This is a genomic window from Pseudomonas sp. Mb7, assembly GCF_054790525.1.
In genome coordinates, this window is record NZ_CP186501.1 from 117,474 (window position 1) to 572,332 (window position 454,859).

Below are 454,859 nucleotides of genomic sequence, written 5' to 3' on the forward strand. Positions count from 1 at the left end.
TGACTTCTGAAGAGTGGGGCGGTGATACGCCGTTCGTACCGGTGTCGGCGAAAGTCGGTACTGGCGTGGACGAGCTGCTTGAAGCCGTTCTGCTGCAAGCTGAAGTGCTTGAACTGAAAGCGACTCCATCGGCTCCTGGCCGTGGTGTTGTGGTTGAATCGCGTCTCGACAAAGGTCGTGGCCCGGTTGCAACCGTTCTGGTTCAAGACGGTACCCTGCGCCAAGGCGACATGGTACTGGTCGGTTCGAACTATGGCCGCGTTCGCGCCATGCTCGACGAGAACGGCAAGCCAATTAAAGAAGCCGGTCCTTCCATCCCTGTCGAGATTCTCGGCCTGGACGGTACTCCAGACGCTGGCGACGAGATGAGCGTGGTTGCTGACGAGAAGAAAGCCCGCGAAGTGGCTCTGTTCCGTCAAGGCAAGTTCCGCGAAGTCAAACTGGCTCGCGCTCACGCCGGCAAGCTGGAAAACATCTTCGAAAACATGGGTCAGGCCGAGAAGAAGACGCTTAACATCGTCCTCAAATCCGACGTCCGTGGTTCGCTGGAAGCTCTGCAAGGCGCTCTGAATGGCCTGGGCAACGACGAAGTGCAAGTGCGCGTCGTCGGCGGCGGTGTCGGTGGTATCACCGAGTCCGACGCTAACCTGGCACTGGCTTCCAATGCTGTACTGTTCGGATTCAACGTGCGTGCCGATGCTGGCGCACGGAAGATCGTCGAGCAGGAAGGTCTGGACATGCGTTACTACAACGTGATCTACGACATCATCGAAGACGTCAAGAAAGCCCTGACCGGCATGCTCGGCAGCGATGTTCGCGAGAACATCCTGGGTGTGGCCGAAGTGCGTGACGTGTTCCGTTCGCCGAAGTTTGGCGCGATCGCTGGCTGCATGGTGATCGAAGGTGTTGTGCACCGTAACCGTCCGATCCGTGTACTGCGTGAAGACATCGTTATCTTCGAAGGCGAGCTGGAATCCCTGCGCCGCTTCAAGGATGACGCTTCCGAAGTACGTGCCGGCATGGAATGCGGTATCGGCGTGAAGAGCTACAACGACGTCAAAGTCGGCGACAAGATCGAAGTCTTCGAGAAGGTTCAGGTTGCTCGCAGCCTCTAACTCGCGCACTTCAGGAGCCGTGATGGGCTGCCGTACTCAACGGTGCGGCGCATCACCCGGACTCTAAACGCAACGCCCGGTCTGGCTTTTGTCAGGCCGGGCGTTTGCCGCTTTCAGACCTTGCGGGTTTCACCGCAGGGCAGTAACAGGTAACAAATCATGGCAAAAGAATACAGCCGTACCCAACGTATCGGCGATCAGATGCAGCGTGAGCTGGCCCAACTGATCCGTCGCGAAGTCAAAGATCCACGCGTGGGTCTGGTCACCATTACCGCTGTGGAAGTCAGCCGTGACGTCGGTCACGCCAAGATTTTCATTACCGTGATGGGCCAGGACAACGCTGAAGATATCGCACAAAGCATCAAGGTGCTCAACGCCGCCGCAGGTTTCCTGCGCATGCAGCTGGCCCGTGAAATGAAGCTGCGCAGCGTGCCGCAATTGCACTTCCACTACGACGAATCCGTCGTGCGTGGCGCGCACCTGTCGGCCCTGATCGAGCGCGCCGTGGCTGAAGACAATCAGCACCTGGACGTCGCTGCACCTGAAGACACCAAGGAGTAATTCGGTGGCTCAGGTCAAACGTATCCGTCGTAACGTCAGCGGCATCATCTTGCTCGACAAACCGTTGGGGTTCACCTCCAACGCTGCGTTGCAGAAGGTCCGCTGGCTGCTCAATGCCGAGAAGGCCGGTCACACCGGTAGCCTCGACCCACTGGCCACCGGCGTCTTGCCGTTGTGCTTCGGCGAGGCCACCAAGTTCTCGCAATACCTGCTCGATTCCGACAAGGGTTATGAAACCCTGGCGCAACTGGGCAAGACCACCACCACGGCTGATGCTGAAGGTGAGGTTTTGCAGGAACGCCCGGTGACCGTTGGTCGCGCCGATGTCGAAGCGGCATTGCCGAAATTTCGCGGGCAAATCAGTCAGATACCGCCGATGTACTCGGCGCTCAAGCGTGATGGCCAACCGCTGTACAAGCTGGCTCGTGCAGGCGAAGTAGTGGAGCGCGAACCGCGTTCTGTTACTATTGCGCGCTTGGAATTACTGGCCTTCGAAGGCGATACTGCGCGTCTTGCGGTGGATTGCAGCAAGGGCACCTATATTCGCACCCTGGTGGAGGATATCGGTGAGCAACTTGGTTGTGGTGCGTACGTCGCTGAATTGCGTCGTACCCAGGCCGGGCCTTTCACCCTGGCGCAGACGGTTACCCTCGAAGAGCTGGAAGCAGTACATGCCGAAGGCGGCAACGAAGCGGTTGATCGCTTCCTGATGCCATCGGACAGCGGCCTGCTGGATTGGCCGTTGCTGCACTTTTCGGAAGCGAGCGCGTTCTACTGGCTCAATGGCCAGCCGGTACGTGCCCCGGATGCTCCGAAGTTCGGCATGGTACGGGTACAGGATCACAATGGTCGCTTCATCGGTATCGGTGAAGTGAGCGAAGACGGGCGCATCGCGCCACGTCGTTTGATTCGGTCAGAATGACCGGAACCGGCCTGTGTAACAGCAGGTCGGCGAGTGTGGCTGTTAACAGGCACGGTCACGACTCATTTATAGATACAGGGATTTGTCCCTGGCCTGTTGAAGCTGTTTCCCTGAAACAGTTTCCTGATAAAAGGATTGCCTCATGGCTCTCGACGTTCAAGAAAAAGCTCAAATCGTTGCTGACTACCAGCAAGCTGTTGGTGACACTGGTTCGCCAGAAGTGCAAGTTGCACTGCTGACCCACAACATCAACAAACTGCAAGGTCACTTCAAGGCCAACGGTAAAGATCACCACTCCCGTCGTGGTCTGATCCGCATGGTAAACCAGCGTCGCAAGCTGCTGGACTACCTGAAAGGCAAGGACGTGAGCCGTTACAGCGCTCTGATCGCTCGCCTGGGTCTGCGTCGCTAATCAGCGATTGCGCTATGAGGTTGGTGGTCTGCAAGACGTCCGCGGTTTACCGCGGTCGCCTTGCAGGCTCCCAGCCTCAAGTTTTATCTGGATGCACGTTTTACCCCGGACAAGGGTTGGGCCGATTCCCGACATTGCCCAAGAATTCGCAAGAAACCAGTTCCCCCAAGAGCCACAAAGAAGGTAGGACACCGTGAACCCGGTAATCAAAAAATTCCAGTTCGGTCAATCGACCGTTACCCTCGAGACTGGCCGTATCGCCCGTCAGGCCTCCGGCGCAGTATTGGTCACCGTTGACGACGACGTCAGCGTATTGGTGACTGTAGTCGGTGCAAAACAAGCCGATCCGGGCAAGGGCTTCTTCCCTCTGTCCGTTCACTACCAGGAAAAGACTTACGCTGCCGGTAAGATCCCTGGCGGTTTCTTCAAGCGCGAAGGCCGTCCTTCCGAGAAAGAAACCCTGACTTCCCGACTGATCGACCGTCCGATCCGTCCACTGTTCCCTGAAGGCTTCATGAACGAAGTGCAGGTTGTCTGCACCGTCGTTTCCACCAGCAAGAAAAGCGATCCGGACATCGCTGCGATGATCGGTACCTCGGCTGCCCTGGCCATCTCGGGCATTCCGTTCGACGGCCCGATCGGCGCCGCTCGTGTAGCTTTCCACGAAAGCACCGGCTACCTGCTGAACCCGACTTACGAGCAGCAAGCTGCTTCGAGCCTGGACATGGTCGTTGCCGGTACTTCCGACGCCGTACTGATGGTTGAATCGGAAGCCAAAGAGCTGACCGAAGACCAGATGCTGGGCGCTGTACTGTTTGCTCACGACGAATTCCAGGTTGTGATCAACGCTGTGAAAGAACTGGCCGCTGAAGCTGCCAAGCCAACCTGGAACTGGGCTCCGGCTCCAGAAGCCACCGAACTGCTGGGCGCTATCCGTGCCGAGTTCGGCGAAGCGATCTCCCAGGCTTACACCATCACCATCAAGGCCGATCGTTACGCTCGCCTGGGTGAGCTGAAGGAGCAAGTCGTTGCCAAGCTGTCCGGTGAAGAAGGCCAGCCTTCGTCCAGCGAAGTCAAAGCTGCTTTCGGCGAAATCGAATACCGCACCGTTCGCGAAAACATCGTAAACGGCAAGCCACGTATCGACGGTCGCGACACCAAAACCGTACGTCCGCTGAACATCGAAGTCGGCGTTCTGCCGAAGACTCACGGTTCGGCGCTGTTCACCCGTGGTGAAACCCAGGCTCTGGTCGTTGCAACACTGGGTACTGCCCGTGACGCACAACTGCTGGACACCCTGGAAGGCGAGAAAAAAGACCCGTTCATGCTGCACTACAACTTCCCTCCGTTCTCGGTGGGCGAGTGTGGTCGCATGGGTGGTGCTGGTCGTCGTGAAATCGGTCACGGCCGTCTGGCCCGTCGTTCGGTTTCGGCCATGCTGCCAGCCGCTGACGTGTTCCCGTACACCATCCGTGTAGTTTCGGAAATCACCGAATCCAACGGTTCGAGCTCGATGGCTTCCGTTTGCGGCGCTTCCCTGGCCCTGATGGATGCTGGTGTGCCGATGAAGGCGCCGGTTGCCGGTATCGCCATGGGTCTGGTTAAAGAAGGCGAGAAATTTGCCGTCCTGACCGACATCCTGGGTGACGAAGACCACCTGGGCGACATGGACTTCAAAGTAGCCGGTACCGCCAAAGGCGTTACTGCGCTGCAGATGGACATCAAGATCAAGGGCATCACCGAAGAGATCATGGAAATCGCTCTGGGCCAAGCCCTGGAAGCGCGCCTGAACATTCTCGGTCAGATGAACCAGATCATCGGCCAGTCGCGTACCGAACTGTCGGCCAACGCTCCGACCATGATCGCGATGAAGATCGACACCGACAAGATCCGTGACGTTATCGGTAAAGGTGGCGCGACCATCCGTGCGATCTGTGAAGAAACCAAGGCTTCGATCGACATCGAAGACGACGGTTCGATCAAGATCTTCGGCGAAACCAAGGAAGCGGCTGAAGCAGCACGTCAGCGCGTTCTGGGTATCACCGCTGAAGCCGAGATCGGCAAGATCTACGTCGGCAAGGTTGAGCGCATCGTCGACTTCGGCGCATTCGTCAACATCCTGCCGGGCAAGGACGGTCTGGTGCACATCTCGATGCTGAGCGACGCTCGCGTAGAAAAAGTGACCGACATCCTGAAAGAAGGCCAGGAAGTGGAAGTGCTGGTACTGGACGTGGACAACCGCGGCCGTATCAAGCTGTCCATCAAAGACGTGGCAGCGGCCAAGGCTTCGGGCGTTTAATCACCCCATAGCTTTAGCGCAATAAAAATGCCCCGCCGTGAAAACGGCGGGGCATTTTTTTGTCTGCGAAATATCGCGACATTCTGCGAAGTTGCCGGACTTCAAGACCGGTGCTAGGTTTAGCCCACCGCCCGTGTAGCTCAGCCGGTAGAGCAGCGCACTCGTAACGCGAAGGTCGCAGGTTCGATTCCTGTCTCGGGCACCACCTTATTCATCTCTCTCACTTATCGCCATGCGGATTTATGTTCCGCAGGTCAGCTTTTTGTGGGAGAGATGTAAAGACCCGTGTAATTCGTCATGCAAACGTCCTATATTCGGTGCCTGCATGAGCATCGCTTAGCAGTTTTCAGATGATCCCGAATGGTTCCGAAGGCCGGTCAATCCGCGTCAGAGAGATCCTTGATGATCCAGATCCATCCTCCATTCCTAAGATCAGCGAGAACGCCATGACCGAATTAACTCAAGAGCAACGTCACGAACAAGCGCTGGGAAAGTACATTCTGGACGTACCGGACCTCAAGGAAGAGATCAAGGATCTCAGTCCCGACGATCAGAAAGACCAGATCCAGTGGGCCTTCGAAGATGAAGCCGAAGCCCAGGGCTTGCAGCCGTGGGAACTGACGCTCAAGTACACGAGCACGCCGGAAGAGTTCGAGGCGCAGCGCATCGTGCTGCACAAAGAGGCGGCTGAAGTGCTGGGTGTCGAGTGGGAAGAATACTGCGAGATGAATAATCTGGTGGTCTGAAACAAAAACGCCAGCCTCAACCGGGCTGGCGTTTTTTATTGCGTGAAACCTTCAAAGGCTCAAGCGCATCGACAGATCCACCGCTTTGACATCCTTGGTCATCGCACCGATCGAGATGTAATCCACTCCAGTTTCGGCGATCGGCAGCAGCGTGCTTTCGTTGATGCCACCGCTGGCTTCCAGCTTCGCCTTGCCGCCATTCAGGCGCACGGCTTCGCGCATGTCATCCAGGCTCAACTCATCAAGCATGATGATGTCGGCGCCGGCGGTCAGTGCTTCTTTCAGCTCATCCAGACTTTCCACTTCGATTTCCACCGGTTTGCCCGGCGCAATCTTGTGCGCGGCGGCAATGGCTTGTGGAATGCCACCGCTGGCGGCGATGTGGTTTTCCTTGATCAGGAACGCGTCGTACAGACCGATGCGATGGTTATGGCAGCCACCGCAGGTCACCGCGTATTTCTGCGCCAGACGCAGGCCCGGCAGGGTTTTGCGGGTGTCGAGCAACTTGACCTGAGTAGCGCCGACGAAATCCGCCAGGTACTGCGCGCGAGTCGCCACACCCGACAGCATTTGCAAGAAGTTCAGCGCACTGCGTTCCCCGGTCAGCAGCGAACGGGCCGGCCCTTCCAGATGAAACAGCGGCTGATTGGGTTTCACCCGCTCGCCATCGACCACTTGCCAGTGCACCGCGACCCGTGGATCGAGCTGACGAAACACGGCATCGACCCACGCCGTGCCGCAGATGACGGCTGCATCGCGCGTGATGATGGTGGCTTTGGCCAGACGTTCGGCCGGGATCAGTTGCGCGGTGATGTCGCCGCTGCCGATGTCTTCGAGCAACGCACGGCGCACGTTGGCTTCGATTTCGGCGGTCAAATCGGCGAGACGTAGATTCGGCATAACGGGCTCCACAAACAAAGTGGTTCGATTATAGGGGCATGGCGCGAGCCAACCCAAGGCGAGAACGCGCGTGCTTGCCTGCATCCGGTCGATTTTCTTTGAGCAAAACGCGCCCGGACAGGGTCATTGAGAGGGCATAGGGGAAACCCTGACGACTATGGCGCCGTGGGCAAGTTATGAAAGATAATCTGCCTTGCATTTGACGTCATAGCTTTGACGTCCTGATTGAACTGGTGGGAGCGAACCTGCTCGCGAATGCATTCTTTCAGTGACATTGCTGCGGCTGACACACCGCCATCGCGAGCAGGCTCGCTCCCACACGGGATCCGGGTTGGCTTACCCGAACGAATCACCGTTTCAGGAGGCTTGGATGCACAACGACGGGAAAGTGGTGCCTTTGCACAAGAGCGCTACCGATCAGGCGAATCACTCGCTGCTCGCCCGCCTGCCTGTGATTCTGCTTCAGGTTCGCGACAAGGCTGCCCAGCAACTGCGCCACGGTTTACAGGAGCTGTTCGATAACGCTGACGACACGCTGTTTGAAATGGCCGACCGGGCGCGCAACGACGTCGAGCAGAACATCTTCTTCGAAGCCATGCGCGACCTGCGCCTCAAGCGCAAAAACATCGAGCGTGGCTTCCTTGAGCAATTTTTCGAAGCCTTCGTCGGCCTGACGCAATACGACCCCACGCACAACACGCTGCCGCACGCCCTGATCTACGACGAACTGGCACCGCGCAGCGACGACATGGAGCGCAGCGTGGCGGTCGAGACCATGGTCGGTCGCGTGCTCAAGCGTGACGGCTTCGCCCTCGATCAACTGACCGCGCGCCTTAACGCGCTGCTCGGCAACACCCTCGACGATCAGCACAACCCGCTCGGCCCGGCGCGGCTCTGTGAGTTTTTCCTCCAGGCCGGGCGTAATCTGGGCGTAGAGATCAAGGTCAAGCTGATCCTGCTCAAACTGTTCGAGCGTTATGTCTTGGCCGACACCGAACAGCTTTACGCCGAAGCCAATCAATTGTTGCTCGCCACCGGTGTGTTGCCCGAGTTGAAAGCAGCCCCTGCACGTCGCGCAATTGATCGTGCGATCGCCAATGTGCACAGCGAGGAACGCGACGACACGCCGCCCGTCGACGAAGGCGTGCAGGAGGTTTTCGCCGCGTTGCAGCAGTTGCTCGCGCAGGTGCGCGGCAGTGTTGCGCCGACCTTGGAGTCCAGCGTCGCGGCGCAACCGATTTCCTCCCGCGACCTGCTGCGCCTGCTCTCGCATTTGCAACAATACGTGCCGGCGCTGGCGGCGCAGGATGACTTCGATCTGCGCAATCAGCTCGAACAACTGCTGACCCGGGTCAGCGTCAGAAGCGGCAAATCGCGGATCGTGGGCGATGCGGACGAAGACGTGATCAACCTGATTGCTATGGTCTTTGACTGCATTCTTGAAGACCGCAATGTGCCGGATTCGCTAAAGGCCTTGATCGCTCGATTGCAGATCCCGATGCTCAAGGTGGCGGTGCTCGACAAGAGTTTCTTCAGCCGCAGTACCCATCCGGCGCGGCGCCTGCTCAACGAAATCGCCGAGGCGGCCATGGGCTGGGGCGATTGCGACGGTGAGGCGCGCGACAGCTTATACCTGCGGATCGAGCAAGTGGTGCAGCGTCTGCTGACTGACTTTGTCGATGATCCTGCGATTTTTTCCGAGTTACTGGCCGATTTCCTCGCCTTCACCAGCGACGAACGCCGACGCAGTGAGTTGCTTGAACAGCGCCTGCGTGATGCTGAAGAGGGGCGGGCAAAAACCGAACTGGCGCGGCGTCGGGTCGAGCGCGCGTTGAATCAAGCGCTGCTGGGCAAGACTCTGCCGCCGACCGTGGTCACCTTCGTCCAGGACGCCTGGAGCAAAGTACTGCTGCTGACCTGTCTCAAGCATGGCGATCAGTCCGCTGAATGGCAGGCCGATGTGCAGACCATGGAGCAGCTGATCTGGAGTGTGCAGCGCCATGACGACGCTGAATCCAGCCTGCGCTTGCTGGCACTTGTGCCGGGTTTGCTCAAGGCACTGCGTGATGGTCTGAGCAGTTCGGCGTTCGATCCGTTCGCCACCAGCGAGTTTTTCAGTGAGCTGGAAGCCCTGCATGTGCGGGTGCTAGAGCGCTCCGAGCAGGCCGATCAGGCTTTGCCCATGGTCGAGGTGTCGCAACAGATCGTCCTGCAAACTGCCGATGAGGGCGGCGCGGCATTGCCGTCGGTACGCTTGCCCCACGACGCCGCAGGCTTGCGCCAGGTCGAACAACTGCGTCTGGGCAGTTGGGTGGCGTTTCAGGAAGACGAAGACCATAGCCTGCGCTGCAAGCTGGCAGCCATTATCGAAGCCACGGGCAAGTATGTATTTGTCGATCGCACCGGGATGAAGGTGCTCGAGCGCAGCCGCGTTGCGCTGGCCTTGGAGTTCCAGCGTGGCGCGGTGCGTACGCTGGACGACACCTTGTTGTTTGATCGGGCGCTGGAGTCGGTGCTGGGCAATCTGCGACGACTCAATCGCGGCAAGTGATCGCGCGCCGGGGGCCGATCACGGCATACTGGGCGCCAACACAGTCGGCGTTGAAGGAATCGGTATGCAGTTGGATCCCGCTAGCGGGTGGTGTCACGGGGTGCAGGTCTGCCCATCGCCCAACTTCAATGAGCGCCCGGCGGGCGAAATTTCCCTGTTGGTCATCCACAACATCAGCCTGCCGCCGGCGCAGTTCGCCACGGGCAAGGTGCAGGAATTTTTCCAGAATCGTCTGGATGTCACCGAACATCCCTATTTTGCAGGGATTGCTGACCTGCGCGTCTCGGCGCACTTTCTGATTGAACGTGACGGCAAGGTCACCCAGTTTGTCTCCTGTCTTGAGCGCGCGTGGCATGCCGGCGTCTCGGTCTTCGAAGGACGGGAAACCTGTAACGATTTTTCCGTGGGCATCGAGCTCGAAGGCACCGATGATCTGCCGTTCACCGACGCGCAGTATCAGGCGTTGACGGCGTTGACCCGCCAGTTGCAAAGCGCATTTCCGGCCATCACCGGCGCCCGCATTTGTGGGCACAGCGACATAGCACCCGGGCGTAAGACCGATCCTGGCCCGGCATTCGACTGGGCGCGTTACCGCGCGGCCCTGGCACAAGAGGAAGGACAATGAGTTTTCTGGTGTTACTGCTGGCGTTGTGGATCGAGAAGTTTTCGGCCCTGCGTCATCGGGTTCAACGCGATGGCGGATGGATCCGCGAACTGAACAAACTCGAAACCAGCACGCGCCTGGCCAGACAGCCTTGGCTGGTGCTGACGATTCTGGTGCTGTTCCCGGTGGCGCTGCTGGCGTTGTTGCTATTGGTATTGGAGCCTGTGGCCTACGGCTTGCTGGCGTTGCCGGTGCATTTGCTGGTGGTGATTTACAGCCTGGGGCGCGGCGATTTGCTCGGCGGTCTCGGGCCGTTCCGTGATGCCTGGCGACGTGAGGATTTGCAAGCCGCAGCGCATGTGGCCAAGCGTGATCTGGATATTTGCGCCGACAGCGGCGAGCAGTTGCTTGAAAGCGTGCAGGGGCATCTGCTGTGGCAGGCCTATCAGAGCTTTTTTGCGGTGATCTTCTGGTATTTCGTACTTGGCCCGGTCGCGGCGTTGGCGTATCGCCTGTTGGCGTTGGCGCAGGAGCACGGCCAGAACCCGGCGCTGGTCGAGCGCGCGGCGCAACTGCGGCATGCCTTTGACTGGCTGCCGGTGCGCTTGTTGGCGGCGAGCCTGGCGCTGGTCGGCAATTTTGTCGCGGTCAGTCGGGTGATGCTGCATGAACTGCTGAACTGGAACATCAGCGCTGCGCAATTGATCAACCGGGTAGGTCTGGCGGCGGGCGAGATTCCACCTCCCGTGGTCGGGCCGGACGGCATCAACACCCTCGATTGCTTGTGGGAATTGCTGCTGCGCGCGGCGGTGTTGTGGTATGCCGGGTTTGCCTTGTGGACGGTTCTGGTTCACTGATTTCAAGAAAGATCAAAAGATCGCAGCCTGCGGCAGCTCCTACGAGGAGATCTGTGTGTCGCGGGCTGCGATGTCGTTAACCTTAAGTTACAAAACCTCCCTCCGATTTGAGCTATACAGAGATGGCGCTCGATAGTGGCTATCTGCTGTCGCCCCGCGCCTGCCAATAAAAACAAGAAAAACCAAGGGAGACTTCCAGTGAAGAGCTTGCTCTATCCCGCCGTCTCGCTGATGAACCGTCTGAGCTTCGGCATGAAGTTCAGCCTGATCAGCGTGCTGTTTCTGGTGCCGATGCTGGTGACCAATTTTTATCTGGTGCGCGATTCCTATCGCGAATTCCAGGGCACTCGGGTCGAGCTGCAAAGCCTTGATCTGCTGGGCAGTAGCCTGGCCCTGCGTCGGGATCTGGAAACCCTCAATAACCTGGTACAAATCAACGTCACCCTCGGCCAGTCCGGCAAGGCCGGCAACGTCGAGGCGCAGATAACCACCCTCGAACAAGCCGTTTTGGCGCGCCTGCAAGGGCTGACGGCGATGACCGAGGATCCCGAGCAGATTCAGGTCTTCGACGGTAAGCGCGATGAAATGATTGCCGCGTTCAAGGCCCAGCAAACGGAAAACTCGCTGCAAAGCAAAAGTGCGTTGATCGGCAAATTGCTCGCCAGTGCGCAGATTTTCAGCCAGATCATTACCAGCCAGGCCGGCCTGAGCCGCGACAACCAGAGCGATATCCGTCAACTCAGCGAACTGGTCACCCTGATCACGCCGACCGTCACGCAAACCCTCGGTGAAGGCCGGGCCATGGGCTCGTATTCATTGGGCCAGGGTTTTCTCAACAGTTCTTCGAGCACCCGTTTCGATGAGCTGATGGTGCAGATCGAAAAACTCCAGGCCGAGTACGCGCTGAAACTGCAGGACGCCCTCGGCTCCAGCAAAGCCGCGCGGGATACCCTCAGCACGGTGGCCGACAGCAGCAAGGCCTCGCTGAAACAGGCCAGCGAACTGTTCGAAGAGCAGGTGGTGATGGCCGACACCCTCGATGCGCCGTGGCAGGCGTTCTACGATCAGGTCACCGTGCTGATCGACAGGACTTACCAGCTCAACGAAGCCACCCTCAAATTCCTCGACACGCAATTGCAGCAGCGTCTGGCGCAGAACCGCACACACATGGTCTTGCAGGCGGTGGCGCTGTCGGTGGTGTTCGTACTGATCTTCTATCTCTACGGCGGTTTCTACGCCTCGACCCGCACCACGCTGAAACGCCTCGGGGCGATGATGGACAAGGTCGCGGCCGGCGACATGACCGTCAACTTCAAGGCCAATAGCCGCGATGAGCTGGGCGAGTTGGGCGAAGTCTTCAATGGCACGGTGAGGAAGATTCACGACTTGATCGAGCGCGTAGGTCAGACTGTCGCTGAGGTCGAGCGCCAGGCCGGGCAGGTTGAAAACGTCTCTGCGCAAAGCAATCAGGCGGTCGCCGGGCAACGCACGCAGATCGAGCAAGTGGCGACGGCGATGAACCAGATGTCGGCGACTTCACTGGAGGTGGCACGCAGTGCGGCGGCAGCGGTGAGCAGCGCCCATAGCGTCAATGACGAGACCATCAGTGGCCGTGGCCTGGTCGAGTCGCAGCAGGGCAGCATTGCTGCGCTGGCCAGCGAAATCGACCAGTCGGTGTTGGTGATCAACCAGTTAGCCAGCGACAGCCAGGCGATCAGTCGAGTACTGGAAGTGATCAAGAGTATTGCCGAACAAACCAACCTGCTGGCGCTCAACGCCGCGATCGAAGCCGCCCGTGCTGGCGAGCAGGGGCGCGGTTTTGCTGTGGTCGCCGATGAAGTACGCACCTTGGCCAAACGCACCCAGCAATCAACTGAAGAAATCGAACAGATGATCGCCAAACTGCACGGCGGTGTCGGCGCGGCCGTGAAGGCCATGGGCGTCAGCCATCAGATGGCCAATGGCACGGTCGGGCAGTCGGAAAAGGTCCAGCAGGCGCTGGAAAACATCCTTGGTGCGGTCGGTATGATCGTCGATCAGAACCAGCAGATCGCCGCTGCGGTTGAACAGCAAACTGCGGTGGCCCACGACATCGATCAGAACATCGTCGAGATCAACCGCGCCGGCGAGCGCACGGCGCAAGGTGCGCATCAGACCGAAGATGCCAGCCGGGCGCTGTCAGCCCAGGTCGTTGAGCTTAAACAACTGATCAGCGCGTTCCGCGTCTGAGGCACGCACGAAAACTGTGGGAGCGAGCCTGCTCGCGAATGCAATCTGTCACCTGACACACCGCCTTCGCGAGCAGGCTCGCTCCCACAGGGTTTTGGGTTTTGTCAGAACCCTTTGTAGTACTTCTTCACTTCCGACCGTAAGCCTAATCCTGTTTCCCTCCAGGCTCTGGCATTTCCCCATCAATGAGCCAGTATCCATACCCAATCGTTCGCGTAGAGGAGGTCGCTCATGTCTGCCGCAACCTTGGGGGTGCGGGGCCGTTGTGCTCATTGCCTGACCACGCTGCTGCTCAAACCCTGGCAGCTCAATGCCATCTCGATCAATGAACCGTTTACCTGCGAGCATTGCCAGAAAGCGCTGGAGCTGCGATGCCCGCAACAGATCAAACGCTTCAAGTCGCTCGACTCACTGGCGCTGCTGCGCTTCAGCGCTTCGTTGGCGGTGTGCACTGCGCTGCTGGTGGCGTTGGTGATGGAGTGGGTGGGGCTACTTAGCGTCACTGAGCAACTGAACGCGTCACTGATCACGATCTTTGTGTACTTCTTGGTCGTCCGTTACGCGCGCCAGCGTCAACACCTGACGCTGATTCTGGAGGCCGCCAAGGCGCACGCCGACTGATTACCAGCCGAATACTTGGCAGCTATTGGCGGTACTGGCCGTCGCCAGTTGTTGCGGGCTGATATTCATCAGTCCGGCCAGCGCCTCGCAGATCGCCGGCAAGTGCGCCGGACTGTTGCGCTGACCGGGAAACATGACAGGTGCCATGTCCGGTGAATCGGTTTCCAGCACAATCGAATCCAGTGGCAGTTCCGCCAGCACCCGATGCATGCGCAACGCTTGTGGCCAGGTCGGTGCGCCGCCGAGGCCCAGTTTGAAACCGAGTTTGATGTATTCCCGAGCCTCTTCACGGCTGCCGGCAAAGGCGTGGATGATCCCCGCGCGTTTGAGCTTGAAGCGCTTGAGCGTCGCAATCACCGCCGCGTGGCTGCGACGCACATGGATCAGCGCCGGTAACTGAAAGTCAGCGGCCAATTGCAGTTGCGCCTCGAACAGCGCCTGTTGCCGCTCGCGGTCGAGGGTTTCGATAAAGTAATCCAGACCGATCTCGCCCACCGCACACAACTGCCGATGACCGCGTAATCGAGTCAGCCAATCACCAAGCGCCGACAAATCCTCAGGACGATGCTGATCGAGATACACCGGGTGCAGACCGAATGCCGCGTACAAATCGACATCGCTCTGCACCAGATCCCACATCCGTTGCCAATTGCCCTCATAGACGCCCAAAACCACCATCCGCCGCACCCCGAGGGCGCGGCTTTCGGCGAGCAACGCTAAGCGATCGGCGTCGAAGTCGGGGAAGTCGAGGTGGGTGTGGCTGTCGATCAGCTCCACGGTTCAGTCCCGGTGAATACGCTGCTTGAAGGTCCGCGCGATAGCTTGCACGCCGGGCTTGTACTCCGACTGCTCGACCGCCGCCAGGGCCAGTTCCAGCGCCTTGTCGGCGATCAACTGGTGCTGCTGAGCCATGGCGTTGACCGGCAGCGGCAGGAAATCCAGTAACTGCGTATCGCCGAAGGTGCCGAGGCGCAGCGGCCGCGATTTCAGCGGGAAGTCATGCAGCGCATCGAACACGCCTTGCAGCAGCACGTAGGACGTTGTCACCAGCGCATCCGGCAAATGCCCCAGACGTTGCAGGAGTTCTTCCATCAATTGCTTGCCGCATTCGCGACTGAAGGATTCGGCGTGTTCGACCAGCACTTCGCCTTTGAAGTCGACCAGCGCCTCTTTGAAACCGGCGGCACGTTCCTGGCTGATGCTCAGTTCCGGACGGGCGCCGAGCAGTACGATCTGCTTCGGTTGCGGATCGAGCAGGCTCTGGGTCAGGTGCAGGCTGGCCTCGCGGTCGTCACTGATCACCGAGCAGAAATGCTCGGGTTCCATGACGCGGTCGATGGCGATGATCGGCAGACCTTTGGCCTGCAACTGCCGATAACTGTCATCGCCGGCCGGAAGGCAACTGGCGACGATCAGCGCATCGCAGCGGCGCGCCTTGAATAGTTGCAGCAACTGCCGCTCGCTGTCTGGCGCATCGTCGGAGCTGGCGATCAGCAATTGATAGCCGCGCGCCCGCGCACCTTGCTCGAGCAGCTTGGCGATCCGCGCGTAACTGGGGTTTTCCAGATCCGGCAGAATAAAGCCCAGCGTGCGCGTGTGCCGACTGCGTAGCCCGGCTGCTTGAGGGTTTGGCGTAAAGCCGTGCAGATCGACCACTGCGCGCACCCGCTCGACGGTGGCGGTGCTGATGCGTTGCTGTTCGGCCTTGCCGTTGATGACGTAGCTGGCGGTGGTCACGGACACTCCGGCCAACCGCGCGATATCACTGAGTTTCAACCCGGGATTTCCTTGTTTTTTCGAGCTTGCCGCGACATTTTCGCCAATCCTACCCGATTAGGGCAGGCGACTATTGTCGCAGCGCATCCGACAAGTTGGACTTCAAGGATGGGACATTATCGAGTAACGTGCCGATCAATCTAGATTAAACGTTTCAGCAAGCGTATTTTCTACGTTTTAGACGTCTTTGGCCGGTTCTGCCGTGAAACCGCCAAAACTGCCGCTGAAAAGCAAAGCGGTAAAGCGCCTAAGCTGCAAACCATCCAAAACAATACCTGGCACTCATACAGCGCCAAAAAGGAGATCGCATGCTCGAGCTCACTATAGAGCAGATATCCATGGGCCAATCGGCTGTGGATAAACCCGCTGCCCTGCAACTGCTCGCCAATCACCTGGTGGCCGATGGTCTGGTTGCCGACGGTTACCTCGCTGGATTGCAGGCACGGGAAGCCCAGGGCTCGACCTTTCTCGGTCAAGGTATTGCCATTCCCCACGGAACGCCGCAAACCCGTGATCAGGTATTCGCCACTGGCGTGCGCCTGATGCAGTTCCCGGAAGGCGTGGATTGGGGCGATGGCCAGATCGTTTATCTGGCCATCGGCATCGCCGCCAAATCCGACGAACACCTGCGCCTGCTGCAACTGCTGACCCGCGCCCTCGGCGAGACCGATCTGGGCCAGGCTCTGCGTCGTGCCAGTTCCCCCGAAGCGCTGCTGAAATTGCTGCAAGGCGCGCCACAGGAACTGGCGCTGGATGCGCAGATGATCGGCCTCGGCGTGTCGGCTGACGATTTCGAAGAACTGGTCTGGCGTGGTGCACGTCTGTTACGGCAGGCCGATTGTGTGAGCAACGGTTTTGCCGGTGTGTTGCAGCAGGTCGAAGCGCTGCCCCTGGGCGATGGCTTGTGGTGGCTGCACAGCGAGCAAACCGTGAAGCGTCCGGGGCTGGCGTTCGTGACGCCGGACAAACCGATGCGCTACCTCGGTCAACCGCTCAGCGGTCTGTTCTGTCTGGCCAGCCTTGGCGAAGCGCATCAGGCGTTGCTTGAACGTCTTTGCGCGTTGTTGATCGAAGGTCGCGGCCATGAGCTCGGTCGCGCCACCAGCAGCCGCAAAGTCCTCGAAGTGCTCGGCGGTGAATTGCCCGCCGACTGGCCGAGCGCGCGTATTGCCCTGGCCAACGCCCATGGTTTGCATGCGCGCCCGGCAAAGATCCTTGCGCAACTGGCGAAGAGTTTTGATGGCGAAATTCGTGTGCGCATCGTCGACAGCCAGGACAGCGCCGTGTCGGTGAAGAGCCTGAGCAAGCTGCTCAGCCTCGGTGCCCGTCGCGGTCAGGTGCTGGAGTTGATCGCTGAACCAAGCGTCGCCGCTGACGCCTTGCCGGCACTCTTGGCCGCGATCGAAGAAGGCCTTGGCGAAGAAGTCGAGCCGCTGCCAGCCGTAAGCCAGCAGCGCGAGGTCATTGCCGACATCGCCGAAGTGCTGATCGCCCCGGCGTCCGGCGCTCAGTTGCAGGCGATCCCGGCAGCCCCTGGCATTGCCATCGGACCTGCGCATATTCAGGTTCAGCAAACCATCGATTACCCGCTGCGCGGCGAGTCTGCCGCCGTTGAGCGCGAACGCCTCAAGCAAGCGCTCAGCGACGTGCGCAGTGACATTCAGGGCCTGATCGAACGCAGCAAAGCCAAAGCCATCCGCGAGATCTTTATCACCCATCAGGAAATGCTCGACGATCCGGAACTCACCGATGAAGTCGACACCCGCCTCAAGCAAGGCGAAAGCGCCGAAGCAGCGTGGATGGCGGTGATCGAAGCGGCGGCCAAACAACAGGAATCGCTACAGGACGCGTTGCTCGCCGAACGGGCGGCGGACCTGCGTGACGTCGGTCGTCGCGTGCTGGCGCAACTGTGTGGCGTGCAAACTCCGAGCGAGCCTGAGCAACCGTACATTCTGGTGATGGACGAGGTCGGTCCGTCCGATGTCGCACGGCTGGATCCGGCGCGCGTGGCGGGGATTCTCACCGCGCGCGGCGGCGCCACGGCGCACAGTGCAATCGTTGCGCGTGCTCTCGGGATTCCAGCGCTGGTCGGCGCTGGCGCAGCGGTGTTGTTGCTGGCGCCGGGCACACCGTTGCTGCTCGACGGCCAACGCGGTCGCCTGCACGTCGACGCCGATGCGGCGACCCTGCAACGCGCCACCGAAGAACGCGACACCCGTGAGCAACGCTTGAAGATTGCCGCCGAACAACGCCATCAACCGGCACACACCACCGATGGCCATGCCGTCGAAGTGTTCGCCAACATCGGCGAAAGCGCGGGCGTGATCAGTGCGGTGCAGCAGGGCGCCGAAGGCATTGGCCTGCTGCGTACCGAACTGATTTTCATGGCCCACCCGCAAGCGCCGGACGAGGCCACGCAAGAAGCCGAATACCGCCGCGTTCTTGATGGTCTCGCCGGTCGACCGCTGGTGGTGCGCACGCTGGACGTCGGCGGCGACAAACCGCTGCCGTATTGGCCGATCGCCAAGGAAGAAAACCCGTTCCTCGGTGTGCGCGGTATTCGCCTGACCCTGCAGCGTCCGCAGATCATGGAAGCGCAATTGCGCGCCTTGCTGCGTTCGGCGGACAACCGTCCGCTGCGGATCATGTTCCCGATGGTTGGCAGCGTCGAAGAGTGGCGTCAGGCCCGCGACATGACTGAACGTCTGCGCCTGGAAATCCCGGTTGCTGATCTGCAACTGGGGATCATGATTGAAGTGCCGTCCGCCGCTCTGCTCGCGCCGGTATTGGCCAAGGAAGTCGACTTCTTCAGCGTCGGCACCAACGACCTGACCCAGTACACACTGGCCATCGACCGTGGTCACCCGACGTTGTCGGCGCAGGCTGATGGCCTGCATCCGGCGGTGTTGCAACTGATCGACATCACCGTGCGCGCGGCCCATGCCCACGGCAAATGGGTCGGCGTCTGCGGTGAGCTGGCGGCAGATCCGCTGGCGGTGCCGGTGCTGGTCGGTCTCGGTGTCGATGAACTCAGCGTCTCCGGGCGCAGCATTGCCGAAGTCAAGGCACGCATCCGCGAACTCAGCCTGACCCAGGCGCAAACCCTTGCTCAACACGCCCTGGCCGTGGGCAGCGCGAACGAAGTGCGCGCATTAGTGGAGGCCCTGTAATGGCCAAGATTCTTACCCTGACCCTCAATCCGGCGCTCGACCTCACCGTCGAACTGCCACGCCTGGAGGCGGGTCAGGTCAATCGCAGCGACGAGATGCACACCCACGCTGCCGGCAAAGGCGTGAACGTCGCGCAAGTGCTGGCCGACCTTGGCCATCAACTGACGGTCAGCGGCTTTCTCGGTGAAGACAACCTGCAAGCGTTCGAAACCCTGTTCGCCAAGCGCGGTTTTGTCGACGCGTTTATCCGCGTGCCCGGTGAGACGCGCAGCAACATCAAAGTAGCTGAACAGGATGGGCGCATCACCGACATCAACGGCCCGGGACCGGTGGTCGATGCCGCCGCGCAGCAGGCGTTGCTGGAGCGTCTGGTGCAGATTGCACCAGGTCACGATGCGGTGGTGGTCGCCGGCAGTTTGCCGCGTGGCGTCACGGCGCAGTGGTTGCGTGAATTGATCGAACGGCTCAATCAACTTGGCCTGAAAGTCGCTCTCGACAGCAGCGGCGCAGCATTGCGCGAAGCTTTGAAAGCCAGTCCATGGCTGATCAAGCCGAACACTGAAGAACTCGCCGACGCGCTCGGTTGCGACGTGGTTTCTCACGCGGCCGAGGCTCAGGCAGCGGCGCGCTTGCATGCGCAAGGTATCGAGCACGTGGTGATCTCCCACGGTGCTGACGGCGTGAACTGGTTCAGCGTCGGTTCGGCACTGCATGCCACGCCGCCCAAGGTCAGCGTCGCCAGCACGGTCGGTGCCGGTGATTCGTTGCTGGCCGGCATGCTCCACGGTTTGCTCAGCGCCGATACGCCCGAGCAAACCCTGCGCACGGCCACCGCAATTGCGGCGATGGCGGTGACCCAGATCGGTTTTGGCATCAACGATGCGGCGCAACTGGCGCAGCTCGAACAGGGCGTGCGCGTGCGTCCCCTGACAGAACAATAAGAGGGTTTGTCATGAAATTAGCCATTGTTACGGCTTGCCCGAACGGCATGGTCACCAGTGTGCTGTGCGCACGTTTGCTCGATGCGGCAGCGCAGCGTCAGGGCTGGAGCACCAGCGTGGAAGTGGTCGATGCGGCGCACCCGGAACGCGAGTTGTCGGCGGCGACCATTGCAGCGGCGGAGTGGGTTTTGTTGGTCGCCACAGGCGCGGTCGATATGACGCGTTTTGTCGGCAAACGGGTTTTCCAGATTGCTCCGGCGCAGGCATTGCAAGATGTCGAGGCGGTGCTGCGTCGTGGTGCTGAAGAGGCTGAGGTTTACGTCGCCAGCGCGGCAGAACCGGTTGCTGATGCGCCGCGCGCGCCACGCCTCGTCGCCATCACCGCGTGCCCGACCGGTGTAGCCCACACCTTCATGGCCGCCGAAGCCTTGCAGCAGACCGCCAAGCGTCTGGGCTACGAACTGCAGGTCGAAACCCAAGGCTCGGTGGGCGCGAAAACCCCGTTGAGCGCAGCGGCGATTGCCGAAGCAGACGTGGTGTTGCTGGCGGCGGATATCGAAGTCGCCACCGAGCGTTTTGCCGGCAAGAAGATCTATCGCTGCGGCACCGGGATCGCCTTGAAGCAGTCCGAAGCCACGCTGAAAAAAGCCTTGGCCGAAGGTGCAGTGGAAAGCACTGCGAGTGACGGCAAGGCACCGGCCAAGCAAGAGAAAACCGGCATCTATAAACACCTGCTGACCGGCGTGTCGTTCATGTTGCCGATGGTCGTGGCCGGTGGTTTGATGATCGCGCTGTCGTTCGTCTTCGGCATCACCGCGTTCAAGGAGGAAGGCACGCTGGCGGCGGCGTTGATGCAGATCGGTGGCGAGACCGCGTTCAAGTTGATGGTGCCGTTGTTGGCCGGTTACATCGCTTATTCGATCGCCGACCGTCCGGGCCTGGCGCCGGGGATGATTGGTGGTTTGCTTGCCAGTACGCTGGGCGCCGGGTTTATCGGCGGCATCATTGCCGGGTTTATCGCCGGTTATGCGGCCAAGGCTATCAGTCGATATGTCGCCTTGCCGCAAAGTCTCGAAGCGCTGAAACCGATTCTGATCATCCCGTTGTTTGCCAGCCTGATCACCGGTCTGGTGATGATTTACGTGGTCGGTAAACCGGTCGCCGGCATGCTCGGTGCGCTCACGCATTTCCTCGACAGCATGGGTACCACCAACGCGATTCTGCTCGGTGTGCTGCTCGGTGGCATGATGTGCGTCGACCTTGGCGGGCCGATCAACAAAGCCGCGTACGCGTTCTCGGTAGGTCTGCTGGCGTCGCAGAGTTATGCACCGATGGCCGCGACCATGGCCGCAGGGATGGTGCCGCCGATTGGTCTGGGCATCGCCACATTTATTGCGCGGCGCAAATTCGCCCAGACTGAACGCGAGGCCGGCAAGGCTGCCTTCGTGCTGGGGCTGTGCTTCATCTCCGAAGGGGCGATTCCGTTTGCCGCGAAAGATCCGTTGCGGGTGATTCCGGCGAGCATCGCCGGTGGCGCGCTGACCGGTGCGTTGTCGATGTACTTCGGCTGCAAACTGATGGCGCCGCACGGTGGCTTGTTTGTGCTGGCGATTCCGAATGCGATCAACCATGCGTTGCTGTATTTGCTGGCGATTGTCGCGGGGAGCCTCTTGACCGCCGTTGTCTATGCGACGGTCAAACGCCCGGAAGCCGTTGAGCTGGCGCTGGAACCGGCGAAGGCCTGACTGACAACACAAAACCCTTGTAGGAGTGAGCCTGCTCGCGATAGCGGTCTGTCAGTGACATGAATGTTGGCAGATATACCGATATCGCGAGCAGGCTCACTCCTACAATTGGTTCTGTGGTGTGTCTGGTGTCATGTCTGTTTCATGATCGCGTGCTTAAGTTTTCCTTTTTTCAGGGAGAACACCATGAGCGATTTCAACCCCGGTCGCCGGCGTGTCATGCAAGTCGTTGGTGCCGGTCTGCTGATGCCAAGCCTGGCGCCGGCAGTGATTGCGTCGGTCAAGGATCGCCCGCAGTTGACCGACGGCGTGCAGTCCGGCGATCTGCAAGGCGACCGCGCGATGATCTGGAGCCGCAGCGATCGCCCCGCGCATATGGTGGTCGAGTGGGACACCCGCAGCCAGTTTCGCCACCCGCGCCGGGTAGTCTCGACGCTGGCCGATGCCCGCAGCGACTTTACCGCCCGCGTTGAACTGGCCGGGCTGCCCGCCGATCAGGCGATTTTCTATCGCGTGTATTTCAAGGACGCCCGTACCGGCGTCGCCAGCGAGCCGTGGCTCGGTCACCTGCGCAGCGCTCCGACGGCGCGGCGCAATATTCGTTTCGTCTGGAGCGGCGACACCGTCGGCCAGGGCTTCGGTATCAACCCGGACATCGGCGGCATGCGCATCTACGAAGCGATGCGTTTGCGTCTGCCGGACTTCTTCATCCACAGCGGTGACACCATCTATGCCGACGGCCCGGTGCCGGCCCAGCTCACCACGGAAAACGGTCGCATCTGGCGTAACCTCACCACCGAAGCCAAGAGCAAAGTCGCGCAGACCCTCGCCGACTATCGCGGCAATTACCGCTACAACCTGATGGACGAAAACATCCGCCGCTTCAACGCCGAGGTGCCGCAAATCTGGCAGTGGGACGACCATGAAGTGGTCAACAACTGGTCGCCCGGCAAGCAGCTCGACGAGCGTTATCAGGAAAAAGATATCCACACCCTGGTCGGGCGCGCACGCAAGGCGTGGCTGGAATACTCGCCGATGCGTTTGCAGGCTGCCGATGCTGGCGGAAGGATTTATCGCAAGTTGAGCTATGGGCCAATGCTCGATGTGTTCGTGCTCGACATGCGCAGTTATCGCGGCGCCAATGACGACAACCTCGGCGCGTCGAAACCGTTTTTGGGACGTGAGCAACTGAACTGGCTCAAGCGCGGCTTGAAGAAATCCAAAGCCCAGTGGAAGGTCATTGCCGCCGACATGCCAATCGGCCTTGGCGTGCCGGATGGTGAGGTCAGCCCGGGTGTCCCGCGTTGGGAAGCGGTGGCTAACGGTGACCCGGGACCGGCCCAGGGGCGCGAGGTGGAAATCGCCGAATTGCTCGGCTATCTGCGTGCGCAGCAGGTGCGCAATTTCGTCTTCCTCACGGCGGATGTGCATTACTGCGCGGCGCATCACTATCACCCGGACCGCGCGGCGTTTCAGGATTTCGAACCGTTCTGGGAGTTTGTCGCGGGGCCGCTGAACGCCGGGAGTTTCGGGCCTAATCCACTGGATAAAACCTTTGGCCCGGAGGTGGTGTTCGAGAAGGCGCCGCCGGCGCAGAACACTTCGCCGTTTGCCGGGTTTCAGTTTTTTGGCGAGGTGAATATTGAAGGGGGGAGTGGGGAGATGAGCGTGGTGTTGCGGGATTTGAATGGGGTGGCGGTTTTCGAGAAAAAATTGCAGCCTGCTTAAAGATCAAAGGCTAACCCTCATCGGAACGCCGCCCGCCCAGCCCTCTCCCGGAGGGAGAGGGGGCCGACGGAGGTGTCTAAAGAGGTACGCCGACCTGGAAGACCGTGTCGATTATGGATTCGGCAGAGGACGTTCAGGTCGGCGTATTGCGTGAATCTCTAACGGTCAGTCCCCTCTCCCTTTGGGAGAGGGTTAGGGTGAGGGGCTCTTTAATAGACATCACGCCGATAACGGCCCTGCTCAATCAGGCGTTCGACTTCGGCGGCACCAAGAATATCGTTTAGCACCTGATCAACCCCCGAAGCCATTCCCTGCAAGCTGCCACAGATATAAATAACCGCCCCGTCCGCCAGCCATTTCTTCAACTCTGCAGCCGACTCACGCAAGCGATCCTGCACATAAACCTTCTCAGCCTGATCCCGCGAAAACGCCAGATCCAGCCGCTCCAGATCACCATTGATCAACCACTCTTCCAGCTCCGCGCGACAGAGGAAATCGTGTTCACGATTGCGCTCGCCAAACAGCAACCACTGGCGCTGTTGACCATCGGCAATCCGTGCCTTGAGCAAGCTGCGCAGCCCTGCGATGCCGGTGCCGTTGCCCAAAAGAATCATCGGCACTGGTTCGTTCGGCAGATGGAAGCCACTGTTGCGTCGAACCCGCAAACTGATGCTGCCGCCCACAGGCGCGTGCTCAGTCAGCCAGCCGGAACCGATGCCCAGGGTGCCGTCGGCATGCTGTTCCTGACGCACGATCAACTCCAGCACGCCGTCGGCGGCAATCGAGGCGATCGAGTATTCGCGCATGGCCAGCGGCACCATCGCGTCGACCAGCGATTGCGCATGCAGACCGACCAGATGTGCGCGGTGCTCGGGCAATTGCCGCGAGGCCAGCGCAACTTCCAGCGGCTCGTCGAGGCCGTTGATTTTCACAGTGGTTTCGCCACGAATGCCGAGGCCGTCGAGGAAGTGTTCGATGGCCCACGGGCAGTTACGCGGCAGCACTTCGACCAGATCACCGGCCAGCCAACTGCTGGTGTTCGGTGCGCTCAGGCCCAACAAGTAAACCGGCGCACCGCTGCTATCCGGGTTCATCAGTTCGCGGCGTACCAGCGTCCAGTTGTCGTAACTCGGTGCTTGCCAGGTATCGACCGGTGCTTGGCCGGTGAGCAGGCCAAGTTGGGTTTGCCAATGGCGCAGGGCATAGGGATCACCGCTATCGACTTCCACCGGCGCGAACAATGTCTTGCCGCCGTGCTCCGCCAACCATTGGTGCAGGCGTTTGGCGAAACCACAGAAGTGCTGATATTGACGATCGCCGAGACCGAGCACCGAGTAATTCAGACTGTCGAGCGTTGCCGCTTTGCCCAGCACTTTGCGCTCGAATCCGCGCGCGCTGTCCGGCGCTTCGCCGTCGCCGAACGTGCTCACCACAAACAGTGCGTTGTTCGATTCACGCAGATCCTGCTCGCTGACATTCGCCAGCGGCTGCACTTTCACCGGCAGTCCGGCGGCCTGCAATTGCCCGGCGGTCTGCCATGCCAGTTGCTCGGCAAACCCGCTCTGGCTGGCGAAACCGATCAGCCAGGCCGAGGCATCGCCCGTCGGTTGTGCAAGGCCTTGGCGGGCATCCTTGATCTGCTTTTTCTTGCGCCGACGGTCGAGGTACAGCAGCCAGCCGGTGATGAAAAACAGCGGCATGCACACCGCTGCGAGGGTGATGATGATCCGCCCGACCAGACCGAAATAGCTGCCGACGTGCAGCGCATAAATGCTGGTGAGCAATTGCGCCTTGAAGCTCTTGTCGGCGTAACGGTCGACACGTTTGACGATGCCGGTGGCCGGGTCGAGGGTGATCTGGTTCAGCGCGCGATCATGCGGCGAGCTGTCGAGCAGGTAGAACACGGTCGCCGGTTGGCCAGCGACGGCCGGCATACGGATGTTGTACGCCGCCAGACCCGGGCCGGCAGCGCTGTAAATGCTGCTCCACATCGCTGCGTAATCGGCGATCGGTGCCGGGCCTTCCGGCGCCGGGCCGCGACCACCGCGCACGCGCTCGTTTTGTGGCGAGTCGGAAAGCAGTCGGGTCAGGCCTTTGTTGTACCACTCGTACGACCACGACAACCCGGTCAGCGCCAGCAACAGATAGACCAGCAGGCACCAGGTGCCCGCCACCGAGTGCAGATCCCAGTTGAAGGCGCGGCCCTTTTTCTTCCAGTCCAGCGTCAGCCAGACGCGCCAGCTATGCCACTGACGCGGCCAGCGCAGGTACAGGCCGGACAGGCAGAAGAACAGCAGGATCAGCGTGCAGGCGCCGGTGATGTTGCGCCCGGTATCGCCCATGGCGAGGAAGCGGTGCAGTTGCAGCATCAGGCCGAAGAAATCCTGGCCGACCGCGTCGCCCATGAACTCGGCGGTGTACGGATCGAAGTAGCGCATCTCGCCGCGACGTTCACCCTTGGGCGGGGTGAAGAACACTTTCGCCGCGTTGCCGCTGTCGGTTTCGACCCAGAGCATCGAGACTTTTTTGCCGGATGTGGCTTCGATACGCTCGACCAGTTCGACGGGCGGCAAGACACCGGCGACTTGTTTCTCTACCTGCAGGACGGAGGGATTCAGCGCCCGCAGGATTTCGTCCTGAAACGAATAGGCCGCGCCGGTGATGCCCATCAACGCCAGCACCAGGCCTGCGGTGATGCCAAAAAACCAGTGCAACTGGAACAGGGTTTTCTTCAACACGTCACTCGCCGTCCATTCGGAAATTGTCTTCACGGCGCGCATTATGCCGTGGGTTATCGAGAAGCGTTCTTTATTACGCACAAAAGCCCCGTTCAATTGAATGAACGGGGCCAAGCCTTGCGGCGCATACCTTGTGGGAGCGAGCCTGCTCGCGAAGGCGTCGTGTCAGTCAGCCTCTACTTGACTGACCCAGCGCTTTCGCGAGCAGGCTCGCTCCCACAGGTTTCCACATCGGTCAGAAGTGGAAGTTGGTGCTCAACAGTGCCGTACGGCCCGCCGCCTGGTTGGCGAAGTGGGTCGAGAAGGCTTTGTCGTAGTAGGTTTCGTTGGTCAGGTTCTGCACGTTGAGTTGCAGGTCGACGTTCTTGGTCAGCTTGTAAGCCGCCATCGCGTCGTAGCGAACATACGAGTCAACCATGGTGGTGTTGGCCACGCTGCCGTACACGTCGTCGACGTAGAACGCGCCGCCACCGATGGTCAGCTTCGGCGTGACCTGGTAAGTGGTCCACAGGCTGGCGCTGTTTTTTGGCGTGTTAGGCAGTTCGTTGCCGTCGTTGGCTTTGCCCAGCGGGCCGCCATCGACTTGTTCGCTGTCCATGAAGGCGTAACCGGCGAACACTTGCCACTTGTCAGTGATCTTGCCGCTGGCCGAGAGCTCGACACCTTGCACACGGGTCTTGCCGGCGTTTTCGTACGACGTGGTGTCGACTTGCACACGAGCGTTTTCTTTCTCGGTGCGGAAGATGTCAGCGGTCAGCGACAGGCGATCGTTGAGCAGATCCCACTTGGTGCCGATTTCATAGTTCTTGGTGGTTTCCGGCTCCATGTCGCTGCTCAGCAGGTTGCCGCTGCGATCCGGGGTGCCGCCCAAGGGGTTGCTTTCCTGACCCTCGCCCAAGGTGTTGCCCGGTGGCGTGGCCGAGGTGGCGTAGGAGGCGTAGATGCTGCCGTTTTCCGCCGGCTTGTAGACGACGCCGAACTGACCGGTGACGAACTCGCTGGTGTCATCGCCCTTGGACGTGGTGGTGCCAGCGGCGTTGTAGGTCTTGTAGTCGGTGTCGAAGTGGTCGTAACGCAGGCCCATGTTCACCAGCCACTGCTCGTTCAGCTCCAGCGTATCGAACACATACAGCGCGTAGGTGTTGGCCTGGGTGTCGGTGCCGGCGTAGTTACGCGAAATCGCGCCGTTCCACGGATCGTTCGGGTTCGGGTTCGACAGCGAGGTGCAGTTGTAGTTACTCGACGCGCCGATCATCGACGGCGTGCAGTTGCTGCTCGCGGCCACATTAGTGGTGCGCGGTGTGGTGTCGGTGTTGACGTTGTACGAAGACTTCTGGCTTTCCTCACGGGTGTATTCAACGCCGGTGGAAAAGCTGTTCTTGAAGCCGGCAACGTAGAAGTTGCCGAACAGGTCAGTCTGGTTGGTGGTGGTCTCGGTGTTGCTCACCCGAGTATTGGCCCGGCGCCAGAGGCTGCCATTGTTGACGTTGCCCTTGCTGTCGTCAGGTTGGGTCAGGATGTAGTCCTGCATGCTGGTGCCGTGACGCAGGGTGTTCTTGATCGTCAGCGAGTCGCTCAGGTCATGCTCGATGGCGAAGGTCGCGGTGTCGGTGCGGCCCTTGCGGAAGTCGCGATCCAGGCCGTAGAAATTGCTGTGGTCACCGCCAGCGTAAGGCTTGTCCGGATTGGACTTGGTGCGTGCAGCGGAGCCGCCGGCCGGAATGGTGTACGGCACGCCCGAGTCCGGGGTGTCGTTGCTTTCGAGGTGGTAGTAGTCGAGGTTGACGCGGGTGTCGGTGCCCAGGCCAAACGCCAGGGACGGGGCGATGCCCCAGCGGTCGTAATCGACTTTGTCGCGACCGGCGACGTTGCTCTCGTGGCTCATCAGGTTCAGACGGCCGGCGGCGGTGTCGCTGAACTGGTAGTTGCCGTCGAGGGTGTAGCGCTGAGTCTGGTCGGAGCCCCAGGTGAAGCCGCCATCGAACGAATTGCCCAGGTGCGCTTTCTTGCTCACCAGGTTGATGCTGCCGCCTGCCGCGCCACGACCGCCGATGGCGGAATTCGGGCCCTTGCTGACTTCAATGTTTTCCACGGCGAAGATTTCGCGGCTTTGCGAACCGGTGTCGCGCACGCCGTCGAGGTAGGTGTCGCCCTGCGCGTCGAAACCACGAATGAACGGACGGTCGCCCTGTGGATTGCCGCCTTCACCGGCGCCGAAGGTGATGCCCGGCACGGTGCGCAGCGCGTCCTGCATGTTCAGGGCGCCGGTGTCTTTGAGCACTTGTTGCGGAATAACGGTGACCGAGCGCGGCGTGTCGACCAACGGCGCGGTGTACTTGGGCGAGGAGGCTTTTTCGACCTGGTAGGACGTTGAGTCCTGCGCTTCGCCGGTGATGGCGGTGGCGTCCAGGGCGATGGCATTGCCGGTGGCTTTGCTGTCGGTTTTTTCCGCGGCGAACACCATCTGGCCAGCGGAACCGGCGGTGATTGCCACACCGATTGCAGAGGCGAGCAGACGTGGTGAACTGACCGGTAATTGTGCGTGTTGACGTGCCATTTTTATTCCCCTCCCCAAGGATTTGAGGCGGCGGAATATAGGTTAAACAAGTATTCGTATCAATTGCGAAACATTGTTATTCGCACTGAATTTACATTCTTTACAATTTAACCTTACGGTTTTTGCCAGTTCATTCGTCTCTCGGGTTTTACACAGTCAATAAGAATCAATACCATTGCCGCCTCTTTGCCATCAGGTGACATCGCCATGCTGCTGCACATCCCCGGACTGTTCGCAAAAGACGAAGTGCGGCGCATTCGTGAGGCGCTAGAGCAGGCCGATTGGGCCGATGGCAAGATCACCGCCGGCTTTCAGTCGGCCAAGGCGAAGCACAATTTGCAGCTGCCCGAAGGCCATCCGCTGGCCAAAGAGATCGGCGCAGCGATGCTGGAGCGTTTGTGGAAAAATCCACTGTTCATGTCCGCCGCGTTGCCGCACAAAGTCTTCCCGCCGTTAGTGAACTGTTACACGGCCGGTGGCAGTTTCGATTTCCACATCGATAACGCCGTGCGCCAACCCAAGGGCAGCATCGAGCGGGTGCGCACCGATCTGTCGGCGACGCTGTTCTTCAGCGAGCCCGATGATTACGACGGCGGCGAGCTGGAGATCCAGGACACCTTCGGCACGCAACGGGTGAAGTTGCCGGCCGGCGACATGGTTTTGTACCCCGGCACCAGCCTGCATAAGGTCAACGCGGTCACGCGTGGCGCGCGTTATGCGTCGTTCTTCTGGACACAAAGTCTGGTGCGTGAAGATAGCCAGCGCGCGCTGTTGTTCGAGATGGACGGGGCGATGCAGCAACTGACTCAAGATCTGCCTGATCACCCGTCACTGATTCGCCTCACCGGCACGTATCACAACTTGCTCCGTCGCTGGGTCGAGGTATGAGTTTTCAACTGCGTCGTGAAGAAGTCCTCGACGGCGAACAACTCAGCTCCATGCTCGCCGAAAGCCCGGCCCGTGCCGCGCAGGCGATTTTGCTAGCGGCGGGCGAGGGTGAAGTTGAAGCACAGGCGTTGCTTGGGCAAATCCTGCTCGACGGCCTAGGCATCGCCCAGGATCAAGCGCTGGCGCTGCGCTGGTTCGGCATCGCTGCCGGGCGTGGGCACCTGATGGCGCGCAACATGCTCGGGCGTTGTCATGAGCATGGTTGGGGTTGCGCGGCGGATGCGTCGGTTGCTGCGCAGCATTATCGGATTGCAGCGGAGGCCGGACTGGATTGGGCGATGTACAACCTCGCCAATCTGCTCGCGACCGGGCGGGGAGTGGAGGTGGATCATCTGCAGGCGCTGGCGCTGTATCGCCGCGCGGCTGAACTGGGCCATGCGAAATCGATGAATCTGCTGGGGCGGTATCTGGAAGAAGGGCTGGTGTGCCCGGCGGATCCGGTTGCGGCGCGCGATTGGTATCGGCGTTCGGCTAAGGGTGGGGATTTTCGTGGGCAGTTCAGTTTCGCTGCAGTTTTAGCGGATGAGGGGCGGATTGATGAGGCGGTCGATTGGCTTGAGAAAGCTTTGGCCGGCGGCAATCTGAATTTTCTGCGGGTGGCGAGTCAGACGTTGGCGAGTGCTGTAGATCCGAAGATTCAGGCGTTGGCTGGGCGGTATGCGCTTCGGTGCCAATAGCCCTCACCCTAACCCTAACCCTCTCCCAGAGGGATAGGGGACTGACCGAGTTGGATGTTCCAACTACACCGACCTGAGATATCCAGTCGACCTCAGGTTTTGAAAAGCCCCCGATCTGCTCCCTTTCCCCCTCGCCCCCTTGGGGGAGAGGGCTGGGGTGAGGGGGATAGATCGAAAGCACACCACAAATTTTGAAGCCAGACACAAAAAAGCCCATGACACGTCATGGGCTTTTCACTTGCAGCTAGCAGCTTGAAACTCGCAGCTGCTCTTACACGTAAAACGACTTCAACGGCGGGAAGCCATTGAACTCAACCGCGCTGTAACTGGTGGTGTACGCACCGGTCGACAGCCAGTACAGACGATCACCGATCGCCAGGTTCAGCGGCAGGCCGTACTTGTAGTTCTCGTACATGATGTCGGCGCTGTCGCAGGTCGGGCCGGCGATGACGACTTCTTCCATCTCGCCTTTTTTCTCGGTCCAGATCGGGAACTTGATCGCTTCGTCCATGGTTTCGATCAGGCCGGAGAACTTGCCCACATCGGTATACACCCAACGCTCGACGGCGGTGCGCGACTTGCGTGCAACCAGTACCACTTCGCTGACCAGAATACCGGCGTTGGCAATCAACGAACGGCCCGGCTCGAGAATGATTTCCGGCAGGTCATCACCGAAGTCTTCTTTCAGGAAGCGAATGATTTCTTCGGCGTAGGTTTCCAGGCTGTTGGTGCGGGTGATGTAGTTGGCCGGGAAGCCACCGCCCATGTTGATCAGCTTCAGGTGGATGCCGTCTTCTTCTTTCAGGCGCTCGAAGATTACTTTGACCTTAGCGATCGCCGCATCCCAGACGCTGATGTCGCGCTGTTGCGAACCGACGTGGAAGGAGATGCCGTAAGGCACCAGGCCGAGGTCGCGAGCGAGGATCAGCAGGTCCATGGCCATGTCGGTCTGGCAGCCGAATTTGCGCGACAGTGGCCAGTCAGCCGTGGTAGAGCCTTCGGTAAGGATGCGCACATAGACTTTCGAACCCGGGGCAGCCTTGGCGATGTTGCGCAGGTCGGCTTCGGAGTCGGTGGAGAACAGACGCACGCCCTTCTCGTAGAAGTAACGGATGTCCTTGGATTTCTTGATGGTGTTGCCGTAGCTGATACGGTCGGCGCTGACGCCGCGATCCATCACTTTGTCCAACTCGTAGATCGAGGCGATGTCGAAGCTCGAACCTTTTTCTTTGAGCAGGTCGATGATCTCGACGGCCGGGTTGGCTTTGACCGCGTAGTAGACCTTGGCGAATTCGAAACCGGCGCGCAGGTCATCGTAAGCCTGGGCGATCATCGCGGTGTCGATCACCACGAACGGGGTTTCCTGTTTGTCGGCGAACGCCTTCATTTTGTCGAATGTAGCGCGCGCGAAATAGTCTTCGACCTGGATCGACATACTTGGGACTCCTAGTGGCAAACGTCGTTAATCAATGGGTGCAAATGAACGTCCTCCGTATCCCCACTTTGGTTCGCCTACTTCCCAAGGCATGTCGCCGAAAGCAAAAAGGCCATGGGGCGTTGCCCTTGGCCTTGCTGTCTCGTCGTCAGTACTTGAGCCGGATGGATCGTTTCCAGCATGGACGTTCGGCGCGAACTTTAGGGCGTGAGGGGCGTGAGATCAACTAAAAATGTCGCGTTTTTGCACGCTTCTGACGTGCGTCGCGTTCAGCACTCTTTGTAGCCGACCGAGATGACGGGCAGATGTTCCCCGGGAATTTTCGAGTGTTAAAAATACCTGCACGTTCGTGGCTTTTGTCGGCGAAGTCGTGGGTAAGTGTGATGGCGGCAATATCGGCGACGTTGGCCGCGAGGGGAGAGGGTGAGGGGGATTTTGGCTGTTTCGCGGGTTGTCTCATACATGCTGTTCGATCCGCAGGTGTTGAGATTCTTTTCCGCTAGGCGAATGAAGAAAAAATCACGCAGATCCTGTGGGAGCGAGCCTGCTCGCGAAGGCATTTTCACAGCCAACATCATTGTTGACTGATATTGCGCTTTCGCGAGCAGGCTCGCTCCCACAGGTTTAGTGTTTTATGCGACTACGGCCTCAGCCGGCGAGACTATGCTGGTCTTCATCCCGCGCGAACGACCCGAACTCAGATAAGCGGCAATCGACTCCTGAGTCACTTCCCCGAGGAACACCCGCTCGGCATCCATCACCGGCAGCCACGAACGGTTGAACTCGTACATCCGCGACAGCAGGATGCGCAAATGCTCGTCGTACGCCGCCGTGGCGTTGAACTCACGCAGGAACTGCGCGCACGTGCCGGTCTGGCGGTGCAGATCGCGACGACGCACATAACCCAGCGCCTTGTTCTCGGCACAGGTGACCACCACGTAGCGACGGTCATGCTCGTCCATCAACTCCAGAGCGTCGGCCACCGGCGTCTCCGGGCTCACCGACGGCGCGTTGTCCGCCGCATCTTCGGCTTTCACCAACAGCAGACGCTTGAGCGTGCTGTCCTGGCCGACAAAGCTGCTGACAAAGTCGTCTGCCGGGTGCGCGAGCAGCGTGTCCGGATGATCGATCTGCAGCAGTTTGCCGGCGCGGAAGATCGCAATCTTGTCGCCGAGTTTGATCGCTTCATCGATGTCGTGGCTGACCATGATCACGGTCTTGTTCAGCGCGCGCTGCATCTCGAAGAATTCGTTCTGGATCATTTCGCGGTTGATCGGGTCGACCGCGCCGAACGGTTCGTCCATCAACAACAGGGGCGCATCAGCAGCCAGTGCGCGGATCACACCGATGCGTTGTTGCTGACCACCGGACAGTTCACGCGGATAACGATGCAGATATTGCTTGGGCTCCAGCTTGATCATGCTCATCAACTCGCGGGCGCGGTCATGGCATTTCTGTTTGTCCCAGCCGAGCAGTTTCGGCACGACGACGATGTTCTCTTCGATGGTCATGTTCGGGAACAGGCCGATCTGCTGGATCACGTAACCGATGTTGCGACGCAGGGTCACTTCGTCGAGATCGGTGGTGTCTTCACCGTTGATGAGGATCTTGCCCGAAGTCGGTTTGATCAGGCGGTTGATCATCTTCAGCGTGGTGCTTTTGCCGCAACCCGATGGCCCGAGGAACACACAGATTTCGCCTTCATTGACGGTCAGGCTTACCGAGTCCACGGCTTTGACGTCTTTGCCGTTGCTTTGGAAAGTTTTGCTGAGGTTTTGAAGTTCGATCATTTGAGCAGTCCTTTTGGAGTCAACGAGCGTTGCAGCCATTGGAGAAACAGGTCAGCGAAAATGGCCAGAAGACTGACCAGCAGCGCGCCGACGATGAGCATCGACATGTCACTGCGGCTGATGGAGGCGAGGATCAACACACCGAGGCCGCCGGCGCCGATGGTCGCGGCGATGGTCATCACGCCGATGTTCATCACCACGGCGGTGCGCACACCAGCGAGGATCACCGGCACGGCGATTGGCAGTTCGACCATGCGCAGGCGCTGGCCGAAGGTCATGCCGATGCCGCGAGCGGCTTCACGGATACCCGGCTCTACACCCGTCAGGGCGAGGTAGGTATTGCGCATGATCGGCAGCAGTGAATAAAGAAACACGGCGGTGATCGCCGGCATCGGCCCGAGGCCCTGACCGAACTTGGAGTAGAACGGCAGCAGCAAACCGAACAGGGCAATCGACGGCACGGTCAGCAGCACCGTGGCGCTGGCCTGCAACGGCCCGGCAAGGGTCGGAAAGCGGGTCATCAGGATGCCCAGTGGCACGCCAACGACAATCGCCAGGGTCACGGCGATGCCGACCAGGGTGATGTGCTGCCAGGTCAGGTGCATCACCTGCTGCCAGTCGAGGTGGGAAAAGGCGTTCAGAAATTCCATGACTTTTCCTCCTTAATTAAGTGGGTGCTGGCGCAGAAAATCGGCGGCAACTTTCGATGGGCTTTCGTGATCGACGTCGACCCGCGCGTTGAGCTGGCGCATGGTTTCGTCATCGAACAGTTCGGCCAATGGCTTGAGTTGCTCGGCCAGTTGCGGGTGCGCGTCGAGGTAAGCCTGACGCACCACCGGTGCGGCGGTGTAGTCGGGGAAGTAATGCTTGTCGTCTTCCAGCAGTTTCAGGCCGAAGGCGTTGAGGCGACCGTCGGTGGTGTAGACCAGACCGGCAAACACCTGGCCGTTGCGCAGCGCGGTGTAAACCAGCCCCGCGTCCATCTGGCGGATGTTCTTGCGGGTCAGGTTCATGCCGTAGAGATCGACCATGCCGATCAGGCCATCGGAGCGATTGGCGAACTCGGTGTCCAAAGCCACCAGATGATTGGTCTTGGCCTCAGCACGCAGCACTTCGTTCAACTGACTGATGTTGTTGATCTGCGGATATTCCTCAGCGACCTTTTTCGGCAGCGCGAGGGCGTAGGTGTTGCTGAATTTCGACGGGGTCAGCCAGACCAGGCCTTTTTTCGCGTCGAGTTCTTTTACCCGGGCGTAGGACTGGGCGCTGTCGAGTTTTTCGGTGACATGGTTGTAGGCCACCAGCGACACGCCGGTGTATTCCCAGAGCATGTCCAGTTGTCCGCTTTCGTGGGCGCTGCGGGCGAGGTTGCTGCCCAGACCGCCGGTAATCTGCGCGTCGTAACCTTTGCTGCGCAGGTATTGCGCGGTGATTTCGGCGAGCAGGGTTTGCTCAGTGAAGACTCGGGCGCCGAGGCGGATAACCGGTTTTTCAGCGGCTTGGGCGACACCTGCGAACAGCAGGATGCAGCCCACTATCAATCCCAAAGACGAGCTAAATCGTTTCATAAATATTCCTTCGCAAAAGCCTTAAGACGGGCGCAAACCGCGTTCCAGCCAGAGACGGCTGGCGAGGGTGACGACGCCATCGAGCAGCAAGGCCAGCAGCGCGGTGCACGCGGCGCCGAGCAGCAGTTGCGGCTGATTGTTCAGGGCGATGCCAGGGAAGATCAGGCTGCCGAGGCTGTTGGCGCCGATCAGGAACGCCAGCGGCGCGGTGCCGACGTTGATCGCCAACGCCACGCGCACACCACCGACGATGATCGGCACGGCGTTGGGCAATTCGACTTTCCACAGCACTTGGCGCGGGGTCATGCCGATGCCGACGGCCGCTTCTTTCAGCGAACCCTGCACATTTTTCAAGCCTTCGTAGGTGTTGCGCACAATCGGCAACAAGGAAGCGAGGAACAAAGCGAAGATCGCCGGGCCACTGCCGATGCCGAGGACGCCCAGGGCAATCGCAAGCACGGCCAGCGGTGGCACGGTGTTGCCGATATTGAAGATTTGCATGAAGCGTTCAGCGCGACCGACCATGGTCGGGCGACTGAGGAAGATGCCGGCGGGGATGCCCACGACAAGGGCGGCCAGCATTGAAGCGAGGACGAGAATCAGATGAGCTTGCAGGTAAAACAACAAATCGTCGCGGTAGTGTTCGATCGTGTTGATGCCGATCCAGTGGACCAGCAGGGCCAGGAGCGCGATCACCACCGCACCTCCCATCAGCCCTTTGCCATAGCGGATAGCCACAGGCGGACTCCTTTTTTTGTAGTCGGCGAACGCCCTCCCGTGTGGCATGCCATACATGGCTGCCGGGAATAAACGTTCGCGAGAAGCAGCTCCCTCAGCACCGGCAAAAAGCGGTCTGAAAGCGAGCCATGAGCGCAGCCTCGTCAGGCTAACTTGCTGATTTTTCAGCCCCTGACGAAAATTCGTAACAGGGGATGGACGTCTCCGGGCTTTAAAAGGTTCCCATCTGCGGCAGCATTTGGCCACCCTTAATGTGCTCAACGGTTCGGTTATTGCATCGAGTTGGGCTATAATCGCGGCCCTTTTTTGAATCACCGCCAGGCGATTTCCCATGACCAACCAGGCCGCCGAAGTCGCGAAACGCCGCACTTTCGCCATTATTTCCCACCCCGATGCCGGTAAAACCACGATCACCGAAAAGCTCCTGTTGATGGGCAAGGCGATTGCAGTGGCCGGTACGGTGAAATCCCGTAAATCCGATCGCCATGCGACATCCGACTGGATGGAGATGGAGAAGCAACGGGGTATTTCCATTACCACGTCGGTCATGCAGTTCCCGTATCGCGAGCACATGATCAACCTGCTCGACACCCCGGGCCACGAAGACTTCTCCGAAGATACCTACCGCACCCTGACCGCGGTGGACTCGGCATTGATGGTTCTCGACGGCGGTAAAGGTGTTGAGCCACGGACGATTGCGCTGATGGACGTCTGCCGTCTGCGTGACACGCCGATCGTCAGCTTCATCAACAAACTCGACCGTGACATCCGCGACCCGATCGAACTGCTCGACGAAATCGAAGCCGTTCTGAAGATCAAAGCGGCGCCGATCACCTGGCCGATCGGTTGCTACCGCGACTTCAAGGGCGTGTACCACCTGGCTGACGACTACATCATTGTCTACACCGCCGGTCACGGTCACGAACGCACCGAAACCAAGATCATCGAGAAGCTCGACTCCGACGAAGCCCGCGCGCATCTGGGCGACGAGTACGACCGCTTCATCGAACAGCTGGAACTGGTTCAAGGCGCCTGCCACGAATTCAACCAGCAGGAGTTCCTCGACGGTCAACTGACCCCGGTGTTCTTCGGTACGGCACTGGGCAACTTCGGTGTTGACCACGTACTTGACGCCGTTGTTGATTGGGCGCCGCGTCCGCTGGCCCGTGTCGCTAACGAGCGTACCGTTGAGCCGGTGGAAGAGAAGTTCTCGGGCTTCATCTTCAAGATCCAGGCGAACATGGACCCGAAACACCGCGACCGTATCGCCTTCATGCGCATTTGCTCCGGCAAGTACGAGAAAGGCATGAAGATGCGCCACGTGCGCACCGGCAAGGACGTGCGCATCGGCGACGCCTTGACGTTCTTCTCTTCCGAGCGGGAACAGCTTGAAGAAGCCTTTGCCGGCGACATCATTGGTTTGCACAACCACGGCACGATCCAGATTGGCGATACCTTCAGTGAAGGTGAAACCCTCGGGTTTACCGGCATTCCGCACTTTGCGCCGGAGCTGTTCCGTCGTGTGCGTCTGCGTGATCCGCTGAAGTCCAAGCAGTTGCGTCAGGGTCTGCAGCAACTGGCTGAAGAGGGCGCGACGCAGGTGTTTTTCCCGGAGCGCAGCAACGACATCATTCTTGGCGCCGTGGGTGTGCTGCAGTTTGATGTGGTCGCCAGCCGTTTGAAGGAGGAATACAAGGTTGAGTGCTCGTATGAGCCGATTACTGTGTACTCCGCGCGCTGGATTGAATGCGCTGACAAGAAGAAGCTTGAGGAGTTTTCCAACAAGGCTGTGGAGAACCTGGCGGTCGATGGCGGTGGTCACCTGACTTACCTGGCGCCGACGCGGGTTAATCTGGCGTTGATGGAAGAGCGTTGGCCGGATGTGAAATTCCGTGCGACGCGTGAGCATCACTAAGCACTGAGCTGGTTTGTTCGAAAGCCCCCTAGGTGTATGCCTAGGGGGCTTTTTTTGTTTGGTTGGTTTTGGGGGTATATCCGTTTCTGCGGGTGTTGCTGATTACGGTTTCGCCCTTACGGCGACTCACTTTTTTTACAAACGCCTAAAAAAAGTAAGCAAAAAAACGCTTGCTCCTACGTGCGGCCCGCTCGCTGGGGCTCGGGGTTCCTTCGCTGCGGGATCGATCCGGGCGCAGCGTCTCCGGTTTGCTTCGCTGCACCTACTCCCGCTGTGTTTGGCTGCGCCAAACGGTCGCTGCGCTCCCACGCCCGGATCAATCCCTCCACTCAGCCTTCCGACGTCGCCCTACAGATCAAGAGCTGCAGCCGAGCTAACGCTCATCCTGTTGAGTGGTGAAGAGCCAAGCGGTGTTCGGCTGTTGATTTGTGTTGTGGCTACCCCTCACCCCAGCCCTCTCCCGAGGGAGAGGGAGCCGATTTGTGGGCCTTTCAAAACCTGAGTTCGGCTCGGTATTTCACGTCGGCGTTGCTCTCGTAATCACTGCGGTCAGTCCCCTCTCCCTTCGGGAGAGGGCTAGGGTGGGTAAAGACCGGGTACATCCTTTACGTTTGAGACCGGGGACATGGTTTACAGGTATTAATCATGGTCAGGAGGTGCTGACCATGCCCTGGAATCAAGAGTCCCCAATGGATCAACGAGTGAAGTTAGTCAGCGACTGGCTTGGCGGCAGTTACACCAAGAGCCAATTAAGCCGGCGCTATGGTGTCAGCCGTCCAACCATCGACAAGTGGCTGGAACGATACGCAGCGTTAGGCGTAGATGGCTTGAAAGAGCAATCGCGCAAGCCGTTGAACTGTCCTCATCAAACGCCCGACGAAATCATTGCCACGCTGCTGGCCAAGAAAAACGAACATCCCGATCGGGGACCCAAGCAGATCATTGATCGCCTGCGCGATTCCGATCCGCATATCCAATGGCCGGCGGCGAGTACCGCCGGGGAGTGGTTGAAGAAAGCTGGTTTGGTGGTGGCGCGACGGCCCTATCCCCCGCGTCCCCGTGCTCCAACGCATTTGCGTCCGGTCGACGCGCCCAACCAGACTTGGTGTGCTGATTACAAAGGGCAGTTCAAAATGCAGGACGGCAATTGGTGCTATCCGCTGACCATTACCGATCAGATGAGCCGCTTTTTATTCGTCTGTCGCGCTTTGCCCAGTACGCACGGAGCGCCGACGCGGGAAGGCTTCGAGTGGGCTTTTCGAGAATATGGGCTGCCGGATGTGATCCGCACTGACAATGGCGCTCCTTTCGCATCGACAGGTCTGGCGCGACTTTCGAAGTTATCGGTTTGGTTCATCAGGCTTGGAATCCATGTCGAAACGATTACGCCTGGCCGTCCCGACCAAAATGGTCGACATGAACGGATGCATCGAACGCTAAAGGCAGCAGTGCCACCGGCGGAAAACCTGGTGCGCCAGCAGTTGGCTTTTCAGGAATTCATCCAAGACTTCAACCACCACCGACCGCACACCGCGCTGGGTATGAAACCGCCGGCATCTGTCTATAGCCCATCGACACGCGCTTATCCTGGTTACTTGCCTGCGCTTGAATACAGTTCCGACGTTGAAGTACGCAAGGTTCGGTCAAATGGGGAAATCAAATGGAAAGGACAGCTGATTTTTCTAGGAGAGGCTCTAATTGGAGAGGACATCGCGTTGAAGGAAGTGGCTGATGACGCTTGGGAACTGTACCTTTGCAGCCACTGGTTAGGCAGGCTTGAAAGAGGCGCCAAACGCGTTTCAAGCCTGTAAAGGTGTAAACGATGTCCCCGGTCTAATTTGTAAAGGATGTACCGGTCTCTACAGTGAGGGGCTTTTGATCTGTTTCAGAATCTGAGTTCGGCTCGGTATGTCATGTCGGCGTAGCTCTCCCAAGCACCGCGATCAGTCCCCTCTCCCTCCGGGAGAGGGCTAGGGTGAGGGGCTTTTGATCTGTTTCAGAATCTGAGTTCGGCTCGGTATGTCATGTCGGCGTTGCTCTCCCAAGCACCGCGATCAGTTCCCTCTCCCTCCGGGAGAGGGCTAGGGTGAGGGGCTTTTGATCTTCGGCACGGTTTTAACGCGCGCAATGGCTGTAGGACGACTCGGTTTTTTGTGATCTCGATGTTCTCGAACGCGACAACCCGCCTGCTGACCGTTAGTGTTCCAGCTCCACGCAAGTCGCTTTGAGAGGTCAATGGAATGACGAGTCGACTGACTCACCTGCTACGGCTGAACGGTTATTTCGGCGTGATGGCCTGGGTACTCGCGGCGCTGTTGTTCATCAATCGCTTGAGCAGCATGGTCAAGCTGTTCATGGCGCTGTATCTGCGTCAGGAACTGGGGCTGGCGATCGAGACGGTTGGCTGGTTGCTGTCGGCGTACGGCGCGGGTTTGCTGGTGGGATCGATGCTCGGTGGCTGGCTCAGTGATCATGTGCGTACGGCGCGGCTGACGGCGGCGCTGTTCTTTGTTTCGGTGTGGGTGCTGATCCTGCTGGGGCTGGTCACGCAGGTGCCGTTGCTCGCTGCATTACTGTTGCTTAGTGGGGGGATCGATGGGGCCATCCGCACCCTGCATCAGCGGCTGATCATGGAATATTGCGAGGTGGCGCAGCGCTCGCGTGCGCAGGCGTTGAGCCGGGTGGCGCGCAACCTCGGCATGGCGGCTGCCGGTGTGGCGGGCGGGGTGTTGGCGCAGACCGATTTTCGCTGGGTGTTTTTCGGCAGTGCGGCGATGACGTTGTTGGCGCTGCTCTGGTTTGTTCGTACCACGTGGCAACGACCGGTGCTGATCAATGACGAAAAGTCCACGGATGACGCAGGCTCCGGGGTGCCGTATCGCGACAAACCGTTCCTGTGGTTGCTGGCGGCGACGGCCGTGCTTGGCATCGCGTTTGATACGGTCTACAGCACGCTGGGCAATTATTTGCGTGATTACTACCAGTTGAGCACCCAGGCGATCGGCTGGCAGTTCGGGCTCAATGCGTTGCTGGTGATCGCGCTGCAGATTCCGCTGTCGCACTGGGGCGAGCGTTGGGGGATGCGCCGGCAAATGCTGCTCGGCAGTGTGTTGCTGGCGTGCGGGTTGGGCATGCTGCCGTTCGGTTCCGGGCTGTTTTACGTCTGCCTGTCGACGCTGATCTGGACCTTGGGCGAGGCCTTTTTCATGCCGCCGCTGAATGTGCTGGCCATGCGTTTTGCCCAAGGCGGTAAAAGCGGTCAGTACTTCGGCCTGTTCTTTATGAGCTGGAGCGCCAGTGCGCTGTTGTCACCGGTACTCAGTGGCCAGTTGTACGGTCATTTCGGCGGCCACAGTGTGTGGCTGGCGAGTGCGCTGATGGTGTTGATTTCCATCCCGCTGACTTGGCAGGCCACGCGCGTGCGCCCGGTCGCTTAGCTGATCCCGCTATTGGCATTATTCGAAAGCAATCTGTCTGTCGAGGGCATTTCTGCGCGCTCGATAGCGTCCTATCTGGTGAACCCGATGGATCGGAACTAGATTTTACACAGCGCCAGTCAGGCACGAATGTCTCACCTGAAAATGGATGGAGTCAGCTATGAAAAGCAGGTTGCTACGGGTTTTATTGCTGTTGAAAGTGATGGTCATGCTGTCCCTCGGCACCGCGACGGCCTGAGCCGAGTGCGAGGATCATGAATCTCAGGCGTTCAACGGACAGGTCGGGCACAGCGGCTTGATGCTCGCCAAGTCTGAGTCCGAGCCGGGCGATCAGGGGCAGGGCGGCAGCGCCGATGACGACGACTCGACCACCGATGATCCGGACACTGATGACGACGAAGGCGATACCCAATCGTAAATCGCAGACAAAAGAAAACCCCTTCTGCCTCGACTGATGCGCAATCGAGATGGAAGGGGTTTGGTTAACTCAGGAACAACTCACATCCCCTTGTGGGAGCGAGCCTGCTCGCGAAGGCGTCCTCTCAGTCAACATTAATGGTGACTGACACACCGCTTTCGCGAGCCGGCTCGCTCCCACATTGTTTCAGTGCGGTTTTTACGCCGCGCCATCAAGGAACTGCTCGGCGTAGTGGCAAGCCACCTGCCGGCTGTCGAGCTGGCGCAAGGCTGGCTCTTCAGTGCTGCAACGCTCGGTCGCGTACGGGCAGCGCTTGTGGAAAGCGCAGCCCGGTGGCGGGTTCAGCGGGTTAGGCAGTTCGCCGACGATCTTGATTTTCGGCTTGTTCGGATCCGGGTGAATGGTCGGGGTCGCCGACAGCAGCGCCTGGGTATATGGGTGCAACGGACGCTCGTAGATGTCGTTCTTCGGCCCCAGTTCTACCGGGCGACCGAGGTACATCACCATCACGTCATCGGCCACATGCTGCACCACCGCAAGGTTGTGCGAGATGAACACGTAAGCGGTGTTGAACTCCTGCTGCAGATCCATGAACAGGTTGAGCACCTGTGCCTGAATCGACACGTCCAGTGCCGAGGTCGGCTCATCCGCCACCAGCACTTTCGGTTGCAGCATCATGGCGCGAGCCAGGGCGATACGCTGACGCTGACCGCCGGAGAACATGTGCGGATAGCGCTGATAGTGCTCAGGGCGCAAGCCGACCTGCTTCATCATCGCCTGGACTTTTTCGCGACGTTCGGCGGCGGAAAGGTTGGTGTTGATCAGCAGCGGCTCGCCGAGCTGGTCACCGACTTTCTGCCGTGGGTTCAACGAGGCGTACGGGCTTTGGAAGACCATCTGCACGTCTTTGCGCAGTTGCTTGCGCTGGGCCTTGTCGGCGCCGGCGACTTCCTGGCCGGCGATTTTCAAGGATCCGGACGACGGATCTTCAATCAGCGTCAACGCACGGGCGAGGGTGGATTTGCCGCAGCCCGATTCGCCTACAACAGCGAGGGTCTTGCCGGCTTCCAGTTCGAACGACACGCCGTTCAGTGCGCGCACGGTCGCATGGCCCTTGAACAGGCCACGGGAGACTTCGTAGTGACGGGTCAGGTCGCGGGCGGTAAGTACGACGGCCATTACGCCACCTCCTGGTTCAGCGGGAAGAAGCAGCGGGCGAGGCTGTGGCTTTTCGGATCAAGGCCTGGACGCTGCGCGCGGCAGCTGTCCTGCACGTACGGGCAGCGCGGCGACAGCAGGCAACCCTGTGGACGATCGTAGCGGCCCGGGACGATACCCGGCAGGGTCGACAGGCGTGAGGCGCCGAGGCTGTGCTCGGGAATCGCCTTGAGCAGCGCTTCGCTGTACGGGTGCGCCGGGATGTCGAACAGTTGCGGCACCTGACCGACTTCAACGGCTTGCCCTGCGTACATCACGCAGACGCGCTGGGCGGTTTCTGCCACGACCGCGAGGTCGTGGGTGATCAGCACCAGGCCCATGTTCTGTTCTTTCTGCAACGCCAGCAGCAGATCCATGATCTGTGCCTGAATCGTCACGTCCAGTGCAGTGGTCGGTTCGTCGGCGATCAGCAGTTTCGGTTCGCCGGCAATCGCCATGGCGATCGCAACGCGCTGGCTCATACCGCCGGACAGTTGATGCGGGTAGGCGTCCATACGGCTGGCGGCGCCCGGGATTTCGACTTTTTCCAGCAGTTCGATCGCACGTTTGCGCGCTTGCTTGCCGGACATTTTCAGGTGCAGACGCAGCACTTCTTCGATCTGGAAACCGACGGTGTAGCTCGGGTTCAGTGCGGTCATCGGGTCCTGAAAGACCATCGACAGGTCTTTGCCGACGACTTGCCGACGCTGACGATTGCTCAGCTTGAGCATGTCTTTGCCGTCAAAGCTGAGCGAGTCGGCGGTGACGATGCCGGGATGCTCGATCAGGCCCATCAGCGCCATCATGGTCACGGATTTACCCGAACCCGACTCGCCAACGATGGCCAGTACTTCGCCTTTGTCGACTTTCAGGTCGAGGCCGTCGACCACCGGGGTCGCGGTCTTGTCGCCGAAGCGAACGTTGAGATTCTTGATTTCTAGCAGTGACATGGGAATCTCCTCAGGCGGCGTTCTTGAGTTTCGGGTCCAGCGCATCGCGCAGACCGTCGCCCATCAAGTTGATTGCCAGCACGCTGAGCAAAATGGTCAAACCAGGCAGGCTCACCACCCACCAGGCGCGTTCGATGTAGTCACGGGCCGAGGCCAGCATGGTGCCCCACTCAGGGGTTGGCGGTTGTACGCCAAGGCCGAGGAAGCCCAACGCTGCGGCATCGAGAATCGCCGACGAGAAGCTCAGGGTCGCCTGCACGATCAGCGGCGCCATGCAGTTCGGCAACACGGTGATGAACATCAGACGTGGCAGACCGGCACCGGCCAGGCGCGCGGCGGTCACGTAGTCGCGGTTCAGTTCGCCCATCACGGCCGCACGGGTCAGACGCACATAGGACGGCAGCGAAACCACAGCGATAGCGATCACGGTGTTGATCAGGCCAGGGCCGAGGATGGCAACAATCGCCACCGCCAGCAGCAGCGACGGCAGGGCCAGCATGATGTCCATCAGACGCATGATGGTCGGGCCAATCATCTTCGGGAAGAAACCGGCGAACAGACCGAGCAGGATCCCCGGAATCAGCGACATCACCACCGACGACAAACCGATCAGCAGCGACAGGCGCGAGCCCTGGATCAGACGCGACAGCAGGTCACGACCCAGTTCATCGGTGCCGAGCAGGAATTGCATCTGACCGCCTTCCAGCCACGCCGGCGGCGTCAGCAGGAAATCACGGTATTGCTCGCTCGGGTTATGCGGCGCAACCCACGGCGCGAACAGCGCGCAGAAGATGATCAACAGCATGAACAGCAGGCCGGCAACTGCGCCCTTGTTCTTGGAGAAGGCTTGCCAGAATTCTTTGTATGGTGACGGGTACAGCAGGCTTTGATCCGCGCTGGTGGCGGAAGTCGCTACTGAGGATGTTGGAGTGCTCATGGTTATTGACCTCAGCGCTGATGACGGATGCGTGGGTTGGCAAAGCCGTAGAGGATGTCCACTACGAAGTTGACCAGAATCACCAGGCAGGCGATTAACAGGATGCCGTTTTGCACAACCGGGTAGTCCCGGGCGCCGATGGCTTCGATCAGCCATTTACCGATGCCGGGCCAGGAGAAAATCGTTTCGGTCAGAACCGCACCAGCGAGCAGAGTGCCGACTTGCAGGCCGACCACGGTGAGTACCGGAATCAGTGCGTTACGCAGACCGTGGACGAACACCACGCGCGACGGCGACAGGCCTTTGGCCCTGGCGGTGCGGATGTAGTCTTCGCGCAGCACTTCGAGCATCGACGAACGGGTCATCCGCGCGATCACTGCCAGCGGGATGGTACCGAGGACGATGGCCGGCAGGATCAGGTGATGCAGCGCGTCGAAGAACGCCCCGACGTCATCGGCCAGCAGCGTGTCGATCAGCATGAAGCCGGTGCGCGGCTCGATGTCGTAGAGCAGGTCGATCCGCCCGGAAACCGGGGTCCAGCCCAGGCTCACCGAGAAGAACATGATCAGGATCAGGCCCCACCAGAAGATCGGCATCGAATAACCCGCGAGGGAGATGCCCATCACCCCGTGGTCGAACAATGATCCTCGCTTGAGTGCCGCGATCACCCCGGCCAGAAGGCCCAGAATGCCGGCGAACAGCAGGGCGGCCATGGACAGTTCCAGGGTCGCCGGGAAGAGGGAGGTGAACTCGGTCCATACGCTTTCACGCGTGCGCAGGGATTCGCCGAGATCGCCGTGAGCCAGTTTGCCGATGTAGTCCAGATACTGGGCATACAGCGGCTTGTTCAGACCTAGGCGTTCCATTGCCTGAGCGTGCATTTCGGGGTCGACCCGACGTTCGCCCATCATCACTTCCACGGGGTCGCCCGGAATCATGCGAATCAACGCGAAAGTCAGCAAGGTGATGCCGAAAAACGTGGGGATCAACAACCCCAGTCGGCGGGCAATAAAACTAAACATCGTGTGTGGTACCTCATCAGCCGGTTAGGCGTGCCCGGCATCCCTGGGGTCAGGGACGCCGGGAGTTTCTTATCTACTTCACCTGGGTGGTGGCGAAGTTATTAGTGGTGAGAGGGCTGATGTGATAGCCCTCTACGTTGTTGCGCATTGCGGTAAACATCCTGGTGTGGGCCATGCTGATCCATGGCTGATCCTGATTAAACAGCACTTGCGCCTGTTCGTAGAGCTTTGCGCGTTCGGCCGGATCTACTTTAGCCCGTGCTTCATCCAGCAGTGCCTGGAATTTCTCGTTGCACCAGCGAGCATAGTTCTCGCCATTTTTTGCCGCTTCGCAACTGAGCATAGGCGTCAGGAAGTTATCCGGGTCGCCGTTGTCGCCCGCCCATCCGGCAGACACCATGTCGTGCTCACCGGCCTTGGCGCGTTTAAGCATTTCGCCCCATTCCATCACGCGAATGTCGATCTTGATCCCGACTTTCGCCAGGTCAGCCTGCATCATTTGCGCGCCGAGCATCGGGTTGGGGTTGGTCGGACCGCCACCGTTGCGGGTGAACAGGGTAAACACGGTGCCTTCCGGAACCCCGGCTTCCTTGAGCAGCTTGCGGGCGGCGTCGAGGTCACGTGGCGGGTTCTTCATGTCGTGGTTGTAGCCGAGCAGGGTCGGCGGGTACGGGTTGACCGCGACCGACGCATTGCCTTTGCCGAACAGCGCGTTGACATAGGCTTCTTTGTCGAAGGCGATATCGATCGCCTTACGCACGCGTACGTCACTCATGTACTTGTGCTGGGTGTTCATGGCGATGTACGAGACGGTCATCGCGTCGAGCTCATCGACTTTCAGGTTGCTGTCTTTCTTGATGCTCGGGATGTCATCCGGTTTCGGATACAGGGCGATCTGGCACTCGTTGGCCTTGAGCTTCTGCAGGCGCACGTTGTTGTCGGTGGCGATCGCCAGGATCAGCGCATCAGCCGGCGCCTTGCCACGGAAGTAATCTGGGTTGGCCTTGAAACGCACCTGCGCGTCTTTTGCATAACGCTGGAAGATGAACGGGCCGGTGCCGATCGGCTTGTTGTTCAAGTCACCTGTCTTGTTGGCCTTGAGCAATTGGTCGGCGTATTCGGCCGGGTAGATCGAGGAGAACGCCATCGCGATGTCGGCCAGGAATGGCGCTTCGCGGCGGGTCAGGGTGAACTTGACCGTGTTGTCGTCGACTTTTTCGACGTTTTTCAGCAGTTCCTTGAAGCCCATGCTTTCAAAGTACGGGAAGCCCACGCTCGACAGTTTGTGCCATGGGTGATTCGGGTCCAGCTGACGCTGGAAGCTCCAGACCACGTCGTCGGCGTTCATGTCGCGGGTCGGCTTGAAATATTCGGTGGTGTGAAACTTGACGCCTTTGCGCAGGTGGAACGTGTAGGTCAGGCCGTCTTCGCTGATGTCCCAGGACTCGGCGAGAGCCGGGATCACTTCAGTGGTGCCGGGCTTGAAGTCGGCCAGGCGGTTGAAGATGGTTTCGGCCACAGCGTCCGCCGTGACTGCAGTTGTGTACTGGACCATATCGAAGCCTTCCGGACTGGCTTCGGTGCAGACCACCAAGGGTTTGGCCGAGACGCCGACAGCGACACTCAGCAACGCAGCCGCGATGGCCGCACGTAGGGGAAGCATTTTCATCGATAACCCTCTGCAATCGGTTGAAGACAAAAAGCCGAACGGCCGACTCATCATGAGTCAGCCGTCGGCTGGCGTTTTTACAGGATGTTGAATGGAATCGTGGTCACGAGACGGAACTCGTTGATGTTGCCGTCAGCCTGATGCTCGCTGGCGCGGTGCGTGGTGTACGTCGCGCGAATCGCGGTGGCTTTGAGCGGACCGCTCTGCACGGCGTAGGAAGCACCGATGCCGTATTCGTAGTGGGATTCGCCGTCCATCAGACTCAGATCGCCGCGCTTGTCATCTGGAATGGTGTAAGCGGTGCCACGGTAGTGAGTACCGTCGATGCCCCAGCCGCGAGCCTGGTAGATGTTGAACTTCAGACCTGGCACGCCATACTCGGCCATGTTGATGCCGTAGGCGATCTGGAAGGATTTCTCGTTCGGGCCGTTGAAGTCCGACAGCAGGGAGTTGGCCAGGTAGATGCCGTTGGTTTCGTGCAGGTAGTCGAAGTACTCGTTACCGTTCACTTGCTGATACGAGAAGGTCAGGCTGTGGGCCTGGTGGGTCAGTCCCAAGGACAGCGAGTAGGTATCGTTGTCGATGTTGCCCATCAACTTTTTGCCTTCGTCGACGGTCTTGTAGTAGTTCAGGCCGGTGGTCAGGCTCAATACCTGGCTGTCACCCAATTCGTGGGTTCCGCCGAAGTAGTACTGGTTCCAGAAGTCTTCGACGTTGGCGACGTACAGGCTGGTTTTCAGGCTTTTGAGCGGCTGATAGTTCACGCCCGCGGTGTAGACCTTGTCGGTTTCTTCGCCGTTGGCGCCGTATTCGGAACGGAATTTCGACAGGCTCTGCTCGGTACGTGGCGAGACGCGGTCGAAACCGGCGAGGTCGAACGACAGGTTGTTCAACTCTTCGCTATGCAGACTGATCCCTTCAAAGCTCGAAGGCAGCGGACGGTTGCCAATAACATCGACAATCGGCGTGCTGAAGTTCTGGCGACCTGCGGTCAACGTGGTGTTGGACACGCGGAACTTGACGTTGGCCAGACCCAGTTTGCTCCACTGGTCGACCGCATCACCGTCGGAATGGGCGAGGGTGCGGTTGGAGCCGCCAGCAATATCCTTGCGGTCACGGTCGAGAACGATGGCGTTGTAAGCGGCAACTTCGGTGCTCACGCCAACGGTGCCTTGGGTGAAGCCCGAGGTGTAGTTGACGATGGTGCCCTGAACCCAGTTGATACGACGCGGGGTCTTTGTTCTTACCGTTGGCGAGGTGTATTTGTCGCTGTTTTTCACGTAGCTGAAGCTGTCGTCACGACGACGCAGTTCATTGGCGTACCAGTTACGGGTTGTGCCGCCCAGGCTTTGTCCATCGATAAAGCCTTTGGCCTCGCTTTGGGCGCTACTGCCGGCCAATGTGGTAGGGACGAACTCCTGACTTGCAGGTTCTGCGTACGCCGTGGCGGTGATGCTGCTAATGGCCAGGGCCAGTATCGCGGTGCTGCTCAGTTTCATGGGTGAAGCTCCTTTACTTTCTTTTTATGCCGGCTTTTTTTTGGTATGCCGGTTATTGATTTAGAACTCGTTCACACATCGCAAACGTTTGCCAAAAGCCAGATTGGCGAATTTCGGCAAAGCGCTTGCGTGAGGGGCTAGACAGCGCCCCCCAGCATTGCGGCTAATCATCTGGTTTAATCGATACCGACACCCGAGAACACGTTGCGACCGAACGGGCTGACTTTGAAGCCCTCGATCCTGGCGCTTAACGGTTGGTTGACCGTCGAGTGGGCGACAGGCGTGATCGGCACTTGCTGTTTAAGCAATTGCTGAGCCTGTTTGTAGAGCACGGTGCGTTGGTCGCGGTCGGTGACGACCTTGGCCTCTTTGATCAGCTTGTCGTAAGCCGGATCGCACCACATGGAGTAGTTGTTGCCGCCGATGGCATCGCAGCTGTACAGCGTGCCGAGCCAGTTGTCCGGATCCCCGTTGTCACCGGTCCAGCCGATCAGGCTGACGTCGTGCTCGCCGTTCTTGGTGCGTTTGATGTACTCGCCCCATTCATAGCTGACGATCTTCACTTTCAGACCGATCTTGGCCCAGTCCGCCTGGAGCATTTCGGCCATCAGTTTGGCGTTCGGGTTGTACGGGCGCTGCACCGGCATCGCCCACAGGGTGATCTCGGTGCCTTCCTTGACGCCGGCAGCCTTGAGCAGCTCTTTGGCTTTTTCCGGGTTGTAGGCGGCGTCCTTGATGCTGTCGTCGTAGGACCATTGAGTCGGCGGCATGGCGTTGACGGCCAGTTGGCCGGCGCCTTGATAAACAGCGTTGAGAATCCCTTGTTTATTCACCGCCATGTCCAGCGCCTGGCGCACTTCGAGCTGGTCGAATGGCTTGTGGCGAACGTTGTAGGCGATGTAGCCGAGGTTGAAACCCGGCTTGGAAATCAGTTGCAGTTTCGGGTCGGCCTTCAACGCTTCAACATCGGCTGGGCGCGGATGCAAGGTGATCTGGCATTCGCCAGCCTTGAGCTTCTGCACGCGCACCGAGGCGTCGGTGTTGATCGCGAAGATCAGGTTGTCGAGTTTGACCCGGCTCGGATCCCAGTAATGTTTATTACCGGTGTAACGAATGTTCGAGTCTTTCTGATAACTCTTGAACACGAACGGCCCGGTGCCGATCGGTTTCTGGTTGATGTCGCTTGGCTTGCCTTCGGCCAGCAGCTTGTCGGCGTATTCGGCGGACAGGATGGCGGCGAAGCTCATGGCGATGTTCTGGATGAACGCGGCGTCGACGCTGTTGAGCGTGAACTCCACGGTCAGCGGCCCGGTCTTCTCGACCTTGGCGATGTTCTTGTTCAGGCTCATCCCGTTAAAATACGGGAATTCGGTGGGGTACGCCTTACGGAAAGGTTGCTGGGCATCGAGCATGCGATTAAACGTGAACAGCACGTCGTCGGCGTTGAAATCGCGGGTTGGTTTGAAGTACGGCGTTGTATGAAATTTCACACCTTCACGCAGGTGAAAGGTGTACTTGAGGCCGTCCTCGGAAATGTCCCACGTGGTTGCCAGGCCCGGAACGACATTGGTCGCGCCTTTTTCGAACTCGACCAGACGGTTGTAGATCGGTTCGGCGGCGTCGTTATCGGTCGCTGTCGTGTACTGCGCAGTGTCAAAGCCCGCCGGACTGCCTTCAGAGCAGAACACCAGACTTTTGCTGGCGGCGAAACTGGCGGACGAGGCGGCCAGCAGGCCGGCACCCAGCAATGCGGAATAAATCAAGGTATGGCGCATGACGCTCCCTCTTTTTTTAGTGTTGTTCAATGCACCGTCACCTCATCCAGAGACGTTTTGGTTGCATCGAGCTCAATCCAGTACGTACGGCAAACCGGTGGCCCACGCAGACACTGGTCAGTACCCGACGGTAGGGGCCGCGGTTCTGGCAGTAAATGCGTAAATGCCTCAAATCTCGTAGGAAAAGGCGACGCGTCCTATACCTCTGCAGTAATCCGCAGCGGAATTGGTTGTAGGCAATTTCCTAGCTTCCCGGCAGGTAAAACAACGGCGACGTTAAAAACGTCGCCGCTGCAGTGCCTTATTTGCTGACGCTGACGCCGTAGAAGGAGTTCAAGCCAAATGGGCTGATCTTGAAATCCTGCACGTTGGCGCGCATGGGTTGGTACACCGTCGAGTGAGCGATAGGTGTCATAGGGACTGCATCTTTGAGGACGTGTTGCGCCTGTTTGTACAGTTCGGTGCGCTTGCCCTGATCGGTCGTGCGCTTGGCTTCTTTGACGAGGCCATCGAACTTCTTGTCGCACCACTTGGAGAAGTTGTTGCCGCTGAGCGAGTCGCAACCGAACAGCACGTTCAGCCAGTTGTCCGGATCACCATTGTCACCGCTCCAGCCAATGATCATGGCCTGGTTCTCGCCACCTTTGGAGCGCTTGATGTACTCGCCCCATTCGTAGCTGGTGATCTTCACTTTCAAGCCGATCTTGGCCCAGTCGGACTGGAGCATTTCAGCCATCAGTTTGGCGTTCGGGTTGTACGGACGCTGCACCGGCATCGCCCACAGAACGATTTCGGTACCTTCCTTGACGCCAGCTTCCTTCAGCAGTTGCTTGGCTTTCTCAGGATCGTACTTGGCGTCCTTGATGGTGGTGTCGTAAGACCACTGGGTCGGCGGCATGGCGTTGACGGCCAGTTGGCCGGCGCCCTGGTAAACCGAGTCGATGATCTGTGGCTTGTTGACGGCCATGTCCAGCGCCTGACGTACGCGCAGGTCTGCCAGCGGGTTGGCCTCGTTGCTGCCCTTGACCTTGTCCATCACGTTGTAGGCGATGTAACCCAGGTTGAAGCCAGCCTGGTCAGGCATCTTCAGGGTCTTGTCTTCTTTCAGCGCTTTCAGATCGGCCGGACGCGGGAACAGGGTGACTTGGCACTCGTTCTTTTTCAGCTTCTGAATACGTACCGACGGGTCAGTGGTGATGGCGAAGATCAGGTTGTCGATCTTCACATCCTCAGGCTTCCAGTAATCCTTGTTGCCGGTGTAACGGATGTTGGAGTCTTTCTGATAGCTCTTGAACACGAACGGACCAGTGCCGATCGGCTTCTGGTTGATGTCGGCAGCCTTGCCTTCTTTCAGCAGCTGCGCTGCGTACTCGGCGGACTGTACCGAGGCGAAGCTCATCGCCATGTTCTGGATGAACGCGGCATCAACTTCTTTCAGAGTGAACTTGACGGTGTGGTCGTCGACTTTATCGATCTTGGTGATGTTGGTGTCCATCCCCATGTCGGTGAAGTACGGGAATTCGGTCGGGTACGCCTTACGGAACGGGTCATCCTTGTTAATCATGCGATTGAAGGTGAACAGCACGTCGTCGGCGTTGAACTCACGAGTCGGCTTGAAATACGGGGTGGTGTGGAACTTGACGCCTTCACGCAGGTGGAAGGTGTAAGTCAGGCCGTCATCGGAGATGTCCCACTTGGTCGCCAGACCAGGAATCACGGCGGTGCCGCCGCGCTCGAACTGGGTCAGACGGTTGAACATGGTTTCGGCTGAGGCGTCGAAGTCGGTTCCGGTGGTGTACTGGCCTGGGTCGAAACCGGCCGGGCTGCCTTCGGAGCAGAACACCAGGTTAGTCGCAGCGGATGCGAAAGGTGCGGAGGCTAACAAGCCTGCGCCGACTAAAAACGGAATGACCGCGTGTTTAAGCATGTTGGCCTCATGATTTGTTGTCATTTTTTAGTTGTGAGGTACGACCTCGTGAGTCGTGCCTGCGGATACTTATGCAGGGGCCATACCCATTGCAAGATCCAGAACGACTGCTGGCCTCAAAGCGTGGCACGAACGTACCTTAATGTCGCATCTGTATAACTTCTGACGCATTTGACCGTTTGCGGGTGGTTTTTACGGTGCAAATGAAGCCCCAAAACGGTGCGCCGGTCACGTTGTGCGCGCCGCCTTGGGGCTTGGTGTTACTTATTTATACCCACGCCATAGAAGGGGGTTAGACCGAACGGGCTGATCCGGAAGTCAGTGACTTCCTTGCGCAGCGGCTGGAACACCGTGGAGTTGGCAATCGGTGTGATCGGCACCTGCTGTTTGAGGATCAGTTGCGCCTGTTGATACAGTTTTACCCGTTGATCTTTGTCGGTGGACAACTTGGCCTGTTGCACCAGTTTGTCGTAGGCCGGATCGCACCATTTGGCGTAGTTGCTGCCTTTACCGCCGCGCAGCTGTAGAGCACGCCCAGCCAGTTGTCCGGGTCACCGTTGTCACCTGTCCAGCCATAGATCATGGCGTCGTGTTCGCCATTTTTTGCGCGTTTGATGTACTCGCCCCATTCGTAGCTGACGATGTTGGCCTTGATGCCGATTTTCTCCCAATCCTGCTGGATCATCTGCGCCGACATCCGCGCATTCGGGTTTGAGGCGCGTTGCACTGTCATCGCCCAAAGGTTGATGGTTGTACCCGGCGCAACCCCTGCTTCTTTCAGTAGCACCCGTGCTTTTGCCGGGTCGTAGGGAGCGTCCTTGATGTTCGGGTCATACGACCATTGCGCCGGCGGCAAGGCGTTTTGGGCCAGCTGGCCGGCGCTTTGGTAGACGGCTTTGATGATTGCCGGTTTGTCGATGGCCATGTCCAGCGCCTGTCGCACCTTGAGCTGGTCGAGTGGCGCGTGGGTGGTGTTGTAGGCGAGGAAACCGAGGTTGAAACCGGCCTGTTTGAGCACGCGCAGATTCGGGTCTTTTTCCATCACTTCGATATCGGCCGGGCGTGGGTAGCCGCTGACCTGGCATTCGCCGGCCTTGAGTTTTTGCAGGCGCACGGCGGCGTCCGGGGTGATCGAGAAAATCAGGTTGTCGATCTTCACGTCTTCGGGTTTCCAGTAGGCCGTGTTGGCGGCGTAGCGGATTTGCGAGTCCTTTTGGTAGCGCTTGAACACGAACGGGCCGGTGCCGATCGGTTTCTGGTTGAGGTCGGCGGCTTTGCCTTCCTTCAACAGTTGCGCGGCGTATTCGGCAGATTGCACCGAGGCGAAGCTCATGGCGAGGTTTTGCACGAAGGCGGCGTCGACGTTGTTGAGGTTGAAGCGCACGGTTTGCTCGTCGATTTTTTCTACCGATTTGATTGTGGTGTTGAGGCCCATGTCGGTGAAGTACGGGGACTCGGCGGGGTAGGCCTTGCGGAAGGCGTTATCCGGGTCGAGCAGGCGCTGGAAGGTGAAGAGGACGTCGTCGGCGTTGAAGTCGCGGGTGGGTTTGAAGTAGTCGGTGGTGTGGAATTTTACGTTTTGGCGCAGGTGGAAGGTGTATTGCAGGCCGTCGCTGGAGACGTCCCATTTTGTCGCCAGGCCGGGTTCGATGTCGGTGCCGCCGCGTTTGAATTGGGTGAGGCGGTTGAAGACGGTTTCGGCGGAGGCGTCGAAGTCGGTGCCGCTGGTGTATTGGCTGGGGTCGAAGCCGGCGGGGCTGGCTTCGGAGCAGTAGACCAGGGTTGTGGCGGCGTTGGCGATTGGGGCTATGGCGGTTAGTGCGAGGGAGATCAAGAGCGGTTTTAGGGTGGATCTTGGCATGGGGTCCCCGGGGAATCGGCGGTGGTAATCGTGGAAGAGTAGCTGGGGCGGGGGTGTTGGCGGAAATATCGTTTTTCCTGTTGAAGTTTCTATCTCGGTATATCTAGCGCTTGTGTGTATATCCGTTGGTGCGGTAACGGCGGCTTAGGGTTTCGCCCTTACGGCGACTCACTTTTTTTCAAACGCCAAAAAAAGTAAGCAAAAAACGCTTGCTCCTACGTGCGGCCCGCTCGCTGGGGCTCGGGGTCCCTTCGCTGCGGGAACGATCCGGGCGCAGCGTCTCCGGTTTGCTTCGCTGCACCTACTCCCGCTGTGTTTGGCTTCGCCAAACGGTCGCTGCGCTCCCACGCCCGGATCAATCCCTCCGCTCAGCCTTCCGACGTCGCCCGTGGATCAAGATCAAAAGCAGGCGAGCTGACACTCGGCCTAGTGAGTGGTGAAGAGCGGGTGTTCGGCTTTGGTTTTTTGGTGGATTCGCCCCTCACCCCAGCCCTCTCCCGGAGGGAGAGGGGGCCGATTTGTGTGTTTTTCAAAGCCTCAGTTCGACGCGGTATCGCACGTCGGCGTAGTTCTCCCAAACAACTCGGTCAGTCCCCTCTCCCTCCGGGAGAGGGCTAGGGTGAGGGGCTTTTGATCTGTTTCAGAATCTGAGTTCAACACGGCAATCGCACGTCGGCGTAACTCTCCCAAACAACACGGTCAGTCCCCTCTCCCTCTGTGAGAGGGCTAGGGTGAGGGGCTTTTGATCTGTTGCAGAATCTGAGTTCAACACGGCAATCGCACGTCGGCGTAACTCTCCCAAACAACACGGTCAGTCCCCTCACCCTATGGGAGAAGGCTAGGGTGAGGGGCTTTTGATCTGTTTCAGAATCTGAGTTCAACACGGCAATCGCACGTCGGCGTAACTCTCCCAAACAACACGGTCAGTCCCCTCACCCTCTGGGAGAGGGCTAGGGTGAGGGTTGGCTTTTGGCTGTTTAAATCTGATGCAAATAACCAGAACCTTCCCACAAGGTTTTCAGGTTGTCCGTCGGACGTGCGCTCTTTAGGCTCTGGGTGTCGCTGAAGACTCAGCGATCGGGAGGTGAGATTCCCGGTTATTGAATTTGGAAACCTGCACAAGCCCCTCCATAATCGCCGCCAGCTCATGCTGTCAGTAGTTTTTATGGCGGCTATGTACGGGCGGACTTTTGTCCGGCCGGGTTGGTTTCCTTACCGGTAATCTCACTCCGTACATAGTTGCCACCTCATTTCTCGAGTGAGATCGGAAATGAATGGCGTCAGTTCATAAGGAAATTTTCCATGGATAAATTGATACCTGACCCACCCCTCGATACCCCACTCGAAGACGCCATCCGCGCCGAAGACCAGATCAAAACCCGCGAAGCCATCAAACGCGCCCTGGATTTCTACCTCAGCCCCGACCCAGTCAAACCCCGGCAGCCCAGCACGATGTTCCTGATCCAGCCGAACATCGACACCGAAAGCCTGCTGACGCATGCCTGTGAGTCACTGGCGTCGGCGAACACGTTAACCGGTAACTTTGCCGATCAACTGGGTCGGCCCGAGCGTAATACGGCGTTGGCGATTCAGCAGATCATTATGCTGGCCGAGTTGGCGGTGAATCGGGCGCTGGATCGGGTTGATCCGCAGACCTGAGACCGTTTTATCGTTCTTCGCGAGCAGGTGGAACGCGTTCCCCTTGTAGGAGCGAGCGTGCTCGCTATGGAGCCGGTTCATTCACCAAAAATTCCAGGTACAAGAATGGTGATTGTCACCAGTAACGGCCCGGTTTTTTGGTTTCATAAGCAGATGAATGCTTGACTCAATGGCTTATTTCAATTCGATATGAAGTTCACCGAAAACCTGTAATTTATGACAGTAGATAATCTTTCCAATGCGCCTGAGTATTTCTTCAAGCCGAGTACGTTCCGCTACTGCAAGGAGCGACTTAGAGGCTTGAACGAAAACACATAAGGACTTGACCATGAGTTATCCGATTATTACTGACTACAAAGCCTTCAAGATTTACGAATATGAATGGGGCGCCTCCCGCTTTCAAGTTTGTTATAAGGACGGAACCCCTTATTCACAGTTATGCGCTACGAGGGAAGATGCACAGCGCATCGTCGATGCGATTGGGACTTAAACCTCTAGAACAGTAGAAGGCTTGTCTGACCTATCAACGTTGTCGCCTGCTTTGCGGGGGTTGTAGGGTGGAACCGGCGACCATGCTCTGATCGCCGGTTTTTCATTCAGCGCAGATCAAATCACTGCATCAACACTTCAATCGAGCCATCTGCCGTCATGCTCACCTGGCTGGTGCCCGCTTCAACTTCCGGTGTCACCGGCGCCGAATCCATCGCCGCCGCTTTCATCATCATCGGTGCGCGCAGGTACGGCTGCGGATAACCGTTGCTGTTGAGGTTCAGGTTGACGATTTTGTAGCCCTTGCCGCCCAGTGCGTCGGTGGCCAGTTGGGCGCGGGCCTTGAAGGCGGTCACTGCTTCTTTGAGCAACTGGTCTTCACTGGATTTGCGGGTCGGGTCGGCGATGGCGAAGTCCATGCCGCCCATTTTCAGGTCGCCCAGCAGTTCGCCGGTGAGTTTGGATAGGGCGGCGAAGTCGGCGCTTTCCAGGCGCAGTTCGGCGCGTTCACGCCAGCCGGTGATCTTCTGGCCTTTGGTGTCGTAGATCGGGTAGCTGTTGCGGCTGCCCTGGCGCAGGGTGATGTCTTTGACTTGCTTGGCCTGGGCCAGGGCCTTGTTCATGGTGGTGCTGACGTCGGCGGCGAGTTTGGCCGGGTCGGTGTTTTGTTCTTCGGTGTAGAGGGTGACGATCATCAGGTCGCGGGCCACTTCCGTGCTGACTTCGGCGCGCAGGGAAATCTGGTTGTAGTGCAGCTCATAGGCGGCCAGGGCCGGAAGGCTGGCGATGCTGCCGACGGTCAGGGCGAGAAGGGCGGCGCTGCGGCGAAATGTGTGCATGAAAGCTCCTTGATGAGGGCGCAGGTGATGGTTCGGGGGCCTGCGTGAAACCATCAGACTCTAGCTTTTATGATCCGGTTCGCCCAGTTACAACTTCTATACAGATGGCCGGGGCTGCTGCGCAGCCCTTCGCGAGCAGGTTCGCTCCCACAGGGGAATGCATTTCAAAGGTGGGAGATTCTATGGTTGAGGGGAAGCCCTCAACTGACTTTTGTCTGGTATTCGCTTTGCCCTTTCAGCAAGGCGAATACCACCCGAGCAAGTTTGCGAGCCAGCATCACCAACGCCTGCGTGGTGCTGAAACCCCGTGCTCTTTGGGCCTCGTAAAACCCTTTCCAGGCTTTCGTACGGCTAGCCGACATCGCAGCGTTGTGCAAAAGTCGGCGGGCCTCGGGGTCTCCGCGCTTGGTCAAGCTGCGGCGACCGTCCTTTTGCCCTGATTTCGATACCCTTAAATCCATGCCCAGGAAGGCGATAAACGCATCCGCGTTGCTAAATTCCCCCCGCTGAAACGCCGTGAGCAGGCGCGCTCCGGTCAGAAATCCAATGCCCTCAACTTTCAGGCAACGCTTCAATTGGCCGAGCAAACCGGCTTGTTTGAGCTGATCGTTGATCGTCTTTTCGATCATCGTTTCAAGCCGCTGCATGGATTTTATTTGTTCAGCAAAAGCTGCCTTCAATAGCGGCTCATTCGACCAGCTCTGCACCAGGCCGACCCTTGCCTGGACCAAAGCCGCGCGGCGGCGGAAAAGGCTCAGGAGCTGGCGGTACAGCGGTGATGGCGGGGTCCAGGGGCGCAACTCCTCGGCTTCGTTCTTCAGGTAACGGGCCAGCAACTTGGCGTCCAAGGCGTCGGTTTTGGCGCGGATCTTCACGCCTTCGCGGTAATGTTTGAGTTCATAGCCGCCCACCATGTAAATCGTGCAACCGGCCGCATAAGCCAAATCAGCGAATTCCAAGTGGTAGATGTTTGTAGCCTCAATGGCAATAGACACGGGGCCGAGCAAGGCCTTCAGCCACTGCTTAATGGATGTTTTGGTGTTGGGAATCGCTTCAAGCAGATCGCTATCGGCCTGATAAATCACCAGTTCATTTTTGGCGACATCCACGCCAACGATCGGATTTGATAGAGCGACTGGCATTGCCACAGGATTTCCTCCGGGATAAGGTTTGAGCACTTGAAGGGCTCACCCAGAGGCGCAGGCTTGTTCCTATCGTCGGTCTAGCCAGATGCATTCTTTATCGGCGCTTGGGTGAAAGGAGGAGGGGCGAAATCTCCCACGGTCTGTGCTGCGTCAACAGTCAGAATCGAGCCTTGTCCCTCCTCCTCCCTTCAAGTCCTACCATACAAGCGAGCCTGCTCGCGAAGGCGTCCTTATAGCCGCCGAAGATGTTTCCGCCATGTGGTCGTTTGCCGCACTTTCGCCTCTCAAGGCCGCGCGTTGGTTATACTCCGTGCGATCCGCCTGGAGCGCTCATCAGGAGAGCTCATGCTCGCCCCCGTACAACTGACTTCCGCCACTCGCCAGAACCTCTGGCGGCTGACTTTCATCCGCACCCTGGTGCTCGCCGCGCAGGCTGGCTCCGTAGGCCTGGCCTACTGGCTGCAATTGTTGCCGTTGCCGTGGGTGCAACTGGCGATGACCCTTGGCTGCTCGACGCTGCTCTGCGTGTTCACTGCCGTGCGTTTGCGCACTTCGTGGCCGGTGACCGAACTCGAATATGCGCTGCAACTGGCCTGTGATCTGGTGATCCACAGTGCGCTGCTGTATTTCTCCGGCGGTTCGACCAATCCGTTTGTTTCCTACTACCTGGTGCCGCTGACCATCGCCGCCGTGACGCTGCCATGGCGCTATTCGGTGATCCTGTCCGGCATCGCGCTGGCGCTGTACACCGTGATGCTGACGCGTTTCTATCCGCTGGAAACCTTGCCGGTCGCCCGTGAAAACCTGCAGATCTACGGCATGTGGCTGAGCTTTGCGCTGGCCGCTGCGGTGATCACCTTCTTCGCCGCGCGCATGGCTGAGGAGCTGCGCCGTCAGGAAGAGTTACGGGCGATCCGTCGTGAAGAAGGTTTGCGCGATCAGCAATTGCTCGCCGTCGCCACCCAGGCCGCTGGCGCTGCCCATGAACTGGGCACGCCGCTGGCGACCATGAGCGTGTTGCTCAAGGAAATGCAGCAGGACCATCCCGACCCGATGCTGCAGGACGATCTGAAGGTGCTGCAGGATCAGGTCAAACTCTGCAAGGAGACCTTGCAACAACTGGTGCGGGCCGCCGAAGCCAACCGGCGTCTGGCTGTCGAGATGCAGGACGTCACTGACTGGCTCGACGAAGCGCTGAACCGCTGGCATCTGATGCGTCCGGAGGCCAGTTATCGCTTCCACCGCCTCGGCCAAGGCACTGTGCCGCGCATGGCGCCGCCGCCGGATCTGACTCAGGCGCTGTTGAATCTGCTCAACAACGCCGCCGATGCCTGCCCGGAAAACCTCAAGGTGACCCTGGACTGGGACGCGGAAACCGTGACCATCAGCATTCGTGACCACGGCGCCGGTGTGCCGCTGGCCATCGCCGAGCAAATCGGCAAACCGTTTTTTACCACCAAGGGCAAAGGTTTCGGCCTGGGCCTGTTTTTGAGCAAGGCCAGCGTGACACGCGCCGGCGGCTCAGTGAAACTCTATAGTCATGAGGAAGGCGGCACGCTCACCGAGCTGCGCCTGCCCCACGGCGCCCGAGGAGACCAACATGAGTGACGAAATCCAAGTCGAAGGCGAAGAACTGCCGCATTTGCTGCTGGTCGACGACGACGCAACGTTCACCCGAGTAATGGCCCGTGCCATGGCTCGTCGTGGCTTTCGCGTCAGCACTGCCGGCTCGGCCGAAGAAGGCCTGACCATCGCCCAGGCAGACCTGCCTGATTATGCCGCGCTCGACCTGAAAATGGACGGCGACTCCGGCCTGGTGCTGCTGCCCAAACTGCTGGAGCTGGACCCGGAAATGCGCGTGGTGATCCTCACCGGTTACTCGAGCATTGCCACCGCCGTCGAGGCTATCAAGCGCGGCGCCTGCAACTATCTGTGCAAACCGGCCGACGCCGACGATGTGCTGGCTGCGTTGCTCTCCGAGCACGCCGACCTCGACAGTCTGGTGCCGGAAAACCCGATGTCGGTCGATCGCCTGCAGTGGGAACACATCCAGCGTGTGCTCACCGAACACGAAGGCAACATCTCCGCCACTGCCCGCGCCCTGGGCATGCACCGCCGCACCCTGCAGCGCAAACTGCAGAAGCGCCCGGTTCGTCGCTGAACCTGCGCTGAACGACTATCGCCAGCCCTCGCGATAAAACGCACCGATCATCTATGATCGGTGCGTGTCTGTTCTTTCCTATTTCGAGCCTTATCCATGAATCAGAACGCTGAATATTCCGCGGTCAACGATGCTGTGCGCGGGCAGTTTTTTCGCAAGGTTTGGGCGATGATCACGCCTTACTGGCGCAGCGAAGAGAAGGGCAAGGCCTGGACGCTGCTGATTGCCGTGATCGCGCTTACGCTGTTCAGCGTATGGATCGCGGTGTGGCTCAACAGTTGGTACAAGGATTTTTACAACGCCTTGCAGAAGAAGGACGAGGCGGCCTTCTGGCAGTTGATCCTGTATTTCTGCGGTATCGCGGCGGTGGCGATTCTCGGCTCCGTGTATCGCCAGTATCTGACGCAAATGCTGACCATCCGCTGGCGTGCCTGGCTCACCGAAAAGCATTTCACCCGGTGGCTGGAGCACAAGAACTACTACCAGCTGGAGCAGGGTGGCTATACCGATAACCCGGACCAGCGGATCTCCGAAGACCTTAATAAATTCACGGCCAACACACTGGCCCTTGGCTTGGGTCTGATCCGCACAGTCGTCAGTCTGGTGTCGTTCTCGATCATCCTGTGGGGCGTTTCCGGAAGCATTGAGGTGTTCGGTTTCACGGTTCCCGGTTACATGTTCTGGTGTGCATTGGTGTACGCGGTGATTGGTAGTTGGCTGACGCATTTGATTGGCAGGCGTCTGATCGGTTTGAACAACAACCAGCAACGTTTTGAAGCCGACCTGCGTTTCTCGATGGTGCGGGTTCGCGAGAATGCAGAGAGTATCGCCTTGTACAACGGCGAACCGAATGAAAACCGGCGCCTGAGTAACCGTTTCGGGCTGGTCTGGCACAATTTCTGGGACATCATGCGAGTGTCCAAGCGGCTGACGTTTTTTACCTCGGGTTATGAGCAGATCGCGATCATTTTTCCGTTCATGGTGGCTGCCCCACGGTACTTCAGCGGCAAAATCGAACTCGGTGAGCTGATGCAAATCAACTCGGCCTTCGGCAATGTGCAAGAGAACTTCAGCTGGTTCATCAGTGCTTATCAGGGACTGGCAGAGTGGCGCGCTACGTGTGACCGGTTGCTGAGTTTCCGCAATGCGATGAGCAACAACGAAGAACGCACCCCGGCCATCGATGTGCAGAATCAGGGCAGCGAATTGAAGGTGCACAACCTCGGTCTGGATCTGGCCGATGGTCGCCATCTGTTGACCAATGCCGATATGACTGTGGAACCCGGTGAGCGGGTGATGCTCAGCGGCCGTTCCGGCAGCGGCAAGTCGACGCTGCTGCGGGCGATGGGGCATTTGTGGCCGGCGGGGCACGGCAACATTCGTTTGCCGGCGGCGCGGTATCTGTTCCTGCCGCAGAAACCGTATCTGCCGATCGGCACTCTGCGCGAGGCGTTGAGTTATCCACAGCCGGGCGACAGTTACGCGCCGGAGCGTTATGCACAAGTGCTGGAAACCTGCCGCTTGCCGCATCTGATTGGGCGACTGGACGAGGCCAATCACTGGCAACGCATGCTCTCGCCGGGTGAGCAGCAACGACTGGCTTTCGCCCGTGCGTTGCTTTATGCACCGCAGTGGCTGTACATGGATGAGGCGACTTCGGCGATGGATGAAGAGGATGAAGCGACGCTGTATCAGGCGCTGATCGATCAGTTGCCGGGGCTGAGTATTGTCAGCGTTGGCCATCGCAGCAGCTTGAAACGCTTCCATCCACGGCACGTGCGGATCGACAGCGGCCATTTGGTTGAACAGACCGTGACCGCCTGATCACCGCTAACCCCCTGTAGGAGTGAGCCTGCTCGCGATAGCGTTGGGTCAGTCACATTGATGCTGAATGTGCGGACGTCATCGCGAGCAGGCTCACTCCTACATAAAGCGATGTAAACCGGAAAGTGATCGTACAACCCGCTTGAGCTATCATGCCCACAAGCCGAATTTTCGAGACAAGATGCACACCATGGAAAACCTGATCGACACCCCGCGTCTCCCGCGCAAGCGCCGCAGCCTGGCCCAGGAACTGGTGACGGTGCTGAGCGAGCAGATCCGCGATGGCCTGCTCAAGCGCGGTGACAAACTGCCTACCGAGTCGGCGATCATGGAAGCCCATGGCGTCAGCCGCACCGTGGTGCGCGAGGCGATCTCGCGTTTGCAGGCTGCAGGGCAAGTGGAAACCCGCCACGGCATCGGCACTTTCGTGCTCGACACGCCAAGCCCGAGTGGTTTCCGCATCGACCCGGCCACCGTCGTTACCCTGCGTGATGTTCTGGCGATTCTCGAATTGCGCATCAGCCTTGAAGTGGAATCTGCCGGCCTTGCCGCGCAACGTCGCAGTGCCGAGCAACTGGCGACCATGCGTGCCGCCCTTGATGCGCTCAACGAAAGCGCTGCCCATGCCAGTGATGCTGTTGCTTCGGACTTTGCCTTCCATCTGGAAATCGCGCTGTCCACCGGCAACCGTTACTTCACCGACATCATGACCCACCTGGGCACCAGCATCATTCCGCGTACGCGGCTGAATTCGGCACGACTGGCCCACGATGACCAACAGCACTACATGAGTCGCCTGAGCCGTGAGCACGAAGAAATCTACGACGCGATTGCCCGTCAGGATTCCGATGCGGCGCGTGCGGCGATGCGTCTGCACCTGACCAACAGCCGTGAAAGACTGCGCCAGGCTCATGAAGAGGCGCAGGCGCAGCGGGGTTAAGCCGTCAGGCCTCGATCCGCAACATCAACACCTGCGAAAACGGCTCCATACTCGACTCATCGACAAACTTGTAGCGCAATTCGACATCCGTGTTCAGGTACGGACGCAGTGCCTCTTTGGGGATCTGCAATTCGATCCCCATTAGTTTCTCCATCTCGTCTTCGGCATCGTCCCAGGTGCCGGTATCCACTTCTTCGCCTGCCCACAGGGGCGTTTCCGGGTCGTCGCCGAGAATCGGGTAAACGCTCCAGTTCGCCGGGAAGTCGCTGGAATCCGGGACGAGTGCGGTCAACACATCGGGCAGTGTCGATAGCTGAAGCGTGAGGATGTCGGAGGACGAAGCGGCGATTTGCGAAAGGGTCGGGGCAGCGTAATTCGTGGACATTTCGGTTTCCTTCGGTGGTCCGCCACGATCCTTCGTGGCAGTCGTCGCACCTTACCCGGCGTGGTAGCTGCGCTCAGTAAACGAATCTTGACCAGACATTTCTGCAATGTAGCCCAGTAAAAACGGGCCTTTACGCTGATTCGCCATTTGGCTTAAACACTTTTGTCCGACAAAAAAACACCCCCAACGATGAAATGCAGTTGACGGTTATCTTTTAAGTTGTACGATGACCTACAACTTCAGCGAAGGCTGAACGGACCAATCACAAAAAACGTTGCTACCAGGGTGTTCGAATAATGAATCCACAAGAACTGAAGTCCATCCTCTCTGCCGGCCTGCTGTCTTTCCCGGTGACCGATTTCAACGCGCAGGGTGATTTCAACCGCGCGGGCTACATCAAACGCCTGGAATGGCTGGCTCCGTATGGCGCTTCAGCCTTGTTCGCCGCCGGCGGCACCGGTGAGTTCTTCTCCCTGGCCGCCAGCGAATACTCGGAAATCATCAAGACTGCCGTCGACACCTGCGAAACCAGCGTGCCGATTCTGGCCGGCGTCGGCGGTTCGACTCGCCAGGCCATCGAATACGCTCAGGAAGCCGAGCGTCTGGGCGCCAAAGGCTTGTTGCTGCTGCCGCACTACCTGACCGAAGCCAGCCAGGACGGCGTTGCCGCTCACGTTGAAGCCGTGTGTAAATCGGTCAACATCGGCGTGGTCGTCTACAATCGCAACGTTTGCCGCCTCAACGCGCCGCTGCTGGAACGTCTGGCCGAGCGCTGCCCGAACCTGATCGGCTACAAGGACGGTCTGGGTGATATCGAGTTGATGGTGTCGATCCGTCGCCGCCTCGGTGATCGCTTCAGTTATTTGGGTGGTCTGCCGACCGCCGAAGTCTACGCCGCTGCCTACAAGGCGCTGGGCGTGCCGGTTTACTCCTCGGCGGTGTTCAACTTCATCCCGAAAACCGCGATGGACTTCTACCACGCGATCGCCCGTGAAGATCACGCCACTGTCGGTAAGATCATCGACGACTTCTTCCTGCCATACCTCGACATCCGCAACCGCAAGGCCGGTTACGCCGTGAGCATCGTCAAGGCAGGCGCGAAAATCGCCGGCTATGACGCAGGCCCGGTGCGGGCGCCGCTGACCGATCTGACCGGCGAAGAGTACGAAATGCTCGCCGCGCTGATCGACAAGCAAGGTGCGCAGTAACACCCGATAAAAGCGAGGCCGCTGAGCAATCAGCGGCTTTTTGCGTGAAGGCTTTGAGATGTGAGGGCTGCCCCTGTGACAACTGCAAAACGCTACGACAACTACATCAACGGTGAATGGGTTGCCGGTGCCGACTACTCGGCCAACATCAACCCTTCGGAACTGAGCGACACCATCGGCGACTACGCCAAGGCTGATCTGACTCAGGTTCACGCCGCCATCGACGCCGCCCGCGCCGCGTTCCCGGCGTACTCGACTTCGGGCATTCAGGCCCGTCACGATTCGCTGGATAAAGTCGGCAGCGAAATTCTCGCCCGTCGCGAAGAGCTCGGCACCCTGCTGGCCCGGGAAGAGGGCAAGACCCTGCCCGAAGCCATCGGTGAAGTGACCCGCGCCGGCAACATCTTCAAATTCTTCGCCGGTGAATGCCTGCGCTTGTCCGGCGACTACGTGCCTTCGGTGCGTCCGGGCGTCAATGTAGAAGTGACTCGCGAAGCGCTGGGCGTGGTCGGTCTGATCACCCCGTGGAACTTCCCGATCGCGATTCCTGCGTGGAAAATCGCCCCGGCCCTGGCCTACGGCAACTGCGTGGTATTGAAACCCGCCGATCTGGTTCCGGGCTGCGCCTGGGCACTGGCGGAAATCATTTCCCGCGCAGGTTTCCCGGCTGGCGTGTTCAACCTGGTGATGGGCAGCGGTCGCGTGGTTGGCGATGCGTTGGTGCAGAGCCCGAAAGTCGACGGCATCAGCTTCACCGGTTCGGTGGGTGTGGGTCGTCAGATCGCGGTCAACTGCGTGTCGCGCCAGGCCAAGGTTCAGCTGGAAATGGGCGGCAAGAACCCGCAGATCATTCTCGATGACGCCGACCTCAAACAAGCGGTCGAGCTGTCGGTGCAGAGCGCGTTCTACTCCACCGGCCAGCGTTGCACCGCGTCGAGCCGCTTGATCGTGACTGCCGGGATCCACGACAAATTCGTCGAAGCCATGGCCGAGCGCATGAAGTCGATCAAGGTCGGCCACGCGCTGAAATCCGGCACTGATATCGGCCCAGTGGTTTCGCAAGCGCAGCTGGAACAGGACATGAAGTACATCGATATCGGCCAGTCCGAAGGTGCGCGTCTGGTCAGCGGCGGTGGCTTGGTGACCTGCGACACCGAAGGCTACTTCCTCGCGCCAACCCTGTTTGCCGACAGTGAAGCGTCGATGCGCATCAGCCGCGAAGAAATCTTTGGCCCGGTGGCCAACATTGTTCGCGTGGCCGATTACGACGCGGCGCTGGCGATGGCCAACGACACCGAGTTCGGTCTGTCGGCGGGTATTGCGACCACCTCGCTGAAGTACGCCAACCACTTCAAACGTCATTCGCAAGCCGGGATGGTGATGGTCAACCTGCCGACCGCTGGCGTCGATTACCACGTTCCGTTCGGCGGCCGTAAAGGTTCATCCTATGGATCACGTGAGCAAGGCCGCTATGCGCAAGAGTTCTACACGGTCGTGAAGACCAGCTACATCGGTTCCTGATAAGGCAATACCCCTGTAGGAGTTGCCGAAGGCTGCGATCTTTTAAGATCAAAAGATCGCAGCCTTCGGCAGCTCCTACAGGGAATAGATGCAAGACCAAAGAAGATTCACCCGCGCATAAAAATAATCAGTGGGAGTACATCTACATGCAATCGTCCAAGCCGACTCACGTCCGCTATTTGATCCTGCTCATGCTGTTTCTGGTGACCACGATCAACTACGCCGACCGCGCCACGATCGCCATCGCCGGCTCCAGCCTGCAAAAAGATCTGGGCATTGACGCGGTCACCCTCGGCTATATCTTCTCCGCATTCGGTTGGGCCTATGTGGCCGGGCAAATTCCCGGCGGCTGGCTGCTCGATCGCTTCGGCTCGAAAAAAGTCTATGCCCTGAGCATTTTCACTTGGTCGCTGTTCACCGTGCTGCAAGGCTTTGTCGGTGAGTTCGGCATGTCCACCGCCATCGTTGCGCTGTTCATGCTGCGCTTCCTCGTGGGCCTGGCTGAAGCGCCTTCGTTCCCCGGCAACGCGCGCATCGTCGCCGCGTGGTTCCCGACCGCTGAACGCGGTACCGCTTCGGCGATCTTCAACTCGGCGCAATACTTTGCCACCGTGTTGTTCGCACCGCTGATGGGCTGGATCGTTTACTCCTTTGGCTGGGAGCACGTGTTCATCGTTATGGGGATTCTCGGGATCATCTTCTCGCTGGTCTGGCTGAAAGTGATCTACAGCCCGCGTGAACACCCGCGTATCAACGAAGCCGAGTTCAAACACATCGCTGAAAACGGCGGCATGGTCGATATGGACCAAAAGGGCAAAAAGTCCGACGGTCCGAAGTGGGATTACATCCGTCAGTTGCTGACCAATCGCATGATGCTCGGCGTGTATCTGGGCCAGTACTGCATCAACGGCATCACCTATTTCTTCCTGACCTGGTTCCCGGTGTATCTGGTGCAAGAGCGTGGCATGACCATTCTCAAGGCCGGTTTCATTGCCTCGTTACCGGCAATCTGCGGCTTTATCGGCGGCGTACTCGGCGGGGTGATTTCCGACTATCTGCTGCGCAAGGGCCACTCGCTGACCTTCGCGCGCAAAGCGCCGATCATTGCCGGCCTGCTGGTTTCCAGCAGCATCGTTGCCTGCAACTATGTTGAAGTGGAATGGATGGTCGTTGGCTTCATGGCTTTGGCCTTCTTCGGCAAAGGCGTTGGTGCACTCGGCTGGGCAGTGGTTTCCGACACTTCGCCAAAACAGATCGCCGGCCTGAGTGGAGGCCTGTTCAACACCTTCGGCAACATTGCATCGATCACCACGCCGATCGTGATTGGCTACATCATCAGCTCCACTGGCTCGTTCAAATGGGCGCTGGTGTTTGTCGGTGCCAACGCACTGGTCGCGGTGTTCAGCTATCTGGTCATCGTTGGCCCGATCAAACGTGTGGTCCTCAAAGAGCCGCCAACCAATGGCGGTACTGAAGCCACCGGTAAATTGTCTCAAGCGCATTCCTGAGGAGCGGCGTCATGCAGTTGATTGAACATTCCGACTCGCCGCGCCACATCCGCCTGCACGAGCGGGACAATGTGGTGGTCGTGGTCAACGACCAGGGCGCTCCGGCCGGCACTGAATTTGCCGATGGCCTGGTGACGCTGGAATTTGTGCCGCAGAGCCACAAGGTCACCCTTGAAGACATTCCCGAGGGCGGCCAGGTGATTCGCTACGGTCAGGTGATTGGCTACGCGTTGCAGCCGATTCGCCGAGGCAGTTGGGTCAAGGAAGATCAACTGCGCATGCCGACCGCGCCGCCGCTGGACAGCTTGCCGCTGTCCACCGAGGTGCCGGACGCGCAGGCACCGCTGGAAGGTTTCACGTTCGAGGGTTATCGCAACGCCGACGGCACCGTCGGCACGCGCAACATTCTCGGCATCACTACGACCGTGCAGTGCGTCACCGGCGTGCTTGATCACGCGGTAAAACGCATCAAGGAAGAGCTGCTGCCGAAGTATCCGCACGTCGATGATGTGGTGGCGCTGACTCATAGCTATGGCTGCGGCGTGGCGATTACCGCCACCGACGCCTACATCCCGATTCGTACCGTGCGCAATCTGGCGCGCAACCCGAACCTCGGTGGTGAAGCGCTGGTGATCAGTCTGGGCTGCGAGAAATTGCAGGCCGGGCAGGTCATGCACGAGGACGATGCTTCGGTGGATCTCAGCGATCCGTGGCTGTATCGCTTGCAGGATTCCAGTCACGGTTTCACCGAGATGATCGAGCAGATCATGGCGCTGGCCGAAGTCCGTTTGAAGAAACTCGACCAGCGCCGCCGCGAAACCGTGCCAGCGTCCGAGTTGATCCTCGGCATGCAGTGCGGCGGCAGCGATGCGTTTTCCGGCATCACCGCCAACCCGGCGCTGGGCTACGCCTCGGATTTGCTGTTGCGGGCGGGGGCGACGGTGATGTTTTCCGAAGTCACCGAAGTGCGCGATGCGATTTACCTGCTGACTTCACGCGCCGAAAGCAAAACCGTTGCCGAGGAGCTGGTGCGCGAGATGGACTGGTACGACCGTTACCTGGCCAAGGGCGAAGCGGATCGCAGCGCCAACACCACGCCAGGCAACAAGAAGGGCGGGCTGTCGAACATTGTCGAGAAGTCGCTGGGTTCGATCGTCAAGTCCGGCAGCAGCGCAATCAATGGCGTACTTGGCCCTGGCGAGCGCTTCAAGCAGAAGGGTTTGATTTTCTGTGCGACCCCAGCGAGTGATTTTGTTTGCGGGACGTTGCAGTTGGCGGCGGGGATGAACCTGCATGTGTTCACCACCGGGCGGGGTACGCCGTATGGTTTGGCGATGGCGCCAGTGGTGAAGGTCTCGACGCGTACGGAGTTGGCGCAGCGCTGGCCGGATCTGATCGATATCGACGCCGGGCGGATTGCTACCGGGCGGGCGACCATCGAGGAGTTGGGTTGGGAGCTGTTTCACTATTACCTGGATGTGGCGAGCGGCAAGCAGCAGACATGGGCGGAGAAGCACAAGCTGCATAACGACATTACGTTGTTCAATCCGGCGCCGATTACCTGATGGTTTTTTGAAGGGGGGAGTAAAAGCTACCCTCATCGGAACGCCGCCCGCCCATCCCTCTCCCGGGGGGAGAGGGGGCCGATCCGGGAATATTTAAGAAGTACATCGACCTGAAAGTGCTTTGCCGAATCCATAATCGACTCGGTCTTGCAGGTCGATGTATGCCGCAAAACACCTCGGTCAGTCCCCTCTCCCTCGGGGAGAGGGTTAGGGTGAGGGGCTTTTCAAGCTTTTGGCTTATCATTAGCCCCCTAACGACGCTCACCCAAGGCTCCCCGGCATGCTGGCAATCTTTCTCGAAACCCTGAACATCACCGCGCCGGTTTTTGCCATGCTGTTTCTCGGTGTGCTGCTCAAGCGCATCGACTGGATCAACGACAACTTCATCCACACGGCCTCGTCGCTGGTGTTCAACGTCACCATGCCGGCGCTGCTGTTCCTCGGCATTCTGCATGCCGACCTGCACGCCGCGTTGCAACCGTCCCTGCTGATCTACTTTTCCCTCGCCACGCTGGTGAGTTTTGCCCTGGCCTGGGGCTGGGCGATTTTCAAATGCCCGCGCGAAGATCGCGGCATCTACACCCAGGGCGCGTTTCGCGGCAATAACGGCGTGATCGGTCTGGCGCTGGCGGCGAGCATGTACGGCGATTACGGGATTTCCCTCGGGGCGATTCTCGCGGCGCTGGTGATCCTGTTTTACAACACGCTGTCGACCATCGTGCTCGCGGTATACAGCCCGGTGATCAAATCCGATCCGTGGAGCATCTGCAAAAGCGTGTTCAGCAATCCGTTGATCATCAGCGTGATTGCGGCAGCACCGTTTGCCTATTTCAAGATCGGTTTGCCGGGCTGGCTGGAAACTTCCGGCCAGTATCTGGCGCAGACCACCTTGCCATTGGCGCTGATCTGCATTGGCGGCACTCTGTCGCTGGCGGCGCTGCGCAAGAGCGGCAACATGGCGCTGAGTTCGAGTCTGGTGAAGATGGTTGGTTTGCCAGTGCTGGCGACCCTGGGGGCGTGGTTGTGGGGCTTTCGTGGGGCGGAGTTGGGGATTCTGTTTCTGTATTTCGGTAGCCCGACGGCGGCGGCAAGTTTCGTCATGGCGCGGGCGGCGCAGGGCAATCATGAACTGGCGGCGGCGATTATCGTAATGACCACGTTGATGGCGGCGATTACCACCAACGTCGGGATCTTCGTTTTGCAGTGGGGTGGGTGGATATAAAGGCAAGATCAAAAGATCGCAGCCTGCGGCAGCTCCTACAGGAGACCGCATTTCCATGTAGGAGCTGCCGAAGGCTGCGATCTTTTAGCTTTTCTCGTAACTGTCGATCACTTCCTGCGCTGCCCGAAACGCATCGATCGCCGCCGGCACGCCGGCATACACTGCGCAATGCAGCAACGCCTCACGGATCTCGTCCACCGTGCAGCCGTTGTTCAGCGCGCCGCGCACATGACCTTTCAACTCTTGCGGGCACTTCAATGCGGTCAGCGCGGCGAGGGTGATCAAACTGCGGGTTTTCAGCGGCAAACCTTCACGATTCCACACGCCACCCCAGGCATGTTCATTGACGAAATCCTGCAACGGCTGGGTGAACTCGGTGGCGTTGCCCAGCGCGCGATCAACAAACGCATCGCCCATTACCTGGCGGCGGACTTCAACCCCGGACTTCTTCGATTCGGTCATGGTTTATCACTCTTGTGGTGTTGGCGGCGCCAGGCGCGGATCGACGTGAACAGCAGGAACGTCAACAGCGTCGGCAAGACATAAAACAGCATCAGCCGCTCAAGCTTGCCGGCCAGCGGCATGCCGGTGGTAAACGACACCACGTGCAGCCCGTACGCCAGGTACAAACCGAGCAACAGCAAACCTTCGGCGCGCGTCACGCGGTAGCCGGAATAGAACACCGGCAGGCACAGTGCGGCAACGCCGAGCATCACCGGCAAGTCGAAATCCAGTGCGTTCGGCGACACCGACAGCGGCGTCGGTGCGATCAATGCGGTCAGGCCGAGCACCCCGAGCAAGTTGAACAGGTTGGCGCCGATCACGTTGCCGACGGCGATGTCGCGTTGTCCGCGCAAGGCTGCGATCAATGACGTAGCCAGTTCCGGCAGCGACGTGCCGACGGCCACCACGGTCAGGCCGATGACGCGCTCGGAGAATCCAAGATCAGTAGCTACCACAACCGCGGCGCCCAGCAGCAGATGCCCGGCAAACACCAGCATCGCCAGACCGATAACGATCATTAACAGGCTGCTGAACCACGAGGCTTGCGCCGTTTCAGGATGTTCCGAATGCGGTCGCGTCGAATGCCGTGACTGGCGCAGCAGTAAACCGAGATACAACGCCAAAGCCGCCAACAACAGGATGCCGTCGAAGCGCCCGATCTCTTCATTCCATGCCAGTACGAATACCAGCAGGCTGGCACCGATCATCAGCGGAATATCCAGGCGCACCAGTTGCCGCGAGACGCGCAGAGGAATGATCAGCGCGGAAAGCCCTAGGGTGACAAGGATATTGAAGATGCTGCTGCCGACCACACTGCCTACGGCGATGTCCGGGTTATGCGCCAGCGCCGCTTGCAGGCTGACGGCCATTTGCGGTGCGCTGCTGCCGAGGGCGACGATGGTCAGGCCGATGATCAGCGGTCGCACATGCAGGCGTGCTGCCAGGCGCACCGCCGCGCGCACCATAAGTTCGGCGCCGAAGATCAGCAGGCACAGGCCGGCGAGCAGTTCGATCACGCTGATCAGGGGTAAATCGGCTAATCCGAAAATGGTCAGCGCTCCATCAGTCGTCGAGAGCCTGCACGCGAACCCGCGCGGTGCCGCTGCGCAGCATGCCGAGTTGTTCGGCGGCCTCACGGGACACATCGATCAGGCGTCCACGGGTATGCGGGCCACGGTCGTTGATGCGGACCACAACAGATTCATCGTTTTTCAGGTTGGTGACCTTCACCCGCGTGCCAAAGGGTAGCTGGCGGTGGGCGGCGGTCAGGGAATTCTGGTTGAACGGCTCGCCACTGGCGGTCCGTTTACCGTGGTGCTTGGCACCGTAATAAGAGGCGACACCGGTCTGGTCGTAACCGTGCGGGTCGATAATGTCGGTGCTGGCGCAACCGGCCAGCAAGGAGAGCAGGGCGCAGGCGCCGAGCAGACGTTTCATTCAGATACTCCAAAGTGATCGTTCCCACGCTCCAGCGTGGGAATGCATCCCGTGACGCTCTGCGTCACACCGCAATGGACGCGGAGCGTCCGGGGCGGCATTCCCACGCAGAGCGTGGGAACGATCCCCGAGCGCGGGGCCAGAATCAGCCTTCGAGCTTGCTTTTCAGCAGTTCGTTCACTTGCTGCGGGTTGGCTTTGCCTTTCGACGCTTTCATCGCCTGACCGACAAAGAAGCCGAACATCTTGCCGCGTTTGGCTTCATCAGCCGCACGGTATTGTTCAACTTGCTCGGCGTTGGCCGCGAGCATTTCGTCGAGCACGGCCGAGATCGCGCCGCTGTCGGTAACCTGCTTCAGGCCACGTTTTTCGATGATCTCGTCTGCGCTGCCTTCACCGTTGGCCATCGCTTCGAACACAACCTTGGCAATCTTGCCGGAGATGGTGTTGTCCTTGATGCGCAGCAGCATGCCGCCCAGCAGTTCAGCGGAAACCGGCGACTCGTCGATGTCCAGGCCTTGCTTGTTGAGCAGGCTGCCCAACTCGACCATCACCCAGTTCGCCGCCAGTTTCGCGTCGCCGCCGATGGCTGCGACTTTCTCGAAGTAGTCCGCTTGCTCACGGCTGGTGGCCAGCACGTTGGCGTCGTACGCCGACAGACCGAACTGGCTCTGGAAGCGCTCGCGTTTTTGCGGTGGCAGTTCCGGCAGGGTGGCGCGCACCTCGCCGAGGAACGACTCTTCGATGACCACCGGCAGCAGGTCCGGATCGGGGAAGTAACGGTAGTCGTTGGCTTCCTCTTTCGAACGCATCGGACGGGTCTCGTCCTTGTTCGGATCGTACAGACGGGTCTGCTGGATCACTTTGCCGCCGTCTTCGATCAGCTCGATCTGACGCTGGATCTCGGAGTTGATCGCCTTCTCGATGAAGCGGAACGAGTTGACGTTCTTGATCTCGCAGCGCGTGCCGAACTCAACCTGGCCTTTCGGACGGATCGACACGTTGCAGTCGCAACGCAGCGAGCCTTCGGCCATGTTGCCGTCGCAGATACCCAGATAACGTACCAGCGCGTGGATCGCCTTGACGTAAGCCACGGCTTCCTTGGCGCTGCGCATGTCCGGCTCGGACACGATTTCCAGCAGCGGTGTGCCGGCACGGTTCAGGTCGATGCCGGTGGCACCGTTGAACTCTTCGTGCAGGCTCTTGCCGGCGTCTTCTTCCAGGTGCGCGCGGGTGATGCCGACACGTTTGACCGTGCCGTCTTCCAGGGCGATGTCCAGGTGGCCCTTGCCGACGATCGGCAACTCCATCTGGCTGATCTGGTAGCCCTTCGGCAGGTCCGGGTAGAAGTAGTTCTTGCGCGCGAACACGTTGTGCTGACCGATCTCGGCGTCAATCGCCAGACCGAACATCACCGCCATGCGCACCGCTTCCTGGTTCAGCACCGGCAGAACGCCGGGCATACCCAGGTCGATCAGGCTGGCCTGAGTGTTCGGCTCGGAACCGAATGTGGTGGAACTACCGGAAAAGATTTTCGACCGGGTAGTGAGCTGAGTGTGAATCTCCAGCCCGATCACGACTTCCCATTGCATGTGTGTCTCCTCAGAAGCCGGTTGGGGTGCGGGTGTGCCAGTCAGTGTTGAGCTGATACTGGTGGGCAACGTTCAACAGGCGACCTTCCTGGAAATACGGCGCGAGCAACTGCACGCCCACCGGCAGACCGTCGACAAAACCGGCCGGCATCGACAGGCCCGGCAGGCCCGCGAGGTTGGCGGTGATGGTGTAGACGTCTTCCAGATAGGCAGCGACCGGGTCGCTGTTCTTGGCGCCGAGTTTCCAGGCCGGGTTCGGCGTGGTTGGGCCGAGGATGATGTCGACCTCATTAAAGGCAGCCATGAAATCGTTCTTCACCAGGCGACGGATCTTCTGCGCTTTCAGGTAGTAGGCGTCGTAGTAACCGGCGGACAGCGCGTAGGCACCGACCATGATCCGGCGCTGCACTTCCGCGCCGAAGCCTTCGCCACGGGAGCGCTTGTACAGGTCGATCAGGTCTTTCGGTTGCTCGCAGCGATGGCCGAAACGCACGCCGTCGAAACGCGACAGGTTCGAAGACGCTTCTGCCGGCGCGATCACGTAGTACGCAGGGATCGCGTGCTGCATGTTCGGCAGGCTGATTTCCTTGATCACCGCACCGAGCTTCTGCAGCTCTTTGATGCTGTTCTGGATCAGCTCGGCTATGCGCGGGTCGAGACCGGCGCTGAAGTATTCCTTCGGCACGCCGATGCGCAGGCCTTGCAGCGAGTCGCCGAGGCTTGCGGAGTAATCCGGCACCGGCTCATCGATGCTGGTGGAGTCGTTCTGATCGAAGCCGGCCATACCTTGCAACAAAATCGCGCAGTCTTCGGCGGTGCGCGCCAACGGGCCGCCCTGATCAAGGCTGGAGGCGTAAGCAATCATGCCCCAGCGCGAAACACGACCGTAGGTCGGTTTCAGGCCGGTGAGGTTGGTGAACGCAGCTGGCTGACGGATCGAGCCGCCGGTGTCGGTGGCCGTGGCCGCAGGCAACAGACGAGCGGCTACTGCCGCCGCCGAACCGCCGGACGAACCGCCCGGCACGTGTTCCAGGTTCCACGGGTTTTTCACCGCGCCGTACCAGCTCGACTCGTTGGCCGAACCCATGGCGAATTCGTCCATGTTGGTCTTGCCCAGGGTCACAGCGCCGGCAGCCGCCAGTTTTGCAACCACGGTGGCGTCGTACGGAGCCTTGAAGTTGTCGAGCATCTTCGAGCCACAGCTGGTGCGAATGCCCTGGGTGCAGAACAGGTCTTTGTGAGCGATCGGCGCGCCGAGCAGGGCGCCGCTCTCACCGTTGGCCCGGCGTGCATCGGCGGCTTTCGCCTGCTCGAGCGCCAGCTCTTCGGTGAGGCTGATGAAACTGTTGAGCTGCGGATCGAGCTGGGTGATGCGCGCCAGCAGGACTTTGGTCAGCTCTTCGGAGGAAAACTTTTTATCGGCGAGACCGCGGGCGATCTCGGCCAGAGTCATTTGATGCATTGCAGGCTCTTTCCCTTTAGTCGATGACTTTCGGAACCAGATACAGGCCGTTTTCGACCGCTGGTGCGATGGATTGGTAGGCCTCGCGGTGATTGGTCTCGGTCACAACGTCGGCGCGCAGGCGCTGACTGGCTTCCAGCGGGTGGGCCAGAGGCTCGATTCCGTCGGTATTAACAGCCTGCATTTCGTCGACCAGACCGAGAATGCTGTTGAGGGCGGAAGTAATGTGTGGAAGATCGGCATCATTAAGGCCAAGGCAGGCCAGATGAGCGATTTTTTCCACGTCGGAGCGTTCTAGCGCCATCGGGATTCTCCTGTGGAAAACAGAACGGACGGCGTCCGTGTGTTAGATTGTCGGAACACTACCGCACTTCTACGGTCATAAGGCCGCGATTGTGGGGCTTGGTGCACAGAAAAGCGGCCAATTTAACATATTGGCGCCTTGCCCAAAATCCCTGTCGTTGTTAGAGTTTGCCGCACTTTTTTACCCACGCGTTGCCTAGGGTCCCTTTCCCATGTTCAAGAAACTGCGTGGCATGTTTTCCAGCGATCTTTCCATTGACCTGGGCACTGCCAACACCCTTATTTACGTGCGCGAGCGCGGTATCGTCCTGAATGAGCCATCGGTTGTGGCCATTCGGACACACGGTAACCAGAAAAGTGTCGTTGCTGTCGGCACCGAAGCCAAGCGCATGCTCGGCCGTACGCCGGGCAACATTGCTGCCATTCGTCCGATGAAAGACGGCGTGATCGCCGACTTCAGCGTCTGCGAAAAGATGCTGCAATACTTTATTAACAAGGTTCATGAAAACAGCTTTCTGCAGCCTAGCCCTCGTGTGCTGATCTGCGTTCCATGCAAATCCACCCAGGTTGAGCGTCGCGCCATCCGTGAATCGGCCCTCGGTGCCGGTGCCCGTGAAGTGTTCCTGATCGAAGAGCCAATGGCGGCTGCGATCGGTGCCGGCCTGCCGGTCGAAGAAGCGCGCGGCTCGATGGTCGTGGATATCGGTGGTGGTACCACTGAAATCGCGCTGATCTCCCTGAACGGTGTGGTGTATGCCGAATCCGTCCGCGTTGGCGGCGACCGCTTCGACGAAGCGATCATCACTTACGTGCGTCGTAACTACGGCAGCCTGATCGGTGAATCCACCGCTGAGCGCATCAAACAGGAAATCGGCACGGCCTACCCGGGCGGCGAAGTTCGCGAAGTCGACGTTCGCGGTCGCAACCTGGCCGAAGGCGTTCCACGCGCATTCACCCTGAACTCCAACGAAGTGCTGGAAGCTCTGCAAGAGTCCCTGGCAACCATCGTTCAGGCTGTGAAAAGTGCCCTGGAGCAATCGCCGCCGGAACTGGCTTCCGACATCGCCGAGCGTGGCCTGGTGCTGACCGGTGGTGGCGCGCTGCTGCGTGACCTCGACAAGTTGCTGGCCCAGGAAACCGGTCTGCCAGTGATCGTTGCCGAAGATCCGCTGACCTGTGTGGCTCGCGGCGGTGGCCGTGCATTGGAAATGATGGATAAGCACACCATGGACCTGCTCTCGAGCGAATAAGTCGCCGAGTGCAATACGTGGGTGAGCGCGCAGGCAGCACTTTGCAGTGCTGCCTGTTGGCGTTTATCTTCTGTCAGTCTTCATCCAGGCCGGTTTGATGCCGTATGAATAAACAGAACATTTGCCTGGGAGGAGCGGCTTATTAAACCGCTTTTCGCCAAGGGCCCTTCGTTGGGCGTGCGCCTGTTGGTGCTGGCCGTGCTATCGATCGCGCTGATGGTGGTCGATGCCCGCTTTGACCTGCTCAAGCCTGCGCGCAAGCAAGCGTCGCTGGTGCTGATGGATGCCTACTGGATCACCGACCTGCCGGGTCGCTTGTGGGAAGGTGTCGCCAGCCAGTTCGGCAGCCGCACCGAGCTTGTCGCCGAAAACGAAAAACTCAAAACCGAAAACCTGCTGCTGCAGGGGCGCATGCAAAAGCTTGCCGCCCTCACCGAGCAGAACGTTCGGTTGCGCGAGTTGCTCAATTCCTCTGCACTGGTCAACGAAAAGGTCGAAGTGGCCGAGTTGATCGGCATGGACCCCAACCCGTTCACCCATCGCATCATCATCAATAAAGGTGAGCGTGACGGTGTGGTGCTCGGTCAGCCGGTGCTCGATGCGCGCGGTCTGATGGGCCAGGTGGTCGAGTTGATGCCTTACACCTCGCGTGTCTTGCTGCTCACTGACAGCACACACAGCATTCCGGTACAGGTCAATCGCAACGGGCTGCGGGCCATTGCCAGCGGCACCGGCAACCCTGAGCGCCTGGAGTTGCGCCACGTCGCCGACACGGCCGATATCAAGGAAGGCGATCTGCTGGTCAGCTCCGGCCTTGGTCAGCGTTTCCCGGCAGGCTATCCGGTCGCGACGGTGAAGGAAGTGATCCACGATTCCGGTCAGCCGTTCGCCATCGTTCGCGCCGTACCGACCGCCGCGCTGAACCGCAGCCGCTACATGTTGCTGGTGTTCAGCGACAACCGCACCGCCGAAGAGCGTGCCAACGATGCGGCGCAAGCGCAGGAAAATCTTGATGCTTTTGGCGGCGGCCCGATTATTCCGGCCACTGTACCGAAAACCGTGACCCCGCCTGCCGCAGCCACTGCGACGCCCGCGACGCCTGCCGCACCGACCGCCGCCGCTAGCGCCACACCGGCCAAGCCCGCGGCAAGCAAACCGCCAGCGGCGGCCAAACCTCCAGCTGCCCAGCCGGCTGCGCGACCTGCGGCCAAACCGCCCGTCAATGCACCAGCGACAACCGGGAGACAAGAATAATGGTCGGGGCTACCGCATCGCGTAACGGCTGGATTGTCTGGCTGACGTTTGTTGTCGGCATACTCCTGAGCGTGTCGCCATTGCCGATTTTCATGGAAATCCTGCGCCCGCTATGGCTGGCCTTGCTCCTGACATTCTGGGCTTTGTATATGCCGCACACAGTGGGCATGGTCACGGCGTTTTGCCTGGGCCTGGCCGAAGACGTGCTGCAGGGCGATCTGCTCGGTCAGAACGCGCTGATCCTGACCCTGATCACCTTCCTCGTATTGTCATTGCAGCAACGCCTGCGGATGTTCCCGATGTGGCAGCAGTGCCTGGTGATTCTGGTGATTTTCGGCCTCGCGCAACTGGTGCAATTGTGGCTCAGTGCCTTGACCGGTAACCGTCAACCAACCCTGGCGCTGGTACTTCCAGCGCTGGTCAGTGCCTTGCTCTGGCCTTGGGTCAGCTTTGCCCTACGCGGATTGCGCCGACGCTACAAAATCAATTGAACCGGTGAAGTTGGGCACTGAACAGGGAGATGTTTTGATGAAGCCGCTTTACCTCGCCTCCGGATCGCCGCGTCGGCGTGAATTGCTCACGCAGATCGGCGTTCCGTTCTCCGCCATCAGTGCGGATATCGACGAAACCCCATCACCCGAAGAGTCGCCCTCGGCCTATGTCGATCGCTTGGCGCGCGGCAAAGCCGAGGCCGGACGCCGCACGGTCGTGTCCACTCAGCCATTCTGCGTGCTGGGTGCTGACACTGCCGTGGTGCTGGACGGCAAAATTCTGGGCAAACCGGTGGACGAAGCCGATGCATGCGCCATGCTGATGATGTTGTCCGGCAAGGAGCATGAAGTGTTGACCGCCATCGCCGTGCTTGAAGACGAGCGCTGCGAGTCGCGGGTGGTGCGCAGTCTGGTGCGGTTTCGCGCGATCAGCATTGAGGAAGCGGCCGCTTACTGGGCCAGTGGCGAGCCACGAGACAAGGCCGGTGGTTATGGCATTCAGGGGCTCGGCGCGGTGTTTGTCGCGGGCCTCAATGGCAGTTACTCGGCGGTGGTCGGGTTGCCGATTTGCGAAACCGCAGAACTGTTAGGCCATTTCGGCATACCCTGTTGGCAAAACCTGAACGCGCAATAAGCGTCGTACGAATCCAGATGCGGCCATTATCGTGAACACGCCTGAACGAGATCCTGCCATGAGTGAAGAGATTCTGATCAACATCACGCCGATGGAGTCGCGCGTGGCGGTGGTCGAAAACGGTGTGCTGCAAGAAGTCCACGTTGAGCGCACACAAAAGCGCGGGATTGTCGGCAACATCTATAAAGGCAAGATCGTCCGCGTGCTGCCGGGTATGCAGGCAGCGTTTGTCGACATCGGCCTGGACCGCGCGGCATTCATTCACGCCGCCGAAATCTCTCTACGTGAAGGTCCTGCGGTCGAAAGTATCAGCGCGCTGGTGCACGAAGGTCAAAGCCTGGTGGTGCAAGTCACCAAGGACCCGATCGGTTCCAAAGGCGCGCGCTTGACCACGCAGCTGTCGATACCTTCGCGTTATCTGGTGTACATGCCACGCACCGCCCACGTCGGCATCTCTTTGAAAATCGAAGACGAAGCCGAACGCGAACGCCTCAAGCAGGTGGTCAGTGATTGCGTGGCCAAGGAAGGCATCAAGGAGGCCGGTGGTTTCATTCTGCGCACCGCCGCCGAAGGCGCTGGCGCCGATGAAATCCTCATGGACATCCGTTACCTGCGACGTCTGTGGGATCAGATCAACGAACAGATCAAAACCATTGCCGCGCCAAGTGTGATTTACGAAGACCTCGGCTTGGCGCTGCGTACATTGCGCGATCTGGTTAACCCGAAAATCGAGAAGATTCGCATCGATTCCCGGGAAACCTTCCAGAAAACCACGCAGTTCGTCGCCGAACTGATGCCGGAAATCGCCGATCGTCTGGAACACTACCCGGGTGAACGACCGATTTTCGACCTCTATGGCGTCGAAGACGAAATCCAAAAAGCCCTCGAACGCAAGGTGCCGCTGAAATCCGGTGGCTATCTGGTGGTGGATCCGGCGGAAGCCATGACCACCATCGATGTGAACACCGGGGCTTTCGTCGGCCATCGCAACCTCGAAGAAACCATCTTCAAGACCAATCTCGAAGCGGCCACCGCGATTGCCCGGCAAATGCGCCTGCGCAACCTGGGCGGGATCATCATCATCGACTTCATCGACATGGAAGATGAAGAGCATCAACGCCAAGTGTTGCGCACGCTGGAAAAACAACTGGAACGAGATCACGCCAAGACCAACATCATCGGCATCACCGAATTGGGCCTGGTGCAGATGACGCGCAAGCGTACTCGGGAAAGTCTGGAGCAGGTGCTGTGCGAACCGTGCAGCAGCTGTCAGGGGCGCGGCAAACTGAAGACTGCAGAAACCATCTGTTACGAGATTTTCCGCGAGATTCTCCGCGAGGCCCGGGCCTATCAGGCTGAGGGTTATCGTGTGTTGGCGAACCAGAAAGTGGTGGATCGCTTGCTTGACGAAGAATCCGGTAACGTCGCCGAGCTTGAAGGGTTTATCGGTCGCACCATACGCTTCCAGGTGGAAACCATGTATTCCCAGGAACAATATGACGTGGTGCTGCTCTGATCCCCTGCGTCACTTTTATTCCACCGCGGCTGGCCTCAGCTTTTCGCAGTATTTTTGCCATGGGAGCCAACTGACATGGAGCGTCTGACACGCATTTTGGCCACATTCACCCGCTGGGGGCTGGGCCTGTGCGCGTTGGTTCTGGTGTTGATGGCGTTGTACGTCAGTCTCGGTCGTGAGCTGACCCCGTTGGTGGCCGAATATCGCGCCGACATCGAAGACAAGGCCAGTGCCGCCCTCGGCATGCCGTTGCAGATCGGCGAACTTGAAGGCAACTGGAGCGGTTTTGCGCCGATCCTGCTGGCCCATGATGTGATGGTCGGCGCTGGCGCCAATGCGTTGCGTCTGGATCGGGTACGGGCGGTACCGGATCTGTGGGCCAGCCTGCTGGCGCGCGAAGTGCGCATTGCCCACCTTGAACTCAACGGCCTGAAAATCAGCCTCAAGGAAGCCGAGGACGGCAGTTGGGCGCTGGAAGGCTTGCCGGTGCAGAACGATCAACCGCTCGACCCGCAGCAACTGTTCAATCGCTCGCAAATGATTCAGCAACTGTCGGTGCTCGACAGTCAGGTGACCCTGCAACCGCTGGATCACGCGCCGCTGACCCTAACTTATGTCGGCCTTAATCTGAAAACCGGCGCCAGCCGTCAACGGCTCGATGCGCGTTTGACCTTGCCGGATGGCCAGCCCGTTGCACTGAGCCTGCGCACGCGGATTCGCCCCGAGCAATTGAAGGACAGTGTGGTGGACGGTTACGCCAGCCTGCCGCAAAGCGACTGGTCGAAATGGCTGCCAGAGCGTCTTACCCAACAATGGAATTTTTCCGAGATCAAAGCCGGCGGCGAACTCTGGGTCAATTGGGCCAAGGGCACGCTGCAGAGTGCTGCGTTACGCTTGAATGCTCCGCAACTGACCGGCGCCTATGCCGATCGCAAGCCGATCCAGATCAATAATCTGGCGCTTAACGCCTACTACCAGAACAGTGCCGAGGGCGCGACCGTTACCCTCGATGCACTGGCGATGAGTTTCGGCGAAAGCCGTTGGGAGTCGCATGTACAACTGAAGCAGACGCGCGCGACCGACAAGGTGGACGAGCTCTGGCACTTGCAAGCGGATCGTCTGGATCTGACTCCGATCACCCCGTTGCTCAATGCGTTGGGGCCGTTGCCGCAAGGTTTCGCTACGGCTGTCGATCATCTGAAAGTCACCGGTGGCCTGCGTAACGTGCTGCTGGATTTCCGCCCCAATGCCACCGATGGCAATAAGTTCAGTTTCGCCACCAATCTGGACAATGTCGGTTTCGACGCCTATCACGGCGCTCCGGCGGCTCGAAACGTCAGCGGTAGCCTCAGCGGCAACCTCGACGGTGGCGAGTTGCGCATGGACAGCAAGGATTTTGTCCTGCACCTCGACCCGATTTTCGCTAAGCCATGGCAGTACATTCAGGCCAATGCACGCCTGACCTGGAAGCTCGACAAAGACGGCTTCACCCTGATCGCTCCGTACCTGAAGGTGCTTGGCGAGGAGGGCAAGATTGCCGGCGATTTCCTGATACGCCTGCATTTCGACCATAGCCAGGAAGACTACATGGACCTGCGGGTCGGTCTGGTCGATGGCGACGGTCGTTATACCGCCAAATATCTCCCCGAAGTGCTTAGTCCAGCACTCGACGAGTGGCTGCGTACGGCCATTCTCAAAGGTGCGGTCGACCAGGGTTTCTTCCAGTATCAGGGCTCGCTGAGCAAAAATGCCGGGGAGGCCGACCGCAGCATCAGCCTGTTCTTCAAAGTGCACGACGCTGAACTGGCCTTCCAGCCGGGCTGGCCGCACGTAAGCAAGGTCAGTGGCGATGTGTTTATCGAAGACAGCGGTGTGCGGATCTGGGCTGACAAGGGCCAGTTGCTCGACACTCAGGTCAGCGATGTCTTCGTCAATATTCCCCATGTGCCGGCCGGACAACATACGCACATGTATCTCGATGGCGGGTTTGCCGGCGGCCTCGGTGATGGTCTGAAAATTCTTCAGGACGCACCGATCGGCACCGGTGAAACCTTTGCCGGATGGGAAGGGGCGGGGGATCTGCAAGGCAAGCTCAAACTGGACATCCCGCTGGACAAGGGCGGCGATCTGCCGAAGATTCTGGTCGACTTCAAAACCGCCAATGCGCGCCTGAAACTCGCCGAGCCAAAGCTGGAGCTGACTCAACTCAAAGGCGATTTCCGCTTCGACAGCGCCAAAGGACTCAGCGGGCAGAACATCGCCGCGCGGGCGTTCGACAAACCGGTAACCGCACAGATCTTCGCCGATGGCAGCCCCGGCAAGCTCAAGACCCGGGTCGCCGCATCCGGTCAGGTCGAAGTGAAGAAACTCACCGACTGGCTGGGCGTGACACAACCACTGCCGGTCTCCGGAACCATTCCTTATCAGTTGCAATTGAATCTGGACGGCGCCGACAGCCAGTTGATGGTCAGCTCCAGCATGAAGGGTGTGGCGGTGGATCTGCCGGCACCGTTCGGTATGGCGGCAGATGTCGGACGCGATACCGTGTTCCGCATGACCTTGCAGGGGCAGGAGCGGCGTTATTGGTTCAACTACGACCAACTGGCCAATTTCACCTTCGCGGCACCGCCGAGCAATTTTGCCGAGGGCCGGGGCGAATTGTTCCTCGGTGCCGGCGAAGCGGTGCTGCCGGGCGCCAAAGGCTTGCGGATTCGCGGCGTGCTCTCGGAACTGGACGTCGCGCCGTGGCAGGATCTGGTGAACAAATACGCCGGGCAGGATCCGGGCGGCAGCGCCAAGCAATTGCTCAACAGTGCTGATTTCAAGGTCGGTAAGCTCACGGCATTCGGGACCACGCTGGATCAGGCGTCGGTTCAGGTCAATCGCAAGCCGGGCGCGTGGAATCTGTCCCTCGATAGCCAGCAGGCCAAAGGCTCGGCGAACCTGCCGGATGCCAAAGCCGTGCCGATTGCGGTCAATCTGCAATACGTGAAGCTGCCGGCGCCGGACCCGACGGTGCAGGCTGACGAGAATTCGCCGGACCCTTTGGTTTCGGTGGATCCGACGAAGATTCCGGCGCTAGATATCACGATCAATCAACTGTTTCTGGGGCCGGATCTGGTCGGTGGCTGGTCTTTGAAAGTGCGACCAACCGCCAAGGGCATCGCCCTGAATAATCTCGACATGGGCCTCAAAGGCATCCTGTTGCAGGGCAATGGCGGCTGGGAAGGTGCGCCCGGGGCGACCAATAGCTGGTTCAAGGGCCGGATTGGCGGCAAGAACCTCGCCGATGTGCTCAAGGGCTGGGGCTTTGCGCCGAGCGTGACCAGCGAAGAATTTCATATGGACGTCGACGGCCGTTGGCCGGGCTCGCCGGCCTGGCTGGCGACCAAGCGCTTCTCCGGCACGCTCGATGCGTCGTTGAACAAAGGTCAGTTTGTTGAAGTAGAGGGCGGCGCGCAGGCGTTGCGAGTATTTGGCCTGCTTAACTTCAACTCCATCGGCCGGCGTCTGCGTCTGGACTTCTCCGATCTGTTCGGCAAAGGCTTGAGCTACGACCGGGTCAAAGGCCTGTTAGTGGCGAACAATGGTGTGTATGTCACCCGTGAGCCGATTCGCCTGACCGGTCCTTCGAGCAACCTTGAGCTGGACGGTACGCTGGACCTGGTCGGCGACAAGGTCGATGCCAAGTTGCTGGTGACCTTGCCGGTGACCAACAACCTGCCGATTGCCGCGTTGATCGTTGGCGCACCGGCGGTCGGCGGCGCGTTGTTCCTGATCGACAAACTGATCGGTGACCGTGTGGCGCGCTTTGCCAGTGTGAAATACACCGTCAAAGGCCCATGGAAAGAGCCGAAAATCACCTTCGACAAGCCTTTTTGAACAGCCAGCCACTGAACCGATGGAGTAGCATGGCCGCATATCTCTTGCGGAGTTCGCCATGTCTTTAGCGGTGATTCAAATGGTCAGCCAGAGCGACGTGCTGGCCAATCTGGCTCAGGCCCGGCGCCTGCTCGAACAGGCAGCGGCCGGTGGCGCGAAGCTGGCGGTGCTGCCGGAAAACTTCGCCGCCATGGGCCGTCGCGACGTCGCTGACATCGGCCGTGCCGAAGCATTGGGCGAAGGACCGATCCTGCCGTGGTTGAAACAGACCGCCCGCGACCTCAAGTTATGGATAGTGGCCGGTACTTTGCCCTTGCCTCCAGTGGATCAGCCGACGGCCAAAGCCAATGCCTGCTCGCTGCTGGTCGATGAACAGGGCGAAGTCGTTGCACGCTATGACAAGTTGCATCTGTTCGATGTCGATGTGGCGGACAATCGCGGCCGTTATCGCGAATCCGATGACTATGCTTATGGCAGTGGCGTTGTCGTTGCCGATACGCCCGTGGGGCGAGTCGGTCTGACCGTGTGTTATGACTTGCGCTTTCCCGAGCTGTACAGCGAATTACGTGCCGCCGGTGCAGAGTTGATTACCGCACCGTCAGCTTTTACTGCGGTGACCGGCGCAGCGCATTGGGATGTGCTGATTCGCGCACGCGCCATCGAGACACAGTGTTATGTGCTTGCCGCAGCACAAGGCGGAACCCATCCGGGACCGCGAGAAACCTTCGGCCATGCGGCGATTATCGATCCGTGGGGCCGTGTGCTGGCGAGTCAGGATCAAGGCGAAGCGGTGTTGTTGGCCGAGCGCGATAGCAATGAACAAGCGTCCATCAGGGCGCGAATGCCGGTGACGCGTCATCGGCGGTTTTTCTCGCAGGGCGCACAGCGGCCTGCCTCAGAACACGAATTTAAGGCGTAAACCTATGAGCGAGTTGTTGTCCTCAGTCAGTGATCACCTGTTGGCGCCCGGCGGCGTGACGATCGAGAGTCTGCAAGGCGTGCTCGGCGATCTGGCCGGCCCCGGCATCGATGCGGCGGATCTGTATTTCCAAGGGCAGATTTCCGAGTCCTGGGCGCTGGAAGACGGCATCGTCAAGGAAGGCAGCTTCAACCTTGATCAGGGTGTCGGCGTACGCGCGCAGTCCGGTGAGAAAACCGGTTTCGCCTACAGCAACGCGATCACCCTCGAAGCCCTCGGCGCAGCCGCCCGCGCGGCGCGGTCGATCTCCCGGGCCGGGCAGAACGGCACAGTCCAGGCGTTTACCACTCAAGATGTTGCACAGTTATACGCGCCGGATAACCCGCTGGAAGTGTTGAGCCGCGCCGAGAAAGTCGAGCTGCTCAAGCGCATCGATGTCGCCACCCGCGCGCTCGACCCGCGTATCCAGCAGGTCAGTGTGAGCATGGCAGGGGTCTGGGAGCGGATTCTGGTGGCCTCCACCGACGGCGGGCTGGCGGCGGATGTACGGCCGCTGGTGCGATTCAATGTCAGCGTGATCGTTGAGCAGAATGGCCGTCGCGAGCGTGGCGGGCATGGCGGCGGCGGGCGTACCGATTACCGTTATTTCCTTGCCGAAGACCGCGCCATGGGCTATGCCCGTGAAGCGTTGCGCCAGGCGCTGGTGAATCTGGAAGCGATTCCGGCGCCGGCCGGTACGTTGCCGGTGGTGTTGGGTTCGGGCTGGTCTGGCGTGCTGTTGCACGAAGCGGTCGGCCACGGTCTGGAAGGCGATTTCAACCGCAAGGGCAGCTCGGCGTACAGCGGTCGCATGGGTGAAATGGTTGCGTCGAAACTCTGCACCATCGTCGATGACGGCACCTTGAGCGGCCGTCGCGGTTCGCTGAGCGTTGACGACGAGGGCACGCCGACCGAGTGCACCACGCTGATCGAAAATGGCGTACTCAAAGGCTACATGCAGGACAAACTCAACGCGCGCCTGATGGGCGTGGCTCGCACCGGCAACGGGCGCCGGGAGTCCTATGCGCATCTGCCGATGCCGCGAATGACCAACACCTACATGCTCGGCGGCGAAAGCGATCCGGCGGAAATCATTGCTTCGGTGAAGAAGGGCATTTACTGCGCCAACCTCGGCGGTGGTCAGGTCGACATCACCAGCGGCAAGTTCGTGTTCTCCACCAGTGAGGCGTATCTGATCGAAGACGGCAAGATCACTGCGCCGGTCAAAGGCGCGACGTTGATCGGCAACGGCCCCGAGGCGATGAGCCGGGTGTCGATGGTCGGTAACGATCTGGCGCTGGACAGCGGCGTAGGCACGTGCGGCAAGGATGGGCAATCGGTGCCGGTAGGCGTCGGTCAGCCGACGTTGAAAATCGATGCGATCACCGTGGGTGGCACGGGCGCATAAGAATAGGTGGAGCTTCGGGTGGCGCGCAGGGCGGCCACCCGGTGGCGAATATCAACGCAGACCGCGTTGAGTTTCGTCCAGCTCACGGATGTACTTGAAGATCTTGCGGCTGGAAGCAGGAGGTTTGTTTTGCGCAACCTCATGCTGAGCCTGACGGATCAGGGAACGCAGTTGCTGGCGATCGGCGTCCGGATACTCGACGACGAATTTTTCCAGCACGGCATCGTCGCCCGCGATCAGGCGATCACGCCAGCGTTCGAGATTGTGGAAACGCTCGTTGTACTGGCGAGTGGAGGCATCAAGTTGATCGAGCAAGGTCAGAATCGCGTCAGTGTCCTGATCGCGCATCAGTTTGCCGATGAACTGCAGGTGCCGTTTACGCGCGATGTTCGCGGTGTGCTTGGGCGCATCGGCCAAAGCCCGGCGCATAGCGTCGGTCAGCGGCAGTTTTGCGATCAAGTCTGGCTTGAGTGTTGTCAGGCGCTCGCCGAGGTCAACCAGAGCATGCAGCTCGCGTTTGACCTGAGATTTGCTTTTTTCTCCCGTATCGAGGGAGTCGTCGTAAGAATCAACCATGGTGGCAGTCCGCAAAGAAACGCCGCCATGATAACCAGTCGGGGGCCGCTTGTCCGGCCCGGTCGCTCGATGACCCCAGCCGAAAGCAGAATTTGAGTGGAGATGAGCATGAGTGCAGTTCAAAGCGTCGGCCCGCAGGCATTGCCGGCACTGCAGGAACAAGTCGAGCAGATCATCGCCGAAGCCAAGCGTCAGGGCGCCAGTGCCTGTGAAGTCGCGGTGTCGCTGGAGCAGGGACTGTCGACGTCGGTGCGTCAGCGCGAAGTCGAAACGGTCGAATTCAACCGCGATCAGGGTTTTGGCATCACGTTGTATGTGGGCCAGCGCAAGGGCTCGGCCAGCACGTCCGCCACCGGGCCTGACGCGATTCGCGAAACCGTCGCTGCCGCACTGGCAATCGCCAAACACACTTCCGAAGACGAAGCCTCGGGCCTGGCTGATGCGGCGTTGATGGCCAAGGAACAACACGATTTTGACCTGTTCCACGAGTGGGATATCACCCCGGAGCAGGCCATCGAGAAGGCCTTGCTCTGTGAAGCGGCGGCATTCGACGCCGATGCGCGGATCAAGAACGCCGACGGCACCACGCTCAGCACTCATCAGGGCTGCCGCGTGTACGGCAACAGCCACGGATTCATTGGTGGCTACGCATCGACGCGGCACAGCCTGAGTTGCGTGATGATTGCCGAGGCCGATGGCCAGATGCAGCGCGATTACTGGTATGACGTAAACCGTCAGGGCACTTTGCTCGCGGATCCGGTAAGCATCGGCCAGCGTGCTGCGCAACGGGCGGCGAGCCGTCTGGGCGCGCGTCCGGTGCCGACTTGCGAAGTGCCGGTGCTGTTTTCCGCAGAACTGGCGGGTGGTCTGTTTGGCAGTTTCCTCTCGGCGGTGTCCGGCGGCAGCCTGTATCGCAAGTCGTCCTTCCTTGAAGGCACTCTGGGGCAGAAGCTGTTCCCGGAATGGCTGACCATCGATGAGCGTCCGCACCTGATGCGCGCGATGGGCAGTGCTTCCTACGACGGTGATGGTCTGGCGACGTATGCCAAACCGTTCGTCGAAAAGGGCGAGTTGGTGTCGTACATCCTCGGCACGTACTCCGGACGTAAACTCGGTATGCCGAGCACGGCCAACGCAGGCGGCGTACACAACCTGTTCGTCACCCATGGCGATGAAGACCAGGCTGCACTGTTGAAGCGCATGGGCCGTGGCTTGCTGGTCACTGAATTGATGGGCCATGGCTTGAACATGGTCACCGGCGACTATTCGCGCGGGGCGGCGGGTTTCTGGGTCGAGAACGGTGAAATTCAGTTCGCCGTGCAGGAAGTGACCATCGCCGGCAATATGCGCGACATGTTCAAGCAGATCGTCGCGGTCGGTAATGATCTGGAGCTGCGCAGCAACATTCGCACCGGTTCGGTGTTGATCGAGCGGATGACCGTCGCGGGCAGCTAAACCCCGGCCGTCACACACAAAAGGCGCGCCACCTCATCGGGTGGCGCGCCTTTTTTATTGGCTCCATATAAAACCAATGTGGGAGCGAGCCTGCTCGCGAAAGCGATTTCACGGCCGACCGCAGTGGTGACTGACAGGACGCCTTCGCGAGCAGGCTCGCTCCCACCCTGAAATCTGCATCGCTCGGCGCTCTTGTTTTGGTTTTCATTATCATCTAATAATAAATCTCATTATCGGATGAGCCCCGGATCATGAGTTCTGCCTTGCACGAGCAGCCGTACCTCGAAAGCTGGCGCTGGATGAGTCGCCAGATCCGTTGCGCGATGGATCCCGACGAACCGCGCCTGATCGAACACTATCTGGCCGAGGGCCGGTATCTGGCCTGTTGTACGGCGACTTCTCCCTGGACCATCGCTGAAACTTCCTTCCGTCTGCTGCTCGACACGGCCACCGATATCGCCTTGCCGTGGCACTGGCGCAGCTTCTGTCTCGATCAAGCTTGGCGTCCGCTGCGTGAAATGGAGCGCCTGTCCCTGTGCAAATGCCGGCTCCAACGTTGGCAACGCTACACCTGGCAGCTCGCCACCTGCGAACTGCTGCCCTCGATTCCTCTTATTGAACTGGTGCAAGGATTTTCAGATGACCAAGACACGTATTGAGCGCGACAGCATGGGCGAACTGCAGGTGCCGGTGGACGCTCTCTACGGCGCGCAAACCCAGCGCGCGGTGGATAACTTCCCGATTAGCGGCAAACCGATGCCGACGCAATTCATCCGCGCGCTGATCCTCGCCAAAGCCGCCGCCGCCCGCGCCAACGTTGAACTCAACCAGATCAGCGCCGCCCAGGGCAAAGCCATCAGCGACGCCGCGCAAGGTCTGCTCGAAGGCGACTTCATGCAGCATTTCCCGGTGGACATCTTCCAGACCGGTTCCGGCACCAGTTCCAACATGAACGCCAACGAAGTGATCGCCACCCTGGCCAGCCGTCTGCTCGGCGAGCCGGTCAACGCCAACGATCACGTCAACTGCGGGCAAAGCAGCAACGACATCATCCCGACCACCATCCACGTCAGTGCTGCGCTGGCCCTGCACGAACAACTGCTGCCGGCGCTGCTGCACCTGGTGCAAGTGATCGAGCAAAAAGCTGCGCAAGTGCATCACCACGTCAAAACCGGTCGCACGCATTTGATGGACGCGATGCCGGTGCGCATGAGCCAGGTACTGAACGGTTGGGCGCAGCAGCTCAAGGCCAACATCAGTCATCTGCAGGATTTGCTGCCAAGCCTGCAATCCCTAGCGCAGGGCGGCACGGCGGTCGGCACCGGGATCAACGCGCATCCTGAGTTCGCCGCACGTTTCAGCCGCCAGTTGAGTCAATTGACCGACGTGGAATTCACCCCGGGCAAGGATCTGTTCGCGCTGATCGGCTCGCAGGACACCGCCGTCGCCGTCTCCGGCCAGCTCAAGGCCACTGCGGTGTCGCTGATGAAAATCGCCAACGACCTGCGCTGGATGAACTCCGGCCCGCTCGCCGGCCTCGGCGAAATCGAACTGGAAGCCCTGCAACCGGGTTCGTCGATCATGCCGGGCAAGGTCAATCCGGTGATCCCGGAAGCCACCGCCATGGTCGCCGCGCAAGTGATCGGCAACGACTCGGTGATTACCATCGCCGGTCAGTCGGGCAATTTCGAACTGAATGTGATGCTGCCGATCATCGCGCAGAACCTACTGAGCAGCATCGAGCTGCTGGCCAATTCCAGCCGCTTGCTCGGCGACAAAGCCATCGCCAGCTTCAAGGTGAACGAGTCGCGCCTTAAAGAAGCGTTGTCGCGCAACCCGATTCTGGTGACCGCGCTCAACCCGATCATCGGTTACCAGAAAGCCGCCGAAATCGCCAAGCAGGCCTACAAGGAAGGCCGTGCGGTGATCGACGTCGCCCTGGAACACACCGACCTGTCGCGCAGCCAACTGGAAGAGTTGCTCAACCCAGAGAAACTCACCGCCGGCGGCGTGTAAACCCCGCAACCGCTTTGGAGGCTCACCATGGAGCACTGGAAACGCACGATCGAACGGGCCAATCGCTGCTTCATGCTCGGCGAACTGATCGACGCCCGTGAGGCTTACCTGCAAGCCCTGGCCCTGGCGCAAGTGTTGTTCGAACGCTGGGCGGATGCCGACGAGGCGGTGGCGGCTTGCGTCATCTCCCACCACAACCTGGCCGATCTGCACTTGCGCCTGAATCAGCCGGAGGAGAGCGCCGAATACCTCTGCGCCATCCATCAACGCTTGTTGCAGACCATGCAGGACGAACGTCAGCGCCTGGCCTTGCGTGAAGCAGCGCTGCGCCAGAGCAGCAAGACTTACGTCGAGCTGTTGAATTTCATCAGCGAGCACGGTGAATACCCGCGCACCCAACGCCTGCTGCATCCGGATACCGGCAATGCGCGCCGCGCGCCTGCCCCCCATCACCATGGAGTCCATTGAAATGGCTTTTACCTTGCCTGCTTTGCCTTACGCCTACGACGCGCTCGAACCGCACATCGATGCGCAGACTATGGAGATCCACTACACCAAGCATCACCAGACCTACATCAACAACCTCAACGCCGCCGTTGAAGGCACTGAATACGCCGAGTGGCCGGTGGAAAAACTCGTCGCCAGTGTTCAGCAATTGCCGGAAAAACTGCGTGCGGCGGTGATCAATCAGGGCGGCGGTCACGCCAACCACTCATTGTTCTGGGAGGTCATGGTACCCAACGGTGGCGGCAAACCCGACGGTGCGCTGGCCAAGGCCATCGATGAGCAATTGGGCGGCCTCGACAGTTTCAAGGAAGCCTTCACCAAAGCCGCGCTGACCCGCTTCGGTAGCGGCTGGGCCTGGCTGAGCGTGACCCCGGAGAAAAAACTGGTGGTGGAAAGCAGCGGCAACCAGGACAGTCCGTTGATGAATGGCAATACGCCGATTCTCGGACTCGATGTCTGGGAGCACGCCTACTACCTGCGGTATCAGAACCGTCGGCCGGAATACATCAACGCTTTTTACAACGTGATCAATTGGCCTGAAGTCGCTGCGCGTTATCAGGCTGCGCTGGTTTAAGTCTTCTATAAAAACAATCCAAGGCTGACTATGGGCACTGAAACACTGGCGATCGGAAGTGGGCGTATGTTTCGTTACGCAGTAGGATCGCTGTTGCTGTTGGCGGGCATGACTTTGCTGGTCGCCCACGGACTGGAATGGCTGAATCTGGAACCGAGGCTGTTGCGGGCGTTGCAGGGCGGCGCGATCTGCGCCCTCGGCACGGCGCTCGGAGCTGTGCCAGTGCTGGTGATTCGGCGGATGCCGCAGACACTCAGTGATACGTTGCTGGGTTTTGGTGCCGGGGTGATGCTCGCGGCGACGGCGTTTTCGCTGATCGTGCCGGGCATTGCTGCCGCCGAAAACCTCGGACTGACACCGTGGGGCGCCAGCGGCCTGATCTGCTTAGGCATCATGCTGGGTGCGTTCGGGCTGTATCTGGTCGATCGCAAGGTTTCCGGCGCGTCCCCGGAAATGCTCGTCGGCACCGTCGAGCATCCGGTGATTCCGCCACGGATCTGGCTGTTCGTGTTCGCCATCATTGCCCATAACATCCCTGAGGGCATGGCCGTTGGCGTTTCTGCTGGCGGCGGCATGCCGGATGCGGACAGCCTGGCCATGGGTATCGCTTTGCAGGATGTCCCGGAAGGTCTGGTGATTGCGCTGGTGTTGGCCGGGGCGGGGATGTCGCGGGTCAGGGCGTTTCTGATCGGCGCGGCGTCAGGTCTGGTCGAACCGGTGTTTGCGCTGTTGTGTGCCTGGCTGGTCAGTCTGGCGCAGGTGTTGTTGCCGTTAGGTCTGGGATTGGCTGCGGGGGCGATGTTGCTGGTGGTGACGCACGAAGTGATTCCCGAGTCGCGACGCAATGGTCATGACAAACTGGCCAGTCTTGGTCTGTTGATCGGGTTTTGTCTGATGATGGTGATGGATACGGCGTTGGGTTGAAGATCAAAAGATCGCAGCCTGCGGCAGCTCCTACGAGGGGATTGGTGCGACATGGGCTGCGACTTTTTGATTTTGGCTGTCAGCCGCCTTCGTCGAAGTAGTTGTTGATCAACGCCACCAGCGCATCCAGCGCTTCCTGTTCCTGATGCCCTTCGGTACTCAGATAGATCTTGGTGCCCTTGCCAGCCGCCAGCATCATCATCGCCATGATGCTTTTGCCATCAACCGTGGTCTCTGGTGTACGACCCACTCTGATCGTGCAATCCGGATACTGCCCGGCCACTCCAACAAACTTGGCCGATGCGCGGGCATGCAGGCCCAGCTTGTTGATGATTTCGATTTCCAGAGCAGGCATCGCGGTGTGAATCCTTTAAGTGAGGTCGCGGTGGCGAACCTGGACGTTCTTCAGGGTTTTCTGCAGGGCCTGACCCAGACGTTCGGTCAGGTAGACGGAGCGGTGATGCCCGCCGGTGCAGCCAATGGCAATGGTGACGTAAGCGCGGTTGCTCGCGGCGAAGCGCGGCAGCCACTTGTGCAGGTAGGTGAAGATGTCCTGAAACATTTCTTCGACCTCCGGCTGTGCCGCCAGGTATTCAGCCACCGGCGCATCGAGACCCGATTGCGCGCGCAGTTCCGGCTTCCAGTATGGATTGGGCAGGCAGCGCACATCGAATACCAGATCCGCGTCTACCGGCATGCCGCGCTTGAAGCCAAAGGACTCGACCAGAAATGCGGTCCCCGGCTCCGGTTGGTTCAGCAGACGCAGCTTGATGGAGTCGCGCAACTGGTACAGGTTCAGATTGGTGGTGTTGATCTTCAGGTCGGCGAGGTCGGCAATCGGGCCGAGCAGGGCGGTTTCATCCTGGATCGCCTCGGCCAGTGAGCGGTTGGCGTTGCTCAGCGGGTGACGACGGCGGGTTTCGGAGAAACGCTTGAGCAGGGTTTCTTCGTCGGCGTCCAGATACAGGACGTCGCATTGGATGTGTTTGGCCCGGACATCTTCAAGCAGTTCGGGAAAGCGTGTCAGGTGGCTCGGCAGGTTGCGCGCATCGATGGACACGGCTACCAGCGGCTGCGCCAGTTCCGTGTGAATCAGCGCGCGTTCGGCCAGTTCCGGCAGCAAACCTGCGGGCAGGTTGTCGATGCAGTAATAGCCGTTGTCCTCAAGGACATCCAGAGCCGTACTTTTACCCGAGCCGGAACGGCCGCTGACGATGATCAAGCGCATGATTAGTGCCCGTTCTGCTCGTCCAGGACAACCTGATACAAGGCTTCATTGCTTGGAGCGCTGCGCAGTTTTTCACGCACTTCCTTGCGATCGAGCATGCTCGCGATCTGGCGCAGCAGCTCCAGGTGCGCATCGGTGGCAGCCTCCGGGACCAGCAAAACAAACAGCAGGTCAACCGGTGCGCCGTCAATGGCGTCGAAATCAATCGGAGCATCAAGGTGCATCAGCGCACTGATCGGTGCAGTGCAACCCTTGAGGCGGCAATGGGGAATGGCGATGCCGTTACCAAAACCGGTGGAACCGAGTTTTTCACGGGCAATCAACGCCTCGAAGACATCTTGCATCTCCAGATCCGCCACTTCGCGGGCGATCAGGTTGGCAATTTGTTCGAGGGCTTTCTTTTTACTGCCGCCCGGCACGTTCACGAGGGAACGGCCGGGGGTCAGGATACTTTCAAGTCGGATCATGGGGTGGGGGGTTATCGACCGGTAGCGCCCTGGAGCAGGCTCTGGGTCTTTTCCTTATGCTTTTTGAGTTGTTTATCCAGCTTGTCGGTCAAGGCGTCGATCGCCGCGTACATATCGGTATGTTCCGCGTTGGCGACCACTTCGCTGCCGGGTATATGCAAGGTGGCTTCGATTTTCTGCTTCAGCTTTTCGACGCACATCGTGACTTGCACGTTGGTGATCTTGTCGAAATGGCGCTCCAGTCGTTGGAGTTTTTCCTCGATGTAGGAACGCAGAGGTTGGGTCACTTCCAGTTGGTGTCCACTGATGTTGACTTGCATACAGCTTCTCCTTCGTTGCCAGTGCATAAAGCGGCAGGCCGGATAGCCTGCCACTGGAACGCTGTAACGTGGCTTACATCAACCGCTTGCGTTCGCTCGAAGGCGCGATCCCGAGGGATTCGCGGTACTTGGCGACGGTGCGGCGAGCCACCTGAATGCCTTGTGCCTCCAGTAAACCAGCGATCTTGCTGTCACTCAACGGCTTTTTCTGATTTTCCGCGGCAACCAGTTTTTTGATGATCGCGCGGATCGCCGTGGACGAGCATTCGCCGCCTTCGGAGGTGCTGACGTGGCTTGAGAAAAAGTATTTCAGTTCATAAATACCGCGCGGGGTATGCATGAATTTCTGTGTGGTCACCCGGGAAATGGTCGATTCGTGCATGCCGACCGCTTCAGCGATGTCGTGCAGAACCAACGGCTTCATGGCTTCGTCGCCGTACTCCAGAAAACCGCGTTGATGCTCGACGATCTGGGTAGCTACTTTCATCAGGGTTTCGTTGCGGCTCTGCAGGCTCTTGATGAACCAGCGGGCTTCCTGCAACTGATTGCGCATGAAGGTGTTGTCGGCGCTGGTGTCGGCGCGACGGACGAAACCGGCGTACTGGGCGTTGACGCGCAGGCGCGGTACCGATTCCTGATTCAGCTCGACCAGCCAGCGCTCGTTGTCCTTGCGCACGATGACGTCAGGGACAACGTATTCGGCTTCAGTGGATTCGATTTGCGAGCCAGGGCGCGGATTGAGGCTTTGCACCAGTTCGATGACCTGGCGCAGCTCGTCTTCCTTGAGCTTCATGCGGCGCATCAACTGGCTGTAGTCGCGACTGCCGAGCAGGTCGATGTAATCGCTGACCAGACGTTTCGCTTCCGCCAGCCACGGCGTCTTGGCGGGTAGCTGACGCAATTGCAGCAGCAGGCATTCGCCAAGGTTGCGCGCGCCGATACCGGCCGGTTCGAATTGCTGGATGCGGTGCAGGACGGCTTCGATTTCATCGAGTTCGATGTCGAGTTCCGGATCGAACGCCTCGAGGATTTCCTCGAGGGTTTCGTCCAGGTAGCCCTGATTGTTGATGCAATCGATCAGGGTCACGGCGATCAGGCGATCGGTGTCGGACATCGGTGCCAGGTTCAGTTGCCACAGCAGGTGGCTTTGCAGGCTCTCGCCGGCGGACGTGCGGGTGGTGAAGTCCCATTCGTCGTCATCGCTGCTGGGCAGGCTGCTGGCGCTGGTCTGGTAGACGTCTTCCCAGGCGGTGTCGACCGGAAGTTCGTTGGGGATACGCTCGCTCCAGTCACCTTCCTCCAGGTTGTCCACCGTGGGCGCGGTTTCCTGATACGAGGGTTCCTGGATCTCGGTGTTGGGCTTCTGTTCGGCGTTGTCGGCCATGGGATCGGAATTGTCGAAGTCGTCGCCTTCTTCCTGGCGTTCGAGCATCGGATTGGATTCCAGAGCCTCCTGGATTTCCTGTTGCAGATCCAGGGTCGACAATTGGAGCAGGCGGATGGCCTGTTGCAGCTGCGGTGTCATCGTCAGCTGCTGGCCCATTCTCAAGACTAGCGATGGTTTCATGGCAGGGGCTTAACACCTTATTCGCCGGCGCTATGCGCCATCCACTACAGGGCGCCGGGGCGCCAAACTTAAGCAAATTATATGCCTGAAACTGAAGTGTTTGCCTAGAGCGCTGTAACAATTAAAGCGTATTAATTCCTGCTTGAATCGATACAGCGCCCGGGCGGCGCACCGGGCACTGTTACGCTTACAAGCGGAACTCGTGGCCCAGATACACTTCCTTGACCAGATCGTTGGCCAGGATGGTTTCTGCATCGCCTTCGGCGATCAGTTGACCATCGTTGACGATGTAAGCGGTTTCGCAGATGTCCAGCGTCTCACGGACGTTGTGGTCGGTGATCAATACACCGATGCCCTTGGCCTTGAGGTGGTGGATGATCTGCTTGATATCGCCGACCGAGATCGGATCGACACCGGCGAACGGTTCGTCGAGCAGGATGAATTTCGGTGCCGTTGCCAATGCACGAGCGATTTCCACCCGGCGACGTTCACCACCGGACAGGCTCATGCCAAGGTTGTCGCGGATGTGGCTGATGTGGAATTCCTGCAGCAGGCTTTCCAGCTCCTTGCGACGGCCGGCCTTGTCGAGCTCCTGACGGGTCTCGAGGATGGCCATGATGTTGTCGGCCACCGACAGTTTGCGGAAGATCGACGCCTCTTGCGGCAGATAGCCAATACCGGCCTTGGCGCGACCGTGCATCGGCTGGTGGCTGACGTCCAGATCGTCGATCAGCACGCGACCCTGATCGGCCTGTACCAGGCCGACGATCATGTAGAAACACGTGGTCTTGCCGGCGCCGTTCGGGCCGAGCAGGCCGACGATCTGGCCGCTGTCGATCGACAGGCTGACGTCACGCACGACCTGGCGGCTTTTATAGGCCTTGGCCAGGTGCTGAGCTTTCAGAGTTGCCATTACTGGGTTTTCTCGTCGGTTTTCTTCTTCGGCTGGATCACCATGTCGATGCGCGGACGCGCCTCGGTGACCTTGCTGCCGGTAGCACGACCAGCGCTGGCCAGTTTCTTCACGGTGTCGTAGACGATTTTCTCGCCCTGAGTGACGTTGCCGTCTTTGTCGACGACCTTGGCCTTATCGATCAGCACGACGCGGTTTTGCTGGGCGTGGTATTGAATCGTCACGCCGTAGCCTTGAACCGGTTTGGTGTCGCCCTGGGTTTGCAGCTGCTCGAAATAAGCCAGGTTGCCCACGGAGGTCACTACGTCGATATCTCCATTCGGGGCGCGAGTCATGGTGACGGTGTTGCCTTTAACGATCATCGAACCTTGGGTGATGATCACATCACCTTTATAGGTGGCGATGCCGTTCTTGTCGTCCAGTTGGGCGTCGTCGGCCTGAATGCGGATAGGTTGCTGCTGATCGTTCGGCAGAGCCCAGGCGCTCACGCTTCCCAGTGCTGCGCCCAGACTGAGCAAAATAGGGAGGGTTTTAACGAGCCTCATACTGTCCTCTTACGTTCGATAGCAGGTGTATCCTGCTTTCCTTCAGGTACGCTTTCATTCCAACGCCAGTCGATACACCGCCAGCGCCGTCGATTCTAACGGGTTGCTCGGTCTGCGCATATTCCTGCTGCGGGAACACGGTCATGCGAGTGGAAGTGATCAGGATGTCACGCTTCTTTTCATCGGTGCGCGCAACGCGTACCGAATCGATCAGTTCGACTTCGGTGCCGCCTGAGTTCACTTCACCGCGCTCACTGGTCACGTGCCACGGGAATTCTGTTCCGCGATACATGTTCAGGTCGGGTTTGGTCACGAGCGTGACGTCGGTTGCCTTAACGTGCTCGGCTTTTTCGGACGTCATTTCATACTGCACCTTGCCATCCGGCAGGTATTGCAGGGTATGCGTGTTGGTTGCATACCAGTCGATAGGCGTTTCAACCGAGGTGACCGGTGGTTTGTCGAGAAAGCGTTCCGGGCTGATATTCCAATAGCCGACCGCTGCGAAAATCGCAGCGATGCAGCCAAACAGCAGGAAGTTACGAAATTTTTTGCTGAACATGGTTTGGCTCACAGGTACGCGGCGTTGGCCGCATCGAGGCGGCCCTGGGCGCGCAGGATCAATTCGCAGAATTCGCGGGCGGCGCCTTCGCCACCACGGGCCCGGGTTACGCCATGGGCGTGTTCGCGGACGAAATCGGCGGCGTTGGCTACGGCCATGCCCAGACCAACACGGCGAATCACCGGAAGGTCGGGCAGATCGTCACCGAGGTAGGCGACTTCTTCATAGCTTAGGCCCAGTTGCGCAAGCAGGCCGTCGAGCACGACCAGTTTGTCTTCACGGCCCTGAAACAGGTGGGGAATCCCCAGGTTTTTCGCTCGACGTTCAACGACGGGTGTCTTGCGGCCGCTGATGATAGCGGTCTGCACGCCGGCGTTCATCAGCATTTTGATGCCTTGACCGTCGAGGGTGTTGAAGGTCTTGAACTCGCTGCCGTCTTCAAGGAAGTACAGGCGACCGTCGGTGAGGACGCCGTCGACGTCGAAAACCGCCAGTTTGATCGCTTTGCCGCGTTGCAGCAGATCGTTGCTCATTACATGACTCCTGCGCGCAGCAGATCGGAGAGGTTGAAGGCGCCGACCGGGCGATCTTCCTCGTCTACGACTACCAATGCGTTGATTCGGTGATCTTCCATGATTTTCAGGGCTTCGGCGGCCAGCATTTCCGGGCGGGCAGTCTTGCCGTGGGCCGTCATTACCTGGTCGATGGTGGCGCTGCGGATGTCGATGCTGCGATCCAGCGTGCGGCGCAAGTCGCCGTCGGTGAAGATCCCGGCGAGTTTGCCGTCGGTTTCAAGGATGACGGTCATGCCCAGACCTTTACGAGTCATTTCCATCAATGCGTCTTTGAGCAGCGTGCCGCGTTGGACTTGCGGCAACTCTTGTCCGGCGTGCATGACGTTTTCCACTTTCAGCAGCAGGCGACGGCCGAGGGCGCCACCCGGGTGCGAGAAAGCGAAATCTTCGGCGGTGAAGCCGCGTGCTTCCAGCAGTGCCACGGCCAGTGCATCGCCCATGACCAGTGCTGCGGTCGTCGACGAGGTCGGTGCCAGGTTCAGCGGGCAGGCTTCATGCTCGACATGAACATTGAGATTGACCTCGGCAGCCTTGGCCAGCGGCGATTGCGGGTTGCCGGTGACGCTGATCAACTGGATGCCCAGACGTTTGATCAACGGCAGCAGGGTTACGATTTCATTGGTCGAGCCGGAGTTCGACAGGGCCAGAATCACATCGTCACGAGTGATCATGCCCATGTCGCCATGACTGGCTTCGGCCGGGTGGACAAAAAAGGCTGGGGTGCCGGTGCTGGCCAGGGTGGCGGCAATCTTGTTGCCGATGTGCCCGGACTTGCCCATGCCGACCACGACTACACGGCCTTTACTGGCCAGAATCATCTCGCAAGCGCGTACGAAATCGGCGTCGATATGGGGCAACAAGCCTTGTACGGCTTCCACTTCGAGTTGGATGGTGCGTTGTGCCGATTGAATCAGGTCGCTGGATTGGCTCATGTCAGAAATCGTATAGCCCGATGAAAAGGCGGCGATTATAGCGGTTATGTTGCAAAGCCTCACGCAAGTTCGTCGTGCTTTGTCATTACTCGTTACCAAAACCCGGGAAAAGAGCCTGCGCACCTGTCATATCGCCGAACGCAGGCTGGTACAAGCCTTGGGCGCGTAGCCTTTGCAGTGATATAGTTCGCCGCCAGTTCGGCCTGCCCGGGATGTACGTACTTTTTAAGTAAAGACAGGCGTCCGAGTGAGAGGCTGCATCGCAAGGAGTTTAGATGAGTGCCGATAACGCCTACGCGGTCGAGCTGAAGGGAGTCTCCTTCAAGCGCGGTGCGCGCAGCATTTTCAATAACGTCGATATTCGCATACCGCGCGGCAAGGTCACCGGCATCATGGGACCTTCCGGGTGTGGCAAGACCACGCTGCTGCGATTGATGGGGGCACAACTGCGCCCTGCCAGCGGCGAAGTCTGGGTCAACGGCCAGAATCTGCCTGCGCTTTCGCGCAGTGATCTGTTCGATGCGCGAAAGCACATGGGTGTGCTGTTTCAAAGCGGCGCGCTGTTCACCGATCTCGATGTTTTCGAGAACGTGGCTTTCCCCCTGCGTGTTCATACCGATTTGCCGGAAGAAATGATCCGCGACATCGTCCTGCTCAAATTGCAGGCGGTCGGTCTGCGCGGTGCCATCGAGTTGATGCCGGATGAACTGTCCGGTGGCATGAAGCGCCGCGTCGCACTGGCGCGAGCGATTGCGCTCGATCCGCAGATCCTCATGTACGACGAACCGTTCGTCGGGCAGGACCCGATCGCCATGGGCGTGCTGGTCCGTCTGATTCGCCTGCTCAACGACGCGCTGGGGATCACCAGTATCGTGGTGTCCCACGATCTGGCCGAAACCGCGAGCATTGCCGACTACATCTATGTCGTCGGTGATGGTCAGGTGCTGGGGCAGGGTACGCCGGACGAGTTGATGAACTCGGACGAGCCGCGTATCCGTCAGTTCATGACCGGCGATCCCGATGGCCCGGTGCCGTACCATTTTCCAGCGACGGATTACCGCGCAGATCTTCTGGGGAAGCGCTGATGCGCAGAATTTCATTAATAGAACGCGTACGCCGGTTCGGCGAGTCTGCGATCGACGCCGTCGCGGTGTTCGGTCGTGCGACGCTGTTCCTGTTTCATGCCTTGCTGGGGCGTGGTGGTATCAGCGGCGGTTTTGGTCTGTTGGTCAAACAGTTGCACTCGGTCGGCGTGATGTCGCTGGTGATCATCGTCGTTTCGGGTATTTTCATCGGCATGGTGCTGGCGCTGCAGGGCTTCAGCATTCTGTCGAGCTACGGTTCGGAGCAGGCCGTGGGGCAGATGGTTGCGCTGACCTTGCTGCGTGAGCTGGGGCCGGTGGTGACTGCGCTGTTGTTTGCCGGTCGTGCCGGTTCGGCACTGACCGCCGAGATCGGCAACATGAAGTCCACCGAACAGCTGTCCAGCCTGGAAATGATCGGTGTCGATCCGCTCAAGTACATCATTGCCCCGCGCCTGTGGGCCGGCTTCATTTCCCTGCCGGTGCTGGCGATGATTTTCAGCGTGGTAGGCATCTGGGGCGGCTCGTGGGTGGCCGTCGACTGGCTGGGTGTGTATGAAGGCTCTTATTGGGCGAACATGCAGAACAGCGTGAATTTCACCAGTGATGTGCTCAATGGCGTGATCAAAAGTATTGTTTTCGCCTTTGTAGTGACCTGGATTGCCGTATTCCAAGGCTATGACTGTGAGCCCACTTCCGAGGGTATCAGTCGTGCTACCACCAAGACCGTGGTGTTTGCCTCGCTGGCAGTGCTCGGCCTGGACTTTATTCTGACCGCTTTGATGTTTGGAGATTTCTGATGCAAAACCGCACCCTGGAAATCGGTGTCGGCCTGTTCCTGCTGGCAGGGATCCTGGCTTTGTTGCTGCTTGCTTTGCGGGTCAGTGGTCTGTCTCCGACGTCGACCACCGACACCTATAAACTTTATGCCTACTTTGACAATATTGCCGGTTTGACGGTCAGAGCCAAAGTGACCATGGCCGGTGTAACTATCGGCAAGGTCACGGCGATCGATCTGGATCGCGACAGCTTCACCGGTCGGGTCACTCTGCAAGTGGATAAAAAGGTCGACAATCTTCCGACCGACTCCACAGCGTCTATCCTGACCGCTGGTCTGCTGGGCGAGAAGTACATCGGTATCAGCGTCGGCGGGGAAGACAAACCGTTAAAGGATGGTGGAACCATCCATGACACGCAGTCGTCACTGGTACTGGAAGACCTTATCGGTAAATTCCTGCTCAATACCGTTAGCAAAGACGCCAAATGAGGAGCTTTTGAATGATCTCTATCTTGCGACGCAGCCTGTTGGTGCTGTTGGCGGCCTTGCCGTTGATGGGTAACGCCGTGGCTGCTGCGACTTCGGCACATGATCTGGTGCAGGACACCACCACCCGGTTGCTGGCCGACCTGGCTGCCAACAAAGAGAAATACAAGCAGGACCCGACGGATTTCTACACGGCGCTCAACGACATCGTCGGGCCAGTGGTGGATGCCGAAGGCATTTCCAAGAGCATCATGACGGTCAAGTACTCGCGCAAGGCCACGCCTGCGCAGATGCAGACCTTCCAGGAAAACTTCAAGAAAGGCCTGTTCCAGTTCTACGGCAACGCTTTGCTTGAGTACAACAACCAGGGCATCACCGTTGACCCTGCCAAGGACGAATCGGGCGATCGCACCAGCGTAAACATGACCGTCAAGGGCAGCAGCGGCGCAATCTATCCTGTGCAGTACACGCTGGAGAAGATCAACGGCGAGTGGAAACTGCGCAACGTGATCATCAACGGCATCAACATCGGCAAACTGTTCCGCGATCAGTTCGCCGACGCGATGCAGCGCAATGGCAACGATCTGGACAAGACCATCAATGGTTGGGCCGGGGAAGTGGCCAAGGCCAAAGAAGCCACCGAAAAGAACCCCGCGCAATGAATGAGGCCGCAGTTCGTATGAGTGATGTCGACGAGCTTCTGCTTAGCGGAGTGCTTGACTATCGCACCGGCGCTGACCTGCGCAAGCAAGGCCAGGCGCTGATCAAGTCCAGCAAGGCCTCTTCGCTGGTGATCGATTGCTCGGCGGTGAAGAAGTCCAGCAGCGTCGGTTTATCGTTGCTGCTGTGCTTCATGCGCGATGCGAATGCGGCCGGCAAGGCTGTCAGCATCCGTGCGATGCCCGAAGATATGCGCGAAATTGCTCAGGTCAGTGAACTGACCGAACTGTTGGCGCACCCCTGAACCCACATCTATAAAGAAGCCCCCCGTCAGAGTCCTGCCATGCGGGGTTCGCAGGCGCGGGGCTTTTTTGTATGATGTCCGACCCGTGCGCACAGGGCGCCGATTGAGGTTGAGCATGCAGGCCGTAGAAGTGAAGAGCTTCCTTGAAGGAAAGCTGCCCGGAACGTTGGTAGAAGTTGAGGGCGAAGGCTGCAATTTCCAGCTGAACGTGATTAGCGATGAACTGGCGGCGTTGAGCCCGGTGAAGCGTCAGCAGCAGGTCTATGCCCATTTGAACCCATGGATCACCGATGGCAGCATCCATGCGGTCACTATGAAATTTTTCAGCAGCGCGGCCTGGGCCGAGCGCACCTGAGCCTAAGGGCGTCGAGATTCTTATGGATAAATTGATTATTACCGGTGGCGCTCGTCTCGATGGCGAGATCCGCATTTCCGGCGCAAAAAACTCCGCCCTGCCGATCCTGGCCGCCACCCTGCTGTGCGATGGCCCGGTGACCGTTGGCAACCTGCCGCACCTGCACGACATCACCACCATGATCGAGCTGTTCGGTCGCATGGGCATCGAGCCGGTGATCGACGAAAAACTCAGCGTCGAAATCGACCCGCGCACCATCAAGACCCTGATCGCCCCGTACGAACTGGTGAAAACCATGCGTGCGTCGATCCTGGTACTGGGCCCGATGGTTGCTCGTTTCGGTGAAGCCGAAGTCGCACTGCCTGGCGGTTGCGCCATCGGTTCGCGTCCGGTCGACCTGCACATCCGTGGCCTCGAAGCCATGGGCGCGGTGATCGACGTCGAAGGCGGCTACATCAAGGCCAAGGCGCCTGAAGGTGGCCTGCGCGGTGCACACTTCTTCTTCGATACCGTCAGTGTGACCGGTACCGAGAACATCATGATGGCCGCTGCTCTGGCCAAGGGCCGCAGCGTGTTGCAGAACGCCGCCCGTGAACCAGAAGTGGTTGACCTGGCGAACTTCCTCAACGCCATGGGCGCCAAGGTGTCCGGCGCTGGTACTGACACCATCACCATTGATGGCGTCGAGCGTCTGGGTTCGGCTTTCTATAAGGTCATGCCTGACCGTATCGAAACCGGCACTTACCTGGTCGCCGCTGCCGTGACCGGCGGTCGCGTCAAGGTCAAGGACACCGATCCGACCATCCTCGAAGCCGTTCTGGAAAAACTCCGTGAAGCCGGCGCAGAAATCACCTGCGGTGAAGACTGGATCGAGCTGAACATGCACGGCAAGCGTCCGAAAGCCGTCAACGTGCGCACCGCGCCGTACCCGGCGTTCCCGACTGACATGCAAGCGCAGTTCATCTCGCTCAATGCCATTGCCGAAGGCACCGGTGCCGTGATCGAGACGATCTTCGAAAACCGTTTCATGCACGTGTACGAACTGCACCGCATGGGTGCCAAGATCCAGGTCGAAGGCAATACCGCCATCGTCACCGGTACTGAAGTTCTGAAAGGCGCGCCAGTGATGGCGACCGACCTGCGTGCTTCGGCCAGCCTAGTAATCTCGGCACTGGTTGCCGAAGGCGATACTTTGATCGACCGCATCTACCACATAGACCGTGGTTACGAGTGCATCGAAGAAAAACTGCAGATGCTGGGCGCCAAGATCCGTCGCGTTCCGGGCTGATTGCTGCATTGGGACACAGGGACGTGTCCACTGATTTTAAGAGTCGAGCCGGTTTCCGGCTCGATGTATGTCCGGCGCCGATTGCGACCGGACATGAGTACCTTGATAAGGACTGACGTTTCCCATGTTGACCATCGCACTGTCCAAGGGCCGCATCCTTGACGACACCCTGCCGCTTCTTGCCGAAGCGGGCATCGTGCCGACCGAGAATCCGGACAAGAGCCGCAAGCTGATCATTCCCACGACCCAGGACGACGTTCGTCTGCTGATCGTGCGCGCCACCGATGTGCCGACCTATGTCGAGCATGGCGCGGCCGACCTTGGCGTTGCCGGTAAAGACGTGTTGATGGAATACACCGGCCAGGGTCTGTACGAGCCACTGGATCTGCAGATCGCCCAGTGCAAGCTGATGACCGCCGGCAAGATCGGCGCGCCGGAGCCAAAAGGCCGTCTGCGCGTGGCGACCAAATTCGTCAATGTGGCCAAGCGTTACTACGCCGAGCAGGGCCGTCAGGTCGACATCATCAAGCTCTACGGCTCAATGGAGCTGGCGCCACTGATCGGTCTGGCCGACAAGATCATCGACGTGGTCGACACCGGCAACACCCTGCGCGCCAACGGCCTGGAACCTCAGGAACTGATCGCCACGATCAGCTCGCGCCTGGTGGTCAACAAGGCTTCGATGAAAATGCAACACGCCCGAATCCAGGCGTTGATCGATACCCTGCGCAACGCAGTGGAATCGCGACACCGCGGCTGATTCACCTGCGCGACGTTAAGTCGCGCCCGTCTATCCGCCTCATAGCCAGAATCTCAGGTGCCCAAGCGGAAACGACTGCTAAGTTAGGGCGCCTGAGTTTTTGCCATTCCTATGAGGCTCTCGCTATGACCGCACCGACTGCAATTCGCCGACTCAACGCTGCTGACCCGGATTTTGCGCATCATCTGGATCATCTGCTGAGCTGGGAAAGTGTGTCTGACGACTCGGTCAATCAGCGCGTGCTAGACATCATCAAGGCTGTGCGCGAACGCGGCGACGCGGCGCTGGTCGAGTTCACCCAAAAGTTTGATGGCCTTGAAGTCGCTTCGATGGCTGACCTGATCCTGCCGCGTGAGCGTCTGGAACTGGCTTTGACCCGCATCACCGTGCCCCAGCGCGAAGCCCTGGAAAAAGCCGCGGCCCGTGTGCGCAGCTACCACGAAAAACAGAAGCAGGATTCCTGGAGCTACACCGAAGCTGACGGCACTGTACTGGGCCAGAAGGTCACGCCGCTGGATCGCGCAGGCCTGTACGTGCCGGGTGGCAAGGCGTCGTACCCGTCGTCGGTGCTGATGAACGCGATTCCGGCCAAGGTCGCCGGCGTGACCGAAGTGGTCATGGTCGTGCCGACCCCGCGTGGTGAAATCAATGAACTGGTGCTGGCGGCCGCATGCATCGCTGGCGTCGACCGGGTGTTCACCATCGGTGGTGCGCAAGCCGTCGCTGCGTTGGCCTACGGCACCGAAAGTGTTCCGCAAGTCGACAAAGTCGTTGGCCCGGGCAACATCTATGTCGCCACTGCCAAGCGTCACGTGTTCGGTCAGGTCGGCATCGACATGATTGCCGGCCCTTCGGAGATCCTCGTGGTGTGCGACGGCCAGACCGATCCGGACTGGATCGCCATGGACTTGTTCTCGCAAGCCGAGCACGACGAAGACGCCCAGGCGATTCTGGTCAGCCCGGATGCCGAATTCCTCGACAAGGTCGCTGCGAGCATCGACAAGCTGCTGCCGACCATGGATCGCTCCACCATCATCCAAACCTCGATCAATGGTCGTGGTGCGTTGATTCACGTGAAGGACATGGCCCAAGCCATCGAAGTCGCCAATCGCATTGCACCGGAGCACCTGGAATTGTCGGTCGCCGATCCGCAAGCCTGGCTGCCGCAGATCCGCCACGCCGGCGCGATCTTCATGGGCCGTCACACCTCCGAAGCGCTGGGCGACTACTGCGCAGGCCCGAACCACGTACTGCCGACCTCGGGCACCGCGCGGTTTTCTTCGCCGCTGGGCGTATACGACTTCCAGAAGCGTTCGTCGATCATCTTCTGCTCGGAGGCCGGAGCTTCCGAACTGGGTAAAACTGCATCGGTGCTGGCCCGTGGCGAGTCGCTGAGCGCCCACGCGCGCAGTGCTGAATACCGCATCAAAGACGAAGACTTTCTAAAAGGGCAGGGGAACTGAGCGATGAGTAAATTCTGGAGCCCGTTCGTCAAGGATCTGGTGCCCTACGTGCCGGGCGAACAACCGAAGCTGACCAAACTGGTCAAGCTCAACACCAATGAAAACCCGTACGGCCCGTCGCCAAAAGCCTTGGCAGCGATGCAGACCGAACTGAATGACAACCTGCGTCTGTACCCGGACCCGAACAGCGACCTGCTGAAAACCGCCGTCGCCCAGTATTACGGTGTGCAGAGCAATCAGGTTTTCCTCGGCAACGGTTCGGACGAAGTGCTCGCGCACATCTTCCACGGTCTGCTGCAACACGATCAGCCACTGCTGTTCCCGGACATCAGCTACAGCTTCTATCCGGTTTACTGCGGTTTGTACGGCATCGAGTTTGATGCGGTGCCGCTGGACGCGCAGTTCCAGATCGATCCGGCCGACTACGCCAAGCCGAATGGCGGGATCATCTTCCCTAACCCGAACGCGCCAACCGGCTGCCTGCTGGCGCTGGACGCGGTTGAGCAGATCCTCAAGGCCAGCCCGGATTCAGTAGTGGTTGTGGATGAGGCGTACATCGACTTCGGCGGCGAGACGGCGATCAGTCTGGTGGACCGTTATCCGAACCTGCTGGTTACACAGACCCTGTCCAAGTCGCGTTCGCTGGCTGGTTTGCGCGTTGGTCTGGCGGTCGGCCATCCCGATCTCATCGAGGCGCTGGAGCGGATCAAGAACAGCTTCAACTCCTATCCGTTGGATCGTCTGGCGATTGTCGGTGCGGCAGCGGCGTTCGAAGATCGTGAGTATTTCGACAAGACTTGCCGTCTGGTCATCGAGAGCCGTGAGTGGGTGATTGCACAGTTGCAGGCCAAGGGGTTTGAAGTGCTGCCGTCGGCGGCGAACTTCATTTTCGCTCGGCACCCGCAGCATGATGCGGCGGGGCTGGCGGCCAAGCTGCGTGAGCAGGGCGTGATCGTGCGGCACTTCAAGCAGGAGCGGATTGCGCAGTTCCTGCGGATTTCGATTGGCACGCCGGAGCAGAATCAGGCGTTGATCGATGGCCTCGGCGACCTATAAAAGCAAAAGCCCCTCACCCTAGCCCTCTCCCAGAGGGAGAGGGGACTGATTGGGGGATGCTGTTGAATTGCACCGACCTGATGCTGCTTTCCCGAATCCATAATCGACTCGGTCTTTCAGGTCGATGTACCTCACAAGATCCCCTCACCCTAACCCTCTCCCAAAGGGAGAGGTGACTGATTGGGGGATGCTGTTGAATTGCACCGACCTGATGCTGCTTTACCGAATCCATAATCGACTCGGTCTTTCAGGTCGATGTACTTCGCAAGACAACTCGGTCGGCTCCCTCTCCCTCCGGGAGAGGGCTGGGGTGAGGGTGGGTTTTTATTCGTGATGCGGTTCGCCGAGGAAGGTCAGTGAGGTGAACAAGCCGCGGCTATCCACATCTGCGCTGCCTTTCACCGGCACCTCGACCTGCGCCGCAATCACATTCAACCCTTCATTCCTCACCAACACCTGCGCCCGACCATCCTTGTCAGTCTCGGTGCTCAACGTGTTCGGTGCACTGCGATAATCGCCAATCAACTTCACCCCCGCCGCCGGTTTGCCATCGAGCAGCACCCGCACCGGTAATGATTTCCCTGGCCCCACGGTGAGCGGATCAACCTCCGGAAGAATCAGCAATTTGATCTGATCCAGTTTTGGCAACTTCGCTCCCGGCTGATAAATCGCCAGGCTGTATTTGAACGTCTGCGTCGCTTCGACAGCGCCCGGCACTTTGCTCCGGCCTTCGTTGACCCACTTTTTGTCAGCAGTCTGCGACCACATGCCGTTGTTCAGCGCCACGGCCAGGACGGCCGGAGCTTTCAGTGGTTTCAGTCGTGCGTGATCCGTCAGGCGCTCGACGCTCACCGGAATCATCTTGCCGCTCGCGTTGTAAGCCCACGCGCCGCTGATCTTCTGCGCCTTGAACGCGTTGTCCTCAGCGCCATGACCGTAGACCACTTCGATGTTGCCACGACGTTGTTCGGTCCACAGGCCATGGGCCGAGACCTGACCGGCGAACAGCGCGGCGATAAGCACAAGGGATTTGCCGTATTGCATGGTGACGTCCTTTTACAGGTTGAGAGTCAGGCTGACGGTGAAATTGCGCGGCTCGCCGGGGTTGACCCAGTAGTTGCTGTAGGAGCGCTCGTAATACTTCTCGTCGAAGAGGTTGTTCAGGTTCAGGCCGACAGTGACGTTGTCGCTGGCCTTGTAATGCGCGAGCAGGTCGACGGTGTGATACGCCGGCAATTTGAAGTCGCTGCCGGATTCTCCCGAGCGATCGCCGACGTAGGTGAACGCTGCACCGACGTCCGAACCACGCAAATGGCCGTCCTGAAATTCGTAAACACCGAGTAGGCTGCCGCTACGCTTGGCCACGCCGAGGATGCGGCTGCCGGTGGAAATCACCGCGTCGCCCTTGGTCACTTCGGCGTCGATGTAGGCGAAGGCGCCGATGACTCGCACCGCATCGGTGACTTGCCCGGTGACCTGCCAATCGAAGCCGCGACTGCGTGCCTTGCCCATGGCGCGGCTGGTGTCGGTGGCCGGGTCGAGGGCGAGAACGTTTTCTTTGTCGATGTGGAAGAAGGCGAGGGTGCTGCTCAGGCGTTCGTCGAACAGTTCGTTCTTGATGCCGATTTCGTAGCCGACGCCTTCTTCCGGGTCGAAGGATTTGCCGGCGGCGTCGAGGCCATTGTTCGGTTTGAACGAGGTCGAGGCGTTGGCGAACAACCCGGTTTCCGGCGTCAGTTGATAGAGCAGGCCGACCCGCTGGGTGAGCGCGTCGTGACGTTGATTACTGGTGGCGTTGCGGCTGTGATCGTCGATGTGCTGATCGAAATGCTCGAAGCGTGCGCCGACCATCCCGCGCAGTTTGTCGGTGAAGACGATCTGGTCTTGCAGGTTCAGTGCATGACTTTCGACCTGTTCGAAGAAGTCAGTACCCGAACGCGCGCCGTTGGGTTTCGGCTGGCCGTAGATCGGCTTGTAGATGTCGAGGGCGTAGGGGCCGCCAGCAATAGTGGTGACGCGCTCGTTCTTGCGGAAGTTTTCGTACTCGGTGCCAATCAGCAATTCGTGTTGCCACGGGCCGAGATCGAACAGACCGCGCAGTTCCAGTTGGGTGATGCTGTCGTGCCAGTTCGTGTCGCGCTCGCGATAGCGGCGGTTGACGGTGCGGCCGTTGGCGTTCAATGGACGACTTTCCGAAGCATCGCCCCAGAGTTTGCCTTCCTTGTAATGACTGGCCAGACGCAGCTTCCAGCTGTCGTTGAGGTGATGTTCCAGCGTGGCCTGAAGCAGATTGTTGTGGTTATCGATGTTTCCGTCGTTGGGTTCGCCAAGGAAAGTCGAGCGCGAAACACCGCTCCATTTATTGTTGGGCGCGACGATGCCGCGATCAAAGGTCGAGCTGTGACGAACGATTTCGCTTTCCACCAGCAGCGACGTGTCCGGGTTCAATTGCCAGCTGATCGAGGGCGCGACGAATACGCGCTGGCTGTCGACGTGATCGCGAAAACTGTTGTTGTCCTCAACCGCGAGGTTGATTCGCGACAGCACATCACCCTCATCATCCAGCGGTGTGTTGACGTCCAGCGCGGTGCGATAGCGATCCCAACTGCCGGCGCTGGTTTGCAGAGTGGTGAAGGCTTCGGGCTGCGGTTTTTTGGTGACGATGTTCACCGTGCCGCCGGGATCGCCTCGACCATACAGACTGGCGGCGGGGCCTTTGAGTACTTCGATGCGCTCGATATTCGCCGCGTCCGGCGTGCTCGGATAACCCCGGTTGGCGCTGAAGCCGTCCTTGTAGAACTCCGACGTGGTGAAGCCGCGCACGCTGTATTCGTACAGCGTCAGGCCGCCGAAGTTGTTTTGCTTGGATACGCCACCGGCAAAATCCAGCGCGCGCTCGACACTGGTGCTGCCCAGATCCTTGAGCACGCTGGCGGGCACTACGCTGATCGCCTGCGGTATATCGCGGATCGCGGTGTCGGTTTTGGTTGCGCTGGACGAACGCGTGGCGCGATAGCCCTTGACCGGGCCGGTCGGCGATTCGTAGTCGGAGATGACGCTGATGGCGTCGAGTTCAAGCGGCTTGGGTTCTTCGGCGAAGGCTGGATCGACCAGCAGACCAAGGCTCAGGCCGAGCAGGGAAGCCTTTGTTCGAGACGACATGTTATGTTGTTCCAATTCTTAGAATTGAAACAATATAACATGCCTTTTGAGAATGTCTTTTATTAGCGCGATTGGCGCGAACGAAGTTTTATTCTTCTTTTTCTTTCACCGGCGCCGGTGGCGGACGCAGGCCGATTTCTGCGGTGAGCTTCAGTTCTTTGCCGTTGCGCATCACCTGGATCGTCACTTTGTCGGTCGGTTTGATCCGCGCAACCTGGTTCATCGAACGACGGCCATCTCCGGCCGGCTCGCCATCGATGCTCAGAATCACATCACCCAGTTGCAGGCCAGCCTTCTGCGCCGGGCCATCGCGGAAAATCCCCGCCACAACAATCCCCGGACGCCCGGACAAGCCGAACGACTCGGCCAGTTCCTGGGTCAGCGGCTGCACCTCGATGCCCAGCCAGCCACGAATTACCTGACCGTGCTCGATGATCGACTTCATCACTTCCATTGCCAGCTTCACTGGAATCGCAAAGCCGATGCCTTGCGAGCCGCCGGACTTGGAAAAGATCGCCGTGTTGATGCCGGTGAGGTTGCCATTGGCGTCGACCAGCGCACCGCCGGAGTTACCCGGGTTGATCGCCGCGTCGGTCTGGATGAAGTCTTCGTAGTTGTTCAGGCCCAACTGGTTACGCCCGGTGGCGCTGATGATGCCCATGGTCACGGTCTGGCCAACGCCGAACGGGTTGCCGATGGCCAATGCAACGTCGCCGATGCGAATGTTGTCGGAGCGGCCGACAGTGATGGCCGGCAGGGTTTTCAGATCGATTTTCAACACCGCGAGATCGGTTTCCGGGTCGCTGCCGATGACGCGGGCGAGGGTTTCGCGGCCATCTTTCAGGGCGACCACAATCTGATCCGCGCCGCTGGTCACGTGATTGTTGGTCAGAATGTAGCCTTCCGGGCTCATGATCACGCCGGAACCGAGGCTTGATTCCATGCGTTTCTGCTTTGGCGAGTTGTCACCGAAGAAGCGCCGAAACTGCGGATCCTCAAACAGCGGATGCGCCGGTTTGTTGATGACTTTGGTGGTGTAGAGGTTGACCACCGAAGGCGCGGCAATGGTCACCGCGTCGGCATAGGACACCGGGCCCTGTTGCACGCTGGTGGTTTGCGGGGCCTGTTGCAGGTTGACGTCGAGGCTCGGAAGCCCGACCCACTGCGGGTAACGCTGAATAATCAACAGAGCGATAAGCACACCGGCCAACAACGGCCAGCCGAAAAAACGCAGCGCCTTGAGCATTAAGCACGTCCTGGAAAAGTTGCAGGCGGGGTCAGACCGCCCATAATGTCGCGCATTATACGAGGCCGCGCGCGCCTCTGAACGGGATATTTAGGAGTCTTTCATGGCCGTTGCCCTCAGCACCCTCGTCGAAGAAGCCGACCGTTACCTCAGCAGCTCGAAAATTGCCGATTATTGCCCCAACGGCTTGCAGGTCGAAGGCCGGCCGCAAGTGATGCGCATCGTCAGCGGCGTCACCGCCAGTCAGGCGTTGCTGGATGCCGCCGTCGAAGCCGAGGCGGATCTGGTGCTGGTGCACCACGGTTACTTCTGGAAGGGCGAGAACCCGTGCATCACTGGCATGAAGCAGCGTCGACTGAAGACATTGCTCAAGCACGACATCAGTCTGCTCGCTTACCATTTGCCGCTGGATCTGCATCCTGATGTCGGCAACAACGTGCAACTGGCGCGTCAACTGGACATCACTGTGGAAGGGCCGCTGGACCCGGATAATCTGAAAATCGTTGGTCTGGTCGGGTCTTTGAAAGAACCGATGACCGCACGCGATTTCGCCCGCAAGGTGCAAGAAGTCATGGGTCGCGAACCTTTGCTGATAGAAGGTAATCCGATGATCCGTCGGGTTGGCTGGTGCACCGGTGGCGGTCAGGGCTATATCGATCAGGCCGTCGCGGCAGGCGTTGATCTGTACCTGAGCGGAGAAGCCTCCGAGCAGACCTTCCACAGCGCCCGCGAGAACGACATCAGCTTCATCGCCGCCGGCCACCACGCCACCGAACGCTACGGCGTACAGGCCCTGGGTGACTATCTGGCAAAACGCTTTGCTGTCGAACACATCTTCATCGACTGCCCCAACCCGATCTGATCATCACCACTCCCCTGTGTAGGAGCAGCCTTCGGCAGCTCCTACACGGGATCGTCGCCCAAACGAGTGGGCATATTCATATGCCCTTTCGATCTAGCTGGCGTCCTGATTAGAAGAAGGTCGCTGTGCTAGGATTCCCCGCTCGAACACGGCCCGCTGGCCGTTCATAAGAAAGTTTTCGTGAGTAGCCATGGTCGACAAACTGACGCATCTGAAACAGCTGGAGGCGGAAAGCATCCACATCATCCGCGAGGTGGCCGCCGAGTTCGATAACCCGGTGATGCTGTACTCCATCGGTAAAGACTCCGCCGTGATGCTGCACCTGGCACGCAAGGCGTTCTTCCCGGGCAAACTGCCGTTTCCGGTGATGCACGTCGACACCCGCTGGAAATTCCAGGAGATGTACAAGTTCCGCGACAAGATGGTCGAAGAACTGGGCCTGGACCTGATCACCCACATCAACCCCGATGGCGTGGCGCAGAACATCAACCCGTTCACCCACGGCAGCGCCAAGCACACCGACATCATGAAGACCGAGGGCCTGAAACAGGCACTCGACAAGCATGGTTTCGACGCAGCCTTCGGCGGCGCCCGTCGCGATGAAGAGAAATCCCGTGCCAAAGAGCGCGTGTACTCGTTCCGCGACAGCAAGCACCGCTGGGACCCGAAAAACCAGCGTCCAGAGCTGTGGAACGTCTACAACGGCAAGGTCAACAAGGGCGAATCCATTCGTGTGTTCCCTCTGTCGAACTGGACCGAACTGGACATCTGGCAGTACATCTACCTCGAAGGCATCCCGATTGTGCCGCTGTACTTCGCCGCTGAACGCGAAGTGATCGAGAAGAACGGCACGTTGATCATGATCGACGACGAGCGCATCCTCGAGCACCTGTCCGATGAGGACAAGGCTCGCATCGTCAAAAAGAAAGTGCGTTTCCGTACCCTTGGCTGCTACCCGTTGACGGGCGCGGTGGAGTCCGAGGCCGAAAGCCTCACGGACATCATTCAGGAAATGCTCCTGACGCGAACTTCCGAGCGCCAGGGCCGAGTCATCGACCACGATGGCGCAGGCTCGATGGAAGATAAAAAACGTCAAGGCTATTTCTAAGGGGCTGTCATGTCGCATGTTTCTGATTTGATCAGCGAGGACATCCTCGCCTACTTGGGCCAGCACGAACGTAAAGAACTGCTGCGCTTTTTGACCTGCGGTAACGTCGATGACGGCAAGAGCACCCTGATCGGGCGCCTGCTGCACGACTCGAAGATGATCTACGAAGATCACCTCGAAGCGATCACCCGCGACTCGAAGAAAGTTGGCACCACCGGTGACGACATCGATCTGGCGTTGCTGGTCGACGGCCTGCAGGCCGAGCGCGAGCAGGGCATCACCATCGATGTCGCCTACCGCTATTTCTCCACCGCCAAACGCAAATTCATCATCGCCGACACCCCCGGCCATGAGCAGTACACCCGCAACATGGCCACCGGAGCGTCCACCTGTGACCTGGCGATCATTCTGGTCGACGCGCGTTACGGCGTGCAGACCCAGACCCGTCGCCACAGCTTCATTGCGTCCTTGCTGGGGATCAAACACATCGTCGTCGCCATCAACAAGATGGACCTGAAAGACTTCGATGAAGGCGTGTTCGAGTCGATCAAGGCTGACTACCTGAAGTTCGCCGAAGGCTTGAAGATGAAGCCGACCAGCATGCACTTCGTGCCGATGTCTGCCCTCAAGGGCGACAACGTGGTGAACAAGTCCGAGCGCTCGCCGTGGTACACCGGCCAGTCGCTGATGGAAATCCTCGAGACCGTGGAAGTGGCGGGCGATCGCAACTTCACCGATCTGCGTTTCCCGGTGCAGTACGTCAACCGTCCGAACCTGAACTTCCGTGGTTTCGCCGGCACCCTGGCCAGCGGCATCGTGCACAAGGGTGACGAAGTCGTGGTGCTGCCGTCGGGCAAAAGCAGTCGGGTGAAATCCATCGTCACCTTCGAAGGTGAATTGGAACACGCCGGTCCAGGTCAGGCCGTAACGCTGACCATGGAAGACGAAATCGACATCTCCCGTGGCGACCTGTTGGTGCATGCCGACAACGTGCCGCCGGTCACCGACAGCTTCGAAGCGATGCTGGTGTGGATGGCTGAAGAGCCGATGCTGCCGGGCAAGAAATACGACATCAAACGCGCCACCAGCTACGTGCCGGGCTCGATTGCCAGCATCGTCAACAAGGTCGACGTGAACACGTTGGAAGAAGGCCCGGCGAGCGCGTTGCAGCTCAACGAAATCGGCAAGGTGAAGATTGCGCTCGACGCGCCGATCGCCCTCGACGGTTACGAAAGCAACCGCACCACCGGCGCGTTCATCGTCATCGATCGCTTGACCAACGGCACCGTCGGCGCCGGCATGATCGTCGCGCAACCGGTGACGCATGGCACTGCCACGCATCACGGCAAACTGGCGCACGTGGCCACTGAAGAACGCGCCCAGCGCTTCGGCCAGCAACCGGCGACCGTGCTGTTCAGCGGCCTGTCGGGCGCGGGCAAGAGCACGCTGGCTTACGCCGTCGAGCGCAAGTTGTTCGACATGGGGCGTGCGGTGTTTGTACTGGATGGTCAGAACCTGCGTCATGACTTGAACAAAGGTCTGCCACAGGATCGCGCCGGGCGTACCGAAAACTGGCGTCGTGCCGCGCACGTCGCGCGTCAGTTCAACGAAGCCGGTTTGCTGACGTTGGCGGCGTTCGTCGCGCCAAGCGCTGAAGGTCGCGAGCAGGCCAAGGATCTGATCGGCAAGGAACGTCTGCTGACGGTCTACGTGCAGGCCTCGCCGGCTGTCTGCGCCGAGCGTGATCCGCAAGGTCTGTATGCCGCCGCTGGCGACAACATCCCGGGCGAATCCTTCCCGTACGACGTGCCGCTGGATGCCGATCTGGTGATCGACACGCAGACGCTGAGTCTGGAAGACAGCGTCAAGCAAGTGCTGGATCTGCTGCGCAAGCGTGGCGCGATCTAAGCGTTAGCGACAAACAAAAAGCCCGCCGATGAGCAATCATCGGCGGGCTTTTTTATTGGGGCCAACTCGGTCCATTGTAGGAGTGAGCCTGCTCGCGATAGCGGTGGATCAGCCACCAACAATGTTGAATGACACACCGCTATCGCGAGCAGGCTCACTCCTACAGGGGGTTAGTGTTTGCCCGGATATTGTGATCGTTCCCACGCTCTGCGTGGGAATGCAGCCCGGGACGCTCCGCGTCCCATCTAAAGCGGACGCAGAGCGTCCAGTGAGGCATTCCCACGAGGAGCGTGGGAACGATCATACGGAAGGATATTCGCGGTGCATCTGTTCGAGCAGCGCATCCTTGTCCAGCCACAGCTGATTGATCCAGCCTTGGAACTGCAGGCGATATTCACCGTCCTGATCGTAGTTCTTGTCAATGAACTGCTGCGGAATCTTCAGTTCTTCAAAGTGCACCACTACATCGCGCACATTACCGCAGAGCAAATCCCAGAACCCCGGACGCCCGGCCGGGTAGTGGATCGTCACGTTGACGATCGACTCCAGCTGTTCGCCCATTGCATCCAGCACAAAGGCGATCCCACCAGCCTTGGGCTTGAGCAAATATTTGAACGGCGACTGCTGCTGCGCATGTTTGCCTTCGGTGAAGCGTGTGCCTTCGACGAAGTTGAAAATCCCCACCGGGTTATTGCGAAATTTCGCACACGTCTTGCGGGTGGTTTCGAGGTCTTTGCCTTTCTTCTCCGGATGCTTGGTCAGATACGCCTTGGAGTAGCGCTTCATGAACGGAAAGCCCAGCGCCCACCACGCCAGACCGATCACCGGCACCCAGATCAGCTCCTGTTTGAGGAAGAATTTCAACGGTTGGATCTTTCGGTTGAGCACGTATTGCAGCACCAGAATATCCACCCAGCTCTGATGATTGCTGGTGATCAGGTACGAGTGTTGGTAATCGAGTCCTTGCAGACCGCTGAGGTGCCAGCGTGTACGCCGAACCAGATTCATCCAGCCCTTGTTGTTGCTGATCCACGCTTCGTGGGTGTGGCTCATCAGCCACAGCGAGGCGCGTCGGGCGAGGTCGAATGGCAGCACTTTGATCAGCGCCACGCAAAACAGAAACGAGCACAGCAGAATCGTATTGAGTGCTAACAGCAGCGAAGCGATCACGCCGCGCACGGGTGCAGGTAGAAAGTCCAGCATTTACACATCCATAGGTCGGTTGGCGGCTTGAATCGCGGTGAGGGCGATGGTGTAGACGATGTCATCGACCTGCGCGCCACGTGGCAAATCGTTCACCGGTTTGCGCAGGCCCTGCAGCATCGGGCCGAGGCTGACGCAATCGGCGCTGCGTTGTACGGCTTTGTGCGTGGTGTTGCCAGTGTTCAGATCGGGGAAGACGAACACCGTGGCGCGACCAGCCACCTGACTGTTTGGCGCCAGTTGCCGGGCGACTTCTGCGTTGGCGGCAGCGTCGTATTGCAGCGGGCCGTCGATCAGCAGCGAGTGCTGTTGTTCGTGGGCGAGCAGGGTGGCCTCGCGGACTTTCTCGACCTCTTCGCCGGTGGCCGATTCGCCGCTGGAGTAACTGATCATTGCCACGCGCGGGGTGATGCCGAAGGCCGCTGCCGAGTCGGCGCTTTGCAGGGCAATCTCGGCCAGTTCGGTGGCACTCGGGTGCGGGTTCATCACGCAGTCGCCGTAAACCAGCACTTCCTCAGGGAAGAGCATGAAGAACACCGACGACACCAGCGTGCAGCCCGGCGCAGTCTTGATCAACTGAAGGGCCGGGCGAATGGTGTTGGCAGTGGTGTTGATCACGCCCGAGACCAGGCCGTCGACCTCGTCCAGCGCCAGCATCATGGTGCCGATCACTACGGTGTCTTCCAGTTGCTGTTCGGCCATCGGCGCGTTGAGGCTTTTAGTCTTGCGCAAGGCAACCATCGGTTCGACATAGCGCTCGCGGATCAGGTCAGGATCGAGGATCTCCAGGCCCGGCGGCAACACGATGCCTTGGGCGCGGGCCACGGCTTCGACATCTTCCGGTTTGGCGAGTAACACGCAGCGGGCGATGCCGCGTTCCTGACAGATTGCCGCCGCTTGCACGGTGAACGGCTCACTGCCTTCAGGCAGGACGATGCGCTTGTTCGCCGCTTGCGCACGCTGGATCAACTGATAGCGGAATACTGCTGGCGACAGGCGCATTTCCCGTGGCGTGCCACAGCGCTGGTGCAGCCATTTGGCATCGAGATGACTGGCGACGAAATCGGTGATGATCTCCGCACGCTCGCGGTCGTCGATCGGTATTTCCTTGTTCAGACCGTTGAGCAGGTTGGCGGTGTCGTAGGAACCGGTGCTCACCGACAGCACCGGCAAACCGGCCTGCAACGCACCACGGCACAGATCCATGATGCGCGGATCGGGCAGGGTGTCGCTGGTCAGCAGCAGGCCGGCCAGCGGCACGCCGTTGATCGCGGCCAGACTGACGGCGAGGATGATGTCGTCGCGATCGCCCGGCGTCACCACCAACACGCCGGGCTTGAGCAGCTCGACGGTGTTGCGCATGGTCCGCGCGCAGATGATGATTTTGGTCATCCGGCGGGTTTCGTAATCACCGGCATTAAGCACTTGTGCACCCATCAGGTCGGCAACATCACGGGTACGTGGTGCGTTGAGTTCCGGCTGATAGGGAATGCAGCCGAGCAGGCGGAAATCACCGCTGCGCAGCAACGGCGAATGCTCCTTCAGGCGCGCAGCGAAGGCGTCCATGCTCTCTTCGGTCTTGACCTTGTTGAGGATCACCCCGAGGACTTTCGGGTCTTTCGGGCCGCCAAACAATTGCGCCTGCAATTCGACACGGCCGGAGAGTTCGGCGAGCACTTCGTTTTCCGGTGCCGAGACCAGAATCACCTCGGCATCCAGGCTCTTGGCCAAGTGCAGATTGACCCGTGCGGCATAGCTGGCGCTGCGGGTCGGCACCATGCCTTCGACGACCAGCACGTCTTTGCCAATGGCGGCTTGCTGATAGAGGGTGATGATTTCTTCGAGCAGCTCATCGAGCTGACCGTCGCCGAGCATCCGCTCGACGTGCGCCAGGCCCAACGGTTGTGGCGGTTTCAACCCGTGGGTGCGCGCCACCAGTTCGGTGGAACGCTCGGGGCCGGTGTCACCCGGATGCGGCTGCGCAATCGGTTTGAAGAAACCGACTTTCAGCCCGGCTCGCTCAAGCGTGCGCACCAGCCCGAGGCTGATGGAGGTCAGACCCACACCAAAATCGGTGGGCGCGATAAAAAAAGTTTGCATGCGAATTCTCTAAAGTTGCATGGCAATGGCGATCGCCTATAGCTGACGACCTACCGAAATTCAGTCGCCAAGGTTATCGCTAACCGAGCCTTGTGCGCACCAACCGCAGGCAAAGGGTTGGCCTATTTTTTCAATACGTTGCGCCGGGTCCAGCACCCAGGCGCGCGATTGCCAGGGCGGCTGATGGCGCAGGTGCTGGGTGTGGCCACAGGAAAGCTCGACGACCCAGTGACCGTCCTCGTCCTGATGAAAGCCTGCGATCGTCGAAACCCGTTTGTCCGGGTTGTGTTCGCTTTCGCGCGATTGCTTCGCTAAACTTGGCCTTTCTATATTCTTATGCAAAAGGTCTCGCCCCATGCTGATCGCCGCCAATAAGGCTGTCTCCATCGACTATACCCTGACCAACGACGCTGGTGAGGTCATCGACAGCTCCGCCGGCGGCGCTCCGCTGGTCTACCTGCAAGGCGCAGGCAACATCATCCCGGGCCTGGAAAAAGCTCTGGATGGCAAAGCTGTTGGTGACGAGCTGGAAGTTTCCGTTGAGCCGGAAGACGCTTACGGCGAATACGCCGCCGAGCTGGTCAGCACCCTGAGCCGCAGCATGTTCGAAGGCGTTGACGAGCTGGAAGTCGGCATGCAGTTCCACGCTTCGGCGCCGGACGGCCAGATGCAAATCGTCACCATCCGTGACCTCGACGGCGATGACGTGACCGTTGATGGCAACCACCCACTGGCCGGTCAGCGCCTGAACTTCAAAGTGAAGATCGTTGACATCCGTGATGCCAGCCAGGAAGAAATCGCTCATGGCCACGTCCATGGCGAAGGTGGCCATCACCACTGATTTTCTGCGCTAAGCTTCGAGTACTGGAGAGGCGCCTGCGGGCGCCTTTTTAGTCCGCGGCTGTCCTTGGTGACCTCGCCAAGTGGCTGTTTCGAGTAGAACACGGGAATCTTGGAGTTCGTCATGAGTGCTTTTCACGACCTTAAGTTGACAGCCCTGGATGGTCAGGAGCTACCGCTGGCGCCGTTCAAGGGCCAAGTCGTGCTGGTGGTCAACGTCGCCTCCAAATGCGGCTTGACTCCACAGTACGCGGCGCTGGAAAACCTCTATCAGCAATACAAAGGCAAAGGTTTCAGCGTGCTGGGCCTGCCGTGCAACCAGTTTGCCGGCCAGGAACCAGGTACCGAACAGGAAATTCAGGATTTCTGCAGCCTCAACTATGGCGTGACGTTTCCGTTGTCGAGCAAGCTTGAAGTCAACGGTCATGATCGTCACCAGCTCTACCGTCTGCTGGCGGGCGAGGGCGCGGAGTTTCCTGGGGACATCACCTGGAATTTCGAGAAGTTTCTGCTCGGCAAGGACGGCCGCGTGCTGGCGCGGTTCTCGCCGCGCACGGCGCCGGATGATCCGACCATTGTGCATGCGATTGAAAAAGCGCTGAGCTGAAACAGCAAGATCAAAAGATCGCAGCCTTCGGCAGCTCCTACAGGTGACCTCAAACCCCGTGTAGGAGCTGCCGGAGGCTGCGATCTTTTGCTTTGCGTCTTTTAATCCTTAATCACCCAAATCAATAGTGCTGTTCAAAGGGTTCGCGTCTCCATATTATCGCCGTCATAAAACCTTCTCTGTGGAGTCCTTCGATGCCCGTTCAAGCCCTGTTCAAACCGTTCCAACTCGGTGCCCTCGAACTGCCAACCCGCGTGGTCATGGCGCCGATGACTCGCTCCTTTTCCCCGGGCGGCGTGCCTAATTCGAAAGTCATCGAGTACTACCGTCGTCGCGCCGCCGCGGGCGTTGGCCTGATCATCACCGAAGGCACTACCGTCGGCCACATTGCCTCCAACGGTTATCCGAACGTACCGCAGTTCTTTGGCGACGCGCCATTGGCCGGCTGGAAGAAAGTCGTCGACGCGGTTCACGCCGAAGGCGGCAAGATTGTTCCGCAACTGTGGCACGTGGGCAGCGTGCGCCGAATCGGCACCGAGCCGGACGCTAGCGTGCCGGGTTACGGTCCGTCGGAAAAAATCAAAGACGGTCAGGTCGTGGTGCACGGCATGACTAAACAAGACATTCAAGATGTGATCGCAGCCTTCGCCCAAGCGGCCAAAGATGCACAAAGCATCGGCATGGACGGCGTGGAAATCCACGGCGCCCACGGTTATCTGATCGACCAGTTTTTCTGGGAGGGCAGCAACCAGCGCACCGACGAATACGGTGGCAGCCTTGCCAACCGTTCGCGTTTCGCCATCGAACTGATTCAAGCCATACGTGCAGCGGTCGGCGAAGGTTTCCCGATCATCTTCCGTTTCTCGCAGTGGAAACAGCAGGATTACACCGCACGTCTGGTGCAAACCCCGGAAGCGCTGGGTGAATTCCTCAAGCCGCTGTCTGACGCTGGCGTGGATATTTTCCACTGCTCGACGCGCCGCTTCTGGGAGCCGGAATTTGACGGTTCCGAGCTGAACCTGGCCGGCTGGACCCGCAAACTCACCGGCAAGCCGACCATCACCGTTGGCAGTGTTGGCCTTGATGGCGAGTTCCTGCAATTCATGGTCAACACCGACAAGGTCGCGCAACCGGCCAGTCTGGAGAATCTGCTGGAGCGTCTGAATAAAGAGGAGTTCGATCTGGTGGCGGTGGGGCGTGCGTTGCTGGTCGATCCGGATTGGGCGCAGAAAGTCCGCGAAGGGCGTGAGCAGGATATTTTGCCGTTCAGCCGTGAGGCGTTGATGACGCTGGTTTAACCAGCGGCTGTACTGACGCCATCGCGAGCAGGCTCACTCCTACAATTGGAATGCATTCCCCTGTAGGAGTGAGCTTGCTCGCGATAGCGGTCTCCAAGTCGCCTGGATTCAAGGCAATGTCTGCGCATTCGGCACCACTTGCTCCCCCACACAAGCCCCGCGCAAATGCTTTTCAAACTGCTCGATAACCGCCGGCCAGCCCTGGCGACTCGCATGCTGGCGCGCATTCAGGCGCACGCAGCGCAACCTCTCATCCTCTTCCAGCAACCATGCCGCCGCCTCGCAAAAGGCTTGCTCATCACCAGGCATCGCCAGCACGCCGTTGTAGCCATGGCGAATATGCTGCGCCGCCGCAGCCTGATCGTAAGCCACCACACCCAGTCCCGAGGCCAGTGCCTCCAGCACCACATTGCCGAAGGTTTCGGTCAGACTCGGAAATAGAAACAAATCTCCAGACGCATAGTGCGCCGACAACGCTTCACCGCGCTGCGCACCGCAGAAAACCGCCCCGGGCAAATCCTTTTCCAGCGCCAGCCGTTGCGGTCCGTCACCGACCACGATCAGTTTCAGATTGCGCTGTGGATAAGTGTCACGCAGGTTTTCGAAGCAGCGTTTGAGCAGGCCAAGGTTCTTCTCCGGCGCGAGTCGTCCTACGTGAATCACCGCAATGTCCTGCTCGGACAGGCCCCATTGCTCACGCAAGGCATTCAGCCGTTTGCTCGGATGAAACAACTGGCTGTCCACACCACGCGACAACAGCGCCAAGCGCTCGAAATGCCGCCGTTCCAGTTCCAGGCGCTGGCTGACGCTCGGCACCAACGTCATGGCCGAGCGATTGTGAAACCAGCGCAGATAATGCGTGAGCATCCGCGTCAGCAGACCGAGCCCGTATTGGCTGGTGTATTGCTGAAAATTGGTGTGAAACCCACTGACCACCGAAATCCCCAGACGTCGCGCCGCACGCAGGGCCGATAACCCGAGCGGTCCCTCCGTGGCGATATACAGCACATCGGGACGCTGGCGCTTCCAGCGCCGCAGCAGTTTGTGCATCGACGACTGACCCCATTGCAGCCCCGGATATCCCGGCAACGGCCAGCCCCGACACAGTAGCAGCGCGTCATCTTCACTGCGCTGCGGATCACCGGCCTGACGCGGCCGCACCAGTTCAACCTGATGCCCACGCGCGCGCAGTCCATCGCACAAGCGGCCAAGGGTATTGGCCACCCCGTTGATTTCCGGTGGGAAGGTTTCGCTGATCAGAGTGATATGTAGAGCTGTCGTCATGACCCCAGTGTCGACTGAGGCCATGTCGTCATTGTGTCGAGTTGATGATGGATTGATGACAGTCACTGGCCCCGCTGGGCTCAATATTTTCGCCAGTCGGTCGTTAGCCTTGATTGAACGTTTGAACCAAGGAAATGGCTATGGCGGAAAATGTCTACGCGTCCCCTGAGGCGAATCTGTGGAACGAAGATGTGCAGGCTGCGGGATTTTACGTGGTTGCCAGATGGAAATTCATTCTGCTGTCGGTGCTCAGTTTTGGCCTGTATTTCTATTATTGGTCGTACAAAAACTGGAGCCTGTACAAGCAGCGGACGCAGGAAGAGCTGTGGCCTGTGGCGCGCGGTATCTTCTATATATTTTTCGTGCACAGGCTGTATCGTCATGCAGACAAAACGATTCACGACAGCGGCCGAAAATCCAGCTGGGATCTTGAGCAGTGGGCAACGGTGTTTGTTGTATTGACGTTGCTTGCAGTGGTGCTCGATAAACTATCGAGCCATTTCGAAGGCTTGTTGTACCTGAGTTTGTTTGCTATGGCACTGCTGCCGCTCAGAGCTTATGTCGCCAGTGAAGGCCAGCAACTGATCAACCTGGCCGCCAACGATCCGCAAGGCTTGGGCAACAACCGCCTGAATGCCTGGAATTTTTTGATCATCGTTCCAGGCATCGGCCTGTGGGCATTGGTGCTGATCGGGACGTGGAGCTTTTTCCACTGAGGCAGCGGCAAAACAACAGCGTCTGGCTCAGGCCTTTTCCTGAGCCAGCACCTCGCCACCGCGCTCACGCACCCAGAACAACGTCGCCCCGGCCACAGCCGCCGGCATCATCAGGATGTTGACCACCGGAATCAGCAGCACCAGATAGACGATCCCGCCGAAACTCATGCTCTGCCAGCGCTTCTGCCGCAGCCAGGCGAGCATCTCGTTCCAGCCGAGTTTGTGGTTGTCCGCCGGGTAGTCGATGTACTGGATCGCCATCATCCACACGCCGAACAACAGCCACAGCGGTGCAGCAATGATATTCACCACCGGGATGAACGAGAGAATGAACAGTCCGATCGCCCGTGGCAGGAAGTAGCCGAGTTTGCGCATTTCCCGGGCGAGGGTGCGCGGGACCATCGCGATCAGTTCGCCCCAGCTGAACGCCGGGAAGTCATCAGTGCCGCGTACCACCACTTCGACTTTCTCGGCAAGGAAGCCGTTGAACGGTGCGGCGATTACGTTGGCCAGCATGGTGAAAGTGAAGAACACCATCAGCGCCACTAGCACTACAAACAGTGGCCAGAGGATGTAGCTGAGGAAACTCAGCCATTCGGGCAGCGAGGGCATCAGCGTATCGACCCACAGGCTGAACTGGTGGCCGGCCAGATAAATCAATCCGACGAACAGCACCAGGTTGATCGCCAGCGGCAGCAAAACGAACAGGCGCAAGCCAGGGCTGAGAACCAGTTTGAGGCCTTCGCGCAGGTATTGCGGGCCGGACAGAACAGGGGCGGGCATAAGGTGCTCCGAGCAAGGGAAAACGCGCCGACCTTACCGGCTTTGCAACGACGGCGAAAGCGCGGTAGAGCGATCGACATTCACTGTAACAAAGACGTCCATCTCGTCAGTGTGTCGGCATAGAGACCACCTATGAGCTGGATTGTTAAACCGTATTTCCTTAATCTTGCCCCCCTCGATACGCTGCACCCAACTTTTTACAGGACTGTCGAGCTCAAGCCTTCCCCAAGGTTTTCCACGGTCCTTTTTTATTCCCGCCGGCAGTCCGGCGATCCGTGCCAGTTTTTCGGCCCGGTCAACAGGAGCAGGTCATGTCTGAAGTCCGTCATTCGCGAGTGATTATTCTCGGTTCCGGCCCTGCCGGTTACAGCGCTGCGGTATACGCGGCCCGTGCCAACCTCAAGCCACTGCTGATCACCGGCATGCAGGCTGGCGGTCAACTGACCACCACTACTGAAGTCGACAACTGGCCGGGCGACGTTCACGGCCTGACGGGTCCAGCCCTGATGGAGCGGATGCGCGAGCACGCCGAGCGTTTTGAAACCGAGATCGTTTTCGATCACATCAACGCCGTGGACTTCGCTGCCAAGCCGTACACCCTGACCGGCGACAGCGCGACCTACACTTGCGACGCCCTGATCATCGCCACCGGTGCCAGCGCGCGTTACCTGGGCCTGCCATCGGAAGAAGCGTTCATGGGCAAAGGCGTTTCCGCCTGCGCAACCTGCGACGGTTTCTTCTACCGCAACAAGCCTGTTGCAGTGGTCGGCGGCGGCAACACCGCTGTTGAAGAAGCACTGTACCTGGCCAACATCGCCAGCACCGTGACCCTGATCCACCGTCGCGAAACCTTCCGCGCCGAGAAGATCCTGATCGACAAGCTCAACGCTCGCGTCGCTGAAGGCAAGATCATCCTCAAGTTGAACGCCAACCTCGACGAAGTGTTGGGCGACAACATGGGCGTGACCGGTGCGCGCCTGAAGAACAACGATGGCAGCTTCGACGAAATCACCGTCGACGGCGTGTTCATCGCCATTGGTCACACCCCGAACACCTCGCTGTTCGAAGGCCAGTTGACCCTCAAAGACGGTTATCTGGTGGTGCACGGCGGCCGTGAAGGCAATGCTACGGCGACCAGCGTCGAAGGCATCTTCGCTGCCGGTGACGTGGCTGACCACGTTTACCGTCAGGCGATCACCTCGGCCGGCGCCGGCTGCATGGCGGCACTGGACACCGAGCGTTACCTGGACGGTCTGCAGAACGCTTCGTTCTAAATCGCAGACATAAAAAAACCGGCCAGATTGGCCGGTTTTTTTGTGCCCGATCGTTCCCACGCTCTGCGTGGGAACGCAGCCGGGGACGCTCCGCGTCCCAATGGACGCAGAGCGTCCGATGAAGCATTCCCACGCGGAGTGTGGGAACGATCAGATAGTGTTGGATCTGTATCAGCGGCGGGTCAGGGGTTGAGCGGTGAATTTGACGCCGGCCAGACCATGCTGGATCAACGCACGGATATTGCCGTGATCACTGCCCTCAGGTGTCGCCACTACCGAGCGGTAATGCTCGCCGAACGCCAACAGCGCTTCTTCATCGCTCAGGCCTTCCAGCAGCGCCAGACCCAGGGTCTTGCAAGAACCTTCGTTCTGCCCGGCGGCGTTTTCCACGCCACCGTTGTTGAACGCCTGCGGCTGATAGTCGTAACCGGCGGCGATGAAGGCCAGCGTGTCGGCGAAAGCGTGTTCGCCGCTCTTGAGGCTGGCGCGCAGGGTGTTCAGATCACTCATGGGTTTTTCCTTTGGCGAACGCGGCTTGTTGCTCGGCGTTGGCTTCTTGCTGAAATTGGGCTTTCCACTCGGCGTACGGCATGCCGTAAACCACTTCGCGGGCGTCGTCGAGGCTGATCTCGATCTGGCGCTCGTCGGCTTCGGCCTTGTACCACTTCGACAGGCAGTTGCGGCAGAACCCGGCAAGGTTCATCAGGTCGATGTTCTGCACGTCCTTGCGGCTGTCCAGGTGGGCGACCAGGCGGCGGAAGGCGGCAGCTTCGAGTTCGAGGCGTTGTTGCTCGTTCATGGGAGTCTCTGCGAGACAGCTTCAAGCGACGAGCTTCAAGCTGCAAAATGGGTGGCGGTGATACGAAGTTTACAGCTTGCCGCTTGAAGCTTGAAGCTAGCGGCTCGCTGCAAGCGTGATTGACACCGACTCGGCAAAACGCAGCGCGTGCGGCTTGTCGACTTCGACTTCGGCATACAGCACTGAACCGTTGCTCATCACCAGATCGAGCAACTCCTGCGTCAGGCGTTCGAGCAGCGCAAAGCGGTTGCCCTCGACGTGGGCGATGATCGCTTTGGTGATCGTGCGGTAATTCAGCGCGTGGTCGATATCATTGTCACGCACCGCCTCCTGCGCGGCGTACAGAATGGTCAGGTTGATCAGCACATCCTGCTTGTTGAGGATTTCGTCCTCGTTGATCCCGATAAAGGTGCGCAAGCGCAGATCCTTGACCCGGATGCGCGCCATTCCCGGCTGAAGTTGTGGCATTTACTTGCTCCGTCCAATCAATTGCAGGAACTCCTGGCGGGTGTTGCTCGACTCGCGGAACGCGCCGAGCATGACCGAGGTGTTCATGGTCGAATTCTGTTTCTCGACACCGCGCATCATCATGCACATGTGTCTGGCCTCAATGACGACCGCGACGCCGGCGGCATCGGTGACCTGTTGCACTGCGTCGGCGATTTGTCGGGTGAGGTTTTCCTGAATCTGCAGGCGCCGGGCGAACATGTCCACCAATCGCGCGATTTTCGACAGACCCAGCACCTTGCCCGTCGGAATATAAGCCACATGGGCCTTGCCGATGAAGGGCAGCAGGTGATGTTCGCACAAAGAATACAACTCGATGTCGGCGACGATGATCATCTCGTCACTGTTCGAGGCAAACAGCGCGCCGTTGACGATCTCATCGACGCTCTGTTCGTAACCATGACACAGGTATTGCATGGCCTTGGCCGCGCGCACCGGGGTGTCTTGCAGTCCTTCGCGGTCGGGATCTTCACCCAGGTCAATGAGGATTTCGCGGTAATTCTCGGGCAGTGAGCGGGTCATGGACATCCTCGCGAGTCGGCTTACTTGACGTGCCGTCCGCCGTTGACGGTCAGGGTCGTACCGGTGACATAGGGATTGTCGAGCAGATAGCGCAGGCTCTGGTAGATCACTTCGCTGCCGGGTTCGATGCCCAGCGCGGACTTGGCCAGTGCCTTGGCGCGGTACGCCGCGTCGTCGTCGGGGTTGAACAATAGCAGGGCCGGGGCGATGCCGTTGACCTTGATGGTCGGCGCATAGCGGGCGGCGAAGGACAGGGTCAGGCTGTCGAGCCCGGCCTTGGTGGCGCAATAACCGATGTGCTTGCTGCTGCCTTTGCGGGTGACATCGTCGCTGATATGGATGATGTCGGCGGGCGTCGAGCGTTGCAGTAATTCGCCACAGTGCAGGTTGATCAGGTACGGCGCGAGCATGTGCAGATTGAACATGCGCGTGAAGGCTTCGGCCTCGCTGTCCGGGGTTTCGGCCAGCCACTCGGAAGCATTGTGCACGATGGCGCGCAAGCTCTCGGTGTGGGTTTTCAATGTTTCGATGAAGGCGAGAATCCCGGCTTCGCTGGAGAAGTCGGCGAACAGGCCGATGGCGCCCAGATCGCGCAGTGTCTGCACGCCGGGGCGTTCGCTACGGTAGGTGAAGATGACGCGATAGCCTTCTTCGAGTAACCGCTGCGCGCAATGCAGGCCGACACGCTGGCCGGCACCGGTGATGAGGATCGGGGCTGAGGAATCAGGCATGAACGGCTCGCATCGCGGTGGGAGCAAAAACTATAACAGCGACGAGCCTGAAAAGATTGCAGCCTGCGGCAGCTCCTACCTTGGTCTGTGTTCAGTCCTGTAGGAGCTGTCGATTGCAACGAGGCTGCGATCTTTAATGTTTCTGAGGTGTCGCCGAAACAGGCAGGCGCACCGGGGTGCTGTTCAGCCAGTTCGCCAGCAAGCGCGTCGACAGCGGAATAAAGAAGTAAACCATCAGCGGCGTCAGGCACGCCGTGCTGATCAATACGCGCGGCAACAAACTCATGTCAGCGAGCAACGGGCCGAGGATAAAGTTGAACAACAGTGACACCGGAAAAAACGCCAGCCAGATCGCGACAGCCTGCTTCCAGCGCGGTGGACGCTGACCGGCCGCGCCGAACCAGCCTTCGATGCCACTGACCCGATGCTCTTTCGGATGGGCGAACAGATCACTGCCACGGCTCAACCACGCGGTGCGTGAAACCGAATGCTCCCACGCATGCAACGTCTGCTCATCGACAAAGCGGAAAATGATCTGGAATTCGTTATCGCCGGGTGGCGGTGCAAGCACGCCAGAACCCAGGTAACCGGGGAAATCTGTGGCCAGTTGTTCGCCTTCGCGCAGCCAGGCGATCAGATCCTGATAGCGACCATCGGCGACGCGACGCGCTACCATCAGCGTGACGGGGGAAGTAGACATTATGTATCTCCGTATTTCTATCGCGTCGCTCCGGGTAGGAGTTTCGCCTGACGCAGGGCCGGGGTAGAGGCCTGCGTTTTCAACAAGCAAGGATTATTCCGGTTTTTCACGATTAAACCAGCGACTTTCGTCGCATTTCATCACTTGAAACCGATCGGGGCATAAGCGTTAGAATGGGATCCAATTGAACCGACATGGAAGTTGAGCGCCATATGCCTGTGATCACCGACGCAAGCCCTGCTTTGGAGGCATCTGTCGCGCTTGAGCGCGCCGATCTGTTCCCGATCCGCGAGGTTGCGCGCCTCACCGGTGTAAACCCGGTGACCTTGCGCGCCTGGGAGCGCCGCTATGGTTTGATTCAGCCGACACGCACCGAAAGTGGGCATCGGCTCTATTCGATGACCGATATCGAGCGCGTGCGCAGCATCGTCGACTGGATTGATCGCGGTGTCGCCGTGAGCAAAGTCGGCAAGATCCTCGCCAAGACCGAACCGATGAAAGTGCTGGCGCACATCATCCCCGATGATCTGGTGCAGGCTGATTACCTGCAGTGGCAGGAAGAGATTCAGCAGGCGGTCAGTGCGTTCGACGACCAGCAACTGGACCGCGTCTATGGGCAGATTTTCTCTTCATACTCATTGCCGGTGGTATTTCAGGACATCCTCATGCCTTTGTGGCTGCAATTGTTGCAGCGCCAGGAGGCTTTCGGGCAAACCAGCGAGTGGCTGTTCTTCGATGGATTCCTGCGGGCGCGGGTATTGCAGCGGATCGTCATGCTGCGTGGTACGCAACCGCGCCGAGTGATCGTCAGCGCGCTGGCCGGGCAATGTCGAGAGCTGGAGTTGTTGGTGGCGGCGCTGTTTCTCAGCGACAGCAATTCCGGTGTTCGGGTGCTGACCACAGGCCAGCCATTCGATGAGCTGACGTTGGTGTGCGAAAAGATCAAACCTGATGCACTCGTGCTGTTTTCCAATCACGCGCCCAGCGCCGAATTGCCTCGGCGTTTGAACCGGTTGGCATTGAGTCTCGATTGTCAGTTGATGCTGGCGGGCGACGCTTCGGATCTGGCGCAGGACAGCCTGGCCGGATCCTCTGTTGCCTGTCTGGGCAATGAAGGCGCGAACATGCGTCAGCGCATGCTGCAGTTTCTGGCCGGCAATCTGGATACCTGAAACTCAGGTGTGAAGGGCGGGATGCGTCAGGCGATGTTGCTGCAGGATGAACTGGCGTAGACGTTCGGTTTCATCGGTGTCGGTCTGGCTCAGTTCGTAGGCGTAGAAGCCGCTCTCGGTTTCCCGTTCGAAATTGCCGCGCAATGAAATCCGCTCGTAACCCGAAGGGCTGAACCACAGGGCGAAATGCTTGGGCGGTTTGGTCTTGTTGCGCACTTCCAGCAGCACACCTTTGTGCGAAACCTCGTGGACCCATAAGGTACCCGGCTGACCTTTGGCGTTTTCCAGAGCTACCGGCTCTTCGAGAGTCAAACGCCATGGCCGCACCATCGGGCCGTCTTCGTAAATACTCGGTACGCCAAGACGCAGGTGCAACGCGTGAAACTCGTCTTCGACCAGATGCAACGGGAAGGTCATCTGCTGATTTTCGAAGTTGGCCTGAATGGTCACTTGCTCGTGAGCGGCCAGACGCGTGAGCAAATCACGGATCTGCGAACCGCCGTTAACCAGCAGACTCGACGTCGCATCCCGCACGTTCAGTTGCGGGTTGTGCTGCATGGTCTGGATGAAATCCAGCTCATCCTGAGTGAGGAGGGCGTCGCGCTGCATGGCTAACTCGAAAGATATAGATACAAAGTCATTGGTGATTGTAGTTAATGACACTTAGTTCGCGATTTTGTTTTGACCGTTTGTCGCTTTCAATGCAGCCAGTTCTGCTTTGAGGGCAACGACCTCAGCTTCCAGTTGAATCACGCGCTGTTGTGCCTTGACCTGAACGGTGACGTCCTTCTGCACGCCAACGAAATATGTCTGCCCGTCTTCGACGTTTTTCACCGTCGAAATCGACAGTTCATTCCAGAACGGCGTACCGTCCTTGCGATAGTTACGCAGGATTTCCCGGCACGAGCCGCCGTTATCCAGCGTCTCGCGAATCAGTTTCAGGCTGTCCTGATCGCGGTCTCCAGACTGCAGAAAGCGGCAGTCCTGATAGAGGATTTCCTCACTGGTGTAGCCGGTCAGTCGTTCAAAGGCCGGGTTCACATAGATCAGGATATCGTTCTGTTCACCTTCTTTCTCCGCGACCACTATCCCGTCATTCGACGCATTGATCACCATTTGCAGCAGACTGGCGTTGATCATCTTTGAATCCTTTCAGAGTTGTCAGTGGCAGGCATTCTAGAAGAACCGCACGGCCTGTCTACTGGCCATTACCGCCAATTGAGATCCAGTCGCAGCTTTGCGCTTGAGACTGTTACTATCGCGGCTCTTTTTTTTCAGTTTCAGGATCAGATTGATGAAAGTCGCCATCCTCTCCGGTTCGGTCTACGGCACCGCCGAAGAAGTCGCCCGTCACGCCGAGAACCTGTTGAAAGCCGCTGGCTTTGAAACCTTCCACAACTCGCGCGCCAGCCTGGCCGACATCCAGGCGTTCGGCCCTGAAGCATTGCTTGCGGTGACCTCGACCACCGGCATGGGCGAATTGCCCGACAACCTGCAACCGCTGTACTCAGCGATTCGCGACCAGTTGCCCGCCGCACTGCTCGGTTTGCCGGGCGCAGTGATTGCCTTGGGCGACGCCAGTTACGGCGACACTTTCTGCGGCGGTGGCGAGCAAATGCGTGAACTGTTCGGCGAGCTGGGTGTGCGCGAAGTGCAAGAGATGCTGCGCATCGACGCCAGCGAAAGCGTCACCCCGGAAACCGACGCCGAGCCTTGGCTGGCGCAGTTGATCGACACGCTCAAGGGCTGATTCCACGCTCGCGCAACAGCGCCAGCCATGCCTGCGCCGCTTTTGACAGATACGCGCCGCGCCGCCAGATAAACGCGATATCCCAACGCAGATAATCCGGCGCGCGTAAGGTCAGGCGCACCACGCCTGGCCGCACCAGACCGCGTGCAACCACGCTGGGCAGCAGCACCACGCCTTGCCCGGCGGCCACCAGCGCCGCAAGAAAATCCGCCTGACCGCTGCGCCCGCCTTCCTTCGGCGTAAAGCCCAGTTGCTGGCACGCCTGCAGCAAGCGGTCGTTGAGCACGAAGCTGCGCTGATAGAGCAGAAAGGGCGTCTCGGCCAATTCCTCCAGACCGATCTCACCCCGCTCGGCCAGTGGATGATCCACCGGCAGCAGGGCGTCGAGTTGCTCATCGCAAAACGGCTGACAGTCGAATTGCGGATCCTTTGGCAACAGACTGCCGCCCAACTCCAGTTCACCGCTCAGCACAGCCTGCTCGATGTTGCGGCTACCGCCCTCGAGCAACTGGATGCTGATATTCGGATAGCGCCGCCGGTATTCGGCAAACAGTTCGGCGAATAGCGCGTCGCTGCCGAGTAATGGCAGGCCGAGGCGCAACTCTCCGCGTGCCAAATGACTCAGGTCATCCAGCTCCGCGAGCAGTTCGTTGCGCAAGCGCAGCATGCCTTCGGCCCGTTGCAGCACCACGCTGCCAGCGGCCGTCAGGCGCAATTGCGAACCCAGCCGCTCCAGCAAAGGCGTGCCGAGACTTTGTTCCAGTTGCGCGATCTGTTTGCTCACCGCTGACTGGCTGATGTGCAGGGTTTTTGCGGCTTGGGTAAAACCGCCTTGATGCATGACTTCGACAAAGCTGCGCAGTTGTTTGAATTCCATTGTCCGATTCCATTTTGGAATGGTATTGAGTCTAACAATTCGCTTCGGGGATGGCAGGGCGCCTCGTAAAATAAGCGCCTGTCTGGAGCAAAATCATGAACGCCGTCCCGCTCAAACATCTGTCTCGTCTTCTCGCTGAACTCGCTGTATTGCTCGGCCTCTACTTGCTCGGCTGCCAACTCGCGGTCTGGCTGGCGTGGCCGATTCCTGGTGGTGTGATCGGTATGACGCTGTTGCTGCTGGCCTTCGCCTTTGGCTGGATAAAACCCGCGGCCCTGCAATTGGGCGCAGGGTTGCTGATGGCCGAGATGTTGTTGTTCTTCATTCCGGCGCTGATGAGCCTGCTCGACTATGGCGCACTGTTGCGCAATGACGGCTGGCGAATCCTGTTGGTGATCGCCGCCAGTACATTGATGGTCATGCTGGTGACGGCTTTCACCGTAGAACTTGCCGTGCGCATGAGGCGTTCCCATGAAGCTTGAATGGATGCCGATGTTCTGGCTGGCCTTCACCCTGTTGGCGTACCTGTTCAGCCGCTGGATTTATCGGCGCACTGGGCACTACGTGTTGTCGCCGCTGATCCTGGTGCCGGCGTTGCTGTTGGCGCTCGCTGTGCCGTTGCACACCGCTTATGCCGAATATTCCAGCAACACCCATTGGCTGATGCGGGTGCTCGGCCCGGTCACTGTCGCGTTTGCTGTGCCGATCTGGCAGCAGCGGCGCTTGCTGATGCGGCATTGGTCGGCGCTGCTGTTGGGCATGGTTGCCGGCAGTGCGGCGTCGATCGGCACTTCATTCTGGCTGGCCAGGGCGCTGGCGCTCGACAGCTCGGTGACGCTGTCACTGGTGCCGCGTTCGATCACCACACCGTTCGCCATGCCGCTGGCGCAGGACCTCGGCGGCGTGCCGGAGTTGACCGCGGTATTCGTGATGTTCACCGGTGTGTTCGGGGCGATGCTCGGCGGCGTGTTGTTGAAGTGGTTGCCGTTGCGCAGTGCCTTGGCGCGCGGCGCGTTGTTCGGGGTTGGCGCGCATGGTGCCGGTGTCAGTCGGGCCCATGAAGTGGGCGGCGAAGAAGGCTCTGTCGCCGGGCTGGTGATGGTTTTGACAGGGTTGCTCAATCTGTTTGCCGCGCCTTTGTTGGCGTCGTGGCTTTGACATGGATCCAAGGAGTTTGCCTGGCTGACCCGCTCAGTCATCAAGCTGGCTGGCAATGCAACTACGCAATGCTCTGCGCCTGACTAGACTGCTCGTACGTGCAGAACAATAAGAACGCAGAGGTGCATACAGTGAGCGTAGCCCCCGTCCAATCGTCCCTTAATGTCAAAGACCAGGTCAGTGCCGCAGAGTGGCAGACCCGTGTCGATCTCGCCGCTTGTTATCGTCTGGTCGCGCTGCATGGCTGGGACGATCTGATCTTCACCCATATTTCCGCCAAGGTGCCGGGCACCGAAGATTTCCTGATCAACCCGTTTGGTCTGATGTTTCATGAGATCACCGCGTCGAGCCTGGTGAAAGTCGATCAGGCCGGCAACAAACTCATGGACAGCCCTTACGAAATCAACCCCGCCGGCTACACCATCCACAGCGCCGTGCACGAAGTGCGGCACGATGTGGTTTGCGTGCTGCATACCCACACCGCTTCCGGTGTCGCGGTGTCGGCGCAAAAGCAGGGCGTGTTGCCGATCAGCCAGCAGTCGCTGTTCGTGCTTTCGAGCCTGGCCTATCACGGCTACGAAGGCGTGGCGCTGAACCACGAAGAGAAGGCGCGCCTGCAAGCCGATCTTGGCGAGAACAATTTCCTGATGCTGCACAACCACGGTCTGCTGACCTGTGGCGGCACCATCGCCGACACTTTTCTGATGATGTTCACCTTCCAGCGCGCCTGCGACATTCAGGTCATGGCGCAAACCGGTGGCGCTGAACTCATCGCCATCGAACCGCAAATCCTGGCAGGCGCCAAAGCGATGATCGCCGGTGTCACCAAAAGTGCTCAAGGCATGGGTGGCGCGCTGGCCTGGCCAGCGTTGCTGCGCAAACTCGATAAACAAGACCCCGGATATAAACTCTAATGCCTCTTGCCGAGATTCCTCTGTGTGTCTGGCGTAAACGCAGCCAGACGTTTGTTTTTCGTGGCCAGCCGATCCGCTATTGGACGGCGGGGCAGGGTGAGCCGCTGTTGCTAATCCACGGTTTCCCGACCGCCAGTTGGGATTGGCATTATCTGTGGCAGCCGCTGGCCCAGCGATATCGAGTGATTGCCTGCGACATGCTGGGCTTTGGTGATTCGGCCAAACCGCTCAATCACACCTACAGCCTTTTGGAGCAGGCTGACCTGCAGCAGGCATTGCTCGCGCATCTGCAGGTCGGGCAACCGGTTCACTTGCTTGCTCACGACTACGGCGACAGCGTTGCCCAGGAACTGCTCGCCAGGCACTACGAAGACAAGATCGAGATCGCCAGTTGCGTGTTCCTCAACGGCGGGTTGTTTCCGGAAACCCATCGCCCGGTGCTGATGCAGAAACTGCTGCTCAGCCCGTTGGGCTGGATGATCGGTCGTGCGTTCACTCGCGATGCTCTGGTGAAAAGCTTCCGGCAGATCTTCGGCCCGCAAACCCGGCCGAGCGAAAGCGAGCTGGACGATTTCTGGAGCCTGGTCGACAGCAATCGCGGGCCACGGATCATGCACAAGTTGATCAGCTACATTCCCGAACGCCGTGTGCAGCGTGATCGCTGGGTGACGGCGATGCAGCGCGGCGAAATCCCGTTACGGGTGATCGATGGCGAAGTCGATCCGATTTCCGGGGCGCACATGGTCGAGCGTTACCGTGAATTGATCCCTGACGCCGACACGGTGTTGCTGCCGGGCATCGGCCACTATCCACAGACCGAGGCGCCGGTGCAGGTGCTCAAGCATTATCTGGAGTTTCGCGATCGTTTTGTGCTGCCACCGCGCAAAGTCGCCTGCTCCTGAAAGATCAAAAGATCGCAGCCTGCGGCAGCGCCTACACAAATTCAATGTAGGCGCTGCCGCAGGCTGCGATCTTTTGATCTTTTGATCTTTTGACGCCTTCATCATCCCCCAACCTTATCGCACACCATTCAGCCTCAGCCGTGTTCGTTGTGACCAAAAGCCGCGTGCCTGACACTCGGGGTCATTACTGGCCTGCTGGAGTTGCTGCGATGAATGAGTCTGTGCGTTTCGAAGAAAAAGTCGTCATCGTCACCGGAGCCGGTGGTGGCCTCGGACGCGCCCACGCATTGCTGTTCGCCAAACAGGGCGCCAAAGTGTTGGTCAACGACCTCGGCGGCTCGACCCAGGGCGAGGGCGCCAATGCGTCCGCTGCCGACCGCGTCGTCGCCGAAATCCGCGAGGCCGGCGGCATTGCCGAAGCCAACCACGACTCAGTCACCGACGGCGACAAACTGGTGCAAAACGCCCTTGATGTCTTCGGTCGCGTCGACGTCGTGGTGAACAACGCCGGGATCCTGCGCGACAAGACCTTCCACAAAATGGACGACGCCGACTGGGATCTGGTTTACCGCGTCCACGTCGAAGGCGCCTACAAAGTCACCCGCGCCGCGTGGCCACACCTGCGCGAGCAAAACTACGGCCGGGTAATCTTCACCGCCTCGACCTCAGGCATCTACGGCAACTTCGGCCAGTCCAACTATGGCATGGCCAAACTGGGTCTTTACGGTTTGACCCGCACCCTGGCCATCGAAGGTCGCAAGAACAACATCCTCGTCAACGCCATCGCGCCTACCGGCGGCACCCGCATGACCGAAGGCTTGATCCCGCCGCAAGTATTCGAGCAATTGAAGCCAGAACTGGTCAGCCCGCTGGTGGTATATCTGGCTAGTGAACAATGCCAGGAAACGTCAGGGCTGTTCGAAGTCGGTGGCGGCTGGATGGGCAAGGTGCGTTGGGAGCGCAGCCTCGGTGCCGGCTTTGATCCGCACGTAGGCTTCTCGCCGGAAGATGTCGCGGCGCACTGGCAGCAGATTTGTGATTTCGAAGGGGCGGCGCATCCGAAGGACAATATTGAGGCGTTGAAGGAAATGATGGCGAATTTGCAGAAGTATTCGCTTTAAGAAACGTTTGAGCCTCGCTGCGTTCTGGATGCGGCGAGGCTCCTTCTATTACTCCTCGTACCGCTTATCAATCATGAATTCCGGGATTTCCCAGTTTGGACCCGGAATGGCAACAGCCGCATTACCCTCAGCCAGTACACCCTCACGAAATAATTCCTCGTATGTTCTCCACAATTCACCGCGCGCGATAACTTCAAAACGATAACGTCCGAACAGTGTGTCGATGGAGGGAAATGCCAAACCGATAGCCAAAACTGATAACAAATCTCTGAGATTTTCTTGCCTGACAGCTTGTTCGAGTTTGGCAGTCGAACTCTTGGATCTGCTGACGCATTCAAATGCTTCCAATTCTTGTTTTTTCGCCGCGTCGATGGCCTCTTCCGTATAGCGTAATGACTCATCGTCGCTCAGTTTGAAGTCTTCAAGTGTGGCGGTATGGAGGTTATTCCAAAGGGACGGATTACTTTTGGGAATGTAGTCGTCGGCGAATCCCATCGCTCTGAATCGCTCCATCATTCGAAGTGAATAGGCATAGAACCGTCGATCGGTATCGGTCATCTCGAGCTTGCGCTCCAGTATGGCGTCAAGACGCTTGATCATGATGAGGTTGGCTGTAGACCCTTTTCCTTCAATTTTTATTTCGGCGCCCTCAACAAAACTTTGCTCCAACATTCGTTTTACTCACTGCGAATTTTTCGGTTTGCGGAGCAATTAACCTACATCAGCTTTCGAACGGAAATATCTGCATCAATCGTCAGTAATGACCTGCCTGGTTGTATGAATAATGTGGAAAGCGGTTTGATAGCTTGGCATTAAAAGACCAAAAGGATATTTCCTACAGCAATGGGGGGATCTTCCCGCTGATGCAGGTGAGGTGAGTAAAACGGCGCCCATAAAAAAGGCCGCTGCAAACGCAGCGGCCAAGGTAAGACGTTGGATCAAGGAGCTACAAATCAACGTCAGTGAACACCGGGGCGATAAACCGAAGTCTTCGATTCATCTGAAATCTGTCAGCAATGGCCTGAGTCGCTCAAAGGCCAGTGCTTCGTGCTTTGCGGCGTGTCCCGTGAAAGCGCGTTCAGAATAAGGTGTTGAACACGTAGGAAAAATACCGATTCCGGACATGCACTGTTGCGGGGCGCGTAACAGTCCCATGTGCTGATGTGCACCATGCGCGGCACTGATGATCTTCCATCCAGCCGATCCATGAACGGCGCAAAGCCCCGTCGTTCAAGGCCATTCATCCTTTCGAGCGACAACACGAATACCTCCTTGGTGCGCTTATCGACGCGGTTGCCCGGCAGTAGGGTGGGGCCTTCTGTCACTCACCGGGGAAGACGCATGACAAAAACAACAATGCGCGCCATCTTCACACCGCAGGCGCTGGCCGCCGCGGTGGCTTTGGGTTGCTGCGCCCAGGCGCACGCGGTTGCGTTCAACATTGGCGAGATCGAGGGCACCTTCGACTCGTCGCTGTCGATCGGTGCGAGCTGGGGCATGCGCGATGCCGACAAGTCGCTGGTCGGCACGGTCAATGGCGGGACCGGGCAATCCTCGACCGGTGATGACGGGCGTTTGAATTTCAAGAAGGGTGAGACCTTCTCGAAGATCTTCAAAGGTATTCACGATCTTGAACTCAAGTACGGCGACACCGGTGTGTTCGTGCGTGGCAAGTACTGGTATGACTTCGAGCTGAAGGACGAAGACCGCGAGTTCAAGCCGATCAGCGACAGCGGACGCAAGGAAGGTGCGAAGTCCTCCGGCGCGCAGATTCTTGATGCGTTCGTCTATCACAACTATTCCATTGCCGATCTGCCAGGCACCGTGCGCGCGGGCAAGCAGGTGGTGAGTTGGGGCGAAAGTACGTTTATCGGTAACTCGATCAACAGCATCAACCCGATCGACGTTTCAGCGTTTCGTCGTCCCGGTGCCGAGATCAAGGAAGGTCTGATTCCGGTCAACATGCTGTTTGGCTCCCAAGGCCTGACCGATCAACTGACCGTTGAAGGTTTCTATCAACTGGAATGGGACCAGACCGTTCTCGACAACTGCGGCACTTTCTTCGGGGTCGATGTGGCGGCGGACGGTTGCAACAACGGCTACACCGTTGGCAACCCGGCGATCGCGCCGTTTGTGCCGCTGACCCAGGCCTTTGGCCAAGGTATTCAGGTCACCCGTGAGGGGGTGGTGATTCCCCGTGGCGGCGACCGTGATGCGCGGGATTCCGGGCAATGGGGGACGGCGTTGCGCTGGCTCGGTGATGACACCGAATATGGCCTGTACTTCATGAACTACCACAGCCGTACGCCGGCGGTAGGCACAACCACGGCCGGTCTTTCGACGTTGGCGGCATTGCCGGGCATGGTCGGGATCGCCAATGGCCTGGCACCCGGCAGCGGTTCCGGCCTGGCGCAGAGCGTGATGCTCGGGCGCGGTGGCTACTACCTCGAATACCCGGAAGACATTCGCCTCTACGGCGCGAGTTTTTCCACCACGTTGCCCACCGGCACTGCATGGACCGGCGAGATCAGCTACCGCCCGAATGCACCGGTGCAGGTCAACACCAACGACCTGACGCTGGCGCTGCTCAACCCGATTGCCGGTGGCGCTGCTTCGCCGATCGCCACCACTGCGGGAGCCGACAACAAAGGCTATCGGCGCAAAGAAGTCACGCAAATCCAGAGCACCCTCACGCACTTTTTCGATCAGGTGTTAGGCGCGGAACGCCTGACCGTGGTCGGCGAAGCTGCGGTGGTGCATGTCGGTGGCCTGGAGTCGCGCAGCGAGCTGCGTTATGGCCGCGATTCGGTGTATGGCCAATACGGTTTCGGTGGTGATACCGACGGTTTCGTCACCTCGACCTCATGGGGCTACCGTGCCCGGGCGATCCTCGATTACGCCAACGTGATCGGCGGGGTCAACTTCAAACCCAACCTGTCGTGGTCGCATGACGTCGCCGGTTATGGCCCCAACGGCCTGTTCAACGAAGGTGCGAAAGCGATCAGCGTCGGCGTCGATGCCGACTACCGCAACACCTACACCGCAAGCCTCAGTTACACCGACTTTTTCGGTGGCGACTACAACGTCCTCGAAGACCGTGACTTCGTCGCCCTGAGCTTCGGCGTGAACTTCTGATCTGCCCGAGAAGGATGAATGCAATGCGCAAAATGATTCTGCAATGTGGTGTGCTGGCCCTGAGTCTGCTGGCGGCCAACGTGATGGCTGCGGTGTCGCCGGAGGAGGCCAACAAACTCGGCACCAGTCTGACGCCGCTCGGCGCCGAGAAGGCCGGCAATGCTGACGGTTCGATACCCGCATGGACCGGCGGCATCCCGAAAAACGCCGGGGCGGTGGACAGCAAAGGCTTCCTCGCCGACCCGTTTGCCAATGAAAAACCGCTGTTCACCATTACTGCTTCCAACGTCGACAAGTACAAGGACAAGCTCTCGGACGGGCAGGTGGCGATGTTCAAACGCTACCCGGAAACCTACAAGATCCCTGTCTATCCGACCCACCGCACGGTCGCCGTGCCAGCGGAAATCTATGAGTCGGCCAAACGCAGCGCGCTCAATGTCACCAGCATTAACGATGGTAATGGCCTGGCCAATTTCACTGGTAACCGCTACTACGCCTTCCCGATTCCGAAGACTGGCGTGGAGGTGTTGTGGAACCACATCACCCGATATCACGGCGGTAACCTGCGGCGCATCATCACCCAGGTGACCCCGCAGACCAACGGCAGCTACACGCCGATCCGCTTCGAAGAGGAGATCGCCGTGCCACAACTGATGAAGGATCTCGACCCGGAAAAAGCCGCCAACGTGCTGACCTTCTTCAAGCAGTCGGTAACGGCGCCGGCACGTCTGGCCGGTAACGTGCTGCTGGTTCACGAAACCCTCGATCAGGTGAAGGAACCGCGTCTGGCGTGGATCTACAATGCCGGCCAGCGCCGCGTGCGTCGGGCGCCGCAAGTGGCCTATGACGGCCCGGGCACCGCCGCCGATGGCCTGCGCACGTCGGACAACTTCGACATGTTCTCCGGCGCTCCGGATCGCTACGACTGGAAACTGGTCGGCAAAAAGGAAATGTACATCCCGTACAACAGCTACAAACTCGATTCGCCGAAGCTCAAGTACGACGACATCGTCAAGGCCGGGCATATCAATCAGGACCTGACCCGTTACGAACTGCACCGCGTCTGGGAAGTGATCGGCACGGTCAAACCGAGCGAGCGGCACATCTACGCCAAGCGTCACATGTACATCGATGAAGACAGCTGGCAAGTGGCGCTGGCAGACCACTACGACGGTCGCGGGCAACTGTGGCGTGTCGCCGAAGGTCACGCTCAGTACTACTACGATCACCAGGCGCAGGCCTACACCCTCGAAGCGCTCTACGACATCATTGCCGGTCGCTACATTGCCCTGGGAATGAAGAACGAAGAGAAGCACAGTTTCGAGTTCGGCTTCGAAGCCAAGGCTGCCGACTACACGCCAGCGGCCTTGCGCGCAGAGGGCGTGCGGTAACGGTTGTGATACACAAGCGAGGCAAAAGGCGACCGCTCGGTCGCCTTTTTTATGGACACCAATCAGCGCGCTGAATACTCGTCAACAAGTGCAGGGGAGAGGGCTAGGGTGAGGGCACAACGATAAAAAGGCTCACCCGATGACCGCCATGACTGCCTGTCTGGATCGCCCCGGATTCTTGCCCAGACTTTCTTCCCATCATCAACTTCGCCCTCGACTGAGTGAGCCGCTACTGACGACTGTGGCGCGGATCAGGCTGATCTGCGCGCCGCCCGGCAGTGGCAAAAGCGCGTTGCTCTCCGAATGCTTGTCACAGGCACCGGCACACTGTGCGGTGCACTGGCTGCCACTGATGGGCGTGTCGTTGAGTACGGAGGAGTTCTGTCGGCGGCTGAGCCTGGCATTGGGGCTGGCAGCAATGGATGAGGCGCAATTGGCGGCGGCACTGGCACGCTGGTCAGCGCCCACCTGGCTGTTTATCGACGACTATTGTCGGCTCCCCGATCCGGCTCTCGATGCATTGTTGGACCGCTTGCTGGCGCTCAGCAGCCCGGCATTGATCTGGTGGATCGGCGCGCGTCGACGCCCCCAGTGCAATTGGCCACGGTTGCTGCTGGACGACGAATTGTTTGAATGCGAAAGCGCGACGCTGGCGCTGACCCCGGAAGAAATCGCTCAGGCGTTAAAACACCTGTCCGCGGAGCAGGCTGCCAGTGTGGCCGCGCGGATTGTTCATCGAACCGGTGGCTGGTGCGCCGGGGTGCGCATGGCGCTGCTGCAAAAATGCGACTGGTCGCAAACCCTTCAGCCGCAGCAAAGGGTGGAAACACTGCTGGATTATTTGCAGCACGAACTGTTCAGCGGCCTGACGCCGGAGTTGGCCGAGGTCTGGCGGGTACTGGCGAATCTGCCGCGTTTCAATGCTGAGTTGTGTGAGCACCTGTTCGGTGCCGGAGAAGGCGCGGACTACCTGCGCACCCTGCAAACGCTGGGTTGCTTCATCGAACCATGGAATGACTCGTCCCAGTGGTTGCAGATCTTTGCACCTTTGGCTCAAGTGATGCGCGATGAGCGCTGGCCTGCGGCCCGCTCATGGCATCGTCGGGCATGCCAATGGTTCGCCGCTGCCGGGGACTGGCGCTCGGCTTTCGAGCAGGCGTTGCTTGCCGAGGAATTCGAAACGGCAGTGAGTCTGTTGCAGCACTTCAACTTCGAGCATCTTTTTGAAGAGCAAACGGTGGTGCTGTTGTTGCGCCTGCATGAATCTCAGGGCGAAGGAGTGACCTTGGGATCACCGCAGTTGGTTGGGCTGATTACCGCAGCTCTTTTGTTTGCCGGCCGTTTTGAACAGGCCACGCAGTGCATCGCGCACCTGGCGAGGTTCATGCCGCAACCTTCGGCGGCACTGGAACGACAACTGATTGCACGCTGGCAAGCGCAACAAGGCTGGCTGATGCATTTGCAGGGGCGCATGACGCCTGCGCGCGAACTCTTTCAGCAAGCTCTGGAAGCGCTCGATGGCGATGCCTGGGCCACAAGGTTGCTGTGCCTGTCAGGGCTGACTCAACAAGCCTTGCTCTGTGATGAACTCGAACAAGCGCACGCCATCAGTCGCGAAGCGTTGTGTCTGGCGCGGGCACAAGGCTCCTTGCTGTTTGAAGGCTTGCTGGAACTTGATCATGCGCAGTTGCTTGAGCAGCGTGGTGCTCCAGCCCGCGCTGACAACCTGCTACTGAGCATTGAGCAGTTACTTGGCCAGCGCGCTGAGCGGCCATCGCCGCTGCTCGGTCGTATCGCCCTGCGTCGTGGTCGATTGGCGTTGGTCATGGGGCTGGAGGAACAAGCCGCCGTTCTGTTCAAACGTGGCCTGGAGGATTGTCTGCGCAGTCACGATAAACGGGTGTTGTTCGGCTATCTGGGGCTGGCGCAGATAGCGGCCAACCACTGTGAATACACGCAAGCATTCGAGCGCTTGCACGAGGCCGAGCGGTTGATGCAGCAACGCAGGATTCCAGACACGGTTTACCGTGGTGTGTTGTTACAGGTCAGTAGCCAGATCTGGCTGCAGCAGGGGCGGGCGCAGTTGGCACATGAGGCGTTGAGCCGGGTGCTGCGCCACTATCAACCGCCGAACGCGTTGCAGGCACCTCCGGCGACGGTTCAACTGATTGCGCGTATTCAGTATTTGCTGATATTGGCCACGGCATCTTTGCAACGCGGTAGTGATCTCTCGGAGCAACTTCAGGTGTTGCTGGATAAAGCCCGCAAGTGCGGGGCGCAGACGCTTGAGGCGGAGTTGCATTTTGCCCTAGCCGAAGTGGCATTGCTGCACAGCGAGTCGTTACGGGTGGTTGAGCATGTGGAGTGCGCGTTGAAGATTGTCCGGCGCTCGGGGTCACAATTGCTGATACGCCAGGCCACCCTGCGTTCGCCGAAAATATTTGATCCGACAATTGTGCTGGAGGAAAAGCAGCAAGTTGTAGCCGAATCTGAAGCTGAAAGTTCACTGAGTCAGCGAGAGTTACAAGTCTTGGTATTGATTGCGGCAGGTGATTCCAATCAACAAATCGCAGAAAAACTTTTCCTTTCATTGCATACCGTTAAAACTCATGTCCGAAGGATCTATATAAAATTGGGGGTGATGCGTAGAACGCATGCAGTGGCCAGGGCCAGAACATTGGGTTTGATGTAGGTGTGAGGTTGTTAGATGTTTTTAGTTGTAACTTAGGGGGTTGTTGGTGTTGTAATTAAACACTGTTGGAAACAGTGCGATGGGTATCTTTTTGTTCTGGATCTGAATTAGCTTGATTTGGCGAGGCAAGTTGTAATTGGTCACTTGTCATTATCAAGCTGATAGAGATTCCATTATGGAAATTAATAAAGAAGCCGAAAGCCAAAGTCTGCGTGAAGTGGGGAAAGCCCTGGAAAGTATCTCGCAGGAATTGAAGCTTGTTCCGTCATTTTCAGTGGTGGTGCAGGACACGTTGCGTGAAGCGCTATGGAAGATCTCCGAAGGTGTGCGGCTAAGCAGCCTGTTCGTCAATGTCGTGGCGGGCGCCAAACCGAAAAATAAACAGCCGGTTGGACGTTTGCTGGATGTCGCGCTTGAGTGCCTGCAAAGTGGTCGGCCGCCAAACTATGATGTCAATGATTATGGTGTCTTCAATCACCCGAATTTTACCAGTCGTGAAGACATTCTTACGCAAGTCCCGATCTCGGCTATTGAAAAAGTAGTAGCAGATCTGCTGAAGAAACTGGCGGTTGATTACACGGCGACTGTGCGGCAGTACTGGGAAAATCCGACCGTTCAAAAAACAAGTGGAGCTTATCCTCAGTTAACGCGAAAGTCTGCTTTAGGTGTACTCGAAGCTAACCTTTTCATTAGTGAACTGGAGGCGCTGACGATTCAAGGGGTCATTACTCAGCAACAAAGAGCGCTGATCAGTACGACCGTACAACCCAGTCTGACCGGCACTTGTTACGGGGTTTTCATTGAAGGTCAGAATGGCAAATACATCGAGCAGAACGCGATGTTTGTATTGCCCCTTACAGCTCCTGTCTATGAACAGTTGGTTCCCGGTGAACAGGGCGCTGTCGTACTCTACTGCGCGAATCGTGGTCTCGAATTGTTTTCTTCCATTTGGAAGCTTGAACAAGCGTTGTTGAGCCGACTGGGCTCCTCGGAAACTCAGGAAGAGTTTCTGCAAACGCTGTCGCTCAGTGAACGCGTTGGGTTCGCATACGTCCCTGCTATTCGTTTTTTGAAAGTTCGTGCGAATTTGTTTGAGAGAATCGTTGGTAAGCGGATTCACACGATGTACAGCGACATCACTGGGTATCTTGAATCTGTCGGTAAGCCAGGCTCGGAGTTTGATAAAACTGTTGTCGCCGTAGAGGCCGCACAATCGTTGCCCGATTTGAATCATCAGGCCAGAAAACGCCAGGTACAACTGATTAAGCATGTCGAGCGGAATGCTTGGCCGCAATGGTTGAAAAGCACTTCCGATGTCAATCAGGAAGTGTATGTTTCCCTGCAAAAAGAGCTGCTTGAAGCCGAAGTCAAACTTCATGAGGTCACTCACGGAGTTGCTTCGCTGAAAGACTACGCGCGGTTGGCCGTAGAGGACTTCATATCGCCGGGTAAAGATGAACGTATCGACCCGGACACGGTATTCGTGAAAGTCACCCATACCGTGCCTCTGGCGGATGGAAAAAAGGTGGAACTCACCGAGCGCAAAACGCTGACTCAGGCCTTTATGCAAGGTGCTCATGATCTGGCAGGGCAATATCAGATCGTTCCGGAGGTCCCCTCCAGTCTGCCAAAGTTGAGTCCATCGAACATCCTGCGTGCCATCAAGTCGTTGGACGTTCGTGTTGCCTATACCACGGCTCAACGTCTTCTGTATTCGCAAGCCGAAGTTACCGGGTCGCTGCGAGTGGTCCTTAGCCGTAAAACAGCGCTGACCCTGTTCGCGGCGATCCTGCAGAAACACGTGGGACCTTCAGCTCATAAATTGGTGATGGGTTATAACCTCGGCGATACGTCCATTGAAACGCTGGGCGTGGCGCTCAAACACTGGTTCAAGCCTTTCAATGGTTTGCTGGTTTATCGCAGGAAAGGTGTGGCAGCCGATCGCAGCGCTCATGTCCTGCACATACCGGGTTCGCCAGCCGGGCAGGAGTGGTTTGAATTCACCGACCTGAAAAGCCTGCAGCACAAGTTGGCGCAATGGGCGGCCAAGGCTGAAACCTGGGCGTACTTGCTGAGTCAGGCACACGCCAGCGACAGTGCGCAGATGCAAAGTGATTATCTGAGTCTAAAACCATCTGAGGTACTGAATGAATGGTGGTCGAAGATTAAGTTGGTCGATTTACCCGAAGAGGAGCCTTTGTTCGGAGCCGTTCAAAATCACATTTTGTGGAGTATCGATCAAACCGAAGCTGCCACCCCTCAATGGTACAGAAAGGCCAGCTCGAACGATCAGCACCTGCTCAATCGTCTGAACGCTGATTTCAAGGCTATTCATCATCATTCCCGGGAAATGCTGGCGGTCGAGCCGTTCAAACAGTTTTCCAGCCATTTGGTGAAGAAGGAGCTGAAGGAGTATTTTGCCCGGACAGGTTCATCTGTGGACATTAACCCTGACGAGGTATGGGTCAAATTTCACGCAGACTCGAAGATCAGCCTGACCGATCTGTTTATTCAGTGGCAAAAGTGGCGCAGTGACGTAAGCGCGTTCGAGAAATTTTTCACCTGGGTGAACCCTCAATTAGCCGGGATTGAAAATTTGCGAGAGCAACTCAGGCAGGCCACCTTCTGGACGTTTACCGGACAGCCCATTGCCCAACTGAATGCCAGAGTTATCAATGATCTGATCGATCTGAGGCCTGGTGAAAAGTATCTTCAATATCTGAAAGATAAATTCCTCAATGCGTCCGACATTGACTTGAAAGCCAGTCTGTATCGAAAAACAAAACAAAATGAAATGCTCCGGGCTGCATTGATTCAGAAAATCAAAGGCGAGCTCTCCCTCGACCAATTCAGCTGGTTGCAGGGACTCATTAACGGATTTGATCGCGATCTGCCTCGTCAGGGCATCATCACCACGGGTGGGAAGCCGGGCATTGGCGTATACGAGTTCACTCTCAGGGGACGCGCCCTTGTCGGGGCTTACGTTTTTGGGCGCAAAGTCAGCGGGCGTGATGAGTTTTTTGTCTATATTCCCGATACGCCTGGTGGCAAGGATTTCTTCCCTGTCCAGGAACTTGCTGGTCGATTGAAAAGCGTGATCTTCAACAAAAAGGTCTTGAGCCTCGCTCGTCTGGAACATCAGCAGGCAGTGAAAAACCTCCTGGACACCTACTGGGACTCGAACCCGGTAGCGACCAGCAATCCGGAATTGACCAACAGTTATCCAGTACTGGCTTTCAAACAGGAGTACCTGGCTAAAATCGGGCAACTCGTCGCCGATGTGGATTTTCAGACGAGCAGTTATCTGGAAGCGCTGTGGAAGGATGTGAGGGTACTGGCCGAATTTGCCCTGGATGTGGCTTCGATGTTCGTTGCGCCACTTGGCCTGGCACTGACCATACTGCGCATTACTCAGTCGGTTGTGCTGGGCATTGTGGCTTCCAGTCAGGGCTCCGATGAGGCTGCGAACGCACATTTTGCATCGGCGTGGCGAGGGGCGATTCTGTTGTACGTTGGCAAAGTGGCGGCGATCGGCGCGCCCGTGAACCCGATTGCTCTGCTATCGAGCGTCAGGGATTTCGCCGATGTGATGGCAGGCGTTACCGGTGTTGAAGTCAGCATCAACTACGTGACAGCAATCACCGCACCTCCTACGGTCGTGAACAGCACCACTCGTCTGCTCAACTGACAGATGAAACTGCGCGAGTAACGGCCCTCGTTACTCGCTCGATTGGCGCCATTCAGCCCTGCAGAGGTTCATAACCCATCCGCCAGCTCACGGCCCGCGTCGCCGCCAGCAACCGCTGCGCCGCCGGGCCGTTTTCGTCGGCATGGAACAATGAAGTGGGGCCAACGATGGTCAACACGGCTGCCACTTGGCCGACGGCGTTGAACACCGGGGCGGACAATGCATCCACACCCGGCATCAGCAGGCCATGCACATGATGCAGACCGCGTTCGCGGATCTGTTCGCACAGGGTTGCGTAGTTTTTTTCGTCCTTCAATGGATGATCCACAGCGGCAATTTCCTGCTCGCGCAACTCATCGGTTTCCCGATGGGGCAAGTAGGCGCTGAACACCAGTCCAGTCGATGAACTGAGCAGTGGCAACACTGAACCCAGTTGCGTCACCACCGTCACCGCGCGCACCGCCGGTTCGATATGCACCACGGTCGCGCCCTGATTGCCCCACACCGCCAGAAAGCAGGTTTCGTTGAGTTCGTCGCGCAGTTCGGCCAACGGCAGGGCGGCGACTTTCAGCACGTCCATACTGTTGAGTGCGGCCAGGCCTACGCGCAAGGCTTCGCGGCCGAGCCCGTAATGGTTGGTAGCGGTGTTCTGCTCGGCGAATCCTGAAGCGATCAACGCTTGCAGATAGCGATGAACCTTGCTCGCCGGCATCTGCACATGTTCGGCCAGACGCGACAACGAAGTGGACGGCGACAACTCGGCCAGAGCCTTGAGGATGTCGGTGCCGACTTCGGCGGAGCGGACTTTCTGTTTGCCGTTGCTGTCGCTGGTTTTTTCCATGGTGCGGCCGGGTTCCGAAACGAATGGGCGTCTTTATAGCTTGACGCTGGATAGCGAGCAAATTACGTTATGCGTAATCGAATTACGATAATAACAACCCCGGCGTGCCGAAACCTCTGAGCCAGAGCGATGGGCCACTGCCGACTCCCTGTTCAGGAGGCTCCATGAACCTCGATTCAACCGCTCAGGCGCTGGCGTATCAGTCCGGTTTCGGTAACGAATTCAGCTCTGAAGCGTTGCCCGGTGCGCTGCCCGTCGGCCAGAACTCGCCGCAAAAAGCCCCCTACGGCCTCTATACCGAATTGTTTTCCGGTACCGCGTTCACCATGACCCGCAGTGAAGCGCGGCGCACCTGGATGTACCGCATTCAGCCGTCGGCCAATCACCCGGCCTTCGTCAAACTGGAGCGGCAACTGGCCGGTGGCCCGTTGGGTGAAGTGACGCCTAATCGCCTGCGCTGGAATCCGCTGGAGATCCCGGCCGAGCCGACCGATTTCATCGACGGTCTGGTGAGCATGGCCGCTAACGCGGGTGCAGAGAAACCGGCCGGCATCAGCATCTACAACTACGTCGCCAACCGCTCGATGGAGCGGGTGTTCTTCAACGCCGACGGCGAACTGCTGCTGGTGCCGCAACTCGGCCGTCTGCGCATCGCCACCGAATTGGGTGTGCTGGAAGTCGCGCCGCTGGAAATCGCCGTGCTGCCGCGCGGCCTGAAATTCCGTGTTGAATTGCTCGACCCGCAAGCCCGCGGCTATGTCGCCGAGAACCACGGCGCGCCGCTGCGTCTACCGGATCTGGGGCCGATCGGCAGCAACGGTCTGGCCAACCCGCGTGACTTCCTGACTCCGGTTGCCGCTTACGAGAACCTCCAGCAACCGACCACGCTGGTACAGAAGTTTCTCGGCCAGTTGTGGGCCACCGAGCTCAATCACTCGCCGTTGAACGTGGTCGCCTGGCACGGCAATAACGTGCCGTACAAATACGACCTGCGCCGGTTCAACACCATCGGCACCGTCAGCTTCGATCACCCGGATCCGTCGATCTTCACCGTGCTGACTTCGCCGACCAGCGTGCACGGTCTGGCCAACCTCGATTTCGTGATCTTCCCGCCGCGCTGGATGGTCGCCGAGAACACCTTCCGTCCGCCGTGGTTCCACCGCAATCTGATGAATGAATTCATGGGCCTGATCCAGGGCGAATACGACGCCAAGGCCGAAGGTTTTGTGCCCGGCGGTGCCTCGCTGCACAGCTGCATGAGTGCCCACGGCCCGGATGGCGAGACCTGCACCAAAGCGATCAACGCCGAACTCAAACCGGCGAAGATCGACAACACCATGGCCTTCATGTTCGAGACCAGTCAGGTGCTGCGCCCAAGCCGCTTCGCCCTCGACTGTCCGCAACTGCAATCCACTTATGACGCCTGCTGGGCCACTTTGCCCGCCACGTTCGACCCGACCCGGAGATAACCCATGACGCAGAATTCCATCACCCGCAGTTGGGTTGCCTCGGCCAACGGCCACGCTGATTTCCCGCTGCAGAACCTGCCGCTGGGTGTGTTCAGCAGCAACGGTGCGATGCCGCGCGCTGGCGTGGCGATTGGCGACCATATCTTCGATCTGCAAGTAGCGCTGGAAGCCGGGCTGTTCGACGGTGTCGCGCGCAGCGCTGTCGAAGCCATGCACGGCGGCCAGTTGAACGCATTCTTCGAACTCGGTCGCGAGGTGCGTGTGGCACTGCGCACCCGTCTGCTGGAACTGTTCAGCGAAGGCAGCACACACCGCGGCAACATCGAAGCCCAAGGCGCAAAATTGCTGCCCCTGGCCGCCGATTGCCAGCTGCATCTGCCGGCACGCATCAGCGATTACACCGACTTCTACGTCGGCATCGAGCACGCGCAGAACGTCGGCAAACTGTTCCGCCCGGATAACCCGCTGCTGCCGAACTACAAGCATGTGCCGATCGGTTATCACGGTCGCGCCTCCACCGTGCGTGCTTCCGGTACCGACGTGCGTCGCCCTAAAGGCCAGACGCTACCGGCCGGTCAGACCGAGCCTGTGTTTGGCCCGTGCGCGCGCCTGGACTATGAGCTGGAACTGGGCATCTGGATCGGTCAAGGCAACGAGATGGGTGACTCGATCGCCATCGGTGACGCGGCTGATCACATTGCCGGTTTCTGCCTGCTCAACGACTGGTCGGCGCGCGATATCCAGGCCTGGGAATACCAGCCACTGGGGCCGTTCCTTTCGAAAAGTTTTATCACCAGCGTCTCGCCATGGGTTGTAACTGCTGAAGCCTTGGAACCGTTCCGCACCGCGCAACCGAAGCGTCCTGAAGGTGATCCGCAGCCGCTGCCGTACCTGTTCGACAAGCGCGATCAGGACGGCGGTGCCTTCGACATCGAACTGGAAGTTTTGCTGCTCACCGAAGCCATGCGCGAGCAAAACCTGCCGGCCCATCGCCTGACGCTGAGCAACACCCGCTACATGTACTGGACCGTCGCGCAAATGGTCGCGCACCACAGCGTCAACGGTTGCCAGTTGCAGGCCGGTGACCTGTTCGGTTCGGGCACGTTGTCCGGCCCGCAGAGCGGTCAGTTCGGTAGCCTGCTGGAAATCACCGAGGGTGGTAAAAAACCGATCGAACTGGCTTCTGGCGAGGTGCGTAAATTCCTTGAGGACGGTGATGAAATCATCCTGCGTGCGCGTTGTGCCCGTGACGGTTTCGCCTCGATCGGCTTCGGCGAGTGCCGCGGCAAAGTGCTGGCGGCGCGCTGACAGGAGCGGGTTATGGATCTCTATACCTATTACCGTTCGACCTCGTCATACCGCGTGCGAATCGCGCTGGCGCTGAAGGGCCTCGACTATCAGGCGTTGCCAGTCAATCTGATCGCGCCACCCGGCGGCGAGCATCGGCAAGCGGCGTATCTGGCGATCAATCCACAGGGGCGGGTGCCGGCCTTGCGCACTGATGAGGGCGGTTTGCTGATTCAATCGCCGGCCATCATCGAGTACCTGGAAGAACGTTATCCACAGGTGCCGTTGCTGCCGGAAGATTTGTTCGCCCGCGCGCAGGTGCGCGGTGTGGCGGCGGTGATCGGTTGCGATGTGCATCCGCTGCACAACGTCAGCGTGCTCAATCGCCTGCGCCAGTCAGGGCACGACGAGCCGCAGGTGGTCGAGTGGATCAGTCACTGGATCAGCCAGGGGCTGGCGACGGTGGAGCAATTGATTGGCGACGAGGGCTTCTGTTTCGGCGAGTGGCCGTGCGTGGCCGATGTGTACCTGATTCCGCAGTTGTATGCGGCTGAGCGCTTCAACGTCAGCCTTGAGGCGTATCCGAAAATTCGTCGGGTCGCCGCACTGGCGGCTGAACATTCAGCATTCATCAAGGCCCATCCTGCCAATCAACCAGACACCCCGTAATTCCCCTGTAACTGATCGTTCCCACGCTCTGCGTGGGAACGCATCCCGTGACGCTCTGCGTCACAGTGGACGCAGAGCGTCCCCGGCGGCATTCCCACGCGGAGCGTGGGAACGATCCGGTTGCCACATCAAAAAATCATAAAAACAAAACAGGTACCTTGCGATGCACAACCAGATTGCCAGCTTCCGCGCGGCACTCGACGCCTGTCCTGTGTCCCGTTATCAGTGGTTGCTCTTGATCCTGCTCGCCTTGCTGCTGGTCACCGATGGCTATGACGCCCAGGTGCTCGGTTATGTAGTGCCCGCGCTGGCGCAGGACTGGGGGCTGGAAAAGTCTGCATTCGGGCCTGTTTTCAGTGCCAACTTGCTCGGCCTTACCCTCGGTTCCCTGGCTGTCACGCCACTCGCCGACCGCTTTGGCGTGCGGCGCATTCTGCTCGCCTGCGTGCTGATCTACGCCACGCTGACGGTGCTGATGGTCTTCGCCGACTCGTTGAACACGCTGATGATCGCGCGCTTTATCTGCGGCATCGGCATGGGCGGGGCGATGCCCAGTGCTATGGCGTTGATGTCGGAATACTCACCACCGCGTTTGCGCACCTTGATGGTGACGCTGGCGGCCTGTGGCTTTTCATTCGGTGGCGCAGCCGGTGGTTTCGTCGCCGCAGGCTTCATCGACCAGTTCGGCTGGCAGGCGGTGTTCCTCGCCGGTGGCGTCACGCCGTTGCTGCTGTTTCCGTTTCTCTGGTGGATGCTGCCGGAGTCGTTGCCACGTCTGCTGCGTGATGCGCCGCCGTACGCGCGGCTGCGCAAAGTCACCGCGCGCATGCTGCCGGATTGGCAGCCGCCCGTTGCCAGCGTCGAACAGAACGAACGCGAGCAGGGCAGCAAACTGACCGTAGTCGAGTTGTTCCGCAATGGCTACGCGCGACCGACCTTGCTGATCTGGGCAACGTTTTTCGTCAGCCTGATTCTGTTGTATTTCATGATCAGCTGGCTGCCGACGTTGCTCCTGGAAAGCGGCCTGAAACTCAACGAAGCCAATCTGGTGACGTCGATGTTCCTGTTCGCCGGCACCTTGGGCGCAATCTGCATGGCCTGGTTTGCTGACCGCTTGAAGCGCAAGGTGCGTTTGCTGTCGGCGGTGTTGGCAGGTGCGGCGCTGTGCACGATTCTGCTTGGGCTCAACCACGACAATCCACGTTATCTGGTCGCCTGCGTGTTCGCCGCCGGGTTCTGCATCATCGGCGGGCAACTGACGCTGAATGCGTTTGCCAGTAATTTCTACCCGGCGCATGTGCGTGCGACCGGCACCGGTTGGGCATTGGGCGTGGGGCGTTTCGGTTCGATTCTCGGGCCGCTGTTCGGCAGCCTGTTGTTGGCGATGCACATTCCAGTGGCGCAGATTTTCTTCTTCTGTGCGATTCCGGCGGTCATCGCCGCGCTGCTGATCATTCAGGTGCGTTCGCCCACCGAAGGAAGTTCGGCAGTTGGAATGGGGATATCTGTCAAATCCTGAAGAGCAAAAGATCGCAGCCTTCGGCAGCTCCTACACGGGAATACACATTTCAATGTAGGAGCTGCCGAAGGCTGCGATCTTTTGTTTTTAATGGACGACGGAGTTGGGCGGCAGGTGGCTGAGGCGTTCAGTCAGGCGCAGGCGCTGAATCGGATCGTCGCTGAGCATCAGCGCATGCTCCAGATCAAAGCGCTCGGCATTCGGGCAGTCGAGCCGCTGATAAAGACTGGCCCGTGCCAGGTAATCGGCGGCGCCGGCGTCACCCAGTTCGAGCACCCGTTCGGCGTCGATCAGCGCGGCAATGAAGTCATCATGCGTCAGGTGCAACTGCCGCAGGTTGCGCGACAGGCGCTGAAGCATTTGCACCGGCGAGGCGGTCAGCAGATGCTCGGCGGTCAGCTTCATGTTCGGCCCGTACTGGCGCTGCAACAGTTCGCGACAATCGTTTGGGTACAAACGCCGGCCGCCGCACGGATCCAGCAAGTGATCAGCGCCGGGCACCCGCAACAGGAAGTGTCCGGGGAAGTTGATCCCGACCAGAGGAATCTCCAGGCCACGCGCCAGCTCCAGGGCAATCAGCGCCAATGCCAACGGCTGGCCGCGACGGGTCTGCAACACCTTGTGCAACAGCGCTGCTTGCGGGCGCAGCGGCAGGAAGTGGTCCTGGGCAAAGCCCAGATCAGTCATGCGGCGCAACAGGGGCTGCGCCAGTTCACTGACCGGCAACATCGGCAAGCCGTAACTGACTCGTTGTTGCAGGTCTCTGAATTCTTGTAACAGCGCGTCGGGATCGACCGTTTTTTCGTGCTCGGCCGCCATCCACAGCGCGGCTTCGAACAGCGCGGGCGGTGAACGGTGCAGGCATTCGAAAAAACGTTGACGCGCACTCATCGAAATCTCCGGGGAATGCCTCGTTTTAGCCCCGCCCGCAAGATTCGTCCAGTCCCCTGCTGCGCAGGTGTCAGGTTATGCCGCAAAGCCGTTGTCGGCGAGGGCGCTTATTCCGGTGCGCTCCAGCAATTTTCAGGCGCAGGCCTATACTGGCGTTCTACAAGAAGTGATTCGGGAGCCCAACGATGTTTGCGCTCATGCAAAGCACTCGCCTGGAATCGCTGCACCTTAGCGTTGATCCGGTCACCGGGTTGAAGGCGGTCATTGCCATCCATAACAGTCGCCTCGGGCCAGCCTTGGGCGGATGTCGTTATCTTGCCTATCCCAATGACGAATCCGCCGTCGAAGATGCCATTCGCCTCGCTCAGGGCATGAGCTACAAGGCTGCGCTGGCGGGGCTGCCGCAGGGCGGAGGCGTGGCAGTGATCGTGCGCCCGGCTCATGTGGAAAACCGTGGCTCGCTGTTCGAAGCTTTTGGCCGTTGCATCGAACAGCTCGACGGTCGCTACATCACCGCCATCGACAGCGGCACCTCGGTGGCGGATATGGATTGCATCGCCCAACAGACTCAGCACGTCACCAGCACCACCTCGGCCGGCGACCCCGCTCCGCATGCCGCGATGGGTGTATTTGCCGGCATTCGGTCAACGGCCATGGCGCGGCTGGGCAGCGACAACCTGGAAGGCTTGCGCATCGCCATTCAGGGGCTGGGCAATGTCGGTTTTGCCTTGGCCGAGCAATTGCACGCCGCCGGCGCGGAACTGCTGGTCAGCGATATCGACCACGGCAAGGTACAACTGGCGATGGAACAGCTCAACGCGCACCCGATTGCCAACGATGCATTACTCAGTACACCGTGCGACATTCTTGCGCCGTGCGGTCTGGGCGGTGTGCTGAACAGCCACAGCGTCACCCAACTGCGTTGCTCTGCCGTGGCAGGTTCGGCGAATAATCAACTGACGCATCTGGATGTCGCCGATCAACTGGAACGGCGCGGGATTCTGTATGCGCCGGATTATGTGATCAACGCCGGTGGCTTGATCTACGTTTCGCTGAAACATCGTGGCGAGGAATTGCCGACGATTACTGCGCATCTGTCGAAAATCAGTTCGCGGCTGACCGAGGTGTTCGCCCATGCACAGGCGGAAAAGCGTTCACCGGCGCGGGTGGCAGATGAGTTGGCGGAGAAAGTTTTGTATCGCTGAGTTTCACAGGCATGAAAAAGGCCCTGAGCCATTCGACTCAGGGCCTATTCAATTCGGGCTGGATTACTTCGCAGCCTTCGCCGCTTTGGCTGGCTTGGCCGGTGCTTCAGCAGGTTCCGCCGCCTCAGCTTGTTCAACTGGTTCTGCCGGTGCATTGAGCAGCTCGGACAGTGCATCCGGCTGGCTCTTGAACGCCCGGGCGAACACATCGCGATTCTTCGCCATGTAGATCCCGGCTTCTTCCACTTGCTGTTCAGTCAGGGACGGAACGGCTTTTTGCAGCACATCGGCCAGATATTCGGCCAGTTCGAGCATTTTGTCATGACGGTCAGCTTCGGCTTTATCCATGAACAAGCGCTCCAGATCTCGGCTGCTGCGGTATACCACTTCGACGGCCATTCACCACCTCACATGCCTTCACATTAAGTTGTCTTGACGACTACTGTATCCATATACAGCGAAAAGGATAAGCGAATCCCTGCGCCATGGGTAGTGGCTTTTCAATGTAGACCGGATTTCGGGTTTGTCAGGCCGACCGTGTCGCTGCATTCGCGAGCAGGCTCGCTCCCACAAAAGCACAGCGGTGCGACCAAACGCCACGGCGCGGGTCTGGCGGCGGTTCGCCATGATGGCGTGGCCTCTTTTCTGCATGAAAACCGTTACGTGCAGAAAACCGTCACGTCCAACACGCATCATCCGCTCGCATTCGAGCTAAGGAACATCATCGTGAAAATCAACTGGGCCGAGAAACTGCGGCAAAACGTGCATCAACTGGCCGAGTCCCTGGGCAACCTGTTCGTCGAAACCTTTCACTATCTGGCGCTGTTCGCCATCGGTGCGGTGACGGCGTGGGCGGCGGTGATGGAGTTTCTCGGGATGCTCGAGGAAGGCCACATCAAGATCGATGACATTTTGTTGCTGTTCATCTATCTCGAACTTGGGGCGATGGTCGGAATTTATTTCAAGACCAACCACATGCCGGTGCGCTTCCTGATCTACGTGGCGATCACCGCGCTGACCCGTTTGCTGATCTCCAACGTCTCGCACCACAACCCGCCGGACATGGGCATTATCTACCTGTGCGGCGGCATTCTGTTGCTGGCGTTCTCGATTCTTGTGGTGCGTTACGCCTCGTCACAATTTCCTTCGGTGAAGATCGAGAAACCGCAGCGCAAACTTGGCGCCGGTTCCAGCGAACATCCGGAAGTCGAGAAGGGCGAGCTTTAAAGCCCGGCTGCTTGCCCGGGCTGGCCGATGAGGCGTGGTGGTGGCGGGGTCAGCCCGTCGCCGCTGGTCATCGCTTCGAGGATTGCCATGGCGCTGTGGCCTTGCTCGATGGCAATGCCGAACTGAATGCTTTGCACCAGACGCTTGAGGCGCACGGGGTCGTTGCGCTGCTCGGCGCTGATCATGCGCTTGGCCACGATCCGGCCGCTGTTGGACAGGGTCAGCATGATGCTGCCGTCCAGGCCTTGAATGCTCAGGTTGATCTGATAGTCCGGCGCAAAGGCATCGGTAATGATCTGAAAAGGATTGTCCATGATGCGTCACCGCCTGATTGAACGTGCAGTTGTTGACCGGCCGTGATCGGGTTGGTTCGCCCAACCGGATCATCGGCCATTCCGTGGCCTGTATTTGTTGCTTCATGTAGGAGCTGTCGAGGAAACGAGGCTGCGATCTTTTGCTCTTCAGTGTTTTGATTTCGGTCACGAAGAGCAAAAGATCGCAGCCTGCGGCAGCTCCTAAAGGTATGTAGCAAGGGCTGTGCCGGGAAAATTGTCGAACAATGAACACGGGGATTAAAAAGGCGAGCCACGCGGCTCGCCTTTTTTAATGGCCCGTTTTCAGGGCAGAACCGAGTAGATGATCGCTGACAGTGCAATCAGGCCGATCAGCACCACAAACACGTTGGACACCTGCCCCGAATACTGGCGCAAGGCCGGCACGCGGCGGATGGCGTACATCGGCATCAGGAACAACAGGCAGGCAATCACCGGCCCGCCGAGGGTTTCGATCATGCCAAGGATGCTCGGGTTGAACGTTGCCACGGCCCAGCAACTGAGGATCATGAACACGGCGGTCGCACGGTTCAGCCAGCTCGCTGACATCACCCGGCCACGGCTGCGCAGGCTTTTCACGATCATGCCCTGGAAGCCTTCACTGGCGCCGATGTAGTGGCCGAGGAAGGATTTGGTGATCGCCACCAGCGCAATCAGCGGCGCGGCGTAAGCGATGACCGGGGTCTGAAAGTGGTTGGCCAGGTACGACAGGATCGAAATGTTCTGCGCCTTGGCCGCTGCCAGATCCGCCGGCGACAGCGCCAGCACACAGCTGAAGCAGAAGAACATCACCGTGACGACCATCATGCCGTGAGCCATAGCGAGGATGCCGCTGCTTTTGCGTTCGGCCTGCTCGCCGTAACGTTGTTTCTGCTCAACCGCGAACGCGGAAATGATCGGCGAATGGTTGAATGAAAACACCATCACCGGAATCGCCAGCCACATTGTCTTGAAGAAAGCGGACATTGGCATGGCTTCTTGGGCACTGGCAAAAAACGCACCGTTCCAGTTTGGAATCAGGCTGAGCGCCAGTAGCAGCAATGCGGCAACAAATGGATAAACCAGCACGCTCATGGCTTTGACGATGACGCTTTGACCACAGCGCACAATCGCCATCAAACCGAGGATCAACACCAGCGAGAGGATCGCCCGTGGTGGCGGAGTGATGTGCAATTGGTGTTCGAGGAAACTGCTCAGGGTGTTGGTCAGCGCCACGCTGTACACCAGCAGAATCGGGAAGATCGCGAAGAAATACAGGAGCGTGATCAGCTTGCCGGCACCGATGCCGAAGTGTTCTTCGACCACTTCGGTGATGTCCCCGGAACGCCCGGACAACACGAAACGGGTCAGACCACGGTGGGCAAAAAACGTCATCGGGAAAGCCAGTACGGCGAGAATCAGCAAAGGCCAGAAACCGCCGACGCCGGCATTGATCGGCAGGAACAAGGTGCCAGCACCGATCGCAGTGCCGTACAGGCCGAGCATCCAGGTGGTGTCGAATTTGTTCCAGCCCTTGTGGGCCGTTTCTGCATTGCGTGTGCGGTCTACAGCGGGATTTTCGGCAGCAGGTGTACGTACATCGGTCATCGGTATCGCCTCGTTATTATTTTTGCTCGGGCTCACGGTTGGCAGGCGGCTTTGTGCGGCCTGCCGGGGCGGTCAGGGAATGGGCCTCAGCATTCCACCCAGCTCACGGCCAGGCCGCCCCGTGAAGTCTCTTTGTATTTGTCGTGCATGTCGGCGCCGGTGTCGCGCATGGTGCGGATCACCCGGTCGAGGGAAATGAAGTGTTTGCCGTCGCCGCGCAGGGCCATTTGCGTGGCGTTGATCGCTTTCACGGCGGCGATGGCATTGCGCTCGATGCACGGCACCTGTACGAGGCCGCCGACCGGGTCGCAGGTCAGGCCAAGGTTGTGTTCCAAGCCGATTTCGGCGGCGTTCTCCAGTTGTTCCGGGGTGGCACCGAGCACGTCGGCCAGGCCAGCAGCGGCCATCGCACAGGCCGAACCGACTTCGCCCTGGCAGCCGACTTCAGCGCCGGAGATCGAAGCATTTTTCTTACACAAAATGCCGACAGCAGCCGCGCCCAGAAAGAAAGCGACGACATCATCGTCAGACGCGTCCGGATTGAATTTCATGTAGTAGTGCAGAACGGCCGGGATGATTCCGGCTGCACCGTTGGTCGGCGCGGTGACCATGCGCCCGCCGGCGGCGTTCTCTTCGTTGACGGCGAGGGCGAACAGGTTGACCCATTCCATTGCCGACAGAGTGGAACTGATCACGTTCGGCTTGCCGATTTCCAACAAGCTGCGATGCAATTTCGCTGCACGACGCGGCACATTCAGACCGCCGGGCAGAATCCCCTCGTGGCGCAGGCCCTGTTCAACGCACTCACGCATCACCGACCAGATGTGCAGCAGGCCCTGGCGGATTTCCGCGTCAGTGCGCCACGCGCGTTCGTTGGCCATCATCAGCTCGGAGACGCGCAGGTTGTGCTGTTTGCACAGCGACAGCAGTTCGGCGGCGCTGGAGAAATCGTACGGCAACACCACTTCACTCGCCGGGGCGACACCGGACTCGGCTTCTGCCGCCTCGATGATGAAACCGCCGCCAACCGAGTAATAGGTCTGCTCGAACAGCTCGGCCGTTTCGCCAAAGGCTGTCAGCGACATGGCGTTGGGGTGGTAGGGCAGGCTCTCATCCAGCAGCAGGAGATCACGCTGCCAGTCGAAGGCAATTTCTCTCTGACCGGCGAGGGACAGTTGGCCTGTCTCGCGCAGTTGCTGGATACGTGAATCGATGGTCGCCGGATCGATGCTGTCCGGCCATTCGCCCATCAGGCCCATCACCGTTGCGCGGTCGGTGGCGTGCCCGACGCCGGTGGCCGACAGTGAGCCGTATAAACGGATTTCCACACGGCGCACATCGTTCAATAAACGTTGATCAATCAGCTCCTGAGCGAAGGTCGCGGCGGCGCGCATCGGGCCTACGGTGTGGGAACTGGACGGGCCGATGCCGACTTTGAATAGATCGAAAACACTGATAGCCATGCTAAACCCTTACAAGCAATGGAGTAGGAATCGCTGCCATTTTTTGTAGGACAAGCGCAATGTCGGCGATACTGCCTACCTCGGTCCTACGTGACTAACGAAACTTCCTAAGTAAGCCTTTAGCAGGACTAAACGATGAGTCGTCAATTGCATGCGCAGACCTATGTCTGGCTGCAGGTGTTTTCCTGTGCCGCGCGGCACCTGTCGTTCACCCGTTGTGCCGAAGAGCTGCACATCACCCCGGGGGCGGTCAGTCAGCAAATTCGTCAACTTGAAGAACGACTTGGTTTCCGTCTGTTTCATCGGCGCGCGCGTGGTGTGGAGCTGAGTGCGGAGGGGCAGCGGCTGGCGATTACCGTCAACGAGGCATATGGCAGCATCGATGCCGAATTGCGTCGACTTGATGCCGGAATGATCAGCGGGATTTTGCGAGTGCGCTCGATTCCGTCGTTCCTCAGCAAGTGGCTGACGCCGCGCTTGCCACGCCTGCAGCAACGCTATCCGGACATTCAGTTGCGTTTGGTGGCAGAGGACAGCAGTGTGCCCTTGCACGAAGGCGATTTTGATCTGGCGATCGATTTGAACGACGGCAGTTACCCGGGATTGTTATCCACAGCCTTGCTCGACGAGCAGATTTTCCCGGTGTGCGCACCGAGCCTGTTGCGCGGGCGACCACCGTTGCACGGGCCGGCGGATCTGGTGCATTTCCCGGTACTGCACGACATCACCGCGTGGCGTGGCAGTTATGAATACGCGGAATGGGAATTCTATTTGAACGCGATTGGTTTTGAGGGCGCCGACGTACGGCGTGGGCATACCTTCAATCGCAATCATCTGACCATCGAAGCGGCGATTGCCGGCATGGGCGTGGCGATTGCCCGCCGCACCTTGCTTAACGATGAATTGGAGCGAGGGACGTTGATTGTGCCGTTTGGCCTGTCGGTGCCTAATCACAAACGCTATGTGTTGCTCTATGCACCGGGGGCTTTAAGCCATCCGGGTGTGCGTGCGGTGCATGATTGGCTGGTCGAGGAGGCGGGGATATTTCGCAGTTTGCACCCGTTGAACGACGGGCAGTTGTGAGCAAATTTTGCCGGGGTGTGAGGCGACCCAACTCCCGACCTTACCAGTGCTTTGCTCGGTTGTCCGGCTTTTTTTGCGAATGAATATTTATCTTTTTTCAGGGGTTGAAATGTTCGTCGGTCGGGCCGATTGTTGTAACCAGGAGGTCAGGAAATTCAACTCAAGGCCTCTCACGAGCTAGCTGAAATAAGGGATGAACTATGCAAATCCAAGTCAACAGCGATAACCATATTCAAAGTAGTCAACGACTGGAGGAGTGGGTACGTACAACCATTGAGAGCACGCTCGAACGTTATGAAGAAGACCTGACCCGTGTCGAAGTCCACCTGAGCGACGAGAACGGTGACAAACCAGGTCCCCATGACTTGCGCTGCCAACTGGAAGCGCGGCCAAAAGGCCATCAACCGATTTCCGTGACCCATAAAGCCGATTCGCTGGAACTGGCGATCGACGGCGCTGCCGAAAAACTCGAGCACGCCCTGGAGCACCTTTTCGGCAAACTGCGAGGTAAACCACGTGCCGCTGTGGTGCCATTTAGCAAGGCGAATGACGCTCTGCTGGAGGAAGAATTTCTTGAGAATGAACAGGCAGCGATCAACAGTTGATGCGCTGGTTTTATAGCCACCCAATGAGAGCGGGCCTGCGAAAGCAGGCCCGTTTTTGTTTGCGGCGGATTTTTGCGCAAGGCACAAGAGCGCGGCCCCTCACCCCAGCCCTCTCCCTCCGGGAGAGGGGGCCGACCGAGGTGTGTTGCGGGTTACATCGACCTGAAAGACAGCGTCGACTATGGATTCGGCAAAGCACTTCAGGTTGATGTATTTCTGAAGCATCCCGCAATCAGTCCCCCCTCTCTACGGGAGAGGGCCGACCGAGGTGTCTGAAGAGGTACGTCGACCTGAAAGACCGAGTGATTATGGATTCGGCAAAGCAGAATCAGGTCGGCGTAGCTCGCAAGCATCCCCCGGTCAGTCCCCTCTCCCTCTGGGAGAGGGTTAGGGTGAGGGCATTTTTCGATTCGCTGCAGTTCTTATGATCTGCTCCAGCACATCGTCCATCTGCTGGATCACCTGGAGATTACTGAAGCGCGCGACTTCAATGCGCTTCTGATTCAGATAGTGCGTCCGGCGTTGGTCATGAATCAGTCCCTGCGTTTCAAAGTGCTGACCGCCATCCAGCTCAATCGCCAATTTCAACTCCGCACAGTAAAAATCCAGCACGTAAGGCGGACACGGAAATTGCCGACGAAATTTCAGATTGGCGATTTGGCGGGAGCGGAGTTTTTGCCAGAGCAGGTGTTCACAGTCGGTTTGATTGACTCGTAGATGGCGGGCGAATTGGGCGAGGGTGGGGCGAGTTTGCATGCTTCACGATCCTTGTGAAGTTGGTTTGAAGTTTTACTGTAGACCATGACCCGCTGACCCTCACCCCAGCCCTCTCCCGGAGGGAGAGGGGGCCGACCGAGTCGTATTGCGGGGTACATCGACCTGAAAGACCGAGTCGATTATGGATTCGGCAAAGCGGTTTAAGGTCGAGTCGATTATGGATTCGGCACAGCACGTTCAGGTCGGCGTACCTCGCAAGCATCCCCCAATCAGTACCCTCTCCCTCAGGGAGAGGGCTAGGCGGGCGGCGTTCCGATGAGGGGCTTTTCAATCCTCAGAACGCTACAGAAGTCTGGACGTACACCGTACGCGGCTCACCCACATACTTGCCCTTGTTGTTGTCATCAAACGAGCGCGTGAAGTACTGCGTGTTGAAGATGTTCTTCACGCCCACCGCCACATTCAAGTCCGACAACTGCGGCCCGAAGTCATACCCCGCGCGGCTGCTGAACAGCATGTAACCGGGGATCTTGCCAGTGCTGCCATCAGCACTTTCCTTCGAGGTGTTGGCGTTGTCGGCGAATTGGTCGCTCTGGAAGCTGCTGTCGAGATTCAGCTTCCACGGTCCTTCGGTGTAACCCACGCCAATCGTGCCTTTGTGTTTCGACGAGAACGGCACGCGATTGCCCTTGTTTGGTCCGTCTTCGCGGATAGTCGCGTCAACATAAGCGTAAGTGGCGTAGACATCGAAACCGGCGAGCGCCGGGCTCAAGTCATCCAGCGCGTAATTGACGCTGGTCTCGATCCCTTGATGGCGAGTTTCGCCACGGGCGATCACCGAATCGTTGGTCTGGTTGCTTTCGTACTGGTTGTCGAAGTTGATCAGGAACGCGCCGATTTCCGCGCGCAACGCGCCGTTGTCATACCGCGTGCCGAGTTCCCACGTACGCGCCTTCTCCGGTTTTACTTCGCCGCTGGTCACCCGGTTGGGCATCTGGCTGTATTGCACACTGCCGAACGAGCCTTCGGTGTTGGCGTACAGGTTCCAGCTGTCGGTCAGGTGATAGAGCACGTTCAACGCTGGCAGTGCGGTGTTGTAGTCGCCCTTGTATTTGACGTTGGTCAGGTTGTTGGTCTGCTGCGACTCGATCATCTCGTAGCGCACGCCCGGTGTGATGGTCCATTTGCCGATGTCGATGCGGTCGTCGACGAAGAACGCATTGGCCTCGGTGCCGCCACGGGTGTCGCGGTCGTTGCGGCTGGCGGTGGTCGGGTATTGGTTGCTGCTGATCGGTGTGCGATAGCGCAGTTCGTGACCGGCCTCGTTGATGTAGCGATAGCCGACGCCGACTTCATGGCTGGTCGGGCCGAGGTCGAAGCCTTGGGCGAAACGGGTTTCCAGACCGCGCACCCAATACTCGCGCGGCGACAGCGAAAGGAAGGTGCCCTGATCCAGATAACCGCTGCGCAGGGTCTTGGTGAAGAAGGTATTGGCGGTGAATTCGCGGCGATCTTCCTGATAGCGATAGCCGAAATTGAACATCGTGCGGCGGCCCCAGAACTGGTCCTTCGGGCGCGTCGATTGATACGGATCGGCGTCGTAATCGGCCACGTTCAGACCGCCGGGCATGTCAGCCTTGCCTTCGTAATACTGGGCCATGGCGTTGAAGCTATTGGCTTCGTCCAGCTGGTATTTGCCCTTGAGGATCAGGTCGTCGATTTCAGTGTCGCTGTGTTCGCGCCAGTCGCCGCCGCGCGTCCCGGAGTAGAGCAACGCACCGCCGAGGCCATTGGCGTTAGTGCCGCCGGCCAGCAGGTTGGCGCTGGTCTTGAAGCCGTCGTGGCTCGACGATGGGCTGGTTTCCGTCTGGAAGCCGCCCTTGACCGTTGGCTCGTCAGGAATCGCCCGGGTAACGAAGTTGACCACGCCGCCGACGTTCTGCGGGCCGTAACGCACCGCGCCACCACCGCGCACGACGTCCACGGCATCCATGTTGCCCATGCTGATCGGCGCGAACGATAACTGCGGCTGGCCGTAGGGCGCGAACGGCACCGGAATGCCGTCCATCAACACGGTCGAGCGCGCGGCCAGTCGCGGGTTCAAGCCACGGATACCGAAATTCAGCGCCATGTCGTGGCTGCCGGTGCCGTTGTTGTCTGGAGCGTTGACGCCGGGGATGCGATTGAGCACATCCCGCGCCTGAGTGGCGCCCTGGCGTTCGAACTCTTCGCGGCGGATCACATCGCGCGCGCCCGGGTGCTCGAACACATTGATTTGCGCAGCGTCGCCGAGCCAGTCGCCGACGACTTTCGAGGTGTCCAGCTCCAGCGCGGCATCCGCCACCGGTTGCAGGCTGAACGCATTGTTGCCTTCGGCGCGCGCTTGCAGACCGGTGCCTTCAAGCAATGCATTCAAACCCTGCTCAGGTGTGTAACTGCCTTCCAGGCCACGGCTTTGCACACCGCTGGTGACTTGCGAACCAAACGAAATCAGCACGCCCGCTTCACGGCCAAACTGGTTGAGGGCGTTCTCCAGCGACGACGGCGCGATGTGATAAGCCTTGGCATCAGCGGCCAGCGCGGCGGGCAGGGCACTGAAACTCAGGCTGGCGCCGAGGACAAGATTGCGCAGGGTACGAGCCAGTGGCGTGAGGCGGGTGGAGTGCATGTCGGATGATCCTGAGAAGGTTGAATCAAGGGGGCTTTCCTTCTCTGTCACGCCAGATCTGAAAAACGGCTCATTTATTTTTGATGTTTTTTAAACCCGCGCTTCGACGCTCACCCAGTAACGGGTAAAGCGCTTCACCTTCACCGGCAAACTGATTTCCAGCAGGTCGAGAATCCGCTCGCTGTCGTCCAGTGGGTAAGTCCCGGAAATCAGCAGGTCGGCGACGTTCCTGTCGCAATTGAGCTGGCCGCGACGATAGCGGCCGAGTTCATCGAGGAAGTCGCCCAAACGCATATGCGCGGCCACCAGCATGCCGTCGGCCCAGGCGCCGCTGTTGGCATCCAGCGGTTTGGCTTCGCTGATGGATTTCGAGGTGAAACTCAGTTGCCGTGCAAGCGGCAGCAGCATCGGCGCGCGTCCATTGCTGCTCAGTTCGACGCGGCCGTCAAACAGCGCAACCTGCGTGCGATCGGCAAACTGACGCACATTGAGACGTGCACCGTGAGTTTCAAGAATGCCCTGAGCGGTGCGCACTTCGAAAGATTGCGCGGCAGTCAGGAGGATTTCGCCTTCGAGCAAGCGGATCAGTCGCGCCGAGACATCCACATCGGCGGCACTGGCTGTGTTGAGTTGCAACTGATCGCCCGCACCGAGCGCCACCTTGCGCCGTTGCCCGATCGGACTGCGGTAATCAGCGAGCAGCGACGGCAATGGATTGTGCTCACGCACCCCCCAGGTGACAGCCGATCCGGCGCCGAGAATCAGCAGCAGTTTCAGCGCCTGACGACGGCTGCCGGACTTCGGCCCGTTCAACGCCGCGTGTGCCAGCGGCGAAGACACACCGCGCAAACGCTGATTGACCCGCTGAATATGCTCCCACGCCCGCCGGTGTTCGCTGTGTGCCTCCAGCCATTGTTGCCAGGCCTGTTGCTGGCGCGGGGAGAGCGTGCCCTGCTGCATTTCCATCAGCCAATGCACGGCCTGTTCAGCCACTTGGGAGGAGAAATCCGGCACGCGGTTCATAAGGCGAAGTAGCAGCGCATGGCGGCTTTGTTCAGATGACGTTTGACCGTGGCCACGGATATGCCCAGTTCAGCGGCGATCTGTGGATAAGTCAGGCCATCGACCTGCGCCAGCAAAAAGGCGCGTTTGACCTGACGCGGCAAACCGTCGAGCAACTGATCCAGCTCCATCAGGGTTTGCAGGATGATCGCCTTGTCTTCTTCCGACGGCGCGACCATGTCCGGCATCTGCGCCAAGGTGTCGAGGTAAGCGCGTTCGACATCCTGACGGCGGTAATGATTGAACAGAACGCGCTTGGCCAACGTCGTCAGAAAGGCGCGCGGCTCGATGATCACCGGAGGTTCGCGGGCGGTCAGCACCTTGATAAACGTGTCCTGCGCCAGATCCGCCGCGCTGTCCGGGCAGCCGAGTTTGCGCCGCAGCCAACTGATGAGCCAGCCGTGATGGGCCTGATAGAGCGATTCGACAGGATGGGCGGACGACAACGGTATTACTCCGGGCGCTTGATGGCGCGGTAGAGAGTATGCGTTAGAGAACAAGAACTGTTCGCATTGTAAGGGGCGAAACGCTTAACCGGCAATCAGATGCTTTTGCGTATGAGAATATTTATCATTAATATTGCTCGCCTGTAGGTTCGGCTCATCGGCCGGACGTTTTTCGTTTCAGGGTCGAAACATGAAAGGCAAACTCGCCACACTTCCCATCTCCTATCGTCTGGCCGTCACCTCACGGGTGCTGGCGGCGGTGTTTGGCGGCTATCTCGTTGCGGCGCTGGCCAGTGTCACCCTGACGCTGTGGCTGCCGTTGAGCCGCGCCGAAGCGGTGGTGACCGGCATGACCATTTCCTTTCTGGTCTATCTGGTGGCGGTGCTCTGGTGTTTCGCCTGTCGTACGGCGTGGTCGGCCTGGGTCGGTTTGCTGGTGCCAAGCGTGATTCTGGCGACCATCTCTGGCGCAGCACGTGGATTGGGCCTGGCATGAAAGAGGGCTTTCGTCAGGCGATGGCCTGGCTGCACACCTGGGCCGGACTGCTGTTCGGCTGGTTGCTGTTCGCGATTTTCCTGACCGGGACGCTGGCCTATTTCAAAGATGAGATCAGCCACTGGATGCAGCCGGAAATCCCCGCGCGATCGGTGAGTGCCGAGACGAGCCTGACGCTGGCCCAGGATTATCTGCAGCAACACGCGGCCGGCGCCTCACGCTGGCTGATCGATTTGCCTGATGCCCGAGATCCCGGCCTGACCGTGCGCTGGCAGCCAGTGCCGGCCAATCCCGGTGAGCGCGGGCGCTTCGAGTCGAAAACCCTCGACGCGCAAACCGGCGCCGAAGTGCAGGGCCGCGACAGCATGGGCGGCGAGTTCTTCTATCGCTTCCACTTCCAGTTGCAAATGCCTTATCCGTGGGGCCGCTGGCTGGCGACGATTGCCGCGATGGTGATGTTCGTCGCGCTGATCACCGGGATCATCACCCACAAGAAAATCTTCAAGGACTTCTTCACGTTCCGCCCGCGCAAGGGTCAGCGCTCCTGGCTCGACGGGCATAACGCGGTGGGTGTGCTGGTGTTGCCGTTTCACTTGATGATCACCTACAGCAGCCTGGTGATTTTCATGTCGATGGTCATGCCGGCGAGCATCGTCGCGTCGTACGGCAGTGACGTGCGCACGTTCTATGATGAAGTGTTCCCCGCGTCGAAAACCCCGGAGCGCGCCAACATCGCGGCACCTTTGGCAGCCATGGCGCCGCTGTTGAGCAAGGCCAGCGAGCAATGGTCGGGCGGCCACACGGCGCGTCTGTCGGTGAGCAATCCGGGGGATGCCAATGCCACGGTGGTGCTGTCCCGTGCGGGGGATCGCGTGGTGCATGATTTCGGCCGTGCCGTGACGTTCAACGGGGTGACCGGGCAGATGCTCGGCAGCACACCGGAGCAGCCAATGGCGATGGCGGTGGGTGGTGCGTTCTATGGCTTGCACATGGGTCACTTCGCCGGGCCGCTCCTGCGTTGGCTGTATTTCATTTGCGGATTGGCCGGCACGGCGATGATCGGCACCGGGCTGGTGATCTGGTTGGGCAAGCGTCAACTCAAACATGCCAAGAGCGGCGTGATGCCGTTCGAACTGCGGCTGGTTGAAGTGCTGAACATCGCCAGCATGGCCGGGTTGGTTGCGGCGGTGGCTGTATTCTTCCTGGCCAATCGTCTGTTGCCAGTGAGCCTCGCCGAGCGGGCAGATTGGGAAGTGAATGCGTTCTTTATCGCTTGGGCTTTGAGTGTGCTGCACGCGCTGCTGCGTCCGGGACGAAAGGCCTGGGTTGAGCAACTCACCCTGAGCGCCGCCCTGTTTGTCGCGGTGCCGCTGGTCAATGCGCTGAACACCCCTTGGAATCTCGGCGTTACCTTGATGCAGAGGGATTGGGCATTGGCCGGTTTTGATCTGACGTGCCTCGCAACCGGTTTGTTCCTGGCTTGGGCCGCGTGGAAAATGCAGCGCGCCGGCAACACCGTCAGCATTAAAAAGCCCCGCCGCGAACAGGCCCGGCCGATCACCCTTGAACAAGGGGCGAACTGATGCTCTTGCCCTTGTTGCTTACCTACGCCGGATTCACCGCGTTGTGCCTGTCGATGCCTCGCCACCACGATGAATTGCTCGGTCACAAACCGTCCACGCGTCGCCGTCAGGGCCTGAAAGTCGGCGGATGGTTATTGCTGTGTTTGTCGCTTTGGGCGGCGGTGAAGGCCAACGGCTGGAGCTTCGGCCTGGTCGACTGGTTTGCCGTGCTGATGCTCAGCGCCTTGGTGTTGGTTTTGTTGCTGCCGTATCGCCCGCGTTTCGCATTGACGCTGGCCGGGGTCAGTCTGCTGGCCAGCCCGGTCGCCGCATGGGCGCAGTGCTGAAGTGCTGATCGGTCTGCCACCGGAATCCCGCGACGATGAGCCGCGTGGGGCACGTGCGCATTTTCTTCAGGTGTTCCTGTCCCAGCGTTCGCAAATGGAAGCGCTGGTAAACCGGCGCGTCGGTTGTCGGGCGACGGCGGCGGATCTGGTCCAGGATCTGTTTCTGCGTTTTTGGCGGCGACCGCTGGTGCAGGTCGAAGAGCTCAGCACCTATCTGTTGCGCTGCGCCGGCAACATCGCCATCGACCATCTGCGCAGCGAAGGCACGCGCACGCGGGTCAACGAAGGCTGGCAACCGGACGAGCCGCACAGCCACGGCAGCGAACCACAAGCAGCGCTGGAAGCGGGCAATGATCTGAAGTATGTCGAAGCGGCGTTGCGCGCCTTGCCAGAGCGCACCCGGCAGATCTTTTTGCTCAATCGCATTCACGGCCGCAAGTATGCGGAAATCGCCAAAGCCATGGGCCTGTCCCAAAGTGCCGTGGAAAAACATATGATGCGCGCCCTCGAGGCCTGCAAGGCCAGCCTGCGCGAACCCGCGCCACGCCTGCCAGGGAAAGCACCGTGAAGCCATCCGATTCCGTCATCCCCACGCCCGCGCAAGAGCAGGCTGCGTTCGCCTGGCTGAGCTTGTTGCATGACCGGCCGAGCGCGGGCGATCAACTGACCTTCAGCCAATGGCTGCGTGCCGATCCGGCGCACGCCGAAGCTTACGCACAGGCTCAGGTTGTGTGGGAGTTGAGTGAAGGCCCGGCGCGAACATTGGCCGATGAAGAAGCCTTCGCGTTGCAGGGTTACCTTCATGCGATGGACCGCCCGCGTCATTCGCCCGTTTTGCGCTGGTCGGGCGCGCTGGCGATGGCCGCGTGCTTGTTGCTGATGATCAGCCTTGGCACCGGTTGGCAGCCGCAGCGCTGGATCGATGACCTGGGCGCCGATTATGTCTCGGCACCCGGTGAGATCCGCACGGTGACACTCGCCGATCAATCGCAAGTGACGCTGGATGGCGACAGTGCGATTGCCGTGGATTTCAGTCATGGCGAGCGGCATGTGCAATTGCGTCGTGGTGCCGGTTTCTTCAGCGTCACACATACGGGGGATCCGTTTGTGGTCGCGGCGGAGCAGGGCGAGGCGCGGGTGCTTGGCACGCAGTTCGAAGTGCGACTGCAGCCTCACGGTGCGCAGGTTACGGTGTTGTCGGGGCGCGTTGGTGTGACGGCGGATCGCGAGGGTGAACAACAGATCCTCATCGCTGGCCAGCAGGTTGCTTACGGCGAAGGCACAGCGCAAAAGCTTCACTCGGTGGACAGCGACGCGCAACTGGCATGGCGTCAGGGCTGGCTGACTTATTACAAGTCGACACTGGCTGATGTGGTGGAGGATTTGCGCCGTTATTACCCCGGGCGGATTGTGTTGCTCAACGATGAGCTGGCGGCGCGCAAGGTCAGTGGCAGTTTTCCGAGCAAGGATCCGCAGGCGGTTTTGAGTTCGCTGCAAGGGGTGATGGGGTTTGAGCAGCATCAGGTGTTGGGTCATCTGATTATTTTGCGCTGAGGCGGCTAAAGCCATCGCGAGCAGGCTCACTCCTACAGGGGAACGCATTCCAAATGTAGGAGTGAGCCTGCTCGCGATGGCGCCCGATCGAACACCACAAAAAATAATTTTCAAATGTTGGTGAGGTAAACATCAGCCCCATCCGTGTAGTGACTGAAACTGCGAGTCATTCGCATCCGTTGCGGTTCTACACAGGTCATTGAGCAATGAAGTCCAGGGCAAAATCGGGTTCGGTCAAACAATGGTTAGGCGTGTCGGCACTGAGCTTTTCAGCATTGGCGCTGTTGCCGCTGAGCGTCGCGCTCGCCGCTGAAACCGCCAGCAGTCAGGCGCAAAAGCAGTTCAACTTTTCCCTGGTCGCTAAACCGCTGCCGCAAGCCTTGAGCGACTTCAGCCGCGTCACCGGGCAGAGCGTGGTCTACACCGACGAAGCGCCCTACGGCCTTACAGCTCCGGCCGTCAATGGCCAGATGAGTGCTGAACAGGCACTGCAACGTTTGCTCAGCGGTTCCGGCCTCAACTTCCGCCGCACCGACAGCCACACGCTGGCGCTGGAGCCTCAGCCTACTGAAGGTGCGCTGAATCTCGGCGCCACGACCATCACCTCGACCCGCGATGAATCGATGAGCTACCAGCCACCGGAAACCAGTTCGGTGATGCGCTCCTCGGCCTCGCTTCAGGAAATCCCGCAGACCGTCAACGTCATCCCGGCGCAAGTCATCCGCGATCAGGCGCCGCGCAATCTGGATGACGCGTTGGCCAATGTCAGCGGCATCACCCAGGGCAACACCTTGGGTAGCACTCAGGACTCGGTGATGACGCGCGGTTTCGGTGACAACCGAAATGGCTCGATCATGCGCGACGGTATGCCGATCGTGCAGGGGCGTGGCATGAACGCCACGGTCGATCGGGTTGAAGTGCTCAAAGGCCCGGCCTCGTTGCTCTACGGCATTCAAGACCCGGGTGGCGTGGTCAACCTGGTCAGCAAGAAGCCTGAACTTACTCAATACAATGCGCTGACCTTGCGCGGCTCGACCTACGGCGAGGGCAAGAACGGCAGCGGCGGCACCTTCGACAGCACCGGCCCGTTGGGCGATTCCGGGCTGGCCTATCGCATGGTGCTCGACCACGAAGACGAAGATTACTGGCGCAACTTCGGCACCCACCGTGAAACCCTGATCGCCCCGTCGCTGGCCTGGTTCGGCGAGAGCACCAAGCTGTTGTTCGCCTACGAGCACCGCGAATTTCTCACGCCGTTCGACCGTGGCACGCTGATCGATCCACGCACCAATCACCCGCTGGACATCTCGCGCAAAGAGCGCCTCGACGAGCCGTTCAATAACATGGAAGGCCGTTCGGACCTGTATCACTTTGAAGCCGACCACGACCTCAACGACGACTGGAAAGCCCACTTCGGTTACAGCTGGAACCGCGAGACCTACGACGCCAGCCAGGTCCGCGTGACTGCAATCGACACCAAAAAAGGCACGTTGACCCGCAGCATGGACGGCACCCAGAACGCGATCAGCACTGACCGTTTCACCACCGCCAGTCTCGAAGGCAAGGTCAACGTGCTGGGCATGCAGCATGATCTGGTGTTCGGCGTCGATGACGAGTACCGCAAGATCTACCGCGAGGACTTGATCCGACAGAAAAGCCTGACCACGTTCAGTTACCTCAATCCGGTGTATGGCCGTGAAGTTGCCGGTACGACCGTCAGCGCCCCCGACAGCGCGCAGACCGATGAACTGCGCAGCGATTCGGTGTTCATGCAGGACTCGATTCACCTCAACGATCAGTGGATTCTGGTCGCTGGCGGACGCTTTCAGGAGTATGACCAGTACGCCGGCAAAGGCGTGCCGTTCAAGGCCAACACCGACAGCAACGGGCAGAAATGGGTGCCGCGCGCCGGTCTGGTGTATCGCTACACCGACGCCTTGTCGTTCTACGGCAGCTACACCGAATCGTTCAAACCCAACTCGACCATCGCCCCGCTGAGTGGCAGCAGCACCGTGCTCGACGGCAGCATCGCACCGGAAGAAGCCAAGTCGTGGGAGCTGGGTGCGCGGCTGGACATGCCGGGGCGTGTCACCGGCAACATCGCGTTGTTCGACATCAAGAAACGCAACGTGCTGGTGGCCAATTCCGAAGGCCCGACGACGATTTACAGTGCGGCCGGTGAGGTGCGTTCGCGCGGTCTGGAAATGGACCTGACCGGTCAGTTGAGCGACCACTGGAGCATGATCGGCAGCTACGCGTACACCGATGCCGAAGTGACCGAAGACCCGGACTACAAAGGCAAGCGCCTGCAGAACGTAGCGAAGAATTCCGGTTCGTTGTCGGCGGTGTATGACTTCGGCAGTGTGATCGGCGGCGATCAATTGCGCGTCGGCGCCGGGGCGCGTTATGTCGGCGAACGAGCGGGTAACGCGGTGAATGATTTTGATCTGCCGAGCTATACCGTGGCCGATGCGTTTGCCACTTACGACACCAGGGTTGAGGGGCAGAAGGTCAAGTTTCAGCTCAATGTGAAGAACCTGTTTGATCGCACGTATTACACCTCGGCGGCGAGCCGGTTCTTTGTGTCGATGGGGGATGCGCGGCAGGTTTCGTTGTCGAGTACCTTGGAGTTTTGAGAACAGAGAAGTTAATGCGCTTTTCGGCGGCCCCTTATAGATATTTTCGTTCTCAGCTACTGCATGGTAATTGTAAAACGATCTAAGTACCTGTCAGTTATGACAGGTGCTTTGGGGAGGATTTAAATGTGTACTGTCTTCTCAATATCTTTGGAAGAGAGTATTGCCATGTCAAATGACCATGTAGCTGGAGCCGAGGGTTATTTTTTAAAGCTCATTGCGAAAGAAGACTTCAACGGTGTGAAGCCTGATTCACCGGAGAACTTTTCGAGTCTGGATCTTGAACATTTTTCTCTACAAACGCTCGGTGGCGAAAACGGCGCTTCTATGTCGACGATTTTGTTTGAGTCGGATCAGCGTTATGTGGAGGGTCAGTTCGAGGGGACCGGGATTCAATGCAGCGGTGACCACCAGAATGAAAATGATTCTGCCGAACTTCGGATTGTTCTGAAACCTGAAAAAGTTCACCGTTTGCGCTTTGCATTAGATGTTTTTGCGACCCAGAATGTATCGCATATCGAGTTTTACGAGCCATCTGGAAACGTGTTGAAACGCTTCGAAAACAAGCTCGGGTGGATCGATTATCAGGTACCCCTGCTGGACAAAGAAATAGCGAGTATTGCGCGTGTTTCTATCTACTATAGGGTCTATTTTGGGACACCGTATATTGATTCGTTTGAGCTGTGGCGATGGCAGAGCTTTGAGTAATTGCGGAATAAGTCATCGTAAAAACGCCTGTCGATACTCGCCAGGTGTTCCTCCCAAAACCTGCTTGAACCGATTGGTGAAATGACTGGCGCTGGCAAACCCGCACGCCAGCGCAATCTCACCCAACGGCAGCGCCGTCCCGCGCAACAATTCCCGTGCCCGACTCAAGCGCCGCGCCAACACATACTGATGCGGCGGCAGGCCGAAACTGGTGCGGAACATCCGCGCAAAGTGGTATTCCGACAGCGCACACAATCCGGCCAATTGGCCGAGGCTGATCAGCTCGGCCAACTGGTTGTCGATGAACTCCACCAGTTGCCGACGTTGATGCGGTGCCAGTCCGCCCTTTAAACGCAACCCCTGACGCGCGCCGACCTGACTGAGCAAGGTGTGGCTGATCAACTCATGGGCGAGGCTGCTGGTCAGCAAGCGTTCGGCGGGTTCGTCCCAGTTCAGCGTCAGCAACTGCCGGAAGCGTTGCGCCTGTTGCGCGTCTTCGAGAAAGGTCTGCTCGCGCAACTGCATCTCGCGGGGTTCGCGATCGAGCAGCGTGACGCAACCGAGGGCGAATTGTTCGGCGCTGAAATACAGGTGCGCGAGACGGATATCACCGTTGATCACCCAGCCCGATTCATGATCGGCCGGCAGGATGCACAGCTTGTCCGGCCCGCCTTTTTGCCCAGGTTGATCGCGACGAAAAGTGCCGGTGCCACCGGCAATGTAGCAGGACAACGTGTGGTGGCTTGGCGCTTCGTAATCCTGCGCATCGTGGTGGTTGGTCCACAAAGCGGCAGACAAACCGTCACCGAGCTCGGCGCTGTGCACAAGGCGTGCATTGGGCGAGCTGTTTAACGCTTGAAAGACTTGCAGGGTATCGATGGCGGCCATGGTCGGTTCTCTTCAACGCCTTGCATCCTACTCCGTAGACACCGCGCTGCCAGCCTGCCGCCAGACAAAAGCGCAAGAATCTGCAAGCGCCCAAACCTGGCTCGGGCAGACACTCAAGGCCTATCGAGGAGTGTCTGCCATGAACCTGTCGTTGTATTTGCTGACCGTGCTGATCTGGGGCACCACCTGGATTGCCCTGAAATGGCAGCTTGGCGTGGTGGCGATTCCGGTGTCGATCGTCTATCGCTTCGGGCTCGCCGCGCTGGTGCTGTTTGCGCTGTTGCTGCTCAGTCGGCGCCTGCAACCGATGAACCGCCGCGGGCATCTGATCTGCGTGGCGCAGGGCTTGTGCCTGTTCTGCGTCAATTTCATGTGCTTCCTGACCGCCAGTCAGTGGATCCCCAGTGGTCTGGTCGCGGTGGTGTTTTCCACCGCGACGCTGTGGAACGCGCTGAATGCGCGGGTGTTCTTTGGTCAGCGCATCGCGCGCAATGTGCTGATGGGCGGTGCGCTGGGGCTGTTCGGCCTGGGCATGTTGTTCTGGCCAGAACTGGTCGGGCATCAGGCCAGCCCGCAAACCTTGCTGGGGCTCGGCCTGGCACTGTGCGGGACGTTGTGTTTCTCGGCGGGCAACATGCTCTCGAGCCTGCAGCAGAAGGCCGGTCTCAAACCGCTGACCACCAACGCCTGGGGCATGGCCTATGGCGCGGCGATGCTGTCGGTGTGGTGCCTGGTCAAAGGCATTCCATTCGACATGGACTGGAGCCCACGTTACGTCGGTGCGCTGCTGTATCTGGTGATCCCCGGTTCCGTCATTGGTTTCACCGCGTATCTGACGCTGGTCGGGCGCATGGGGCCGGAGCGTGCGGCTTACTGCACGGTGCTGTTTCCGGTGGTGGCGCTCAACGTTTCGGCGTTTGCTGAAGGTTACCAATGGACAGCGCCGGCGCTGGTCGGTCTGGTGTTAGTGATGCTGGGCAATGTGCTGGTGTTTCGTAAACCGAAAGCAGTGGTGGCGCCAGTGCAGGGAAAGTTGGCATGAAATAAGCGAGCGCTGAACGTCAGCGCTCGACTTTCAAGGTGATGTAAATCATCACCGGGAATATGAAGTCAACAATATGTCGTGCCCAGTCCTTGGCATTCCATGATTGCGAAGTGTCCATGTCGAACCATTCCACACCCACGGTTTGCAGGCAGACGTAATAAATGAAGATGGCCGCGAGTATGCCCATGATCGAGAACTTCTTTGCCTCATGGAATACCTCGGCAGGGGCATTGATATGGCGCAACAACTGATAGGTGCCTATCAGGCATAGCACGGTATAGGTGACTTCCAAAGTGATGATGAACCAGTAAATCCGATGATGAATCATCGGCGACTCGATGGCCCGATACTTGATGGTTTCGCTGGCAGTGGTGGTGTCCATGCTCAGGATGTGGGCCACGTAAGTGTAGTTTGAGTCATAGTCGGTGAAGTTGTGGATCATCACCAGCAGGCCAAAGAAACTGATGTAGGCCATCAATATAACTTTGCTGTAACGGATAAGTTTGTCGGTGGTCAGGGTGTTCAAGGTTTTCGCTCTCCGTAGTGCTTGTCGATTATCCGGCAGTGCGGGGGAGCTTATAATGTTGTTGTTTAAATTGGTTTGTTGTTCAATTTCAAGTTGTGTATAGCAATAACTAACGGGCAAGTGCGATGTTGCACTTGCCCGTGTTTTTTTATCCGCGCCAGACTTGCGGGTTGACCAGATCCTGCGGGCGTTCGCCGAGCAGGGCGCTACGCAGATTGGCCAGTGCACGATTGGCCATGGCTTCGCGGGTTTCATTCGTCGCTGAGCCGATGTGCGGCAGGGTCACGGCATTGCTGAGCTGGAACAGCGGCGACTCGGCCAGCGGTTCTTTTTCGTAGACGTCGAGGCCGGCGCCACGAATGCGCTTGGTTTGCAGGGCCTCGATCAAGGCCGGTTCATCGACGACCGGGCCACGGGAGATGTTCACCAGAATCGCGCCGTGCTTCATCAGCGCCAGTTCGCGATGGCTGATCAGGTGGCGGGTCTTGTCGCTGAGTGGCACGACCAGGCAGACGAAGTCGGCTTCGGCGAGCAGTTCATCAAGGCTGCGAAATTGCGCGCCAAGTTGTTGTTCCAGGTCGGTCTTGCGGCTGTTGCCGCTGTAGATAATCGGCATGTTGAAGCCGAAGTGGCCACGGCGGGCGACGGCGGCGCCGATGTTGCCCATGCCGACGATGCCGAGGGTTTTGCCGTGGACGTCACAGCCGAACAGTGGCGCGCCGACGCTGGCTTGCCATTGGCCGGCTTTGGTCCAGGCGTCGAGTTCGGCGACGCGGCGGGCGCTGCTCATGATCAGGGCGAAGGCGAGGTCGGCGGTGCTTTCGGTGAGCACGTCGGGGGTGTTGGTGAGCATGATCCCGCGTTCGTTGAAGTAGGCGAGGTCGTAGTTGTCGTAGCCGACGGAGACGCTTGAGACCACTTCCAGTTTTGCGGCGTTTTCCAGTTGTGTGCGGCCGAGTTTGCGGCCGACGCCGATGAGGCCGTGGGCGTGGGGCAGGGCTTCATTGAATTGGGCGTTGATGTCGCCGGCTTTTGGATTGGGGACGATGACGTCGAACTCTTGCTGGAGGTTTTCGATCATGGGCGGGGTGATGCGGCTGAAGGCCAGGACAGTTTTTTTCATCGTTTTTGGCTCTTGTTCGGGCTTGATACCAAGCACGCTAACATTTTTGTTTTGGGGTGTCTTGGCGGCCTTTGGGCCGACCATGTTCTTGGGGTTTTTGGGTGTATATCCGTTGCTTCGGGGGCTGCGGCTGGCGGTTTCGCCCTTACGGCGACTCACTTTTTTACAAGCGCCTAAAAAAGTAAGCAAAAAACGCTTGCTCCTACGTGCGGCCCGCTCGCTGGGGCTCGGGGTTCCTTCGCTCCGGGATTGATCCGGGCGCAGCGTCTACGGTTTGCTTCGCTGCACCTCCTCTCGCTGTGTTTGGCTTCGCCAAACGGTCGCTGCGCTCCCACGCCCGGATCAATCCCTCCACTCAGCCTTCCGACGTCGCCCTACAGATCAAGAGCTGCAGCCGAGCTAACGCTCATCCTGTTGAGTGGTGAAGAGCGCGGCGCGCTTGGCTTTGGGTTTGTGGTGTTCTTGCCCCTCACCCCAGCCCTCTCCCGAGGGAGAGGGGGCCGATTTGTGTGCTTTTCAAAACCTGAGTTCAACGCGGTATCGCACGTCGGCGTAGGTCTGCCAAACAACTCGGTCAGTCCCCTCTCCCTCCGGGAGAGGGCTAGGGTGAGGGGCTTTTGATCTGTTTCAGTGTCTGAGGGTCGACTCGGTATTTCATGTCGGCGTAGCTCACCCAAACACCTCGGTCAGTCCCCTCTCCCTCGGGGAGAGGGCTAGGGTGAGGGGCTTTTGATCTGTTTCAGAATCTGAGGGTCGACTCGATATTTCACGTCAGCGTAGCTCACCCAAACACCTCGGTCAGTCCCCTCTCCCTCGGGGAGAGGGCTAGTGAGGGGCTTTTGATCTGTTTCAGAATCTGAGGGACGACTCGGTATTTCACGTCGGCGTAGCTCACCCAAACAACTCGGTCAGTCCCCTCTCCCTCGGGGAGAGGGCTAGGGTGAGGGGCTTTTGATCTGTTTCAGAATCTGAGGGTCGACTCGGTATTTCACGTCGGCGTAGCTCACCCAAACACCTCGGTCAGTCCCCTCTCCCTCGGGGAGAGGGCTAGGGTGAGGGGCTTTTGATCTGTTTCAGTGTCTGAGGGTCGACTCGGTATTTCATGTCGGCGTAGCTCACCCAAACACCTCGGTCAGTCCCCTCTCCCTTTGGGAGAGGGTTAGGGTGAGGGGGTTTTAGCTGTGTGACGGGGATTGCGGGATCTCGTGGTTATCCAGCACGCGATTCACCGCCAGTTCAGCGAGCATGATGATCTGCTGAATCGCCAGAATCGTCCGCCGTTGCGGCAGGTCGATGTAGGCGGCGATGTCGATGGTCATGAGGCTGGCTTGGGCCAGTGATTCGCAGGCGTGGACCAGCAGGCTTTCGCTGTCCTGTTCGGGGGACATCTGAACACGGTGGCTTTGGGAAGCGGTATCAACATTGGCTGATACCTGCTTGTTCCTGCACTTGGGGCAGACTTTGCGACCTACCTTTACCCCTCGATAATTTCAAGGCCTTTGACATCAATCTGACCATCATGAACTTGATGCAACTCCCATGTATCGAAATCCAAGAATGTGAAGTTGAAGACGGCCTTGAAAATGCCTTTGGCAATGTTGAACTCTTCTACAATAATAAATCCTGCGTTTTTAGCGCTTGTATAGCCTTTTGTATGTGAGCCTGATGTATATGAAAATCTGAACGGAGAGGGAAAGTGCTCCGTGCTGAATTCATGCCTTCCAGGCTTAATGTTTGCGTCAAAAGTGAGGTTGATAGTGAATGAGATGGTAGAGGATTTCTGGTAAGTTGCTTTTAGTGCGACTATCTTTTTATCGGTAACAAAATGGTCGGGTTTTCCTTCGAACTTGTCGGTGATGTAGTCTTTGTTTAGTTTGGCAATTACAGTGCCTTCACCTGATTTCTTAAGTTTTTCGAGTTCCAGATCTTTAATGGACATGTCTTGCTCCTTCAAGGTTAGGTCGGTATGACGACATCCATTGTTCGGATAAGGCGATAAAATGGGTACTGTCAGATCTGACAGGTTTTCTATATAGATTGGCTATTAAAAATTGATCGGAAGATGATTTTTGGAACTTGATTGCCCACTTCAGGTTTGCGTCCATTGGACGATGCTTAAGTTGTGTCAGGCCGTCATCCGGCATCATTCAAGGGAGAGGGAGCCGATTTGTGGGCCTTTCAAAATCTGAATTCGACTCGGTATCGCACGTCGGCGTAGCTCACCCAAACACCTCGGTCAGTCCCCTCTCCCTACGGGCGGTCCGACGTTTCGGGAGGGTTAGGGTGAGGGGCTTTTAGCTTTGTGAAGGGGATTGGGAGATTTCGTGGTTATCCAGCACTCGATTCACCGCCAGTTCGGCGAGCATGATGATCTGCTGAATCGCCAGAATCGTCCGTCGTTGCGGCAGGTCGATGTACGCGGCGATGTCGCTGGTCATGAGGCTGGCCTGTGCCAGGGATTCGCAGGCGTGGACCAGCAGGCTTTCGCTGTCCTGTTCGGGGGCGACCTGGAACATGGTGCTGGGTTTGTGGAAGCGCAGGGTTAACGCGTTGGGTTTGAGGTAGTGGTCGAGGGCGCGTTCGGCGGCTTCGTGGAATTTCTTCGAACCGGGGAATTCGTAGGGGGTGGTGTCGTCGGTTTCAGGTGGATTAGGCGTTGGTTTGAACATAGGAAACATACTCGTGGCAAGTTGAGTTGAAGCTGCCACTTTTCGTTTTCCAGGCGAAAGGGTGGCAGCTGTGCGCGGACTGGAAAAACCGGTCAACTCACCAAAACCGGCAGGCCCTAGGGCCTCCCGCGCACAGCCGCCATAACATTGCGAGCTAAAAAGCGCCGCAGTATGCCATGAGCTTTGGTAGTTGAAATCGGGTTTTCCAGACCCGGTCGCTGATGCGTCAGCGACACCCAAATCCTAGCCACCGCACTTCCGACGGACAACCTGCAAAACCTGTCGGAAACATCCGCGAAATCGTCGTTTCTGTAGGCTCTGCCGTAGGCTGCGATCTGTTGATTTTTAAACATCAAGATCAAAAGATCGCAGCCTGCGGCAGCTCCTACAGAAGACGCATTGTGTTTAAAAATCAGTTGGCGACGCGCGCGCCGGCGAGGCTGCCGCTGAGTTCGTAGGCGGCCAATTCGGCTTGATGCGCCGCGAGAATTTCCGGCAACGACCCGCGCAGATACTCAACCCACGTCTTGATCTTCGCATCCAGATATTGCCGCGAGGGGTAGATCGCATACAGGTTCAGCTCTTGCGAGCGGTAGTTCGGCATGACCCGCACCAGTGTGCCGTTACGCAAACCTTCGATCGCCGCATACACCGGCAACACGCCCACGCCCATGCCACTGGTGATCGCGGTTTTCATGGCGTCGGCGGAGTTCACCAGAAACGGCGAGCTGTTGATGGTGACCATTTCCTGGCCTTCCGGGCCGTCGAAGGCCCATTTTTCCAGGGGGATCACCGGGCTGACCAGGCGCAGGCAGGCGTGGTTGAGCAGGTCGCTGGGCTTTTGCGCGGCGCCGTTGGCTTTCACGTAGGCCGGGGAGGCGCAGACGATGCTGTAGGTGATGCCCAGGCGTTGCGACACAAAACCTGAGTCCGGCAACTCGCTGGCGAGCACGATGGACACGTCGTAGCCCTCGTCGAGCAGGTCCGGCACGCGGTTGGCCAGGGTCAGGTCGAAGGTCACGTCCGGGTGGGTTTTGCGGTAGCGGGCAATGGCGTCGATGACGAAGTGCTGACCGATGCCGGTCATGGTGTGCACTTTCAATTGCCCGGCCGGGCGTGCGTGGGCGTCGCTGGCTTCGGCTTCGGCCTCTTCGACGTAGGCAAGGATCTGCTCGCAGCGCAGCAGGTAGCGCTTGCCCGCTTCGGTGAGGGCAATGCGCCGCGTGGTGCGATTGAGCAAACGGGTTTGCAGGTGGGCTTCCAGGTTGGAGACCGCGCGCGAGACGTTGGCGGTGGTGGTGTCGAGTTGCACGGCGGCGGCAGTGAAGCTGCCGGCTTCGGCGACACAACTGAAGGCGCGCATGTTTTGCAAAGTGTCCATGGGGTGCTCTCAAGGGAGATGGCAAATTGTGACACGAAGTTTCGGGGGCTGAGACCCCAGACTTAAGGATTATCTCGTTAACCGTAACAAAGATTCACAGAAATCCCAGCTTATCGCCGTACGGGGCCTTCCATAGAATTGCGCCGATCCCTGTAGAAGCTGCCGAAGGCTGCGATCTTTTGATTTTGTTTTAAGGGAATCAAGATCAAAAGATCGCAGCCTGCGGCAGCTCCAACACGGGTTCTCGATCTACCCCTCTCTCAGGAATTCGCAGCTGTGCCGCGTCGCATCAACAGAGCGCTTTTGCCGCTCAGTGTTCTGGCTTTTACCCTGGGTCTTGGCGGCTGCATCTCAACGGACGGAATTGCCCCACAGGGCACGGCAATGGAGGCCAATACACTGGCCACCGACGATGCCATCGCCCACGCCGCCCGTGACGCCAACTGGCCTACCGCGCAATGGTGGCAAGCCTACGGCGACCCGCAACTCAATCGCTGGATCGACCTCGCCGTGCAGGGCAGCCCGACCATGGCCATGGCCGCTGCGCGAGTACGTCAAGCCAAAGCCATGGCCGGTGTCGCCGAATCCGCCGAGTCATTGCAGATCAATGGCGAGTCGACCCTCAAACGCCACAACTGGCCGACCGATCAGTTCTACGGCCCCGGCGATCTGGCCAACACCACCACCTGGGACAACAACGCCGCATTGGGTTTCAGCTATGCGCTCGACCTCTGGGGTCGCGAAAGCAATGCCAGTGAACGCGCGGTGGATCTGGCGCACATGAGCGCGGCCGAGGCGCGGCTGGCGCAGCTGGAATTGCAGAACAACATCATCCGCGCCTACATCGAACTGTCGCTGCATTACGCGCAGCGCGACATCGTCGCCGCGACGCTCAAGCAGCAGCAACAGATTCTCGATCTGGCGCAGAAACGTCTGAACGGCGGAATCGGCACGCATTTCGAAGTCAGCCAAGCCGAAACGCCACTGCCGGAAACCCATCGTCAGCTCGATGCGCTGGATGAAGAAATCGCCCTGAGTCGCAACCAGATCTCTGCGCTCGCCGGCAAAGGTCCGGGGGCGGGCGCACAGTTGCAGCGCCCGACATTGTCCCTCGGTGCTGCGCTGAAACTGCCATCGGCATTGCCCGCCGAATTGCTCGGCCAGCGGCCCGATGTGGTCGCCAGTCGCTGGCAAGTGGCGGCGCAGGCGCGCGGTATCGATGTGGCGCATGCCGGGTTTTACCCCAACGTCGATCTGGTCGGCAGCCTCGGCTACATGGCTACCGGCGGGGGCGCGCTGGAGTTTTTGACCGGCAAGAAACTCAACTACAACGTTGGTCCGGCGATCTCGCTACCGATCTTCGACGGTGGCCGACTGCGCGCCGAATTGGGTGAGGCCTCCGCCGGTTACGACATCGCGGTGGCGCATTACAACCAGACGCTGGTGAATGCGCTGAAGAACATCTCCGATCAGTTGATCCGCCGCGAGTCGATGGACAAGCAGCAAGGCTTCGCCGCCGAGTCGGTGGCCACGGCGCAGAAGACCTACGACATCGCGATGATCGCTTATCAGCGCGGCCTCACCGATTACCTCAACGTGCTCAATGCGCAGACGTTGCTGTTCAAGCAGCAGCAGGTGCAGCAGCAGGTGCAGGCGGCGCGGTTGAGTGCGCATGCCGAACTGGTGACAGCGCTGGGTGGTGGGCTGGGGGCAGGCAACGATGTGCCGACCGCCGAGAAAACCCAAGCGCCGAAAACCCCGGTTCTCCTGCATTGAACACACATCAAATTGTAGGAGTGAGCCTGCTCGCGATAGCGGTGTATCAGTCAACAGAAATGTTGGATGTAAAATCGCCATCGCGAGCAGGCTCACTCCTACAGGTATCGCGTCTTGCCTGAATTCTTGAGCACAATTAAATGACCCCCTTGCCCGCACCTCTGCGCTGGCTCTACTCCCTGGAATGGCGCCGTGGTTTCTTCGACTGGGCGCGCAGCGATGGCGTGACCTGGGTCTACATCTTCAAGGTGTTGATCGCCGCATTCCTCACCCTGTGGCTGGCCATGCGCCTGGAATTGCCGCAACCGCGCACGGCGATGATCACCGTGTTCATCGTCATGCAGCCGCAGAGCGGCCAGGTGTTTGCCAAGAGTTTCTATCGCTTCCTCGGCACGTTGGCCGGGTCGGCGATGATGGTCACGTTGATCGCGTTGTTCGCGCAAAACACCGAGCTGTTCCTCGGTTCGCTGGCGATCTGGGTCGGCATCTGCTCGGCCGGTGCCGCACGTTGCCGCAACTTCCGCGCCTATGGTTTTGTCCTCGCCGGCTACACCGCGGCGATGGTCGGATTACCCGCGTTGGCGCACCCGGACGGCGCGTTCATGGCAGCGGTTTGGCGAGTGCTGGAGATCTCGCTGGGGATTCTCTGCTCGACCCTGATCAGCGCCGCGATCCTGCCGCAAACCGCCAGCGCCGCCATGCGCAACGCCTTGTATCAGCGCTTCGGCGTGTTCGCGCTGTTCGTCACCGATGGCCTGCGCGGGCGCAGCAAAGCCGAGTCTTTCGAGGCCAGTAACGTACGCTTCATCGCTGAAGCCGTGGGCCTTGAGGGCTTGCGCAGCGTGACCGTGTTCGAAGACCCGCACATGCGTCGGCGCAACGGCCGATTGAGTCGTTTGAACAGCGAGTTCATGGGCATCACCACGCGCTTCAACGCGCTGCATCAGTTGCTTGAACGCTTGCGCGGCAACGGCGAAGAACATGTGGTTGCCGCGATCAGACCGGGTCTGCAGGATCTCGCCGAAGTGCTCGACGGCTTCAGCGGTCGTGCTCTGACCAGCCCCGACGCCGCCCGTTTGGCGACAGCGCTGGCGACCTACAAGGAGGGGCTGCCGGCACGGGTTCGAAGCTTGCGAGCAATCTTCCAGGAAACCGATCCAAGCGAAGCCGAGCAACTGGATTTCCACACCGCCTACGAACTGCTTTATCGCTTCGTCGACGACCTGCACAGTTATGCACAGACCCACGCGTCATTGGCCGATCACCGCCACGAACGTGAGCGCTGGGACGAGCCATTCACCCCGCAAACCAACTGGTGGGCCGCCGCCGCGTCGGGCATTCGCGCCTCGTTCATTCTGGTGGTGCTCGGCAGTTATTGGGTTGCCACTGCGTGGCCAAGCGGTGCGACGATGACCCTGATCGCCGCCGCCACCGTGGGCCTGTCCGCCGCTACACCGAACCCGAAACGCATGGCTTTCCAGATGGCGTGCGGCACGTTTCTCGGTGCGCTGATCGGCTTTGTCGAGATGTTTTTCATCTTCCCGTGGATCGATGGTTTCCCGCTGCTGTGCGTGATGCTCGCGCCGGTGATCGTGCTCGGCTCGTTCCTCACCTCCCGCCCGCAATACGCCGGTGTCGGCCTAGGTTTGCTGATCTTCTTCAGCACCGGTTCGGTGCCGGACAACCTGACCATTTACAACCCGTACACCTTCATCAACGACTACATCGCCATGGTCATGGGCATGCTGGTGTGTGCCGCTGCGGGGGCGATTATTCTGCCGCCGAACAGCCGCTGGTTGTGGAAACGCCTGGAACAGGATCTGCGTGGCCAAGTGGTCTATGCGATCAGCGGCAAGCTCAAAGGCCTGGCGTCGAGTTTCGAGAGTCGCACCCGTGATTTGCTGCACCAGGCTTACGGTCTCGCGGCCGGGCAGCCGAAGGTGCAGAAGAACCTGCTGCGCTGGATGTTCGTGGTCCTGGAAGTCGGCCACGCAATCATCGAGTTGCGCAAGGAACAGGCGATTTTGCCGGTGCACCCGGCCTATGCCGAATCGCAACCGTGGCGGCAGGCAATCCGCGTGATGGGCCGCGCGCTGGTGCGACTGTTCCTGCAACCGAACGCCAGCAATCTCGAACGCGCACTGGTCGCGGTCGACCATGCGATCAGTCGCGTAGCGGCCACTGACGAACCGTTCGCGCCGCACTTCGATACCTCGGCGCTGCGTCGGGTGAAAAGCTATCTGCACTTCATCCGCACTTCGCTGCTCGACCCGCAATCTCCACTCGCTGCCTACGCCGTCGCCAAGCCCGAAGGACTTGCCCATGCCTCGTGAAATCGCCTTCCACGGCGTGTACATGCCGACCATGACCTTGATGTTTTTCATCGCTGCGGCACTGGCCTGGGCGGTGGATCGGTTCTTGTCCGGGTTCGATCTGTACCGCTTCTTCTGGCACCCGGCGCTGCTGCGTCTGAGTCTGTTTACCTGTCTGTTCGGCGCCATGGCGCTGACTGTCTACCGTTGAGAACATCGTGATGAAAAAGTTTTTCAGCCTGCTCGCAACCCTGTTGGTGCTGGCCCTGGCACTGTGGATCGGCCGCACGCTGTGGGAGCATTACATGAACACGCCGTGGACTCGAGATGGCCGAGTCCGCGCCGACATCATCAACGTCGCCGCCGACGTCACCGGTGAAGTGATCGATGTGCCGGTGCGCGACAACCAGTTAGTGAAGAAGGGTGATTTGCTCATGCAGATCGACCCCGAGCACTACCGCATCGCGGTCAAACAGGCGCAGTCGCTGGTCGCCTCGCGCAAGTCGACGTGGGAGATGCGCAAGGTCAACGCCCATCGCCGCGCCGATCTGGACAACCTGGTGATCTCCAAGGAAAACCGCGATGACGCCAGCAACATCGCCGACGCCGCGCTGGCCGATTACCAACACGCCCAAGCACAACTGGAAGCCGCCGAACTCAACCTCAAACGCACCGAAGTACGCGCGGCGGTCGACGGTTATGTGACTAACCTCAATGTGCATCGCGGCGACTACGCGCGCATCGGCGAGGCGAAAATGGCCGTGGTCGACATGAACTCGTTCTGGGTTTACGGCTTTTTCGAAGAAACCAAACTGCCCCACGTCAAAGTCGGTGACAAAGCCGACATGCAGTTGATGAGCGGCGAAGTGCTCAAGGGCCACGTGGAGAGCATCTCGCGCGGCATTTATGACCGCGACAACCCGGAAAGCCGCGAGCTGATCGCCGATGTGAACCCGACGTTCAACTGGGTACGACTGGCGCAGCGGGTGCCGGTGCGGATTCATATTGATGAAGTGCCGGAAGGTGTGCTGCTGGCGGCGGGGATTACCTGCACGGTGGTGGTGAATCAGAGCACGGTGGTTAACTGACAGACCGTGTGGCTCCTTTCGCGAGCAGGCTCGCTCCCACAGAGGTCATGCATTTCAAATGTGGGAGCGAGCCTGCTCGCGAATGGGGGCGACTCGGTATTTCAGACCAACACCGAGCAATCACTCAGCGCAAAACGTCTCCTGCAAATGCAGCCACAACACCCGCCCGGTTTCGAGTTTTTCAAACACCACGGTCGAACGCCGATCCGTGTGCACACCGCTCGCATCGCTTTGCTGTTCGCGGTAACTCAAGGTCGCGCCGCGCTGATGCAGGGCAATCACACGTAACTCACTGAGCTGGATTCTGAAACCTTTCTTCTGTCCGCCTGCGGCTCGGAACAACAGGCGCAAGGCATCGATATCCAGCGCTCTGCCCAACGGCGTCACCATGGAAAAGCGTGGCGAAAAACGCGCCAGCAAGCGCTGCAGCGCGGCGTCATCTTCTTCTACGGCAAACCATCGTTCGATGGCTTCGTGCGCCTGGATCACTTCGTCCAGGTAGGGTGTGGCGTCGTTCATGCAGTTTTTTCCTCAAGGGCAGTCGGGTTCAATAGCGCGAGCACGTGGGTCGAGTCGAAACGCAGGACGGCGACCATCGGCAACAGCGTGAGCAGGGCGGCAGCGATAAAACAGGCTTGGAAACCAACACCGCCCAAGGCGCCCAGCAGTGAACCGAGCAGCGCCGCCGCGAGGCAGAAACCGAGTTGGCGATTGATGTTCCACAGGGCACTGGAGTGGCCCATTTTTTCTGGCGCGATACCAACAAAGGCCAAGGTCTGCGCGGTGACGCTGCACAGGCTACCGCCCAGCCCCATCAGGGCATAGGCGATGATCAGCGGCGTGCTGGCGGGTTGTTCGCTGCGCATCAGCAAAACGATGCCCAGGCATTGTAGGAGCATGCCGGCGCTGAGCAATGGCTTGGGGCCGAGGCGGTTAAAGCTGCGCTTGCCAAGCATGATCGCCACGCCCGAACCGACCGCCCACGGCAGCATCAGCGCGCCGGTTTGTGCCGCGCCGACACCGAGGTTGTGCAGGTACAACACTGCAATCATGTGGGTGCCGGTGAACACTCCCGGCACGCACAGGTAGATCAGCATCGCCACACGCAGCGACGGGTTCTTGATCAGTTGCAGGTCGAGGATCGCGCCGGGTTTGTGCCAGCCATCGCGCAGGTAAATGCACAGGGTCAGAAGGCTCAGCAGCAGGGCAGCGATGCCGAGGTTACGGGTGTCGGCGTCGCTCAACAGACTGATGGCGATCAACAGTAAACTTAGCGCCGAGGCTGCCAGCAGCAGGCCGCGCGCGTCCAGCGTCGGGCGTTCAGTCAACGGTTGATCGGCTTTCAACCAGAGCAGGCCAAGCCCAAGTGCGAGCAGTGTCACCGGCAGATTCAGGTAAAAAATCCAGCGCCACGACAGCGCTTGAACGATCAGTCCACCGGCCGCCGGCGACAGTGCCGGCACCAGCAGCGCCACCAGCAACACCACTCCGGTGAAGTGCGCGCGTTGCGTCGCCGGGAACTGTCGATACGCCAAGGCCTGGCCCACCGGCAGCAGCAGTCCGCCACCGAGGCCTTGCAGCAGTCGCCAGGCAATCAGGCTTTCAATCGATCCCGCCTGCGCCACCAGTGCCGAGCCCACACCGAACAGCAGCAGCGAGGCGAGGATCAAGCGCCGCTCGCCGATCCGGGTCGCCAGCCACACGCTCAGCGGAATGATCAGCGTGAGGCCAAGCATGTAGGCGTTGCTGATCCACGCCAGTTGCGTGACCGAGGCGTGCAATTGTTGCGCGATGTCGGGGTAGGCGATGCTGGCGACGAACATGTTCAGCAGGTCGAGCGCGAAGCCCAACAAATACGCCAGCGCGACTTTCGAACGATAAGCCATGGCAGCTTTCCTGTGATGAGACGTGCAGGGTAGGGCGCTTCTGGTCATAGGAAAACGCTGGTTTGGCTGCTAGTTTGTCAAAATTATTTTGACAAGGGGGGCTTTGGATATGGTCAGTCTGGATCGGTTTGATACCTTCAAAGCGGTGGTCGAGGCGGGATCACTCACGGCTGCTGCTGACACATTGGGGCAAACGCGAGCCGTGGTCAGTTTCAACCTCAAGCGCCTGGAGGAGGAGCTGGGCGTGACCTTGCTCACCCGCAATACGCGGCAACTGGCGCTGACCGATGCCGGTGAGCGCTTTTATCGACGCTGTTTGCGCACGCTGGATGAGGCGCGGCTGGCGATCGAAGAGGCGCGTTCGGAGCACGCTCAGCTTAAGGGCACCTTGCGCATCACCACGACTGTCGAATTTGCTCTGGCCCAGGTGGTGCCGGCGCTGGAAGTGTTTCGCCAGCAGCAACCGCAACTGAATATTCATTTGTCCACATCATCGACCCATGCCGATTTGATTTCCGAGCGGTTTGACCTGGCGATTCGTCTGGGGCGCATGCACGACTCCAATCTGCGTGCAGTGCAGTTATCGACGTTCGAAGTGTTTGCAGTGGCGGCGCCGGGGTTGGTCGAACGCTTTGCGCCGGTGGCCACGCTGGCAACGCTGGAGTCGATGCCGACGTTAGGGCATGGGCGGGTGCCGGAAATGACCGTGAGCGATCCGGCCGGTGTGGAGCATTTCTATCAGCCTAAACCGGGGAACACCGCGATTGTTGCGGATAACTCGGCAACGCTGCGGGCCTTTGCATTGACCGGGCAAGGTGTGGCGATACTGCCGCAATGGTTGATTCAGGACGATCTCGATGCCGGGCGGTTGCAGCGTTTGCTGGTGGATTACCGGTTTGCGCAGCAGGGGGTGTATGCGCTGTACCCTGACACCCGGCATTTGCCGCTGAAAGTGCGGGCGTTCATTGATTTCATGAAGGGCTGGGGATGAGTGTTGGCTGATCTGGCCTCTTCGCGAGCAGGCTCGCTCCCACAGGGGACCTTCGGCATGACAGATATCCAATGTGTGCGAGCCTGCTCGCGAAAGCGTCAACCCGGTCTCAGAGCTTTGCGCGCAACCCGAACCGCTTCATCAATGTCCACTCCAGCAACCCTTTAGGCAGCAACGCCGCCAACAACGGCAACGCCCGGCTGCCATTACCAATACGAACCCGCCGTGGCGGTTTGCTCTGCTGCACAGCCTTCAACAGTTCAGCGGCAAACTCACTGGCCGGGGTCGGCTTGTCCTGCGACGCCTTGGCCCGCGCGCGAATGCCCTCACGCAGTGGAAACCACGGCGATTGTTCATTGATCAACTGCTCAGCTTCATGCCCGGCGTTCTTGGCAAAACTCGACTGGATCGCCCCCGGTTGAACTTCCATAACGCGAATGCCGAACGGTGCGAGCTCCATGCGCAGTGCACCGCTCAACGCATGCACCGCCGCTTTCGATGCGCAATAGGCACCGGCGAACGGCGTGACCAGAACCCCTGAAACACTGCCGATATTCACCACCAGACCCTTGGCCCGGCGCAGCACCGGGAACAGCGCGCGCGTGACCCCGACAATCGAAAACACGTTGGTCTCGAACTGGCGTTGCATCGCCGGCACGCCGCCGTCGAGCAGAGGCCCCATGGCGCCATAGCCTGCATTGTTGATCAGCACATCGAGGCCGCCGTGTTGCTGGTTGATCCGCTCGCCAAGCTGCTCCAGCGCCACATTGTCATTGACGTCGAGTTGCACGGCGGTGAACCCGGCCGACGCCAGCAACGCCACGTCTTCAGCCTTGCGCGCACTGGCCCAGACCTCGTAGCCAGCAGCTTTGAACGCATCGGCGAGGGCGCGGCCGATGCCGCTGGAACAACCGGTAATCAACGCAACGGGCATGGCGCTTTCCTTGTGCAAAAAATCGTGGGAGGGGATCAGTCGGAGAAACTACCTTGCAATCGCTCGGCGCGAAACTCCAGGGTTTGCGGGCGATAACCGGAGCGTAGCGGCGGCATCGGCAGGCAGTCTTCCCATTCGCCGCCGGCCTGCAATTCGCCGGGGCCACGATAGCGCGGGGCGGTGTATTGGTTGTCGGCCAGATTGACCGTGTCGCCCGGCGCGTAGGCAGCGATGCGCCAGCGCAGTTCGGTCAGGGGCACGTCGTTGCCGTTTTTCATTTTCAGTTGCAGCGGACGATCGGCCGGGCATTGTTCCGGGGCGTAAGCGATACGCATCTCAAGACGCGCCAGTTGCTTGACCTCGCGGTTGTCCAGCCACACCACCCACATGGCCACAAAACCCAGGCCAATCGCCGCCGCCACCGAAACCGGCAAAGCTTTGGCCGGGTAGCGCAACAGCAGGATCAACCAGGTGATGACCAGCAGAATGCCGATGAACATGTTGGAACGCTCCTTGAGTTCGTGCACACCATCCTACCGAAGGGCTGTCGGAATGGACATTCGGCTGTCAAACCACTGCACCGTTGGTCGGGACTGTAATTTCTGACAGTTGGCATGTGCGCCTCGAGTTGCTTTGCTACTGGCAGACAAAAGGACGCTATGGTTGCGGAGGGATATCGTGGGCGTGCATAGCAAAACACCGTCACTGCTGGTGCGCGACCCGCGTGGACTGTCGATACGTACGGTCGATTATTGGTGCAGCGAAGAGATTGGCCCGGCTCAGGCTCTGGTGCACCGCACCTTTCATGATCCGGCGGGGCGGCCGGTCGCTCAGTGGGATCCGCGGTTATGGACCCTGCACGCAGACGATTCGCTGGTCCGCGCCAACCTGACCACGGTGTTTGCGTTGAGCCGACAAGTACTGCGCTCGGACAGCGTTGATGCCGGAAGGCAAATCGCCTTGCCCGGGCTCGCTCAGCAAGTGCTGTTCGAGTGGGACAGCCGCGGTACCTCGCGCGAAGTGCAATACGATCAGTTGTTGCGTCCGATGGTGGTATTCGAAGAAGGACAGACCCAACCGCGACGCTGCGTCGAACGTTTCCTGTACGGCCAGCCCGGCGTCGCTGACCCGGTCCGCAACCAGCTCGGGCAACTACTTCGCCATGACGACCCGGCGGGCAGCGTGTTGTTGGAAGCCTTTGCCATCAGCGGTCAATGCACTGAAAACATCCGGCAATTCACACAGGATCCGGTGACTCCTGACTGGCCCGAATCGGTGGCTGAACGGAGCCGGTTACTGGAACCCGGCGAGGGGGCAACAACCCTATGGCGTTTCGGGCCGCTGGGCCAAGTGATCGACCAGCTCGATGCACGGGGCAATCGCCAAGGCAGTGAATTGTCACTCGATGGGCGCTTGCGGGCCAGTCACCTGCAATTGAAGCACCAATCTGAACCGCGAACGCTGGTGAGCGATATCCGCTATAACGCGCAGGGGCAAGTCGAGTACGAACGGGCGATTAATGGCGTCGTGACGACATTGACTTATCGACCCGAAGACGGTCGCTTGCTGAAGCGCTACGCCGCCAACAGCGCTGGTGAAGCATTGCAACATTTGCTCTATGACTATGATGCGATGGGCAACGTACTGAGCATTGAGGACAAGGCCCTGCCGATCCGCTATTTCGCCAATCAACGCATCGATCCGATCAGTCGTTTCAACTACGACAGCCTTTATCAGCTGAGGGATGCAACCGGCTGGGAGGCGGGCTCTGCGAGCCAAGGCCCAGCCTCCATTCAACGTTTCGATCCGGCGGCGCTGAGTAACTACCGCCAGACCTACCGCTACGACGAGTCCGGCAACCTGCTGGAGTTGACTCATGTCGGCGTGCGTAACGGTCGCAAGATGAAAGCCTCTCTTTTCAGCAATCGCTGTCTACCTTACAGAGATGATGTTCCGCCCACGGAAGATGAAATCACGGCGGCATTCGATCCCCGAGGCAACCTGCGGGCACTGGAGCCTGGGCGGCCACTGATGTGGAGTCTGCGTAATCAACTGCAGTCGGTGACTCCTGTGGAGCGGGGCGATGAGCGCAATGATGTTGAACAATATGTCTACGACGGTGGAGGCTTGAGGGTGCGCAAAACTCGCTCGTTGCAGACAAACATCCGTGGCCTGGTTTACGACGTGCGCTATTTGCCAGGACTGGAACTGCGCAGCAACACCGGTACTGCAGAACAGCTGCAAGTGATCATCGCCGAGGGTGTACTCAACAGTGTGCGCGTGCTGCATTGGGAAAGTGCACTGCCCGGTAGTGCCAATGACCATTATCGCTACAGCCTTACTGATCATTTGGGATCGACCAGTCTGGAACTGGGCAAGGATGCCCGGATTATCAGTCAGGAAACCTTTGATCCCTTCGGTGAGACGGCGTGGAGCAAGGACACCGAAGTCAGTTACAAAACCATTCGTTATTCGGGCAAGGAACGGGATGCGACGGGGCTGTACTGCTACGGTTATCGCTATTACATGCCTGGCTTGCAGCGGTGGCTTAACCCGGATCCGGCGGGTGCTATCGACGGTCTTAATCTGTACCGGATGGTGCGCAACAATCCGCTGACTTACAAGGATGCGGATGGAGCCGAAACCCGAAAAAAACAGGCCAACGGTTTATGGACGCCAGTGCTCGCGGTCGGCGCGGATCGTGACATTCCAGGGGCGGTTCCTGTTGATGCAGGTAAAGCGCACAACTCGGTGTCGTTCACCGCCAAAGCGACCAATATTCGCGAGGCGTTAACGGTTCCGCAATTCAGTCAACAGACCGTCAATACCGACTTGTTCATGCCCCAAAAGGCTGGGTATTCCAAGGACATCGCTTCGCAACTTGCGAAGAAGCAGGGTGGCGCCAGCTTGATATTTTCCATGCAGCGAATAAGTTACAGCGGCCCTGTACGCGGAGAGTTCAATGCGATCAAGGTTGTCGATATTCCTGGCGGGGAAATACCTGACCAATCCAGCGCCGTGTCAGGTTATTGGGTGGCTCAGGGTGGTTATATCGACATACCGATGCATCCAAAGGGGACCGAACCCGAATACGTTTTTACGCCCGGGTTCAGTGGTTGCTCGCTGACCGTCGATCAGCTGAATGACAACACTTTGAGGGTACGGCATGTTGAGGGTAATAAAGAGGCAGACCAATACAATCGCTTGTCATCAGCCGATCATGGAATGGGCATGAGTGTGGCCATGGAATACATGGACTATGGCTTCGATAATGAAGGTGGCAAGGTCGTAACCCAACTAACTGCTTTCGCTTTCATGAAGTACGAACCCAAAACCAAGTCTTGGGATATCCACTATCAGAGCAGTCAGGGGGCGGCAACGATCGGGGTTTATTCCAGAGAACGAAAACTGTTCGGAGGATCGAAGTCCTTTGCCAGTGTGATGGAGAAACCGAAGGTGCGAAGGACGATGAGCAAGCAAGCGGTTACCGTCCGCGCACGCCCACACGGGTAAAACAACTGCCTGAATCGATGTGGCGAGAGTCGCAAAGCATAAACATCAGCGCCGCGTAAAAATGTTGAATCGGGGAAAGAGATTTTCGCGCTCCTGTCCTCATGACTCAACACGGAGGAAAAAACTGTCAGTCAGCGATACTTCGTATTGATCAATCGGGACGCTGTCGAAAAAAGGGCAACACTGTTCAGCTCGGTAGCGTTTTAAAAAAAAGCCCCCGCCCAACCCGCTGCGGATAGGGGACGCAGCGGGCTGGACGGGGGCTTCTTGTTTTATCGATCAGTTATTGCGCGATGGTTTTCACCGACACGCCGCGTTCGATCGGGGTGGAGCGGCCGTAGATATCTTCGAAGCGTTCGATATCGTCTTCACCCAGGTAGCTGCCCGATTGCACTTCGATAATTTCCAGCGGGATCTTGCCCGGGTTGCGCAGGCGGTGCACCGAGGCGATCGGGATGTAGGTCGACTGGTTTTCGCAGAGCAGGAACACGTTTTCATCGCAGGTCACTTCGGCGGTGCCGCTGACCACGATCCAGTGTTCGGCGCGGTGGTGGTGCATCTGCAGCGACAGGCACGCGCCCGGTTTCACCGAGATGTGCTTGACCTGGAAGCGCCCGCCCATGTCCACCGAGTCGTACGAGCCCCACGGACGGTAAACCTCGCAGTGGTTCTGGGTTTCGCTGCGGCCTTGCTCGTTGAGCGTGTTGACCATCTGCTTGACGCCCTGAACCTTGTCTTTGTGGGCGATCATCATGGCGTCTTTGGTTTCGACCACGACGATGTTTTCCAGACCGATCACCGACACCAGTTTGCCGTTGCCGTGGATCATGCAGTTCTTGCTGTCCTGAATCACTACATCGCCTTTGGTGACGTTGCCGTTGGCGTCCTTCTCGTTGACTTCCCACAGCGACGACCAGCAACCGACATCGCTCCAGCCTGCGGTCAGTGGCACGACGCAGGCGCGCTGGGTTTTTTCCATGACGGAGTAGTCGATGGAATTGTCCGGGCAGCAGGCGAAGGTGGCTTCGTCGAAGGTGATGGTGTCGGCGTCCTGATGGCTGCGCTCAAGGGTCAGCAGACAGGTGTCGTAGATGTCCGGATCGTGCTTTTTCAGCTCTTCAAGGAAGCGGCTGGCGCGGAACAGGAACATGCCGCTGTTCCAGTAGTAACCGCCGGACTCGACGTACTCAGTGGCACGTTTGACGTCAGGTTTTTCGACGAAGTGCGAAACGCGGCTGACGCCTTCGGGCAGCAGCGAATCGCCGGTGGATTTGATGTAGCCGTAACCGGTTTCCGGTTTGGTCGCCGGCACGCCGAACAGGACCATTTCGCCGTTTTCGGCGGCAACGGTAGCCAGGGCCAGAGCACGTTGCAGGGCTTTCTGGTCTTCCAGTACGTGGTCGGCCGGCAGTACCAGCATCAGTTCGTCACGGCCTTCATTGACCAGCATCATCGCGGTCAGCGCCACGGCCGGCGAGGTGTTGCGGCCGAACGGTTCCATCAGGATGCGCTGGCATTCCAGTTTGCGATTGGCCAACTGCTCGTTGACGATGAAGCGGTGATCCTTGTTGCAGACCACGATCGGGGTGTCCATGCCTTCGAACACCAGGCGCTCGAGGGTCTGCTGGAACAGGGTGTGTTCGCCGGTCAGGGCGAGGAATTGCTTAGGGAACTGCTTACGCGAAAGCGGCCAGAGACGCGAACCGCTACCACCTGACAAGATCACCGGAATCATATTGTTTACTCCATAAAATCGATTGGTTAGAGGCACGAACGCTGTGTCGTTTCACTCTTGTTTTTGTCTCGTACCGAGAGGCCGCCGCATTCCCCTGTAGGAGCTGCCGAAAGCTGCGATCTGGTGATCTTGATCTTCAAAAACAAAGTCAAAAGATCGCAGCGTGCCGCAGCTCCTACAGGGGTCAGCGTCTCATCGGAAAAATAATTAGCGAGTCGATACCGGGCGTTTCACCCAGACTGGCGACAGGCTGCTGCCGCTGCCGGTGACGTACAGCACCGCAGCTTCTCCGCGCTCCAGGGCGACCGGTTTGACGTCGCCGACTTTCTTGTCGCCTTCGTACAGCGCCAGGCTGACTTTCACCGGGTTGATTTCACGTTCGCCACGGCCCTTGGCGGCCACGTTCGGCACCACGTCGGTCTTACCGTCGGCGGTCTTCAGGGTCAGCGGTTTGTCGCTGAGGTTCTGCACACGCACCAGGGATTTCTGCTTGTTCTTGAACGGTGGTTCTTCGATCAATTGCGGCGCGCCGGAAGCGTTGTTGACCAGGGTGTAGTAGTGGTCACCAGCCAGTTTCACCGGCAGGGTCTGGCTGCCAACTTTGGCGCTGTAATCACCGCCCGGCATGAAGCTGAAGTCACTGCTGGCCAGTGGCGCAACGTCGCTCAGGTTGGTGCTGCCGACAGTCGCGCTGACTTCAGCATTGCTGGCGTTATAGACACGCACAAAGGTCGAGCCTTTCGGCGCGGTCGGGCCGTACAGCGCGGCGTCGCCACCGGCGAAGGCAGGGACGGAAAGCACGCTGAGGCCAGCAACCAGTGCGAAGCTTTTAGCGAGACGACGAGGAGTAGTAGTGAAAGTCATGGTGTACCTCTCTTTCAGTTTTGCGCCCGATCGGGCGTCTCGGATTTAGTGTTGATTGCTACGTTTTGTTGGCGTGCGCCGGCTTGTTTAAGCTCTGCGACCCACTGCGGGTCGGCGTCGCCGATTTCGTTGTTCACAGGCAGATAACGTTCAGGAAACTCCCAGATCAGCACCTGTGGCGGGCTGTTCTTGAAGTCATCGCTTTTCAGGTAGCTGAGCATCGGCAGGATCGGGCCGTGGCCGTCTTCGGCGTAGCTCACCACGTCGCTGTGCAGCGCTTGTTTCAGCGCACCGACGAAGTTCCAGTTGGGGTTGGCGCTGTAGCTGGTGCCGACCAGTGCCACCGGCACTTCATTGCTGGTGAACAGCGCGTCGTCACCGGCAGGCTGATCGCCAGCCGCGACGGTGTTGCGCTTTTGCAGTGGCTCTTGCGCCGGCATCAGGTTTTCGAACAGCGGATCGAGCGGCAGGAACAGACGCAGATCGCCCTTGTGCGTGACCTTCTCCGCTGGCGTGGTAACGAAGCGTTGCGGCTCGCCGCTCAGCGGGAACTTGTCGGCGATGGTTTTCGCCAGGGTGTTCGCGGCAATCTCGGCGCCTTCCGGCGTCCAGTGCGTATCGGTACGCAGGAACACTTGCTGACCATTCTGCTTGGCCTGTTGCAATGGCTTGAGCAGGTCCGGGGCGAGGATCTTGTCGGCCGCCACACGTTGGTGGAAATCCTGATAGAGGTTTTCGTGGATGCTCGCCGGTTTCACTTCACCCAGATGCTCCGGGTACAGACGAACCTTGGCCGGCACGATCGCCATCACCAGTTTCACGCCTTTCGCTTTCAGGGTCTGGCGCACGCCTTCAACCAGCGCGTAGTTGCCTTGCAGGTTCAGCTCTTCGTTGACGATCGGGTTGAATTCCTCATCGCTGTACAACCACTGGTCGCGACCGAGCACCACGCCCGGACGACCTTCGTTGAACAGTTTGAAATCCAGCGCGGCCCAGAGATTGGTGCCCAGACGCTTGATCGGAAACTCTTCGTCATAGTGGGTTTCCACGGCTTTGGTCCAGCGGCCGTTGAGCACCGTCGCATCGGCGTTGGTGCTGAAGCCGAAGAAGCTGCGAACCGACCACAGACCGAGGACCAACAGGGTCACCAGGAACAGGGCGATGTAGAAGATGCGTAATGAGCGGGTCATGTCAGATCCCTCAGAACTGGAAGTAAAGGAACGGCGAGAAGCTTTGCGCCGAGAGTTTGAGAATCGAGGCGATGAACAGCAGCAGGATCAGACCGCGCATCACGTAGCGCGACCAGTCCGCGCTCCAGTAGGCCGGTTGCACCTGGGCTTCGACGCCGACGGTGTAGCCAGGCTCGTGGATGCTTGCCGGGTTTTCGCCAGGAGCGGCTTTGATCATTCCCGGGGTCGCGGTGGCAGGGCCGTTGGCCTCGACGTTGACTTCAGGTTTGCTCTTGGCTGGCGGCTGATTGGTGTACAGATCGCGCAGACCGAAGAACGCCAGCGTCACGTACGCAACAACCAGAGTCGCCACTTGCAGACCGGTAAGGCTGGCCTGATTGAGTTCCGACAGCGACCAGTCGCCGAAGCTGAACATCGCGCCGTACATGCGCCCGGCAACGTGCAGGTTTTCGGCACGGAAGATCACCCAGCCCATGACTACGAGCAGGAAGGTCAGCGCCCAGCGAATCGGGTTGAGGCTGCGCGGAGAGGTGTTCAGGCCCAGCGCTTTTTCAATCGCCAGCCACATGCCGTGCCAGGCGCCCCAGACGATGTAGGTGATGTTCGCGCCGTGCCACAGACCGCCGAGGAGCATGGTCAGGAACAGGTTGCGATACGTCATCAGCGTGCCTTTACGGTTACCGCCGAGGGTGATGTACAGATAGTCACGCAGCCAGGTCGACAGGCTGATGTGCCAGCGACGCCAGAACTCGGTGATCGACTGGCTGATGTACGGCTGCTTGAAGTTTTCCATGAAACGGAACCCCATCATCAGGCCCAGACCAATCGCCATGTCGCTGTAGCCGGAGAAGTCGAAATACAGCTGCGCGGTGTAGGCCAGCGCGCCAAGCCAGGCATCGCCGGTGGTCGGGTTTTGCAAGGCGAAGCAATGGTCAGCGACCACCGCGAGGGTGTCAGCGATGAAGACCTTTTTGATGAAACCCTGCATGAACCGCGTGCAGCCCTCGGAGAACTTGTCGAGGGTGTGCGTGCGGTTGTTGAACTGGTCGGCGAGGTCGCGGAAACGCAGAACCGGGCCGGCAATCAGGTGCGGGAAGATCGCCACGAAGGCCGCGAAGTCGATCAGGTTGCGCGTGGCCGGGGTGTCGCCGCGATACACGTCGATGATGTAGCTGATCGACTCGAAGATGTAGAACGAGATACCGATCGGCAACAGCACGTGGGTGAGGATGAACGGCTCAAGACCGACCGACGTCATCATCGCGTTGATGCTGTCGACGCCGAAGTTGGCGTACTTGAAGTAGCCGAGGATGCACAGGTCCACCGCGACGCCAAGCAACAGCCAGCGCTGCGCCGGTTTGGTCCGCACACCGGCGGCACCGACTTTGAGGCCGATCCAGTAGTTCCACAGCGTGACGGCCGCGAACAGCGCGAGGAAGTCCACACGCCACCAGGCGTAGAACACGTAGCTGGCGATCAGCAGCAGCAGGTTGCGATAGCGTTGCCCGCTCAAGTAGTACAAGCCGAGAAAGATCGGCAAGAACAGAAACAGGAACACGTTGGATGAAAATACCATCCCGATCTCTCCATGTTTGAACCAACAGTCAAGGGCCAAAGCCCCCCCAAACCCCCCGTGGTAGTGGAGGGGCAAAACGGTGTTTCTGTCAGGGTTGTGCCGGGCCTTGAAAACTTGCCCTCACCCCCCGCCCTCTCCCGGAGGGAGAGGGAGCCTGATCTCCATGGTTTTCAAAAATGGAGATCGACTCGGTATTTCTGTGCAGCCTGATCTCGATTGTTTTTCAACGCCTGAGATCAACTCGGCATTTCATTTCGGCGTAACTCGTACAACCACCTCGGTCAGTCCCCTCTCCCTTTGGGAGAGGGTTAGGGTGAGGGGCTTTTGCTTTATGAGCCTTTGTTGCCCTTCTCATGCGATGGGTCGTAGACCTTGGTCAGGTCGCCGCCGAGGCGGAAGGTCTTGAACGGCTGCATGCCGTGCTTCTTCTCGATCACATCAGGCGCACAGGTGTAGAGCGTGCAGAACGGTTCGAGCCAGGCGAATTTCATGTCCTCTTTCAGATCGGTCATGTCCTGCTCTTTGCCGTTCTTCTTCTCGAATTCGTCCGGGTCTTTCACCCCCGACAACACTCGATCACCGAGACGTTTCAGCGCGCTGTTGTTCTCCTGACGCAAATCAACGCCGTTGACCTGGGCGAAACTGGCGATCATCGCCAACGGCGGCAGGGCGTAGTTGTGATAGGCGAGGGCGCGTTGCTGGCGCTTGAGTTCGTTCGGCAGGAAGCCGTCGGCATCGACTTGGTTGACGCCAACCTTGTATTCCTTCACTGCCCAGTCAAACAGGTCGCGGCGGTTGGTCGCGATCGAGGTCGCCATCACCGACCAGGCGGCCCAGTACGAGTGGTTGTTGGTTTTTTCCAGCGGCAGGTTGTCCCAATCGCTGACGACCTGATCGGCCATTTTGCTGAACCACGCCTCGATCAACTGCGCTTCCTGCTGATGCTGGGCCAGTGGGTGCGAGTCGGAGAACTTCAGGCGAATGTACGAAGACGCCATGCTGCCCAGCGCCCATTTGCGCATCGACTTGCCGGTGTGGTTGAAGTCCTTCGACATCAACGCATCGGCCTTGGCCCACGCGGTCAGCCAATTGAGCGTGCAATCGAGCTGCTCCGGGCGACCGTCGCGCATGAACTGCATCACCCGTTTGGCGGTGCCGCGTTCCAGCGTGGTGATGTCTTTGGTGGTGTCGCGAAAGGCTTTTTCCGACTGCACGTTCAGCGTCGCGCGGGCCTTGTCCGAACCTTCGTATTTGCTGCGAAATTGCAGCGGCCCGGTGTACGGCGTCGGCATCGCATCGCAGCCTTCGCTTTTGTCACCGGTCTTGAATTTATCCACAGGCGCGAAATAGCCCTGGGGTGGACGCAGTGGCGCGGCGGCCTGCGCGGTGCCGGCGAAGATCGCCAGCCCGAGCAGCGTCGGCGCTAAAAGAGTTTTCAGTTTCGAGTTTCGCATAGCAGACCTCATTGCCCGACCTGAGCGGTTTGTTGCCCAGCGCCCGGGAATACGTTGCGTTTGCAGATTTTCGCTTCGACTTTCTGTGGCGCAGCGCCGGCTTCTGGCCCTTGGACTTCGACCGCCAGCAGGTTTTGCGAGGCCCAGTCTTCGTCCGTGCGCAGCTCAAAGGCGAAACGACCGTCGGTGTCGGAGGTTTCCGGTTTCTCGATCTTGATGTCCTCGTGGCGACCGTTCATGTACCAGAGGGTGGCTTGCAGGGTTTTCACCGAAGGGTCGGCGAAGCGGATGTCGACCTGATGGCTGCTGTTCTGCAGGTTCAGGTTCTTGCTGTTGACCAGCAGTTCTTGTTTGCTGCCCGGCTTGAGCGTGGTGCTCGCGGACATTTGCGCGTCTTTGCCTTCGCAGCCGTTGTCGAGAAGAGACATCATCTGGCGATAGATGGTTTCCTGGTCGAGGCGGTACAGCGGCGAGAATTCCCAGATGAGAATTTTCGGCGGGGTCTTCTGGAATTCGTCGCTGCCGAGGTACTGCAACATCGAACCTTCCAGACCACCGCCGGGGAAGGCGACGTTGAGAATGTCGGCGCCGATGGCTTCTTCGAGGAAACCGGCGAAGTTGTAGTTCTTGCCGCTGTGCGAAGTACCGACGAGGGTGATTTGCGGGTTGCCGGAATCGCCGAACAGATCGCCGTCGCCTGCTTCGCCCTTAGGCTCGGTGGTGAATTGATCCATGTACTGGATCGCGTAACTGGTGCCGCACAGTTGCCCGGCCATGTTGTGCAGGGTACCGGTCTTGCCCATGCGCCCGGAGCGCTTGGTTTCGAATTCACGCTTGGGAATGTCGGCGAAGGCCGGGATCTGCTTGACCTTCTCGGCGACGATTTTCGCCGTGCGCTGTGCACCGTATGGTGTCCAGTGTTGGTCGCCACGGAAGTAGAAGTCGTGGGCGGGCAGGGTGTCCGGCAGCGATTCGTTGGTCAGCGGCGACAGGTCTGGCACCACGTAACCCATCTTGGCGAAACGGCCGAGCATGGTCTTGTAGTTGCCCAGCGCTTTCTCGTAATCGAACGCGGCTTTTTCCTGCGGGTTGAGCTTGTTTCGGTTCACCAGGCCACGGGTCGGCTGGTAAACGATCACCAGCTCGACGCCTTTGGCTTTGAACGCATCGTGCAGTTGTTGCAGGCGTTTGTAGCCGGCCGGGGTGGTGTTGAACTCGGTACGCAGGTCTTCCTGCGTCCGGAACAGCCAGTCACCTTGCGCCTGCACCAGGGTGGTGAAGTTCTGCTGATAACGCGTGGTGTAGTTCTTCGCGTCATGGGCGGCCGGGCACAGATTGCAGCACGGTTCGGCGCTGAACTTCGGTGGCGTGGCGGCGGCGCCTTCATCGGCGCGCGCACCGTTGCTGGCCGCGAGAATGCCCACGGTCAGGGCCGACAGGCTGAGTAATCTGATCAAGTGTGGGTGCATAAAATTATCCTCAGTCCTGCATTTCGGTCTGGCGTTCGACAGGGTCGATCAGCACGGCTTTCTGCTGGCGCACCAGCAGGTCGAGAATTTCATCCTGGCGCTCGCCGAGGATGCCGTTGAAGCTGATGCCGCTGGATTTGGTCGGCGCCAGCATCGACACGCGATACAGCTCGACACTCAAAGGCGAATCGATCGACAGCGGGCCGCTGCCATTGGCCGCCAGTTCACCGCCAACGACGATCAGCGACACCTGCGCATCGAACGGGTCGAGCTTGATGTCACGGTCGGTGTCGGTGAGGTCTTTGATGTGGCCGTAAACACCGGTCAAACCGTTGGCCATGGCGACGTTTTCGTAGAGGCGGATGTTCACGCTGTTACGAATACGGATGCCGTGACGCTTGTTGCTGATGACCTTGTTGCCCCACAGCAGGTTGTCGGCAGACTCGTAGAGGGTGATGCCGTCGGTGTGGTTCTTGTAGATCTCGTTGTAGGCAATGATGTTGTTGACGCTGTTACGGTCGATCACCAGGCCCGAGAGTTTGTTGTCGTAGCTTTTGTTGTTGAAGATGAAGCTGTCGTTGACCTCACGGGAAATAATGATCCCGTGCTTCTTCTTCGTACCGTACACGGTGTTCTCGGCAATGATCAGGCCGTGGGAACGGTCGTGTGGATCGATGCCGTAGACGATGTTGTCTTTGTAGGTGTTGCCCTTGACCACAAAGTCGCGGGTCTCGTAGCAGTAGAAGCCGTACCACATGTCGGAGAACTCGGAGCCGACGATCCAGCCGGTCGGTTCAGGACGCTTGAGCACCTTGGCCATGTTCGGCGTGTACTGGGAAATACTCACCCCGTACGACTTACTGTTGGCGTAACCGAAACTGGCCATCTTGCTGTTGACGATGTAGGTCTCGGTGCCACCCCAGGCGAGCAGGAACGGACGGAATTCCTTCGGCGAACGGAAGGTCGCCGGGCCGTTGTCCTGTTCGCGCCAGCCTGTGACTTTGGTGTCACGCACAAACAGTTGGCCGTCGTTGACCATGAATGCACCGGCCTCTTGCGACAGGCGCAGTTCCTGGGTCTGACCGTCGATTTCGAGGATGCCTTTACGGCCGACGACGATCGGCAGCTTCGACAGGTACACGCCCGGCGAGGTCTCGCTGAAGTACTGCTTGGGCAGTTTCTGCGCCAGGTCCTTGAGATTCATGTAGCCGTCATCGACGAAGATCGCCTGGGGGATGCCGTGCTGACGCACCACCCATTCGGCCATCTTGTTGTCGCCGCCGATAAAGTCCTTCAGCGCGTCTTCCTGCATCATCCGGCGCACGCTGACTTTGCCTGCTTTGCTGCGGACGATTTTCGCCGCAGCGGCTTCGGCGGTGTAGCCGGAAATGTCCGGCAGTTTCGGCGCGGCCAGGTTCAGCGCTTCGGTCGGCGCGCTGCTGACCGTGTAGGTCTTGGCTTGTTGCAGCTCTTTCGCGGTGGTCACCGGTTTAACCGGCTCCACAGTCGCGAAGGTGCTGGCGCTGGCCAGCAGCATCGCGCCGGCCAGCAGGCTGAGTGAGCCTGTCCTGGTGCTGATCATGTCGGGCACTCCCTTGGCGGTTTGCATCAGAAGCGCCAGATCACGTCGATGAACGCGCGGTGCATGTACGAATCAACCTGCTTGCCGTAGGCATCGCCCGGTTTGAACACACCGCCACGGAAACGCACCAGGGCCGATGGCTCGTCGATCGACTGGCTCAACGCCGCCGGCAACAGGCCTTGCTTGAAGTACTTGGTGACGACCAGGTCCATCTCCTGACCCAGATCCTTGTTGCCGTCTTCAAGCGGCAGCGAGGTGCTGGAGAGGATCGCGCCGGTGGCGTCGTCGGTGTTGTTTTCCACAGCGTTGATGCCGTTGCTGCCCACCGGTTTGTTGCCGTCGACACGCCAGAACTTGTGGTAGATCAGGCTGGCGTCGTACTCGTCGTTGACCATCCACGAACCGAACAGGGTTGCGGTCTGCATGTTGTTCATTTCGCCGCGGAAGGCTTCGCCGAAACGGTGCACACGCGAGCGCGTACCGGTGTAGTTGGAGCGGTTGCTCTCCAGACCGTTCTGTTCGTAATCGGCGCTGGCGCGGGCATACGCACCGCCGACTTGCCATTGCGGATCGAGGCGCAGGCGCACACCGATGTCGGTGGCCCAACCGTTGACGTCATCGCTACGCTTGGCTTGCGCCGGACGCGAGCCATCGGCGTTCAAGGCGTTGACCGTATCGCGGTCGCCGCTCATGCCGGTGATGCTGCCCCAGTAGTTGACGGTGTTGGTGTTGCGCCAGTTGTAGGCGTCGCTGTCAGCGGTCAGGCCGAGCCAGCTGACGTCGCCGTTCTCGGTTTTATCCAACGAATCGCGCGCTACGCCCGGCTCGGCGTAATCGAGTTTGCCGTCATCATGGGTGTGGTGACCGCGAATGCCGACCCAGTTGCCCGGCGTCCACTGATAGGCGGCATCGGCGTAGGCGTGCAGGCGATCCTTGTCTTTCGGCGCCAGCTCTTTCAAGTCGGTGCGGTATTCGCTGAAGCGTTCGGCCACACCGGCGTTGGCGCGCAACAGGGTGGTGTCGAAGGTCCAGTTCAGCGCTTCGATGTTGGTGTCGCGCCATTGGCCGTCGTCATTGCGCAGACGCTGGCGACCGAACTTGAGCATCTCGCCCGGGTACGGGGTGAGGCCGCTGTAGCCGACCCAGAACTCGCGCATCGCCAGGTAGTTTTTCTTGGTTTTGCGATCACTGTTGTCGGTGGCTTGTTCACCGTCGGATTGTTGCAGGGTGTCGGTTTCGATGATGTCGGTCGAGGTCACGGCCTGGCCCATGGCGTAGGCGCTCCACGCGCCGCTTTCGCCGTAGATCCACGGACGCAGGTCGAGGCCGACGCCGTTGACGTCGCCGCCCTTGGCGGTGCCGAGGTCACGGTCGTCTTCGGACTGGCCGGTGACTTTCACTTCAAGGCCGAAGTTCTTGGTTTCAGTCATCGCGGCCAGTGTCGGGCAAGACCAGATCAGCGCGAACGAAAGGCCAATGCCGGCCTTCACGAATGGATTCAACTTCATAATTTTTCCTCGCCGTCTTCTTCTTGCAGGGCGTGCAGTTGCAGCGTGTTCGGGTTCAGAGCGCCACGGCTGGCTTGCTCTTGTTGCAGCAGACGTTGGGCTTCGGCCAGACGCTCGGGCGGCAGTTGCGCGGCGAGGGTGGTCGCCAGCTCATCGGCTTGCGGGGTGTTTTGTGCTTTGGCCAATTGGCTGAACACGTAGGCGTTGAGCGGGTCGGGCTTGGTGCCCTTACCTTGGGAAAACAGCTGGGCGATGGCGAAGTCGGCGCTGTTCTGGCCGTTGCGCGCAGCGGTCAGCAAGTGATCGAGCGCCTTCTGCGGGTAGACCTTGCCGAGGTAACCACGACGATAGATCTGGCCGAGGTAGTAGTCGGCGGCGACTTCGCGGCCGACGGCTTTCTGGAAGTGTTCTTCGGCGACTTTCGCGTCGGCCGGGACCAGTTTGCCTTCGTAGTAGAGCTTGCCCAGCAACAGCTCGGCGCGTGGCTGGTCGGCGGCGCGGCCGTTGTCGAGGTACTTCATCATCTGGTCGACGTCGCCCAGTTCCGGGTAGTCGTAGAGCAGTTGTGCGAGGGTCACCCACGACGCCGGGTAACCCGGAGCGATCGGCTCGAGCAACGACTGCGCGGTTTTCTCGTCAGTCTTGCCGAGGGTCGAATCGGCCAATACACGGGCCACGGAATCGACACGCTGCGCGGTGACCGTGCCACGGCTGTAACCGGCCTGCATCTGCTTGATCAGCTCGGCCTGCTGCTCTGGCTGGGCACGTTTCTGATAGACCGTGGCCAGTTCGACGTAGCAGATGTCGGTGGTGTTGAGCGCGGCTTTGCAGATCTTTTCCACGTCATCCAAGTGCTGGTCGTAAGTGCCCTGAGTGCGATACAGCAGCACCTGCGCCAGACCCGCTTCCGGGTAACCGGATTTGCGCCACTGATCGATCTGCTGCTGGGCGTTGATGTTGGGGAAGCTGTGCGGGTATTGCAGGTACAGCATCGCCAGCGGGATCAACGTGTTGCCTTCGCCATTGGCGGCGGCTTTTTTCAGCAGGCTTTCGGCTTCGTGATGCTCGGCTTCGGTGGAACCCGGCTTGGCCACCAGCAAGCGGCCGAGACGCGCCTGAGCACGCGGCGAAACACTGGCGGCGGCGCGGTAAGTCGCTTCGGCCTGTTTCATTTGCACAGGGTCGCGGCTGTCGACCTGGATATCGGCGAGGCCGACTTGCGCTTCGCTGTAACCGAGATCGGCCAGTTGCTGATAATTCTGCGCAGCGGTGGCGGTGTCGCCACGTTTGAGCGCTTCGTTGGCCAGACGCTGATCGGGCAGGCCGGCACAACCGGCCAGACTCACCGCCAGCGCCAGCGAGCACACCACATGAACTCTGTGGGAGCTGGCTTGCCAGCGATTCAGGCGACTCGGTACATCAGACATACCGCGCTGATCCAATCGCTGGCAAGCCAGCTCCCACAGGGATCGCGGTGTTTTCAGGATGGGTGGAGTAGTCACAGGCATGTCCTCGACTTAAAGACCGGCAGCCATGGCTTTGTCGATCAGCCAGTTCAGGTTCGGGCCACGGTCGCTGTTCACTTCCACCGGGCGGCCGGCCAAGCTGCTGTCGAGCGGCTCGTCAGGCTGGATCTGTACGCGGATGTCGGAGGACAGGTCGGCGCTTTTCAGGCTGGTGCTGCTGACGATCTTGCCGGTGCGGGTCTTGTCTTCGCCGGCGATCTGGAAGCTCACCGGGGTGCCCGGACGCACGTCGCCGAACTGGCGATAGGAGAAGCGCGCATCGACGGTGGCCTGGGTGTTGCGCGGCACCAGTTGGAAGATCACGTCGCCTTTGCTCGCGTACTGACCGTCAGCCACCAGTTGCTGGGCCACGGTGCAATCGCATGGCGAGGTCAAGGTGCCGGTCATTTGCTTGCCGAACAGTTCTTCAACCTTGGCCGGGGACAGTTGATCTTCTTCCAGATGACCCTTGAGCACGTCGAGCATGCTGGTGCTGAAGGTCGCCAGTGGCGCGCCTTTGGCTGCAACGCCGTCGGACTTGACCAGGCTCTGCACGGTGCCGTCACGCGGCATGGTGATGTTCATCCCCGGCACACTGACCAGACCGGCTTGTGCGTGGCTGACGAAGTACATGCCGTACACCGATTTGAAAATGAAACCCGCCGCGACCAGACCGACCGCGAAGATACCGGCGCTGAACGTCACCGCTTTCAGGCGCCCGAACGGAGTCATGCCGGAGCCGCCGTCCTTGACCTTGCGCGCTTTGGTGAAGTTGTCGCGCTGCAGGGTCGCCAGCACTTCACCGATGCTGACGATGTCGCCGGCCAGGTGCGAGGTGATCAAGTGGCGCAGGGTGGAAATATCCTGCGGTTCCAGATTCTGGAACTGGCAGCCGGCGCGGCCGGTCTGGCGGTCGAAGGAACGCATCTGCAATTCAACGTCCATGGCGATGCCGAGGTTGTCGATGACGAATTGCAAACGCGCCTTGTACACCTGGCCAATGGTCAGCGGCAGTTGCCCGGCGTTGAACGCCAGACCACCGGCAGACAGGTCGATGACCCGCGCTTCGACCGGCGTCCGGTCAGGACCGAAGAAGCGCAGTTTGGCCGGGATTTTCACGCGGGCGTGTTGGCGCTGGGCTTCGGATTCATGCACTACGTTGGCGTTGACGGCGGTATTCATAGGGGCGATTTCCTTGTTAATTCAATAGGGGCGGGTCAGACCATCATCAGCAGCACGGCGACAAAAATGCTGCCGGCGGAGAAGGTCATGGTCCGAGACGACCAGGTGTTGAACCAACGTTGAAAGCTGGCGAGATCACGGGTCAGGGATGTGGGTTGGCGAGTCCAGGATTGTTGGTCGAGGCGGAAGAACACGTAAATCTTCACCAGCGCACCGACGATCTGGTTGTAATACAGAATCGCTGGGTAAGCCGGGCCGATCCGGTGACCGGAACACGACAACAGCAACGTCAGGATCAGGCGGGTGATGCCGATCCACAGCAGGTAAACCAGGATGAACGCGGTGCCGTACTTGAAGCTGGCGATCATCGCCACGGTCAGGCCAAGCAAGGAGGTCCACATCGATACGCGCTGATCGAACAGCACCACCGAGGTGAAGGCGCCGAGGCGTTTCACACCCAGGCCCAGTGCTCGCGAGTTCTGGCGCAGGTTGTTGCCGTACCAGCGGAACATCAGTTTGCGGCTGGCCTTGATGAAGCTTTTTTCCGGTGGGTGTTCAACGGTGTTGATCGCCGCGTCAGGCACGTAGAAGGTGTCGTAACCGAGGCGCATCAAGCTGAACCAGCTCGACTTGTCGTCGCCGGTCAAAAACTTGAAGCGGCCTAGACGCCAGTGTTGTAGCGAGTCGCTTTCCACGTCGGCGATGAATTCCGGGTTGGTCACCACGGTGGCGCGAAACACCGACATACGACCGGTCATGGTCAGCACGCGTTTGGACAGGGCCATCGAGCACATGTTGATGTGGCGCTGGGCGAAACGCAGCTTGTGCCATTCGCTCATGATGTAGCCGCCGCGCACTTCGCAGAACTCGTTGGTGGTCAGGCCGCCGACGTTGCCGAACAGCTGGAACCACGGCACGGTCTTGCGCACGGTGCCTTCGCCGAGCACGGTGTCGCCATCGATCACGGCGACCACGGCGCGGTCGTCCGGCAGGTGGCGGGAAATCGCGCGGAAACCATAGGCCAGGCCATCACGTTTGCCGGTGCCGGGAATGCGCACGAAGTCGAGCTTCACACGGTCTGGCGGATTCATCCGTGCCCACAATGCCTTGACCAGCAGTTCATCGGACATTTCGACGATCGAGCAGACCACGGTGGTCGGCAGTTCGCAGTCGATGGCTTCGCGGATCACTGAGCTGTAGACCTGCGCGGTGGTGAGCGCGTCGATACGGAAACTGGTGACCATCAGGAACACATGCGACGGGTCTGCCGCCTTACCCAGCTTGCGCACTTTGCGGCGCAGGTGCGGGTAAACGATGTAGAGAAAAATCATGCCGCGCACAAAGTGCGTTGCACCCATCGAGTAGCGCCAGATACCCACGGCGCCAATCAGGAAAATGAAGTCCTTCGACTCGGAGTCGAATGTGGATGTGGGCAGCATCAAGGCCAGGCCCATCAACAAACTTAGGTAAAACAGCCAACCGGCGGCCTGAAGTAGGCCGTGCTTTAGCCTGTGCATAATCTGCATCCGTCTCTATCTCGGGCCGGGCCCGATGGGGTTAAGGCAGGCTTATCGATGCCCCCTGTAGGAGCTGCCGAAGGCTGCGATCTTTTGATTTTCCTGGGTTCACTCGGATCTCAAGTGTTCCCGGAAAGATCGCAGCCTCGTTTCACTCGACAGCTCCTACAACGGGTTCACACAGTGGTTGCGTGGCGTCGCGGTGTGCGGCGCCGCGCAACGTCTGCTTTACCAGCAGATACCCTCGGTGCGCTTACCAGCGTCGGTGGCTTTGGCCATGAAGCCCACCAGGTCGATGACCTGTTTGCCGTGCGGTGCTTCCTGAGCCAGCGAGCGGAATTTCTCGTCGCGGTTGCCGAGGATGATCACGTCGGAGTTGTCGATCACCGAATCGAAGTCCGAATTGAGCAGGGACGACACGTGCGGGATTTTCGACTCGATGTAGTCTTTGTTCGCGCCGTGAACACGGGCGTACTCGACGTTGCTGTCGTAGATGCTCAGGTCGTAACCCTTGCCGATCAGCATCTCGGCCAGTTCTACCAGTGGGCTTTCGCGCAGGTCATCGGTGCCGGCCTTGAAGCTCAGGCCGAGCAGGGCGACTTTACGTTTGTCGTGGCTTTCAACGATGTCGAAGGCGTTCTGTACTTGCGATTCGTTGCTGCGCATCAGCGAGTTGAGCAGCGGCGCTTCGACGTCCAGCGAACCGGCGCGGTAGGTCAGCGCACGCACGTCTTTCGGCAGGCACGAACCGCCGAAGGCGAAGCCAGGGCGCATGTAGTACTGGGACAGGTTGAGGGTCTTGTCCTGGCAGACCACTTCCATCACCTCCCGGCCATCGACGCCGACCGCTTTGGCGATGTTGCCGATCTCGTTGGCGAAGGTCACTTTGGTCGCGTGCCAGACGTTGCAGGTGTACTTGATCATCTCGGCAACGGCGATGTCCTTGCGGATGATCGGTGCGTCGAGTTCTTCGTACAGCGATTGCAGAACGTCGCCCGAAGCCTTGTCGAACTCGCCGATGACGGTCATCGGTGGCAGGTCGTAGTCGGCAATGGCGGTGGATTCACGCAGGAATTCCGGGTTGACCGCAACGCCGAAGTCGACGCCAGCCTTCTTGCCCGAGCAGTCTTCGAGAATCGGGATCACCACGTTGGCCACGGTGCCCGGCAGCACGGTGCTGCGCACGACGATGGTGTGGCGGGTGGTTTTTTCACGCAGGACAAAACCGATCTCGCGGCATACCGCTTCGATGTAGTTCAGTTCGAGGTCGCCGTTCTTTTTGCTCGGCGTACCCACGCAGATCATCGACAGGTCGGTGTCGCGAATCGCCTCGGCGAAGTTGGTCGTGCCACGCAGACGACCGGTCTGGATACCCTGTTGCAGAAGTTCGCCCAGGCCGGGTTCAACAATCGGCGACTTGCCGGCGTTGATCATGTCGATCTTGTCTTTGGCAACATCGACGCCAACTACGTCATGGCCCCGTGCAGACAGGCAACCGGCACATACTGCGCCAACGTAACCCAAACCAAATATGCTGATGCGCATCGCAATTACCTCTGTATATATCAGGCCTTAGAGGCCGGAGTTAATGGTGTTCAGCGTTTATTAGTGCACTCGAAAGTGCGGCACACAGGCGCCACAGTGCCGTGTGCAGGCATACTAAGTTTCGAGTGTCTAAATAAGTGCACTCAAGATGTGCGCAACCAGGCCTTGTTGTTATGACTTGCCCTGTTATGCAGCCGATCCTCTTTGGAGAAGACTCTTGTGCAATCGTCTTGCGCGCTTGATGTCAGGAGGAAAGTCCTGTAAATCAAGCGGTTGGGTGCTCAGGCGAGCACGTTTATTAGGGCGCGGCCATGGCCTTTGTAGGGGATATAGATGGTGCGTATCTCCTGTCCATCGTCTGTTTTGAGACTAGTTAGTCATCTAGGCAAGTTGCTGTGACAACTTGGTTACATGGCTATCTGCTCTGCGTAAGTTATCTCGTACAAACTCGGCGAGAATCGTTACCGGTGGTATGAGCTATGCATTTGGACGAAGTTCCTGTCCGCTCATCGCGAAATCTGAAATTTCTTGAAATATTGTCAGAGATGGCACTAGTCTCAATTTGATAGCACTTTCGTTTTCGACCTTTAATAACAGGCGAAAAATCACGTTAGATAGTTTTGTGCCACTACGCTGAAAAAAGTTAGGTGCCACTACTGAAAAAAATGATCAGTGTCGAGTGAAACTAATCTTAGAAAAGACAGGGAGGATTTTCTGGCGCCATTAAAATGGCGAAAAGGTGCGAGGGTTTTTTGACATCGTGCGAGCTGCACGACTCTTTATAGAAAGAGTCGTGCATTGGGCATGCATTATTCCGGGGCGTGGTCGCGCAAAAACACCAGATTGTCGGGTTTCGACTGTTCGACGCTGTAGCGATAACCCTGCACATCGAACTGTTTGAGCTGGGCCGGATCGTTGATCTTTTCCTGGATCACGAAACGGCTCATCAGGCCCCGGGCTTTTTTCGCGTAGAAGCTGATGATCTTGTACTGACCGTTCTTCTGGTCCTTGAACTCGGTGTTGATGATCCGCGCGTTCAGGGCTGTGCGTTTCACCGCCGAAAAGTACTCATTGGAGGCGAGGTTGAGCAGCACGTCGTCGCCTTGATCGGCCAGCGCTTCATTGAGCCATTCGCTGATGCGCGTACCCCAGAAGGCGTACAGGTCTTTGCCACGGGCGTTGGCCAGTTTGGTGCCCATTTCCAGACGATAGGGTTGCATCAGGTCGAGCGGGCGCAGCAGCCCGTAGAGACCGGAGAGCATGCGCAGGTGTTTTTGCGCGTAATCGAAATCGGTTTCGCTGAAGGACTGTGCGTCGAGACCGGTGTAGACGTCGCCCTTGAACGCGAGCAGTGCCTGTTTGGCGTTGTCTGGCGTGAACGCGGGCGTCCAGCTGCCGAAGCGCGCGGCGTTGAGCCCACCGATTTTGTCGGACACGTGCATCAGTTCGCTGATCTGCGCCGGGGTCAGGTCGCGCAGTTGCTGGATCAGTTCCTGGGAATGGTCGAGGTATTGCGGCTGAGTGAAGCGCTGGGTCGCCGGCGGTGTTTCGTAATCGAGGGTCTTGGCGGGGGAAATCACCATCAGCATGAAGTCGTCTCCTTTAATCGTGGGGGCGATTCTAGGGGGTTGTCGGTGTTGACTCCAGCTATGGGGGTTATAGGTATGGGTAAGCTCGGGCATTTGCGACGGCTGGTGGATTTTTCCCTCACCCCAGCCCTCTCCCAGAGGGAGAGGGAGCCGATCTCATTGATTTCAAAATTTGAGTGCGACTCGATAGTTCAGATTGGCGGATATCGAAAGCGATACTCGGTCAGCTCCCTCTCCCTCCGGGAGAGGGCTGGGGTGAGGGCGGCGTCCTTCAGCCTTGCACATCAGCTATAGTGCCGCGCGGGTTTTGTTATGGAGACATCCCTTTTGCGCATTGTTCTTTTATTCACCGCGTGGCTGTTGAGCTTCGGTGCCGTCGCGGCGCCGGGCGATGTGGCGACGATGGATCGCAGCACCTGGCCGGAGCAGCTTAGCAACCCGACCCTGTTTGACGTGGCGTCACGGGCGGAAATCCTGATGTTCGCCCGTGTCCTGCTGGGCACCGAGTCGATGGACGAGGCCGCTCTGGCGCAGCGTCTAGGCTTGCGCACGGTCAATATCGATGCGGTCAACATTCTGCGCCAACGCCTCTGGCAGCGCCTGCTCGCCAACTACAACTTCGCCCAGCAAAGCTGCGATCAGGACGCCTCGTTCTGCTTCCTTGTAGAAGACTTGCCAACGCTGCGCGAGCAAGCCGCCAAGTTCGTCGTCAGTGACGACAGTTATTACACCAAGTGGGCCGAGCCGAGCCGGATCTTCCATGTGCAGTACCTCGACGAGTTGTTGCGCAAGGCCGCTTTGTCGCCGCAGAGCAGCAACGAATTCGATCGTTTCGGTGACTACGAGCGCAACGGCGACGCGATGCACGACCGGCTGTTCCTGCTGACCTTCGACAGCGCCGCCAATCTGCAACCGGACAACTCCGGCTGGCTCACCGAATACCTGCGCAAATCGAACCTGAGCGGCACGTTCTTCGTGCTGGGCAAGGATATTCAGGCGCGGCTGGCCGATCGTTCGGTGAGCAGCCTGCAAGCGGGGTTCTCGAAACAGTGCGTTGGCGTTCAAGGTTGGGAGTTCCGCTCCCACAGCCACTGGCAGGACTGGCAGGATTCGGTGCGGCGTAGCGCTGATCTGGTGAAGAACAAGTTGCCGGAAAACTACGTGCCGCTGTTCCGTCCGCCGGAAGGGCAGCGCCGCAGCGATGCGCAAGGTTTCTTCAACACACAAGGCCTGCAAGTGGCGCTGTGGGACATCGATGCCCAGGACGGTGCCGGCAAACTCAAGGGCACAGCGAGCGCGCAGAGGGTACTGACCCTGATGCTGCTGTGGCGACACGGGGTGATCAATTTCAACATGAAACAGGACGCGGTGAAGACCTCGTTACCGTGGCTGATCACGCAAACCGCGCAGAGCGGTATCGGTTGGGAAGACTGTCAGGACGCTTTTCGCTGAGAAACGAAAAAAGCCCGGAAACATTGGTCTTGGGGCGATTTTTTTGAAGAAGTCGATGCAGGCGGACTTCCGACTTTAGCGGGGTCTGGGCAGTCCGCCAAGGGCTTTTCGTCACTCTGCAAAATAAACTTAAAAAAACCGTCAAAGTACTTTTTTATGTCATCGGTTTTGGAGTATTACGAAGACAGACCGCCGAAACCTGCAACACAGGTGGCGTCTTCCAAGACCCGTTTGTTTGCAGTCACTTGAATCTCCGCAGGTGAGATTTCGGCAGTCACTTCGAGGCGCAGCACCGCTCAGGTATTGCGTCCAATGGCTCTGACAAAGGTGACCGAGTATGGATGATCACGGACGTAGCCCTTCCTCCAACCAGCCAATCCTTTATGTACTCGATACCAACGTATTGATTCACGATCCAAATGCCCTGCTGAATTTCGAAGAACACCACGTCGCGATCCCGATGACCGTGCTTGAAGAGCTGGACAAGCTCAAGAGCGGGCATCACAGCGTTGCCGCCGAATGCCGTCAGGCCATCCGGCTGATCGACAAGACCCTGGGCGACGCTTCCCCTGAAGACGTCGAGCTGGGTGTGCCGATCCAGCGCGGTAAAGGCGGGCCGAAGGGCTTGCTGTCAATTCTGATGAGCAAACAGGCCGAATCGAATCTGATTCTGCCCGAGCATCTGAACGACAATAAAATCATCAACCAACTGATCGATTTGCACACCCGCGATCCGAAAAAGCCTGTGGTGCTGGTCACCAAAGACATCAACATGCGCCTCAAGGCGCGCGCCTGCGGCATCGATGCCGAGGACTACAGCACCGACCAACTGGTCGATGACGTGTCCCTGCTGCCCAACGGCTATCACAACATGACCGGCTCATTCTGGGACCGCGTGAGCAAGGTCGACACCCGCCAGGATCACGGCCGCACCTGGCACCAAGTGCAACTGATCGACAACCTGCCGGCGGTGCACATCAACGAGTTCATCATCGACGAACAGGGCTTTGTCGGCTGGATCAAGGAGATCGACGAGGCCAAGCTGCTGATCCTCGACCTGCATCAGGAACCGCTGCTGCATCAAGAGGCCTGGGGGCTGAAGCCACGCGACATCTATCAGAGTCTGGCGCTGTACGCGTTGCTGGATCCGGACATTCATCTGGTCAACCTGTCGGGTGCGGCAGGCTCCGGTAAAACCATTCTGGCGCTGGCCGCGGCGATCGAGCAGACCATGGTCAGCAAGCGTTATCGCCGCATCATTGCGACCCGCAGTGTGCAGGGCCTGGACCAGGAAATCGGCTTCCTGCCCGGCACCGAAGCGGAAAAAATGGAGCCGTGGCTGGGCGCCATCACCGACAACCTCGAAGCCTTGCACATGGATGACGAAAACACCCATGGCAGCGTCGATTACATCCTCAGCAAAGTGCCGTTGCAGTTCAAATCGCTCAACTACATTCGCGGGCGCAGCTTCCAGCAGAGCCTGATCCTGATCGACGAATGCCAGAACCTCACGCCGCACCAGATGAAAACCATCATCACCCGGGCCGGCGCGGGTTCCAAAGTGGTGTGCCTGGGCAACCTCGCACAAATCGACACCCCTTACCTGTCCGCGACCAGCTCCGGGCTGACCTACCTGACCGAACGCTTCAAGGATTTCCCCAACGGTGTGCACATCACCCTGCAAGGGGTGCCTCGCTCGATCCTGGCCGAATACGCCGAAACCCATCTGTAACCTTTCAACCAAAACCGGGCGGCCTAAAAGCCGCCCGGTTTTTTATGGCCCTGCACAAATCCAGATGTAGGAGCTGCCGAAGGCTGCGATCTTTTGATCTTGATCTTCAAAAGCCAGATCAAAAGATCGCAGCCTTCGGCAGCTCCTACACAGGTTGCGTGATAATCCGACTCGCAGAAATTTGACCCGCAGGTTTACAATCGTCGCTCCTGATCAGGAGTAATCCCGTGCTGACTCATCTCGATTCCCAAGGTCGCGCCAACATGGTCGACGTCACCGAAAAAGCCGTGACGTTCCGTGAAGCGACGGCCCAAGCGCTGGTGCGCATGCTCCCCGAAACGCTGCAGATGATCGTCAGCGGTGGCCATCCCAAGGGCGACGTGTTCGCCGTGGCGCGCATTGCCGGCATTCAAGCGGCGAAGAAAACCAGCGATCTGATTCCCCTGTGCCATCCGCTGATGCTCACCGGCGTCAAAGTCGAACTCAGTGCTGATGGCGACGACACCGTGCGCATCGTTGCCCGCTGCAAGCTGTCCGGGCAGACCGGCGTTGAGATGGAAGCGTTGACCGCTGCCAGTGTTGCCGCCCTGACCATTTACGACATGTGTAAAGCCGTCGATCGCGGCATGACCATTGAAAGCGTGCGTCTGCTGGAGAAGGTCGGTGGCAAGAGCGGGCACTTTCAGGCGGAGCAGCCATGAACCTGACCGTGAAGTTTTTTGCCCGTTACCGCGAAGCGCTGGGCGTGGATTCGGTAAAGATTGAAGGTGATTTCGCCACCGTCGAGGACGTTCGCGCACTGCTCGCGCAACGTGACGGCGCCGAGGTACTGAGCGAGCAGAACCTGATGTGCGCACGCAACGAAGACCTCTGCCAACTCGATGAGCCGGTGGTCGATGGCGACGAAGTGGCGTTTTTCCCTACCGTGACCGGGGGCTGATCCATGGCGATTCGCGTGCAGGCCACGCCGTTCGATCCGGGCGCTGAAGTCAACGCGATGCATGCGGCCAATGTCGGCGTCGGCGCGGTGGTGAGTTTTGTCGGCTACGTGCGCGACTTTAACGACGGCCTCGATGTAGCGGGGATGTTCCTCGAACACTATCCGGGCATGACCGAAAAAGCCCTCGGTAAAATCGCCATCGAAGCCGAACAGCGCTGGCCGTTGCTGAAACTGGAAGTGCTGCACCGCATCGGCGCATTGGAGCCGGGCGAACCCATCGTGTTTGTCGGCGCCGCCAGCGCCCATCGCCAGGCCGCCTTCGATGCCTGCGCCTTTGTCATGGACTACCTGAAAACCCGCGCGCCGTTCTGGAAGAAAGAAAACACCAGCGACGGGCCGCGTTGGGTTGAGGGGCGGGACAGTGATCATGCAGCGGCGGATCGCTGGAAGAAATAACTCCTGTAGCGCCTTCAAATCAGCTATCGCGAGCAGGCTCACTCCTACAATTGGAATGCGTTCCCCTGTAGGAGTGAGCCTGCTCGCGATGACGTCATCTGCATCACCAAATCCTCCATCTTTGCCCGATTGACGCATTGTACATATAAGTCCAATATGGATTTACAAGTACAAAAAAGCTTCAGTCTTGCCGCTCGAAGCTCCCCACTTCCAGTTGCTCTTCTTCATCTTGCCAAACCAACAACAACCCGCGAGAGAACGAACATGAAGAAACTCCCCCTCATCACCGGTCTGGCCCTCAGCCTGTTGGCCTCCGCCAGCGTGTTCGCCGCCGAGCAAACCCTGCGCATCGGTATCGAAGCCGCTTACCCGCCATTTGCGTCGAAAACCGACAAAGGCGAAATCGTCGGTTTCGACTACGACATCGGCAATGCCCTGTGTGCGCAGATGAAGGTCAAGTGTGTGTGGGTCGAAGGTGAGTTCGACGGTCTGATTCCTTCGCTGAAAGTGAAAAAGATCGACATGGCGCTGTCCTCGATGACCATCAACGAAGACCGCAAGAAGTCGGTGGATTTCACCCACAAGTACTACTTCACTTCGTCACGACTGGTGATGAAGGAAGGCGCCACGGTCGACGATCAATACGCGAGCCTCAAGGGCAAGAATGTCGGCGTGCAGCGCGCGACCACCACCGATCGTTATGCCACCGAGGTGTTCGAGCCGAAGGGCATTAACGTCAAGCGCTACAGCAACAACGAAGAAATCTACATGGACCTGGCAGCGGGGCGGCTTGATGCGATTTTTGCCGACACCATTCCGCTGAATGACTTTTTGTCGATGCCGCGTGGCAAGGGTTATGCGTTTGTCGGGCCTGAGTTGAAGGATCCGAAGTACGTGGGCGAGGGCGCAGGGATTGCAGTGCGCAAGGGTAATGCAGAATTGGTCAGCCAGTTGAATGGCGCCATTGATGGCATTCGCGCGAGTGGCGAGTACCAGAAGATTTCCGAGAAGTATTTCAAGTCCGACATCTACGGCGACTGATAGTCCGCTATCGCTGGCAAGCCAGCTCCCACAGGTTTTGTGTACACCGTAAATCCTTGTGGGAGCTGGCTTGCCAGCGATGGGGCCGGATCAATCACCGCAAATCTCTAGGCCTTCATTTCTTTCAGATGCTTGTACACCGTCGCCCGCCCCATGTTCAGCACATTGGCCACATAGTTCGAGGCGCTCTTGCCCTTGAACGCGCCCTCGGCGTGCAGCGCCAGCACCAGTTCGCGTTTGTGATCGCGGGTCAGCAGGTTCAGGCTCAGCTGCCGTTCGCGCAGCCAGGCGTGGAGGAAAGTGTTGATGCGCTCCTGCCAGTCATCGCGAAACAGTGAGTCCGGTTGCGGGATCAGTTTGCTCGGCGAGAGGAACAGGTCCAGCGCGGCCTTGGCATTCTCGAACAGCGAAATATTCAGGTTGATGCACAACACCGCCAGCGGGCGGCCTTCGCTGTCGCGCAGCACGGTGCTCAGGCTGCGAATCTTCTGGCCATCCCAATTGAGCTTTTCGTACGGGCCGATATTACGGTCGCTGACATCCTCGCTGAGCATGTCCTCCAGTGACGAGTCGTCGCCGATCTCGCGCTTGGACAGGTTGTTGGCGATGTAGTCGACCTTTTGCGTGCGCAGGTCGTGCAGCACCACTTCAGCGTGGGGAAAGAACAGCGTGGCGATGGCGTCGGCGACGGCGCGGAAGTTATCCAGCGCCGGGTCGAATTCAGGGGCAGTCATGACAGTGGAGCTCCAGGCAGCGTCAACGCCCCCGTGATCAGGAGGCGCTGCGAGTGTGCCGCAATCCGTTGGGCGCGTCATCCGTGGACAATCAGGCGAGGCGAGCGGGGGCGAGCATGGCGCTGTCCAGCCCGAACTGCTGCAAGTGCTCGGGCAACGGCTCGCCGCGTACCAACGCCGCGCTGGCCTGGCCCATCGCCGGGGAAGTCTGAATGCCGTAACCACCCTGCGCCGCCACCCAGAACAGCCCCGGCACCTGCTGATCGAAGCCACTGAGCAAATCACCGTCGGCGACGAAGCTGCGCAGGCCGGCCCACGTACGCGTCGGACGGCGGATGGTCAGCGTGGTGGCTTCTTCGATCTGGTAGATGCCCATGGCAATGTCCAGTTCTTCCGGCTGCACATCGTGAGGCTCGACCGGGTCGGCGTTGGCGGGCGAGCCGAGAAACATGCCGGCGTCGGGCTTCATATAGAAGGATTCGTCGAGGCTGACCAGCATCGGCCAGTGATGAATGTCGACGCCTTCCGGCCCGGCGAAAATGAACGCGGCGCGGCGCTTCGGTTGCAGGCCCAGCGGTTGGGCGCCGGCCAGTGTGCCGATCTTGTCGGCCCAGGCGCCGGCGGCGTTGATGATCACTGGCGCGCTGAACGTCTGGCCGTTGGTCTGAACACTCCAGAGGCCCTCGGTATCGCGACTGAGGCCTAGCACTTCGCAATCGGTGTGCACTTCGCCGTTGTTGCGGCGGATCCCGCGCAGGTAGCCCTGATGCAAGGCGTCAGTGTCGATGTCGCTGGCGCTCGGGTCATAGATCGCGCCGTGGACTTTTTCCCGACGCAGGATCGGCAGTCGCGCGCAGGCTTCGTCGGCGCTGAGCAGTTGCATCTCCGGCACGGTGGCTTTGGCGCTGAGATATTGGTTGTTGAGTTCGGCGGCATCACCGGTGAAATCCACGGTCATTTCACCGCGTGGGGTGAGCAGTGGGTGTTCGCAGAAACCGGCTGGCGGGTGGTCAAAAAACGCCCGGCTGGCCTGGGTCAGCGCGCGAACTTGTGGCGTGCCGTACGCGGCGGTAAACAGCGCGGCGGAGCGCCCGGTGGAGTGATAGGCCGGGTGGGATTCACGTTCGAGCACGATCACTTTGCCGTGCGGCGACAGCCAGAAACCGGTGGATGCGCCGGCAATCCCGCCGCCGATGATGATGAAATCTGCCTGGCTCATGTAGGTCTCCAGTGGATACGCAATATCGAGGCGTTCGCTAGTCCCTTGTGGGAGCGAGCCTGCTCGCGAAAGCGGTATATCAGTCGACATCTTCGGTGAATGTCAGACCGCTATCGCGAGCAGGCTCACTCCTACAGGGGATTTGTGGTGTTAGTGAGTCAAGTGATAAATCGCATTGGCGAGGGCGATGTCTTCCAGTCCCAGGCCGATTGAACGGAAGAACACGTGACGATCGTAATCGGGGCGCTGCACTTTCTCGCTGAGCAAGTCGGCGAGGTCGCCGACAATCGAATCCTTGCTCCAGCCATGCTGTTCACTGGCAATCAGCATCTCACCTGCCGAACCCGGCGTGGTCAGACGATAGTCGCAGAACACCTGCATGTCGTTGAGGCTCTGCGGCGGCACTTCATGGGCACGCGGGGCGTTGGTGCTGATCGAGGTGATCAGGGCTGGTTTGCTCAGCGCGGCCGGATCGATCACCGGGCCGGCGGACGAGGTGCACAGCATGATCACGTCGGCCTCGACGAGAGCGGCTTCACGGCTGTCAACGATCCTCAGGTTGGGAGTGATGGCTTTCAACAGTGCCTTGGTTTGAGCGTCGGCGGACAGGCTTGGCGAATACAGACTGATGCTCTGCCAGTCGCGCAGACCTTTCACATAGTGCAGATGCGCCTGCGCAACCTTGCCACTCCCGATTATTGCCAGTCGCGTGGCGTTTGTCGGAGCGAGGGTGTCGACCGCCACAGCCGTGGTCGCGGCGGTGCGCGCGGTGGTCAGTTCAGCGGCATCGCAGAGCAGCAGCGGTTGACCGGTTTTCATCGACATCAACAAGGTCCATGCCGTCACCAGCGCACCTTGCTCGCGAACGATATACGGCGAGGTCTTCACGCCGTACACGCCTTCTTCGGCCAGCACGCCCAGATAATTGATGAAGTCGCCGGCACCTTGCGGAAATTCCACCAGTTGCTGCGCCGGTTGCACGGCGTTACCCGCCGCAAGATCACGGAACAGCTTGCGCAGGATTTGCGGCACATCAATGCGCGCCAGCAGCTCACGGGCCTGATGCTGGTCGATCACGTAGGGCGTATTGGACATATCAGGCTCCGAAGATGAAAGATAAACTTATTAGTCCATTATGGACTTTTAGTTTTCTCTCGCAAGCACCTGATGAAACACCGGGCGAAAAAAAAGCGCAGTCCGTTGCCGGCTGCGCTTTTCCTTTAAACGTCGTTTACTGCGGACGCTTGCGCTCAACCGCGCGCAACAGATGCGTCGGCGGCGTTTCACAGCTGATCTTGCGACCGAGCTTCTCTTCGATGGACGGCAACTGGTAGGAGTCGTCCTCACCGGCGAAGCTGATCGACACACCGTCGGCGCCAGCACGACCGGTCCGGCCGATGCGGTGCACGTAGTCGTCCGGGACTTCCGGCAGGGTGAAGTTGATCACGTGGCTGATGCCGTCGATGTGGATGCCGCGACCGGCCACATCGGTGGCGACCAGCACGCGAATCTTGCCTTCGCGGAAACCTTCCAGGGTCTTGATGCGCTTGTGCTGTGGCACATCGCCGGACAGTTGCGCGGCGTTGATGCCATCGCGCACCAGGCGTTCTTCGATGCGGCGCACTTCGTCCTTGCGGTTGGCAAACACGATCACTCGTTCCCAGCCGTTATCGTTGACCAGGTTGTAGAGCAGTTTGTACTTGTCGGCACCGGCCACCGCATAGATGTGCTGCTCGACGTTTTCGTTGGCAACGTTGGTGATTTCGATTTCGACGATCGCAGGGTCGGTGGTCCACTGCTTGGCGAGGTTCATCACGTCTTCGGTGAAGGTCGCGGAAAACAGCAAGGTCTGGCGCTCGGATTTCGGCGGCGTCTGGCGAATGATCTGACGTACCTGCGGGATGAAACCCATGTCGAGCATGCGATCGGCTTCGTCCAGCACCATCACTTCGACCATGTCCAGGTGCACGTCGCCACGCTGGTTAAAGTCGAGTAGACGGCCCGGTGTGGCGACGAGGATGTCGCAGTGACGCGCTTCGAGGTGCTTGAGCTGCTTGTCGAAGTCCATGCCGCCAACAAACGTCATGACGTTGAGGCCGGTGTACTTGGTCAGGTCAGCGGCGTCCTTGGCGATTTGTACCACCAGCTCACGGGTCGGCGCGATGATCAGCGCACGGGGTTCGCCCATGTAGCGTTCTTTCGGCGGCGGGGTCTGCAGCAGCTGGGTGATGATCGAGATCAGGAACGCGGCGGTTTTACCGGTGCCGGTCTGCGCACGGCCAATGGCGTCTTTGCCGGCGAGGGTGTAACCCAGGACCTGCGCCTGAATCGGCGTGCAGTACGGAAAACCCAGATCCTGGATGGCGTGCATCAGTTCTGGAGACAGCTTGAAATCGTGGAAGCGGGTTTTGCCTTCCTGTGGCTCGACGACAAAATCCTCGAGTTTCCACGGAATAACCGGTGCCTTGGGCTTCGGTTCGCGGCGCGGTCTGGCCGGTTTCGGCGCTTCGCTGCGGGCAGGTTCGGCAGCGATTGGCGCGGCCGGTGCAGGTTGTGGTTCTGCCTTCGGTGCCGCTACGTGAGCGGGGCGGTCGGCCTGTGGCGCATCGTTGCGATGACCGGGGGCGTGCGACGGCGCACTGGGAACTGGCGCGAGCTGCTCAGCCTCGCTTTTACCGAACATCTTCTTGAGTGCTTTGAGCACGGTCATCTCATCAATTGGTTAAGGAATGTACGCCGGCCAGTGTAATGCAAGAAACGGGCGCGGCGTAGTGGGAGGGATCAAAGGGCGGCTTTAATCTCGACGCTTAGCGCAAACGTTCGGTCAACCAGGCACCGATGTCGCGAATTTCCTCGGGTAACACTTCGTGCTCCATTGGGTATTCCTGCCATGTCACGGTGACACCATGCTTCACCAAATGCTCATAAGCACTGCGCCCCATCGAGTTTTGCACCACGCCATCGAACTGGCCGTGCAGGCATATCGCGCGAATCCGCTGCTGACTGGCTGACAGCTCCATCTCATCACTGAAGGTCGGCGCATATGTCGACAACGCCAGCACGCCGCCCAATGGCCCCTGCCATTTCATAAATGCAGTGTGCAACACCACCGCGCCACCCTGGGAAAACCCGGCGAGAAAAATTCGCGAGGCGTCTATTCCGCTGGCGCGCTCGTTTTCGATCAATTCAATGATGCGATCCGCCGACGCTTCCAGCTCATCACGATCGATCGCGCGCGCCGGGCTCATGGCTTTGATGTCGTACCAGCTTGGCATGGCATATCCGCCATTTATCGTCACTGGACGAGTTGGCGCCTGTGGCAACACGAAGCGAGTGCTCAGCAGGCTTTCCTGCAATGCCTCGGCCACCGGCAGGAAGTCGTAACGGTCGGCGCCGAGGCCGTGCAGCCAGATCACGCAGGCGTCTGCGGGCTTAACAGGCTGAAGAATCAAGGGCTCGGTCATGTCTGCTCCAAAAATGTGCGGGCGCTCTCATTAAGTGCGTGGTTCGAGTGCGCGTCCGGTTGATCCGTTAAGAAGATGTCGCAAGGTTACAAGTTTTGCTATTGACCTGTCGCCGAATCGATTCGGTGAGCGGTGTGGTACGGGCTTTGCTATGGCTTGAACCGTGCAACCGATCTTGCGTGGGCGGTAACACTATCAGTGTACGACCCGCGACGGGATTGCAAAGAATCCGGTGATGGATGTTCGCCAATGGCCGCTACGGGCTTAGCGAATGTGAAAGGGCTACAGCCCGTTCGGCCGATTGGTGAGAAGTGAGTTGTCCATGATGTGGATTTTCTCCTACTAGACTCATAGCGAAGGTCTTACGTCGGTTGACCCCAAAAAAAGCCAACACGGGTCAACAACGCCTCAAAAGGGTGCGACTGGACTCAAGCTCCGACACAACAAGAGCAAAACTGGAGGTTTGAATGAAGATGTTGAAATCCACTCTGGCGATCGTGACTGCAGCAACAGTTCTCGGCGTCAGCGGGTTCGCTCAGGCGGGTGCAACCCTGGATGCCGTGCAGAAGAAAGGTTTCGTGCAGTGTGGCGTGAGCGACGGTCTGCCGGGCTTCTCGGTACCGGACGCAACCGGCAAGATCCTCGGGATCGACGCTGACGTCTGCCGCGCTGTGGCCGCTGCCGTATTCGGCGACGCGACCAAGGTCAAATTCAGTCAGTTGAACGCCAAAGAGCGCTTCACCGCGCTGCAATCGGGCGAGATCGACATCCTGTCGCGCAACACCACCATGACCAGTTCCCGTGACGCGGGCATGGGCCTGAAATTCCCAGGCTTCATTACCTACTACGACGGCATCGGTTTCCTGGTTAACAACAAGCTGGGCGTGAAAAGTGCCAAAGAGCTGGACGGTGCAACCATCTGCATCCAGGCCGGTACCACCACCGAGCTGAACGTTTCCGACTACTTCCGTGGCAACGGTCTGAAATACACCCCGATCACCTTCGACACCTCCGATGAAAGCGCCAAGTCGCTGGAATCCGGTCGTTGCGACGTGCTGACCTCCGACAAGTCCCAACTGTTCGCCCAGCGCTCCAAGCTGGCCTCGCCGAAGGACTACGTGGTTCTGCCGGAAACCATTTCCAAAGAACCGCTGGGCCCGGTCGTACGTAACGGTGATGATGAGTGGCTGGCCATCGTGCGCTGGGTTGGCTACGCGCTGCTCAATGCTGAAGAAGCCGGTATCACTTCGAAGAACGTCGAAGCCGAAGCCAAGTCGACCAAGAACCCGGACGTTGCCCGTATGCTCGGCGCTGACGGCGAGTACGGCAAAGACCTGAAACTGCCGAAAGACTGGGTTGTGCAGATCGTCAAACAAGTCGGCAACTACGGCGAAATCTTCGAGAAAAACCTCGGCAAGAGCACTCCGCTGGAAATTGACCGCGGCTTGAACGCCCTGTGGAACAACGGCGGCATTCAGTACGCACCACCAGTGCGCTAATGGTTCTATCGCCCGGCGGGCCAACCGCCGGGTGATGTTCTTGTTCCATTTCTTCCGGGGCACTTCATGCAAAATTCAATCGGCGCACCAAAGCAGAGGCTCAGCCTCAGCGATCCACGAGTGCGTGCGTGGCTATTCCAGATCATCACCGTTGTGGCGGTGGTCTCGCTGGGCTGGTACTTGTTCGACAACACGCAAACCAACCTTCAGCACCGGGGCATTACTTCCGGTTTCGGCTTTCTGGAGCGCAGTGCCGGGTTCGGCATCGCTCAACACCTGATCGACTACACGGAAGCGGACAGCTATGCCCGCGTCTTTGTCATCGGTCTGCTCAACACCCTGTTGGTGACCGTGATCGGCGTGATTCTGGCGACGATCCTCGGTTTCATCATCGGCGTGGCGCGGCTGTCGCAGAACTGGATCATCAGCAAACTGGCGACTGTATATGTGGAAGTGTTCCGCAACATTCCGCCGCTGCTGCAAATCCTGTTCTGGTACTTCGCGGTATTCCTGACCATGCCGGGACCGCGCAACAGTCATAACTTCGGTGACACCTTCTTCGTCAGCAGCCGAGGCCTGAACATGCCGGCCGCGTTGGCCGCTGATGGTTTCTGGGCGTTCGTGATCAGCATCGTGGTGGCCATCGTCGGCATCGTGCTGATGTGCCGCTGGGCCAACAAGCGCTTTGAAGAAACCGGCGTGCCGTTCCACAAGTTCTGGGTGGGCCTGGCGATTCTGCTGGTGATCCCGACCTTGTGCGCACTGATCTTCGGCGCTCCGCTGCACTGGGAAATGCCTGAACTCAAAGGCTTTAACTTTGTTGGCGGCTGGGTGCTGATCCCGGAACTGCTCGCCTTGACCCTGGCCCTGACCGTGTACACCGCGGCGTTTATCGCCGAGATCGTGCGTTCGGGCATCAAATCGGTCAGCCATGGCCAGACAGAAGCGGCGCGCTCGCTCGGCCTGCGCAACGGCCCGACGCTGCGCAAGGTGATCATTCCGCAAGCCCTGCGCGTGATCATTCCGCCCCTGACCAGCCAATACCTCAATCTGGCGAAGAACTCCTCGCTGGCGGCCGGTATCGGTTACCCGGAAATGGTGTCGCTGTTCGCCGGCACCGTGCTCAACCAGACCGGTCAAGCCATCGAAGTGATTGCCATCACGATGAGCGTGTACCTGGCGATCAGTATCAGCATCTCTCTGCTGATGAACTGGTACAACAAGCGCATTGCGCTGATCGAGCGGTAAGGAAAAGCGCATGAGTACTCATACTTTCAAACCCGACATGCCCCCACCGAACAGCAGCATCGGCGTGGTGGCGTGGATGCGCGCGAACATGTTCTCCAGCTGGCTCAATACCTTGCTGACGCTGTTTGCGTTCTACCTGATTTATCTCGTGGTGCCACCGATCCTCAGTTGGGCGATTGTCGATGCCAACTGGGTCGGCACCACCCGCGCCGACTGCACCAAGGAGGGCGCCTGCTGGGTGTTCATTCAGCAGCGTTTCGGCCAGTTCATGTACGGCTATTACCCGACGGAACTGCGCTGGCGCGTCGACCTGACCGTGTGGCTGGCGGTGATCGGCGCGGCGCCATTGTTCATCTCGCGTGTGCCGCGTAAAGCGATCTACGGGCTGAGCTTCCTGGTGCTGTACCCGATCATTGCCTTCATCCTGCTGCACGGTGGTTTCGGTCTGACCAACGTGGCGACCAGCCAGTGGGGCGGCCTGATGCTGACTCTGGTGATCGCCACGGTCGGCATCGCCGGTGCGTTGCCGCTGGGGATCGTGCTGGCGCTGGGTCGACGTTCGAACATGCCGGCGATTCGTGTGGTCTGCGTGACCTTTATCGAATTCTGGCGCGGCGTGCCGTTGATCACGGTGCTGTTCATGTCTTCGGTGATGCTGCCGCTGTTCCTGCCGGAAGGCATGAATTTCGACAAACTGCTGCGGGCACTGATCGGCGTGATCCTGTTCCAGTCGGCCTATGTCGCCGAAGTGGTGCGCGGCGGTCTGCAAGCGATTCCCAAAGGTCAGTACGAAGCGGCTGCGGCGATGGGCCTCGGTTACTGGCGCTCGATGGGCCTGGTGATTCTGCCGCAAGCCCTGAAGCTGGTGATTCCCGGCATCGTCAACACCTTCATTGCGCTGTTCAAGGACACTAGCCTTGTGATCATCATCGGCCTGTTTGACCTGCTCAACAGCGTCAAGCAAGCCGCTGCCGATCCGAAATGGCTGGGCATGGCCACCGAAGGCTACGTGTTCGCCGCCCTGGTGTTCTGGATTTTCTGTTTTGGTATGTCGCGCTATTCCATGCATCTGGAACGCAAGCTCGACACTGGCCACAAGCGTTAGGAGTTGTGTAAATGAGTGAAGCAATCAAAAAGCCTGCAGGTCCTGAAGGCATTATTCAGATGCAGGGCGTCAACAAGTGGTACGGCCAGTTCCACGTGCTCAAAGACATCAACCTCAACGTCAAACAGGGCGAGCGTATCGTCCTGTGCGGGCCGTCGGGTTCCGGCAAGTCGACCACGATTCGTTGCCTCAATCGTCTGGAAGAACACCAGCAGGGCCGCATCGTCGTCGACGGCGTGGAACTGACCAACGACCTCAAGCAGATCGAAGCGATCCGCCGTGAAGTCGGCATGGTGTTCCAGCACTTCAACCTGTTCCCGCACCTGACCATTTTGCAGAACTGCACCCTAGCGCCGATGTGGGTACGCAAGATGCCCAAGCGCAAGGCCGAAGAAATCGCCATGCACTACCTGGAGCGCGTTCGCATTCCTGAGCAGGCGCACAAGTTTCCGGGGCAACTGTCCGGTGGTCAGCAACAGCGTGTGGCGATCGCCCGCGCGCTGTGCATGAAACCGAAAATCATGCTGTTCGATGAACCGACTTCAGCGCTCGATCCGGAGATGGTGAAAGAGGTTCTGGACACCATGATCGGCCTGGCTGAAGACGGCATGACCATGCTTTGCGTGACTCACGAGATGGGCTTTGCCCGTACTGTGGCCAACCGCGTGATCTTCATGGACAAAGGTGAAATCGTTGAACAGGCGGCGCCGAATGACTTCTTCGATAATCCGCAGAACGAGCGGACGAAGTTGTTCTTGAGTCAGATTTTGCATTGATGGTTTGTGTGTAAATCAAACCCGGCCTTGTGCCGGGTTTGTTTTTTTGTGGGTCAGGATACGGTGAGGGTTTCGTGTTCTTTGTGGACTGTGTGCTTGAAACCTCGCAGGTCGGCGCCTTCTGCCAAGGTTTGAATATCGACAAGCATGTAGGGATGTCGGTCCAGCAGGCGCATGAGCAGCACCAATGCTCTGGGTGGAAGTAATTCACCCCGCTCGTAACGAGAGAACGCGTTATGCCCGCCGCCGGAGAGCAGTTGCACCGTCTCTTTTTGCGTCAGGTGCAATTTGCGTCGAATACGTTTCATCTCGGCACCGATCATTTGTCTGGCGGCGATAACCAGCTCATCGCCTGCTTTCGTATAACGTTCCGCGCTATCGGTATCGTCATCCCACTCGACTTCGCCGCACTGCTGGCATTCCCAGCCAGAAAGATCGGTTACACGGCGCTCCATGCCTTTGACACTCAGGGTCTCGCCTCGCCCCTCGAAATGCCTCATTCCCTCACGGGCACCACAGCTGAAACATTGCCGGGTTTTCATGGGTTTTTCTCCTTGAAGGAGATTACCGGTGCGCCGCCGGCAGGGCGGTATGTCACCTTGATGTAAATCTCCAGATCTTGTGAATGGGTGTGATACACGTCCTGCCAGACTCGATGATCGTCATAGCTGGTCATCGACTTGTACAACATCCTGTTCTGCAGCTCGTAAACGATTTCTTGCATCTCTCTTATGCTAAAGCCGAGAAGATCACCGGATTCTGCAGAGCTTCTGGTAAAGGCCCTTCTTCCAAGCCGCCTGACCTCAGCCTTGATCACCGCCAGCTCATAATGGGGTGTGTTCTTTTCCATAAGAAACCAAAACCCTGTCCCTGAAATTACCCTTAAAGGGTAATTTTGACCAATCGAAAATATCGCTCCATGTGTCTCCGATTGACCCTAGGTGGTTGCCGTCCTACACGGGTCTGACTAACATGTCAGAAAATTCATCCTATGATTGGATGAAAGGGAAAATCCTATGTCAGATATCTCTCCACTCGTTAAGCGATCCCTGGTCGATCAGGCTCTGGATCAGCTTCGTCAGCGCATCAACAGCGGTGCCTGGCAGGTTGGCGAGCGTTTGCCGACCGAACCCGAGCTGTGCGCCGAGCTGGGCATCAGCCGCAACACCGTGCGCGAAGCCATGCGCGTGCTGGCGTTTTCCGGACTGATCGAGATTCGCCAGGGCGATGGCAGTTACTTGCGCGCCGTGGTCGATCCGCTCGATACGCTGAAAGCGTTGTCACGCTGCTCGCTGGATCAGGCACGGGAAACCCGGCACATTCTCGAAGTCGAGGCCATCGGCCTGGCGGCGTTGCGCCGTACCGACGAGGACCTCGTCGCATTGCGTGAAGCGCTCGGCACCAGCGGCAGCCACTACCACGGCGATCTCGACACCTATATCGCCTGCGATCTGGTGTTCCACCGTCGTCTGGTCGATGCCGCGCACAACCCGACCCTCAGCGAGCTTTATCGCTATTTCTCGAGCATCGTCGGTGCGCAATTGCGCCAGACCCTGAATATCGTCCCGCGCCGTCAGGAAGTGTTCGACTTGCATATCGAGTTACTCGATGCGGTCGAGCAACGCGACCCGGAACGGGCCAAAGCTTTGTCGAGGCAGTTGATCAATGAACCTTGAAACCGAGAAATCCATGTCCCGCAGTGAGCTATCCACAACCCCAAAACGCACGGCAGAGCTTGAAGAGCTGCTGATCGACGCCGAGGCCGACGACGAGCAAGTGCAACAAAGCCATCCGCTGGTGCGCCGGCCGTGGTTGTTGTTGCTGGGCTTGATTCTGGTCGCGCTGAATTTGCGTCCGGCGCTGTCGAGCATGGCGCCGCTGCTTAGTGATGTGTCGAAAAGCCTCGGTTTGTCGGCAGCTCAGGCCGGTTTGCTGACCACACTGCCAGTGCTGTGCCTGGGATTGTTCGCCCCACTGGCACCGATTCTGGCGCGGCGTTTTGGCGCTGAACGGGTGGTGTTGGGAATTCTACTGACACTGGCCGGCGGGATTATCTTGCGCAGCAACTTCGGCGAGATCGGCCTGTTCGCTGGCAGCGTATTGGGCGGCGCGAGTATCGGCATCATCGGAGTTTTGCTGCCGGGCATCGTCAAGCGCGACTTCGCCAAACACGCCGGCACCATGACCGGCGTGTACACCATGGCGCTGTGTCTGGGCGCGGCGATGGCGGCGGGTTCCAGCGTGCCGCTGAGTGAACATTTCGGTCACAGTTGGGCGATGGGCCTGGGTTTCTGGGTGATTCCGGCGCTGGTTGCAGCAGTGTTCTGGCTGCCGCAAGTCGGGCAGAAACATGGCGCGCACAACGTCGCCTACCGTGTGCGCGGGCTGCTGCGTGATCCGTTGGCCTGGCAGGTGACCTTGTACATGGGCCTGCAATCGTCGCTGGCCTACATTGTGTTCGGCTGGTTGCCGTCGATCCTGATTGGTCGCGGCCTGACGCCGACCCAGGCCGGTCTGGTGTTGTCCGGTTCGGTGATCATCCAGCTCGCCAGTTCGTTGGCTGCGCCGTGGCTGGCGACGCGCGGCAAGGATCAGCGTCTGGCGATCGTCGTGGTCATGGCGCTGACTCTTTGCGGGCTGTTCGGTTGCCTGTACGCGCCGATCGAAGGCCTGTGGGGCTGGGCGATTCTGTTGGGGCTGGGGCAGGGCGGTACGTTCAGTCTGGCGCTGACGTTGATTGTGCTGCGTTCGCGTGATTCGCATGTTGCGGCGAATCTGTCGAGCATGTCTCAGGGTTTCGGTTACACGTTGGCGTCGATGGGGCCGTTTGCGGTCGGCGTGGTGCATGACTGGACCGGCGGCTGGAATGCCGTGGGCTGGATCTTCGGCATCATTGGCACCGGTGCGATCATCGCTGGCCTCGGCGCCGGGCGTGCGTTGTACGTGCAAGTGCAAAGCGAAAAAATCTGACGCGGTTCAAACTGTAGGAGTGAGCCTGCTCGCGATAGCTTTATACCAGTCAACGTTGCGCTGACTGACACACCGCTATCGCGAGCAGGCTCACTCCTACATGGGTTTTGTGTACAGCGGGTATTCGGTTTACGAATGCCGATAGTGTTTCTGCGCATTGCAGATTATGGTGCTGGCACTCTGTACCTATTTTGGAGTTTGCCCATGAGCGAAGCCCACGCCGCGTTGATCACCCGCTTCTACCAGGCCTTCCAGCGCCTCGATGCCGAAGCCATGGCCGCCTGCTACACCGACGACGTCGTGTTCAGTGATCCGGCCTTCGGCGAACTGCGCGGGCGCGATGCCGGCGACATGTGGCGCATGCTCACCACCCGCGCCAAAGACTTCTCGCTGACCTTCGACAACGTCCGCGCCGATGAGCGCAGCGGTGGCGCACATTGGGTCGCGACCTACCTGTTCAGCCAGACCGGCAACATTGTCATCAACGATATCCAGGCCCGTTTCGTCTTCCGTGACGGCAAGATCTGCGAGCACCACGATCACTTCGATCTGTGGCGCTGGTCGCGTCAGGCCCTCGGTTTCAAAGGCCTGCTGCTGGGCTGGACGCCACTGGTGCGCAACGCCGTGCGCGCCCAGGCATTGAAGGGACTGAAGGCATTTCAGGCCGGTCGCTGATAAGATCGCCGCCTGTTTTCCTACACGTTCAGATCCCGAAGTGACCAGCCTTAGCGAAAAATCTGTCGACGTCGCCGAACCCGTGAGCAAGTCCTGGTTCGTCTACCTCGTTCGCGCCGCCAATGGCTCGTTGTACTGCGGGATCAGCGACGATCCGGTGCGTCGTTTCGCCAAGCATCAAAGTGGCAAAGGCGCACGGTTCTTCCTCTCCAGCCCGGCGATGGCGCTGGTTTATACCGAACTGTGCCGCGACAAGAGCGATGCGCTACGCCAGGAACGTTTGATCAAAAAACTCAGGAAGAGCGCCAAGGAATGCCTGGTCGCGTCTTATCAATCTGACTGATTGCAACAAAAGACGAGTTCGAGCGCATCAACAGCATCACAAGCAATGACGTGATCGCTGCGTGGCGAATGAACTCAGCGCTGGGGGGGATGCCAGAGAATGCGGCGGGGTTTGGTGATATCGAGAAGATAGATCGGGTTTATACAAATAATGAGATACGACCGATTAGCCAGTTGTTCAATCAGGTGAACAGATCGCTGCGACATGACAGGAAAATTTATTGGGCATCTTTATAGTAAATCAATTGTATTAATATAATTTTAAATCGCAAAATCTACTAAAGACCTGTCAGGTTTGACAGTGGTTTCGATCTTCTTTTAATGACAGGCTAAAGGCTCCAGTCTTACCAATACTAAGACTTTAATTTAGCTGGCTAGTGTTTAGGAGCTTCAAAATGTCGAAGGCAGCAGAGTTTCCGATCGTGAAAGCTATTGATACCGAGGTGTCCGTTAGGGATAAGTTTGCGAAAGAGTATGGGTTGTCTACTCCAATAGTTGAGGTTCGTCTCGACTGGGCGCGAAACATAGCCACGGTTGTTTATAATGATATTCAGCTTAGCGCGCGTGGCGTTGATGCTTACAGCGCGCCCTCAATAGAAAAAACGACAACTATCAAAAGATGATTGTATTCTTATCTTTTAGTGTTGGTTGGTCGGCGGGTGCAGAGTTTGCATTTATCAATTAGCGTGTGCTGCTGTTTTAAAGGCTTTAGGGGTAAGTTGGCGAGGAGTGGATTTAATGGTGTTGGAATTTAGGTTTTGTCATGTCTGAGTCGGTCTAAATGACGGTGAGCTGCAAAGCCTGTGATGAGAAAGGTCGGATTGTTTCTCGAGAAGAGCTTTCATTGGAGTTCGCTCGACTTTACTGTCAATGCGGCTCGACTGCATGTGGGCATACTTGGGTCACTAATCTTACATTTTTACACACACACTCAATCCGCTTGCTCAAGCGGTTGATCGCCTACTGTTCGACCGACTACGAGCTTTACCACGCGAAAAACAACATGATTTATTTGAGTAACTTAGGTCTTTACCATAGTGGCGAGAGTACACCTCTCGCCACTAATTTCATTTACTCAGTGGGCACTAATTTATCCACCACCTGATTGACAGCCATCTCCGCCACCATGACGATTTGCGCTATGCCTTGCAGTGTTTTACGACGTGGGCCTTCTAACTGGCCGGCAAAATCATTGAGCATCACACTCGCCGACCCCAAGGTTTCACACGCGTCGACCAGCAGGGATTCGGCATCCGATTGCGGGTTGGCCATGTAGAGGCGGTTGGGTTGATAGGGCGTCTCCATGATCCGGGCCGTGGGTGGGCCTAAATAATGGTCGAGTGCGCGTTCGGCGGCTTCGTTGAGTTTTTTCGAATCGGGGGATTCGTAGGGGGATGTCGGATCGGTGACGGCTGCCAGGTCTATGGTCGGCGGGTTTGGCGTTATCTTGAACATGGGAGTGTACCTCGATGAGGCCGTAACCTTCCCGCCGCTAAGCGAAAGGGTGGCGGCTATGCGCAAGTTAGCGGACCGGTCACTCCGAAACCCGGCGCACCCGAGGGTGCCATGCGCACAGCCACCATCAAGCGCAGGCGAATGCCTGACGGGATGATACTTGTGCAACCGGAAGTGAACGAAACCAAGCCGCTAAGCTCGATCACTGGAAATCAGTGACGGTTCCAAGTTACGCAGCCAGTCCAAGGCGCACAAGCCGGCGGATTCTGGCGCACGCGTAGGCAGTGGCGCAAGAATTTGTGGGCCTTTGCGCGTAACACTGAGTGTCTTTAAACGGATGTGGAAAATTGCGTGTAATTACCGAAGAGTTCCATGACTTTTTCAGTCGGACAGTGCGCTAACGCCATATCTGGATGACGCGATCACTGCAGCACTCTTATCAATCTGACTGATCAGTTCCCATCAGGCAGATCTGTAGGCTGCTAAGCAAATGCGCGCTAAGCTGCCAGCTCACTATCTGAGCGGCGGAGCCGAGCATGTCCGAGTTGATTCTGCATCATTACCCGACCTCCCCATTTGCCGAGAAGGCCCGTCTGCTGCTGGGCTTCAAAGGCTTGTCGTGGCGCTCGGTGCATATCTCGCCGGTGATGCCGAAACCGGATCTGACCGCCCTGACCGGCGGCTATCGCAAGACCCCGGTGCTGCAGATTGGCGCTGATATCTATTGCGACACTTCTCTGATCGCGCGGCGTCTGGAGCAGGAAAAGGCGTTGCCGGCGTTCTTCCCCGAAGGCCAGGAATTCACCGCTGCCAGTTTTGCCACGTGGGCTGACTCGGTGGTGTTTCAACATGCGGTGAGTCTGGTGTTTCAGCCAGAATCGGTGGCGGTTCGTTTTGCCAAGCTGCCGCCGGAAGCGATCAAAGCGTTTATTGCCGACCGCGCCGGTTTGTTCTCGGGCGGCAGTGCCACACGTCTGTCCGCCGAACAGGCCAAGCATCAATGGCCGACGATCATGGCCCGCCTTGAGCAGCAGTTGCAGCGCGAGCAAGGCGACTTCCTGTTTGGCGAGCCGTCGATTGCTGACTTCGCATTGGCGCATCCGCTGTGGTTCCTCAAGGCGACGCATGTGACGGCGCCGCTGGTGGATGAGTATCCGGCGGTTTCGGCGTGGCTGAGTCGAGTGCTGGGCTTTGGTCATGGCGCGGCGAGTGCGATGACCTCCGAGGAGGCGCTTGAGATTGCACGCAACGCGACACCGGCGGCATTGCCGGATGAGCAGTTTGTTGATCCGAACGGCTACAAGGCTGGGCAGCAGGTGGCGATCGCCGCGACGGATTACGGGGTTGATCCGGTGGTGGGTGAGTTGCTGTTTGCCGGTAGCGAGGAGTTGATCATTCGTCGTGAAGACGAGCGTGGCGGTGTGGTGCATGTGCACTTCCCGCGCTTTGGTTTCCGCATCGAAGCCCGCTGATCTCTCAAGTCTGATGCAAAACTTTGTAGGAGTGAGCCTGCTCGCGATAGCGTTGTGTCAATCGGCGGATTTATCGACTGACACACCGCTATCGCGAGCAGGCTCACTCCTACAGGTTATTTCAGGGCGGCGAGGATTTCGTCCGGGTCGAACCCGCGAATCAACGTACCGTTAACGTCGATCAACGGAATCCCGCGTCCACCCAATGCCTCATACGCCTTGCGCGCCTCGGCATCCTTCTCGATATCGAACTCCTTGAAGGGAATGCCCTTACTGTCGAGAAAGCGTTTGGTCTGCTTGCAGTAGCCGCACCAGTCGGTGGCGTAGAGCACGACGCTGGCCTGTGCGCGCGTCTGCTCTGCAACCATTTGCGACGGGTTGAACACCCGCTCGATCTTGCCCCAGTTCTGATAGACGACCACCACCAGCAGAACCAGTGCAACCTTCTTCAGCACATTGCCGAGCATCAGTTACGCCGCTTCAACTGATCGGTCAGCGACGTCGGCAGGCCTTTGATCACCAGCGTGCCAGCCTCTTCGTCGTATTCGATCTTCGAACCCAGCAGGTGTGCTTCAAAGCTGATCGACAGGCCTTCGGCGCGGCCGGTGAAACGGCGGAATTGATTCAGGGTGCGTTTGTCCGCCGGAATCTCTGGCGACAGGCCGTAGTCCTTGTTGCGAATGTGATCATAGAAGGCTTTCGGGCGCTCTTCGTCGATCAGCTCCGACAGCTCTTCCAGACCCATCGGTTCGCCGAGTTTGGCCTGACTGCTGGCGTAATCGACCAGGGTCTTGGTCTTCTCGCGGGCGGAGTCTTCCGGCAGGTCTTCGCTTTCGACGAAGTCACTGAAAGCCTTGAGCAGCGTGCGGGTCTCGCCCGGGCCGTCGACGCCTTCCTGGCAACCGATGAAGTCGCGGAAGTACTCGGAGACCTTTTTGCCGTTCTTGCCTTTAATGAACGAGATGTATTGCTTGGACTGCTTGTTGTTCTGCCACTCGGAAACGTTGATCCGCGCCGCCAGGTGTAACTGGCCGAGGTCGAGGTGGCGCGAAGGGGTCACGTCCAGCTCATCGGTCACCGCCACGCCTTCGCTGTGGTGGAGCAGGGCGATGGCCAGGTAATCGGTCATGCCTTGCTGATAGTGGGCGAACAACACGTGACCGCCGACCGACAGGTTCGACTCTTCCATCAGCTTCTGCAGGTGCTCGACCGCGACTTTGCTGAACGCGGTGAAGTCCTTGCCGCCTTCCATGTATTCCTTCAGCCAGCCGCTGAACGGGAACGCACCGGACTCCGGATGGAACAGGCCCCAGGCTTTGCCCTGTTTGGCGTTATAGCTCTCGTTGAGGTCGGCGAGCATGTTCTCGATGGCTGCAGACTCGGCCAGCTCCGTGTCACGGGCGTGCAGAACTGCGGGCGTGCCGTCGGGTTTTTTGTCGATCAGGTGGACGATGCAATGACGGATCGGCATGGGCTTCTCGGCTGTTGGAAGGGAGGAGGGCAGGCTCCCCCGAAAAAGCGCCCAGTGTACCGCAACCACTGGTTTTGGCGCGGGTTGTAGGGCAAAACCGGGGCGCGCACTGACGCATATGCAGTTTTTTACCGATTTAGCGCAATAAAGCTGACCAAATGGGTAGCTAGAGGCGGATATTTCCCCGTCTCTGTGCTAGTTTTGCCCGGTCTTACGCGAAGTCACTGCGTTAAGCGTGCAATCAGCATTTGTCAGGTCGAACCAAACCCTGATTTCGGTATCTATAACCCGACTCGTCGTGGTTATCGCCGAGGGTGCCAGATCCAGAAGATCGGGCTCGATGGCTGACACTGCACTCTGCAATCCATATGAATTTGATAGGGAAGGAACACTACATGGCTCTTACTAAAGACCAACTGATCGCCGACATCGCTGAAGCTATCGACGCGCCGAAAACCACCGCGCGTAACGCTCTGGACCAACTGGGCCAAATCGTTGCCGATCAGCTGGAAAACGGCGGCGAAATCACCTTGCCAGGTATCGGCAAGCTGAAAGTGACCGAGCGTCCTGCCCGCACTGGCCGTAACCCTTCGACTGGCGCTGCCATCGAAATCCCTGCTAAGAAAGTGATCAAGCTGGTTGTGGCCAAAGGCCTGACCGACGCTGTGAACAAGTAAGACGCAGCGATAAAAAAACCGTGCACCGGAGCGATCCGGGCACGGTTTTTTTGTGTCTGCGATTTGGCGACTGAGTCGCAGGGCCAGTGTGGGAGCGAGCCTGCTCGCGAATGCGGTGGTTCAGTCGATATTGAAGCTAACTGACACGCCGCCTTCGCGAGCAGGCTCGCTCCCACAGGGGACCTGCTGTGTGTTAGCGAACCCAGCGCTCGCGGCGCCAGATCTGCTGCTCGGACTTGGTCTGGAACGTCCAGGCGACGAAACGGCTTTGCTTCTGGCCCTGCGACATCTCCACGACCTGACTCTCCAGCACACCGGCCTTCTTCAGCGCGGTTTCGATGGCCGGCAGGTTCGACGCTTTCGACACCAAGGTGCTGAACCACAGCACTTTATGCTGGAAGTTCGCGCTCTCGGCGATCAGTTGCGTCACGAAACGCGCTTCGCCACCTTCACACCACAACTCCGCCGATTGCCCGCCGAAGTTCAACACCGGCAGTTTGCGTTTCGGATCAGCCTTGCCCAGTGCGCGCCATTTGCGCTCGCTGCCCTTGGTCGCTTCATCCATTGAGGCGTGGAACGGCGGGTTGCACATGGTCAGGTCAAAGCGCTCACCCGGTTCCAGCAAGCCGATCAGGATGTGCTTGCGGTTTTCCTGCTGGCGCAGCTGGATCACCTTGTTCAGATCGTTGGACTGAACGATGGCTTTGGCTGCGGCCACGGCGGTCGGGTCGATCTCCGAGCCGAGGAAATGCCAGCGGTACTCGCTGTTACCGATCAGCGGATACACGCAGTTGGCGCCCATGCCGATGTCCAGCACGTTGACGATCGCGCCGCGCGGGACCTTGCCGTCGTTCATGCTCGCCAGCAAGTCGGCGAGGAAGTGCACGTAATCGGCACGGCCCGGCACCGGCGGGCAGAGGTAGTCCGCCGGAATGTCCCAATGCTGGATGCCATAGAACGACTTGAGCAACGCCCTGTTGAACACGCGCACCGCATCGGGGCTGGCGAAGTCGATGCTTTCCTTGCCGTACGGATTGGTGATCACGAACTTCGCCAGTTCCGGCGTGGTCTTGATCAGCGCCGGGAAGTCGTAACGACCCTGATGACGATTGCGCGGGTGCAGGCTGGCCTTTTCACGCGGCGCAACGGTCTTGGCCGGGGTCGCGGAGTCAGGCTTTTTGCGCGCAGGTTTGGGTGTGCGGGGGGCGTTCATGGGCGTGGTCGATTCGGGTATGGCTGAAAGTGGCGGGTATTGTCCCACATATAAACCGCACGCGACCAAACGGGTGTATTTGCAGGGTAAATGAAATTCTTTATTCCAAATTTGTCTTGATAACCTGTCAGATTTGACAGTTGGCAGCGGCTGCATTTTTGATTTTACTTGGTTAGACGCCTTGTAAAGGTTCAGGGCTCTTTCTGAGAGTGATGATAATGATTGAATTGACTGCTGCCACCTTTCCCAGTGCTAACCATGGATTCATCGCATGTTCCAGTAATCCCAGTCCTGTCAACGGTGTTCCTGTTCGTATAATGATTCAACCGGGCATGATGGCTGGGGATCGGATTGAGTTAAAAACGCAAGGCTATTCGACGGCCAACGGAATGGATCCTGTTCCCGGCACAGAAACCACGGTTGTTTACACCTTGGGTTCTATTGGTGGAGAGTCGTTCGTGGAACTGAATGTAGGCCCCTACGCAACGGCGATCAAACCCATTCGGAGCGGATCGCTAGGCGCTCAGTATTCAGTCGAGCGTAATGGAGTGGATATTGGGGAGTCGAAAAGAGCGCTAGTGAAAATCGACTTGAATCTTCCAGGTGGCGGGACATGTCCTGAGTAACTGGCGGGCACAAAAAAGGGAGGCCAATGCGGCCTCCCTTTTTCATTGCGATTTGCCGTTACAGGCTGGCAATTCGCGCGTGTTGCTCGGCCAGTTTGCCCAGGGCTTGTTCTGCCTCGGCCAGTTTGGCGCGTTCCTTCTCGATGACTTCGGCCGGGGCCTTGTCGACGAAACCGGCGTTGGACAATTTGCCGCCAACGCGCTGGACTTCGCCCTGCAAACGCAGGATTTCCTTGTCCAGACGCGCCAGTTCTGCGCCCTTGTCGATCAGACCGGCCATCGGCACCAGCACTTCCATCTCGCCAACCAGAGCGGTGGCGGACAGCGGTGCTTCTTCACCAGCCTGCAGAACGGTGATCGATTCCAGACGCGCCAGCTTCTTCAGCAGCGCTTCGTTCTCGGTCAGGCGGCGCTGGTCTTCAGCGCTGACGTTCTTCAGGTAGATCGGCAGTGGCTTGCCCGGGCCGATGTTCATTTCACCACGGATGTTACGCGTGCCGAGCATCAGTTCCTTGAGCCATTCGATGTCGTCTTCGGCGGCCGGATCGATGCGCTCTTCGTTGGCCACTGGCCACGCTTGCAGCATGATCGTCTTGCCCTGAATGCCGGCCAGCGGCGCGATGCGCTGCCAGATTTCTTCAGTGATGAAAGGCATGAACGGATGCGCCAAGCGCAGCGCCACTTCCAGCACGCGAACCAGCGTACGACGGGTGCCGCGCTGACGTTCAACCGGTGCGTTCTCGTCCCACAGCACAGGCTTGGACAGCTCCAGGTACCAGTCGCAGTACTGGTTCCAGATGAACTCGTACAGCGCTTGTGCTGCCAGGTCGAAACGGAATTGATCCAGCTGACGGGTCACTTCGGCTTCAGTGCGTTGCAGTTGCGAGATGATCCAGCGATCCGCCAGCGACAGCTCGTAGGCTTCGCCGTTCTGGCCGCAGTCTTCGCCCTTGTCCAGAACATAACGCGCGGCGTTCCAGATCTTGTTGCAGAAGTTGCGATAGCCTTCGACGCGGCCCATGTCGAACTTGATGTCGCGACCGGTCGAGGCCAGCGAGCAGAAGGTGAAGCGCAGGGCGTCGGTGCCGTAGCTGGCGATGCCGTCGGCGAATTCGTCGCGGGTCTGCTTCTCGATCTTCTTCGCCAGTTTCGGCTGCATCAGGCCGGAGGTGCGCTTCTGCACCAGTTCTTCCAGCTCGATACCGTCGATGATGTCCAGCGGGTCAAGGACGTTGCCCTTGGACTTGGACATCTTCTGGCCCTGGCCATCGCGCACCAGACCGTGCACATACACGGTCTTGAACGGAACCTGCGGCGTGCCGTCCTCGTTCTTGATCAGGTGCATGGTCAGCATGATCATCCGGGCAACCCAGAAGAAAATGATGTCGAAGCCCGTCACCAGCACGTCGGTGGAGTGGAATTTCTTCAGGAACTCGGTCTGCTCAGGCCAGCCCAGGGTGGAGAACGTCCACAGACCCGAACTGAACCAGGTGTCGAGTACGTCGTTGTCCTGCTGCAGGGCAACGTCCGGACCGAGGTTGTGCTTGGCACGCACTTCGGCTTCGTCGCGACCGACGTAGACTTTGCCCGACTCGTCGTACCAGGCCGGAATCCGGTGGCCCCACCACAGCTGACGGCTGATGCACCAGTCCTGGATGTCGCGCATCCACGAGAAGTACATGTTTTCGTATTGTTTCGGCACGAACTGGATACGGCCGTCTTCAACAGCGGCAATCGCAGGCTCGGCCAAAGGCTTGGTCGACACGTACCACTGGTCGGTCAGCCACGGCTCGATGATGGTGCCGGAGCGATCGCCTTTCGGTACTTTCAGGCCGTGGTCGTTGACGCTGACCAGCAGGCCGGCGGCGTCGAACGCAGCAACGATTTGCTTACGCGCTTCAAAACGCTCAAGACCGGCGTACTCAGCCGGAATCGCGCCATCGATGCTGTCGTTCAGCGTGCCGTCGAGGTTGAACACCTGGGCTGCCGGCAGCACGTTGGCGTTCTTGTCGAAGATGTTCAGCAGCGGCAGGTTGTGGCGCTTGCCGACTTCGTAGTCGTTGAAATCGTGGGCCGGGGTGATTTTCACGCAGCCGGTGCCGAATTCAGGATCGCAGTAATCGTCGGCGATGATCGGGATGCGGCGGCCAACCAGTGGCAGCTCGACAAACTTGCCGATCAGGGCCTGGTAGCGCTCATCGTTCGGGTTCACCGCAACGGCGGAGTCGCCGAGCATGGTTTCCGGACGGGTGGTCGCGACGATCAGGAAATCGTTGCCATCGGCGGTTTTTGCGCCGTCAGCCAGCGGGTACTTCAGGTTCCACAGGAAACCTTTCTCGTCGTGGTTTTCCACTTCGAGGTCGGAAATCGCCGTGTGCAGCTTGGTGTCCCAGTTGACCAGACGCTTGCCGCGGTAGATCAGGCCGTCTTCGTGCAGGCGCACGAAGGCTTCTTTGACCGCTTCCGAGAGACCGTCGTCCATGGTGAAGCGCTCGCGGCTCCAGTCGACGGACGAGCCGAGGCGGCGGATCTGACGGCTGATGTTGCCGCCGGATTGATCCTTCCACTCCCAGACCTTCTCGAGGAATTTCTCGCGGCCCAGATCGTGACGATTCTGGCCGGTGGCTTCCAGTTGACGCTCCACCAGCATTTGCGTAGCGATGCCGGCGTGGTCGGTGCCCGGCTGCCACAGGGTATTGCGACCCTGCATGCGGCGGAAACGGATCAGGGCGTCCATGATCGCGTTGTTGAAACCGTGACCCATGTGCAGGCTGCCGGTGACGTTCGGCGGCGGGATCATGATGGTGTAGGAGTCGCCCGCGCCTTGCGGGGCGAAGTAGTTCTCGGACTCCCAGGTGTTGTACCAGGAAGTTTCAATGGCGTGCGGCTGGTAGGTCTTATCCATGCGCGGCGGGACCCTATTGGCATTAATTCAGGAAAAGCCGACGAGTATAGCGGGGCATGGGGCCGAGGGCGAGCGGGGAGGACTGGGTGGAGATCTAAATGTAGGCGCTGCCGCAGGCTGCGATCTTTTGATCTTGTCTTTAAAAAACAAAGGTCAAAAGATCGCAGCCTGCGGCAGCTCCTACACGGGGCGCGTTATTCGTACTGGCTGAGCAGCCGTTCCATGCGCGCGTCGAGGCGGCGTTTGATTTCGGTTTCGATGTGCGGCGCGAAGTCGTCGATCACGTCTTGCATGATCAATTGCGCGGCGGCGCGCAGTTCGCTGTCGAGGTGGAGCAGGGCGTCCGGGCCTTTAGCGGCGGTCGCAGCCGGTGGTGCGGCGGGTGTCGGAGCTGGCGCGGGTGGTGGTTCGACAGCGGCGGGTTCGGCGCCGACCGAATCAAACAACATCGGAATCTGTTCCTGTTCACCGTCATCGACGGTGTCGGTCAACAGCGGTGGTTGCAGGTTGTCATCGCCGAGTAACTGGCGGATCGATTCAAGATCATCCAACAGGTGCGCGGACTTTTGTTGCGGTTTCGGAGTGTCCATTGGAATGCTCAGAGTCGCTGTAAACGGTGGTCTTGCAGAGGATAGCCCTGTTCGCGGTAGAAACGGAAACTCTCCCGCGCAGCCGCCCGAATTGTCGGATCTTCAACCACCACTTCCGCCACCCGGGCGAATTTGTTGGCAAAGGCCGGGACTTTCAGGTCGAGGTTGACCAGCAAATCCTGGTGCTGACCGCAGTCATCACCCAATCCCAACACAATCAAACCGTCCGGTTCGCTGTCGGCCGGACCGTGCGGCACGAAGGTCTCGCCCTTGAATGCCCACAGGCGCGCATCGAGATCATCACGCTGGGCGGCATCGCTGCAATGCAGGTAGATGCGGTGCCCCATGCGCCAGGCTTTTTCGGTGAGCTTGCAGGCAAAGTCCAGGCGAGCCGAAGGATCGGCGCTGGGCAGGATATAGAAGTCGACTTTGGTCATTGCGGTTCCAGAGCAGCAGGCGGCGTCACCCGAAAGTGACGCCGCCGGTCAGCGGGTTCAGGCTTTGGCGCGATCCAGCAGGTACTGGGTCAGCAGAGGCACCGGACGGCCAGTGGCGCCCTTGTCCTTGCCGCCGCTGGTCCACGCGGTGCCGGCGATGTCCAGGTGCGCCCAGTTGAGGTTCTTGGTGAAACGCGACAGGAAGCACGCAGCAGTGATGGTGCCGGCTTTCGGCCCGCCAATGTTGGCGATGTCGGCGAACGGACTGTCCAGTTGCTCCTGGTATTCGTCGAACAGCGGCAATTGCCAGGCGCGGTCGTCGGCAGTCTGGCCAGCGCTCAATAGTTGGCCGATCAGTTCGTCGTTGTTGCCCAGCAGGCCCGAGGTGTGCGCGCCCAGTGCCACGACGCAAGCGCCGGTCAGGGTGGCGATGTCGATCACCGCTTGCGGCTTGAAACGCTCGGAGTAGGTCAGCGCATCGCACAGCACCAGACGGCCTTCGGCGTCGGTGTTGAGGATTTCCACGGTCTGGCCGCTCATGGTGGTGACGATGTCGCCCGGACGCGAGGCATTGCCGCTCGGCATGTTTTCCGCGCAGGCAAGGATGCACACCAGGTTGATTGGCAGTTTCAGCTCAAGCACGGCACGCAGGGTACCGAACACGGAGGCTGCGCCGCCCATGTCGTACTTCATTTCGTCCATGCCGGCACCCGGTTTCAGGCTGATGCCGCCGGTGTCGAAGGTGATGCCTTTACCAACCAGTGCGTACGGCTTCTCGGATTTCTTGCCGCCGTTGTATTGCATGACGATCAGGCGCGGCGGCTGGGCGCTGCCCTGGCCGACGGCATAGAACGAACCCATGCCCAGGGATTTGATCTTCTTCTCGTCGAGGACTTCGACTTTCAGGTCCTTGAACTCTTTGCCCAGATTCTTCGCTTGTTCACCAAGGAAGGTCGGGTGGCAGATGTTCGGCGGCAGGTTGCCCAGGTCGCGGGTGAATGCCATGCCGTTGGCGATCGCGGTAGCGTGATTCACCGCGCGCTGCACTTCGGCCTGAGCAGCCTTGATGGTCAGCAGGGTGATTTTCTTCAGGGCGCGCGGTTCGGCTTTCTGGCTCTTGAACTGGTCGAAGGTGTATTCGCCATCCACCAGGGTTTCTGCCAGCAGACGGGTTTTGCCGTAGCTGTCGCGGTTTTTGACAATGATTTCATCCAGTGCCAACACGGCGTCGCTGCCGCCCAGACCTTTCAGGGTGTTAAGGATGCCGGCAACGATTTTACGGAATGGACGGTCGCCCAGTTCCTCATCCTTGCCCACGCCGACCAGCAACACGCGCTCGGCTTTCAGGTTCGGCAGGCTGTGCAGCAGCAGGCTTTGACCGACTTTACCAGCCAGATCGCCACGCTTGAGGACGGCGCTGATCGCGCCACCGCTCAGTTCGTCGACCTGTTTGGCGGCGACACCGAGTTTGCGGCCTTCGCCGACGGCAACCACCAGGGTGGCGGTTTTCAACGTTTCTGGGCTAACGCTTTTTACAACCAGTTCCATGTCCGGATCCCTGAATGAATGGTCAACACGCAGGCGTTCGACGGTGTCCGCAGTCGCCTGCTTATAGAGAGAAGAGGCGCAGGCCAAAGCCTGCGACAAGGGCCGCAGTTTGAACCCCGCTCCCCGCACCTGACAACCCTAGGGGGCGTTCTCAATTAGTTTTCACACCGCGTTGTCCTTAAAGCCAGCCAGGCAAGGCGCAGGCCGCTGGGAATGGTTGTTCCCTTTCCAAGGCCTGCAACGCAGACTGGCCGGCTTTAAGGCACAACCCGAAGGGCCGGGCCTGCTGTTGTGCAGGGCTGCGTTGCTCCAAGCTTATTTGGAATGACCAAACCACGCTTCTCGCGCCTTGCCCAGCACAACAGCAGACCCGGCGCGGTGTGAAAACTAATTGAGAAAGCCCCCTAGGTTGTACGATCTGCAAAGGATTACAGACATGGATGAGTGTGCGCAGTGACAGGCGCCCTCAATCACAGGATAATGCCGCATCTTTTTTCGACGGCTCTGCGTTGCGGGCCGGTCGATGTGTTTGCTTGTTTGGCCGCCTTAGCCTGACAACCCTGGAGTGTCTGGTTTGATCGTCTTCCGTTATCTGTCCCGCGAAGTCCTGTTGACCCTCAGCGCCGTGAGTGCCGTGCTGCTGGTCATCATCATGAGCGGTCGCTTCATCAAATACCTCGCTCAGGCCGCTGCTGGCCAGCTCGATCCGGGCTCGCTGTTCCTGATCATGGGCTTTCGTCTGCCGGGGTTCCTGCAACTGATTCTGCCGCTGGGCCTGTTCCTCGGGATCCTGCTGGCGTACGGTCGCCTGTACCTGGAAAGCGAGATGACTGTGCTTTCGGCCACCGGCATGAGCCAGCAGAAGCTGTTTCGCATGACCTTGTTCCCGGCGACCCTGGTCGCGCTGGTCGTCGCGTGGCTGAGTCTGGGCCTGGCCCCGCAAGGCGCTAACCAGTTCCAGTTGCTGCTGAACAAGCAGGACGCCCTGACCGAATTCGACACCCTCGAGCCGGGTCGCTTTCAGGCCCTGCGTGATGGCACTCGGGTCACCTATACCGAGACCTTGAGCGACGATCGCGTCAATCTGGGCAGCGTATTCATTTCGCAAAAGAACCTCGGTGCCGATCAAAAGGATCGCGGGATTTCCGTGCTGGTGGCCGAAAGCGGTCGCCAGGAAGTGCGTCCCGACGGCAACCGCTACCTGATCCTCGATAACGGCTACCGCTACGACGGCAGTCCGGGTCAGGCCGATTACCGCGCTATTCATTACGAAACCTACGGTGTGCTGCTGCCCAAGCCGGATGTCAGCGAAGAAGTCACCGACCGTGACGCCATGCCGACCTCGTCTCTGCTGGGCAGCGATGACATCCGCTCCAAAACCGAACTGCAATGGCGTTTGTCCCTGCCGCTGCTGGTGTTTATCGTGACCCTGATGGCGGTGCCGCTGTCGCGAGTCAATCCGCGCCAAGGGCGTTTCCTCAAGCTGCTGCCGGCGATTCTTCTTTATATGGCTTACCTGACCATTCTGATTGCCGCCCGCGGCGCCCTTGAAAAAGGCAAGATCCCGCCAGCCCTGGGCCTTTGGTGGGTGCATGCGATCTTCCTGTTCATCGGTCTCGGTTTGCTCTATTGGGAGCCGCTGCGTCTGAAGATGGCCAGCCGTCGCGCTGCAGCGCTGGAGGTGGCCCGTGGTTAAACTCGACCGTTACATCGGCAGCAGCGTGTTCATGGCGATCATCGCCGTGCTGGCAATCATTCTTGGTCTGGCGACCTTGTTTGCCTTCATCGATGAGATGGGCGACGTCAGCGACACCTACACCCTCGTCGATGTCCTCAGCTTCGTATTGCTGACCGCGCCACGCCGTCTCTACGAAATGTTGCCAATGGCCGCACTGATCGGCTGCCTGATCGGCCTCGGCAGTCTGGCCAGCAGCAGTGAGCTGACCGTCATGCGCGCCGCTGGCGTGTCCATCGGCCGGATCGTCTGGGCTGTAATGAAACCAATGCTGGTGCTGATGCTGGCCGGCGTACTGATCGGCGAGTACGTTGCTCCTGCGACCGAAAGCATGGCCCAGGCCAATCGCTCGCTGGCGCAAGGCAGCGGCGACGCGCAAAGCGCCAAGCACGGTATGTGGCACCGTCAGGGTGAAGAGTTCATCCACATCAACGCCGTGCAACCCAACGGCCTGCTGTATGGCGTGACCCGTTATCACTTCGACAAAGAGCGTCACCTGCTGAGTTCGAGTTTCGCCAAGAAAGCCGAGTTCGACGGCAATAAGTGGCAACTCACCGACGTTGCCACCACGCTGTTCCATGAACGCAGCACCGAAGTCGTCAATACCCCGAGCGAGCAATGGGACGTGGCGTTGAGCCCGCAATTGCTCAGCACCGTGGTCATGGCACCGGAATCGCTGTCGATCAGTGGTTTGTGGGGCTACATCCACTATCTGTCCGAGCAGGGCCTGAGCAACGGCCGCTACTGGCTGGCATTTTGGGTCAAGGTGTTGCAGCCGCTGGTGACCGCAGCACTGGTGCTTATGGCGATCTCCTTCATTTTCGGTCCGCTGCGCTCGGTAACCCTCGGTCAGCGGGTGTTTACCGGCGTGCTGGTGGGCTTCACTTTCCGTATCGTCCAGGATTTGCTCGGCCCGTCGAGCCTGGTGTTCGGTTTCTCGCCGCTGTTTGCGGTGCTGGTGCCGGCCGGGGTCTGTGCGCTGGCGGGTGTCTGGCTGCTGCGAAGAGCCGGTTGATGACAGGCGATTGACCTGTGCTTTAAACCTCGAAAACGCCTCGGTCGACAGATCGGGGCGTTTTTGCATGCAATCCGGGTGACAGGCGAACGTGACGCTTGCGCCGTGTATCAGGTACAATTCCCGGCTATTTTTCGGCGGGCTATGCCTGCAGCCTTTTTGAGTGTTGATCCGTGAGTGATTTGAGTCATATCCGCAATTTCTCCATCATCGCCCACATTGACCATGGCAAGTCGACGCTGGCCGATCGCTTCATCCAGATGTGCGGCGGCCTGGCCGAGCGTGAAATGGAAGCCCAAGTACTGGATTCCATGGATCTGGAGCGTGAACGCGGGATCACCATCAAGGCCCACAGCGTTACCCTCTATTACACCGCCAAAGACGGCATCAAGTACCAGTTGAACTTCATCGACACCCCGGGCCACGTCGACTTCACCTACGAAGTCAGCCGTTCCCTGGCTGCGTGTGAGGGTGCCTTGCTGGTGGTCGATGCCGGTCAGGGCGTTGAAGCTCAGTCCGTAGCCAACTGCTACACCGCGATCGAGCAGGGCCTTGAGGTCATGCCGGTGCTGAACAAGATCGACCTGCCGCAGGCCGATCCTGATCGCGTAAAAGACGAAATCGAGAAGATCATCGGCATCGATGCCACCGACGCCGTCACCTGCAGCGCCAAGACCGGCCTGGGTGTCGACGAAGTCCTCGAGCGTCTGGTGCACACCATTCCTGCGCCGACCGGCAACATTGAAGATCCGCTGCAAGCGTTGATCATCGACTCCTGGTTCGACAACTACCTGGGCGTTGTTTCCCTGGTGCGTGTACGTCATGGCCGCGTGAAGAAGGGCGACAAGATCCTCGTCAAGTCCACCGGCAAGATCCATCTGGTCGACAGCGTGGGCGTGTTCAACCCGAAACACACCGCCACCACTGATTTGAAAGCCGGCGAAGTGGGCTTCATCATCGCTAGCATCAAGGACATTCACGGTGCACCGGTCGGTGACACCCTGACCCTGGCCTCGACCCCGGATGTTGAAGTGCTGCCCGGCTTCAAACGCATCCAGCCACAGGTTTACGCCGGTCTGTTCCCGGTCAGTTCCGACGACTTCGAGGACTTCCGCGAAGCGCTGCAGAAGCTGACCCTCAACGACTCGTCGTTGCAGTACACCCCGGAAAGCTCCGACGCACTGGGCTTCGGCTTCCGTTGCGGCTTCCTTGGCATGTTGCACATGGAAATCATCCAGGAGCGCCTCGAGCGCGAGTACGACCTGGACCTGATTACCACTGCGCCAACGGTAATTTTCGAGCTGGTGCTGAAAACCGGTGAAACGATTTACGTCGACAACCCATCCAAGCTACCGGATGTGTCGTCGATCGAAGACATGCGCGAGCCGATCGTGCGGGCCAACATTCTGGTGCCGCAGGAACACTTGGGCAACGTCATCACCCTGTGCATCGAGAAGCGTGGCGTTCAAGTCGACATGCTGTTCCTCGGCAATCAGGTGCAGGTCACCTACGACCTGCCGATGAACGAAGTGGTCCTGGACTTCTTCGACCGTCTCAAATCCACCAGCCGCGGCTATGCTTCGCTGGATTACCATTTCGATCGTTACCAATCGGCTAATCTGGTGAAACTGGACGTGCTGATCAACGGCGACAAGGTCGATGCCCTGGCGTTGATCGTGCACCGTGACAACTCGCACTACAAAGGTCGCCAGTTGACCGAGAAGATGAAAGAACTGATTCCTCGTCAGATGTTCGACGTAGCCATTCAGGCCGCCATCGGTGGTCAGATCGTTGCCCGGACAACCGTCAAGGCGCTCAGAAAGAACGTATTGGCCAAATGCTACGGCGGTGACGTCAGCCGTAAGAAGAAACTGCTCGAGAAGCAAAAGGCCGGTAAGAAACGCATGAAGCAGGTCGGCAACGTGGAAATTCCACAAGAAGCCTTCCTCGCAGTGCTCAGGTTGGATAGTTAGGTCCTATGTCACTAAATTTCCCGCTGTTGCTGGTCATCGCCGTGTTCGTCTGCGGCCTGTTGGCGTTGCTTGATCTGTTGATCCTGGCGCCGCGTCGGCGTGCTGCCATTGCCTCCTATCAAGGCAGTGTCAGCCAGCCTGATGTAGTGGTCGTTGAAAAACTGAACAAAGAGCCGCTGCTGGTCGAATACGGCAAGTCGTTCTTCCCGGTGTTGTTCATCGTGCTGGTGCTGCGCTCGTTCCTCGTTGAACCGTTTCAGATCCCTTCGGGCTCGATGAAACCCACCCTGGACGTCGGCGACTTCATTCTGGTGAACAAATTTTCTTACGGGATCCGTCTGCCGGTGATCGACAAGAAAATCATCGAAGTGGGTGATCCGCAGCGCGGTGACGTGATGGTGTTCCGCTATCCAAGTGATCCGAGCGTCAATTACATCAAGCGTGTAGTCGGCCTGCCGGGCGATACGGTGCGTTACACCGCCGACAAGCGTCTGTTCATCAATGGCGAGTCGGTGGCCGAACAGTTGGTCGGCCCGGAGCCGGGCATGCTCGGCAGCGCCGAGTTCTACAAAGAAAAGCTCGGCGCTGCCGAACACCTGATCCGCAAGGAAATGAGCCGTTACCGCGCCACGCCGGACCATACTTGGACCGTGCCGGCCGGGCACTACTTCATGATGGGCGACAACCGCGACAACTCGAACGACAGTCGCTACTGGGATGATCCGAACATTCCCAAGGATCTGCTGGGCATGGTTCCAGACCAGAATATCGTCGGCAAGGCCTTCGCGGTCTGGATGAGCTGGCCGGAATCAAAACTCAGTCACCTGCCGAATTTTTCGCGGGTTGGCCTGATCAAGTAATTACACACGGCGCTGTTGACCACAGCGCCGAATGCATTTCTGGAGCCGGCACAATCGGCTTCGCAATCGCCAGGATTTAATTTTTGAACACAGCGTTAATTGTCCCAGGCCTGCGCCGCATCCCGGCGATGGCAGTGGAATCCAGCCACGAACTCAGCGTGGGTAAACCGTGAGCGTTTCTCTAAGCCGTCTCGAGCGCCAGCTCGGTTACACCTTCAAGGATCAGGAGCTTATGCTGCTGGCCCTGACGCACCGAAGTTTTGCCGGGCGCAACAACGAACGCCTGGAATTCCTCGGCGATGCCATCCTCAATTTTGTCGCCGGCGAGGCACTGTTCGATCGCTTCCCGCTGGCACGCGAAGGCCAGTTATCGCGTTTGCGCGCACGCCTGGTAAAAGGTGAGACGCTGGCCGTACTGGCTCGCGGTTTCGACCTTGGCGATTACCTGCGACTGGGTTCCGGTGAGTTGAAAAGCGGCGGTTTCCGTCGCGAATCGATTCTGGCCGATGCCCTCGAAGCCTTGATCGGCGCGATCTACCTTGACGCCGGCATGGATATGGCGCGCGAGCGCGTGCTGGCCTGGCTGGCTGGCGAGTTCGAAGGCCTGACGCTGGTCGATACCAACAAGGATCCGAAGACCCGCCTGCAGGAACACCTGCAATCGCGCGGTTGTGAACTGCCACGCTACGAAGTGGTGGATATCCAGGGCGAGCCGCACTGCCGAACCTTCTTCGTCGAGTGCGAAGTTGTCTTACTGAATGAAAAAAGCCGAGGTCAGGGTGTAAGCCGTCGTATTGCCGAACAGGTAGCGGCCGCCGCAGCACTGATTGCCCTGGGCGTGGAGAATGGCAATGACTGATACAAACGCAACTCGCTGTGGCTATGTTGCCATCGTCGGCCGTCCCAACGTCGGTAAGTCGACGCTGCTGAACCACATCCTTGGCCAAAAGCTCGCCATTACCTCGCGCAAGCCGCAGACCACTCGCCACAACATGCTCGGTATCAAAACCGAAGGTGACGTGCAGGCGATCTACGTCGATACCCCTGGTATGCACAAGGGTGGCGAAAAGGCCCTGAACCGTTACATGAACAAAACCGCTTCGGCAGCGTTGAAAGACGTCGACGTGGTGATCTTCGTAGTCGATCGGACCAAGTGGACCGACGAAGACCAGATGGTTCTCGAGCGTGTGCAGTACGTTACCGGCCCATTGATCGTTGCGCTGAACAAGACCGACCGCATCGAAGACAAAGCCGAGCTGATGCCGCACTTGAGCTGGTTGCAGGAGCAGTTGCCGAACGCGCAGATCATCCCGGTCTCCGCGCAGCACGGGCACAACCTCGACGCGCTGGAAAAGGTTATCGCTGATCATCTGCCGGAGAACGATCACTTCTTCCCGGAAGACCAGATCACCGACCGCAGCAGCCGGTTCCTTGCCGCCGAACTGGTACGCGAGAAAATCATGCGCCAGATGGGCGCTGAGCTGCCGTACCAGATCACCGTCGAAATCGAAGAGTTCAAGCAGCAGGGCAAGACCCTGCACATTCATGCTTTGATCCTCGTTGAGCGCGACGGCCAGAAGAAGATCATCATTGGCGACAAGGGCGAGCGTATCAAACGCATCGGCACCGAAGCGCGCAAGGACATGGAGCTGCTGTTCGACTCCAAGATCATGCTCAACCTGTGGGTCAAGGTGAAGGGCGGCTGGTCCGATGACGAGCGTGCGCTGCGTTCGCTGGGTTACGGCGACCTGTAATCACCGATCCAGAGAACACCGATACCCACTGTGGGAGCGAGCCTGCTCGCGAAGAGGATGTAACATTCAGCCTTGATGTTGACTGTCACTCCGCTTTCGCGAGCAGGCTCGCTCCCACAGTGGTTTTGGGTTGTGTGTAAAACTGCGTTTCTTCATCGAGAACCCAATGTCGCAAAACCCGCCTCCGGCCCAACCCGCCTATGTCCTGCATTCTCGCGCCTACCGCGAAACCAGTGCGTTGGTGGACTTCCTCACGCCGCAAGGTCGGCTGCGGGCGGTGTTGCGCAGTGCGCGGGGCAAGGCCGGGACATTGGCGCGGCCGTTCGTGGCGCTGGAAGTCGAGTTTCGTGGCAAGGGCGAGCTTAAGAACGTCGGGCGCATGGAGAGCTCTGGCACCTCGGCGTGGCTCAACGGTGAAGCGCTGTTCAGCGGTCTCTATCTGAATGAATTGCTGATTCGCCTGCTGCCTGCCGAAGACCCGCACCCGGGTGTCTTCGATCACTACGCCGCGACCTTGCTGGCATTGGCTGAAGGTCGTCCGCTGGAGCCGTTGCTGCGCTCCTTTGAATGGCGGCTGCTGGACGATCTCGGTTACGGCTTTTCGTTGAATACCGATGTCCATGGCGAACCTGTTGCGCCGGATGGTCTTTATCGTCTGCAAGTGGATGCCGGTCTTGAGCGGGTCTTCCTGCTGCAACCCGGCCTGTTCAGCGGCGTCGAATTACTGGCCATGGCCGAAGCCGACTGGACCGCCCCCGGCGCGCTCTCCGCCGCCAAGCGCTTGATGCGTCAGGCACTGGCTGTTCACCTGGGCGGTCGCCCTCTCGTCAGTCGCGAGCTGTTTCGCAAGCCCTAAGGGTCTGTTTACGTCTGGACGCGGCGCAACGGGCGCTGGCTGCGCGCAGGGCCGCGTTGCTCGGAACTCATTTGGCGCAACCAAACTTCGTTCCTCGCGCCTTGCCCTGCACTCAGCCAGCATCCCGTTGCCGCCGCGCCCAGACGTAAACAGACCCTTCACCGTGTATGCTGTGCGCCGAATCTTTTTCTTCAGGAGCGCGCATCCGTGACCACCAGCAATCGCATTCTTCTTGGCGTGAACATCGACCACGTCGCCACCCTGCGTCAGGCTCGTGGCACGCGCTACCCGGATCCGGTCAAGGCGGCGCTGGACGCGGAAGAGGCGGGTGCCGATGGCATTACAGTGCACCTGCGTGAAGACCGTCGGCACATTCAGGAGCGCGATGTTCTGTTGCTCAAGGATGTGCTGCAAACCCGCATGAACTTCGAAATGGGCGTCACCGAAGAAATGATGGCGTTTGCCGAACGCATTCGTCCGGCGCACATCTGCCTCGTCCCGGAAACCCGTCAGGAGCTGACCACCGAAGGCGGTCTGGATGTGGCAGGACAGGAGGAGCGCATCAAGGCAGCGGTTGAACGTCTGTCGAAGATCGGCAGCGAAGTGTCGCTGTTCATCGATGCCGACGAGCGCCAGATTGCAGCGTCGAAGCGTGTCGGTGCGCCGGCCATCGAACTGCACACCGGCCGTTACGCCGATGCCGAAACCCCGACCGAAGTGGCTGAAGAGCTCAAGCGTGTCGCCGATGGCGTGGCGTTTGGTCTGGCCCAAGGCCTGATCGTTAATGCGGGTCACGGCTTGCACTACCACAACGTTGAAGCCGTAGCGGCCATCAAAGGCATCAACGAACTGAACATCGGCCATGCGCTGGTGGCGCATGCGTTGTTCGTCGGGTTCAAGTCTGCTGTGTCTGAAATGAAAGCGCTGATTCTGGCGGCTGCCAAGCAATAAGATCACCGCGTAACAACTGTGGGAGCGAGCCTGCTCGCGAAAGCGGTGTATCAGTCAAGCATGATGTCGACTGACACGACGCCTTCGCGAGCAGGCTCACTCCTACAATTGATTTGGGGTGTTGATTAGAGGGGGGCAGGTTCTTGTGCGGGTTTTGACTTATCGATGCCCGGCACATGCAGATTACCCTCGGCCACTTGATCGCCTTCAAGTTGCGGTTGGGTCACCCAGGTCAAAATGTCGTAGTAGCGACGAATGTTCGCCACAAAATGCACCGGCTCGCCGCCTCGGGCGTAGCCATAGCGCGTCTTGCTGTACCACTGCTTCTGCGACAGGCGCGGCAGGATTTTCTTCACGTCCAGCCATTTGTCCGGGTTCAGCCCTTCCTTGGCCGTTAGCTTACGCGCGTCATCCAGGTGGCCACTGCCGACGTTGTAGGCCGCGAGGGCGAACCACGTGCGGTCCGGCTCCTTGATCGAATCGTCGAGTTGGTCCTTCATATAAGCCAGGTACTTGGCGCCGCCCATGATGCTCTGCTTCGGATCGAGGCGGTTGGACACGCCCATTGCCTGTGCCGTGTTCTGGGTCAGCATCATCAGCCCGCGCACGCCGGTCTTCGAGGTAACCGTCGGCTGCCACAGCGATTCCTGATAACCAATGGCCGCCAGCAGACGCCAGTCGACTTTCTCTTTCTTCGCGTAGTTCTTGAAGTGCTGTTCGTATTTCGGCAGGCGCTGCTGCAAGTGCTGGGCGAAAGTCGTGGCACCCATATAGCCGAGAACATCGACGTGGCCGTAATAGCGATCCTTCAAGCGTTGCAGGGTGCCGTTCTTCTGCACTTTGTCCAGATACGCGTTGATTTCGTTGAGCAGGCTGTTGTCTTCGCCCGGGCCCACGGCCCAGCTCTGGCTGCGTGCATCGCCGAGGTCGAAGGCCACGCGAATATTGGTGAAATACACCTGATTCATCGCCACTTCGTTGGAATCGACCAGGGTCAGGTCGATCTGGCCTTCATCGACCATGCGCAGCAGGTCGACCACTTCAACCGCGTCGGACTCTTCGTATTCGATGCCGGGGAATTTCTTTTTCAGCTCCGCCAGTTGCTCGGCGTGGGTGCTGCCCTTGAGCACCATGATCTTCTTGCCGACCAGATCGCCAGGATCGGTCGGCCGTGACTGGCCGTTGCGATAGATGATCTGCGGGGTGACTTCAAGGTAGGAGTGCGAGAACCGCACCTGCTGCTTGCGCTGTTCGCTGCTGACCAGACCGGCGGCGGCCAGCACCGGGCCGTTCGGCTTGCCGATCTGATCGAACAAGTCATCGAGGTTGTCGGCGGTCTCGATCTTCAGCTCTACGCCCAAATCGTCGGCGAAGCGCTTCACCAGCTCGTATTCGAAGCCGGTTTCACCGCTGCGATCCTGAAAGTAGGTGGCGGGGCTGTTACGGGTAATCACCCGCAGCACACCATCCTCCTTTACGCGCTCGAGTGTGTTGGGTTTATCAACACAGCCACCGAGCATCAGGAAGAGTCCGGTTGCGATCAGCCATTTGGCGTACCGCGGACGCAAAGCCGTTGGGAAAAACATCTGCGCAGTATACGCAAACGGCTGCGGGCGCCATATCTCGACAGTGCAGGGCGAGTCTGCTAGCAATCACAAAACTGCACGAAACCCCGCAGGAACGGGGCTTGACGGCATTTTGTTACAGTAAAAATAAGCGGCATCTGAATAGCTGATTTACCTGACTCTGAAGTCGGAAACACAGATTGATACCCGAGTGCAACCGTGCGTAGCGTTTCGGGTGATGTTGAGGGCGGTTTAGGCTAGAATGCACGGCCTCAAAGCACACCCCTTCCCGAGGCTGTCCCGAAGATGTTGATCCTGCGCGGCGCTCCTGCCCTTTCTGCCTTTCGCCACAGCAAACTCCTTGAGCAACTGAGCCAGAAGGTTCCGGCTGTCAGTGGCTTGTATGCTGAATTCGCTCACTTCGCCGAAGTCACCGGCGTCCTGACCGGCGACGAACAGCAGGTGCTTGCGCGCCTTCTGAAGTACGGTCCAAGCGTTCCGGTACAAGAGCCGACCGGCCGTCTGTTTCTGGTGTTGCCGCGTTTCGGCACCATCTCGCCATGGTCGAGCAAGGCCAGCGATATCGCCCGCAACTGCGGCCTGAGCAAGATCCAGCGTCTGGAACGCGGTATCGCCTTCTACGTTGCCGGTCAGTTCAGCGAAGCCGAAGCGCAGCAGATTGCCGACGTGCTGCATGACCGCATGACCCAGATCGTGCTGGCCAACCTCGAGCAGGCCGCCGGTCTGTTCAGCCACGCCGAGCCGAAGCCGCTGACTGCAATCGACATCCTCGGTGGTGGTCGCGCTGCGCTGGAAAAAGCCAACACCGAGCTGGGCCTGGCTCTGGCTGAAGACGAGATCGATTACCTGGTCAATGCCTTCAACGGTCTCAAGCGCAACCCGCACGACATCGAACTGATGATGTTCGCCCAGGCCAACTCCGAGCACTGCCGCCACAAAATCTTCAACGCCAGTTGGGATATTGATGGTGAGAACCAGGAAAAAAGCCTGTTCGGCATGATCAAGAACACCTACGTGATGCACAGCGAAGGCGTTCTGTCGGCTTATAAGGACAACGCCTCGGTGATCGTCGGCAACGTTGCCGGCCGTTTCTTCCCGAATCCTGAAACCCGCCAGTACGGCGCGGTGCAGGAGCCGGTGCACATCCTGATGAAGGTTGAAACCCACAACCACCCGACCGCAATTGCCCCGTTCCCGGGTGCATCGACCGGTTCCGGTGGCGAGATCCGCGACGAAGGTGCAACCGGCCGTGGCGCCAAGCCAAAGGCTGGCCTGACCGGTTTCACCGTGTCGAACCTGCAGATTCCGGGCTTCGAACAGCCGTGGGAAGTGCCGTACGGCAAGCCTGAGCGCATTGTTACCGCGCTGGACATCATGATCGAAGGCCCGCTCGGCGGCGCTGCGTTCAACAACGAATTCGGTCGTCCGGCCCTGACCGGCTACTTCCGTACCTTCGAACAATCGATCACCACCCCGCACGGTGACGAAGTTCGCGGTTACCACAAGCCGATCATGTTGGCCGGCGGCATGGGCAACATCCGTGAAGAACACGTCAAGAAAGGCGAGATCGTCGTTGGCTCCAAGCTCATCGTCCTCGGCGGCCCGGCGATGTTGATCGGTCTGGGCGGCGGCGCTGCTTCCTCGATGGCCACCGGCACCAGCTCGGCGGATCTCGACTTCGCTTCCGTGCAGCGTGAAAACCCTGAAATGGAGCGTCGCTGCCAGGAAGTCATCGACCGTTGCTGGCAACTGGGCGACAAAAACCCGATCAGCTTCATCCACGACGTCGGCGCGGGCGGTCTGTCCAACGCCTTCCCGGAACTGGTCAACGACGGCGACCGCGGTGGCCGTTTCGAACTGCGCAACATTCCCAACGACGAGCCGGGCATGGCCCCGCACGAAATCTGGTCCAACGAATCCCAGGAACGTTACGTTCTGGCGGTAGGCCCTGAGGACTTCGAGCGCTTCCAGGCGATCTGTGAACGTGAGCGTTGCCCGTTTGCTGTAGTCGGCGAAGCCACTGCCGAGCCGCAACTGACCGTGACCGACAGCCACTTCGGTAACAACCCGGTGGACATGCCACTGGAAGTGTTGCTGGGCAAAGCCCCGCGCATGCACCGTTCGGTAGTTCGTGAAGCCGAATTGGGCGATGACTTCGATCCGTCGAACCTCGACATCACCGAGTCCATCGAGCGCGTTCTGCATCACCCGGCCGTGGCGAGCAAAAGCTTCCTGATCACCATCGGCGACCGCACCATCACCGGCCTCGTGGCCCGTGACCAAATGGTTGGTCCATGGCAGGTTCCGGTGGCCGACGTTGCTGTCACCGCCACCAGTTTTGACGTCTACACCGGTGAAGCGATGGCAATGGGCGAGCGGACTCCGCTGGCACTGCTGGACGCTCCGGCGTCGGGCCGCATGGCCATTGGCGAAACCCTGACCAACATCGCTGCTTCGCGCATCAACAAGCTCTCCGACATCAAACTGTCGGCGAACTGGATGTCGGCTGCCGGCCACCCGGGCGAAGACGCGCGTCTGTACGACACAGTGAAAGCGGTCGGTATGGAACTGTGCCCTGAGCTGGGCATCACCATTCCGGTGGGCAAGGACTCGATGTCCATGGCCACCCGCTGGAACGATAACGGCGAAGAAAAAACCGTGACCTCGCCGATGTCGCTGATCGTGACCGGTTTCGCGCCAGTGGCTGACATCCGTCAGACCCTGACTCCGGAACTGCGCATGGACAAGGGCACCACCGACCTGATCCTGATCGACCTCGGTCGCGGTCAGAACCGTATGGGTGCTTCGATCCTTGCTCAGGTTCACGGCAAGCTCGGCAAACATGCGCCGGATGTCGATGACGCCGAAGACCTGAAAGCCTTCTTCGCAGTGATCCAGGGCCTCAACGCCGACGGTCACCTGCTGGCTTACCACGACCGTTCCGACGGTGGTCTGCTGACCTCCGTGGTGGAAATGGCCTTCGCCGGCCACTGCGGTCTGAGCCTGAACCTGGACAGCGTTGCCGAGTCTTCGGCGGAAATCGCTGCGATCCTGTTCAACGAAGAGCTGGGTGCCGTGATCCAGGTTCGTCAGGACGCCACGCCAGATATCCTCGCGCAATTCAGCGCGGCCGGTCTGGGCGACTGCGTGTCGGTGATCGGTCAACCGATCAACAATGGCCAGATCAACATCACCTTCAACGGTGACACCGTGTTCGAAGGTCAGCGTCGTCTGCTGCAACGTCAGTGGGCCGAGACCAGCTACCAGATCCAGCGTCTGCGTGATAACGCCGACTGCGCTGAGCAAGAGTTCGACGTGCTGCTGGAAGAAGACAACCCGGGCCTGAGCGTCAAGCTCAGCTACGACGTCAACCAGGACATCGCCGCGCCTTACATCAAGAAAGGCATCCGCCCTCAGGTTGCCGTGCTGCGTGAGCAGGGCGTCAACGGTCAGGTGGAAATGGCCGCCGCGTTCGACCGCGCCGGTTTCAACGCGATCGACGTGCACATGAGCGATATTCTGGCCGGCCGTGTCGACCTGAACGAGTTCAAAGGTCTGGTGGCCTGCGGTGGTTTCTCCTACGGCGACGTTCTCGGCGCCGGTGAAGGCTGGGCCAAGTCGGCACTGTTCAACAGCCGCGCCCGCGATGCGTTCCAGGGCTTCTTCGAGCGTAACGACAGCTTCACCCTCGGCGTGTGCAACGGTTGCCAGATGATGTCCAACCTGCACGAGCTGATTCCGGGCAGCGAATTCTGGCCGCACTTCGTGCGCAACCGCTCCGAGCAGTTCGAAGCGCGTGTCGCGATGGTTCAGGTTCAGGAGTCGAACTCGATCTTCCTGCAAGGCATGGCCGGTTCGCGTATGCCGATCGCCATTGCTCACGGTGAAGGTCACGCCGAGTTCTCCAGCGAAGAAGCCCTGCTGGAAGCCGATCTGTCCGGTTGCGTGGCGATGCGTTTCGTCGACAACCATGGCAAGGTCACTGAGCGTTATCCGGCCAACCCGAACGGTTCGCCGCGCGGGATTACCGGTCTCACCAGCCGTGATGGCCGTGTGACGATCATGATGCCGCACCCGGAGCGTGTGTTCCGCGCGGTGCAGAACTCGTGGCGTTCGGAAGACTGGAACGAGGATGCACCTTGGATGCGTATGTTCCGTAACGCGCGCGTCTGGGTTAACTAAGGCCTGTGTACAAGCTCGCCTTTTTTGTTCCTGACAGTCATGTCGAGGTGGTCAAAGGGGCTGTGTTCGCTGCCGTTGGTGGGCGGATCGGTGACTATGACCACTGTGCTTGGCAGGTGCTCGGTCTGGGCCAGTTTCGACCGTTGGACGGCAGTCAGCCGTTCATTGGTGAGGCGGGGCAGGTTGAGCGGGTTGAGGAGTGGAAGGTTGAGCTTGTGGTGGCGGATGAGTTGATCGTTGCTGTGGTGGCGGCTCTCAAGTTGAGCCATCCCTACGAGACACCGGCGTATGAGGTGTGGCGGCTGGAAGATTTCTGACTTTTCTTGCTGCTGAAACGGGAAACCCGCAGATGAGTGATTGTCTGCGGGTTTTTTGTTGCCCCCCGATTTTCCAGGCAATGGGAATCCAATGTGGGAGCGAGCTTGCTCGCGAAGGCGTCGGATCAGGTAATGATGTTCTGGCTGACCGGGTACATATCCGTTGCTGCGGTAACGGCTTCTTAGGGTTCCGCCCTTACGGCGGGTCACTTTTTACAAACGCCTAAAAAGTAACCAAAAACGCTTGCCCCAACGTTCGGCCCACTCGCTAAAGCTCGGGGTTCCTTCGCTCCGGGATCCATCCGGGCGCATCGCCTACGGTTTGCTTCGCTGCACCTCCTCTCGATGCATTTGGCTGCGCCAAACGGTCGCTGCGCTCCCACCCCCGGATAAATCCCTCCACTCAGCCTGCCGACGGGGCCTGTGGATCAAGATCAAGAGCAGCAGCCGAGCTAACGCTCATCCTGTTGAGTGGTGAAGAGCCGAAGCGATACGAATATCTAACGGTGAACTCAATCCATGTGGGAGCTGGCTTGCCAGCGATGGCGGCCTGGAGGTGACGAAACTATTCGGCGGGCTTCTTTTTTTGGCTGGCCAGGTACTCTTCCAGGGTTAGTTCGCTGTTCCGGTCTTTGTTGTATTCATCCCATACCCAAGTTCTCATGGTTTTTTCAAAGCCTTTGGCACCGTTGGCGAACTCTTCGAAAGTCAGAATTCCGTCTGTATTTTCATCAAGATCTCTGAAGGTTTTTTTCAGATGCTCCAGTTGTTCTGCGTCCGTCATTTTCTTTGCCATGTCGCAGCCATCCTTTTTTAGTTGAGCTTCGGGTTATCGAGGCTACGACATGAAAACTGCCTGATTCAGTCAACGTAATAAGGTCGATCGAGGCGGTCAACTGTCAGACCTGACAGTTGACAGTGCCAGCAATGTGGGGGGCAGCCGAGCTGGCGCTCATCCTGTTTGAGCGGTGTGTGATCGACTTGGGTTTTGTGCTGGATTCGCTCCTCATCGGAACGCCGCCCGCCCAGCCCTCTCCCGAGGGAGAGGGAGTCGATTTGTGTGCTATTCAAGCCTGAGTTTGGTTCGGAGAGAGGGGGCCGATTTGTGGGGGGCGAAACTGAGTTCGACTAGGGGAGAGTGAGGGATTTATGGGCTTTTCAGGATATGAATTCGACTCGGTATTTCACGTCGGCGTACATCCACCAAACACCTCGGTCAATCCCCTCTCCCTCTGGGAGAGGGCTAGGGTGAGGGTTTGCTTTTGGCTGTTTAATGATGTGTCGAATAGCCAGAACCTTCCCACAAGGTTTTCAGGTTGTCCGTCGGACGTCGGGTCTCTAGTCTTTGGCTGTCACCGCAAATCGGTGATCGGGCGTGAGAACCCGGTAAGAGGTTTTAATCAAACGTCAGTAGCACCATAATCGCCGCCAGCTCATTTGCTGCTGGTGATGTTCTATGGCGGCTGTGTGCGGGCGGACTTCGGTTCGGCCGGGTTGATCTCTTACCGGTTTCTCACTCCGCACATAGCTGCCACCTCTTCGTCGCGTGAGAAACGACCAGTGATGGCTCAATCATTGATTAGAGATCATTGCAATGACTAAGCCCGTACCCGATCCACCCGAAACCAAAACCCCACTCGAAGAAGCCCTCCGCGCCGAAGACCAGGCCCGAAACCGCGAAGCCATCAAACGCGCCCTCGACTTCTATCTGTGCCCCGACCCCGCAAAGCCCTGCCGACCGAGCACCATGTTCATGGTCCGCCCAGAGGTCGACACCGAAAGCCTGCTCGCCCACGCCTGCGAATCGTTAGCCTCGGCAAGCACCGCCGCCAGCAACTTCGCCAATGAGCTAAACGGTTCTCAGCGCAGCACCGTATTAGGCATCCAGCAAATCGTCATGCTTGCCGAACTGGCGGTAAACCGAGCGCTGGATCGAGTCGACCCACAAACCTGACGTCCGCGTCATCGTTCATCGCCAGCAGGCTGGCTCCCACAGTGAAATGTATTCTCTTGTGGGAGCTAGCCTGCTAGCGATGAGGCCGATCCAGACACCAGACCTCTAAACCTTGGCACTGACCTCGCTGCGATTGACCAGCGCTTCAAGTGCTCCACTCAAACTCGCAGCTTTGTCACCCACCAACAAGTGCCAGACCCCACCCTCCAACTGGCTGACACCCTGACAACCCAGCTCCTTCAACTGCGCCTCGGACAGTGCCTTGCCATCCGCCAACAGCAAGCGAATCCGGCTCATGGCAATGCAATCCAGTTGCAGCACGTTGTCGCCACCGCCCAGTGCGGTCAGCCATTGCTGCGCTTCGGAGCCGGCAATCACAGCGGCTTTCGACTCATCAGCAACAACAGATGTCTCAACCAGAACGGCACGTCCCAGAGAAGGCATCGCCAGACGAATCTCATCGGCAATACTGTCCGCCATCGGCCCGACAACCACCTGCAAACTTCCACCCTTGCCCGGACGCACAACCGCCATCGCCCCCAGCGCTTTCAGATCCGCATCCGACGCCTTGTTGCGATCGACCATCTCCAGGCGCAACCGCGTGGTGCACGCGCCAACCGTCAGCAGATTTTCAGCGCCGCCCAACGCCTTGATGTAGGCACTGGCGCGCTCGTTCTCAGTCAGTACGGCTTTTTCACTGACAGCGACATCCTCACGCCCCGGCGTCTTCAGATTGAAGCGACGAATGCAGAAATCAAACACCGCGTAATACACCACGGCATACGCCAGCCCGACCGGAATCACCAACCAGCCATTGGTCGAGCGGCCCCAGCCCAGCACCATGTCGATAAAACCGCCGGAGAAGGTGAAGCCGAGGTGAATGTTCAACGCATTGGTGATCGCCATCGACAACCCGGTCAGCAGCGCATGCAGCAGATACAACAACGGCGCCAGAAACATGAAGGCGAATTCAATCGGCTCGGTCACCCCAGTCAAAAACGACGTCAAAGCCATCGACAGAAAAATCCCGCCCATCACCTTGCGCCGTTCCGGCAGGGCGTTGCGATACATCGCCAGGCACGCGGCGGGCAGGCCGAAGATCATCATCGGGAACATGCCGGTCATGAACTGGCCGCCCTTCGGATCACCGGCGAAGTAGCGCGACAGGTCACCCGTCACCAGAGCCCCGGTAGTTGGATCGGTGAAGTTGCCGAACACGAACCACGCCATGTTGTTGAGGATATGGTGCAGGCCGGTGACGATCAGCAGGCGGTTGAACACGCCAAACACGAACGCGCCGATACTGCCGCTTTCCATCATCAGCGCACCAAACGCGTTGATGCCGTGCTGGATCGGCGGCCAGATATAGCCGAACACCACACCCAAACCGACCGCCGCGAACCCTGTGACAATCGGCACAAACCGTCGACCACCGAAGAAAGCCAGATACTCCGGCAGCTTGATGTCCTTGAAGCGGTTGTACAGCGCGCCGGCCATCAGGCCGCTGACGATACCGGCGAGCATGCCCATGTTGATGCTCGCGTCGAGCACCTTGAGCGTGGAGATCATCACCAGATAACCGATCACCCCGGCCAGGCCGGCGGTGCCGTTGTTGTCCTTGGCGAAACCGACGGCGATGCCGATGGCGAAGATCATCGCCAGGTTGGCGAAGATCACTTGGCCGGCATCGTGAATGATCGCGATGTTCAGCAGGTCGGTGTCACCCAGGCGCAGCAGCAGGCCGGCAATCGGCAGGATCGCGATCGGCAGCATCAGCGCGCGGCCGAGGCGTTGCAGGCCTTCGATGAAGAGTTGGTACATGGCGTTTGTCCTTTTTGTTTTTGTTAGCGCAGAGGCCAATGTTGATGACAGGCGTGACGCACGGCGGTGGCGCTGCTCAGCTTGAGCAGGTCACGACTGAGGCGCTGGCATTCGGCTTCGTGCAGTTGACGCACGCGGTCCTTGATTTCACCGATCTGCACCGGGCTGACCGACAGTTCGCTCACGCCGAGGCCGATCAAAACGGGTGTGGCCAGCGGGTCGGAGGCGAGGGCGCCGCAGACGCCGACCCAACGCTTGTGCACCGCCGCGCCTTCGCAGGTCATGGCGATCAGGCGCAGCAGCGCCGGGTGCAGGGCGTCGACGCGGGCGGCCAGGCCTGCGTGATCGCGATCCATGGCTAAGGTGTATTGCGACAAGTCGTTGGTACCGATCGAAAGGAAGTCGGCGTGTTCGGCGAGTTGTTCGGCTTGCAGCGCGGCGGCTGGGACTTCGATCATCACGCCGATTTCCGGGCGTTGCGTGATGCCCATCTCCAGGCACAGCGCATCGACGCGTTGGCGGATGTGCAGCAACTCATCCACTTCGGTGACCATCGGCAATAGGATCCGGCAGCGGCGCAGCGGGCTGACTTGCAGCAGCGCGCGCAGTTGCTGGTCGAGGATTTCCGGGCGCGCCTGAGCCAGACGAATGCCGCGCAGGCCGAGCACCGGGTTGGCCTCGACGGGCAGCGGCAGGTAATCGAGTTGCTTGTCGCCGCCAACGTCGATGGTGCGGATGATCACTGAGTGATCGCCCATCGCATCCAGTACGCCTTGATAGGCCGCACGCTGTTCTTCGACATCCGGCGCGGTCTGACGATCGACGAACAAAAACTCAGTGCGCAACAGACCAACGCCATCAGCGCCGTTGGCGAAGGCATCTGCCGCTTCACCGCTGGAGGCAACGTTGGCGACGACTTCGATGGTCACGCCGTTGCGGGTTTCTGCAGGCAGGTGAGCCTTGGCTTGCTGTGCGTCGCGGCGCTGCTGACGGTCGAGTTGCGCCTGCTGAACTTCAGCCAGGCGTTCGGCATCTGGCGTCAGTTCGAGGCGTCCACTGTCGGCATCGAGCACCACCGCTTGGCCTTGTCGCTGATCAAGCAAGGCAGAACCCAACGCCACCATGCACGGCAGACCTTTGCCGCGAGCGAGAATTGCCACATGCGACGTCGCGCCACCCTCGGCCATGCATAACCCGGCAACGCCATGCGCGCTGAGTTGCAGCAGATCCGAAGGCGTCAGTTCATGAGCGGCAACAATGGCGCCGGCCGGCACATCGTAATGCCAGGCTTCGCCGAGCAATGCCCGCAACACCCGTTGCTTGAGGTCACGCAGATCGTTGGCGCGTTCGGCCAGCAGCGCGCTGCCGGTTTGCTGCAGCATTTCGCACTGCACGTCGATCGACTGGCTCCAGGCGTGAGTTGCCGCACAACCTTGTTCGATGGATCGCTGTGCAGCGTCGAGCAGCGCCGGGTCTTCGAGCAGTGCCAGATGCGCGGCGAAGATCGCTTCTTCGTCGGCATTCCTGTGTTTTTTCGCTTGCATGAGGGTGGCGTCGATTTCGTTGCGGACCTGAGTCAGCGCTGTGTCGAGCACCTGCTGTTGCTGCAGCGGATCATGATTGCCCGCATCCGCTGGCAAACTGATCGCGTTCAAACGAAACAGCGGCCCGCCAACCAGTCCCGGCGCAGCACATACACCGTGCAACACGCCAGCCTCGGCCGGGCGCTTAAGAGCGGCAACATTGACCGGCGCCACCGCGTGATGATCGTCCGGCAGCGCCGTGGCCAACGCGCTGAGCAACGCTTGCAGCGCGGCTTCAGCGTCCGGCCCCTGACAACTGACCTGCACCTCATCCTGCTCGCCAACGGCCAGGCCCATCAAACCGATCAGGCTGTTGCACGGCGCCGATTTGCCGGCGAAGTGCAGTTGCGACTGGCTCTTGAACCCTTGCGCAGTCTGCCGAATCAGCGCAGCCGGGCGGGCATGCAAACCACCGCGATGGGCCACCAGAACATGGCCATGAACCTCAGGCCCGCCGATGACTGCTGCGCTCGCCGCCAGACCGTTGCGCGCAATAATGTGCAGCAACGGCTCGCCGACTTTCACTGCTTTGAGCGTAATCGGCCGCACCTGAAAATCCTGGCTGTTGGTCAGGATCAACAGGCTCACCAGGCTTTTGCATTGCTGGCCGACCTTGTCCAGGTCATAGCGCAACAACGGCTGGCCCTTGCTGACGCGGGTGCCATCCTTGACCAGCATCGAGAAGCCTTCGCCGTTCAACTCAACGGTATCGAGGCCCAGATGCAGAAGGATCTCCGCGCCGTTGTCGGCACGCACGGTGAGCGCGTGGCCGGTGCGGGCGACGTGAATGATCATTCCGGCGCACGGCGAATACAGCGTGTCGTTGATCGGGTCGATAGCAATGCCGTCGCCCATGGCGCCGCTGGCGAACACCGCGTCCGGGACTTTGGCGAGCGTGAGCACCGGGCCGCTGAGCGGGGCGCTAAGGGTCAGCTCTTTATTGTTGTTGTGCATGGCTCGGTCTCATCGGTTATATCTCGGTTCGATGTCCCCTGTAGGAGCTGCCGAAGGCTGCGATCTTTTGATCTTGTCTTTCTGTGAATCAAAATCAAAAGATCGCAGCCTTCGGCAGCTCCTACAGGTTTGCTTCAATTAATGCGTGCGGGTCACTTTGCTCAGGTGGCGCGGCTGATCCGGGTCCATGCCACGGGCCACGGCCAGACCGGCGGCCATCACGTAAAAGCTCTGGATCGCCAGAATCGGATCAAGGGCCGGGTGCTCGGCGCGGGTCAGGGTCAGATCGCGTTCGTTCACATCGTCCGGCGCTGCCAGCAACACGCGGGCGCCGCGTTGACGCATTTCCGCCGCAAGACTCAGCAGGCCAGCCTGTTCAGCGCCGCGTGGGGCGAAAACCAGCAACGGGTAGTGTTCGTCGATCAGCGCCATCGGGCCGTGACGGACTTCGGCGCTGCTGAACGCTTCAGCTTGAATCGCCGAGGTTTCCTTGAATTTCAGCGCTGCCTCTTGGGCGATGGCAAACCCGGCTCCCCGGCCGATGACCATCAAACGCTCGCAATCGCGCAGCGCTTCGATGGCCATGCTCCAGTCCTGTTTCGCCGCTTCGCGCAGGCCTTCAGGCAGGGCGTTGCCGGCCTCGAGCAATTCGTTGTCCTCTTTCCAGTGCGCGATCAAACGAGCGCTGGCGCTGAGGGTGGCGATAAAACTTTTGGTCGCGGCGACGCTGCTTTCAGTCCCGGCGAGCAGTGGCACGCTGAATTCACACGCGGCTTCCAGTGGCGAATCGGCGGCGTTGACCATCGACACGCTTAACGCGCCACGCTTGCGCAACAGACGCAAGCTGTTGACCAGATCCGGGCTCTGCCCCGACTGGGAAAAGGCGAACGCGACCTGACCGCTGACCTTCAACGGCGCCTGCTGCATGGTCACCACCGACATCGGCAACGACGCCACCGGGACGCCAAGTTGCTGCATGGTCAGGTAGGCGAAGTAGCTCGCCGCGTGGTCGGAGCTGCCGCGAGCCACAGTCATTGCCACTTGCGGCGGCTGACGGCGCAGGCGCCCGGCAATTTCGATCATTTGCGGGTCGAGCTGTTGCAGTTGGGCTTGCACGGCCTCGAACGAGGACAGCGCCTCTTCAAGCATTTTTGAAGTCAATGTCTTCTCCTTCGACCATGACGGCGGTCAGTGTGAGTGAGCGGTCCAGCCGCACGCAGTCGGCCCAGGCGCCAGGTGCAAGGCGCCCGCGTTCAGTAATGCCGAGATAGTCGGCGGGAAATTGCGACAGGCGTTGCGAGGCCTCGGCGATCGGCAAACCGATCTTCACCAAGTTACGCAGGGCCTGATCCATGGTCAGCGTGCTGCCGGCCAACGTGCCGTCGGGCAGGCGTACGCCGCCCAGGCATTTGGTCACGGTGTGGCTGCCGAGCTTGTATTCACCGTCGGGCATGCCGGCGGCGGCAGTCGAATCGGTGACGCAATACAGGCACGGGATTGAGCGCAGGGCCACCCGAATGGCGCCGGGATGCACATGCAGCAAATCCGGAATCAGCTCGGCGAATTTGGCGTGGGCCAGCGCGGCGCCGACGATGCCTGGCTCGCGGTGATGCAGCGGGCTCATGGCGTTATAGAGATGGGTGAAACTGGTCGCACCGGCATCAAGCGCAGCGACGCCTTCCTCGTAACTGCCGAGGGTGTGGCCGATCTGCATGCGCACGCCACGGCTGCTCAGCTCACGGATCAAACCGTCATGGCCGGCGATTTCCGGGGCGATGGTGATCACGCGGATCGGCGCCAGTGCCAGGTATTCTTCGACTTCGGCCATCAATGCGGTGTGGGCGAAGTTCGGTTGCGCGCCGAGTTTGCCGGGGTTGATGTACGGGCCTTCGAGGTGTACGCCGAGGACTCGCGCGGCACCTTTCGGACGCTGTTCGCAGAACTCTCCGACTTCTTTCAAGACGCTGGAGATCTCGGCGCTCGGCGCGGTCATGGTGGTGGCCAGCAGCGAGGTGGTGCCGAAACGCACGTGGGTTCTGGTGATGGTCTCGAAGGCGCTGGCGCCTTCCATGATGTCTTTGCCACCGCCGCCGTGGACGTGCAGATCGATGAAACCCGGCAGCAGATACGGCAGGTCATTGTCGGTCGGATCGCAGGGCACGCCTTCGATCGACACGACTTTGCCGTGTTCGTGGACCAGCCGGCCGCGAACCCAGCCGCTGGCGGTAAGGATGTTGTCTTCGGACATTTTGGTTCTCGCTTTTGGCCGCGCTTAACGACGCAGCTCTTTATCGACGAAGCTCTTTATCTACGAAGCTCTTTATCTACGAAGCTCTGCAACAAAGTCGTAGTAGTCGTTGCGGCAATAGGTGTCGGTGACTTCAATCGGTGTGTTGTCTTCGAGGTAGCCGACCCGGGTCATCAGCAGCATCGCGGTGCCGGGTGCGATGCCGACCAGTGCGGCGAACTCGTCAGAGGCGTTGATCGCCTGGATGTGCTGCAGGGCGCGGACGATCGGCTTGCCGATGCCGTCGAGGTATTCGTAGAGCGAATCGCCAACCAATTGCGGCTTGGGCATGATCGAGGCGGGTAGGGTGCTCATTTCGATGGCCATGACTGTGTCATCGGCTTTGCGCAGACGCTTCATGCGCGCGACCTTGTCGTTCGGCGACAGGCTGAGGCGGATCAGTTCTTCGTGGGTCGGCAGGGTGATTTCGCGTTCCAGCCATTGCGAGCTGGGTACGAAACCCTTGAGGCGCAGCATCTCGCTGAAACCCGAAAGGCGCGACAGCGGTTGTTCGAGGCGAGGGGTGATGAAAGTGCCGGAACCTTGCAGGCGACGAATCAGGCCTTGATCAAGCAGAACTTCCAGCGCCTTGCGCGCAGTCACTCGGGAAATGCCCAGTTGCTCGCTGAGATTGCGTTCCGAGGGCATTGCCTGCTCGGACTTCCACTGCCCGGCATGAATCGCTGCTTCCAGATTGCGCGCTAGCTGCAGGTACAGCGGCGTCGGCTGGGAGTCGTCCGGGCGTAGGGTATGGAGGTCGTTCATGTAGGGCATTTCCGTCGCGAGTATAGGATTGTTGTGGCTCGCTTGTGGGGCGGAAATTAATACCACTTGAATACCATGTCAACGCACGGAAATGGCCTTTGGCCCAATGGAATGGAGGGTTTTAGGGGGTGTGGTTTCAAGTGGTATTAGTGTTGGCCTATAAAAAGCAAAAGATCGCAGCCTGCGGCAGCGCCTACAGTTGAGAGTGGTATCACCTCTGTAGGCGCTGCCGCAGGCTGCGATCTTTTGATTTATTTTTTTGCAGGTGACCAGTGGTCAGGGTTTAAGGGCGAATTTCGACCATCGTGCCGTCCGGCACCAGGTTCCATACTTCGCGCATATCAACGTTGCGCATGGCGACGCAGCCGTCAGTCCAGTCCAGGGTGTGGAACAGGTCTTCCGGGGTCTCTTCCGAATCCGGCGTGCCGTGGATCATGATCATCCCGCCGGGCTCGACGCCCTCACGCCGGGCGCGGGCCGAATCGCTGATGTTCGGGTAGGAAATGTGCATCGACAGATTGAATTTGTCGCTGGTCTTGCGCCAGTCGATCCAATAGAAACCTTCTGGCGTGCGCTTGTCGCCTTCTATCAGTTTCGGACCTTTCTTCGCGCCTTTGCCCAGGGAAATGCGATAGGTCTTCAGCGGCTTGCCGTCGGCGATCAGTTGCAGTTGATGCGCGGATTTAAGCACCAGAACTTTTTCGATAAGAGGTGTATTCGACGGCGTCACGGTGGTCACGAATGACGCTTGGGAGACGGTAACGAACGACAGGCAAAACAGGGCAAGCAACCAGCGCATTGAAACGATTCCCCAAGGAGTGACGCAGATAACCAACATTTTATATGTATGTGTACATGTAGGAGCTGCCGAAGACTGCGATCTTTTTGTCGGCCATCATGCCAATGTCTTGATTAAATAATGACCGGCTGCGCCAACGGAGGAATCGATTCAGACCGAACCGGATACGCCTCGATACGCCGATCAGCGAAGAAGCATTCTAAGGTACGCCCCACCGTGCGGAAAGCCAGCTCGTCCCAAGGAATGTCTGCTTCGTCGAATAGTTGTACTTCGAGGCTCTCGGGGCCGGCGGCAAAGTCCAGGTCGACCAGTTCGGCGCGGAAGAACACATGCACCTGACTGATGTGCGGTACGTCGATCAGCGTGTAGATACTCAGGTTGCGCACCCGGGCGCAGGCTTCTTCGGCGGTTTCGCGTACGGCGGCCTGCTCGATGGTCTCGCCGTTCTCCATGAAGCCGGCGGGCAAGGTCCAGTAGCCGAGACGCGGCTCGATGGCGCGGCGGCAGAGCAACACTTTCGTGCCCCAGGTCGGCACGCAACCGGCGACGATATTGGGGTTTTGATAGTGAATGGTCTGACAGCTGTCACAGACAAATCGCAGCCGCGAATCGCCTTCGGGAATGCGCTGGGTGACCGGGTTACCGCAGTGGCTGCAAAATTTCATGCTGGGCTTCCTGAATGCTGCGCCTATCTTGGCGTGCAGCGGTGCCGGTCGGCAAGTTGTCGTTTCGCGACACGGCGGGTTTCGGGGGCTTGGGCGCTTGCAACGATTGGTGCATGATGCAGAGTAAGGCACAGATCGAGAACACTCATGCTGGACGAGCTACTGCATAGGGTTAGCAACCACACACCGCGCACGCTGGAGACCGACACCCGTTTCCCCGAGGCCGCCGTTCTGGTGCCGATCACCCGCAGTGACGAGCCGGAACTGGTACTGACCCTGCGCGCCAGCGGGCTCTCGACCCACGGCGGCGAAGTCGCGTTCCCCGGTGGCCGTCGCGACCCGGAAGACCCCGACCTGATCTTCACCGCGCTACGCGAAGCCGAAGAAGAGATCGGCCTGCCACCCGGCCTGGTTGAAATCATCGGCCCGCTGAGTCCGCTGATCTCCCTGCACGGTATCAAGGTCACGCCGTATGTCGGCGTCATCCCCGATTTTGTCGAGTATCTGGCCAACGATGCCGAGATTGCCGCAGTGTTCACTGTGCCGCTGGAATTCTTCCGCAAAGACCCCCGTGAACACACGCACCGCATCGACTATCAGGGTCGCAGCTGGTACGTGCCGAGCTACCGCTTTGGCGAGTACAAGATCTGGGGGCTGACGGCGATCATGATCGTCGAGTTGATCAATCTGCTCTATGACGCCAAGATCAGCCTGCACCAACCGCCAAAAAGCTTTCTTGATACTTGAACGCATCAATACCTGAGCCATCGGCAGAATGGCCATTCACCGTGAGCCCTGAGGAAAACAAGATGAAATACCGCTTGGGCGACGCCCGTGTCGAGACCCACCCACAGAGCTGGGTCGCCCCCAATGCCGTACTGGTGGGCAAGGTCAAACTCGAAGAGGGCGCCAACGTCTGGTTCAACGCCGTGCTGCGCGGCGACAACGAACTGATCCTGATCGGCAAGAACAGCAATGTGCAGGACGGCACGGTGATGCACACCGACATGGGTTTTCCGCTGACCATCGGTACCGGCGTGACCATCGGCCACAACGCGATGCTCCACGGCTGCACCGTTGGCGATTACAGCCTGATCGGCATCAACGCGGTGATTCTCAACGGCGCGAAGATCGGCAAAAACTGCATCATTGGCGCCAACTCGCTGATTGGCGAAGGCAAAGAGATTCCCGACGGTTCGCTGGTGATGGGCTCACCGGGCAAAGTCGTGCGCGAACTGACCGAGCCGCAGAAGAAGATGCTCGAAGCCAGCGCCGCCCACTATGTGCATAACTCGCAGCGCTACGCCCGTGATCTGGTTGAGCAAGAAGAATGAACACAGCCGAGAGACCCGTTGCCTCGCCGTGCGTGAATATTTGTGCGCTGGATGAGGATGACATTTGTACTGGCTGCCAGCGTACGGTCGCGGAGATCACCCGCTGGGGCCGTATGACCAACGACGAGCGCCGCGTGGTGCTGGGGTTGTGTCATGAGCGGGCGAAGGCGAGTGGGTTGGTGTGGATGATCCCTTCGAAATCGTGATCGGCTTGAGGGTGCCCTCACCCTAACCCTCTCCCAGGGGGAGAGGGGACTGACCGAGGTGCCTTTCGCTATACGCCGACCTGAGCTATTGAGTCGAACTCAGGTTTGAAAAGCCCCCGATCGGCTCCCTTTCCCTCTCGCCTGAAGGAAAGGGATTGTTCAAGCTGCACCTATCTGCGTTATCGAGTCGAGCTCGAATTGGAATCCAGGGAAGATGGGCTCCCTTTCCCCCTCGCCCCCTGGGGGAGAGGGCTGGGGTGAGGGGGTGGCTCTTGATCTGCGGGTCCAGTAATCTGTGCGCCAATCTGACAGGTCACCTCCATGATTTTCCTCATCGCCTACATCAGCAGCGTTGTGCTGATCAACTTCGCCTTCTCCACCGCGCCACACCTGGACATCATCTGGTCGGCCTGGGGCGGCTTGGTGTTCGTGTTGCGCGACATGGTGCAAACCCGTTTCGGCCACGGTGCGTTGGTGGCGATGCTGGCGGCGCTGGTGCTGTCTTATGTCACCTCCGATCCGTCGATCGCAGTGGCCAGTGCCACGGCGTTTGCGGTGTCCGAGATCATCGACTGGCTAGTATTCAGCATCACCAAACGGCCCTTGCGTGATCGCTTGTGGATCAGTTCGGCGCTGAGTATTCCGCTCGATACCTTCATCTTCTTCGGCATGATCGACCTGTTGACGCCGCCGGTGATCATCACCGCTCTGGCTTCGAAATTCGCCGGCGTCACTGCCGTTTGGCTGATCATGGCCTGGCGCGAGCGTAAGCAGGCCGTCGCTGGCTGAAGCCAAAGCCTCAGGTTCATGTAAAATGCCGCGCTTTCTCCCCATGGAAAGCGCGTCTAGCGTTGCTTTCCTCGATGATCCGCTTCTTTGAGGACCTGAGATGACCCGTATCGGAACTCCATTGTCGCCAACCGCGACCCGCGTATTGCTGTGTGGCTGTGGTGAGTTGGGCAAGGAAGTGGTGATCGAGCTGCAACGCCTGGGCGTTGAAGTGATTGCCGTCGATCGCTACGCCAATGCGCCAGCCATGCAGGTTGCCCATCGCAGTCACGTGATCAATATGCTCGACGGCGCTGCCCTGCGTGCCGTGATCGAAGCCGAGAAACCGCACTTCATCGTGCCGGAAATCGAAGCGATCGCCACCGCCACGCTGGTCGAACTGGAAGCCGAAGGCTTCACCGTGATCCCGACCGCGCGCGCTGCGCAACTGACCATGAACCGCGAAGGCATCCGTCGTCTGGCCGCCGAAGAGCTGGACCTGCCGACCTCGCCGTACCACTTTGCCGACACCTTCGAGGACTACAGCAAAGCCGTTCAGGACCTAGGCTTCCCATGCGTCGTCAAACCAGTCATGAGCTCGTCGGGCAAAGGCCAGAGCCTGCTGCGTAGCGCTGATGACGTGCAGAAGGCATGGGATTATGCGCAAGAGGGCGGTCGCGCCGGCAAAGGCCGGGTGATCATCGAAGGTTTCATCGATTTCGATTACGAGATCACCCTGCTGACCGTGCGCCACATCGGCGGCACTACGTTCTGCGCGCCGGTCGGTCACCGTCAGGAGAAGGGTGACTATCAGGAATCCTGGCAGCCGCAAGCCATGAGCCCGGTTGCCCTGGCTGAATCCGAGCGCGTTGCCAAAGCGGTAACTGAAGCGCTGGGTGGTCGCGGTCTGTTCGGCGTTGAGCTGTTCATCAAGGGTGATCAGGTGTGGTTCAGCGAAGTTTCGCCGCGCCCGCATGACACCGGTCTGGTAACGCTGATTTCGCAGGATCTGTCGCAGTTCGCCCTGCACGCTCGCGCAATTCTGGGCCTGCCGGTACCGCTGATCCGTCAGTTCGGGCCATCGGCTTCGGCGGTGATTCTGGTGGAAGGGCAGTCGACTCAGACCGCTTTCGCCAACCTCGGCGCGGCGTTGAGTGAGCCGGACACGGCGCTGCGACTGTTCGGCAAGCCGGAAGTGAATGGCCAGCGCCGCATGGGCGTGGCGCTGGCGCGAGATGAGTCGATCGAAGCCGCTCGTGCCAAGGCGACCCGCGCTGCTCAGGCTGTTGTGGTCGAGCTCTAAACCGAGTCGCGACATTCGCGAGCAAGCTCGCTCCCACATGGGATTGGGTGAACACAGAATCTGTGACCAACCCCAAAAACCTGTGGGAGCGAGCCTGCTCGCGAAGCTTTTGATCTTCTGTCAGGCAACCTGATTCAGATCGTTGCCACGCGTTTCCTTCAGGCACAGCACCGCAATCAAACTCAGCACCGCCGCCCCCGACACATACCCACCGACATAACTCAAACCGCCCATCGCCACTAGTTTCTGCGCAAAGAACGGCGCCGCCGAGGCCCCGACTATGCCGCCCAGATTATACGCCGCCGAAGCACCGGTATAACGCACGTGAGTCGGAAACAGCTCCGGCAACAGCGCGCCCATCGGTGCAAACGTCACGCCCATCAAGAACAGCTCGATGCACAGAAACAGCGCCACGCCCCAGGTCGAACCCTGAGTCAGCAACGGCTCCATCAGGAACCCGGAAAGAATCGCCAGCACGCCACCGATGATCAGCACCGGTTTGCGCCCGTAACGGTCGCTGGCCCAAGCCGACAGCGGCGTGGCGGCGGCCATGAACAGCACGGCAAAACACAGCAGCCCGAGGAAGGTTTCGCGGCTATAGCCAAGTGTGGAAACCCCGTAACTCAGTGAGAACACCGTCGAGATATAGAACAGCGCATAACAGACCACCATCGCCGCCGCGCCCAGCAATGTCGGCGCCCAGTACTGACTGAACAGCTCGACCAGCGGTATCTTCACCCGCTCCTGACGGGCGATGGCGTTGGCAAACACCGGTGTTTCATGCAGTTTCAATCGCACATACAGACCGACCATCACCAGCGCTGCGCTGAGCAGGAACGGAATCCGCCAGCCCCAGCTGCGGAACTGCTCGTCATCGAGGGTCATGGCCAAGGTCAGAAACAAGCCGTTCGCGGCGAGAAAGCCGATCGAAGGTCCGAGCTGCGGAAACATGCCGAACCACGCACGCTTGCCTTTCGGCGCGTTTTCCGTGGCCAGCAATGCAGCGCCACCCCATTCACCGCCCAATCCCAGGCCCTGTCCGAAGCGCAGCACGCACAGCAGAATCGGCGCCCAGGCGCCAATCGTGGCGTAACCTGGCAGCACGCCGATCAGCGTCGTACACACGCCCATCAACAGCAGCGAGGCCACCAGCGTCGACTTGCGCCCGATACGGTCACCGAAGTGGCCGAACAGCGCCGAACCCAGCGGTCTGGCGAGGAAGGCGATGCCGAAGGTCAGGAACGCCGACAGCATCTGCGCGGTGCCAGAGGTCTGAGGAAAGAACACCGGCCCGATCACCAAAGCGGCGGCGGTGGCGTAAACATAGAAGTCGTAGAACTCGATCGCGGTGCCGATAAAACTCGCCGTCGCCACGCGGGTGGCGGAATTCGTCGGTTGGGCAGGCGCGGTGGCACTGTAAGCGGTACTGGTCGTCATGCGGTGATCCCTGACAGTCATGAGCTCCGTTGGAGCGAATTATTATGGTCGAACACCCAGGGATGTGGGATGAGGCGCGGTCGCTGTTTCAGGTAGGAACAGTCGCCGGTGTAATGCAGAAATGGCCGAAACCTGTCAGGTGCGGGGTAAGCACGAGGTTCGGCGGGGCTTGGGTAAGCGCCTCGATTATAGGAAGGGGGCTAACGATTGAACAAGAGCAAAAAGATCGCAGCCTGCGGCAGCTCCTACATGGGAACGCATTTCAAATGTAGGAGCTGCCGAAGGCTGCGATCTTTTGATCTTTGATCTTTTATCGGGCAGGCAGCAAAGCAGGCACAGACGAGGTATGCCAAATCAGCACCTTGCTCACCCGGTTCTCCTCGGTCTCGAGAATCTCCAGCCGATAGCGCCCGATCTTCAAGCACACCGCGCTCTCAGGAATCGTCTCCAACGCTTCAGTCACCAGCCCATTCAGCGTTTTCGGCCCATCGCTCGGCAAATGCCAACCCAGGCACTTGTTCAGCTCGCGGATCGACGCGGCACCGTCAATGACCATGCGGCCATCGCCCTGTGGATGAATATGCGGATTATCCAGACTGTGCTCGCTTTCAAACTCGCCGACGATTTCTTCGAGAATGTCTTCCAGCGTGACGATGCCGAGCACTTCGCCGTACTCATCCACGACCATGCCCAGGCGCCGCTGCTGCTTGTGGAAGTTCAGCAGTTGCAGTTGCAGCGGCGTGCTTTCCGGCACGAAGTACGGTTCGTAACTAGCGGCCAGCAGCGCTTCGCGCGTCAGATCACCGTTGTTCAGCAGGTGCCGGATCTGCCGGGTGTTGAGCACCGCTTCAACCTGATTGATGTCGCTATGGAACACCGGCAGGCGTGTGCACTTGTTATGCCGCAGTTGTTCGATGATTTCTTCGATCGAGTCATCGAGGTTGATGCCGTCGACGTCACTGCGCGGCACCAGAATGTCGTTGACCGTAATATTGTCCAGCGCATGAATGCCTGAGACCGGGTGCGCCCGGACCGGGTGTTCTGGATCGTCGTACCGATCGGCAGGCGAGTCATCTTCGCTTTGCTGCACGACCTGAACCTTGCGTGCAAATGGAGTCATCAGCAAACCGCTGATACGGCTGAACAACCAGGCAAACGGATAGACAATCTTCAGTGGCACGGTCAGCAAGGTATTGCCAAACGCCAGCACCGCATCGGGATAACGCTGGGCGACGGTGCGCGGGAAGTAATCGGCAAACACCAGCAGAATTGCGCCGGCACCGAGGCACGCAGCCCAAGGGCCGTTTTCTTCGCAGAGGAAAATCGCCAGCAGTGTCGCGATGACGACCGCGAGAGCGCGGCACAGGGTATTGCAGAGAATGAGGCTGTCGAGCGGGAAGCTCAGCTTCGCCAGCGGCTTATCGCTGGCGCGCGAGGCGGTGCGTTGCGCGAGCAGGTGTTGCTGCGCGATTTCGACGGCGGTAAACAACCCTGACCATAAAATCAGCAGGACAAATACCGCGAGCATCGGCCCAAGGGGCAAACCGTCCATTTATGCCGCCCGTCAGATGTGCAGGATGTATTCACGAACCAGTTTGCTGCCGAAGTACGCCAACATCAGCAGGCAGAAACCGGCGAGGGTCCAGCGAATCGCCTTGTGACCGCGCCAGCCGAGGCGATTGCGGCCCCACAACAACACGCTGAAGACGATCCAGGCCAGGCACGCCAGCAGGGTCTTGTGCACCAGATGCTGGGCGAACAGGTTCTCGACGAACAGCCAGCCGGAAATCAGCGACAGCGACAGCAGTGTCCAGCCGGCCCAGAGGAAACCGAACAGCAGGCTTTCCATGGTTTGCAGCGGCGGGAAATTCTTGATCAGCCCGGACGGGTGCTTGTGTTTGAGTTGGTGGTCTTGCACCAGCAGCAACAAGGCCTGGAACACCGCGATGGTGAACATGCCGTAGGCGAGGATCGACAACAGAATGTGCGCGAGGATGCCCGGCTCTTCGTCGATGATCTGCACGGTGCCGGTCGGCGCGAATTGCGCCAGCAGCACGGTGATCGCGCCCAGCGGAAATAGCAGCACCAGCAGGTTTTCCACCGGGATTCGCGAGCAGGCAATCAGTGTCAGCGCGATCACTGCCGCGGCAATCAGGCTCGAGGCGCTGAAGAAGTCCAGGCCTAGACCGATCGGGGTCAGCAAGTGAGTGAGCAGGCTGGCGCCGTGGGCCAACACGGCGAAGACGCCGAGGGTAACCAGCAGGCGCTTGTTCGCCTTGGCGCCGGTGGCCAGACGAGTGCTCTGATAAAGGGTCGCAGCGGCATATAGAAGGGCGGCGGCGAGAGTGGTCAATAAACTGGGTGACAAGGGGAGCATAAATCCTGTTAGGCAAGCCCGAAAGGGGCTGAGTTTGGCATAGAACCGCCATGGCACGAAAGACTCAGGAAGCTGACAGCGAGGTGTCCGCCAGCCGCAGTCTTCGCTATAATCCGCGACCTGCCCACGCCGCAGGCTCGCCGAGCACATGTTGATTCCGGTCTGGGCCGCCATTATCCCGGTCTACACAGGGCCTGAAAGGATCGCGCAATGTTTGAAAACTTAACCGACCGTCTCTCGCAGACGCTGCGCCATGTCACCGGCAAGGCGAAGCTGACCGAGGACAACATCAAAGACACCCTGCGTGAAGTGCGCATGGCGTTGCTCGAAGCCGACGTCGCTCTGCCGGTGGTCAAGGACTTCGTCAATTCGGTCAAGGAGCGCGCTGTCGGCACCGAGGTGTCGCGCAGCCTGACGCCGGGCCAGGCGTTCGTGAAGATCGTCCAGGCTGAACTCGAAAGCCTGATGGGCGCGGCCAACGAAGATCTGAACCTGAGCGCTGTGCCGCCCGCCGTGATTCTGATGGCCGGTTTGCAAGGTGCGGGTAAAACCACCACCGCTGGCAAACTGGCGCGCTTCCTTAAAGAGCGCAAGAAGAAGTCGGTCATGGTCGTGTCGGCGGACGTCTACCGTCCTGCGGCGATCAAGCAGCTGGAAACCCTGGCCAACGACATCGGCGTGACGTTCTTCCCGTCCGACCTGAGCCAGAAACCGGTCGACATCGCCACCGCAGCTATTAAAGAAGCAAAACTGAAATTCATCGACGTGGTCATCGTCGATACCGCCGGTCGTCTGCATATCGACGAAGAGATGATGGGCGAGATCAAGGCGTTGCACGCCGCGATCAACCCGGTCGAAACCCTGTTCGTGGTTGACGCCATGACCGGTCAGGATGCGGCCAACACGGCCAAGGCCTTCGGTGATGCACTGCCGCTGACCGGTGTGATCCTGACCAAGGTCGACGGCGACGCCCGTGGCGGTGCCGCCCTGTCGGTACGCGCCATCACCGGCAAGCCGATCAAGTTCATCGGTATGGGCGAGAAGAGCGAAGCGCTCGATCCGTTCCACCCTGAGCGTATCGCCTCGCGGATCCTCGGCATGGGCGACGTGCTCAGCCTGATCGAACAGGCTGAAGCGACGCTCGACAAGGACAAGGCCGACAAACTGGCCAAGAAGCTGAAGAAGGGCAAGGGCTTCGACCTCGAAGACTTCCGCGATCAGTTGCAACAAATGAAGAACATGGGCGGCCTCGGCGGGCTGCATGGACAAACTGCCGAGCATCGGCGGCGTCAACCTGTCGCAAATGGGCAATGCCCAGAACGCCGCAGAGAAGCAGTTCAAGCAGATGGAAGCCATCATCAACTCCATGACCCCGGCCGAGCGCCGCGACCCTGAGCTGATCAGCGGTTCGCGCAAGCGTCGGATCGCCATGGGTTCCGGCACCCAGGTGCAGGACATCGGTCGCTTGATCAAGCAGCACAAGCAGATGCAGAAGATGATGAAGAAATTCTCCGCCAAGGGCGGTATGGCGAAAATGATGCGCGGCATGGGCGGAATGCTGCCCGGCGGCGGCATGCCAAAAATGTAAGGTGTCCCGTCTCACCTATTTCACTCGCCAAAAGTGAGTGAAATGGGTGAGACGGGATACTGGAATCTCGCCGGTCGTCGCACCGGCGCAGGCCCCGCAAGGATGCGGGATCAACAGCAAACCCGCACTCGGCGGGAGCTGACTGGCCGTTTTCATCGACGGCTCTATATGCAGATCTGCACGGCATGCCATAGGCGCCGGAAAAAGTCATTTGCAAAAGTCCGGATATTCCTTAGAATATGCGGCCTTTCGGGCACCCATGCCCGCTGTGCATTTAGATTTGCAGCACCGACTACAGGAACGATGTTCACATGCTAACAATCCGTCTTGCCCTTGGCGGCTCCAAAAAGCGCCCGTTTTACCACCTGACCGTAACCGACTCGCGTAACCCGCGTGACGGCTCCCACAAAGAACAGGTTGGTTTCTTCAACCCTGTTGCACGTGGTCAGGAAACCCGTCTGTCCGTGAACCAAGAGCGCGTAGCCTACTGGCTGAGCGTTGGTGCACAACCTTCTGAGCGCGTTGCTCAGTTGTTGAAGGAATCTGCCAAGGCTGCGGCCTGAGCAATATGAACGCGACGCCTGCTGTTGCCGATGATTTGATCGTTATTGGCAAAATTTATTCTGTTCATGGCGTTCGCGGCGAAGTGAAGGTTTATTCCTTTACTGATCCGACTGAAAACCTGTTGCAGTACAAAACCTGGACGCTCAAGCGCGAAGGCAATGTGAAACAGGTCGAGCTGGTCAGTGGACGCGGGAACGATAAGTTCCTGGTCGCAAAGCTCAAGGGTCTTGATGATCGTGAAGAAGCTCGTCTTCTGGCCGGTTATGAGATCTGCGTGCCGCGCAATCTGTTCGCTGAATTGACCGAAGGCGAGTACTACTGGTACCAGCTGGAAGGTCTGAAGGTCATCGACACCCTTGGGCAATTGCTCGGGAAAATCGATCATCTTCTGGAAACCGGCGCCAATGATGTAATGGTCGTCAAGCCTTGCGCTGGCAGCCTGGATGATCGCGAACGCCTGTTGCCCTATACGGAGCAATGTGTGTTGGCTGTCGACCTGGCCGCGGGCGAGATGAAGGTGGATTGGGACGCGGACTTCTAAACGTGGCTAATTTGCGCGTAGAAGTGATCAGTTTGTTTCCCGAGATGTTTTCCGCCATCGGCGACTACGGCATCACCAGTCGTGCGGTCAAACAGGGGCTCTTGCAGCTGACCTGTTGGAATCCGCGAGATTACACGACGGATCGGCATCACACTGTGGACGATCGCCCGTTTGGCGGTGGTCCGGGCATGGTGATGAAGATCAAGCCCCTGGAAGATGCTCTGGTTCAGGCCAAGGCAGCAGCCGGGGAGGCGGCGAAGGTGATTTACCTGTCCCCCCAAGGCCGTCAACTGACTCAGTCGGCGGTACGCGAGCTGGCACAATCGGATGCATTGATCCTGATTGCCGGCCGCTATGAAGGCATTGACGAGCGCTTTATTGAGGCTCATGTCGATGAAGAGTGGTCGATTGGCGACTATGTACTGTCTGGCGGCGAGCTGCCGGCCATGGTCCTGATCGATGCGGTTACACGACTGCTGCCTGGAGCTTTAGGGCATGCGGATTCCGCTGAGGAAGATTCCTTTACGGATGGTCTGCTGGATTGCCCGCACTACACCCGACCTGAGGTGTATGCGGATCAGCGTGTTCCCGACGTGTTGCTGAGTGGCAATCACGCGCATATCCGGCGTTGGCGTTTACAGCAGTCCCTTGGTAGGACCTTTGAACGACGCGCCGATCTTCTGGAAAGCCGCTCGCTTTCTGGAGAAGAGAAGAAGCTGCTCGAGGAATACATCCGCGAGCGGGACGATAGTTAACAACGTATCGATGGTAGATCGAACGATTTACCTTAGGAGCACAGCATGACCAACAAAATCATCCTTGCACTCGAAGCAGAGCAGATGACCAAAGAAATCCCTACCTTCGCCCCAGGCGACACTATTGTCGTTCAGGTGAAAGTGAAGGAAGGCGATCGTTCCCGTCTGCAAGCGTTCGAAGGCGTTGTAATCGCCAAGCGTAACCGCGGCGTGAACAGTGCGTTCACCGTTCGTAAAATCTCCAACGGTGTTGGCGTAGAACGTACTTTCCAGACCTACTCCCCGCAGATCGACAGCATGGCTGTTAAACGTCGCGGTGACGTACGTAAAGCCAAGCTGTACTACCTGCGCGACCTGTCGGGTAAAGCAGCTCGCATCAAGGAAAAACTGGCTTAAGTCCAGCTTCCGATGCAGAAAAAAGCAGCCTACGGGCTGCTTTTTTGTTGCCTGCAATTTATTCACCGTACCTTCGTTTCAGGCCAGAACCATGACTCCCCGCGACCAGGAAATCCAGCGCCGTACCGAACTCTCGGTAACTCGCGTAACCAAAGCCGTCTTCCCGCCGACCACCAACCACCACAACACCTTGTTCGGCGGCACAGCGCTGGCATGGATGGATGAAGTGTCCTTCATCACCGCCACGCGTTTCTGCCGCTTGCCGCTGGTGACCGTGTCGACTGACCGTATCGACTTCAACCACGCGATCCCAGCGGGCTCGATCGTTGAGTTGGTGGGGAAGGTGATCAAGGTCGGCAACACCAGCCTCAAGGTCGAGGTGGAAGTGTTCGTCGAAAGCATGAGCTGCGATGGCCGCGAGAAGGCGATTCATGGGCAGTTCAGCTTTGTTGCTATTGATGATGACAAGCGGCCAGTGCCGGTGCTGCCGGGTTTTGCGGCTTGATCTGATACCGAGTCGCGCCATTCGCGAGCAGGCTCGCTCCCACAGTGATCGGGGGTGAACACAACATTTGTGTCCGGCACAGAACCTGTGGGAGCGAGCCTGCTCGCGAAGGCGTCAGCTCAGGCGCCGCTGGCCTCAGGCTGAATCAACGCCAGCAGCGTCCACCCGGATCCTGGTTTCACAGCAGTCTCCGGCGTCACCACATGCACCCACCCGCTGTCATCGCGCATGAACAGCAAGGTCGCACGATTACCATGCAGCGCCCGGTAATCCTCCCAGCCAAAACCATCCGTCAGCGTCGTGCTGTATAACTCCGCACCCTGGCCCATCTGGCTGGCGAGTTTCGCGTAAGTAAACGCCTCGCTGCCCAACTGATTGCCACGATGTTCAAGGCTGGCGCGGTGCTTGTCACTGCGGCGGCTTTCATGGCCGCTGGCCAGACCGAACAGGCGCTGATGGCCGAAATCATGCCGAAAGCGCATCGCCGCCAAGGTATTGAGTTCACCCGACGGCGACAGCGCGAGCAAATGCCCAAGTCCGACCAGATCCAGATGCGCATCGGCATGTTGCGAAGCCGGGTTGCCGAAGTAGGTCGGCAAACCCTCCATGCGTGCCGCACGAATGTTTTCCCAGCTCGAGTCGGTCAGCAGCACGCGACTGCCGAGTTGCTGCAGCGACTTGCCCAGCTCCCGCGCCGGGCCGTTGGCACCGACGATCAGGAAGCCACTCGGCGCTGGCTCCGCAACTTTGAGCAGTCGTGCCAGTGGCCGCGCAGTCGCACTTTGCAGGACCACAGTGCCGATGATCACCGCAAACGTCAGCGGCACCAGCAGCAATGCTCCCTCGTGCCCGGCCTCGTGCAGGCGAATCGCGAAAATCGCCGACACCGCCGCTGCAACGATCCCGCGCGGCGCAATCCAGCACAGCAACGCGCGCTCACGCCAGCTCAGGCTGGAACCGGCCGTGCTGAGCAGCACGTTCAGCGGTCGAGCGATCAGTTGAATCACCAACAGTAGAATCAGCACCAGCGGCCCCAAACCGATCAAGGCGTACAAGTCCAGTCGCGCCGCCAGCAAGATGAACAACCCGGAAATCAGCAGCACGCTGAGGTTTTCCTTGAAGTGCAGGATGTGCCGTACATCCACACCTTTCATGTTCGCCAGCCACATGCCCATCAGCGTTACCGCCAGCAGGCCGGATTCATGCATCACTTCGTTGGCGGCAATGAAAATCCCCAGCACCGCTGCCAGCGAGGCGAGGTTATGCAGATACTCCGGCAGCCATTGCCGGCGGATCACGGTGCCAAGCAGCCAGCCACCGACAATGCCGAACACCGCGCCGCAGAGAATCACCCCGCCAAAGGTGAACAGACTCTGCTTGAGGCCGTGCCCTTCGGCGCTGGCAATGATGAAGCTGTAAACCACCACGGCGAGGAGGGCGCCGATCGGGTCGATGACAATGCCCTCCCAGCGCAGAATGTTGGCGATCGAGGCTTTCGGCCGCACCACGCGCAGCATCGGCACGATGACGGTCGGGCCGGTGACCAGTGTCAGGCTGCCGAACAGGATGGCCAGCATCCAGTCGAAGCCGAGCAGAAAATGCGTGGCGACCGCGATGACGATCCAGGTCGAGATCGCGCCAATGGTCACCAGACGATGAACGACGCTGCCGATCTCCTTCCACTCCGACAGGTGCAGGGTCAAGCTGCCCTCAAACAGAATCAGCGCGACGGCCAGCGACACCAGCGGCATCAGCAGCGGCCCGAACATCTCCTGTGGATCGAGCCAGCCCAGCACCGGGCCGACCAGAATCCCCGTCAACAACAGAAACAGAATCGCCGGCAGCTTCAGGCGCCAGGCCAGCCATTGGCAACCCAGCGCGGCCGCGCCGATCCCGCCAAATGCCAAGAGAATTTGCTGCTCGTTCATTGATGCTCCCTGTTCCTTGAATTAGCGGGCTATGAAAGACTAGCGCCCATTCCTACAGTTCACTCTACATTTGCGCACAGTCTTGAGGCTGTGTGACTTGAGCGCCCATGCCTGCCATCGACCATCCACTGATTGATCAATTCCTCGACGCTTTATGGCTGGAGAAAGGCCTGTCCGATAACACCCGTGGCGCTTATCGCAGTGATCTGGCGCTGTTCAATGGCTGGTTGCAGGAGAAAAACCTGGAACTGATCAATGCCGGTCGTGAGCTGATCCTTGATCACTTGGCCTGGCGTCTGGAGCAGAACTACAAACCGCGCTCCACTGCCAGATTTCTTTCCGGGGTGCGTGGCTTTTATCGCTATTTGCTGCGGGAAAAGATGATCAGCGTCGACCCGACATTGCGCGTCGACATGCCGCAACTCGGTAGGCCTCTGCCCAAGTCGCTCTCAGAAGCCGATGTGGAAGCGCTGTTGAAGGCCCCGGATTTGAGCGAAGCGATCGGCCAGCGTGACCGCGCCATGCTTGAGGTGTTGTACGCCTGCGGTTTACGCGTGACAGAACTGGTCAGCCTGACGCTGGAACAGGTCAACCTGCGTCAAGGTGTGTTGCGGGTGATGGGCAAGGGCAGCAAGGAACGGCTGGTGCCCATGGGCGAAGAGGCGATCGTCTGGGTCGAGCGCTACATGCGTGACGGTCGCGGCGAATTGCTCGGTGGCCGGCCCAGCGATGTGCTGTTCCCCAGTCAGCGCGGCGAGCAGATGACCCGCCAGACCTTTTGGCACCGGATCAAGCATCAGGCCAAGGTCGCCGGGATCGGCAAGTCGCTGTCGCCGCACACCTTGCGCCATGCGTTTGCCACGCACTTGCTCAACCATGGCGCGGATTTGCGCGTGGTGCAGATGTTGCTCGGCCACAGCGACCTTTCCACGACGCAGATCTACACCCACGTCGCCCGCGCGCGCCTGCAGGATCTGCACGCCAAACACCACCCGCGCGGCTGACTACATACCTCCCCCTGTAGGAGCTGCCGAAGGCTGCGATCTTTTGATCTTAAAAACAGAATCAAAAGATCGCAGCCTTCGGCAGCTCCTACATAAGGCGGGGGTGATGAGTGGCGACAGGCGCATTCGGCCACCGTGACCTTATGTGTTAGGCTTTGCCGGTTTGCACGATGGACGGTTATGACCCGGTGTTCCGGCACGGGCGTTCTGATCGTTCCATTTGTCCGCCTTCAGGAGTTCTCATGCGTCTGACCCAGATTTTCGCCGCCGCAGCTATTGCGTTGGTCAGCACCTTTGCCGTCGCCGATGACGCGGCCGACAAAGCCATTCGTCAAAGCCTGGAAAAACTCGAACTCGAGGTTCCGGTAGAAAGCATCAGCGCCAGCCCGTTGCCGGGTATGTACGAAGTCAAGCTCAAGGGCAGCCGCGTGCTCTACGCCAGCGCCGATGGCCAGTACATCGTTCAGGGTTACCTGTTCCAGCTCAAGGACGGCAAACCGGTCAACCTGACCGAGAAGACCGAACGCCTGGGCATCTCCAAACTGATCAATGCCATACCGGTGGCCGAAACCGTGGTCTACCCAGCTGTGGGCGAAACCAAATCGCACATCACCGTGTTCACCGACACCACCTGCCCGTACTGCCACAAGCTGCACGCGGAAGTGCCGGAGCTGAACAAGCGCGGCATCGAAGTGCGTTACGTTGCGTTCCCGCGCCAGGGTCTGAACTCGCCGGGTGACGAGCAACTGCAAGCCGTGTGGTGCTCGAAAGACAAGAAAGCCGCCATGGACAAAATGGTCGATGGCAAGGAAATCAAGGCCGCCAAGTGCGAAAACCCGGTTTCCAAACAGTTTGCCCTCGGTCAGTCGATCGGCGTGAACGGTACACCGGCCATCGTTTTGGCTGACGGACAAGTGATTCCGGGCTACCAGCCTGCGCCACAAGTCGCCAAACTGGCGCTGGGCGCGAAGTAAATTCGCATCGTCACGGTCAGCCGTGACGATCATGGTCCGGCAGCAGCATCGCCGGGCCATTAATAGAGAGCCGCGAGCACGCGGTTGTTTTCCGGCCGACCCCGTGTCGGCCGTTTTATGGGGAGTTCACAGTGAATCCGGTCAAAGTAGGCATCTGTGGGTTAGGGACCGTCGGTGGCGGTACCTTCAACGTACTTCAGCGCAACGCCGAGGAAATTGCTCGTCGTGCCGGGCGTGGAATCGAAGTGGCACAAATTGCCATGCGCACGCCAAAGCCTCAGTTCCAGACGACCGGTATTGCGATTACCAACGATGTCTTCGAAGTGGCCACGAACCCTGAGATCGACATCGTCATAGAGCTGATGGGCGGCTACACCGTTGCCCGCGAGCTGGTACTCAAGGCCATCGAGAATGGCAAGCATGTGGTCACCGCGAACAAGGCTCTGATTGCCGTTCACGGTAATGAAATTTTCGCCAAGGCTCGCGAGAAAGGCGTGATCGTGGCGTTTGAAGCGGCCGTGGCCGGTGGCATTCCGGTGATCAAGGCGATCCGTGAAGGCCTGTCCGCCAACCGCATCAATTGGGTGGCCGGGATCATCAACGGCACCGGTAACTTCATCCTCACCGAAATGCGCGAGAAGGGCCGTACCTTCGAAGACGTGCTGGCCGAAGCCCAGGCACTGGGTTACGCCGAAGTCGATCCGACCTTCGACGTTGAAGGCATCGACGCCGCGCACAAACTGACGATTCTGGCCTCCATCGCGTTCGGCATTCCGCTGCAATTCGACAAGGCTTACACCGAAGGCATCACCAAACTGACCACCGCCGACGTCAACTACGCCGAAGCGCTGGGCTACCGCATCAAGCACCTCGGTGTCGCTCGCAGCACCGCTGCCGGCATCGAGTTGCGCGTGCACCCGACGCTGATCCCGGCCGATCGCCTGATCGCCAACGTCAACGGCGTGATGAACGCAGTAATGGTCAACGGTGATGCGGCTGGTTCGACGCTGTTCTACGGCGCTGGCGCCGGCATGGAGCCAACCGCCTCTTCGGTAATTGCCGACCTGGTTGACGTGGTTCGCGCCATGACTTCCGACCCGGAAAACCGCGTACCGCACCTGGCCTTCCAGCCGGATTCGCTGTCGGCCCATCCGATCCTGCCGATCGAAGCCTGCGAAAGCGCCTACTACCTGCGCATCCAGGCCAAGGACCATCCGGGTGTACTGGCTCAGGTGGCGAGCATCCTCTCGGAGCGCGGCATCAACATCGAGTCGATCATGCAGAAGGAAGTTGAAGAGCACGACGGTCTGGTGCCGATGATCCTGCTGACCCACCGCGTGGTCGAGCAACGTATCAACGATGCGATCGCCGCCCTCGAAGCCCTGGCCGGTGTGAATGGTCCGGTTGTACGGATCCGCGTCGAGCACCTGAACTAAGTCGTTGTCCTGCACCCGTCCCGTGCACGGGGCGGGTGTCGTGAACACCCTCCATTGGAGTCAGTCATGCGTTACATCAGTACCCGCGGCCAGGCACCGGCCCTGAATTTCGAAGACGTCCTGCTGGCCGGTCTCGCCACCGACGGCGGTCTGTACGTTCCGGAAAACCTGCCACGTTTCACTCAGGAAGAAATCGCTTCGTGGACCGGCCTGCCGTATCACGAGCTGGCCTTCCGGGTGATGCGTCCGTTCGTTACCGGCAGCATTCCGGATGCCGATTTCAAAAAAATCCTTGAAGAAACCTACGGTGTGTTCTCGCACAGCGCCGTGGCGCCGCTGCGTCAGTTGAACGGCAACGAATGGGTGCTGGAGTTGTTCCACGGCCCGACTTTGGCGTTCAAGGACTTCGCTCTGCAACTGCTCGGTCGTCTGCTCGACTACGTGCTGGAAAAACGCGGTGAGCGCGTGGTCATCGTCGGCGCCACCTCGGGTGACACCGGCTCGGCGGCCATCGAAGGCTGCAAGCACTGCGAAAACGTCGACATCTTCATTCTGCACCCGCATAACCGTGTGTCCGAAGTGCAGCGTCGCCAGATGACCACGATTTTCGGCGAGAACATCCACAACATCGCCATCGAAGGCAACTTCGATGACTGCCAGGAAATGGTCAAGGCGAGCTTCGCCGACCAGAGCTTCCTCAAAGGCACGCGTCTGGTGGCGGTGAACTCGATCAACTGGGCGCGGATCATGGCCCAGATCGTCTACTACTTCCACGCGGCCCTGCAGTTGGGCGGTCCGGCGCGTTCGGTGTCGTTCTCGGTGCCAACCGGCAACTTTGGCGACATCTTCGCCGGTTACCTGGCGCGCAACATGGGCCTGCCGATCAACCAGTTGATCGTCGCCACCAACCGCAACGACATCCTGCACCGCTTCATGAGCGGCAATCAGTACGTCAAGGAAACCCTGCACGCCACGCTGTCGCCGTCGATGGACATCATGGTCTCGTCGAACTTCGAACGCCTGCTGTTCGACCTGCACGGTCGCAACGGCGCGGCCATCGCCGGTCTGATGGCCACGTTCAAGCAGGGTGGTGGTTTCAGCGTCGAGCAGGAGCGCTGGACCGAAGCCCGCAAACTGTTCGACTCGCTGGCCGTGGACGACGCGCAAACCTGCGAAACCATCGCCGAAGTTTACGAGCAGACCGGTGAAGTGCTGGATCCGCATACCGCGATCGGCGTCAAGGCCGCGCGCGAATGCCGTCGTAGCCTCGATATCCCGATGGTGATTCTCGGCACCGCACATCCGGTGAAATTCCCGGATGCGGTAGAGAAAGCCGGTGTAGGAAAAGCGCTCGAGCTACCTGCACATCTTTCTGATTTGTTTGAGCGAAACGAGCGTTGCACCGTTTTGCCAAACGAGCTGAAAGCCGTGCAAGCCTTTGTCAGTCAGCATGGCAACCGAGGCAAGCCGCTTTAAGCCGGTAAAAGCTGTCACATTTTGAAGCCCGTCTCCTGACGGGCTTTTTTGTTTCTGCTGCCACACTGTTCGGGTTTTCACCCACGAAGGACGGGTGAGTCGATCACGAAGGAAGTGGCAATGCTGTTTTATAGAGGTTTGAAACCGGCACTGAGTGGGCTGTTCTTGTTCGGATTACTGGCTTTGATGCGCAGCAGCGAGGCGGCGCAACTGGCGCTGCAAGACGATGCCGCGACTTCCAGGGTCCAGCCCATCGAACTGGCTGCGCACGAGCGTCAGTGGATTCAAGACAACCCGGAGGTGAAGGTGACGTCGTTGCAGTACCCGTTGTATCTGTTCCAGGATGAGCACGGGCAGTGGAGCGGCTTGAATAATGATGTACTCAAGCGCGTGACGGCGATGACCGGGTTGCGGTTTGTGCATCAGGAGTCGTTTTCCACCGATCACATGCTTGAACGTCTGGAAAGCGGATCGGCGGATATCAGTACGACCCTGGCCATGAGCGAGGAGCGCAAGGCGTTTCTGGATTACAGCCACGCATTTGGTGGTGCGGGCTGGGTGTTTGTCGGCCGCGCTGACGCGCCCCGGCTGGAGGCTTTTGAGCAGTTGAGTAAACGGGTGTTGGTGCTGCCGGCCCGGCATGCGCTGGAAGACATGATCCGGCGTGACTTCCCTTCGATCGAGATTCGCTCGGTCAAGACCTACGCCGAGGCGCGGGCACTGGTCGAGAGCGGTGAAGCTTACGCCACCATCGAGAACGAAATCGGCGCTCAGCTGTATCCTTTGGGGTTGCTCAAGGTGGGCGGTCTGGTCGAAGGCAAATGGGAAGCGGATAACCTGGCCGTGCGCAAGGGCATGCCAGTGCTCTTGAGTATTCTCAACAAGGCCCTTGAGGCTTTTCCTGCGGCGGAATTACGGGCGATCCGCCTGAAATGGCTGGAGGGTGTTGCTCCGGTGCCCGTGCCGTCGGTCTGGCAGCAGATGCTCGAATGGGGTTGCTGGGGCATGGGCGGACTCGGCGTGTTTGGCCTGCTTTTCCTGATATGGAATCGGCGACTGACGGCCGTGATCAAACTGCGTCGCGCGGCGGAAAAGGATCTGGGCGATCAACTGGCGTTTCAGCACGCGTTGATCGACTCCATGCCCGACCCGGTGTTTGTCCGTGACCTGCAAGGGCGGCTGATCATGTGCAATCGCAGCTATGAGGAGGCCTTGTCGATTCGATTGGATCAGGTGCTCGGGAAGTTGCTGATCGAGGTTGACGCGCTGCCGCAGGCTACGGCGCTGATGCTGCACGACGAGTTCCTGGTGCAGTTGCGTACCCGCAAGTCGCGCTTCAGCAAGCGCCGATTGCAATTCAAGAGTGGTCACCGCGAGGTCTATCAGTGGACAGTGCCGTTCTACAGCGCCGACGGCAAACTGCGTGGGCTTTTGGGGGGCTGGACGGACATCACCCAGCGTCGTACAGAGAGCGGGTGTCGATGTCTGCAATGAAGATGGGAAATGTCCTATAAGACACGACTACTTTTCCGATGGGAGGCTTAGGACGGCTGCCCTAGAGTGACAACAACTGCGGTGAGAGTCCGCGATTGTCGCCTCCAGAGGTCGCTTATGCGCTCGCTTAAAGTCCTGATACTTGAACCCAATCCGTTCCAGCTGATGGCATTGCATCAAATGCTCAATGCCATTGGCATCTATGACGTGCTGACGGCGCCGTCGCTGGGCTCTGCGCTGTCTTCGCTGGGCCATCGCGGCGCGGTCGACATCGCCATTTGCGATCCGCAACTCAAGGGTGGCGATGGCTTGGCGCTGATTCATCATCTGGCGACACGGCATGATGCGCGTGCGTTGATCCTGCTGGGGACGGTCGCACCAAGCCTGCTGAACGATCTAGAGCCTTTGCTGTGTGAACACCGCCTGCGGCTGCTGGGGCGCCTGCAAACCCCGGTGTCTGCGGTGCTGATGCGCGGTTTGCTCGACAGTTACCTGAGCGCCGCTTCGCCAACTCTCCAGGTTTGACGGGGACGGTTATTTTTCTGTCATCTTCGCCGTGCATGCTCTGACAGACCGGTGACTCCAGGAGCGGAGCGATCGGTATGCAGAACTTTCTTCTCGGGCCGGTGGTCATTTATTGTGAACACGCCCCAGGCACACAGTTTTCGGACTATTGAGTGGAGATCGAGATGGAAAGTATCAGTCTATTGCTCGGTGAGGCTCTGAGCCCGTATCAGGTTTCGTTGTCTCCAAACGGTTCCCATGGCGAATGCCTGGTGACCTTGAAGAACAGTCACGGCGCCATTGTGGTGGAACGCGAATTCAATCAGGCGCAACTGACCGACAAGCGCCAGTTGACCGATGTCGTTGACGGCTTGCACCGCGACGTTCTGATTGCGGAGGGAAGGCTGGAACCCTGTGTAATCGCGGCATTGCGCAACGCCGCGCTGGATAAACGTGCGGCGCTGTAAAGATGAAATATTTTTTGTGGGAACCTTCCTGCATCCCTGTCAGTCAGAGCCGGTAACAGCAGGATCAAGCATTGTGCTCCGGTGCTTGTCGCTTGCTGCTACGGGTCTTTATGTAGGCCACGTTTAACCCCGAGTCGTCTCCCCACTTCTCGGGGTTTCTTTTGTCTGCGATTTGCTCATGGCGCCGCTTGTTGCTCGAAGAACGATCGGGCCTGTTCGAGGTAGTCGCTTCGCATCGCGGGGTCCAGCCAGTCGGCGTACAACTGGTTCAGTTGATCGTGGGGAAGGGTGCGCAGCAGTTGGTTTATTTCGCTGATTGCCTGACGGCCCTGGTGTGTGTCGGAGCAGCCGATGTAGCCCGACAGGTATTTACCGGTGCCGCGGATCGGATAGAACAGCAACTCGTCTTCGGCGATTTGCGCCAGATGAGCCTGATAACGAATTTCTGGCCAATAGCCCAGCACCACCTGTAATCGTCCCAGGCGCTGCATCAGCAGCAGATTGTTCAGGGCCTCGTTGCCGTAATGAGGCGTCAGGGCGTCCTTGGGGGCCTGACGCAGCAAGTCATCGACTATTTCACCGTAACTGCGTTCCGCCACGACCCCGATTTTCTCTTGGCCATTGGCTAGAAGCGATGCCAGATCGATTTCACCTTTCACGAGAAACGGTGCCAACACTTCGCGATCTTTCTGACGCACCACCAGCCCATTACTGACGGCGCGGAAGGCCGGGATGGAGTACGCGATCCATTGCGCGCGCTCCTTGCTCCAGATCAGCGACGGGTCGCAGGTGAAGGAGGCTTCGTGAAGCATCTGGATGCCTCGGGCTCGATTGACTCGTATCAACTTGTGTTCGTATTGCGGCATGCCGGCAATCAGCATCGGCATGAGGTGATCAATGACACCCTGGCCTTTTTTCGGGCCTTCGAAAATGGTCAGTGGCGGCAGGTCGCGCAGTAACCAGATCAGCGTCGGTTTCGCCTGCGCGCCGTTCGACAACATGAGTAGAAACAACAAGCCGAACAGCCGCCACGTCCACCATTGATGGGCGTGGTTGGCGTGCGATGTCTGCCGGCGTTTCAGCTTAAATGGCTCCGTCTTCGCGCAGCTTGGCGATCTGTCTCTCGTCGTAGCCAAGATCGTGAAGTACCTGCGCATTGTGTTCACCCAATTGCGGTCCGACCCATTCCGAACTGCCGGGTGTCTCTGAGAGTTTCGGCACGATGCCCGGCATCTTGAAATCTTTGCCGCCGGGCAGCTTGGCCTGCAGGAACATCTCTCGGGCCAGGTACTGCGGATCGCTGAACATGTCCTCGGCGCTGAAGATCCGGCTGGCCGGTACATCGGCCTGATTGAGCAGGTCGAGCACGGTTTGCAGCGGCAACGAATTGACCCAGCGATCAATCACGCCGTACAACTCGTCGCGACGATTGTCGCGCCCGTCGTTGCTGGCCAGCGTAGGGTCATTGGCCAGGTCTTCACGGCCGATGATCAGCATGAAGCGTTTGAAGATCGCGTCACCATTGGCGCCGATCTGCACGTGTTTGCCATCGGCACTGGTGTGGATAGAGGAGGGCGTGATGCCGGGCATGATGTTGCCGGTGCGCTCGCGGATAAAACCGAACACGTCGAACTCCGGCACCATGCTTTCCATCATCGCGAAAATCGCTTCGTACAACGCGACATCGACAACCTGGCCTGTGCCACCATTGACTTCGCGATGACGCAGCGCCATTAGCGCGCCGATCACGCCCCATAGCGCGGCAATCGAATCGCCGATGGAAATTCCGGTGCGCACCGGTGGACGGTCCTCGAAACCGGTGATGTAGCGCAAGCCGCCCATGGACTCACCCACCGCACCGAAGCCGGGCTGATCCTTCATCGGCCCGGTCTGGCCAAAACCGGACAGGCGCACCATCACCAGTTTCGGGTTCAAGGCGTGCAGGGTTTCCCAACCCAGGCCCAGTTTTTCCAGGACACCGGGGCGGAAGTTCTCGATGAGGATGTCGGCTTCACTGAGCAGTTTTTTCAGGATCGCCAAGCCGTCAGGGTGTTTGAGGTTCAGCGTCAGCGACTTTTTATTGCGCGCCTGGACGAACCACCACAGCGACGTGCCTTCATACAGTTTTCGCCACTTGCGCAGTGGATCCCCGCCGTCGGGCGATTCGATCTTGATCACTTCGGCACCGAACTCGCCGCAAATGCGCGAGGCAAACGGCCCGGCAATCAATGTACCCAATTCAATGACTTTCACACCGCTGAGCGGTTTGTTGGCGAACGGCATACTGAATCCTGTAGGACAAGGCTAAGCAGATACAGCGTTTTAACATAGCCGGCTGTCAGACGCCGCAGCTTGATCGCCATCAATTCGATGATTGCCTACCGCATCGGTTAGACTTGCCGACTTTCCTCGTATCAAGAAGCCCGTTCATGGCCCAGCCGTCCACTACCTACAAATTTGAACTGAACCTCACCGACCTCGACCGCAGTGTCTACGAGAGCGTCAAGCAGACCATCGCCCGTCACCCTTCGGAAACCGAAGAGCGTATGACCGTGCGACTGCTGGCCTACGCCCTCTGGTACAACGAGCAGTTGTCGTTTGGTCGCGGTCTGTCAGACGTGGATGAACCTGCACTGTGGGAAAAGAGCCTGGACGACCGTGTTCTGCACTGGATCGAAGTTGGCCAGCCTGACGCTGATCGCCTGACCTGGTGCTCGCGTCGCACTGAGCGCACCAGCCTGCTGGCCTACGGCAGCCTGCGTGTCTGGGAAACCAAAGTGATCCCGGCGATCAAAAACCTGAAGAACGTCAACATCGCAGCGGTCCCGCAAGAAGTGCTGGAAACCCTGGCCAAGGACATGCCCCGCGTTATCAAGTGGGACGTGATGATCAGCGAAGGGACGATCTTCGTCACTGACGACCGGGGTCAGCACGAAGTCCAGTTGCAATGGCTGCAAGGTGAGCGCGGCTGATCCCGCGTCACCACCGCAATAATCCCACGTAATCAAGAGAAGTCTCTGTCACCCCATGCGTATCGAACCTCGTCAACTGCCTGCCACTCTGCCGTTTCTCGGTGATCTGCCACCCTTGCTGACCCGCTTGTACGCGGCGCGGGGCGTGCAGTCCGAGGCGGAGCTGGACAAGAGCCTGGCGCGGTTGATCCCGTTTCAGCAACTCAAGGGCATCAATGCGGCGGTAGACCTGCTGGTGACGGCGCTGGAGCAACGCCAGCGCATCCTCATCGTCGGCGACTTCGACGCGGACGGGGCGACCGCCAGCACTGTCGGCATGCTCGGTTTGCGCTTGCTCGGTGCGGCGCATGTCGACTATCTGGTGCCGAACCGCTTCGAATATGGCTACGGCCTGACCCCGGAAATCGTCGAGGTCGCACTGACCCGCGAGCCGCAATTGCTGATCACCGTCGACAACGGCATCTCCAGCGTCGAAGGCGTGGCCGCAGCCAAAAAGGCTGGCCTCAAAGTACTGATCACCGACCACCACTTGCCCGGCGATGAACTGCCGCTGGCCGATGCGCTGGTCAACCCGAACCAGCCCGGATGCGAATTCCCGAGCAAGGCGCTCGCCGGCGTCGGGGTGATTTTCTATGTGTTGATGGCGTTGCGCGCGCGCCTGCGCAGCCTTGGCTGGTACGAGAACAAGCCTCAGCCGAACATCGGCGAACTGCTTGACCTGGTGGCGTTGGGCAGCGTCGCCGACGTGGTGCCGCTGGACGCCAACAATCGGATTCTGGTGCATCAGGGCCTCGAGCGGATTCGCGCCGGACGCGCACGGCCGGGGATCAAAGCGATCCTTGAAGTGGCCAAACGAGATGCTGCACGCATTACCTCCACCGATCTCGGGTTTATCGTTGGCCCACGCCTGAACGCGGCCGGGCGTCTGGATGACATGAGCCTGGGCATCGAATGCCTGCTCACTGCCGACGCCAACCTGGCCCGGGAAATGGCCGCGCAACTGGACGGCATGAACCAAGATCGCAAATCTATCGAACAAGGCATGCAGCGCGAGGCGCTGGCGCAGCTCAAGGACTTGCCGGTCGAATCGATGCCGTTTGGTCTGTGCCTGTTCGACCCGGAGTGGCACCAGGGTGTAATCGGGATTCTCGCGTCGCGGATGAAAGAGCGCTATTTCCGTCCGACCATTGCTTTCGCCGATGCGGGAGATGGTTTGCTAAAAGGCTCGGGCCGTTCGGTACAGGGCTTCCACATTCGTGACGCGTTGAGCGTGGTGGCGGCGCAGCATCCAAACCTGATCGCCAAGTATGGTGGCCACGCAATGGCCGCTGGTCTGACCCTGCCGCAGGAGAATTTTCCGCTTTTCGCCGAGGCCTTTGACGCTGAGGTGCGTAGGCAACTTCGCGAAGAAGACCTGACCGGGCGCATGCTGACCGATGGCACGCTGGCGGTTGAAGAATTCCACCTCGAACTGGCCCGCGCCTTGCGCCATGCCGGGCCTTGGGGGCAGCACTTCCCGGAGCCGCTGTTTCATGGCGTGTTCCAGTTGGTCGAACAACGAGTGGTCGGCGAACGGCACCTGAAAGTGGTGCTGAAGAGCGAATGTGGCTCGGTGAAGCTGGATGGTATTGCCTTTGGCGTTGACCGCGATATCTGGCCGAACCCGACGATTCAGTGGGTTGAACTGGCTTATAAGCTCGACGTTAACGAGTTTCGGGGTAACGAGACTGTTCAGTTGATGATTGCCCACATCGAACCGCGCTGAAGATCAAAAGATCGCAGGCTGCGGCAGCTCCTACATTGGAATGCGTTCCAAATGTGGGAGCGCCGATACGACGATTCGACCTGCTCGCGAAAGTGTCCTTTCACACACTGAATCACTCTGAACCCTCCCTCATCCCCGGTTGTCGACTAGGCTCTAAGCACTGCTTGATTGGCCTTGTGACGTCTTGTCGATTTTTTTGCCCGCGGGGGCGGGTGCTGCATCTTTTTCCTGTCACTCGTCGACTATTCAAACAGAACCCTGGAGCCTGCCCACTGATTTGAGAGGTGCCCCATGAGTCTGCTGCTTGAACCCTTCACCCTGCGCCAACTGACCCTGCCCAACCGCATCGCGGTGTCACCGATGTGCCAATACTCCAGTGTCGACGGCCTCGCTAACGACTGGCATCTGGTACACCTCGGCAGTCGCGCGGTAGGTGGCGCGGGTCTGGTATTTACCGAAGCCACGGCGGTCACGGCCGACGGGCGGATCACCGCCGAAGACCTTGGCCTGTGGAACGATGAACAGATCGAACCGCTGCAACGCATTACCCGCTTCATCACGTCCCAAGGCGCGGTTGCCGGCATTCAACTGGCCCACGCCGGGCGCAAGGCCAGCACTCATCGGCCGTGGATCGGCAAGCATGGCAGTGTCAAACCCGATGATGGCGGCTGGACACCGGTCGGCCCGTCGCCGATTGCTTTCGATCCGCAGCACACGCAACCGAAACAGCTGGATGAAGGGCAGATCGCCGACGTCATTCAGGCGTTTGTCGACGCCGCCAAACGCGCGCTGAAGGCGGGTTTCAGCGTGGTCGAGGTACACGCGGCGCATGGTTATCTGCTGCATCAGTTTCTTTCGCCGCTGAGTAATCAGCGCCGGGATCAGTACGGTGGTTCGTTTGAAAACCGCATTCGTCTGGTGTTGCAGGTGACTGAAGCGGTAAGGGCGGTCTGGCCGGAGGAGTTACCGGTGTTTGTTCGCGTGTCGGCCACTGACTGGGTGGAAGACGGCTGGAACCCGGATGAAACCGTGGAACTGGCGCGACGTCTGCACACCCTCGGCGCGGATCTGATCGATGTGTCGTCGGGCGGGACGGCGGCCAACGCGGAAATTCCGGTTGGGCCGGGTTATCAGACGCGTTTCGCCGAACGTGTGCGCAAGGAGTCAGGCATCGCCACCGGCACCGTGGGAATGATTACCGAACCGGCGCAGGCCGAGCATATTCTGCGCACCTGTCAGGCTGACATCATTTTCCTCGCTCGGGAGCTGTTGCGTGACCCTTACTGGCCACTGCATGCCGACGATGATCTCGGTGGGCGCAAAGCGGTGTGGCCGGCGCAGTATCAGCGCGCGACTCATCGGGATCAGCCGATTCATGAGTCTGATTTACGCGATTGAGTTGGTAGCGGTAAGGCAAAAAGCCCCGGTCAGTGATGGTCGGGGCTTTGTTTTGTCTGCTGATCTTTTGTTGAAATACTGCCGTCATCGCTGGCAAGCCAGCTCCCACAGGTTTGGCGTCGTACACAAAAATTGTGATCAACACCAAACACTGTGGGAGCTGGCTTGCCAGCGATGAGGCCCGTGCAGGCGCCTCAAATCATCAAGGGTATTTGCGCTTGTCCGGCGCCGGCGGGAAATACTGGTACAACCAGGTCTCGCTCAACGTGCGATCGTTGGTGCGAATAAACAACCGCAGCTCCACCGGCTCCACGCTGTCATTGGTCGGGTACCAGTCAAACAGAATCCGATAGCCCTTGATGTCATCCAGCACCAAGACGCTGAAGTCCTGCACCTTGCCGTTCGAGCACGTCACCACGGGCTCGATCCCGGTGCCCTGCGGCAGTCGATCCAGACCACCGCCAGTGAAGTCCACGGCAAAACGACGCGCCCACACCGGCGGGTAGTGCTCGCCCGGTGCCCAGCCTTCGGTGAATCCGCCCATGCCGGAACGGGTCGCGTGCACCCGTGCCAACGGTGTACCCACTGGCGGCAATGCGCTCCAGTAGAGCTTGTAGCCATAGTTCAGCGAATCCCCGGCAGCCACCGGTTTTTTCGGGGTCCAGAACGCGACGATGTTATCGAGAGTCTCGCCGGTGGTAGGGATTTCCAGCAGATCGATCGAGCCTTCGCCCCACGCGGTGGTCGGTTCTACCCACAGGCTCGGGCGCTTGCTGTACCAGTCGACGGTGTCCTGATAGTTGGCGAACTCATGGTCAGTCTGCACCAGCCCGAAACCCTTCGGATCCTTGTCCGCAAACGCGTTGAACTGCAGGGTCGCCGGGTTGTTCAGCGGACGGCAGATCCACTCGCCGTTGCCGCGCCACATCGCCAAGCGATCCGAGTCGTGGATTTGCGGGTGAATGGTGTCGCACATACGGCGTTCGTGGGTGCCGCAGCTGAACATACTGGTCATCGGCGAGATGCCCAATTGCTCGATCGCCGTGCGCGCATTGATGTGCGCATCGACTTCGATCACCACGCGTTCGGCCTGGCAATCGATGTCGAAACGATAAGCGCCAGTGGCGCTCGGCGAGTCGAGCAGTGCGTAGACCACAAAACGTGTGGCGTTCTGGTCCGGTGTCTCGAACCAGAACTTGGTGAAGTCAGGAAATTCTTCGCGTTTTTTCGCGTACGTGTCGATCGCCAGGCCGCGCGCGGAGAGGCCATATTGGCCAGTCGCATCTACCGCACGGAAATAGCTGGCGCCGAGGAACGACAACACGTCGTGACGATCAAGTTCCGGGGCCTTGAACAGCTTGAATCCGGCAAAACCGAGGTCGCCCTTGAGCTGTTGGGTATCGACCGAAGTGTTCTCATAGTTGAACAACGCCGGGCGGAAATGCACCTCGCGGGCGGTACGGGTCTTGGCATCGACGCTGTACATGCGCACCGGCTGACGGAACCCCATGCCGACGTGGAAGAACTGTACGTCCAGTTGGCCCTTGTTTTCCTTCCACAGCGAATGCTCGCCGTCGTAGCGGATCGCGTTGAAGTTCTGCGGGGTCATGGTCGCCAGGGTTGGCGGCAGCACCTGTTTGGTGTCCTGATAGGCGCTGCCAGCGAGTTGCTTGGCCTGGCGCTTCAGCGCTTCGAAGTCGAAGGCCTGCGCCTCGCCATCGGCGGCGCCGCCATTGGCCGCCCACGCGCGGGTGGCCAGCAGGCCAGTGGCCGAAAGACCGGTGTAAGCCGCAATGGCCATGGACGCTTTGAGCAAATTCCTGCGGTGCATAAATACAACCTGTCGTGAGCAATCCCGCGCCGTTCCTGGCACGTGCTGGATCAGAAATAACGGTTCGGACAAGCCTTCGGCCAAACGCAACGGACTATTAACAGATGCCCGCTAGCTTAAACGGTTCGCTCGCAATGCAAAATTCGTTGATTCACCGCGCCAGTGTGTCAATGAAACAAGACATGTCGGTTAAATATCTGACAGGGCATTCTGATTTACACGGCATATCTGCTTTTTTCGACTAATTACTCTAAAAACCGCTTTTCAGCGCCGATTTAATTTCTATTCTATGGGCATGACCGGTGCTGACCGGTAGGGCACACGGCGCTGCTGTAAGGGGCAGGGCGATGTGGTGGTTTAGCAATTCTTTGAAGTATTGAAGGACATCGTCCATGGCAAAAATACAAGGTATCACCGACATGCTGGGCATCTTTCCCTGCCTCGGCAGCGGCCGCAAAAGGCGTCGGCTCAGCTCTGACGAAGTGAAACTGGTGGAGCGTTATCGGGAGCTTTCGGAGAATGACCGGATTGCGATGAGGTATCTGGTGGATGCGATGCGGAGTGTTTCGCGGTTTTGAGTCGAAATAAAAAGGGGGGGACTGAAAGGTCCGCCCCTTTTTATTCGGATCAGCTACACGTTCCCAATACTGGATACGGCCGCTGGCCGTGCATCAACTCCGGCACATCCCGCCATTTGACCCACGCCTGCTGTTGCCAGTGCAGCAACGGCACGGTGACGCCAGCCCAATGCATCGAACTCAGGCTCGGATGGTTTTCCACTGGGCTTGAATGGGTTTCGCGCAGCATCGGAATGACTTCATGGCTCAGCCAATGGCGCAGGTGACGGTTTTCCGGAACGAAGTGATGGACGAGCAGCGCGAACAGGCCGGACTCGCTGACCATCGCGCAATCGATGATTTCGCCGTCACGACGCAGAAGGACATGGCGACGCTGATCGGGATCGAGTTTCAGGGTGAGGCGTTCGTTCAGGGGGTAACCCATCAAGCGACCGAGATCTTGCACGCAGAACCAGGCTTCGTGGTCTTGCATGAAGGCGTGGAGGAAGCGGTTGTGGCGGGTGAAGACGGTGGGGGTGAAGTGCGTTGAAGGTGGATTCTGGATTTGCGTAGACATGTAGTGACTTCCGTTTCGAGTTGGAAAGTCGCCACCAATTCTTCGAAAAATTGGGTGGCGAGCCGAGTGGCGTTCGAAGTCGGGTTACTTCCTGTCGAAACGGTAAAGCCGGAAGGCCCGCGCCACACGGCCCGCCATAAAGCAGAACTGAAGTTGTGAAAAAGCCGCAGTTCAATGGAGGGCATGCAAGCACCGTTTTGACAGTTTCCGGCTTCGACCCCGGATCGCTGAATTAACAGCGACGGGATAAAGCCTATCGGTCAGGCGCTTGCGGCGACAAGTCTACCCTTTCGCCACACATCGTAGGAAATGGGGCTTTTTCAGGCAGGCTGTGTCTGTAGGAAATGCCTGTTTTTTTAGATTACGCTGCTAAACCATCCCTGCACCGAAGATTTTCCTTTATGAGTTAGCAATCGGGAAAAGGGAGAAGCAATTCTGTGAGCAAAGACGAAGCGAAGGGTAAAAAGAGAAAGGTGATCGATCTGGATCGCTTCGAAGCTGTTAGAGGTAAAGCCGATATCAAATGGCGTACTGATGAATTGATGACAGTGCTTCGAGGAGACCCCAGAATCAAATCTCGATTCCGGGGTGATTCTTCTTAGCGACTCACCTTCCAAGCATCCCCAGCCGGCGCCTTGCCATGGTCATACGGCTTGCCAATCCACATATAAACCAAGCCCAAGCCAATCACGATCGCTGTGCTCAACACCATCGCATAGTTCACATACCACGCCGCATCCGGCGTACGTGGCCAGGCCATGTTGATGATTGCGCCAACGCCGTACACCAGCGCGCCGATGTTCACCGGCCAGCCCCATGCGCCAAGGGTGAATTTGCCGCTGGGTTTCCAGCCTTTGCTGCGGGCGTACAGCGCGGCTAGGACGATCATCTGGAACGCGAGGTAGATGCCGATGGCGGCGAAGCTGACGATGGTGGCGACGGCGTCTTGCAGGAAGAAGCCGAGGGCGATGATCAGGGCCGGCAGGACGCCGGACACGAACAGTGCTGCAACCGGTACTTGGGTGGTAGGAGAAATCTTTTTCAGCAGTCGGCTGCCGATGACCATTTCATCGCGAGCGTAGGAGTACAGCAGACGGCTTGCCGCGGCTTGCAGGCTGATGACGCAGGAGATGAAGGAAATCATTACCACGCCCATCACCACTTTCGAACCGACCGGGCCGAAGGCGTTGTTGAGGATGGTGGTGACCGGGTCTTTGTCGGTGCCGTTGATCACCGCTTGCATGTCCGGCACGGCGAGAATCAGCGCCAGGCAGGCGAACATCGCCGCGATGCCGCCGATGTAGATGGTCATGCGCATGGCCACCGGGATTTTTGCGCTCGGGTTCGGGGTTTCTTCGGCGACGTCGCCGCAGGCCTCGAAGCCGTAGTAGAGGAACATCCCCGCCAGCGATGCGGTGAGGAAGGCCGGCAGGTACGAACCGTCGACGCTGATGTCGAAGGTGTTGAACAGCACGCTCAGCGGTTGATGGCGTTCGAATACCAGCAAGTAAACACCGACGATCACTGCGCCAACCAGTTCGCAGAGAAAGCCGAACATGGCGATGCGCGCCAGCACTTTGGTGCCGCTGAGGTTGACCAGTGTGGCGAACAGGGTCAGCACCAGGGCGATGACGATGTTGGTGTTGTTGCTTGGCTCAAAGCCGAGCATGGCGGCCAGGTACGGGCCAGCGCCGACCGCAACGGCGGCGATGGTGACGCACAGGGCGATGGAGTAGATCCAGCCGACCATCCACGCCCATTTTTTACCGACCAATCGGCGTGCCCAAGGGTAAACCCCGCCGGAAATCGGGAACTGCGAAACCACTTCGCCGAAGATCAGGCACACCAGCAATTGGCCGCAACCGACCAGCAAGTAGGCCCAGAACATCGGTGGGCCGCCGGCGGCGAGGCATAGGCCGAACAGGGTATAAACCCCTACGACCGGTGACAGATAAGTGAAGCCCAAAGCGAAGTTTTCCCACAGGCTCATGCTGCGATTGAAGTTCGAGGTGTAGCCCAGCTTGCGCAGTTGTTCGGCATCACTGTTGGCGATGGCTGCGGCGAGATCGGGTGAGGAACTCATGTGTGATTGCTCCGTGAAATCGGCAGATTTCGGATGGCCGAGGCCGTGGCGGGGCTTTGTGGGCGCCGCCCGGTTCGGTAGTTATTGTTAGGTGTGGAATCCTGGTGGTGCGTAGTGCCGGTTTCTTTCCTGATACCGGGGTGACGCCTTCGCGAGCAGGCTCGCTCCCACATTTGGAATACTTACCCCTGTGGGAGCGAGCCTGCTCGCGAAGCTTTTAAAGGCTTAGTGCTTGAACATCACATGCCGAACCGTGGTGTAGTCCTCCAGCCCGTACATGGACATGTCTTTCCCGTAACCGGACAATTTCTGACCGCCATGGGGCATTTCGCTGACGAGCATGAAGTGCGTATTCACCCACGTGCAGCCGTACTGCAAACGCGCCGACATGCGATGCGCACGTCCTACATCCGCTGTCCACACGGAGGACGCGAGGCCGTAGTCCGAATCGTTGGCCCATTCCAGCGCCTGCGCTTCATCGGTGAACTTGGTCACCGAAACCACCGGCCCAAACACCTCACGACGGACGATTTCATCGTCTTGCTGCGCATCGGCCAACACGGTCGGTTCGAAGAAGAAACCATTGCCGTCCACGGCCTTGCCGCCAGTGATCAAGCGAATGTGCGGCTGCGCCACGGCACGTTCGACGAACGCTGCAACCCGGTCACGATGTTGCGCAGTAATCAGCGGCCCCAACTCGGTCGACGGATCATCCTGCAACCCGTACTTGATGCTGCTGACCGCCGCGCCGAGCTTCTCGACGAATTTGTCGTAAATGCCTTGCTGGGCATAGATCCGGCAAGCGGCGGTGCAGTCCTGCCCGGCGTTGTAGAAACCGAAGGTGCGAATCCCTTCCACCGCCGCATCAATATCAGCGTCGTCGAAGATGATCACCGGCGCCTTGCCACCCAGCTCCATGTGCATGCGTTTAACGCTGTCGGCGGTGCTGGAAATGATGTTGGCGCCCGTGGCGATCGAACCGGTCAGCGAAACCATGCGCACTTTCGGGTGCGTAACCAATGGGCTGCCAACTGTAGGACCGCGACCAAACACCAGATTGAGTACACCGGCCGGGAAGATTTCCGACGCGAGTTCAGCCAGACGCAACGCGGTCAGCGGGGTTTGTTCTGACGGCTTGAGCACCACGGTATTACCGGCCGCCAGTGCCGGGGCGATTTTCCAGGCGACCATCATCAGCGGGTAGTTCCACGGCGCGATGGAGGCAATCACGCCGACCGGGTCGCGACGGATCATCGAGGTATGGCCGGGCAGGTATTCGCCAGCGGCCGAGCCGCTCATGCAACGGCTGGCGCCGGCGAAGAAACGGAACACGTCGGCAATCGCCGGGATCTCGTCGTTGAGCGCGGCGCTGTAGGGTTTGCCGCAGTTGTCGGATTCGAGCTTGGCCAGTTCTTCGCCGTGGGCTTCGATGGCATCGGCGAGTTTGAGCAGCAGCAGCGAGCGGTCTTTCGGCGCGGTTTGCGACCAGTCGGCGAACGCGTTGTCGGCAGCGCGCACGGCGGCATCGACCTGGGCTTCGCTGGCTTCGTTGATTTCAATCAGGACTTCGCCGAGCGAAGGATTGAGCACCGGTTGCGCCGGGCCTTCGCCGTTGACCAGTTGGCCGTTGATCAAGAGTTTGGTTTGCATGTCTGTTGTCCTCACTAACACTTTTATTGTTCTGCCGAAACCGAACCCATGTAGGAGCTGCCGAAGGCTGCGATCTTTTGATCTTGATCTTCAAAGCAATATCAAAAGATCGCAGCCTTCGGCAGCTCCTACACGGGATTCGGTTTCTTCAGTTATTCGGTTATTTGCCACCGCTGCCGGCGACACTCTCGCCACCACGCGTCAGGTAATAAGCACCGAGGATCGGCAGCATCGTCACCATCATCACCAGCATGGCGACGACATTGGTCACCGGCACATCCCGTGGTCGGCTCAGTTGGTTGAGCAGCCATAACGGCAACGTGCGTTCATGCCCGGCGGTAAACGTGGTGACGATGATCTCGTCGAACGACAACGCAAACGCCAACATGCCGCCGGCCAGCAATGCCGAGCCGAGGTTGGGCAGGATGATGTAGCGAAAGGTCTGCCAGCCATCGGCGCCAAGATCCATCGAGGCCTCGATCAAACTGTGCGAAGTGCGGCGCAATCGGGCGATGACGTTGTTGTAGACGATCACCACGCAGAAGGTCGCGTGGCCGACGATGATGGTGAACATCCCTGGCTCAATCCCCAGCGTCTTGAACGTCGCCAGCAAGGCGATCCCGGTGATGATTCCCGGCAGCGCAATCGGCAAAATCAGCATCAGCGAAATGCCCTGTTTGCCGAAGAAATCGCGGCGGTACAACGCTGCTGAAGCCAAGGTGCCGAGGACCATCGCAATCAACGTGGCGATGGCTGCGATCTGTAACGAAAGCTTGATTGCCTCCAAAACGTCCGGCCGCGAAAACGCCACGCTGAACCAGTGCAACGTAAAGCCCTTCGGCGGAAAGCTGAACGCGGCTTCCTCGGTGTTGAAGGCGTAAAGGAAGATGATCAGGATCGGGAAGTGCAGAAATACCAACCCGCCCCAAGCAGCGACTTTCAGACCTAGAGAGGCTTTCTCCCCCTGCTTTTCTGAATTAGAGCGCATCGAAAGCCCCCAGACGTTTGACGATCGACAGGTAAACCGCGATCAACACAATCGGCACCAACGTGAACGCCGCCGCCATCGGCATATTGCCGATCGCACCTTGCTGCGCGTACACCATGCTGCCGACAAAGTAACCCGGCGGCCCGACCAGTTGCGGCACGATGAAGTCGCCCAGGGTCAGCGAAAACGTGAAGATCGACCCCGCGGCGATGCCCGGAATCGACAGCGGCAAGATCACCTGCATAAAGGTCTGGCGCGGCTTGGCGCCGAGGTCGGCAGAAGCCTGCAACAGCGACGGCGGCAGACGCTCCAGCGAAGCCTGAATCGGCAGAATCATGAACGGCAGCCAGATATAAACAAACACCATGAACCGCCCCAGATGCGAGGTCGACAAGGTGCTGCCACCGACGCCGGGAATCCCCAGAATGAACTGCAACACCGGCTCCATCCCCAAGTGCTGCACGAACCATTGCGCCACACCGCCCTTGGCCAGCAGCAACGTCCACGCATACGCCTTGACGATGTAACTGGCCCACATCGGCATCATCACTGCGATGTAGAAAAACGCCTTGGTCTTGCCCGTGGTGTAGCGCGCCATGTAATAGGCGATCGGGAACGCGACGATGGCGCTGGCGATCGACACAACGATGGCCATGCTCAACGTGCGCAGGATGATGTCGAAGTTCGACGGCTGAAACAGCGCAGCAAAATTCGCCAGGGTCAGGTCAGGCGTGACCGCCATAGTGAAGTCGTCGAAGGTGTAGAAACCTTGCCACAACAGCACTAGCAACGAGCCGAGATAGATCGCGCCGAACCACAGCAGCGGCGGCACCAGCAGCATCGACAAGTACAGGTTCGGCTTGCGGTAGAGCAGGTTGGAAAACCGGCGCAACGGCGGCGATTGAGTCATCGCGAGCGTGCTCATTTCACACCCCGCTCGTCACGGTGTCGTGCAGCGGGATCATCGCTTCCCGCGCCCAGCGTGCGCTCAGGCGCTGGCCGGTCTGATGCTGGGCACTGCTGTCGATCCACTGGTTGTTGGCGTGGCTGATGCTCAGGGTCTGGCCGTTTTCCAGGGTCAATTCATAACGCGTGGCGCTGCCCTGATACTGAATGTCGTGGAGCAAACCGCTGACTTCGATTTCATGGCTGGCCAAGGGGCCTTCGGCGAAACGCACATGTTCCGGACGAATCGAAAACGGCTGCGGATGACCGCTGATTTGGCGTGCGAGATCGCCGCGAATCACGTTCGAGGTGCCGACGAATTCGGCGACGAAAGTGGTGGTCGGTTTCATGTACAGATTGCGCGGCGTGTCGACCTGCTCGATGCGGCCCTTGTTGAACACGGCGACGCGATCGGACATCGACAGCGCTTCGGTTTGATCGTGGGTGACGAAGATGAAGGTGATCCCGAGCTGGCGTTGCAGCTTCTTCAATTCGCTTTGCATTTGCTCGCGCAGTTTCAAATCCAGCGCGCCGAGCGGCTCATCGAGTAGCAGCACACGCGGGCGATTGACCAGGGCGCGGGCGAGGGCCACACGCTGGCGCTGACCGCCGGACAACTGCACCGGTTTGCGTGCGCCGTAACCGCCGAGGGCGACCATGTCCAAGGCTTCTTCGGCGCGTTTATGCCGCTCGTTTTTGCCGACGCCTTTGACCTTCAAACCGTAGGCGACGTTGTCGAGGACATTCATGTGCGGGAACAGCGCGTAGTCCTGAAACACCGTGTTGACGTCACGTTGATACGGCGGCAAACCGGCCGCTTCGGCGCCGTGGATACGGATCGAGCCGGCACTCGGTTGTTCGAAACCGGCAATCAGGCGCAGGCAGGTGGTTTTGCCCGAGCCGGAAGGGCCAAGCATGGAAAAGAACTCGCCGTCCTCGATATCGATGGAAACCCGGTCAACGGCCTTCACCTCGCCGAACTGCCGGGAAACGTTGGTGAACTGGACTGCAAGCGTCATGGTGCGGTGCTCCAAAAAGGCGAAGGCCGTCGCAGCGGCCCTGCCCAGCCTTTTGAAAAAACAGTCTTTCGAATGATCGTTCCCACGCTCTGCGTGGTAATGCTGCCTGTGAGGCTCTGCGTCACCTCGTGCAAATGGACGCGGAGCGTCCGGTGATGCATTCCCACGCAGAGCGTGGGAACGATCGGCATCTAACGGTGAATGCGATCCGCTTTGAGCGCCCTCTCCCTCCGGGAGAGGACGGGGGGGAGGGTGGCGGTTTCGGTCATTGCTCTGAGATCAAGAGCAAAGGCAAAAGCTACCCCCTCACCCCAGCCCTCTCCCCCAAGGGGGAAAGGGGGCAGGCCGCGTCGTTATTGAGAGCTAGCGGCCGCCCATGATCGCGATGTAGTCCTGGGTCCAGCGGCTATACGGCACAAATTTGCCACCCTCAGCCTGCGGGGTTTTCCAGAAGGCGATCTTGTCGAACTGGTCGAAGCCGTTGGTCTTGCAACCTTCCGCGCCAAGCAACTCACTCTCTTTGCACGCCGCAGGAACGGCCGGCAACGAACCAAACCACGCCGCCACATCGCCTTGGACTTTCGGTTTCAGCGACCAGTCCATCCACTTGTACGCACAGTTCGGATGCTTGGCCTCGGCGTGCAACATGGTGGTATCAGCCCAACCCGTAGCGCCTTCTTTCGGAATGGTCGAAGCGATCGGCTGTTTCTCGTTCATCAGGCCGTTGACCTGATACGGCCAGGCGCTGGAGGCGACCACGCCCTCATTTTTGAAGTCGCTCATCTGCACCGTGGTGTCATGCCAGTAGCGGTGGATCAACGGCTGCTGTGCGCGCAACAGATCAAGCACGGCTTTGTACTGATCTTCGGTCAGTTGATACGGATCCTTGATACCCAGTTCAGGCTTGGTCGACTTTAGATACAGCGCCGCATCTGCGATGTAGATCGGGCCGTCATACGCCTGCACGCGGCCCTTGTTCGGCTTGCCGTCGGGCAGATCCTGAGCGGTGAACACCACGTTCCAACTGCTCGGCGCAGTCTTGAACACGTTGGTGTTGTACATCAGCACGTTCGGGCCCCACTGGTACGGGGTGCCGTAAGTTTGCTTGTTGACTACGTACCACGGCGCATCTTTCAGGCGCGGGTCGAGAGTGTTCCAGTTCGCGATCAAGGCAGTGTTGATCGGTTGCACCCGCTTGCCGACGATCAACCGCAGCGAGGCATCACCCGACGCGGTGACCAGGTCGTAACCGCCCTTGGCCATCAAGCTGACCATTTCGTCCGAGGTCGCAGCGGTCTTCACATTGACCTTGCAGCCGGTTTCTTTTTCGAAACCGGTGACCCAGTCGTAAGCCTTGTCGCTCTCGCCACGTTCGATGTAACCCGGCCACGCAACGATATCCAGCTGACCTTCGCCAGCACCGACAGCCTTTAACGGCTCGGCCGCTTGCAGGCTGGCGCTGGCCAGCAGGGCCGTGGTGATTGCACTGAGCAGTGCGGTCTTGTGCACGAACATGGTTGAACCCTCTTCTTTAAATTATGGTCGGGGCAGTTGTGAACGCGGTGAAGCATGCCGTTGGCGGCTTGTTATTAGCGTAGTCAGAGATGCTGGCCGTGGCGGGCCATGATGTGCCGCACCACGCTGTAGTCCTGCAGCGAATCACTGGATAAGTCTTTGCCGTAACCGGAGCGCTTCAGCCCGCCGTGGGGCATTTCGCTGACCAGCATGAAATGGCTGTTGATCCAGGTGCAGCCGTACTGCAAGCGCGCTGCAACCTGCATGGCCTTGTCCAGATTCTGTGTCCAGACCGACGAGGCGAGGCCGTATTCGGAGTCGTTGGCCCAGTCGACGGCTTGGGCGAGTTCGTCGAAACGGGTCACCGTGACCACCGGGCCGAACACTTCGCGCTGGACGATTTCGTCGCTCTGTTTGCAACCGGCGAGCAGCGTCGGCTGATAGTAGAAACCGGCACCGGAGTGCACCGCCGCACCGGTCACGCGTTCGATGTGCGGCTGGCCGAGGGCGCGCTCGACGAAACTGGCGACGCGGTCGCGCTGGCGGGTGCTGATCAGCGGGCCGATCTCATTATCGGCATCACGTTTGCCGGCGAAGCGCAGGCTGCTGACGGCGGCGCCGAGTTCGGCGACCAATTTGTCGTGAATCCCGGCCTGCGCGTAGATCCGACAGGCAGCGGTGCAGTCCTGCCCGGCGTTGTAGTAACCGTAAGTGCGCACGCCATCGACCACGGCCTGGATGTCGGCGTCGTTGCAGACGATCACCGGGGCTTTGCCGCCGAGTTCGAGGTGCGTGCGTTTCAGGGTTTTCGCAGCGGCTTGAAGGATTTTCTGTCCGGTGACGATATCGCCGGTCAGCGACACCATGCGCACTTTAGCGTGGCCGACCAAATGGCTGCCAACGCCTTCGCCGCCACCGCAGATGATGTTGATGACCCCGCGCGGGAGGATTTCGGCCAGCGCTGGCGCCAGAGCGAGGATCGACAGCGGCGTGTGTTCGGACGGTTTGAACACCAGCGTGTTGCCGGCGGCGAGGGCCGGGGCGATTTTCCACGCGGCCATCATGATCGGGTAGTTCCACGGCGCAATCGAGGCGACCACGCCAATCGGATCGCGACGCACCATGCTGGTGTAGCCCGGCAGGTATTCGCCGCTGAGCTGACCGGTCTGGCAGCGCACGGCGCCAGCGAAGAAACGGAACACATCGACGGTCGCCGTCAAATCGTCCTGACGCGCCAGGTGCAACGGCTTGCCGCAGTTCAGCGATTCGAGGCGGGCGAGGTGGTCGGCGTGTTTTTCCACGGCGTTGGCGATCTCGAGCAACAGGTTCGAACGTTGCTGAGGCGTGGTGCGCGACCACTCGGCAAATGCGCGGTGGGCGGCGAGGATGGCGGCTTCGACTTGCTCGGTGCTGGCTTCGGCGATGTGCGTGAGGATTTCGCCGGTGGCCGGATTGAGAATCGGCTCGACAAAACCTTCCCCGGCGACCAGTTCGCCGTCAATCAACAACGCGGTACACATCGGGGTCTGCGCGCCAGCCATTTTCCGCGATCTCTTTTCTTGTGTGGCCATTGTTGCTCCCTGAAACCGGGAGCCGACCGTCTTATAGATGCAGCAAGACTAGTGCGCGGCTCCGAGGTCGACAAATACTAAATACTGAAGGCGGCATTCGATTAAATAGATGGCTTGCGCCCGCCGTGGGGTTGCTCACGGGCTACGGTCAGGAATGGGTCGACAAGAGCGGGGCGCGCAGTGCCACGTCGCCAGGCCAGGCCCACGTCCAAGGTCTGATTGAGGTCGGCGATGGGGCGCGCTTCGATGATGTCGCCCTCCAGCGACCATGGGCGGTAAGTCATGTCGGGTTGAATCGATACGCCCAGACCGGCGGCGACCAGACTTCGCACCGCTTCGGTCGAGGCGGTTCTCAAGGTGATTTTTGGCTGCAACCCGGCGCCGCGCCACAATCGCTGGGCATTGCGATCCATCTCATCGACGTTTAGCTGAATTAACGGCTCGCGGGCGACGTCGGCGAGGTTGATGCTGTCGTGTTCCAGCAGCGGGTGCTGGGCTGGCAACCATAAACGGTGGGGCGAGTGAGTCAGTACTTCAGTCTGCAAAGCGTGGCGATCTTCGAGGTTGGAGAGGATCAATACGCCGACATCGATCTCGCCACTGACCAGCAAATGCTCGATGTAGGGGCGTTCGTCTTCCATCACTCTGATTTCGACATTGGGATACGCGCGCTGAAAACGGGTGAGCAGATCCGCCAGGTAATAACCGGCGACGAGGCTGGTCACGCCGATGATCAACTGCCCGGCAACCTGATCAGTGCTCTGTTGCAAGCTGCGCTTGGCGTTATCCACCGTTGCCAGAATCAGGTGCGCTTGGCGTAGGAATTGATGACCTTGGTGTGTCAGCGTCATGCCCTTGGCGTGGCGGCTGAAAAGGCTGACGCCGATTTCTTCTTCCAGTTGCTGGATCGCCAGGGTCAGGGTTGATTGGGAAATAAACGCGGTTTGCGCGGCGGCGGAGATCGAACCGGTTTCGGCCACAGCGATGAAATGACGGATCTGACGCAGGGTCATCATGCGGTAATACCCGATGGGCGATTTAATCGATGGCTCGGACTTTATATCTTTTTAGTCGATGGATCGATTTACGAAAATGAATCGTCAGTCGGCTCTCGCCATTCGTCGGGAAATGGCCTCTACCTGTAATTTCTGACAGTTGTCCATCTGGCCCTTATCGGCGCTCACTGATTGCAGAGGTTTCTGGCGTTCAATTTGCGATAAGGAGATTCACATGGACACGATCCCCACCGGCCAGTCTGATAGCTCAGAACCGGTAGCTCCGACTTGTTTGCCACAAAGTGATGAGCTGACGTCAGGTGTCATGGAGGTGGACAATCAGGTGCTGGCGTTGAGTCCTCCTGATCTGCCAGAAGCCACACGACCGGTCGAAGGCGCGCATTTGGGTGTTCCATTGCGCATCTATGATTTGGCGCCGGAAGGCGCAAAGGTTGTCTTTGATCCGTATTTGCACCAGCAGCCGGGCGATACGGTGTTTTTGGATCTGAATGGTCAACCCGGCATCGATAGCGTGCAGACGCTCGCCGAAGACGATGCTGTAACACTGCACATTCCCCATAAGTTACTGCTTCCCGATGTGGTTAACCGGCTCACCTGTACCGTGAAACGGGGCAGTGAAAACAAGGGCACCTCCGTGCCACCGCTGGAATTGCTATACAACAAGGTCCGTCCCGGTAATCAAGACACCACTCCAGGTGACGGCGAACATTCCGAACTCGAGTTGATCCTGTCCGATGCATTGCGCAACGGCGTTGGCCCGGACTTTCCTGCCACCGGTGCCCAAGTCTGCGTGTCATACCCGTATTGCCGTGCTTTTGACCGCATTCGATTGAACCTCAACGGCCATGATGTTTACCACGATGTCACAGAGGAAGAGGTGCCAGATCCGTGGTTCAGTGATCCCGTCAAGGTCTGTTTCAGCGTCACCCGCGCAGACTTGGATAAGGCCGGGGATCACCCGAAATTCAACATCTCTTATACGGTTACTGATCAGCTGGGTAACAATCCCGATCCGGACTCACTCTGGTCGGCTGTGCAAACCATTGATGTGGATTTGGCGGGTAACCGATTGCCCAAGGCCTTGTTGCGCGAAATCCTTGATGATCCCGAGGATGACCCGGATATTCAACTTGAGAAGCTCGGTGCAAATGATTTGCTGATCGTTGTACTCACCAGTGATCCGCGTTTCCTGTTTGGCGATTTGATCTTTGCCACCTTCACCGCAAGAGTCACAGGCAACCCGGACGTTGTCGTTACGGCCACGGGCACCGTCGGCAAAGACCAGTTCGGGCAGAAGCAACCGAGCATTTTAAAGATCGAGAACAAGAGCGTTATCGCTGGTAGTGACGTGTCGGTGACCTACACACTTATCAGAGAGGGCGCTTCGGTCGGCAACTCGGCAGTCACCACTGCCAAAGTAAAGGGCGAGGGGTTGCCAGCGTTGCTTGCACCGCAGCTGCTCAAATCCGTCAAACAAGTCCTCGACCCACTGGACTCTGCCAATCTGCAAGGTGCTACGGGTCGGGTCGAGATCATCGGTTATCCTCCGTACCCGAACGAAAAGTTCCTACTCATCGTCAAGGGGGCTGCGGGAGCGGGATCTCCAACCTTCGAGCCCAAGCCGCTGAATTCCAACAGTCGGGCCAACTTTCAACTCGATAGCGCATTCATTGCGGCGAATCTCGGCAAGCGGGTGGAGCTCAGTTTTGTACACCTGCGCGGTGACAAGCCGATTCAGACTTCGCCAATTCTGTCGGCCACTATCGGACCCATTACCGACTACCATCCTGACCTGCCGACCCCGATTATCGGTGATGCGCATGGCGGCGATCTGGACGTCACGCAACTGCACACGCAAACGCTTCTGGAGGTCAGTCAGTGGCCCCATCAGGTCAAAAACCAACTGGTTTCGTTTATCTACAGCGGTACAGACCGAGAGGGTAAAGCGACGAGTTTCGAGGACACGGGGATTCTCGCTCCAGCTTCAGGGCTGAGCCGTTCAATACCGTTGGATTGGCTTTTCACGCTAGGTGACGCAAGCCAGCTGAGCATCGGTATGAGCGTGAATTATTCGGGCAGCCCCGATGGCAAGCAGGTCGTGAAGTTTCCGAAGAGGATCTATACGGTCAAGACATTATTGACCGAGAATTTTGATAATGAGCTTTCTCGGACGATCAGAAGGGCAGGTGAGGTGCTGGTTACACCGGTTCTTACCTTCAAACTGTTGACGACTGCGGTTTGGCCGGCTAATCCGGCTGTCTCTACATACGCGGGAATAGGCACTGGTGAGCCTGGCAAACAACTTCATTGGTATGTGGTGGCGCAAGAGAAAGCAGATATTACGTTCATTCGGCCATGCCAAACGGTGAGCTTCAAATTCGTTGCAAATCAACCCCTGAATACCTATGGCGAAGTTCATTTTTATGACAACGACGGCCGCTCTCTCGGACAAGTCAGACTTGATAGGCCATACAGAGTTATTGAATTTTCAGGGTTGAATATCAAGAGATTGGAGCTTGTCGCACGAGGTAACGTTGCCTGGGTGTTTGACGATTTTGTTTTGATGCCTTGATGACTGAACACAGTGGGTGGGCTTCTTCAATTTATGGCGCACAAGGAAGAGCAGCAATATCTGGAAGCACACTCACTGGCAGGTCGTGGGCACTTTCGAACTAGGCTGACGGCCTTATAAAGCCGGATACCCTTGGTTTGGAGGCGTGACATGAACACCCGTGGATTGCTCGATCAACTGCTCAAGTCTGGTCAGGATCTGTTGCAGAACAAGGCTGGCGGAACGCAGAACAAACCGGCCGGCGGTGGCCTGGGCGGTTTACTCGGCGGCGCTTCTGGCTCCGGTGGCCTCGGCGGACTGCTGTCGGGCGCCGGCGGTGGTGCACTGGCGGCTGGCGCGATGGGCCTGCTACTCGGTAACAAGAAGGTGCGCAAGGTCGGCGGGAAAGTCGCGATCTACGGTGGCCTCGCGGCGCTCGGTGTGCTGGCGTACAAGGCTTACGGCAACTACAACGCGCAAAAAGGCACCGCACCACAACGCGAACCACAAACCCTTGATCGCCTTCCACCCGCGCAAGCCGAGCAACACAGCCAAGCCATTCTCAAGGCGCTGGTCGCCGCCGCAAAGGCTGACGGCCACATCGATGACCGTGAGCGCCAACTGATCGAAGGCGAATTCACCAAACTCGACAACGACCAGGAACTGCAACACTGGCTGCACGCGGAACTCAATAAACCTCTCGACCCGACTGACGTGGCCCGCGCCGCGAGCACGCCGGAGATGGCGGCTGAGATGTACATCGCCAGCGTGATGCTGGTGGATGAGGAGAACTTCATGGAGAAGAGCTATCTGGATGAACTGGCGCGGCAGTTGAAGCTGGAGCCGGGGTTGAAGGTGGAGTTGGAGAAGCAGGTGCGGTTGGCTTCTGTGTAGAGACGGCGTGCTTCAACAATCGCAAATCCCCTGTGGGAGCGAGCCTGCTCGCGAAAGCACCGGGTCAGACGACATCAATGTTGACCCTTCCGGCCTCTTCGCGAGCAGGCTCGCTCCCACAGGTTATTCCGGCGTGCACGGAGCCTGCTCGCGATGTTGTTTCAGCCTCACTGCATACGCCATGGCCGATCTATCGCCTCTTTTTGCCATTACCCCACTGGCACGCCCACCCGCAATTGTCGGACAGTCCCAGCCCAGAGCCCTCCCGCGACCAAGGCGGACAGGCCCGAGGGTTACAAAGCGTCTTATAAATGAAACACCGCCCTCGGCTATACTCCCCGCATTTCGACTAGGCACGAGGAATCACTGTGAAGAACTGGACGTTGCGCCAACGCATTTTGGCGAGCTTTGCGGTGATTATCGCCATCATGTTGCTGATGGTCGTCGTTTCGTATTCGCGACTGTTGAAGATCGAGGCCAGTGAAAACAGCGTGCGTGATGACGCGATTCCCGGCGTCTATTACAGCTCGATGATCCGTGGCGCCTGGGTCGACAGTTACATGCAGACGCAAGAACTGCTCGGACTCAAGGAAGGTCAGGGGGTTTCCAGCGAGGACGCGGCCGACTACAAGGCTTTCGAGGCGCGTTTGCAGGAGCAGATGGGGAACTATCGCAAGACCATGGCAACCGAGGAGGATCGTGTCGAGTTTGCCGCGTTCGAGAAGTACCACGACGCCTACCTCCAGATTCAGGATGCCGTGCTGGACCTGCACAAGCGCAACCTGGAAGCGGACGCGGTCAGGATGTTCCACGAAAAGCTGACGCCAGCCTGGTATTCCGGGCGCATGAAGCTCAACGACATCATCGGCGAGAACAAGAGAGTCGCCGATCAGGCCATGAACAATATCGACGATGCTGTGGCGGCCGCCAAAGTCAGCATGTTCATTTCACTGCTGGTCGCCGTGCTCGCCGCCGGCCTGTGCGGTCTGTTGCTGATGCGCGCGATCATGGCGCCGATGAGCCGCATTGTGCAGATTCTCGAAACCATGCGCACCGGGGACCTCAGTTCGCGTCTCAATCTCGACCGCAAGGACGAGTTCGGCGCCGTCGAAACCGGCTTCAACGACATGATGACCGAGCTGACTGCGCTGGTATCCCAGGCGCAACGTTCTTCGGTGCAGGTCACCACCTCGGTGACCGAAATCGCTGCCACCTCCAAGCAACAACAAGCCACCGCCACCGAAACCGCCGCGACCACCACCGAGATCGGCGCGACTTCGCGCGAGATCGCCGCTACCTCGCGCGATCTGGTACGCACCATGACCGAAGTGTCCACCGCCGCCGATCAGGCCTCGGTGCTTGCCGGCTCCGGCCAGCAAGGCCTGGCGCGTATGGAAGACACCATGCACTCGGTGATGGGCGCGGCTGACCTGGTCAACGCCAAACTGGCGATCCTCAATGAGAAGGCCGGCAACATCAATCAGGTGGTGGTGACCATCGTCAAGGTCGCCGACCAGACCAACCTGTTGTCGCTCAACGCGGCGATTGAAGCCGAGAAGGCCGGTGAGTACGGCCGCGGTTTTGCCGTGGTCGCCACCGAAGTGCGACGCCTGGCGGATCAGACCGCTGTCGCCACTTACGACATCGAACAGATGGTGCGCGAAATCCAGTCGGCGGTATCAGCCGGGGTGATGGGCATGGACAAGTTCTCCGAAGAAGTGCGCCGTGGCATGTCCGAGGTGCAGCAGGTCGGCGAGCAGCTGTCGCAAATCATCCATCAGGTGCAGGCGCTGGCGCCGCGGGTGTTGATGGTCAACGAAGGCATGCAGGCTCAGGCCACCGGTGCCGAGCAGATCAACCACGCGCTGGTGCAGTTGGGCGACGCCAGCAGCCAGACCGTCGAGTCGTTGCGTCAGGCCAGTTTCGCCATCGACGAACTGAGCCAGGTAGCCGTCGGGCTGCGCAGCGGCGTTTCGCGATTCAAAGTCTGATGAGCGAAATCATCGCCAAACGCAGCGCCGCGCAGGTGGCGAAGCCGGCGTTGTTCCTGCTGTTTCGCATCGGCAGCGAGCGCTACGCCTTGCGCGCCACCGAAGTGGCGGAAGTGCTGCCGCGCCTGCCGCTCAAGCCAATCGCCCGGGCGCCGCAGTGGGTTGCTGGCGTATTTGCCTATCGCGGTGCGGTGGTGCCGGTGATCGACCTCAGTGCGCTGACCTTCGGCCATACCGCCGAGGCGCGCACCAGCACCCGTCTGGTATTGGTCAATTATCGGCCGGATGAAGCGCAACCCGCGCAATGGCTCGGGTTGATTCTCGAACAGGCCACCGACACCCTGCGTTGCCATCCGCAAGAGTTTCAGCCTTACGGCCTCGACAACCGCGCGGCGCCTTACCTCGGCCCGGTGCGTGAAGATGCCCAGGGATTGGTGCAATGGGTACGGGTCAATGACTTGCTCGATGACGCCGTGCGTACTTTGCTGTTCCCCGATCCGCCGCTGAGTCCGGCGCAGCTTGAGGCGCAGGCATGAGCAGCGATCAGCGTTTTTTCGACTTTCTCAAGGAACGCATCGGCCTCGATGTGACGTCGGTAGGGCCGGCGATCATCGAACGCGCCGTACGCCAGCGCACGACACTCTCGCAAGCGGCGCATGCCGATGAGTATTGGCAACTGCTGCAAGGTTCGCGAGACGAACAACAGGCGCTGATCGAAGCGGTGATCGTTCCGGAAACGTGGTTTTTCCGTTACCCGGAATCGTTTGCCACGCTGGGCAAGCTGGCGCGCAATCGCCTCGCCGAGCTGAATAACATGCGTGCGCTGCGCATCCTCAGCCTGCCATGTTCCACCGGCGAAGAACCCTATTCGATTGCCATGGCCTTGCTCGATGCCGGGCTCAAACCGCATCAGTTCAAGGTCGATGGCATGGACGTCAGCCCGCTGTCGGTGGAGAAGGCCCGGCGCGCGCTGTACGGCAAGAATTCGTTTCGCGGCCAGGAACTGGACTTTCGCGAACGGCACTTCACGCCTGAGCAGGACGGCCATCGGGTCAATGACGACGTGCGTGAGCAGGTGCGTTTGCAGGTCGGCAATGTGCTCGATCCGACGCTGCTGGCCAGCGAGCCGGCGTTCGATTTCGTGTTCTGCCGCAATCTGCTGATCTATTTCGATCAGCCGACGCAAAAACTGGTGTTCGAGGTGCTCAAGCGTCTGACGCATTTCGATGGCGTGCTGTTTATCGGCCCGGCCGAGGGCAGTTTGCTCGGACGTTTGGGCATGCGTTCGATCGGTATCCCGCAATCCTTCGCGTTCAGTCGCCATAGCGATCCGCACCCCGAGCCGTTGCCAACGCCCAAGCCCATCGTGGTGCCGGTCAGCCAACCGCCTCGCAGCACGCAGCCAGCACCGGTGCGCACTCGACCGTTTGCCGCCGTAACGCCACTGCCGACCGCCAGCAAAAGTGCCAACCCGGACGCGGCGACCCTGCTGGCCAACATCGCTGCATTGGCCAACGAAGGCAAAAGTGCCGAGGCCCGCGCTGCCTGCGAACAGTATTTGCGCAGCCACGAACCGGTGGCCCAGGTGTTTTACTGGCTCGGCTTGCTCAGCGATGTCGCCGGCCTGACCCTCGAAGCTCAGGGTTTCTACCGCAAAGCGTTGTACCTCGAACCGCAACATCCCGAAGCGTTGATGCACCTGGCCGCGCTGCTGCAGGCTCAGGGCGATACAACGGGTGCCAGACGATTGCAGGAACGCGCCGCTCGCAGCGGCCGCACTGCCGACAGTGAGCGTAAACGATGATCCCGTCCGACACCTTGAACGTCACCCACGAAGACGCCCGGGCCATCGACGATTGCTGGAACCGCATCGGCATTCATGGCGACAAGTCCTGTCCGCTGCTCGAAGACCACATTCATTGCCGCAATTGTTCGGTGTATTCCGCCGCCGCCACGCGCCTGCTCGACCGTTATGCGTTGCAGCAGGACGAACGCGACCCGGTGGCGATCGCTGTGGAAAGCGACGTGAAAACCCGCTCGCTACTGATGTTCCGGCTCGGTGAAGAATGGCTGGGGCTGGCGACGCGCAGTCTCGTCGAAGTCGCGCCACTGCAGGCGATTCACTCGTTGCCGCACCAGCGCTCACGCGCATTGCTCGGTGTGGCCAATGTGCGCGGCGCGTTGGTGGCGTGCCTGTCGCTGGTTGAATTGCTCGATCTGGATGGCAACGCCGCGCCAGCCACCGGCGCGCGCATCATGCCGCGCATGCTGATCATCGCCGCCCATGGCGGGCCGGTGGTGGTGCCGGTGGATGAGGTCGACGGTATTCATGCCATCGACGAGCGCATTCTTGATGCCGCCTCGCAGTCCGGCGTGCAAGCCAGTGCCAAATACACCCGTGGTGTTCTGCAGTATCGCGGTCGTAGCCTGCGTTGGCTGGATGAAGAACAGCTGCTGTCCGCCGTGACCCGGAGCCTCACATGACCCCCGAGCAAATGCGCGACGCCTCGCTGCTTGAGCTGTTCAGCCTCGAAGCCGAAGCCCAGACCCAAGTGCTCAGCGCCGGATTGCTGGCCCTGGAGCGCAACCCGACCCAGGCCGATCAACTGGAATCGTGCATGCGCGCGGCGCATTCGCTCAAAGGCGCGGCGCGAATTGTTGGCATCGACAGCGGCGTCAGCGTCGCCCATGTCATGGAAGATTGCCTGGTCAGCGCGCAGGAAGGGCGCTTGTTGCTGCGGCCCGAACATATCGATGCGCTGTTGCAGGGCACCGATTTGCTGATGCGCATCGCTACACCGGCCAATGCGCCGCAGCCGAGCGATATTGAAACTTATGTGGCGTTGATGGCGGGTTTGCTCGATCCGTCGACGCCGCTGGCAGCGTTCGTTGCGCCGCCGATGGCCGAGTTGCAACTTGAAGCGCCGCCCGTATTTGAACTGACGCCAGCGCCGATCATCGAAGCCCCGGTCGAAACCTCTGAATCGGCGCCACGCAAAAGCAAACGCACCACCGAAGGTGGCGAGCGGGTGCTGCGGGTCACCGCTGAACGGCTGAACAGTTTGCTCGATCTATCGAGCAAGTCGCTGGTGGAAACCCAGCGCCTCAAACCGCATCTGGCGACCATGCAGCGCCTCAAACGCATGCAGAACAACGGCTTGCGTGCGCTGGAAAATCTCAACGTGCACCTCAAGGAACACGCGCTGAGCCTTGAAGCGCTCGAAGCCTTGGAAGACGCGCGGCGTTTGCTCGCCGAATCCCAGCAATTGCTGAGCGAGAAAAACGCCGAACTCGACGAGTTCGCCTGGCAGGCCAGCCAGCGCGCACAAGTGCTCTATGACACGGCGTTAGCCTGCCGCATGCGGCCCTTTGCGGACGTGCTGACCGGTCAGGTGCGCATGGTCCGCGATCTGGGCCGCAGCCTCGGCAAGCAGGTGCGGCTGGAGATCGAAGGCGAGAAAACCCAGGTCGATCGCGATGTCTTGGAAAAACTCGAAGCGCCGCTCACCCATTTGCTGCGCAACGCTGTCGATCACGGTATTGAAACCCCTGAGCAGCGTCTGCTTAAAGGCAAATCAGAAGAGGGCCTGATCCGCCTGCGCGCCTCGCATCAGGCCGGCCTGCTGGTGCTGGAATTGAGCGATGACGGCAATGGCGTCGATCTGGAAAAGGTCCGCCGCAGCATTGTCGAGCGGCAGCTATCCCCAGCGGAAACGGCGGCGCAGTTGAGCGAGGAAGAACTGCTGACGTTCCTGTTTCTCCCCGGTTTCAGCCTGCGCGACACGGTCACCGAAGTGTCCGGGCGGGGCGTCGGCCTCGATGCTGTTCAACACATGGTTCGCCAGTTGCGCGGTGCGGTGGTGCTGGAGCAGACGGCGGGCGAGGGCAGTCGCTTTCATCTGGAGGTACCGCTGACCTTGTCGGTGGTACGCAGTCTGGTGGTGGAAGTTGGCGAAGAGGCCTACGCCTTCCCACTGGCGCACATCGAACGCATGTGCGATCTGGCGCCGGAGGACATCGTGCAGGTCGAAGGCCGTCAGCATTTCTGGCACGAAGGCCAGCACGTCGGGCTGGTTGCGGCCAGCCAGTTGCTCAACCGCCCGGCCAGCCAGAACACCGGCGAAACCCTTAAAGTCGTGGTGATCCGCGAGCGTGATGCGGTTTATGGCGTTGCCGTGGAGCGCTTCATTGGCGAGCGCACGCTGGTGGTCTTGCCACTCGATGAGCGTCTGGGCAAAGTGCAGGACATCTCCGCCGGCGCTTTGCTTGACGACGGTTCGGTGGTGTTGATCGTCGACGTCGAAGACATGCTGCGCTCGGTGGACAAACTGCTCAATACCGGGCGCCTTGAGCGCATCGCGCGTCATGGCAATCAAGCCGCCGAGGCGGCGCGCAAGCGGGTGTTGGTGGTCGACGACTCGCTGACCGTGCGCGAACTGCAACGCAAACTGCTGCTCAATCGCGGCTACGACGTCGCGGTGGCGGTGGACGGCATGGACGGTTGGAACGCGCTGCGTTCGGAGGACTTCGATTTGCTGATCACCGACATCGACATGCCGCGCATGGACGGCATCGAGCTGGTCACCCTGCTGCGCCGCGACAACCGCCTGCAATCGCTGCCGGTGATGGTTGTGTCATACAAGGATCGGGAAGAGGACCGCCGCCGTGGCCTCGATGCCGGCGCCGACTATTATTTAGCCAAAGCCAGTTTTCATGACGACGCCCTGCTCGACGCAGTGGTCGAGCTTATTGGAGGAGCGCGGGCATGAAGATCGCCATCGTCAACGACATGCCCATGGCGGTGGAGGCCCTGCGCCGGGCGCTGGCCTTCGAGCCGGCGCATCAGGTGGTCTGGGTCGCCCGCAACGGTGCCGAGGCAGTGCAACTGTGCGCTGAAAATACTCCGGACCTGATCCTGATGGACCTGATCATGCCGGTGATGGACGGCGTCGAAGCCACGCGCCGGATCATGGCCGAAACCCCGTGCGCGATCGTCATTGTGACGGTCGATCGCCAGCAGAACGTGCACCGGGTCTTCGAAGCCATGGGGCACGGCGCGCTGGACGTGGTCGATACCCCGGCTCTCGGCGCCGGCAATGCGCAGGAAGCGGCGGCGCCGTTGCTGCGTAAAATCCTCAATATTGGCTGGCTGATCGGCGACAAGCCGCAACGCTCACGCCCGGCGCCTACACCCCAGCGCAGCTCCGCTTCGTGCAAGCGGCTGGTGGCGATCGGATCGTCTGCGGGCGGCCCGGCAGCGCTGGAAGTCTTGCTCAAAGGCCTGCCCCGTGACTTCTCGGCGGCAATTGTGCTGGTGCAGCACGTCGATCAGGTGTTCGCCGCCGGCATGGCCGAATGGCTGGCCAGCGCCAGCGGCCTCGATGTGCGTCTGGCCCGCGAGGGCGAACCGCCGCAGGCCGGCGCGGTGCTGCTGGCCGGCACCAATCACCATATTCGCTTATTGAAAAACGGCACGCTGGCCTACACCGCCGAGCCGGTCAACGAGATCTACCGCCCCTCGATCGATGTGTTTTTCGACAGTGTCGCCAGTTATTGGAATGGCGACGCGATCGGGGTTTTATTGACCGGGATGGGACGCGACGGCGCGCAAGGGCTTAAGCTCATGCGCCAGCAGGGTTACCTGACCATCGCGCAGGATCAGCAAAGCAGTGCGGTGTACGGCATGCCCAAAGCCGCCGCGGCGATTGATGCCGCGGTTGAAATCCGTGCACTGGAAAAGATAGCGCCACGATTGCTGGAGGTTTTTCCCAAATGAACAGGTTTATCCGCAATCCTGGCCCCCGCAGTACTCAGGTGACCGCCCATGAATGACTTACAGATCGACGACATTAAAACCGACGAAAACGCCGCCATGGTGTTGTTGGTGGACGATCAAGCGATGATCGGCGAAGCGGTGCGCCGTGGGCTGTCGAATCAAGAAAACATCGACTTCCACTTCTGCTCCGACCCGCAGCAGGCCATTGCCCAGGCGGTGCGGATCAAACCGACGGTGATTCTCCAGGACCTGGTGATGCCCGGCCTCGATGGCCTGAGCCTGGTGCGCGAATACCGCAATCACCCGGCGACCAAAGACATCCCGATCATCGTTCTGTCGACCAAGGAAGACCCGCTGATCAAGAGCGCGGCGTTTTCGGCCGGGGCCAACGATTATCTGGTGAAACTGCCGGATACCATCGAACTGGTGGCGCGCATCCGCTATCACTCGCGCTCGTACATGACCTTGCTGCAGCGGGATGCCGCGTACCGCGCGCTGCGGGTCAGCCAGCAGCAATTGCTCGACACCAATCTGGTGCTGCAACGGCTGATGAACTCCGACGGCCTGACCGGGCTGTCCAACCGCCGCCACTTCGACGAGTACCTGGAACTGGAGTGGCGCCGCTCGCTGCGGGATCAGACTCAATTGTCGCTGTTGATGATCGACGTCGATTACTTCAAGTCCTACAACGACAGCTTTGGTCACGTTGAAGGCGACGAAGCGTTACGCAAGGTCGCTACGGCGATCCGCGAGGCCAGCGCACGACCGTCGGATTTGCCGGCGCGTTATGGCGGTGAGGAGTTTGTGCTGGTGCTGCCGAACACCTCGCCGGGCGGCGCGCGGCTGGTCGCGGAGAAACTGCGCCAGACCGTGGCATCCTTGAAAATCCCGCACAACACCCCGGCGGAAGGGGCGAGCCTGACCATCAGTATTGGCCTGGCGACCATGGTGCCGCAGGCGGGTAGTGATTGTCGGTTGCTGATTTCGGCGGCGGATCGTGGGTTGTATCTGGCGAAGAACAGTGGGCGTAATCAGGTTGGGATCGAGTAACGGCTTTCCCTCATCGGAACGCCGCCCGCCCAGCCCTCTCCCCGAGGGAGAGGGGGCCGACGGAGGTGTCTGGCGCTGTACATCGACCTGATCGAACGAGTCGATTATGGATCTTCAAGCTTGGCAGTTCCGGATTCAGCTAAGCCCTTTCACGTCGGCGTATCTCCCGAACACCCCCCAATCAGTCCCCTCTCCCTCCGGGAGAGGGCTAGGGTGACGGGCAGGCCCATGCGCCAATTTCCGCTTGAAATCCTTGGCGATCATGGATTCGGCAAAGCCCTTTCACGTCGGCGTACCTCCCGAATATCCCCCAATCAGTCCCCTCTACCTCTGGGAGAGGGTTAGGGTGAGGGCAAAGGCTTTAATGATCCCCACACCCGCCAGACGGGCTGCCGTCACAGCCTGATTACGTTATACTCGCCGGCTTTCAAAAGTTCGCCAACGAGTGCTGCCCGTCATGGAAATCAACCCGATCCTGAACACCATCAAGGACCTGTCCGAGCGCTCCGAAACTATTCGGGGGTATCTTTGACTACGATCAAAAGCATGAGCGTCTGACCGAAGTCAATCGCGAGCTTGAAGATCCGAGCGTCTGGAACAAACCTGAATACGCCCAGGAACTGGGCCGCGAGCGCGCTGCGCTGGCGCAGATCGTCGATACCCTCGATGAACTGAACGGCGGTCTGGCCGATTGCCGTGACCTGCTGGACATGGCCGTCGAAGAAAACGACGAAGGCGCAGTGGGCGATGTCGTCGCCGAGCTGGCCCGTCTCGAGGAAAATCTGGCCAAGCTGGAATTCCGCCGCATGTTCAGCCATGAAATGGACCCGAACAACGCCTACCTGGACATCCAGGCCGGTTCCGGCGGCACCGAAGCCCAGGACTGGGCCAACATCCTGCTGCGCATGTACCTGCGCTGGGCGGATAAACGCGGTTTCGACGCGACCATCATGGAACTGTCGGCCGGTGAAGTCGCCGGTATCAAAGGCGCGACCGTGCACATCAAGGGCGAATACGCCTTTGGCTGGCTGCGTACCGAGATCGGCGTACACCGTCTGGTGCGCAAGAGCCCGTTCGACTCCGGCAACCGTCGCCACACCTCGTTTTCCGCGGTTTTCGTCTCACCAGAGATCGATGACAAGGTGGAAATCGAAATCAACCCGGCAGACCTGCGGATCGACACCTATCGTTCTTCCGGTGCCGGTGGTCAGCACGTAAACACCACCGACTCGGCCGTACGTATCACTCACGTACCGACCAACACCGTGGTCAGCTGCCAGAACGAACGTTCCCAGCACGCCAACAAGGACACCGCCATGAAAATGCTGCGGGCCAAGTTGTACGAGCAGGAAATGCAGAAACGCAACGCCGCGTCGCAAGCGCTGGAAGACACCAAGTCGGACATCGGCTGGGGTCACCAGATTCGCTCGTACGTGCTCGATGCGTCGCGGATCAAGGATCTGCGCACCAACATCGAACGCAGCGACTGCGACAAGGTACTCGACGGCGATATCGACGAATATCTGTATGCCAGCCTGAAATCGGGCCTGTAAAAGACGCAATACAGCATCGGCTGATTCAGTACGATCCCTGTAGGAGCCAGCCCTGCTGGCGATCCCCGGGCCGCAAGGCCCGGGGGCAACGAACCTGATGGAATATCTAAAGACATGAGCGACCAACAACTCGACCCGCAAGCCCTGCAACAGGAAGAAAACTCCCTGATCGCCCTGCGCAAGGAAAAGCTGGCTGCCGAGCGCGCCAAGGGCAACGCCTTCCCGAACGACTTCCGCCGCGAAAACTACTGCGACGCACTGCAGAAACAGTACGCGGACAAGACCAAGGAAGAGCTCGCAGAGGCTGCAATCCCGGTCAAGGTTGCCGGTCGCATCATGCTCAACCGTGGCTCGTTCATGGTGATCCAGGACATGACCGGTCGCATTCAGGTCTACGTCAACCGTAAAACCCTGTCGGAAGACACCCTGGCCGCGGTGAAAACCTGGGACATGGGCGACATCATTGCCGCCGAAGGCACCCTGGCGCGTTCCGGCAAGGGTGACCTGTACGTTGAAATGACCAGCGTGCGTCTACTGACCAAATCGCTGCGTCCTCTGCCGGACAAGCACCACGGCCTGACCGACACCGAACAGCGCTACCGCCAGCGCTACGTTGACCTGATCGTCAACGACGAAGTGCGTCAGACCTTCCGCGTACGTTCGCAAGTGATCGCGCACATCCGTAGCTTCCTGATGAAGCGCGACTTCCTCGAAGTCGAAACGCCGATGCTGCAGACCATTCCGGGCGGCGCTGCGGCCAAGCCGTTCGAAACCCACCACAACGCGCTGGACATGGAAATGTTCCTGCGTATCGCCCCGGAGCTGTACCTGAAGCGTCTGGTGGTCGGTGGTTTCGAGAAAGTGTTCGAGATCAACCGCAACTTCCGTAACGAAGGCGTTTCGACTCGTCACAACCCGGAATTCACCATGTTGGAGTTCTACCAGGCGTACGCCGACTACGAAGACAACATGGACCTGACCGAAGAACTGTTCCGCGAACTGGCGCAGTTGGTACTGGGTAGCACCGACGTGCCGTACGGCGACAAGGTGTTCCACTTCGGCGAGCCGTTCGTACGTCTGTCGGTGTTCGACTCGATCCTCAAGTACAACCCTGAGCTGACCGCCGATGATCTGAACGACATCGACAAGGCCCGCGCCATCGCCAAGAAGGCCGGCGCCAAGGTGCTGGGCTTCGAAGGTCTGGGCAAGCTGCAAGTGATGATTTTCGAAGAACTGGTCGAGCATAAACTGGAACAGCCGCACTTCATCACCCAGTACCCGTTTGAAGTGTCGCCGCTGGCCCGTCGCAACGATGACAACCCGAACGTCACCGACCGCTTCGAGCTGTTCATTGGCGGCCGTGAAATCGCCAACGCCTACTCCGAGTTGAACGACGCGGAAGACCAGGCCGAGCGCTTCATGGCGCAGGTGGCCGACAAGGACGCCGGCGACGACGAAGCCATGCACTACGACGCCGACTTCGTTCGCGCGCTGGAGTACGGCATGCCGCCAACGGCCGGTGAAGGTATCGGCATCGACCGTCTGGTGATGTTGCTGACCAATTCGCCGTCGATTCGCGATGTGATCCTGTTCCCGCACATGCGACCGCAAGCGTAAACGTTTCAGTTAAAAAGCCGCCTAAAACAGGCGGCTTTTTATTGCCTGTCTGGTACAAATGTATCAATTGGTTAATTTTGCAATAGCAGAGGAAGTTCTGTCGTGATGGGTGCAATAGCTCAAGAAGGTGCAGCGGGTATCGCCACTGCGGTCGCTGAAAGCGTTCAGTACCAGGGTCGCAAGGCCAGCCGACAGGGCAGTGAGCAGCGTCGACAGGACATTCTCGACGCGGCGATGCGCATTGTCGTGCGTGACGGTGTGCGTGCCGTGCGCCATCGTGCGGTGGCGGCCGAGGCTGGAGTGCCGCTGTCGGCGACCACCTATTACTTCAAGGATATCGATGACCTGCTCACCGATACCTTCGCTCAATACGTTGAACGCAGCGCGGCGTACATGGCCAAGCTATGGGTCAACAATGAAGGTCTGCTGCGTGACATGGTTGTCAGCGGTGACGGCAGCCCCGAATCGCGCTCGCAACTAGCCGATGACATTGCACGGTTGATGGCCGATTACGTGCATCGTCAGTTGGTTAACCGTCGTGAGCATTTGATGGCCGAGCAGGCGTTCCGTCAGGAAGCGCTGCTCAACCCGCGTCTGGCGATTCTGGTGCGCTCGCATCAGCAGATTCTGTTGCAGGGCACCTGCCAGTTGTTCCAGGTATTGGGCTCGCGTGAACCGCAACAGGATGCCAAGGTGTTGACGGCGATTATCGGTCGGATGGAATATCAGGGCCTGCTCAACGACGCCGAGCCTTTGGCCGAAGAGGACATGCTCGGCATTCTGACGCGCTATATGCACCTGGTGCTTGCGTCGGTCTGACCACAAGATCGTTCCCATGCTCTGCGTGGGAATGCCGCCGGGGACGCTCCGCGTCCCTTCGTCGACATGACGCAGAGCGTCAGTGGATACATTCCCACGCAGAGCGTGGGAACGATCGATCACCATGAGGGCGGCCAATGTTCATAGGGAGTATTGAATGAAAGCCTGGCGTGGCGTGCTGATCGCCTTGTCGTTCCTGCTGCTCAGTGGCTGTCTGGTGACTTTCAAGGAGCCGCTGACCGCCAGTGACCCGGCGCCCAAGGGCCTGCTCGGCAAATGGTCGAGCACCAACGCCTGGGGCGAGCCGATGAACCTTGAGTTGACGCGCCTGGGCAACGACCGCTATCAGGCTGTCACTTACTTCAAGGTCAAACCCCGCGAACGCGAAGCCTATCCCTTCACCGTGTCGCGCCATGGCAACCGCTGGTATCTGTCGGCGAAAGTCCCGGCGCAGTACGGTGGCCACTTCACCATCGCCGGCTTCGAACTCACCGACAAACACGAACTGGTGGTCTACAACCTCGATCTCGAGCAGATCAGCCAGGCGATCAAACAAAAAGCCCTCGACGGTCAGGCCTTCCAGACCGACGATGGCGACGGCGTGCAAGTCGACAGTAATCTCGACAAGGTCTTTGCTTACCTCGACGATCCGGCCAATTCCGATGTCTTCGTTGAAGCCGTGCGCTACCAGCGCCAGGCCCGCGCCCAATAATTCATTACGTCAGGTTTTCTACAGGAGTTTCGGGTGGACGATTACCAGCAGACGATACGCATGTTGTCCGATCGCATTGTGCTGGCGCAGACGCCGATCCGTGTGCTCGACGCGGTCAAGTGGGACGAGAACATTCGCAAAGGGTTCCTCAAGGCCAAAGGCAAGGAAATGCCGGCGGTGGATCGCGACTATTACCTCAATCGGCCGCTGAGTTTTGATTCGAGCAAAGTCAAACTGGAATTCCAGAACATCGAGCGCGACATCACCCGCCAGCTTGGCCAGTTCAACCCGGTCGGGCAGATCATGCGGCGCATGTGCAAGGAATACCGCATGGTGGTGCGCATGCTCGAAGCGCGCGGCACCGAAGATTTCGGTCTGATCTCCCAAGAGTTGTATGGCGCCGCGTCCGATGCGTTCCACGCCGGTGACCCGACCCTGGCCGACCTCGGCCTGATGATGTCCGACTACCTGAATAACATCGATGGCCGTGGCGATTTGAAGGATGAACCGAAAATCCTCACCGCCAAAGACGCTGTGCACTTGCTGCAGACCCGTTTGAACAAGGTGTTCGGCGAGGCCGAAGAAACCATCCGCGTGTTCGAGTCCGACGGTATTGTTGCTGACGCGGCGGCCGGTGCGGACTACATCAAGATCCGCACCGACGCGATGTTCAACGACCGTGACGTGCGCGCGCTGGAAGTCCACGAAGGCCTGGTCCACGTGGGCACCACGCTCAACGGTTTGAACCAGCCGATCTGCACCTTCCTGTCCAAAGGCCCACCGTCGTCGACGGTGACCCAGGAAGGCCTGGCGATCCTGATGGAAATCATCACCTTCGCCTCCTACCCGAGCCGCCTGCGCAAACTGACCAACCGCACCCGCGCCATTCACATGGTCGAGGAGGGCGCGGACTTCCTGCAGGTTTTCGAATTCTTCCGTGAGCAGGGCTTCGAGATGGCGGAAAGTTACGGCAACGCCAGTCGGGTTTTCCGTGGATCGACGCCGACGGGGCTGCCATTCACCAAAGACTTGTCCTACCTCAAGGGCTTTATCATGGTTTACAACTACATTCAGTTGGCCGTGCGTAAGGGCAAGCTTGAGCAGATTCCGTTGTTGTTCTGCGGCAAGACCACGCTGGAAGACATGCGTACCTTGCGCCAGTTGGTGGATGAAGGATTGGTGGTGCCGCCGAAGTATCTGCCGGACCAGTTCCGCGATTTGAATGCGTTGTCGGCGTGGATGTGCTTCTCCAACTTCCTCAACCATTTGAGCCTGGACCGGATCGAAGCGGATTACTCCAATATCCTCTAGCCCACTACAGACCGATCGTTCCCACGCTCCGCGTGGGAATGCCGCCATGGACGCTCCGCGTCCACTGTGACGCAGAGCGTCACGGGATGCATTCCCACGCAGAGCGTGGGAACGATCTGAACCTGAATTTTTGCGAGGTTTCACCGGATGAGAATCCTCGGCATCATTTGCCTGCTCCTGACCCTCGGCGGTTGTAGTTCGCTGTTGTTCTACCCTGAGCCGGGCCAGATCTTCACCCCGGAAAAAGCCAAGCTCGAATACCGCACCGTCACGCTGGTCACGGCGGATGGCTTGAAGCTCAACGCCTGGTGGCTGCCGGCCAAACCCGGCGTAGAGGTCAAAGGCACCGTGCTGCACTTGCACGGCAATGGCGGCAATCTGCCGATGCACCTGGGCGGCAGTTGGTGGCTGCCGAAAAACGGCTATCAAGTGCTGCTGGTCGACTATCGTGGTTATGGCTTGTCCGAGGGCAAACCGAGCCTGCCGGCGATCTATCAGGACATCGACGCCGCATTCGCCTGGCTCGACAAGGCGCCGGAAGTCAAAGGCAAACCGCTGATCCTGCTCGGCCAAAGCCTCGGCGGTTCGATGGCGGTGCATTGGCTGGTGCAGCATCCCGAGCGGCAAAAACAGCTCAAGGCCTTGGTGCTCGACGGCGTGCCCGCCAGTTACCGCAGCGTCGGCCAGTATGCGCTGAGCACCTCGTGGCTGACCTGGCCGTTCCAGGTGCCATTGTCCTGGCTGGTGCCGGACAGCGACAGCGCGATCAACTCGATGCCGCAACTCAACGGTGTGCCGAAACTGATCTTCCACAGCATCGACGATCCACTGGTGCCGCTGTCCAACGGCATCCGTCTGTATCAAGCTGCGCCGCCACCGCGCGTGCTGCAACTGACCCGTGGCGGTCATGTGCAGACATTCGGCGACCCGGTCTGGCGCCAAGTCATGCTGCGCTATCTCGACGACCCCGAGCACTTCAACGGCCTGCGCCGCCTCGGCGAAATCCCCAATTATCCGCAACCCCCGAATTCTGAAGATGAGAGTCCGCAATGAGTGAAGAACGTAACGCCATCCCGTTGATCATCACCGGTATCTGCAGCATCCTCGGCACCGTCGGGGCGCTGTGGTACTACGGCTACCTGCACTTCGCCAAACCCGAGGATGCGTTGCTGCTCAACGAATTCACCATGCTCAAGACTGTTCCGGGTGAAGACTACAAAGTCTCGCTGGACCCGGCGGCGCAGGTGGCGCAGTGCATTGATGGGGTGCTGGTGTTGTTCGATACCGAGCAGAAAGGTCTGACCGGTGTGCTGATCAACGCACAGAAAAAAGCCGTGCGCTGCATGGGCGAAGAAACCCCGCAGAAGCTTGAGCAGTGATTCTGCAGGACCAGCCCTCACCCTAACCCTCCCGAAACGTCGGACCGCCCAGAGGGAGAGGGGACTGACCGAGGTGTCATTCGAGTTACGCCGACCTGATCCATCGTGTCGAACCAAATTCTGAACGCACCGCGAATCGGCTCCCTCTCCCTCGGGAGAGGGCTGGGGTGAGGGGCTGCGATTTCAGTCCCCACAAAAAAAGCCCCGCCTGATCACTCAGGCGGGGCTTTTGCATTACCGCGTGACGCTTAGTTCGAGCTAACAGCCGAACGTGGCATCACTGGCTGGTTGTCGTTGGAAATGGTTACTTCCACGCGACGGTTCATCGCACGGCCGGAAGCGCTGCCGTTCTCGGCAACCGGGTATTCCTTGCCGTAGCCTTGGGTGACGATGCGCGCTGGATCAACGCCCATTTTCACCAGTGCGGTGCGCACGGAGTTGGCGCGACGCTCGGACAGCGACTGGTTGTGGCTCGCGGTCCCGGTGCTGTCGGTGTAACCCTCGACGATCACTTTGCGATCCGGGTTTTCCTGAAGGAACTGCGCCAGTTTGTTGATGTTGACCAGACCGCTGGACTTCAGGTCGGCACGGTCGGTGGCGAACAGCACGTCACCGAAAGTCACCAGCGTACCGCGATCGGTCTGCTTGGCATTCAGGCTGTCCTGCAGCTGTTTGATCTGTTGATCACGGGCATCCAGACGCGCCTGGGCACGTTGGGCGGCGGCATTCTTCAGATTGTTTTCCGCAGTGCGCAGGGCGATGGTCTGCTTGGCCACTTCCACACGCTGGTTGGTCAGGTAGGCCAGTTGGTCGACCTTGGCGGCGTCTTGCTTGTCCAGATAAGCCTTGTCGGCTTTGTCCAGGTAGTCACTGGCGTCTTTGGTTTCCAGCGCCGCGACTTTGCTCGCCTGTGGGTTGGCTTGCAGGCCGGCGTAGTTGGTGCGTGCCTGTTCCAGGTTCGGGTTAGGCGGGGTGGAGCAGGCAGCCAGAGCAACACTTGCGGCGAGGAGAGCGGGGATCATCAGTTGCTTACGCATAATTTGTCGTCCTTTCTATCGGTAAGAGATTCAGCTTTGCGGTCGGGATGCGCGCTTACTGCACGGTGCGCTGACTTTCCTGACGCAGTTCCTGAACACCTTTCTGGGAATCCTTCACAGCCTGTTCGGCTTTAGCGGCCTGAGCCTTGCGTTCGGCGACGCGAGCGTCCCACTCGGCTTGCTCGGACAGGATGCGAGCTTCGTCATACTTCTTGTCGTGCATGGCGATTTCGGCTTGTTTCAGTTTGTCCTGCGCTTGCTTCATCTCAACGGCAGCGAACTCGGTACCGCCAGCGCTGACGGCGCTGTTCACAGCCGACTGGGTCACGGCGTACTGTTCGGTTGGTGGGTTACCGGCGCAACCGGCCAGTACGAAGCTGGTGCCGATGGCCAGAGCCGCCAGTTTCAGACCGCGCAGGTGGGTAAACGAGGTTTGGTTTTTCATGGTCTTCAACTCCATTAGGCATCTCCTGAAAACAACTGAATCCATCCTGGTCGAGGAGCCGAAAGCGTCGTGTGAAAGGCGTTTTTGAAACGCTCGTTCCAGGCGTGGTTACAGGTTCCGACCGGAGGCGTTTTTCAAAAGTTCAGAAAAGATGGCCTATCGCCAAAATAATTTTTGACTGAATGGACAAGGCTCTGGGCCGGGAACTTTGACGGGGGAGAGTGGTACGCGCGGTGTTTTCGGATCCCGAAAACACACTGATTTTGAACTGGAATACGATCTTTGTAGGAGTGAGCCTGCTCGCGATAGCGGTGTATCAGACAACAAAAATGTCGACTGAAAATCCGCCATCGCGAGCAGGCTCACTCCTACAGTTTGATCTGTGTGGTGTCAGTGTTTTTGCTTGCCTGCTGCGGCCGAGAGGTCATGCAAATGCCGGCGCGAAAGGGCCAGAAAACGCGGCGTAGGCCCGACGTCTTCATACAACGGATCACCTTCCTCATCGGTCGCCACTACCGTCGAACCCTTCACATACGGCAGGCTCGCTTCAAACTCTTCAAGCGCCGCGCCGATCAGTTCGCCAAGCAACTCTTCGACATGACGTTTGGGGTACATCTCGGTAATCGCTCCCAGACGCGCAGCAGCTTCAACGTCCAGATGAATCGCGTAGCCAGTGTCGGTCAGGCGACCTTTGGCGTTTTCTTCCCAATGCTGGGCGAGTTCACGAATTTTCATGATGACCTCATTTCGCACCTGCTCATGGCAGGTCTGGGTGAGTGTCCGCCGGGGCCGGCGGCAAGCCGTTGTGCGGCTTACTGTTGAGACTAGCTTTCGCCCACAAGGTTTAACGTCCCTTCGTCGGCTGCTTGTAAGAAGCGTCGTAGAGCGGCACTCTCTAGGTCATGCACTCGTTTCTAAGCCGTCCGGATTACTGCTGGGGAATTGCTGATGACCGATATTGATGCACGCTTGCGCGAAGACGTTCACCTGCTCGGAGAGCTGCTGGGCAACACCATTCGAGATCAGTATGGCGAGGCTTTCCTCGACAAGATCGAGCAGATCCGCAAGGGCGCCAAGGCCGATCGGCGTGGTTCGATGGACGCCGAACTGAGCGCCAGCCTCAATCAATTGAGCGAAGACGAATTGCTCCCCGTGGCGCGCGCGTTCAACCAGTTTCTCAACCTGGCGAACATCGCCGAGCAGTATCAGTTGATTCATCGTCGCGAGGAGTCGCAGCCGGCGCCGTTCGAATCCCGCGTGCTGCCGGAATTGCTCGCGCGTTTGCGCAACGAAGGCCACAGTGCCGAATCGCTGGCGCGGCAACTGGCGCGGCTGGAAATCGAACTGGTGTTGACCGCGCACCCCACGGAAGTGGCGCGGCGCACGCTGATCCAGAAATACGACGCGATCGCCGCGCAACTCGCCGCGCAGGACCATCGCGACCTGACCACAGCCGAACGCGAACAGATTCAAAACACCCTGCAGCGGCTCATTGCCGAAGCCTGGCACACCGAAGAAATCCGCCGCACGCGCCCCACGCCAGTCGATGAAGCCAAATGGGGTTTCGCGGTGATCGAGCATTCGCTGTGGCAGGCGATTCCCAACCATATGCGCAAGGCCGACAAGGCGTTGTATGAAGCGACCGGCCTGCGTCTGCCATTGGAAGCCGCGCCGATTCGCTTCGCGTCATGGATGGGCGGCGACCGTGATGGTAACCCCAACGTTACCGCTGCGGTGACTCGCGAAGTGTTGCTGTTGGCGCGCTGGATGGCCGCCGATTTGTACCTGCGTGATGTCGATCATTTGGCAGCCGAACTGTCGATGCAACAAGCCAGCGACGCCCTCAAAGCCAAGGCCGGCGACAGCGCCGAACCGTATCGTGCGGTGCTCAAACAACTGCGCGAACGCCTGCGCGCCACGCGCAATTGGGCACACGCTGCGCTGACTGCACCGACGCCAGCGCCGGCAGACGTGCTGCACAACAACCGCGATCTGCTCGATCCGTTGGAGCTGTGCTTCAACTCGCTGCACGAGTGCGGCATGGGCGTGATCGCTGATGGTCCGTTGCTCGACTGCCTGCGTCGGGCGGTGACCTTCGGCTTGTTCCTTGTGCGTCTGGATGTGCGCCAGGACTCGTCGCGCCACAGCTCGGCGATGACTGAAATCACCGATTACCTCGGCCTCGGTCGCTACGAAGATTGGGACGAAGAGCAGCGCATCAGCTTCCTGACCCGCGAACTGAGCAATCGTCGGCCACTGCTGCCAGCGCATTTCAAACCGTCCGCTGACACCGCCGAAGTGCTCAACACCTGCAAGGAAATCGCTGCCGCACCGGGCGCCTCGCTCGGTTCCTACGTGATCTCCATGGCCGGCGCTGCTTCTGATGTGCTCGCCGTGCAACTGCTGCTCAAAGAGTCTGGCGTGCTGCGGCCAATGCGCGTGGTGCCGCTGTTCGAAACCCTCGCTGACCTCGACAACGCCGGGCCGGTGATGGAGCGGCTGTTGCTGCTGCCGGGTTACCGTGCACGGCTGCAAGGCCCGCAGGAAGTGATGATCGGTTATTCCGACTCGGCCAAGGATGCTGGCACCACGGCAGCGGCCTGGGCGCAATATCGCGCGCAGGAACGCTTGGTGGAAATCTGCCGCGAGCAACAAGTCGAACTGCTGCTGTTCCACGGTCGCGGCGGCACCGTGGGCCGGGGCGGTGGCCCGGCGCATGCGGCGATTCTGTCGCAACCGCCGGGCTCGGTGGCCGGGCGTTTCCGCACCACCGAGCAGGGGGAAATGATTCGATTCAAATTCGGCCTGCCGGACATCGCCGAGCAAAACCTCAATCTGTATCTAGCGGCGGTGCTTGAAGCAACGCTGCTGCCTCCGCCGCCGCCGACACCAGAGTGGCGTCACTTGATGGACGAATTGGCCGCCGATGGCGTCAGCGCTTATCGCCAGGTCGTGCGGGAAAATCCGCAATTCGTCGAGTACTTCCGTCAGTCCACGCCAGAGCAGGAGTTGGGTCGCTTGCCACTGGGCAGTCGTCCGGCCAAACGCCGCGCCGGCGGGATCGAAAGTCTGCGGGCGATTCCGTGGATCTTCGGCTGGACGCAAACGCGGCTGATGCTGCCGGCGTGGCTGGGGTGGGAGTCGGCACTGAGCAAGGCGCTGGAACGCGGCGAAGGCGAGTTGCTTGGGCAGATGCGCGAACAATGGCCGTTCTTCCGTACGCGTATCGACATGCTGGAAATGGTCCTGGCCAAGGCTGATGCGGATATTGCGCTGTCCTACGATCAGCGTCTGGTCGAGCCTGATCTGCTGCCGTTGGGCGCGCAGTTACGCGACCTATTGTCGCAGGCGTGCGCGGTGGTGCTCGGCCTGACTGGCCAGTCGCAGCTGCTGGCACATAGCCCTGACACCCTTGAATTTATCCGTCTGCGCAACACCTACCTCGACCCGCTGCATCTATTGCAGGCCGAACTGCTGGCCCGTTCGCGGCAGCAGGATGTCGAGCAGGGCAGCCCGGTGGAACAGGCGTTGCTGGTGTCTGTGGCGGGCATTGCCGCCGGTTTGCGAAATACCGGCTAAGGTTTTTGTCGGGGGCGCGGTAGCCGAACGAAGACTTGGCTGTCGCGTCGCCTGACCGGCGAAAGTGCCGTCAGGCGACAGTTAATGATGGGGTTGCGACTTGGGTGACCGCGTCGCGAGGTCGCGGGGGACGTCGGTTTCTCCGACTTTTGGCGTCTTGTGTGGGCGCAGCCTGCTGTGTATCTTGATCAGCCTTTGGCCGTTTATGCGGCCACGACCCGTATTTTCAGGATTCGTCCCAAGAGGCGAATCCTTTGTTTTGTAAAAGCTTTTTATAAAAAAATTGAGGAGCACATCTAATGCGCGTCATTCTGCTGGGAGCTTCCCGGGGCCGGTAAAGGTACTCAGGCTAAGTTCATCACCGAAAAATTCGGCATTCCACAAATTTCCACCGGCGACATGCTGCGTGCAGCGGTCAAGGCCGGTACTCCACTGGGCGTTCAAGCCAAGAGCATTATGGATGCCGGCGGCCTGGTGTCGGATGACCTGATCATCGCACTGGTTCAGGACCGCATCGCTCAGCCAGACTGCGCCAACGGTTTCCTGTTCGACGGCTTCCCGCGCACCATTCCGCAGGCTGAAGCTCTGGTTTCTGCCGGTGTTGAGCTGGATGCAGTGGTTGAAATCGCTGTTGAAGACGAAGAAATCGTTCAACGCATCGCCGGCCGTCGTGTTCACGAAGCCAGCGGCCGCGTTTACCACATCGTCTACAACCCGCCAAAAATCGCGGGCAAAGATGACATCACCGGCGAAGAGCTGGTACAGCGCAAGGACGACACCGAAGAAACCGTGCGTCATCGCCTGTCGGTCTATCACTCGCAGACCAAGCCTTTGGTGGAGTTCTATCAGAGCCTGTCCGCCAAAAACGCTGGCAAGCCCAAGTACAGCCACATTCCGGGCGTTGGTTCGGTTGATGCGATCACCGCCAAGGTGCTGGCCGCGCTGAGCTGAAAAGTCTGATCGGCTGCATCATCCACGGCCCGCTTGCGGGCCGTAGTTGTTTATACTGACGCCCTTTTTCCCACACCTGTTTTGGAAACATCGATGAGCACCTTGCTGGCCCTGGACACCGCGACTGAAGCTTGCTCCGTTGCCTTGCTGCATGACGGCAAGGTCACGAGCCATTACGAGGTGATCCCGCGCCTGCACGCGCAGAAACTGCTGCCGATGATCCAGCAACTTCTGGCCGACGCTGGCACCACGTTGCAAGCGGTCGATGCGATCGCTTTCGGTCGTGGGCCTGGCGCGTTCACTGGCGTGCGGATCGCCATTGGTGTGGTGCAGGGGCTGGCGTTCGCGCTGGATCGCCCGGTGCTGCCGGTGTCCAACCTTGCAGTATTGGCCCAGCGTGCGCTGCGCGAGCATGGCGTGAGCCAGGTCGCGGCGGCCATCGATGCGCGGATGGATGAAGTGTATTGGGGCTGCTACCGCGAGACGGCGGGGGAGATGCGTCTGGTCGGTGCCGAAGCGGTGTTGCCACCAGAAGTTGCTGCGCTGCCGGCCGATGCCAGTGGCGACTGGTTCGGTGCTGGCACCGGTTGGGGTTATGCCGAGCGCATCGCGGTCAATCTGACAGGCTCCGACGCCGGCATGCTGCCCCACGCCGAAGACTTGCTGACCTTGGCGCGCTTCGCTTGGGAGCGCGGCGAATCGATTCCGGCGGATGACGCGCAACCGGTTTACCTGCGCGACAAAGTCGCCACCCCCAAGGCTCGTTGAGCCTTTAAAAAGATCGCAGCCTTCGGCAGCTCCTACAAGGATCGCATTCCAAATGTAGGAGCTGCCGAAGGCTGCGATCTTTTGATCTTCTGAAGCCAATCGTCAGTTTCTAACCCCTCGCTTTAAACCTTTTGCGCTTTATGTGTTCTAGTTATCACTCGGCAGTTTGCTAAGTCGGTCAAGTGCCGCTAAATTGCCATCATTGATACCGAGCATGAAATTATGCGTATAGACGGCCTTTCCTCTCAGTCCTACCCCATCAAGCGCAAGCCTCGCAAAGGCCATGTGATCGTGGATGAGTCCGTCGATGACATCGACGGTGAGCTGGAATTTCCGACTGAAGAGCAACTGGCTGCCCGTGCTGCCGCCAAAGCCGCCGCGCAACGCCTGAGCAATCTGCCCGCCCGCCAACAAGACATGATTTACCACCGCGCCATGAGCAAAAGCGTAGCGATGGCCCTCGCCAGCTACCTGAGCACCGCCGGTTTTGTCGATTGGGATGCAGACGTGCTGGGCCTCGATCTGTATATCTGATGGATCTGCCTTACTACCTCGGTTGTCCGTCCTGGAGCGAAAACGCCTGGCGCGAGTATCTGTACCCGGTAGACGCCAAAACCTCCGATTTCCTCGGTCTCTATTCCCAAGTGTTCAACGCCGTTGAAGGCAACACGACCTTCTACGCCAGCCCGTCGCCCGCCACGGTGCAGCGTTGGGCCGAGGTCATGCCCGAGCACTTTCGCTTCACCGCCAAATTCCCCGGCGACATCAGCCATAGCGGTGACCTGCGCGAGCAACTGACCGCCGCCGAAACATTTCTGCAATTACTCAAACCCCTCGGTGAGCGCGTCTCGCCGATGTGGCTGCAATTGTCGAAAAGCTTCACGCCGCATCGACTGCCGGAACTGGCGGGGTTTATTGATGCGCTAGATTGCCCGTTGGCGGTGGAAGTGCGCCATGAACAGTTCTTCGCCAAGGGCGAGAGTGAACGTCTGCTCAATCGCCTGCTGCTGGATCGTGGCGTTGAGCGCATCTGCCTCGACCCGCGTGCGCTGTTCAGTTGCCTGTCGACTGAATCTTCGGTAATCCACGCGCAATCGAAAAAGCCACGCGTGCCGACGCGCCCGGCGGCGTTCACCCAGTTCCCGCAAGTGCGCTTCATTGGCCATCCGGAACTGAAAGCCAACGACCCGTTCCTAGTGCCGTGGGTGGCGAAAATCGCCGAGTGGATCGAAGAGGGCCGCACGCCTTACATCTTCCTGCACACCGCCGATAACCTGCTGGCGGCGAAGCTGGCGCAACGTTTTCACGCACAACTGATGCAACGTTTGCCTGGCCTGCCAGCGCTGCCTGCGCTATACAGAGAACCCGCCGCGGAGCAACTTGGCCTGCTGTGAAGCGGATTTTTTTCTGCCCAGGAGCCTGCCGATGGATGCCCAAGCCCGTAAAGCCCACGCCTTCAAAGCCCTGCATGAACAATCGGGGGTTTTCGTGATTCCCAATCCATGGGATGCGGGGTCGGCAAAAATGCTCGCCAGTCTCGGCTATCAGGCCTTGGCGACCACCAGTGCCGGTTATGCGTTTTCCCAAGGCAAGGCCGACGGCGTGTTAAGCCTTGATGAGACCTTGGCCAATGTCCGCGCGATTGTCGCCGCCACCGATTTGCCGGTAGCGGTGGATCTGGAAAACGGTTTCGCCGATGACCCGGCTGAATGCGCCAAGAGTCTGCTGCGTGCTGCCGAGGCCGGCGCTGTTGGTGGTTCGATCGAAGACGCCACGGGCCGCGCGGATGCGCCAATCTATTGCTTCGAACACGCTGTGGCGCGCATCGAAGCCGCTGTCGCTGCGGTGCGCACGCTACCCTTTCCCTTCATCCTCACCGCGCGGGCGGAAAACTACCTGCACGGTCATCCCGATCTCAACGACACCATTCGCCGCCTGCAGGCCTTCGCCGAGGCAGGGGCCGACGTGTTGTATGCGCCAGGTTTGCGCAACGCCGAAGAAGTGCTGGCAGTGGTGCGTGCAGTGGCGCCAAAACCGGTCAATGTGCTGATGTCCGGCGGTTTGAAACTGACCGTGCAGGAGCTGCAAGAAATGGGCGTGCGGCGCATCAGTACCGGTTCGGCACTGGCGTTGGCGGCGTTCGGCGAATTCTTCCGTGCCGCTGAAGAAATCCAGCAATCCGGCACTTTCGGGTTTACCTCGCAGTCGATGCCGTACGCCAAAGCCAATCAATTCTTCAAAGGCTGAGCATGGGGCGGTGGATCGCACTGACCGTGTTGCTGATCACTGGCGGCGCGTTGATCAGTGTGTGGCGCGGTTGGCTGGACGTGCCGCCGTCATGGAATCCATGGGCGCCACTGGATGTAAAAGCCGCGCCCAACTGGCTGACCGGCTACAAGCTGATGCGTTTGCGCAGTGATCCTGAACTCTGTGCCCAGGCGTTGAACAGCTCTGATCTGCGGGTCATGCGGCAAGCCGACAGTCCCGACGCCAAGTGCCCGCTGATCGGTGCCTTGCGCGTACAGGGCGGTGAGGTGGCGTTGAGCAGCAGTTTCCTCGCCAGTTGTCCGCTGGCGGTGGCCTACGCGATGTTTGAACAGCACACGCTGCGACCTGCTGCACAATCCGTTTACGGGCAAAAGGTCGCGCGGATTGATCACCTCGGCAGCTTCGCCTGTCGCAATGTCTACAACCGCGAAAGCGGCGCGCTCAGTCGCCACGCCAGTGCCGATGCGCTGGATATTGCCGGTTTTCGTCTGACCGATGGTCGCAGCATCAGCGTGCTCAAGGACTGGCCGAAGCAAAATCAGGACGCGCAGTTTCTGCGTCAGGTGCGCGATGGCGCCTGCGAGGCGTTCAGTGTTGTCTTGGGGCCGGATTACAACACCGCCCACCGCAATCACTTTCATGTCGATGTCGGACGCTGGAGCGTGTGTCGCTGAGGGTCAGGCGGCGAGGCGCAGGTTCTGCAGAACGATCGGGCGCGCCCAACCGTTATCAAAGTCCAGTGCTTTCTGTTGCTCGACGATTTCTTCCGGCGGGAACGGCGGGTAAGGTTTCTGCAGCAGATCCAGATCGAACTCGGCAATCGGCAGGTAAAGCGGCTTCTTCTGCGGGGCCGGGCCAGGCTCTGGAACGGGCTGACCATTGTTGATCACCACCGGGCGAACCCAACTGCTGTCGAAATCCTGCTGCGCCTGCTGAGCTTGCAGTTCTTCTGGCGGGAATGGCGGGAACGGCTTGTCCAGCAGTTCCATTTCGAATTCAGCGATTGGCAGGAACAGCGGCTCTGGGGGGCGCACTTCGGTTTCCACCACATCGCACTCGCGCTGGCTGACGATGTGCGCGTGCAGCTCGCTGCCGATGGTCGGTTCTTCCGGGCTGCTCAGGTCAACCGGCGGAAATGTACCGCAGGCAGGCACCACTTCACTCGTCTGTTCGGCCATCGCTTGGGCAAAGAAATCCTGCCACAGGTGACTGACGCCGCTCAGTGCTTGAGTGTTGTGACGGCTAAAGTCGCCATGGGGCGAGATGTAGCCAATCGATGTGGGAAGAATGCCTGACATTTTTTTCGGTTGACGCTCAGCTCTGGCAAAATGCGCGTTGAATGAATTATCGGCGGTATTTGCCGATCCTTGAATTTTTGAGCGTGTTTTCCATGATCGAGCAACCCGCGGCCTGCCGCATCCATGTCCAGGCCCTCGGCCCGACGTTTGAAGCGCAAGCCGAGCAGTGGGCCGAACGCCTTGGTCTGCCGCGTGACGTGCCGGACGGCGAGTTCGCCTTGCAGGTCGGCGAGCAGGGTTTGCAACTGCAACAGCTCGGCCCGGACGCACCTGGGCCGGTGCGGGTCGACTTTGTTGAGGGCGGCGCTGCGCATCGTCGGCTATACGGCGGCGGCAGCGGGCAGATGATCGCCAAGGCTGTCGGCATCGCCCAAGGCGTGCGCCCGCGCGTGCTGGATGCCACGGCAGGATTGGGCAAGGATGCGTTTGTGCTGGCGAGCCTCGGTTGCGAGATGAGCCTGATCGAGCGCCAGCCGCTGATCGGCGCCTTGCTGGAGGATGGTCTGGCGCGCGCGGCGGAAGATTTCGACGTGGCGCCGATTGTGGCGCGGATGAAATTGCTCAAGGGCAACTCCATTGAAGTCATGCAGAACTGGGAGGGTGAGGCGCCGCAGGTGATCTACCTCGACCCGATGTTTCCGCACCGAGAGAAGACCGCGCTGGTGAAAAAGGAGATGCGTCTGTTCCGGCCGCTGGTGGGCGATGATCCGGATGCGCCGGCGTTGCTCGAAGCCGCGTTGGCACTGGCGACGCACCGGGTGGTGGTCAAGCGACCGCGCAAGGCGCCGTGCATTGCGGGGCCGAAGCCGAGTCATGCGCTGGATGGCAAATCGAGCCGCTATGACATTTATCCGAAGAAAGCGCTCAAGGCTTGATACCGAGTCGCGCTCATCGCTGGCAAGCCAGCTCCCACAGGGTTTGGTGGTGTGTACACGATTTGTGATCACACCCAAATCCTTGTGGGAGCTGGCTTGCCAGCGATGGCGTCAGTGCCGACACCGCAGAAATCAGGCTTTGTACGCCCGCATAAACAACCCCACCACTTCCTGCACATGGCTTTCCGCTGCCTCTTCAGTCAACGGCTCCCCACAGCCATACAACAGCCGAAAATTCCCCGCACCCTTGATCAGGCAAAAGAAATGCTCGGCGGCATTGCGCGGCAGATCAATGCTCAGCGCGCCGGTCTCGTGGATGCGCGTCAACAGCCGTTCCATGCCCTGCACCATGCGCTGCGGACCCGCCTCGAAGAAGATCAGCGACAGCTTCGGATCCTGACTGCCCAGCGCCATGATCAAGCGGTGCAGATTCACCGATTCATCACTGTTGATCAGGTGATGAAAGCCTCGCGCAATGTTCAGCAACACATTTTCCACGGCGATGCCTTCGGGCAATTCGAAGAACAGCGGCGGTAATTGCTCCTCGCATTTGGCCACCACGGCAGCGGAGAACAGCGTCTCCTTGTCGTTGAAATGGCTGTAGACCGTCAGCTTCGACACGCCGGCCTCGCTGGCGACCGCGTCCATGCTGGTGTTGGCGTAGCCATGACTCAGAAACAGAATTTTCGCCGCGTCGAGGATCGCTTGGCGCTTGGCCAGATCCTTGGGGCGGCCCGGGCCGTTTGGAGCTGAAAGATTGTTCGACATTCTTCGCTTTTAATACTGGACTGGTGAGTTTGCTATTAATAACATACCCGCCAGTATAATTATTCCAAGCACCATTAGCGAAAGGTCCGTCACCATGTTCCGCCATGCGTTGTCCCTCGCGTTGCCAGTGAGTCTGGCGTTCCTTTTGTCAGCATGCGGTCAGGAAGAGGCGACGCAAGTCGCCGTGCGACCAGCCATGGTGGTGCAGCCAGAGCCTTCGGCACAGGCGATGGAAAGTTATCCGGGCGAGGTGCGCGCCCGTTATGAACCGGATCTGGCATTCCGCATTGGCGGCAAAGTCAGCCGACGACTGGTCGATGAAGGTCAGCGCGTGAAGGCTGATCAGCCACTCGCCGAACTCGATCCGCAGGACGTGCGCCTGCAACTGGAAGCCACTCGCGCCCAGGTGGCTGCCGCCGAAGCCAATCTCAATCTGGTCCGCGCCGAACGTGATCGCTACAAGACCCTGATGGATCGGCAGATGGTCAGCCGCTCGGCCTACGACAACGCCGAAAACCTTTACCGCTCCGGTGAGGCCCGTCTCAAACAAATCAAAGCTGAATTCAACGTTTCGACCAATCAGGCCAGTTACGCCGTGTTGCGTGCGCCGCAGGATGGCGTGGTGGCCAAGCGTTCGGTCGAGGTTGGGCAGGTGGTTGCCGCCGGGCAAACGGTGTTTACCCTTGCCACTGATGGCGAGCGCGAAGTACTGATCAGCCTGCCGGAGCAGAGCTTCGGGCGCTTCAAGGTCGGTCAGCCTGTGACCGTCGAACTGTGGACGCAACAGAACCAGCGCTTCGCCGGGCAAATCCGCGAACTGTCGCCCGCCGCCGATCCACGCTCGCGCACTTTCGCTGCGCGCATTTCTTTCGTGAGCGGCAAAGTCCCGGCCGAACTGGGCCAGAGCGCCCGAGTGTTCGTGCAATCGGCCGACAGCGTTTCCCTGTCGGTGCCGCTCTCGGCACTCACCGCCGAAAACGGCGCGACCTACGTCTGGGTCGTCAGCGCCAATAACACCTTGAAGAAAACCCCGGTGCGCATCGGCCCGTTCGGCGAGAAAACCGTGCCGGTGCTCGAAGGCTTGAACGCCAGTGACTGGGTGGTGGCTGCTGGCGTGCATGTGTTGCTCGAAGGGCAGCAGGTGCGTCCGGTGGATCGCTCCAATCGCGTCGTCAATCTGGCGAACAAGGAGTAAGTCCCGATGCGCTTCAACCTTTCTGAATGGGCGCTGCGTAATCGCCAGATCGTACTGTTCCTGATGCTTTTGCTGGCCATCGTCGGTGCGTTGTCCTACACCAAACTCGGCCAGAGTGAAGACCCGCCGTTCACGTTCAAAGCCATGGTGATTCAAACCCGTTGGCCGGGGGCGACCGCGCAGGAAGTCTCGCGGCAGGTCACCGAGCGTATTGAAAAGAAACTGATGGAAACCGGCGAGTACGAGCGCATCGTGTCGTTCTCGCGCCCCGGCGAATCGCAGGTCACGTTCATTGCCCGCGACTCGATGCATTCCAAGCAAATCCCCGACCTCTGGTATCAGGTGCGCAAGAAGGTCAGTGATATTCGCCAGACCTTGCCGCCGGATATTCAGGGGCCGTTTTTCAACGATGAGTTCGGCACCACGTTCGGCAATATCTATGCGCTGACCGGGGACGGTTTCGATTACGCGGTGCTCAAGGATTACGCCGATCGCATCCAGATCCAGCTACAACGGGTCAAGGATGTCGGCAAGGTCGACCTGCTCGGTTTGCAGGACGAGAAAATCTGGGTCGAGCTGTCTAACGTCAAGCTGGCGACCCTAGGCTTGCCGCTGTCGGCGGTGCAACAAGCGCTGCAAGAGCAGAACGCGGTGTCCACCGCCGGGTTCTTTGAAACCGGTAGCGAGCGTCTGCAACTGCGGGTCTCGGGGAATTTTCAGACGGTCGATGAGATAAAAAACTTCCCGATCCGCGTCGGCGATCGTACGTTCCGCATCTCCGATGTCGCCGACGTGCGTCGCGGTTTCAACGATCCACCGGCGCCGCGTATGCGCTTCATGGGCGAAGATGCGATTGGTCTCGCGGTGGCGATGAAGGATGGCGGCGACATTCTGGTGCTCGGCAAGGCGCTGGAAGGCGAGTTCTCGCGCATCCAGAAAAACCTCCCGGCCGGCATGCAATTGCGTAAGGTTTCCGATCAGCCGGCGGCGGTGAAAACCGGGGTCGGCGAGTTCGTCCAGGTGCTGGTCGAGGCACTGGCGATTGTCTTGCTGGTGAGCTTCTTCTCCCTCGGCGTGCGCACCGGCATGGTCGTGGCGCTGACCATTCCGCTGGTGCTGGCGATGACCTTCGCCTGCATGTATTACCTCGGCATCGGCCTGCACAAGATCTCCCTTGGCGCGTTGGTGCTGGCGTTGGGCTTGCTGGTCGATGACGCGATCATCGCCGTGGAAATGATGGCGATCAAAATGGAGCAGGGCTTTGACCGTATCCGCGCGGCGAGCTATGCCTGGACCAGCACCGCGTTCCCTATGCTCACCGGTACTTTGATCACCGCCGCCGGGTTTCTGCCGATTGCCACGGCGCAATCCGGCACTGGCGAATACACACGTTCGATCTTCCAGGTGGTGACCATCGCCTTGCTCGCGTCTTGGGTCGCGGCGGTGATGTTCGTACCGTATCTGGGGGAAAAACTCCTGCCGGATCTGGCGAAAATCCATGCGGCCAAACACGGTACCGCCGATGGTCAGGCTGATCCGTATGGCACGCCGTTTTATCAGCGCGTTCGGCGCTTGGTGGAGTGGTGCGTGTCGCACCGCAAGACCGTGATCGTGCTGACGGTGGGGCTGTTTATCGCCTCTGTGATGTTGTTCCGTTTCGTCCCGCAGCAGTTTTTCCCGGCCTCGAATCGACTGGAGTTGATGGTTGATCTGAAACTGGCTGAAGGCGCGTCGTTGGCCAATACCACTGGCGAGGTCAAACGTCTGGAGGCGATGCTCAAGGGTCACGCCGGTATTGATAATTATGTGGCGTATGTCGGCACGGGTTCGCCGCGTTTCTATCTGCCGCTGGATCAGCAATTGCCGGCTGCCAGTTTTGCGCAGTTTGTGGTGTTGGCGAAAACCATTGAGGAGCGTGAAGCGCTGCGCAGTTGGTTGATCGAGACGCTTAACGAGCAATTCCCGGCCTTGCGTTCGCGGGTTACGCGTCTGGAGAACGGTCCTCCGGTTGGCTATCCGGTGCAGTTCCGCGTCACCGGTGAACATATCGAAGAAGTCCGGGCGTTGGCGCGCAAGGTCGCGGCCAAGGTTCGCGAGAATCCGCATGTGGTCAATGTGCATCTGGATTGGGAAGAACCGAGCAAGGTCGTGTACCTGAACATCGATCAGGATCGCGCGCGAGCATTGGGTGTAAGCACGGCCAATCTGGCGAAATTCCTGCAGAGTTCGTTGACCGGGTCGAGTGTCAGTCAGTATCGCGAAGACAACGAATTGATCGAGATTCTGCTGCGCGGCACGGTGCATGAGCGCACTGAATTGTCCTTGTTGCCGAGTCTGGCGGTGCCGACGGACAACGGCCGCAGTGTGGCGTTGTCGCAGATTGCCACGCTGGAATACGGCTTTGAGGAGGGGATTATCTGGCATCGTAATCGCCTGCCGAACGTGACCGTGCGCGCGGATATTTATGGCAAGGAGCAGCCGGCGACGTTGGTGAAGCAGATCATGCCGACGCTGGATTCGATTCGCGCCGAGTTGCCCGATGGTTATCTGTTGGATGTCGGCGGTACGGTGGAGGATTCCGAGCGTGGGCAGAAGTCGGTGAATGCCGGGGTGCCGATGTTCATCGTGGTGGTGCTGACCTTGCTGATGGTGCAGTTACGCAGTTTTTCGCGCACGGTGATGGTGTTTTTGACGGCGCCGCTGGGGTTGATCGGGGTGACGCTGTTTTTGATGGTGTTCCGTCAGCCGTTCGGGTTTGTGGCGATGCTGGGGACGATTGCGTTATCCGGGATGATCATGCGTAATTCGGTGATTCTGGTGGATCAGATCGAGCAGGATATTGCCTCGGGGCTTAAGGCTTGGCAGGCGATTATCGAGGCTACGGTTCGACGCTTCAGGCCGATTGTGTTGACGGCGCTGGCGGCGGTTTTGGCGATGATTCCGTTGTCACGTAGTGTGTTTTTTGGGCCGATGGCGGTGGCGATCATGGGTGGGTTGATTGTTGCGACTGCGCTGACGTTGTTGTTTTTGCCGGCGTTGTATGCGGCTTGGTTCCGGGTGCGTAAGGACGCTTGATTCTTTTGTGACGTGGCGGCCTTCGGGCCGACCATGTTCTTGGGGTTTTGGGTGAATATCCGTTTTTGTGGGTGCTGCCGCTGGCGGTTTCGCCCTTACGGCGAGTCACCTTTTCCAAACGCCGAAAAGGTAACCCAAAAGGCTTTGCCCTGACGTTCGGCCCGCTCGCTGGGGCTCGGGGTTCCTTCGCTCCGGGATCGATCCGGGGGCATCGCCTACGGTTTGCTTCGCTGCACCTCCTCTCGATGTGTTCGACTTCGTCGAACGGTCGCTGCGCTCCCACCCCCGGATCAATCCCTCCACTCAGCCTGCCGACGGGCCTTCAGATCAAGATCAAAAGCTGCAGCCGAGCTAACGCTCATCCTGTTGAGTGGTGAGGAGCAGAAGCGGTCTGCTCTTGCTCTTCTGTGGGAGTGAGCCTGCTCGCGATGACGCCCTGACAGCCGCCCAATCTCTACCTGCATACACCCAATCCAATTGTGGGAGCTGGCTTGCCAGCGATGGCGGCCTGACAGCCGACCGATCTCCAGCGGATTGCTCACGATCCAACTGTAGGAGTGAGCCTGCTCGCGATGACGGCCCGCCAGCTGTCCAATTTCTCTCTGCATGGACTCCTTCCAACCTGCGGGAGCCAGCCTGCTGGCGATGACGATCGGACAGGCAAAATTGTTTAACCGTGTTGCGAAAACACAGAACCTTCCCACAAGGTTTTCAGGTTGTCCGTCGGAAGCGCGATCTCTAGGCTAGGTCTGTCGCTGCAAAAATCAGCGACCGGGTTTCGCAGCCCGGTTAAACTTCAGACGCACAGCGTCCACCATCCGAAAGCGGGCGCTTTTTTATGCCTGTGTCATGGCGGTTGTGCGCGGGATACCTTCGGGTATGCCGGGTGCCTGAAGTCCCGGTCTGCGAACCTGCGTACAGCTGCCACCTAACTTTCGTTTCGCAGCGAACGGTGGCGGCTCCACTACTTCAGGAGATTTCGCCATGTTCAAACCCACACCAAATCCCCCCAAAGCCGTCAGCCATCCCAGCACAATTTTCACCGTCCTTCCCGAAGTCGATTCCGAAACATTACTCGCTCACGCCTGTGAAACCCTGGCTTCAGCCAACATCATGGCCAGCGAACTGGCGTTCACCCTGAATGGCCCGACGTGTAGTCAGCTTCTGGGTATTCAGCAGATGATTTCCCTCGCTGAGCTTTCGGTGAATCGCGTCCTCGATCAAGTCGACCCGCAAAACTGACGCCCACAAAAAAGCCCGCTGAACCGGTAAAGGTCAGCGGGCTTTTTGTCGTTCAGAACATTACAGCGTGCCGAACACCTTCTTCGCCAGACTGGTCGCCGCAGCGGCCGGGTTCTGGCGGATGGTTTCTTCCTGTTTGCCGATCATCTCGAACAAGCCATTCAGCGCTTGCTCGGTCACGTAGTTTTCAACGTTGGCGCTCTTCGCATCGACAACGCCAAACGCAGCAGCCTGACCAGCGAACGAGTTGTACTTCTGTGCTACGCCAACCTTGTCGGTCGCCTGTTTGACGATCGGCAGGAACTTGGCGCGAATCTGTTCGCGGCTGGATTTGTCGAGGTATTGCGTGGCCGAGTCCTTGCCGCCGCTGAGGATGCCTTTGGCGTCTGCCACGCTCATTTTCTTCACGGCGTCGACGAGGATGGGCTGGGCTTGAGTTACAGCGCTTTCCGCCGCTTTGTTCATCGCGGTTTCCAGTTCTTCAACCTGAGCGCCCATGCCGAAGGCTTTCATCTTGCTCGCGGCCTTGCCGAGTTTGCCCGGCAGTTCGATCTTCACGTCGGGGTTGTTGCTGAAGCCGCCGGGTGTACCCAGTTGTTTGACGGCGATTTGCGCGCCTTGGGTCAGGGCATCCTTGAGGCCGCCGGTGGCGTCTTTTTGCGACAGGTCACTGAGCGACAGGGCCAGCGCGCTGGCGGAGATCATCAGGCCTGCGCACAGGCCAGCGAAGCGAAGGGTAGGGCGGAGCATGGCGGCTTCCTTGTTGCGGAAAAGGGTTGCGGAAAATGAATTAACGAACGGCGTCGACGCGGATTTTCAGCGGCTGCGGGTCGTTGCCGTCGAGTTGCACGGCGTGGTTTTCGGTGGTGATGAACATCAACTCACCGTTGACTTCAATGCGCGCGCTGACCGAGTAACGGTGGCCAGGTTTGATCTGCGCTGGATCGTAGCTCAAGTGGAAGGGCAGTGGCACCTGGCCTTTGACCGGACCTTTTTGCTCGTCCAGTACTACGGCTGGCGCATCGGCCAACGAAACGTCTTGCAGGCTGACGCTGAGGGTCGCGCTCGGAGGCAGGGCGATGCGCTGCAGGTAGAACACTTCACCGTCGAGGCCTACCTTGCCGGCAGGTGTGGTCGACTGGCAGGCGCTGAGCAGTGTAGCGGCGGCGAGCAGAGTCAGTTTTTTCATGGTGTTCTCCATTCAATTGTAGGAGCGAGCCTGCTCGCGATAGCGGTTTAGCATTCAACATTTCAGTTGTCTGACACTCCGTCTTCGCGAGCAAACTCACTCCCACCAGGTTTGCATCAGGTCTCGGGTTGGGCGACGACCTGATCGGCAGCATCCTCACTGCGATGCAGCGCGACCTGGCGAATCGACAAGCGAATTTCCGCCGGCAATACGCGTTTGGCTGCACCTTCGGCGAGCTCGCCAAGCAGTTCGTGATAACTCAGTTTGCCGGCCTCGTCGCGGCGCAGCACGTCGAGGTCGAGCATTGTCTGGATGAAGTGACGGAACAGGCTCTTGTCGAAGAACTCCGGGGCGTTGAGGCCGTGGAGGATCGACAGGCGCTGGGCCATGACCGTGCAGAGGTCTTCCAGCTCTTCGGCGCTGATGCTGTTCTGGCCGCTGTTGAGCAGCAAGGACACGGTCATGTAGAAACGCTGCAAGGTCTGGGCGATGCTCTTCGACAGCAGCGTCAGCAGCACGAAATGCCGCGAACTTGGCGCCGGACGCAGATAGACGTCTTTCTCGAAACGCAACAGGCCTTGTTCGACGAACGCTTCCAGCCACTGATCGACCACACCGTCCAGTTCGTCCAGCGTCCAGCGAATGAACAGCTCCGATTGCAGGTACGGATACAGCGCGCGGGTGTAGCGCAGGATCTGTTCGCGGCTCATGCGCGAAGCGCTCTGGAAGAAGCTCGCCAGCAGTGCAGGCAACGCGAAGATGTGCAGCACGTTGTTGCGGTAGTAAGTCATCAGGACGGCATTCTGCTCGTCCAGATAGAGAATTTTGCCCAAGGCATCGTTCTGCTCGGCGAGCAGGTCCATGTCTTTCACATGCTCGATCAGCGCACGGCCGTCGCCTTCCGGCAGCGTGGTGTGCGGCGAATACGGGACTTTGCGCAGCAGCGCCAGGTACAGATCCAGTACTCGCGCCATGGCGCGATCGTCCAGCGCCAGACGTGTGGTCGACAGCAGCGCCAGCGCCACCAGGTTGACCGGGTTGATCGCCGCCGCTTCGTTCAAATGCTGCGCGACTTTTTCGCCGAGGCGATTGGTGGTTTCGTTGAGCCACGCTGGTTTGTACTGCGGGCCGAGTTCCTGCTGGCGCCAGTCCGGTTGCTCGGCGTCGAGGAATTCTGCGAGTTTGATCGGCTCACCGAAGTTGACGGCGACCTGACCGAAACGCTGCTTGAGCGCGCCGATGACTTTGAAAATGTCGAAGATCGATTCTTTCTTCTTGCTCGCGCCGCGCAGTTCGCCGAGATAGGTACGACCTTCCAGCACGCGCTCATAGCCGATGTACACCGGCACAAACACGATCGGCATGCGCGACGAACGCAGGAAGCTGCGCATGGTGATCGCGAGCATGCCGGTTTTTGGTTGCAGCATGCGCCCGGTGCGCGAGCGGCCGCCCTCGACGAAGTACTCGACCGGGAAGCCTTTGGTGAACAGCGTGTGCAGATATTCGTTGAACACCGAGGTGTACAGCGGATTGCCCTTGAACGTGCGGCGCATGAAGAACGCACCGCCACGGCGCAGCAGGCTGCCGATCACCGGCATGTTCAGATTGATCCCGGCGGCGATGTGCGGCGGGGTCAGGCCGTTGCGGAACAGCAAATACGAGAGCAGCAGGTAGTCGATGTGGCTGCGGTGGCACGGCACGTAGATCACTTCGTGACCCTGGGCGACCTTTTGCACGCCTTCGATGTGGTTGACCTTGATGCCGTCGTAGATCTTGTTCCAGAACCAGCTCAACACCACTTCAAGGAAGCGGATCGCCGTGTAGGTGTAGTCCGAGGCAATCTCGTTGCCGTAGCGCAAGGCCTGGGCCTTGGCTTTTTCCGCGGAGATGTTTTCGCGCTCGGCTTCGTCGAGGATTGCTTGCTTGACCAATGGCTGGTTGAGCAGGCCTTTGACCAGGTTGCGACGGTGCGAAATGTCCGGGCCGATGACCGCTGCTTTCAGGTTACGGAAGTGTACGCGCAGGATGCGCTGGGCCATGCGCACGGTGCGTTCGTGGCCCTTGTTGTGCTCGATCAGCTCGCGCAGGTGAATCGGTGCGGAGAACTGCACGCGGGTTTTGCGCCCGAGGACGATGATGCTCAGCAGCCGACGTAAACGCCCGGTGACCGCCCAGCTGTCGGCGAACAACAATTTCCAAGGACTGTTTTCGCTGTCCGGCGACTGGCCCCAGAACACGCTGACCGGAATGATCTGCGCGTCTTCAGCAGCGTTCTGCGTCAGTGCGCTGACAAGGCGAGTCAGGGTCGGCGGTGCGCCGCGCTTGTCCTGGCGACCGAGCCAGTCCGGATCCGGCGTCAGGTAGAAAAACGCCGCCGGTTCGATCAGCGAACCCACCGACACCGGCAGCACCGGACGCGGCAGGCCGGCCTTGGTGCACTCGGTATCGACCACGGCCAGATCGGTCAGCGAAGGGTTTTGCAGGACGTAGAACACCGGACGACTGCGGTCGAGGTTGAGGGTGAGCGACGACTGGTTGATCGTCTCCGAGCGAACCCAGAGGTACAACAGTCGGCGCAAGGTGCCAAACACTAGACGGCGGAACGGGGAACGGGTCATACGGCTTCTGCGTGAGTGGATAAACCGAGCGGTTGCTCGGGAGGGCGACAGTTTGCCGTATTCACCGAAAATCGGCAAAAAAGCGGCGAAGTAATCTCCTGTTGAGACTTTCCGCACCTGTCATATACTCGGCGGTCTGTCGCCGGGGGCCTTTTATGGACGTCGGACGCAGGCTGACGTTCCGCAAAGGCTTTCCTGCGAAAAGCCTGTCCAATAATAAAAAAGGAGTATGAACAGATGGCAACACGCGAAACCGGCAACGTGAAGTGGTTCAACGACGCCAAGGGCTACGGCTTTATCCAGCGCGAAGACGGGGTGGACGTGTTCGTGCACTACCGCGCGATTCGCGGCGAAGGGCATCGGTCGCTGACTGAAGGCCAGCAGGTTGAATACGCAGTGATTACTGGCGAGAAGGGTTTGCAGGCTGAGGATGTTGTAGGCCTGTAATGATCGTTCCCACGCTCTGCGTGGGAATGCCTCAACGGACGCTCCGCGTTCGCTTTGGGACGCAGAGCGTCCCGGACTGCATTCCCACGCGGAGCGTGGGAACGATCAAAGATCGCAGCCTTCGGCAGCTCCTACAGCTGTACACATAGCCCTTTAGGAGCTGCCGAAGGCTCGGGCCGCGATCGGACGATCTTTTGCTTTTAAGCGGTTTTCCAGGTGATTTCTTCTTCACCGTCTTCGCTGATGCGCATCCAGCGGTCCGCCGTTTCCTCACCTTCTTCTTCAACCCACGTCCCCGGCGCGCAACGCACTTCGACGTTCAGCGCAGCAAACGCGGCGCGGGCGCAGGCGATGTCGTCGTCCCATGGGGTCTGGTCGCTTTCCAGGTACAGGCTGTTCCACTTGCCCACGGCTTTCGGCAGCCAGGTCACCGGCACGTTGCCGGCCTTGCATTTGTAGGTCTGGCCTTTCTGTACCCAGTCACTGCACGGGCCCAACGCTTCGCCCAGCCAGGCCGAAATGGCCTTGTGGTCGACGTCGGCGTCTTTCAGGTAAATCTCGATGTCCGGTTGGCGCATGGATGTCCTCACTGCGGGTCTGAAAAATCCATTCGCGGATTTAGCCAGCCCCGGGCACTCGCCCGAGACCAAAAGTTATTGAAGAACGAAATAATCGTAGCGCATCGACACGGTGGTCACGAACGGCTCAGCCTGTTCGATCACCGCCGCACGACGCTCGGCACTGGCGCGCCAGCCGTGGGGTGTCATCGCCAACAGGTTGGCGCGATCCTCAGGCTTTTCCAGCGTCAGCTTGAATTCCAGGGTTTCACTGTGCGCCAGCGTCATGCCTTCCGGCACCAGGGCCAGATGCTTGTCGTCGGTGTATTCGCGCACTTCGTCATAAAGACGTTCGCGCAACTCCATCAGGTGGCCGCTGGTCGGGCCGACTTTCATCAGACCGCCGCCGACACTGAGCAGCCGCTTGGCTTCTTCCCAGTCCAGAGGACTGAAAACGCTGGCGAGAAACTGGCAACTGCCCGACGCCAACGGCACGCGGGCCATGCTGGCGATCAACCAAGTGATCGCCGGATTACGCTTGCAGGCACGTTTGACCGCTTCGCGGGAAATGTCCAGTGCGTAGCCGTCAGCGTTCGGCAAGGCCTCGGCGATCTGCGCGGTGTAGTAACCCTCGCCACAACCGATATCGACCCAGCGATCTGGCGCATAACTCGCCGCCAGCTCGGCCAGACGCTTGGCCACCGGCGCGTAATGCCCTGCGTTCAAGAAGTCCCGGCGTGCTTCGACCATGGCCTGGTTGTCGCCAGGGTCGCGGCTGTTTTTGTGCTGCACCGGCAACAGGTTCAGGTAACCCTGGCGCGCACGGTCGAAGCGATGGCCGGCGGGGCAGACCACGCCGTTGTCCACCGCATTCAGCGGTTCGCTGCAGATGGGGCAAGCGAGCATCAGGCGAGCAACTTGATCAGGGTCTGGTAGTAGATCTCGGTCAGTACGTCGAGATCGGCTGCCAGTACGCGTTCGTTGACCTGGTGGATGGTCGCGTTGACCGGGCCCAGTTCAACCACTTGCGTGCCCATGGTCGCGATGAAACGGCCGTCGGACGTTCCGCCGCTGGTGGACGCTTTAGTCTCGCGACCGGTGATGTCCTTGATGCTCGCCGACACCGCGTCGAGCAGTGCGCCTGGTTCGGTGAGGAACGGCAGGCCGGACAGTGCCCAGTCGATGTGCCAGTCCAGATCGTGCTTGTCGAGAATATCGGCCACGCGTTTCTGCAGGCCTTCGACGGTCGATTCGGTGGAGAAGCGGAAGTTGAACACCGCCACCAGATCACCCGGAATCACGTTGGTCGCGCCAGTGCCGGAATTGACGTTGGAGATCTGGAAACTGGTCGGCGGGAAGAAATCGTTGCCATGATCCCAGTGCTCGGCGGCCAGTTCGGCCAGCGCCGGAGCAGCGAGGTGGATCGGGTTCTTCGCCAGGTGCGGATAGGCTACGTGGCCCTGAATGCCTTTGACGGTGAGCTTGGCACCGAGCGAGCCGCGACGGCCGTTTTTCACCACGTCGCCAACCAAAGTGGTGCTCGACGGTTCGCCGACGATGCACCAGTCCAGACGCTCGTTGCGTGCTGCCAGACGCTCGACCACAGCCTTGGTGCCGTGGTGCGCCGGGCCTTCTTCGTCGCTGGTGATCAGGAACGCGACCTTGCCCTTGTGGTTCGGGTAGTCAGCGACAAAGCGCTCGGCGGCGACGGTCATCGACGCCAGGCTGCCTTTCATGTCCGCCGCGCCACGGCCGCAGAGCATGCCGTGTTCGTCGATCAGCGCGTTGAACGGGTCGATCTGCCACGCCGTGACCGGGCCGGTCGGCACCACGTCGGTGTGGCCGGCGAAGCACAGCACCGGGCCGTCGTTGTTGCCGTGGGTCGCCCAGAAGTTATCCACATCTTCGATGCGCATCGGCTCGAGGCTGAAACCGGCATCGCCCAGGCGCTGCATCATCTGCTTCTGGCAATCGGCGTCGACCGGCGTCACAGACGGACGGCGGATCAGGTCGATGGCGAGTTGGAGGGTCGGCGAAAGGTCGGCGTGGGCCGTCATGTAATAACTCCGGGTGCGCACGGTAAACCTGTAGGAGCTGCCGCAGGCTGCGATCTTTTGATTTTGTTTTTTAAAATCAACAGCAAGATCAAAAGATCGCAGCCTTCGGCAGCTCCTACCGAGTTTGTTGGCATTGAAAAAGGCGGTCATTCTAAAGCAAAACGGCGGCCCGAAGGCCGCCGTTTGACGTATCCGTTACTGATTATGCTGTTGCCGGCTCAGGCGCAGTGGCCGGTTTAGGCAACGACGACAGGAACGCCATGATCAGCGCCGCCAGATACGGCAGCGACTGGACCAGCAACATCACCACCCAGAAACGCATGTCGTTGCTCGGCATGCCGTTGACCAGGAAGATCCCCAGCGCCGCGCCCCACAACAGCAGCATGATGAACAGCTCTTCCCGTGCCTCGGAAATTGCCACCCAGAAGCCGTGGCTGTCAGCGTTTTTTGGCGTGCGTATGAACGGAATGCTGCTGGTGAAAAAGCCATACAGCACCGCTTTGGCGATGGTGTGCGACAACGCCAGCCCGGCCAGTGCCGCGCAAAACGCATCTTTCAGGTTCACGCCGACGGCGCGACGGTAGAGGAAGATGATCTTGCCGACCTTGAACACGAACAGCGCCAGTGGCGGGATCGCGAAGATCAGCAGCGGCGGATCGACCCGTTGCGGCACGATGATCATTGCCGCCGACCACAACAGCGCGCCGACGGTGAAGAAGATGTTCATGCCGTCCGCGACCCACGGCAACCAGCCCGCGAGGAAGTGGTAACGCTGGCCACGGGTCAGCTCGGTGTCCTTGCCACGCAGCAGACTGCCGGTGTGGCGTTTGATGATCTGAATCGCACCGTAGGCCCAGCGGAAACGCTGTTTCTTGAAGTCGATAAACGTATCCGGCATCAGGCCCTTGCCGTAGCTGTCGTGGTAATACGCCGCCGACAAGCCTTTTTCGAACACGCGCAGACCGAGTTCGGCGTCTTCACAGATGCACCAGTCGGCCCAGCCCAATTCTTCCAGCACCGAGCGGCGGGTCATGGTCATGGTGCCGTGCTGGATGATTGCGTCACGGTCGTTACGAGTGACCATGCCGATATGGAAGAAGCCTTTGTATTCGGCGTAGCAGAGCTTCTTGAAGGTGCTTTCGTTCTGATCGCGGTAATCCTGCGGCGACTGCACCACGGCGATTTTCGGGTCAGCGAAGTGCGGCACCATGTGCTTGAGCCAGTTCGGATGCACGCAGTAATCGGAGTCGATCACCGCGATCACTTCGGCATCCTTGGCGGTGTGCGGAATCAGGTAGTTCAGCGCGCCACCCTTGAAACCGGCCAGGGGCGAGACGTGGAAGAACTTGAAGCGCGGACCGAGGGTTGCGCAGTAGTCGCGCACCGGTTCCCACACCGCCGGGTCCTTGGTGTTGTTGTCGATGATCAGGACTTCGTAGTCCGGATAATCGAGGGCGGCGAGGGCGTCGAGGGTCTGTTTGACCATGTCCGGCGGCTCGTTGTAGCACGGCACATGGATCGAGACTTTCGGGCGATAGCTGGAGTCGCCCTCGACCGGCAGGAACTCACGCCGCCGCTTGTGAATCCACACCGCTTCGGCCAGTTCATGGGCTTCCGTCAGCAAGACGATAAACACCCCGAGCGCACCCAGCGCCAAGAGGAAGCCGACCGTCAAACTGAACCACGTGCTGTATTGCAGGCTGTAGTCGTAACCGATCCACACCAGCACCGAACCACAGAGGAAGGCGATAAAGGTCAGGAAGATCCGCCCACGCTGACGCAGCGCCGAGCCGTCGATCATCAGCAGGGTCAGCGACAGCAACGCCAATACCACCGAACCGACTGCCAGCACTCGCCATTGCGGGATCGCGACCACCGGGCCTTCGAAGTTGAATTTCTGCTGACGCGCAGCGTTGAACACGCCCCAGTACGCGCCGACCGAGCCTTCGTCGCTGGCCTTCCACGGCTGGTCAAACGCTTCGATCACGAAGTAGTTGAAGCCTTGGCGGTTGAGCTTGTTGACCAGTGTGCGCAGGTAGATCGCCTGATCCGCCGGCGACGCATCGGCGCCACCGCGCATGCGACCGTTGCTCGGCCAGCCGACTTCGGAGAGCAGCAGCGGTTTTTTCGGGAACATCTTTTTCAGATCGCGGGCGCGGTCGAAAACGAACTGCCCGGCCTTGTCGACCGGGATGAATTCCCAGTACGGCAGAACGTGCGCAGCGATCAGGTCAACGTGCTTGGCCAGTTCCGGGTGTTCTTCCCAGACGTGCCATTGCTCGGAGGTGGTCACCGGCACTTTCACCGCCGCGCGCACGCGATCGAGCAGCACGCTCAGCTCTTGGGCGGTGATTTCCTTGCGGAAGATCGCTTCGTTACCGACCACCACGCGAACCACGCTGCGTGAAGTGTTGGCCAGTTCGATGGCTCGGGTGATTTCCCGTTCGTTGCGTTCCTGATCGGGGCTGATCCAGATCCCCAATGTCACGCGCAGGCCGAATTCTTCAGCCAGTTTCGGGATGTCTTGCAGCGAGCCGTCGACCGAGTAGATGCGGATGTTGTCCGTCAGCTTGCTCATGATCTCCAGGTCGCGGCGCATTTCGTCGTCAGTCGGGTACTGATCTTTTTGCGGATATTGTCCCTGCTGGAACGGCGAATAGGAGAAACCGGAGATCTGCTCCGGCCAGTTCGGCGCGGAAACCGGGCGATTGATCAGCGCCCAGAAACCGGTGAACAGGGCGGCGATTGCCAGAACCACCACCAGGTTGAGTCCAAATTTACGCGATGACATAGCTATTTCGGGTTCCAAAGGCTGTGGAACGGAGGATCGGTCGGCTATACGCCCGAGGGGCGCGCATCCTACACCGGCAGTTCGCAAGTCGTACATCAGACAGGGAAATGCCCGACATTGGGCAGCCGACTTTGACTTAAGTTCTTACACTTGTAGTTCGAAGCTTAAAACTTGTCGCTGTGTAGCCCTATAATGCGCGCCGGTTTTTGGGGTAATGGTCATGAGTACAGAAGATCCGCGGTTTGCAGGCATCGCCCGTTTGTATGGCATTGAAGGCCTGGAGCGCCTGCGCGCGGCCCATGTGGCGATCGTTGGCGTCGGTGGCGTCGGTTCCTGGGCGGCGGAAGCCATGGCCCGTTGTGGCGTTGGCGAGATTTCGCTGTTCGACCTTGATGACGTTTGCGTCAGCAACGCCAACCGCCAGTTGCACGCGCTGGACAGCACCGTCGGCAAGCCCAAGGTCGAAGTGATGGCCGAGCGTCTGCGCGGGATCAACCCGGATTGCACCGTGCACGCCGTGGCGGATTTCGTCACCCGCGAGACCATGGCCGAATACATCACGCCGAACATCGACTGCGTGATCGACTGCATCGACGCGGTCAACGCCAAGGCTGCGCTGATTGCCTGGTGCAAGCGCCGCAAGATCCAGATCATCACTACCGGCGGTGCGGGCGGGCAGATCGATCCGACGCTGATTCAGGTGTGCGATCTCAACCGCACGTTCAACGACCCGTTGGCCTCGAAAGTGCGTTCGACGTTGCGTCGTGATTATGGTTTTTCGCGCACCGTGACCCGCCATTACAGTGTGCCGTGTGTGTTTTCCACGGAACAGCTGCGCTACCCGAAACCGGATGGCAGTATTTGTTTGCAGAAGAGTTTTGTCGGCGATGGCGTGAAGCTCGACTGCGCCGGCGGGTTTGGTGCGGTGATGATGGTCACAGCGACGTTCGGCATGGTTGCGGCGACCAAGGCTGTGGACAAGATTGTCGCGGGTGTTCGGCGCCCGGCTGACCGAGTCAAACCTCAGGTTTGATCGGTGAGGCCTTGATCGTTCCCACGCTCCGCGTGGGAATGCAGCCCGGGACGCTCCGCGTCCCATCCAGAGCCGAACGCGGAGCGTCCGATGAGGCATTCCCACGCAGAGCATGGGAACGATCAGTTAGCGCGCCAGATCATTCATTCGCTGGAGCACGGCATTGAGGCCATTACTGCGCGATGGCGATAGTTGTCGCGAAAGCCCTAGCTGATTGAACCAGTCCGGTAAATCAACCTGGTGCAATTCAGTGGCCGACAAACCGTTAACCCGCAACAGCAACAACGCCACCAACCCACGAATCATCCGTGCATCGCTGCTGGCGCTGAATTGCCAGTGACCGTCGTGCAGTTCACCAACCAGCCAGACCTGACTCTCACAGCCATGCACCCGGTTAGCGTCACACTTGTCGGCGTCACTTAGTGGCGGCAAACGATCACCAAACTGCATCAACAACCGCGCCCGTTGTTCCCAGCCCGCTGCATTCTGAAAAGTCTGCAGCGCCTCGGCGGCCTCAACCGGCAAACTCATCGCAACAACTCCAGCGCCTGATCCAGCGCTTCAAAGAAGCGTTCCAGATCCTCGGAATCGTTGTACAGCGCCAGCGACACCCGAATCGCCCCAGCCAGTTCGAAGCTTTTCAGCAGCGGCATCGCGCAGTGATGCCCGGCGCGCACGGCAATACCTTGCTCAGTCAAAAGATGCGCGAGATCGGCGTTATGCACACCCTCGACAACAAAACTCGCCAGCGCCAATTGCGGCTTGCCGAGCAAACGAATGCCGTTACGGGCGGCAAGGCCACGCAGCAGATAGTCATGCAGCGCAGCCTCGTGGGCGGACACCGCGTCCTGATCCAGACCGGCCAGATAATCCAGCGTCGCACCTAGGCCGATCACACTGGCAATCGGCGGTGTGCCCGCTTCAAAACCCAGCGGAGCAGGGCGGAAGCGCGCGTCGTGGTAGTTGGCTTCCAGCACCATTTCGCCGCCAAACTGCCAAGGCTTCAGTTGTTCAAGCGCTGCATTGAGCCCGAACAGAACGCCTAAACCATCCGGCCCATACAGCTTGTGGCTGGAAAACACGTAGAAGTCGCAACCCAGCGCCTGCACGTCATGCCGACCATGCACCACGCCTTGCGCGCCATCGACCACGGTCAGCGCGTTCTGCGCCTTGGCGATGCTCAGCAACGCCGGCAATGGCTGCCACGAACCGAGCACATTGGACAACTGACTGACTGCCAGCAATCGCGTGCGCGGGCCAATCAGATGCACAGCGGCAGCGAGGTCGATCAGGCCGTCGGCATCCAGCGGCAGAATCACCAGCTTCAGATTGCGCCGTTGTGCCAGTTGCTGCCATGGCAGCAGGTTGGCGTGATGCTCCAGGGCGCTGATGACAATTTCATCGCCCGGTTGAAAAAGAGGTTCCAGGCCATACGCCAGGAGGTTCAGCGCACTGGTGGCGCCGTGAGTAAAGATGATTTGCCCGCTGTCACCGGCATTCAGCCACTGGGCCACCTTCAGCCGACTGTCCTCGAACGCCTGCGTGGCATGAGCGCCGGGCAGGTGTTGCGCACGATGCACATTGGCTGCGCCGTTGGCGTAGTAATGCGTCAGTGCGTCGAGCAGGGCTTGGGGTTTTTGCGTGGTGGCGGCGTTGTCCAGATAGGTCTGGTCTTGCCGTTGCAGCGCGGCGATGGCCGGGAAATCGGCACGCCACGGGGAGGGAATCATCACAGTTTTTAGCCCTGGTGAAGAGGGGCGGGATGTACGCCAAATCCTGTAGGAGTGAGCCTGCTCGCGATGGCGTCCGTGAGGGCGCTAAAAGCATCGCGAGCAGGCTCACTCCTACAATGGATTATTCAAGCACTTAGTTGTGAGCGTGCAGCGCTTCGTTCAGTTCGATCGCCGATTTGTGGGTTTTGCACTCCACAGCACCGGTTTCCGAATTGCGACGGAACAGCAGGTCAGTCTGACCGGCCAGATCACGCGCTTTCACGACTTTAACCAGATTGTTGTGCTCGTCGAGCAGCGCAACCTTGGTACCGGCCGTCACGTACAGGCCCGACTCAACGGTGTTGCGGTCGCCCAACGGGATACCGATACCGGCGTTGGCGCCGATCAGGCAGCCTTCGCCGACCTTGATCACGATGTTGCCGCCGCCCGACAGGGTGCCCATGGTCGAGCAACCGCCGCCCAGGTCCGAGCCCTTGCCGACGAATACGCCAGCGGAAACGCGGCCTTCGATCATGCCCGGGCCTTCGGTGCCGGCGTTGAAGTTGATGAAGCCTTCGTGCATCACGGTGGTGCCTTCGCCCACGTAAGCACCCAGACGCAGACGCGCGGCGTCAGCGATGCGCACGCCAGCCGGTACCACGTAGTCGGTCATTTTCGGGAACTTGTCCACCGAGAACACTTCCAGCAGCTCGCCACGCAGACGGGCTTCCAGTTGCATTTCCGCCAGTTCGCTCAGGTCGATGGCGCCTTGGCTGGTCCACGCTACGTTCGGCAGCAGCGGGAAGATCCCGGCCAGGCTCACGCCGTGCGGCTTGACCAGACGGTGCGACAGCAGGTGCAGCTTGAGGTAAGCCTCAGGTGTCGAGGTCAGTTGCGCGTCTTCGGCCAGCAGGGTGGCGACCAGCGGCTTGTGGCTTTCGGCCAGACGGGTCAGCAGCTTGCCTTGTACGGCGTCGATGCCTTTCACGGCTTCAGCCAGTTGCGCAGCCTGCGCGGTGGTGAAGGTGATGGCCTGATTGCCTTCGGTGTAACCGAGGATCGGCGCAACCGCCGCGACCAGTTCGGCCGAAGGGTTGAGCAGTGGCTGTGCGTAGAACACTTCCAGCCACGCGCCTTGACGGTTCTGAGTGCCGACACCAAAGGCGATGCTGAACAGGGAATTGGACATGTAAATACACCTCTACAAAGAGTGACGGGCTGCTTACTTCAGAGCGGCCGCGTAGATATCTGGCTTGAAGCCAATCAGGGTTCGATCACCGAGATCGAGCACCGGGCGCTTGATCATCGAGGGTTGAGCGAGCATCAGTTCGATGGCTTTCGACTGGTCGAGATCGGCTTTGCGTTCGTCGTCGAGTTTGCGAAAGGTCGTGCCTGCACGGTTCAACACCGTTTGCCAGCCATGTTCGTCACACCATTGGGTCAGGTGCTCACGGTCGATGCCGGCGGTTTTGTAATCGTGAAAGTCGTAGCTGACAGCGTGTTCATCGAGCCAGGTGCGCGCCTTCTTCATGGTGTCGCAGGCTTTGATGCCGAAAAGGTGCAACGTTTTACTTGAAACGGTCAAGGAATCGCCCCCTTTACAGGTGCTGGAGAAAAATGGTGTCGGATTATGCCATGACCCTTCGGTGAATACGCAAAACCTGTGGGAGCGAGCCTGCTCGCGAAGGGGCCATATCAGGCGACATCGATATTGAATGATCCACCGCATTCGCGAGCAGGCTCGCTCCCACAAGGGACTGCAATCCGGCCGCTGCGACATAGGTGCAACGGTCAGATTCATCCTAAGCGGCTAATATGGCAGTTCAACGCTGTCGATCGTCTGAGATTTCCGCTTTATGCAAACCGCTTACACCGTCCTGATCCTGCTGATGCTGGTCAGCGTCTCGCGGCTGGTCGGACGGGTCATCCCGTTGCCACTGCCGCTGGTACAAATCGCCGCTGGCGCCTTGCTCGCCTGGCCGACCCTCGGTCTGCATGTGGCCCTCGATCCCGAATTGTTCCTGTTTCTGTTCCTCCCGCCGTTGTTGTTCTCCGATGGCTGGCGCATGCCCAAGCGCGAGTTCTGGCATTTGCGCGGGCCGATCCTCACGCTGGCGGTGGGGCTGGTGTTGTTCACCGTGGTCGGCGCCGGGTACTTCATTCATTGGTTGTTGCCGTCCATTCCACTGCCGGTGGCTTTCGCCCTGGCGGCAGTGTTGTCGCCGACGGACGCCGTGGCGGTGTCGGCCATTTCGCAAAACCGTTTGCCGACCCCGCTGATGCATATATTGCAGGGCGAGGCGCTGATGAACGATGCCTCGGGTCTGGTGACCTTCAAATTCGCCCTGGTAGCGGCCATCACGGGCGTGTTCTCGCTGACCAACGCCAGCCTGACCTTTGTCGTGGTGGCGCTCGGCGGGTTGGCGGTCGGTGTGGCCTTGAGCTGGCTGGTCGGGCGCTTGCGGGCATGGATGATCGCCCGCGGCTGGGATGATCCGGCCACTCACGTGGTGTTCATGTTGCTGTTGCCGTTCGCTGCTTATGTGTTGGCCGAGCGTCTTGGCGTGTCGGGCATTCTCTCGGCCGTGGCGGCGGGGATGATGCAGAGCTGGCTCGATCTGCTGCCACGACAGACCAGCACCCGCCTGCTTAATCGCAGCGTCTGGTCGCTGCTGGAGTTCGCATTCAACGGCTTGATCTTCCTCCTGCTTGGCCTGCAATTGCCGGACATCATCAAAGCTGTGGTCAGCCATGAACCGACGCTCTGGCCAACGTTGTTCTATCGCTGCCTCGATGTCGTGGCGATTTTCTTCGCGCTGGTGTTACTGCGGTTTATCTGGGTGCAAAGCATCTGGCGATTATCTGTGCTGCTGCGCCGTTTGCGTGGCAAGGGCGAGCTGACACAAGTCCCGACCGCGCGCTCCTGCTGGTTGCTGACCGTCGGCGGTGTGCGCGGTGCGGTGACGCTGGCCGGTGTGATGTCAGTACCGATGTTGATGGGGGCTGATGCGTTTCCCGAGCGTGATCTGCTGATTTTCATCGCCGCCGGAGTGATTCTGCTGTCGCTGATATCGGCGTGTATCGCGCTGCCTTTGCTGTTGCGCGGCATCGAAAAAAGTCCGGACGACAAACGCCGCCAGGAAGTGCGTGATGCCTGGCGCAAAACCGCAGAAGCGGCGATTCATGCGCTGGAGACCGAAGAAACCACCCCGCAGGACGCCGCTCAGGCTGCGCTGTCGGCCGAGCTGAAGGCGCGGATCATGTCCGAGTATCGCCATCAGCTCGATGTCTTCAACGACTCCGCCGAAGCGCAGGCCTTGGCGTTCCAGATGGATCTGCTCGAGCGTCGCATGCGCCTGAAAGCGCTCAGGGCACAGCGTCTGGAACTCTATAGCCTCAGTCGTCATCACCAGATAGGTGATGACGTCCTCAGAGAAGTGTTGGCCGATCTGGATTTGAGTGAGGCCAATCTGGGGAAGGTCAAATAACCCATCAAGAGTCCGCACCAGATGCCTGGTGCGGACTCTTGATGATTACTGCTGGCGAGTGATGAAGGCGCGAATCCGTTCGGCGGCTTCGACGCATTCGGCCAGGGGGGCAACCAGTGCCATGCGCACACGGCCTGCGCCCGGGTTGACGCCATCGACATCACGGGACAGGTACGAACCCGGCACCACGGTCACGTGCTCTTGCTCAAACAGGTCGCGGCAGAATGCGGCGTCATCACCTTGCACGTTCGGCCACAGATAGAAGCTGCCATCCGGACGCTGCACGTCCATCACCGGGCTAAGGATTTCCAGCACCGCATCGAACTTCTCGCGGTACAGCGCACGGTTGGCGCGCACATGCACTTCGTCGTTCCACGCAGCAACGCTGGCCAGTTGCGTTTGCACCGGCATCGCGCAGCCGTGGTAGGTGCGATACAGCAGGAAACCTTTGAGGATGTCGGCATCGCCGGCAACAAAACCCGAGCGCAGGCCCGGCAGGTTGGAGCGCTTGGACAGGCTGTGGAACACCACGCAGCGTTTGAAGTCCTTGCGACCCAATTCAACGCAGGCCGTCAGCAAGCCCGGCGGCGGCGTTTGCTCGTCGAAGTACAACTCGCTGTAGCACTCGTCGGCGGCGATCACGAAGTCGTACTCGTCGGCCAAAGCGATCAGTTTTTTCAGGGCGTCGACCGGGATCAGCGCGCCGGTCGGGTTGCCCGGCGAGCAGAGGAACAGGATCTGGCAACGTTTCCAGATGTCCGGCGAAACGGCATCGAAATCCGGGTTGAAGCCGTTCTCGTCCAGGCACGGCAGGTAGTGCGGCTTGGCCCCGGCGAGGAACGCGGCGCCTTCGTAGATCTGGTAGAACGGGTTCGGGCTGACCACCAACGCATCATCGCCACGGTTGACTACGGTCTGGGTGAACGCGAACAGCGCTTCACGGGTGCCATTGACCGGCAGCACGTTGCGCGCCGGATCGATCCAGCCGCTTGGCACGCCGAAACGACGCTCGCACCAGCCGGCAATGGCCTCGCGCAGGGCGGGGATACCGAGGGTGGTCGGGTAGACGGCCATCTGATCCAGACTGTTGGCCAGCGCTTCGGCGACAAAGCTTGGCGAGCGATGTTTCGGCTCGCCGATCGACAGGGCGATCGGGCGTTTGTCCGGGTTCGGGGTCACGGTGCCGAGCAGGGCGCGGAGCTTTTCGAACGGGTACGGCTGGAGCTGGTTCAGAGCGTTGTTCATTGGGGCTGGGTCTCGTGCAAAGCCATTTGAATCCGGGGCGCCATCAAATACTGAGGCGCGACAGTTTGATATCGGGTTCCTGATTGACGCTCAGTTGCTCAACGATCGCATCCTGCAAACGGCTGCACAGCAACGGGTCGGACAACGGTTGGTTGTGGGCGTCGGTGATGAAGAAGACGTCTTCCACCCGCTCGCCGAGGGTCGCAATCTTGGCGTTCTGCAGCGACAGGTCGAACTCGAGGAAAATCCCGCCGATCCGTGCCAGCAGGCCCGGGCGATCAGGGGCGGTCAACTCCAGCACGGTCACCGGACGCTGCGCATCGTTGTGGATGGTGACCTGCGGCGCAAAGGCGAAATGCTTGAGCTGGCGCGGCACGCGGCGCTGGATGATCGTCGGGTAATCGTCTGGGTTGCGCAGGGCTTCGGTCAGGCCTTCGCGGATCTGCTTGACCCGTGCCGGGTTGTCGCCGATGGATTCGCCTTCGTTGTCGAGCACAATGTAGGTGTCGAGGGTGAACTGGCTGCTCGAAGTGATGACCCGGGCGTCGTGAATGTTCAGGTTGAGCTGATCCATCGCCGCCACGGTCACGGCGAAAAAGTCGTGCTGGTCCGGTGCATAAATGAAGATTTGCGTGCCGCCCTCGAACTCGCGCTGGGTGGTTTCCTTGATCAGTACGAGCGGCCCGCCATCGACCGGTTGCTGCAGGATCGCATCGCTGTGCCAGGCCACGTCGCCGGCGGTGTGGCGCAGGAAATAGTCATCGCCCAATTGCGCCCACAACTGCTCGACGTCGTCCGGGTCGGTGCCACCACGCACCAGAATATCCAGCGCGGCGCTTTGGGTCTGGCGGATCTGCTCTTCGCGGTCCACCGGGTTTTCCAGGCCACGGCGCAAGGCGCGCTTGGTCTCGGTGTAGAGCTGGCGCAACAGGCTGGCGCGCCACGAGTTCCACAGTGTCGGGTTGGTCGCGTTGATGTCGGCCACGGTCAGCACGTAGAGATAGTCGAGGCGGGTTTCATCGCCAACCGCCAAGGCAAAATCGTGGATCACCTGCGGGTCGGACAAGTCCTTGCGCTGGGCGGTGGTCGACATCACCAGATGGTTCTGCACCAGCCAGACAATCAGACGGCTATCCCACACCGGTAACTGATGACGCTGGCAGAACGCCTCGGCATCGACTGCGCCGATCTCCGAGTGATCGCCATGCCGGCCTTTACCGATGTCGTGGTACAGGCCCGCCATGTAGATCAGTTCGGGCTTAGGCAGTTTGGCCATGAGTTTGGCGGCCAGCGGAAATTTCTCCGAGACCTGGGTGTACTGCAATTTGCGCAGGTGCTTGATCAGGTTCAGCGTATGCGCATCGACCGTATAGATGTGAAACAGGTCGTGCTGCATCTGCCCGACGATAAAGCCGAATTCGGGCAGATAACGCCCGAGAATGCCGTAACGGTTCATCCGGCGCAGGTTGCGGTGGATGCCGATCTTGCACTTGAACAGCTCGATGAACAGGCTGGTGTTGCGAATATCGTTGCGGAAGTTGTCGTCGATCAGGTGACGGTTTTCCCGCAGCAATCGAATAGTGTCGGCACGCACGCCTTTGATTTCCGGCTGCTGGGCCATCAGCACGAAGATCTCGAGCATGGCGAATGGCGTGCGGCGGAACACGTTGTCGTTGCGTGCCTCGATATAACCGTCGTGCAACTGGAAGCGTGAGTTGATCGGCTGCGGCGCAGCTTCGTCTTCCGGCGCGAGAATGACTTCCTCGAAGTGCTGGATGATCAGGTCGCTGAGCTGGGCAATGCTCATCACCACACGGAAATATTGCTGCATGAAGTTTTCGACGGCCTGTTTGGCGTCGTCGCCTTCAAACCCGAGCAGCCCGGCAATGGTGCGCTGGTGATCGAACAGCAAGCGGTCTTCCGAGCGGCCCGCCAGCATGTGCAGGGCGTAGCGCACTTTCCAGAGGAATTCCTGAGAGGAGGCGAGCAGGGCGTTTTCGCTTTCGACCAGGAAGCCTTCGCCGGCGAGAGCGCGCAGGTTCAGGGTGCCGTACTGACGCCGGGCCACCCACAGAATCGTCTGGATATCCCGCAGGCCGCCGGGCGAGCCTTTGACGTTGGGTTCCAGGTTGTATTCGGTGTCGTTGTATTTGTGGTGGCGTGCCTTTTGTTCGGCGCGCTTGGCGAGGAAGAACTCTTTGGCCGGCCACATGTGTGCGGTGCTGGTGACATCGAGCATGCGCTGACGCAGACGCTCGGGACCGCAGATGGTGCGGCTTTCCATCAGGTTGGTGACGACGGTCAGGTCAGCACGGGCCTCTTCGGCGCATTCGTCGACCGAGCGCACGCTCTGACCGACTTCCAGGCCGATGTCCCACAGCAGCGTCAGAAAGCGCTCGATGGAGTCGCGGAAAACTTCGTGGTCGGCACTGTCCAGCAGAATCAGCAAGTCGATGTCGGAATACGGGTGCAGCTCACCGCGACCGTAGCCGCCGACCGCGACCAGCGCGATGTCGGCGTCTTCGCTCCAGTTGAACTGCTCCCAGGCCTTTTGCAGGATGTTGTCGACGAACCAGGCGCGGTCTTCGATCAGGCGGCGGATGTCGCGGCCATTGCGAAAACGCGTGTCGAGCACCTCGCGAGCCTGGCGGATCGCCTTCTTGAACGCCGCGATAGGACTCGCTTTCAGGGCCAGTTCAGCCTGGAACTGGCCGCGGTCGAAGAGTTCGGGATCCACCTGCGGCATCGATTGGCTTTCCTTCTATAAGGCTGGGAGCGTTGTCTGGATCAGGCCGAGACGCGCGGGATGGTGTCGTCGGCGCGCAGGGTGAAGATCTCGTAACCGGTGTCGGTGACCAGCAGGGTGTGTTCCCACTGTGCCGAGAGCTTGCGGTCCTTGGTGATCGCGGTCCAGCCGTCGCCCAGTACTTTGGTGTCGGCCTTGCCCTGGTTGATCATTGGCTCGATGGTGAAGGTCATGCCGGCCTTCAGTTCCATGCCGGTGCCCGCGCGGCCGTAGTGGAGGATCTGCGGCTCTTCGTGGAAGACCTTGCCGATGCCGTGACCGCAGAACTCGCGAACCACCGAGAAACCGTTCTTCTCGGCGTGCTTCTGGATCACTTCGCCGATGTCGCCGAGGCGGCAGCCGGGTTTGACGATCTCGATCGCCTTGTACATGCATTCCTGGGTGATCTGCGACAGACGCTCGGCCCAGACCGGCACTTCGCCGACGTGGAACATGCGGCTGGTGTCGCCGTGGTAGCCGTCTTTGATCACGGTAACGTCGATATTCAGGGTGTCGCCGTTTTTCAGCGGCTTGTCGTTCGGGATACCATGGCAGACCACGTGGTTGATCGAGGTGCAGATCGACTTCGGGTAGCCCTTGTAGTTGAGCGGGGCAGGGATGGCTTGCTGCACGTTGACGATGTAGTCGTGGCAGATCTGGTTCAGCTCATCGGTGGTGACGCCCGGCTTGACATGTTCGGCAATCATTTCCAGCACATCGGCGGCCAGTTTGCCGGCGACACGCATGCCAGCGATGTCCTCGGGAGTTTTGAGGTTGACGGTCATACAGGCTCTCTCTGCGCTCGGCGGCGCTTGCTGATACGAATAGGGTGGCGAGTGTTCGATTGGCGACCCTGAAAAACGCGATTCTAACAGACGCACGGCGCAATTCAGCGCCCGCGTGTATCGCTTCTCTCTATACAATGGTGCGTTCGGGGCCGATTCCAAGGGGGCTGCGCCCATGTCCTTGGTGCGAATACAGATTCCGGGTTCCGTTTCTGCGCACCCTGTGGTATAAAATGCGCCGCTTTCCGGGGATACCCCGAAAAGCTTAAATCCACACACGTGTCGACACGATGACCTGGGTGCTTTTGGCTTTATGCCACTGGTTGGTCATTGGGATACGTGGAGGCCAAACCCGACTTATTAAGGAACTATCATGTCCCAAGTCAATATGCGCGATATGCTGAAGGCCGGTGTGCACTTCGGTCACCAAACCCGTTACTGGAATCCGAAAATGGGTAAGTACATTTTCGGCGCGCGTAACAAGATTCACATCATCAACCTTGAAAAAACCCTGCCAATGTTCAACGAAGCTCTGACTTTCGTAGAGCGTCTGGCCCAGGGCAAAAACAAGATTCTGTTCGTCGGCACCAAGCGTTCCGCTGGCAAGATCGTTGCTGAAGAAGCAGCACGTTGCGGTTCGCCGTACGTCGATCACCGCTGGTTGGGCGGCATGCTGACCAACTTCAAAACCATTCGTGCTTCCATCAAGCGTCTGCGTGACCTTGAAGTTCAAGCCGAAGACGGTACTTTCGCCAAGCTGACCAAGAAAGAAGCGCTGATGCGCTCCCGTGACCTGGAAAAGCTGGATCGTTCGCTGGGCGGCATCAAGGACATGGGCGGTCTGCCAGACGCACTGTTCGTGATCGACGTTGACCACGAGCGCATCGCGATCACCGAAGCCAACAAGCTGGGCATCCCGGTAATCGGCGTTGTCGACACCAACAGCAGCCCGGAAGGCGTTGACTACATCATCCCAGGCAACGATGACGCAATCCGCGCTATCCAGCTGTACATGGGTTCGATGGCTGACGCAGTGATCCGTGGTCGCAACAATGTTGCTGGCGGCACTGTAGAATTCGCAGCTGAAGAAACTCAGGCTGCAGCTGAGTAATTAGCGCCCTGGCGTTAACTCAGTAAGCAAAAAGGGGGCTTGGCCCCCTTTTTGCCACCTCGAAAACCATTTGTCGGCAGCGCAGCTACAGCTCCTGTAACGTGCAGCAGCTACAAGGTGGGGCTCGGGAAGAATTGAACGCCCGTTCGATCGGGTGGAATGGTTGAAAACCTATCCAAGAGGAATTTGAAAATGGCAGCAATTACTGCAGCGTTGGTTAAAGAACTGCGCGAGCGTACCGGCGAAGGCATGATGGACTGCAAGAAAGCCCTGGAAAAGGCTGACGGCGACATCGAAAAAGCCATTGATGACATGCGTGCTTCGGGCGCGATCAAGGCTGCGAAAAAGGCTGGCAACGTTGCCGCTGAAGGCGCAATCGCAATCAAGGACGACGGTAAAGCTGCCGTTATCCTGGAAGTGAACTCGCAGACCGACTTCCTGGCCCTGCAAGACGACTTCAAAAACTTCGTTGCTGCCAGCGTTGAAAAAGCCTTCGCTGACAAGCTGACCGACGCTGCTCCGCTGATCGCGTCGCAAGAAGCTGCTCGTGAAGCGCTGGTTGCCAAAGTAGGCGAGAACGTCAACATCCGTCGTCTGACCCGTATCGAAGGTGACGTTGTAGGTTCGTACCTGCACGGCAACAAGATCGGTGTTGTTGTGGCTCTGAAAGGCGGTGACGTCGAGCTGGCCAAAGACATCGCGATGCACGTCGCTGCTAGCAACCCTGAGTTCCTGCTGCCTTCGCAAGTTTCGGCTGAAGCGATCGAGCGTGAAAAAGCTGTGTTCCTGCAGCTGAACGAAGAGAAGATCAAAGGCAAGCCAGAAAACATTGTTGAGAACATGGTCAAAGGCCGTATCAGCAAGTTCCTGGCAGAAGCAAGCCTGGTTGAGCAGGCGTTCGTCAAGAACCCTGAAATCAAGGTTGGCGAGCTGGCCAAGAAAGGCGGCGCAGAAATCGTTTCCTTCACTTACTACAAAGTAGGCGAAGGCATCGAGAAGCCGGTCGACAACTTCGCTGAAGAAGTTGCTGCCCAGCTGGCTGCCGCCAAGCAATAAGACGGTTTTTCAACTGTCGCCCGAAAGAGGCTGCCCGCTTACGCGCGCAGCCTCTTTTCAGATGGGGTTGCCAATTTTTAATTGGTTTCCACTTGGAACTGACTTACAAAGCCATGTTCCGATGGCGCTGAAGCAGCGCCAAGCTAGAGTGAACGCCAGCTGTAAACAGCTCGCAAAGAATTTTTAAATACGCCGCAGGAGAGATTCGCAATGGCTCAGCAGGGCAGTGGTTATCAGGCTCGCTATAAACGCATTCTACTCAAGCTTAGCGGCGAGGCCCTGATGGGCTCGGAAGAGTTCGGGATCGATCCAAAAGTGCTGGATCGGATGGCGCTGGAAGTCGGCCAACTGGTCGGCATCGGCGTACAGGTCGGTCTGGTGATCGGCGGTGGCAACCTGTTCCGTGGCGAAGCCCTGAGCAAAGCCGGTATGGATCGGGTGACGGGTGACCACATGGGCATGCTGGCCACTGTGATGAACGCCCTGGCCATGCGCGATGCGCTGGAACGTGCCAACATCTCGGCCATCGTGATGTCGGCGATTTCCATGGTGGGTGTGACCGATCACTACGATCGCCGCAAAGCCATGCGTCACCTGAACTCCAAAGACGTCGTGATCTTCGCTGCCGGTACCGGCAACCCGTTCTTCACCACGGATTCGGCAGCCTGCCTGCGTGCAATCGAAATCGATGCCGATGTCGTGCTCAAGGCGACCAAGGTCGATGGCGTCTACACCGCTGACCCGTTCAAAGACCCGCATGCCGAGAAGTTCGATCATCTGACTTATGATGAAGTACTGGATCGCAAGCTGGGCGTTATGGATCTGACCGCTATTTGCCTGTGCCGCGACCACAAAATGCCGCTGCGCGTATTCAACATGAACAAGCCCGGTGCCCTGCTGAACATCGTCCATGGCGGCGCTGAAGGCACCCTGATCGAGGAAGGTCAACAATGATCAACGAAATCAAAAAAGACGCTCAAGAGCGCATGCAGAAATCCCTGGACTCTCTGATCCACGCCTTTGGTCAGATTCGTACCGGCAAGGCTCACCCAAGCATTCTGGGTAGCGTGATGGTGCCGTACTACGGCGCAGACACTTCCATCACCCAAGTGGCCAATATCACTGTAAAAGACTCGCGCACCCTGCAAGTCGTTGCCTTCGAGCGCAATATGCTCGCCGCAGTCGACAAGGCAATCCAGAGCGCTGGTCTGAACCTCAACCCGACCAACCTGGGCGAGTTGTTGCTGATCTCCATGCCTGCCCTGACTGAAGAAACCCGCAAGGGCTTCACCAAGCAGGCGCGCAGTGCTGCCGAAGACGCGCGTGTTGCCGTGCGCAACATTCGTCGTGACGCTTTGGGTGAGCTGAAGAAACTGGTCAAGGACAAAGAAATCAGCGAAGACGAAGAACGTCGTGCTGCTGCCGATATTCAGAAAATCACCGACAAGGCTGAAGCTGATATCGACGCGGCTACCAAGCAAAAAGAAGCGGATCTGATGGCCGTATAAGGTTCGAGCTTTTAATGGACAAGACCAAGCAGACTGCGCCGTCCGCGGTGCCGCGCCATGTCGCGATCATCATGGATGGCAACAATCGCTGGGCGAAAAAACGCTTTATGCCGGGTGTCGCCGGGCATAAAGCGGGTGTGGATGCTGTGCGGGCCGTCATCGAGGTGTGCGCCGAGGCCAAGGTCGAGGTGCTCACCCTGTTCGCGTTTTCCAGTGAAAACTGGCAGCGCCCGGCCGATGAAGTCAGTGCCTTGATGGATCTGTTCTTCAAGGCATTGCGTCGTGAGGCCAAGCGCCTCAACGACAACAACATTAGCCTGCGCATCATTGGCGATCGTTCACGCTTTCATCCGGAGCTTCAGGCAGCAATGCGTGAAGCTGAAGCGATGACGGCGGGTGCCAACCGTTTCATCCTGCAAATCGCCGCCAATTACGGCGGTCAGTGGGATATTGCACAGGCTGCCCAGCGTCTGGCGCGTGAAGTTCAGGCTGGGCACCTGCGCCCGGAAGACATCACCCCGGATCTGCTGCAAACCTGTCTGGCGACCGGCGATCTGCCATTGCCGGACCTGTGCATCCGTACCGGTGGCGAACACCGCATCAGCAACTTCTTGCTGTGGCAACTGGCTTACGCCGAGTTGTACTTCTCCGACCTGTTCTGGCCGGACTTCAAACACGATGCCATGCGTAATGCGCTGGCCGATTTCGCTTCGCGCCAGCGTCGCTTCGGTAAAACGAGCGAACAGGTCGAAGCTGGAGCCCGGGTTTAATGCTTAAACAACGAATCATCACTGCGCTGATCCTGCTGCCGATCGCCTTGTGCGGTTTTTTCTTGCTCGAAGGTTCGGGTTTTGCCCTGTTCATCGGTCTGGTCGTGAGTCTGGGGGCTTGGGAATGGGCGCGTCTGGCGGGATTTACCGCTCAATCGTTCCGCGTCGGGTATGCTGCGGTCGTCGCATTGATGTTGTTCGTCATGTATGTACTGCCGGGCCTGGCACCGTGGGTGCTGGGGGCTTCGGTGCTCTGGTGGGCGGTGGCGACTTACCTTGTGCTGACGTATCCGCGTTCCAGCGAGCATTGGTCCACGGCTGCCACCAAACTGGTCATTGGCTTGCTGATTCTGTTGCCGGCCTGGCAGGGTTTGGTGCAGATCAAGCAGTACCCGCTAGGTAACTGGCTGATCATGGCGGTGATGGTGTTGGTCTGGGGTGCCGATATTGGTGCTTACTTCTCCGGGCGCAAATTCGGCAAGCGCAAGCTCGCCCCGCAAGTCAGTCCGGGTAAAAGCTGGGAAGGCGTGTACGGTGGTCTGGTGCTGAGTCTGCTGATTACCGCCATTGTCGCGTTTGTCCGCGACTGGACCGTCGCCGAGTTGCTTAAAGGCTTGATTGGCGCTGCGCTGATCGTCTTCATCTCCGTGGTTGGCGATCTGACCGAAAGCATGTTCAAGCGTCAGTCCGGTATCAAGGACAGCAGTAATCTGCTGCCCGGTCATGGCGGCGTGCTTGATCGTATCGACAGTCTGACCGCGGCCATTCCGGTCTTCGCCGTGCTGCTGTGGATGGCTGCACCGTGAGTCGCCCACAACAGATTACCGTTTTGGGTGCGACGGGCTCGATCGGCCTGAGCACACTCGATGTCATTGCTCGTCATCCTGAGCGTTATCAGGTTTTCGCGTTGAGTGGTTTCACGCGTTTGAGCGAGCTTTTCGCCTTGTGCGTGCGCCACGTGCCGCAATTCGCTGTGGTGCCCGAGGCAACTGCCGCGCGCAGTTTGCAGGACGATTTGCGTGCCGCCGGTTTGCCGACCCGCGTATTAGTAGGGGAGGAGGGCCTGTGTCAGGTCGCTGCTGCTCCGGAAGTCGACGCGGTGATGGCAGCAATCGTTGGTGCAGCAGGGCTGCGTCCGACCTTGGCGGCCGTTGAAGCGGGCAAGAAGATTCTTCTGGCCAATAAAGAGGCGCTGGTGATGTCCGGCGCCTTGTTCATGCAAGCGGTGCGCAAGAGCGGTTCAGTACTGCTGCCGATCGACAGCGAACACAACGCGATTTTCCAGTGCATGCCACAGGATTTTGCTCGTGGATTGAGCTCGGTCGGTGTCCGTCGGATTTTACTCACGGCCTCTGGTGGTCCGTTCCGACAGACGCCCATGAGTGAATTGGCGCATGTTTCACCTGATCAGGCGTGTGCGCACCCTAACTGGTCCATGGGGCGCAAGATTTCGGTCGATTCGGCCAGCATGATGAATAAAGGTCTTGAACTGATCGAGGCTTGTTGGTTGTTTGATGCAAAGCCTTCGCAGGTCGAGGTGGTGATTCACCCGCAGAGCGTGATTCACTCGCTGGTCGATTATGTCGACGGTTCGGTACTGGCGCAGTTGGGCAATCCCGATATGCGTACGCCGATTGCCAATGCCCTAGCCTGGCCGGAGCGCATTGATTCCGGTGTAGCACCGCTGGATCTGTTCGCCGTCGCGCGTCTGGATTTCGAGGCGCCGGATGAAGAGCGCTTCCCTTGCCTGCGTCTGGCGCGGCAAGCTGCCGAGGCTGGCGACAGCGCTCCGGCGATGCTCAATGCGGCCAATGAAGTGGCGGTGGCGGCGTTTCTCGACGGACGGGTCCGTTACCTGGAAATCGCGAGTATCATCGAGGAAGTCTTGAACCTCGAGCCGGTTGTTGCATTGGCAGATCTCGAGGCCGTGTTTACGGCTGATGCCAAGGCGCGAGTCCTGGCTGAGCAATGGTTGAAGCGTCACGCTCGATAAAACTTGCAACACAATGGCTACACGCGGCACTGAACAGGATTGCGGAGAAAGTAGATGAGCGCGCTCTATATGATTGCCGGCACCCTGATCGCCTTGGGTGTGCTGGTCACCTTTCACGAATTCGGCCACTTCTGGGTCGCGCGTCGCTGTGGCGTCAAGGTTCTGCGCTTTTCCGTAGGCTTCGGCATGCCGTTGCTGCGCTGGCATGACAAGCAAGGCACCGAATTTGTAATCGCGGCGATACCGTTGGGTGGCTACGTCAAGATGCTCGATGAGCGCGAAGGCGAAGTGCCAGTCGATCAGCTTGACCAGTCGTTCAACCGCAAATCCGTGCGTCAACGTATCGCCATTGTTGCCGCCGGGCCCATTGCCAACTTCCTGTTGGCGTTGGTGTTCTTTTGGGTATTGGCCATGCTCGGCAGCGAGCAGATTCGCCCGGTCATTGGTGCAGTTGAGTCCGGCAGTATCGCCGCCAGTGCCGGTTTGAACGCTGGTCAGGAAATTGTTGCTGTAGATGGTGAGCCGACTACCGGTTGGGCTGCCGTCAATCTGCAATTGGTCCGGCGCCTTGGTGAAAGCGGTTCTCTGCAGTTGCTGGTGCGTGAGCAGGGTTCGACTGCGGATACGCCGCGTGAGCTGAAGCTCGATAACTGGCTCAAAGGTGCTGATGAGCCGGACCCGATTCGCTCTCTGGGTATTCGTCCTTGGCGCCCGGCTCTGCCGCCGGTGTTGGCCGAGCTTGATCCGAAAGGTCCGGCCCAGGCCGCTGGCCTGAAGACTGGTGATCGCCTGTTGGCACTCGACGGCCAGGCGCTGAATGACTGGCAACAAGTGGTCGATACCGTTCGTACGCGTCCTGATACCAAAATCATGCTGCGCATCGAGCGTGACAGTGCTCAAATCGACGTCCCTGTGACTCTGGCAGCGCGCGGTGAAAGCAAATCGCCAAGCGGATATCTGGGCGCGGGTGTGAAAGCTGTCGACTGGCCGCCGGAGATGATCCGCGAGGTCAGTTATGGGCCGTTGGCCGCGATTGGCGAGGGCGCCCGTCGCACTTGGACCATGAGCATTCTGACGCTCGATTCACTGAAGAAAATGCTGTTCGGCGAGCTCTCGGTAAAAAACTTGAGTGGACCGATAACCATTGCTAAAGTGGCGGGCGCTTCTGCCCAGTCGGGCGTTGCTGATTTCCTGAATTTCCTTGCTTATCTGAGTATTAGCCTGGGGGTTCTGAATTTGCTGCCCATTCCTGTACTGGATGGGGGGCATTTGTTGTTTTATCTGATCGAGTGGGCGCGTGGTCGTCCCTTGTCGGATCGGGTGCAAGGTTGGGGGATACAGATCGGTATCAGTTTGGTGGTCGGGGTGATGTTGCTTGCTCTGGTCAACGATCTGGGTCGACTGTAACGCTTCGCTGAATTGCGAATCTGCCGCATTTTGCGGCAGTTTGTTTATTGCCAGTTGGAATAAGAAAGGACTTCATGAAACGTCTGCTGCTAACTGCGGTTCTCACCGTATTGATGATCGCCGAAGTTCACGCCGAGTCCTTCACTATCTCTGATATTCGCGTCAATGGCCTCCAGCGGGTCTCCGCGGGTAGCGTCTTTGGTGCCTTGCCGTTGAACGTCGGTGAGCAGGCGGATGATCGTCGCCTGGTGGAATCCACTCGTGCGTTGTTCAAAACCGGTTTCTTTCAAGATATCCAGCTGGGCCGCGAAGGCAACGTTCTGGTAATCACGGTCGTCGAGCGTCCGTCGGTCGCCAGTATCGAAATCGAAGGCAACAAGGCGATCTCGACTGAAGACCTGATGAAAGGTCTCAAGCAATCCGGTCTGGCCGAAGGCGAGATCTTCCAGCGCGCCACCCTTGAAGGCGTGCGTAACGAACTGCAACGTCAGTACGTCGCGCAAGGTCGCTACTCGGCTACGGTCGATACCGAAGTGGTATCGCAACCGCGTAACCGCGTCGGCCTGAAAGTGAAGATCAACGAAGGTACCGTTGCGGCGATTCAGCACATCAACGTGGTGGGCAACACGGTTTTCCCTGAGGAAGACCTGACCGACCTGTTCGAACTGAAGACCACCAACTGGCTGTCGTTCTTCAAGAACGATGACAAGTACGCCCGTGAAAAACTGTCCGGTGACCTGGAGCGTCTGCGTTCCTACTACCTGGATCGTGGCTATATCAATATGGATATCGCTTCGACTCAGGTGTCGATCACTCCGGACAAGAAACACGTCTACATCACTGTCAACGTCACCGAAGGCGAGAAGTACACCGTTCGTGACGTCAAGCTCAGTGGTGATCTGAAAGTCCCTGAAGATCAGGTCAAGTCCCTGCTGCTGGTGCAGAAGGGTCAGGTGTTCTCGCGCAAGCTGATGACCACCACGTCCGAGCTGATCACTCGTCGTCTGGGTAACGAGGGTTACACCTTCGCCAACGTCAACGGCGTACCTCAGCCGCACGATGAAGATCACACTGTCGATATCCTGTTCGCTGTTGATCCGGGCAAGCGTGCCTACGTCAACCGCATCAACTTCCGTGGCAACACCAAGTCCGAAGACGAAGTGCTGCGTCGTGAAATGCGTCAGATGGAAGGCGGCTGGGCTTCGACTTACCTGATCGACCAGTCCAAGACCCGTCTTGAGCGTCTCGGCTTCTTTAAAGAAGTGAACGTTGAAACTCCGGCTGTTCCGGGTGTCGACGACCAGGTAGATGTTAACTACAGCGTTGAAGAACAGGCTTCCGGTTCGATTACCGCCAGCGTCGGTTTCGCCCAGAGCGCCGGTCTGATCCTCGGTGGTTCGATCACTCAGAACAACTTCCTGGGTACCGGTAACCGCGTCAGCATCGGCCTGACTCGCAGCGAATACCAGAGCCGCTACAACTTCGGTTACGTTGACCCGTACTGGACCGCCGATGGCGTGAGCCTGGGTTACAACGCGTTCTATCGCACCACTGACTACAAAGACCTCGACGTCGACGTAGCGAGCTATGCGGTAGACAGCCTGGGCGCCGGCGTAAACGTTGGCTACCCGATCAGCGAGACTTCGCGTCTGACGTTTGGTCTGTCGGTTCAGCAGGACGAGATCAAGACCGGTACCTATACCGTTGACGAGATTTTCGACTTCGTGAACAAGGAAGGCGACAAGTACCTGAACTTCAAGGCTTCGGCCGGCTGGTCCGAGTCCACCCTGAACAAAGGCGTACTGCCGACCCGTGGTCGTTCCCAGAGTCTGACCCTGGAAACCACAGTGCCGGGCAGCGACCTGTCGTTCTACAAACTTGATTACCGCGGTCAGCTGTTCCAGCCGATCAGCGAGAACTACACCCTGCGTCTGCACACAGAGCTGGGTTATGGCGACGGATACGGCGGAACCGATGGCTTGCCATTCTATGAAAACTACTATGCTGGTGGTTTCAACTCGGTTCGTGGCTTCAAGGACAGTACCCTCGGCCCGCGCAGTACGCCGAGCCGTGGTACCAACCCGGGTACATTGGCTGACCCGGACCAGGATCCACTGCCGTTCGGTGGTAACGTCCTGATCCAGGGTGGTGTCGAGGTTCTGTTCCCGCTGCCGTTCGTGAAAGATCAGCGTTCCCTGCGTACTTCTGTTTTCTGGGATGTGGGTAACGTATTTGACTCGCAGTGCAAGGACACTACCAATGCGAACGGCTCGACGTCGAACACCAAGTGCAACGACATCAGCTTGAGCAACATGGCCAGTTCCGTTGGTGTGGGTGTGACCTGGGTCACCGCACTGGGTCCTCTGAGCTTCGCGTTGGCCATGCCGATCAAGAAGCCGGATGAGGCTGAAACTCAAGTGTTCCAATTCTCCCTCGGCCAGACGTTCTAAGCGTCTGACCCAAGATAACGACAATGGATTTTGTAGGAGTGCATCGTGCGTAAGTTGACTCAATTGGTTCTCCTGGCCTCCTTGATGGTGGCAGGCCCGGCATTTGCCGACATGAAAATTGCCGTTCTGAACTATCAGATGGCCTTGCTGGAATCCGACGCGGCGAAGAAATATGCCGTGGATGCCGAGAAGAAGTTCGGTCCGCAACTGACCAAACTGAAGACGCTGGAAAGCAGCGCCAAAGGCATTCAGGACCGTCTGATGGCCGGTGGCGACAAAATGCAGCAAGGTGAGCGTGAGCGTCTGGAGCTGGAATTCAAGCAAAAGGCCCGTGACTTCCAGTTCCAGTCCAAAGAGCTGAACGAAGCCAAAGCTGTTGCCGACCGCGAAATGCTCAAGCAGCTGAAGCCGAAACTGGATAGCGCAGTGGAAGAAGTCATCAAGAAAGGTGGTTTTGACCTGGTGTTCGAGCGTGGCGCAGTGATTGATGTCAAACCTCAGTACGACATCACGCGCCAGGTTATCGAGCGCATGAATCAGCTGAAGTAACCCATGACCGTGACTATCAAACTCGGCCAGTTGGCCGAGTTCCTCGGCGCCACCCTGCGTGGCGACCCTGAGAAGCAAATTACTGGGCTAGCCACTTTGCAAGAGGCTGGCCCAGCTCAGTTGAGCTTTCTGGCAAACCCTCAATATCGCAAATACCTGGCGGGCTCGCAGGCAGCTGCATTGCTGCTCAAAGAAGCTGATGCCGAAGGTTTTGCCGGTAATGCGTTGGTCGTGCCTGATCCTTACCTGGCTTACGCGCGTATCTCTCATCTGTTCGATCCCAAGCCAAAAGCCACTGCGGGTATCCATCCTTCAGCGGTCATTGCGGCGGACGCGGTGGTTGATGCAACCGCCAGCATCGGTCCTTTCGTAGTGATCGAGGCCGGCGCACGCGTTGGTGCGCACGTGACGCTGGGTGCGCATTGTGTCGTCGGTGCCCGCAGCGAAATCGGCGAAGGCGGCTGGCTCGCGCCGCGCGTGACGCTGTATCACGACGTGCGCGTCGGTAAGCGTGTGGTGATTCAGTCCGGTGCTGTGCTCGGGGGTGAAGGCTTCGGCTTCGCCAACGAAAAAGGCATCTGGCAGAAAATTGCTCAGATCGGTGGTGTGACTATCGGCGACGATGTCGAGATTGGCGTGAACACCGCCATCGACCGCGGCGCTCTGGCCGATACCGTGATTGGCAATGGCGTGAAGCTCGACAACCAGATCCAGATCGCCCACAACGTTCAGGTCGGTGATCACACCGCCATGGCGGCGTGCGTCGGGATCTCCGGCAGCACTAAAATCGGCAAGCATTGCATGCTCGCCGGCGGTGTCGGTCTGGTCGGCCACATTGATATTTGCGACAACGTTTTCCTGACCGGGATGACCATGGTGACCCACTCGATTACCGAGCCGGGTGCCTATTCTTCCGGTACAGCCATGCAACCGGCGGCCGAATGGCGCAAAAGCGCGGCCCGCATCCGTCAGCTCGATGACATCGCGCGACGTTTGAAACAGCTGGAAAAGCGCGTAGGGGAAGTGACCCCTGACGGCAATGCTTCATCTGATGGCTGATACCATTTCCATATCAAGTGTGCACAGCCTCTAGACTGCCTCCTTGATTTGCTAGAGGAGTGCGCGTCAGTCGCGCTCCCAATCTTTACATAGGCTTCCCCCGAAATGATGGACATCAACGAGATTCGCGAATACCTGCCTCACCGTTACCCGTTCCTGCTGGTGGACCGGGTGGTGGAACTGGACACTGAAGGCAAGCGCATTCGCGCCTACAAGAATGTCAGCATCAATGAACCGTTCTTCAATGGTCACTTCCCGGCGCATCCAATCATGCCGGGCGTGCTGATCATCGAAGCGATGGCTCAGGCTGCCGGGATCCTCGGTTTCAAAATGCTTGATGTGAAGCCTGCCGACGGCACCCTGTATTACTTCGTCGGTTCCGACAAGCTGCGCTTCCGCCAGCCGGTGTTGCCGGGCGATCAACTGATCCTTGAAGCCAAGTTCATCAGCTGCAAGCGTCAGATCTGGAAGTTCGAATGCCAGGCTTCGGTCGACGGCAAACCAGTCTGCTCCGCTGAAATCATCTGCGCGGAACGCAAGCTATGAGTTTGATTGACCCTCGCGCAATCATCGATCCGTCAGCCGTTCTGGCTGATGGCGTCGAGGTCGGCCCGTGGTCGATCATCGGCGCAGGTGTGGAAATCGGCGAGGGTACCGTGATCGGGCCGCATGTAATCCTCAAAGGCCCGACCCGCATCGGCAAGCACAATCGCATCTACCAGTTTTCTTCGGTAGGCGAAGACACGCCTGATCTGAAGTACAAGGGTGAAGAAACCCGTCTGGTGATCGGTGACCACAACGTCATCCGCGAAGGCGTGACGATTCACCGCGGCACCGTGCAGGACCGTTCGGAAACCACGTTGGGCGATCACAATCTGATCATGGCCTATGCGCACATCGGTCACGACAGCGTCATCGGCAACCACTGCATTCTGGTCAACAACACCGCGTTGGCTGGCCATGTGCACGTGGATGACTGGGCGATCCTCTCCGGGTTTACTCTGGTTCACCAGTATTGCCATATCGGCGCCCACAGCTTTTCCGGCATGGGCACTGCCATCGGCAAGGACGTTCCGGCGTTCGTCACCGTGTTCGGCAACCCGGCTGAAGCGCGCAGCATGAACTTCGAGGGCATGCGCCGTCGTGGTTTCAGCGAGGACGCGATCCACACGCTGCGTCGCGCTTACAAAACCGTCTATCGCCAAGGCCTCACGGTCGAACAGGCGTTGGCCGAGCTGGCCGAGCCTGCTGCGCAGTTCCCGGAAGTTGCGATATTCCGTGACTCCATCCAGTCGTCGACTCGCGGCATCACTCGCTGATCATGGCCAATTTGCGTATTGCGCTGGTGGCGGGTGAAGCTTCCGGTGACATTCTCGGCGCCGGCCTCATGCGCGCGCTCAAGGCTCAACATCCGGCGGTCGAGTTCATCGGCGTCGGTGGTCCGTTGATGCAGGCTGAAGGCCTGACTTCCTACTTTCCCATGGAACGCTTGTCGGTCATGGGCCTGGTGGAAGTCCTCGGTCGTTTGCGCGAACTGCTCAAGCGCCGCAAAGACCTGATCGCTACGTTGATCGCCAAGAAGCCGGACGTGTTCATCGGTATCGACGCGCCGGACTTCAACCTCAATATCGAACTTAAGCTGCGTCAGGCCGGGATCAAAACCGTGCATTACGTCAGCCCGTCGGTTTGGGCGTGGCGCCAGAAGCGCGTGCTGAAGATCCGCGAAGGCTGCGATCTGATGCTGACCTTGCTGCCGTTCGAAGCAAAATTCTACGAAGAGAAAGGCGTGCCGGTGCGGTTCGTCGGTCACACCCTGGCCGATACCATTCCGCTGGAAGCTGATCGCGCTGCGGCGCGTGCCGAACTGGGCTTGCCCGACGGCCCGCTGGTGGCGTTGATGCCCGGCAGCCGTGGCGGCGAAGTGTCCCGGTTGGGGGCGTTGTTCCTCGATGCCGCTGAGCGCCTGCGTGCGCTGCGCCCGGGTTTGCGCTTTGTCATCCCGTGCGCCAACCCGGAGCGCCGCGCGCAACTTGAAGAGCTGCTTGCCGGTCGCGATCTGCCGGTGACCCTGCTCGATGGCAAATCCCATCTGGCTCTGGCCGCGTGCAACGCCGTGTTGATCGCCTCCGGCACCGCGACCCTTGAAGCGCTGTTGTACAAGCGGCCGATGGTGGTGGCGTACCGCCTGGCACCGCTGACGTTCTGGATTCTGAAACGCATGGTCAAGAGCCCGTACGTGTCCTTGCCGAACCTGCTGGCCCAACGTCTGCTGGTCCCGGAATTGTTGCAGGATGATGCGACGGTCGAAGCACTGGCGCAGACGCTGTCGCCATTGATCGAGGGCGGCGAAGAGCAGACCCGCGGTTTCGACGAGATCCATCGCACGCTGCGCCTGGACGCTTCCAATCAGGCGGCGGACGCCGTCCTTAACCTGATCGGTCAGAATCGATGAGCAAGACAAGCATACAGATGGGCCTGGATTTCACCCTGGTCGCCGAAGTCGAAGAGCTGGTTGCCGGCGTCGATGAAGTCGGTCGTGGCCCATTGTGCGGCGCGGTGGTGACGGCGGCGGTGATCCTCGATCCGAACCGGCCGATCCTCGGGCTTAACGACTCGAAGAAGCTCACCGAAGCCAAGCGCGAAAAGCTCTACGACGAAATCATCGAGAAGTCCCTGAGCTGGTGCATCGCCCGCGCCGAAGTCGAAGAAATCGACGAGCTGAATATTTTGCACGCGACCATGCTGGCCATGCAGCGCGCGGTTGCCGGGCTGCACATCCAGCCGAAACTGGCGATGATCGACGGCAACCGCTGCCCGCAACTGCCGATGCGCGCCGAAGCGGTCGTGCAGGGCGACGGCAAGGTTCCAGCCATCGCTGCCGCATCGATTCTGGCCAAGGTCAGCCGCGACCGCGAAATGGCCGCCTTCGAATTGATCTACCCGGGTTACGGCATCGGTGGCCATAAAGGCTATCCGACGCCCGTTCATCTGGAAGCGTTGGTGCGCCTTGGCCCGACGCCGATTCACCGGCGCTCGTTCGCCCCGGTGCGTCTGGCTTACGAAGCGCTGGAAGGTCTGACGCAGGTTTAGTCGCCAGGCTGATGTTTTGTTCGAGGCCCGGTACAATCCGGGCCTTGTTGTCTCTATGTAACTGGACAGGATCACTATGCCGGCTTCATTCGTTCATCTACGCCTGCACACTGAATACTCCCTGGTCGACGGGCTGGTGCGGATCAAGCCGCTGGTCAAGGCGCTGACCGCCATGAACATGCCGGCGGTCGCGGTCACCGACCAGAACAACATGTGTTCCCTGGTCAAATTCTACAAAAACACCATGGGCGCGGGCATCAAGCCGATCTGCGGCGCCGACCTGTGGCTGTCGAACAAAGACCCGGACGCACCGCTGAGCCGGCTCAGCCTGTTGGTGATGAACGCCAAGGGCTATCGCAACCTCACCGAGTTGATCTCGCGCGGCTTCATCGAAGGCCAGCGCAACGGCATGATCATCGTCGAGCGTGAGTGGGTCGCCGAAGCCAACGAAGGCCTGATCATGCTGTCCGCCGCCAAAGAAGGCGAGATCGGCATGGCCATGATCGGCGGCAACCCGGCCGAAGCCGAAGCCTTGGCGCGCGAATGGATGGCGGTATTCCCTGATCGTTTCTATCTGGAAATCCAGCGCACCAACCGTCCCAACGATGAAGAACAATTGCACGGTGCCGTCGCCCTCGCCGACAAGCTCGGCGCGCCGCTGGTGGCGACCAACGATGTGCGTTTCATCAAGCAGGAAGACTTCGCCGCCCACGAAACCCGCGTGTGCATCGGTGAGGGCCGTGCCCTCGACGATCCACGGCGCTCGAAGAATTACAGCGATCAGCAATACCTGAAAAGCGCCGAGGAAATGATCGAGCTGTTCAGCGATATTCCCGACGCGATTGAAAACACCGTCGAGATCGCCAAGCGCTGCAACATTGAAGTGAAACTGGGCACTCACTTCCTGCCCAACTTCCCGATTCCCGATGGCATGACCATCGACGAGTATTTCCGCAAAGTCTCCTTCGACGGTCTGGAGGAACGCTTGTCGGTGCTGCTGCCCAAGGACACCACCGAAGACTACGAAGCCAAGCGTCAGGTCTACGTCGACCGACTGAATTTTGAGCTGGATATCATTATCCAGATGGGTTTCCCCGGTTACTTCCTCATCGTTATGGACTTTATCCAGTGGGCCAAGAACAACGGCGTGCCGGTAGGTCCGGGCCGTGGGTCGGGTGCCGGTTCGTTGGTGGCTTATGTACAGAAGATCACCGACCTCGATCCGCTGGAATACGACCTGCTGTTCGAACGCTTCCTTAACCCGGAACGGGTATCCATGCCCGACTTCGACGTCGACTTCTGCATGGACGGTCGCGACCGGGTGATCGACTACGTGGCCGAGAAGTACGGCCGCAACGCGGTAAGCCAGATCATCACTTTCGGTTCCATGGCCGCAAAAGCGGTGGTGCGTGACGTAGCGCGGGTGCAGGGCAAGTCCTACGGCCTGGCGGATCGTCTGTCGAAGATGATTCCGTTCGAAGTCGGCATGACCCTGGAAAAAGCCTACGAGCAGGAAGAAATCCTCCGTGACTTCATCAAGGTTGATGAAGAAGCTGCGGAAATCTGGGAAATGGCGCGCAAGCTCGAAGGCGTTGTGCGTAACGTTGGTAAACACGCCGGTGGTGTGGTTATTGCGCCGACCAAACTGACTGACTTCTCGCCAATCTATTGCGATGAGGCCGGTGACGGTCTGGTGACCCAGTTCGACAAGGACGACGTTGAAGCGGCCGGTCTGGTGAAGTTCGACTTCCTCGGTCTGCGGACCCTGACGATCATCGACTGGGCGCTGAAAACCATTAACCGTGATCGCGCCAAGGTCAACGAGCCGCCGCTGGATATCGCGTTTATCCCGCTGGACGACAAACCGACGTACTCGCTGTTGCAGAAAGCTGAAACCACCGCGGTGTTCCAGCTTGAATCGCGCGGCATGAAAGAGCTGATCAAAAAGCTCAAGCCCGACTGCCTGGAAGACTTGATCGCACTGGTGGCCCTGTTCCGTCCGGGCCCGCTGCAGTCCGGCATGGTGGACGACTTCATCAACCGTAAGCACGGCCGCGCCGAACTGGCGTATCCGCACTCGGATTACCAGTACGAAGGTTTGAAACCGGTTCTGGCACCGACTTACGGCATCATCCTGTATCAGGAACAGGTGATGCAGATTGCTCAGGTCATGGCCGGTTACACCCTTGGCGGTGCGGACATGCTCCGTCGGGCGATGGGTAAGAAAAAACCCGAAGAAATGGCCAAGCAGCGCGGCGGTTTCATTGAAGGTTGCGCGACCAACAACATCGACGCCGACCTTGCCGGTAACATTTTCGACCTGGTAGAAAAATTCGCCGGTTACGGCTTCAACAAATCCCACTCCGCCGCCTACGGCCTGGTCTCGTACCAGACTGCGTGGCTGAAAGCTCACTACCCGGCGCCGTTCATGGCAGCGGTACTTTCTGCGGACATGCACAACACCGACAAGGTCGTGACCTTGATCGAGGAAGTGCGCACGATGAAGCTGCGCCTCGATGCGCCGGACGTGAACACTTCGGAGTTCAAGTTCACGGTGAACGACGACGGCCGCATCGTTTACGGCCTGGGCGCGATCAAAGGTGTTGGTGAAGGCCCGGTTGAGGCGATCACCGAGGCGCGTCAGGAAGGTCCGTTCAAGGATCTGTTCGATTTCTGCGCGCGGGTCGACCTCAAGCGCATCAACAAACGTACCCTCGACGGCTTGATCCGCAGCGGTGCGCTGGATCGTCTGGGGCCGTACTTCCATGACGAACAGAAGGCTTATCAGGCCAACATCGACCGCAACCGCGCCGTGCTGCTGGCAGCGATGGAAGAGGCGATCAAGGCGGCCGAGCAGACCGCGCGTACCCACGACTCTGGTCACGCCGACCTGTTTGGCGGGCTGTTTGTCGAGGAAGACGCCGACGTGTATGCGTCGCACCGCAAGGCCAAGGAGCTGACTCTCAAGGAGCGCCTCAAAGGTGAGAAAGACACCTTGGGCCTGTACCTGACCGGTCACCCGATCGACGAATACGAAGGCGAGATCCGCCGTTTCGCCCGTCAGCGCATCATCGACCTGAAGCCGGCGCGCGATACGCAAACCGTGGCGGGGATGATCATTGCCCTGCGGGTGATGAAGAACAAGAAGGGCGACAAGATGGGTTTCATCACCCTCGACGACCGTTCGGGGCGGATTGAGGCGTCGCTGTTTGCCGATGCGTTCCATTCTGCGCAGTCGTTGTTGCAGACCGACGCGATGGTGGTGGTCGAAGGCGAAGTCAGCAACGATGACTTCTCCGGTGGCCTGCGCCTGCGGGTCAAACGTGTGATGAGCATGGAAGACGCGCGTACCAATCTGGCCGAAAGCCTGCGCCTGAAGCTGCAAACCCAGGATCTCAAAGGCGATCAGCTACGCTGGTTGGGGGATTTGCTCAAGCGTCATCGCGGCGCGTGCCCGATCACCATGGAGTACACGAGCCCGGATGCGAAGACCTTGCTGCAGTTCGGCGAGACCTGGCGGATCGATCCGGCGGATGCGTTGATTCAAGCCCTGCGTGACCAGTTCGGGCGAGACAACGTCTTCCTCCAATACCGTTGACCGGCAAGTGCCATCATGGCGCTTGCCCGCAACCTGAATTTTTAATCTCGACCTCAGCGCGCCTCTCCCTTAAGGTAGGGCGCGAATAGACAACCGGCCGGCCCAAGCTCATTTGGGACACGACCCAAGACGGACGCCTATGAACCCGAATTTTCTAGATTTCGAACAGCCGATCGCCGACCTGCAAGCCAAGATCGAAGAGTTGCGCTTGGTCGGTAATGACAATTCGCTGAATATCGGCGATGAGATCTCCCGCCTGCAGGACAAGAGCAAAACGCTGACCGAAGACATCTTCGGCAAGCTGACCAGCTGGCAGATCGCACGCCTGGCGCGTCACCCGAAACGCCCGTACACCCTCGACTACATCGAGCATATCTTCACCGAGTTCGACGAACTGCACGGTGACCGTCACTTCTCTGACGACGCGGCCATCGTTGGCGGTATCGCCCGTCTGGAAGACCAGCCGGTGATGATCATCGGTCACCAGAAGGGTCGTGAAGTCCGTGAGAAGGTGCGCCGTAACTTCGGCATGCCGCGTCCGGAAGGCTACCGCAAGGCTTGCCGTCTGATGGAGATGGCCGAGCGTTTCAAAATGCCGATCCTGACCTTCATCGACACCCCGGGTGCCTATCCTGGCATCGACGCTGAAGAGCGTAACCAGAGCGAAGCGATCGCCTGGAACCTGCGCGTGATGTCGCGCCTGAAGACCCCGATCATCGCCACCGTTATCGGTGAGGGTGGTTCCGGTGGTGCACTGGCCATTGGCGTCTGCGACCAGCTAAACATGCTGCAGTACTCGACCTACGCGGTAATCTCGCCGGAAGGTTGCGCTTCGATTCTGTGGAAAACCGCCGAAAAAGCGCCGGATGCTGCTGAAGCAATGGGCATCACCGCCGAGCGTCTGAAAGGCCTGGGCATTGTCGACAAGGTGATTGGCGAGCCTCTGGGCGGCGCGCACCGTGATCCGGCGGCTGCGGCTGCATCGATCCGTGCCGAGCTGAGCTCGCAACTGGCGATGCTGAAGAAGTTCGATAACGAAGCGTTGCTGAAGCGCCGTTATGATCGACTGATGAGCTACGGTCTCTAAGTCGAGCGCAATACCCCTGTAGGAGTGAGCCTGCTCGCGATGAGGGCGTAACATTCAACCAATGTGTTGGCTGTCACACCGCTATCGCGAGCAGGCTCACTCCTACATTTGTTTTGGGGCAAAGAGTTAAATATGGGGCAGTCCATGATTGATTTGCCTTCACGGCTTTTGCACAACCTTGAGCCTTGGCGCAATGCCGCTCATTGGCGTATCGCGTTTTCCGGTGGTCTCGATTCCACCGTCCTGCTGCACCTGCTTGCCGATCTGGCAAAAACCGAATCCATCCCCGCGCTAAGCGCTATCCATATCCATCACGGCCTTCAGGCTGCGGCTGATGCGTGGCCGCAACATTGCCAGTCCGTGTGTGATGCGCTGGGAGTGCCGTTGCTGATCGAGCAGGTGACGGTGCAACCAGGCGCGAGTCTGGAGCGGGCGGCGCGGGATGCGCGTTACGCCGTGTTCAGTGCGCTGACCCAAGCTAATGAGGCGTTAATCACTGGTCAGCACCGTGATGATCAGGCGGAAACACTGCTGTTCCGGCTGCTGCGTGGTGCGGGAGTGCGCGGATTGTCGGGAATGCCGCAGCAAAGGCCAGTGGGGCAGGGCATGTTGATTCGCCCGTTGCTGGATGTCACTCGAGCCGAGCTGGAACGTTACGCGCAGGCTCACTCGTTAAGCTGGATCGAAGATCCGTCAAATCAGGATCGACAGTTCTCGCGCAATTACCTGCGCCATCAGGTCATGCCGGTGCTGAGCGAGCGCTGGCCGCAAGCGCAGGCGAACATGGCCCGCAGCGCCGCGCATCTGCGTGAAGCTCAGGGGCTGCTCGATGAGTTGGCGCAGATCGATCTGGCGCAAGCCGCGACTGCTCATGATTATGAATGGCTGGTTTTACCGTCGCTGGAACTGGCGCCGCTCGCCGCACTGTCTGCTGCCCGGCAACGAAACGCGATCAGCCATTGGCTCGAACCCTTCACGCAACTGCCAGATACCGACCACTGGTCGGGTTGGAAAAATCTGTGCGACGCCGCTCACGATGCTTCACCAGTATGGCGTCTGGCCGATGGCGAGCTTCATCGCAGCGCCGGGCGTCTGTGGTGGCTGAGTGGCAACTGGTTGCGCACGCCAGTGATCGGCGTCGAGTGGCAGAGCCCGGCGTCAGCGCTACGCTTGGCCGATAACGGACATGTCACGTTCAGCGGGCAGACTCCCGTCGGGCCTTTGCGCATTGCCTATCGTCAGGGCGGTGAAGTCATGCAGCTGGCGGATCGCGGCCACCGTGACCTCAAGCGCCTGCTCAATGAGCGCGCGGTCCCGGGCTTCATGCGTGGCAGATTGCCGCTGCTGTTTCGCGGCGATGAATTGCTCGCGGTGGCGAACCTGCCGGGACTTGATGGTCATGCACAGGACGGCTGGAAATTGCATTGGCTGCCAACAGACGAAGATCAAGGTTTGAGCTGAAAGGAGCATTCCGGTAGACTACGCTCCCTTCTTGATACAACTTCTGTGGATTCGCCTGAATTGCAGGAGTTGCCGATTACCAAGCAGTCTTTGCTGGGCGATTCCAAAAAATGTGTAGCGAGCAACGTACCGGTGTTTCACCTGCCGGTCTGTCCCAACGCGGCGGTTTTTTTGAAAGGTGCACTGTGATTAATGCAGGTGATCGGGGGCTTCGGCCTTCCTTCGCTTTCCCCGGCGGCTCGTACCGCTTTAACGCAGACTTCTAGGGTTTTTCATGACGCGCTACATATTCGTCACGGGCGGTGTTGTTTCTTCATTGGGGAAAGGCATTGCATCGGCTTCATTGGCAGCCATCCTGGAGGCGCGGGGACTTAAGGTCACCATGCTGAAGCTGGATCCGTACATCAACGTCGATCCGGGCACCATGAGCCCGTTCCAGCACGGTGAAGTGTTCGTCACCCACGACGGCGCCGAGACCGACCTGGACCTGGGGCACTACGAGCGGTTCATCCGCACGACCATGACCCAGAACAACAACTTCACCACCGGTCGTGTCTACGAGCACGTGCTGCGCAAAGAGCGCCGTGGTGACTACCTGGGTGCAACCATCCAGGTGATCCCGCACATCACCGACGAAATCAAGCGCCGCATCATCAAGGGTGCCGGTGACGCTGACGTGGCGATGGTTGAAATCGGTGGCACCGTCGGTGACATCGAGTCGCAACCGTTCCTCGAAGCCATCCGTCAACTGCGTTTCGAAGTCGGCGCCAAGCGCGCGATGCTGATGCACCTGACACTGGTGCCGTACATCGCCACCGCTGGCGAAACCAAGACCAAACCAACCCAGCACTCGGTAAAAGAACTGCGTTCGATCGGCCTGCAGCCAGACGTGCTGGTGTGCCGTTCCGATCACCCGATCGACATCTCGTCGCGTCGCAAGATCGCTCAGTTCACCAACGTTGAAGAGCGTGCGGTGATCGCGCTGGAAGACGCCGACACTATCTACAAGATCCCGGGCATCCTGCATTCGCAGGGTCTGGACGATTTCGTCGTCGAGCGTTTCGGTCTGCAATGCGGCAGCGCGGACCTGTCGTCGTGGGACGCGGTGGTTGACGCCAAGCTGAATCCGGAACACGAAGTGACCATCGCCATGGTCGGCAAGTACATGGAGCTGCTGGACGCTTACAAGTCGTTGATCGAAGCGATGAGTCACGCCGGCATCAGCAACCGCACCAAGGTCAACCTGCGTTACATCGATTCCGAAGATATCGAAAACCAGGGCACTGCGCTGCTCGAAGGTGTCGACGCGATCCTCGTACCGGGCGGCTTCGGTCTGCGTGGCGTGGAAGGCAAGATTACTGCCGTTCAGTACGCTCGCGAAAACAAGGTTCCATACCTGGGTATCTGCCTCGGTATGCAAGTGGCGGTCATCGAGTTCGCCCGTAACGTGATGGGCTGGAAAGACGCCAACTCCACCGAGTTCGATCGCGCCAGCGGCCATCCGGTGGTCGGTCTGATCACCGAGTGGGAAGACGCGACCGGTGCCGTTGAAGTACGTACCGAATCGTCCGACCTGGGCGGCACCATGCGCCTTGGCGCTCAGGACTGCCTGCTTGAAGCCGGTTCCAAGGTCCACGACTGCTACGGCAAGGACGTGATCGTCGAGCGTCACCGTCACCGTTACGAAGTGAACAACAACCTGCTGCCACAGCTGATCGAAGCTGGCCTGAAAATTTCCGGTCGCTCCGCTGATGCGGCGCTGGTTGAAGTGGTTGAAGCGGCCGATCACCCATGGTTCGTTGCTTGCCAGTTCCACCCTGAGTTCACCTCGACACCACGTGATGGCCATCCGCTGTTCAGCGGTTTTGTCAAAGCAGCGTTGGCTCAACACCAGAAAAAGGCGTAACCCCGATGGCACAGAAGATCATCCGCGTCGGCGACATTGAAATTGCCAACGACAAACCCATGGTGCTGTTCGGCGGCATGAACGTGCTGGAAAGCCGTGACATGGCCATGCAGGTTTGCGAAGAGTACGTAAAGGTCACCGAAAAACTCGGTATCCCTTACGTGTTCAAGGCCAGTTTCGACAAGGCTAACCGTTCTTCTGTGGCCTCTTATCGTGGTCCTGGCCTGGAAGAGGGCATGCGCATCTTCCAGGACATCAAACAAGCCTTTGGCGTGCCGATCATCACCGACGTCCACGAGCCTGATCAGGCCGCGGTCGTCGCTGAGGTCTGCGACATCATTCAACTGCCGGCCTTCCTGTCGCGCCAGACCGATCTGGTCGTCGCGATGGCCAAGACCAATGCAGTGATCAACATCAAGAAAGCCCAGTTCCTCGCGCCTCAGGAAATGAAACACATCCTGAACAAGTGTGTGGAAGCGGGTAACGATCAATTGATCCTCTGCGAGCGTGGTTCGAGCTTCGGCTACAACAACCTCGTGGTCGACATGCTCGGCTTCGGCATCATGAAGCAGTTCGAGTACCCGGTATTCTTCGACGTGACCCACGCGCTGCAAATGCCTGGCGGTCGTGCCGACTCCGCTGGCGGTCGCCGTGCCCAGGTTCTGGATCTGGCCAAGGCGGGCATGAGCCAGTCGTTGGCAGGTCTGTTCCTCGAAGCGCACCCGGATCCGGACAATGCCAAATGCGACGGCCCTTGCGCCTTGCGTCTGGACAAACTGGAGCCATTCCTGGCCCAGCTCAAGGCTTTGGACGAACTGGTGAAGAGTTTTCCGACGGTAGAAACCGCGTAACACTCAATTCTCCGGTAAAGTACCGCACGATTTGTCGCTCATGCCCTCGGGCATGAGCGTTATCGTCTGCAAGCCTGCCCGCTGCACACCCCTTGCCGACGGTAAAAAGATTTCCTCTAGCTGCGTCGTTTTCGTCAACTTTGGAGTGTTTACAACAATGGCAAAAATCGTCGACATCAAAGGTCGTGAAGTTCTCGACTCCCGTGGCAATCCCACCGTGGAAGCGGACGTGCTTCTCGACAACGGCATCATCGGCAGCGCTTGCGCGCCGTCCGGTGCATCCACTGGCTCGCGTGAAGCACTCGAGCTGCGTGATGGCGACAAGAGCCGTTACCTGGGCAAGGGCGTGCTCAAAGCGGTAGCCAACATCAACGGTCCGATCCGCGATCTGCTGCTGGGCACCGACCCAAGTGACCAGAAAGCCCTGGATCACGCGATGATCAAGCTCGACGGTACCGAAAACAAGGCAACCCTGGGCGCCAACGCCATCCTCGCCGTGTCCCTGGCTGCGGCCAAGGCTGCTGCACAGGATCAGGACCTGCCGCTGTACGCACACATCGCCAACCTCAACGGCACTCCGGGTGTTTACTCGATGCCGGTACCGATGATGAACATCATCAACGGTGGCGAGCACGCCGATAACAACGTCGACATCCAGGAATTCATGGTGCAGCCGGTTGGCGCCAAGTCGTTCTCGGAAGGTCTGCGCATGGGCACCGAGATTTTCCATCACTTGAAAGCTGTGCTGAAGGCCCGTGGCCTGAGCACTGCCGTTGGCGACGAAGGCGGTTTCGCACCGAACCTGGCGTCCAACGAAGACGCGCTGAAAGTGATCTCGGAAGCTGTGGCCAACGCCGGTTACAAGCTGGGCACCGACGTGACCCTGGCGCTGGACTGCGCGGCTAGCGAATTCTACGAAGACGGCAAGTACAACCTGTCCGGCGAAGGCCAGGTGTTCACCGCTGAAGGTTTCGCCGATTACCTCAAAGGCCTGACCGAACGTTATCCGATCATCTCGATCGAAGACGGTCTGGACGAGTCCGACTGGGCTGGCTGGAAGATCCTCACCGACAAGATCGGCGAGAAGACTCAGCTGGTGGGCGACGACCTGTTCGTAACCAACACCAAGATCCTGAAAGAAGGCATCGATAAAAAGATCGCCAACTCGATCCTGATCAAGTTCAACCAGATCGGCACCCTGACCGAAACCCTGGAAGCCATCCAGATGGCCAAGGCTGCCGGTTACACCGCAGTGATCTCGCACCGTTCGGGCGAAACCGAAGATTCGACCATTGCCGACCTGGCTGTGGGCACCTCGGCTGGCCAGATCAAGACCGGTTCCCTGTGCCGTTCCGACCGCGTTTCCAAGTACAACCAACTGCTGCGTATCGAAGAGCAGTTGAATGGCAAGGCCAAGTACAACGGTCGCAGCGAGTTCCGCGGCTAAGTACAAATCGATGGAAGGACACCGGATTGTGTCGAAAAAGTCGTGACAGCGATGGATTTGCCACTAATCTGATGCCTTAACAGCACAAGCCTGGGTCTTCCAGGCTTCGTGCTATCAGATGCTTCAAAGTTTTGGCGTGGCTGTCTTTTTTCACTGGATACCTGATATTCGATGCGCAGTCCTTACTGGTTGTTTCTCGTTTTGCTCTTGCTACTGGCCGGTTTGCAGTACCGCCTGTGGGTGGGCAATGGCAGTCTGGCGCAAGTCGCCGAGCTGAATCAGCAGATAGCTGATCAACACGCCGAGAACGAAGGTTTGCTGGAGCGCAATCGCGTGATGGACGCTGAAGTCAGCGAGTTGAAAAAGGGCATGGAGACCGTTGAAGAGCGGGCTCGTCACGAACTGGGCATGGTCAAGGACGGCGAAACCCTTTACCAGTTGGCCCAATGATCAATTCCCTGCCGGCCTTCTGGGCCGTGATTCCTGCTGCGGGCATCGGTGCCCGAATGGCCGCGGACCGTCCCAAGCAATACCTGCAACTGGGCGGACGCACAATTCTCGAACACAGCCTCGGCTGCTTCCTCGATCACCCAAGCCTTAAGGGCCTGGTGGTCAGTCTTGCTGTTGATGATCCTTATTGGCCGAACCTGGCGTGCGCTGGCGATTCGCGTATTCAGCGCGTCGAGGGCGGCGCCGAGCGTTCCGGCTCGGTGCTCAATGCTTTGCTGCATTTGCATGCGCAGGGTGCCGATGATGAGGATTGGGTGCTGGTGCACGATGCGGCACGACCGAATCTGAGTCGCGAAGATCTCGACAAGTTACTGGATGAACTGGCGGACGATCCGGTCGGCGGCCTGCTCGCCGTTCCGGCGCGCGACACCTTGAAGCGAGTCGACAAGCACGGTCGTGTGCTGGAGACCGTGGATCGCAGCGTGATCTGGCAGGCGTATACGCCGCAGATGTTTCGCCTCGGCGCGTTGCATCGGGCGTTGGCGGACAGTCTGGTGGCGGATGCTGTGATCACTGATGAAGCTTCGGCGATGGAGTGGGCGGGGCTTAAGCCTCGTCTGATTGAAGGGCGGGCGGATAACCTCAAGGTGACCCGGCCGGAAGATCTGGAGTGGTTGCGTCAGCGTTGGGCGAATCGCCGCTGAATTTTTGTGGTGCCTGTTGAATCGCCATCGCGAGCAGGCTCACTCCTACATTTTGAAATGCGTTCCCCTGTAGGAGTGAGCCTGCTCGCGATAGCGCATTTACAGCCAACGCAACACTCATTCCTGATACTCCGGCCGCTCAGCCAATCCTTCCTTGAGAAAATCCACCAACTTGCGCACCTTCGGCGACAAGTGCCGCTGTTGCGGGTATAGCGCCCACACCGCCGTATTTGGTGGCTGATGCGCCTCCAGCAACGAAATTAGCGCGCCGCTGTGCAAATGCTCCAGCACGTAATAATCCGGCAATTGACACAGCCCAACCCCCTGCAACGCCGCATCCAGCACCGCTTGCCCGCTGTTGCAGCGCCAGTTGCCCTGCACGCGCTGGGAAAACTCCCGTCCGTTTTGCTCAAGCTGCCAGATGTCCGAGCTGCCAATCAGGCAATTGTGCCGACTCAATTCCGACAGGCTATGTGGGCGACCGTACCGCTCGACGTAGGACGGTGACGCACACAGATACATTCGCCGTGGCGCCAGGCGTGTTGCGACCAATCGCGAGTCCTGCAAACGACCCAGGCGAATCGCCAGATCCAGGCCTTCATGCACCAGATCGAGCTGGCGATTGCTCAGTTCGATATCGATGCGCAGTTGTGGATAAAGCCCCATGAACCGCGTCACCAGCGGCACGATAAAACGCTCGCCGTAGGCTACTGCGCAGGTCATGCGCAGCATGCCTTTCGGTTCGCTGGTCAGATCGCCGACGGCGCGCAAGGCTTCTTCGCGGCCATCCTGCAAGCGTTGGCAATGTTGCAGGAAGGTCTGCCCGGCCTCGGTCAGCGTCACCCGGCGTGTGCTGCGATAGAGCAGGCGCGTCTGAAGTCTTTCTTCCAGCCGTACGATTTGTCGGCTGATGTGCGAGGACGAAACTCCAAGACGCTCGGCAGCGGCAGTGAACTGGCTGCATTCAGCGACGGCGACGAACTCGTCGATGCCTTCCCAGCGATTTTCGGACATCGGGATTATCCCTGTATGGCAATAATGTTTTGCTTTTGTCCTGATTATTCATCGTAAAGCCATGTATTACACTCCTTGTCTGGTTTTTTATTCATTGGATTCACTGGAGAGTCAGCATGATCAAGTCGCGCGCCGCCGTTGCCTTCGAGGCCAAGAAGCCGCTGGAAATCGTAGAAGTCGATGTCGCCATGCCCAAGGCCGGTGAAGTCCTGCTGCGCGTAGTGGCTTCCGGGGTTTGCCACACAGACGCTTACACCCTGTCCGGTGCAGACCCGGAAGGCATCTTCCCGTCGATCCTCGGCCACGAAGGCGGCGCCATCGTCGAAGCGATCGGCGAAGGCGTGACCTCGGTTGCGGTGGGCGATCACGTCATTCCGCTGTACACCCCGGAATGCGGCCAGTGCAAATTCTGCAAGTCGGGTAAGACCAACCTGTGTCAGGCGATTCGCGCGACTCAGGGCAAGGGTTTGATGCCGGACGGCACTTCGCGTTTTTCCTACAAGGGCGAAACCATTTTCCACTACATGGGTACTTCGACATTCTCGGAATACACCGTGTTACCGGAAATCTCCGTGGCCAGGATCTCCAAAGATGCGCCGCTGGAAAAGGTTTGCCTGCTGGGCTGCGGCGTCACCACCGGTATCGGTGCGGTGCTCAACACTGCCAAGGTCAAACCCGGTGACACCGTGGCCATCTTCGGTCTGGGCGGCATTGGTTTGTCCGCAGTCATTGGCGCGGTGAAAGCCAAGGCTGCGCGAATCATCGCCATCGACATCAACCCGGCCAAGTTCGAGATCGCCAAACAACTCGGCGCTACCGACTGCGTAAACCCGAAAGATTTCGATCGTCCGATCCAGGAAGTGATCGTCGACATGACCGATGGCGGCGTCGACTTCTCCTTCGAGTGCATCGGCAACGTGCAATTGATGCGCGCCGCCCTTGAGTGCTGCCACAAAGGTTGGGGCGAGTCGGTGATCATCGGTGTGGCCGGTGCCGGCCAGGAAATCGCTACCCGTCCATTCCAACTGGTGACTGGTCGCGTCTGGCGCGGTTCGGCATTCGGTGGCGTGCGCGGTCGTACCGAGTTGCCAAGCTACGTCGACATGGCCCAGAGCGGCGAGATTCCGCTGGATACTTTCATCACCCACACCATGGGCCTGGAAGACATCAACAAGGCCTTCGACCTGATGCACGAAGGCAAGAGCATCCGTACCGTCATTCATTTCTAAAAGCAGCGCCAAGTACAAGCTTCAAGCTGCAAGCAAAGGCGCTTTTGTCCTTTCTTGAAGCTCGAAGCTTGCCACTTGCAGCTGGGAGAATCCCATGAGTCTGGAAAACATCTCCTGTCAGAAGAGTTTCGGCGGTTGGCACAAGCGTTATCGCCATCGCTCAGACGTGCTCGGTTGCGACATGGTGTTCGCCGTATACCTGCCGCCGCAGGCGGAACAGGGCGGCAAGTTGCCGGTGGTGTACTGGCTGTCAGGCCTGACCTGCACCGACGAGAATTTCATGCAAAAGGCCGGCGCGATGCGCATGGCTGCCGAACTGGGTCTGATCATTGTTGCGCCGGACACCAGCCCGCGCGGCCCCGATGTCCCGGGTGATCCGGACAACGCTTGGGATTTCGGCCTCGGTGCCGGTTTCTATCTGAATGCCACGCAGGAACCTTGGTCGCGCCACTATCGGATGCATGACTATGTCGTGCATGAGTTGCCTGCACTGGTCGAAGCGCATTTCCCCGCCTCGGACAAACGCAGCATCAGCGGTCACTCCATGGGCGGTCACGGTGCGCTGGTCTGCGCGCTGCGTAACCCGGGACGCTATCAATCGGTGTCGGCGTTCTCGCCAATCAACAACCCGATGGATTGCCCGTGGGGTCAGAAAGCCTTTTCGCGCTACCTGGGCGAAGACCGTTCCAAATGGAAAGAGTGGGATGCCTGCGCACTGATTGCCGAGGCGGATGAAAAACTGCCGCTGCTGGTCGATCAAGGGGATCGCGATGACTTCCTCGCCACCCAGCTCAAACCCGAAGCTTTGCAACAAGCGGCAAAACAAGCGGGTCATCCGCTGACATTGCGCTTGCAACCGGGCTACGACCACAGCTATTTCTTCATCTCAAGCTTCATAGACGACCACTTGCAGCATCACGCACAAGCCCTTCGGGACTAATGCAGGTAGAATCACGCCCTGACAAAAATCGGGGCGTTTTTTATGCGTATTGGCCACGGCTATGATGTGCACCGTTTCGCTGAAGGCGATTTCATTACTCTGGGCGGCGTGCGCATCGCACACAGCTTCGGGCTGCTCGCTCATTCCGACGGTGATGTCCTGCTGCACGCCTTGAGCGATGCCTTGCTCGGCGCCGCGGCGCTGGGTGATATCGGCAAGCATTTCCCGGACACCGACCCGCAATTCAAGGGCGCCGACAGCCGTGTGTTGCTGCGTCATGTGGTCGCGCTGATCCATGCCAAAGGCTGGAAAGTCGGCAACGTCGACAACACCGTCGTTGCCCAGGCGCCAAAAATGGCGCCGCATATCGAATCGATGCGCGCGCTGATCGCGGCGGATCTTCAAGTTGAGTTGGATCAAGTGAACGTGAAAGCTACCACCACCGAAAAGCTCGGCTTTGTCGGTCGCGAAGAAGGCATCGCCGTGCACTCCGTTGCCTTGTTGCTGCGCGCATGAATGAACTGCAATTGCTCGGCCCGCGTGCCTATGGTGAACCCCTCGGCACGGCGGTACTGAAAGCCATCGCTGAAGACTTTCAGGTCGATGAAGTCCTCGATATTCCGTTCAGCGGCGATGGCGAACATCTGTGGATCTGGGTCGAAAAACGCGGCCTGAACACTGAAGAAGCCGCGCGGCGTATCGCCAAGGCTGCCGGCGTGCCGTTGCGCACCGTCAGCTATGCCGGTCTCAAGGATCGTCAGGCGCTGACTCGCCAGTGGTTCAGCGTGCAATTGCCGGGCAAGGCCGATCCGGATTTGTCGGCGGCGGAAAACGACACGCTGAAGATTCTCAAGACCACTCGCCACAAACGCAAACTGCAACGCGGTGCGCATTCGGCCAACGGTTTTACCTTGCGTTTGACTCAGTTCGATGGCGACAAAGCAGCGATTGAGCAGCGTCTGCAGCTGATAGCCCAACAAGGCATCCCCAATTATTTCGGCGCCCAGCGTTTCGGCCACGACGGCGGCAATGTTGTTGATGCGCGTTCGTGGGCGGCGCGCAAGGCGTTGCCGGAGCAACGCAATGTTCGTTCGCGCCTGCTCTCGACCGCGCGCAGTTTTCTCTTCAACAAGGTGCTCGCCGCACGAGTGGCCGATGGCACCTGGCAAAAAGCCCAGGTCGGCGACCTGCTCGCGTTCACCGACAGCCGCAGTTTTTTCCCGGCCGGAGAAGCTGAATGCAGCGACCCGCGTCTGGCGATTCTCGATCTGCACCCGACCGGTCCACAGTGGGGCAAAGGTGACTCGCCGACCGCAGGCGTTGTCCATGAATTGGAGCAGGGGATCGCCGCCGATGAAGCAGAGCTGCGCGATTGGTTGATTCATGCCGGCATGAGCCACGAACGTCGCATCCTGCGGCTGCCCATTGCCGGGTTGACGTGGCATTATCCCCAGCCTGACATTCTGCAACTGGAATTCGTCCTCCCGGCCGGATGCTTCGCCACCGTATTGGTGCGCGAGCTTGTTGATCTGGTGCCGGTGGGGCAGACGGACAGCCCATGCGTATTCTGATTTCTAACGACGATGGGGTAACCGCACCCGGTCTCGCCGCGCTTTATGCTGCGCTGGCGGATTACACCGAGTGCGTGGTTATCGCCCCGGAGCAGGACAAAAGCGGCGCCAGCAGTTCGCTGACGCTCGACCGTCCGCTGCACCCGCAATACCTGGCCAACGGCTTTATCAGCCTCAACGGCACCCCGACCGACTGCGTGCACCTGGGCCTCAACGGCTTGCTGGAGCGCGAGGCGGACATGGTGGTTTCCGGGATCAACCTCGGCGCCAATCTTGGCGATGACGTGCTGTATTCCGGGACAGTGGCGGCCGCCCTTGAGGGACGTTTTCTCGAGCGTCCGTCGTTCGCTTTTTCGCTGGTCTCGCGGCAGGTGGATAATCTGCCGACGGCGGCCTACTTTGCGCGCAAACTGGTCGAGGCCCATGCCGGGCTTGATCTGCCACCGCGCACGGTGCTCAACGTGAACATTCCCAATCTGCCGATCGACCATATTCGCGGTATTCAATTGACCCGCCTCGGCCATCGCGCCCGTGCAGCGGCGCCGATGAAAGTGGTCGATCCACGGGGCAAGGCCGGTTACTGGATTGCCGCGGCCGGTGATGCCGAAGATGGCGGCCCGGGCACTGATTTTCACGCAGTGATGCAGGGCTATGTTTCCATCACGCCGTTGCAGCTCGATCGCACCTTCAACGATGCGTTCAGAAGCCTCGACGGCTGGCTGGAGGGACTGCGCTGATGGCCCGTGAACATGAAGACAGGCTGCGCAGCGGGATCGGCATGACCTCTCAGCGTACCCGCGAGCGGCTGATCCAGCGCCTGTACGAAGAGGGCGTGTCCAACGCCAAGGTGCTGGAAGTGATCCGGCGTACGCCGCGTCATCTGTTCGTCGATGAAGCGCTGGCACACCGTGCTTATGAAGACACGGCGCTGCCGATCGGCAATAACCAGACGATTTCCCAGCCTTATATGGTGGCGCGCATGAGCGAGCTGCTGCTGGAGGCGGGCCCACTGGATAAGGTGCTGGAGATCGGCACCGGTTCCGGTTACCAGACGGCGGTGTTGTCACAACTGGTTGAGCGGGTGTTCTCGGTTGAGCGCATCAAGGTACTGCAGGATCGCGCCAAGGAACGTTTGGTTGAACTTAACCTGCGCAACGTGGTGTTCCGCTGGGGCGATGGTTGGGAAGGGTGGCCGGCGCTGGCACCTTATAACGGTATTATCGTCACCGCCGTGGCCACGGATGTACCGCAAGCCTTGCTTGACCAACTAGCTCCGGGCGGACGCATGGTGATTCCGGTGGGCTCCGGGGAAGTGCAGCAATTGTTGCTGATCGTGCGTGAGGAAAACGGCTTTTCCCGGCATGTTCTCGGGGCTGTCCGTTTTGTGCCGTTGCTCAATGGGCCACTGGCCTGAGCATTTGTTTGCGTGCGCTGAATTCCTTTCGTTCGCTTGTGTCTTACTTCGGCGACGATGGTTTAAACGCAGCAGATTGTCAGCTGGCAAACGTGTGCGTGAAGCGATTTCGCTTCATTAAAGGTAAAGCCGATCCGGCCCGTTATACTTGCGACACCTCATGCCGAAATCCGGCATTCCACATTTTTCAGCCACCACAAAGGGAGCGGCGGGTGAGTCTCACAGTCATTGCGCAGCGTATGGGTAACACGAGCTTTCAGCGCCTGGTGACTGGCCTCGTCTTGAGCACCTTGCTGGTCGGTTGCTCCAGCACCAAATCGAGCAATGTGCGGGTGGTCGATCGCAACAACGCGGTGGCCCAGCGTCCTACGGTGACGACCGGACAATATGTAGTCCGTCCGGGCGATACGATGTTTTCGATCGCATTTCGCTACGGCTGGGACTACAAAGCCCTCGCTGCCCGGAACAATATTCCTACGCCGTATACGATCCATCCGGGTCAGACAATTCGCTTTGACGGCCGCACCGGTTCAACGCCGACGGCGGTGGTGAGCAACAGCAGTTCTTCACCTTCTTCGTCGAGTAAAACCACGGTAATCCGGCGCCAGGCAAATGGCACCACGACCACTACAACCACCGGTTCTACGGGGGCTGTACCGTCCGTCGCCAACAAGCAAGCGCCCGCGCCGTTGCCTCCGGCAGGCCCAGCCCCGACCGGCTGGGGATGGCCATCTAATGGCATTCTGATTGGAAAATTCTCTTCAAACGGTAGTTTGAATAAAGGAATTGATATCGCCGGAGATTTGGGACAGCCTGTTTTAGCTGCGTCTGATGGGACGGTGGTATACGCCGGGAGTGGCTTAAGGGGCTACGGCGAATTAGTCATCATCAAACACAGCGAAACCTACGTCAGTGCCTACGGACATAACCGCAGGCTGTTGGTTCGGGAGGGACAGCAGGTCAAGGTCGGACAGACAATTGCCGAAATGGGGTCAACGGGTACAGACCGGGTGAAACTGCATTTTGAGATTCGCCGCCAAGGTAAACCTGTAGATCCGCTGCAGTTCCTGCCAAGACGTTGATTTGTAAGCCAGCCTGTTCCGTCGCGTAGAGGGGACAGGCTCCAGCGCTGCCAAGGATAAAGGCGTCGCTTGAGCTTGGGGTCGAACTCACCAAAGGACTATAACAATGGCTCTCAGTAAAGAAGTGCCGGAGTTTGACATCGACGATGAGGTTCTCCTTATGGAGACCGGCATCGATTCGGAATCTTCGATGTCGAATGATGAAGGGGCTGCTCCACCTTCCGTTCGTTCCAAATCCAAACACTCCGCTTCACTTAAACAACATAAGTACATCGACTACACGCGTGCACTTGATGCCACGCAGTTGTATCTCAACGAAATCGGCTTTTCCCCACTGCTCTCTCCGGAAGAAGAAGTTCATTTTGCGCGACTGTCGCAAAGTGGCGATCCGGCCGGACGCAAGCGCATGATTGAAAGTAACCTGCGGCTGGTGGTCAAAATCGCCCGGCGTTACGTCAATCGGGGGCTGTCGCTGCTGGATCTGATCGAAGAGGGCAACCTCGGATTGATCCGGGCGGTGGAAAAGTTCGATCCCGAGCGCGGCTTCCGCTTCTCGACCTACGCGACCTGGTGGATTCGTCAGACCATCGAGCGCGCGATCATGAATCAGACCCGGACCATCCGGTTGCCGATCCATGTGGTCAAGGAGCTCAACGTGTACCTGCGGGCTGCACGGGAGCTGACGCAGAAGCTCGACCACGAACCTTCACCCGAAGAAATTGCCAACCTGCTGGAAAAACCGGTGGGCGAGGTCAAGCGCATGCTTGGCCTGAACGAGCGGGTTTCTTCGGTCGACGTCTCGCTGGGTCCGGATTCGGATAAAACCCTGCTGGACACCCTTACCGACGATCGTCCGACCGATCCTTGTGAATTGCTGCAGGATGACGACCTGTCGCAGAGCATCGATCAATGGCTGTCGGAGTTGACCGACAAGCAGCGCGAGGTGGTCGTACGCCGCTTCGGCCTGCGCGGCCATGAGAGCAGCACGCTGGAAGATGTAGGCCTGGAGATCGGCCTGACCCGGGAACGGGTGCGGCAGATCCAGGTAGAAGGTCTCAAGCGCCTTCGTGAAATCCTCGAGAAGAATGGCCTGTCGAGCGAGTCGCTGTTCCAGTAAGCGCCTTCCACGCGTGCCCGCAAGAAGCCCCGACTGGTTCGGGGTTTTTTGTTGACCTGAGTTTGCTGGCAATCCAGCACCACCCTGCGCATTGCCGGACGTATGGTTGGCATTTCCATCGTTTGTAGTCTCGCGGTGTAAGCCTTGGCTTACTCTTTCGTAAGTGTTCACTATCTTTACGCGGGAGCAGACGTCGATTGCTCTAGATGGCTAATTCTAACTTATTGAATTTTATATATATTTTTTAATGTGAAGTGCTTATTACAGCGCTCTTTCGCTCCTGCGGCCGATTGCTCTTGGCAGGGAACTCTTTAGTATCTGGGTTGTGTCGACGGACAGACACGCCCTTCAAGGAAGAGGGGAACGGACATCGCAGGACGCGATTCATCAGGACGATGAAAAGGAATACAGGGAATAGGGAAAAAATGTGGGCGGGTCATACCGCCCCTTTTTTCGCCTGCAGAATAGTAGAACCCGCAAAAAGCAAAAAGGCCCGCAAGGGGCCTTTTATTGAACGCGCGACAGATCAGCGTTCGAGGTCTTTGATCTTGCCTTTGACGCCATCCCACTCTTCGGCATCCGGCAGCGATTCTTTCTTCTCGGTGATGTTCGGCCAGATTTCAGCCAGCTCAACGTTGAGTTGAATGAATTCCTGCATCTCTTCCGGAACTTCGTCCTCGGAGAAAATGGCTACGGCCGGGCATTCCGGTTCGCACAGGGCGCAGTCGATGCACTCATCCGGGTGAATCACCAGGAAGTTCGGGCCTTCGTAAAAGCAGTCCACCGGACACACTTCTACGCAGTCGGTGTACTTGCACTTGATGCAGTTGTCGGTGACGACGAAGGTCATTTCTAATTTTCTCCTCAGGCGGCGGCAGCGTTGCCCCTTCACGGTTGGGGTCGCCAGGTTCGGGAGCGATACCTGCTGGCCAGGCTATTAGCCAGCAGCATCCCAAACCGCGCGAGATTCTAACAGCTTGAAGCCGTTTGCGTTATATCCGCTTCTTCAGTGCTTATATCCGGTTCTTCAGTGCATAGAGCATTTCGAGCGCACGACGCGGGCTCAGGTCATCCAGATCCAGTTTAGCCAGCTCATCGAGCACCGGGTGCGGCAGGCTGGCGAACATGTCGCTTTGCTGTGGCGTCGCCGGTTTGCCCTTGGCGGCAGGTTTCGGCGCTTCATGCGGCAAAGCGGTTTCTTCCAGTCGGCTCAAATGCTCACGGGCACGCACGATCACTTCGCTTGGCACACCGGCCAGTTGCGCCACCGCCAGACCGTAGCTCTGGCTGGCAGGTCCCGGCAGCACGTGGTGCAGGAAGACGATGCGTTCGTTATGCTCGGTCGCATTGAGGTGGACGTTGGCCACCAACGGCTCGGCTTCCGGCAACACGGTCAGTTCGAAGTAGTGGGTGGCAAACAGCGTATACGCGCGCAGATGCGCCAGACGCTCGGCCGCCGCCCATGCCAGCGACAGACCGTCGAAGGTGCTGGTGCCGCGCCCGACTTCGTCCATCAGCACCAGACTGCGCTCGGTGGCGTTGTGCAGGATGTTGGCGGTTTCGCTCATCTCGACCATGAAGGTCGAACGGCCACCGGCCAGGTCATCGCTGGAACCGATTCGAGTGAAGATGCGGTCGACCAGCGACAGTTCGCAACTGGCTGCGGGCACGAAGCTGCCAATGTGAGCGAGCAACACGATCAATGCGGTTTGGCGCATGTAGGTGGATTTACCACCCATGTTCGGGCCGGTGATCACCAGCATACGGGTGTTGTCATCCAGGCTCAGGTCGTTGGCCACGAACGGCGTGGTCAGCACTTGCTCGACCACCGGGTGACGACCCTGAGAGATGCGCATGCACGGCTCGCTGACGAAGCGCGGGCAGTTCAGGTCAAGATTCAGCGCACGCTCGGCGAGGTTGCTCAACACGTCCAGTTCGGCCAGCGCGCCGGCGGTGTCCTGCAGCGGTGGCAACTGGCTGATCAGGTCTTCCAGCAGGGCTTCGTAAAGCATCTTCTCGCGCGCCAAGGCACGGCTCTTGGCAGAGAGGGCTTTGTCTTCGAACTCTTTCAGTTCCGGCGTGATGAAGCGCTCGGCGCCTTTCAGGGTTTGCCGACGGATATAGTCCGCTGGTGCCGACTCGGCCTGCTTGCTCGGCAATTCGATGAAGTAGCCGTGAATGCGGTTGTAACCGACTTTCAGGTGGCTAAGACCGGTGCGAGCTTTCTCGCGGGCTTCGAGATCGATGAGGAACTGGCCGGCGTTTTCGCTCAGTGATTGCAGCTCGTCGAGTTCGCTGTCGTAACCGGTTTTCAGCACGCCGCCGTCACGGATCACCGCCGGCGGATTGTCGATGATGGCCTTTTCCAGCAGTGCCGCCAGTTCCGGGTAGGTGCTGGTGATGGTCGCCAGACTTTGCAGGTGCGGTGCTTCCAGGTCAGTCATCGCCACTTGCAGTTCAGGCAGGGCACCGAGGGCGTCGCGCAAGCGAGCAAGGTCACGAGGACGTGCGTTGCGCAGGCCGATCCGCGCGAGAATTCGCTCGATGTCGCCGATTTCCTTGAGCTGTGGTTGCAGCTTTTCGAAACGATAGCGATCGAGCAGGCACGTGATCGAGGTCTGGCGCGCCAGCAGTACGGTCAGATCGCGCAACGGACGATTCAGCCAGCGGGTCAGCAGGCGACTGCCCATGGCGGTCTGGCAGCGATCAACCACCGATTGCAGGGTGTTATCGCGACCACCGGCCAGGTTGGTGTCGAGTTCGAGGTTGCGACGGCTTGCACCGTCCAGCACCACGGTGTCATCCAGGCGTTCGTGGCGCAGGCTGCGCAGGTGGGGCAGGGCGGTGCGCTGGGTTTCCTTGGCGTAGGCCAACAGGCAACCGGCCGCGCCGATTGCCAGGGTCAGGTTCTCGCAGCCAAAACCCTTCAGGTCTTGGGTGGAGAACTGCTGGCAAAGGCTTTTCAGTGCTGAATCACGCTCGAAATCCCACGGCGCACGACGACTGACGCCACGGCGTTTTTCCGCTGGCAGGTCTCTTGGCCAGTCATCTGGTATCAGCAGCTCCACCGGGTTGATCCGCTCCAGTTCCGCCAGCAGGTTTTCCCAGCCTTTGATTTCCGACACGCTGAAACTGCCGCTGGTGATGTCCAGCACGGCAAGGCCGAACAGACGTTCGTCACCCAGCAGGGCTGCAATCAGGTTGTCGCGGCGTTCATCAAGCAGCGCTTCATCACTGACCGTACCCGGCGTGAGGATCCGTACGACCTGACGCTCAACCGGGCCTTTGCTGGTGGCCGGATCGCCGACCTGCTCACAAATCACCACGGACTCGCCAAGCTTCACCAGCTTCGCCAGATAGCCTTCCGCCGCGTGGTAAGGAATCCCACACATCGGAATCGCCTGCCCCGCCGACTGTCCGCGCGCGGTCAGAGTGATGTCCAGCAACTTGGCTGCCTTCTTCGCGTCTTCGTAGAAGATCTCGTAGAAGTCGCCCATGCGGTAGAACATCAGCTGATCTGGATGCTGATTCTTCAGGCGCCAGTACTGCTGCATCATCGGGGTGTGGGAGGACAGGTCTGAAATAGCTTTATTCATCAGGGGTTTAGCTTTACCGGAAAAAGTGACAAGGCAAAAACGGGGTCGTTTGCATCTACGAAATGGCGAGTGTTTGCCAGCGATGCGGCCCGTGAGTTGATTCAGTGGAGCCGAGTATGAAGTTTTTTTGAGGTGGATGCAGCAACGCACCGCCGCTTGGGTTGGCATTGTGTCCTATAGTGCCGAAAAGCTATCGAATGATCAGAATGCGTGGGTGAAGGCCAGTCGAGGAGTCAGCTTGGAACAGTCAGAGGGCATCGGCTCAGGAGCATCAGCGAGCGGTTGTTACTACGATGCGGAAAAAATGACCCTCAGCCGGTCGGGGCAGTCAGCCTTGCTAGGCAGCAATGAAGGTGACCTGCTGCTGGCCCTCATAGCCGGCGTGACCGATAAGGAGCAGCTTATCTCCCGAGTCTGGGGGGAGCGCGGGTTGGTGATTTCCGACAGCAGTTATTACAAGACCCTGCACATGCTCCGCGCGCATTTTGCTGATGTCGGGTTACCTCGGGACAGTCTCAAGACCTTGCCTCGCCGTGGCGTGGTGCTGTTATGTGAAATCCGCTTGCTCAGCCCGGAGATTCAACCCCCTGAACCCCCACTTGCGGTCGTAAGCGATGCGGCGGCAATCAGCGACGCTCCTACAGTGAAGACGTCTGCAAAGCGTTACTGGCGTTTCCTTCTGCCTGCAACGGTAGTGCCGGCGATTGCTCTTCCGGTCTTTTACGCCTATCTGGTGTTTAAAAAACCTGCCGATCTGGAGGAGTGGAAACTCATCTGGCAAGAAGGCGAAGCGAAGTTGTATGTAGAAGAAAGTGAAAGAATGTCCAAAGAGGATATTGTCAAAGCGCTCAGCGAGTTTGAGCCGCCGATTATACTTACCGATATCAATTATTATGTGCGAAAGCCGCTCTCCCAATTGCTGGTAAAGTGCGTCAAGCCGGAAAGTAAGGGGGAGGCTATATGCGTAAACTATCAACTCGTTGGAAAAAAATAGTAGCACTGTTTGGCGTCTCGTCCGTCTGTATCTTCGGTGCTCTGGTTATCAAGCATTTTTATTTGATCAGTCGCGATATTCCACGCGCCCCCTGTTTCGCATCCATCGATTTTGTCCATACTCATGATCATAAAGTTCGTTGGCATGGTGTCGGTGATATGACGATCGATCCAAGGGAAGGCGCTCTTTATGTGTACTACGTCGTCAAAACCCCTGAAGGCAAAGTTTACACCTATGATCGCAAGTTCGAGATTGCATTAACCCATCTGGATACTTCCAGGTTTCTGTTCAAGACGCGTTCGATTGTAAAGTTTGACGCGGACACTGCGGGCGATGAACTTCCGTTTATGGAAAGAGGTTTTCAAGGCGGTATGGTGACGTTCAATTACTTCTCCGATGCCGAGTATTACTACAATATCAATAATCTGATCAATGGTGTATGCCACGTTCCTCGCTAGCGCAAAACCCCAGGGTGCAAGGCCTCTGGGCGACTAAGTAAGACTGAGTAAGACGTCAGTAAGGCCTCGACGCGCCCCGCGTTGTTAATGTGATTCGAGTCAAGCCAACAGCTCCTGCGACTAACGGAGAGTCAGCGCAGTGCGGCTGTTTAGTTGCCTTGAATAACATGATGATGTTTAGGCTGTTGAGGAACGTTATAAATGCTCTGGTTTTGCGTGCGCAGTTCTCATGGGATCAAGTCTCCCGCCTGGAAGCGATCGATTGCAATAAGCCGGGAAGGTGTTGTGTTTGTGCCGGCGGTTATTGCTGGAAAAGAAAAGGATGTGAGTATTTCCACATTGTTTGATCGCACTCTTGTTCTGCTGTGTTTCGATCATGTTTACGTACCAGTAGCGTGGATGGTCGAACACTATCCAACGTGCAGAGCTCGCTGTCGCGACATGATGATCACAGCACTTTCTGGCTTACAAGAAACGTTAGGTTGTCGTAATGCATGGTCTCGGGTGAGCAACTTCCGTGGCCGCGCTGGAGAAAAAAGTTATCTGGGGGGTGTCTCATGAGATCGACTCTGCTCTGGAATCTATCTCTGTTAGTTGGTGGTGTTTTGATCATCGATAGTTCTTGGGCCGGCGCGCGAGAAAATTGTGCGCAGCGTCGCGCCGAACTTGTATTCCAAATTGAACGTGCTGATAAGGCGGACAATGTTTATCGCAAGTCCGGTCTGGAACAGGCGCTTGCCAATGTGGAGCGTTACTGTCGCGAGCCTTCTGCACAGGATGACCGTTCGAGCGCTATCGAAAAGGCCGAAGCCGAAGTACGGCGCAGACAGAACTATCTGAATGCCGCGCGTCAGTATGGCGATGTGAAAGTCATCAAGAAACAGGAAGCGAGGCTCGAACGAGCTCAGACAAAACTGCAAAAGCTCATGGATGAGTAAAGGGGCAACCACGGCCAACAAACCGCAGCAGGTGTTCTTTTTCAACTCTGCAATTCAACGCGCTCATCAGCGACACCGGAAAATCGAATATGAAAAACATCCTTATCTTTGCTTCAGTCTTTACTTCTGCTGTGCTGATCTCTGGTTGTACCGCCACCGACTGGGTGCATGCTGCCGGTGGAATCATGGGCGCCAAGGACGATTACGACAGAAAGGCCAGAACCGATCGGCTTAAAAAAGCCAATGCTGCCGCGCGTCGCGTCAAAGGCTGACCACACGTTGGAGCCGGGCCGTTATTCAATGCAGAATGATGGCTCGGCAATATCATTTTGCAGCTGAATTCATATTTATGCGTTAATTATGCAAATCAGCATTTGTCTTAACGAATAACTTCAAGCACTATGCGCGTTATGCAAAAACGCAACGTAGCCTCCGTCTTAAGAGCACTGCTCGACCAGCACGGGATCTCCCCCACGGAGCTCCACCGTCGCACCGGCGTGCCTCAATCAACTCTCTCGCGGATTCTCAGCGGGAAGATCGTCGATCCCTCGGATAAACACATCTCGAAGATCGCCGAGTACTTCGCCGTGAGCACCGATCAATTGCGCGGGCGCGCGGATGTCGCGCCGTCGGCCGGTGCCGCGCGTGATGACGTACACGCGGAACTCAAGGACATAATGCTGTGGGACGACGATACGCCTGTCGATGATGACGAAGTATCGGTGCCGTTCCTTCGCGAGGTTGAATTGGCTGCTGGATCAGGAAGATTCGTCATCGAAGAGAGCGAGCGCTCTAGCCTGCGCTTCGGCAAGCGCAGCCTGCGCCATAATGGTGTGCAGTTCGACCAGGCCAAATGCGTGACTGTACGCGGCAACAGCATGTTGCCGGTGTTGCGTGATGGCGCCACTGTCGGCGTGAATGCGGGCAAGTGCGGCATCGGCGACATCATTGATGGCGACCTGTACGCGATCAATCACAACGGCCAGTTACGCGTAAAGCAGCTTTACCGCTTGCCTACCGGCATTCGTCTGCGCAGCTTCAATCGCGATGAGCATCCGGACGAGGACTACAGCTTCCAGGAAATCCAGGAAGAGCAGATCGTCATCCTCGGTCACGTCTTCTGGTGGGGCATGTACGCCCGCTAACCCGACCCTTCTCAGATAAACCCGCCTCGCAGGCGGGTTTTTTTTCGCCTTGATGAAACCGCCAAACCCTTGAGTTGCGGGGCTTCCATGCATCTGCGCATTTTTCATGCATAAATAAATGCATCTACGCATTGACTGGATATGCATAAATGCATATTCTTGCCACCAAGCCGCTCGACAAAGCGGCTGGCAAGAAAGCTCTTTAGTTCCACAAGAACAGGCAGCGATGAACCGGCCTCAACGGTTCAGAGGGTTGGCAACTGACCCGGGTGTGCAGCGTAAAGCACCAGAAGCAGTTATCCGGCGGGCAGGGACCGCGGTCGGAAAAACAATTTGAACGGACTCGTACCGCGCCAGTAGCGCCGAAAAGTCAGCTTCCTTCTTGAACACAGGATTTGAAGGAAGGCGAAGGAGCGCATTACTGAAAAGCCCGGCGGACTGCCGGGCTTTTTGGAATGCCTGCCTGATGGATATCCCGTTGAAGAACCTTGACGGAGAGGCAAGTAAGCAAAACCCAAGGACAGTACTCGCGATGAGTGCAAACAGGAGAAACAAATGAACCGCTACGCTTTTGTTCGATTCAACTATTCCAAAGCCTTCAACAAAGTTCTGGTGATTGTCGACGCTGTAGAGAAGCCTACGGCCATGCCAGTAGAAGCACAGTTATCGAATGGTTTTTGGGTGGATATCACAGCAAACCCGGCAGTCCAGGTGGGATGGAAGGGGGCGACGACAAACTTCGTTGATTGGGAGTTCAGTGAACCCACCTATCAAGAGCTCGAAAAGGATGTGGCGCAAGAAGCGCTGGAGCTTCTGTCTGCTGCTGGCCAGTGGCTGATGTTGAATTCTCTGCATTACAAGGTCGACCTGGATGTTGCCACCCCTGAAGAACAAGCGCTGTTGCTCGCCTACAAACAGTACTGCGTGGGTCTCAGCGACATGAAGAAACAATCCGGCTATCCGTCCACCGTCAACTGGCCGGTGGCACCGTTCTGATTCGATCATCACCTTCATGGCCTCTATCGAGAGCGCATTACTGAAAAGCCCGGCCCTGCGCCGGGCTTTTTGGAATGCCTACCTCAAGAGAAAACGATTGAACCCTACACACACCATTCATCCAACACTCCCGGAGGCGTGACATGACAAACGAGCAACAAGCGTTGGCGGACATGCCGATCTGGCTGGTCATCCTGCTCGCAGTGGTAGGCGGGGTCTCCGGCGAAATGTGGCGTGCGGACAAGGAGGGCGCCCGCGGCTGGCCGCTTATGCGGCGTCTGGCCTTGCGCTCTGGCGCCTGCATGATCTGCGGCGTGTCGGCAATCATGCTGCTGTACGCCGCTGGCATGTCGATTTGGGCCGCTGGCGCCTTCGGCTGTCTCACCGCAATGGCCGGGGCCGATGTGGCCATCGGTCTGTACGAACGCTGGGCCGCCAAACGCATCGGCGTCTGCGAAGTCCCACCCCGCGACCAGCCTTAACCTCGAATGTGATTCGTGCCGCCCTTTGGGCGGCAGGGCTGCGCGTGGACGATTGAAAAGGAGGTCATGTATGCCCACACCGATCCAGCAGCCGTCGCAACTGTTCACAGCCATCGCGACGACGCTGCGCAACACTGCCGGGCTCAACATCAATGTCGGCAATCACGATGATTTCACTGCACCGGGCGATCAGGCTTGGGTGTTGATCGACTTCGACCGAAATGCATCAGGACAGCGTGCCGCAGATGGGCGTATCGCTCATGTCCTGACATTGTCGCTGCAAGTTGTTCCGGCGCTATCGGCCAGTGCCTTTGCCGCCTGCGATCTGATCGCTGTACTGAAGAATCTGATTACCGACAATCGCTGGAGCCTGCCGGGCGATCAATGCGATCTGCCGATGAACATGGATGGTTTGCCGTCCATGCTCATTCGCGCCGACCAGCAATTCAAGGCCTGGACCCTGACGTTCAACCAGACCCTCTACCTCGGCCCGACCTTGCTCGACGACCCGCTGGGCACACCGAAATTCGCCCGCACCTGGGAAGTCAGCAACATCGACGATCCAGACCAATACACCGCGCTGGAGGCCTGACCGATGTTCGACGCGTTATTGCGCATGCAACTGGGTCCGATCATCGAACGCCTGGCCGAAATGGAAGCGGAAATCGACGACCTGCACCGCCGCGCTGAAAGCTTCTGCCGCATCGGCATTTGCCAGACAGTCGATGCGGCGAGCAATACCTGCCAGGTCAGCCACGGTGGCTTGCTCACGCCAGCGATCAAGTTTTTCAACCCCAGCGCCGGCGCACAGAGTGAGTCGCGGATTCCGACCGTGGGTGAGCAGTGTCTGCTGTTCAACTACGGCAGCGGCGAAAGTGGCGCACAAAGTGTCGCCCTGTTCGGCCTGAACAGTGATCGCTTTCCACCCGTTTCGACTGTCCCCACGCTGACGCGGCGGGTTCATGTCGACGGCAGCGAAAGCGGCTACGACGATGCCACGCACACCCTCCACTGGCAAAACGGCCCAACGGCTTTCAGCGGTTCTCGCGAGTCGCTGGAACTGAGCATCGGCCCGGCGCGACTGGCGATGACGCCACAACTGATCACCCTGCAACTGGGTGCCGTCGGCATGACCATCGACCCTTCGGGCGTGCACTTCAGCGGTCCATTGGTCGATCACCAGGGCCGTGTCATCAGCCCATGATTCAAGAGCCTCCACATGATCGGAATCGATAGAGACAGCGGGGCCACGGTCGACGACTGGCTGCAATTTGTGCAGCGCGCGACCCGGGCCCTGACCACACCGCTGGGCACCCGGCAAAAACGCCCGTTGTACGGATCGTTGATCCCCACGCTGCTGGGGCAGAACCTCGGTGACGACGTTCTGCTGTTGGCCCAGAGCCACGCCGCGCAAGCGTTCTACAACAAGCAAAACGGTATCGATGATTTTCAGCCACAAGTGATCGTCGCCAGCCGCCAGGGCGCGGGTCTGCTGCTGCGCTTCGCCGGCACCTGGAAAAACCGTCAACAAACCTTCGAGGTCGTGACATGAGCATGTTGATCCCCGGCCAGAACCAATTGGCCGAACCCGCGCTGATCACCGTTGAAGCCTTTGAAGACTTGCTCGCCGAGTTCAAGACTTTCGTCATTGAATACGTCGGTGTGCGCTCGCCGGACAGTGCCGCAAAACTCAAGACCAGCCTGGAAAACGAGAGTGAACTGCTGACCCTGGCGCTTGAGGCTTTCTGCGTGCGGCTGCAAACCCACGAGCGCAAATACAACGCTCGCATCAAACAGATGCTGGCGTGGTGGGCAACGGGCAGCAATCTCGATGCGCGGCTGGCGGACATGGGCCTTGAGCGGCAGTTGCTCGATCCCGGCGATCCGGCGGCATTCCCGCCGGTGCCGGCGATTTATGAAAGTGACGACGACGCTCGCTTGCGTTATTACCTGGCGCCCCATGCGCCGGCAGCAGGTTCGCGGATGCAGTATCGCCGCGAAGTTTTCACCCTCGGCGAGCGTCCGACGGTGCGGGTCGAATCCACCGAGGCAGGTGTGGTGAATGTCACTTACACCTTCAACCCGGACGGCCTCGCTGCGCAGGTCAAGGATGGCAACGGACGTCGCACGGCACCGGGCGAAGTGCAGGTCACGGTGCTGTCCCGTGACGGTGATGGCACGCCTTCCGCGACATTGCTTGACGGCGTTCGTCAGCACTTCGCACGACCGGATGTACGACCGGAAACCGACCTGGTTACCGTCAAGGCAGCCGACATTCAGCGCTACAGGATCCGCGTTGTCGCGAAGATCAATTCCGGCCCCGATTCGGGCCTGACCAAAGTCGCCGCGCAACAACAATTGCAGGCCTACGCCGACAGTTGCCATCGACTCGAAGGCCGGGTCGATCCGAGCTGGATCGACTACACGCTGCACAGCGCCGGTGCCGTGCAACTGCAGATTCTCGAACCGCTGGCGCCGATCGTGACGACGGCGTTTCAAGCGCCGTATTGCACGGCGGTCGAGGTTGAGGTGCTGACGCTATGAGTGAGCAAACTCAGCGTCCGACGCTGCTGCCTGCCAACAGCTCGGCACTCGAACGAGGTCTGGATCTGGGCTTCGGCGCACTGCTTGACCGCATCGCGCCGCCGTTCCCGGAACTGATGAACCCAGCAGAAACACCAGTCGCCTTTCTGCCGTATCTGGCAGCGGATCGCGGTGTTGCTGAATGGAGCACCGCCGCACCGGAAGCTGAAAAGCGCCTGACCGTTGAACTGGCCTGGCCCACCGCGCGCCAGGCCGGCACTCGCAAGGCGCTGGAAAACGCCGCCAAGGGGTTGCAGTTAAGGCCCGAGATCCGCGCCTGGTACGAACAGACACCGCCCGGTGCGCCGTACAGCTTTTCCGTACGCGCCTTCAGCGACCAACCCTACAGCGAAGAAATCGACGCCCGTCTCGACCGGCGCCTGGCGGATGCCAAGAGCGAACGGGATGTGTTGACGGTCTCGGTCGGCTTGAGCGCTTTCGGCAATCACGTCATCGGTGCCGCGACTTTTTGCGGAGAGCTGACCACGATTTATCCGGTGTTCATCGAAGGCCTCGAAACCTCGGGAGAGGCATTCATGGCCGCCGGCATGTACACCGTCGAAACATCCACTATTTATCCTCAGGGGGCCTGAATGGCTGACTATTACACCCTGCTCACCAACGCAGGGATTGCCTACGAAACGGCATGCAAGGCCGCAGGCACGCCGATCAAGCTGACGCAGATTTCCGTCGGCGACGGCGGCGGCACGGTCTACAACCCGGCCGCGACCGCCACCGCGCTGAAACGCGAAGTCTGGCGCGGGCCGCTCAATGCGCTGTTCCAGGACGAGAAGAATCCGAGCTGGCTGCTCGCCGAAGTGACCATTCCTCCGGATGTTGGCGGCTGGTATGTGCGTGAAGCGGGACTGTGGACCGACACTGGAATTCTCTACGCCATCGTCAAATATCCGGAGTCGTTCAAACCGGTGCTGGCGACGTCAGGTTCGGGCAAAGAGTTCTACATTCGCTCGATTTTCGAGACCAGCAATGCGTCCTTGGTGACGTTGTTGATTGATGACACCGTCGTCAAAGCCACCCGTGCCTGGGTCATGAGTTACCTCGCCGAAGAACTCGGCAAACTCGATGGTAAGCAATCGGTGCGTGTTGCTGCATCCAGCAACATCGTGTTGAGCGGTGCGCAGCAAATTGACGGTGTCGCAGTGGTTGCTGGCGACCGCGTGCTTGTAGCGAACCAGACCCTGGCCAAGGACAACGGCTTGTGGGTCGTTGCCAATGGTGACTGGGTGCGGGCGACGGATGCCAACAGCAGCGCCAAGGTCACACCGGGACTTACGGTCATGGTCGAGGAGGGCACGGCGAATGGAGATTCGTTGTGGCATCTCACGACTAACGCGCCGATCACTTTGGGTACCACAGCGCTGACGTTCAAGATGCTGGCGGGGCGTACCGGGATTGCTGCCGGGACTTACAAGAGTCTGACCGTCGACGAATATGGTCGCGCGACTGCGGGTGCAAACCCGGAGACGCTGGCAGGATTTGGCATCAAGGATTCGTACACCAAGGCTGAAGTCGAAGCGCTGATTGCCAAGGCGTCGGCGTTGCCGGTGGGTTCGATCGTGGCGTTCCCGGTTGATGCGCCGCCTCCGGGGTTTCTTGAGTTGGATAACAGCGTCAAGAGCAGCGCGACGTATCCAGACTTGAGCGCTTATCTGGGCGGCAAGTTTAATAAGGGTGATGAGGGTGTTGGGAACTTCCGCTTGCCTGAGGCGCGCGGGGAATTCTTGCGCGGTTGGGATCATGGACGTGGAGTCGATGCCGGACGTGGTCTCGGTAGCGTGCAGTCCATGCAGGCTGAGGATCACTCCCATGTAACAGGTGTAAATGATACGGCGGCGATTGCGGCAGTACAGAGTGCGCGCGGCCTGGGAGCGAGTGCGGGAAACTGGCCGTACGGTGCAGTAGCTATAGGAGTCGCCGGCACCAACTCTGTCAGTTCCAATGCAACTTACATCCCTTCCGGTGAGGACAGTTGGCTGAAGACAGGTCCAGCCATTTCGCTGGGTAACGGCGAAACCCGCCCCCGCAACATCGCCGTCATGTGGTGCATCAAAGCCTGGAATGCCCCGGTCAATCAGGGGACCATCGATGTTGCCGCACTGGCCAAGGAAGTCGAACGGCTCAAGTCTGCTGTACCGGTGGGCGCTGTTCTGGCATTCCCGACAGGGATCGTTGCACCCGGTTATCTGGAGCTGGATGGCAGTGTGCAGAGCATTGCGACTTATCCGGATCTGGCCGCTTATCTCGGTGTTACTTACAACAAGGGCAATGAGGGTGCCGGTAACTTCCGTTTGCCTGAGTCGCGCGGTGAGTTCCTTCGTGGCTGGGATCACGGACGCGGCGTGGACGCCGGGCGTGGCATCGGCACTTGGCAAGCTGACGACAATAAATCCCACATTCACGGGACTACCTATGACGTCATCGCCGATATTTTCGCGGCCGGAGATGTCAGACGTAATTATCTTCAGCAATACAACAATGTTGACGATGTCGTAACAAGGGCGTCGGGTGGAGCTGAAGCACGTCCCCGCAACCTTGCGGTCATGTGGTGCATCAAAGCCTGGAGCGCACCAGTCAATAGTGGAAGCCTTGATGTCGCTGCGTTGGTTGACGAAGTTCGCAACGTTTCGGGTCGCTATTTGAGAACTCGGGTTTTCAAAGCAAACGAGATTTATCTGCCGGGGCCCGGCACCAAAAAGATCAAATACAGATTGCAAGGTGGCGGTGGTGCCGGCGGTGGTTCAGTCTCGACAGCCAATACTCAGCTTTCCGCCGGTTGCGGAGGATCTGCTGGAGCCTACGCCGAGGGCTGGCTGACTCAGGATTTCGAAGGTCAGCAGATTACCCTCGGTAAGGGGGGGGCGGGCGTTGTTGCCGGTATTGGTTTCAATGGGGGAACAACCTCTTTTGCCGGAATCGCTGCACCTGGAGGTTATGGTGGAGGATTTTCGCCCAACATTGTGCCGCCTCTACAACTTGGCCGAAGCCCCAACTCCGAGCCTGCAACAGGTGGTTCAACGATCAATGCCAATGGCCAAGGCGGCGGCGGGGTAACCGGGCCGACATTGTCGCTTTGTACCTCCGGCGAAGGAGGTCTCAGCATGTTTGGGCCGGGTGGCAACCCCTCGGGTGGCGCCAGTCGTGAAGGTGAGGGGGCGGTGAATCCCGGCGCGGGTGGCGGAGGTGCGTTGGCCAAGCCGTCATGCCCTTACAACTTCAAAGGCGGCAACGGTGCCGACGGCATCTTGATTATCGAGGAGTGGACCTGATGAGTACGTATGTACGCATTTATACCGACACGGTTGTCGAGCAGATCGAAACCAAAGGTGATATTTCGACGATGTATCCGCCGACGCTGGTGTGGGTGTGCGTCGATCATCTCGATCCACTTCCCCGGCAAGGCTGGCTGGCGAAGGAGCAAGGCGGGGAGTGGTTGTTTTCGCCCGAGCTACCGATAACAGCCACGCCTGAAACTCAAGCGGTCGCTATTGCCGCCGAACGCTTCATGCACGAAGCCGGTGGCGTCATTGTCGATGGATTAACCATTGAAACCACTCGTGACAGCCAGACGCTGATTGCTGGAATGGGCTTGTCGGCAATCGTCGATCCGGAATACCGATGCAACTTCAAGGCAGCCAATGGCTTCGTCGAAATTGATGCGCTGCAAATTCTCGAAATTGCCAAGGCTGTACGCACTCATGTCCAGGCTTGCTTTGACCGCGAGCGCGAGTTGCTGCTGGCAATCGACAGTGGAAATTATCGTCCCGAAATGCTGACTGAGGGCTGGCCAGATGTACCGTCAGCGCCTGAGCCCGGTTTGTGACGCTTCAATAAACGCCCCGCACCGTCGGGGCGTTTTCTTACCCGCCAAAGCCCCTCCCCACGAGGGGCTTTCCCGTTTATGGAGAAACGAAAAATGGCAACCCGCCAAACCTACACCGTGCTCGTCCCATTCCCCACCGGTGGTGGGCACTGGTCGAGCGTCGGTCAAGACCTTGATCTGCTCGACGTCGAGGCCAGTGCCTTGCACACCGCCGGTCGACTGGAACTGAAAACACCTACCACCCAGGCCAAAAAGGCCGCTGCCAAGAAGGCTGACTAAACATGGCTGAGGTTCTGAACTTCGAGCACAACGGCATTACCGTCAATGCCACCGAATCCCCTGAGGCCATGGGTGGCCTGGGTGACAACGTCATCGGTCTGGTCGGCACTGCGCCGAAAGCCGATCCGCTGATTCCGCGCAACGCACCGTTCCGCATCAACAGCTTCACCACCCACGCGCTGCTCGATCCGACCGGTTCCGAAGAGGGCACCCTGTACCACGCGGTTTACCAGATCCTCAAAGTGGTCAAGGTTCCCGTGTACGTAGTGATCGTCGAAGCGGGCGCGACTCCGGCCGACACCGTCAACAATGTGATCGGCGGTGTTGATCCGCTGACTGGCCGCAAGCTCGGTCTGGCTGCGCTGGGCAGTGTTCCGGAAGATCTGACCATCATCGGTGCGCCGGGCTTCACCGGCACTAAAGCGGTGGCCAGCGAGTTCGCCGCGTTCGGCAAGCGCATCAAGGCCCGTGTGGTGCTGGACGGCAAGGACGCCTCGGTTGCCGATCAAGTGCTGTACAGCCAGGAACTCGGCGGCGCCGACCTTGGTTTCGACCGTTGCCTGGTGGTGCACAACATGCCCGCCGTGTACTCGAAAGCAGCGAAGAAAAACGTCTTCCTGTCGCCTTCCAGTCTGGCGATCGCTGCGCTGGCCAAGGTCAAGCAGTGGGAAAGCCCGGGCAACCAGGTGACCTACGCCGAAGACGTTTCGCGGGTCGTTGAATACAACATCCTCGACACCTCCACCGAAGGCGATCTGCTCAACCGTTATGGCGTCAGCTACTACGCCCGCACCGTGCTCGGTGGCTTCTCGCTGCTGGGTAACCGCTCGATCACCGGCAAGTTCATCAGCTACGTCGGCCTCGAAGATGCGATCAGCCGCAAGCTGGTCAAGGCCGGCCAGAAAGCCATGGCCAAGAACCTCACCAAGTCGTTCATGGATCAAGAGGTCAAGCGCATCAACGACTGGCTGCAAACCCTGGTCGCCGACGAAACCATTCCTGGCGGCAGCGTCTATCTGCACCCGGAACTCAACAGCGTCGAGAAGTACAAGAACGGCACCTGGTACGTGGTCATCGACTACGGCCGTTACGCGCCGAACGAACACATGATTTACCAACTCAACGCCCGCGATGAAATCATCGAGCAGTTCCTGGAGGACGTTCTCTAATGTTTACCAACCGCAATCGCCAGGCCATCGCGGCCACCCTGCAAGGCCTGCCGCTGTCGGCGACAGTAGAAGAATTTACTCCGCCGAAGATCGAATTCGATGTGGAAGAGATGCGTGGCGGCCGCTTCATTGTTGAAGAAATGGTCAAGGGCGGCAAAGCGCTCAACGCCAAGTTGACCCTGCAAGGCATGGGCACAGAAGTCATGCTCGCACTGGGCGTGAAGCTGGGCGACGACATCCTGCTGAACGTGCGTGAAGCCGGTCAGGATCAGGATGGCAACACCTGGTTCACCTACCACACCGTTGGCGGCAAGCTGAAATCCCTTGAGGAAACCGCGGTGAAGATGGGGGAGAAACCCAAGACCAACCTGGAGCTGTCCTGCCGCACCTACAACCGCCTGGAAAACGGCGTGCCGGTGATCGACATCGACGTGCGTACCCAGAAGTTCGTGCTCAACGGCGTCGACATCCTCGGTGATGCGCGGCGTGCGGTGCTGATGCCGTAACCCGTTACACCGCAAAACCTGTGGGAGCGAGCCTGCTCGCGAAGAGGCCATCACATTCGCTACCGATGTGACTGTAAGACCGCTTTCGCGAGCAGGCTCGCTCCCACATTGGGCCAGGTTAACTGGCCCCTTTGCGCAACACCCCCTCAAGAATCACCAAGGAATTCATACATGTCGTGGATGCCACCCCAGCATGACCTGTTGTCGCCGATCACCGGTGATGACGGTTCGCAGATCGAAACGATCCAGCTCAAACCGCTGTTCTACGCCGCACAGAAAGAAGCGCTGGAACGCGCCGGCGATGACGAAGACGATCAGTTCTTCGAACTGGCCCTGCTCGCCACCGGCCTGTCGGTCAAGGAACTCGACCAGCTCAAACGCCCGGACTATGTGAGCATCGCCCAGTACGTACACGAGATGTCGACACGCCCTGCGTCGTACTTTCTCGACCAGGTCGAAGACGCGCAAAAGTCCGACGATCCCGACCAAGTGCAATTGCTGCAACCGCTCGCAGTGAGCGGCCGCACCGTGACGTCGCTGTCGCTGGAAATGCCTGCGCTGCGCGCGACCAAAGTGATGAAGAAACTGAAAACGGCCAAGGAACGCGCCGAGTTCATCACTGCCCATTGCACCGGCCTGATGATCACCGATCTGGCCCTGATGACCGTCCCGGACTGGACGCAATTGCAGGTGCGCATCGACGATTTTTTAAACCAGCCGGCGGCCTACTTTCGGAACGCGACATCGAAGTAATCCTCGATATCGTCCCGCTCATTTACCCGGTAAGTGAGGCGGAGATTCTGGAATGGGACGCCGAAAAGGCGTTGCGCCGCTACGACATAGCGATCACTCGCCTTGGCGTAAAACAGGAGTAGAGCGGCAATGGCAGAGAGTAAATATGCGCCGATAAATGCCGGTGAAAGCGGCGTTGCGGCTGCCGGCAATATCAGTTTGAACATGGCAGCAGTGAGCTCCGGTACAGGAGCGATCGGCCGCGAGCAGATTTCCAGCCTGAGTCAGGCGCTCATCACTGCGAGTATCAAGATCGGCTCGCTGACGGCCGCGATCGACTCATTGAGGCTGGCGTTGTCCAGCCTGCGTTCGATTTCGCTGAACAACAATGCGAAGAGCGGGTCGACCCGCGAACCTACTACGCCGGGTGAGGCCAGTGAGCGGGCCAAGGTGCCTGAGAGTCTCAAGCCAGCGATTGACTTGTACACGGCTGCTGCCGAGTTGGGCATCGCCGCGCAACTGCCGCCAAAGCAGACCAACGAAATGGCGCTGTCGAGCCTGATCATAGCCACTAAGCCATTGGTTGCCGCGGGCGGCACCAGCGGTCAAGAGTTGCTCAAGGCCGCTACGCTGGCGGCTGACGCAGGGGTTGGCAATGAGCTGACGAATGCGGCGGACAAACCCTTTGAATTGCTCAACTTTGCTGGCGACGCTGCGATCGTTGCATCAGCCTTCAAAGTCCCGGCTGTGGAAGTCGCCGAAATGATGGCGGTGTGGCGCACTTCGATGAAGCTCACTCGCGACCAGGCGTTTGACCTTGCGGATGCGACAAACCAGCTCGGCAAAATACCGGGTGGTGCCAAACCGGCAGACATCGGTGCCGTTCTCAAACAGTCGGGTGATGCGGCCATTGCGGTAGGCATGCAACCCGAGCAAGCCGCCGCGCTGTCCGCAGCCTTGCTCAACAGCGGGACGAAAAAAGACGATGCCGGCGACGCGTTGAAGCGCATTTCCCACGCGCTGGACAAGGGGGACAACGCGTCCGCCACCGAGCGTGGCGCCTGGAAGCAACTGGGGCTGGATCCCGCGGCCGTGACCGCGGCGATGCATGACCCGGACAAGCAAAGTGCACAGGGAGCGGTACTGTCGGTGCTGGCTGCGCTGAACGCTCAACCGGCCGAGCAACGCGCCCAGTTGGCGCAGACACTCTTTGCCGATGGCGGTAATGCGGTGCAGTTGCTGTCGCAGAACCTTGGCGACGTCAATCAGGCCTTCTCGCAAGTGAAGGACAAAGACCAATACGCGACGTCGAAGGTCGGTGATCAGAGTTCGGTGCGCCAGTCTGCACTGGCGCTCTCCAATACCCCGCAAGGACAGTGGAACGCTCAGAATGCGCGAAGCGATCGGTTGACCATCGCCAGCGCCAATGCCGTGGCGCCCTCTCCAGAGGCGCTAAGTGTTGCCGGTGCCAGCCTCGACAGAATGAGTGAATTCGCCGAGGCCCATCCGACGACGGCTGCGGTGATCATCACTGTCGGCACGGCCTTGAAAAAGATATTCGATGTGCTGTTGGACACCGCTGTCGAGGAGGGGAAAGAGCGGCTGGGCAAACGGATACCCGGTGGCGCGCCGGGCAATCCTCCCGATCTTTCATCTACCGGCGATTCTGCAGTGCAGCTTCCAACGGATGCGCCGGTGGTGGAGATCGCCAGTCTGGCGCCCGCGACTGCCAGGGAAATGGACATCGGCGAACCCTCCTCCTTGCTCAATACGCCGCGCCTGGGGCCTCCGAGCGTTGCCATGGAAACGATTGCCCAGGTTGCTCCAGCTTCGGACAAAGTTGCGGGAGCCGCATTGAGTGATCGGCTCGTGTTCTTCGCTCCCGACACCCTCTCCGCGCCCGGCCAGGTCAGCAAGGATCTGGCGAGCGCCCAGGCCGCCAACCAGCATGTCACTTACGCACCTTCGGTTCAGGTGTACTGCAGTGATCCGGGTAGTTCGGAAAACATCGGATTGCTGGTGACACAGCACCTGCGAAGCCAGTTCGACAGCCAATTCACACCGCTGTTGACCAACAACCCTCTCGCCACCCGCCGTGACGCAGCTCTGACCGATGGAGTCGCCTGATGAAACAACAAATGGCATTGGGCAGTTTCATCTTTGGCCTCTCGCGCCAGTTTGCGTACCACTCGTTGTTGCGCAAGTCCGATGGCGGCTGGACAGAAATACAGATTCTCACTAGCAAACCCAAATCCAGTCAGACCGGGCAGAAGCCGGAAACCCTGACCATCACCGGCAAGTCGATGTACGCCGTGGCCATGGATCGGCTGGATGAATTGCGCGCCTTACAGGCACTGCGCATACCGCTGCCATTGATTGACGGCATCGGTCGCAATTGGGGCTTGTGGCGGATCAACAGCGTTCAGGAAACCCAGACCCAGATCATCGATGACGGTACGGCGATGGTGGTCGATTGGGTCATCGAATTGGCGGAGTTCAACAATGCGTAAGGTACGAAGCGTGGCCGGTGATTCGGTGAATCTGCTGCTCTACCGCGAAACGGGGCGCAGCGATGATGTGGCTGAAGAAGCGCTGTGGAAACTTAATCCGACGCTGGCCGAGCATGGTCCGATCCTGACTGCGGGCATCTGGATCGCACTGCCTGAACTCGACAGCAAACCCGCCGCAATCAAACCGCTCACAGCCTGGGATTAAGGAGGTCGCATGACACTGGGTTTTACCCCGGCGGTAGAAATCTACGGCGCCCATGCGGCCCTGCTCAATCAGCGTCTGATCAGTTGGGAACATATCGATGCCGCGGGCATCGAGTCGGACCAACTGACATTGACGGTGGACCTTGAAGGTCTCGACGGTTTGCCGAGTCTCGGTGGTCGAATCGGCCTGAAAGTCGGTTACCTGGAATCGGGCATGGTCGACAAAGGCCAATTCAAAGTCACTCGCCTGACGCCGACGCTGTTCCCGTTCCGTCTGACCCTGGTCGCTACTGCAGCGCCATTCAGCAAGGATGACGAGACCGGCTTCAAGCAGCGCCGCACGGCGAGTCACGGGCCGACCACTTTAGGTGCGCTGTTTCGCGAGCTGGTATTGCGACACGGCTTTTCACCGCGGGTCGCTCCCGATGTGTCGTTGATCCGTATCGAGCACATTGATCAGACCAACGAAACCGACATGGGCTTTCTGACTCGATTGGCGATGAAGTACAACGTGGTCGCCAAACCGTACGATCAGATTTACGTGCTGGCGCGGTCCGGCCAGACCAAATCGTTGTCGGGGCAGACGCTGGCGGATGTGACCTTGTCGGTGACCCGCAACAACCGCCCCGGCGATCATGCCTTTATCAGCGCCACTCTGGAAGAATCCGCCCGCGAGCAGGCCAAAGGCTGCAAGACCTGTTTTGTCGATGCGGCGACAGGCGTGTTGCGCTGGGTCGAAACCGGGCTTGCGCCGTTCAAGACCATCCGCCAGAAGCAACCCAACGAAGCGGATGCCATCGCCGTCGGCGAGGGTGAAGTGCGCAAGATGCTCCGGCAAAAGTTCAAGGTGAAGATCACCTGCCCGGGCGATCCACGGTTGGCGGCCGAAGGCCTGGTGCTGCTCGATGACACCTGGCCGGACTTCATGCGCGGACGCTGGTCGATCGACAGGGTCACCGCCAGTGGCAATCGAGAGAACAGCTATCGCTGCCTGATCGATGCGTCGTGCCTCGACCCCAAAGCCGAGTCCAAAGACTGACCCACGAGCCACCCTGTAGGAGTGAGCCTGCTCGCGATAGCGGTGCCACATTCAAAACCAACGCGCCTGACACACCGCTATCGCGAGCAGGCTCACTCCTACAGGGGCCTGCGGTAACTCCCACTATTTTGGAACACCCCCATGAAGATCACCCCGATCCTCACGCAATTGCGTGGGCAATGCCCTGGCTTTGCCAATCACATTTCGGTGGGTGTCGATCTGGCGCTGCTACAAGGCAACCCGGATCTGCCGACACCTTCGGCCCACATGCTGCCACTGGCCGACTTGGCGAGTGAAAGCACCACCCAAAACCTCACCACCCAACCGATCCGCGACCGCTTCGAAATCGTCCTGGTGCTTGACGCCACCGACGCTACAAAAGCGCTGGATCTGTTGCACGACCTGCGCGCCGAGTTGTGGCGCGCGCTGGTCGGTTTCAAACCAGATTCGACCTACAGCGCCATCGTTTACGACGGCGGCGAGATGGTCTCGATCAACAGCAGCCGCGCCTTTTACCGGCTGCGCTTTTTTGCCGAGTTCCAGCTTGGCCGCAATCTGCCGAGTCAGCCTGCGGAGAGTTGGCACGAACGTGAACTGGACGGTTTGTCGTCCTTTACCGGGGCCACCGTGCGGGTCGATGCGATCGACCCGGCCGACCCCAACCTGAAACGCCCGGGCCCCGATGGGCGCGTGGAAATGACTTTCTCTGGAGACGTAACCCCATGAGCAATCGCATCACCGTACTGCCGGCCGCTGGCCGTGTCGTACCGGACCCGGAGGCCGGCGATCTGCTGCCGCTCGAAGGCCGTGAAGTGCTGGACAGCGCCTGGTGGCGCCGACGTCTGGCCGACGGCGATATCACCCTCAAAACCGCACCAGCCAAACAAAAGGGAGCCAAATAATGGCGATCGGATTCAGCAACATCCCCGCGGACATTCGTGTACCGCTGTTCTATGCCGAAATGGACAACTCGGCCGCCAATAGCGCGAGTTCGACCCTGCGTCGTCTGATCGTCGCTCAGGTCAACGACAACATCGCGCCGACGGAAGTCGGCAAACTGGTGCTGGTGTCCAGCGTTGCGCTGGCCAAGAGCATCGGCGGCCAAGGCTCGATGCTCGCCTCGATGTACGAGACCTTCCGCAAGGCCGACCCGATCGGTGAGATCTGGTGCCTGCCGCTACACAACACCGAAGGCGCGATCGCCAAAGGCGTGCTGACCCTGACCGGCACCGCCACTCAGGCCGGCGTGCTCAATCTGTATGTCGGCGGCGTGCGTGTGCAAGCCACCGTGGTCAACGGTGCCACCGCTGCCCAAGCGGCCACCGCCCTGGCGCAAAAAATCAACGCCACCGCCGACCTGCCGGTCAGCGCTGCCGCTGCCGAAGGTGTGGTCACCCTGAACGCCAAATGGACTGGCGACAGCGGTAACGACATCAGCCTGCAATTCAATCGCCTGGGCAAGAGCAACGGCGAAGACACCCCGGCCGGCCTGACCACTGCAGTCACCGCCATGACCGGCGGCGCCGGTGTGCCGGATCAGGTTGAAGCCATCGCGGCCCTGGGTGACGAGCCGTTCGAATTCATCGCACTGCCATGGTCCGATCTGTCGACCCTCAACACCTGGCAAGCGGTCATGGATGACAGCACCGGTCGCTGGTCGTGGGCCAAGCAACTGTTCGGTCACGTCTACAGCGCCAAACGCGGCACTGTCGGCACTCTGGTTGCTGCCGGCCAGGCACGCAATGACCAGCACATGACCATTCAGGCGCTGGAGCCGGGCGTTCCGCAACCGTTCTGGGTACAAGCCGCCGCACTGGCTGCACGCACCGCCGTATTCATCTCTGCCGACGCCAGCCGTCCGACCCAGAGCGGCAGCCTGCCGGGCGTTGACCCGGCACCGGCGAGTGAGCGCTTCACCCTGACCGAGCGTCAGTCGCTGCTCAACTACGGCATCGCCACCGCGTACTACGAAGGCGGCTACGTGCGCATCCAGCGCTCGATTACCACTTACCAGAAAAACGCTTACGGTCAGGCCGATAACTCCTACCTGGACAGCGAAACCATGCACCAGTCGGCGTTCATCGTGCGCCGTCTGCAAAGCGTGATCACCAGCAAGTACGGCCGGCACAAACTGGCCTCCGACGGCACCCGCTTCGGCGCCGGCCAGCCGATCGTCACCCCGGCGACCATTCGCGGTGAACTGATCGCGCAGTACGCCAAGCTCGAACTGGAAGGTCACGTCGAGAACGCCGAGCTGTTCGCCGAGCACCTGATCGTCGAGCGCGACGTGCAGGACCCGAGCCGCGTGAACGTGCTGTTCCCGCCGGATTACATCAACGGTCTTCGCGTGTTCGCACTGCTCAACCAGTTCCGTCTGCAGTACGACGACGCGGCTTGATCGCCGCGTTTGACCACCAGTTTTCAGCCCACCGCGTGTGGGCTTTTTTATTCAAGGGAGTAACACCATGGGTCAACTGATTGCAGGCACCTGCTACGTCAAAGTCGACGGCGCACAACTGACCATCAATGGCGGCTGCGAAGCCCCGCTGATGGCGGTCAAACGCGAAACCGTCGTACCCGGCTTCTACAAGGAAACCGACATTGCGCCGTCGTTCAAAGTGACCGCGCTGCACACCGCCGACTTCCCGCTGAAGAAGCTGATTGAAGGCACCGACATCACCGTCACCTGCGAATTCAGCAACGGCAAAGTTTACGTACTGGCCGGCGCCTATCTGGTCGAAGAGCCTGTTTCCAAAGGCGATGACGCCACCATCGAACTGAAATTCGAAGGCATCAAGGGGACCTGGCAATGAGCGGCGCCGTGAAGCTTCAGGTTGCGATCGAAGCTCATGGCGAGCCCCTGACCGAACTCCTCCTGCGCCGTCCGACGGTGCAGGAGGTGCGAGCGATCAAGGCGCTGCCGTACAAGATCGACAAGAGCGAAGAAGTCAGCCTCGACATGGACGTGGCGGCCAAATACATCGCCGTGTGCGCCGGTATTCCACCGTCGTCGGTCAACCAGCTCGATCTGGCTGACCTCAATGCGCTGAGCTGGGCCGTTGCGAGTTTTTTCATGAGTGCGGCGTCGGCGCCATCACCGACCTGATCGCCGTCGCCTATGACCTGGCCTGGTTCTGGAAGGTTGACCCCGAACAGATGATGGCCAGGCCACTGGATGTGCTCCGCGAATCGCTGGAGCACGCGCAACGGATCAATGCGATGCAGCAGGTGCAGTGATGGCAGACGAAGAGAAAAAAGTGAAAACGCCGGTGCTGATCACGGGCATCGATGAACTGTCGCCCAAACTCGGCGCCCTGCGAGTCAAGGTCGAGAGCTTCAAGAACAATCTCGAACAGACCGGCCTCGGTAAGCTGGACATCAGTGGCCTGTTCAAGGGCGGCAGCGTGATCACGCCGTTCGTGGACGGGATCAAATCGGCGGCGGCGTTTCAGGGCAAATTGACCGAAGTCAGCGACACGGCAAAAACCGTCGACCTGCCCGCTACGCCGAAAGTCGCTGCGCAAAACATGAACGTGTTCAGTGCATCGATGGAAAAGGTTTCCGCAGCCGTGGACGCGGCACTGGTGCCGGCGGTGGGCGCATTGGTGGTCGGGCTGGAACCGATGCTGACCCAGGTCGGCAGCCTGCTCGCCGACAACCCGAAACTGGTCGAAGGCCTGGCGGCGGGGGCGATTGCCTTCTCTGCCATGCAAACCGCCGTTACCGGCATGACCCAGGTGATGGACGTCATGAGCATGGTGCTCAAGACCAATCCGATCATGTTGATCGCCATGGGTATCGCAGTGGCAGCCGGTTTGATTTATGCCAACTGGACGCCGATCAGCGCTTTCTTCAAAGGCATGTGGGAGGGCGTGAAAAACATCGGTGTGAGTGCGATGGCGACGTTGCGCTCGATCCTCGATTGGCGACCGCTGGATGCGCTGGCGGCGCTGTGGTCACCGATCGAGGGATTTTTCTCCGGGATCTGGGACAAGGTCAAAGCGGTCACCGCGCCAGTGATCGACTTTTTCAAATCGGTGTTCTCGTGGACGCCCGCCGGCATGATCCTGGAAAACTGGGCGCCGCTGACCGGTCTGTTTTCGGCAATCTGGGACTTGCTCAAGGCCTTGAGTGTGCCGGTGATGACGTTCCTCAAAGGTCTGTTCGACTGGACACCGTTGGGGATGATCATCAACAACTGGGGATCGATCACCGGGTTCTTCGCCTCGATCTGGGCGGCGCTGCAACCTGCGGCGCAAGCGATCAAGGACTTCTTCGGCACGTTGTTCGACTATTCCCCACTGGGGATGATCGTCAACAACTGGGGCAGCATCGTCACGTTCTTCGAACCGATCTGGGCCGCATTGCAAACCTCGGCGCAGCAGATCAAAAGCTTCTTCCAGAGCCTGTTCGAATGGTCGCCGCTGGAACAGATCGCGATGTACTGGCAACCGATCAGCGAAGTGTTTTCGGCGCTGTGGGGCGTGGTGCAGGCGTTGGCCGCACCGGTACTCGAGTTTTTGCACAACATGTTCGAATGGACGCCGTTGGGGCAGATCATCAAGAACTGGGGGCCGATCACCGAGTGGTTCGGCGAGTTGTGGCAAAAACTGCAAACCGTGATTGCGCCGATCAAAGAGCTGTTCGACGGCGGCTTTGCCGGACTGATCGCCAAGGTCACCGGCAAGGTTGAAACGTTCACCGAAGCGCAACGCCAGACCAATGCCGAAGGCAAAGGCGAACTGGCACCCGCGTTCTTTGGGGCAACGCCGCAAGCAGCCAACGGTGCACTGCAAAGTGGTTCGTTGCCACAGAGTTCTGGCGCACTGATTCAACAAAGCGCAATCAACAACCGCACGCAACTCGAAGGCGGCCTGACCGTGCGCTTCGAAAATGCGCCGGCAGGGCTGCGTACCGATCAACCGCAAACCAATCAACCAGGGCTGGCGCTGTCTTCGCGCATCGGCTATCGCTCGCTGTCGGCAGGAGGTTCCAATGAACTGGCGTGACCGTTTGTTGCCGGCATCCTTTCGTGGTGTCGGCTTCTGGATCGATCAGGCGAAAACCCCGGTCGGTCGCAAAGGTCAGTTGCATGAATACCCGCAACGCGACCTGCCGTATTTCGAGGATCTGGGCCAGCAGGCCAAGACTCACGAAATCACGGCATTCATCATCGGCGCCGATTGCCTGGAGCAGCGCGACAAGCTGCTCAAGGCATTGGAAGCGGGCAATGGTGAACTGGTGCACCCGTGGCTCGGGCGCCTGCAAGTCAAGGTCGGTGAATGCGACATGACCCATACCCGCCAGGACGGCGGGCTGGTGACGTTCAGCCTGAAGTTCTACCCCGACCGGCCGTTGCCGTTTCCGACTGCCACCGTCAGTACGCAAAAAGTCCTGTTGGCCAAGGCTGACACTTTGCTGGGGTCAGCAGTGTCGCGTTTCGAAGAGGTCATTGTCCGGATTCAAGCGGCACGGATTGGCATTAACAATCTGCGAAACAGCCTGACCGGGGTGTTCGATGTGATTAAGGAACAGCTGAAACCACTGATCGCGCAATACAAGGAAATCACTGAACTGGTCAGAGCCGTCAAGGAGTTGCCCAAGGAAGTGGCGGCGGAGTTCAAGGGGTTGCTCGGCGATATCAAGGAGCTCAAGGCGTTCGCGAAGGAGGGCTACCGTGGCGTGATTGCCGACGTGTCCCAACAACTCGAAGCGATCCGCAAGGCTGATGCGCCGAAGATCACCACGGGCAAGGACACCAATGCGGCGGCGCAAGCCATGGCCGATCTGGTGCAGGACACTCTGATTGTCAAAGTGGCGCAATGGGTTGCCTCAATGCCGGTGGCGGCGAAACCGGTGAGGTTGCTGTCGACCCCTTCCTTGGATCAGCAGTCGAAGCAGCCGATCTCTCGACAGGAAGTGCCGGCTACCGACGATTTGCAGGCGCTTCAAAAGGACTTGGTCGAGGCGCTCCAAATGGCCAAAAACAAAGCCGGTCCAGCGCACTATCAGGCTATCAGCGACGTGCAGGATGCTCTGGTGGCGCACCTCAAAGCCGTAGCGTCATCGGGGGTGCGTCTGGTCACCAAGTCGTTTCAGGAAAGTTTGCCGGCACTGGTAGTGGCTTACAAACAATTCAGTGATGCGACACGGGTGACCGAAGTGGTCCAGCGTAACGGAGCGACCAACCCGTTGTACCTGCCACCCAACGACGTGAAAGTCTCTCGGGAGTAGTCATGGACGTAATGGACAACCATGTCACGCTGACCGTCAACAACATGGAATACGGCGGCTGGAAAAGCGTGGAAATCACCGCTGATCTGGAGCGCCAGTTCCGCACCTTCAAACTCGACATCACCTGGCAGTGGCCAGGGCAGACGGTGGATCAGCGGATCAAACCGGGTGACCCCTGCGAAGTGAAAATCGGCCAGGACCTGGTGCTCACCGGCTATGTGTTCAAGGCCCCGATCCGCTATGACGGACGCCAGATCAGCCTGAGCATCGAGGGCAGTTCCAAGACTCAGGATCTGGTCGATTGCGCTGCCAGGAACACGCCGAACCAGTGGCAGGAACAACCGCTGTTGAGCATCGTGCAGGCGCTGGCGATGGAGTACGGGCTGATGGTGGTCAATGAAATTCCCGAAACCGCGCGGCTCGCCAAGCACACCATCGTGCCGGGTGAAACGGTGTTCCAGTCGATCGACCGTTTGCTCTCGTTGCTGCGGGTGTTTTCCACCGATGACGAGCAGGGCCGGCTGGTGCTGGCCAAACCCGGCAGCGGTGGGCGGGCCAGTGATGCGCTGGAGTTGGGCAAGAATATCCTGTCGGCCAACGCCCCCATGGATCAGAGCCAGGTGTTCTCCGAATACCGAGTGATCGGCCAGCAGAAAGGTTCGGACAAGAAGAGCGGGGCGGCGGTCAGCGAGGTTGAATCCAGCGCGACCGATCTGAGCTTCAAACGACGACGCACCACGATCATCAACGAGGGCACCGCGCTGACGTTCGAACTGGCCCAGCAGCGCGCCCTGTGGGAGAGCGCCACCCGTATGGGCCGGGCGCAGACCACCACCTATCAGGTGCAGGGCTGGCGCCAGTCCAACGGCGATCTGTGGCGCCATAACACGCTGGTCAAGGTCACGGATCCGGTGCTTGGATTTGATGGCGACATGCTGATTTCCAAAGTCACGTATTCGCTGTCGGCGCAAGGCTCGGTGACCACGCTGCAAGTGGCGCCGCCGCATACCTTCGACGCCAATCCAATGCCACCGAAAAAATCCCCGGCCTGACACCGAACCCTGTAGGAGTGAGCCTGCTCGCGATAGCGTCGGCAGCCTCAACATCACAGTGCCTGACCCACCGCCATCGCGAGCAGGCTCACTCCTACAGTTGATCGCGTCGTGGCCGCCTCTTTGAAGGACACCCCATGAGCCTACTGACACGCCTGCTGGCGCGCGGCACTGTCGTGCTCGCCAATTCGGCATCCAAGCTGCAATCGCTGCAAATGCGCCTCACCGCCGGCGAAGTGAACGACGACATGGAGCATTTCGAACCCTACGGCTTTACCAGTAACCCGCTGGCCGGCGCCGAAGGTGTCGTCACTTTTCTCGGCGGCGATCGCTCCCACGCCATCGCGCTGGTCATCGCCGACCGCCGCTATCGCCTGCAATCGCTGGCGTCGGGCGAAGTGGCGATCTACACCGACGAGGGCGACAAGATTCATTTCAAACGCGGGCGGATCATCGACATCGAAACCGCCACGCTGAACATCCGCGCCAGCAGCGCGGTGAACTTCGATACGCCGGTGATCAACCAGACCGGCAAGATCGTTTCCACCGGCGATCAGTTGGCCGGCGGCATCAGCCAGATCAAACACGTGCACGTCGGCGTACAGGCCGGCAGCGGCCAGACCGGCGCGCCGGCAGGAGGCAAGTGATGCTGATCAGCCCGAACCTCCACGCCGCGCTGACCCGCGCCGTACTCATCAGCCTGTTCACCTGGCGCCGCGCCGCCGATGACGACGCCCTCGACGACGAAGAACGTTTCGGCTGGTGGGGCGATACCTTTCCCACCGTCGCCGACGATCGCATCGGCTCGCGGCTGTGGCTGTTGCGCCGGGTCAAGCTGACCCGACAAACGCAGATGGACGCCGAGTTCTATGCCCGCGAAGCCTTGCAGTGGCTGATCGACGACGGCCACTGCAGCGCCATCGACATCATCAGCGAACGCCTCGACGCCCAGCGCCTGAACCTGCGCACGGTCCTGACCCTGGCCGACGGCGAACGTCTGGACATCAACCCCGATAACAGTTGGCAGGTGATCTATGCCGTTTGAAACCCCTTCGCTGCCGGTGCTGATCAAGCGCACCCAAAGCGACCTGGCCGGCGATTCGCTGCGCCAGTCCGATGCGCAAGTGCTGGCCCGTACCCTCGGTGGCGCGGCTTATGGTCTGTACGGTTATCTCGACTGGATTGCCGAGCAGATCCTGCCCGACAAGGCCGATGAGTCGACCCTGGAGCGCATCGCCGCACTGCGTTTGAACCAACCGCGCAAACCCGCGCAAGTCGCCACCGGCAGCGTCAGCTTTACCGCCACTGCCGGTGCGGTGCTGGATGTCGACACGTTGCTCCAAGCGAGCGATGGCCGCACCTACAAAGTCACCACCGCACGCACGACCGTCAATGGCAGCAACACCACCACGATCGCCGCGCTCGATGCCGGCAGTCTGGGCAATGCCGACGCCGGTCTGGCGCTGACACCGGTGCAGCCGATTGCCGGTGTGGTCGGCAACAGCTTTGTCGTGCTGGCACCGGGACTCAGCGGCGGCGTGGCGCGGGAAAGTCTGGAGTCGCTGCGTTCGCGGGTGATCCGTTCCTACCGCGTTATTCCCCATGGCGGCTCGGCCAGTGACTACGAGACCTGGGCACTGGAAGTGCCGGGCGTAACGCGCGCCTGGTGTCGTGGCGGCCTGCTCGGGCCGGGCACGGTGACGGTGTTCATCATGCGTGATGAAGACCCGCAACCGGTGCCCAACGATGAGCAATTGGCGGAGGTTCAGGACTACATCGAACCGCTGCGTCCGGTGACTGCGGAAGTGCACGTGCAGCGGCCGATTCAGGTGCCGGTGGTGTATCGCTTCAAGAGCGTCAATCCGGACACCACCGCCGTGCGTGCCGCCGTTGAAGCGCAATTGCGCGACTTGCACAACCGTGAGGCCGATCTGGGTGTGCCGTTGCTGATCAGCCATATCCGCGAAGCCATCAGCAGCGCCGGTGGTGAGTACGATCACACCCTGACCGCGCCGGCCGCTGACGTGCCTGCCGGGCAAAGCGAACTGCTCACCTTCGGAGGCTGCGTATGGGGGGCATAAGAACCGCCGCGCAATATCAGGCGCAACTGCGCGCCTTGCTGCCCAGTGGCCCGGCGTGGGACCCGGAACGCGTACCGGAACTCGAAGAAGTGCTGCAAGGCGTCGCCGTCGAACTGGCCCGCCTCGATGCCCGCGCCGCCGACCTGCTCAACGAAATGGACCCGGCCGGGGTGAGCGAACTGGTGCCGGACTGGGAGCGGGTGATGAACCTGCCCGACCCGTGCCTGGGCGCCACGCCACTGTTCGACGACCGCCGCCTCGCCGTCCGCCGTCGCTTGCTCGCGGTCGGCAGCCAGGCCGTCGGCTATTACCTCGAAATCGCCAAAAGCCAGGGTTACCCCAACGCCACCATCACCGAACTCGAAGCCCCGCGAATGGGCCGTGCGCGTTTCGGCTCGGCGCATTGGGGCACGTGGGAGGCGCAGTTCATGTGGACGCTCAACACCGGCGGGCGCTTGCTGCTCGGCCGGCGTTTCGGCGCGAGCTATTGGGGTGAGCGCTTCGGCGTCAACCCGGGTTCGGCGCTGGAATGCCTGATTCACCGCAGCGCACCGGCGCATACCAAGGTGCACATCAATTATGACTAGGGAGGAATAAGCCATGGATTATCCGAACAGTGTGCCCAGCGCCGGCTTGGTGAATGGGAAGTTTGTCGATGAGAACCCGATGACCGGGACGCCGGGATCATTGATTCCGGCAGATTGGGGGAATGGGGTTACGCAGGAAATTCTCAACGTGATCAAGGCTGCGGACTTGACGCCGGACGAGAAGAAATACGATCAGTTGTTGCAGGCGATTCAAAGCGTTTCGGCCAAGGGCTGGAATCTGGATTCGGCGTTGCCGATTGGCGCCTTGCCAACCGCTACCGTTGCTACGGCAGACGGGCGATTGCCAATCACGCCGACCGCGTTTGCTACCAGTGGCGGGCGGTTATCGATTCTGCCCGGTGTACTGATCAGCCTGGGCCAGGAAGTGCTGGCAGGTCAATTGGGTCGTCCGCGTACGTTTACGACACAAGCCTGGAGCAGTGCCGATCTGTTGCCTAACTCTGGTTACTTTCTGCGTGCGCAAGTGGTTGGCGGCGCGCTGACCTTCTACATGCAGCGCGGCACGATCTATGACGCTACTCCGGAAGGTTTGAAAGGCGCGATCAATGGAGCGGCGGGAGGCGGTTTCCAATCGACGACGCTGGATCTTTGTCTGGCGTGGGTGGTGACGGCTGGTCCCGGCTCGGTGCCGATTGTCCGGCCGATTTATAACCGCAGTCGCTTGTCGTGGACGCAGACAGTTAACGGCAATGGTGTGGTTTACCTTCCACTCGATCCACATGCGCGTGCGGCGCGGCTGGTGGTGGGCAATGCGACGCCACATCCGACGGCTATCAGTTCTGTCGGGTTTGCACCCGCAGGGTGGCTCGGCGGCAATTACTGTTTCTTGAACCCGACGATTGGAACATCCAGTAACTGGGACGGCTGGGCAACTGCAAATGCACCTGTATTGATTTTCTCCAGCAACGTCGTGAGCGACACGACCGTCTCGACCCTCACTGCCAGCTTTGACCACTCTGAATTGCGCTCGCTTTGGCAGAGCTACCAGACAGAACACACTTGGGGCGCCAGCAACGCCGCAAGCGATGAACTGCTGTTCAGCATGGGGCTCAAGAGTCACGGTTTGTCTGACTATGCATCGGGTATCGCTGTCAATTTCACCGCAGCGGTCAACATCAGTTTTTCCTGGGAGTTGATTCGATGATCATCCTTCAAGAACTGCATCAGTTCGAGGACGGCTTGCGCCCGGCACAACCATCTGTTGCTCATGATTGGGATGGCGAAAAGTGGCAGCTGAATCTCGCCAGAGTCGCCGAGCTGGAACAGCAGGAAGCCGAACGCCTATGCAGCAAAGTTGATGCCGCCGCTGACAATGTTCGTACTGCACTGGCCGGCGACCCGCTCAAAGCCATGGAATACGCCCAGGCCGCCGCCGATGCTCAGGCCTATCAGGATGCCGGCTACCCGAAAAAGGAAGTGCCGCTGTCGGTCGCTGCCTGGGTGGTCAAAGGTCGCACCGCCAAACAGGCCGCCGAGCAGATTCTGAGCAAGGCCGATCAACTGACCGACCATCTGTTGGCGCTGCGTACGCTGCGCTTGAAGGCCAAAGCGCAGATTCGCGCGCAGGCTGCCAAAGGCAACATGGATCTGGCGCGCAGCGCTGGTGACGAAGCTTTGGTCGCCATTCGCGAATTGGCCAGCGGCCTTTCCAACTAAGCCGAAAGCCTTCGTTCAGCGTCACCCAAGCCCACTTCGTTGTGGGCTTTTTATTTTCAGAAAAACGGACCGTGTACAGGCACGCAAAAGACGCTGTGTCGACGCCGGTCATTTGTCATTTCAAAGGAACGAGCAACCTATGGATTATCCAAAAAGCGTCCCCAGCGTCGGCCTGGTTGATGGTCGCTTCGTCGATGAAAACCCGGTGGCGGGTACGCCGGGGTCGTTGATTCCGGCGGTGTGGGGTAACAGTGTCACCGAAGAGTTGCTAAGCGTTATCAAAGCCGCCGGAATCATTCCGGCCGAAGCCGCTACGGATCAATTGTTGGCAGCATTCAAAAAACTTCTCAGCCTGGCCAGCCCCATGGCATCGCGCGTGACGGAAGTTTCCGGAACAAAGACGTTGATTGCCGATGAGCTGGGGCTGGTCTTGATCAGTGCCAATGGGGCCGATGTAACGATCACGTTGCCGGCGGTGAACGCTCTTTCCGGTGTGCGCGACGTCATTGTCCGTCGAACCGACAACAGCGCTAACCGCTTGGTAGTGCAAGCCGCCGGCAATGATCGAGTCCGCTTTCATACTCATCTGTCGGCAAACGGCTACCCGTTTCTGGTGCTGATGGGGGCGGGCGACTGGTGGCACTTGCGCAGCGATGGTTCGGGTAACTGGTGGCCGGTGGGGCGCTTCGATGGCAGTGCGTTGGGACGAATTGTATTTGAGACGTCGACTGCGCTCAGCCCAGGTGGATATGGCGCACTCAACGGTCGTGAGTTTCTGCGTGCCGAATGGCCGTGGCTCTGGGATCACGCTGTTCAATCGGGAATGTTGCGTGCCGAAGCTGACCGCGCGGGTGGCTGGAGCAGCGGTGACGGCATCAAGACCTTTCGCGGGCCTGAGGTTCGCGGCGAGTTCCTGCGGATGCTGGATGAGCAACGCAATATTGATGCGGGCCGAGTGGCCGGCTCATGGCAGACGGGAACCAACATCGCCGGTGATAACGGCTCTGCACCGGCGGTTCACGCGATCGGCAATCTGGCGACGATCGGGGCAGATCCGACCGTTTTCCTCGGCCTGACGTACTACGTCACTGCCACTAATGCTGAAAACTTCAGCGCCCCGTATTGGGGAATGGCCCGACCTAGAAACATTGCGTATCCAGGTCGCCTGAAACTGATTTGAGGTATTTATGGCTTATTACTATGTCAACGAACTCACCGGGGAACTGACCGGGCCCGTCGAACTGCCGATTTGCCCAGGCATGGGAGTTGTTATACCGGGCAATGCAATCAAGTTGCCGCAAGTATTGCCTGCTGCGGACTCCGGGCATGCCTGGGTTTGGCGCAATGAGCGCGCCCTGCAAATGGTCGACTTGCGCAACCGCACGGTTTTTCGCAAAGACAATGGCAATCCTCAGTACTGGGCGCAATTGGGTTGCCTACCCGATCACCTCACTGCCAAGCCTAGACCGGGTATCTATCACTTCTGGAAGAGTGGCGATTGGGAACTGGATGTCGAAGCCGAGCGCACAGGCCTGATCGCGCACGCGCAAATCGATCGGGACAGCAGACTGCGCGAAGCAGTCATTCGGGTTGCGCCTCTGCAATATGCCTATGAGTTGGGCGAGGCGAGCAGTGATCAGTTAACCACTCTGCAAGCGTGGAAGCGTTATGCGCTGACGTTGGCCCGGATCGAGCATCAGCCGGATTATCCATCGGTTATTGATTGGCCTGCGCCGCCAACCGCGTAACTCGCCACTCACTTAATAAAAACCTTACAGACGGCCCTTTGCTGCCGGCATTCGGCTGCCTGTAAAACCTCGAAGGTGCCGACATGGACTATCCAAAAAACATTCCCGGCGTGGGGCTGGTCAACGGCGGCTTCGTCGATGAAAACCCGCTCGTCGGAACACCGGGATCGCTGATTCCCGCAGCGTGGGGCAACAGCGTCACACAGGAAATTCTCAATGCCATCAAGGCGGCCGGGCTGACGCCCGATGAGACGAAAACCGATCAGTTGGCGACCGCGATCGGTGCACTGGTCGATTTCACCAAACTGAAAAACACCCCGACGACCTTGAGTGGTTACGGCATCACCGACGCGGTCGGGCGGCTGCTGGCGGTCCGGCAGATCGAGACGGTCGGGATTACGGTTTACAAGCCCAACCCAAGGGCCAAACGGATTCGCGTGAGGTTGGTGGGGGCGGGTGGTTCGGGTGGCGGGTGTGGGCCTGTATCGGCAGGAAACCAAATCCTTGGTGGCGGTGGTGGCTCCGGTGCTTACGCGGAAAGCCTGTATGACGTTACTGCACAAATGCTCGCCGGCGTGCCGGTTTCGCTGGGCGCCGGTGGTGCGGTCAGCAACACCACAGGTCTGGCGGGTGGAGGTGCTTCTTTTGGCGCCTACATGAGCGTTTCGGGAGGCGGCGGTGGGCAAAAACTGGCGATCGTGACCTCGGCTACATCGTCTGGATTCATTCAAGGCGGGGTAGGCGGAATGTTAACCGGGGGCAATCTGTGCAGCTCCCGGGGCATCACGGGTGGATTCGGGATGAGTAACGCTAATTGGGGGCTGCTTTCAGGTTGCGGGGCTCCGAGTCCGTTCGACGGCGGAGCATCTTTTACCGGATCCAACACGGCTGGTAACGCAGGCATCCGTGGCTCGGGTGGCAGCGGTTCATGCTCGGTCAATGCTTCGGCTTCGGTCGTCAGTGGTGCTGGCGGTGACGCCTTCTGTGAAATCTGGGAGTACGAATAATGGCCTGTTATGCACGAGTGGAAAACGGTGTCGCGGTCGAATTGATCGATACCGGCGACTACGCGATTACTCAACTGTTTGCCCCCGCTTTCGTCGAGACGATGGTGCAGGTGCCGGAGGGCATGCACGTTGATATCGGCGCGCCCCTCAGTGAACTGCGCCATGAGCTCGCGCCGTTACCGGTCATGGGCAATCCTGTCGTCATTCCTGAAACTGTCGTCGAGGAGCAAGAGCCTTTGACGGCAGCGCGAACGTGGCGTCAGTCCAGTCTGTCGGCTACTGAATGGTTGGTGACGCGGCATCGCGACGAGCAGGCGCTGGGGCGTGGGACGACGCTCAAGGCCGCGCAGTATCTGGAGTTGCTGGAGTACCGCCAGGCGCTGCGTGACTGGCCTGAGGCTAAAGGTTTCCCGACGGCGGTTTCTCGCCCGACAGCACCGCAATGGTGGGTCGCCAATGCGGATTGACTGGTCTCAGGCATTTTTAAACAAGGAGTTGAATCATGGATTATCCAAAGAGTGTTCCTAGCGCCGGGTTGGTAGATGGCAAGTTTGTCGATGAAGATTTACTGACGGGCAAGCCAGGGTCGTTGATTCCGGCCAGTTGGGGTAATGGTGTTACGCAAGAGTTGTTGACGGTCATCCAGAGCGCAGGGCTGACACCGACGGAGGCCGCCAATAATCAACTGCTCAGTGCGCTGCGCAGCAACAACCTGTTCGTCACGGCGCCGCAATTCAATCAAGGCAAAGCGGTTGCCACTACCGAGTTCGTCGCCCGCGCGGGTCTGCAGTTTTCCGGCTTCGTTTCTTACCCGACCAGCACTGTCCTGACCGTAGCCCACGTGGGGGGCGTGGCGAGTTTCGCCAGCGCAACGCCGATCACGGCAACGTTGCCCTCCATCAATGGCATTGCCCATGCCAGCACGCTACACGTGATCAATGCGGGCAACGGTGTTCTGACCATCAACCCCGCCGCAAACGAGCAAATTGAAACCTGCAACGGCACGTTCGGGTCGCTGAAACTCGGACTCGGCGACTCCGCATGCCTGATCAAACTGGCGAGCCAATGGCGGCTGTACGGAGGGTCGATCAGCGATCGTTATGCCACGGCCCATTCGGGCGTCTATGGCAACGTCGGTTACCAACGGTTTGCCAGCGGCAACATTGAGCAATGGGGTGTCGGCACAACGGATGCGAAGGGCGAAGTCGACGTCATTTTCCCAATCTCTTTTCCTACAGCCTTTTCTTCTCTGGTGGCCACTCATGCCGGCGGTGACGGGGCGATGGTCATCCTGATTGCGGGTTCTGGAAAGCAACAAGGCTGCAAGCTCAAGGTTCGTGATTACAGCGGCAGCGTCGCTGCGGGTTGGGGCATCAATTATTACGCAAAGGGCTATTGAATGAATCCGTTCAACGTTTTGTTCAGCGCCAGCACCCGGGGCGTTTATGTACCGGGTATCAACTCAACTGACATTCCCGACGATGTCATCGAGATTCCTCAGACTTACTGGATCTCGCTGCTGCAGCAATTGGCCGTTGCGGCAAAGGTGATCGGCGTGCGTGCGGATAACGGCTATCCGATTCTGGTCGATCCTGCGCCTCCTTCGGCCGATGAAGCGGCTGACGCCGAGCGCCGTTGGCGCACCGCGCAACTGGCCGCCACCGACGGGTTGGTGGCGCGTGATCGCGATGAGTTGGAAGACGGTGGCGGCACGACGCTGACCACAGAGCAATATGCCCAATTGCAGACGTATCGCCGTGAATTGCGCGACTGGCCGCAGGGTTCCTTTTTTCCGTTCGGCGAGCATCGGCCGGTTGCGCCGAAGTGGTTGGCTGCAGCGCTGTAAGTCATCAGGAGGGTTGCAATGGATTATCCGAAAAGCGCTCCCAGCGTCGGGCTGGTGAATGGCAAGTTCGTCAATGAAGATGTTGTCGCGGGATTGCCCGGATCGTTGATCCCGGCGACCTGGGGCAACAGCGTTACCGATGAATTGTTGAACGTCGTCAAATCTGCGGGTCTTGAACCAAACGAAACCGATGCGACGCAGCTATTGCAGGCGCTGAAAAAACTCAGTCAGGCCGGTGAAGACAAGCATGCGACTGATATCGGCGCGGCCAATCTGTACATGGCCAACTACGTGCCGGCCATCACTACGTTGAAAGACGGTCTGGCGCTGCGCTTTACCGCTGGTAATGCCAACACTGGAGCCAGCACGTTCGCACCCAATGGCTTGCTGCCCAAGCCGTTATTGAGCCTTGGGCTGAGTGCATTGCGGCCAGCGGAGATTGTCGGCAGCAGTGTGTGTTCGGTGGTGTACAGCGCGGCGCTGGACAGTTGGGTGCTGGTGTATGCGAGCGGTGGTAATGCTGCGAGCGGCCGGTTGTTGGGGGTAAAGACGTTTACCGTATCCGGCACCTATGAGCCGATAGCCGGGACGAAGCACGTTCTGGTCAAGGTTGTGGGCGGTGGTGGTGGAAGTGCGGGAGTCGGGGCGACCACAACTTCCCAATATGCAACCGTGGGTGGCGGCGCCTCCGGTAGTTATGCTGAAGCGTGGTTACCTTCCGAGGCGATTGGTTCTCGTCAGGCTGTCACTGTGGGGGCTGGGGGAAGCGCGGGACAGGCCGCGGCGAATGCCGGGGGAGGAGGCACCAGTTCTTTCGGCTCGCTGGTTTCGGCTGCCGGTGGTGGAGGGGCTCCGTGGATTGGCTTTGTTGCGAACCAGGGGATGGGACTTTATACCGGAGGCTATCCCGGCCAGTCGGCCAGTGGCGGCAACATCGTCAATAGCGCGGGAAACGCCGGTGCTCCCGGGATCTCTGTCAACGGCTCAACCCTTGCTGGACACGGTGGTAACTCGCCATTGGGCGGAGGCGGTTTTGGCAGCAGTGCAGCAGGCTCTCTGGCTGCACCCGGTTCCGGTTTCGGCTCCGGTGCGGGAGGAATCGCCAACGCCCCCAATCAGCCTGGCAGACCAGGTGGCGCAGGTGCCTCGGGCGCCGTGATCATCTACGAGTACGCCTGATGAAAACCTACGCACGCATCGTCAACTCCACTGTGGTCGAGCTGTTCTCCACCGAAGGCAATATGGCCGAGATGTTTCATCCGGATCTGCTCTGGGTCGACATCACTGAAATCACTCCTGCACCGCAAATCGACTGGAGCGCCAACTTCGGCACCCTCGGTTGGTTCTTCGCATCACCCGAAGAACCTGCGCCGGACAGCACCCTGAAAACTCTGGCAAAAAAATGGCTGACAGGCATTAACCGTCAACCGTGATTCAATCGGGGCAATATCCAGGGAGGATCAAGCATTATGCAAATAACTGAAAACAACCTTATCGACATCATGCCCAACGCCCGCTCCCAAGCGGGCGTTTTTGTTTCTGCACTCAACAGCGCGATGACGCGCCGTCATATCGACTCGCCCAAACGCGTCGCGGCGTTCCTTGCGCAAGTCGGTCACGAGTCCGGGCAATTGCGCTACGTGCGCGAACTGGGCAACAACCAATACCTGAGCAAATACGACACCGGTACGTTGGCCTTGCGTCTGGGCAACACACCAGAGGCTGACGGCGACGGGCAAAAATACCGAGGGCGCGGGCTGATCCAGATCACTGGCCGCAGCAACTATCGCCAGTGCAGCGTTGGCCTGTTCGGCGATGAGCGTCTGTTGTCCCTGCCCGAACTGCTCGAACAGCCACAATGGGCCGCCGAGTCTGCGGCATGGTTCTGGGAGCAGAACGGCTTGAACGAACTGGCTGATCGCGATCAGTTCAACACCATTACCCGTCGCATCAACGGCGGGTTGAACGGTTTACAGGATCGCCTGGAAATCTGGGCACGGGCGAGGGCGGTGCTATGCCAATCCCCTGGCGAGTGATCGCTGTTGTGTTGCTGGCTGCTGGTGCCTTTGCAGCGGCCTGGCAATTTCAGGAGTGGCGCTACGGCCGACAGCTGGCCGAGCAGGCCCGGTTAAACGCCGAGACCCTTAATCAACTGACGCAGACCACCGCCACTGCGCAACAGGCTGAGCAGGATAAACGTCTGGCGCTGGAGCAACGGCTCGCGACCAGTGAACAAACCCACTACCGAGCGCTGAGCGATGCCCAACGTGATCAGGATCGCCTGCGCGATCGTCTTGCCACTGCTGATGTGCGCCTGTCAGTCCTTCTCGACGCCAGCGACGTTGCCCCAGGCTGCAACGTGCCAGCCACCGCCGGCGCCAGCGGCGTGGATCATGCAACCGTACGCGCCCGACTTGACCCGGCGCATGCTCAACGAATTATCGCCATCACCGACACCGGCGACCGTGGACTGATCGCCTTGCAGGCTTGTCAGGCCTATGTCAGAGCGCTGGCGCCCGAACATTTTGAATGAGTCTGTGTATTGAAAGCGCAACCGGCTCGTGTACGGTGGAGGCATTCCACACGATCCGGAGCACGCCGTGAAAGAGATCACTCAACTGGCCGCCGACCTTGGCCGACGTCTGCAACTGCTCAATGCCCACGTCACCACTGCTGAATCCTGTACCGGTGGCGGAATTGCCGAAGCCATTACGCGGATCCCGGGCAGTTCGGCGTGGTTCGAGGCTGGCTACGTCACGTACTCCAATCGGCAGAAAACCCAGCAATTGAATGTGCCGCTCGAGTTGTTCGAAACAGTCGGGGCGGTCAGCCGCGAGGTGGTCGAGGCGATGGTGCGTGGCGCTCAGGACAAAAGCCTGGCGCGATTTGCCGTAGCGGTCAGCGGTGTCGCCGGGCCGGACGGTGGATCGCCGAACAAACCGGTCGGCACGGTGTGGCTGGCCTGGGGCGTTGGCGAGACGGTCATCACTGAGGTTCAGCACTTCCCCGGCAACCGCGATGAAGTCCGCCGACAAACGGTGAAGGCCGCGCTAGAGGGGCTCCTGCGACTAGCGGCACGAGAAATCGAAAATCAGGGGTAGGCGATCCGCGAACGCTGTGGAATAATACTGGCTACTTATACAGGTGTTGGCCGTCAGGCCTTATTGATTACGTGAGGACTTTAATGGACGACAACAAGAAGAAAGCCTTGGCTGCGGCCCTGGGTCAGATCGAACGTCAATTCGGCAAGGGTGCCGTGATGCGTATGGGCGATCAAGACCGTCAGGCGATCCCGGCTATCTCCACTGGCTCTCTGGGTCTGGACATCGCGCTCGGCATTGGCGGCCTGCCAAAAGGCCGTATCGTTGAAATCTACGGTCCTGAATCCTCCGGTAAAACCACACTGACCTTGTCCGTGATCGCTCAGGCGCAAAAAGCCGGCGCGACCTGCGCATTCGTCGACGCCGAACACGCCCTCGATCCTGAATACGCCGGCAAGCTGGGCGTCAACGTCGACGACCTGCTGGTGTCCCAGCCGGACACCGGCGAACAGGCACTGGAAATCACCGACATGCTGGTGCGTTCCAACGCGGTTGACGTGATCATCGTCGACTCCGTGGCAGCTCTGGTACCAAAGGCTGAAATCGAAGGCGAAATGGGTGACATGCACGTGGGCCTGCAAGCCCGTCTGATGTCCCAGGCGCTGCGTAAAATCACCGGTAACATCAAGAACGCCAACTGCCTGGTGATCTTCATCAACCAGATCCGTATGAAGATCGGCGTGATGTTCGGCAGCCCGGAAACCACTACCGGTGGTAACGCGCTGAAGTTCTACGCTTCGGTCCGTCTCGACATCCGCCGTACTGGCGCGGTGAAAGAAGGCGACGAAGTGGTTGGTAGCGAAACCCGCGTCAAGGTTGTGAAGAACAAGGTCGCTTCGCCATTCCGTCAGGCCGAGTTCCAGATTCTTTATGGCAAGGGCATTTATCTCAACGGTGAGATGATCGACCTGGGCGTGCTGCACGGTTTCGTCGAGAAGTCCGGCGCCTGGTATGCCTACGAAGGCACCAAGATCGGTCAGGGCAAGGCCAACTCGGCCAAGTTCCTGGCGGACAACCCGGAAATTGCCGCGAAGCTCGAGAAGCAACTGCGTGACAAGCTGCTTACTCCAGCCGTGATCGACTCCAAGGCCTCAGCAGTCAAAGAGACTGAAGACGACCTGGCCGACGCTGACATCTGATTGCAGCGATGACCACTGCAGTACTCGATACCCTCGTCGCGGTGCGGCGAACTGCCATGGACCTGCTCGCACGTCGCGAGCATGGTCGAGTCGAGTTGACGCGCAAACTGCGTCAACGCGGCGCTGAGGCGCAGATGATCGAAACAGCCCTCGACCGTTTGACGGAAGAGGGGCTGCTTTCCGAAGCCCGTTACCTTGAAAGCTTTGTTTCCTACCGTGCCCGTTCCGGCTATGGCCCTCTGCGGATTCGCGAAGAGCTGAGCCAGCGCGGTTTGCAGCGCGCCGATATCGAACTCGCCCTGCGCGAAAGCGGTATCAGTTGGCAGGAGCAATTGCAGGAGACGTGGCAACGCAAGTTCTCCGGGCATTTACCGATTGATGCGAAAGAACGGGCCAAACAGGGCCGGTTCCTGGCCTATCGGGGGTTTTCGATGGAGATGATCAACCGCTTGTTCAGCGGTCGAGGGATAGACGATTAAACCGATTCAATAAAAACGGCCCGCTATGAAAATAGCGGGCCGTTTTTTTTGCCCTCAAATTGCCTTTGACGGTTCGCGGCTGCGTTGCGCTGTTTGCGGTTGGGAATCTGCCCAGTTTTCCGGCAGGTTGATGTAATCGATCAACTCCCTCAGACGCCCGTGAGTGCGCGCGTTGAAAGCGAAGGCCAGTCGCGCCAGATGGCTGAACTGCGCTTCATCGTGTTCCTCGCCGGCGTAGGCCTGTTGATGAAACCGATCGCTCAGGCACAAATCGGCAAAGGCCTCCTGCATGTGCTCCAGCGCTTGATCGCTGAGTTTATGATTCATGCGGATCACGAATTGTCGCTTGAGCCAGCGACTGGAGTGGAAGTTACTGTAGAACTGGTTGATCTGCTCCACCGCCTCGTCGACGCTGTAGACCAGTCGCATCAGTTTCATGTCGGTCGGCAGGATGTAGCGGTTGCTCTCCAGTTGCTGGCGGATAAAGTCCATCGCGCCCTGCCAGAACGTGCCGCCTGGCGCATCCAACAGCACCACCGGCACCAATGGACTTTTACCGGTCTGGATCAATGTCAGCACTTCCAGCGCTTCATCCAGCGTGCCGAAGCCACCGGGGCATAAAACCAGTGCGTCGGCCTCTTTGACGAAAAACAACTTGCGGGTAAAGAAGAAGTGGAACGGCAGCAGATTGCCGGTGCCGTCCACCGTCGGGTTGGCATGCTGTTCGAAGGGCAGGGTGATATTGAACCCGAGGCTGTGATCGCGGCCGGCACCTTCGTGCGCGGCGGCCATGATGCCGCCGCCAGCACCGGTGATGACCATCATTCCCGAGCGGGTCAAGGCTGCACCGAGTTCGCGGGCCATCGCATACAACGGATGTTCGACCGGTGTGCGCGCCGAACCGAATACGGTGACTTTGCGTCGGCCCTTGAATTGCTCCAGTACCCGAAACGCCTGCTCCAGTTCGCGCAGGGCTTGCAAGGTGATCTTGGCGTTCCAGCGGTTGTGGTCTTCCTGGGCCATGCGCAGCACGGTCAGGATCATGTCGCGGTAGATAGGGATATTCGGGCTGTTGGGGGAAACACGGTTGAGTTGTTCTTCGACCTTGCTGATGAGGTCGGGGCCGCTTTCCTGAAAATGACGACTGAGCAAGTCATTCGGTTGGTAAGGCATTCAACGTCTCCTTCTGCACAGGGCGTCGGCCCTGACGAGCGGCGTCAGTGCCGCGCTGCAAAAAACACACGATCGGCAGTTCCTTGCCTGCCGTTGAAAAAAGATCGGGAATACACTGAATCTAGACCCTCGCGCGCATTTGCGCTGACTTGATCATTGCGCTGTAAAGTTTTGGCTGGCAATCGTTTATTGATTTTCCGCGTGTTGCTTCACCGCTCGTCCGAACGTGCGCCGAGGGGCAATCCCTCTGATTAACTAACGTACAGGCGCCGTACGACAGCTTTGCGTCAACGATCGTACGCCAGGCGCATGCAATTCAAGGATTCGTGGGTGGCAAGGAGGCGGGACATATGGCCAGAGTGATTCTGGAGATCGATACGCAGCTGTATCGGATGTTGAAAGCGGCAGCCGAGACCAATCAACTCAGTCTCGAAGAGGAGTGCTGCCGGCGGTTGGCGGGCGGCGAGCGCCGTTCACACTATCTACAGGCCTTGCTGGCCGAACTGCGCGCCGAGGATGAACAGCGGCGCGCCAATTCGCGATGATTACTTCTTCTTCGCCGGGGCGGCTTTCGGGCAATCCGATTCCTGGTAGCTGGCGGAGCCGATCGCTTTGTTGGTTTTCACTTCAGTGAAGTCGTAACGCATGATCGCACCCTTGGCCATCAGCTTGCGGAACGACGGGTTGTTGCACACCGAGGCGCCCAACTGGAAATACACGGCTTTAGGGTCAGCGCGCATTTTGTCGGCGTGGCTCTTCTGCACGCTCAGGTGGTTGATCAACTGCGTGCCTTCCACGGTGAAACCCTGATCAAGAATGTCTTCACTGATGGCGCGTGGCGTGCCGACGCTGCTTTGTGCGGCGACGTTGCGCAGCTCGCGGTTCAGATTCTGCTCACTCAGCGATGCAGCCTGAGCGGTGAAGGACGACGCCAGCAGAATGGCAGCGGTGGGAACGATAAGGCGCAGCATGAAACTCTCCTGGTTCAGTGACTGGTGGTTCGACCAGCCACGTGACTGTGCGTTCAGTGGCGGCGAATTATAGGGGAGCCGGTCGGGAGGGTACAGGCTTGTGCCCGTCGCTCTGGTAAACTGCCGGCCTTTATTGCCCTGCCGAGTGTTGTTCGTGTCGAGTTTTCCAGCTTTTCGGCGTTATCCGCGATGAACCATGCCCCCAACGCCGTCGCTCGTCTGCGCGACCAGCGCGAAGACGAAGGTATCAAGCCGATTCAGGCCCGTGGCTTTCGCTCCGAGCGTTGCCGCGACTGCCGGGTGATCATCAGCCATTGCCTGTGCGCCTGGCGACCTAGTGTCGAGACGCGGTCGGGCGTGTGCCTGATCATGACCGGCAAGGAAGTGTTCAAACCGAGCAACACCGGTTGGCTGATTGCCGACGTGGTGCGCGATAACCATGCGTTTATCTGGTCGCGTACCGAGCCCGATCCGCAGATGCTGGCGCTGCTCAATGACCCGCAATGGCAACCGTATCTGGTGTTTCCCGGCGAATACGTGGAGCCCTCGCGAGTAACCAACACCGTCGCCATCGATAGCAGCAAGCGCCCATTGTTCATTCTGCTCGACGCCACCTGGACCGAAGCGCGGAAGATTTTCCGCAAGAGTCCGTATTTCGACCGTTTGCCAATCCTCAGCTTGCTGCCCGACAAACTCTCGCGCTACCGCTTGCGCCGTTCGACCCGCAGTGAGCACCTGTGCACCGCCGAAGTCGCGGCGTTGTGCCTGGAGCTGGCCGGTGACAGCGACGCCGCCTCGGCGTTGGACGCCTATTTCGACGTGTTCAGCCAGCATTACCTCGGCGCCAAACAGCAACTGGACATGAATGAATCGACGCCGGCTCACGCCGAGTTGCTGCCCTATATACGAAAGCCGCAGCCGGAGTTGGCCCAATAGTGGCCCATACTGTACAAGCCAGCGGCCGTGCTGCTTGACCACCCCGTCTTCGCTGGGCATGCTTGGCGCCGATTAGGGTGCGGCCAAGGTTTGAAACGCCGTGTTTGCTGATGATTGGCGTTGAACGTGCCCCTGTGGATATCGCTTGAAAGCGGCATCTTGAGTTGCTTTGGCCAGACCGGAATGCTCCGGGTCTGCCATCAAAAACAGGATCATTTGAAAAATGGCCACATACGACATCCTGATTGCCGATGATCACCCTCTGTTTCGTAGCGCCCTGCATCAAGCGGTGACGCTGGGCCTTGGCCCGGATGTTCGGCTCGTGGAGGTGGCGAGCATCGCCGAGCTGGAAACGCGTCTGACCGAAAAGGCTGACTGGGATCTGGTCCTGCTGGACCTGAACATGCCAGGCGCTTTCGGGTTTTCCGGTTTGGTCATGCTACGCGGACAGTACCCGCAGATTCCGGTGGTGATGGTCTCGGCGCAGGAAGAAGCTTCGGTGATGGTCAAGTCCCGTGAGTTCGGCGCCAGTGGTTTTATTCCCAAGTCCAGCGACCTCAGCGTGATTCAGGAAGCCGTGCGCAAAGTGCTCGATGGCGATGTGTTCTGGCCGCCACAAGCGTTCGAGGCGGTCAGTGTTTCCGACGAAGCCAAAGCCGCCAGCGATGGCCTCGCCAGCCTGACGCCCCAGCAGTTCCGCGTGTTGACCATGGTCTGCGAAGGCCTGTTGAACAAGCAGATTGCCTATGAACTGAGCGTGTCGGAAGCGACCATCAAGGCCCACGTCACGGCGATCTTTCGCAAGCTGAATGTGCGCACTCGTACGCAGGCGGCTTTACTGCTGCAACAACTTGAGTCAATTCCGAGCCAATAATGGCTGGCGTCTTCACGCTTTTTTGACTTTTGTTGATCTAGCTTTCCCACTCCTTTTTGGTTGGTTTCTACTTTATGTCACCTTTCAAGGGCCAGACCGGCCTGAAACGTATCCTCAATGCCTCCGGTTACTCGCTGGATGGCCTGCGCGCAGCTTTTACCGGTGAAGCAGCCTTCCGCCAATTGGTACTGCTCAATGTGGTGCTGATTCCACTGACGTTCTTCCTTAATGTCAGCCGTGTCGAACAAGCGTTGTTGATTGCCGTGTGCCTGTTGGCGCTGATCGTCGAGTTGCTGAATTCGGCGGTGGAAGCGGCCATCGACCGCATCTCGCTAGAACTGCATCCACTGTCGAAGAATGCCAAGGACATGGGCAGCGCCGCACAATTCGTGGCATTGAGCATGATCGCGCTGGTGTGGGCAGTGATTCTGCTTTAAGCGATTGTCGGCAAAACGATCTCGTCGCTGCGCTGCACCCCGGCGGTGAAAGCGCGGCACAGATCGAGAAATTCGCGCATGGCAGAAGTCTGATACTTCTGTTTGTGCCAGATGAAGTAGAACTGTCGCGCCAGATCCAGATCCGGCGTTTCCACGGGCACCAGACTGCCGCGGCGGAACGCATCACGCAGCGCCAGCCGCGAGATGCAGCCAATCCCTAGTCCTGATTCCACCGCACGTTTGATCGCTTCGGTGTGTTCCAGCTCAAGACGGATATTCAATGCGCTGCGATGGTGACGCATGGCTTGATCGAAGGTCAGCCGCGTGCCGGAACCCTGTTCACGCAGAATCCATGCCTCGCGAGTCAGTTCTTCCATGGTCGCGCTGCCGCGCTTGGCCAGCGGATGCTGCGGAGCGCAGAACACCACCAACTCATCTTCGACCCAGCTCTGCACTTCGATGTCCGGGTGGCTGCAATCACCTTCGATTAGACCCAGATCAATTTCGTAGTGGGCGACTTGTTGCACGATATTGGCCGTGTTCTGTACGTGCAGCTTCACCTGGCTTTCCGGGTGGCGCTGCATGAAACTGCCGATCAGCAGGGTCGCCAGGTAATTGCCGATGGTCAGCGTCGCGCCCACTGACAGCGAGCCGAACCCGGATTTGCCGTTGAGCAGGTCTTCGATTTCCTTGGCCTGATCGAGCAGGGCCACCGCCTGCGGCAATAGCTGTTTGCCGAGGGCGTTGAGGCTCAGCCGTTTACCGGCACGGTCGAACAGCTGGCAGCTGGATTGGCGCTCGAGTTCGGTGATCGAGGTGCTGGCGGCCGACTGCGAGAGGTTGAGCAGACCCGCAGCACGGGATACGCTTTCCTGCTGGGCGACGGCGACGAAGACTTGCAGTTGACGGAGAGTGAATCGCATATCGATATAACCGATAACCCTTATCTTAATAATCCAGTTAACAGATATTGTCGTCGCTATTAGAATGCGATGCAATTGCGCACCGTCGCCTTTAAAAGCCAGCGCAGACCCAATATCCAGGAGTCAAACGTACATGAGCAACATGAACCACGAGCGTGTCCTCAGTGTTCATCACTGGAACGACACTCTGTTCAGCTTCAAGTGCACCCGCGATCCGGGCCTGCGCTTCGAGAACGGTCAGTTCGTGATGATCGGCCTGCAACAGCCCAACGGCCGGCCGCTCATGCGCGCTTACTCGATCGCCAGCCCGAACTGGGAAGAGCATCTGGAGTTCTTCAGTATCAAGGTGCAGGACGGCCCGCTGACCTCGCAACTGCAGCACTTGAAGGAAGGCGACGAGATCATCATCTCGAAGAAGCCTACCGGCACCCTGGTTCTCGACGACCTGAACCCGGGCAAGCACTTGTACCTGCTGAGCACCGGCACCGGTCTGGCGCCGTTCATGAGCGTGATCCAGGACCCGGAAACCTACGAGCGCTTTGAAAAAGTGATCCTGGTTCACGGTGTGCGTTACGTCAACGAAGTCGCGTATCGCGAATTCATCACCGAGCACTTGCCGCAGAACGAGTTCTTCGGCGAGGCGCTGCGTGACAAGCTGATCTACTACCCGACCGTGACCCGCGAGCCTTTCGAGAATCAGGGCCGCCTGACCGACCTGATGCGCAGCGGCAAGCTGTTCAGCGACATCGGTCTGCCACCGATAAACCCGCAGGACGACCGCGCGATGATCTGCGGCAGCCCGAGCATGCTCGACGAGACCAGCGAAGTGCTCGACAGCTTCGGCCTGAAGATCTCGGCGCGGATGCGCGAGCCGGGTGACTACCTGATCGAGCGTG

At 59.2% G+C, this 454,859-nt stretch carries 414 protein-coding genes, 1 tRNA gene and 8 pseudogenes (2 of these 423 cut by a window edge); 266 read left to right on the forward strand and 157 right to left on the reverse strand.

What is annotated here, in order from left to right; genetic code table 11:
• From infB to ACOYXH_RS00525, 7 genes are all read left to right on the forward strand, one after another.
• Positions 1-1,115: the final stretch of a translation initiation factor IF-2 gene (gene infB / locus ACOYXH_RS00495; RefSeq protein ID WP_095049713.1), read on the forward strand. It extends 1,417 nt beyond the left edge of the window; the window shows 1,115 of its 2,532 coding nt (coding positions 1,418-2,532); its start codon lies off the left edge, out of view; its stop codon occupies positions 1,113-1,115.
• A 159-nt stretch (positions 1,116-1,274) separates the two neighbouring features.
• Positions 1,275-1,676: a 30S ribosome-binding factor RbfA gene (gene rbfA / locus ACOYXH_RS00500; protein WP_095049714.1), complete on the forward strand. Its 402-nt coding sequence runs from the start codon at positions 1,275-1,277 to the stop codon at positions 1,674-1,676.
• Between the two features lie 4 nt (positions 1,677-1,680).
• Positions 1,681-2,598, forward strand: a complete 918-nt coding sequence (gene truB, locus ACOYXH_RS00505) for a tRNA pseudouridine(55) synthase TruB (protein ID WP_034154423.1) — start codon at positions 1,681-1,683, stop codon at positions 2,596-2,598.
• A 142-nt stretch (positions 2,599-2,740) separates the two neighbouring features.
• Positions 2,741-3,010 (forward strand): 30S ribosomal protein S15, encoded by a 270-nt coding sequence (rpsO, locus tag ACOYXH_RS00510; RefSeq protein WP_003197723.1) that lies wholly within the window; start codon positions 2,741-2,743, stop codon positions 3,008-3,010.
• A gap of 193 nt (positions 3,011-3,203) precedes the next feature.
• A complete protein-coding gene (gene pnp / locus ACOYXH_RS00515) occupies positions 3,204-5,309 on the forward strand; it encodes a polyribonucleotide nucleotidyltransferase (RefSeq protein ID WP_460067119.1) in 2,106 nt (701 codons plus the stop codon).
• Positions 5,310-5,438: 129 nt separating this feature from the next.
• A tRNA-Thr gene (locus ACOYXH_RS00520) sits at positions 5,439-5,514 on the forward strand.
• A 241-nt stretch (positions 5,515-5,755) separates the two neighbouring features.
• Positions 5,756-6,055 carry a DUF6388 family protein gene (locus ACOYXH_RS00525; RefSeq protein ID WP_095049715.1) on the forward strand — a complete coding sequence of 100 codons (300 nt, stop codon included), beginning with the start codon at positions 5,756-5,758 and terminating at the stop codon, positions 6,053-6,055.
• A gap of 51 nt (positions 6,056-6,106) precedes the next feature.
• Here ACOYXH_RS00525 and nadC read toward each other — a convergent pair whose 3' ends face one another.
• The gene (gene nadC / locus ACOYXH_RS00530; protein ID WP_095049716.1) at positions 6,107-6,955 is read right to left on the reverse strand and encodes a carboxylating nicotinate-nucleotide diphosphorylase; all 849 of its coding nucleotides are present in this window, start codon (positions 6,953-6,955) and stop codon (positions 6,107-6,109) included.
• 370 nt (positions 6,956-7,325) lie between these two features.
• On the opposite strand from nadC, the gene ACOYXH_RS00535 reads away from it, so the two are divergent.
• From ACOYXH_RS00535 to ACOYXH_RS00555, 5 genes are all read left to right on the forward strand, one after another.
• A complete protein-coding gene (locus tag ACOYXH_RS00535; RefSeq protein WP_460410180.1) occupies positions 7,326-9,506 on the forward strand; it encodes a DUF1631 domain-containing protein in 2,181 nt (726 codons plus the stop codon).
• A gap of 64 nt (positions 9,507-9,570) precedes the next feature.
• Positions 9,571-10,131 carry a 1,6-anhydro-N-acetylmuramyl-L-alanine amidase AmpD gene (ampD, locus tag ACOYXH_RS00540; RefSeq protein ID WP_007915273.1) on the forward strand — a complete coding sequence of 187 codons (561 nt, stop codon included), beginning with the start codon at positions 9,571-9,573 and terminating at the stop codon, positions 10,129-10,131.
• Entirely contained in the window at positions 10,128-10,967 is an 840-nt protein-coding gene (ampE, locus tag ACOYXH_RS00545; protein ID WP_095049718.1) for a regulatory signaling modulator protein AmpE, read from the forward strand. The genes ampD and ampE overlap by 4 nt, the downstream gene beginning before the upstream one ends.
• A 198-nt stretch (positions 10,968-11,165) precedes the next feature.
• Positions 11,166-13,196, forward strand: coding sequence for a methyl-accepting chemotaxis protein (locus ACOYXH_RS00550; RefSeq protein WP_220557754.1), 2,031 nt, complete (start codon positions 11,166-11,168; stop codon positions 13,194-13,196).
• A gap of 231 nt (positions 13,197-13,427) precedes the next feature.
• Positions 13,428-13,817 carry a hypothetical protein gene (locus ACOYXH_RS00555; protein WP_095049720.1) on the forward strand — a complete coding sequence of 130 codons (390 nt, stop codon included), beginning with the start codon at positions 13,428-13,430 and terminating at the stop codon, positions 13,815-13,817.
• Here ACOYXH_RS00555 and ACOYXH_RS00560 read toward each other — a convergent pair whose 3' ends face one another.
• Together ACOYXH_RS00560 and cra are read right to left on the reverse strand one after the other, a co-directional pair.
• Positions 13,818-14,594, reverse strand: coding sequence for a TatD family hydrolase (locus ACOYXH_RS00560; protein ID WP_095049721.1), 777 nt, complete (start codon positions 14,592-14,594; stop codon positions 13,818-13,820).
• Positions 14,595-14,597: 3 nt separating this feature from the next.
• Positions 14,598-15,593: a catabolite repressor/activator gene (gene cra, locus ACOYXH_RS00565; protein ID WP_093435805.1), complete on the reverse strand. Its 996-nt coding sequence runs from the start codon at positions 15,591-15,593 to the stop codon at positions 14,598-14,600.
• Positions 15,594-15,901: 308 nt separating this feature from the next.
• Between cra and ptsP (ACOYXH_RS00570) the strand changes: the two genes are divergently transcribed.
• From ptsP (ACOYXH_RS00570) to ACOYXH_RS00585, 4 genes are all read left to right on the forward strand, one after another.
• Complete coding sequence (gene ptsP / locus ACOYXH_RS00570) at positions 15,902-18,763, forward strand: phosphoenolpyruvate--protein phosphotransferase (RefSeq protein ID WP_460067125.1); 2,862 nt, start codon at positions 15,902-15,904, stop codon at positions 18,761-18,763.
• Entirely contained in the window at positions 18,763-19,704 is a 942-nt protein-coding gene (pfkB, locus tag ACOYXH_RS00575) for a 1-phosphofructokinase (RefSeq protein ID WP_258709244.1), read from the forward strand. The genes ptsP (ACOYXH_RS00570) and pfkB overlap by 1 nt, the downstream gene beginning before the upstream one ends.
• 11 nt (positions 19,705-19,715) lie before the next feature.
• On the forward strand, positions 19,716-21,449 hold the full coding sequence (locus ACOYXH_RS00580; protein ID WP_095125378.1) for a PTS fructose-like transporter subunit IIB: 1,734 nt from the start codon (positions 19,716-19,718) through the stop codon (positions 21,447-21,449).
• 186 nt (positions 21,450-21,635) lie between these two features.
• The gene (locus ACOYXH_RS00585) at positions 21,636-23,177 is read left to right on the forward strand and encodes an alkaline phosphatase D family protein (RefSeq protein WP_095049724.1); all 1,542 of its coding nucleotides are present in this window, start codon (positions 21,636-21,638) and stop codon (positions 23,175-23,177) included.
• A gap of 209 nt (positions 23,178-23,386) precedes the next feature.
• Here the strand turns inward: ACOYXH_RS00585 and ACOYXH_RS00590 are convergent, their stop codons facing one another.
• Positions 23,387-25,915 carry a sulfite reductase flavoprotein subunit alpha gene (locus ACOYXH_RS00590; protein ID WP_320414508.1) on the reverse strand — a complete coding sequence of 843 codons (2,529 nt, stop codon included), beginning with the start codon at positions 25,913-25,915 and terminating at the stop codon, positions 23,387-23,389.
• 235 nt (positions 25,916-26,150) lie between these two features.
• Complete coding sequence (locus ACOYXH_RS00595) at positions 26,151-28,472, reverse strand: TonB-dependent receptor (protein WP_460067128.1); 2,322 nt, start codon at positions 28,470-28,472, stop codon at positions 26,151-26,153.
• Between the two features lie 207 nt (positions 28,473-28,679).
• Between ACOYXH_RS00595 and ACOYXH_RS00600 the strand changes: the two genes are divergently transcribed.
• On the forward strand, positions 28,680-29,360 hold the full coding sequence (locus ACOYXH_RS00600; protein WP_460067130.1) for a Fe2+-dependent dioxygenase: 681 nt from the start codon (positions 28,680-28,682) through the stop codon (positions 29,358-29,360).
• Positions 29,357-30,097, forward strand: coding sequence for a tetratricopeptide repeat protein (locus ACOYXH_RS00605; RefSeq protein WP_460067132.1), 741 nt, complete (start codon positions 29,357-29,359; stop codon positions 30,095-30,097). The genes ACOYXH_RS00600 and ACOYXH_RS00605 overlap by 4 nt, the downstream gene beginning before the upstream one ends.
• A 271-nt stretch (positions 30,098-30,368) precedes the next feature.
• On the opposite strand, the gene ACOYXH_RS00610 is transcribed toward ACOYXH_RS00605, so the two are convergent.
• From ACOYXH_RS00610 to ACOYXH_RS00630, 5 genes are all read right to left on the reverse strand, one after another.
• Positions 30,369-31,532: a type III PLP-dependent enzyme gene (locus ACOYXH_RS00610; RefSeq protein WP_034154440.1), complete on the reverse strand. Its 1,164-nt coding sequence runs from the start codon at positions 31,530-31,532 to the stop codon at positions 30,369-30,371.
• 632 nt (positions 31,533-32,164) lie between these two features.
• The gene (locus ACOYXH_RS00615; RefSeq protein WP_007915305.1) at positions 32,165-33,322 is read right to left on the reverse strand and encodes an osmoprotectant ABC transporter ATP-binding protein OsmV; all 1,158 of its coding nucleotides are present in this window, start codon (positions 33,320-33,322) and stop codon (positions 32,165-32,167) included.
• Positions 33,319-33,972: an ABC transporter permease gene (locus ACOYXH_RS00620; RefSeq protein ID WP_007915307.1), complete on the reverse strand. Its 654-nt coding sequence runs from the start codon at positions 33,970-33,972 to the stop codon at positions 33,319-33,321. The genes ACOYXH_RS00615 and ACOYXH_RS00620 overlap by 4 nt, the downstream gene beginning before the upstream one ends.
• A 12-nt stretch (positions 33,973-33,984) precedes the next feature.
• The gene (locus ACOYXH_RS00625; protein ID WP_095049729.1) at positions 33,985-34,890 is read right to left on the reverse strand and encodes a glycine betaine ABC transporter substrate-binding protein; all 906 of its coding nucleotides are present in this window, start codon (positions 34,888-34,890) and stop codon (positions 33,985-33,987) included.
• A gap of 21 nt (positions 34,891-34,911) precedes the next feature.
• Positions 34,912-35,601 (reverse strand): ABC transporter permease, encoded by a 690-nt coding sequence (locus tag ACOYXH_RS00630; RefSeq protein ID WP_169844036.1) that lies wholly within the window; start codon positions 35,599-35,601, stop codon positions 34,912-34,914.
• A 358-nt stretch (positions 35,602-35,959) separates the two neighbouring features.
• On the opposite strand from ACOYXH_RS00630, the gene ACOYXH_RS00635 reads away from it, so the two are divergent.
• The 4 genes and pseudogenes from ACOYXH_RS00635 (at position 35,960) to ACOYXH_RS00650 (ending at position 41,398) form a co-directional block, all read left to right on the forward strand.
• Positions 35,960-37,543 carry a peptide chain release factor 3 gene (locus ACOYXH_RS00635; RefSeq protein ID WP_064387905.1) on the forward strand — a complete coding sequence of 528 codons (1,584 nt, stop codon included), beginning with the start codon at positions 35,960-35,962 and terminating at the stop codon, positions 37,541-37,543.
• 665 nt (positions 37,544-38,208) lie between these two features.
• Entirely contained in the window at positions 38,209-39,354 is a 1,146-nt protein-coding gene (locus ACOYXH_RS00640) for an integrase core domain-containing protein (RefSeq protein WP_460410184.1), read from the forward strand.
• A gap of 429 nt (positions 39,355-39,783) precedes the next feature.
• Positions 39,784-40,980 carry an MFS transporter gene (locus ACOYXH_RS00645; RefSeq protein ID WP_460067136.1) on the forward strand — a complete coding sequence of 399 codons (1,197 nt, stop codon included), beginning with the start codon at positions 39,784-39,786 and terminating at the stop codon, positions 40,978-40,980.
• Positions 40,981-41,140: 160 nt separating this feature from the next.
• Positions 41,141-41,398: pseudogene (locus tag ACOYXH_RS00650) on the forward strand (hypothetical protein).
• 198 nt (positions 41,399-41,596) lie between these two features.
• On the opposite strand, the gene ACOYXH_RS00655 reads toward ACOYXH_RS00650, so the two are convergent.
• The 9 genes and pseudogenes from ACOYXH_RS00655 to ACOYXH_RS00695 all read right to left on the reverse strand — a co-directional run bounded on the left by ACOYXH_RS00655 (position 41,597) and on the right by ACOYXH_RS00695 (position 54,235).
• Complete coding sequence (locus ACOYXH_RS00655; protein WP_007917625.1) at positions 41,597-42,577, reverse strand: peptide ABC transporter ATP-binding protein; 981 nt, start codon at positions 42,575-42,577, stop codon at positions 41,597-41,599.
• Positions 42,577-43,545 carry an ABC transporter ATP-binding protein gene (locus ACOYXH_RS00660; RefSeq protein WP_095049733.1) on the reverse strand — a complete coding sequence of 323 codons (969 nt, stop codon included), beginning with the start codon at positions 43,543-43,545 and terminating at the stop codon, positions 42,577-42,579. Before ACOYXH_RS00660 ends, ACOYXH_RS00655 begins: the two co-directional genes overlap by 1 nt.
• Positions 43,546-43,555: 10 nt before the next feature.
• The gene (locus tag ACOYXH_RS00665; protein WP_095049734.1) at positions 43,556-44,482 is read right to left on the reverse strand and encodes an ABC transporter permease subunit; all 927 of its coding nucleotides are present in this window, start codon (positions 44,480-44,482) and stop codon (positions 43,556-43,558) included.
• Between the two features lie 11 nt (positions 44,483-44,493).
• The gene (locus tag ACOYXH_RS00670; RefSeq protein ID WP_075947650.1) at positions 44,494-45,504 is read right to left on the reverse strand and encodes an ABC transporter permease subunit; all 1,011 of its coding nucleotides are present in this window, start codon (positions 45,502-45,504) and stop codon (positions 44,494-44,496) included.
• Positions 45,505-45,577: 73 nt separating this feature from the next.
• The gene (locus ACOYXH_RS00675; RefSeq protein WP_095125387.1) at positions 45,578-47,173 is read right to left on the reverse strand and encodes an ABC transporter substrate-binding protein; all 1,596 of its coding nucleotides are present in this window, start codon (positions 47,171-47,173) and stop codon (positions 45,578-45,580) included.
• 77 nt (positions 47,174-47,250) lie between these two features.
• Entirely contained in the window at positions 47,251-48,672 is a 1,422-nt protein-coding gene (locus ACOYXH_RS00680; protein WP_093435862.1) for an OprD family porin, read from the reverse strand.
• 176 nt (positions 48,673-48,848) lie between these two features.
• Complete coding sequence (locus ACOYXH_RS00685; protein ID WP_095049736.1) at positions 48,849-50,447, reverse strand: ABC transporter substrate-binding protein; 1,599 nt, start codon at positions 50,445-50,447, stop codon at positions 48,849-48,851.
• Positions 50,448-50,748: 301 nt separating this feature from the next.
• Complete coding sequence (locus tag ACOYXH_RS00690) at positions 50,749-52,374, reverse strand: ABC transporter substrate-binding protein (RefSeq protein ID WP_007917611.1); 1,626 nt, start codon at positions 52,372-52,374, stop codon at positions 50,749-50,751.
• A 260-nt stretch (positions 52,375-52,634) separates the two neighbouring features.
• Positions 52,635-54,235: pseudogene (locus tag ACOYXH_RS00695) on the reverse strand (ABC transporter substrate-binding protein).
• Positions 54,236-55,537: 1,302 nt separating this feature from the next.
• On the opposite strand from ACOYXH_RS00695, the gene ACOYXH_RS00700 reads away from it, so the two are divergent.
• Together ACOYXH_RS00700 and ACOYXH_RS00705 are read left to right on the forward strand one after the other, a co-directional pair.
• On the forward strand, positions 55,538-55,894 hold the full coding sequence (locus ACOYXH_RS00700) for a DUF6124 family protein (protein WP_095049738.1): 357 nt from the start codon (positions 55,538-55,540) through the stop codon (positions 55,892-55,894).
• Between the two features lie 328 nt (positions 55,895-56,222).
• A complete protein-coding gene (locus ACOYXH_RS00705; protein ID WP_176471283.1) occupies positions 56,223-56,384 on the forward strand; it encodes a hypothetical protein in 162 nt (53 codons plus the stop codon).
• 121 nt (positions 56,385-56,505) lie between these two features.
• Here the strand turns inward: ACOYXH_RS00705 and ACOYXH_RS00710 are convergent, their stop codons facing one another.
• Together ACOYXH_RS00710 and ACOYXH_RS00715 are read right to left on the reverse strand one after the other, a co-directional pair.
• Positions 56,506-57,222, reverse strand: a complete 717-nt coding sequence (locus tag ACOYXH_RS00710) for an SIMPL domain-containing protein (RefSeq protein ID WP_460410186.1) — start codon at positions 57,220-57,222, stop codon at positions 56,506-56,508.
• Between the two features lie 200 nt (positions 57,223-57,422).
• Positions 57,423-58,364 carry an IS110 family transposase gene (locus tag ACOYXH_RS00715; RefSeq protein WP_220558825.1) on the reverse strand — a complete coding sequence of 314 codons (942 nt, stop codon included), beginning with the start codon at positions 58,362-58,364 and terminating at the stop codon, positions 57,423-57,425.
• A gap of 348 nt (positions 58,365-58,712) precedes the next feature.
• On the opposite strand from ACOYXH_RS00715, the gene ACOYXH_RS00720 reads away from it, so the two are divergent.
• From ACOYXH_RS00720 to ACOYXH_RS00735, 4 genes are all read left to right on the forward strand, one after another.
• Positions 58,713-59,975, forward strand: coding sequence for an ATP-binding protein (locus ACOYXH_RS00720; RefSeq protein ID WP_038357512.1), 1,263 nt, complete (start codon positions 58,713-58,715; stop codon positions 59,973-59,975).
• Entirely contained in the window at positions 59,968-60,528 is a 561-nt protein-coding gene (locus tag ACOYXH_RS00725) for a response regulator transcription factor (RefSeq protein WP_003221630.1), read from the forward strand. Before ACOYXH_RS00720 ends, ACOYXH_RS00725 begins: the two co-directional genes overlap by 8 nt.
• Before the next feature lie 96 nt (positions 60,529-60,624).
• Positions 60,625-62,352 (forward strand): ABC transporter ATP-binding protein/permease, encoded by a 1,728-nt coding sequence (locus ACOYXH_RS00730; protein ID WP_095125389.1) that lies wholly within the window; start codon positions 60,625-60,627, stop codon positions 62,350-62,352.
• A 190-nt stretch (positions 62,353-62,542) separates the two neighbouring features.
• Positions 62,543-63,292 carry a FadR/GntR family transcriptional regulator gene (locus ACOYXH_RS00735; RefSeq protein ID WP_175559635.1) on the forward strand — a complete coding sequence of 250 codons (750 nt, stop codon included), beginning with the start codon at positions 62,543-62,545 and terminating at the stop codon, positions 63,290-63,292.
• 4 nt (positions 63,293-63,296) lie between these two features.
• On the opposite strand, the gene ACOYXH_RS00740 is transcribed toward ACOYXH_RS00735, so the two are convergent.
• Positions 63,297-63,677 carry a hypothetical protein gene (locus tag ACOYXH_RS00740; RefSeq protein ID WP_095049740.1) on the reverse strand — a complete coding sequence of 127 codons (381 nt, stop codon included), beginning with the start codon at positions 63,675-63,677 and terminating at the stop codon, positions 63,297-63,299.
• Between the two features lie 296 nt (positions 63,678-63,973).
• Between ACOYXH_RS00740 and kdgD the strand changes: the two genes are divergently transcribed.
• The 5 genes from kdgD (at position 63,974) to ACOYXH_RS00765 (ending at position 70,701) form a co-directional block, all read left to right on the forward strand.
• Positions 63,974-64,885, forward strand: a complete 912-nt coding sequence (kdgD, locus tag ACOYXH_RS00745) for a 5-dehydro-4-deoxyglucarate dehydratase (protein WP_093435890.1) — start codon at positions 63,974-63,976, stop codon at positions 64,883-64,885.
• A gap of 75 nt (positions 64,886-64,960) precedes the next feature.
• Positions 64,961-66,406: an aldehyde dehydrogenase family protein gene (locus ACOYXH_RS00750; protein ID WP_093435896.1), complete on the forward strand. Its 1,446-nt coding sequence runs from the start codon at positions 64,961-64,963 to the stop codon at positions 66,404-66,406.
• 146 nt (positions 66,407-66,552) lie between these two features.
• On the forward strand, positions 66,553-67,914 hold the full coding sequence (locus tag ACOYXH_RS00755; RefSeq protein WP_095049741.1) for an MFS transporter: 1,362 nt from the start codon (positions 66,553-66,555) through the stop codon (positions 67,912-67,914).
• 11 nt (positions 67,915-67,925) lie between these two features.
• Entirely contained in the window at positions 67,926-69,479 is a 1,554-nt protein-coding gene (garD, locus tag ACOYXH_RS00760; protein WP_034154460.1) for a galactarate dehydratase, read from the forward strand.
• A gap of 280 nt (positions 69,480-69,759) precedes the next feature.
• A complete protein-coding gene (locus tag ACOYXH_RS00765; protein ID WP_016984178.1) occupies positions 69,760-70,701 on the forward strand; it encodes an AEC family transporter in 942 nt (313 codons plus the stop codon).
• A gap of 84 nt (positions 70,702-70,785) precedes the next feature.
• On the opposite strand, the gene ACOYXH_RS00770 is transcribed toward ACOYXH_RS00765, so the two are convergent.
• The 6 genes from ACOYXH_RS00770 to gatC form a co-directional block, all read right to left on the reverse strand.
• Positions 70,786-71,163, reverse strand: a complete 378-nt coding sequence (locus ACOYXH_RS00770; protein ID WP_007915345.1) for a carboxymuconolactone decarboxylase family protein — start codon at positions 71,161-71,163, stop codon at positions 70,786-70,788.
• Positions 71,160-72,221, reverse strand: a complete 1,062-nt coding sequence (locus ACOYXH_RS00775; RefSeq protein ID WP_095049742.1) for a calcium/sodium antiporter — start codon at positions 72,219-72,221, stop codon at positions 71,160-71,162. The genes ACOYXH_RS00770 and ACOYXH_RS00775 overlap by 4 nt, the downstream gene beginning before the upstream one ends.
• Before the next feature lie 46 nt (positions 72,222-72,267).
• Positions 72,268-72,642: a septal ring lytic transglycosylase RlpA family protein gene (locus ACOYXH_RS00780; RefSeq protein WP_095112682.1), complete on the reverse strand. Its 375-nt coding sequence runs from the start codon at positions 72,640-72,642 to the stop codon at positions 72,268-72,270.
• 145 nt (positions 72,643-72,787) lie between these two features.
• Positions 72,788-74,233, reverse strand: a complete 1,446-nt coding sequence (gatB, locus tag ACOYXH_RS00785) for an Asp-tRNA(Asn)/Glu-tRNA(Gln) amidotransferase subunit GatB (protein ID WP_095125392.1) — start codon at positions 74,231-74,233, stop codon at positions 72,788-72,790.
• Between the two features lie 10 nt (positions 74,234-74,243).
• Positions 74,244-75,695: an Asp-tRNA(Asn)/Glu-tRNA(Gln) amidotransferase subunit GatA gene (gene gatA / locus ACOYXH_RS00790; protein ID WP_220557806.1), complete on the reverse strand. Its 1,452-nt coding sequence runs from the start codon at positions 75,693-75,695 to the stop codon at positions 74,244-74,246.
• Between the two features lie 16 nt (positions 75,696-75,711).
• Positions 75,712-75,999: an Asp-tRNA(Asn)/Glu-tRNA(Gln) amidotransferase subunit GatC gene (gene gatC, locus ACOYXH_RS00795; RefSeq protein WP_007901429.1), complete on the reverse strand. Its 288-nt coding sequence runs from the start codon at positions 75,997-75,999 to the stop codon at positions 75,712-75,714.
• A gap of 211 nt (positions 76,000-76,210) precedes the next feature.
• On the opposite strand from gatC, the gene mreB reads away from it, so the two are divergent.
• From mreB to tldD, 8 genes are all read left to right on the forward strand, one after another.
• Positions 76,211-77,248 (forward strand): rod shape-determining protein MreB, encoded by a 1,038-nt coding sequence (gene mreB, locus ACOYXH_RS00800; RefSeq protein WP_002555108.1) that lies wholly within the window; start codon positions 76,211-76,213, stop codon positions 77,246-77,248.
• A gap of 141 nt (positions 77,249-77,389) precedes the next feature.
• The gene (mreC, locus tag ACOYXH_RS00805; protein ID WP_095049746.1) at positions 77,390-78,502 is read left to right on the forward strand and encodes a rod shape-determining protein MreC; all 1,113 of its coding nucleotides are present in this window, start codon (positions 77,390-77,392) and stop codon (positions 78,500-78,502) included.
• Positions 78,502-78,993, forward strand: coding sequence for a rod shape-determining protein MreD (gene mreD / locus ACOYXH_RS00810; protein ID WP_034154468.1), 492 nt, complete (start codon positions 78,502-78,504; stop codon positions 78,991-78,993). Before mreC ends, mreD begins: the two co-directional genes overlap by 1 nt.
• Before the next feature lie 37 nt (positions 78,994-79,030).
• Positions 79,031-79,627, forward strand: coding sequence for a Maf family protein (locus ACOYXH_RS00815; RefSeq protein ID WP_093435934.1), 597 nt, complete (start codon positions 79,031-79,033; stop codon positions 79,625-79,627).
• 58 nt (positions 79,628-79,685) lie between these two features.
• Positions 79,686-81,143 carry a ribonuclease G gene (gene rng, locus ACOYXH_RS00820; RefSeq protein WP_007915369.1) on the forward strand — a complete coding sequence of 486 codons (1,458 nt, stop codon included), beginning with the start codon at positions 79,686-79,688 and terminating at the stop codon, positions 81,141-81,143.
• A gap of 75 nt (positions 81,144-81,218) precedes the next feature.
• Positions 81,219-85,025, forward strand: a complete 3,807-nt coding sequence (locus ACOYXH_RS00825; protein WP_258709251.1) for a YhdP family protein — start codon at positions 81,219-81,221, stop codon at positions 85,023-85,025.
• 58 nt (positions 85,026-85,083) lie between these two features.
• Positions 85,084-85,944: a carbon-nitrogen hydrolase family protein gene (locus ACOYXH_RS00830; protein ID WP_095049749.1), complete on the forward strand. Its 861-nt coding sequence runs from the start codon at positions 85,084-85,086 to the stop codon at positions 85,942-85,944.
• Between the two features lie 4 nt (positions 85,945-85,948).
• Complete coding sequence (gene tldD / locus ACOYXH_RS00835; RefSeq protein ID WP_034154473.1) at positions 85,949-87,391, forward strand: metalloprotease TldD; 1,443 nt, start codon at positions 85,949-85,951, stop codon at positions 87,389-87,391.
• A gap of 51 nt (positions 87,392-87,442) precedes the next feature.
• Here the strand turns inward: tldD and yjgA are convergent, their stop codons facing one another.
• A complete protein-coding gene (gene yjgA, locus ACOYXH_RS00840; protein WP_007915377.1) occupies positions 87,443-87,967 on the reverse strand; it encodes a ribosome biogenesis factor YjgA in 525 nt (174 codons plus the stop codon).
• A gap of 108 nt (positions 87,968-88,075) precedes the next feature.
• Here yjgA and pmbA point away from each other — a divergent pair, with 108 nt between their 5' ends.
• The 6 genes from pmbA to ACOYXH_RS00870 all read left to right on the forward strand — a co-directional run bounded on the left by pmbA (position 88,076) and on the right by ACOYXH_RS00870 (position 93,443).
• Positions 88,076-89,422, forward strand: coding sequence for a metalloprotease PmbA (gene pmbA, locus ACOYXH_RS00845; protein WP_093435945.1), 1,347 nt, complete (start codon positions 88,076-88,078; stop codon positions 89,420-89,422).
• Positions 89,423-89,673: 251 nt separating this feature from the next.
• A complete protein-coding gene (locus tag ACOYXH_RS00850; protein WP_095049750.1) occupies positions 89,674-90,081 on the forward strand; it encodes a FagA protein in 408 nt (135 codons plus the stop codon).
• Positions 90,062-91,438, forward strand: a complete 1,377-nt coding sequence (locus ACOYXH_RS00855; RefSeq protein WP_095049751.1) for a class II fumarate hydratase — start codon at positions 90,062-90,064, stop codon at positions 91,436-91,438. Before ACOYXH_RS00850 ends, ACOYXH_RS00855 begins: the two co-directional genes overlap by 20 nt.
• A 27-nt stretch (positions 91,439-91,465) precedes the next feature.
• Positions 91,466-91,906, forward strand: a complete 441-nt coding sequence (locus tag ACOYXH_RS00860; RefSeq protein ID WP_016984162.1) for a hypothetical protein — start codon at positions 91,466-91,468, stop codon at positions 91,904-91,906.
• 1 nt (position 91,907) lies between these two features.
• The gene (locus tag ACOYXH_RS00865) at positions 91,908-92,519 is read left to right on the forward strand and encodes a superoxide dismutase (RefSeq protein ID WP_095049752.1); all 612 of its coding nucleotides are present in this window, start codon (positions 91,908-91,910) and stop codon (positions 92,517-92,519) included.
• Between the two features lie 30 nt (positions 92,520-92,549).
• The gene (locus ACOYXH_RS00870; RefSeq protein ID WP_460410190.1) at positions 92,550-93,443 is read left to right on the forward strand and encodes a ZIP family metal transporter; all 894 of its coding nucleotides are present in this window, start codon (positions 92,550-92,552) and stop codon (positions 93,441-93,443) included.
• A 79-nt stretch (positions 93,444-93,522) separates the two neighbouring features.
• Here ACOYXH_RS00870 and ACOYXH_RS00875 read toward each other — a convergent pair whose 3' ends face one another.
• The 10 genes from ACOYXH_RS00875 to ACOYXH_RS00920 all read right to left on the reverse strand — a co-directional run bounded on the left by ACOYXH_RS00875 (position 93,523) and on the right by ACOYXH_RS00920 (position 100,549).
• Complete coding sequence (locus tag ACOYXH_RS00875) at positions 93,523-93,798, reverse strand: HPr family phosphocarrier protein (RefSeq protein ID WP_008085079.1); 276 nt, start codon at positions 93,796-93,798, stop codon at positions 93,523-93,525.
• A 15-nt stretch (positions 93,799-93,813) separates the two neighbouring features.
• Positions 93,814-94,671 carry an RNase adapter RapZ gene (gene rapZ, locus ACOYXH_RS00880; RefSeq protein ID WP_038357533.1) on the reverse strand — a complete coding sequence of 286 codons (858 nt, stop codon included), beginning with the start codon at positions 94,669-94,671 and terminating at the stop codon, positions 93,814-93,816.
• A 2-nt stretch (positions 94,672-94,673) separates the two neighbouring features.
• Complete coding sequence (ptsN, locus tag ACOYXH_RS00885) at positions 94,674-95,138, reverse strand: PTS IIA-like nitrogen regulatory protein PtsN (protein WP_095049754.1); 465 nt, start codon at positions 95,136-95,138, stop codon at positions 94,674-94,676.
• 11 nt (positions 95,139-95,149) lie between these two features.
• Positions 95,150-95,458: a ribosome hibernation-promoting factor, HPF/YfiA family gene (hpf, locus tag ACOYXH_RS00890; protein WP_008085073.1), complete on the reverse strand. Its 309-nt coding sequence runs from the start codon at positions 95,456-95,458 to the stop codon at positions 95,150-95,152.
• Between the two features lie 73 nt (positions 95,459-95,531).
• On the reverse strand, positions 95,532-97,025 hold the full coding sequence (locus ACOYXH_RS00895) for an RNA polymerase factor sigma-54 (protein WP_038357535.1): 1,494 nt from the start codon (positions 97,023-97,025) through the stop codon (positions 95,532-95,534).
• A gap of 187 nt (positions 97,026-97,212) precedes the next feature.
• On the reverse strand, positions 97,213-97,938 hold the full coding sequence (gene lptB, locus ACOYXH_RS00900) for an LPS export ABC transporter ATP-binding protein (protein WP_008085069.1): 726 nt from the start codon (positions 97,936-97,938) through the stop codon (positions 97,213-97,215).
• Entirely contained in the window at positions 97,938-98,483 is a 546-nt protein-coding gene (lptA, locus tag ACOYXH_RS00905; protein ID WP_038357536.1) for a lipopolysaccharide transport periplasmic protein LptA, read from the reverse strand. The genes lptB and lptA overlap by 1 nt, the downstream gene beginning before the upstream one ends.
• Positions 98,470-99,042 (reverse strand): LPS export ABC transporter periplasmic protein LptC, encoded by a 573-nt coding sequence (gene lptC / locus ACOYXH_RS00910; protein ID WP_038357537.1) that lies wholly within the window; start codon positions 99,040-99,042, stop codon positions 98,470-98,472. Before lptC ends, lptA begins: the two co-directional genes overlap by 14 nt.
• Before the next feature lie 8 nt (positions 99,043-99,050).
• The gene (locus ACOYXH_RS00915; RefSeq protein WP_095049755.1) at positions 99,051-99,575 is read right to left on the reverse strand and encodes a KdsC family phosphatase; all 525 of its coding nucleotides are present in this window, start codon (positions 99,573-99,575) and stop codon (positions 99,051-99,053) included.
• Positions 99,575-100,549, reverse strand: coding sequence for a KpsF/GutQ family sugar-phosphate isomerase (locus tag ACOYXH_RS00920; protein ID WP_007912405.1), 975 nt, complete (start codon positions 100,547-100,549; stop codon positions 99,575-99,577). The genes ACOYXH_RS00915 and ACOYXH_RS00920 overlap by 1 nt, the downstream gene beginning before the upstream one ends.
• Positions 100,550-100,824: 275 nt before the next feature.
• Between ACOYXH_RS00920 and ACOYXH_RS00925 the strand changes: the two genes are divergently transcribed.
• The 10 genes from ACOYXH_RS00925 (at position 100,825) to hisC (ending at position 108,781) form a co-directional block, all read left to right on the forward strand.
• Positions 100,825-101,634, forward strand: coding sequence for an ATP-binding cassette domain-containing protein (locus ACOYXH_RS00925; protein ID WP_007912403.1), 810 nt, complete (start codon positions 100,825-100,827; stop codon positions 101,632-101,634).
• A complete protein-coding gene (gene mlaE, locus ACOYXH_RS00930) occupies positions 101,634-102,431 on the forward strand; it encodes a lipid asymmetry maintenance ABC transporter permease subunit MlaE (RefSeq protein WP_064119368.1) in 798 nt (265 codons plus the stop codon). The genes ACOYXH_RS00925 and mlaE overlap by 1 nt, the downstream gene beginning before the upstream one ends.
• Entirely contained in the window at positions 102,431-102,898 is a 468-nt protein-coding gene (gene mlaD / locus ACOYXH_RS00935; RefSeq protein WP_007912400.1) for an outer membrane lipid asymmetry maintenance protein MlaD, read from the forward strand. The genes mlaE and mlaD overlap by 1 nt, the downstream gene beginning before the upstream one ends.
• Before the next feature lie 11 nt (positions 102,899-102,909).
• The gene (locus tag ACOYXH_RS00940; RefSeq protein WP_258709254.1) at positions 102,910-103,557 is read left to right on the forward strand and encodes an MlaC/ttg2D family ABC transporter substrate-binding protein; all 648 of its coding nucleotides are present in this window, start codon (positions 102,910-102,912) and stop codon (positions 103,555-103,557) included.
• Positions 103,554-103,859: an STAS domain-containing protein gene (locus tag ACOYXH_RS00945; RefSeq protein WP_034154488.1), complete on the forward strand. Its 306-nt coding sequence runs from the start codon at positions 103,554-103,556 to the stop codon at positions 103,857-103,859. Before ACOYXH_RS00940 ends, ACOYXH_RS00945 begins: the two co-directional genes overlap by 4 nt.
• 115 nt (positions 103,860-103,974) lie before the next feature.
• A complete protein-coding gene (locus ACOYXH_RS00950; RefSeq protein WP_008085051.1) occupies positions 103,975-104,214 on the forward strand; it encodes a BolA family protein in 240 nt (79 codons plus the stop codon).
• Positions 104,215-104,236: 22 nt separating this feature from the next.
• Positions 104,237-105,502, forward strand: a complete 1,266-nt coding sequence (gene murA / locus ACOYXH_RS00955) for a UDP-N-acetylglucosamine 1-carboxyvinyltransferase (RefSeq protein WP_007912385.1) — start codon at positions 104,237-104,239, stop codon at positions 105,500-105,502.
• Positions 105,503-105,626: 124 nt separating this feature from the next.
• Positions 105,627-106,262, forward strand: coding sequence for an ATP phosphoribosyltransferase (gene hisG, locus ACOYXH_RS00960; protein ID WP_007912384.1), 636 nt, complete (start codon positions 105,627-105,629; stop codon positions 106,260-106,262).
• A 125-nt stretch (positions 106,263-106,387) separates the two neighbouring features.
• Positions 106,388-107,725 (forward strand): histidinol dehydrogenase, encoded by a 1,338-nt coding sequence (gene hisD, locus ACOYXH_RS00965; protein ID WP_095049756.1) that lies wholly within the window; start codon positions 106,388-106,390, stop codon positions 107,723-107,725.
• Between the two features lie 3 nt (positions 107,726-107,728).
• Entirely contained in the window at positions 107,729-108,781 is a 1,053-nt protein-coding gene (gene hisC, locus ACOYXH_RS00970) for a histidinol-phosphate transaminase (RefSeq protein ID WP_095125398.1), read from the forward strand.
• A gap of 324 nt (positions 108,782-109,105) precedes the next feature.
• Here the strand turns inward: hisC and ACOYXH_RS00975 are convergent, their stop codons facing one another.
• From ACOYXH_RS00975 to algW, 3 genes are all read right to left on the reverse strand, one after another.
• Positions 109,106-109,825, reverse strand: a complete 720-nt coding sequence (locus tag ACOYXH_RS00975; RefSeq protein ID WP_095049758.1) for a DUF4198 domain-containing protein — start codon at positions 109,823-109,825, stop codon at positions 109,106-109,108.
• Positions 109,826-109,837: 12 nt separating this feature from the next.
• Positions 109,838-111,943 carry a TonB-dependent siderophore receptor gene (locus ACOYXH_RS00980; protein ID WP_258709255.1) on the reverse strand — a complete coding sequence of 702 codons (2,106 nt, stop codon included), beginning with the start codon at positions 111,941-111,943 and terminating at the stop codon, positions 109,838-109,840.
• Between the two features lie 88 nt (positions 111,944-112,031).
• Positions 112,032-113,189, reverse strand: a complete 1,158-nt coding sequence (gene algW / locus ACOYXH_RS00985) for a Do family serine endopeptidase AlgW (RefSeq protein WP_038357545.1) — start codon at positions 113,187-113,189, stop codon at positions 112,032-112,034.
• Positions 113,190-113,292: 103 nt separating this feature from the next.
• On the opposite strand from algW, the gene ACOYXH_RS00990 reads away from it, so the two are divergent.
• From ACOYXH_RS00990 to cysN, 3 genes are all read left to right on the forward strand, one after another.
• Complete coding sequence (locus tag ACOYXH_RS00990; protein ID WP_095049760.1) at positions 113,293-114,051, forward strand: Nif3-like dinuclear metal center hexameric protein; 759 nt, start codon at positions 113,293-113,295, stop codon at positions 114,049-114,051.
• Between the two features lie 190 nt (positions 114,052-114,241).
• Entirely contained in the window at positions 114,242-115,159 is a 918-nt protein-coding gene (cysD, locus tag ACOYXH_RS00995; RefSeq protein ID WP_007912374.1) for a sulfate adenylyltransferase subunit CysD, read from the forward strand.
• Positions 115,160-115,168: 9 nt separating this feature from the next.
• Positions 115,169-117,067, forward strand: coding sequence for a sulfate adenylyltransferase subunit CysN (gene cysN, locus ACOYXH_RS01000; RefSeq protein WP_258709256.1), 1,899 nt, complete (start codon positions 115,169-115,171; stop codon positions 117,065-117,067).
• 300 nt (positions 117,068-117,367) lie between these two features.
• Here cysN and ACOYXH_RS01005 read toward each other — a convergent pair whose 3' ends face one another.
• Genes ACOYXH_RS01005 through ACOYXH_RS01015 form a run of 3 tightly spaced genes read right to left on the reverse strand, consistent with a single transcriptional unit; the run spans position 117,368 to position 120,757 of the window.
• Positions 117,368-118,270: an acyltransferase gene (locus tag ACOYXH_RS01005; RefSeq protein ID WP_095125402.1), complete on the reverse strand. Its 903-nt coding sequence runs from the start codon at positions 118,268-118,270 to the stop codon at positions 117,368-117,370.
• Positions 118,271-120,370 (reverse strand): phosphate acetyltransferase, encoded by a 2,100-nt coding sequence (gene pta, locus ACOYXH_RS01010; RefSeq protein WP_008085028.1) that lies wholly within the window; start codon positions 120,368-120,370, stop codon positions 118,271-118,273. It abuts the gene before it with no gap.
• Between the two features lie 60 nt (positions 120,371-120,430).
• Complete coding sequence (locus tag ACOYXH_RS01015; RefSeq protein WP_093436299.1) at positions 120,431-120,757, reverse strand: DUF3565 domain-containing protein; 327 nt, start codon at positions 120,755-120,757, stop codon at positions 120,431-120,433.
• Here ACOYXH_RS01015 and ACOYXH_RS01020 point away from each other — a divergent pair.
• The 3 genes from ACOYXH_RS01020 (at position 120,726) to ACOYXH_RS01030 (ending at position 123,115) form a co-directional block, all read left to right on the forward strand.
• The gene (locus tag ACOYXH_RS01020) at positions 120,726-121,211 is read left to right on the forward strand and encodes an FKBP-type peptidyl-prolyl cis-trans isomerase (RefSeq protein WP_008085027.1); all 486 of its coding nucleotides are present in this window, start codon (positions 120,726-120,728) and stop codon (positions 121,209-121,211) included. The genes ACOYXH_RS01015 and ACOYXH_RS01020 overlap by 32 nt on opposite strands.
• Before the next feature lie 123 nt (positions 121,212-121,334).
• Positions 121,335-121,817: a glutathione peroxidase gene (locus ACOYXH_RS01025; RefSeq protein WP_095049765.1), complete on the forward strand. Its 483-nt coding sequence runs from the start codon at positions 121,335-121,337 to the stop codon at positions 121,815-121,817.
• A gap of 194 nt (positions 121,818-122,011) precedes the next feature.
• A complete protein-coding gene (locus ACOYXH_RS01030; RefSeq protein ID WP_095049766.1) occupies positions 122,012-123,115 on the forward strand; it encodes an NADH:flavin oxidoreductase in 1,104 nt (367 codons plus the stop codon).
• Between the two features lie 108 nt (positions 123,116-123,223).
• Here ACOYXH_RS01030 and ACOYXH_RS01035 read toward each other — a convergent pair whose 3' ends face one another.
• Complete coding sequence (locus ACOYXH_RS01035; RefSeq protein ID WP_095049767.1) at positions 123,224-124,423, reverse strand: glycosyltransferase family 4 protein; 1,200 nt, start codon at positions 124,421-124,423, stop codon at positions 123,224-123,226.
• A 116-nt stretch (positions 124,424-124,539) separates the two neighbouring features.
• On the opposite strand from ACOYXH_RS01035, the gene ACOYXH_RS01040 reads away from it, so the two are divergent.
• Positions 124,540-125,115 (forward strand): hypothetical protein, encoded by a 576-nt coding sequence (locus ACOYXH_RS01040; RefSeq protein ID WP_258709257.1) that lies wholly within the window; start codon positions 124,540-124,542, stop codon positions 125,113-125,115.
• 27 nt (positions 125,116-125,142) lie between these two features.
• Here the strand turns inward: ACOYXH_RS01040 and cysZ are convergent, their stop codons facing one another.
• Positions 125,143-125,898, reverse strand: a complete 756-nt coding sequence (gene cysZ / locus ACOYXH_RS01045; protein ID WP_095125404.1) for a sulfate transporter CysZ — start codon at positions 125,896-125,898, stop codon at positions 125,143-125,145.
• 311 nt (positions 125,899-126,209) lie between these two features.
• Here cysZ and trxB point away from each other — a divergent pair, with 311 nt between their 5' ends.
• Entirely contained in the window at positions 126,210-127,172 is a 963-nt protein-coding gene (gene trxB, locus ACOYXH_RS01050; RefSeq protein ID WP_007912350.1) for a thioredoxin-disulfide reductase, read from the forward strand.
• A gap of 171 nt (positions 127,173-127,343) precedes the next feature.
• On the opposite strand, the gene ACOYXH_RS01055 is transcribed toward trxB, so the two are convergent.
• From ACOYXH_RS01055 to ACOYXH_RS01080, 6 genes are all read right to left on the reverse strand, one after another.
• Positions 127,344-127,682 (reverse strand): HopJ type III effector protein, encoded by a 339-nt coding sequence (locus ACOYXH_RS01055; RefSeq protein WP_047299789.1) that lies wholly within the window; start codon positions 127,680-127,682, stop codon positions 127,344-127,346.
• On the reverse strand, positions 127,675-127,971 hold the full coding sequence (locus ACOYXH_RS01060) for a DUF1244 domain-containing protein (RefSeq protein ID WP_093436032.1): 297 nt from the start codon (positions 127,969-127,971) through the stop codon (positions 127,675-127,677). Before ACOYXH_RS01060 ends, ACOYXH_RS01055 begins: the two co-directional genes overlap by 8 nt.
• A 96-nt stretch (positions 127,972-128,067) precedes the next feature.
• Positions 128,068-128,439, reverse strand: a complete 372-nt coding sequence (gene folX / locus ACOYXH_RS01065; RefSeq protein ID WP_007914273.1) for a dihydroneopterin triphosphate 2'-epimerase — start codon at positions 128,437-128,439, stop codon at positions 128,068-128,070.
• Positions 128,440-129,000 carry a GTP cyclohydrolase I FolE gene (gene folE / locus ACOYXH_RS01070; protein WP_218251773.1) on the reverse strand — a complete coding sequence of 187 codons (561 nt, stop codon included), beginning with the start codon at positions 128,998-129,000 and terminating at the stop codon, positions 128,440-128,442.
• Positions 129,001-129,020: 20 nt separating this feature from the next.
• Positions 129,021-129,731 carry a dihydromonapterin reductase gene (folM, locus tag ACOYXH_RS01075; protein WP_258709258.1) on the reverse strand — a complete coding sequence of 237 codons (711 nt, stop codon included), beginning with the start codon at positions 129,729-129,731 and terminating at the stop codon, positions 129,021-129,023.
• Between the two features lie 133 nt (positions 129,732-129,864).
• Positions 129,865-130,431 (reverse strand): antibiotic biosynthesis monooxygenase, encoded by a 567-nt coding sequence (locus ACOYXH_RS01080; RefSeq protein ID WP_258709259.1) that lies wholly within the window; start codon positions 130,429-130,431, stop codon positions 129,865-129,867.
• 212 nt (positions 130,432-130,643) lie between these two features.
• Here ACOYXH_RS01080 and ACOYXH_RS01085 point away from each other — a divergent pair, with 212 nt between their 5' ends.
• Positions 130,644-131,603, forward strand: a complete 960-nt coding sequence (locus ACOYXH_RS01085; protein WP_258709260.1) for a MerR family transcriptional regulator — start codon at positions 130,644-130,646, stop codon at positions 131,601-131,603.
• Positions 131,604-131,606: 3 nt separating this feature from the next.
• On the opposite strand, the gene ACOYXH_RS01090 is transcribed toward ACOYXH_RS01085, so the two are convergent.
• Positions 131,607-132,212 (reverse strand): hypothetical protein, encoded by a 606-nt coding sequence (locus ACOYXH_RS01090; protein ID WP_016987019.1) that lies wholly within the window; start codon positions 132,210-132,212, stop codon positions 131,607-131,609.
• A 54-nt stretch (positions 132,213-132,266) separates the two neighbouring features.
• Positions 132,267-132,743: a PAS domain-containing protein gene (locus ACOYXH_RS01095; RefSeq protein WP_095049774.1), complete on the reverse strand. Its 477-nt coding sequence runs from the start codon at positions 132,741-132,743 to the stop codon at positions 132,267-132,269.
• A 154-nt stretch (positions 132,744-132,897) separates the two neighbouring features.
• Between ACOYXH_RS01095 and ACOYXH_RS01100 the strand changes: the two genes are divergently transcribed.
• Complete coding sequence (locus ACOYXH_RS01100) at positions 132,898-133,353, forward strand: flavodoxin (protein WP_095049775.1); 456 nt, start codon at positions 132,898-132,900, stop codon at positions 133,351-133,353.
• Here ACOYXH_RS01100 and ACOYXH_RS01105 read toward each other — a convergent pair.
• A complete protein-coding gene (locus ACOYXH_RS01105) occupies positions 133,343-134,230 on the reverse strand; it encodes a LysR family transcriptional regulator (protein WP_095125406.1) in 888 nt (295 codons plus the stop codon). The two genes, ACOYXH_RS01100 and ACOYXH_RS01105, sit on opposite strands and share 11 nt — an antisense overlap.
• 95 nt (positions 134,231-134,325) lie before the next feature.
• Between ACOYXH_RS01105 and ACOYXH_RS01110 the strand changes: the two genes are divergently transcribed.
• The 5 genes from ACOYXH_RS01110 to ACOYXH_RS01130 all read left to right on the forward strand — a co-directional run bounded on the left by ACOYXH_RS01110 (position 134,326) and on the right by ACOYXH_RS01130 (position 138,325).
• Positions 134,326-134,712, forward strand: coding sequence for a CidA/LrgA family protein (locus tag ACOYXH_RS01110; protein WP_460410198.1), 387 nt, complete (start codon positions 134,326-134,328; stop codon positions 134,710-134,712).
• On the forward strand, positions 134,702-135,388 hold the full coding sequence (locus tag ACOYXH_RS01115) for an LrgB family protein (protein WP_095125407.1): 687 nt from the start codon (positions 134,702-134,704) through the stop codon (positions 135,386-135,388). Before ACOYXH_RS01110 ends, ACOYXH_RS01115 begins: the two co-directional genes overlap by 11 nt.
• 131 nt (positions 135,389-135,519) lie before the next feature.
• Positions 135,520-136,302: a class II aldolase/adducin family protein gene (locus tag ACOYXH_RS01120; protein ID WP_093436071.1), complete on the forward strand. Its 783-nt coding sequence runs from the start codon at positions 135,520-135,522 to the stop codon at positions 136,300-136,302.
• Positions 136,302-137,204 carry an alpha/beta fold hydrolase gene (locus ACOYXH_RS01125; protein ID WP_095125408.1) on the forward strand — a complete coding sequence of 301 codons (903 nt, stop codon included), beginning with the start codon at positions 136,302-136,304 and terminating at the stop codon, positions 137,202-137,204. The genes ACOYXH_RS01120 and ACOYXH_RS01125 overlap by 1 nt, the downstream gene beginning before the upstream one ends.
• A 209-nt stretch (positions 137,205-137,413) precedes the next feature.
• Positions 137,414-138,325 carry an SDR family oxidoreductase gene (locus ACOYXH_RS01130; protein WP_095049781.1) on the forward strand — a complete coding sequence of 304 codons (912 nt, stop codon included), beginning with the start codon at positions 137,414-137,416 and terminating at the stop codon, positions 138,323-138,325.
• A 48-nt stretch (positions 138,326-138,373) separates the two neighbouring features.
• Here ACOYXH_RS01130 and ACOYXH_RS01135 read toward each other — a convergent pair whose 3' ends face one another.
• The gene (locus ACOYXH_RS01135) at positions 138,374-138,997 is read right to left on the reverse strand and encodes a hypothetical protein (RefSeq protein ID WP_258709263.1); all 624 of its coding nucleotides are present in this window, start codon (positions 138,995-138,997) and stop codon (positions 138,374-138,376) included.
• Positions 138,998-139,666: 669 nt separating this feature from the next.
• On the opposite strand from ACOYXH_RS01135, the gene ACOYXH_RS01140 reads away from it, so the two are divergent.
• The 4 genes from ACOYXH_RS01140 (at position 139,667) to ACOYXH_RS01155 (ending at position 149,231) form a co-directional block, all read left to right on the forward strand.
• Positions 139,667-141,460, forward strand: coding sequence for a DUF1302 domain-containing protein (locus ACOYXH_RS01140; RefSeq protein ID WP_095049782.1), 1,794 nt, complete (start codon positions 139,667-139,669; stop codon positions 141,458-141,460).
• Between the two features lie 23 nt (positions 141,461-141,483).
• Positions 141,484-142,851, forward strand: a complete 1,368-nt coding sequence (locus ACOYXH_RS01145) for a DUF1329 domain-containing protein (RefSeq protein ID WP_095125410.1) — start codon at positions 141,484-141,486, stop codon at positions 142,849-142,851.
• A 139-nt stretch (positions 142,852-142,990) separates the two neighbouring features.
• The gene (locus tag ACOYXH_RS01150) at positions 142,991-145,543 is read left to right on the forward strand and encodes a LuxR C-terminal-related transcriptional regulator (RefSeq protein WP_095125411.1); all 2,553 of its coding nucleotides are present in this window, start codon (positions 142,991-142,993) and stop codon (positions 145,541-145,543) included.
• 175 nt (positions 145,544-145,718) lie between these two features.
• Complete coding sequence (locus ACOYXH_RS01155; protein WP_460067181.1) at positions 145,719-149,231, forward strand: dermonecrotic toxin domain-containing protein; 3,513 nt, start codon at positions 145,719-145,721, stop codon at positions 149,229-149,231.
• 52 nt (positions 149,232-149,283) lie between these two features.
• On the opposite strand, the gene ACOYXH_RS01160 is transcribed toward ACOYXH_RS01155, so the two are convergent.
• Entirely contained in the window at positions 149,284-150,072 is a 789-nt protein-coding gene (locus tag ACOYXH_RS01160) for an IclR family transcriptional regulator (RefSeq protein WP_460067183.1), read from the reverse strand.
• Positions 150,073-150,236: 164 nt separating this feature from the next.
• On the opposite strand from ACOYXH_RS01160, the gene hmgA reads away from it, so the two are divergent.
• The 4 genes from hmgA (at position 150,237) to ACOYXH_RS01180 (ending at position 155,016) form a co-directional block, all read left to right on the forward strand.
• The gene (gene hmgA, locus ACOYXH_RS01165; RefSeq protein WP_095049786.1) at positions 150,237-151,541 is read left to right on the forward strand and encodes a homogentisate 1,2-dioxygenase; all 1,305 of its coding nucleotides are present in this window, start codon (positions 150,237-150,239) and stop codon (positions 151,539-151,541) included.
• 3 nt (positions 151,542-151,544) lie between these two features.
• A complete protein-coding gene (gene fahA / locus ACOYXH_RS01170; RefSeq protein WP_095125414.1) occupies positions 151,545-152,849 on the forward strand; it encodes a fumarylacetoacetase in 1,305 nt (434 codons plus the stop codon).
• Between the two features lie 12 nt (positions 152,850-152,861).
• A complete protein-coding gene (maiA, locus tag ACOYXH_RS01175) occupies positions 152,862-153,497 on the forward strand; it encodes a maleylacetoacetate isomerase (protein ID WP_095125415.1) in 636 nt (211 codons plus the stop codon).
• Positions 153,498-153,660: 163 nt separating this feature from the next.
• Positions 153,661-155,016: an MFS transporter gene (locus tag ACOYXH_RS01180; RefSeq protein ID WP_460067188.1), complete on the forward strand. Its 1,356-nt coding sequence runs from the start codon at positions 153,661-153,663 to the stop codon at positions 155,014-155,016.
• An 87-nt stretch (positions 155,017-155,103) separates the two neighbouring features.
• On the opposite strand, the gene ACOYXH_RS01185 is transcribed toward ACOYXH_RS01180, so the two are convergent.
• Positions 155,104-155,907, reverse strand: a complete 804-nt coding sequence (locus ACOYXH_RS01185) for a SirB1 family protein (RefSeq protein WP_095049790.1) — start codon at positions 155,905-155,907, stop codon at positions 155,104-155,106.
• A 185-nt stretch (positions 155,908-156,092) separates the two neighbouring features.
• On the opposite strand from ACOYXH_RS01185, the gene ACOYXH_RS01190 reads away from it, so the two are divergent.
• Positions 156,093-157,112, forward strand: coding sequence for a Leu/Phe/Val dehydrogenase (locus ACOYXH_RS01190; protein ID WP_095049791.1), 1,020 nt, complete (start codon positions 156,093-156,095; stop codon positions 157,110-157,112).
• A 144-nt stretch (positions 157,113-157,256) separates the two neighbouring features.
• Here ACOYXH_RS01190 and ACOYXH_RS01195 read toward each other — a convergent pair.
• Positions 157,257-157,511, reverse strand: a pseudogene (locus ACOYXH_RS01195) (YebG family protein); the annotation flags it as partial.
• Positions 157,512-157,838: 327 nt separating this feature from the next.
• Here ACOYXH_RS01195 and ACOYXH_RS01200 point away from each other — a divergent pair.
• Entirely contained in the window at positions 157,839-158,339 is a 501-nt protein-coding gene (locus tag ACOYXH_RS01200; RefSeq protein WP_026000737.1) for a phosphate-starvation-inducible protein PsiE, read from the forward strand.
• On the opposite strand, the gene ACOYXH_RS01205 is transcribed toward ACOYXH_RS01200, so the two are convergent.
• The 3 genes from ACOYXH_RS01205 to ACOYXH_RS01215 all read right to left on the reverse strand — a co-directional run bounded on the left by ACOYXH_RS01205 (position 158,336) and on the right by ACOYXH_RS01215 (position 161,721).
• Positions 158,336-158,653: a DUF3509 domain-containing protein gene (locus ACOYXH_RS01205; protein ID WP_095049793.1), complete on the reverse strand. Its 318-nt coding sequence runs from the start codon at positions 158,651-158,653 to the stop codon at positions 158,336-158,338. The genes ACOYXH_RS01200 and ACOYXH_RS01205 overlap by 4 nt on opposite strands.
• A 303-nt stretch (positions 158,654-158,956) precedes the next feature.
• A complete protein-coding gene (locus ACOYXH_RS01210; RefSeq protein ID WP_095049794.1) occupies positions 158,957-160,258 on the reverse strand; it encodes a serine/threonine transporter in 1,302 nt (433 codons plus the stop codon).
• 86 nt (positions 160,259-160,344) lie between these two features.
• On the reverse strand, positions 160,345-161,721 hold the full coding sequence (locus tag ACOYXH_RS01215) for an L-serine ammonia-lyase (protein WP_095049795.1): 1,377 nt from the start codon (positions 161,719-161,721) through the stop codon (positions 160,345-160,347).
• Positions 161,722-161,856: 135 nt separating this feature from the next.
• Here ACOYXH_RS01215 and ACOYXH_RS01220 point away from each other — a divergent pair, with 135 nt between their 5' ends.
• Together ACOYXH_RS01220 and ACOYXH_RS01225 are read left to right on the forward strand one after the other, a co-directional pair.
• Positions 161,857-162,804: a LysR substrate-binding domain-containing protein gene (locus ACOYXH_RS01220; protein WP_093436172.1), complete on the forward strand. Its 948-nt coding sequence runs from the start codon at positions 161,857-161,859 to the stop codon at positions 162,802-162,804.
• A 200-nt stretch (positions 162,805-163,004) separates the two neighbouring features.
• The gene (locus ACOYXH_RS01225) at positions 163,005-163,409 is read left to right on the forward strand and encodes an HPF/RaiA family ribosome-associated protein (RefSeq protein WP_095125420.1); all 405 of its coding nucleotides are present in this window, start codon (positions 163,005-163,007) and stop codon (positions 163,407-163,409) included.
• A gap of 387 nt (positions 163,410-163,796) precedes the next feature.
• On the opposite strand, the gene ACOYXH_RS01230 is transcribed toward ACOYXH_RS01225, so the two are convergent.
• From ACOYXH_RS01230 to ACOYXH_RS01245, 4 genes are all read right to left on the reverse strand, one after another.
• Positions 163,797-164,165, reverse strand: a complete 369-nt coding sequence (locus tag ACOYXH_RS01230; protein ID WP_095049797.1) for an endonuclease domain-containing protein — start codon at positions 164,163-164,165, stop codon at positions 163,797-163,799.
• Between the two features lie 295 nt (positions 164,166-164,460).
• Positions 164,461-166,794 carry a TonB-dependent Fe(3+) dicitrate receptor FecA gene (fecA, locus tag ACOYXH_RS01235; protein ID WP_320413922.1) on the reverse strand — a complete coding sequence of 778 codons (2,334 nt, stop codon included), beginning with the start codon at positions 166,792-166,794 and terminating at the stop codon, positions 164,461-164,463.
• 90 nt (positions 166,795-166,884) lie between these two features.
• Positions 166,885-167,817: a DUF4880 domain-containing protein gene (locus ACOYXH_RS01240; protein WP_220557904.1), complete on the reverse strand. Its 933-nt coding sequence runs from the start codon at positions 167,815-167,817 to the stop codon at positions 166,885-166,887.
• Positions 167,814-168,302, reverse strand: coding sequence for a sigma-70 family RNA polymerase sigma factor (locus ACOYXH_RS01245; protein ID WP_095049800.1), 489 nt, complete (start codon positions 168,300-168,302; stop codon positions 167,814-167,816). The genes ACOYXH_RS01240 and ACOYXH_RS01245 overlap by 4 nt, the downstream gene beginning before the upstream one ends.
• A gap of 190 nt (positions 168,303-168,492) precedes the next feature.
• Between ACOYXH_RS01245 and ACOYXH_RS01250 the strand changes: the two genes are divergently transcribed.
• The 7 genes from ACOYXH_RS01250 (at position 168,493) to ACOYXH_RS01280 (ending at position 175,605) form a co-directional block, all read left to right on the forward strand.
• Positions 168,493-168,798 (forward strand): DUF3649 domain-containing protein, encoded by a 306-nt coding sequence (locus tag ACOYXH_RS01250; RefSeq protein WP_095125425.1) that lies wholly within the window; start codon positions 168,493-168,495, stop codon positions 168,796-168,798.
• Positions 168,795-170,381 carry a PepSY-associated TM helix domain-containing protein gene (locus tag ACOYXH_RS01255; protein WP_460410200.1) on the forward strand — a complete coding sequence of 529 codons (1,587 nt, stop codon included), beginning with the start codon at positions 168,795-168,797 and terminating at the stop codon, positions 170,379-170,381. Before ACOYXH_RS01250 ends, ACOYXH_RS01255 begins: the two co-directional genes overlap by 4 nt.
• A complete protein-coding gene (locus ACOYXH_RS01260; protein WP_095049802.1) occupies positions 170,381-170,707 on the forward strand; it encodes a DUF3325 domain-containing protein in 327 nt (108 codons plus the stop codon). Before ACOYXH_RS01255 ends, ACOYXH_RS01260 begins: the two co-directional genes overlap by 1 nt.
• Position 170,708: 1 nt before the next feature.
• Positions 170,709-171,275, forward strand: coding sequence for an RNA polymerase sigma factor (locus ACOYXH_RS01265; RefSeq protein ID WP_095049803.1), 567 nt, complete (start codon positions 170,709-170,711; stop codon positions 171,273-171,275).
• Positions 171,272-172,261 (forward strand): FecR family protein, encoded by a 990-nt coding sequence (locus ACOYXH_RS01270; RefSeq protein WP_095049804.1) that lies wholly within the window; start codon positions 171,272-171,274, stop codon positions 172,259-172,261. The genes ACOYXH_RS01265 and ACOYXH_RS01270 overlap by 4 nt, the downstream gene beginning before the upstream one ends.
• Before the next feature lie 206 nt (positions 172,262-172,467).
• Positions 172,468-174,897 carry a TonB-dependent siderophore receptor gene (locus ACOYXH_RS01275; RefSeq protein ID WP_460067199.1) on the forward strand — a complete coding sequence of 810 codons (2,430 nt, stop codon included), beginning with the start codon at positions 172,468-172,470 and terminating at the stop codon, positions 174,895-174,897.
• Positions 174,898-175,023: 126 nt separating this feature from the next.
• Entirely contained in the window at positions 175,024-175,605 is a 582-nt protein-coding gene (locus ACOYXH_RS01280) for a hypothetical protein (RefSeq protein ID WP_099758041.1), read from the forward strand.
• A 12-nt stretch (positions 175,606-175,617) separates the two neighbouring features.
• On the opposite strand, the gene ACOYXH_RS01285 is transcribed toward ACOYXH_RS01280, so the two are convergent.
• Positions 175,618-176,493: a helix-turn-helix domain-containing protein gene (locus ACOYXH_RS01285; RefSeq protein WP_460410201.1), complete on the reverse strand. Its 876-nt coding sequence runs from the start codon at positions 176,491-176,493 to the stop codon at positions 175,618-175,620.
• A 139-nt stretch (positions 176,494-176,632) separates the two neighbouring features.
• Between ACOYXH_RS01285 and ACOYXH_RS01290 the strand changes: the two genes are divergently transcribed.
• Positions 176,633-177,535 (forward strand): DMT family transporter, encoded by a 903-nt coding sequence (locus tag ACOYXH_RS01290; protein WP_095049807.1) that lies wholly within the window; start codon positions 176,633-176,635, stop codon positions 177,533-177,535.
• Positions 177,536-177,554: 19 nt separating this feature from the next.
• On the opposite strand, the gene ACOYXH_RS01295 is transcribed toward ACOYXH_RS01290, so the two are convergent.
• From ACOYXH_RS01295 to ACOYXH_RS01320, 6 genes and pseudogenes are all read right to left on the reverse strand, one after another.
• Positions 177,555-178,064, reverse strand: a complete 510-nt coding sequence (locus ACOYXH_RS01295) for a DUF2165 family protein (RefSeq protein WP_095049808.1) — start codon at positions 178,062-178,064, stop codon at positions 177,555-177,557.
• A gap of 148 nt (positions 178,065-178,212) precedes the next feature.
• Positions 178,213-179,187 (reverse strand): 2-hydroxyacid dehydrogenase, encoded by a 975-nt coding sequence (locus ACOYXH_RS01300; protein WP_460410202.1) that lies wholly within the window; start codon positions 179,185-179,187, stop codon positions 178,213-178,215.
• 1,175 nt (positions 179,188-180,362) lie between these two features.
• Positions 180,363-180,578: pseudogene (locus ACOYXH_RS01305) on the reverse strand (DUF6124 family protein); the annotation flags it as partial.
• Positions 180,579-180,661: 83 nt separating this feature from the next.
• Positions 180,662-181,126 carry a hypothetical protein gene (locus tag ACOYXH_RS01310; protein ID WP_258709276.1) on the reverse strand — a complete coding sequence of 155 codons (465 nt, stop codon included), beginning with the start codon at positions 181,124-181,126 and terminating at the stop codon, positions 180,662-180,664.
• A gap of 355 nt (positions 181,127-181,481) precedes the next feature.
• The gene (locus ACOYXH_RS01315) at positions 181,482-181,856 is read right to left on the reverse strand and encodes a DUF6124 family protein (protein ID WP_095049811.1); all 375 of its coding nucleotides are present in this window, start codon (positions 181,854-181,856) and stop codon (positions 181,482-181,484) included.
• 412 nt (positions 181,857-182,268) lie between these two features.
• Complete coding sequence (locus ACOYXH_RS01320) at positions 182,269-183,237, reverse strand: LysR family transcriptional regulator (RefSeq protein WP_007914118.1); 969 nt, start codon at positions 183,235-183,237, stop codon at positions 182,269-182,271.
• A 276-nt stretch (positions 183,238-183,513) separates the two neighbouring features.
• Here ACOYXH_RS01320 and ACOYXH_RS01325 point away from each other — a divergent pair, with 276 nt between their 5' ends.
• The 4 genes from ACOYXH_RS01325 (at position 183,514) to ACOYXH_RS01340 (ending at position 188,413) form a co-directional block, all read left to right on the forward strand.
• The gene (locus ACOYXH_RS01325) at positions 183,514-185,013 is read left to right on the forward strand and encodes an efflux transporter outer membrane subunit (RefSeq protein ID WP_460410203.1); all 1,500 of its coding nucleotides are present in this window, start codon (positions 183,514-183,516) and stop codon (positions 185,011-185,013) included.
• Positions 185,014-185,153: 140 nt separating this feature from the next.
• Positions 185,154-187,346: an FUSC family protein gene (locus tag ACOYXH_RS01330; RefSeq protein WP_095125429.1), complete on the forward strand. Its 2,193-nt coding sequence runs from the start codon at positions 185,154-185,156 to the stop codon at positions 187,344-187,346.
• Positions 187,336-187,536 (forward strand): DUF1656 domain-containing protein, encoded by a 201-nt coding sequence (locus ACOYXH_RS01335; protein ID WP_007914106.1) that lies wholly within the window; start codon positions 187,336-187,338, stop codon positions 187,534-187,536. The genes ACOYXH_RS01330 and ACOYXH_RS01335 overlap by 11 nt, the downstream gene beginning before the upstream one ends.
• Positions 187,537-187,546: 10 nt before the next feature.
• Positions 187,547-188,413, forward strand: a complete 867-nt coding sequence (locus ACOYXH_RS01340) for an HlyD family secretion protein (RefSeq protein WP_320413929.1) — start codon at positions 187,547-187,549, stop codon at positions 188,411-188,413.
• Positions 188,414-188,533: 120 nt separating this feature from the next.
• Here ACOYXH_RS01340 and ACOYXH_RS01345 read toward each other — a convergent pair whose 3' ends face one another.
• Entirely contained in the window at positions 188,534-188,932 is a 399-nt protein-coding gene (locus ACOYXH_RS01345) for a DUF4440 domain-containing protein (RefSeq protein WP_095049815.1), read from the reverse strand.
• Complete coding sequence (locus ACOYXH_RS01350) at positions 188,929-190,347, reverse strand: MFS transporter (RefSeq protein ID WP_460410204.1); 1,419 nt, start codon at positions 190,345-190,347, stop codon at positions 188,929-188,931. The genes ACOYXH_RS01345 and ACOYXH_RS01350 overlap by 4 nt, the downstream gene beginning before the upstream one ends.
• Before the next feature lie 61 nt (positions 190,348-190,408).
• Between ACOYXH_RS01350 and ACOYXH_RS01355 the strand changes: the two genes are divergently transcribed.
• Positions 190,409-191,290 carry a LysR family transcriptional regulator gene (locus ACOYXH_RS01355; protein ID WP_095049817.1) on the forward strand — a complete coding sequence of 294 codons (882 nt, stop codon included), beginning with the start codon at positions 190,409-190,411 and terminating at the stop codon, positions 191,288-191,290.
• Positions 191,291-191,399: 109 nt separating this feature from the next.
• Here the strand turns inward: ACOYXH_RS01355 and ACOYXH_RS01360 are convergent, their stop codons facing one another.
• Entirely contained in the window at positions 191,400-192,224 is an 825-nt protein-coding gene (locus ACOYXH_RS01360) for an SDR family oxidoreductase (protein WP_460410205.1), read from the reverse strand.
• Between the two features lie 35 nt (positions 192,225-192,259).
• Positions 192,260-192,724 carry a multidrug transporter gene (locus ACOYXH_RS01365; protein WP_258709281.1) on the reverse strand — a complete coding sequence of 155 codons (465 nt, stop codon included), beginning with the start codon at positions 192,722-192,724 and terminating at the stop codon, positions 192,260-192,262.
• A 178-nt stretch (positions 192,725-192,902) separates the two neighbouring features.
• On the opposite strand from ACOYXH_RS01365, the gene ACOYXH_RS01370 reads away from it, so the two are divergent.
• Positions 192,903-195,737, forward strand: coding sequence for an RHS repeat domain-containing protein (locus ACOYXH_RS01370; RefSeq protein ID WP_095125431.1), 2,835 nt, complete (start codon positions 192,903-192,905; stop codon positions 195,735-195,737).
• Positions 195,738-196,020: 283 nt separating this feature from the next.
• Here the strand turns inward: ACOYXH_RS01370 and ACOYXH_RS01375 are convergent, their stop codons facing one another.
• From ACOYXH_RS01375 to yaaA, 13 genes are all read right to left on the reverse strand, one after another.
• Positions 196,021-197,472, reverse strand: coding sequence for a mannose-1-phosphate guanylyltransferase/mannose-6-phosphate isomerase (locus tag ACOYXH_RS01375; protein WP_095050986.1), 1,452 nt, complete (start codon positions 197,470-197,472; stop codon positions 196,021-196,023).
• Between the two features lie 207 nt (positions 197,473-197,679).
• Positions 197,680-198,336, reverse strand: coding sequence for an alginate O-acetyltransferase AlgF (locus ACOYXH_RS01380; protein WP_007914291.1), 657 nt, complete (start codon positions 198,334-198,336; stop codon positions 197,680-197,682).
• A gap of 14 nt (positions 198,337-198,350) precedes the next feature.
• The gene (locus ACOYXH_RS01385; RefSeq protein ID WP_460410206.1) at positions 198,351-199,526 is read right to left on the reverse strand and encodes an alginate O-acetyltransferase; all 1,176 of its coding nucleotides are present in this window, start codon (positions 199,524-199,526) and stop codon (positions 198,351-198,353) included.
• Positions 199,527-199,536: 10 nt separating this feature from the next.
• Complete coding sequence (locus ACOYXH_RS01390; protein WP_016985188.1) at positions 199,537-201,102, reverse strand: MBOAT family O-acyltransferase; 1,566 nt, start codon at positions 201,100-201,102, stop codon at positions 199,537-199,539.
• 329 nt (positions 201,103-201,431) lie between these two features.
• Positions 201,432-202,556 carry a mannuronate-specific alginate lyase gene (locus tag ACOYXH_RS01395; protein WP_095125434.1) on the reverse strand — a complete coding sequence of 375 codons (1,125 nt, stop codon included), beginning with the start codon at positions 202,554-202,556 and terminating at the stop codon, positions 201,432-201,434.
• An 8-nt stretch (positions 202,557-202,564) separates the two neighbouring features.
• Entirely contained in the window at positions 202,565-204,025 is a 1,461-nt protein-coding gene (locus ACOYXH_RS01400; protein ID WP_095050982.1) for an alginate O-acetyltransferase, read from the reverse strand.
• 10 nt (positions 204,026-204,035) lie between these two features.
• Entirely contained in the window at positions 204,036-205,607 is a 1,572-nt protein-coding gene (gene algG, locus ACOYXH_RS01405; protein WP_095050990.1) for a mannuronan 5-epimerase AlgG, read from the reverse strand.
• A 26-nt stretch (positions 205,608-205,633) separates the two neighbouring features.
• Positions 205,634-207,115 (reverse strand): alginate export family protein, encoded by a 1,482-nt coding sequence (locus ACOYXH_RS01410; RefSeq protein WP_095050981.1) that lies wholly within the window; start codon positions 207,113-207,115, stop codon positions 205,634-205,636.
• On the reverse strand, positions 207,112-208,623 hold the full coding sequence (algK, locus tag ACOYXH_RS01415; RefSeq protein ID WP_258709284.1) for an alginate biosynthesis TPR repeat lipoprotein AlgK: 1,512 nt from the start codon (positions 208,621-208,623) through the stop codon (positions 207,112-207,114). The genes ACOYXH_RS01410 and algK overlap by 4 nt, the downstream gene beginning before the upstream one ends.
• Positions 208,624-208,632: 9 nt before the next feature.
• Complete coding sequence (locus tag ACOYXH_RS01420; RefSeq protein ID WP_460410207.1) at positions 208,633-209,802, reverse strand: PilZ domain-containing protein; 1,170 nt, start codon at positions 209,800-209,802, stop codon at positions 208,633-208,635.
• Positions 209,803-209,837: 35 nt separating this feature from the next.
• Positions 209,838-211,319, reverse strand: a complete 1,482-nt coding sequence (alg8, locus tag ACOYXH_RS01425) for a mannuronan synthase (protein WP_371857746.1) — start codon at positions 211,317-211,319, stop codon at positions 209,838-209,840.
• A 228-nt stretch (positions 211,320-211,547) separates the two neighbouring features.
• Complete coding sequence (locus ACOYXH_RS01430; RefSeq protein WP_095050978.1) at positions 211,548-212,864, reverse strand: nucleotide sugar dehydrogenase; 1,317 nt, start codon at positions 212,862-212,864, stop codon at positions 211,548-211,550.
• An 809-nt stretch (positions 212,865-213,673) separates the two neighbouring features.
• Positions 213,674-214,453, reverse strand: a complete 780-nt coding sequence (gene yaaA, locus ACOYXH_RS01435) for a peroxide stress protein YaaA (RefSeq protein ID WP_095050977.1) — start codon at positions 214,451-214,453, stop codon at positions 213,674-213,676.
• Between the two features lie 312 nt (positions 214,454-214,765).
• Here yaaA and ACOYXH_RS01440 point away from each other — a divergent pair, with 312 nt between their 5' ends.
• From ACOYXH_RS01440 to ACOYXH_RS01465, 6 genes are all read left to right on the forward strand, one after another.
• Positions 214,766-215,905, forward strand: coding sequence for a polysaccharide deacetylase family protein (locus ACOYXH_RS01440; protein ID WP_371857747.1), 1,140 nt, complete (start codon positions 214,766-214,768; stop codon positions 215,903-215,905).
• A gap of 337 nt (positions 215,906-216,242) precedes the next feature.
• The gene (locus ACOYXH_RS01445) at positions 216,243-217,637 is read left to right on the forward strand and encodes a PhoH family protein (RefSeq protein WP_016985016.1); all 1,395 of its coding nucleotides are present in this window, start codon (positions 216,243-216,245) and stop codon (positions 217,635-217,637) included.
• Between the two features lie 227 nt (positions 217,638-217,864).
• A complete protein-coding gene (moaC, locus tag ACOYXH_RS01450) occupies positions 217,865-218,338 on the forward strand; it encodes a cyclic pyranopterin monophosphate synthase MoaC (RefSeq protein ID WP_093437022.1) in 474 nt (157 codons plus the stop codon).
• Positions 218,335-218,577 (forward strand): molybdopterin converting factor subunit 1, encoded by a 243-nt coding sequence (gene moaD, locus ACOYXH_RS01455; RefSeq protein ID WP_077571219.1) that lies wholly within the window; start codon positions 218,335-218,337, stop codon positions 218,575-218,577. Before moaC ends, moaD begins: the two co-directional genes overlap by 4 nt.
• 3 nt (positions 218,578-218,580) lie before the next feature.
• Positions 218,581-219,033 carry a molybdopterin synthase catalytic subunit MoaE gene (moaE, locus tag ACOYXH_RS01460; RefSeq protein WP_038357637.1) on the forward strand — a complete coding sequence of 151 codons (453 nt, stop codon included), beginning with the start codon at positions 218,581-218,583 and terminating at the stop codon, positions 219,031-219,033.
• Positions 219,034-219,297: 264 nt separating this feature from the next.
• Entirely contained in the window at positions 219,298-220,074 is a 777-nt protein-coding gene (locus ACOYXH_RS01465; RefSeq protein ID WP_007914314.1) for an ABC transporter substrate-binding protein, read from the forward strand.
• A gap of 107 nt (positions 220,075-220,181) precedes the next feature.
• Here ACOYXH_RS01465 and ACOYXH_RS01470 read toward each other — a convergent pair whose 3' ends face one another.
• The 5 genes from ACOYXH_RS01470 to ACOYXH_RS01490 form a co-directional block, all read right to left on the reverse strand.
• Positions 220,182-220,808: a helix-turn-helix transcriptional regulator gene (locus tag ACOYXH_RS01470; protein ID WP_220557989.1), complete on the reverse strand. Its 627-nt coding sequence runs from the start codon at positions 220,806-220,808 to the stop codon at positions 220,182-220,184.
• A 91-nt stretch (positions 220,809-220,899) separates the two neighbouring features.
• Positions 220,900-222,027 carry an NAD(P)/FAD-dependent oxidoreductase gene (locus tag ACOYXH_RS01475; protein WP_095050972.1) on the reverse strand — a complete coding sequence of 376 codons (1,128 nt, stop codon included), beginning with the start codon at positions 222,025-222,027 and terminating at the stop codon, positions 220,900-220,902.
• A 150-nt stretch (positions 222,028-222,177) separates the two neighbouring features.
• Positions 222,178-223,122: an ornithine cyclodeaminase family protein gene (locus tag ACOYXH_RS01480; RefSeq protein ID WP_220557993.1), complete on the reverse strand. Its 945-nt coding sequence runs from the start codon at positions 223,120-223,122 to the stop codon at positions 222,178-222,180.
• 136 nt (positions 223,123-223,258) lie between these two features.
• The gene (gene rhlB, locus ACOYXH_RS01485) at positions 223,259-224,737 is read right to left on the reverse strand and encodes an ATP-dependent RNA helicase RhlB (protein ID WP_095050970.1); all 1,479 of its coding nucleotides are present in this window, start codon (positions 224,735-224,737) and stop codon (positions 223,259-223,261) included.
• Positions 224,738-224,834: 97 nt separating this feature from the next.
• Entirely contained in the window at positions 224,835-225,491 is a 657-nt protein-coding gene (locus tag ACOYXH_RS01490; RefSeq protein WP_258709288.1) for an alpha/beta hydrolase, read from the reverse strand.
• A gap of 467 nt (positions 225,492-225,958) precedes the next feature.
• Between ACOYXH_RS01490 and ACOYXH_RS01495 the strand changes: the two genes are divergently transcribed.
• The 4 genes from ACOYXH_RS01495 to ACOYXH_RS01510 all read left to right on the forward strand — a co-directional run bounded on the left by ACOYXH_RS01495 (position 225,959) and on the right by ACOYXH_RS01510 (position 230,119).
• Positions 225,959-226,990 carry an amino acid ABC transporter substrate-binding protein gene (locus tag ACOYXH_RS01495; RefSeq protein WP_095050968.1) on the forward strand — a complete coding sequence of 344 codons (1,032 nt, stop codon included), beginning with the start codon at positions 225,959-225,961 and terminating at the stop codon, positions 226,988-226,990.
• Positions 226,991-227,056: 66 nt separating this feature from the next.
• A complete protein-coding gene (locus ACOYXH_RS01500) occupies positions 227,057-228,238 on the forward strand; it encodes an amino acid ABC transporter permease (protein ID WP_095050967.1) in 1,182 nt (393 codons plus the stop codon).
• A 10-nt stretch (positions 228,239-228,248) separates the two neighbouring features.
• Positions 228,249-229,343, forward strand: coding sequence for an amino acid ABC transporter permease (locus ACOYXH_RS01505; RefSeq protein WP_150775253.1), 1,095 nt, complete (start codon positions 228,249-228,251; stop codon positions 229,341-229,343).
• An 11-nt stretch (positions 229,344-229,354) separates the two neighbouring features.
• Positions 229,355-230,119 (forward strand): amino acid ABC transporter ATP-binding protein, encoded by a 765-nt coding sequence (locus tag ACOYXH_RS01510; RefSeq protein WP_038357653.1) that lies wholly within the window; start codon positions 229,355-229,357, stop codon positions 230,117-230,119.
• A 53-nt stretch (positions 230,120-230,172) separates the two neighbouring features.
• Here ACOYXH_RS01510 and ACOYXH_RS01515 read toward each other — a convergent pair whose 3' ends face one another.
• Positions 230,173-230,661: a type II toxin-antitoxin system MqsA family antitoxin gene (locus ACOYXH_RS01515; protein ID WP_095050965.1), complete on the reverse strand. Its 489-nt coding sequence runs from the start codon at positions 230,659-230,661 to the stop codon at positions 230,173-230,175.
• Complete coding sequence (locus ACOYXH_RS01520) at positions 230,658-230,969, reverse strand: type II toxin-antitoxin system MqsR family toxin (RefSeq protein ID WP_099758064.1); 312 nt, start codon at positions 230,967-230,969, stop codon at positions 230,658-230,660. The genes ACOYXH_RS01515 and ACOYXH_RS01520 overlap by 4 nt, the downstream gene beginning before the upstream one ends.
• 166 nt (positions 230,970-231,135) lie before the next feature.
• Between ACOYXH_RS01520 and ACOYXH_RS01525 the strand changes: the two genes are divergently transcribed.
• From ACOYXH_RS01525 to ACOYXH_RS01555, 7 genes and pseudogenes are all read left to right on the forward strand, one after another.
• The gene (locus tag ACOYXH_RS01525; protein WP_095050963.1) at positions 231,136-231,795 is read left to right on the forward strand and encodes a FadR/GntR family transcriptional regulator; all 660 of its coding nucleotides are present in this window, start codon (positions 231,136-231,138) and stop codon (positions 231,793-231,795) included.
• A complete protein-coding gene (locus ACOYXH_RS01530) occupies positions 231,785-233,089 on the forward strand; it encodes a CynX/NimT family MFS transporter (protein ID WP_460410208.1) in 1,305 nt (434 codons plus the stop codon). The genes ACOYXH_RS01525 and ACOYXH_RS01530 overlap by 11 nt, the downstream gene beginning before the upstream one ends.
• Before the next feature lie 204 nt (positions 233,090-233,293).
• On the forward strand, positions 233,294-233,764 hold the full coding sequence (locus ACOYXH_RS01535; protein ID WP_077571232.1) for a nuclear transport factor 2 family protein: 471 nt from the start codon (positions 233,294-233,296) through the stop codon (positions 233,762-233,764).
• A gap of 40 nt (positions 233,765-233,804) precedes the next feature.
• A complete protein-coding gene (locus ACOYXH_RS01540; RefSeq protein ID WP_008083651.1) occupies positions 233,805-234,107 on the forward strand; it encodes a GIY-YIG nuclease family protein in 303 nt (100 codons plus the stop codon).
• Positions 234,108-234,115: 8 nt separating this feature from the next.
• Positions 234,116-234,343 (forward strand): annotated as a pseudogene (locus tag ACOYXH_RS01545) (phage portal protein); the annotation flags it as partial.
• Between the two features lie 158 nt (positions 234,344-234,501).
• Complete coding sequence (locus ACOYXH_RS01550; RefSeq protein WP_258709291.1) at positions 234,502-234,729, forward strand: hypothetical protein; 228 nt, start codon at positions 234,502-234,504, stop codon at positions 234,727-234,729.
• A gap of 158 nt (positions 234,730-234,887) precedes the next feature.
• Positions 234,888-235,126, forward strand: a pseudogene (locus tag ACOYXH_RS01555) (ogr/Delta-like zinc finger family protein).
• Between the two features lie 51 nt (positions 235,127-235,177).
• On the opposite strand, the gene ACOYXH_RS01560 reads toward ACOYXH_RS01555, so the two are convergent.
• Positions 235,178-235,561 (reverse strand): DUF6124 family protein, encoded by a 384-nt coding sequence (locus ACOYXH_RS01560; protein WP_095050959.1) that lies wholly within the window; start codon positions 235,559-235,561, stop codon positions 235,178-235,180.
• Between the two features lie 536 nt (positions 235,562-236,097).
• Here ACOYXH_RS01560 and ACOYXH_RS01565 point away from each other — a divergent pair.
• Positions 236,098-237,033, forward strand: a complete 936-nt coding sequence (locus ACOYXH_RS01565) for a glutathione S-transferase family protein (RefSeq protein ID WP_460410209.1) — start codon at positions 236,098-236,100, stop codon at positions 237,031-237,033.
• A gap of 116 nt (positions 237,034-237,149) precedes the next feature.
• On the opposite strand, the gene ACOYXH_RS01570 is transcribed toward ACOYXH_RS01565, so the two are convergent.
• Both ACOYXH_RS01570 and yejK read right to left on the reverse strand, forming a co-directional pair.
• Positions 237,150-237,500 carry a glutaredoxin family protein gene (locus tag ACOYXH_RS01570; RefSeq protein WP_108226232.1) on the reverse strand — a complete coding sequence of 117 codons (351 nt, stop codon included), beginning with the start codon at positions 237,498-237,500 and terminating at the stop codon, positions 237,150-237,152.
• Entirely contained in the window at positions 237,500-238,504 is a 1,005-nt protein-coding gene (gene yejK, locus ACOYXH_RS01575; RefSeq protein WP_016984999.1) for a nucleoid-associated protein YejK, read from the reverse strand. Before yejK ends, ACOYXH_RS01570 begins: the two co-directional genes overlap by 1 nt.
• Before the next feature lie 395 nt (positions 238,505-238,899).
• Here yejK and ACOYXH_RS01580 point away from each other — a divergent pair, with 395 nt between their 5' ends.
• Positions 238,900-239,181 carry an HU family DNA-binding protein gene (locus ACOYXH_RS01580; protein ID WP_003221909.1) on the forward strand — a complete coding sequence of 94 codons (282 nt, stop codon included), beginning with the start codon at positions 238,900-238,902 and terminating at the stop codon, positions 239,179-239,181.
• Positions 239,182-239,374: 193 nt separating this feature from the next.
• Here ACOYXH_RS01580 and rlmF read toward each other — a convergent pair whose 3' ends face one another.
• The gene (rlmF, locus tag ACOYXH_RS01585; protein ID WP_460410210.1) at positions 239,375-240,394 is read right to left on the reverse strand and encodes a 23S rRNA (adenine(1618)-N(6))-methyltransferase RlmF; all 1,020 of its coding nucleotides are present in this window, start codon (positions 240,392-240,394) and stop codon (positions 239,375-239,377) included.
• 218 nt (positions 240,395-240,612) lie between these two features.
• Here rlmF and ACOYXH_RS01590 point away from each other — a divergent pair, with 218 nt between their 5' ends.
• Positions 240,613-241,020: a hypothetical protein gene (locus ACOYXH_RS01590; RefSeq protein ID WP_220558054.1), complete on the forward strand. Its 408-nt coding sequence runs from the start codon at positions 240,613-240,615 to the stop codon at positions 241,018-241,020.
• A gap of 58 nt (positions 241,021-241,078) precedes the next feature.
• Here the strand turns inward: ACOYXH_RS01590 and ACOYXH_RS01595 are convergent, their stop codons facing one another.
• The 4 genes from ACOYXH_RS01595 to ACOYXH_RS01610 form a co-directional block, all read right to left on the reverse strand.
• On the reverse strand, positions 241,079-243,925 hold the full coding sequence (locus tag ACOYXH_RS01595) for a valine--tRNA ligase (RefSeq protein ID WP_258709293.1): 2,847 nt from the start codon (positions 243,923-243,925) through the stop codon (positions 241,079-241,081).
• Positions 243,926-244,119: 194 nt separating this feature from the next.
• A complete protein-coding gene (locus ACOYXH_RS01600) occupies positions 244,120-244,515 on the reverse strand; it encodes a DNA polymerase III subunit chi (RefSeq protein WP_127925934.1) in 396 nt (131 codons plus the stop codon).
• An 8-nt stretch (positions 244,516-244,523) separates the two neighbouring features.
• A complete protein-coding gene (locus ACOYXH_RS01605) occupies positions 244,524-244,952 on the reverse strand; it encodes a DNA polymerase III subunit chi (protein ID WP_064118423.1) in 429 nt (142 codons plus the stop codon).
• A 57-nt stretch (positions 244,953-245,009) separates the two neighbouring features.
• Complete coding sequence (locus tag ACOYXH_RS01610; protein ID WP_095050953.1) at positions 245,010-246,500, reverse strand: leucyl aminopeptidase; 1,491 nt, start codon at positions 246,498-246,500, stop codon at positions 245,010-245,012.
• Positions 246,501-247,074: 574 nt separating this feature from the next.
• Between ACOYXH_RS01610 and lptF the strand changes: the two genes are divergently transcribed.
• The 8 genes from lptF (at position 247,075) to pdxJ (ending at position 255,644) form a co-directional block, all read left to right on the forward strand.
• Entirely contained in the window at positions 247,075-248,196 is a 1,122-nt protein-coding gene (gene lptF / locus ACOYXH_RS01615) for an LPS export ABC transporter permease LptF (protein WP_095050952.1), read from the forward strand.
• Positions 248,189-249,250 carry an LPS export ABC transporter permease LptG gene (gene lptG, locus ACOYXH_RS01620; protein WP_093436914.1) on the forward strand — a complete coding sequence of 354 codons (1,062 nt, stop codon included), beginning with the start codon at positions 248,189-248,191 and terminating at the stop codon, positions 249,248-249,250. Before lptF ends, lptG begins: the two co-directional genes overlap by 8 nt.
• Positions 249,251-249,423: 173 nt before the next feature.
• On the forward strand, positions 249,424-251,223 hold the full coding sequence (lepA, locus tag ACOYXH_RS01625; RefSeq protein ID WP_008083639.1) for a translation elongation factor 4: 1,800 nt from the start codon (positions 249,424-249,426) through the stop codon (positions 251,221-251,223).
• Between the two features lie 5 nt (positions 251,224-251,228).
• Positions 251,229-252,083: a signal peptidase I gene (lepB, locus tag ACOYXH_RS01630; RefSeq protein ID WP_095050950.1), complete on the forward strand. Its 855-nt coding sequence runs from the start codon at positions 251,229-251,231 to the stop codon at positions 252,081-252,083.
• Between the two features lie 169 nt (positions 252,084-252,252).
• Positions 252,253-252,942 (forward strand): ribonuclease III, encoded by a 690-nt coding sequence (gene rnc, locus ACOYXH_RS01635; protein WP_093436904.1) that lies wholly within the window; start codon positions 252,253-252,255, stop codon positions 252,940-252,942.
• The gene (era, locus tag ACOYXH_RS01640; protein ID WP_460410211.1) at positions 252,935-253,837 is read left to right on the forward strand and encodes a GTPase Era; all 903 of its coding nucleotides are present in this window, start codon (positions 252,935-252,937) and stop codon (positions 253,835-253,837) included. Before rnc ends, era begins: the two co-directional genes overlap by 8 nt.
• A 166-nt stretch (positions 253,838-254,003) precedes the next feature.
• Positions 254,004-254,693: a DNA repair protein RecO gene (recO, locus tag ACOYXH_RS01645; protein WP_460410212.1), complete on the forward strand. Its 690-nt coding sequence runs from the start codon at positions 254,004-254,006 to the stop codon at positions 254,691-254,693.
• Positions 254,694-254,900: 207 nt separating this feature from the next.
• Positions 254,901-255,644, forward strand: coding sequence for a pyridoxine 5'-phosphate synthase (pdxJ, locus tag ACOYXH_RS01650; RefSeq protein WP_095125436.1), 744 nt, complete (start codon positions 254,901-254,903; stop codon positions 255,642-255,644).
• Between the two features lie 125 nt (positions 255,645-255,769).
• On the opposite strand, the gene mltF is transcribed toward pdxJ, so the two are convergent.
• On the reverse strand, positions 255,770-257,230 hold the full coding sequence (gene mltF, locus ACOYXH_RS01655) for a membrane-bound lytic murein transglycosylase MltF (protein WP_093436891.1): 1,461 nt from the start codon (positions 257,228-257,230) through the stop codon (positions 255,770-255,772).
• A 285-nt stretch (positions 257,231-257,515) separates the two neighbouring features.
• Between mltF and purL the strand changes: the two genes are divergently transcribed.
• On the forward strand, positions 257,516-261,412 hold the full coding sequence (gene purL / locus ACOYXH_RS01660) for a phosphoribosylformylglycinamidine synthase (RefSeq protein WP_095050949.1): 3,897 nt from the start codon (positions 257,516-257,518) through the stop codon (positions 261,410-261,412).
• A 5-nt stretch (positions 261,413-261,417) separates the two neighbouring features.
• A complete protein-coding gene (locus ACOYXH_RS01665; RefSeq protein ID WP_460410213.1) occupies positions 261,418-261,729 on the forward strand; it encodes an NGG1p interacting factor NIF3 in 312 nt (103 codons plus the stop codon).
• A 565-nt stretch (positions 261,730-262,294) separates the two neighbouring features.
• Here ACOYXH_RS01665 and ACOYXH_RS01670 read toward each other — a convergent pair.
• Entirely contained in the window at positions 262,295-262,525 is a 231-nt protein-coding gene (locus ACOYXH_RS01670) for an EF-hand domain-containing protein (protein ID WP_258709294.1), read from the reverse strand.
• A gap of 798 nt (positions 262,526-263,323) precedes the next feature.
• On the opposite strand from ACOYXH_RS01670, the gene ACOYXH_RS01675 reads away from it, so the two are divergent.
• Positions 263,324-263,683: a DUF6124 family protein gene (locus ACOYXH_RS01675; protein WP_258709295.1), complete on the forward strand. Its 360-nt coding sequence runs from the start codon at positions 263,324-263,326 to the stop codon at positions 263,681-263,683.
• 105 nt (positions 263,684-263,788) lie between these two features.
• Here the strand turns inward: ACOYXH_RS01675 and nagE are convergent, their stop codons facing one another.
• The 7 genes from nagE to ACOYXH_RS01710 form a co-directional block, all read right to left on the reverse strand.
• Positions 263,789-265,504 carry an N-acetylglucosamine-specific PTS transporter subunit IIBC gene (gene nagE / locus ACOYXH_RS01680; RefSeq protein ID WP_258709296.1) on the reverse strand — a complete coding sequence of 572 codons (1,716 nt, stop codon included), beginning with the start codon at positions 265,502-265,504 and terminating at the stop codon, positions 263,789-263,791.
• Between the two features lie 23 nt (positions 265,505-265,527).
• Positions 265,528-268,041, reverse strand: coding sequence for a phosphoenolpyruvate--protein phosphotransferase (ptsP, locus tag ACOYXH_RS01685; protein WP_095126659.1), 2,514 nt, complete (start codon positions 268,039-268,041; stop codon positions 265,528-265,530).
• A gap of 138 nt (positions 268,042-268,179) precedes the next feature.
• Positions 268,180-269,202: an SIS domain-containing protein gene (locus ACOYXH_RS01690; protein ID WP_095050944.1), complete on the reverse strand. Its 1,023-nt coding sequence runs from the start codon at positions 269,200-269,202 to the stop codon at positions 268,180-268,182.
• The gene (nagA, locus tag ACOYXH_RS01695) at positions 269,183-270,289 is read right to left on the reverse strand and encodes an N-acetylglucosamine-6-phosphate deacetylase (RefSeq protein ID WP_095126660.1); all 1,107 of its coding nucleotides are present in this window, start codon (positions 270,287-270,289) and stop codon (positions 269,183-269,185) included. Before nagA ends, ACOYXH_RS01690 begins: the two co-directional genes overlap by 20 nt.
• 72 nt (positions 270,290-270,361) lie before the next feature.
• Positions 270,362-271,093, reverse strand: a complete 732-nt coding sequence (locus tag ACOYXH_RS01700; RefSeq protein WP_093436861.1) for a GntR family transcriptional regulator — start codon at positions 271,091-271,093, stop codon at positions 270,362-270,364.
• Positions 271,094-271,376: 283 nt separating this feature from the next.
• Positions 271,377-271,892 (reverse strand): L,D-transpeptidase family protein, encoded by a 516-nt coding sequence (locus ACOYXH_RS01705; protein WP_095050942.1) that lies wholly within the window; start codon positions 271,890-271,892, stop codon positions 271,377-271,379.
• 113 nt (positions 271,893-272,005) lie between these two features.
• Positions 272,006-272,557, reverse strand: a complete 552-nt coding sequence (locus ACOYXH_RS01710) for an NUDIX hydrolase (protein ID WP_007909002.1) — start codon at positions 272,555-272,557, stop codon at positions 272,006-272,008.
• A gap of 147 nt (positions 272,558-272,704) precedes the next feature.
• Between ACOYXH_RS01710 and ACOYXH_RS01715 the strand changes: the two genes are divergently transcribed.
• The 5 genes from ACOYXH_RS01715 (at position 272,705) to purT (ending at position 276,168) form a co-directional block, all read left to right on the forward strand.
• Positions 272,705-273,304, forward strand: a complete 600-nt coding sequence (locus tag ACOYXH_RS01715; protein ID WP_093436852.1) for a CoA pyrophosphatase — start codon at positions 272,705-272,707, stop codon at positions 273,302-273,304.
• Positions 273,305-273,366: 62 nt separating this feature from the next.
• Positions 273,367-273,891 carry a gamma carbonic anhydrase family protein gene (locus tag ACOYXH_RS01720; RefSeq protein ID WP_034154816.1) on the forward strand — a complete coding sequence of 175 codons (525 nt, stop codon included), beginning with the start codon at positions 273,367-273,369 and terminating at the stop codon, positions 273,889-273,891.
• A complete protein-coding gene (locus ACOYXH_RS01725) occupies positions 273,888-274,097 on the forward strand; it encodes a DUF1289 domain-containing protein (protein ID WP_093436849.1) in 210 nt (69 codons plus the stop codon). The genes ACOYXH_RS01720 and ACOYXH_RS01725 overlap by 4 nt, the downstream gene beginning before the upstream one ends.
• Before the next feature lie 321 nt (positions 274,098-274,418).
• Positions 274,419-274,886: a preQ0 transporter gene (locus ACOYXH_RS01730; protein WP_460410214.1), complete on the forward strand. Its 468-nt coding sequence runs from the start codon at positions 274,419-274,421 to the stop codon at positions 274,884-274,886.
• Positions 274,887-274,986: 100 nt separating this feature from the next.
• The gene (purT, locus tag ACOYXH_RS01735; protein WP_093436840.1) at positions 274,987-276,168 is read left to right on the forward strand and encodes a formate-dependent phosphoribosylglycinamide formyltransferase; all 1,182 of its coding nucleotides are present in this window, start codon (positions 274,987-274,989) and stop codon (positions 276,166-276,168) included.
• Between the two features lie 120 nt (positions 276,169-276,288).
• Here purT and ACOYXH_RS01740 read toward each other — a convergent pair whose 3' ends face one another.
• The 3 genes from ACOYXH_RS01740 to ACOYXH_RS01750 all read right to left on the reverse strand — a co-directional run bounded on the left by ACOYXH_RS01740 (position 276,289) and on the right by ACOYXH_RS01750 (position 279,982).
• The gene (locus tag ACOYXH_RS01740; RefSeq protein WP_095050339.1) at positions 276,289-277,605 is read right to left on the reverse strand and encodes an MFS transporter; all 1,317 of its coding nucleotides are present in this window, start codon (positions 277,603-277,605) and stop codon (positions 276,289-276,291) included.
• Between the two features lie 310 nt (positions 277,606-277,915).
• A complete protein-coding gene (locus ACOYXH_RS01745) occupies positions 277,916-279,157 on the reverse strand; it encodes a transporter associated domain-containing protein (RefSeq protein WP_460410215.1) in 1,242 nt (413 codons plus the stop codon).
• Positions 279,158-279,169: 12 nt separating this feature from the next.
• Entirely contained in the window at positions 279,170-279,982 is an 813-nt protein-coding gene (locus tag ACOYXH_RS01750) for a cytochrome C assembly family protein (protein WP_095050342.1), read from the reverse strand.
• 210 nt (positions 279,983-280,192) lie between these two features.
• On the opposite strand from ACOYXH_RS01750, the pseudogene ffh reads away from it, so the two are divergent.
• The 6 genes and pseudogenes from ffh to ACOYXH_RS01780 all read left to right on the forward strand — a co-directional run bounded on the left by ffh (position 280,193) and on the right by ACOYXH_RS01780 (position 284,331).
• Positions 280,193-281,570 (forward strand): annotated as a pseudogene (gene ffh, locus ACOYXH_RS01755) (signal recognition particle protein).
• Positions 281,571-281,881: 311 nt separating this feature from the next.
• A complete protein-coding gene (rpsP, locus tag ACOYXH_RS01760) occupies positions 281,882-282,133 on the forward strand; it encodes a 30S ribosomal protein S16 (RefSeq protein WP_016986371.1) in 252 nt (83 codons plus the stop codon).
• A 5-nt stretch (positions 282,134-282,138) separates the two neighbouring features.
• Entirely contained in the window at positions 282,139-282,675 is a 537-nt protein-coding gene (gene rimM, locus ACOYXH_RS01765) for a ribosome maturation factor RimM (RefSeq protein WP_093436819.1), read from the forward strand.
• A gap of 2 nt (positions 282,676-282,677) precedes the next feature.
• Positions 282,678-283,430: a tRNA (guanosine(37)-N1)-methyltransferase TrmD gene (gene trmD / locus ACOYXH_RS01770; RefSeq protein ID WP_008081628.1), complete on the forward strand. Its 753-nt coding sequence runs from the start codon at positions 282,678-282,680 to the stop codon at positions 283,428-283,430.
• Between the two features lie 45 nt (positions 283,431-283,475).
• On the forward strand, positions 283,476-283,826 hold the full coding sequence (gene rplS, locus ACOYXH_RS01775) for a 50S ribosomal protein L19 (RefSeq protein WP_003175895.1): 351 nt from the start codon (positions 283,476-283,478) through the stop codon (positions 283,824-283,826).
• A gap of 91 nt (positions 283,827-283,917) precedes the next feature.
• On the forward strand, positions 283,918-284,331 hold the full coding sequence (locus ACOYXH_RS01780) for an acyl-CoA thioesterase (protein ID WP_093436815.1): 414 nt from the start codon (positions 283,918-283,920) through the stop codon (positions 284,329-284,331).
• A 119-nt stretch (positions 284,332-284,450) separates the two neighbouring features.
• Here ACOYXH_RS01780 and ACOYXH_RS01785 read toward each other — a convergent pair whose 3' ends face one another.
• Positions 284,451-286,259, reverse strand: coding sequence for a cation:proton antiporter (locus ACOYXH_RS01785; protein WP_095050344.1), 1,809 nt, complete (start codon positions 286,257-286,259; stop codon positions 284,451-284,453).
• Between the two features lie 107 nt (positions 286,260-286,366).
• Between ACOYXH_RS01785 and xerD the strand changes: the two genes are divergently transcribed.
• The 7 genes from xerD to ACOYXH_RS01820 all read left to right on the forward strand — a co-directional run bounded on the left by xerD (position 286,367) and on the right by ACOYXH_RS01820 (position 293,614).
• The gene (gene xerD, locus ACOYXH_RS01790) at positions 286,367-287,263 is read left to right on the forward strand and encodes a site-specific tyrosine recombinase XerD (protein WP_095126459.1); all 897 of its coding nucleotides are present in this window, start codon (positions 286,367-286,369) and stop codon (positions 287,261-287,263) included.
• Between the two features lie 242 nt (positions 287,264-287,505).
• Entirely contained in the window at positions 287,506-288,237 is a 732-nt protein-coding gene (dsbC, locus tag ACOYXH_RS01795; RefSeq protein ID WP_095050346.1) for a bifunctional protein-disulfide isomerase/oxidoreductase DsbC, read from the forward strand.
• A 131-nt stretch (positions 288,238-288,368) separates the two neighbouring features.
• Positions 288,369-289,673 carry a homoserine dehydrogenase gene (locus ACOYXH_RS01800; protein ID WP_095050347.1) on the forward strand — a complete coding sequence of 435 codons (1,305 nt, stop codon included), beginning with the start codon at positions 288,369-288,371 and terminating at the stop codon, positions 289,671-289,673.
• A 66-nt stretch (positions 289,674-289,739) separates the two neighbouring features.
• A complete protein-coding gene (gene thrC / locus ACOYXH_RS01805) occupies positions 289,740-291,149 on the forward strand; it encodes a threonine synthase (protein ID WP_460410216.1) in 1,410 nt (469 codons plus the stop codon).
• Positions 291,150-291,269: 120 nt separating this feature from the next.
• A complete protein-coding gene (locus ACOYXH_RS01810) occupies positions 291,270-292,643 on the forward strand; it encodes a transporter substrate-binding domain-containing protein (protein ID WP_095050348.1) in 1,374 nt (457 codons plus the stop codon).
• Between the two features lie 117 nt (positions 292,644-292,760).
• Complete coding sequence (locus tag ACOYXH_RS01815; RefSeq protein WP_095050349.1) at positions 292,761-293,168, forward strand: response regulator; 408 nt, start codon at positions 292,761-292,763, stop codon at positions 293,166-293,168.
• Between the two features lie 164 nt (positions 293,169-293,332).
• Positions 293,333-293,614, forward strand: a complete 282-nt coding sequence (locus tag ACOYXH_RS01820; RefSeq protein ID WP_093436783.1) for a DUF3509 domain-containing protein — start codon at positions 293,333-293,335, stop codon at positions 293,612-293,614.
• Between the two features lie 176 nt (positions 293,615-293,790).
• On the opposite strand, the gene ACOYXH_RS01825 is transcribed toward ACOYXH_RS01820, so the two are convergent.
• The gene (locus ACOYXH_RS01825; RefSeq protein WP_460410853.1) at positions 293,791-294,771 is read right to left on the reverse strand and encodes a TIGR02285 family protein; all 981 of its coding nucleotides are present in this window, start codon (positions 294,769-294,771) and stop codon (positions 293,791-293,793) included.
• Entirely contained in the window at positions 294,698-295,897 is a 1,200-nt protein-coding gene (locus ACOYXH_RS01830) for a CaiB/BaiF CoA transferase family protein (RefSeq protein WP_095050351.1), read from the reverse strand. Before ACOYXH_RS01830 ends, ACOYXH_RS01825 begins: the two co-directional genes overlap by 74 nt.
• A 146-nt stretch (positions 295,898-296,043) precedes the next feature.
• Between ACOYXH_RS01830 and ACOYXH_RS01835 the strand changes: the two genes are divergently transcribed.
• The 3 genes from ACOYXH_RS01835 (at position 296,044) to ACOYXH_RS01845 (ending at position 299,749) form a co-directional block, all read left to right on the forward strand.
• Positions 296,044-296,586, forward strand: a complete 543-nt coding sequence (locus ACOYXH_RS01835; RefSeq protein ID WP_007908961.1) for a YaeQ family protein — start codon at positions 296,044-296,046, stop codon at positions 296,584-296,586.
• Between the two features lie 55 nt (positions 296,587-296,641).
• A complete protein-coding gene (gene recJ, locus ACOYXH_RS01840) occupies positions 296,642-298,351 on the forward strand; it encodes a single-stranded-DNA-specific exonuclease RecJ (protein ID WP_220558099.1) in 1,710 nt (569 codons plus the stop codon).
• Between the two features lie 291 nt (positions 298,352-298,642).
• Positions 298,643-299,749: an NADH:flavin oxidoreductase/NADH oxidase gene (locus tag ACOYXH_RS01845; RefSeq protein WP_095119340.1), complete on the forward strand. Its 1,107-nt coding sequence runs from the start codon at positions 298,643-298,645 to the stop codon at positions 299,747-299,749.
• Between the two features lie 202 nt (positions 299,750-299,951).
• On the opposite strand, the gene ACOYXH_RS01850 is transcribed toward ACOYXH_RS01845, so the two are convergent.
• A complete protein-coding gene (locus ACOYXH_RS01850; protein WP_320413943.1) occupies positions 299,952-301,580 on the reverse strand; it encodes a glucan biosynthesis protein D in 1,629 nt (542 codons plus the stop codon).
• 392 nt (positions 301,581-301,972) lie between these two features.
• On the opposite strand from ACOYXH_RS01850, the gene ACOYXH_RS01855 reads away from it, so the two are divergent.
• Entirely contained in the window at positions 301,973-302,158 is a 186-nt protein-coding gene (locus ACOYXH_RS01855; RefSeq protein WP_007908956.1) for a hypothetical protein, read from the forward strand.
• 49 nt (positions 302,159-302,207) lie between these two features.
• Here the strand turns inward: ACOYXH_RS01855 and ACOYXH_RS01860 are convergent, their stop codons facing one another.
• From ACOYXH_RS01860 to ACOYXH_RS01900, 9 genes are all read right to left on the reverse strand, one after another.
• Positions 302,208-302,714, reverse strand: coding sequence for a BRO-N domain-containing protein (locus ACOYXH_RS01860; protein WP_095050355.1), 507 nt, complete (start codon positions 302,712-302,714; stop codon positions 302,208-302,210).
• 598 nt (positions 302,715-303,312) lie between these two features.
• On the reverse strand, positions 303,313-304,797 hold the full coding sequence (locus ACOYXH_RS01865; protein WP_460410217.1) for an APC family permease: 1,485 nt from the start codon (positions 304,795-304,797) through the stop codon (positions 303,313-303,315).
• A 225-nt stretch (positions 304,798-305,022) separates the two neighbouring features.
• A complete protein-coding gene (locus ACOYXH_RS01870) occupies positions 305,023-306,447 on the reverse strand; it encodes a gamma-aminobutyraldehyde dehydrogenase (RefSeq protein WP_095050357.1) in 1,425 nt (474 codons plus the stop codon).
• Between the two features lie 160 nt (positions 306,448-306,607).
• On the reverse strand, positions 306,608-307,435 hold the full coding sequence (locus ACOYXH_RS01875) for an ABC transporter permease (RefSeq protein ID WP_095050358.1): 828 nt from the start codon (positions 307,433-307,435) through the stop codon (positions 306,608-306,610).
• Complete coding sequence (locus ACOYXH_RS01880; RefSeq protein WP_220558107.1) at positions 307,425-308,360, reverse strand: ABC transporter permease; 936 nt, start codon at positions 308,358-308,360, stop codon at positions 307,425-307,427. Before ACOYXH_RS01880 ends, ACOYXH_RS01875 begins: the two co-directional genes overlap by 11 nt.
• 1 nt (position 308,361) lies before the next feature.
• Positions 308,362-309,399, reverse strand: coding sequence for an ABC transporter ATP-binding protein (locus ACOYXH_RS01885; protein ID WP_095050360.1), 1,038 nt, complete (start codon positions 309,397-309,399; stop codon positions 308,362-308,364).
• A 363-nt stretch (positions 309,400-309,762) separates the two neighbouring features.
• On the reverse strand, positions 309,763-310,914 hold the full coding sequence (gene ydcS / locus ACOYXH_RS01890) for a putative ABC transporter substrate-binding protein YdcS (RefSeq protein ID WP_095050361.1): 1,152 nt from the start codon (positions 310,912-310,914) through the stop codon (positions 309,763-309,765).
• A gap of 83 nt (positions 310,915-310,997) precedes the next feature.
• Entirely contained in the window at positions 310,998-312,455 is a 1,458-nt protein-coding gene (locus ACOYXH_RS01895; protein ID WP_095050362.1) for a gamma-aminobutyraldehyde dehydrogenase, read from the reverse strand.
• Positions 312,456-312,586: 131 nt separating this feature from the next.
• On the reverse strand, positions 312,587-313,501 hold the full coding sequence (locus ACOYXH_RS01900) for a LysR family transcriptional regulator (RefSeq protein WP_053117503.1): 915 nt from the start codon (positions 313,499-313,501) through the stop codon (positions 312,587-312,589).
• Positions 313,502-313,715: 214 nt separating this feature from the next.
• Here ACOYXH_RS01900 and ACOYXH_RS01905 point away from each other — a divergent pair, with 214 nt between their 5' ends.
• The 16 genes from ACOYXH_RS01905 (at position 313,716) to ACOYXH_RS01980 (ending at position 333,154) form a co-directional block, all read left to right on the forward strand.
• Positions 313,716-316,073 carry a hypothetical protein gene (locus ACOYXH_RS01905; RefSeq protein WP_460410219.1) on the forward strand — a complete coding sequence of 786 codons (2,358 nt, stop codon included), beginning with the start codon at positions 313,716-313,718 and terminating at the stop codon, positions 316,071-316,073.
• Between the two features lie 150 nt (positions 316,074-316,223).
• Entirely contained in the window at positions 316,224-316,946 is a 723-nt protein-coding gene (locus ACOYXH_RS01910) for a tellurite resistance TerB family protein (protein ID WP_460410220.1), read from the forward strand.
• A 368-nt stretch (positions 316,947-317,314) separates the two neighbouring features.
• Complete coding sequence (locus ACOYXH_RS01915; protein WP_095126468.1) at positions 317,315-318,937, forward strand: methyl-accepting chemotaxis protein; 1,623 nt, start codon at positions 317,315-317,317, stop codon at positions 318,935-318,937.
• Complete coding sequence (locus ACOYXH_RS01920) at positions 318,937-319,473, forward strand: chemotaxis protein CheW (RefSeq protein ID WP_095050365.1); 537 nt, start codon at positions 318,937-318,939, stop codon at positions 319,471-319,473. The genes ACOYXH_RS01915 and ACOYXH_RS01920 overlap by 1 nt, the downstream gene beginning before the upstream one ends.
• On the forward strand, positions 319,470-320,741 hold the full coding sequence (locus ACOYXH_RS01925; RefSeq protein ID WP_095050366.1) for a CheR family methyltransferase: 1,272 nt from the start codon (positions 319,470-319,472) through the stop codon (positions 320,739-320,741). Before ACOYXH_RS01920 ends, ACOYXH_RS01925 begins: the two co-directional genes overlap by 4 nt.
• Positions 320,738-321,421: a chemotaxis protein CheW gene (locus ACOYXH_RS01930; protein ID WP_095126470.1), complete on the forward strand. Its 684-nt coding sequence runs from the start codon at positions 320,738-320,740 to the stop codon at positions 321,419-321,421. The genes ACOYXH_RS01925 and ACOYXH_RS01930 overlap by 4 nt, the downstream gene beginning before the upstream one ends.
• Entirely contained in the window at positions 321,418-323,706 is a 2,289-nt protein-coding gene (locus tag ACOYXH_RS01935; protein ID WP_095050368.1) for a hybrid sensor histidine kinase/response regulator, read from the forward strand. The genes ACOYXH_RS01930 and ACOYXH_RS01935 overlap by 4 nt, the downstream gene beginning before the upstream one ends.
• On the forward strand, positions 323,703-324,713 hold the full coding sequence (gene cheB, locus ACOYXH_RS01940) for a chemotaxis response regulator protein-glutamate methylesterase (protein ID WP_095050369.1): 1,011 nt from the start codon (positions 323,703-323,705) through the stop codon (positions 324,711-324,713). The genes ACOYXH_RS01935 and cheB overlap by 4 nt, the downstream gene beginning before the upstream one ends.
• Before the next feature lie 48 nt (positions 324,714-324,761).
• Positions 324,762-325,763: a response regulator gene (locus ACOYXH_RS01945; RefSeq protein WP_095050370.1), complete on the forward strand. Its 1,002-nt coding sequence runs from the start codon at positions 324,762-324,764 to the stop codon at positions 325,761-325,763.
• Between the two features lie 457 nt (positions 325,764-326,220).
• A protein-coding gene (gene prfB / locus ACOYXH_RS01950) for a peptide chain release factor 2 (RefSeq protein WP_102900567.1) occupies positions 326,221-327,316 on the forward strand; the annotation gives its coding sequence in 2 pieces (ribosomal slippage) (positions 326,221-326,292 and positions 326,294-327,316; 1,095 coding nt in all).
• A 114-nt stretch (positions 327,317-327,430) separates the two neighbouring features.
• Complete coding sequence (gene lysS, locus ACOYXH_RS01955; protein ID WP_095126473.1) at positions 327,431-328,933, forward strand: lysine--tRNA ligase; 1,503 nt, start codon at positions 327,431-327,433, stop codon at positions 328,931-328,933.
• 105 nt (positions 328,934-329,038) lie between these two features.
• The gene (locus ACOYXH_RS01960) at positions 329,039-329,752 is read left to right on the forward strand and encodes a TetR/AcrR family transcriptional regulator (protein ID WP_095050372.1); all 714 of its coding nucleotides are present in this window, start codon (positions 329,039-329,041) and stop codon (positions 329,750-329,752) included.
• A gap of 157 nt (positions 329,753-329,909) precedes the next feature.
• Positions 329,910-330,464: a hypothetical protein gene (locus tag ACOYXH_RS01965; protein WP_460410221.1), complete on the forward strand. Its 555-nt coding sequence runs from the start codon at positions 329,910-329,912 to the stop codon at positions 330,462-330,464.
• A 60-nt stretch (positions 330,465-330,524) separates the two neighbouring features.
• A complete protein-coding gene (locus tag ACOYXH_RS01970; protein ID WP_175559644.1) occupies positions 330,525-331,775 on the forward strand; it encodes a flavohemoglobin expression-modulating QEGLA motif protein in 1,251 nt (416 codons plus the stop codon).
• Between the two features lie 147 nt (positions 331,776-331,922).
• Complete coding sequence (locus tag ACOYXH_RS01975; protein WP_095050375.1) at positions 331,923-332,828, forward strand: alpha/beta hydrolase; 906 nt, start codon at positions 331,923-331,925, stop codon at positions 332,826-332,828.
• Positions 332,825-333,154 (forward strand): hypothetical protein, encoded by a 330-nt coding sequence (locus ACOYXH_RS01980; protein ID WP_095050376.1) that lies wholly within the window; start codon positions 332,825-332,827, stop codon positions 333,152-333,154. Before ACOYXH_RS01975 ends, ACOYXH_RS01980 begins: the two co-directional genes overlap by 4 nt.
• 248 nt (positions 333,155-333,402) lie before the next feature.
• Here the strand turns inward: ACOYXH_RS01980 and ACOYXH_RS01985 are convergent, their stop codons facing one another.
• The 3 genes from ACOYXH_RS01985 to ACOYXH_RS01995 form a co-directional block, all read right to left on the reverse strand.
• Positions 333,403-334,191 carry an OmpA family protein gene (locus ACOYXH_RS01985; protein WP_016983302.1) on the reverse strand — a complete coding sequence of 263 codons (789 nt, stop codon included), beginning with the start codon at positions 334,189-334,191 and terminating at the stop codon, positions 333,403-333,405.
• Positions 334,192-334,246: 55 nt separating this feature from the next.
• Complete coding sequence (locus ACOYXH_RS01990) at positions 334,247-334,651, reverse strand: DUF4398 domain-containing protein (RefSeq protein WP_093436697.1); 405 nt, start codon at positions 334,649-334,651, stop codon at positions 334,247-334,249.
• A gap of 375 nt (positions 334,652-335,026) precedes the next feature.
• Positions 335,027-335,371 (reverse strand): pilin assembly protein, encoded by a 345-nt coding sequence (locus ACOYXH_RS01995; RefSeq protein WP_095050377.1) that lies wholly within the window; start codon positions 335,369-335,371, stop codon positions 335,027-335,029.
• Between the two features lie 213 nt (positions 335,372-335,584).
• Here ACOYXH_RS01995 and ppc point away from each other — a divergent pair, with 213 nt between their 5' ends.
• The 7 genes and pseudogenes from ppc (at position 335,585) to ACOYXH_RS02030 (ending at position 342,876) form a co-directional block, all read left to right on the forward strand.
• Positions 335,585-338,215, forward strand: coding sequence for a phosphoenolpyruvate carboxylase (ppc, locus tag ACOYXH_RS02000; protein ID WP_095050378.1), 2,631 nt, complete (start codon positions 335,585-335,587; stop codon positions 338,213-338,215).
• Positions 338,216-338,514: 299 nt separating this feature from the next.
• Positions 338,515-339,166 (forward strand): annotated as a pseudogene (gene adk, locus ACOYXH_RS02005) (adenylate kinase).
• Positions 339,167-339,259: 93 nt separating this feature from the next.
• A complete protein-coding gene (tsaB, locus tag ACOYXH_RS02010) occupies positions 339,260-339,934 on the forward strand; it encodes a tRNA (adenosine(37)-N6)-threonylcarbamoyltransferase complex dimerization subunit type 1 TsaB (protein WP_095050380.1) in 675 nt (224 codons plus the stop codon).
• A gap of 222 nt (positions 339,935-340,156) precedes the next feature.
• Positions 340,157-340,468, forward strand: a complete 312-nt coding sequence (locus ACOYXH_RS02015) for a hypothetical protein (protein ID WP_095050381.1) — start codon at positions 340,157-340,159, stop codon at positions 340,466-340,468.
• A complete protein-coding gene (locus ACOYXH_RS02020; RefSeq protein WP_095126477.1) occupies positions 340,468-341,328 on the forward strand; it encodes a DUF72 domain-containing protein in 861 nt (286 codons plus the stop codon). The genes ACOYXH_RS02015 and ACOYXH_RS02020 overlap by 1 nt, the downstream gene beginning before the upstream one ends.
• A 31-nt stretch (positions 341,329-341,359) precedes the next feature.
• Complete coding sequence (locus ACOYXH_RS02025; protein WP_095050383.1) at positions 341,360-342,181, forward strand: isocitrate lyase/PEP mutase family protein; 822 nt, start codon at positions 341,360-341,362, stop codon at positions 342,179-342,181.
• A gap of 2 nt (positions 342,182-342,183) precedes the next feature.
• A complete protein-coding gene (locus ACOYXH_RS02030) occupies positions 342,184-342,876 on the forward strand; it encodes an extensin-like domain-containing protein (RefSeq protein WP_095126479.1) in 693 nt (230 codons plus the stop codon).
• Positions 342,877-342,879: 3 nt separating this feature from the next.
• Here ACOYXH_RS02030 and ACOYXH_RS02035 read toward each other — a convergent pair whose 3' ends face one another.
• The gene (locus tag ACOYXH_RS02035) at positions 342,880-343,500 is read right to left on the reverse strand and encodes an energy transducer TonB (RefSeq protein ID WP_093436665.1); all 621 of its coding nucleotides are present in this window, start codon (positions 343,498-343,500) and stop codon (positions 342,880-342,882) included.
• Positions 343,501-343,592: 92 nt separating this feature from the next.
• Here ACOYXH_RS02035 and ACOYXH_RS02040 point away from each other — a divergent pair, with 92 nt between their 5' ends.
• On the forward strand, positions 343,593-344,375 hold the full coding sequence (locus tag ACOYXH_RS02040; RefSeq protein WP_408980827.1) for a class I SAM-dependent methyltransferase: 783 nt from the start codon (positions 343,593-343,595) through the stop codon (positions 344,373-344,375).
• 132 nt (positions 344,376-344,507) lie between these two features.
• Here the strand turns inward: ACOYXH_RS02040 and ACOYXH_RS02045 are convergent, their stop codons facing one another.
• Entirely contained in the window at positions 344,508-345,143 is a 636-nt protein-coding gene (locus tag ACOYXH_RS02045; protein WP_007908881.1) for a TetR/AcrR family transcriptional regulator, read from the reverse strand.
• 94 nt (positions 345,144-345,237) lie between these two features.
• Between ACOYXH_RS02045 and ACOYXH_RS02050 the strand changes: the two genes are divergently transcribed.
• The 3 genes from ACOYXH_RS02050 (at position 345,238) to ACOYXH_RS02060 (ending at position 350,655) form a co-directional block, all read left to right on the forward strand.
• Complete coding sequence (locus tag ACOYXH_RS02050) at positions 345,238-346,338, forward strand: efflux RND transporter periplasmic adaptor subunit (protein WP_095050385.1); 1,101 nt, start codon at positions 345,238-345,240, stop codon at positions 346,336-346,338.
• Between the two features lie 6 nt (positions 346,339-346,344).
• Positions 346,345-349,413 carry an efflux RND transporter permease subunit gene (locus ACOYXH_RS02055; protein WP_460410222.1) on the forward strand — a complete coding sequence of 1,023 codons (3,069 nt, stop codon included), beginning with the start codon at positions 346,345-346,347 and terminating at the stop codon, positions 349,411-349,413.
• A 984-nt stretch (positions 349,414-350,397) separates the two neighbouring features.
• Complete coding sequence (locus ACOYXH_RS02060; protein WP_095050387.1) at positions 350,398-350,655, forward strand: DUF6124 family protein; 258 nt, start codon at positions 350,398-350,400, stop codon at positions 350,653-350,655.
• A 60-nt stretch (positions 350,656-350,715) separates the two neighbouring features.
• Here the strand turns inward: ACOYXH_RS02060 and ACOYXH_RS02065 are convergent, their stop codons facing one another.
• The 3 genes from ACOYXH_RS02065 to plsB form a co-directional block, all read right to left on the reverse strand.
• On the reverse strand, positions 350,716-351,405 hold the full coding sequence (locus ACOYXH_RS02065) for a DUF4197 domain-containing protein (RefSeq protein WP_007908873.1): 690 nt from the start codon (positions 351,403-351,405) through the stop codon (positions 350,716-350,718).
• Between the two features lie 40 nt (positions 351,406-351,445).
• Entirely contained in the window at positions 351,446-351,844 is a 399-nt protein-coding gene (locus ACOYXH_RS02070) for a YbaY family lipoprotein (protein WP_093436640.1), read from the reverse strand.
• A gap of 116 nt (positions 351,845-351,960) precedes the next feature.
• The gene (plsB, locus tag ACOYXH_RS02075) at positions 351,961-354,462 is read right to left on the reverse strand and encodes a glycerol-3-phosphate 1-O-acyltransferase PlsB (RefSeq protein ID WP_095050388.1); all 2,502 of its coding nucleotides are present in this window, start codon (positions 354,460-354,462) and stop codon (positions 351,961-351,963) included.
• Positions 354,463-354,699: 237 nt separating this feature from the next.
• Here plsB and ACOYXH_RS02080 point away from each other — a divergent pair, with 237 nt between their 5' ends.
• On the forward strand, positions 354,700-354,909 hold the full coding sequence (locus ACOYXH_RS02080) for a cold-shock protein (RefSeq protein ID WP_007908870.1): 210 nt from the start codon (positions 354,700-354,702) through the stop codon (positions 354,907-354,909).
• A 200-nt stretch (positions 354,910-355,109) separates the two neighbouring features.
• Here ACOYXH_RS02080 and ACOYXH_RS02085 read toward each other — a convergent pair whose 3' ends face one another.
• From ACOYXH_RS02085 to ACOYXH_RS02100, 4 genes are all read right to left on the reverse strand, one after another.
• On the reverse strand, positions 355,110-355,487 hold the full coding sequence (locus ACOYXH_RS02085) for a hypothetical protein (RefSeq protein WP_258709317.1): 378 nt from the start codon (positions 355,485-355,487) through the stop codon (positions 355,110-355,112).
• Between the two features lie 75 nt (positions 355,488-355,562).
• Positions 355,563-356,372: a putative RNA methyltransferase gene (locus ACOYXH_RS02090; protein WP_095050389.1), complete on the reverse strand. Its 810-nt coding sequence runs from the start codon at positions 356,370-356,372 to the stop codon at positions 355,563-355,565.
• The gene (gene dapE, locus ACOYXH_RS02095) at positions 356,372-357,523 is read right to left on the reverse strand and encodes a succinyl-diaminopimelate desuccinylase (protein WP_095050390.1); all 1,152 of its coding nucleotides are present in this window, start codon (positions 357,521-357,523) and stop codon (positions 356,372-356,374) included. The genes ACOYXH_RS02090 and dapE overlap by 1 nt, the downstream gene beginning before the upstream one ends.
• Before the next feature lie 202 nt (positions 357,524-357,725).
• Positions 357,726-360,314, reverse strand: coding sequence for a glycosyltransferase (locus tag ACOYXH_RS02100; protein ID WP_220558153.1), 2,589 nt, complete (start codon positions 360,312-360,314; stop codon positions 357,726-357,728).
• Between the two features lie 220 nt (positions 360,315-360,534).
• Between ACOYXH_RS02100 and tcdA the strand changes: the two genes are divergently transcribed.
• Positions 360,535-361,347, forward strand: a complete 813-nt coding sequence (gene tcdA, locus ACOYXH_RS02105) for a tRNA cyclic N6-threonylcarbamoyladenosine(37) synthase TcdA (RefSeq protein WP_371857765.1) — start codon at positions 360,535-360,537, stop codon at positions 361,345-361,347.
• A gap of 126 nt (positions 361,348-361,473) precedes the next feature.
• Here tcdA and ACOYXH_RS02110 read toward each other — a convergent pair whose 3' ends face one another.
• The 4 genes from ACOYXH_RS02110 to ACOYXH_RS02125 form a co-directional block, all read right to left on the reverse strand.
• Positions 361,474-361,878, reverse strand: a complete 405-nt coding sequence (locus ACOYXH_RS02110) for a SufE family protein (protein ID WP_095126484.1) — start codon at positions 361,876-361,878, stop codon at positions 361,474-361,476.
• Positions 361,875-363,080 carry an aminotransferase class V-fold PLP-dependent enzyme gene (locus ACOYXH_RS02115; protein WP_460410223.1) on the reverse strand — a complete coding sequence of 402 codons (1,206 nt, stop codon included), beginning with the start codon at positions 363,078-363,080 and terminating at the stop codon, positions 361,875-361,877. Before ACOYXH_RS02115 ends, ACOYXH_RS02110 begins: the two co-directional genes overlap by 4 nt.
• Before the next feature lie 133 nt (positions 363,081-363,213).
• Complete coding sequence (gene dapD / locus ACOYXH_RS02120; RefSeq protein WP_460410224.1) at positions 363,214-364,248, reverse strand: 2,3,4,5-tetrahydropyridine-2,6-dicarboxylate N-succinyltransferase; 1,035 nt, start codon at positions 364,246-364,248, stop codon at positions 363,214-363,216.
• 33 nt (positions 364,249-364,281) lie between these two features.
• On the reverse strand, positions 364,282-364,644 hold the full coding sequence (locus tag ACOYXH_RS02125) for an ArsC family reductase (RefSeq protein ID WP_003222107.1): 363 nt from the start codon (positions 364,642-364,644) through the stop codon (positions 364,282-364,284).
• Between the two features lie 271 nt (positions 364,645-364,915).
• Between ACOYXH_RS02125 and ACOYXH_RS02130 the strand changes: the two genes are divergently transcribed.
• Positions 364,916-366,547 carry a Na+/H+ antiporter gene (locus ACOYXH_RS02130; RefSeq protein ID WP_320413952.1) on the forward strand — a complete coding sequence of 544 codons (1,632 nt, stop codon included), beginning with the start codon at positions 364,916-364,918 and terminating at the stop codon, positions 366,545-366,547.
• 45 nt (positions 366,548-366,592) lie between these two features.
• On the opposite strand, the gene dapC is transcribed toward ACOYXH_RS02130, so the two are convergent.
• The 3 genes from dapC to map are packed head-to-tail and all read right to left on the reverse strand — an operon-like array spanning position 366,593 to position 371,362.
• A complete protein-coding gene (gene dapC, locus ACOYXH_RS02135; protein ID WP_095126487.1) occupies positions 366,593-367,792 on the reverse strand; it encodes a succinyldiaminopimelate transaminase in 1,200 nt (399 codons plus the stop codon).
• Between the two features lie 43 nt (positions 367,793-367,835).
• Positions 367,836-370,538: a [protein-PII] uridylyltransferase gene (locus ACOYXH_RS02140; RefSeq protein ID WP_093436598.1), complete on the reverse strand. Its 2,703-nt coding sequence runs from the start codon at positions 370,536-370,538 to the stop codon at positions 367,836-367,838.
• Positions 370,539-370,579: 41 nt separating this feature from the next.
• Positions 370,580-371,362 carry a type I methionyl aminopeptidase gene (map, locus tag ACOYXH_RS02145; protein WP_007908857.1) on the reverse strand — a complete coding sequence of 261 codons (783 nt, stop codon included), beginning with the start codon at positions 371,360-371,362 and terminating at the stop codon, positions 370,580-370,582.
• A 373-nt stretch (positions 371,363-371,735) separates the two neighbouring features.
• Between map and rpsB the strand changes: the two genes are divergently transcribed.
• The 23 genes from rpsB to ispD all read left to right on the forward strand — a co-directional run bounded on the left by rpsB (position 371,736) and on the right by ispD (position 397,859).
• Complete coding sequence (gene rpsB, locus ACOYXH_RS02150) at positions 371,736-372,473, forward strand: 30S ribosomal protein S2 (protein WP_003222119.1); 738 nt, start codon at positions 371,736-371,738, stop codon at positions 372,471-372,473.
• Between the two features lie 192 nt (positions 372,474-372,665).
• Positions 372,666-373,529, forward strand: a complete 864-nt coding sequence (tsf, locus tag ACOYXH_RS02155) for a translation elongation factor Ts (protein ID WP_093436595.1) — start codon at positions 372,666-372,668, stop codon at positions 373,527-373,529.
• Between the two features lie 210 nt (positions 373,530-373,739).
• Positions 373,740-374,483, forward strand: a complete 744-nt coding sequence (gene pyrH, locus ACOYXH_RS02160; RefSeq protein WP_003222124.1) for a UMP kinase — start codon at positions 373,740-373,742, stop codon at positions 374,481-374,483.
• Positions 374,480-375,037 (forward strand): ribosome recycling factor, encoded by a 558-nt coding sequence (frr, locus tag ACOYXH_RS02165; RefSeq protein WP_095050399.1) that lies wholly within the window; start codon positions 374,480-374,482, stop codon positions 375,035-375,037. The genes pyrH and frr overlap by 4 nt, the downstream gene beginning before the upstream one ends.
• Before the next feature lie 14 nt (positions 375,038-375,051).
• The gene (gene uppS / locus ACOYXH_RS02170; RefSeq protein ID WP_007908854.1) at positions 375,052-375,807 is read left to right on the forward strand and encodes a polyprenyl diphosphate synthase; all 756 of its coding nucleotides are present in this window, start codon (positions 375,052-375,054) and stop codon (positions 375,805-375,807) included.
• Positions 375,807-376,613 (forward strand): phosphatidate cytidylyltransferase, encoded by an 807-nt coding sequence (locus ACOYXH_RS02175; protein ID WP_093436592.1) that lies wholly within the window; start codon positions 375,807-375,809, stop codon positions 376,611-376,613. Before uppS ends, ACOYXH_RS02175 begins: the two co-directional genes overlap by 1 nt.
• Positions 376,610-377,800 (forward strand): 1-deoxy-D-xylulose-5-phosphate reductoisomerase, encoded by a 1,191-nt coding sequence (gene ispC / locus ACOYXH_RS02180; protein ID WP_095050400.1) that lies wholly within the window; start codon positions 376,610-376,612, stop codon positions 377,798-377,800. The genes ACOYXH_RS02175 and ispC overlap by 4 nt, the downstream gene beginning before the upstream one ends.
• 54 nt (positions 377,801-377,854) lie before the next feature.
• The gene (gene rseP / locus ACOYXH_RS02185) at positions 377,855-379,207 is read left to right on the forward strand and encodes a sigma E protease regulator RseP (RefSeq protein ID WP_258709321.1); all 1,353 of its coding nucleotides are present in this window, start codon (positions 377,855-377,857) and stop codon (positions 379,205-379,207) included.
• Positions 379,208-379,281: 74 nt separating this feature from the next.
• Entirely contained in the window at positions 379,282-381,657 is a 2,376-nt protein-coding gene (bamA, locus tag ACOYXH_RS02190) for an outer membrane protein assembly factor BamA (RefSeq protein ID WP_258709322.1), read from the forward strand.
• Between the two features lie 45 nt (positions 381,658-381,702).
• Positions 381,703-382,206, forward strand: coding sequence for an OmpH/Skp family outer membrane protein (locus tag ACOYXH_RS02195; RefSeq protein ID WP_007908849.1), 504 nt, complete (start codon positions 381,703-381,705; stop codon positions 382,204-382,206).
• A 3-nt stretch (positions 382,207-382,209) separates the two neighbouring features.
• Positions 382,210-383,265, forward strand: coding sequence for a UDP-3-O-(3-hydroxymyristoyl)glucosamine N-acyltransferase (gene lpxD / locus ACOYXH_RS02200; protein WP_258709323.1), 1,056 nt, complete (start codon positions 382,210-382,212; stop codon positions 383,263-383,265).
• A 105-nt stretch (positions 383,266-383,370) separates the two neighbouring features.
• Entirely contained in the window at positions 383,371-383,811 is a 441-nt protein-coding gene (fabZ, locus tag ACOYXH_RS02205; protein WP_003222142.1) for a 3-hydroxyacyl-ACP dehydratase FabZ, read from the forward strand.
• Entirely contained in the window at positions 383,808-384,584 is a 777-nt protein-coding gene (lpxA, locus tag ACOYXH_RS02210) for an acyl-ACP--UDP-N-acetylglucosamine O-acyltransferase (protein WP_007908847.1), read from the forward strand. The genes fabZ and lpxA overlap by 4 nt, the downstream gene beginning before the upstream one ends.
• Positions 384,585-384,586: 2 nt before the next feature.
• Positions 384,587-385,717 (forward strand): lipid-A-disaccharide synthase, encoded by a 1,131-nt coding sequence (gene lpxB / locus ACOYXH_RS02215; RefSeq protein WP_258709324.1) that lies wholly within the window; start codon positions 384,587-384,589, stop codon positions 385,715-385,717.
• An 11-nt stretch (positions 385,718-385,728) separates the two neighbouring features.
• The gene (gene rnhB / locus ACOYXH_RS02220) at positions 385,729-386,355 is read left to right on the forward strand and encodes a ribonuclease HII (RefSeq protein WP_053117640.1); all 627 of its coding nucleotides are present in this window, start codon (positions 385,729-385,731) and stop codon (positions 386,353-386,355) included.
• Positions 386,356-386,431: 76 nt separating this feature from the next.
• Positions 386,432-389,953 carry a DNA polymerase III subunit alpha gene (gene dnaE, locus ACOYXH_RS02225; RefSeq protein WP_038357916.1) on the forward strand — a complete coding sequence of 1,174 codons (3,522 nt, stop codon included), beginning with the start codon at positions 386,432-386,434 and terminating at the stop codon, positions 389,951-389,953.
• 139 nt (positions 389,954-390,092) lie between these two features.
• Positions 390,093-391,040 (forward strand): acetyl-CoA carboxylase carboxyltransferase subunit alpha, encoded by a 948-nt coding sequence (locus ACOYXH_RS02230; protein ID WP_038357918.1) that lies wholly within the window; start codon positions 390,093-390,095, stop codon positions 391,038-391,040.
• Positions 391,041-391,172: 132 nt separating this feature from the next.
• On the forward strand, positions 391,173-392,501 hold the full coding sequence (gene tilS, locus ACOYXH_RS02235; protein ID WP_220558169.1) for a tRNA lysidine(34) synthetase TilS: 1,329 nt from the start codon (positions 391,173-391,175) through the stop codon (positions 392,499-392,501).
• A 274-nt stretch (positions 392,502-392,775) separates the two neighbouring features.
• Complete coding sequence (locus tag ACOYXH_RS02240; protein WP_460410225.1) at positions 392,776-394,407, forward strand: CTP synthase; 1,632 nt, start codon at positions 392,776-392,778, stop codon at positions 394,405-394,407.
• Positions 394,408-394,412: 5 nt separating this feature from the next.
• Positions 394,413-395,258: a 3-deoxy-8-phosphooctulonate synthase gene (gene kdsA, locus ACOYXH_RS02245; protein ID WP_095050406.1), complete on the forward strand. Its 846-nt coding sequence runs from the start codon at positions 394,413-394,415 to the stop codon at positions 395,256-395,258.
• A gap of 157 nt (positions 395,259-395,415) precedes the next feature.
• Complete coding sequence (gene eno / locus ACOYXH_RS02250; protein ID WP_093436567.1) at positions 395,416-396,705, forward strand: phosphopyruvate hydratase; 1,290 nt, start codon at positions 395,416-395,418, stop codon at positions 396,703-396,705.
• Positions 396,706-396,876: 171 nt separating this feature from the next.
• On the forward strand, positions 396,877-397,155 hold the full coding sequence (gene ftsB / locus ACOYXH_RS02255) for a cell division protein FtsB (protein WP_007908838.1): 279 nt from the start codon (positions 396,877-396,879) through the stop codon (positions 397,153-397,155).
• Positions 397,152-397,859, forward strand: coding sequence for a 2-C-methyl-D-erythritol 4-phosphate cytidylyltransferase (ispD, locus tag ACOYXH_RS02260; RefSeq protein ID WP_220558173.1), 708 nt, complete (start codon positions 397,152-397,154; stop codon positions 397,857-397,859). Before ftsB ends, ispD begins: the two co-directional genes overlap by 4 nt.
• Positions 397,860-397,976: 117 nt before the next feature.
• Here the strand turns inward: ispD and ACOYXH_RS02265 are convergent, their stop codons facing one another.
• Positions 397,977-398,873 (reverse strand): LysR family transcriptional regulator, encoded by an 897-nt coding sequence (locus tag ACOYXH_RS02265; protein WP_095050408.1) that lies wholly within the window; start codon positions 398,871-398,873, stop codon positions 397,977-397,979.
• Positions 398,874-398,989: 116 nt separating this feature from the next.
• Between ACOYXH_RS02265 and ACOYXH_RS02270 the strand changes: the two genes are divergently transcribed.
• From ACOYXH_RS02270 to rpoS, 8 genes are all read left to right on the forward strand, one after another.
• Positions 398,990-400,102, forward strand: coding sequence for an S-(hydroxymethyl)glutathione dehydrogenase/class III alcohol dehydrogenase (locus ACOYXH_RS02270; protein WP_093436558.1), 1,113 nt, complete (start codon positions 398,990-398,992; stop codon positions 400,100-400,102).
• A 94-nt stretch (positions 400,103-400,196) separates the two neighbouring features.
• Complete coding sequence (fghA, locus tag ACOYXH_RS02275) at positions 400,197-401,042, forward strand: S-formylglutathione hydrolase (protein ID WP_460410226.1); 846 nt, start codon at positions 400,197-400,199, stop codon at positions 401,040-401,042.
• Positions 401,043-401,084: 42 nt separating this feature from the next.
• The gene (gene ispF, locus ACOYXH_RS02280) at positions 401,085-401,558 is read left to right on the forward strand and encodes a 2-C-methyl-D-erythritol 2,4-cyclodiphosphate synthase (protein WP_053159558.1); all 474 of its coding nucleotides are present in this window, start codon (positions 401,085-401,087) and stop codon (positions 401,556-401,558) included.
• The gene (gene truD / locus ACOYXH_RS02285) at positions 401,555-402,613 is read left to right on the forward strand and encodes a tRNA pseudouridine(13) synthase TruD (protein ID WP_460410227.1); all 1,059 of its coding nucleotides are present in this window, start codon (positions 401,555-401,557) and stop codon (positions 402,611-402,613) included. Before ispF ends, truD begins: the two co-directional genes overlap by 4 nt.
• A complete protein-coding gene (gene surE, locus ACOYXH_RS02290) occupies positions 402,601-403,350 on the forward strand; it encodes a 5'/3'-nucleotidase SurE (protein ID WP_007908831.1) in 750 nt (249 codons plus the stop codon). The genes truD and surE overlap by 13 nt, the downstream gene beginning before the upstream one ends.
• A gap of 41 nt (positions 403,351-403,391) precedes the next feature.
• Positions 403,392-404,027, forward strand: coding sequence for a protein-L-isoaspartate(D-aspartate) O-methyltransferase (locus tag ACOYXH_RS02295; RefSeq protein ID WP_171057346.1), 636 nt, complete (start codon positions 403,392-403,394; stop codon positions 404,025-404,027).
• 212 nt (positions 404,028-404,239) lie between these two features.
• On the forward strand, positions 404,240-405,109 hold the full coding sequence (locus ACOYXH_RS02300) for a peptidoglycan DD-metalloendopeptidase family protein (RefSeq protein ID WP_093436549.1): 870 nt from the start codon (positions 404,240-404,242) through the stop codon (positions 405,107-405,109).
• 106 nt (positions 405,110-405,215) lie between these two features.
• On the forward strand, positions 405,216-406,226 hold the full coding sequence (rpoS, locus tag ACOYXH_RS02305) for an RNA polymerase sigma factor RpoS (protein ID WP_038357938.1): 1,011 nt from the start codon (positions 405,216-405,218) through the stop codon (positions 406,224-406,226).
• Positions 406,227-406,752: 526 nt separating this feature from the next.
• On the opposite strand, the gene fdxA is transcribed toward rpoS, so the two are convergent.
• Both fdxA and mutS read right to left on the reverse strand, forming a co-directional pair.
• Complete coding sequence (gene fdxA, locus ACOYXH_RS02310; protein WP_007908827.1) at positions 406,753-407,076, reverse strand: ferredoxin FdxA; 324 nt, start codon at positions 407,074-407,076, stop codon at positions 406,753-406,755.
• A 163-nt stretch (positions 407,077-407,239) separates the two neighbouring features.
• Positions 407,240-409,810 carry a DNA mismatch repair protein MutS gene (gene mutS, locus ACOYXH_RS02315; protein ID WP_176471349.1) on the reverse strand — a complete coding sequence of 857 codons (2,571 nt, stop codon included), beginning with the start codon at positions 409,808-409,810 and terminating at the stop codon, positions 407,240-407,242.
• A gap of 250 nt (positions 409,811-410,060) precedes the next feature.
• Here mutS and ACOYXH_RS02320 point away from each other — a divergent pair, with 250 nt between their 5' ends.
• The 49 genes from ACOYXH_RS02320 to recX all read left to right on the forward strand — a co-directional run bounded on the left by ACOYXH_RS02320 (position 410,061) and on the right by recX (position 448,649).
• Positions 410,061-410,816 carry a winged helix-turn-helix domain-containing protein gene (locus ACOYXH_RS02320; protein ID WP_095126499.1) on the forward strand — a complete coding sequence of 252 codons (756 nt, stop codon included), beginning with the start codon at positions 410,061-410,063 and terminating at the stop codon, positions 410,814-410,816.
• Entirely contained in the window at positions 410,783-411,274 is a 492-nt protein-coding gene (locus ACOYXH_RS02325; RefSeq protein WP_095050412.1) for a hypothetical protein, read from the forward strand. The genes ACOYXH_RS02320 and ACOYXH_RS02325 overlap by 34 nt, the downstream gene beginning before the upstream one ends.
• A gap of 557 nt (positions 411,275-411,831) precedes the next feature.
• Positions 411,832-412,212 (forward strand): DUF1090 domain-containing protein, encoded by a 381-nt coding sequence (locus tag ACOYXH_RS02330; protein WP_449123028.1) that lies wholly within the window; start codon positions 411,832-411,834, stop codon positions 412,210-412,212.
• A gap of 89 nt (positions 412,213-412,301) precedes the next feature.
• Positions 412,302-412,484, forward strand: coding sequence for a hypothetical protein (locus tag ACOYXH_RS02335; RefSeq protein ID WP_007908822.1), 183 nt, complete (start codon positions 412,302-412,304; stop codon positions 412,482-412,484).
• A gap of 138 nt (positions 412,485-412,622) precedes the next feature.
• Positions 412,623-413,357 (forward strand): XRE family transcriptional regulator, encoded by a 735-nt coding sequence (locus ACOYXH_RS02340; protein ID WP_007908821.1) that lies wholly within the window; start codon positions 412,623-412,625, stop codon positions 413,355-413,357.
• 555 nt (positions 413,358-413,912) lie between these two features.
• Complete coding sequence (locus ACOYXH_RS02345; protein ID WP_095126491.1) at positions 413,913-414,353, forward strand: tail fiber assembly protein; 441 nt, start codon at positions 413,913-413,915, stop codon at positions 414,351-414,353.
• A 143-nt stretch (positions 414,354-414,496) separates the two neighbouring features.
• The gene (locus ACOYXH_RS02350; protein ID WP_095050416.1) at positions 414,497-414,835 is read left to right on the forward strand and encodes a phage holin family protein; all 339 of its coding nucleotides are present in this window, start codon (positions 414,497-414,499) and stop codon (positions 414,833-414,835) included.
• A gap of 70 nt (positions 414,836-414,905) precedes the next feature.
• A complete protein-coding gene (locus ACOYXH_RS02355; protein ID WP_095050417.1) occupies positions 414,906-415,427 on the forward strand; it encodes a hypothetical protein in 522 nt (173 codons plus the stop codon).
• 3 nt (positions 415,428-415,430) lie between these two features.
• Positions 415,431-416,039: a phage baseplate assembly protein V gene (locus ACOYXH_RS02360; RefSeq protein WP_095126492.1), complete on the forward strand. Its 609-nt coding sequence runs from the start codon at positions 415,431-415,433 to the stop codon at positions 416,037-416,039.
• A gap of 15 nt (positions 416,040-416,054) precedes the next feature.
• Complete coding sequence (locus tag ACOYXH_RS02365; protein WP_016985063.1) at positions 416,055-416,387, forward strand: phage baseplate protein; 333 nt, start codon at positions 416,055-416,057, stop codon at positions 416,385-416,387.
• Positions 416,384-417,379 (forward strand): baseplate J/gp47 family protein, encoded by a 996-nt coding sequence (locus ACOYXH_RS02370; protein WP_258709327.1) that lies wholly within the window; start codon positions 416,384-416,386, stop codon positions 417,377-417,379. The genes ACOYXH_RS02365 and ACOYXH_RS02370 overlap by 4 nt, the downstream gene beginning before the upstream one ends.
• Positions 417,376-418,011: a phage tail protein I gene (locus ACOYXH_RS02375; protein ID WP_095050420.1), complete on the forward strand. Its 636-nt coding sequence runs from the start codon at positions 417,376-417,378 to the stop codon at positions 418,009-418,011. The genes ACOYXH_RS02370 and ACOYXH_RS02375 overlap by 4 nt, the downstream gene beginning before the upstream one ends.
• The gene (locus tag ACOYXH_RS02380; protein WP_460410228.1) at positions 418,012-420,705 is read left to right on the forward strand and encodes a phage tail-collar fiber domain-containing protein; all 2,694 of its coding nucleotides are present in this window, start codon (positions 418,012-418,014) and stop codon (positions 420,703-420,705) included.
• Positions 420,705-421,259 (forward strand): DUF4376 domain-containing protein, encoded by a 555-nt coding sequence (locus ACOYXH_RS02385; protein WP_460063155.1) that lies wholly within the window; start codon positions 420,705-420,707, stop codon positions 421,257-421,259. The genes ACOYXH_RS02380 and ACOYXH_RS02385 overlap by 1 nt, the downstream gene beginning before the upstream one ends.
• A 93-nt stretch (positions 421,260-421,352) precedes the next feature.
• Positions 421,353-421,538 (forward strand): hypothetical protein, encoded by a 186-nt coding sequence (locus ACOYXH_RS02390; protein ID WP_003222199.1) that lies wholly within the window; start codon positions 421,353-421,355, stop codon positions 421,536-421,538.
• Positions 421,539-421,540: 2 nt separating this feature from the next.
• A complete protein-coding gene (locus ACOYXH_RS02395) occupies positions 421,541-422,707 on the forward strand; it encodes a phage tail sheath protein (RefSeq protein WP_460063157.1) in 1,167 nt (388 codons plus the stop codon).
• Entirely contained in the window at positions 422,707-423,213 is a 507-nt protein-coding gene (locus ACOYXH_RS02400; RefSeq protein WP_134825665.1) for a phage major tail tube protein, read from the forward strand. Before ACOYXH_RS02395 ends, ACOYXH_RS02400 begins: the two co-directional genes overlap by 1 nt.
• A 171-nt stretch (positions 423,214-423,384) precedes the next feature.
• Positions 423,385-423,966 (forward strand): phage tail assembly protein, encoded by a 582-nt coding sequence (locus ACOYXH_RS02405; RefSeq protein WP_460410229.1) that lies wholly within the window; start codon positions 423,385-423,387, stop codon positions 423,964-423,966.
• Positions 423,967-424,095: 129 nt separating this feature from the next.
• A complete protein-coding gene (locus ACOYXH_RS02410; protein ID WP_320413965.1) occupies positions 424,096-426,072 on the forward strand; it encodes a phage tail tape measure protein in 1,977 nt (658 codons plus the stop codon).
• Complete coding sequence (locus tag ACOYXH_RS02415) at positions 426,072-426,455, forward strand: phage tail protein (RefSeq protein ID WP_095050425.1); 384 nt, start codon at positions 426,072-426,074, stop codon at positions 426,453-426,455. Before ACOYXH_RS02410 ends, ACOYXH_RS02415 begins: the two co-directional genes overlap by 1 nt.
• Positions 426,448-426,660, forward strand: coding sequence for a tail protein X (locus ACOYXH_RS02420; RefSeq protein WP_258709334.1), 213 nt, complete (start codon positions 426,448-426,450; stop codon positions 426,658-426,660). The genes ACOYXH_RS02415 and ACOYXH_RS02420 overlap by 8 nt, the downstream gene beginning before the upstream one ends.
• Before the next feature lie 9 nt (positions 426,661-426,669).
• Positions 426,670-427,698 (forward strand): phage late control D family protein, encoded by a 1,029-nt coding sequence (locus ACOYXH_RS02425; protein ID WP_258709335.1) that lies wholly within the window; start codon positions 426,670-426,672, stop codon positions 427,696-427,698.
• A 141-nt stretch (positions 427,699-427,839) separates the two neighbouring features.
• A complete protein-coding gene (locus tag ACOYXH_RS02430) occupies positions 427,840-428,424 on the forward strand; it encodes a phage tail terminator protein (protein WP_095050428.1) in 585 nt (194 codons plus the stop codon).
• Positions 428,421-428,600, forward strand: coding sequence for a DUF2635 domain-containing protein (locus ACOYXH_RS02435; RefSeq protein ID WP_034154909.1), 180 nt, complete (start codon positions 428,421-428,423; stop codon positions 428,598-428,600). Before ACOYXH_RS02430 ends, ACOYXH_RS02435 begins: the two co-directional genes overlap by 4 nt.
• A complete protein-coding gene (locus ACOYXH_RS02440) occupies positions 428,600-430,096 on the forward strand; it encodes a phage tail sheath subtilisin-like domain-containing protein (protein ID WP_095126526.1) in 1,497 nt (498 codons plus the stop codon). The genes ACOYXH_RS02435 and ACOYXH_RS02440 overlap by 1 nt, the downstream gene beginning before the upstream one ends.
• Positions 430,097-430,163: 67 nt before the next feature.
• The gene (locus tag ACOYXH_RS02445; RefSeq protein WP_007908779.1) at positions 430,164-430,511 is read left to right on the forward strand and encodes a phage tail tube protein; all 348 of its coding nucleotides are present in this window, start codon (positions 430,164-430,166) and stop codon (positions 430,509-430,511) included.
• On the forward strand, positions 430,508-430,804 hold the full coding sequence (locus ACOYXH_RS02450) for a phage tail assembly protein (RefSeq protein WP_095050430.1): 297 nt from the start codon (positions 430,508-430,510) through the stop codon (positions 430,802-430,804). Before ACOYXH_RS02445 ends, ACOYXH_RS02450 begins: the two co-directional genes overlap by 4 nt.
• Before the next feature lie 130 nt (positions 430,805-430,934).
• Entirely contained in the window at positions 430,935-432,707 is a 1,773-nt protein-coding gene (locus ACOYXH_RS02455) for a phage tail tape measure protein (protein ID WP_449123696.1), read from the forward strand.
• Positions 432,694-433,932 (forward strand): DNA circularization protein, encoded by a 1,239-nt coding sequence (locus ACOYXH_RS02460; RefSeq protein ID WP_460063171.1) that lies wholly within the window; start codon positions 432,694-432,696, stop codon positions 433,930-433,932. The genes ACOYXH_RS02455 and ACOYXH_RS02460 overlap by 14 nt, the downstream gene beginning before the upstream one ends.
• Before the next feature lie 2 nt (positions 433,933-433,934).
• Positions 433,935-434,984, forward strand: coding sequence for a phage baseplate assembly protein (locus ACOYXH_RS02465; protein ID WP_460410231.1), 1,050 nt, complete (start codon positions 433,935-433,937; stop codon positions 434,982-434,984).
• Positions 434,985-435,121: 137 nt separating this feature from the next.
• Positions 435,122-435,631 carry a phage baseplate assembly protein V gene (locus tag ACOYXH_RS02470; RefSeq protein WP_093436481.1) on the forward strand — a complete coding sequence of 170 codons (510 nt, stop codon included), beginning with the start codon at positions 435,122-435,124 and terminating at the stop codon, positions 435,629-435,631.
• Complete coding sequence (locus tag ACOYXH_RS02475; RefSeq protein ID WP_093436478.1) at positions 435,631-436,029, forward strand: phage GP46 family protein; 399 nt, start codon at positions 435,631-435,633, stop codon at positions 436,027-436,029. The genes ACOYXH_RS02470 and ACOYXH_RS02475 overlap by 1 nt, the downstream gene beginning before the upstream one ends.
• Positions 436,019-437,065: a baseplate J/gp47 family protein gene (locus ACOYXH_RS02480; RefSeq protein WP_093436475.1), complete on the forward strand. Its 1,047-nt coding sequence runs from the start codon at positions 436,019-436,021 to the stop codon at positions 437,063-437,065. The genes ACOYXH_RS02475 and ACOYXH_RS02480 overlap by 11 nt, the downstream gene beginning before the upstream one ends.
• Positions 437,053-437,652 carry a YmfQ family protein gene (locus ACOYXH_RS02485; protein WP_460410232.1) on the forward strand — a complete coding sequence of 200 codons (600 nt, stop codon included), beginning with the start codon at positions 437,053-437,055 and terminating at the stop codon, positions 437,650-437,652. Before ACOYXH_RS02480 ends, ACOYXH_RS02485 begins: the two co-directional genes overlap by 13 nt.
• Positions 437,653-437,665: 13 nt before the next feature.
• Positions 437,666-438,817 (forward strand): phage tail protein, encoded by a 1,152-nt coding sequence (locus ACOYXH_RS02490; protein WP_460410233.1) that lies wholly within the window; start codon positions 437,666-437,668, stop codon positions 438,815-438,817.
• Positions 438,814-439,329, forward strand: coding sequence for a phage tail protein (locus tag ACOYXH_RS02495; protein ID WP_220558201.1), 516 nt, complete (start codon positions 438,814-438,816; stop codon positions 439,327-439,329). Before ACOYXH_RS02490 ends, ACOYXH_RS02495 begins: the two co-directional genes overlap by 4 nt.
• A gap of 139 nt (positions 439,330-439,468) precedes the next feature.
• Entirely contained in the window at positions 439,469-440,509 is a 1,041-nt protein-coding gene (locus ACOYXH_RS02500) for a phage tail protein (RefSeq protein WP_460410234.1), read from the forward strand.
• 7 nt (positions 440,510-440,516) lie between these two features.
• Positions 440,517-441,077 (forward strand): tail fiber assembly protein, encoded by a 561-nt coding sequence (locus ACOYXH_RS02505; protein WP_460410235.1) that lies wholly within the window; start codon positions 440,517-440,519, stop codon positions 441,075-441,077.
• An 83-nt stretch (positions 441,078-441,160) separates the two neighbouring features.
• A complete protein-coding gene (locus tag ACOYXH_RS02510) occupies positions 441,161-442,084 on the forward strand; it encodes a hypothetical protein (protein ID WP_220558206.1) in 924 nt (307 codons plus the stop codon).
• Positions 442,084-442,551, forward strand: coding sequence for a phage tail assembly chaperone (locus ACOYXH_RS02515; protein WP_460410236.1), 468 nt, complete (start codon positions 442,084-442,086; stop codon positions 442,549-442,551). The genes ACOYXH_RS02510 and ACOYXH_RS02515 overlap by 1 nt, the downstream gene beginning before the upstream one ends.
• A gap of 35 nt (positions 442,552-442,586) precedes the next feature.
• Positions 442,587-443,483 (forward strand): gp53-like domain-containing protein, encoded by an 897-nt coding sequence (locus tag ACOYXH_RS02520; RefSeq protein ID WP_093436451.1) that lies wholly within the window; start codon positions 442,587-442,589, stop codon positions 443,481-443,483.
• On the forward strand, positions 443,484-443,930 hold the full coding sequence (locus ACOYXH_RS02525) for a tail fiber assembly protein (protein WP_093436448.1): 447 nt from the start codon (positions 443,484-443,486) through the stop codon (positions 443,928-443,930). It begins immediately after the preceding gene.
• An 18-nt stretch (positions 443,931-443,948) separates the two neighbouring features.
• On the forward strand, positions 443,949-445,109 hold the full coding sequence (locus ACOYXH_RS02530) for a glycine-rich domain-containing protein (RefSeq protein ID WP_220558211.1): 1,161 nt from the start codon (positions 443,949-443,951) through the stop codon (positions 445,107-445,109).
• Complete coding sequence (locus ACOYXH_RS02535) at positions 445,109-445,363, forward strand: hypothetical protein (RefSeq protein ID WP_220558213.1); 255 nt, start codon at positions 445,109-445,111, stop codon at positions 445,361-445,363. Before ACOYXH_RS02530 ends, ACOYXH_RS02535 begins: the two co-directional genes overlap by 1 nt.
• Before the next feature lie 36 nt (positions 445,364-445,399).
• Positions 445,400-445,966, forward strand: coding sequence for a glycoside hydrolase family 19 protein (locus tag ACOYXH_RS02540; protein ID WP_095126531.1), 567 nt, complete (start codon positions 445,400-445,402; stop codon positions 445,964-445,966).
• Positions 445,945-446,463 (forward strand): lysis system i-spanin subunit Rz, encoded by a 519-nt coding sequence (locus ACOYXH_RS02545; RefSeq protein WP_449123703.1) that lies wholly within the window; start codon positions 445,945-445,947, stop codon positions 446,461-446,463. Before ACOYXH_RS02540 ends, ACOYXH_RS02545 begins: the two co-directional genes overlap by 22 nt.
• Before the next feature lie 67 nt (positions 446,464-446,530).
• The gene (locus ACOYXH_RS02550; RefSeq protein WP_460410237.1) at positions 446,531-447,031 is read left to right on the forward strand and encodes a CinA family protein; all 501 of its coding nucleotides are present in this window, start codon (positions 446,531-446,533) and stop codon (positions 447,029-447,031) included.
• Between the two features lie 83 nt (positions 447,032-447,114).
• Positions 447,115-448,170: a recombinase RecA gene (recA, locus tag ACOYXH_RS02555; protein ID WP_007908746.1), complete on the forward strand. Its 1,056-nt coding sequence runs from the start codon at positions 447,115-447,117 to the stop codon at positions 448,168-448,170.
• 8 nt (positions 448,171-448,178) lie between these two features.
• A complete protein-coding gene (gene recX, locus ACOYXH_RS02560) occupies positions 448,179-448,649 on the forward strand; it encodes a recombination regulator RecX (RefSeq protein ID WP_095050442.1) in 471 nt (156 codons plus the stop codon).
• 54 nt (positions 448,650-448,703) lie between these two features.
• On the opposite strand, the gene ACOYXH_RS02565 is transcribed toward recX, so the two are convergent.
• A complete protein-coding gene (locus tag ACOYXH_RS02565; RefSeq protein ID WP_095050443.1) occupies positions 448,704-449,822 on the reverse strand; it encodes an LOG family protein in 1,119 nt (372 codons plus the stop codon).
• A gap of 350 nt (positions 449,823-450,172) precedes the next feature.
• On the opposite strand from ACOYXH_RS02565, the gene ACOYXH_RS02570 reads away from it, so the two are divergent.
• Positions 450,173-450,367, forward strand: a complete 195-nt coding sequence (locus ACOYXH_RS02570) for a hypothetical protein (protein ID WP_077571372.1) — start codon at positions 450,173-450,175, stop codon at positions 450,365-450,367.
• Here ACOYXH_RS02570 and ACOYXH_RS02575 read toward each other — a convergent pair whose 3' ends face one another.
• A complete protein-coding gene (locus tag ACOYXH_RS02575) occupies positions 450,368-450,793 on the reverse strand; it encodes a PA3611 family quorum-sensing-regulated virulence factor (protein ID WP_016985722.1) in 426 nt (141 codons plus the stop codon).
• A 189-nt stretch (positions 450,794-450,982) separates the two neighbouring features.
• Here ACOYXH_RS02575 and ACOYXH_RS02580 point away from each other — a divergent pair, with 189 nt between their 5' ends.
• Positions 450,983-451,729, forward strand: coding sequence for a tRNA-uridine aminocarboxypropyltransferase (locus ACOYXH_RS02580; protein ID WP_034154936.1), 747 nt, complete (start codon positions 450,983-450,985; stop codon positions 451,727-451,729).
• A gap of 72 nt (positions 451,730-451,801) precedes the next feature.
• Here the strand turns inward: ACOYXH_RS02580 and ACOYXH_RS02585 are convergent, their stop codons facing one another.
• Positions 451,802-451,960, reverse strand: coding sequence for a hypothetical protein (locus ACOYXH_RS02585; protein ID WP_156685511.1), 159 nt, complete (start codon positions 451,958-451,960; stop codon positions 451,802-451,804).
• On the opposite strand from ACOYXH_RS02585, the gene erdR reads away from it, so the two are divergent.
• Positions 451,953-452,603, forward strand: a complete 651-nt coding sequence (gene erdR, locus ACOYXH_RS02590) for a response regulator transcription factor ErdR (RefSeq protein WP_095050444.1) — start codon at positions 451,953-451,955, stop codon at positions 452,601-452,603. The genes ACOYXH_RS02585 and erdR overlap by 8 nt on opposite strands.
• A gap of 74 nt (positions 452,604-452,677) precedes the next feature.
• The gene (locus ACOYXH_RS02595) at positions 452,678-453,040 is read left to right on the forward strand and encodes a diacylglycerol kinase (protein ID WP_003222276.1); all 363 of its coding nucleotides are present in this window, start codon (positions 452,678-452,680) and stop codon (positions 453,038-453,040) included.
• Here ACOYXH_RS02595 and ACOYXH_RS02600 read toward each other — a convergent pair.
• Positions 453,037-453,963, reverse strand: a complete 927-nt coding sequence (locus tag ACOYXH_RS02600) for a LysR family transcriptional regulator (protein ID WP_095050445.1) — start codon at positions 453,961-453,963, stop codon at positions 453,037-453,039. The genes ACOYXH_RS02595 and ACOYXH_RS02600 overlap by 4 nt on opposite strands.
• Before the next feature lie 133 nt (positions 453,964-454,096).
• Here ACOYXH_RS02600 and fpr point away from each other — a divergent pair, with 133 nt between their 5' ends.
• Positions 454,097-454,859 carry the 5' portion of a ferredoxin-NADP reductase gene (fpr, locus tag ACOYXH_RS02605; RefSeq protein ID WP_007908723.1) on the forward strand. The gene runs 17 nt beyond the window's last position, so 763 of the gene's 780 nt are visible here — the first part of the coding sequence; its start codon is at positions 454,097-454,099; the stop codon falls past the right edge of the window.

What these genes read in the sequence shown, in the direction of transcription:
- rbfA (WP_095049714.1), top strand. Translation starts at nt 1,275, where the DNA reads ATGGCAAAAGAATACAGCCGTACCCAACGTATCGGCGATCAGATGCAG.
- rpsO (WP_003197723.1), top strand. Translation starts at nt 2,741, where the DNA reads ATGGCTCTCGACGTTCAAGAAAAAGCTCAAATCGTTGCTGACTACCAG.
- ACOYXH_RS00525 (WP_095049715.1), top strand. Translation starts at nt 5,756, where the DNA reads ATGACCGAATTAACTCAAGAGCAACGTCACGAACAAGCGCTGGGAAAG.
- nadC (WP_095049716.1), bottom strand. Translation starts at nt 6,955, where the DNA reads ATGCCGAATCTACGTCTCGCCGATTTGACCGCCGAAATCGAAGCCAAC.
- ACOYXH_RS00535 (WP_460410180.1), top strand. Translation starts at nt 7,326, where the DNA reads ATGCACAACGACGGGAAAGTGGTGCCTTTGCACAAGAGCGCTACCGAT.
- ampD (WP_007915273.1), top strand. Translation starts at nt 9,571, where the DNA reads ATGCAGTTGGATCCCGCTAGCGGGTGGTGTCACGGGGTGCAGGTCTGC.
- ampE (WP_095049718.1), top strand. Translation starts at nt 10,128, where the DNA reads ATGAGTTTTCTGGTGTTACTGCTGGCGTTGTGGATCGAGAAGTTTTCG.
- ACOYXH_RS00555 (WP_095049720.1), top strand. Translation starts at nt 13,428, where the DNA reads ATGTCTGCCGCAACCTTGGGGGTGCGGGGCCGTTGTGCTCATTGCCTG.
- ptsP (WP_460067125.1), top strand. Translation starts at nt 15,902, where the DNA reads ATGCTCGAGCTCACTATAGAGCAGATATCCATGGGCCAATCGGCTGTG.
- pfkB (WP_258709244.1), top strand. Translation starts at nt 18,763, where the DNA reads ATGGCCAAGATTCTTACCCTGACCCTCAATCCGGCGCTCGACCTCACC.
- ACOYXH_RS00580 (WP_095125378.1), top strand. Translation starts at nt 19,716, where the DNA reads ATGAAATTAGCCATTGTTACGGCTTGCCCGAACGGCATGGTCACCAGT.
- ACOYXH_RS00585 (WP_095049724.1), top strand. Translation starts at nt 21,636, where the DNA reads ATGAGCGATTTCAACCCCGGTCGCCGGCGTGTCATGCAAGTCGTTGGT.
- ACOYXH_RS00595 (WP_460067128.1), bottom strand. Translation starts at nt 28,472, where the DNA reads ATGGCACGTCAACACGCACAATTACCGGTCAGTTCACCACGTCTGCTC.
- ACOYXH_RS00600 (WP_460067130.1), top strand. Translation starts at nt 28,680, where the DNA reads ATGCTGCTGCACATCCCCGGACTGTTCGCAAAAGACGAAGTGCGGCGC.
- ACOYXH_RS00605 (WP_460067132.1), top strand. Translation starts at nt 29,357, where the DNA reads ATGAGTTTTCAACTGCGTCGTGAAGAAGTCCTCGACGGCGAACAACTC.
- ACOYXH_RS00610 (WP_034154440.1), bottom strand. Translation starts at nt 31,532, where the DNA reads ATGTCGATCCAGGTCGAAGACTATTTCGCGCGCGCTACATTCGACAAA.
- ACOYXH_RS00615 (WP_007915305.1), bottom strand. Translation starts at nt 33,322, where the DNA reads ATGATCGAACTTCAAAACCTCAGCAAAACTTTCCAAAGCAACGGCAAA.
- ACOYXH_RS00620 (WP_007915307.1), bottom strand. Translation starts at nt 33,972, where the DNA reads ATGGAATTTCTGAACGCCTTTTCCCACCTCGACTGGCAGCAGGTGATG.
- ACOYXH_RS00625 (WP_095049729.1), bottom strand. Translation starts at nt 34,890, where the DNA reads ATGAAACGATTTAGCTCGTCTTTGGGATTGATAGTGGGCTGCATCCTG.
- ACOYXH_RS00630 (WP_169844036.1), bottom strand. Translation starts at nt 35,601, where the DNA reads ATGGGAGGTGCGGTGGTGATCGCGCTCCTGGCCCTGCTGGTCCACTGG.
- ACOYXH_RS00635 (WP_064387905.1), top strand. Translation starts at nt 35,960, where the DNA reads ATGACCAACCAGGCCGCCGAAGTCGCGAAACGCCGCACTTTCGCCATT.
- ACOYXH_RS00640 (WP_460410184.1), top strand. Translation starts at nt 38,209, where the DNA reads ATGCCCTGGAATCAAGAGTCCCCAATGGATCAACGAGTGAAGTTAGTC.
- ACOYXH_RS00645 (WP_460067136.1), top strand. Translation starts at nt 39,784, where the DNA reads ATGACGAGTCGACTGACTCACCTGCTACGGCTGAACGGTTATTTCGGC.
- ACOYXH_RS00655 (WP_007917625.1), bottom strand. Translation starts at nt 42,577, where the DNA reads ATGGCCGTCGTACTTACCGCCCGCGACCTGACCCGTCACTACGAAGTC.
- ACOYXH_RS00660 (WP_095049733.1), bottom strand. Translation starts at nt 43,545, where the DNA reads ATGTCACTGCTAGAAATCAAGAATCTCAACGTTCGCTTCGGCGACAAG.
- ACOYXH_RS00665 (WP_095049734.1), bottom strand. Translation starts at nt 44,482, where the DNA reads ATGAGCACTCCAACATCCTCAGTAGCGACTTCCGCCACCAGCGCGGAT.
- ACOYXH_RS00670 (WP_075947650.1), bottom strand. Translation starts at nt 45,504, where the DNA reads ATGTTTAGTTTTATTGCCCGCCGACTGGGGTTGTTGATCCCCACGTTT.
- ACOYXH_RS00675 (WP_095125387.1), bottom strand. Translation starts at nt 47,173, where the DNA reads ATGAAAATGCTTCCCCTACGTGCGGCCATCGCGGCTGCGTTGCTGAGT.
- ACOYXH_RS00680 (WP_093435862.1), bottom strand. Translation starts at nt 48,672, where the DNA reads ATGAAACTGAGCAGCACCGCGATACTGGCCCTGGCCATTAGCAGCATC.
- ACOYXH_RS00685 (WP_095049736.1), bottom strand. Translation starts at nt 50,447, where the DNA reads ATGCGCCATACCTTGATTTATTCCGCATTGCTGGGTGCCGGCCTGCTG.
- ACOYXH_RS00690 (WP_007917611.1), bottom strand. Translation starts at nt 52,374, where the DNA reads ATGCTTAAACACGCGGTCATTCCGTTTTTAGTCGGCGCAGGCTTGTTA.
- ACOYXH_RS00700 (WP_095049738.1), top strand. Translation starts at nt 55,538, where the DNA reads ATGGATAAATTGATACCTGACCCACCCCTCGATACCCCACTCGAAGAC.
- ACOYXH_RS00705 (WP_176471283.1), top strand. Translation starts at nt 56,223, where the DNA reads ATGAGTTATCCGATTATTACTGACTACAAAGCCTTCAAGATTTACGAA.
- ACOYXH_RS00710 (WP_460410186.1), bottom strand. Translation starts at nt 57,222, where the DNA reads ATGCACACATTTCGCCGCAGCGCCGCCCTTCTCGCCCTGACCGTCGGC.
- ACOYXH_RS00715 (WP_220558825.1), bottom strand. Translation starts at nt 58,364, where the DNA reads ATGCCAGTCGCTCTATCAAATCCGATCGTTGGCGTGGATGTCGCCAAA.
- ACOYXH_RS00720 (WP_038357512.1), top strand. Translation starts at nt 58,713, where the DNA reads ATGCTCGCCCCCGTACAACTGACTTCCGCCACTCGCCAGAACCTCTGG.
- ACOYXH_RS00725 (WP_003221630.1), top strand. Translation starts at nt 59,968, where the DNA reads ATGAGTGACGAAATCCAAGTCGAAGGCGAAGAACTGCCGCATTTGCTG.
- ACOYXH_RS00730 (WP_095125389.1), top strand. Translation starts at nt 60,625, where the DNA reads ATGAATCAGAACGCTGAATATTCCGCGGTCAACGATGCTGTGCGCGGG.
- ACOYXH_RS00735 (WP_175559635.1), top strand. Translation starts at nt 62,543, where the DNA reads ATGGAAAACCTGATCGACACCCCGCGTCTCCCGCGCAAGCGCCGCAGC.
- ACOYXH_RS00740 (WP_095049740.1), bottom strand. Translation starts at nt 63,677, where the DNA reads ATGTCCACGAATTACGCTGCCCCGACCCTTTCGCAAATCGCCGCTTCG.
- kdgD (WP_093435890.1), top strand. Translation starts at nt 63,974, where the DNA reads ATGAATCCACAAGAACTGAAGTCCATCCTCTCTGCCGGCCTGCTGTCT.
- ACOYXH_RS00755 (WP_095049741.1), top strand. Translation starts at nt 66,553, where the DNA reads ATGCAATCGTCCAAGCCGACTCACGTCCGCTATTTGATCCTGCTCATG.
- garD (WP_034154460.1), top strand. Translation starts at nt 67,926, where the DNA reads ATGCAGTTGATTGAACATTCCGACTCGCCGCGCCACATCCGCCTGCAC.
- ACOYXH_RS00765 (WP_016984178.1), top strand. Translation starts at nt 69,760, where the DNA reads ATGCTGGCAATCTTTCTCGAAACCCTGAACATCACCGCGCCGGTTTTT.
- ACOYXH_RS00770 (WP_007915345.1), bottom strand. Translation starts at nt 71,163, where the DNA reads ATGACCGAATCGAAGAAGTCCGGGGTTGAAGTCCGCCGCCAGGTAATG.
- ACOYXH_RS00780 (WP_095112682.1), bottom strand. Translation starts at nt 72,642, where the DNA reads ATGAAACGTCTGCTCGGCGCCTGCGCCCTGCTCTCCTTGCTGGCCGGT.
- gatB (WP_095125392.1), bottom strand. Translation starts at nt 74,233, where the DNA reads ATGCAATGGGAAGTCGTGATCGGGCTGGAGATTCACACTCAGCTCACT.
- gatA (WP_220557806.1), bottom strand. Translation starts at nt 75,695, where the DNA reads ATGCATCAAATGACTCTGGCCGAGATCGCCCGCGGTCTCGCCGATAAA.
- gatC (WP_007901429.1), bottom strand. Translation starts at nt 75,999, where the DNA reads ATGGCGCTAGAACGCTCCGACGTGGAAAAAATCGCTCATCTGGCCTGC.
- mreB (WP_002555108.1), top strand. Translation starts at nt 76,211, where the DNA reads ATGTTCAAGAAACTGCGTGGCATGTTTTCCAGCGATCTTTCCATTGAC.
- mreD (WP_034154468.1), top strand. Translation starts at nt 78,502, where the DNA reads ATGGTCGGGGCTACCGCATCGCGTAACGGCTGGATTGTCTGGCTGACG.
- ACOYXH_RS00815 (WP_093435934.1), top strand. Translation starts at nt 79,031, where the DNA reads ATGAAGCCGCTTTACCTCGCCTCCGGATCGCCGCGTCGGCGTGAATTG.
- rng (WP_007915369.1), top strand. Translation starts at nt 79,686, where the DNA reads ATGAGTGAAGAGATTCTGATCAACATCACGCCGATGGAGTCGCGCGTG.
- ACOYXH_RS00825 (WP_258709251.1), top strand. Translation starts at nt 81,219, where the DNA reads ATGGAGCGTCTGACACGCATTTTGGCCACATTCACCCGCTGGGGGCTG.
- ACOYXH_RS00830 (WP_095049749.1), top strand. Translation starts at nt 85,084, where the DNA reads ATGTCTTTAGCGGTGATTCAAATGGTCAGCCAGAGCGACGTGCTGGCC.
- tldD (WP_034154473.1), top strand. Translation starts at nt 85,949, where the DNA reads ATGAGCGAGTTGTTGTCCTCAGTCAGTGATCACCTGTTGGCGCCCGGC.
- yjgA (WP_007915377.1), bottom strand. Translation starts at nt 87,967, where the DNA reads ATGGTTGATTCTTACGACGACTCCCTCGATACGGGAGAAAAAAGCAAA.
- pmbA (WP_093435945.1), top strand. Translation starts at nt 88,076, where the DNA reads ATGAGTGCAGTTCAAAGCGTCGGCCCGCAGGCATTGCCGGCACTGCAG.
- ACOYXH_RS00850 (WP_095049750.1), top strand. Translation starts at nt 89,674, where the DNA reads ATGAGTTCTGCCTTGCACGAGCAGCCGTACCTCGAAAGCTGGCGCTGG.
- ACOYXH_RS00855 (WP_095049751.1), top strand. Translation starts at nt 90,062, where the DNA reads ATGACCAAGACACGTATTGAGCGCGACAGCATGGGCGAACTGCAGGTG.
- ACOYXH_RS00860 (WP_016984162.1), top strand. Translation starts at nt 91,466, where the DNA reads ATGGAGCACTGGAAACGCACGATCGAACGGGCCAATCGCTGCTTCATG.
- ACOYXH_RS00865 (WP_095049752.1), top strand. Translation starts at nt 91,908, where the DNA reads ATGGCTTTTACCTTGCCTGCTTTGCCTTACGCCTACGACGCGCTCGAA.
- ACOYXH_RS00870 (WP_460410190.1), top strand. Translation starts at nt 92,550, where the DNA reads ATGGGCACTGAAACACTGGCGATCGGAAGTGGGCGTATGTTTCGTTAC.
- ACOYXH_RS00875 (WP_008085079.1), bottom strand. Translation starts at nt 93,798, where the DNA reads ATGCCTGCTCTGGAAATCGAAATCATCAACAAGCTGGGCCTGCATGCC.
- rapZ (WP_038357533.1), bottom strand. Translation starts at nt 94,671, where the DNA reads ATGCGCTTGATCATCGTCAGCGGCCGTTCCGGCTCGGGTAAAAGTACG.
- ptsN (WP_095049754.1), bottom strand. Translation starts at nt 95,138, where the DNA reads ATGATCCGACTTGAAAGTATCCTGACCCCCGGCCGTTCCCTCGTGAAC.
- hpf (WP_008085073.1), bottom strand. Translation starts at nt 95,458, where the DNA reads ATGCAAGTCAACATCAGTGGACACCAACTGGAAGTGACCCAACCTCTG.
- ACOYXH_RS00895 (WP_038357535.1), bottom strand. Translation starts at nt 97,025, where the DNA reads ATGAAACCATCGCTAGTCTTGAGAATGGGCCAGCAGCTGACGATGACA.
- lptB (WP_008085069.1), bottom strand. Translation starts at nt 97,938, where the DNA reads ATGGCAACTCTGAAAGCTCAGCACCTGGCCAAGGCCTATAAAAGCCGC.
- lptA (WP_038357536.1), bottom strand. Translation starts at nt 98,483, where the DNA reads ATGAGGCTCGTTAAAACCCTCCCTATTTTGCTCAGTCTGGGCGCAGCA.
- lptC (WP_038357537.1), bottom strand. Translation starts at nt 99,042, where the DNA reads ATGTTCAGCAAAAAATTTCGTAACTTCCTGCTGTTTGGCTGCATCGCT.
- ACOYXH_RS00915 (WP_095049755.1), bottom strand. Translation starts at nt 99,575, where the DNA reads ATGAGCAACGATCTGCTGCAACGCGGCAAAGCGATCAAACTGGCGGTT.
- ACOYXH_RS00920 (WP_007912405.1), bottom strand. Translation starts at nt 100,549, where the DNA reads ATGAGCCAATCCAGCGACCTGATTCAATCGGCACAACGCACCATCCAA.
- ACOYXH_RS00925 (WP_007912403.1), top strand. Translation starts at nt 100,825, where the DNA reads ATGAGTGCCGATAACGCCTACGCGGTCGAGCTGAAGGGAGTCTCCTTC.
- mlaE (WP_064119368.1), top strand. Translation starts at nt 101,634, where the DNA reads ATGCGCAGAATTTCATTAATAGAACGCGTACGCCGGTTCGGCGAGTCT.
- mlaD (WP_007912400.1), top strand. Translation starts at nt 102,431, where the DNA reads ATGCAAAACCGCACCCTGGAAATCGGTGTCGGCCTGTTCCTGCTGGCA.
- ACOYXH_RS00940 (WP_258709254.1), top strand. Translation starts at nt 102,910, where the DNA reads ATGATCTCTATCTTGCGACGCAGCCTGTTGGTGCTGTTGGCGGCCTTG.
- ACOYXH_RS00945 (WP_034154488.1), top strand. Translation starts at nt 103,554, where the DNA reads ATGAATGAGGCCGCAGTTCGTATGAGTGATGTCGACGAGCTTCTGCTT.
- ACOYXH_RS00950 (WP_008085051.1), top strand. Translation starts at nt 103,975, where the DNA reads ATGCAGGCCGTAGAAGTGAAGAGCTTCCTTGAAGGAAAGCTGCCCGGA.
- murA (WP_007912385.1), top strand. Translation starts at nt 104,237, where the DNA reads ATGGATAAATTGATTATTACCGGTGGCGCTCGTCTCGATGGCGAGATC.
- hisG (WP_007912384.1), top strand. Translation starts at nt 105,627, where the DNA reads ATGTTGACCATCGCACTGTCCAAGGGCCGCATCCTTGACGACACCCTG.
- hisD (WP_095049756.1), top strand. Translation starts at nt 106,388, where the DNA reads ATGACCGCACCGACTGCAATTCGCCGACTCAACGCTGCTGACCCGGAT.
- hisC (WP_095125398.1), top strand. Translation starts at nt 107,729, where the DNA reads ATGAGTAAATTCTGGAGCCCGTTCGTCAAGGATCTGGTGCCCTACGTG.
- ACOYXH_RS00975 (WP_095049758.1), bottom strand. Translation starts at nt 109,825, where the DNA reads ATGCAATACGGCAAATCCCTTGTGCTTATCGCCGCGCTGTTCGCCGGT.
- ACOYXH_RS00980 (WP_258709255.1), bottom strand. Translation starts at nt 111,943, where the DNA reads ATGTCGTCTCGAACAAAGGCTTCCCTGCTCGGCCTGAGCCTTGGTCTG.
- algW (WP_038357545.1), bottom strand. Translation starts at nt 113,189, where the DNA reads ATGCTCAAGGCGCTGCGTTTTTTCGGCTGGCCGTTGTTGGCCGGTGTG.
- ACOYXH_RS00990 (WP_095049760.1), top strand. Translation starts at nt 113,293, where the DNA reads ATGGCCGTTGCCCTCAGCACCCTCGTCGAAGAAGCCGACCGTTACCTC.
- cysD (WP_007912374.1), top strand. Translation starts at nt 114,242, where the DNA reads ATGGTCGACAAACTGACGCATCTGAAACAGCTGGAGGCGGAAAGCATC.
- cysN (WP_258709256.1), top strand. Translation starts at nt 115,169, where the DNA reads ATGTCGCATGTTTCTGATTTGATCAGCGAGGACATCCTCGCCTACTTG.
- ACOYXH_RS01005 (WP_095125402.1), bottom strand. Translation starts at nt 118,270, where the DNA reads ATGCTGGACTTTCTACCTGCACCCGTGCGCGGCGTGATCGCTTCGCTG.
- pta (WP_008085028.1), bottom strand. Translation starts at nt 120,370, where the DNA reads ATGCAAACTTTTTTTATCGCGCCCACCGATTTTGGTGTGGGTCTGACC.
- ACOYXH_RS01020 (WP_008085027.1), top strand. Translation starts at nt 120,726, where the DNA reads ATGCTGATCGCCGCCAATAAGGCTGTCTCCATCGACTATACCCTGACC.
- ACOYXH_RS01015 (WP_093436299.1), bottom strand. Translation starts at nt 120,757, where the DNA reads ATGGAGACAGCCTTATTGGCGGCGATCAGCATGGGGCGAGACCTTTTG.
- ACOYXH_RS01025 (WP_095049765.1), top strand. Translation starts at nt 121,335, where the DNA reads ATGAGTGCTTTTCACGACCTTAAGTTGACAGCCCTGGATGGTCAGGAG.
- ACOYXH_RS01030 (WP_095049766.1), top strand. Translation starts at nt 122,012, where the DNA reads ATGCCCGTTCAAGCCCTGTTCAAACCGTTCCAACTCGGTGCCCTCGAA.
- ACOYXH_RS01035 (WP_095049767.1), bottom strand. Translation starts at nt 124,423, where the DNA reads ATGGCCTCAGTCGACACTGGGGTCATGACGACAGCTCTACATATCACT.
- ACOYXH_RS01040 (WP_258709257.1), top strand. Translation starts at nt 124,540, where the DNA reads ATGGCGGAAAATGTCTACGCGTCCCCTGAGGCGAATCTGTGGAACGAA.
- cysZ (WP_095125404.1), bottom strand. Translation starts at nt 125,898, where the DNA reads ATGCCCGCCCCTGTTCTGTCCGGCCCGCAATACCTGCGCGAAGGCCTC.
- trxB (WP_007912350.1), top strand. Translation starts at nt 126,210, where the DNA reads ATGTCTGAAGTCCGTCATTCGCGAGTGATTATTCTCGGTTCCGGCCCT.
- ACOYXH_RS01055 (WP_047299789.1), bottom strand. Translation starts at nt 127,682, where the DNA reads ATGAGTGATCTGAACACCCTGCGCGCCAGCCTCAAGAGCGGCGAACAC.
- ACOYXH_RS01060 (WP_093436032.1), bottom strand. Translation starts at nt 127,971, where the DNA reads ATGAACGAGCAACAACGCCTCGAACTCGAAGCTGCCGCCTTCCGCCGC.
- folX (WP_007914273.1), bottom strand. Translation starts at nt 128,439, where the DNA reads ATGCCACAACTTCAGCCGGGAATGGCGCGCATCCGGGTCAAGGATCTG.
- folE (WP_218251773.1), bottom strand. Translation starts at nt 129,000, where the DNA reads ATGACCCGCTCACTGCCCGAGAATTACCGCGAAATCCTCATTGACCTG.
- folM (WP_258709258.1), bottom strand. Translation starts at nt 129,731, where the DNA reads ATGCCTGATTCCTCAGCCCCGATCCTCATCACCGGTGCCGGCCAGCGT.
- ACOYXH_RS01080 (WP_258709259.1), bottom strand. Translation starts at nt 130,431, where the DNA reads ATGTCTACTTCCCCCGTCACGCTGATGGTAGCGCGTCGCGTCGCCGAT.
- ACOYXH_RS01085 (WP_258709260.1), top strand. Translation starts at nt 130,644, where the DNA reads ATGCCTGTGATCACCGACGCAAGCCCTGCTTTGGAGGCATCTGTCGCG.
- ACOYXH_RS01090 (WP_016987019.1), bottom strand. Translation starts at nt 132,212, where the DNA reads ATGCAGCGCGACGCCCTCCTCACTCAGGATGAGCTGGATTTCATCCAG.
- ACOYXH_RS01095 (WP_095049774.1), bottom strand. Translation starts at nt 132,743, where the DNA reads ATGATCAACGCCAGTCTGCTGCAAATGGTGATCAATGCGTCGAATGAC.
- ACOYXH_RS01100 (WP_095049775.1), top strand. Translation starts at nt 132,898, where the DNA reads ATGAAAGTCGCCATCCTCTCCGGTTCGGTCTACGGCACCGCCGAAGAA.
- ACOYXH_RS01105 (WP_095125406.1), bottom strand. Translation starts at nt 134,230, where the DNA reads ATGGAATTCAAACAACTGCGCAGCTTTGTCGAAGTCATGCATCAAGGC.
- ACOYXH_RS01110 (WP_460410198.1), top strand. Translation starts at nt 134,326, where the DNA reads ATGAACGCCGTCCCGCTCAAACATCTGTCTCGTCTTCTCGCTGAACTC.
- ACOYXH_RS01115 (WP_095125407.1), top strand. Translation starts at nt 134,702, where the DNA reads ATGAAGCTTGAATGGATGCCGATGTTCTGGCTGGCCTTCACCCTGTTG.
- ACOYXH_RS01125 (WP_095125408.1), top strand. Translation starts at nt 136,302, where the DNA reads ATGCCTCTTGCCGAGATTCCTCTGTGTGTCTGGCGTAAACGCAGCCAG.
- ACOYXH_RS01130 (WP_095049781.1), top strand. Translation starts at nt 137,414, where the DNA reads ATGAATGAGTCTGTGCGTTTCGAAGAAAAAGTCGTCATCGTCACCGGA.
- ACOYXH_RS01135 (WP_258709263.1), bottom strand. Translation starts at nt 138,997, where the DNA reads ATGTTGGAGCAAAGTTTTGTTGAGGGCGCCGAAATAAAAATTGAAGGA.
- ACOYXH_RS01140 (WP_095049782.1), top strand. Translation starts at nt 139,667, where the DNA reads ATGACAAAAACAACAATGCGCGCCATCTTCACACCGCAGGCGCTGGCC.
- ACOYXH_RS01145 (WP_095125410.1), top strand. Translation starts at nt 141,484, where the DNA reads ATGCGCAAAATGATTCTGCAATGTGGTGTGCTGGCCCTGAGTCTGCTG.
- ACOYXH_RS01150 (WP_095125411.1), top strand. Translation starts at nt 142,991, where the DNA reads ATGACCGCCATGACTGCCTGTCTGGATCGCCCCGGATTCTTGCCCAGA.
- ACOYXH_RS01155 (WP_460067181.1), top strand. Translation starts at nt 145,719, where the DNA reads ATGGAAATTAATAAAGAAGCCGAAAGCCAAAGTCTGCGTGAAGTGGGG.
- ACOYXH_RS01160 (WP_460067183.1), bottom strand. Translation starts at nt 150,072, where the DNA reads ATGGAAAAAACCAGCGACAGCAACGGCAAACAGAAAGTCCGCTCCGCC.
- hmgA (WP_095049786.1), top strand. Translation starts at nt 150,237, where the DNA reads ATGAACCTCGATTCAACCGCTCAGGCGCTGGCGTATCAGTCCGGTTTC.
- fahA (WP_095125414.1), top strand. Translation starts at nt 151,545, where the DNA reads ATGACGCAGAATTCCATCACCCGCAGTTGGGTTGCCTCGGCCAACGGC.
- maiA (WP_095125415.1), top strand. Translation starts at nt 152,862, where the DNA reads ATGGATCTCTATACCTATTACCGTTCGACCTCGTCATACCGCGTGCGA.
- ACOYXH_RS01180 (WP_460067188.1), top strand. Translation starts at nt 153,661, where the DNA reads ATGCACAACCAGATTGCCAGCTTCCGCGCGGCACTCGACGCCTGTCCT.
- ACOYXH_RS01185 (WP_095049790.1), bottom strand. Translation starts at nt 155,907, where the DNA reads ATGAGTGCGCGTCAACGTTTTTTCGAATGCCTGCACCGTTCACCGCCC.
- ACOYXH_RS01190 (WP_095049791.1), top strand. Translation starts at nt 156,093, where the DNA reads ATGTTTGCGCTCATGCAAAGCACTCGCCTGGAATCGCTGCACCTTAGC.
- ACOYXH_RS01205 (WP_095049793.1), bottom strand. Translation starts at nt 158,653, where the DNA reads ATGGACAATCCTTTTCAGATCATTACCGATGCCTTTGCGCCGGACTAT.
- ACOYXH_RS01210 (WP_095049794.1), bottom strand. Translation starts at nt 160,258, where the DNA reads ATGACCGATGTACGTACACCTGCTGCCGAAAATCCCGCTGTAGACCGC.
- ACOYXH_RS01215 (WP_095049795.1), bottom strand. Translation starts at nt 161,721, where the DNA reads ATGGCTATCAGTGTTTTCGATCTATTCAAAGTCGGCATCGGCCCGTCC.
- ACOYXH_RS01220 (WP_093436172.1), top strand. Translation starts at nt 161,857, where the DNA reads ATGAGTCGTCAATTGCATGCGCAGACCTATGTCTGGCTGCAGGTGTTT.
- ACOYXH_RS01225 (WP_095125420.1), top strand. Translation starts at nt 163,005, where the DNA reads ATGCAAATCCAAGTCAACAGCGATAACCATATTCAAAGTAGTCAACGA.
- ACOYXH_RS01230 (WP_095049797.1), bottom strand. Translation starts at nt 164,165, where the DNA reads ATGCAAACTCGCCCCACCCTCGCCCAATTCGCCCGCCATCTACGAGTC.
- fecA (WP_320413922.1), bottom strand. Translation starts at nt 166,794, where the DNA reads ATGCACTCCACCCGCCTCACGCCACTGGCTCGTACCCTGCGCAATCTT.
- ACOYXH_RS01240 (WP_220557904.1), bottom strand. Translation starts at nt 167,817, where the DNA reads ATGAACCGCGTGCCGGATTTCTCCTCCCAAGTGGCTGAACAGGCCGTG.
- ACOYXH_RS01250 (WP_095125425.1), top strand. Translation starts at nt 168,493, where the DNA reads ATGAAAGGCAAACTCGCCACACTTCCCATCTCCTATCGTCTGGCCGTC.
- ACOYXH_RS01255 (WP_460410200.1), top strand. Translation starts at nt 168,795, where the DNA reads ATGAAAGAGGGCTTTCGTCAGGCGATGGCCTGGCTGCACACCTGGGCC.
- ACOYXH_RS01260 (WP_095049802.1), top strand. Translation starts at nt 170,381, where the DNA reads ATGCTCTTGCCCTTGTTGCTTACCTACGCCGGATTCACCGCGTTGTGC.
- ACOYXH_RS01275 (WP_460067199.1), top strand. Translation starts at nt 172,468, where the DNA reads ATGAAGTCCAGGGCAAAATCGGGTTCGGTCAAACAATGGTTAGGCGTG.
- ACOYXH_RS01280 (WP_099758041.1), top strand. Translation starts at nt 175,024, where the DNA reads ATGTGTACTGTCTTCTCAATATCTTTGGAAGAGAGTATTGCCATGTCA.
- ACOYXH_RS01285 (WP_460410201.1), bottom strand. Translation starts at nt 176,493, where the DNA reads ATGGCCGCCATCGATACCCTGCAAGTCTTTCAAGCGTTAAACAGCTCG.
- ACOYXH_RS01290 (WP_095049807.1), top strand. Translation starts at nt 176,633, where the DNA reads ATGAACCTGTCGTTGTATTTGCTGACCGTGCTGATCTGGGGCACCACC.
- ACOYXH_RS01300 (WP_460410202.1), bottom strand. Translation starts at nt 179,187, where the DNA reads ATGAAAAAAACTGTCCTGGCCTTCAGCCGCATCACCCCGCCCATGATC.
- ACOYXH_RS01310 (WP_258709276.1), bottom strand. Translation starts at nt 181,126, where the DNA reads ATGTCCATTAAAGATCTGGAACTCGAAAAACTTAAGAAATCAGGTGAA.
- ACOYXH_RS01315 (WP_095049811.1), bottom strand. Translation starts at nt 181,856, where the DNA reads ATGTTCAAACCAACGCCTAATCCACCTGAAACCGACGACACCACCCCC.
- ACOYXH_RS01320 (WP_007914118.1), bottom strand. Translation starts at nt 183,237, where the DNA reads ATGGACACTTTGCAAAACATGCGCGCCTTCAGTTGTGTCGCCGAAGCC.
- ACOYXH_RS01330 (WP_095125429.1), top strand. Translation starts at nt 185,154, where the DNA reads ATGACCCCCTTGCCCGCACCTCTGCGCTGGCTCTACTCCCTGGAATGG.
- ACOYXH_RS01335 (WP_007914106.1), top strand. Translation starts at nt 187,336, where the DNA reads ATGCCTCGTGAAATCGCCTTCCACGGCGTGTACATGCCGACCATGACC.
- ACOYXH_RS01340 (WP_320413929.1), top strand. Translation starts at nt 187,547, where the DNA reads ATGAAAAAGTTTTTCAGCCTGCTCGCAACCCTGTTGGTGCTGGCCCTG.
- ACOYXH_RS01345 (WP_095049815.1), bottom strand. Translation starts at nt 188,932, where the DNA reads ATGAACGACGCCACACCCTACCTGGACGAAGTGATCCAGGCGCACGAA.
- ACOYXH_RS01350 (WP_460410204.1), bottom strand. Translation starts at nt 190,347, where the DNA reads ATGACCAGAAGCGCCCTACCCTGCACGTCTCATCACAGGAAAGCTGCC.
- ACOYXH_RS01355 (WP_095049817.1), top strand. Translation starts at nt 190,409, where the DNA reads ATGGTCAGTCTGGATCGGTTTGATACCTTCAAAGCGGTGGTCGAGGCG.
- ACOYXH_RS01360 (WP_460410205.1), bottom strand. Translation starts at nt 192,224, where the DNA reads ATGCCCGTTGCGTTGATTACCGGTTGTTCCAGCGGCATCGGCCGCGCC.
- ACOYXH_RS01365 (WP_258709281.1), bottom strand. Translation starts at nt 192,724, where the DNA reads ATGTTCATCGGCATTCTGCTGGTCATCACCTGGTTGATCCTGCTGTTG.
- ACOYXH_RS01375 (WP_095050986.1), bottom strand. Translation starts at nt 197,472, where the DNA reads ATGATTCCGGTGATCTTGTCAGGTGGTAGCGGTTCGCGTCTCTGGCCG.
- ACOYXH_RS01380 (WP_007914291.1), bottom strand. Translation starts at nt 198,336, where the DNA reads ATGACTTTCACTACTACTCCTCGTCGTCTCGCTAAAAGCTTCGCACTG.
- ACOYXH_RS01385 (WP_460410206.1), bottom strand. Translation starts at nt 199,526, where the DNA reads ATGACCCGCTCATTACGCATCTTCTACATCGCCCTGTTCCTGGTGACC.
- ACOYXH_RS01390 (WP_016985188.1), bottom strand. Translation starts at nt 201,102, where the DNA reads ATGGTATTTTCATCCAACGTGTTCCTGTTTCTGTTCTTGCCGATCTTT.
- ACOYXH_RS01395 (WP_095125434.1), bottom strand. Translation starts at nt 202,556, where the DNA reads ATGCGAAACTCGAAACTGAAAACTCTTTTAGCGCCGACGCTGCTCGGG.
- ACOYXH_RS01400 (WP_095050982.1), bottom strand. Translation starts at nt 204,025, where the DNA reads ATGCACCCACACTTGATCAGATTACTCAGCCTGTCGGCCCTGACCGTG.
- algG (WP_095050990.1), bottom strand. Translation starts at nt 205,607, where the DNA reads ATGATCAGCACCAGGACAGGCTCACTCAGCCTGCTGGCCGGCGCGATG.
- ACOYXH_RS01410 (WP_095050981.1), bottom strand. Translation starts at nt 207,115, where the DNA reads ATGAAGTTGAATCCATTCGTGAAGGCCGGCATTGGCCTTTCGTTCGCG.
- algK (WP_258709284.1), bottom strand. Translation starts at nt 208,623, where the DNA reads ATGCCTGTGACTACTCCACCCATCCTGAAAACACCGCGATCCCTGTGG.
- ACOYXH_RS01420 (WP_460410207.1), bottom strand. Translation starts at nt 209,802, where the DNA reads ATGAATACCGCCGTCAACGCCAACGTAGTGCATGAATCCGAAGCCCAG.
- alg8 (WP_371857746.1), bottom strand. Translation starts at nt 211,319, where the DNA reads ATGCACAGGCTAAAGCACGGCCTACTTCAGGCCGCCGGTTGGCTGTTT.
- ACOYXH_RS01430 (WP_095050978.1), bottom strand. Translation starts at nt 212,864, where the DNA reads ATGCGCATCAGCATATTTGGTTTGGGTTACGTTGGCGCAGTATGTGCC.
- yaaA (WP_095050977.1), bottom strand. Translation starts at nt 214,453, where the DNA reads ATGCTGATGGTGATTTCCCCCGCCAAGACCCTCGATTACGAAACACCG.
- ACOYXH_RS01440 (WP_371857747.1), top strand. Translation starts at nt 214,766, where the DNA reads ATGGAGACATCCCTTTTGCGCATTGTTCTTTTATTCACCGCGTGGCTG.
- ACOYXH_RS01445 (WP_016985016.1), top strand. Translation starts at nt 216,243, where the DNA reads ATGGATGATCACGGACGTAGCCCTTCCTCCAACCAGCCAATCCTTTAT.
- moaD (WP_077571219.1), top strand. Translation starts at nt 218,335, where the DNA reads ATGAACCTGACCGTGAAGTTTTTTGCCCGTTACCGCGAAGCGCTGGGC.
- moaE (WP_038357637.1), top strand. Translation starts at nt 218,581, where the DNA reads ATGGCGATTCGCGTGCAGGCCACGCCGTTCGATCCGGGCGCTGAAGTC.
- ACOYXH_RS01465 (WP_007914314.1), top strand. Translation starts at nt 219,298, where the DNA reads ATGAAGAAACTCCCCCTCATCACCGGTCTGGCCCTCAGCCTGTTGGCC.
- ACOYXH_RS01470 (WP_220557989.1), bottom strand. Translation starts at nt 220,808, where the DNA reads ATGACTGCCCCTGAATTCGACCCGGCGCTGGATAACTTCCGCGCCGTC.
- ACOYXH_RS01475 (WP_095050972.1), bottom strand. Translation starts at nt 222,027, where the DNA reads ATGAGCCAGGCAGATTTCATCATCATCGGCGGCGGGATTGCCGGCGCA.
- ACOYXH_RS01480 (WP_220557993.1), bottom strand. Translation starts at nt 223,122, where the DNA reads ATGTCCAATACGCCCTACGTGATCGACCAGCATCAGGCCCGTGAGCTG.
- rhlB (WP_095050970.1), bottom strand. Translation starts at nt 224,737, where the DNA reads ATGACCGTGCTCAAAGCACTCAAGAAGATGTTCGGTAAAAGCGAGGCT.
- ACOYXH_RS01490 (WP_258709288.1), bottom strand. Translation starts at nt 225,491, where the DNA reads ATGACCGAGCCCTTGATTCTTCAGCCTGTTAAGCCCGCAGACGCCTGC.
- ACOYXH_RS01495 (WP_095050968.1), top strand. Translation starts at nt 225,959, where the DNA reads ATGAAGATGTTGAAATCCACTCTGGCGATCGTGACTGCAGCAACAGTT.
- ACOYXH_RS01500 (WP_095050967.1), top strand. Translation starts at nt 227,057, where the DNA reads ATGCAAAATTCAATCGGCGCACCAAAGCAGAGGCTCAGCCTCAGCGAT.
- ACOYXH_RS01505 (WP_150775253.1), top strand. Translation starts at nt 228,249, where the DNA reads ATGAGTACTCATACTTTCAAACCCGACATGCCCCCACCGAACAGCAGC.
- ACOYXH_RS01510 (WP_038357653.1), top strand. Translation starts at nt 229,355, where the DNA reads ATGAGTGAAGCAATCAAAAAGCCTGCAGGTCCTGAAGGCATTATTCAG.
- ACOYXH_RS01515 (WP_095050965.1), bottom strand. Translation starts at nt 230,661, where the DNA reads ATGAAAACCCGGCAATGTTTCAGCTGTGGTGCCCGTGAGGGAATGAGG.
- ACOYXH_RS01520 (WP_099758064.1), bottom strand. Translation starts at nt 230,969, where the DNA reads ATGGAAAAGAACACACCCCATTATGAGCTGGCGGTGATCAAGGCTGAG.
- ACOYXH_RS01525 (WP_095050963.1), top strand. Translation starts at nt 231,136, where the DNA reads ATGTCAGATATCTCTCCACTCGTTAAGCGATCCCTGGTCGATCAGGCT.
- ACOYXH_RS01530 (WP_460410208.1), top strand. Translation starts at nt 231,785, where the DNA reads ATGAACCTTGAAACCGAGAAATCCATGTCCCGCAGTGAGCTATCCACA.
- ACOYXH_RS01535 (WP_077571232.1), top strand. Translation starts at nt 233,294, where the DNA reads ATGAGCGAAGCCCACGCCGCGTTGATCACCCGCTTCTACCAGGCCTTC.
- ACOYXH_RS01550 (WP_258709291.1), top strand. Translation starts at nt 234,502, where the DNA reads ATGTCGAAGGCAGCAGAGTTTCCGATCGTGAAAGCTATTGATACCGAG.
- ACOYXH_RS01560 (WP_095050959.1), bottom strand. Translation starts at nt 235,561, where the DNA reads ATGTTCAAGATAACGCCAAACCCGCCGACCATAGACCTGGCAGCCGTC.
- ACOYXH_RS01565 (WP_460410209.1), top strand. Translation starts at nt 236,098, where the DNA reads ATGTCCGAGTTGATTCTGCATCATTACCCGACCTCCCCATTTGCCGAG.
- ACOYXH_RS01570 (WP_108226232.1), bottom strand. Translation starts at nt 237,500, where the DNA reads ATGCTCGGCAATGTGCTGAAGAAGGTTGCACTGGTTCTGCTGGTGGTG.
- yejK (WP_016984999.1), bottom strand. Translation starts at nt 238,504, where the DNA reads ATGCCGATCCGTCATTGCATCGTCCACCTGATCGACAAAAAACCCGAC.
- ACOYXH_RS01580 (WP_003221909.1), top strand. Translation starts at nt 238,900, where the DNA reads ATGGCTCTTACTAAAGACCAACTGATCGCCGACATCGCTGAAGCTATC.
- rlmF (WP_460410210.1), bottom strand. Translation starts at nt 240,394, where the DNA reads ATGAACGCCCCCCGCACACCCAAACCTGCGCGCAAAAAGCCTGACTCC.
- ACOYXH_RS01590 (WP_220558054.1), top strand. Translation starts at nt 240,613, where the DNA reads ATGATTGAATTGACTGCTGCCACCTTTCCCAGTGCTAACCATGGATTC.
- ACOYXH_RS01595 (WP_258709293.1), bottom strand. Translation starts at nt 243,925, where the DNA reads ATGGATAAGACCTACCAGCCGCACGCCATTGAAACTTCCTGGTACAAC.
- ACOYXH_RS01600 (WP_127925934.1), bottom strand. Translation starts at nt 244,515, where the DNA reads ATGGACACTCCGAAACCGCAACAAAAGTCCGCGCACCTGTTGGATGAT.
- ACOYXH_RS01605 (WP_064118423.1), bottom strand. Translation starts at nt 244,952, where the DNA reads ATGACCAAAGTCGACTTCTATATCCTGCCCAGCGCCGATCCTTCGGCT.
- ACOYXH_RS01610 (WP_095050953.1), bottom strand. Translation starts at nt 246,500, where the DNA reads ATGGAACTGGTTGTAAAAAGCGTTAGCCCAGAAACGTTGAAAACCGCC.
- lepB (WP_095050950.1), top strand. Translation starts at nt 251,229, where the DNA reads ATGTCACTAAATTTCCCGCTGTTGCTGGTCATCGCCGTGTTCGTCTGC.
- era (WP_460410211.1), top strand. Translation starts at nt 252,935, where the DNA reads ATGACTGATACAAACGCAACTCGCTGTGGCTATGTTGCCATCGTCGGC.
- recO (WP_460410212.1), top strand. Translation starts at nt 254,004, where the DNA reads ATGTCGCAAAACCCGCCTCCGGCCCAACCCGCCTATGTCCTGCATTCT.
- mltF (WP_093436891.1), bottom strand. Translation starts at nt 257,230, where the DNA reads ATGTTTTTCCCAACGGCTTTGCGTCCGCGGTACGCCAAATGGCTGATC.
- purL (WP_095050949.1), top strand. Translation starts at nt 257,516, where the DNA reads ATGTTGATCCTGCGCGGCGCTCCTGCCCTTTCTGCCTTTCGCCACAGC.
- ACOYXH_RS01670 (WP_258709294.1), bottom strand. Translation starts at nt 262,525, where the DNA reads ATGGCAAAGAAAATGACGGACGCAGAACAACTGGAGCATCTGAAAAAA.
- ACOYXH_RS01675 (WP_258709295.1), top strand. Translation starts at nt 263,324, where the DNA reads ATGACTAAGCCCGTACCCGATCCACCCGAAACCAAAACCCCACTCGAA.
- nagE (WP_258709296.1), bottom strand. Translation starts at nt 265,504, where the DNA reads ATGTACCAACTCTTCATCGAAGGCCTGCAACGCCTCGGCCGCGCGCTG.
- ptsP (WP_095126659.1), bottom strand. Translation starts at nt 268,041, where the DNA reads ATGCACAACAACAATAAAGAGCTGACCCTTAGCGCCCCGCTCAGCGGC.
- nagA (WP_095126660.1), bottom strand. Translation starts at nt 270,289, where the DNA reads ATGTCCGAAGACAACATCCTTACCGCCAGCGGCTGGGTTCGCGGCCGG.
- ACOYXH_RS01700 (WP_093436861.1), bottom strand. Translation starts at nt 271,093, where the DNA reads ATGAACGACCTCCATACCCTACGCCCGGACGACTCCCAGCCGACGCCG.
- ACOYXH_RS01705 (WP_095050942.1), bottom strand. Translation starts at nt 271,892, where the DNA reads ATGCGCTGGTTGCTTGCCCTGTTTTGCCTGTCGTTCGTTACCGTCTCC.
- ACOYXH_RS01710 (WP_007909002.1), bottom strand. Translation starts at nt 272,557, where the DNA reads ATGAAATTTTGCAGCCACTGCGGTAACCCGGTCACCCAGCGCATTCCC.
- ACOYXH_RS01715 (WP_093436852.1), top strand. Translation starts at nt 272,705, where the DNA reads ATGCTGGACGAGCTACTGCATAGGGTTAGCAACCACACACCGCGCACG.
- ACOYXH_RS01720 (WP_034154816.1), top strand. Translation starts at nt 273,367, where the DNA reads ATGAAATACCGCTTGGGCGACGCCCGTGTCGAGACCCACCCACAGAGC.
- ACOYXH_RS01725 (WP_093436849.1), top strand. Translation starts at nt 273,888, where the DNA reads ATGAACACAGCCGAGAGACCCGTTGCCTCGCCGTGCGTGAATATTTGT.
- ACOYXH_RS01730 (WP_460410214.1), top strand. Translation starts at nt 274,419, where the DNA reads ATGATTTTCCTCATCGCCTACATCAGCAGCGTTGTGCTGATCAACTTC.
- purT (WP_093436840.1), top strand. Translation starts at nt 274,987, where the DNA reads ATGACCCGTATCGGAACTCCATTGTCGCCAACCGCGACCCGCGTATTG.
- ACOYXH_RS01740 (WP_095050339.1), bottom strand. Translation starts at nt 277,605, where the DNA reads ATGACGACCAGTACCGCTTACAGTGCCACCGCGCCTGCCCAACCGACG.
- ACOYXH_RS01745 (WP_460410215.1), bottom strand. Translation starts at nt 279,157, where the DNA reads ATGGACGGTTTGCCCCTTGGGCCGATGCTCGCGGTATTTGTCCTGCTG.
- ACOYXH_RS01750 (WP_095050342.1), bottom strand. Translation starts at nt 279,982, where the DNA reads ATGCTCCCCTTGTCACCCAGTTTATTGACCACTCTCGCCGCCGCCCTT.
- rpsP (WP_016986371.1), top strand. Translation starts at nt 281,882, where the DNA reads ATGCTAACAATCCGTCTTGCCCTTGGCGGCTCCAAAAAGCGCCCGTTT.
- rimM (WP_093436819.1), top strand. Translation starts at nt 282,139, where the DNA reads ATGAACGCGACGCCTGCTGTTGCCGATGATTTGATCGTTATTGGCAAA.
- rplS (WP_003175895.1), top strand. Translation starts at nt 283,476, where the DNA reads ATGACCAACAAAATCATCCTTGCACTCGAAGCAGAGCAGATGACCAAA.
- ACOYXH_RS01780 (WP_093436815.1), top strand. Translation starts at nt 283,918, where the DNA reads ATGACTCCCCGCGACCAGGAAATCCAGCGCCGTACCGAACTCTCGGTA.
- ACOYXH_RS01785 (WP_095050344.1), bottom strand. Translation starts at nt 286,259, where the DNA reads ATGAACGAGCAGCAAATTCTCTTGGCATTTGGCGGGATCGGCGCGGCC.
- xerD (WP_095126459.1), top strand. Translation starts at nt 286,367, where the DNA reads ATGCCTGCCATCGACCATCCACTGATTGATCAATTCCTCGACGCTTTA.
- dsbC (WP_095050346.1), top strand. Translation starts at nt 287,506, where the DNA reads ATGCGTCTGACCCAGATTTTCGCCGCCGCAGCTATTGCGTTGGTCAGC.
- thrC (WP_460410216.1), top strand. Translation starts at nt 289,740, where the DNA reads ATGCGTTACATCAGTACCCGCGGCCAGGCACCGGCCCTGAATTTCGAA.
- ACOYXH_RS01810 (WP_095050348.1), top strand. Translation starts at nt 291,270, where the DNA reads ATGCTGTTTTATAGAGGTTTGAAACCGGCACTGAGTGGGCTGTTCTTG.
- ACOYXH_RS01815 (WP_095050349.1), top strand. Translation starts at nt 292,761, where the DNA reads ATGCGCTCGCTTAAAGTCCTGATACTTGAACCCAATCCGTTCCAGCTG.
- ACOYXH_RS01820 (WP_093436783.1), top strand. Translation starts at nt 293,333, where the DNA reads ATGGAAAGTATCAGTCTATTGCTCGGTGAGGCTCTGAGCCCGTATCAG.
- ACOYXH_RS01825 (WP_460410853.1), bottom strand. Translation starts at nt 294,771, where the DNA reads ATGCGCAGGTACTTCACGATCTTGGCTACGACGAGAGACAGATCGCCA.
- ACOYXH_RS01830 (WP_095050351.1), bottom strand. Translation starts at nt 295,897, where the DNA reads ATGCCGTTCGCCAACAAACCGCTCAGCGGTGTGAAAGTCATTGAATTG.
- ACOYXH_RS01835 (WP_007908961.1), top strand. Translation starts at nt 296,044, where the DNA reads ATGGCCCAGCCGTCCACTACCTACAAATTTGAACTGAACCTCACCGAC.
- recJ (WP_220558099.1), top strand. Translation starts at nt 296,642, where the DNA reads ATGCGTATCGAACCTCGTCAACTGCCTGCCACTCTGCCGTTTCTCGGT.
- ACOYXH_RS01845 (WP_095119340.1), top strand. Translation starts at nt 298,643, where the DNA reads ATGAGTCTGCTGCTTGAACCCTTCACCCTGCGCCAACTGACCCTGCCC.
- ACOYXH_RS01850 (WP_320413943.1), bottom strand. Translation starts at nt 301,580, where the DNA reads ATGCACCGCAGGAATTTGCTCAAAGCGTCCATGGCCATTGCGGCTTAC.
- ACOYXH_RS01855 (WP_007908956.1), top strand. Translation starts at nt 301,973, where the DNA reads ATGGCAAAAATACAAGGTATCACCGACATGCTGGGCATCTTTCCCTGC.
- ACOYXH_RS01860 (WP_095050355.1), bottom strand. Translation starts at nt 302,714, where the DNA reads ATGTCTACGCAAATCCAGAATCCACCTTCAACGCACTTCACCCCCACC.
- ACOYXH_RS01865 (WP_460410217.1), bottom strand. Translation starts at nt 304,797, where the DNA reads ATGAGTTCCTCACCCGATCTCGCCGCAGCCATCGCCAACAGTGATGCC.
- ACOYXH_RS01870 (WP_095050357.1), bottom strand. Translation starts at nt 306,447, where the DNA reads ATGCAAACCAAACTCTTGATCAACGGCCAACTGGTCAACGGCGAAGGC.
- ACOYXH_RS01875 (WP_095050358.1), bottom strand. Translation starts at nt 307,435, where the DNA reads ATGCGCTCTAATTCAGAAAAGCAGGGGGAGAAAGCCTCTCTAGGTCTG.
- ACOYXH_RS01880 (WP_220558107.1), bottom strand. Translation starts at nt 308,360, where the DNA reads ATGAGCACGCTCGCGATGACTCAATCGCCGCCGTTGCGCCGGTTTTCC.
- ACOYXH_RS01885 (WP_095050360.1), bottom strand. Translation starts at nt 309,399, where the DNA reads ATGACGCTTGCAGTCCAGTTCACCAACGTTTCCCGGCAGTTCGGCGAG.
- ydcS (WP_095050361.1), bottom strand. Translation starts at nt 310,914, where the DNA reads ATGTTCGTGCACAAGACCGCACTGCTCAGTGCAATCACCACGGCCCTG.
- ACOYXH_RS01895 (WP_095050362.1), bottom strand. Translation starts at nt 312,455, where the DNA reads ATGGCTGGCGCGCAGACCCCGATGTGTACCGCGTTGTTGATTGACGGC.
- ACOYXH_RS01900 (WP_053117503.1), bottom strand. Translation starts at nt 313,501, where the DNA reads ATGATGACCCTGCGTCAGATCCGTCATTTCATCGCTGTGGCCGAAACC.
- ACOYXH_RS01905 (WP_460410219.1), top strand. Translation starts at nt 313,716, where the DNA reads ATGGACACGATCCCCACCGGCCAGTCTGATAGCTCAGAACCGGTAGCT.
- ACOYXH_RS01910 (WP_460410220.1), top strand. Translation starts at nt 316,224, where the DNA reads ATGAACACCCGTGGATTGCTCGATCAACTGCTCAAGTCTGGTCAGGAT.
- ACOYXH_RS01920 (WP_095050365.1), top strand. Translation starts at nt 318,937, where the DNA reads ATGAGCGAAATCATCGCCAAACGCAGCGCCGCGCAGGTGGCGAAGCCG.
- ACOYXH_RS01925 (WP_095050366.1), top strand. Translation starts at nt 319,470, where the DNA reads ATGAGCAGCGATCAGCGTTTTTTCGACTTTCTCAAGGAACGCATCGGC.
- ACOYXH_RS01930 (WP_095126470.1), top strand. Translation starts at nt 320,738, where the DNA reads ATGATCCCGTCCGACACCTTGAACGTCACCCACGAAGACGCCCGGGCC.
- ACOYXH_RS01935 (WP_095050368.1), top strand. Translation starts at nt 321,418, where the DNA reads ATGACCCCCGAGCAAATGCGCGACGCCTCGCTGCTTGAGCTGTTCAGC.
- cheB (WP_095050369.1), top strand. Translation starts at nt 323,703, where the DNA reads ATGAAGATCGCCATCGTCAACGACATGCCCATGGCGGTGGAGGCCCTG.
- ACOYXH_RS01945 (WP_095050370.1), top strand. Translation starts at nt 324,762, where the DNA reads ATGAATGACTTACAGATCGACGACATTAAAACCGACGAAAACGCCGCC.
- lysS (WP_095126473.1), top strand. Translation starts at nt 327,431, where the DNA reads ATGAGCGACCAACAACTCGACCCGCAAGCCCTGCAACAGGAAGAAAAC.
- ACOYXH_RS01960 (WP_095050372.1), top strand. Translation starts at nt 329,039, where the DNA reads ATGGGTGCAATAGCTCAAGAAGGTGCAGCGGGTATCGCCACTGCGGTC.
- ACOYXH_RS01965 (WP_460410221.1), top strand. Translation starts at nt 329,910, where the DNA reads ATGAAAGCCTGGCGTGGCGTGCTGATCGCCTTGTCGTTCCTGCTGCTC.
- ACOYXH_RS01970 (WP_175559644.1), top strand. Translation starts at nt 330,525, where the DNA reads ATGTTGTCCGATCGCATTGTGCTGGCGCAGACGCCGATCCGTGTGCTC.
- ACOYXH_RS01975 (WP_095050375.1), top strand. Translation starts at nt 331,923, where the DNA reads ATGAGAATCCTCGGCATCATTTGCCTGCTCCTGACCCTCGGCGGTTGT.
- ACOYXH_RS01980 (WP_095050376.1), top strand. Translation starts at nt 332,825, where the DNA reads ATGAGTGAAGAACGTAACGCCATCCCGTTGATCATCACCGGTATCTGC.
- ACOYXH_RS01985 (WP_016983302.1), bottom strand. Translation starts at nt 334,191, where the DNA reads ATGCGTAAGCAACTGATGATCCCCGCTCTCCTCGCCGCAAGTGTTGCT.
- ACOYXH_RS01990 (WP_093436697.1), bottom strand. Translation starts at nt 334,651, where the DNA reads ATGGAGTTGAAGACCATGAAAAACCAAACCTCGTTTACCCACCTGCGC.
- ACOYXH_RS01995 (WP_095050377.1), bottom strand. Translation starts at nt 335,371, where the DNA reads ATGAAAATTCGTGAACTCGCCCAGCATTGGGAAGAAAACGCCAAAGGT.
- ppc (WP_095050378.1), top strand. Translation starts at nt 335,585, where the DNA reads ATGACCGATATTGATGCACGCTTGCGCGAAGACGTTCACCTGCTCGGA.
- tsaB (WP_095050380.1), top strand. Translation starts at nt 339,260, where the DNA reads ATGAGCACCTTGCTGGCCCTGGACACCGCGACTGAAGCTTGCTCCGTT.
- ACOYXH_RS02015 (WP_095050381.1), top strand. Translation starts at nt 340,157, where the DNA reads ATGCGTATAGACGGCCTTTCCTCTCAGTCCTACCCCATCAAGCGCAAG.
- ACOYXH_RS02020 (WP_095126477.1), top strand. Translation starts at nt 340,468, where the DNA reads ATGGATCTGCCTTACTACCTCGGTTGTCCGTCCTGGAGCGAAAACGCC.
- ACOYXH_RS02025 (WP_095050383.1), top strand. Translation starts at nt 341,360, where the DNA reads ATGGATGCCCAAGCCCGTAAAGCCCACGCCTTCAAAGCCCTGCATGAA.
- ACOYXH_RS02030 (WP_095126479.1), top strand. Translation starts at nt 342,184, where the DNA reads ATGGGGCGGTGGATCGCACTGACCGTGTTGCTGATCACTGGCGGCGCG.
- ACOYXH_RS02035 (WP_093436665.1), bottom strand. Translation starts at nt 343,500, where the DNA reads ATGTCAGGCATTCTTCCCACATCGATTGGCTACATCTCGCCCCATGGC.
- ACOYXH_RS02040 (WP_408980827.1), top strand. Translation starts at nt 343,593, where the DNA reads ATGATCGAGCAACCCGCGGCCTGCCGCATCCATGTCCAGGCCCTCGGC.
- ACOYXH_RS02045 (WP_007908881.1), bottom strand. Translation starts at nt 345,143, where the DNA reads ATGTCGAACAATCTTTCAGCTCCAAACGGCCCGGGCCGCCCCAAGGAT.
- ACOYXH_RS02050 (WP_095050385.1), top strand. Translation starts at nt 345,238, where the DNA reads ATGTTCCGCCATGCGTTGTCCCTCGCGTTGCCAGTGAGTCTGGCGTTC.
- ACOYXH_RS02055 (WP_460410222.1), top strand. Translation starts at nt 346,345, where the DNA reads ATGCGCTTCAACCTTTCTGAATGGGCGCTGCGTAATCGCCAGATCGTA.
- ACOYXH_RS02060 (WP_095050387.1), top strand. Translation starts at nt 350,398, where the DNA reads ATGTTCAAACCCACACCAAATCCCCCCAAAGCCGTCAGCCATCCCAGC.
- ACOYXH_RS02065 (WP_007908873.1), bottom strand. Translation starts at nt 351,405, where the DNA reads ATGCTCCGCCCTACCCTTCGCTTCGCTGGCCTGTGCGCAGGCCTGATG.
- ACOYXH_RS02070 (WP_093436640.1), bottom strand. Translation starts at nt 351,844, where the DNA reads ATGAAAAAACTGACTCTGCTCGCCGCCGCTACACTGCTCAGCGCCTGC.
- plsB (WP_095050388.1), bottom strand. Translation starts at nt 354,462, where the DNA reads ATGACCCGTTCCCCGTTCCGCCGTCTAGTGTTTGGCACCTTGCGCCGA.
- ACOYXH_RS02080 (WP_007908870.1), top strand. Translation starts at nt 354,700, where the DNA reads ATGGCAACACGCGAAACCGGCAACGTGAAGTGGTTCAACGACGCCAAG.
- ACOYXH_RS02085 (WP_258709317.1), bottom strand. Translation starts at nt 355,487, where the DNA reads ATGCGCCAACCGGACATCGAGATTTACCTGAAAGACGCCGACGTCGAC.
- ACOYXH_RS02090 (WP_095050389.1), bottom strand. Translation starts at nt 356,372, where the DNA reads ATGCTCGCTTGCCCCATCTGCAGCGAACCGCTGAATGCGGTGGACAAC.
- dapE (WP_095050390.1), bottom strand. Translation starts at nt 357,523, where the DNA reads ATGACGGCCCACGCCGACCTTTCGCCGACCCTCCAACTCGCCATCGAC.
- ACOYXH_RS02100 (WP_220558153.1), bottom strand. Translation starts at nt 360,314, where the DNA reads ATGTCATCGCGTAAATTTGGACTCAACCTGGTGGTGGTTCTGGCAATC.
- tcdA (WP_371857765.1), top strand. Translation starts at nt 360,535, where the DNA reads ATGAGTACAGAAGATCCGCGGTTTGCAGGCATCGCCCGTTTGTATGGC.
- ACOYXH_RS02110 (WP_095126484.1), bottom strand. Translation starts at nt 361,878, where the DNA reads ATGAGTTTGCCGGTTGAGGCCGCCGAGGCGCTGCAGACTTTTCAGAAT.
- dapD (WP_460410224.1), bottom strand. Translation starts at nt 364,248, where the DNA reads ATGTCCAATTCCCTGTTCAGCATCGCCTTTGGTGTCGGCACTCAGAAC.
- ACOYXH_RS02130 (WP_320413952.1), top strand. Translation starts at nt 364,916, where the DNA reads ATGCAAACCGCTTACACCGTCCTGATCCTGCTGATGCTGGTCAGCGTC.
- dapC (WP_095126487.1), bottom strand. Translation starts at nt 367,792, where the DNA reads ATGAACAACGCTCTGAACCAGCTCCAGCCGTACCCGTTCGAAAAGCTC.
- ACOYXH_RS02140 (WP_093436598.1), bottom strand. Translation starts at nt 370,538, where the DNA reads ATGCCGCAGGTGGATCCCGAACTCTTCGACCGCGGCCAGTTCCAGGCT.
- map (WP_007908857.1), bottom strand. Translation starts at nt 371,362, where the DNA reads ATGACCGTCAACCTCAAAACTCCCGAGGACATCGCTGGCATGCGTGTC.
- rpsB (WP_003222119.1), top strand. Translation starts at nt 371,736, where the DNA reads ATGTCCCAAGTCAATATGCGCGATATGCTGAAGGCCGGTGTGCACTTC.
- tsf (WP_093436595.1), top strand. Translation starts at nt 372,666, where the DNA reads ATGGCAGCAATTACTGCAGCGTTGGTTAAAGAACTGCGCGAGCGTACC.
- pyrH (WP_003222124.1), top strand. Translation starts at nt 373,740, where the DNA reads ATGGCTCAGCAGGGCAGTGGTTATCAGGCTCGCTATAAACGCATTCTA.
- frr (WP_095050399.1), top strand. Translation starts at nt 374,480, where the DNA reads ATGATCAACGAAATCAAAAAAGACGCTCAAGAGCGCATGCAGAAATCC.
- uppS (WP_007908854.1), top strand. Translation starts at nt 375,052, where the DNA reads ATGGACAAGACCAAGCAGACTGCGCCGTCCGCGGTGCCGCGCCATGTC.
- ACOYXH_RS02175 (WP_093436592.1), top strand. Translation starts at nt 375,807, where the DNA reads ATGCTTAAACAACGAATCATCACTGCGCTGATCCTGCTGCCGATCGCC.
- rseP (WP_258709321.1), top strand. Translation starts at nt 377,855, where the DNA reads ATGAGCGCGCTCTATATGATTGCCGGCACCCTGATCGCCTTGGGTGTG.
- bamA (WP_258709322.1), top strand. Translation starts at nt 379,282, where the DNA reads ATGAAACGTCTGCTGCTAACTGCGGTTCTCACCGTATTGATGATCGCC.
- lpxD (WP_258709323.1), top strand. Translation starts at nt 382,210, where the DNA reads ATGACCGTGACTATCAAACTCGGCCAGTTGGCCGAGTTCCTCGGCGCC.
- fabZ (WP_003222142.1), top strand. Translation starts at nt 383,371, where the DNA reads ATGATGGACATCAACGAGATTCGCGAATACCTGCCTCACCGTTACCCG.
- lpxA (WP_007908847.1), top strand. Translation starts at nt 383,808, where the DNA reads ATGAGTTTGATTGACCCTCGCGCAATCATCGATCCGTCAGCCGTTCTG.
- lpxB (WP_258709324.1), top strand. Translation starts at nt 384,587, where the DNA reads ATGGCCAATTTGCGTATTGCGCTGGTGGCGGGTGAAGCTTCCGGTGAC.
- dnaE (WP_038357916.1), top strand. Translation starts at nt 386,432, where the DNA reads ATGCCGGCTTCATTCGTTCATCTACGCCTGCACACTGAATACTCCCTG.
- ACOYXH_RS02230 (WP_038357918.1), top strand. Translation starts at nt 390,093, where the DNA reads ATGAACCCGAATTTTCTAGATTTCGAACAGCCGATCGCCGACCTGCAA.
- tilS (WP_220558169.1), top strand. Translation starts at nt 391,173, where the DNA reads ATGGGGCAGTCCATGATTGATTTGCCTTCACGGCTTTTGCACAACCTT.
- ACOYXH_RS02240 (WP_460410225.1), top strand. Translation starts at nt 392,776, where the DNA reads ATGACGCGCTACATATTCGTCACGGGCGGTGTTGTTTCTTCATTGGGG.
- kdsA (WP_095050406.1), top strand. Translation starts at nt 394,413, where the DNA reads ATGGCACAGAAGATCATCCGCGTCGGCGACATTGAAATTGCCAACGAC.
- eno (WP_093436567.1), top strand. Translation starts at nt 395,416, where the DNA reads ATGGCAAAAATCGTCGACATCAAAGGTCGTGAAGTTCTCGACTCCCGT.
- ftsB (WP_007908838.1), top strand. Translation starts at nt 396,877, where the DNA reads ATGCGCAGTCCTTACTGGTTGTTTCTCGTTTTGCTCTTGCTACTGGCC.
- ispD (WP_220558173.1), top strand. Translation starts at nt 397,152, where the DNA reads ATGATCAATTCCCTGCCGGCCTTCTGGGCCGTGATTCCTGCTGCGGGC.
- ACOYXH_RS02265 (WP_095050408.1), bottom strand. Translation starts at nt 398,873, where the DNA reads ATGTCCGAAAATCGCTGGGAAGGCATCGACGAGTTCGTCGCCGTCGCT.
- ACOYXH_RS02270 (WP_093436558.1), top strand. Translation starts at nt 398,990, where the DNA reads ATGATCAAGTCGCGCGCCGCCGTTGCCTTCGAGGCCAAGAAGCCGCTG.
- fghA (WP_460410226.1), top strand. Translation starts at nt 400,197, where the DNA reads ATGAGTCTGGAAAACATCTCCTGTCAGAAGAGTTTCGGCGGTTGGCAC.
- ispF (WP_053159558.1), top strand. Translation starts at nt 401,085, where the DNA reads ATGCGTATTGGCCACGGCTATGATGTGCACCGTTTCGCTGAAGGCGAT.
- truD (WP_460410227.1), top strand. Translation starts at nt 401,555, where the DNA reads ATGAATGAACTGCAATTGCTCGGCCCGCGTGCCTATGGTGAACCCCTC.
- surE (WP_007908831.1), top strand. Translation starts at nt 402,601, where the DNA reads ATGCGTATTCTGATTTCTAACGACGATGGGGTAACCGCACCCGGTCTC.
- ACOYXH_RS02295 (WP_171057346.1), top strand. Translation starts at nt 403,392, where the DNA reads ATGACCTCTCAGCGTACCCGCGAGCGGCTGATCCAGCGCCTGTACGAA.
- rpoS (WP_038357938.1), top strand. Translation starts at nt 405,216, where the DNA reads ATGGCTCTCAGTAAAGAAGTGCCGGAGTTTGACATCGACGATGAGGTT.
- fdxA (WP_007908827.1), bottom strand. Translation starts at nt 407,076, where the DNA reads ATGACCTTCGTCGTCACCGACAACTGCATCAAGTGCAAGTACACCGAC.
- ACOYXH_RS02325 (WP_095050412.1), top strand. Translation starts at nt 410,783, where the DNA reads ATGCGTAAACTATCAACTCGTTGGAAAAAAATAGTAGCACTGTTTGGC.
- ACOYXH_RS02330 (WP_449123028.1), top strand. Translation starts at nt 411,832, where the DNA reads ATGAGATCGACTCTGCTCTGGAATCTATCTCTGTTAGTTGGTGGTGTT.
- ACOYXH_RS02335 (WP_007908822.1), top strand. Translation starts at nt 412,302, where the DNA reads ATGAAAAACATCCTTATCTTTGCTTCAGTCTTTACTTCTGCTGTGCTG.
- ACOYXH_RS02340 (WP_007908821.1), top strand. Translation starts at nt 412,623, where the DNA reads ATGCAAAAACGCAACGTAGCCTCCGTCTTAAGAGCACTGCTCGACCAG.
- ACOYXH_RS02345 (WP_095126491.1), top strand. Translation starts at nt 413,913, where the DNA reads ATGAACCGCTACGCTTTTGTTCGATTCAACTATTCCAAAGCCTTCAAC.
- ACOYXH_RS02350 (WP_095050416.1), top strand. Translation starts at nt 414,497, where the DNA reads ATGACAAACGAGCAACAAGCGTTGGCGGACATGCCGATCTGGCTGGTC.
- ACOYXH_RS02355 (WP_095050417.1), top strand. Translation starts at nt 414,906, where the DNA reads ATGCCCACACCGATCCAGCAGCCGTCGCAACTGTTCACAGCCATCGCG.
- ACOYXH_RS02360 (WP_095126492.1), top strand. Translation starts at nt 415,431, where the DNA reads ATGTTCGACGCGTTATTGCGCATGCAACTGGGTCCGATCATCGAACGC.
- ACOYXH_RS02365 (WP_016985063.1), top strand. Translation starts at nt 416,055, where the DNA reads ATGATCGGAATCGATAGAGACAGCGGGGCCACGGTCGACGACTGGCTG.
- ACOYXH_RS02370 (WP_258709327.1), top strand. Translation starts at nt 416,384, where the DNA reads ATGAGCATGTTGATCCCCGGCCAGAACCAATTGGCCGAACCCGCGCTG.
- ACOYXH_RS02375 (WP_095050420.1), top strand. Translation starts at nt 417,376, where the DNA reads ATGAGTGAGCAAACTCAGCGTCCGACGCTGCTGCCTGCCAACAGCTCG.
- ACOYXH_RS02380 (WP_460410228.1), top strand. Translation starts at nt 418,012, where the DNA reads ATGGCTGACTATTACACCCTGCTCACCAACGCAGGGATTGCCTACGAA.
- ACOYXH_RS02385 (WP_460063155.1), top strand. Translation starts at nt 420,705, where the DNA reads ATGAGTACGTATGTACGCATTTATACCGACACGGTTGTCGAGCAGATC.
- ACOYXH_RS02390 (WP_003222199.1), top strand. Translation starts at nt 421,353, where the DNA reads ATGGCAACCCGCCAAACCTACACCGTGCTCGTCCCATTCCCCACCGGT.
- ACOYXH_RS02395 (WP_460063157.1), top strand. Translation starts at nt 421,541, where the DNA reads ATGGCTGAGGTTCTGAACTTCGAGCACAACGGCATTACCGTCAATGCC.
- ACOYXH_RS02400 (WP_134825665.1), top strand. Translation starts at nt 422,707, where the DNA reads ATGTTTACCAACCGCAATCGCCAGGCCATCGCGGCCACCCTGCAAGGC.
- ACOYXH_RS02405 (WP_460410229.1), top strand. Translation starts at nt 423,385, where the DNA reads ATGTCGTGGATGCCACCCCAGCATGACCTGTTGTCGCCGATCACCGGT.
- ACOYXH_RS02410 (WP_320413965.1), top strand. Translation starts at nt 424,096, where the DNA reads ATGGCAGAGAGTAAATATGCGCCGATAAATGCCGGTGAAAGCGGCGTT.
- ACOYXH_RS02415 (WP_095050425.1), top strand. Translation starts at nt 426,072, where the DNA reads ATGAAACAACAAATGGCATTGGGCAGTTTCATCTTTGGCCTCTCGCGC.
- ACOYXH_RS02420 (WP_258709334.1), top strand. Translation starts at nt 426,448, where the DNA reads ATGCGTAAGGTACGAAGCGTGGCCGGTGATTCGGTGAATCTGCTGCTC.
- ACOYXH_RS02425 (WP_258709335.1), top strand. Translation starts at nt 426,670, where the DNA reads ATGACACTGGGTTTTACCCCGGCGGTAGAAATCTACGGCGCCCATGCG.
- ACOYXH_RS02430 (WP_095050428.1), top strand. Translation starts at nt 427,840, where the DNA reads ATGAAGATCACCCCGATCCTCACGCAATTGCGTGGGCAATGCCCTGGC.
- ACOYXH_RS02435 (WP_034154909.1), top strand. Translation starts at nt 428,421, where the DNA reads ATGAGCAATCGCATCACCGTACTGCCGGCCGCTGGCCGTGTCGTACCG.
- ACOYXH_RS02440 (WP_095126526.1), top strand. Translation starts at nt 428,600, where the DNA reads ATGGCGATCGGATTCAGCAACATCCCCGCGGACATTCGTGTACCGCTG.
- ACOYXH_RS02445 (WP_007908779.1), top strand. Translation starts at nt 430,164, where the DNA reads ATGGGTCAACTGATTGCAGGCACCTGCTACGTCAAAGTCGACGGCGCA.
- ACOYXH_RS02450 (WP_095050430.1), top strand. Translation starts at nt 430,508, where the DNA reads ATGAGCGGCGCCGTGAAGCTTCAGGTTGCGATCGAAGCTCATGGCGAG.
- ACOYXH_RS02455 (WP_449123696.1), top strand. Translation starts at nt 430,935, where the DNA reads ATGGCAGACGAAGAGAAAAAAGTGAAAACGCCGGTGCTGATCACGGGC.
- ACOYXH_RS02460 (WP_460063171.1), top strand. Translation starts at nt 432,694, where the DNA reads ATGAACTGGCGTGACCGTTTGTTGCCGGCATCCTTTCGTGGTGTCGGC.
- ACOYXH_RS02465 (WP_460410231.1), top strand. Translation starts at nt 433,935, where the DNA reads ATGGACGTAATGGACAACCATGTCACGCTGACCGTCAACAACATGGAA.
- ACOYXH_RS02470 (WP_093436481.1), top strand. Translation starts at nt 435,122, where the DNA reads ATGAGCCTACTGACACGCCTGCTGGCGCGCGGCACTGTCGTGCTCGCC.
- ACOYXH_RS02475 (WP_093436478.1), top strand. Translation starts at nt 435,631, where the DNA reads ATGCTGATCAGCCCGAACCTCCACGCCGCGCTGACCCGCGCCGTACTC.
- ACOYXH_RS02480 (WP_093436475.1), top strand. Translation starts at nt 436,019, where the DNA reads ATGCCGTTTGAAACCCCTTCGCTGCCGGTGCTGATCAAGCGCACCCAA.
- ACOYXH_RS02485 (WP_460410232.1), top strand. Translation starts at nt 437,053, where the DNA reads ATGGGGGGCATAAGAACCGCCGCGCAATATCAGGCGCAACTGCGCGCC.
- ACOYXH_RS02490 (WP_460410233.1), top strand. Translation starts at nt 437,666, where the DNA reads ATGGATTATCCGAACAGTGTGCCCAGCGCCGGCTTGGTGAATGGGAAG.
- ACOYXH_RS02495 (WP_220558201.1), top strand. Translation starts at nt 438,814, where the DNA reads ATGATCATCCTTCAAGAACTGCATCAGTTCGAGGACGGCTTGCGCCCG.
- ACOYXH_RS02500 (WP_460410234.1), top strand. Translation starts at nt 439,469, where the DNA reads ATGGATTATCCAAAAAGCGTCCCCAGCGTCGGCCTGGTTGATGGTCGC.
- ACOYXH_RS02505 (WP_460410235.1), top strand. Translation starts at nt 440,517, where the DNA reads ATGGCTTATTACTATGTCAACGAACTCACCGGGGAACTGACCGGGCCC.
- ACOYXH_RS02510 (WP_220558206.1), top strand. Translation starts at nt 441,161, where the DNA reads ATGGACTATCCAAAAAACATTCCCGGCGTGGGGCTGGTCAACGGCGGC.
- ACOYXH_RS02515 (WP_460410236.1), top strand. Translation starts at nt 442,084, where the DNA reads ATGGCCTGTTATGCACGAGTGGAAAACGGTGTCGCGGTCGAATTGATC.
- ACOYXH_RS02520 (WP_093436451.1), top strand. Translation starts at nt 442,587, where the DNA reads ATGGATTATCCAAAGAGTGTTCCTAGCGCCGGGTTGGTAGATGGCAAG.
- ACOYXH_RS02525 (WP_093436448.1), top strand. Translation starts at nt 443,484, where the DNA reads ATGAATCCGTTCAACGTTTTGTTCAGCGCCAGCACCCGGGGCGTTTAT.
- ACOYXH_RS02530 (WP_220558211.1), top strand. Translation starts at nt 443,949, where the DNA reads ATGGATTATCCGAAAAGCGCTCCCAGCGTCGGGCTGGTGAATGGCAAG.
- ACOYXH_RS02535 (WP_220558213.1), top strand. Translation starts at nt 445,109, where the DNA reads ATGAAAACCTACGCACGCATCGTCAACTCCACTGTGGTCGAGCTGTTC.
- ACOYXH_RS02540 (WP_095126531.1), top strand. Translation starts at nt 445,400, where the DNA reads ATGCAAATAACTGAAAACAACCTTATCGACATCATGCCCAACGCCCGC.
- ACOYXH_RS02545 (WP_449123703.1), top strand. Translation starts at nt 445,945, where the DNA reads ATGCCAATCCCCTGGCGAGTGATCGCTGTTGTGTTGCTGGCTGCTGGT.
- recA (WP_007908746.1), top strand. Translation starts at nt 447,115, where the DNA reads ATGGACGACAACAAGAAGAAAGCCTTGGCTGCGGCCCTGGGTCAGATC.
- recX (WP_095050442.1), top strand. Translation starts at nt 448,179, where the DNA reads ATGACCACTGCAGTACTCGATACCCTCGTCGCGGTGCGGCGAACTGCC.
- ACOYXH_RS02565 (WP_095050443.1), bottom strand. Translation starts at nt 449,822, where the DNA reads ATGCCTTACCAACCGAATGACTTGCTCAGTCGTCATTTTCAGGAAAGC.
- ACOYXH_RS02570 (WP_077571372.1), top strand. Translation starts at nt 450,173, where the DNA reads ATGGCCAGAGTGATTCTGGAGATCGATACGCAGCTGTATCGGATGTTG.
- ACOYXH_RS02575 (WP_016985722.1), bottom strand. Translation starts at nt 450,793, where the DNA reads ATGCTGCGCCTTATCGTTCCCACCGCTGCCATTCTGCTGGCGTCGTCC.
- ACOYXH_RS02580 (WP_034154936.1), top strand. Translation starts at nt 450,983, where the DNA reads ATGAACCATGCCCCCAACGCCGTCGCTCGTCTGCGCGACCAGCGCGAA.
- erdR (WP_095050444.1), top strand. Translation starts at nt 451,953, where the DNA reads ATGGCCACATACGACATCCTGATTGCCGATGATCACCCTCTGTTTCGT.
- ACOYXH_RS02595 (WP_003222276.1), top strand. Translation starts at nt 452,678, where the DNA reads ATGTCACCTTTCAAGGGCCAGACCGGCCTGAAACGTATCCTCAATGCC.
- ACOYXH_RS02600 (WP_095050445.1), bottom strand. Translation starts at nt 453,963, where the DNA reads ATGCGATTCACTCTCCGTCAACTGCAAGTCTTCGTCGCCGTCGCCCAG.